This is a genomic window from Oleidesulfovibrio vietnamensis (genome assembly GCF_055388115.1).
This window is the reverse complement of the sequence record NZ_AP042419.1, coordinates 518,236-979,608: the sequence shown is the minus strand read 5'-3', so window position 1 is coordinate 979,608 and position 461,373 is coordinate 518,236. Positions and strand designations below refer to the sequence as shown.

The 461,373-nt window shown below is 58.8% G+C and carries 371 protein-coding genes, 9 tRNA genes, 2 other RNA genes and 7 pseudogenes (2 of these 389 cut by a window edge); 177 read left to right on the top strand and 212 right to left on the bottom strand.

Annotated elements, in window-relative coordinates:
* The 3 genes in view from ACZ5D1_RS04150 to uvrC are tightly spaced (at most 45 nt apart) and all read right to left on the bottom strand, a layout consistent with a single transcriptional unit that may run on beyond the window.
* On the bottom strand, nucleotides 1-1,240 hold the 5' portion of the coding sequence (locus ACZ5D1_RS04150) for a sigma-54-dependent transcriptional regulator (RefSeq protein ID WP_011367054.1). 233 nt of this gene lie to the left of the window's left edge; only the first 1,240 of its 1,473 coding nucleotides appear in the window; the start codon lies at nucleotides 1,238-1,240; its stop codon lies beyond the left edge, outside the window.
* A 45-nt stretch (nucleotides 1,241-1,285) separates the two neighbouring features.
* Complete coding sequence (locus tag ACZ5D1_RS04145; protein WP_464556003.1) at nucleotides 1,286-2,347, bottom strand: ATP-binding protein; 1,062 nt, start codon at nucleotides 2,345-2,347, stop codon at nucleotides 1,286-1,288.
* Nucleotides 2,348-2,391: 44 nt separating this feature from the next.
* Nucleotides 2,392-4,494, bottom strand: coding sequence for an excinuclease ABC subunit UvrC (gene uvrC / locus ACZ5D1_RS04140; protein WP_464556002.1), 2,103 nt, complete (start codon nucleotides 4,492-4,494; stop codon nucleotides 2,392-2,394).
* Between the two features lie 676 nt (nucleotides 4,495-5,170).
* On the opposite strand from uvrC, the gene ACZ5D1_RS04135 reads away from it, so the two are divergent.
* From ACZ5D1_RS04135 to msrA, 10 genes are all read left to right on the top strand, one after another.
* Entirely contained in the window at nucleotides 5,171-6,529 is a 1,359-nt protein-coding gene (locus tag ACZ5D1_RS04135; RefSeq protein WP_464556001.1) for an outer membrane homotrimeric porin, read from the top strand.
* Between the two features lie 310 nt (nucleotides 6,530-6,839).
* Nucleotides 6,840-8,201 carry an outer membrane homotrimeric porin gene (locus ACZ5D1_RS04130; RefSeq protein ID WP_464555999.1) on the top strand — a complete coding sequence of 454 codons (1,362 nt, stop codon included), beginning with the start codon at nucleotides 6,840-6,842 and terminating at the stop codon, nucleotides 8,199-8,201.
* A gap of 313 nt (nucleotides 8,202-8,514) precedes the next feature.
* Complete coding sequence (gene hisD / locus ACZ5D1_RS04125; protein ID WP_464555998.1) at nucleotides 8,515-9,819, top strand: histidinol dehydrogenase; 1,305 nt, start codon at nucleotides 8,515-8,517, stop codon at nucleotides 9,817-9,819.
* A gap of 19 nt (nucleotides 9,820-9,838) precedes the next feature.
* Nucleotides 9,839-10,735, top strand: coding sequence for a phosphoribosylaminoimidazolesuccinocarboxamide synthase (locus tag ACZ5D1_RS04120; protein WP_455697049.1), 897 nt, complete (start codon nucleotides 9,839-9,841; stop codon nucleotides 10,733-10,735).
* Between the two features lie 30 nt (nucleotides 10,736-10,765).
* Nucleotides 10,766-11,530, top strand: coding sequence for an enoyl-ACP reductase FabI (locus ACZ5D1_RS04115; protein WP_011367047.1), 765 nt, complete (start codon nucleotides 10,766-10,768; stop codon nucleotides 11,528-11,530).
* Nucleotides 11,531-11,926: 396 nt separating this feature from the next.
* A tRNA-Ser gene (locus tag ACZ5D1_RS04110) sits at nucleotides 11,927-12,018 on the top strand.
* Between the two features lie 37 nt (nucleotides 12,019-12,055).
* Nucleotides 12,056-12,151, top strand: an RNA gene (gene ffs / locus ACZ5D1_RS04105) — signal recognition particle sRNA small type.
* 137 nt (nucleotides 12,152-12,288) lie between these two features.
* Nucleotides 12,289-12,380: transfer RNA gene (locus ACZ5D1_RS04100), tRNA-Ser, on the top strand.
* Nucleotides 12,381-12,564: 184 nt separating this feature from the next.
* Nucleotides 12,565-13,014 (top strand): peptide-methionine (R)-S-oxide reductase MsrB, encoded by a 450-nt coding sequence (gene msrB / locus ACZ5D1_RS04095; RefSeq protein WP_011367045.1) that lies wholly within the window; start codon nucleotides 12,565-12,567, stop codon nucleotides 13,012-13,014.
* Nucleotides 13,015-13,017: 3 nt separating this feature from the next.
* Nucleotides 13,018-13,521, top strand: a complete 504-nt coding sequence (gene msrA, locus ACZ5D1_RS04090; RefSeq protein WP_273238361.1) for a peptide-methionine (S)-S-oxide reductase MsrA — start codon at nucleotides 13,018-13,020, stop codon at nucleotides 13,519-13,521.
* A 7-nt stretch (nucleotides 13,522-13,528) separates the two neighbouring features.
* On the opposite strand, the gene ACZ5D1_RS04085 is transcribed toward msrA, so the two are convergent.
* The gene (locus tag ACZ5D1_RS04085) at nucleotides 13,529-13,825 is read right to left on the bottom strand and encodes a hypothetical protein (protein WP_464555996.1); all 297 of its coding nucleotides are present in this window, start codon (nucleotides 13,823-13,825) and stop codon (nucleotides 13,529-13,531) included.
* Nucleotides 13,822-14,148 carry a hypothetical protein gene (locus ACZ5D1_RS04080; protein WP_011367042.1) on the bottom strand — a complete coding sequence of 109 codons (327 nt, stop codon included), beginning with the start codon at nucleotides 14,146-14,148 and terminating at the stop codon, nucleotides 13,822-13,824. The genes ACZ5D1_RS04085 and ACZ5D1_RS04080 overlap by 4 nt, the downstream gene beginning before the upstream one ends.
* A gap of 120 nt (nucleotides 14,149-14,268) precedes the next feature.
* Between ACZ5D1_RS04080 and ACZ5D1_RS04075 the strand changes: the two genes are divergently transcribed.
* A complete protein-coding gene (locus ACZ5D1_RS04075; protein ID WP_464555995.1) occupies nucleotides 14,269-16,245 on the top strand; it encodes an alpha-amylase family glycosyl hydrolase in 1,977 nt (658 codons plus the stop codon).
* Nucleotides 16,246-16,258: 13 nt separating this feature from the next.
* Here the strand turns inward: ACZ5D1_RS04075 and ACZ5D1_RS04070 are convergent, their stop codons facing one another.
* The gene (locus ACZ5D1_RS04070; RefSeq protein WP_273194031.1) at nucleotides 16,259-16,885 is read right to left on the bottom strand and encodes a methylated-DNA--[protein]-cysteine S-methyltransferase; all 627 of its coding nucleotides are present in this window, start codon (nucleotides 16,883-16,885) and stop codon (nucleotides 16,259-16,261) included.
* 101 nt (nucleotides 16,886-16,986) lie between these two features.
* Nucleotides 16,987-18,066, bottom strand: coding sequence for a TIGR01212 family radical SAM protein (locus tag ACZ5D1_RS04065; protein ID WP_464555993.1), 1,080 nt, complete (start codon nucleotides 18,064-18,066; stop codon nucleotides 16,987-16,989).
* Nucleotides 18,067-18,163: 97 nt separating this feature from the next.
* On the opposite strand from ACZ5D1_RS04065, the gene ACZ5D1_RS04060 reads away from it, so the two are divergent.
* From ACZ5D1_RS04060 to rny, 18 genes and pseudogenes are all read left to right on the top strand, one after another.
* On the top strand, nucleotides 18,164-19,204 hold the full coding sequence (locus ACZ5D1_RS04060) for a rod shape-determining protein (protein WP_011367038.1): 1,041 nt from the start codon (nucleotides 18,164-18,166) through the stop codon (nucleotides 19,202-19,204).
* Complete coding sequence (gene mreC / locus ACZ5D1_RS04055) at nucleotides 19,200-20,099, top strand: rod shape-determining protein MreC (protein ID WP_337955214.1); 900 nt, start codon at nucleotides 19,200-19,202, stop codon at nucleotides 20,097-20,099. The genes ACZ5D1_RS04060 and mreC overlap by 5 nt, the downstream gene beginning before the upstream one ends.
* A gap of 83 nt (nucleotides 20,100-20,182) precedes the next feature.
* Nucleotides 20,183-20,647, top strand: a complete 465-nt coding sequence (locus ACZ5D1_RS04050) for a hypothetical protein (RefSeq protein ID WP_011367036.1) — start codon at nucleotides 20,183-20,185, stop codon at nucleotides 20,645-20,647.
* Nucleotides 20,631-22,439, top strand: a complete 1,809-nt coding sequence (mrdA, locus tag ACZ5D1_RS04045; RefSeq protein ID WP_011367035.1) for a penicillin-binding protein 2 — start codon at nucleotides 20,631-20,633, stop codon at nucleotides 22,437-22,439. Before ACZ5D1_RS04050 ends, mrdA begins: the two co-directional genes overlap by 17 nt.
* On the top strand, nucleotides 22,436-23,551 hold the full coding sequence (gene rodA / locus ACZ5D1_RS04040; protein WP_011367034.1) for a rod shape-determining protein RodA: 1,116 nt from the start codon (nucleotides 22,436-22,438) through the stop codon (nucleotides 23,549-23,551). Before mrdA ends, rodA begins: the two co-directional genes overlap by 4 nt.
* Nucleotides 23,552-23,617: 66 nt before the next feature.
* The gene (locus tag ACZ5D1_RS04035; protein WP_011367033.1) at nucleotides 23,618-23,980 is read left to right on the top strand and encodes a bactofilin family protein; all 363 of its coding nucleotides are present in this window, start codon (nucleotides 23,618-23,620) and stop codon (nucleotides 23,978-23,980) included.
* Nucleotides 23,981-24,161: 181 nt separating this feature from the next.
* Nucleotides 24,162-24,578, top strand: coding sequence for an ATP synthase F0 subunit B (locus ACZ5D1_RS04030; RefSeq protein ID WP_011367032.1), 417 nt, complete (start codon nucleotides 24,162-24,164; stop codon nucleotides 24,576-24,578).
* 32 nt (nucleotides 24,579-24,610) lie between these two features.
* A complete protein-coding gene (gene atpF, locus ACZ5D1_RS04025; protein ID WP_011367031.1) occupies nucleotides 24,611-25,189 on the top strand; it encodes a F0F1 ATP synthase subunit B in 579 nt (192 codons plus the stop codon).
* Complete coding sequence (gene atpH, locus ACZ5D1_RS04020) at nucleotides 25,186-25,737, top strand: ATP synthase F1 subunit delta (protein ID WP_011367030.1); 552 nt, start codon at nucleotides 25,186-25,188, stop codon at nucleotides 25,735-25,737. Before atpF ends, atpH begins: the two co-directional genes overlap by 4 nt.
* 4 nt (nucleotides 25,738-25,741) lie before the next feature.
* Nucleotides 25,742-27,250 carry a F0F1 ATP synthase subunit alpha gene (gene atpA / locus ACZ5D1_RS04015; protein ID WP_011367029.1) on the top strand — a complete coding sequence of 503 codons (1,509 nt, stop codon included), beginning with the start codon at nucleotides 25,742-25,744 and terminating at the stop codon, nucleotides 27,248-27,250.
* Between the two features lie 14 nt (nucleotides 27,251-27,264).
* Complete coding sequence (locus tag ACZ5D1_RS04010; protein WP_011367028.1) at nucleotides 27,265-28,137, top strand: F0F1 ATP synthase subunit gamma; 873 nt, start codon at nucleotides 27,265-27,267, stop codon at nucleotides 28,135-28,137.
* Nucleotides 28,138-28,154: 17 nt separating this feature from the next.
* Entirely contained in the window at nucleotides 28,155-29,567 is a 1,413-nt protein-coding gene (gene atpD, locus ACZ5D1_RS04005; protein WP_011367027.1) for a F0F1 ATP synthase subunit beta, read from the top strand.
* A gap of 11 nt (nucleotides 29,568-29,578) precedes the next feature.
* A complete protein-coding gene (locus ACZ5D1_RS04000; RefSeq protein WP_011367026.1) occupies nucleotides 29,579-29,983 on the top strand; it encodes a F0F1 ATP synthase subunit epsilon in 405 nt (134 codons plus the stop codon).
* A gap of 931 nt (nucleotides 29,984-30,914) precedes the next feature.
* Nucleotides 30,915-32,297, top strand: coding sequence for a bifunctional UDP-N-acetylglucosamine diphosphorylase/glucosamine-1-phosphate N-acetyltransferase GlmU (glmU, locus tag ACZ5D1_RS03995; RefSeq protein ID WP_464555991.1), 1,383 nt, complete (start codon nucleotides 30,915-30,917; stop codon nucleotides 32,295-32,297).
* A gap of 31 nt (nucleotides 32,298-32,328) precedes the next feature.
* Nucleotides 32,329-32,565 carry a cell division protein ZapB gene (locus tag ACZ5D1_RS03990; protein WP_027181528.1) on the top strand — a complete coding sequence of 79 codons (237 nt, stop codon included), beginning with the start codon at nucleotides 32,329-32,331 and terminating at the stop codon, nucleotides 32,563-32,565.
* A gap of 8 nt (nucleotides 32,566-32,573) precedes the next feature.
* Nucleotides 32,574-32,762: pseudogene (zapA, locus tag ACZ5D1_RS03985) on the top strand (cell division protein ZapA); the annotation flags it as partial.
* Nucleotides 32,763-32,863: 101 nt separating this feature from the next.
* A non-coding RNA gene (ssrS, locus tag ACZ5D1_RS03980) (6S RNA) lies at nucleotides 32,864-33,042 on the top strand.
* Nucleotides 33,043-33,228: 186 nt separating this feature from the next.
* Nucleotides 33,229-34,788: a ribonuclease Y gene (gene rny, locus ACZ5D1_RS03975; protein WP_464555989.1), complete on the top strand. Its 1,560-nt coding sequence runs from the start codon at nucleotides 33,229-33,231 to the stop codon at nucleotides 34,786-34,788.
* A gap of 163 nt (nucleotides 34,789-34,951) precedes the next feature.
* Here the strand turns inward: rny and ACZ5D1_RS03970 are convergent, their stop codons facing one another.
* Nucleotides 34,952-35,623, bottom strand: a complete 672-nt coding sequence (locus ACZ5D1_RS03970) for a response regulator (protein ID WP_027181529.1) — start codon at nucleotides 35,621-35,623, stop codon at nucleotides 34,952-34,954.
* Nucleotides 35,624-35,905: 282 nt separating this feature from the next.
* On the opposite strand from ACZ5D1_RS03970, the gene ACZ5D1_RS03965 reads away from it, so the two are divergent.
* Nucleotides 35,906-36,193, top strand: a complete 288-nt coding sequence (locus ACZ5D1_RS03965) for a phage regulatory CII family protein (RefSeq protein WP_011367020.1) — start codon at nucleotides 35,906-35,908, stop codon at nucleotides 36,191-36,193.
* 177 nt (nucleotides 36,194-36,370) lie between these two features.
* Complete coding sequence (locus ACZ5D1_RS03960; RefSeq protein WP_464555988.1) at nucleotides 36,371-37,288, top strand: pseudouridine synthase family protein; 918 nt, start codon at nucleotides 36,371-36,373, stop codon at nucleotides 37,286-37,288.
* Nucleotides 37,289-37,367: 79 nt separating this feature from the next.
* Here the strand turns inward: ACZ5D1_RS03960 and ACZ5D1_RS03955 are convergent, their stop codons facing one another.
* The 4 genes from ACZ5D1_RS03955 to ACZ5D1_RS03940 form a co-directional block, all read right to left on the bottom strand.
* A complete protein-coding gene (locus ACZ5D1_RS03955; protein WP_041277097.1) occupies nucleotides 37,368-38,126 on the bottom strand; it encodes an RNA methyltransferase in 759 nt (252 codons plus the stop codon).
* A gap of 112 nt (nucleotides 38,127-38,238) precedes the next feature.
* Nucleotides 38,239-38,745 carry a DUF456 domain-containing protein gene (locus tag ACZ5D1_RS03950; protein ID WP_464555987.1) on the bottom strand — a complete coding sequence of 169 codons (507 nt, stop codon included), beginning with the start codon at nucleotides 38,743-38,745 and terminating at the stop codon, nucleotides 38,239-38,241.
* A 2-nt stretch (nucleotides 38,746-38,747) separates the two neighbouring features.
* Nucleotides 38,748-40,046 (bottom strand): phenylacetate--CoA ligase family protein, encoded by a 1,299-nt coding sequence (locus ACZ5D1_RS03945; protein ID WP_464555985.1) that lies wholly within the window; start codon nucleotides 40,044-40,046, stop codon nucleotides 38,748-38,750.
* Nucleotides 40,047-40,201: 155 nt separating this feature from the next.
* Entirely contained in the window at nucleotides 40,202-41,230 is a 1,029-nt protein-coding gene (locus ACZ5D1_RS03940) for a DUF1786 domain-containing protein (RefSeq protein ID WP_027181533.1), read from the bottom strand.
* 269 nt (nucleotides 41,231-41,499) lie between these two features.
* Here ACZ5D1_RS03940 and ACZ5D1_RS03935 point away from each other — a divergent pair.
* From ACZ5D1_RS03935 to ACZ5D1_RS03915, 5 genes are all read left to right on the top strand, one after another.
* Nucleotides 41,500-41,585: transfer RNA gene (locus tag ACZ5D1_RS03935), tRNA-Leu, on the top strand.
* A 177-nt stretch (nucleotides 41,586-41,762) separates the two neighbouring features.
* On the top strand, nucleotides 41,763-43,391 hold the full coding sequence (locus ACZ5D1_RS03930; protein ID WP_464555984.1) for a diguanylate cyclase: 1,629 nt from the start codon (nucleotides 41,763-41,765) through the stop codon (nucleotides 43,389-43,391).
* A 70-nt stretch (nucleotides 43,392-43,461) separates the two neighbouring features.
* Entirely contained in the window at nucleotides 43,462-43,635 is a 174-nt protein-coding gene (locus ACZ5D1_RS03925) for a helix-turn-helix domain-containing protein (RefSeq protein WP_011366933.1), read from the top strand.
* Nucleotides 43,636-43,717: 82 nt separating this feature from the next.
* A complete protein-coding gene (locus ACZ5D1_RS03920; protein WP_464555982.1) occupies nucleotides 43,718-44,689 on the top strand; it encodes a protein phosphatase 2C domain-containing protein in 972 nt (323 codons plus the stop codon).
* A gap of 398 nt (nucleotides 44,690-45,087) precedes the next feature.
* Nucleotides 45,088-45,807 carry a superoxide dismutase gene (locus tag ACZ5D1_RS03915; RefSeq protein WP_464555981.1) on the top strand — a complete coding sequence of 240 codons (720 nt, stop codon included), beginning with the start codon at nucleotides 45,088-45,090 and terminating at the stop codon, nucleotides 45,805-45,807.
* Between the two features lie 345 nt (nucleotides 45,808-46,152).
* Here the strand turns inward: ACZ5D1_RS03915 and ACZ5D1_RS03910 are convergent, their stop codons facing one another.
* On the bottom strand, nucleotides 46,153-47,433 hold the full coding sequence (locus ACZ5D1_RS03910) for a glycosyltransferase family 4 protein (protein ID WP_464555980.1): 1,281 nt from the start codon (nucleotides 47,431-47,433) through the stop codon (nucleotides 46,153-46,155).
* A gap of 164 nt (nucleotides 47,434-47,597) precedes the next feature.
* Between ACZ5D1_RS03910 and ACZ5D1_RS03905 the strand changes: the two genes are divergently transcribed.
* Both ACZ5D1_RS03905 and ACZ5D1_RS03900 read left to right on the top strand, forming a co-directional pair.
* Nucleotides 47,598-48,551 (top strand): AEC family transporter, encoded by a 954-nt coding sequence (locus ACZ5D1_RS03905; protein ID WP_011366929.1) that lies wholly within the window; start codon nucleotides 47,598-47,600, stop codon nucleotides 48,549-48,551.
* Between the two features lie 127 nt (nucleotides 48,552-48,678).
* Nucleotides 48,679-49,916 (top strand): IS3-like element ISDde2 family transposase gene (locus ACZ5D1_RS03900; protein ID WP_455697283.1). Its coding sequence is split into 2 segments (ribosomal slippage): nucleotides 48,679-49,033 and nucleotides 49,033-49,916, totalling 1,239 coding nucleotides; the frame shifts between segments, so codons are not numbered across the junction.
* Nucleotides 49,917-49,975: 59 nt separating this feature from the next.
* Here the strand turns inward: ACZ5D1_RS03900 and ACZ5D1_RS03895 are convergent.
* The 4 genes from ACZ5D1_RS03895 to ACZ5D1_RS03880 all read right to left on the bottom strand — a co-directional run bounded on the left by ACZ5D1_RS03895 (nucleotide 49,976) and on the right by ACZ5D1_RS03880 (nucleotide 56,188).
* Nucleotides 49,976-51,442 (bottom strand): sigma-54-dependent transcriptional regulator, encoded by a 1,467-nt coding sequence (locus tag ACZ5D1_RS03895; RefSeq protein WP_464555978.1) that lies wholly within the window; start codon nucleotides 51,440-51,442, stop codon nucleotides 49,976-49,978.
* 38 nt (nucleotides 51,443-51,480) lie between these two features.
* Nucleotides 51,481-53,913 (bottom strand): c-type heme family protein, encoded by a 2,433-nt coding sequence (locus ACZ5D1_RS03890; RefSeq protein WP_011366927.1) that lies wholly within the window; start codon nucleotides 53,911-53,913, stop codon nucleotides 51,481-51,483.
* A 183-nt stretch (nucleotides 53,914-54,096) separates the two neighbouring features.
* Nucleotides 54,097-54,369 (bottom strand): hypothetical protein, encoded by a 273-nt coding sequence (locus tag ACZ5D1_RS03885; protein WP_011366926.1) that lies wholly within the window; start codon nucleotides 54,367-54,369, stop codon nucleotides 54,097-54,099.
* A 76-nt stretch (nucleotides 54,370-54,445) separates the two neighbouring features.
* Nucleotides 54,446-56,188: a YeiH family protein gene (locus ACZ5D1_RS03880; RefSeq protein ID WP_011366925.1), complete on the bottom strand. Its 1,743-nt coding sequence runs from the start codon at nucleotides 56,186-56,188 to the stop codon at nucleotides 54,446-54,448.
* Nucleotides 56,189-56,530: 342 nt separating this feature from the next.
* On the opposite strand from ACZ5D1_RS03880, the gene ACZ5D1_RS03875 reads away from it, so the two are divergent.
* Nucleotides 56,531-56,616 (top strand) — tRNA-Leu (locus tag ACZ5D1_RS03875).
* A gap of 878 nt (nucleotides 56,617-57,494) precedes the next feature.
* Here ACZ5D1_RS03875 and ACZ5D1_RS03870 read toward each other — a convergent pair.
* The 3 genes from ACZ5D1_RS03870 to ACZ5D1_RS03860 form a co-directional block, all read right to left on the bottom strand.
* A complete protein-coding gene (locus tag ACZ5D1_RS03870; protein ID WP_464555977.1) occupies nucleotides 57,495-58,433 on the bottom strand; it encodes a hypothetical protein in 939 nt (312 codons plus the stop codon).
* 2 nt (nucleotides 58,434-58,435) lie between these two features.
* A complete protein-coding gene (locus ACZ5D1_RS03865) occupies nucleotides 58,436-58,750 on the bottom strand; it encodes a hypothetical protein (protein ID WP_464555975.1) in 315 nt (104 codons plus the stop codon).
* A 96-nt stretch (nucleotides 58,751-58,846) separates the two neighbouring features.
* Nucleotides 58,847-59,095, bottom strand: coding sequence for a hypothetical protein (locus ACZ5D1_RS03860; protein ID WP_464555973.1), 249 nt, complete (start codon nucleotides 59,093-59,095; stop codon nucleotides 58,847-58,849).
* Here ACZ5D1_RS03860 and ACZ5D1_RS03855 point away from each other — a divergent pair.
* From ACZ5D1_RS03855 to ACZ5D1_RS03840, 4 genes are all read left to right on the top strand, one after another.
* On the top strand, nucleotides 59,067-59,594 hold the full coding sequence (locus ACZ5D1_RS03855) for a helix-turn-helix transcriptional regulator (RefSeq protein ID WP_464555971.1): 528 nt from the start codon (nucleotides 59,067-59,069) through the stop codon (nucleotides 59,592-59,594). The two genes, ACZ5D1_RS03860 and ACZ5D1_RS03855, sit on opposite strands and share 29 nt — an antisense overlap.
* 234 nt (nucleotides 59,595-59,828) lie before the next feature.
* Nucleotides 59,829-60,203 carry a RidA family protein gene (locus tag ACZ5D1_RS03850; RefSeq protein ID WP_011366871.1) on the top strand — a complete coding sequence of 125 codons (375 nt, stop codon included), beginning with the start codon at nucleotides 59,829-59,831 and terminating at the stop codon, nucleotides 60,201-60,203.
* A 78-nt stretch (nucleotides 60,204-60,281) separates the two neighbouring features.
* A complete protein-coding gene (locus tag ACZ5D1_RS03845) occupies nucleotides 60,282-61,469 on the top strand; it encodes a dicarboxylate/amino acid:cation symporter (RefSeq protein ID WP_041277076.1) in 1,188 nt (395 codons plus the stop codon).
* A 49-nt stretch (nucleotides 61,470-61,518) separates the two neighbouring features.
* Nucleotides 61,519-62,805: an L-cysteine desulfidase family protein gene (locus tag ACZ5D1_RS03840; RefSeq protein WP_464555969.1), complete on the top strand. Its 1,287-nt coding sequence runs from the start codon at nucleotides 61,519-61,521 to the stop codon at nucleotides 62,803-62,805.
* Nucleotides 62,806-62,995: 190 nt separating this feature from the next.
* On the opposite strand, the gene ACZ5D1_RS03835 is transcribed toward ACZ5D1_RS03840, so the two are convergent.
* Entirely contained in the window at nucleotides 62,996-63,517 is a 522-nt protein-coding gene (locus ACZ5D1_RS03835) for a rhodanese-like domain-containing protein (RefSeq protein ID WP_011366868.1), read from the bottom strand.
* Nucleotides 63,518-63,569: 52 nt separating this feature from the next.
* A complete protein-coding gene (locus ACZ5D1_RS03830) occupies nucleotides 63,570-64,040 on the bottom strand; it encodes a MauE/DoxX family redox-associated membrane protein (protein ID WP_148204110.1) in 471 nt (156 codons plus the stop codon).
* Nucleotides 64,041-64,233: 193 nt separating this feature from the next.
* Here ACZ5D1_RS03830 and cbiD point away from each other — a divergent pair, with 193 nt between their 5' ends.
* The 5 genes from cbiD to ACZ5D1_RS03805 all read left to right on the top strand — a co-directional run bounded on the left by cbiD (nucleotide 64,234) and on the right by ACZ5D1_RS03805 (nucleotide 69,539).
* Complete coding sequence (gene cbiD / locus ACZ5D1_RS03825) at nucleotides 64,234-65,466, top strand: cobalt-precorrin-5B (C(1))-methyltransferase CbiD (RefSeq protein WP_464555966.1); 1,233 nt, start codon at nucleotides 64,234-64,236, stop codon at nucleotides 65,464-65,466.
* A gap of 65 nt (nucleotides 65,467-65,531) precedes the next feature.
* On the top strand, nucleotides 65,532-66,743 hold the full coding sequence (locus ACZ5D1_RS03820; protein ID WP_011366865.1) for a bifunctional cobalt-precorrin-7 (C(5))-methyltransferase/cobalt-precorrin-6B (C(15))-methyltransferase: 1,212 nt from the start codon (nucleotides 65,532-65,534) through the stop codon (nucleotides 66,741-66,743).
* A gap of 3 nt (nucleotides 66,744-66,746) precedes the next feature.
* Nucleotides 66,747-67,604 (top strand): substrate-binding periplasmic protein, encoded by an 858-nt coding sequence (locus ACZ5D1_RS03815; protein WP_011366864.1) that lies wholly within the window; start codon nucleotides 66,747-66,749, stop codon nucleotides 67,602-67,604.
* On the top strand, nucleotides 67,594-68,406 hold the full coding sequence (gene cobM, locus ACZ5D1_RS03810) for a precorrin-4 C(11)-methyltransferase (RefSeq protein WP_049753755.1): 813 nt from the start codon (nucleotides 67,594-67,596) through the stop codon (nucleotides 68,404-68,406). Before ACZ5D1_RS03815 ends, cobM begins: the two co-directional genes overlap by 11 nt.
* 158 nt (nucleotides 68,407-68,564) lie before the next feature.
* Complete coding sequence (locus ACZ5D1_RS03805; protein WP_273192135.1) at nucleotides 68,565-69,539, top strand: 4Fe-4S binding protein; 975 nt, start codon at nucleotides 68,565-68,567, stop codon at nucleotides 69,537-69,539.
* A 12-nt stretch (nucleotides 69,540-69,551) separates the two neighbouring features.
* Here ACZ5D1_RS03805 and ACZ5D1_RS03800 read toward each other — a convergent pair whose 3' ends face one another.
* The gene (locus ACZ5D1_RS03800; protein WP_011366861.1) at nucleotides 69,552-70,388 is read right to left on the bottom strand and encodes a 1,4-dihydroxy-6-naphthoate synthase; all 837 of its coding nucleotides are present in this window, start codon (nucleotides 70,386-70,388) and stop codon (nucleotides 69,552-69,554) included.
* Between the two features lie 165 nt (nucleotides 70,389-70,553).
* Here ACZ5D1_RS03800 and mqnE point away from each other — a divergent pair, with 165 nt between their 5' ends.
* From mqnE to ACZ5D1_RS03775, 5 genes are all read left to right on the top strand, one after another.
* Complete coding sequence (gene mqnE, locus ACZ5D1_RS03795; protein ID WP_464555963.1) at nucleotides 70,554-71,669, top strand: aminofutalosine synthase MqnE; 1,116 nt, start codon at nucleotides 70,554-70,556, stop codon at nucleotides 71,667-71,669.
* Nucleotides 71,666-72,781: a cyclic dehypoxanthinyl futalosine synthase gene (gene mqnC / locus ACZ5D1_RS03790; protein ID WP_011366859.1), complete on the top strand. Its 1,116-nt coding sequence runs from the start codon at nucleotides 71,666-71,668 to the stop codon at nucleotides 72,779-72,781. Before mqnE ends, mqnC begins: the two co-directional genes overlap by 4 nt.
* Nucleotides 72,778-73,653 (top strand): menaquinone biosynthetic enzyme MqnA/MqnD family protein, encoded by an 876-nt coding sequence (locus ACZ5D1_RS03785; RefSeq protein ID WP_011366858.1) that lies wholly within the window; start codon nucleotides 72,778-72,780, stop codon nucleotides 73,651-73,653. Before mqnC ends, ACZ5D1_RS03785 begins: the two co-directional genes overlap by 4 nt.
* A 59-nt stretch (nucleotides 73,654-73,712) precedes the next feature.
* Entirely contained in the window at nucleotides 73,713-74,762 is a 1,050-nt protein-coding gene (locus ACZ5D1_RS03780; RefSeq protein WP_464555960.1) for a DUF429 domain-containing protein, read from the top strand.
* A gap of 327 nt (nucleotides 74,763-75,089) precedes the next feature.
* Nucleotides 75,090-75,353 carry an RNA recognition motif domain-containing protein gene (locus ACZ5D1_RS03775; RefSeq protein ID WP_011366856.1) on the top strand — a complete coding sequence of 88 codons (264 nt, stop codon included), beginning with the start codon at nucleotides 75,090-75,092 and terminating at the stop codon, nucleotides 75,351-75,353.
* A 499-nt stretch (nucleotides 75,354-75,852) separates the two neighbouring features.
* Here the strand turns inward: ACZ5D1_RS03775 and ACZ5D1_RS03770 are convergent, their stop codons facing one another.
* The 4 genes from ACZ5D1_RS03770 to ACZ5D1_RS03755 form a co-directional block, all read right to left on the bottom strand.
* Nucleotides 75,853-76,356, bottom strand: a complete 504-nt coding sequence (locus tag ACZ5D1_RS03770) for a GNAT family N-acetyltransferase (RefSeq protein WP_455696642.1) — start codon at nucleotides 76,354-76,356, stop codon at nucleotides 75,853-75,855.
* 99 nt (nucleotides 76,357-76,455) lie between these two features.
* Nucleotides 76,456-77,517 (bottom strand): DMT family transporter, encoded by a 1,062-nt coding sequence (locus tag ACZ5D1_RS03765; RefSeq protein ID WP_027181563.1) that lies wholly within the window; start codon nucleotides 77,515-77,517, stop codon nucleotides 76,456-76,458.
* A 400-nt stretch (nucleotides 77,518-77,917) separates the two neighbouring features.
* Nucleotides 77,918-78,901 carry a 5'-nucleotidase gene (locus tag ACZ5D1_RS03760; protein WP_011366853.1) on the bottom strand — a complete coding sequence of 328 codons (984 nt, stop codon included), beginning with the start codon at nucleotides 78,899-78,901 and terminating at the stop codon, nucleotides 77,918-77,920.
* 13 nt (nucleotides 78,902-78,914) lie between these two features.
* Complete coding sequence (locus tag ACZ5D1_RS03755; protein ID WP_011366852.1) at nucleotides 78,915-81,431, bottom strand: tetratricopeptide repeat-containing diguanylate cyclase; 2,517 nt, start codon at nucleotides 81,429-81,431, stop codon at nucleotides 78,915-78,917.
* Between the two features lie 111 nt (nucleotides 81,432-81,542).
* Here ACZ5D1_RS03755 and ACZ5D1_RS03750 point away from each other — a divergent pair, with 111 nt between their 5' ends.
* From ACZ5D1_RS03750 to ACZ5D1_RS03725, 6 genes are all read left to right on the top strand, one after another.
* Entirely contained in the window at nucleotides 81,543-82,076 is a 534-nt protein-coding gene (locus ACZ5D1_RS03750; protein WP_027181565.1) for a nitroreductase family protein, read from the top strand.
* Between the two features lie 12 nt (nucleotides 82,077-82,088).
* Nucleotides 82,089-82,715, top strand: coding sequence for an MBL fold metallo-hydrolase (locus tag ACZ5D1_RS03745; RefSeq protein WP_464555957.1), 627 nt, complete (start codon nucleotides 82,089-82,091; stop codon nucleotides 82,713-82,715).
* A gap of 284 nt (nucleotides 82,716-82,999) precedes the next feature.
* The gene (locus ACZ5D1_RS03740; protein ID WP_011366849.1) at nucleotides 83,000-83,623 is read left to right on the top strand and encodes a flavodoxin family protein; all 624 of its coding nucleotides are present in this window, start codon (nucleotides 83,000-83,002) and stop codon (nucleotides 83,621-83,623) included.
* Nucleotides 83,620-84,375, top strand: a complete 756-nt coding sequence (locus ACZ5D1_RS03735; RefSeq protein WP_011366848.1) for a ComF family protein — start codon at nucleotides 83,620-83,622, stop codon at nucleotides 84,373-84,375. The genes ACZ5D1_RS03740 and ACZ5D1_RS03735 overlap by 4 nt, the downstream gene beginning before the upstream one ends.
* Nucleotides 84,376-84,729: 354 nt before the next feature.
* Nucleotides 84,730-85,128, top strand: coding sequence for a response regulator (locus ACZ5D1_RS03730; RefSeq protein WP_011366844.1), 399 nt, complete (start codon nucleotides 84,730-84,732; stop codon nucleotides 85,126-85,128).
* A 104-nt stretch (nucleotides 85,129-85,232) separates the two neighbouring features.
* Nucleotides 85,233-86,138, top strand: coding sequence for a Tim44 domain-containing protein (locus tag ACZ5D1_RS03725; protein WP_011366843.1), 906 nt, complete (start codon nucleotides 85,233-85,235; stop codon nucleotides 86,136-86,138).
* Between the two features lie 89 nt (nucleotides 86,139-86,227).
* On the opposite strand, the gene ACZ5D1_RS03720 is transcribed toward ACZ5D1_RS03725, so the two are convergent.
* Complete coding sequence (locus ACZ5D1_RS03720) at nucleotides 86,228-87,736, bottom strand: PP2C family protein-serine/threonine phosphatase (protein WP_464555956.1); 1,509 nt, start codon at nucleotides 87,734-87,736, stop codon at nucleotides 86,228-86,230.
* A 176-nt stretch (nucleotides 87,737-87,912) separates the two neighbouring features.
* Here ACZ5D1_RS03720 and ACZ5D1_RS03715 point away from each other — a divergent pair, with 176 nt between their 5' ends.
* The 4 genes from ACZ5D1_RS03715 to ACZ5D1_RS03700 all read left to right on the top strand — a co-directional run bounded on the left by ACZ5D1_RS03715 (nucleotide 87,913) and on the right by ACZ5D1_RS03700 (nucleotide 90,761).
* Nucleotides 87,913-88,515, top strand: coding sequence for a hypothetical protein (locus ACZ5D1_RS03715; protein ID WP_027181567.1), 603 nt, complete (start codon nucleotides 87,913-87,915; stop codon nucleotides 88,513-88,515).
* Between the two features lie 95 nt (nucleotides 88,516-88,610).
* Nucleotides 88,611-89,474 carry a hypothetical protein gene (locus ACZ5D1_RS03710; protein ID WP_148204109.1) on the top strand — a complete coding sequence of 288 codons (864 nt, stop codon included), beginning with the start codon at nucleotides 88,611-88,613 and terminating at the stop codon, nucleotides 89,472-89,474.
* The gene (locus tag ACZ5D1_RS03705; protein WP_011366839.1) at nucleotides 89,461-89,835 is read left to right on the top strand and encodes a PqqD family protein; all 375 of its coding nucleotides are present in this window, start codon (nucleotides 89,461-89,463) and stop codon (nucleotides 89,833-89,835) included. The genes ACZ5D1_RS03710 and ACZ5D1_RS03705 overlap by 14 nt, the downstream gene beginning before the upstream one ends.
* Nucleotides 89,836-89,849: 14 nt before the next feature.
* On the top strand, nucleotides 89,850-90,761 hold the full coding sequence (locus tag ACZ5D1_RS03700; RefSeq protein WP_027181569.1) for a hypothetical protein: 912 nt from the start codon (nucleotides 89,850-89,852) through the stop codon (nucleotides 90,759-90,761).
* Between the two features lie 182 nt (nucleotides 90,762-90,943).
* Here ACZ5D1_RS03700 and larC read toward each other — a convergent pair whose 3' ends face one another.
* On the bottom strand, nucleotides 90,944-92,095 hold the full coding sequence (larC, locus tag ACZ5D1_RS03695) for a nickel pincer cofactor biosynthesis protein LarC (protein WP_464555954.1): 1,152 nt from the start codon (nucleotides 92,093-92,095) through the stop codon (nucleotides 90,944-90,946).
* Nucleotides 92,096-92,226: 131 nt separating this feature from the next.
* Here larC and ACZ5D1_RS03690 point away from each other — a divergent pair, with 131 nt between their 5' ends.
* Both ACZ5D1_RS03690 and ACZ5D1_RS03685 read left to right on the top strand, forming a co-directional pair.
* Complete coding sequence (locus ACZ5D1_RS03690; protein ID WP_011366836.1) at nucleotides 92,227-92,901, top strand: CBS domain-containing protein; 675 nt, start codon at nucleotides 92,227-92,229, stop codon at nucleotides 92,899-92,901.
* A gap of 522 nt (nucleotides 92,902-93,423) precedes the next feature.
* Nucleotides 93,424-93,741 (top strand): TusE/DsrC/DsvC family sulfur relay protein, encoded by a 318-nt coding sequence (locus tag ACZ5D1_RS03685; protein ID WP_011366835.1) that lies wholly within the window; start codon nucleotides 93,424-93,426, stop codon nucleotides 93,739-93,741.
* A 150-nt stretch (nucleotides 93,742-93,891) separates the two neighbouring features.
* Here the strand turns inward: ACZ5D1_RS03685 and ACZ5D1_RS03680 are convergent, their stop codons facing one another.
* The 5 genes from ACZ5D1_RS03680 to dctP form a co-directional block, all read right to left on the bottom strand.
* Nucleotides 93,892-94,167, bottom strand: coding sequence for a hypothetical protein (locus ACZ5D1_RS03680; protein ID WP_011366834.1), 276 nt, complete (start codon nucleotides 94,165-94,167; stop codon nucleotides 93,892-93,894).
* Nucleotides 94,168-94,381: 214 nt separating this feature from the next.
* The gene (locus tag ACZ5D1_RS03675; RefSeq protein WP_464555952.1) at nucleotides 94,382-95,470 is read right to left on the bottom strand and encodes a nucleoside hydrolase; all 1,089 of its coding nucleotides are present in this window, start codon (nucleotides 95,468-95,470) and stop codon (nucleotides 94,382-94,384) included.
* Nucleotides 95,467-96,756 carry an ABC transporter substrate-binding protein gene (locus ACZ5D1_RS03670; protein WP_273238160.1) on the bottom strand — a complete coding sequence of 430 codons (1,290 nt, stop codon included), beginning with the start codon at nucleotides 96,754-96,756 and terminating at the stop codon, nucleotides 95,467-95,469. The genes ACZ5D1_RS03675 and ACZ5D1_RS03670 overlap by 4 nt, the downstream gene beginning before the upstream one ends.
* A gap of 1 nt (nucleotide 96,757) precedes the next feature.
* A complete protein-coding gene (locus ACZ5D1_RS03665; RefSeq protein WP_464555951.1) occupies nucleotides 96,758-99,808 on the bottom strand; it encodes a PAS domain-containing sensor histidine kinase in 3,051 nt (1,016 codons plus the stop codon).
* Nucleotides 99,798-100,832 carry a TRAP transporter substrate-binding protein DctP gene (gene dctP / locus ACZ5D1_RS03660; protein WP_464555950.1) on the bottom strand — a complete coding sequence of 345 codons (1,035 nt, stop codon included), beginning with the start codon at nucleotides 100,830-100,832 and terminating at the stop codon, nucleotides 99,798-99,800. The genes ACZ5D1_RS03665 and dctP overlap by 11 nt, the downstream gene beginning before the upstream one ends.
* A 90-nt stretch (nucleotides 100,833-100,922) precedes the next feature.
* On the opposite strand from dctP, the gene ACZ5D1_RS03655 reads away from it, so the two are divergent.
* Nucleotides 100,923-101,357, top strand: a complete 435-nt coding sequence (locus tag ACZ5D1_RS03655; RefSeq protein ID WP_011366828.1) for a Fur family transcriptional regulator — start codon at nucleotides 100,923-100,925, stop codon at nucleotides 101,355-101,357.
* 16 nt (nucleotides 101,358-101,373) lie between these two features.
* On the opposite strand, the gene ACZ5D1_RS03650 is transcribed toward ACZ5D1_RS03655, so the two are convergent.
* From ACZ5D1_RS03650 to ACZ5D1_RS03615, 8 genes are all read right to left on the bottom strand, one after another.
* Nucleotides 101,374-101,880 carry a hypothetical protein gene (locus ACZ5D1_RS03650; protein WP_011366827.1) on the bottom strand — a complete coding sequence of 169 codons (507 nt, stop codon included), beginning with the start codon at nucleotides 101,878-101,880 and terminating at the stop codon, nucleotides 101,374-101,376.
* Between the two features lie 122 nt (nucleotides 101,881-102,002).
* Nucleotides 102,003-102,800, bottom strand: a complete 798-nt coding sequence (locus ACZ5D1_RS03645; protein ID WP_011366826.1) for a sulfite exporter TauE/SafE family protein — start codon at nucleotides 102,798-102,800, stop codon at nucleotides 102,003-102,005.
* 63 nt (nucleotides 102,801-102,863) lie between these two features.
* On the bottom strand, nucleotides 102,864-103,886 hold the full coding sequence (locus ACZ5D1_RS03640; protein ID WP_011366825.1) for an alpha-hydroxy-acid oxidizing protein: 1,023 nt from the start codon (nucleotides 103,884-103,886) through the stop codon (nucleotides 102,864-102,866).
* 227 nt (nucleotides 103,887-104,113) lie between these two features.
* Nucleotides 104,114-104,824 carry a FadR/GntR family transcriptional regulator gene (locus ACZ5D1_RS03635; RefSeq protein WP_011366824.1) on the bottom strand — a complete coding sequence of 237 codons (711 nt, stop codon included), beginning with the start codon at nucleotides 104,822-104,824 and terminating at the stop codon, nucleotides 104,114-104,116.
* Nucleotides 104,825-104,860: 36 nt separating this feature from the next.
* Nucleotides 104,861-105,340, bottom strand: a complete 480-nt coding sequence (locus ACZ5D1_RS03630; RefSeq protein WP_011366823.1) for a DUF3124 domain-containing protein — start codon at nucleotides 105,338-105,340, stop codon at nucleotides 104,861-104,863.
* A gap of 45 nt (nucleotides 105,341-105,385) precedes the next feature.
* Nucleotides 105,386-105,748 (bottom strand): ArsR/SmtB family transcription factor, encoded by a 363-nt coding sequence (locus tag ACZ5D1_RS03625; RefSeq protein ID WP_011366822.1) that lies wholly within the window; start codon nucleotides 105,746-105,748, stop codon nucleotides 105,386-105,388.
* Between the two features lie 84 nt (nucleotides 105,749-105,832).
* Complete coding sequence (locus tag ACZ5D1_RS03620) at nucleotides 105,833-108,298, bottom strand: sensor histidine kinase (RefSeq protein ID WP_464555948.1); 2,466 nt, start codon at nucleotides 108,296-108,298, stop codon at nucleotides 105,833-105,835.
* A gap of 78 nt (nucleotides 108,299-108,376) precedes the next feature.
* Nucleotides 108,377-108,691 (bottom strand): hypothetical protein, encoded by a 315-nt coding sequence (locus ACZ5D1_RS03615; RefSeq protein WP_011366821.1) that lies wholly within the window; start codon nucleotides 108,689-108,691, stop codon nucleotides 108,377-108,379.
* A gap of 246 nt (nucleotides 108,692-108,937) precedes the next feature.
* On the opposite strand from ACZ5D1_RS03615, the gene ACZ5D1_RS03610 reads away from it, so the two are divergent.
* The 13 genes from ACZ5D1_RS03610 to ACZ5D1_RS03550 all read left to right on the top strand — a co-directional run bounded on the left by ACZ5D1_RS03610 (nucleotide 108,938) and on the right by ACZ5D1_RS03550 (nucleotide 127,972).
* Nucleotides 108,938-110,044 (top strand): radical SAM protein, encoded by a 1,107-nt coding sequence (locus tag ACZ5D1_RS03610; protein WP_464555946.1) that lies wholly within the window; start codon nucleotides 108,938-108,940, stop codon nucleotides 110,042-110,044.
* Between the two features lie 16 nt (nucleotides 110,045-110,060).
* Entirely contained in the window at nucleotides 110,061-111,233 is a 1,173-nt protein-coding gene (locus ACZ5D1_RS03605) for a glycosyltransferase family protein (RefSeq protein WP_464555945.1), read from the top strand.
* Nucleotides 111,230-112,561 (top strand): glycosyltransferase, encoded by a 1,332-nt coding sequence (locus tag ACZ5D1_RS03600; RefSeq protein WP_011366818.1) that lies wholly within the window; start codon nucleotides 111,230-111,232, stop codon nucleotides 112,559-112,561. Before ACZ5D1_RS03605 ends, ACZ5D1_RS03600 begins: the two co-directional genes overlap by 4 nt.
* A gap of 20 nt (nucleotides 112,562-112,581) precedes the next feature.
* Nucleotides 112,582-113,730, top strand: coding sequence for a glycosyltransferase family 4 protein (locus ACZ5D1_RS03595; RefSeq protein WP_464555943.1), 1,149 nt, complete (start codon nucleotides 112,582-112,584; stop codon nucleotides 113,728-113,730).
* Nucleotides 113,727-114,332, top strand: coding sequence for a histidine phosphatase family protein (locus tag ACZ5D1_RS03590; RefSeq protein ID WP_011366816.1), 606 nt, complete (start codon nucleotides 113,727-113,729; stop codon nucleotides 114,330-114,332). The genes ACZ5D1_RS03595 and ACZ5D1_RS03590 overlap by 4 nt, the downstream gene beginning before the upstream one ends.
* Before the next feature lie 9 nt (nucleotides 114,333-114,341).
* Entirely contained in the window at nucleotides 114,342-115,547 is a 1,206-nt protein-coding gene (locus ACZ5D1_RS03585; protein ID WP_464555941.1) for a glycosyltransferase family protein, read from the top strand.
* A complete protein-coding gene (locus tag ACZ5D1_RS03580; protein ID WP_273192214.1) occupies nucleotides 115,544-116,371 on the top strand; it encodes a polysaccharide deacetylase family protein in 828 nt (275 codons plus the stop codon). The genes ACZ5D1_RS03585 and ACZ5D1_RS03580 overlap by 4 nt, the downstream gene beginning before the upstream one ends.
* Nucleotides 116,372-116,426: 55 nt before the next feature.
* On the top strand, nucleotides 116,427-117,119 hold the full coding sequence (locus ACZ5D1_RS03575; protein WP_011366813.1) for an ABC transporter permease: 693 nt from the start codon (nucleotides 116,427-116,429) through the stop codon (nucleotides 117,117-117,119).
* Nucleotides 117,120-117,198: 79 nt separating this feature from the next.
* A complete protein-coding gene (locus ACZ5D1_RS03570; protein ID WP_011366812.1) occupies nucleotides 117,199-118,071 on the top strand; it encodes a class I SAM-dependent methyltransferase in 873 nt (290 codons plus the stop codon).
* Nucleotides 118,068-118,817, top strand: coding sequence for an ABC transporter ATP-binding protein (locus tag ACZ5D1_RS03565; RefSeq protein WP_464555939.1), 750 nt, complete (start codon nucleotides 118,068-118,070; stop codon nucleotides 118,815-118,817). The genes ACZ5D1_RS03570 and ACZ5D1_RS03565 overlap by 4 nt, the downstream gene beginning before the upstream one ends.
* 15 nt (nucleotides 118,818-118,832) lie before the next feature.
* Complete coding sequence (locus ACZ5D1_RS03560; RefSeq protein ID WP_464555937.1) at nucleotides 118,833-123,995, top strand: M28 family peptidase; 5,163 nt, start codon at nucleotides 118,833-118,835, stop codon at nucleotides 123,993-123,995.
* A complete protein-coding gene (locus ACZ5D1_RS03555) occupies nucleotides 123,992-126,007 on the top strand; it encodes a DUF6785 family protein (protein ID WP_464555936.1) in 2,016 nt (671 codons plus the stop codon). The genes ACZ5D1_RS03560 and ACZ5D1_RS03555 overlap by 4 nt, the downstream gene beginning before the upstream one ends.
* 9 nt (nucleotides 126,008-126,016) lie before the next feature.
* The gene (locus ACZ5D1_RS03550; protein ID WP_464555934.1) at nucleotides 126,017-127,972 is read left to right on the top strand and encodes an OPT family oligopeptide transporter; all 1,956 of its coding nucleotides are present in this window, start codon (nucleotides 126,017-126,019) and stop codon (nucleotides 127,970-127,972) included.
* 104 nt (nucleotides 127,973-128,076) lie between these two features.
* On the opposite strand, the gene ACZ5D1_RS03545 is transcribed toward ACZ5D1_RS03550, so the two are convergent.
* The 4 genes from ACZ5D1_RS03545 to ACZ5D1_RS03530 all read right to left on the bottom strand — a co-directional run bounded on the left by ACZ5D1_RS03545 (nucleotide 128,077) and on the right by ACZ5D1_RS03530 (nucleotide 135,419).
* On the bottom strand, nucleotides 128,077-130,089 hold the full coding sequence (locus tag ACZ5D1_RS03545) for a monovalent cation:proton antiporter family protein (RefSeq protein ID WP_051363887.1): 2,013 nt from the start codon (nucleotides 130,087-130,089) through the stop codon (nucleotides 128,077-128,079).
* A 597-nt stretch (nucleotides 130,090-130,686) separates the two neighbouring features.
* On the bottom strand, nucleotides 130,687-132,138 hold the full coding sequence (locus ACZ5D1_RS03540; RefSeq protein ID WP_011366806.1) for a 4Fe-4S dicluster domain-containing protein: 1,452 nt from the start codon (nucleotides 132,136-132,138) through the stop codon (nucleotides 130,687-130,689).
* 280 nt (nucleotides 132,139-132,418) lie between these two features.
* Entirely contained in the window at nucleotides 132,419-132,940 is a 522-nt protein-coding gene (locus ACZ5D1_RS03535) for a cyclic nucleotide-binding domain-containing protein (RefSeq protein ID WP_011366805.1), read from the bottom strand.
* Nucleotides 132,915-135,419: an ABC transporter transmembrane domain-containing protein gene (locus ACZ5D1_RS03530; RefSeq protein ID WP_464555932.1), complete on the bottom strand. Its 2,505-nt coding sequence runs from the start codon at nucleotides 135,417-135,419 to the stop codon at nucleotides 132,915-132,917. Before ACZ5D1_RS03530 ends, ACZ5D1_RS03535 begins: the two co-directional genes overlap by 26 nt.
* 166 nt (nucleotides 135,420-135,585) lie before the next feature.
* Between ACZ5D1_RS03530 and ACZ5D1_RS03525 the strand changes: the two genes are divergently transcribed.
* Both ACZ5D1_RS03525 and ACZ5D1_RS03520 read left to right on the top strand, forming a co-directional pair.
* Nucleotides 135,586-138,252 (top strand): SpoIIE family protein phosphatase, encoded by a 2,667-nt coding sequence (locus ACZ5D1_RS03525; protein WP_464555931.1) that lies wholly within the window; start codon nucleotides 135,586-135,588, stop codon nucleotides 138,250-138,252.
* Nucleotides 138,249-138,581: an STAS domain-containing protein gene (locus ACZ5D1_RS03520; RefSeq protein ID WP_011366802.1), complete on the top strand. Its 333-nt coding sequence runs from the start codon at nucleotides 138,249-138,251 to the stop codon at nucleotides 138,579-138,581. Before ACZ5D1_RS03525 ends, ACZ5D1_RS03520 begins: the two co-directional genes overlap by 4 nt.
* A gap of 258 nt (nucleotides 138,582-138,839) precedes the next feature.
* On the opposite strand, the gene ACZ5D1_RS03515 is transcribed toward ACZ5D1_RS03520, so the two are convergent.
* The 6 genes from ACZ5D1_RS03515 to ACZ5D1_RS03490 form a co-directional block, all read right to left on the bottom strand.
* Nucleotides 138,840-139,613 carry a molybdopterin-guanine dinucleotide biosynthesis protein MobB gene (locus ACZ5D1_RS03515; protein ID WP_081701776.1) on the bottom strand — a complete coding sequence of 258 codons (774 nt, stop codon included), beginning with the start codon at nucleotides 139,611-139,613 and terminating at the stop codon, nucleotides 138,840-138,842.
* Between the two features lie 281 nt (nucleotides 139,614-139,894).
* The gene (locus ACZ5D1_RS03510) at nucleotides 139,895-140,608 is read right to left on the bottom strand and encodes a 4Fe-4S dicluster domain-containing protein (RefSeq protein WP_011366800.1); all 714 of its coding nucleotides are present in this window, start codon (nucleotides 140,606-140,608) and stop codon (nucleotides 139,895-139,897) included.
* 12 nt (nucleotides 140,609-140,620) lie between these two features.
* The gene (gene fdnG / locus ACZ5D1_RS03505; protein ID WP_464556517.1) at nucleotides 140,621-143,641 is read right to left on the bottom strand and encodes a formate dehydrogenase-N subunit alpha; all 3,021 of its coding nucleotides are present in this window, start codon (nucleotides 143,639-143,641) and stop codon (nucleotides 140,621-140,623) included.
* Nucleotides 143,642-143,666: 25 nt separating this feature from the next.
* Nucleotides 143,667-143,894: a hypothetical protein gene (locus ACZ5D1_RS03500; protein WP_148204107.1), complete on the bottom strand. Its 228-nt coding sequence runs from the start codon at nucleotides 143,892-143,894 to the stop codon at nucleotides 143,667-143,669.
* 213 nt (nucleotides 143,895-144,107) lie between these two features.
* Nucleotides 144,108-145,031 carry a transposase gene (locus ACZ5D1_RS03495; RefSeq protein WP_011366797.1) on the bottom strand — a complete coding sequence of 308 codons (924 nt, stop codon included), beginning with the start codon at nucleotides 145,029-145,031 and terminating at the stop codon, nucleotides 144,108-144,110.
* 57 nt (nucleotides 145,032-145,088) lie between these two features.
* Nucleotides 145,089-145,694, bottom strand: a complete 606-nt coding sequence (locus ACZ5D1_RS03490; RefSeq protein WP_464555929.1) for a TlpA disulfide reductase family protein — start codon at nucleotides 145,692-145,694, stop codon at nucleotides 145,089-145,091.
* 291 nt (nucleotides 145,695-145,985) lie between these two features.
* Here ACZ5D1_RS03490 and ACZ5D1_RS03485 point away from each other — a divergent pair, with 291 nt between their 5' ends.
* The 3 genes from ACZ5D1_RS03485 to ACZ5D1_RS03475 all read left to right on the top strand — a co-directional run bounded on the left by ACZ5D1_RS03485 (nucleotide 145,986) and on the right by ACZ5D1_RS03475 (nucleotide 150,314).
* A complete protein-coding gene (locus ACZ5D1_RS03485) occupies nucleotides 145,986-147,332 on the top strand; it encodes an ABC transporter substrate-binding protein (RefSeq protein ID WP_011366795.1) in 1,347 nt (448 codons plus the stop codon).
* Nucleotides 147,329-149,437, top strand: coding sequence for an ATP-binding protein (locus tag ACZ5D1_RS03480; protein ID WP_011366794.1), 2,109 nt, complete (start codon nucleotides 147,329-147,331; stop codon nucleotides 149,435-149,437). Before ACZ5D1_RS03485 ends, ACZ5D1_RS03480 begins: the two co-directional genes overlap by 4 nt.
* Nucleotides 149,438-149,591: 154 nt before the next feature.
* Nucleotides 149,592-150,314: a response regulator gene (locus ACZ5D1_RS03475; RefSeq protein ID WP_273192239.1), complete on the top strand. Its 723-nt coding sequence runs from the start codon at nucleotides 149,592-149,594 to the stop codon at nucleotides 150,312-150,314.
* A 40-nt stretch (nucleotides 150,315-150,354) separates the two neighbouring features.
* Here the strand turns inward: ACZ5D1_RS03475 and moaA are convergent, their stop codons facing one another.
* From moaA to ACZ5D1_RS03455, 4 genes are read right to left on the bottom strand one after another with little or no spacing between them, the layout of a single operon-like run.
* Entirely contained in the window at nucleotides 150,355-151,416 is a 1,062-nt protein-coding gene (gene moaA / locus ACZ5D1_RS03470) for a GTP 3',8-cyclase MoaA (protein WP_155891348.1), read from the bottom strand.
* Nucleotides 151,413-152,039, bottom strand: a complete 627-nt coding sequence (locus tag ACZ5D1_RS03465; protein WP_011366791.1) for a molybdenum cofactor guanylyltransferase — start codon at nucleotides 152,037-152,039, stop codon at nucleotides 151,413-151,415. The genes moaA and ACZ5D1_RS03465 overlap by 4 nt, the downstream gene beginning before the upstream one ends.
* Nucleotides 152,039-152,758: a formate dehydrogenase accessory sulfurtransferase FdhD gene (locus ACZ5D1_RS03460; protein ID WP_455696618.1), complete on the bottom strand. Its 720-nt coding sequence runs from the start codon at nucleotides 152,756-152,758 to the stop codon at nucleotides 152,039-152,041. Before ACZ5D1_RS03460 ends, ACZ5D1_RS03465 begins: the two co-directional genes overlap by 1 nt.
* 2 nt (nucleotides 152,759-152,760) lie before the next feature.
* Complete coding sequence (locus ACZ5D1_RS03455; protein WP_011366789.1) at nucleotides 152,761-153,642, bottom strand: formate dehydrogenase accessory protein FdhE; 882 nt, start codon at nucleotides 153,640-153,642, stop codon at nucleotides 152,761-152,763.
* 379 nt (nucleotides 153,643-154,021) lie between these two features.
* Here ACZ5D1_RS03455 and msrB (ACZ5D1_RS03450) point away from each other — a divergent pair, with 379 nt between their 5' ends.
* On the top strand, nucleotides 154,022-154,597 hold the full coding sequence (gene msrB / locus ACZ5D1_RS03450; RefSeq protein ID WP_464555927.1) for a peptide-methionine (R)-S-oxide reductase MsrB: 576 nt from the start codon (nucleotides 154,022-154,024) through the stop codon (nucleotides 154,595-154,597).
* A 171-nt stretch (nucleotides 154,598-154,768) separates the two neighbouring features.
* Nucleotides 154,769-157,186: a methyl-accepting chemotaxis protein gene (locus ACZ5D1_RS03445; protein WP_464555926.1), complete on the top strand. Its 2,418-nt coding sequence runs from the start codon at nucleotides 154,769-154,771 to the stop codon at nucleotides 157,184-157,186.
* A 78-nt stretch (nucleotides 157,187-157,264) separates the two neighbouring features.
* Here the strand turns inward: ACZ5D1_RS03445 and ACZ5D1_RS03440 are convergent, their stop codons facing one another.
* Both ACZ5D1_RS03440 and ACZ5D1_RS03435 read right to left on the bottom strand, forming a co-directional pair.
* On the bottom strand, nucleotides 157,265-158,632 hold the full coding sequence (locus ACZ5D1_RS03440) for an amidohydrolase (RefSeq protein WP_464555925.1): 1,368 nt from the start codon (nucleotides 158,630-158,632) through the stop codon (nucleotides 157,265-157,267).
* A gap of 13 nt (nucleotides 158,633-158,645) precedes the next feature.
* Nucleotides 158,646-159,953 (bottom strand): nucleobase:cation symporter-2 family protein, encoded by a 1,308-nt coding sequence (locus ACZ5D1_RS03435; RefSeq protein ID WP_011366785.1) that lies wholly within the window; start codon nucleotides 159,951-159,953, stop codon nucleotides 158,646-158,648.
* Between the two features lie 326 nt (nucleotides 159,954-160,279).
* On the opposite strand from ACZ5D1_RS03435, the gene ACZ5D1_RS03430 reads away from it, so the two are divergent.
* Genes ACZ5D1_RS03430 through ACZ5D1_RS03420 form a run of 3 tightly spaced genes read left to right on the top strand, consistent with a single transcriptional unit; the run spans nucleotide 160,280 to nucleotide 163,554 of the window.
* Entirely contained in the window at nucleotides 160,280-161,359 is a 1,080-nt protein-coding gene (locus tag ACZ5D1_RS03430; protein WP_051363889.1) for an HlyD family secretion protein, read from the top strand.
* Nucleotides 161,360-161,362: 3 nt separating this feature from the next.
* Nucleotides 161,363-162,427, top strand: a complete 1,065-nt coding sequence (locus ACZ5D1_RS03425; RefSeq protein ID WP_464555922.1) for an ABC transporter ATP-binding protein — start codon at nucleotides 161,363-161,365, stop codon at nucleotides 162,425-162,427.
* Entirely contained in the window at nucleotides 162,424-163,554 is a 1,131-nt protein-coding gene (locus ACZ5D1_RS03420) for an ABC transporter permease (RefSeq protein ID WP_011366782.1), read from the top strand. Before ACZ5D1_RS03425 ends, ACZ5D1_RS03420 begins: the two co-directional genes overlap by 4 nt.
* 4 nt (nucleotides 163,555-163,558) lie before the next feature.
* Here ACZ5D1_RS03420 and ACZ5D1_RS03415 read toward each other — a convergent pair whose 3' ends face one another.
* A complete protein-coding gene (locus ACZ5D1_RS03415; protein WP_464555920.1) occupies nucleotides 163,559-166,117 on the bottom strand; it encodes a sigma 54-interacting transcriptional regulator in 2,559 nt (852 codons plus the stop codon).
* A gap of 213 nt (nucleotides 166,118-166,330) precedes the next feature.
* Between ACZ5D1_RS03415 and ACZ5D1_RS03410 the strand changes: the two genes are divergently transcribed.
* From ACZ5D1_RS03410 to ACZ5D1_RS03390, 5 genes are all read left to right on the top strand, one after another.
* Complete coding sequence (locus ACZ5D1_RS03410; RefSeq protein ID WP_155891349.1) at nucleotides 166,331-168,043, top strand: sensor histidine kinase; 1,713 nt, start codon at nucleotides 166,331-166,333, stop codon at nucleotides 168,041-168,043.
* The gene (locus tag ACZ5D1_RS03405) at nucleotides 168,040-168,465 is read left to right on the top strand and encodes a response regulator (RefSeq protein ID WP_011366779.1); all 426 of its coding nucleotides are present in this window, start codon (nucleotides 168,040-168,042) and stop codon (nucleotides 168,463-168,465) included. Before ACZ5D1_RS03410 ends, ACZ5D1_RS03405 begins: the two co-directional genes overlap by 4 nt.
* 218 nt (nucleotides 168,466-168,683) lie before the next feature.
* A complete protein-coding gene (locus ACZ5D1_RS03400; protein ID WP_011366778.1) occupies nucleotides 168,684-169,058 on the top strand; it encodes a response regulator in 375 nt (124 codons plus the stop codon).
* 25 nt (nucleotides 169,059-169,083) lie between these two features.
* Nucleotides 169,084-170,907: an SLC13 family permease gene (locus tag ACZ5D1_RS03395; RefSeq protein WP_273192263.1), complete on the top strand. Its 1,824-nt coding sequence runs from the start codon at nucleotides 169,084-169,086 to the stop codon at nucleotides 170,905-170,907.
* Nucleotides 170,908-170,919: 12 nt separating this feature from the next.
* Nucleotides 170,920-171,357 (top strand): response regulator, encoded by a 438-nt coding sequence (locus ACZ5D1_RS03390; RefSeq protein ID WP_011366776.1) that lies wholly within the window; start codon nucleotides 170,920-170,922, stop codon nucleotides 171,355-171,357.
* A gap of 339 nt (nucleotides 171,358-171,696) precedes the next feature.
* Here the strand turns inward: ACZ5D1_RS03390 and ACZ5D1_RS03385 are convergent, their stop codons facing one another.
* From ACZ5D1_RS03385 to ACZ5D1_RS03370, 4 genes are all read right to left on the bottom strand, one after another.
* Nucleotides 171,697-172,692 (bottom strand): TerC/Alx family metal homeostasis membrane protein, encoded by a 996-nt coding sequence (locus ACZ5D1_RS03385; protein ID WP_011366775.1) that lies wholly within the window; start codon nucleotides 172,690-172,692, stop codon nucleotides 171,697-171,699.
* A gap of 369 nt (nucleotides 172,693-173,061) precedes the next feature.
* Nucleotides 173,062-173,244, bottom strand: coding sequence for a hypothetical protein (locus ACZ5D1_RS03380; RefSeq protein WP_464555918.1), 183 nt, complete (start codon nucleotides 173,242-173,244; stop codon nucleotides 173,062-173,064).
* 152 nt (nucleotides 173,245-173,396) lie between these two features.
* Complete coding sequence (locus ACZ5D1_RS03375) at nucleotides 173,397-174,290, bottom strand: glycyl-radical enzyme activating protein (protein WP_464555917.1); 894 nt, start codon at nucleotides 174,288-174,290, stop codon at nucleotides 173,397-173,399.
* 127 nt (nucleotides 174,291-174,417) lie between these two features.
* The gene (locus ACZ5D1_RS03370) at nucleotides 174,418-176,871 is read right to left on the bottom strand and encodes a glycyl radical protein (RefSeq protein WP_464555916.1); all 2,454 of its coding nucleotides are present in this window, start codon (nucleotides 176,869-176,871) and stop codon (nucleotides 174,418-174,420) included.
* Nucleotides 176,872-177,225: 354 nt separating this feature from the next.
* On the opposite strand from ACZ5D1_RS03370, the gene ACZ5D1_RS03365 reads away from it, so the two are divergent.
* Nucleotides 177,226-178,683: a sigma-54 interaction domain-containing protein gene (locus ACZ5D1_RS03365; RefSeq protein ID WP_464555914.1), complete on the top strand. Its 1,458-nt coding sequence runs from the start codon at nucleotides 177,226-177,228 to the stop codon at nucleotides 178,681-178,683.
* A gap of 55 nt (nucleotides 178,684-178,738) precedes the next feature.
* On the opposite strand, the gene ACZ5D1_RS03360 is transcribed toward ACZ5D1_RS03365, so the two are convergent.
* Both ACZ5D1_RS03360 and ACZ5D1_RS03355 read right to left on the bottom strand, forming a co-directional pair.
* A complete protein-coding gene (locus ACZ5D1_RS03360; protein WP_464555913.1) occupies nucleotides 178,739-179,473 on the bottom strand; it encodes a sulfite exporter TauE/SafE family protein in 735 nt (244 codons plus the stop codon).
* Nucleotides 179,466-180,101 (bottom strand): DUF4125 family protein, encoded by a 636-nt coding sequence (locus ACZ5D1_RS03355; protein WP_464555911.1) that lies wholly within the window; start codon nucleotides 180,099-180,101, stop codon nucleotides 179,466-179,468. The genes ACZ5D1_RS03360 and ACZ5D1_RS03355 overlap by 8 nt, the downstream gene beginning before the upstream one ends.
* 663 nt (nucleotides 180,102-180,764) lie before the next feature.
* Between ACZ5D1_RS03355 and ACZ5D1_RS03350 the strand changes: the two genes are divergently transcribed.
* Nucleotides 180,765-182,288, top strand: coding sequence for an APC family permease (locus ACZ5D1_RS03350; protein ID WP_034618681.1), 1,524 nt, complete (start codon nucleotides 180,765-180,767; stop codon nucleotides 182,286-182,288).
* Between the two features lie 169 nt (nucleotides 182,289-182,457).
* Here the strand turns inward: ACZ5D1_RS03350 and ACZ5D1_RS03345 are convergent, their stop codons facing one another.
* From ACZ5D1_RS03345 to ACZ5D1_RS03220, 26 genes and pseudogenes are all read right to left on the bottom strand, one after another.
* Nucleotides 182,458-183,642 (bottom strand): glycosyltransferase family 4 protein, encoded by a 1,185-nt coding sequence (locus ACZ5D1_RS03345; RefSeq protein WP_464555910.1) that lies wholly within the window; start codon nucleotides 183,640-183,642, stop codon nucleotides 182,458-182,460.
* A 5-nt stretch (nucleotides 183,643-183,647) separates the two neighbouring features.
* On the bottom strand, nucleotides 183,648-185,639 hold the full coding sequence (locus ACZ5D1_RS03340) for a glycosyltransferase (protein ID WP_464555908.1): 1,992 nt from the start codon (nucleotides 185,637-185,639) through the stop codon (nucleotides 183,648-183,650).
* A gap of 39 nt (nucleotides 185,640-185,678) precedes the next feature.
* Nucleotides 185,679-186,629, bottom strand: a complete 951-nt coding sequence (locus ACZ5D1_RS03335; RefSeq protein ID WP_464555906.1) for a glycosyltransferase family 4 protein — start codon at nucleotides 186,627-186,629, stop codon at nucleotides 185,679-185,681.
* A 518-nt stretch (nucleotides 186,630-187,147) separates the two neighbouring features.
* On the bottom strand, nucleotides 187,148-187,690 hold the full coding sequence (locus ACZ5D1_RS03330) for a hypothetical protein (RefSeq protein ID WP_464555904.1): 543 nt from the start codon (nucleotides 187,688-187,690) through the stop codon (nucleotides 187,148-187,150).
* A pseudogene (locus ACZ5D1_RS03325) lies at nucleotides 187,687-188,915 on the bottom strand (IS3 family transposase). The gene ACZ5D1_RS03330 and the pseudogene ACZ5D1_RS03325 overlap by 4 nt, the downstream one beginning before the upstream one ends.
* A complete protein-coding gene (locus ACZ5D1_RS03320) occupies nucleotides 188,908-189,297 on the bottom strand; it encodes a glycosyltransferase (RefSeq protein WP_464555902.1) in 390 nt (129 codons plus the stop codon). The pseudogene ACZ5D1_RS03325 and the gene ACZ5D1_RS03320 overlap by 8 nt, the downstream one beginning before the upstream one ends.
* A complete protein-coding gene (locus tag ACZ5D1_RS03315) occupies nucleotides 189,294-190,313 on the bottom strand; it encodes a class I SAM-dependent methyltransferase (protein ID WP_464555900.1) in 1,020 nt (339 codons plus the stop codon). The genes ACZ5D1_RS03320 and ACZ5D1_RS03315 overlap by 4 nt, the downstream gene beginning before the upstream one ends.
* Before the next feature lie 38 nt (nucleotides 190,314-190,351).
* Nucleotides 190,352-191,437 carry a glycosyltransferase family 4 protein gene (locus ACZ5D1_RS03310; protein WP_464555899.1) on the bottom strand — a complete coding sequence of 362 codons (1,086 nt, stop codon included), beginning with the start codon at nucleotides 191,435-191,437 and terminating at the stop codon, nucleotides 190,352-190,354.
* Complete coding sequence (locus ACZ5D1_RS03305) at nucleotides 191,424-192,167, bottom strand: class I SAM-dependent methyltransferase (protein ID WP_464555897.1); 744 nt, start codon at nucleotides 192,165-192,167, stop codon at nucleotides 191,424-191,426. Before ACZ5D1_RS03305 ends, ACZ5D1_RS03310 begins: the two co-directional genes overlap by 14 nt.
* On the bottom strand, nucleotides 192,158-193,663 hold the full coding sequence (locus tag ACZ5D1_RS03300; RefSeq protein ID WP_464555896.1) for a hypothetical protein: 1,506 nt from the start codon (nucleotides 193,661-193,663) through the stop codon (nucleotides 192,158-192,160). The genes ACZ5D1_RS03305 and ACZ5D1_RS03300 overlap by 10 nt, the downstream gene beginning before the upstream one ends.
* Nucleotides 193,664-193,676: 13 nt before the next feature.
* A complete protein-coding gene (locus tag ACZ5D1_RS03295; protein WP_464555895.1) occupies nucleotides 193,677-194,396 on the bottom strand; it encodes a class I SAM-dependent methyltransferase in 720 nt (239 codons plus the stop codon).
* Nucleotides 194,397-194,434: 38 nt separating this feature from the next.
* Nucleotides 194,435-195,400 (bottom strand): hypothetical protein, encoded by a 966-nt coding sequence (locus tag ACZ5D1_RS03290; RefSeq protein ID WP_464555893.1) that lies wholly within the window; start codon nucleotides 195,398-195,400, stop codon nucleotides 194,435-194,437.
* A 23-nt stretch (nucleotides 195,401-195,423) separates the two neighbouring features.
* Nucleotides 195,424-197,145, bottom strand: coding sequence for an ABC transporter ATP-binding protein (locus tag ACZ5D1_RS03285; protein ID WP_464555891.1), 1,722 nt, complete (start codon nucleotides 197,143-197,145; stop codon nucleotides 195,424-195,426).
* 74 nt (nucleotides 197,146-197,219) lie between these two features.
* Nucleotides 197,220-198,275 carry a pseudaminic acid synthase gene (gene pseI / locus ACZ5D1_RS03280; RefSeq protein ID WP_464555889.1) on the bottom strand — a complete coding sequence of 352 codons (1,056 nt, stop codon included), beginning with the start codon at nucleotides 198,273-198,275 and terminating at the stop codon, nucleotides 197,220-197,222.
* A 29-nt stretch (nucleotides 198,276-198,304) separates the two neighbouring features.
* Complete coding sequence (locus ACZ5D1_RS03275; protein WP_464555887.1) at nucleotides 198,305-199,255, bottom strand: ATP-grasp domain-containing protein; 951 nt, start codon at nucleotides 199,253-199,255, stop codon at nucleotides 198,305-198,307.
* On the bottom strand, nucleotides 199,252-199,947 hold the full coding sequence (locus tag ACZ5D1_RS03270) for a metallophosphoesterase family protein (protein ID WP_464555885.1): 696 nt from the start codon (nucleotides 199,945-199,947) through the stop codon (nucleotides 199,252-199,254). The genes ACZ5D1_RS03275 and ACZ5D1_RS03270 overlap by 4 nt, the downstream gene beginning before the upstream one ends.
* Before the next feature lie 154 nt (nucleotides 199,948-200,101).
* Nucleotides 200,102-200,779, bottom strand: a complete 678-nt coding sequence (locus tag ACZ5D1_RS03265; protein ID WP_464555884.1) for an SDR family NAD(P)-dependent oxidoreductase — start codon at nucleotides 200,777-200,779, stop codon at nucleotides 200,102-200,104.
* A gap of 1 nt (nucleotide 200,780) precedes the next feature.
* A complete protein-coding gene (locus ACZ5D1_RS03260; protein ID WP_155891353.1) occupies nucleotides 200,781-201,731 on the bottom strand; it encodes a hypothetical protein in 951 nt (316 codons plus the stop codon).
* A 104-nt stretch (nucleotides 201,732-201,835) separates the two neighbouring features.
* Nucleotides 201,836-202,906, bottom strand: coding sequence for an N-acetylneuraminate synthase family protein (locus ACZ5D1_RS03255; protein ID WP_464555882.1), 1,071 nt, complete (start codon nucleotides 202,904-202,906; stop codon nucleotides 201,836-201,838).
* Complete coding sequence (locus ACZ5D1_RS03250) at nucleotides 202,899-203,600, bottom strand: acylneuraminate cytidylyltransferase family protein (RefSeq protein WP_027181617.1); 702 nt, start codon at nucleotides 203,598-203,600, stop codon at nucleotides 202,899-202,901. Before ACZ5D1_RS03250 ends, ACZ5D1_RS03255 begins: the two co-directional genes overlap by 8 nt.
* A gap of 8 nt (nucleotides 203,601-203,608) precedes the next feature.
* A complete protein-coding gene (locus ACZ5D1_RS03245) occupies nucleotides 203,609-204,910 on the bottom strand; it encodes an aminotransferase class III-fold pyridoxal phosphate-dependent enzyme (protein WP_464555877.1) in 1,302 nt (433 codons plus the stop codon).
* Nucleotides 204,894-205,808: an aldo/keto reductase gene (locus ACZ5D1_RS03240; protein ID WP_455696432.1), complete on the bottom strand. Its 915-nt coding sequence runs from the start codon at nucleotides 205,806-205,808 to the stop codon at nucleotides 204,894-204,896. The genes ACZ5D1_RS03245 and ACZ5D1_RS03240 overlap by 17 nt, the downstream gene beginning before the upstream one ends.
* 36 nt (nucleotides 205,809-205,844) lie before the next feature.
* Nucleotides 205,845-206,957: a UDP-4-amino-4,6-dideoxy-N-acetyl-beta-L-altrosamine transaminase gene (pseC, locus tag ACZ5D1_RS03235; protein WP_027181620.1), complete on the bottom strand. Its 1,113-nt coding sequence runs from the start codon at nucleotides 206,955-206,957 to the stop codon at nucleotides 205,845-205,847.
* Entirely contained in the window at nucleotides 206,957-207,946 is a 990-nt protein-coding gene (gene pseB / locus ACZ5D1_RS03230) for a UDP-N-acetylglucosamine 4,6-dehydratase (inverting) (RefSeq protein WP_027181621.1), read from the bottom strand. The genes pseC and pseB overlap by 1 nt, the downstream gene beginning before the upstream one ends.
* Before the next feature lie 318 nt (nucleotides 207,947-208,264).
* Nucleotides 208,265-208,342, bottom strand: a tRNA-Glu gene (locus ACZ5D1_RS03225).
* 675 nt (nucleotides 208,343-209,017) lie between these two features.
* Complete coding sequence (locus ACZ5D1_RS03220; protein WP_464555875.1) at nucleotides 209,018-210,673, bottom strand: FmdE family protein; 1,656 nt, start codon at nucleotides 210,671-210,673, stop codon at nucleotides 209,018-209,020.
* A gap of 444 nt (nucleotides 210,674-211,117) precedes the next feature.
* Between ACZ5D1_RS03220 and ACZ5D1_RS03215 the strand changes: the two genes are divergently transcribed.
* The 6 genes from ACZ5D1_RS03215 (at nucleotide 211,118) to ACZ5D1_RS03190 (ending at nucleotide 217,703) form a co-directional block, all read left to right on the top strand.
* Nucleotides 211,118-211,438: a cytochrome c gene (locus ACZ5D1_RS03215; protein WP_011366772.1), complete on the top strand. Its 321-nt coding sequence runs from the start codon at nucleotides 211,118-211,120 to the stop codon at nucleotides 211,436-211,438.
* 84 nt (nucleotides 211,439-211,522) lie between these two features.
* Nucleotides 211,523-213,718: a molybdopterin-dependent oxidoreductase gene (locus ACZ5D1_RS03210; RefSeq protein WP_011366771.1), complete on the top strand. Its 2,196-nt coding sequence runs from the start codon at nucleotides 211,523-211,525 to the stop codon at nucleotides 213,716-213,718.
* On the top strand, nucleotides 213,715-214,557 hold the full coding sequence (locus ACZ5D1_RS03205) for a 4Fe-4S dicluster domain-containing protein (protein ID WP_464555873.1): 843 nt from the start codon (nucleotides 213,715-213,717) through the stop codon (nucleotides 214,555-214,557). The genes ACZ5D1_RS03210 and ACZ5D1_RS03205 overlap by 4 nt, the downstream gene beginning before the upstream one ends.
* 9 nt (nucleotides 214,558-214,566) lie before the next feature.
* Nucleotides 214,567-215,286, top strand: a complete 720-nt coding sequence (locus tag ACZ5D1_RS03200; protein ID WP_011366769.1) for a formate dehydrogenase subunit gamma — start codon at nucleotides 214,567-214,569, stop codon at nucleotides 215,284-215,286.
* A 63-nt stretch (nucleotides 215,287-215,349) separates the two neighbouring features.
* A complete protein-coding gene (locus ACZ5D1_RS03195; RefSeq protein WP_011366768.1) occupies nucleotides 215,350-216,441 on the top strand; it encodes a rhodanese-like domain-containing protein in 1,092 nt (363 codons plus the stop codon).
* A 56-nt stretch (nucleotides 216,442-216,497) separates the two neighbouring features.
* A complete protein-coding gene (locus tag ACZ5D1_RS03190) occupies nucleotides 216,498-217,703 on the top strand; it encodes a rhodanese-like domain-containing protein (protein ID WP_051363897.1) in 1,206 nt (401 codons plus the stop codon).
* 12 nt (nucleotides 217,704-217,715) lie between these two features.
* Here the strand turns inward: ACZ5D1_RS03190 and ACZ5D1_RS03185 are convergent, their stop codons facing one another.
* Nucleotides 217,716-218,384: a TorD/DmsD family molecular chaperone gene (locus ACZ5D1_RS03185; RefSeq protein ID WP_011366766.1), complete on the bottom strand. Its 669-nt coding sequence runs from the start codon at nucleotides 218,382-218,384 to the stop codon at nucleotides 217,716-217,718.
* 91 nt (nucleotides 218,385-218,475) lie between these two features.
* Here ACZ5D1_RS03185 and ACZ5D1_RS03180 point away from each other — a divergent pair, with 91 nt between their 5' ends.
* A complete protein-coding gene (locus ACZ5D1_RS03180; protein WP_011366765.1) occupies nucleotides 218,476-218,766 on the top strand; it encodes a metal-sensitive transcriptional regulator in 291 nt (96 codons plus the stop codon).
* 143 nt (nucleotides 218,767-218,909) lie between these two features.
* Here ACZ5D1_RS03180 and ACZ5D1_RS03175 read toward each other — a convergent pair whose 3' ends face one another.
* The 4 genes from ACZ5D1_RS03175 to ACZ5D1_RS03160 all read right to left on the bottom strand — a co-directional run bounded on the left by ACZ5D1_RS03175 (nucleotide 218,910) and on the right by ACZ5D1_RS03160 (nucleotide 223,807).
* Entirely contained in the window at nucleotides 218,910-219,749 is an 840-nt protein-coding gene (locus tag ACZ5D1_RS03175) for a glycine betaine ABC transporter substrate-binding protein (protein WP_273192280.1), read from the bottom strand.
* Nucleotides 219,750-219,847: 98 nt separating this feature from the next.
* The gene (locus ACZ5D1_RS03170) at nucleotides 219,848-220,687 is read right to left on the bottom strand and encodes an ABC transporter permease (RefSeq protein ID WP_011366763.1); all 840 of its coding nucleotides are present in this window, start codon (nucleotides 220,685-220,687) and stop codon (nucleotides 219,848-219,850) included.
* On the bottom strand, nucleotides 220,687-221,880 hold the full coding sequence (locus ACZ5D1_RS03165; RefSeq protein ID WP_011366762.1) for a quaternary amine ABC transporter ATP-binding protein: 1,194 nt from the start codon (nucleotides 221,878-221,880) through the stop codon (nucleotides 220,687-220,689). Before ACZ5D1_RS03165 ends, ACZ5D1_RS03170 begins: the two co-directional genes overlap by 1 nt.
* Before the next feature lie 574 nt (nucleotides 221,881-222,454).
* A complete protein-coding gene (locus ACZ5D1_RS03160) occupies nucleotides 222,455-223,807 on the bottom strand; it encodes an ISNCY family transposase (RefSeq protein WP_011366651.1) in 1,353 nt (450 codons plus the stop codon).
* Nucleotides 223,808-224,128: 321 nt separating this feature from the next.
* Between ACZ5D1_RS03160 and ACZ5D1_RS03155 the strand changes: the two genes are divergently transcribed.
* The 4 genes from ACZ5D1_RS03155 (at nucleotide 224,129) to ACZ5D1_RS03140 (ending at nucleotide 230,208) form a co-directional block, all read left to right on the top strand.
* The gene (locus ACZ5D1_RS03155) at nucleotides 224,129-225,277 is read left to right on the top strand and encodes an efflux RND transporter periplasmic adaptor subunit (RefSeq protein WP_464555871.1); all 1,149 of its coding nucleotides are present in this window, start codon (nucleotides 224,129-224,131) and stop codon (nucleotides 225,275-225,277) included.
* A complete protein-coding gene (locus ACZ5D1_RS03150; protein ID WP_464555869.1) occupies nucleotides 225,274-228,306 on the top strand; it encodes an efflux RND transporter permease subunit in 3,033 nt (1,010 codons plus the stop codon). The genes ACZ5D1_RS03155 and ACZ5D1_RS03150 overlap by 4 nt, the downstream gene beginning before the upstream one ends.
* A gap of 336 nt (nucleotides 228,307-228,642) precedes the next feature.
* The gene (locus ACZ5D1_RS03145; RefSeq protein ID WP_273238668.1) at nucleotides 228,643-229,020 is read left to right on the top strand and encodes a MarR family winged helix-turn-helix transcriptional regulator; all 378 of its coding nucleotides are present in this window, start codon (nucleotides 228,643-228,645) and stop codon (nucleotides 229,018-229,020) included.
* Between the two features lie 21 nt (nucleotides 229,021-229,041).
* Nucleotides 229,042-230,208 carry a Bcr/CflA family efflux MFS transporter gene (locus tag ACZ5D1_RS03140; RefSeq protein WP_464555868.1) on the top strand — a complete coding sequence of 389 codons (1,167 nt, stop codon included), beginning with the start codon at nucleotides 229,042-229,044 and terminating at the stop codon, nucleotides 230,206-230,208.
* Nucleotides 230,209-230,312: 104 nt separating this feature from the next.
* Here the strand turns inward: ACZ5D1_RS03140 and ACZ5D1_RS03135 are convergent, their stop codons facing one another.
* Entirely contained in the window at nucleotides 230,313-231,320 is a 1,008-nt protein-coding gene (locus ACZ5D1_RS03135; RefSeq protein WP_464555867.1) for an endonuclease/exonuclease/phosphatase family protein, read from the bottom strand.
* 507 nt (nucleotides 231,321-231,827) lie between these two features.
* On the bottom strand, nucleotides 231,828-232,379 hold the full coding sequence (locus ACZ5D1_RS03130; protein WP_464555865.1) for a sugar O-acetyltransferase: 552 nt from the start codon (nucleotides 232,377-232,379) through the stop codon (nucleotides 231,828-231,830).
* 202 nt (nucleotides 232,380-232,581) lie between these two features.
* Here ACZ5D1_RS03130 and ACZ5D1_RS03125 point away from each other — a divergent pair, with 202 nt between their 5' ends.
* The 4 genes from ACZ5D1_RS03125 to ACZ5D1_RS03110 all read left to right on the top strand — a co-directional run bounded on the left by ACZ5D1_RS03125 (nucleotide 232,582) and on the right by ACZ5D1_RS03110 (nucleotide 235,374).
* Nucleotides 232,582-233,205, top strand: a complete 624-nt coding sequence (locus ACZ5D1_RS03125; RefSeq protein ID WP_464555864.1) for a GntR family transcriptional regulator — start codon at nucleotides 232,582-232,584, stop codon at nucleotides 233,203-233,205.
* 82 nt (nucleotides 233,206-233,287) lie between these two features.
* Nucleotides 233,288-233,578, top strand: a complete 291-nt coding sequence (locus ACZ5D1_RS03120; RefSeq protein WP_464555863.1) for a putative quinol monooxygenase — start codon at nucleotides 233,288-233,290, stop codon at nucleotides 233,576-233,578.
* A gap of 11 nt (nucleotides 233,579-233,589) precedes the next feature.
* A complete protein-coding gene (locus tag ACZ5D1_RS03115) occupies nucleotides 233,590-234,249 on the top strand; it encodes an NAD(P)H-dependent oxidoreductase (RefSeq protein WP_464555861.1) in 660 nt (219 codons plus the stop codon).
* A 12-nt stretch (nucleotides 234,250-234,261) separates the two neighbouring features.
* Nucleotides 234,262-235,374: an alkene reductase gene (locus tag ACZ5D1_RS03110; RefSeq protein ID WP_464555860.1), complete on the top strand. Its 1,113-nt coding sequence runs from the start codon at nucleotides 234,262-234,264 to the stop codon at nucleotides 235,372-235,374.
* A gap of 550 nt (nucleotides 235,375-235,924) precedes the next feature.
* Here ACZ5D1_RS03110 and ACZ5D1_RS03105 read toward each other — a convergent pair.
* Together ACZ5D1_RS03105 and ACZ5D1_RS03100 are read right to left on the bottom strand one after the other, a co-directional pair.
* A tRNA-Val gene (locus ACZ5D1_RS03105) sits at nucleotides 235,925-236,000 on the bottom strand.
* A 322-nt stretch (nucleotides 236,001-236,322) separates the two neighbouring features.
* Nucleotides 236,323-237,753: a sigma-54 interaction domain-containing protein gene (locus ACZ5D1_RS03100; protein ID WP_464555859.1), complete on the bottom strand. Its 1,431-nt coding sequence runs from the start codon at nucleotides 237,751-237,753 to the stop codon at nucleotides 236,323-236,325.
* Between the two features lie 206 nt (nucleotides 237,754-237,959).
* On the opposite strand from ACZ5D1_RS03100, the gene ACZ5D1_RS03095 reads away from it, so the two are divergent.
* Both ACZ5D1_RS03095 and ACZ5D1_RS03090 read left to right on the top strand, forming a co-directional pair.
* Nucleotides 237,960-239,030, top strand: a complete 1,071-nt coding sequence (locus ACZ5D1_RS03095) for a 4Fe-4S dicluster domain-containing protein (RefSeq protein WP_464555857.1) — start codon at nucleotides 237,960-237,962, stop codon at nucleotides 239,028-239,030.
* Entirely contained in the window at nucleotides 239,023-239,490 is a 468-nt protein-coding gene (locus tag ACZ5D1_RS03090) for a hypothetical protein (protein WP_464555855.1), read from the top strand. The genes ACZ5D1_RS03095 and ACZ5D1_RS03090 overlap by 8 nt, the downstream gene beginning before the upstream one ends.
* A gap of 77 nt (nucleotides 239,491-239,567) precedes the next feature.
* Here ACZ5D1_RS03090 and ACZ5D1_RS03085 read toward each other — a convergent pair whose 3' ends face one another.
* A complete protein-coding gene (locus tag ACZ5D1_RS03085; protein WP_464555853.1) occupies nucleotides 239,568-240,404 on the bottom strand; it encodes a sugar phosphate isomerase/epimerase family protein in 837 nt (278 codons plus the stop codon).
* Between the two features lie 504 nt (nucleotides 240,405-240,908).
* On the opposite strand from ACZ5D1_RS03085, the gene hmcA reads away from it, so the two are divergent.
* The 7 genes from hmcA (at nucleotide 240,909) to ACZ5D1_RS03050 (ending at nucleotide 247,667) form a co-directional block, all read left to right on the top strand.
* The gene (hmcA, locus tag ACZ5D1_RS03080; protein ID WP_011366748.1) at nucleotides 240,909-242,543 is read left to right on the top strand and encodes a sulfate respiration complex hexadecaheme cytochrome HmcA; all 1,635 of its coding nucleotides are present in this window, start codon (nucleotides 240,909-240,911) and stop codon (nucleotides 242,541-242,543) included.
* A 23-nt stretch (nucleotides 242,544-242,566) separates the two neighbouring features.
* Nucleotides 242,567-243,670 (top strand): sulfate respiration complex iron-sulfur protein HmcB, encoded by a 1,104-nt coding sequence (hmcB, locus tag ACZ5D1_RS03075; RefSeq protein ID WP_011366747.1) that lies wholly within the window; start codon nucleotides 242,567-242,569, stop codon nucleotides 243,668-243,670.
* Entirely contained in the window at nucleotides 243,671-244,840 is a 1,170-nt protein-coding gene (hmcC, locus tag ACZ5D1_RS03070) for a sulfate respiration complex protein HmcC (RefSeq protein WP_027181795.1), read from the top strand. It begins immediately after the preceding gene.
* Nucleotides 244,841-244,862: 22 nt separating this feature from the next.
* Entirely contained in the window at nucleotides 244,863-245,006 is a 144-nt protein-coding gene (hmcD, locus tag ACZ5D1_RS03065; protein WP_011366745.1) for a sulfate respiration complex protein HmcD, read from the top strand.
* 42 nt (nucleotides 245,007-245,048) lie between these two features.
* A complete protein-coding gene (gene hmcE, locus ACZ5D1_RS03060; protein WP_011366744.1) occupies nucleotides 245,049-245,729 on the top strand; it encodes a sulfate respiration complex protein HmcE in 681 nt (226 codons plus the stop codon).
* A gap of 25 nt (nucleotides 245,730-245,754) precedes the next feature.
* Nucleotides 245,755-247,143 carry a sulfate respiration complex iron-sulfur protein HmcF gene (hmcF, locus tag ACZ5D1_RS03055; RefSeq protein WP_011366743.1) on the top strand — a complete coding sequence of 463 codons (1,389 nt, stop codon included), beginning with the start codon at nucleotides 245,755-245,757 and terminating at the stop codon, nucleotides 247,141-247,143.
* Nucleotides 247,144-247,226: 83 nt separating this feature from the next.
* Nucleotides 247,227-247,667 (top strand): RrF2 family transcriptional regulator, encoded by a 441-nt coding sequence (locus ACZ5D1_RS03050; protein WP_011366742.1) that lies wholly within the window; start codon nucleotides 247,227-247,229, stop codon nucleotides 247,665-247,667.
* Nucleotides 247,668-248,260: 593 nt separating this feature from the next.
* Here the strand turns inward: ACZ5D1_RS03050 and ACZ5D1_RS03045 are convergent.
* From ACZ5D1_RS03045 to ACZ5D1_RS03035, 3 genes are all read right to left on the bottom strand, one after another.
* Nucleotides 248,261-248,656: a thioredoxin domain-containing protein gene (locus ACZ5D1_RS03045; RefSeq protein ID WP_011366741.1), complete on the bottom strand. Its 396-nt coding sequence runs from the start codon at nucleotides 248,654-248,656 to the stop codon at nucleotides 248,261-248,263.
* 181 nt (nucleotides 248,657-248,837) lie between these two features.
* Nucleotides 248,838-250,889 carry a sigma-54 interaction domain-containing protein gene (locus ACZ5D1_RS03040; protein ID WP_464555849.1) on the bottom strand — a complete coding sequence of 684 codons (2,052 nt, stop codon included), beginning with the start codon at nucleotides 250,887-250,889 and terminating at the stop codon, nucleotides 248,838-248,840.
* Nucleotides 250,886-252,163, bottom strand: a complete 1,278-nt coding sequence (locus ACZ5D1_RS03035; RefSeq protein WP_051363936.1) for an HDOD domain-containing protein — start codon at nucleotides 252,161-252,163, stop codon at nucleotides 250,886-250,888. Before ACZ5D1_RS03035 ends, ACZ5D1_RS03040 begins: the two co-directional genes overlap by 4 nt.
* A 173-nt stretch (nucleotides 252,164-252,336) precedes the next feature.
* Between ACZ5D1_RS03035 and ACZ5D1_RS03030 the strand changes: the two genes are divergently transcribed.
* Entirely contained in the window at nucleotides 252,337-253,623 is a 1,287-nt protein-coding gene (locus ACZ5D1_RS03030; protein WP_027181794.1) for an NAD(P)/FAD-dependent oxidoreductase, read from the top strand.
* A gap of 272 nt (nucleotides 253,624-253,895) precedes the next feature.
* Here ACZ5D1_RS03030 and ACZ5D1_RS03025 read toward each other — a convergent pair whose 3' ends face one another.
* Together ACZ5D1_RS03025 and ACZ5D1_RS03020 are read right to left on the bottom strand one after the other, a co-directional pair.
* Entirely contained in the window at nucleotides 253,896-254,369 is a 474-nt protein-coding gene (locus tag ACZ5D1_RS03025; protein ID WP_155891365.1) for a phosphatidylglycerophosphatase A family protein, read from the bottom strand.
* A gap of 65 nt (nucleotides 254,370-254,434) precedes the next feature.
* Nucleotides 254,435-255,094 (bottom strand): Maf family nucleotide pyrophosphatase, encoded by a 660-nt coding sequence (locus ACZ5D1_RS03020; protein ID WP_027181792.1) that lies wholly within the window; start codon nucleotides 255,092-255,094, stop codon nucleotides 254,435-254,437.
* Nucleotides 255,095-255,405: 311 nt separating this feature from the next.
* On the opposite strand from ACZ5D1_RS03020, the gene ACZ5D1_RS03015 reads away from it, so the two are divergent.
* Nucleotides 255,406-255,822, top strand: coding sequence for a DVU0524 family FlgM-associated protein (locus ACZ5D1_RS03015; RefSeq protein ID WP_011366735.1), 417 nt, complete (start codon nucleotides 255,406-255,408; stop codon nucleotides 255,820-255,822).
* 29 nt (nucleotides 255,823-255,851) lie between these two features.
* The gene (gene flgM / locus ACZ5D1_RS03010) at nucleotides 255,852-256,157 is read left to right on the top strand and encodes a flagellar biosynthesis anti-sigma factor FlgM (RefSeq protein WP_011366734.1); all 306 of its coding nucleotides are present in this window, start codon (nucleotides 255,852-255,854) and stop codon (nucleotides 256,155-256,157) included.
* 291 nt (nucleotides 256,158-256,448) lie between these two features.
* On the opposite strand, the gene ACZ5D1_RS03005 is transcribed toward flgM, so the two are convergent.
* The 4 genes and pseudogenes from ACZ5D1_RS03005 to ACZ5D1_RS02990 form a co-directional block, all read right to left on the bottom strand.
* A complete protein-coding gene (locus tag ACZ5D1_RS03005; protein WP_155891364.1) occupies nucleotides 256,449-257,744 on the bottom strand; it encodes a type 2 periplasmic-binding domain-containing protein in 1,296 nt (431 codons plus the stop codon).
* A gap of 201 nt (nucleotides 257,745-257,945) precedes the next feature.
* Nucleotides 257,946-259,246 (bottom strand): annotated as a pseudogene (locus tag ACZ5D1_RS03000) (TRAP transporter large permease).
* Nucleotide 259,247: 1 nt separating this feature from the next.
* Nucleotides 259,248-259,745 carry a TRAP transporter small permease gene (locus tag ACZ5D1_RS02995; RefSeq protein WP_011366731.1) on the bottom strand — a complete coding sequence of 166 codons (498 nt, stop codon included), beginning with the start codon at nucleotides 259,743-259,745 and terminating at the stop codon, nucleotides 259,248-259,250.
* An 87-nt stretch (nucleotides 259,746-259,832) separates the two neighbouring features.
* Nucleotides 259,833-260,855, bottom strand: coding sequence for a TRAP transporter substrate-binding protein (locus ACZ5D1_RS02990; protein ID WP_464555844.1), 1,023 nt, complete (start codon nucleotides 260,853-260,855; stop codon nucleotides 259,833-259,835).
* Nucleotides 260,856-261,625: 770 nt separating this feature from the next.
* Here ACZ5D1_RS02990 and ACZ5D1_RS02985 point away from each other — a divergent pair.
* The 5 genes from ACZ5D1_RS02985 to ACZ5D1_RS02965 all read left to right on the top strand — a co-directional run bounded on the left by ACZ5D1_RS02985 (nucleotide 261,626) and on the right by ACZ5D1_RS02965 (nucleotide 268,416).
* Nucleotides 261,626-261,877 carry a DUF4212 domain-containing protein gene (locus ACZ5D1_RS02985; RefSeq protein WP_027181788.1) on the top strand — a complete coding sequence of 84 codons (252 nt, stop codon included), beginning with the start codon at nucleotides 261,626-261,628 and terminating at the stop codon, nucleotides 261,875-261,877.
* Between the two features lie 12 nt (nucleotides 261,878-261,889).
* The gene (locus ACZ5D1_RS02980; RefSeq protein WP_011366728.1) at nucleotides 261,890-263,665 is read left to right on the top strand and encodes a sodium:solute symporter family protein; all 1,776 of its coding nucleotides are present in this window, start codon (nucleotides 261,890-261,892) and stop codon (nucleotides 263,663-263,665) included.
* Nucleotides 263,666-263,766: 101 nt separating this feature from the next.
* The gene (locus ACZ5D1_RS02975) at nucleotides 263,767-265,770 is read left to right on the top strand and encodes a putative nucleotidyltransferase substrate binding domain-containing protein (RefSeq protein WP_464555842.1); all 2,004 of its coding nucleotides are present in this window, start codon (nucleotides 263,767-263,769) and stop codon (nucleotides 265,768-265,770) included.
* Nucleotides 265,771-265,818: 48 nt separating this feature from the next.
* The gene (locus ACZ5D1_RS02970; RefSeq protein ID WP_464555840.1) at nucleotides 265,819-266,538 is read left to right on the top strand and encodes a 3'-5' exonuclease; all 720 of its coding nucleotides are present in this window, start codon (nucleotides 265,819-265,821) and stop codon (nucleotides 266,536-266,538) included.
* A gap of 171 nt (nucleotides 266,539-266,709) precedes the next feature.
* The gene (locus ACZ5D1_RS02965) at nucleotides 266,710-268,416 is read left to right on the top strand and encodes a glutamine--tRNA ligase/YqeY domain fusion protein (protein ID WP_027181784.1); all 1,707 of its coding nucleotides are present in this window, start codon (nucleotides 266,710-266,712) and stop codon (nucleotides 268,414-268,416) included.
* Between the two features lie 239 nt (nucleotides 268,417-268,655).
* Here the strand turns inward: ACZ5D1_RS02965 and ACZ5D1_RS02960 are convergent, their stop codons facing one another.
* Complete coding sequence (locus ACZ5D1_RS02960; RefSeq protein ID WP_234702943.1) at nucleotides 268,656-269,948, bottom strand: DMT family transporter; 1,293 nt, start codon at nucleotides 269,946-269,948, stop codon at nucleotides 268,656-268,658.
* A 156-nt stretch (nucleotides 269,949-270,104) separates the two neighbouring features.
* Between ACZ5D1_RS02960 and pdxR the strand changes: the two genes are divergently transcribed.
* The 8 genes and pseudogenes from pdxR to ACZ5D1_RS02920 all read left to right on the top strand — a co-directional run bounded on the left by pdxR (nucleotide 270,105) and on the right by ACZ5D1_RS02920 (nucleotide 277,690).
* Nucleotides 270,105-271,595, top strand: a complete 1,491-nt coding sequence (pdxR, locus tag ACZ5D1_RS02955; protein WP_027181783.1) for a MocR-like pyridoxine biosynthesis transcription factor PdxR — start codon at nucleotides 270,105-270,107, stop codon at nucleotides 271,593-271,595.
* A gap of 110 nt (nucleotides 271,596-271,705) precedes the next feature.
* Nucleotides 271,706-271,780 (top strand) — tRNA-Gln (locus tag ACZ5D1_RS02950).
* 16 nt (nucleotides 271,781-271,796) lie between these two features.
* Nucleotides 271,797-271,874 (top strand) — tRNA-Glu (locus ACZ5D1_RS02945).
* A gap of 909 nt (nucleotides 271,875-272,783) precedes the next feature.
* Nucleotides 272,784-273,899 carry a branched-chain amino acid ABC transporter substrate-binding protein gene (locus ACZ5D1_RS02940; RefSeq protein WP_011366720.1) on the top strand — a complete coding sequence of 372 codons (1,116 nt, stop codon included), beginning with the start codon at nucleotides 272,784-272,786 and terminating at the stop codon, nucleotides 273,897-273,899.
* 123 nt (nucleotides 273,900-274,022) lie between these two features.
* Nucleotides 274,023-274,931 carry a branched-chain amino acid ABC transporter permease gene (locus ACZ5D1_RS02935; RefSeq protein WP_011366719.1) on the top strand — a complete coding sequence of 303 codons (909 nt, stop codon included), beginning with the start codon at nucleotides 274,023-274,025 and terminating at the stop codon, nucleotides 274,929-274,931.
* 50 nt (nucleotides 274,932-274,981) lie between these two features.
* Nucleotides 274,982-276,208: pseudogene (locus tag ACZ5D1_RS02930) on the top strand (ABC transporter permease subunit).
* Nucleotides 276,205-276,993, top strand: a complete 789-nt coding sequence (locus ACZ5D1_RS02925) for an ABC transporter ATP-binding protein (RefSeq protein WP_464556515.1) — start codon at nucleotides 276,205-276,207, stop codon at nucleotides 276,991-276,993. The pseudogene ACZ5D1_RS02930 and the gene ACZ5D1_RS02925 overlap by 4 nt, the downstream one beginning before the upstream one ends.
* A complete protein-coding gene (locus ACZ5D1_RS02920) occupies nucleotides 276,986-277,690 on the top strand; it encodes an ABC transporter ATP-binding protein (protein ID WP_464555837.1) in 705 nt (234 codons plus the stop codon). Before ACZ5D1_RS02925 ends, ACZ5D1_RS02920 begins: the two co-directional genes overlap by 8 nt.
* Nucleotides 277,691-277,800: 110 nt before the next feature.
* Here the strand turns inward: ACZ5D1_RS02920 and ACZ5D1_RS02915 are convergent, their stop codons facing one another.
* The 9 genes from ACZ5D1_RS02915 to ACZ5D1_RS02875 form a co-directional block, all read right to left on the bottom strand.
* Nucleotides 277,801-278,172 carry a hypothetical protein gene (locus ACZ5D1_RS02915; protein ID WP_011366715.1) on the bottom strand — a complete coding sequence of 124 codons (372 nt, stop codon included), beginning with the start codon at nucleotides 278,170-278,172 and terminating at the stop codon, nucleotides 277,801-277,803.
* A gap of 217 nt (nucleotides 278,173-278,389) precedes the next feature.
* Nucleotides 278,390-279,649 (bottom strand): protein-tyrosine phosphatase family protein, encoded by a 1,260-nt coding sequence (locus ACZ5D1_RS02910; protein WP_011366714.1) that lies wholly within the window; start codon nucleotides 279,647-279,649, stop codon nucleotides 278,390-278,392.
* Nucleotides 279,646-282,132: a PEP/pyruvate-binding domain-containing protein gene (locus ACZ5D1_RS02905; protein WP_273195161.1), complete on the bottom strand. Its 2,487-nt coding sequence runs from the start codon at nucleotides 282,130-282,132 to the stop codon at nucleotides 279,646-279,648. Before ACZ5D1_RS02905 ends, ACZ5D1_RS02910 begins: the two co-directional genes overlap by 4 nt.
* 43 nt (nucleotides 282,133-282,175) lie before the next feature.
* Nucleotides 282,176-282,535, bottom strand: coding sequence for a response regulator (locus ACZ5D1_RS02900; RefSeq protein WP_464555835.1), 360 nt, complete (start codon nucleotides 282,533-282,535; stop codon nucleotides 282,176-282,178).
* 184 nt (nucleotides 282,536-282,719) lie between these two features.
* Complete coding sequence (locus tag ACZ5D1_RS02895; protein ID WP_464555834.1) at nucleotides 282,720-284,855, bottom strand: two-component system sensor histidine kinase NtrB; 2,136 nt, start codon at nucleotides 284,853-284,855, stop codon at nucleotides 282,720-282,722.
* Nucleotides 284,852-285,754 (bottom strand): phosphate/phosphite/phosphonate ABC transporter substrate-binding protein, encoded by a 903-nt coding sequence (locus ACZ5D1_RS02890; RefSeq protein ID WP_234702947.1) that lies wholly within the window; start codon nucleotides 285,752-285,754, stop codon nucleotides 284,852-284,854. Before ACZ5D1_RS02890 ends, ACZ5D1_RS02895 begins: the two co-directional genes overlap by 4 nt.
* 200 nt (nucleotides 285,755-285,954) lie before the next feature.
* Nucleotides 285,955-286,602 carry a hypothetical protein gene (locus tag ACZ5D1_RS02885; RefSeq protein ID WP_011366709.1) on the bottom strand — a complete coding sequence of 216 codons (648 nt, stop codon included), beginning with the start codon at nucleotides 286,600-286,602 and terminating at the stop codon, nucleotides 285,955-285,957.
* Nucleotides 286,603-286,928: 326 nt separating this feature from the next.
* Nucleotides 286,929-288,083, bottom strand: a complete 1,155-nt coding sequence (locus tag ACZ5D1_RS02880; protein ID WP_011366708.1) for a sulfite exporter TauE/SafE family protein — start codon at nucleotides 288,081-288,083, stop codon at nucleotides 286,929-286,931.
* Nucleotides 288,084-288,153: 70 nt separating this feature from the next.
* The gene (locus ACZ5D1_RS02875) at nucleotides 288,154-288,927 is read right to left on the bottom strand and encodes a DUF169 domain-containing protein (RefSeq protein WP_011366707.1); all 774 of its coding nucleotides are present in this window, start codon (nucleotides 288,925-288,927) and stop codon (nucleotides 288,154-288,156) included.
* Between the two features lie 772 nt (nucleotides 288,928-289,699).
* Between ACZ5D1_RS02875 and ACZ5D1_RS02870 the strand changes: the two genes are divergently transcribed.
* Nucleotides 289,700-291,760, top strand: a complete 2,061-nt coding sequence (locus tag ACZ5D1_RS02870) for a type I secretion C-terminal target domain-containing protein (RefSeq protein ID WP_464555832.1) — start codon at nucleotides 289,700-289,702, stop codon at nucleotides 291,758-291,760.
* Between the two features lie 78 nt (nucleotides 291,761-291,838).
* Here the strand turns inward: ACZ5D1_RS02870 and ACZ5D1_RS02865 are convergent, their stop codons facing one another.
* The 13 genes from ACZ5D1_RS02865 to ACZ5D1_RS02805 all read right to left on the bottom strand — a co-directional run bounded on the left by ACZ5D1_RS02865 (nucleotide 291,839) and on the right by ACZ5D1_RS02805 (nucleotide 304,736).
* Nucleotides 291,839-292,948: a glycosyltransferase gene (locus tag ACZ5D1_RS02865; RefSeq protein WP_011366705.1), complete on the bottom strand. Its 1,110-nt coding sequence runs from the start codon at nucleotides 292,946-292,948 to the stop codon at nucleotides 291,839-291,841.
* A gap of 14 nt (nucleotides 292,949-292,962) precedes the next feature.
* On the bottom strand, nucleotides 292,963-294,102 hold the full coding sequence (locus ACZ5D1_RS02860; protein WP_464555831.1) for a glycosyltransferase family 4 protein: 1,140 nt from the start codon (nucleotides 294,100-294,102) through the stop codon (nucleotides 292,963-292,965).
* A 175-nt stretch (nucleotides 294,103-294,277) separates the two neighbouring features.
* Entirely contained in the window at nucleotides 294,278-295,270 is a 993-nt protein-coding gene (locus ACZ5D1_RS02855; RefSeq protein ID WP_051363932.1) for a zinc dependent phospholipase C family protein, read from the bottom strand.
* Nucleotides 295,271-295,469: 199 nt separating this feature from the next.
* Nucleotides 295,470-296,924: a cardiolipin synthase gene (cls, locus tag ACZ5D1_RS02850; protein ID WP_011366702.1), complete on the bottom strand. Its 1,455-nt coding sequence runs from the start codon at nucleotides 296,922-296,924 to the stop codon at nucleotides 295,470-295,472.
* 194 nt (nucleotides 296,925-297,118) lie between these two features.
* Nucleotides 297,119-297,541 (bottom strand): universal stress protein, encoded by a 423-nt coding sequence (locus tag ACZ5D1_RS02845; RefSeq protein WP_011366701.1) that lies wholly within the window; start codon nucleotides 297,539-297,541, stop codon nucleotides 297,119-297,121.
* 341 nt (nucleotides 297,542-297,882) lie between these two features.
* A complete protein-coding gene (locus ACZ5D1_RS02840) occupies nucleotides 297,883-298,911 on the bottom strand; it encodes an FAD:protein FMN transferase (protein ID WP_011366700.1) in 1,029 nt (342 codons plus the stop codon).
* A 60-nt stretch (nucleotides 298,912-298,971) separates the two neighbouring features.
* Nucleotides 298,972-299,841, bottom strand: coding sequence for an RnfABCDGE type electron transport complex subunit B (gene rnfB / locus ACZ5D1_RS02835; RefSeq protein ID WP_011366699.1), 870 nt, complete (start codon nucleotides 299,839-299,841; stop codon nucleotides 298,972-298,974).
* 75 nt (nucleotides 299,842-299,916) lie between these two features.
* A complete protein-coding gene (locus ACZ5D1_RS02830) occupies nucleotides 299,917-300,492 on the bottom strand; it encodes an electron transport complex protein RnfA (protein ID WP_011366698.1) in 576 nt (191 codons plus the stop codon).
* Between the two features lie 12 nt (nucleotides 300,493-300,504).
* Entirely contained in the window at nucleotides 300,505-301,179 is a 675-nt protein-coding gene (rsxE, locus tag ACZ5D1_RS02825) for an electron transport complex subunit RsxE (protein ID WP_011366697.1), read from the bottom strand.
* A gap of 61 nt (nucleotides 301,180-301,240) precedes the next feature.
* Entirely contained in the window at nucleotides 301,241-301,819 is a 579-nt protein-coding gene (gene rnfG, locus ACZ5D1_RS02820; protein ID WP_011366696.1) for an RnfABCDGE type electron transport complex subunit G, read from the bottom strand.
* A 3-nt stretch (nucleotides 301,820-301,822) separates the two neighbouring features.
* Nucleotides 301,823-302,782, bottom strand: a complete 960-nt coding sequence (locus ACZ5D1_RS02815) for an RnfABCDGE type electron transport complex subunit D (protein ID WP_011366695.1) — start codon at nucleotides 302,780-302,782, stop codon at nucleotides 301,823-301,825.
* 17 nt (nucleotides 302,783-302,799) lie between these two features.
* Complete coding sequence (locus ACZ5D1_RS02810; RefSeq protein ID WP_464555826.1) at nucleotides 302,800-303,996, bottom strand: NADH:quinone oxidoreductase subunit RnfC; 1,197 nt, start codon at nucleotides 303,994-303,996, stop codon at nucleotides 302,800-302,802.
* Between the two features lie 5 nt (nucleotides 303,997-304,001).
* Nucleotides 304,002-304,736, bottom strand: a complete 735-nt coding sequence (locus ACZ5D1_RS02805) for a cytochrome c3 family protein (RefSeq protein ID WP_049753747.1) — start codon at nucleotides 304,734-304,736, stop codon at nucleotides 304,002-304,004.
* Between the two features lie 647 nt (nucleotides 304,737-305,383).
* Here ACZ5D1_RS02805 and ACZ5D1_RS02800 point away from each other — a divergent pair.
* From ACZ5D1_RS02800 to ACZ5D1_RS02790, 3 genes are all read left to right on the top strand, one after another.
* Nucleotides 305,384-305,941 carry a LemA family protein gene (locus tag ACZ5D1_RS02800; RefSeq protein ID WP_464555824.1) on the top strand — a complete coding sequence of 186 codons (558 nt, stop codon included), beginning with the start codon at nucleotides 305,384-305,386 and terminating at the stop codon, nucleotides 305,939-305,941.
* Between the two features lie 113 nt (nucleotides 305,942-306,054).
* Entirely contained in the window at nucleotides 306,055-308,013 is a 1,959-nt protein-coding gene (locus ACZ5D1_RS02795; protein WP_464555823.1) for a DUF2207 domain-containing protein, read from the top strand.
* Between the two features lie 120 nt (nucleotides 308,014-308,133).
* A complete protein-coding gene (locus tag ACZ5D1_RS02790) occupies nucleotides 308,134-308,628 on the top strand; it encodes a chemotaxis protein CheW (protein WP_011366689.1) in 495 nt (164 codons plus the stop codon).
* Nucleotides 308,629-308,958: 330 nt separating this feature from the next.
* On the opposite strand, the gene speB is transcribed toward ACZ5D1_RS02790, so the two are convergent.
* The 4 genes from speB to speA form a co-directional block, all read right to left on the bottom strand.
* Nucleotides 308,959-309,858 carry an agmatinase gene (gene speB, locus ACZ5D1_RS02785; protein ID WP_011366688.1) on the bottom strand — a complete coding sequence of 300 codons (900 nt, stop codon included), beginning with the start codon at nucleotides 309,856-309,858 and terminating at the stop codon, nucleotides 308,959-308,961.
* Nucleotides 309,859-309,920: 62 nt separating this feature from the next.
* Entirely contained in the window at nucleotides 309,921-311,096 is a 1,176-nt protein-coding gene (gene nspC / locus ACZ5D1_RS02780; RefSeq protein ID WP_455696409.1) for a carboxynorspermidine decarboxylase, read from the bottom strand.
* A complete protein-coding gene (locus ACZ5D1_RS02775; RefSeq protein WP_464555821.1) occupies nucleotides 311,069-312,265 on the bottom strand; it encodes a saccharopine dehydrogenase family protein in 1,197 nt (398 codons plus the stop codon). The genes nspC and ACZ5D1_RS02775 overlap by 28 nt, the downstream gene beginning before the upstream one ends.
* Nucleotides 312,266-312,304: 39 nt before the next feature.
* A complete protein-coding gene (gene speA, locus ACZ5D1_RS02770; RefSeq protein ID WP_041277038.1) occupies nucleotides 312,305-314,227 on the bottom strand; it encodes a biosynthetic arginine decarboxylase in 1,923 nt (640 codons plus the stop codon).
* Nucleotides 314,228-314,866: 639 nt separating this feature from the next.
* Between speA and ACZ5D1_RS02765 the strand changes: the two genes are divergently transcribed.
* A complete protein-coding gene (locus ACZ5D1_RS02765; protein WP_455696408.1) occupies nucleotides 314,867-315,748 on the top strand; it encodes a GGDEF domain-containing protein in 882 nt (293 codons plus the stop codon).
* A 155-nt stretch (nucleotides 315,749-315,903) separates the two neighbouring features.
* On the opposite strand, the gene ACZ5D1_RS02760 is transcribed toward ACZ5D1_RS02765, so the two are convergent.
* On the bottom strand, nucleotides 315,904-317,448 hold the full coding sequence (locus ACZ5D1_RS02760) for a leucyl aminopeptidase (RefSeq protein ID WP_464555820.1): 1,545 nt from the start codon (nucleotides 317,446-317,448) through the stop codon (nucleotides 315,904-315,906).
* A 259-nt stretch (nucleotides 317,449-317,707) separates the two neighbouring features.
* Here ACZ5D1_RS02760 and ACZ5D1_RS02755 point away from each other — a divergent pair, with 259 nt between their 5' ends.
* The 5 genes from ACZ5D1_RS02755 to ACZ5D1_RS02735 all read left to right on the top strand — a co-directional run bounded on the left by ACZ5D1_RS02755 (nucleotide 317,708) and on the right by ACZ5D1_RS02735 (nucleotide 322,535).
* Nucleotides 317,708-319,039, top strand: coding sequence for a TrkH family potassium uptake protein (locus tag ACZ5D1_RS02755; RefSeq protein ID WP_027181765.1), 1,332 nt, complete (start codon nucleotides 317,708-317,710; stop codon nucleotides 319,037-319,039).
* Between the two features lie 14 nt (nucleotides 319,040-319,053).
* On the top strand, nucleotides 319,054-319,710 hold the full coding sequence (locus ACZ5D1_RS02750; protein ID WP_011366681.1) for a potassium channel family protein: 657 nt from the start codon (nucleotides 319,054-319,056) through the stop codon (nucleotides 319,708-319,710).
* Nucleotides 319,711-319,862: 152 nt separating this feature from the next.
* Nucleotides 319,863-321,494, top strand: a complete 1,632-nt coding sequence (locus ACZ5D1_RS02745; RefSeq protein ID WP_464555818.1) for a glycosyltransferase family 9 protein — start codon at nucleotides 319,863-319,865, stop codon at nucleotides 321,492-321,494.
* Between the two features lie 82 nt (nucleotides 321,495-321,576).
* Nucleotides 321,577-322,179 carry a DUF8043 domain-containing protein gene (locus ACZ5D1_RS02740; RefSeq protein WP_011366679.1) on the top strand — a complete coding sequence of 201 codons (603 nt, stop codon included), beginning with the start codon at nucleotides 321,577-321,579 and terminating at the stop codon, nucleotides 322,177-322,179.
* A gap of 5 nt (nucleotides 322,180-322,184) precedes the next feature.
* Entirely contained in the window at nucleotides 322,185-322,535 is a 351-nt protein-coding gene (locus ACZ5D1_RS02735) for a hypothetical protein (RefSeq protein WP_011366678.1), read from the top strand.
* Between the two features lie 243 nt (nucleotides 322,536-322,778).
* Here ACZ5D1_RS02735 and ACZ5D1_RS02730 read toward each other — a convergent pair whose 3' ends face one another.
* Both ACZ5D1_RS02730 and ftsY read right to left on the bottom strand, forming a co-directional pair.
* A complete protein-coding gene (locus tag ACZ5D1_RS02730; protein ID WP_464555817.1) occupies nucleotides 322,779-324,458 on the bottom strand; it encodes a c-type cytochrome in 1,680 nt (559 codons plus the stop codon).
* A gap of 423 nt (nucleotides 324,459-324,881) precedes the next feature.
* Nucleotides 324,882-326,402: a signal recognition particle-docking protein FtsY gene (ftsY, locus tag ACZ5D1_RS02725; RefSeq protein ID WP_464555815.1), complete on the bottom strand. Its 1,521-nt coding sequence runs from the start codon at nucleotides 326,400-326,402 to the stop codon at nucleotides 324,882-324,884.
* Between the two features lie 234 nt (nucleotides 326,403-326,636).
* Here ftsY and ACZ5D1_RS02720 point away from each other — a divergent pair, with 234 nt between their 5' ends.
* On the top strand, nucleotides 326,637-328,928 hold the full coding sequence (locus tag ACZ5D1_RS02720) for an ATP-binding protein (protein WP_464555813.1): 2,292 nt from the start codon (nucleotides 326,637-326,639) through the stop codon (nucleotides 328,926-328,928).
* A 112-nt stretch (nucleotides 328,929-329,040) separates the two neighbouring features.
* Here the strand turns inward: ACZ5D1_RS02720 and ACZ5D1_RS02715 are convergent, their stop codons facing one another.
* Complete coding sequence (locus tag ACZ5D1_RS02715; protein ID WP_011366674.1) at nucleotides 329,041-330,690, bottom strand: AMP-binding protein; 1,650 nt, start codon at nucleotides 330,688-330,690, stop codon at nucleotides 329,041-329,043.
* Nucleotides 330,691-330,708: 18 nt separating this feature from the next.
* Complete coding sequence (locus ACZ5D1_RS02710; protein ID WP_011366673.1) at nucleotides 330,709-331,278, bottom strand: helix-turn-helix domain-containing protein; 570 nt, start codon at nucleotides 331,276-331,278, stop codon at nucleotides 330,709-330,711.
* Nucleotides 331,279-331,498: 220 nt separating this feature from the next.
* Here ACZ5D1_RS02710 and hypF point away from each other — a divergent pair, with 220 nt between their 5' ends.
* A complete protein-coding gene (gene hypF, locus ACZ5D1_RS02705; RefSeq protein ID WP_464555811.1) occupies nucleotides 331,499-333,832 on the top strand; it encodes a carbamoyltransferase HypF in 2,334 nt (777 codons plus the stop codon).
* Nucleotides 333,833-333,875: 43 nt separating this feature from the next.
* On the opposite strand, the gene ACZ5D1_RS02700 is transcribed toward hypF, so the two are convergent.
* Entirely contained in the window at nucleotides 333,876-334,967 is a 1,092-nt protein-coding gene (locus ACZ5D1_RS02700; RefSeq protein WP_011366671.1) for a putative NPN-dependent ornithine cyclodeaminase, read from the bottom strand.
* A 191-nt stretch (nucleotides 334,968-335,158) separates the two neighbouring features.
* On the opposite strand from ACZ5D1_RS02700, the gene ACZ5D1_RS02695 reads away from it, so the two are divergent.
* Complete coding sequence (locus ACZ5D1_RS02695; RefSeq protein WP_455696402.1) at nucleotides 335,159-336,628, top strand: AlbA family DNA-binding domain-containing protein; 1,470 nt, start codon at nucleotides 335,159-335,161, stop codon at nucleotides 336,626-336,628.
* Between the two features lie 108 nt (nucleotides 336,629-336,736).
* A complete protein-coding gene (locus ACZ5D1_RS02690; protein ID WP_027181757.1) occupies nucleotides 336,737-336,919 on the top strand; it encodes a hypothetical protein in 183 nt (60 codons plus the stop codon).
* Between the two features lie 162 nt (nucleotides 336,920-337,081).
* Here ACZ5D1_RS02690 and xth read toward each other — a convergent pair whose 3' ends face one another.
* Nucleotides 337,082-337,849: an exodeoxyribonuclease III gene (xth, locus tag ACZ5D1_RS02685; RefSeq protein WP_464555809.1), complete on the bottom strand. Its 768-nt coding sequence runs from the start codon at nucleotides 337,847-337,849 to the stop codon at nucleotides 337,082-337,084.
* A 199-nt stretch (nucleotides 337,850-338,048) separates the two neighbouring features.
* Between xth and ACZ5D1_RS02680 the strand changes: the two genes are divergently transcribed.
* Nucleotides 338,049-338,237, top strand: coding sequence for a YgaP family membrane protein (locus ACZ5D1_RS02680; RefSeq protein ID WP_011366667.1), 189 nt, complete (start codon nucleotides 338,049-338,051; stop codon nucleotides 338,235-338,237).
* Between the two features lie 23 nt (nucleotides 338,238-338,260).
* On the opposite strand, the gene ACZ5D1_RS02675 is transcribed toward ACZ5D1_RS02680, so the two are convergent.
* A complete protein-coding gene (locus tag ACZ5D1_RS02675; RefSeq protein ID WP_455696400.1) occupies nucleotides 338,261-340,048 on the bottom strand; it encodes a putative bifunctional diguanylate cyclase/phosphodiesterase in 1,788 nt (595 codons plus the stop codon).
* A 168-nt stretch (nucleotides 340,049-340,216) separates the two neighbouring features.
* On the opposite strand from ACZ5D1_RS02675, the gene ACZ5D1_RS02670 reads away from it, so the two are divergent.
* The 3 genes from ACZ5D1_RS02670 to ACZ5D1_RS02660 are packed head-to-tail and all read left to right on the top strand — an operon-like array spanning nucleotide 340,217 to nucleotide 344,737.
* Nucleotides 340,217-341,440 (top strand): efflux RND transporter periplasmic adaptor subunit, encoded by a 1,224-nt coding sequence (locus ACZ5D1_RS02670; protein ID WP_273238195.1) that lies wholly within the window; start codon nucleotides 340,217-340,219, stop codon nucleotides 341,438-341,440.
* Nucleotides 341,427-342,284, top strand: a complete 858-nt coding sequence (locus ACZ5D1_RS02665) for an efflux RND transporter permease subunit (RefSeq protein ID WP_464555807.1) — start codon at nucleotides 341,427-341,429, stop codon at nucleotides 342,282-342,284. The genes ACZ5D1_RS02670 and ACZ5D1_RS02665 overlap by 14 nt, the downstream gene beginning before the upstream one ends.
* Nucleotides 342,206-344,737, top strand: coding sequence for an efflux RND transporter permease subunit (locus ACZ5D1_RS02660; protein ID WP_464555806.1), 2,532 nt, complete (start codon nucleotides 342,206-342,208; stop codon nucleotides 344,735-344,737). The genes ACZ5D1_RS02665 and ACZ5D1_RS02660 overlap by 79 nt, the downstream gene beginning before the upstream one ends.
* A gap of 335 nt (nucleotides 344,738-345,072) precedes the next feature.
* On the opposite strand, the gene ACZ5D1_RS02655 is transcribed toward ACZ5D1_RS02660, so the two are convergent.
* The gene (locus ACZ5D1_RS02655) at nucleotides 345,073-347,775 is read right to left on the bottom strand and encodes a ComEC/Rec2 family competence protein (protein WP_464555804.1); all 2,703 of its coding nucleotides are present in this window, start codon (nucleotides 347,773-347,775) and stop codon (nucleotides 345,073-345,075) included.
* Nucleotides 347,776-347,847: 72 nt separating this feature from the next.
* Nucleotides 347,848-349,098, bottom strand: a complete 1,251-nt coding sequence (gene murA / locus ACZ5D1_RS02650; protein WP_011366662.1) for a UDP-N-acetylglucosamine 1-carboxyvinyltransferase — start codon at nucleotides 349,096-349,098, stop codon at nucleotides 347,848-347,850.
* Nucleotides 349,099-349,196: 98 nt separating this feature from the next.
* On the opposite strand from murA, the gene ACZ5D1_RS02645 reads away from it, so the two are divergent.
* Nucleotides 349,197-349,272, top strand: a tRNA-His gene (locus ACZ5D1_RS02645).
* Between the two features lie 318 nt (nucleotides 349,273-349,590).
* On the opposite strand, the gene ACZ5D1_RS02640 is transcribed toward ACZ5D1_RS02645, so the two are convergent.
* The 6 genes from ACZ5D1_RS02640 to ACZ5D1_RS02615 all read right to left on the bottom strand — a co-directional run bounded on the left by ACZ5D1_RS02640 (nucleotide 349,591) and on the right by ACZ5D1_RS02615 (nucleotide 359,179).
* Nucleotides 349,591-352,536 (bottom strand): hybrid sensor histidine kinase/response regulator, encoded by a 2,946-nt coding sequence (locus ACZ5D1_RS02640; RefSeq protein WP_273195120.1) that lies wholly within the window; start codon nucleotides 352,534-352,536, stop codon nucleotides 349,591-349,593.
* Nucleotides 352,537-352,642: 106 nt separating this feature from the next.
* The gene (gene murJ, locus ACZ5D1_RS02635) at nucleotides 352,643-354,226 is read right to left on the bottom strand and encodes a murein biosynthesis integral membrane protein MurJ (RefSeq protein WP_273195118.1); all 1,584 of its coding nucleotides are present in this window, start codon (nucleotides 354,224-354,226) and stop codon (nucleotides 352,643-352,645) included.
* A 14-nt stretch (nucleotides 354,227-354,240) separates the two neighbouring features.
* Nucleotides 354,241-355,128, bottom strand: coding sequence for a bifunctional DNA-formamidopyrimidine glycosylase/DNA-(apurinic or apyrimidinic site) lyase (gene mutM / locus ACZ5D1_RS02630; protein WP_011366659.1), 888 nt, complete (start codon nucleotides 355,126-355,128; stop codon nucleotides 354,241-354,243).
* Nucleotides 355,129-355,412: 284 nt separating this feature from the next.
* The gene (locus ACZ5D1_RS02625; RefSeq protein ID WP_464555803.1) at nucleotides 355,413-356,786 is read right to left on the bottom strand and encodes a ChaN family lipoprotein; all 1,374 of its coding nucleotides are present in this window, start codon (nucleotides 356,784-356,786) and stop codon (nucleotides 355,413-355,415) included.
* A complete protein-coding gene (locus ACZ5D1_RS02620; RefSeq protein WP_011366657.1) occupies nucleotides 356,777-358,042 on the bottom strand; it encodes a phenylacetate--CoA ligase family protein in 1,266 nt (421 codons plus the stop codon). Before ACZ5D1_RS02620 ends, ACZ5D1_RS02625 begins: the two co-directional genes overlap by 10 nt.
* Nucleotides 358,043-358,258: 216 nt before the next feature.
* Nucleotides 358,259-359,179 (bottom strand): tRNA (adenine-N1)-methyltransferase, encoded by a 921-nt coding sequence (locus ACZ5D1_RS02615; protein WP_011366656.1) that lies wholly within the window; start codon nucleotides 359,177-359,179, stop codon nucleotides 358,259-358,261.
* 191 nt (nucleotides 359,180-359,370) lie between these two features.
* Between ACZ5D1_RS02615 and ACZ5D1_RS02610 the strand changes: the two genes are divergently transcribed.
* The 5 genes from ACZ5D1_RS02610 (at nucleotide 359,371) to ACZ5D1_RS02590 (ending at nucleotide 367,192) form a co-directional block, all read left to right on the top strand.
* Nucleotides 359,371-360,360, top strand: a complete 990-nt coding sequence (locus ACZ5D1_RS02610; protein ID WP_011366655.1) for a radical SAM protein — start codon at nucleotides 359,371-359,373, stop codon at nucleotides 360,358-360,360.
* Between the two features lie 63 nt (nucleotides 360,361-360,423).
* Entirely contained in the window at nucleotides 360,424-361,884 is a 1,461-nt protein-coding gene (locus ACZ5D1_RS02605) for an Rne/Rng family ribonuclease (RefSeq protein ID WP_011366654.1), read from the top strand.
* 2 nt (nucleotides 361,885-361,886) lie between these two features.
* Nucleotides 361,887-362,543 (top strand): epoxyqueuosine reductase QueH, encoded by a 657-nt coding sequence (locus ACZ5D1_RS02600; RefSeq protein WP_464555801.1) that lies wholly within the window; start codon nucleotides 361,887-361,889, stop codon nucleotides 362,541-362,543.
* A gap of 146 nt (nucleotides 362,544-362,689) precedes the next feature.
* Entirely contained in the window at nucleotides 362,690-363,874 is a 1,185-nt protein-coding gene (gene hemW, locus ACZ5D1_RS02595; protein WP_464555799.1) for a radical SAM family heme chaperone HemW, read from the top strand.
* A 42-nt stretch (nucleotides 363,875-363,916) separates the two neighbouring features.
* Nucleotides 363,917-367,192 (top strand): response regulator, encoded by a 3,276-nt coding sequence (locus ACZ5D1_RS02590; protein ID WP_464555798.1) that lies wholly within the window; start codon nucleotides 363,917-363,919, stop codon nucleotides 367,190-367,192.
* Between the two features lie 64 nt (nucleotides 367,193-367,256).
* On the opposite strand, the gene ACZ5D1_RS02585 is transcribed toward ACZ5D1_RS02590, so the two are convergent.
* The gene (locus tag ACZ5D1_RS02585; RefSeq protein WP_464555796.1) at nucleotides 367,257-369,404 is read right to left on the bottom strand and encodes a GGDEF/EAL domain-containing response regulator; all 2,148 of its coding nucleotides are present in this window, start codon (nucleotides 369,402-369,404) and stop codon (nucleotides 367,257-367,259) included.
* Between the two features lie 114 nt (nucleotides 369,405-369,518).
* On the bottom strand, nucleotides 369,519-370,643 hold the full coding sequence (locus ACZ5D1_RS02580; RefSeq protein ID WP_464555795.1) for a septal ring lytic transglycosylase RlpA family protein: 1,125 nt from the start codon (nucleotides 370,641-370,643) through the stop codon (nucleotides 369,519-369,521).
* A 146-nt stretch (nucleotides 370,644-370,789) separates the two neighbouring features.
* Here ACZ5D1_RS02580 and ACZ5D1_RS02575 point away from each other — a divergent pair, with 146 nt between their 5' ends.
* A complete protein-coding gene (locus ACZ5D1_RS02575) occupies nucleotides 370,790-371,656 on the top strand; it encodes a DMT family transporter (protein ID WP_027181746.1) in 867 nt (288 codons plus the stop codon).
* A gap of 25 nt (nucleotides 371,657-371,681) precedes the next feature.
* On the opposite strand, the gene ACZ5D1_RS02570 is transcribed toward ACZ5D1_RS02575, so the two are convergent.
* From ACZ5D1_RS02570 to dsrA, 4 genes are all read right to left on the bottom strand, one after another.
* A complete protein-coding gene (locus ACZ5D1_RS02570; RefSeq protein WP_464555793.1) occupies nucleotides 371,682-373,082 on the bottom strand; it encodes a cobyrinate a,c-diamide synthase in 1,401 nt (466 codons plus the stop codon).
* Nucleotides 373,083-373,180: 98 nt separating this feature from the next.
* Nucleotides 373,181-373,411, bottom strand: coding sequence for a dissimilatory sulfite reductase D family protein (locus ACZ5D1_RS02565; RefSeq protein WP_011366646.1), 231 nt, complete (start codon nucleotides 373,409-373,411; stop codon nucleotides 373,181-373,183).
* A gap of 66 nt (nucleotides 373,412-373,477) precedes the next feature.
* Nucleotides 373,478-374,623 carry a dissimilatory-type sulfite reductase subunit beta gene (dsrB, locus tag ACZ5D1_RS02560; RefSeq protein WP_011366645.1) on the bottom strand — a complete coding sequence of 382 codons (1,146 nt, stop codon included), beginning with the start codon at nucleotides 374,621-374,623 and terminating at the stop codon, nucleotides 373,478-373,480.
* A 21-nt stretch (nucleotides 374,624-374,644) separates the two neighbouring features.
* A complete protein-coding gene (gene dsrA / locus ACZ5D1_RS02555) occupies nucleotides 374,645-375,958 on the bottom strand; it encodes a dissimilatory-type sulfite reductase subunit alpha (protein ID WP_011366644.1) in 1,314 nt (437 codons plus the stop codon).
* A gap of 391 nt (nucleotides 375,959-376,349) precedes the next feature.
* Between dsrA and ACZ5D1_RS02550 the strand changes: the two genes are divergently transcribed.
* The 6 genes from ACZ5D1_RS02550 to ACZ5D1_RS02525 all read left to right on the top strand — a co-directional run bounded on the left by ACZ5D1_RS02550 (nucleotide 376,350) and on the right by ACZ5D1_RS02525 (nucleotide 382,758).
* Entirely contained in the window at nucleotides 376,350-376,607 is a 258-nt protein-coding gene (locus ACZ5D1_RS02550; RefSeq protein WP_011366643.1) for a hypothetical protein, read from the top strand.
* 131 nt (nucleotides 376,608-376,738) lie between these two features.
* The gene (locus ACZ5D1_RS02545; protein ID WP_455696388.1) at nucleotides 376,739-377,290 is read left to right on the top strand and encodes a type I restriction enzyme HsdR N-terminal domain-containing protein; all 552 of its coding nucleotides are present in this window, start codon (nucleotides 376,739-376,741) and stop codon (nucleotides 377,288-377,290) included.
* Between the two features lie 282 nt (nucleotides 377,291-377,572).
* A complete protein-coding gene (locus ACZ5D1_RS02540) occupies nucleotides 377,573-378,361 on the top strand; it encodes a hypothetical protein (protein ID WP_011366641.1) in 789 nt (262 codons plus the stop codon).
* Entirely contained in the window at nucleotides 378,358-380,172 is a 1,815-nt protein-coding gene (locus ACZ5D1_RS02535) for a triose-phosphate isomerase (RefSeq protein ID WP_011366640.1), read from the top strand. Before ACZ5D1_RS02540 ends, ACZ5D1_RS02535 begins: the two co-directional genes overlap by 4 nt.
* 219 nt (nucleotides 380,173-380,391) lie before the next feature.
* Nucleotides 380,392-381,132, top strand: coding sequence for a septal ring lytic transglycosylase RlpA family protein (locus tag ACZ5D1_RS02530; RefSeq protein ID WP_011366639.1), 741 nt, complete (start codon nucleotides 380,392-380,394; stop codon nucleotides 381,130-381,132).
* A 129-nt stretch (nucleotides 381,133-381,261) separates the two neighbouring features.
* A complete protein-coding gene (locus ACZ5D1_RS02525) occupies nucleotides 381,262-382,758 on the top strand; it encodes an amidase (protein WP_464555791.1) in 1,497 nt (498 codons plus the stop codon).
* Nucleotides 382,759-382,838: 80 nt separating this feature from the next.
* Here ACZ5D1_RS02525 and ACZ5D1_RS02520 read toward each other — a convergent pair whose 3' ends face one another.
* Nucleotides 382,839-383,132 (bottom strand): integration host factor subunit alpha, encoded by a 294-nt coding sequence (locus ACZ5D1_RS02520; RefSeq protein ID WP_011366637.1) that lies wholly within the window; start codon nucleotides 383,130-383,132, stop codon nucleotides 382,839-382,841.
* Between the two features lie 450 nt (nucleotides 383,133-383,582).
* On the opposite strand from ACZ5D1_RS02520, the gene ACZ5D1_RS02515 reads away from it, so the two are divergent.
* On the top strand, nucleotides 383,583-384,608 hold the full coding sequence (locus tag ACZ5D1_RS02515; protein ID WP_011366636.1) for an elongator complex protein 3: 1,026 nt from the start codon (nucleotides 383,583-383,585) through the stop codon (nucleotides 384,606-384,608).
* A 57-nt stretch (nucleotides 384,609-384,665) separates the two neighbouring features.
* Here the strand turns inward: ACZ5D1_RS02515 and ung are convergent, their stop codons facing one another.
* Together ung and ACZ5D1_RS02505 are read right to left on the bottom strand one after the other, a co-directional pair.
* On the bottom strand, nucleotides 384,666-385,367 hold the full coding sequence (gene ung / locus ACZ5D1_RS02510) for a uracil-DNA glycosylase (RefSeq protein WP_011366635.1): 702 nt from the start codon (nucleotides 385,365-385,367) through the stop codon (nucleotides 384,666-384,668).
* Nucleotides 385,368-385,404: 37 nt separating this feature from the next.
* On the bottom strand, nucleotides 385,405-386,583 hold the full coding sequence (locus tag ACZ5D1_RS02505) for a pyridoxal phosphate-dependent aminotransferase (protein WP_464555789.1): 1,179 nt from the start codon (nucleotides 386,581-386,583) through the stop codon (nucleotides 385,405-385,407).
* Nucleotides 386,584-386,760: 177 nt separating this feature from the next.
* Between ACZ5D1_RS02505 and ACZ5D1_RS02500 the strand changes: the two genes are divergently transcribed.
* Nucleotides 386,761-387,327: a YaeQ family protein gene (locus ACZ5D1_RS02500; protein ID WP_464555788.1), complete on the top strand. Its 567-nt coding sequence runs from the start codon at nucleotides 386,761-386,763 to the stop codon at nucleotides 387,325-387,327.
* A 100-nt stretch (nucleotides 387,328-387,427) separates the two neighbouring features.
* Here the strand turns inward: ACZ5D1_RS02500 and ACZ5D1_RS02495 are convergent, their stop codons facing one another.
* The 5 genes from ACZ5D1_RS02495 to rimO form a co-directional block, all read right to left on the bottom strand.
* Nucleotides 387,428-388,660 (bottom strand): bifunctional nucleoside/nucleotide kinase/histidine phosphatase family protein, encoded by a 1,233-nt coding sequence (locus tag ACZ5D1_RS02495; RefSeq protein ID WP_464555787.1) that lies wholly within the window; start codon nucleotides 388,658-388,660, stop codon nucleotides 387,428-387,430.
* A gap of 16 nt (nucleotides 388,661-388,676) precedes the next feature.
* A complete protein-coding gene (malQ, locus tag ACZ5D1_RS02490) occupies nucleotides 388,677-390,191 on the bottom strand; it encodes a 4-alpha-glucanotransferase (protein ID WP_273195088.1) in 1,515 nt (504 codons plus the stop codon).
* Nucleotides 390,192-390,565: 374 nt separating this feature from the next.
* Nucleotides 390,566-391,462, bottom strand: coding sequence for a signal peptide peptidase SppA (gene sppA / locus ACZ5D1_RS02485; RefSeq protein WP_034618807.1), 897 nt, complete (start codon nucleotides 391,460-391,462; stop codon nucleotides 390,566-390,568).
* Nucleotides 391,446-393,170: a 30S ribosomal protein S1 gene (locus ACZ5D1_RS02480; protein ID WP_011366629.1), complete on the bottom strand. Its 1,725-nt coding sequence runs from the start codon at nucleotides 393,168-393,170 to the stop codon at nucleotides 391,446-391,448. Before ACZ5D1_RS02480 ends, sppA begins: the two co-directional genes overlap by 17 nt.
* Before the next feature lie 93 nt (nucleotides 393,171-393,263).
* Nucleotides 393,264-394,556 carry a 30S ribosomal protein S12 methylthiotransferase RimO gene (gene rimO / locus ACZ5D1_RS02475; RefSeq protein ID WP_011366628.1) on the bottom strand — a complete coding sequence of 431 codons (1,293 nt, stop codon included), beginning with the start codon at nucleotides 394,554-394,556 and terminating at the stop codon, nucleotides 393,264-393,266.
* A 121-nt stretch (nucleotides 394,557-394,677) separates the two neighbouring features.
* Here rimO and ACZ5D1_RS02470 point away from each other — a divergent pair, with 121 nt between their 5' ends.
* From ACZ5D1_RS02470 to ACZ5D1_RS02450, 5 genes are all read left to right on the top strand, one after another.
* Nucleotides 394,678-396,174: a two-component system sensor histidine kinase NtrB gene (locus ACZ5D1_RS02470; RefSeq protein ID WP_051363923.1), complete on the top strand. Its 1,497-nt coding sequence runs from the start codon at nucleotides 394,678-394,680 to the stop codon at nucleotides 396,172-396,174.
* A 33-nt stretch (nucleotides 396,175-396,207) separates the two neighbouring features.
* On the top strand, nucleotides 396,208-396,837 hold the full coding sequence (locus ACZ5D1_RS02465) for an XTP/dITP diphosphatase (RefSeq protein WP_011366626.1): 630 nt from the start codon (nucleotides 396,208-396,210) through the stop codon (nucleotides 396,835-396,837).
* A gap of 156 nt (nucleotides 396,838-396,993) precedes the next feature.
* Nucleotides 396,994-397,554 (top strand): HPP family protein, encoded by a 561-nt coding sequence (locus ACZ5D1_RS02460; protein ID WP_464555785.1) that lies wholly within the window; start codon nucleotides 396,994-396,996, stop codon nucleotides 397,552-397,554.
* A 104-nt stretch (nucleotides 397,555-397,658) separates the two neighbouring features.
* Entirely contained in the window at nucleotides 397,659-399,482 is a 1,824-nt protein-coding gene (gene glmS, locus ACZ5D1_RS02455; protein WP_011366624.1) for a glutamine--fructose-6-phosphate transaminase (isomerizing), read from the top strand.
* A gap of 348 nt (nucleotides 399,483-399,830) precedes the next feature.
* Nucleotides 399,831-400,079, top strand: a complete 249-nt coding sequence (locus ACZ5D1_RS02450; protein ID WP_011366621.1) for a hypothetical protein — start codon at nucleotides 399,831-399,833, stop codon at nucleotides 400,077-400,079.
* A gap of 50 nt (nucleotides 400,080-400,129) precedes the next feature.
* Here the strand turns inward: ACZ5D1_RS02450 and ACZ5D1_RS02445 are convergent.
* The 16 genes and pseudogenes from ACZ5D1_RS02445 to ACZ5D1_RS02370 form a co-directional block, all read right to left on the bottom strand.
* Nucleotides 400,130-401,367 (bottom strand): IS3-like element ISDde2 family transposase gene (locus ACZ5D1_RS02445; RefSeq protein WP_455697283.1). Its coding sequence is split into 2 segments (ribosomal slippage): nucleotides 400,130-401,013 and nucleotides 401,013-401,367, totalling 1,239 coding nucleotides; the frame shifts between segments, so codons are not numbered across the junction.
* A 105-nt stretch (nucleotides 401,368-401,472) separates the two neighbouring features.
* A complete protein-coding gene (locus tag ACZ5D1_RS02440; RefSeq protein WP_011366620.1) occupies nucleotides 401,473-403,575 on the bottom strand; it encodes a heavy metal translocating P-type ATPase in 2,103 nt (700 codons plus the stop codon).
* Nucleotides 403,576-403,577: 2 nt separating this feature from the next.
* Nucleotides 403,578-403,966 (bottom strand): annotated as a pseudogene (locus tag ACZ5D1_RS02435) (Fur family transcriptional regulator).
* Nucleotides 403,967-404,027: 61 nt separating this feature from the next.
* On the bottom strand, nucleotides 404,028-404,756 hold the full coding sequence (locus ACZ5D1_RS02430) for a FeoA family protein (RefSeq protein ID WP_011366618.1): 729 nt from the start codon (nucleotides 404,754-404,756) through the stop codon (nucleotides 404,028-404,030).
* Nucleotides 404,753-406,903: a heavy metal translocating P-type ATPase gene (locus ACZ5D1_RS02425; protein ID WP_011366617.1), complete on the bottom strand. Its 2,151-nt coding sequence runs from the start codon at nucleotides 406,901-406,903 to the stop codon at nucleotides 404,753-404,755. Before ACZ5D1_RS02425 ends, ACZ5D1_RS02430 begins: the two co-directional genes overlap by 4 nt.
* A 6-nt stretch (nucleotides 406,904-406,909) precedes the next feature.
* Complete coding sequence (locus ACZ5D1_RS02420) at nucleotides 406,910-407,152, bottom strand: hypothetical protein (protein ID WP_011366616.1); 243 nt, start codon at nucleotides 407,150-407,152, stop codon at nucleotides 406,910-406,912.
* Between the two features lie 4 nt (nucleotides 407,153-407,156).
* Nucleotides 407,157-407,531 carry a hypothetical protein gene (locus ACZ5D1_RS02415; RefSeq protein WP_011366615.1) on the bottom strand — a complete coding sequence of 125 codons (375 nt, stop codon included), beginning with the start codon at nucleotides 407,529-407,531 and terminating at the stop codon, nucleotides 407,157-407,159.
* 12 nt (nucleotides 407,532-407,543) lie between these two features.
* Complete coding sequence (locus ACZ5D1_RS02410; RefSeq protein WP_011366614.1) at nucleotides 407,544-408,032, bottom strand: magnetosome protein MamC; 489 nt, start codon at nucleotides 408,030-408,032, stop codon at nucleotides 407,544-407,546.
* Nucleotides 408,029-408,673: a hypothetical protein gene (locus ACZ5D1_RS02405; RefSeq protein WP_011366613.1), complete on the bottom strand. Its 645-nt coding sequence runs from the start codon at nucleotides 408,671-408,673 to the stop codon at nucleotides 408,029-408,031. The genes ACZ5D1_RS02410 and ACZ5D1_RS02405 overlap by 4 nt, the downstream gene beginning before the upstream one ends.
* 20 nt (nucleotides 408,674-408,693) lie before the next feature.
* The gene (locus ACZ5D1_RS02400) at nucleotides 408,694-409,011 is read right to left on the bottom strand and encodes a cation transporter (protein ID WP_011366612.1); all 318 of its coding nucleotides are present in this window, start codon (nucleotides 409,009-409,011) and stop codon (nucleotides 408,694-408,696) included.
* Nucleotides 409,012-411,267 carry a heavy metal translocating P-type ATPase gene (locus ACZ5D1_RS02395; RefSeq protein ID WP_011366611.1) on the bottom strand — a complete coding sequence of 752 codons (2,256 nt, stop codon included), beginning with the start codon at nucleotides 411,265-411,267 and terminating at the stop codon, nucleotides 409,012-409,014.
* 88 nt (nucleotides 411,268-411,355) lie between these two features.
* Nucleotides 411,356-411,814: a hypothetical protein gene (locus tag ACZ5D1_RS02390; RefSeq protein ID WP_273195077.1), complete on the bottom strand. Its 459-nt coding sequence runs from the start codon at nucleotides 411,812-411,814 to the stop codon at nucleotides 411,356-411,358.
* A 10-nt stretch (nucleotides 411,815-411,824) separates the two neighbouring features.
* A complete protein-coding gene (locus ACZ5D1_RS02385) occupies nucleotides 411,825-413,159 on the bottom strand; it encodes a vWA domain-containing protein (RefSeq protein ID WP_011366606.1) in 1,335 nt (444 codons plus the stop codon).
* A gap of 9 nt (nucleotides 413,160-413,168) precedes the next feature.
* A pseudogene (locus ACZ5D1_RS02380) lies at nucleotides 413,169-414,151 on the bottom strand (ATP-binding protein).
* A gap of 602 nt (nucleotides 414,152-414,753) precedes the next feature.
* Nucleotides 414,754-416,154 carry a sugar transferase gene (locus tag ACZ5D1_RS02375; protein WP_011366604.1) on the bottom strand — a complete coding sequence of 467 codons (1,401 nt, stop codon included), beginning with the start codon at nucleotides 416,152-416,154 and terminating at the stop codon, nucleotides 414,754-414,756.
* Nucleotides 416,147-417,505, bottom strand: a complete 1,359-nt coding sequence (locus ACZ5D1_RS02370) for an O-antigen ligase family protein (protein WP_011366603.1) — start codon at nucleotides 417,503-417,505, stop codon at nucleotides 416,147-416,149. The genes ACZ5D1_RS02375 and ACZ5D1_RS02370 overlap by 8 nt, the downstream gene beginning before the upstream one ends.
* 105 nt (nucleotides 417,506-417,610) lie before the next feature.
* Here ACZ5D1_RS02370 and ACZ5D1_RS02365 point away from each other — a divergent pair, with 105 nt between their 5' ends.
* The gene (locus ACZ5D1_RS02365) at nucleotides 417,611-418,711 is read left to right on the top strand and encodes a glycosyltransferase (RefSeq protein ID WP_011366602.1); all 1,101 of its coding nucleotides are present in this window, start codon (nucleotides 417,611-417,613) and stop codon (nucleotides 418,709-418,711) included.
* Nucleotides 418,712-418,846: 135 nt separating this feature from the next.
* Here the strand turns inward: ACZ5D1_RS02365 and tnpA are convergent.
* The 13 genes and pseudogenes from tnpA to ACZ5D1_RS02300 form a co-directional block, all read right to left on the bottom strand.
* Nucleotides 418,847-419,305 (bottom strand): annotated as a pseudogene (gene tnpA / locus ACZ5D1_RS02360) (IS200/IS605 family transposase).
* Nucleotides 419,306-419,521: 216 nt separating this feature from the next.
* Nucleotides 419,522-420,016, bottom strand: a complete 495-nt coding sequence (locus tag ACZ5D1_RS02355; protein ID WP_011366600.1) for a 4Fe-4S dicluster domain-containing protein — start codon at nucleotides 420,014-420,016, stop codon at nucleotides 419,522-419,524.
* 10 nt (nucleotides 420,017-420,026) lie between these two features.
* Complete coding sequence (locus ACZ5D1_RS02350; protein ID WP_011366599.1) at nucleotides 420,027-421,403, bottom strand: [FeFe] hydrogenase, group A; 1,377 nt, start codon at nucleotides 421,401-421,403, stop codon at nucleotides 420,027-420,029.
* On the bottom strand, nucleotides 421,400-422,005 hold the full coding sequence (locus tag ACZ5D1_RS02345) for a 4Fe-4S dicluster domain-containing protein (protein WP_011366598.1): 606 nt from the start codon (nucleotides 422,003-422,005) through the stop codon (nucleotides 421,400-421,402). The genes ACZ5D1_RS02350 and ACZ5D1_RS02345 overlap by 4 nt, the downstream gene beginning before the upstream one ends.
* Nucleotides 421,990-424,149 carry a formate dehydrogenase H subunit alpha, selenocysteine-containing gene (locus ACZ5D1_RS02340; RefSeq protein ID WP_011366597.1) on the bottom strand — a complete coding sequence of 720 codons (2,160 nt, stop codon included), beginning with the start codon at nucleotides 424,147-424,149 and terminating at the stop codon, nucleotides 421,990-421,992. Before ACZ5D1_RS02340 ends, ACZ5D1_RS02345 begins: the two co-directional genes overlap by 16 nt.
* Before the next feature lie 698 nt (nucleotides 424,150-424,847).
* Nucleotides 424,848-427,304 carry an acetate--CoA ligase family protein gene (locus ACZ5D1_RS02335; protein WP_041277011.1) on the bottom strand — a complete coding sequence of 819 codons (2,457 nt, stop codon included), beginning with the start codon at nucleotides 427,302-427,304 and terminating at the stop codon, nucleotides 424,848-424,850.
* Nucleotides 427,305-427,398: 94 nt separating this feature from the next.
* Entirely contained in the window at nucleotides 427,399-429,897 is a 2,499-nt protein-coding gene (locus ACZ5D1_RS02330) for a 2-oxoacid:acceptor oxidoreductase family protein (protein WP_011366595.1), read from the bottom strand.
* Complete coding sequence (locus tag ACZ5D1_RS02325) at nucleotides 429,894-430,310, bottom strand: hypothetical protein (RefSeq protein ID WP_027181717.1); 417 nt, start codon at nucleotides 430,308-430,310, stop codon at nucleotides 429,894-429,896. Before ACZ5D1_RS02325 ends, ACZ5D1_RS02330 begins: the two co-directional genes overlap by 4 nt.
* A gap of 34 nt (nucleotides 430,311-430,344) precedes the next feature.
* Nucleotides 430,345-431,304 (bottom strand): NAD(P)/FAD-dependent oxidoreductase, encoded by a 960-nt coding sequence (locus ACZ5D1_RS02320; protein WP_267878616.1) that lies wholly within the window; start codon nucleotides 431,302-431,304, stop codon nucleotides 430,345-430,347.
* Entirely contained in the window at nucleotides 431,294-431,605 is a 312-nt protein-coding gene (locus ACZ5D1_RS02315) for a thioredoxin family protein (RefSeq protein ID WP_027181715.1), read from the bottom strand. Before ACZ5D1_RS02315 ends, ACZ5D1_RS02320 begins: the two co-directional genes overlap by 11 nt.
* 89 nt (nucleotides 431,606-431,694) lie before the next feature.
* Nucleotides 431,695-432,360 carry a Crp/Fnr family transcriptional regulator gene (locus ACZ5D1_RS02310; protein WP_011366591.1) on the bottom strand — a complete coding sequence of 222 codons (666 nt, stop codon included), beginning with the start codon at nucleotides 432,358-432,360 and terminating at the stop codon, nucleotides 431,695-431,697.
* Between the two features lie 70 nt (nucleotides 432,361-432,430).
* Nucleotides 432,431-433,993, bottom strand: coding sequence for a sulfatase (locus tag ACZ5D1_RS02305; RefSeq protein WP_027181713.1), 1,563 nt, complete (start codon nucleotides 433,991-433,993; stop codon nucleotides 432,431-432,433).
* Nucleotides 433,994-434,027: 34 nt separating this feature from the next.
* Nucleotides 434,028-435,479: a Na+/H+ antiporter NhaC family protein gene (locus ACZ5D1_RS02300; RefSeq protein WP_464555775.1), complete on the bottom strand. Its 1,452-nt coding sequence runs from the start codon at nucleotides 435,477-435,479 to the stop codon at nucleotides 434,028-434,030.
* A 373-nt stretch (nucleotides 435,480-435,852) separates the two neighbouring features.
* Here ACZ5D1_RS02300 and ACZ5D1_RS02295 point away from each other — a divergent pair, with 373 nt between their 5' ends.
* Together ACZ5D1_RS02295 and ACZ5D1_RS02290 are read left to right on the top strand one after the other, a co-directional pair.
* A complete protein-coding gene (locus tag ACZ5D1_RS02295) occupies nucleotides 435,853-436,620 on the top strand; it encodes a substrate-binding periplasmic protein (protein WP_027181711.1) in 768 nt (255 codons plus the stop codon).
* A 161-nt stretch (nucleotides 436,621-436,781) separates the two neighbouring features.
* On the top strand, nucleotides 436,782-438,962 hold the full coding sequence (locus tag ACZ5D1_RS02290; protein WP_464555773.1) for a methyl-accepting chemotaxis protein: 2,181 nt from the start codon (nucleotides 436,782-436,784) through the stop codon (nucleotides 438,960-438,962).
* A gap of 390 nt (nucleotides 438,963-439,352) precedes the next feature.
* Here the strand turns inward: ACZ5D1_RS02290 and ACZ5D1_RS02285 are convergent, their stop codons facing one another.
* The 16 genes from ACZ5D1_RS02285 to ACZ5D1_RS02210 all read right to left on the bottom strand — a co-directional run.
* Nucleotides 439,353-440,591 (bottom strand): tetratricopeptide repeat protein, encoded by a 1,239-nt coding sequence (locus tag ACZ5D1_RS02285; RefSeq protein WP_464555771.1) that lies wholly within the window; start codon nucleotides 440,589-440,591, stop codon nucleotides 439,353-439,355.
* Between the two features lie 32 nt (nucleotides 440,592-440,623).
* Nucleotides 440,624-441,295: an energy transducer TonB gene (locus tag ACZ5D1_RS02280; RefSeq protein ID WP_011366585.1), complete on the bottom strand. Its 672-nt coding sequence runs from the start codon at nucleotides 441,293-441,295 to the stop codon at nucleotides 440,624-440,626.
* Nucleotides 441,292-441,696, bottom strand: a complete 405-nt coding sequence (locus ACZ5D1_RS02275; protein ID WP_011366584.1) for an ExbD/TolR family protein — start codon at nucleotides 441,694-441,696, stop codon at nucleotides 441,292-441,294. Before ACZ5D1_RS02275 ends, ACZ5D1_RS02280 begins: the two co-directional genes overlap by 4 nt.
* Nucleotides 441,693-442,358 (bottom strand): MotA/TolQ/ExbB proton channel family protein, encoded by a 666-nt coding sequence (locus ACZ5D1_RS02270; RefSeq protein ID WP_464555770.1) that lies wholly within the window; start codon nucleotides 442,356-442,358, stop codon nucleotides 441,693-441,695. Before ACZ5D1_RS02270 ends, ACZ5D1_RS02275 begins: the two co-directional genes overlap by 4 nt.
* A complete protein-coding gene (locus ACZ5D1_RS02265; RefSeq protein WP_464555768.1) occupies nucleotides 442,355-443,752 on the bottom strand; it encodes a MotA/TolQ/ExbB proton channel family protein in 1,398 nt (465 codons plus the stop codon). Before ACZ5D1_RS02265 ends, ACZ5D1_RS02270 begins: the two co-directional genes overlap by 4 nt.
* Nucleotides 443,752-444,540: a DUF3450 domain-containing protein gene (locus ACZ5D1_RS02260; RefSeq protein WP_464555767.1), complete on the bottom strand. Its 789-nt coding sequence runs from the start codon at nucleotides 444,538-444,540 to the stop codon at nucleotides 443,752-443,754. Before ACZ5D1_RS02260 ends, ACZ5D1_RS02265 begins: the two co-directional genes overlap by 1 nt.
* Nucleotides 444,537-446,195, bottom strand: coding sequence for an ABC transporter ATP-binding protein (locus tag ACZ5D1_RS02255; protein WP_027181707.1), 1,659 nt, complete (start codon nucleotides 446,193-446,195; stop codon nucleotides 444,537-444,539). The genes ACZ5D1_RS02260 and ACZ5D1_RS02255 overlap by 4 nt, the downstream gene beginning before the upstream one ends.
* Entirely contained in the window at nucleotides 446,192-447,220 is a 1,029-nt protein-coding gene (locus ACZ5D1_RS02250; RefSeq protein WP_011366579.1) for an ABC transporter permease, read from the bottom strand. Before ACZ5D1_RS02250 ends, ACZ5D1_RS02255 begins: the two co-directional genes overlap by 4 nt.
* Nucleotides 447,213-448,334 (bottom strand): microcin C ABC transporter permease YejB, encoded by a 1,122-nt coding sequence (locus ACZ5D1_RS02245; RefSeq protein ID WP_011366578.1) that lies wholly within the window; start codon nucleotides 448,332-448,334, stop codon nucleotides 447,213-447,215. The genes ACZ5D1_RS02250 and ACZ5D1_RS02245 overlap by 8 nt, the downstream gene beginning before the upstream one ends.
* Nucleotides 448,335-448,336: 2 nt before the next feature.
* Nucleotides 448,337-450,223, bottom strand: a complete 1,887-nt coding sequence (locus tag ACZ5D1_RS02240; RefSeq protein WP_011366577.1) for an extracellular solute-binding protein — start codon at nucleotides 450,221-450,223, stop codon at nucleotides 448,337-448,339.
* Nucleotides 450,224-450,350: 127 nt separating this feature from the next.
* On the bottom strand, nucleotides 450,351-452,876 hold the full coding sequence (locus ACZ5D1_RS02235; RefSeq protein WP_464555765.1) for a TonB-dependent receptor plug domain-containing protein: 2,526 nt from the start codon (nucleotides 452,874-452,876) through the stop codon (nucleotides 450,351-450,353).
* Nucleotides 452,877-452,973: 97 nt separating this feature from the next.
* Nucleotides 452,974-454,959, bottom strand: a complete 1,986-nt coding sequence (locus ACZ5D1_RS02230) for a DUF4857 domain-containing protein (RefSeq protein ID WP_464555764.1) — start codon at nucleotides 454,957-454,959, stop codon at nucleotides 452,974-452,976.
* Between the two features lie 124 nt (nucleotides 454,960-455,083).
* The gene (locus ACZ5D1_RS02225; protein ID WP_027181702.1) at nucleotides 455,084-455,971 is read right to left on the bottom strand and encodes an ABC transporter ATP-binding protein; all 888 of its coding nucleotides are present in this window, start codon (nucleotides 455,969-455,971) and stop codon (nucleotides 455,084-455,086) included.
* Between the two features lie 7 nt (nucleotides 455,972-455,978).
* A complete protein-coding gene (locus tag ACZ5D1_RS02220) occupies nucleotides 455,979-458,870 on the bottom strand; it encodes a M16 family metallopeptidase (protein ID WP_027181701.1) in 2,892 nt (963 codons plus the stop codon).
* Between the two features lie 754 nt (nucleotides 458,871-459,624).
* A complete protein-coding gene (locus ACZ5D1_RS02215; protein ID WP_464555763.1) occupies nucleotides 459,625-460,230 on the bottom strand; it encodes a flavodoxin family protein in 606 nt (201 codons plus the stop codon).
* A gap of 119 nt (nucleotides 460,231-460,349) precedes the next feature.
* A protein-coding gene (locus tag ACZ5D1_RS02210) for a CDP-glycerol glycerophosphotransferase family protein (RefSeq protein WP_273195052.1) crosses the window boundary here: on the bottom strand, nucleotides 460,350-461,373 show its 3' portion. It continues 161 nt past the right edge of the window; the window shows 1,024 of its 1,185 coding nt (coding positions 162-1,185); its start codon lies off the right edge, out of view; the stop codon is at nucleotides 460,350-460,352.

Sequence of the window (461,373 nt, the reverse complement as noted above, 5' to 3'; positions counted from 1 at the left end):
CGCCGGCAGAAACCGCCATGGACACAGCGGCGGGCACAACTGCCGCCCCGCCGGTGCCGTTGCGCTGCATTCTGTGCCGCATGGCCACCGCCCGCACATTGCGGGGCAGATGCTCCGGCTGGACAAGTTCGTCACTGCGGGCTGCCACCACAGCCTGTTCCACCACATGCACCAGTTCGCGCACGTTGCCGGGCCACGGATAGTCTTCCAGAAAAGCAGCCGCCTCGCGGGTCAGTTCCTTGTGCCCCAGCTTGTAGCGCAGACACAGTTTTTCCACATGGTATAGCGCCAGCTCGTAAATATCACGTCCCCTGTCGCGCAGGGGCGGCAGGTGCAGCAGCACCGCCTGCAGCCGGAAAAGCAGATCGGCACGGAATTCGCCCCGCTCCGCCAGAGCAGGAAGATCTTTGTTGGTTGCCGCCACCAGCCGGAAGTCGCTGTACAGTTCTTTTTTACCTCCCACCCTGCGGAAGGTTCTTTCCTGAAGTACGCGCAGAAAAGCCTTCTGCTGCGACAGCGGCAGCTCACCTACTTCGTCAAGAAACAACGTGCCGCCATGCGCCTGTGCAAACACGCCGTCGCGCTCTGCCACGGCACCGGTAAACGCCCCTTTTTCGTGCCCGAACAATTCGCTTTCAATCAGATTTTTCGGGATAGACGCACAGTCCACGGCCACAAAGGGTCCGGCTGTCCGGCGGCTGTTGCGGTGCAGGGCGCGGGCAAACAGCTCCTTGCCTGTTCCTGTTTCTCCGGTCACAAGCACGGGAGTGTCGGACGGGGCAAACTCTGCCATAAGATCAATGCACGCCTGCATGCGCGGGCTGCTGCCCACAATACCCTGTCTGTCCGCAGCGGGTCTGATGAAAGCCGCTTTGCGCTTGCGGTAACGCAGCGCCCGCGTAAGTGTAAGCTGCAGCTCGTCCAGCGGCGAAGGCTTGCTCAGGTAATCCCAAGCCCCGCTGCCGATAGCCATTTCGGCACCATGCGGGTCGCCCGCGGCTGTTATAATGATTATTTCCGGCTCTGAGGGACAGGCGCTGAATGCGGGTATAAGCTCCAGCCCGTTACCGTCAGGAAGACGGATATCAAGAAAAATCACATCAAAACCGGCAGATCGGCACAGGGCCTGTCCGTCGGCGGCCGTTCCCGCACTGCGCACTTCATGGCCGCTCAGCTCCAGCGCAGCCGCGACCATTTCGCAAAACAGGTCATCATCATCTATTATCAGCACACGGGCCATGTCCCCTCCTCAAAAAAAAGACCACGTACCGCCGGCGGACCAGCCTCAGCCCTCGCACGCAGCAGGCAGACGGAACGAAACCCGGCATCCGGCCAGCGGCTGTGCAGAAATCTCCAGTCCGCCGCCGTGCGCACGCAGAACTCCCCACGCCAGTGAAAGCCCCCAGCCCTGTCCTCCGGCGGAAGTCTGCCCCGCTGTATTTTCCCAGCCGGAAAAGAACGGCTCCACGGCCTCGCGGCATGTCTGCATATCCATGCCGCATCCGGTATCGGTCACATCCATAAACACATACGCCCTGCCGTCGTACCCCTGCCCTGCACGGCATTCCACGCGCAGGGTTCCGCCGGTGCCGCGCATGGCCATAAGCGCATTGTCCCATACGGCGGCAAAAGCTTTTTCAAGCCAGCGGGCATCAGCCGTAATGGCGGGCAGCGCCTGCAACGTGCCGGTGCACAGCTGCACCGAGTCCGGCAGAGCGGCCCGTCTCGTGTCTGTCCACTGCTGCAGCAGTGCACAGGCGCTATGCCGCGTAAGATTCAGCGGGATGCGTCCCGCCACGGCGCGGGCTTTTTCCAGCACGGCACCGGCTCGTCCGCAGCCTTTAAGCACATTGGCCAGACTGCGGTGCAGCAATTCACTGCTGCCGCCGTGCCCTGCCTGTCCGGCTGCCAGTTCCGCAAAACCCATGACAGAGGCAAGAGCGTTGTTGAAATCGTGCGCCAGCCCGCGGGCTGTTCTGCCCGCACAGTCCATGCACGCCTCTGCGGCATCAGGCAGCAACTGTATGAGATGCCACGCCGCCCTGCCCTCTTTGCAGGCGCACGCAGTGAAAGGCACAATCTCCACACGCAGCAGCCCGTAAAAATCCAGCCACACCTTACCGTTCCAGACCGCTGTCAGGGGCATCTGCGGGGCCGGGATCAGGCGCGCCAAAACAGCTGCTGCGGGGCGTCCCGTCAGCGCAGCATCGGGCATCACACCGGCACCGTGCATCAGCGAGGCAAAACCGGCAGAAACAACCACAAACACCCCGTCACTATCTGTCACGGCATACAGCGGGCCGGCATTGCAGCGCCGCGGCTGCCGGTGATGCAAAAGCTCTGTCATACCTTTCCCCTGTTTCCGGCAGGAACAGACACCCGCCGGCGGACTCAGCCCACAAGCCTTTTAAGCCCCTCGTGGATGACGGCTGCCTTGGCTTTGCCGATACCCGGAAGAGCAGCCAGTCCCTTTTCCCCTGCGTCCACCATTTCCTGCAGGCTGGAAAAATGTTCCCACAGCAGACGGGCCGTTGCCGGACCGATGCCCTGCATGCGCTGCAGCTCGCCGGAAAGCGCAGCCCCGCTCCGCGCGCGGCGGTGACGCCCGATGGCATAGTCATGCACGGTATCACGCACATGCTGCAAAAAAAGCAGTTCCGGCGATCCGGATTTGAAATTCACCGGATTGGAGCGGCCGGGCAGAAAGATTCTGTCGGCCAGATTTCCTGCACGCCGGTCTGCCCTGCCGGTTTCTTCGTTACGGGCTTTGGCTATGGAAGCCACGGCAAACAGACCGCCCGCACCGGCCGATTCCAGTGCGGTCATTACTGCCGCAAGCTGCCCGCGCCCGCCGTCCACCAGCAGCAGGTCGGGCCACGGCGGTCCGGAATGCACCCGCCGCACAGCCCACAACGCCAGCACACCCGTATCGTCCCCTCCGGCTTCATCATCCGAAAACGCATAGGTACGGTACTGGTCCCTGGCCGGAGTGCCGTTTTCAAACACCACAACGCCCACACGGGTGTTGCTTCCGCCGGTATGCGAAACATCCACGGCCTCAATACGCACCGGCGGTGCGCTCATGCCAAGCTTTGCCGCAATGACACCCGCCACGTCGGGACGCTTTTCGGCACGGGCATCTTCCCGGGCATTTTCGGTGGCCATGGTCACCAGCTGGTTGTCCGTGGCATTCCGCGGCGGCAGCACCCGCACAGGCCCGCCGCGCAGTTCGGTCAGCATCTCCGCCACGGCCCGCAGGGCCGAACCGGAAGCGCTCTCTTCCGCACACAGCGGCGGCACCGCCGCCGGCAAGGGCTGTTCAGGGGCGGAGTCACCCCGTACCACGGGAGCATCAGCTGTACCGGCAGGGCCCGCATCGTGTCCCGACGGCATGACGTCACCCGCCGACACCGCGAATACCGGCGCGGCGGGCAGGGGGGCAGCTTCCGGACAATCCGGCAGCAAAGGCGTATCGGGCAGCAGACCGGCATCGGTGCATACCGCGGCAGGCGCCAGCTCCGCCCCTTCACGGTCTTCTGTGCGGATATCCCACGGCACAAGAATACGGGGAGGAATAAAGCTGCCCGGCCCGTAGTACTGGGTCAGAAAACTCAGCAGAACTTCGGGGCCTTCTTCCAGCGTGAGTCCCGACCAGAAAAAATTACGCTTATCCAGCAATACCGACCGCCGGATAAACAGCACGCTCAAGGCCAGACCGCCTCCGGCCTCCGCCAGCCCCACGGCATCCATATCGTGCACGCCCGGCAGCACAGCGGCCTGACGCTCCACTGTCCGTTCCACAGCCTGTAACTGATCACGCAACCGGGCGGCCTCTTCAAATTCCAGCGCATCGCTGGCTGCCTGCATGTCGGCACGCAACATGTCGATCAGTTCCGTGGAACGGCCGGCGAGCAGCATCTCCACCTTGCGGACCATCTGCATATATCCGTCGCGGTCCACATCCAGCACGCAGGGGCCGGGGCACTGGTTCATAAAATGATACAGGCAGGGGCGCACCCGGTTACGAAAAGCCTTATCCGAGCATCTGCGCAGCGGAAACACCTTGTGTATTACCTTCCATGTCTGCCGCGCGGCCTGACCGGAGGTGAACGGCCCGAAATAGGCGGAGCCGTCTTTACGGACTTTGCGCGTAAGCACCAGTCTGGGCCAGTGGTGCTTTCTGGTCAGTTGAAAAAGCACATACTGTTTGTCGTCACGCAGCAGGATGTTGTAACGCGGGCGGTGCTTTTTGATCAGGCTTGCTTCAAGCAGCAGAGCCTCTTTTTCCGTGGTGGTCGACAGCGTTTCCACCGTGGCGGCACTGCGCAGCATGGCACGGGTTTTAGGCGTATGCCGCTGTATATCGCGAAAATACGACGCCACGCGACGGCGCAGGTGTTTAGCCTTGCCCACGTAGACAACTTTCCCCGCGGGGTCTTTATATAGATATACTCCCGGTGTGGTGGGAATACATGAGATGTCGATCTGATCCATGCGGTGGTTATCGCCTTAATACCCGCTGAATGCAACGTCATGGGCAAAGAGCGGCGGACCTTCATCACCCGTGCCGCAGGCGGCGCTGCGCATACCAGGGCTCCGGCCCGCTGGGTGATGGCGTCTGCGCATTGACTACCGGACCGGACACAAAGGCCGGAAAAGCCGTTGCCGCACACGTTTCGGGCGGCGACGCCGCGGAATCACGGACCTGCGGCGCGGGCATGCCCCCTCCTTTTCCATGGCGCACAAAACGCCTGACGCCCCCGTTTTTCCGTCGCGTTTGACAGTGCACCGGGCTTCGCCGGTACAAATTTTTATACTCGCAACCCATTATACAAACATTTGTGTATGTATATTTTTCAGCAGGATAGCCATCGCCCCCCGCATAACGGCAAAAAAATAATATTTACTCAAGCATGAGGGGCGACCATCCCGACACCCCGTGCAACTTCATACAATATATTGTTTTAAATAATTTAAAATGAAAAACAGCAATCGAGCGGCACCAATAAGAGTTCTTGCAACCCTGATGCGCGGTAAAAAATTTTATACTTTTCTGCTCTCAGCCTATTGCACGTGCCGGACGACTGCGCTAAACCTGCATGTATCGATTCAATTAAGGTCATCCGCATCAGGAACGACGTTTTTCGCAAAAGAAGGAAGGAAGAAAGAAATGAAACGTATTGCTACTCTGCTTCTCGCAGCAGCTTTCGTGTTCGGCACCGTTGCCGCCGGCTCTGCTGCCGAGTTCAAAACCACCGGTCAGTTCGACTTCGGTTTCCAGTGGACCGACAACACCGGTTTCCAGGACGCTAAAAAGGCCGGCGCCTCCGAAGACGACTTCGACGTTCGCCAGCGCGTACGCGTTCAGACTGTGATCACCGCATCTGAAAACGTATCCGGTACCCTGTTCTTCGAAATCGGTGAAACCGTTTGGGGCCAGGCTGGCGGCGCTGATGGCGGCCCGGCCAACATCGGTCAGGGCGCAGGCGGCGCACTGAGCACCGACGGCGTGAACATTGAAACCCGTCGTGCTTACATCGACTTCACCGTGCCCAATACCGAACTGAAGGTTCGTATGGGTCTGCAGGGTCTGGCACTGCCTTCCGCTGTTGCCGGCAACCCCATTATTGATGACGACGTGGCAGCCATCGTGGCTTCCTACGCCTTCAACGACATGTTCAGCCTGACCGGCTTCTGGGCACGTCCTGCTGACACCAACGGTGGCGATGCCTACGACACCGTCAACCTCAACCGGAAGAACCTCAACGACGAGTTCGACATGGCCGGCCTGGTGCTGGGCGTGAAGGGCGACGGCTACACCTTCAATCCTTACTTCTCCTACGCCTGGATCGGTAAGGACGTTGATGCCACTGCCGACGACCTGACCGCTTGGTGGGCCGGTGCTGCTTTCGAACTGACCATGTTCGACCCCATCGTGTTCTCCGCTGATGCTATCTACGGCGACACCGACGGTGGCGACGTTGAAGCTAACGACGCTACCGGCTGGTTCCTGACCGGTAAGCTGAGCTACAAGATGGATATGTTCACCCCCGGCGTTATCGCTTGGTACGCCACCGGTGAAGACGACGACGCAACCGACGGTTCCGAGCGTCTGCCCGTTATCTCCCCCGCAGGCTTTGCTCCCACCAGCTTCGGCTTTGACGGCGCTGCCGGCATCCTGCAGGGCGCTATCCTTTCCGCTACCGGTACCGGCACCTGGGGTGTTGCTCTGGTTGCTGAAGACATCCAGTTCATCGAAAACGTTTCCCACGTTGTGCGCGTTGCCTACATCAAGGGCACCAACGACGAAAAGAGCTTCGCTAAGGGCATGATCGAATTCGGCGACCTGACCGAAGAAGACAGCGCTTGGGAAGTTAACTTCGACACCAACTACCAGATTTACGAAAACCTTTCCGCAGCCATCGAACTCGGCTGGGTGAAGCTGGACCTCGACGAAAGCGTCTGGGGTGCCGCCGACGACACCGACGATGCATGGAAGGCCGGCGTAAACCTGACCTACAGCTTCTAAGCTGTTCTGTTCCTGATGCTTTTGACGCCGGAGGCCGCAAGGCCTCCGGCTTTTTTTGCGTTCTGCCGCGTTGTTGGCACAACCGCCGGACGCAGTCTGCCTGCGCCGTGTACCGGCCTGTGCCCGCTTACGCCCCTCCTCCTACGCTCCGGCCTGCCATTTCAAGGCCCCACAGCCACGGTACAATTTTTTTGCTTTTTTTTTATTTTTCCCCTTGCCACGACTTCACAGGGCGAGTACAAATATTTCAACTCATACATACAAGGATGTATGAATATTGTTTTCACACCAAAACAAGGAAGGTTCTCCAATGAAACGCATCACCAGTCTGCTGCTTGCAGCAGCATTCGTGATGGCATCGGTGGTCGGCGCAGCCGCAGCCGATATCAAAACCACCGGTCAGTTCGACTTCGCTTTTCAGTGGACTGACAACACCAACTTTTATGACGCTGACAAGAGCAAAAGCTCCGACGACGACTTCGACGCCCGTCAGCGTGTACGTGTTCAGACGGTAATCACCGCATCTGAAAACGTATCCGGCACCCTGTTCTTCGAAATCGGTGAAACCGTTTGGGGTCAGGAAGGCGACAACAACAACATCGGTCAGGGCGCAGGCGGCGCACTGGGCACCGACGGCGTGAACGTTGAAACCCGTCGTGCCTACATCGACTTCACCGTGCCCAACACTGCTCTTCAGATCCGTATGGGTCTGCAGGGTCTGGCTCTGCCCGCAGCAGTTGCAGGCAACCCCGTGATGGACGATGACGTGGCAGCCATTGTGGCTTCCTACGCCTTCAACGACATGTACAGCCTGACCGGTTTCTGGGCACGTCCCATCGACCAGAACAGCGGAAATTCGTATGCAGACGATGGTAACAATCGCAAGAACGAAATGGATGAATACGACCTTGCCGGTCTTATCTTCAGCGCAAAGGGTGACGGCTTCTCCGTTACTCCTTACTTCGTGTACGGCATGATCGGCAAAGACGCCGGCGTTGAAATCAACGACGAAGAAATCACCGGCGACGACGCCACCGCATGGTGGGGCGGCGCTGCTTTTGAACTGACCATGTTCGACCCCATCGTGTTCTCCGCTGACGCCATCTACGGCGCTGTGGACAGCGACACCGACGCACAGGAAGCAGCCGGCTGGTTCCTGACCGGTAAGCTGGCATACAAGATGGACATGTTCACCCCCACCCTGACCGCATGGTACGGCACCGGTGACGACGACGACCTCGGCGACGGCACCGAACGTCTGCCCGTTATCTCCCCCGCAGGCTTTGCTCCCACCAGCTTCGGCTTTGACGGCGCTGCCGGCATCCTGCGCGACGAACTGATCTCCATCACCGGCGCAGGCACCTGGGGTGTTGTGCTGGCTGCCGAAGACATCAAGTTCATCGAAGACGTTACCCACACCATCCGTGTTGCCTACTACGAAGGTACCAACGATGAGAAGGCCGACATCTACGACACTTCCTTCAACGGCAACCTGAGCGAAGAAGACAGCGCATGGGAAGTTAACGTGGACACCAAGTACCAGATCTACGAAAACCTGACCGCCGCCGTTGAACTGGGCTGGATCAAGCTCGACCTCGACGACAGCGTTTGGATCAACGACGACACCGACGACGCTTGGAAGGCCGGCGTAAACCTGACCTACTCCTTCTAAGAGTCACCGCGCATACGCGACGGCGTGTCACTCGCCATTCCGGCCGGAAAGCTTACGGGCTTTCCGGCCTTTTCACGTTTCCGGCTTGCGGCAAAGGTACAGACAGCAGCCTCACAGGCCATGCCGCCGTCTTGATCAACGGCTGAAGGCTGCGGAAAAAACATAAGGCATATTCTTTACGCCCTGCCGGTATCGCCGGTGTCCGTGCCGCCGGCATACGCCTTCCGCTGTCTCGACTTTTTGTGCCGCCTGCTGTAAGAAACAGGCTCACCGCGCCACATCCGGCGCGGTGAAGAAAACAAGAGGAACCGCCATGCCCTGTCGTACACTTACCTATTCGTCAGAAGCAGACTGGCAAGGCATCCGTGACATGCTCTGCGGTCGGGAAAACCCCGAAAATTCCGTTGAGCCTGTCGTACGTGAAATAATGGATGCCATCCGGTCAGACGGGGACGCGGCCCTTGCGGGGTACACAAGACGGTTCGACTGTCCCGACTTCGATCCTTCCTCCCTGCGCGTCGCGCCCGATGCCATCGAAAAGGCCGCCCGTGAAATCCCCCGGCATGATCTGCAGATCATTACCGAAGCAGCAGACAATATCCGGCATTTTCACTCTGCACAAAAAGAGGAAGCGTGGTTCATCACCCGCCCTGACGGTACCGTGCTGGGGCAGATGACCCGTCCCGTGGACAGTGCCGGTCTGTATGTTCCCGGCGGACAGGGCGGTAACACGCCCCTCATATCCAGCCTGCTTATGAACGCCGTCCCGGCGCAGGTTGCAGGGGTTCCCCGCATTGCGGTCACCACACCGCCGCGCAAAGACGGCACCCTCAACCCTTATATTCTTGCCGCCGCGCATGTTCTGGGGCTGGACGAAATATACTGTGCCGGCTCGGCATGGGCCGTGGCCGCTCTGGCATACGGCACACAGACCATAGCCCCCGTGGATTTCATTGCCGGTCCGGGCAACATATTTGTCACCACCGCCAAACGCATGCTTATCGGCACGGTGGGCATAGACATGATAGCCGGTCCCAGCGAAATACTGATCATCGCAGACTCTCAGGCCGATGCCGCACACGTTGCCGCCGATATGCTTTCGCAGGCGGAGCATGACCCGCTGGCTTCCGCCATACTGGTCACCCCCAGTCCTCAGCTGGCTGCCGCAGTGCACACCGAACTGGAAAAACAGGTTGCCGGTCTTGACCGGGCAGACATAGCACGCGCCTCGCTCCGCGACTGGAGCGCCATAGTGGTGACCCCCGACCTGAACTCGGCGGTAGAGCTTTCCAACAAGGTAGCTCCCGAGCATCTGGAACTGCTGGTACAGGATACGTGGGGACTTCTGGGCAGCATCCGCAATGCCGGTGCCATCTTCATGGGACCGCATTCGCCGGAACCGGTGGGCGACTACTTCGCAGGTCCCAACCACGTACTGCCCACCATGGGCACTGCCCGCTTTTCTTCGGCGTTGTCGGTGCAGTCTTTCTGTAAAAAATCAAGTATCATTGCCGCGTCACAGACTTTTACGCAGACAAACGCGGCTAAAATAGCGCGGCTGGCCCGGCTGGAAGGGCTGGAAGCCCACGCCCGCTCGGTTGAATCGCGTCTTTCATAACCCCGTGCAAGGAAAAACCATGCAGATTGTTACCAAGACTGACATTGCAGAATACAAACTGCTTTCCCGCGGCAAAGTTCGAGACATTTACGAGGTGGACGCAGAGACGCTGCTCATTGTGACCACCGACCGCATGTCCGCTTTTGATGTTATCATGGGTGAACCTATTCCCTACAAAGGGGTCATTCTGAACAGCATCACCCTGTTCTGGATGGAGCGCTTTGCCGATCTGGTGCCCAACCATCTGATAGCTTCCGACGTAAAAGATTTTCCGCAGCCGCTGCACAAGTACGCGGATATGCTGGAAGGCCGCGCCGTGCTGGTGCGCAAGGCCGCTCCGCTGCCGGTCGAATGTATTGTCCGCGGCCATATTACCGGCTCCGGCTGGAAGGATTATCAGAAAACAGGTATGGTCTGCGGCCACAGCCTGCCCGCCGGTCTGGTAGAGTCGGCCAAGCTGGAAACCCCGCTGTTCACGCCGTCCACCAAGGCGGAACTGGGTGAACACGACGAAAACATATCAGTGCAGCGGGCGCGCGAACTGGTGGGCGACGACGTAGCCGCCCAGATAGAACGCCTGTCCATTGAAATATTCTCAAAAGGCCGCGAATACGCCGAAAGCCGCGGCATCATCATTGCCGACACCAAGTTTGAATTCGGCATCATTGACGGCGCCGTCATTCTGATTGACGAGGTTCTGACTCCTGACTCTTCACGTTTCTGGCCGGTACAGGGGTACCAGCCCGGCAAAAGCCAGCCCAGCTTTGACAAACAGTACCTGCGCGACTGGCTTTCGGCACAGGACTGGGATAAAACCCCGCCCGCACCGGCTCTGCCGCAGGATGTCATAACCGAAACCCGCAACAAGTACGCGGAAGCGTACTCCATCCTGACCGGAAAAACTCTGAACCTGTAGCAGACGGCATACAGGCATTCAGGAGAGACTATGCTGCTGAAAGATAAAAAAATTCTTATTCTTGGCGTGGCCAATAACAAAAGCATCGCCTACGGCATTGCACAGGAATTCAAGGCTCAGGGCGCACGGCTGGCCTTCAGCTACCCCGGCGAAGCCATCCAGAAACGTGTGGACCCCATAAGCGAAGAGCTGGGCGGCGAATTCACCTTCCGGCTGGATGTCACCGACGATGCGCAGGTGGCCGCGGCAGTGCGCACAGTGGAAGAACAATGGGGCAGCGTGGACGTGGTGGTTCATTCCATCGCTTTTGCCCAGCGCGAAGACCTGCACGGCAGATTCATCGATACCAGCCGCGAAGGTTTCAAACTGGCCATGGATATTTCCGCCTATTCTCTGGTCTGTGTGTGCAAGGCGTTTGAACCGCTGATGACAGAAGGCGGTTCCGTGCTTACCATGACATACTACGGCTCGCAGAAAGTCATAACCAACTACAACGTAATGGGCGTGGCCAAGGCCGCTCTAGAAGCCTCCGTCAGATATCTGGCTGCAGATATGGGCGAACGGGGCATAAGAGTGAACGCAGTGAGCGCAGGTCCCATCAAAACGCTGGCAGCCAGCGGCATTTCCGGCTTTAAAACCATCCTCAACCACATTGAGGAACACGCACCGCTGCGCCGCAATGTAACCACGCAGGACGTAGGCCGCACAGCCGTGTTTCTGGCATCGGACCTTTCCGGCGCCGTCACCGGCGAAGTGCTGTTTGTGGACGCGGGCTACAACGTGATGGGCATTTAGACGCCGCACGCCCGTCGGGAGGTCTGTATGTGGGCTTGGCTCATCCCCCTGGCAATCGTCGTGCTGTGGCTGTATTTCGCTCCGCGGATACTGCCCATGGACAAGCTGCCCAAAAGCTGCTGAGTGCCGTCATTCCGGAGCCGTGAGCCCCGCAATGACAAGGCGCCGAAAGACACGGAAAAGTGACATGAAAGGGAGTGCTCCGGTACTCCCTTTTATGTGGCACGCCCGTGCTGCCATGTTCCGACTTGTTCCGGCATGTTCCGGCACGGACGACACAAGCCGTGCCGCCGTGCCGCCGCAGCCTTGCAACCAGTCATTTTACTGCTCATCCGGTCTCCGGGACATTTTTTACTTGCCTTGCCGGGCTGTCTCTGCTAGCTAACCCTCTCTTGCGGAGAGGTGTCCGAGCTGGCCGAAGGAGCACGATTGGAAATCGTGTGTACCTTAACAGGGTACCGAGAGTTCGAATCTCTCCCTCTCCGCCATTTTACGCTGCTGTGGCAGTTGTGTTTTTATAGAATTTCAAGAGAGCCGGGCGGCGGAAGCGCTGCCAATCCGGTCAGGCCCGAGAGGGAGCAGCCGTAACAGTTGTTTTCGGGTGCCCGGCTCCCTAAAGGGCGCAATGCTGTACAAGCCTTGCGCTCTTTTTTTATACCCTGCACCGGCGCAGCACGTGCATTGCACTCTTTTCATATCCGCAGGCATTTCCGCTTGCATTGCCTTCCGTATACTGCTAGATAGCACTCCGCATTCGCGGAGAGGTGTCCGAGCTGGCCGAAGGAGCACGATTGGAAATCGTGTGTACCTTAACAGGGTACCGAGAGTTCGAATCTCTCCCTCTCCGCCATTCTGCAATATTCAAGGGATCTTACGATCCCTTTTTTTATTGCCTGCGCTACACCGGCTGTTCCCCTGAACCAAGTGCCCTGCCTGCCCGTACCATTCTTTCCTCCTCGGATTCTGGACTTACCGACCCGCGTGCTTATTGCCATAGAGTATACGCATCACCCCTAGCACCGCAGGAGAATCCCATGCCGCAAAAATACCGCAAAACTCCGGAGGCACTGGCCGCACTGACAGATGAGCAGCGCAGGGTAACGCAGGAAAACGGCACTGAACGTCCGTTCAGCAACGCTTTTCACGACCACACCGCAGCAGGACTGTATGTGGACATCGTTTCCGGCGAACCGCTGTTTTCATCACTGGATAAATTTGATTCCGGCTGCGGGTGGCCCAGCTTCAGCAGACCTGTGGAACTGAATATAGTGGAGAAAAAAGATACAAGTCATGGTCTTGTCCGCACAGAAGTACGCTCGAAACATGCGGACAGTCATCTGGGACATGTGTTCACAGACGGGCCGGAGCATCTGACAGGCCTGCGGTACTGTATCAATTCAGCCGCACTGCGTTTTATTCCGGCGGACAAGCTGGAAGAGGAAGGGTACGGCGAATATGCACACCTTTTCACCACACGGGAGTAGCCCATGGAAACAGTAACCGAACGTGCAGTACTGGCCGGAGGATGCTTCTGGGGAATGCAGGAACTCATCAGAAAGCTGCCCGGCGTGCTTGCCACGCGCACCGGATACACCGGCGGCAGCGTGCCGAACGCGACATACAGAAACCACCACGGCCATGCGGAAGCCGTTGAAATCATCTTTGATCCTGCCGTGCTGTCTTACCGCAGTCTTCTGGAATACTTCTTCCGGATACATGACCCGACGACAGCGGACAGACAAGGCAATGATATCGGCAGTTCATACCGTTCGGCCGTTTTTCATACAACGCAGCAGCAGCGCGAAACAGCACTGGCAACCATCCGCGACATCAACGCCTCGGGCGTATGGCCTGCAGAGGTAGTGACACAGGTCGAACCCGTTTCCGATTTCTGGGAGGCCGAACCGGAGCATCAGGACTATCTGCAGCGTGTTCCGGGCGGATATACATGCCACTACGAACGCCGCGGCTGGGTGCTGCCGCCGCGCTGACCGCAGCTCAGAGCTCCGCAGGCGGCTTTGCGTCGCACAGCGCATACAGGCGTACGGTATTGCTGCGCGGAAATTCCTTATCAAGCAGCCTGCGGAGCAGTTTTTTCAATGCGGACAGAGAAACTTCCGTGAACTCGTGCCGCTCATACCCGTCCTGCACCACGTAAAAAGCATCATCGCCCGTACGCAGCACCTGCACAGACCTGTCACGTTTAAACGTGCGCATGTCCACCCCTTGTCCGCAAGGCAGTTTTTGCAGCCGGCGGAGCACTTCCTGCACGGCACCGGCTCTGTGCACCATCATGTCCCGAACCGCCCCGAACCGTGTCCCATGCGGTTCACATCGGCCAGCTCAAACGAATCAAGAGTGTACAGACGTATTTTATTGCTGCGCGGAAATTCGCGCTTGAGCAACGTCTTGAGCAGGCGCCGGATTTTGTCCGCACTCAGCCCTTCCCACATCTCTTCATGAAAGCCCCGCTCGACCACGGTAAAGCTGTCCGGTCCGGTTCTCACAATGGCCACTGAACGGTTGCGCTTATACGTGCGCATGTCCAGACACTGTCCGGTATCCAGCCTTTCCAGCCGCTCCATCACAGTAGGTATTACAGTCGTTTTGTCATTCATGGCTTCTGCATAATCAAGGTTATGTACCGCCACATGTGCCACAGGGCGGCATACGGTTCAAGCGGACGGCAGCCGCGCAGGCACATTGACTTTACCGGCCGCTGCCCGCATTCTGCGGTAATGCATACTCTCTTTGTACCGGCCCACGGGCCGCGCCGCCTGCCGGACGGCAGCTGGCTCTTCCGGCTGTGGACCACACGCCGCAAGCCCGCGGTACTTGTCATCGAAGCGCCCTGCCCACAGGAAATTCCCATGAAAGCGTGCGGAGGCGGCTGGCGGGAAGCCAGAACAGCCCCCATGCCCGCCGGTGCGCTCTACCGCATCCGGCTGGGGGACGAGCTGCTGGCAGACCCGGCTTCCGCCCATCAGCCGCAAGGTATTGACGGCCCTTCCATGACGGACGACCCGGCCGCTTTCATCTGGACCGACAGCGGTTTCGGTGCGGTAGCCATGCCTCACGCGGTCATCTACGAAATACATACCGGCACGTTCACCCCCGAAGGTACACTGGATGCCGCCGCCGGACGTCTGCCCCGCATTGCTGAACTGGGCGTGACCGCCGTGGAACTGATGCCCCTGACGGAAACAACCGGACGCTGGAACTGGGGCTATGACGGTGTATTTCCCTACAGTATCCATCACCGTGCGGGCGGTCCCGATGCACTGCGCCGCTTTGTGGATACGGCCCACGGGCTGGGTCTTTCAGTGTATGGCGACGTGGTGCTCAATCATCTGGGACCGGAGGGAAACAACCTGCCGAAATTCGGCCCCTACCTTTCCCGCCGGCACCACACTCCGTGGGGGGCCTGCCCTTCATTTGACGGAGCATCCGCTCAGGCCGTACGCCGTTATTTTCTGGACTGCTGTCTCAGACTCATGGCGCATTTTCATATGGACGGGCTGCGGCTGGACGCCACCCCGTATGTGCAGGACGATTCCGCAGAGCATATTCTCGCCGCACTCACGCGGGAAACGCAGGTGCTGGCCGCCGCCTCAGGCAGGCGGCTTCATATCATGGCGGAAAGCACCCGCAACGAAATACACCTGACCACACCACGCAGCGCCGGTGGCTACGGCATGGCCGCACAATGGAGTGACGACTTTCACCACGCAGTACATGCCCGGCTTACCGGCGAATCCTGCGGGTACTATGCGGCGTTCCACACCGCGCAAAACGCTGCAAAACCGGCACAGACCCCGCCTGCAGCAGGGCAGCAAGGCAAAGAAGCTCAGAGACGGTGCCCCCCGGCAGCGGCTGTCAGCCCTGTGGACGCGCTGGCAGAAATATTCGCCCGCGGCTGGTTCAGGCAGGGGCAGCTGTGCCCGTGGCGCAAGCAACCTTTCGGAGACCAGCCCCGCGGTCTGCAGCCTTCACAGGTCATCGTCTATCTGCAGAACCACGATGTCACGGGCAACCGTCCCTCGGGCGAGCGTCTGCACGCGCTCACCTGTCCTGCAGCCCGGCGCATGGCCGCTGCAGCCCTGCTGCTTTCACCTTTTGTTCCGCTGATTTTCATGGGAGAAGAATACGATGATCCGGCCCCCTTCCACTTTTTTGTGGATCACAGCCCGGAATTGAACCGGCAGGTGGCACAGGGCAGACGGCGCGAAGCAGCGGCCTTTGGCTGGGTGCCGTGCGCCACGGCACCGGAACCGCATTCACCGGCCGCTTTTGAAAACTCGCGGCTGTCATGGCGCCTGCAGGACACCCGGTATCATGCCACTGTCCGCGACCTGTACCGGCGGTGCATACGGCTGCGGCAGACCCTGCCCTCGCTGGACAGCCCTTCATTTGAGACTCTGTATGTAAGCAGACCCCATCCGCAGGTCATCTGCACCGGCAGAACCGACCCCGCGAGGATTTACAGCTCGTGGCTGCTGCTCAACTGCGGACCGCAGGCAGCCACGTTCAGCATTGACGCCGCCACGGCCCCGCTGGCCCGCCAGCAGGCGTGGAGTCAGGCACTGTGCACGGCCGACCGCCGCTGGCACAGTCCGCATACACAGGAAGATGAGGCAGACCTGCCCCACCGCTTTGCCGCGGGAACACACATACCGGTCACTCTGCCGCCGTGGTGTGCGCTGCTTCTGGCCTGACAGCCCGCTCCGCTTACAGTGAAGCCCCTTCCAGCTGCAGCAGATAGCGTTTCATATCTACGCCCGCACCCGTATACCCCACCATGGCCCCTTTGCTGCCCAGAACCCTGTGGCAGGGAATGACAAGCGGCCAGCGGTTGCGGGCCATTATCTGCCCCACCCCGCGGGCGGCTGCAGGGCGGCCGGCCATGGCGGCCAGTTGCCCGTATGTGACGGTACTGCCGGCGGGTACCTCGTGCCGCAGCGTTTCCAGCACCTTGCGGGCAAACGGGGTAAGTCCGCCCATGGGCAGAGCAACCTGTGGCCACTGCGTTCTGCCCTGCTGTACATAACTGTCCAGCGCCTCAAGCATGCGGCTGCCGGTGGCCGAAAGTTCCGCCGCACCGTTATGCATGCCGTCCGGCACGCTGCCGGAAAATGCCACGAGAGTACGGGGCAGCAGGTCGCCGGCTTCCGCGCCGGGCCGGGGCAGTTTTGCCCCCGTAAGCAGACCGCTTCCGTCAAGTCCTGCCGACCAGCGCAGCCCCACACGGGCAATACAGGGCTCCGCACAGGCGGGCCCGTCCGGCGCGCCATCAGGGCCGCTCCATTCAAGCAGCATGGCCAGCGGGCCGCTCACCAGTATCTCGACATCGTACATAGCCTACCCCCGTCGCGTTAACGGTTGCACACAAATCAGGTCCGCTTTGCGGCTTGTACCGTAAGGCACAGCGCCGCCGTCAGCAGCGGCCGTCGCAAAGCTCAGCCTGCCGCATTGCCGCAGCAGTGTTCCTCAACCGAACGGCGCCACCGGTCGTGCATGGCGGCCGGCAGCATGTGCTGCTGCGAAAACCATAACGGCGTACTGTGCGGCGCGTCTGCCCTGCACCCCTGCCACAGGCCGTTCTGCCGCATGACTGCCTCTATGCGGGCTATGACGCCGCGCTTGTCGGCACTCCATGCCGGGGCAAGCAGTTCGCCTTCCGCGGCGTCGCCTGTCAGACGGTGTATGACAACGCCGGCAGGCAGTACCGCCAGTCCGGAAGCGACCGCCTGCGCGTACTCTTCCATTTCCATGGGCCGGTATTCCCCGCTGCGCCACATCGCTGCCACGGCGGTATGTTCGGCCACATACAGGCCATGAAACTTTACGCCGGCCACCGGCAGGGCTGCCACATCGGCAACAGTCCGGGCAAAATCGGCACCGGTTTCGCCGGGCAGACCGGCTATCAGATGCGCACACACCTTGAGGCCCCGCTCATGCGCCATATGTACGGCTTTGACAAAGCAGGCAAAGTCGTGGCCTCTGTTTATGCGCCGCAGCGTGGCATCGCTGGAACTCTGCAGCCCCAGTTCAAGCCATACCTCCGCTCCGGCCTTGCCGCAAATGCCCTGCGGCTGTATACCCGAAGCAGCAAGCGCCGCATCGATGCGCCCGATACTACGGGCTATCCGGTCAAGGCGCTGCTCGTCAAGGCAGTCAGGGCGGGTGCCTATGCCCGCTCCTACAACACCGGTGAACCCTTCGATTTGAGAAAGTACGCCCTCAAGCTTTTCCAGCGGGCCATACGTGTTGGAAAATGACTGCAAATAGGCTATGTATAGCCCCGACTTGTGGCGAGGCCCGTAAATGCCTTGCCAATGTGCCCATTGCTCCGGCAGGGTAAGACCCTTGCGGGCCAGTCCCGATCCGGATCCGCCGGGATTGCAGAACACGCATCCGCTGTGTGACAGGGTTCCGTCGCGGTTGGGACAGGTGAACCCCGCATCGAGAGGAATTTTTTGAATACGCGCCCCGTAGCGGTGGCGCCAGTACGAAGAAAGCTGGTAATATCTGTTCATCGGGTTTCCAGTTGACAAGTCGGACAATTTGGAAGCACACGCTGTTGACCAGAAACTGATTACGCATCCATCCCCCCCGAGGCAAGCGAGACCATACATGTCTAAAGCAATCGATTTTATGCTGGGTATGTTTTCCAACGACCTGGCTATAGACCTGGGCACCGCGAACACCTGCGTCTATGTGAAAGGACAAGGCATCGTTCTGCGCGAGCCTTCCGTTGTCGCCGTAAAAAAAGATAACCGCGGCGGCAATGTCGTTCTTGCCGTCGGGCATGACGCCAAACGCATGCTGGGCCGCACCCCCGGCAACATACAGGCCATCCGTCCCATGAAAGACGGCGTCATTGCCGACTTTGAAATTACCGAAGCCATGCTTCGCCATTTCATTTCCAAAGTGCACAACTCGCGCCGTCTGGTGCGTCCGCGCATCATCATCTGCGTGCCCACGGGCATAACACAGGTGGAAAAACGCGCGGTAAAGGAATCGGCCCAGAGTGCCGGCGCACGCGAAGTCTACCTCATCGAGGAACCCATGGCAGCCGCCATCGGCGCCAATCTGCCCATTCAGGAGCCCACCTCCAACATGGTGGTGGACATCGGCGGCGGCACCACGGAAGTGGCTGTCATCTCGCTTTCCGGCGTGGTGTATTCGCGTTCCGTGCGCGTGGGCGGCGATAAAATGGATGAAGCCATCATGACGCACGTCAAACGCAAGTACAACATGCTCATAGGCGAATCCACATCCGAAGAAATCAAGATCAAGACCGGTTCGGCCTACCCCATGGACCCCGAGCAGCAGCTCGAGGTTAAAGGACGCGATCTTGTGACAGGTATTCCCCAGAATATCACCATAACCTCGGAAGAGGTACGCAAGGCAATATCCGAACAGGTGGACTCCATAGTGCAGGCAGTGCGTGTGGCGCTGGAACAGACCCCGCCGGAACTGGCAGCGGACATAGTGGACCGCGGCATAGTGCTGACCGGCGGCGGCGCCCTGCTCAAGGGGCTTGACCAGCTGCTGCGCGAAGAGACATCGCTGCCCATCACCGTGGTGGACGATCCTCTTTCCACCGTTGTTGTGGGTACCGGCAAAGCGCTGGACAATCTGGACATCCTGAAGGAGGTCGCAATCGATTAACGTTTCGCCCAAACGCATTCTGGCCGTACTTTTTGCTGTGCTTTTCGCGTATCTGGGTTTGTACACATGGAACCTGCGGACCGGTGTTCTTGACAATGCCGCTTCGCACACGGGGCTTGAGTTTGCAGGGGCCGTTCTGAAACCGGGCGAATGGGTTCACCGAAGCGCCGTGGATTTCTGGGAACAGTATCTGTACCTGGTCGATGTACGCCAGCAGAACGAACGCCTGGCAGCTCAGGTGAAAGATCTTTCATTTGAACTGGCAAAGGCACGAGAAGAACAGCAGGAACTTTTACGGCTGCGCGCCCTTAACGGTTTTTCCGCTCCTGCGGAGTGGGAACGGGTGGGAGCCCGCATCATTGCCCAGCGCCTCGGTTCCGAAGCCGCTCTTGACAGCATTATGCTGAACAAGGGCTACCTTCAGGGAGCAGGTTCCAACACTCCCGTGGTGACACACAAGGGAGTTGTGGGCAGAATCATGCGGGCAGGGCCTTTCACGGCCACGGTGCAGCTTATCACCGACCCCGCCAGCCGTATTGCCGTGCTCGGTTCAGCAAGCCGCACACCGGGCATTCTGATGGGCACAGGGGCCCGCTCGGAACTTGTTCTGCGGTTTGTTCCGCTCAATGCGCAGCTGGAAGAAGGCGAAACGCTCATAACTTCCGGACTGGCGGGCGCCTATCCCAAAGGCCTGCCCGTGGCGCGCATAGTGCGTATTGAACATTCCGATATCTCACTCTTTCAGACCGTGCACGCGGTTCCGCTGGCCGGCATAGACCGGCTGGAAGAAGTGCTGCTGCTGCAACGCCCGGCAGGACCGCATGCCGCGTTTCACGCAGTGGAAACGCCCCCGCAGGCCGGAGCGCATACAGCGCACGCCAACGCCACGCGCTAGCGCCTGCACCGGACGATACTTGTGCCGCCCCTCCGCGGGGCGGCACCGTTTTGACCCGCAAACACCGCAAGAGAACTCGGACAATGCGCAATGTTATCTGGTGGCTTGTGTACGCTGCAGCCGCCATATGGGCTCAGAAGCTGGTTCCCGGCATCGATTTTCTGCTGCCGGGGCTCATCATTGCGCTGCAGGAAGAACGCCCCATCCAGACATTCTGGATCATCATCTGTTTTTCACTGATTCAGGAAGGCAGCGGAACCATGTCATTCGGCCCCGCCGTGGGACAGTATCTGGGTGCCGCAGTACTGGTGCAGGCAGGACGCTGGCTTTTCGAGGCCAGAAACATTTCTTTTGTTCTGCTGCTGTCCGCCGGTCTGGGGCTGACACACTTCGGCATGATTTCCGTCATGGCCATGCTGCAGGATATATCCCTCATCCAGAGTCGCCTTATGCACGAAAGCATTATACAGGCTCTTGTCATCCCGCCCTGCTGGCTGCTGGTCATGCAGGCCAGAAAAAGGTTCGCCCCCGATGAAAGTCCAGCTTGATTCGGAAGGCTTCCAGCCCCCGCGTTCAGGGCTCATGCTGCTTCAGGGGCTTGTGGCGCTTATCTTTCTGGTTTTTGCGCTGCGCTTCTGGTATCTGCAGATACACAAAGGTGAAGATTACGCACGTCTGGCCAGTGACAACCGTCTGCGGCAGGAACAGATGTACGCGCCGCGCGGATTGCTGCGTGACAGATACGGCATGCTGCTGGCAGAAAACCGTCCGGCCTACGGTCTGGGACTGGTGCGTGAAGACTGCCACGACATTCCCTCCACACTGGCCCAGATAAGCCAGTGGACCGGTATTGACCTGACGGAGATAACTCAGCGCTACGAACGCGACAAACGCAAGGTTAAATCCTTCGAGCCGCTCATCCTTGTTCCGGATATTTCCTTTGAGCTGCTGGCCGCGGTAGAGGCCAATATAAACCGCTGGCCCGGTCTGGAGATAATTGTCCGGCCGCGGCGCTATTATCCTTCGGGGCCGGAACTGGCACACCTGCTGGGCTATGTGAGCGAAGCAGACGAAAAACAGTTGCAGCAGCGTCCCGAACTGGCGCTGGGCGACACTGTGGGCAAACAGGGACTGGAACTGGTTTTAGAAGACCGGCTGCGCGGCCAGAAGGGTCTGCGTCAGATGGAAGTGGATGTGGTGGGCCGCGACCTGACTCACCACATACTGCGGGCCCCTCAGGCCGGTGAAAACATCAACCTGACCATTGATCTGGCCCTGCAGCACAAGGCGTTTGAAATGCTTGAAGGCCAGTCGGGCTGCATTGTGGTGCTTGATCCCGACACAGGTCAGCTGCATGCGCTGGTCACCGCGCCGGCCTTTGACAACAACGCCTTCGCCCGTGGTCTGACCGGCAAGGAATGGGCAGAACTGCGCGACAACCCGCGCCACCCCATGCAGAACAGAGTCATCCAGTCCGTATATCCGCCCGCCTCCATCTGGAAGCTGCTCATGGCCGGTCTGGTGCTGGAAGACAAAGTGGTCGACCCCAAGGAGACTGTTTTCTGCAACGGACGCTATCCCATGGGCAACCGCGTGTTCCGCTGCTGGAAAAAATGGGGACACGGGCACACCGACCTGCACAAGGCGCTTGTGGAATCGTGCGATGTCTATTTTTACGATGTGGCCGACAAAATCGGCATCGACCGCATTGCGGAATTTGCCAAGGCTTCCGGATTCGGCGAACTGACCGGCATAGACCTGCCCCATGAGCGTTCGGGGCTGGTACCTTCGCGGGAATGGAAACGTAAACGCTTCGGCGAGGTATGGCACCGCGGCGAAACGCTCAATATTTCGATCGGTCAGGGGTTCACTCTGGTCACTCCTCTGCAGATAGCACGCTTTATCGGCGCCCTGCTCAACGGCGGCAAATTGCTTAAACCACAGATTCTCGTGGACGAAAAGCCGCTGGTGCAGCATGAAATTCCCATCGGGGCCGATGCGCGCAAAGTCATCCTGAAAGCCATGGTCGATACCGTTGACGCTCCGCGGGGCACGGCGCGCAGGCTTCGCAGACCCGACGCCGTCATCGGCGGCAAAACGGGCACGGCGCAGGTGGTGCGCATTGTGGGCGAAGAGCGCCGCAAAAAAGAAGAAATGGAATACTGGGAACGCGACCACGCATGGATGGCCGCATGGGGCCAGAAAGACGATAAACGCTACGTGATTGTGGTCATGGTGGAACACGGCGGCGGTGGCAGCAGCACCGCAGGCCCCATTGTGAAAGGACTTTTCGACTACCTCTTCGGCGTGCCCGGAGAAGCGGGAGCTGACAGCCAATGAGTCCCATAGACAGACGCATTCTGACTCATATGAACTGGGGGCTCATCGCCATGACGCTGCTGCTTTTCGGCGTGGGCGTGGCCAACCTGTATTCGGCATCGGGGTTCCGCGTGGACGACGGCATCGCTGTCTCCTCATTCTACAGCAAACAGCTTCTGTGGGGGGCTGTGGGCATGGGCGGCATGCTGGCCGTCATGCTTTTCGACTACCGCCACCTTAAAAGTCTGGCGTGGCCTGTATTCATTGTCACAGTGCTGCTGCTGGTGGCCGTTCCGCTTTTCGGCGTAACGGTTTACGGCGCCAAGCGCTGGCTTTCCTTTGGTTTTTTCAACCTGCAGCCCAGCGAACTGGCAAAAATCAGCACGCTGATCATCGCCGCAAGACTGCTTTCCCGCGGGGGCGAACCGCTGGACTGGGGTGAACTTTTCAAAATACTGGGTATATGCCTTATTCCGGCAGCCCTCATTGTCACCCAGCCGGACCTCGGCACCACCCTCAACGTGCTGCTCAACGTGGGCGGAGTCATACTGTACCGCGGCATTGCGCGGCATGTTTTCAAAACCTGCATCATCGCCCTGCCTCCGCTCATTCCGCTGGGCTGGTTTGTGCTGCACGACTATCAGAAACAGCGCATACTCACATTTCTCGATCCCGGACGCGATCCGCTGGGAGCCGGTTACCACATCATCCAGTCGCAGATAGCCATCGGTTCCGGACAGATATGGGGCAAGGGTTTTCTGGGCGGCACCCAGTCACAATTGCGCTTTCTGCCCGAAAAGCATACAGACTTTGCTGTGGCGGTTTTCGGCGAAGAGTGGGGATTCATCGGCAACATGATTCTGCTGGGTCTGTTCTGCCTGTTCCTGCTGGCCATATTCAACTCCGCCCGCGATGCAAAAGACCGTTTCGGCAGCTTTCTGTGCGCCGGCGTGTTTTTTTATTTTTTCTGGCAAATTCTTATAAATATGGGCATGGTGGTCGGGCTGATGCCTGTGGTGGGTATCCCCCTGCCTTTCATCAGCTACGGCGGCAGCGCCACTATCGTCAATTTCTGTCTGATAGGTCTGGTGCTGAACGTCTCCATGCGCCGCTTTGTCTTTAAAGCATCATGAGCCGCATCATGAAAAGGGCTGCTGAACATGCCTCTTTTTTCGCGATCCAGTAAGGAGCATGCACGAATGTCGAAAGATGAAATCAACGCCTTTTTGGGCGCGGGAACCGTATACAACGGAAAGCTGGACTTTCAGGGCTCTGTCCGCATCGACGGAGCCTTTACCGGAGAAATCCGCTCGCAGGGCACACTGATTGTCGGCAAGGACGCCGACCTGCAGGGCCAGATTCAGGTGGGCCAGATAATCGTGAGCGGCAAGGTGCAGGGTACTGTCACCGCCGGCAAAAAAGCCGTGCTGCACCGGACGGCCACCGTCATGGGCACCCTTAACACACCGTCACTTGTCATAGAGGAAGGTGCGGTGCTGCAGGGCGACGTTGTGATGAAAGCCACAGACTCCGGTACTCCACCCGAGACTGCAGACCAGTAGACAAAGGGCCGCACAGCGGCCCTTTTGAATATGAATAAACTGATAAAACAAACAGTTAAATTCAAGAAATTTTTCACAAGCACTCACAAATTTCCAAAAAAGGCTTTGACACAATGGGTTATATTGGCTAAACCCATCGTGACTTTGAGCTTAAATTCACAACCTCACCAAGGGAGCAGGCATGATCAATTTAGACTTCACCTTACTGATTCAGTTGGTGAACTTTCTTGTCACGCTCCTGGTGCTGAATGCTCTCCTTATCCGGCCAATTAGGGAGATCATCAAGCAGCGGGCTGACAAGATGTCGGGGCTGGTGGGCGACACCGAGGGTTTCCTTGATGCTGCCAACCAGAAGCTCAGCAACTATGAGACCGCCCTGTCTGAAGCAAGACGCAATGCATCCGCAGTGCGCGACGCCCAGAAAGAGCAGGGTCTCGCCAGGGAGCAGGAGCTTGTCACAGCAGCCTCCGAGGAGGCACAGGCCATCCTGCAAGCTTCCCGTAAGCAGGTTGCCAAGGATGTACAAGAGGCTATGGAAACGCTGAAAGGGCAAGTGGGCGCCCTGGCGGAAAAGGCCACTGCCAAGGTCCTCGGGTAACACTTACGGCGAAAGTGAAGGAGGGTTCGGCTTTGAAAGGGCTGAGAAAACTGTTGTTAGTTCTTGGCGTGATGCTCCTGGCCACGGGCGTTGCGCTGGCAGCCGGCGGTGAAGCCGCTTCCGGGGAACACCATTACGATTGGACCAACCTCGGATTCAGGCTTGCCAACTTTGCGATATTCATCGCAATCATCTACTACGCGGCCGGCAAGAAGCTTATTGCTTTCTTCGGCGGCCGACGCAAAGGAATCGAGCAGGAACTCAACGATCTGGAAACGCGCAAAACCGATGCCAAGAAACAGCTTGGCGACGTTGAAAAGCGTATCGCGGATCTCGAAAATGAGCGCAAAGCCATTATCGCAGAGTATCAGGCTCAGGGTGAGGCGCTGAAGGCGGCCATCATCAGCAAGGCGGAGACCTCCGCCAGACAAATCGTTGAACAAGCCAAAAAGTCCGCAGAAAACGAAGTCAAGTACGCCAAGGACGCCATGCGCGAAGAACTGGCGGACATGATTGTTGATGCGACCGAAAAGCTGCTCAAAGAACGGCTGGACGGTAAAGAGCAGGAAAAGCTCATTGACAAGTACTTAACAAAGGTGGTGCTCAATTGACCGGCAACATCGCAGCTCGTAGGTATGCAAGGGCGCTTTTTGCCATAGGGCAGAAGCAGGGGCTTGCCGAACTCGATGCTTTCGGTTCCGAGCTCTCCGCCGTTGCTAAGGCCGTGGAGGAATCTCCCGCGCTTGCCAGACTCTTCCGCAACCCGCTCTTCAGCATTGAAGAGAAGCGTGCGGTTCTGGCCAAGCTTTTACAAGCCGCCGGGGCAGGCCAGACTGTCAGCAACTTCTGCAACCTGCTTGCAGACAAGGGCAGACTGGCAGACCTGCCGGACATCAACGCGTTTTACAGTCTTCTGCTTGATGCCGAAAAAGGCATCATCCGCGGCGAGCTGGTTACCGCCATCAAACTGGCCAAGGCCAAGCGTGATGCGGTGAAAGAACAGCTTGAAAAGCAGGCCGGACAGAAGATTGAGCTGAACTTCAGCGTAGACAAGGATATCCTTGGCGGCGTCGTGCTGAAGGTCGGCGACCGTGTTCTTGATGCCAGCCTGCGCGCACAGCTGGGCATTCTGAAGGATAACATCAAGAGGGGTGAGTAGGGCCATGCAGATTAAGACCGAAGAAATCAGCCAGATCATCGAATCGCAGATTCAGAATTACGAACAGCGAGTCGAGATGAGCGAAACCGGTACCGTGCTTTACGTCGGTGACGGTATTGCACGCGTTTACGGTGTTCGCAACGCCATGGCCATGGAACTGCTGGAATTTCCCGGCGGGCTCATGGGTATGGTGCTGAACCTTGAAGAAGACAACGTCGGTGTGGCCCTGCTGGGTCCGGATACCGACATTAAAGAAGGTGACCCGGTAAAGCGTACCGGCAAAATCTTCTCCGTGCCGGTGGGCGATGCGGTCATGGGCCGTGTTCTCAACCCCCTCGGCCAGCCCATTGACGGCGAAGGACCGGTTGACTCCAAAGAATTCCGTCCTGTTGAACTTAAGGCTCCCGGCATCATCGCCCGTAAGTCCGTGCACGAACCCATGCCCACCGGCATCAAGGCTATCGACGCCATGACGCCCATCGGCCGCGGTCAGCGCGAACTTGTCATCGGCGACCGTCAGACCGGTAAGACCGCCGTCTGCATCGACGCCATTCTGGCGCAGAAAAACACCGACATCCACTGCTTCTACGTGGCCATCGGTCAGAAGCGTTCCACTGTTGCTCTGGTGGCAGACACGCTGAAAAAACACGGCGCGATGGAATACACCACCATCATCTCCGCCACCGCTTCCGAACCGGCTCCGCTTCAGTTCATCGCCGCCTATGCCGGCTGTGCCATGGCTGAATACTACCGCGACAGCGGCAAGCATGCGCTCATCGTTTACGATGACCTTTCCAAGCAGGCTACCGCCTACCGCCAGATGTCGCTGCTGCTGCGCCGTCCTCCCGGACGTGAAGCTTTCCCCGGCGACGTTTTCTACCTGCACTCGCGGCTGCTTGAACGTGCCGCAAAAGTGAACGACAGCCTGGGTGCCGGTTCGCTTACCGCCCTGCCCATCATTGAAACGCAGGCCGGTGACGTTTCCGCCTACATCCCGACCAACGTTATCTCCATTACCGACGGTCAGGTGTACCTCGAACCCAACCTGTTCAACGCCGGTATCCGTCCTGCCATCAACGTCGGTCTGTCAGTTTCCCGAGTGGGCGGCGCTGCACAGATCAAGGCAATGAAGCAGGTTGCAGGTACCATGCGTCTTGACCTTGCCCAGTACCGCGAACTGGCAGCTTTTGCCCAGTTCGGTTCTGACCTTGACAAGGCAACGCAGGCAAAGCTGAACCGTGGCGCACGCCTGGTCGAACTGCTCAAGCAGCCCCAGTACCAGCCCATGCCGTTCAACGAGCAGGTAGCTTCCATGTACGCGGCAACCCGTGGCTTCATGGACGATGTGCCTGTGGCATCCATCCGCAAGTTCGAAGCTGAGTACATTGAGTTCCTGCGGGACGCCAAGGGTGACATACTGAAAGATCTTGACGAGAAAAAGGCCATTGACAACGACATCGAAGGACGCATGAAAGCGGCTCTCGAAGAGTTCAAAAAAGGCTTCACCGCCTAACCGCGGGGGGTAATATGCCTTCTTTGAAAGATGTCCAACTGAAAATCGCCGGTGTGAAGAAGACAAAACAGATCACCAAAGCGATGAACATGGTGGCCTCGGCCAAGCTGCGCGGCGCCCAGACACGCATAGAACGTTTCAGACCTTATGCTGCAAAGTTCTATGAGATGCTCGGTGACCTTGCTTCGCAGGCCGACTCGTCTGCCCACCCGCTGCTGGAAAAGCGTGAAGAGGTGAATACCTGCGGTATCATTCTCGCCACGTCGGACCGCGGCCTGTGCGGCAGCTTCAACGTCAACCTGATCAACGACGCGCTGCGGCTGGCACGTGAAAAAGCCAGCGCCGGTAAAACCGTAAAGTTTTACTGCGTTGGAAAAAAAGCACGCGATGCCGTACGCAAGTCCGAATTCGAGATAGTCAAGGAACTTGTGGGTCAGATGAACGCATTTGACTTCACCATGGCAAACTCGATCGGACTGGACGTCATTCATGCGTACCTGACTGGTGAGCTGGACGAAGTCGTAATGATTTACGGCGAATTCCAGAGCATGGTCAGGCAGGTCCCCCAGCGTCTCCAGCTGCTTCCCATGGCTGCCGCCAAGGAAGAAGAGGTGGCTGCTCCGTCAAAAGAGTACACCTACGAGCCCGCTGTCGAAGGATTGCTTGCCGAGCTTCTGCCCCGCTTCATCAAGGTGCAGATCTACCGCGGCCTTCTGGACACATCGGCCAGTGAACACGCTGCACGGATGACTGCCATGGACAACGCCACGCGGAGCTGCGACGACATGATCAGTTCCCTGACGCTGCTCTACAACAAGACCAGACAGGCGGCGATCACGCGAGACCTTATGGATATCGTCGGCGGCGCTGAAGCCCTGAAAGGATAAAAGGGAGCTTAAGAGGTATGAGTAACATAGGCAAGATCACTCAGGTCATCGGCGCCGTTGTCGACGTCGAGTTTGCCGATGGCAACCTTCCTAACATTCTGAACGCGTTGGTCATTAAAAACCCCAACAACGCTGACTGCCCCGAGCTTATCTGCGAAGTGGCACAGCATCTGGGTGACAACGTTGTTCGCACAATCGCCATGGACGCGACCGAAGGTCTTGTCCGCGGCATGGAAGTGACCGATACTGGCAACCCCATCATGGTGCCCGTGGGCAGCGCCTCTCTGGGCCGCATCATGAACGTTGTGGGCCGTCCTGTGGACGAAATGGGCGACATAGACGCGGCGAAAAGCCTTCCCATTCACCGTCCCGCACCCGAATTCAACGAGCAGAACACCAATGTTGAACTGCTTGAAACCGGCATCAAGGTTGTTGACCTGCTGATTCCCTTCCCCAAGGGCGGCAAAATGGGTCTCTTCGGCGGTGCAGGCGTGGGTAAAACCGTTATTCTGATGGAAATGATCAACAACATTGCAAAACAGCACGGCGGTATTTCCGTGTTTGCAGGTGTTGGTGAGCGTACCCGTGAAGGTAACGACCTGTACCACGAAATGAAGGACGCCGGCGTTCTGGAAAAAGCCGCACTTGTGTACGGCCAGATGAACGAACCTCCGGGAGCACGTGCACGTGTTGCACTGACTGCACTGGCCTGCGCGGAATACTTCCGTGACGAAGAAAATCAGGACGTGCTGCTCTTTGTTGACAATATATTCCGCTTTACGCAGGCAGGTTCGGAAGTGTCCGCACTGCTCGGCCGTATGCCTTCCGCGGTGGGTTACCAGCCCACGCTGGGCACCGACCTTGGCGGCCTGCAGGAACGCATCACCTCCACCACCAAGGGTTCCATCACCTCGGTGCAGGCTGTTTACGTTCCCGCGGACGACCTTACCGACCCCGCGCCTGCAACCACGTTCTCGCACCTTGACGGAACGCTCGTGCTTTCGCGTCAGATTGCAGAACTCGGCATCTACCCTGCGGTTGACCCGCTGGACTCCACTTCGCGTATTCTCGACCCCAACGTTGTTGGTGCCGAACACTACAGCGTGGCACGTGAAGTTCAGATGGTGCTGCAGAAGTACAAAGACCTGCAGGACATCATTGCCATTCTGGGTATGGACGAACTGTCGGACGAGGACAAGCAGACCGTTGCGCGCGCACGCCGCATCCAGCGTTTCCTCTCTCAGCCGTTCCACGTGGCAGAAGTGTTCACCGGCACCCCTGGTGTGTATGTAAAGCTGGAAGAGACCATCAAGGCCTTCCGCGGCATTCTGAACGGTGAATACGACCACCTGGCTGAAAACGACTTCTACATGGTCGGCGGTATCGAAATGGCCGTGGAGCGTTATAACCAGCGTCAGCAAGCCGCGTAAGGAGCTGACCTATGGAAAAGTCTCTCCAGCTTGAAATCGTGACACCGGACAAGGTGGTCCTGAGCGAGCAGGTGGACTATGTCGGCGCCCCTGGATACGAGGGTGAGTTCGGCGTACTGCCCAACCACATCCCGTTCCTTTCGGCTCTGTCCATCGGCAGCCTGTACTACAAGGCCGGCGGCAAAACCAGATACGCCTTTGTTTCCGGCGGCTTCGCTGAAGTTTCCGACAACAAAGTGACCATTCTGGCCGAATCCGCTGAACGTGCCGAAGACATCGACATCGAACGCGCACGCAAGGCTCAGCAGCGCGCTGAAGAGCGCCTGAAAGCCGAACGTGAAAAGATCGACGCCACCCGCGCTGAAGCCGCCCTGAAGCGTGCTCTGGCCCGCCTTCAGGTACGCAATGCAGCCTAGCTGCATGCAGCGGTAGCAACCAGTATGACAACGGGCCGGCTTTACAGCCGGCCCGTTTTTTTACTCCCTCAGCCCGTCCTGAAAACACACTCCTCACCTGCGTCCTGCCGTGCACCGGCTGCGGAACGCGCAGCCGCAACCCGCGGCGCATACCCCCTGCAAGCGCTGCTTCCGCATACCCGCTGCCTGCACTGCCCTGTCAGTCACCGGAACCCCGCTAAATTGCAACGCCACGATAAACAGTGTTCCCGATTCCTGCCCGTTTCCGGATGCACAAAGAAAGATTCTTCAGGTTGCCTGCTCCATGCAACTTCCCGTCAGGCACAGCTAAAAAACTCTTTGCAGGCACAGTATCCTGTCGGCCTGTAGAGGCTCTGCATCTTTTTTCAGAAGCCACCTGATGCGGCAACGCATCGGACCGCCGGCAGCGGAAACAGGATGGCCGCGCCGCAGCGCACACGGCCTGCGCACTGCGCAACCGCTGCAATACACAAGCATGCACAGCCGCGCCGTGCGCGGCACCCGTATGCCGCGCACACGGTTCCTGCGCTCATCCTCCGGCGCGTACAGTCCGCCAACCGGCATCACATCACCGGTACAGATAACCGGCAGCGGATAAAAACGGCGGACAGGAGGCAACGAACATCAGACGCCTCGCCAAACAGCAGTCCTCCGGCCGGAATGTCTGTTGTTCAAAAAGATATTCCGGTAGCACTTTTTTACGCAGTCACTGCCCGCAAAGCCTGTTTTACCGCCCGCACCGGCACAACGAGGCGTCCCCTTCCCGCTTCCGCAAGTCATACCTTCAAAGAAGCATGTACCGTTCCGGCGTATTTATCTGGACAACGGGGTGTATCTGTCTGTAGTTTTCTTCTGTTTTAGCAGCTGTCCCATAACGGACAGCCAGACGAGATACGCAACCGGAGACATCATGTCCTCGAACCAGTATACCGCAGGCGCTGTTATCCTTGCCGCAGGCAAAGGAACGCGCATGTATTCCGACAAACCCAAGGTGCTGCAGCCGCTGCTGGGCGAGCCCATGCTGCGCTTTGTATACAGGGCGCTTGATCCGCTGTTTTCCAAGGCGGTATGGACTGTTATCGGCCATGGCGCAGACATGGTACGCAAAGCTTTCTGCCATGAAGAACGCGAATTCGTGCTGCAGGAAAAACAACTCGGCACCGGCCATGCGCTGCAGTGCGCATGGGACAAGGTCACAGCTTCCGGCATTGACTATGTGCTGGTCATCAACGGCGACACGCCGCTGGTGCGCTCCGATTCAATCGTCAGGCTGCTGGACCGCACGGCAGGCTCCGGCGCTGACGTGGGCTTCATCACCCTGACGCTGGAAGACCCCGCAGCCTTCGGCAGGGTTGTACGCCGTCATGGGCACGTAGCAGCGGTCATTGAAGCCAAAGACTACGATACGGCGCAGCACGGGCCGGAACCGCGTGAAATCAACGCAGGCATTTATCTGCTCAAGGTGGCCGCAGTATCACCGCTGTTGCCTCTTCTGACCAATGCCAATGCCAGCGGAGAATACTACATTACCGATATCGTGGAACTTGCCGTCAGGCAGGGACTGCGTGTGGAAGGTGTGGGATGCGGCAACGATCCTGACCTGCTGGGAGTGAACACTCCCGCCGAACTCATGCGTTCTGAAGAGCTGCTGCGCGAAAACATTGTGACCCGTCATCTGCACAACGGAGTCCATGTACATGCTGCCGGTTCGGTACGCATCGGTCCCGATGTGGTCATAGAACCGGGGGCTGTCATTCACGGCCCGTGCGAACTGTACGGAAACACCTTTGTGGGTGCTCAGGCCGTCATTGATTCGCACTGCTGGGTAAAAGACAGCCGTCTGCACCCCGGCAGCACCCTGCGCAATTTCAGCCACGCAGAACAGGCGGAAATAGCCACAGGTGCCGTTGCCGGTCCATATGCCCGTCTGCGTCCCGGGGCCGTGCTGGAACAGGACGCCAGAATGGGCAACTTTGTTGAAATGAAAAAAGCCGTGCTCCGCAAAGGGGCAAAGGCAAGCCATCTGACCTATCTGGGTGATGCGGACATCGGCAGCGAAGCCAATATCGGCGCCGGCACCATCACCTGCAACTATGACGGCGTGAATAAACACCGCACCGTCATAGGCGAAAAAGCATTCATCGGCAGTAACACCGCGCTGGTGGCCCCCGTTTCCATCGGGAAGCAGGCCCTTGTCGGCGCGGGATCAGTGATTACTAAAGACGTAGAGGACGGTGAATTGGCCATCGCCCGCGGACGTCAGAAAAACCTGCGCAAAACGCGTCATTCTTGATTTCATGCATCAAAATGGTTACAATTCCGACATGGAGCTCTTAGACCGGCTGGAAAGCCGAATCGATTCACTACTTACTACCATTGAAGCGTTGAGCGAAGAAAACCGGCGCCTTAAGGAAGAAGTAGATTCGGGCCTTTCTGCTTTGGCTGACGAAAACAGGGAACTCAAGGAGTCGCTCGAGCAGGAGCGTACCACGCGTGAAGCCGTACTGGCGCGCATGGACAACCTGCTTGCCAAACTGAAAACCCATACCGGGGAAGAATAGAGCGCACCGTGCGCAGCTACAACTTATCCGTTCTGGGACTTGAAGTGTCCTTCAAAGCCGAAGCCGATCCGCAACGGGTCGAACAGGCGCGCCAGCTCGTTGAAGAGCGTTACAATAAACTGAAATTCCACGGGAAGCAGCTTAGCAAGGAAAAACTCCTGACTTTTCTGGTTCTGGGACTGGCAGACGATTTGCTGCAATCAAACCATCAGCACCAAGAGTTTGACAAACGGCTTGCGGCGCTGCTGGCAAAGATAGATGAGCATAACCAGCCCCCCGCGGGCGATGATGACGAGAGTTTACCCTGGAGTGTGCGTGATTGACCGGCTGTTGCTGACCTCACAAGCATAAAAAAGGATGCCGGAATGGCGGTTCTGTGTGCATGCCCGCTTGGCGGGAAGCCTGAAGTGCCGCCTCAGACGTCCACCTGGGCAACCAGGTCCTGCAATAGCAGGCACACGGCTCTCCGGGGCCTCATATACCCTTGCGTCACCCCGCCTCCGTCCGGCGTGTTCTCTTGTCTGTAGCAAAGAACCGCCGGCAGTAAAGCAACCTTTCCTGCTTGCCCGCTTCCCTTTATGGAACCGGCCGGTCAGCGTGACCGCCGTCGGGATTCATTCAACCGGGTCAACGCACCCGATGACAATAAAAGGGAGTCGAGGCATGGGCCTTATAGAAATAGTACTCCTCCTCGTCGGCATGGCAGTCGGGGCAGCCACAGGCTTCATACTGCACAAAATAGTCAGCGCCAAACGTCTGCAGGACGCCCGCGAACTGGCCGACCGCATTATCGAGGAGGCACGCAAAGAGGCACAGGCGCACAAAAAGGAAGTGCTCATCCAGGGGCAGGATGAACTCTTTAACCAGAAACGTGAACTCGAACGCGAATTTAAAGAACGCGAACACGAACTGAAAATCCGTGAACGCAGGCTGCAGGAACAGACCGAACGGCTTGAAGAAAAACTGGAAAAGCTGGCCCAGAAAGAACACGATGCTCTTTCTGTGGAAAAAGAACTGAACAGGCGCGAACGCACTCTGGGGCTTAAGGAAGAGGAACTGACCCAGAAAATTGCGGAGCAGGATAAAAAGCTTCAGGAAATATCCGGTCTGACATCTGAAGAAGCCAAGGCGCGCATTTTCAGCGAAGTGGAGGCAAGAACCCGCCACGAAGCCGGAAAGATGATCCGCGTCATAGAAACAGAAGCCAAGGAGACCGCTTCGCGCAGTGCCCAGAAAATTCTGGCCACAGCTGTTCAGCGGTATGCCGGCGACTTTGTCAACGAACAGACCGTTACCGCAGTCTCGCTGCCCAGCGAAGACATGAAAGGCCGCATCATAGGCCGCGAAGGACGCAACATCCGTGCGTTGGAAGCAGCCACCGGCGTTGATCTGATCATTGACGACACTCCGGAAACGGTCATCCTTTCCGCCTACAGCCCTCTGCGCAGGCAGATTGCCAAAATGGCGCTGGAAAGGCTGATCAGCGACGGACGTATCCACCCCGCACGCATTGAAGACATTGTACGCAAGTGTGAGCAGGAGCTGGAAGTGCAGCTGCGCGAAGTGGGCGAACAGGCTACCTTTGACGTGGGCGTGCACGGCATACATCCCGAAATCATCAAACTGCTGGGGCAGCTCAAATACCGCACCAGCTTTTCGCAGAATGTGCTTCAGCACTCCATGGAAGTCGCATCGCTGTGCGGCATTATGGCTGCAGAACTGGGCATGGACGAAAAACGCGCCAAGCGCGCGGGGCTGCTGCACGACATCGGCAAAGCAGTGGACCACGATGTGGAAGGTCCGCATGCCGTCATCGGAGCCGATCTGGCAAAGAAATACGGCGAATCCAAGGAAATTATCCACGCCATAGCAGCCCACCACGAAGATGTGCCGCCCAAAAGCGCTCTGGCTGTGCTGGTGCAGGCCGCAGACAGCCTTTCCGGTGCACGCCCCGGTGCGCGCAAGGAATTGCTGGAAAATTACGTGAAACGGCTTGAAGACCTTGAAGGTATAGCCAACGGCATGGAAGGGGTTTCCAAAGCCTACGCCATTCAGGCAGGCCGCGAAATCCGCGTTCTTGTCAATTCCGATGAAGTTGACGACGACACAACATACATGCTGTGCAAAGACATCTCGGAAAAAATCGAGAAAAACCTCACCTATCCCGGCCAGATCCGCGTTACCGTCATCCGGGAACGCCGCGCCGTGGGTGTGGCCAAATAGCAGCCGGAACAACCGCTCTGCATACAAAACGCCCGCATCGGCAGATGCGGGCGTTTTTACTTTTCTCCGCCGGTAATTTTGCCGGTGCCTGCCACAGGGCTGTTCTCAGGCAGTCAGCATCCGGCGCGCCACAGGATACGGCGGTACAATCTTACAGATCTGGCTATCCGTCTGAACGCATGCGCAAAATAATACCCCGCTCCAGCGCCAGAGCACGCAGTTCGGCAGCGGAATGTACCCCTAGCTTCTGCATCAGGTTGGAACGGTGCTTTTCCACCGTCTTCACGCTGACCACCAGCATTTCGGCGATTTCACGGTTTTTATAGCCTTCGGCCACCAGCTGAAAAATTTCCTGTTCGCGTGGTGTCAGCGTTTCCCAGCTGGACGAGACAGACTGCCCTCTGGCGTCGTTCAGATATCCTTTGACCACAGCGTCGGAAACGCCCGGACTCAGATAAATCTTGCCGCCCAGCACAGACTCCACAGCCAGAATAAACTCGTCGTTGCTGGCATCTTTCAAGACATACCCGTCTGCTCCGGCGGCAAGCGCCGCATAAACATACTCGCCGGCACCGTGCACGGTCAGCACCAGCACCCGTACCTCGGGGTGGCGCTTTTTTATCAGACGAGTAGCCTGCACACCGTCCATACGAGGCATGGAAATATCCATCAGCACAAGATCGGGCTGGTTTCTGTCACACAGGTCAACCGCCATCTGTCCGTCACTGGCTTCTCCGGTGACTATAAGATGCGGTACAGACTGCAGCAGCGACTTCAGCCCCTCGCGCAGAAGGGTGTGGTCTTCGGCAATGATCAGTGAATATCCTTCCCCCATAATTCCGTAACCCCCTGTTCGAAGGTGGCTCCCTACCCCCCCGGCAACTTAATAACAATCACAACCCATTTATAATAATAAAAAAAATGCCGGCCATGAAAAATATACCAGTTATAACCCCTACCATAAAAATACTATTGTTTCCAACGCAAAAATACAGTCAGTCCTAATTTACGGGCCGCGCTGTCTGTGATGAAGTGCATACCATGGAGTTCTTTCCCCGGTGGTAAAGCCGGAATCAGCCACACAGGTCCGGCACACGCAATCAGTTCAGGAGGAGCTATGAACGATTCGGTAACACGTATCACGCAGGCCATGGTACTTAACGCCAAACAGTCCAAATGGGTGGCAGAACGCATAGGCAAACCCTATCCCACCATGATGCGCGAGCTGAACCCCTATGACCAGAGCGCAAAGCTGGGCGCCGACACGCTGCTTGAAATCATGCGTGTCACAAAAAACATAAGTGCACTTGAATACATGGCCGAAGAACTCGGTTACAAACTGAGTCCCGGCGCAGAACAACACCCCATGCAGGAAGAACAGGAGCATCTTGCCGATTCTGCGTAACGGCACATCACTTTATATATTCTCTGCAACATTTTTCAAGAGTAACAGAAACGGGCCCGCAGCGGTCCGTTTCTGCTTTTTTGCGCCGCCTCATCCTGCGGACTTGTCAAAACAGTGTAAATACCTCAGGGTTCCGTCTCCTGCCTCGCGGCAGAAAGCAGCTTCTGGAAACACCATATGCAAGCCTCGGACACACGACACACGCTGACTGTGACAGCAGAAAACAACGGCGACCGGCTGGACGCACTGCTCGCCCTGCTTTTTCCTGAAACGGGCATACGGGCAAGGCGCCGCCTGTGGGAACACTGCACCATCACTGTAAACGGGGTTCCCCGTGCTGCGGGGTACCGCACGCAAACCGGCGATGTTATCGACATAGTGTGCCCATGCCGGAACAAAACGCAGCACATCCTTCCGGCAGCGCAGGCAGAGGTGCTCTGCCGCACGGCAGACTACGCGGCAATATTCAAGCCAGAGGGGCTGCATTCGGCGCGTATCGCCGCGTCACCGGCTCCCAGTGTGGAAGACCAGCTGGACAGCCTGTTTGCGGGCGAAACACCGCCGGTCCTCGTCAACAGGCTGGACAGACCCACCTCCGGCATGGTGCTGGCAGCCTTCGGCAGCCATGCGGCAGAAGCCTTCCGCAAATTTGAGCAGGCAGGACAGGTGGAAAAACTCTATCTGGCCGTGGTGCTGGGCCATATGAAAGCTCCTGTGGCCTGCCGCAACGAACTGAATATGCAAAACAGACAGGTAACCACTGTTCTGCCGCACGAAGCGCAGGACCCGCTGCGGCATACCACAGTTCTGCCGCTGCGCGCACTGCCCGCAGAATCCATGGACGGCCAGAAGACAACGCTGGTACTGGCCGCCATCCACCGCGGAGCCCGTCACCAGATACGCGCCCATCTGGCTCATGCCGGACACCCCATCGCCGGAGACTGCGTATACGGCAGCAGTCAGGCGGACGGGACACTGTACCTGCATCATTTCAAGATAGATATGCCCGGCTTCAGCTGCACATGCCCGCCGCGCTGGCCCCAGTGGCCGCAATGGGCTGCGGGCACTGCCTGTGCCACCGGCCGCAAAATCTGAAGCACGCTCAGAATACATACAAAAAATCCGGCACCAATGGTGCCGGAGCCGGAAAAAACCTGTCCCGCCGCTGCGGAACCTATGCTGATGCGTCGCGGTCTTCTTTTTCGGCTGCCACACGGGCAAGCCGTCTGACCTGCCTGCATATGCCCATCAGCATATCAAATTCATGTCTGCGCAGCGAAGCTTTCTGCATAAAACGCCGCACGGGCAGCATGAAATAGTCCGGATTATCCTCGCGCAGATAGTCAATGTCCAGCAGAGTATCCTGCAATGCCGCGAACAGGATTTCCTGCTCTTCATGCGTGACAACCCGCGAAAGTGCCCCCGCCGATTTGTGAAAAGGCCTGGCATCAGACAGCTTGAAACATTCATACAGCAGAATGAGCACAGCCTGCGCAAGGTTAAGGGAGCTTGCCTCGCTGGTAGGAATGGTCACAAGGCGCGAACAGACTTCCGTCTCCTCGTTGGTCAGGCCTCTGTCTTCACGTCCGAAAACAATGGCCACCCTGCCGCCTGCGGCCACTTCCTGCTGCACCACGGGTGCGGCTGTTTCAGGCGACAATATCTGACGCCGCCATCCGCCTGTTCTGGCAGTGGTGCCCAGAACCAGCGTATATGGTGCCAGCGCCGCGGCCAGCGTATCTTCGTGCCGCACAGATTCCAGCACCGGCACCCCCTTGGGCGTTGCCAGCGGAACAGATTTTTCGGGGTTCCACCTTTCGGGGGCCACCACCACCAGTTCGTTTACGCCCATATTGGCGCAGGCGCGGGCCACCATACCTATATTTTCAGGAAACCGGGGCTCCACAAGCACCACGGCGACATTTTCAAGCATCATGCGCTATCCTCCGGCAAAAATAAAAAGGCGCGGGCCGCATTGCCGCCCGCGCCGTACTCATATGCGTTTCACAACCGGGACGCAACGTGCCTGCCGGCAAAGCGGCGCATCAGCCCCACAGGCGCGGTATAGTCATGCTCACCATCCACACCCCCAGACCGAATTTGAGCGAAAGCCCCAGAAACCGGCCGATGAATGTCCCCATGGCTGCCCGGCGTGCTTCGTCGCCCGAACGTCCCAGCCCCAGTTCCATGACCAGACATCCCAGATAGGCGCCTCCCAGCGCACCCAGCAGCGCACCCAGCCCCAGAAAGAACGGGGCACCCAGTATCGCACCGGCAATACCGCCGATAAATCCGCCCAGCGTTCCCCTGCCTGTGCCGCCGTAACGTCTGGCGCCCAGCATCTGCACGCCGAATTCCAGAATTTCACCGGCCAGTGCAAGTCCGCCGATAATGATAAAGAACGTCAGATTCATGGCGGCAGCATCGGGATGCAGCCATTTCCACAGCCCGGCAATGCCAAGCACAACCCAGTTGGCAGGCAGGCCGAAAATATGCAGTCCCAGCGCAAGCACCATCACAATGATGGTCAGCACAGCCAAAGCTGTTTCCACTCTTACTCCTTGCCGCGTCTGTCTATCACGCGCACGGCTTTTCCTTCACTTTTGGGCAGCGAACCTGTCTGCACCAGATCCACGCGCGGTGTCACCAGAATCTCGTCACGCAGCTGGCGTACAATGGCTTTCTGCAATCCTGTAAGCACGCGCATGTCTTCTACAAAATACCCGTCGCGGATTTCCACCTTCACCGTCAGCTGGTCGATGAAATCTTCACTGACCAGCTCGATGACGTAGTTTTCGCCCACTTCGGGGAAGCCCATGAGCACCTGTTCTATCTGCATGGGGTAAATGTTCACCCCTTTGATAATCATCATGTCGTCCGCACGGCCCAGAATACGGTCAATACGGCGGTGCATACGTCCGCAGGCGCATTCGCCCGGCAGAAAACGGGTCAGGTCGCGGGTGCGGTACCGTAAAATGGGCATACCCTGACGACACAGCGTGGTCATGACCAGTTCGCCCACTTCGCCGTCGGCTACGGGTTCCAGAGTGTCCGGGTTGACTATTTCGGGGATGAAAGCGTCTTCCCACACATGCATGCCGGTCTGATGTGTGCACTCAAAGGCCACTCCCGGTCCGTTCATTTCTGACAGACCGTAAGAATTGTAGGCTTTAAGCCCCAGCATCTGCTCGATACGCTGGCGTATTTCCTCGGTATGCGGCTCGGCCCCTATCAGTGCAACACGGCAGGGCAGCTCGGCGCCGCTCAGGCCTTCTTCTTCCAGCGCGGCGCCCAGATACAGCGCATACGAAGGAATGATATGCAATACAGTTGTCTGAAAATCGCGGATGAATTTAATCTGCCGTTTTGTATTGCCCGGCCCCGCGGGAATGGTGTGGCATCCCAGACGCTCCGCACCGTAGTGGATGCCCAGCCCGCCGGTGAACAACCCGTACCCCGATGTGTTCTGAAAGACATCATCGGGACGCACACCGACCATATACATACTGCGGGCAACCAGATCGGCCCAGGAATTCAGGTCATTCTGCGTATGGTGCACCACGGTGGGGGCCCCTGTGGTGCCGCTGGAAGCATGCAGCCGGACAAGCTGCTCGCGGGGAACAGCCACCAGCCCTGCCGGATACTGTTCACGCAGGTCGTTTTTCGTGGTGGGCGGAACAGACCGCAGATCGTCCAGCGAGCGGATATCTGCGGGGGCTATGCCTGCCTCTTTAAGACGTGCGGCATAAAAAGGCGAACCTGAGGCTTGCTGCACGGTGTTGCGCAGCCGTACAAGCTGCACCCGCTCAATCTCTTCGCGGCTCCATGTTTCGGCTCTGTCGAAAAACTCCATGCGATATTCTCCTGTGCGCCAGCGGGCGCGTGGCTATACGGTAACTGCCGTTACAGGCTGGGAATTGCGCGATTTTACGGCCAGTAACGAAAATGTCAAACATTACCGAAGCCGCATACGTTGCGCGACACAGACATCAGTTGTTCTGCGCGCCCCTACGACAACCCGAGGCCGTGCAGCATGCCGAAGCATCCGGCAAGCATCATATCACCCGCCGGCGCGATGAACTGTCCCTGCCCCTCCAGCATGGCGCGCCGCGGCCCCAGCACAAATGTGGGGCGAAAGCTTTCCGCCTCTTCCGGAATGGTGTTGAACATGCACCCGTGGCCGCCGCAGGCGCGCACCTGTTCGTCGGGCAGCCACGCCCGCCGGAACTCCGTCAGGTCGTGCAGCAGGGCAGCCGTATCCAGCATGCCGGTATGATGCTCATACACGCCGTACACCCGTTCACGGTACACCAGAAAAGCAACCACATGGCTGTTGCCCACGTTGACAACCGTAATACCGTGCCGGTGACTGCGCTGTGCGACCTCCGGCATGGACAAAGCCCCCAGCACGGCGGCGGCGCCGGAATCGCACACAGGTCCGCCGCCTATGGCTTTCTGCAACACCGCAAGACGCGTAAGCTCCGGCGGCACATCATGAAATATCAATGAGGCCGGGTCGCCGTCATGTTCGCGCAAAAAACGCCGCCATAACGTGAACCGCCCTTCCCTGTTGGAGCTATCGGGAAAAAAACCATGGTCCTGAGCGGCAGCCACCACGGTATCGGGCATTTCAAGCCCCGCCATTCCCAGAAAAGCCTGCCAGAACGCCGCGTCATAATCGGACAGATGCACCGGCACATATCCGCCGGGGCATGATCCGGAAATTTCCACACCCAGCATCTGCACCCGCGCGGGGTTGTCATGTATGGCGGCTGCCGCTTCAGGATGCGCGCACACCGCAAGACCGGCCGCAAGGTGCTTTTTGACAGCGCCGAAAAAACCGCCGCCCATGTTGCTGCCATGCAGATATACCGCACTGCCGGCCGCGGTAAGCGCCGCAAGCCTGCGCGCGACCATACGCGCAGGTGCGGGCAGCACAAATTTCGGTCTGTTTTCCGGCTCGATGCCCGGAATGTGGTAGAGCACGTCCTGCGTTCCGCTGCCTATATCAAGACACAGCACTGTGGGGCTTCTCATTTGTCTTTCTCCTTGGGGGGGGGTCGCATACAACAGCACGGCACAACCGCCGCAGCGAGGCATCCTAGCCGTTCGGTCCGCGCAGCGCAACGGCTCCTGCGGCCCCGCCCTGCCGGGCACCATGGTGTAAAGCCTGTATGCCCGCGGGCACCTGCCGCCATCGCAGATAAACTTTTTTCTTTTTTTCCGCAAAAAGCACTTGCAAGTAACCGCAGTTCCGGCTACATACTGCCTCCGCGCCGACACATAAAAGGTCGCGCATTTACGGAGCCGAGGTGGTGGAACTGGTAGACACGCTATCTTGAGGGGGTAGTGGATTACGTCCGTGCGGGTTCGAGTCCCGCCCTCGGCACCATGAAAAAAAGCTTCATCCTGATACGGATGAAGCTTTTTTGCTTATGCGCGGTGCCTGCGCGTATATGCAGCCGATATTCTTAATCACGCTCCGGCCGTTGCTTGCGGCATGACCATCTGATATTCTGAAAGGCCGAATGGTTATAGCAGCCTGCAACCTTTAACGGTACAAGGCGTCATGGCACGCAGTCAGAGCATTGCTTCACGTATCCGTTTTTTTTCCTTTCTGCTTGTAACGCTGCCTCTTTGCGTGTCTCTGCTCACGTTTGCTGTTGTCAGCCGCATTCTGGTTGTGGGCGGTACGCACCATGACATGGTGGTGGAGCTGCAGCACCACAAACTGACCACCGAAAGATGGCTTAACGAGCAACTGCAAAGCATCACATTTTTTGCCCATACCAGCATCAGCGACCTGCACGATACAGCCGCGCTGCAACAGGCTTTGCGCGTTTTTCTTAATTACCACACATCGTTCAGTCAGGTTTTTTACGCCTCTCCCGATGGCTCACTGCTGACAGGGCCGGAACTGCCCGTGCCGATCAATGTAGGTGACCGCGGCTACTTCCAAAAAGCCCGTCAGGGCCTGCCCGTGGTTTCTCCGGTGCTGGTAAGCCGCTTTTCGCACAACCCGTCGCTTATTTTCTGCGCGCCGCTGCCTTTTGCCGACGGCCGCTTTGCAGGAGCTGTCATCGGCGTGACAGACCTGCGCACCCTTGACGAGGCCCTGCTGCGCCTGCACCGCCGCCAGAACGATCAAAGCTTTCTGGCCACTGCCGACGGATACCTGCTGACCAGCAGACTGCAGGAAAACACCATCATTCTGCCGCGCTATAATCCGGAAGGCATTCCCGTCACGCGAACCGTGCTGCCGCCCGAAGATTCGCTGAGCACACCGCATTTTTACCGCAACACTCAGGGCGTGTATGTGCTGGGCGTCAGACTGGCTTTCAAATCCGGCCAATGGCTGCTGGTGCAGGAAAGACCAGTGCGTGCCATGCTGGGCGGATACAGCTGGATAATTGCCATGACCATGACAGGCGCTCTGGCCACCGCAGCCCTGCTCATCCCGTTTCTGCTCAAAGCGGGCAGACGCATAACCGGCCCCATAGAAGAGATCTCAACCATGTCGGAAGAGCTGACCCACGGGCACTACGACAAGGAATGTCCCTATCTGCACACCGCCGATATGCCGCCTGAAATACGCAGACTGTACGACAACTTCTGCTTTATGGCGGAACGCGTTTCACAGCAGATGCGCGATCTGGAGCATCTTTCTTTCTGCGACACGCTGACCGGCCTGCACAACAGGCGGCATCTGGCGCACGAAGGAACCAGAACCATCACAGCCTGCACCGAAGCCGACCTGCCGTGCAGCTGTCTGATGCTCGACATTGATTTTTTTAAACAGGTCAACGATGCATGGGGGCACGATGCGGGAGACATGGTGCTGCAGTCCGTGGCACGGACCATCTCGAACGCGGTACGCAGCAAAGACATGACCATCCGCATGGGCGGCGAAGAGTTCGCCGTCATTGCCCCTGCCACCGACACGGCATCGGCCTTTTCACTGGCGGAACGTATCCGCAGAAATATTGAATCGACCCCCGTTCAGGCTGCCGACGATGAAATACGCATAACCATCAGCATCGGTGTGGCCGATATGGGCGGGGCACCCATCTTCGGCACCACGCAGCTGGACGACCTGCTGGCAAAAGCCGACAGAGCCTTGTATCAGGCAAAGAAAAAAGGCAGAAACAGAACAGAAATCTGGTCTGAAAAACTCATTGCTGCCGCTCCGGACGGCTGACGCCGCAGCAACCCTTGACAGCGGGCAGCCAATTGGCTAATAAAAATCAATACTATTTAAGGAGGGTCTCATGGAAGATAAAGTTCTGAAAGCAATGCAGGAAGCCGGCAAGCCTGTTCGTCCCGGTGAAGTTGCCGAAAAGCTGGGTGTTGACAGCAAGGAAGTTTCCAAGGCCATAAAAAACCTGAAAGATTCCGGAAAAATCCATTCCCCGAAACGATGCTACTACGCACCCGTGCAATAAGCCGCGCGGGCGGATCACAGGATAAAAGGCGGGCAATGACCCGCCTTTTGTCATATCAGTTCTACCTATAACAATTACAAGCATGCATCGATTTTTTGCATGCGACACAGTGCGGAGTGTTTTCTATACTCCGCCCATGGACACACTGCACACTCCGCGCGCCAAAGGCAGCCCTTCCACTGCTGCACTGTTTGCGCCTGCGCAGCGCTCTTTCAACATCCGGACGGTCTACTCCGCAGGGTCGGGCAAAGAAAACGAAGACAGGCTGATCGCGGCGGGCAACTGCTTTGCCGTGGTGGACGGGGCTTCCAGTCTGGACGGCACCCTGTACGACGGACACACCGGTGCATGGAATGCGGCCTGCTGCGTCAGCGCTGCACTGGAACGCGGCTTTGCTCTGCAGGACGAACCGTCTCTCACCGGCATCATGCAGCGGGCCAATGCATATCTGGCGCGTCAGATGGCATCATACGGTATAGATACTTCAGCACCGCAAGACAGGCTGCGGTTGTGGTCGGCCAGTGCGGCAGCTCTGCGTCTGACAGAAAACAGCGCACAATGGGCGCAGATAGGCGACTGCCGCGTCATGTTCATAGACACCTCAGGCCGCTGGCACATGCCCGCGCGCGACTACGACCATGACAGGCTGACCATGATACGCTGGAAACAGTTAAGCCGTGCGGGCGTCCGTGATATCCGCGCTGCGCTGCACGACCAGATTGTATCGGTACGCCGCAGCATGAACCGCACCTTCGGCGTTCTGAACGGTGAGCCGGAAATGAGCAGGTTTCTGCAGTACGGAGAAATGTCGCTGGACGGCATAGCCCATATTCTGCTGTTCACCGACGGACTTTCGCTGCCCGAAGCCGCACCGGAGTACGGAACATCGTTCGGCGATCTGGCCCGCGCCTACCTGACCAGAGGCCTTGAAGGACTGCACCGGCATATACACGCGCTGCAGAGTCAGGACCCCGACTGCCGCATGTTTCCGCGCTTCAAATGCCATGACGACGTGGCCGCCGTGGCGCTGACCATGCAGCAGGCCGGTACCTAGCCATGGTCCGGAGCACCGGCCGGCATGTCATTTTCATGCTGTGCATACCGGCCTGAGCACCGGAAACAGGGCTTTGATCCTGTGGCGGCAAGCGCTGCCCGCGCATATCCCCACGCAGTCAGGCAACTGCCTGTACCCGTTCTTTTTTAGCCACCCGCCGCAGCTCCGCCTGCGCCTGCTGTCATTCTGCATTCCGGCAAGACGCAAACCACACCACGACACACGGCATGCAGGGCAACCAACTGCAATTTTGCTGTATTTCTGACACGTACACAGCACACCGGACTGCATCACACCGTGCATGGCTGCGGTTATTCTTGACAGCTTAGCGCACCCCGTCCATTGTCATAAAATAGAAAAAGTTTTTTTCTTGTTCATCTCTGACGCCGGAGGGCATAATGCAACACGGTGAATTCTGTCGGACAGTAACCATGGACAGGCGTAAATTCATACAGCTGGCAGCTGCCGGAACAGGTCTGCTTGCCGGTGCGGCTGTTCTGGGGCTTCCCCTTCGCGCCCGTGCGGCCGAAGCGTATCCTCTTCCGCCGCTGCCGTATGCGGAAAACGCGCTGGAACCGTACATCTCGGCACGCACCATCAGCTTTCATTACGGCAAACACACCAAAGCCTACTATGACAAAACAAACACGCTTGCAGCCGGTATGTCAGGCATGGCACTGCACGAAGTGTTTCTGAAGGCTGCAGGCAAACCGGACAGTGCTGCGCTGTTCAACAACGCCGCACAGGCATGGAACCACACGTTTTACTGGAACGGCATGAAGCCCTCGGGCGGTGGCGCCCCCGGAAAACGCATGATGGAACACCTGCAGGCATCCTTCGGCGGGTACGAACAATTCCGTGAAGCCTTTTCCGCCGCGGCCAAAGGACAGTTCGGCAGCGGCTGGGCGTGGCTTGTGCGCAACAGCGACGGAACACTGGAAGTGGTGAAAACCGCCAATGCCGAAAATCCCATGGTGCAGGGCAAAACACCGGTGCTGGTCTGTGATGTCTGGGAGCACGCCTATTATCTGGACTATCAGAACCGGCGTGCGGATTACGTTTCCGCGTTTCTTGACCATCTGGTCGACTGGGACGCGGCGGAAAAGCACCTGACCTGAACCATGCCGCAGCAGCATGGCAGCCAGACACAATAACCGGACAGACAAACGAACCGGAGCACTGAGCCAGGAAAACTGAACCGGAAACAGAGGCCGGTACAAACGCAGCGCAGCGCTTCAGTCCCGAATTGACAGAATGATGCAATGCGGGCGGGCAGTTACAAAACTGTCCGCCTGTATGTACCGGCACCGGCTGCACGGGGCACACCGCCGTGCAGGCCGGAAACAGCACTGCGGGCACATCACTGCGGGCACATCACTGCGGGCACAGCACTGCCGGGCACACTACTGCCGGACGCAGCACAGGCTGAAATCCCTTGCGCCCCCCGAACAGAGCTTCAGCCGTCAGCAGCAATCAGAAACAATGCGACGGTAAACCGCATCAACACGGCCGAAAACAGCTTCCCATGAATACCCGTCAAGCAGGGCATCCACAGCCGGACTGACACCTCCGGCAACAGGGGCGTTCATGGTCTGCAGGCAATTCTTCAGGGCGGCATGCAGGTTATGCTCAAACCGGCGTTCGTCCTCCGCAAAGGGCCTGTCCACATCATGCAGACGGGGCAGGTCCACCAGCGTAACCGCCTCGGACGGCAGACCGGCAAACACTTCCTCCACACCTTCAAGTCGCGTGGCAACCAGACGGCACCCGCAGGCCAGTGCTTCAAGCAGCACCAGAGGAAGTCCCTCAAAAAACGACGGCAGCACAAATACATGGGCTGCACGCATCAGCTCCGCCAGCCGGTTCTGAGACACATTGCCGTGCAGCACCGCCCGTTCACCCAGCCCGCGTGCCAGCGCAACGCATTCTTCGTAATCGGAACCTGTGCCGCCGCCGCAGATATCCAGCACCATATCGTGCCCGCCGCCAAGCAGCCGGGCACATGCCCGCAGCAGCCACGGAACGCCCTTTGCCCGGGAAAGTTTACCGGCGTACAGCACGCGCAACGGGCCACCGGCAGTATTGCGCCGCCACGGGCGCCCGCAGCCGAAGACCTGCCGGTCATATCCGGCAGCCACAACGCTGATGCGCCGGGAGTCAATGCCGTACAGCATTTCAATATCGCGCTTCTGCGCCTGCGAAAGGGCAAAAACACCATCGACCATGCGGCACGCTGCCAGAACGCGGCGCGCCACACGGGGCACGGAACGGAACTGCCGCAGGTCAGACCCGTGGCACGATGCAACCACGGGAATCTGCGGAAACAATCTGCGTGCCAGCGCCGTCACCACCCACAGATGATTACTGTGAATGATCTGCGGACGAAAGGCCTGCACTGCATTCCGCAGGCACTTCCCGAAACAGGCTTCGTACGCATCAAGCTGGCTGTCGTCCAGTTGTGCCCATCTGCTTGATTCATACGGCATGACGTCGCTCATGCCGGTGACGGCAAAGGGCAGATCGCGGCCGAACCGCACAAAGCTGCTGAAAGAACAAAGGCAGTGTTCTTCCTGTGCCTGCGGGGTGCCGCCGCCCAGCTGCGCGGGCACAGCAAACGCCGCGGGCACTCCCGCCACCAGTGCATTGCTGTGCCCTGCATCGCCTGCACAGCGCAGCATTGCCAAGGTGCTGACCCCGCTGCCCGTCATTTCCGGACGCTGACTGAGTACATGTAGAATACGCATCACACAGCACCTACTGCATCGCCATGCAAAACACAACGATTCCTGACAGTTCCATTTTACATACTCCGGCGTATTGAAAGCCCTGCCAAGAGGGGGTATGCTGATCGTCCTTCTTTGCCGGGCGGTCATGCCGTCCGGCTGCCATTCATCAACCGGACACTCTCATGCTTACAATTTTTTACACCATCATGCCTGTCTTTCTGCTCATCGTGCTGGGCGGCGTCATACAACGGGCAGGATGGCTGCCCCGCGACGGGGCCGCAGCGCTGAACCAGTATGTGTACAGAATAGCGCTGCCCGCGCTGCTGTTCATCGCCATCGCGCAGTCTTCGCCGGAGCGCCTGTTCGAAGGCAGCTTCATTGCGGCGCTGCTGGCCGGACTGGGTATCTGCTACCTGCTGTCATTCGCGCTGTTCCGCATATTTTTCGGGGCGCGCACTCCGCTGGCCGGATTTCAGGCGTTTACCACCACATTTGCCAATGCCGCTTTTCTGGGGCTGCCCATTCTGATGGCTCTCTTTCCGGACAATCCCGACGCGGTACTGGCCATGGGCATTTACACCCTGTTCACCATGCCTTTTGTGCTTACGGGCATAGCCATGCTTGAGCTGGGGGTGGAACGCCCCGAGGGTACCGGCAGAACCCGCATGTGGTTTTCCATAGGTGCCTCGCTGGCGCGCAATCCTATTCTTATCGGCGCTCTGGCCGGACTTGCCGTATCACTGAGCGGCACAACGCTGCCGCACTGGCTTGCTTCTGCTGCCGCAATGCTGGGAGATACCGCCTCGCCTTGTGCTCTGGTGGCTGTGGGCATGGTGCTGGCCATGCAGCTGCAGATGAGCGGCGGCCCGAAAGCCCAGCCGGTATATCAGGCGGTTTCCGGCGTCATCAAACTGGCCGTGCATCCGCTGCTGGTCTGGGTATGCATGCGGTTTTTCAACGTGCAGGGACATTGGGTGCCCATGGGTGTGCTGCTGGCAGCCATGCCCACCGGCACGCTGGCTTTTGTTCTGGCCGAGGCATACGACACTGACTGTGCCAACACGTCGGCATCGGTACTGCTGACCACGGTTTTTTCGTTTCTCAGCATCTCGGCGGCCATGGCGCTGATGAGCTGACGCACCGGCACGTCCGGATGTATTTCCCCTGTCCCGTCATACCGCAAAAGCCCGCGAACAAGTTCGCGGGCTTTTCTTAATTACATGTCCCGTCCTGAAATAGGTTGACAAGTAAGGAGCCTATTTCATGGAAAGTGAAAAGAATCAGCATGTAAAGCGCACCCAACGAGACTACACGATGGCCTTTAAAATATCCGTCGTGACTCAAGTGGAACAAGGCGAAATGACATACAAGCAGGCTCAGAAGATGTATGGTATTCAAGGGCGCAGCACTGTGCTTATCTGGCTTAGAAAGCACGGAACTCTTGATTGGAGCAAGCCTGTGGTACATTCGAGTAAATCGCCAAAAGCTAAAGAGACTCCCGCGCAGCAAATCAGAAGATTGGAACGGGAGCTGAGGGACGAGAGGCTGAAGAACATGCTTCTCAACGAAATGATTGACATTTCAGACCGCGAATACGGGACTGCCATAAGAAAAAAGTTTACCCCCGAGCTGCACGAAATCTTCAACAAAAAGCCAAAGTAAGCTTGGCGGCTTGTTGCAGGCAGCTCGGGGTGAGCCGCCAATCTGTTTATCAGGCCGAAAAGCGTTTTGAATTCCGAGCTATCCAGCTTCAAGTTGTGAAAGAGCTGGTGCTTGCCGTCAGAGCCAGAATGCCTCGGCTTGGAACCAGAAAGCTGTATTCGCTGCTGTGCGATGCTATCAGCGCAAAGGGAATCAAGCTTGGGCGCGATGCTTTGTTCGCGTTGTTACGAAAGGAGCACATGCTCATAAGGCGCAAACGAAACTACACAAAAACAACAAATTCAAAGCATTGGCTCAAGAAGCACCCGAACTTGTTTAAAGATATCCGACCATCAAGTCCGGAGCAGGTTTTTGTTAGTGACATCACATATCTTTCGACAAGAGAGCAGACCTACTACCTCACCTTGGTGACGGATGCTTATAGTAGAAAGATCATGGGACATAGCCTCAATCGGGATCTTGGAGCTGAAGGGGTGTCCAAGGCACTGGAAAAAGCTGCCAGGAACCGTTTGACTACCAAAGAGGCAATCCACCACTCTGACAGGGGGCTTCAGTACGCATCGACCATCTACCAAGACAAGTTGAGTAAGGCAGGGATGCTTTGTTCCATGACTGATGGATACGATTGCTATCAGAACGCTTTGGCTGAACGGGTGAATGGCATCCTGAAGCAAGAGTTTCTATTTGTGCCATGCAAAAGTTACGATGAGTTGAAGGCAGTTGTGGACGAGTCGATCGGAATCTATAATACGGAGCGTCCTCATCTTAGCCTGAATATGAAGACGCCGGAGTATGTACATAAAATGGGCTGTGAGGTTGCCCTCACAGCCCAAACTTGAACAATCTAAAAAACGTCAACTCATTTTAGGACGGGTCAACAATACACAGAGCCACATACTCAGCGGTATCGTGCCACGTTAATGTCCAGACGGGTGAGAATTTTCTGCAGGGCCACACGGGACAGACCGGACATGCGGGCCGCCTCGGAAACATTGCCCCCTGCGGACGTCAGCAGATCACGCAGATACGCCGTGGTAAAATCGTCCACCACCTTTGCCTTGGCATCTTTGTAGGGCACAAAGCCTTCACCGCTGCGAAAACCGCCCGGAGACAGACCGCCGGCGACCACCGGCGGCATTGCCCCGCCGCTGCCCTGCTCCACCATGCGGATAATGTCCATATCGACCAGCCGTCCGGCACAGAACACCGTGAGTCTGCGTACAAAGTTCTGCAGTTCACGCACGTTGCCGGGCCATGTGCGGCGGGTCATCCACTCCACGACATCCGGCGAAATTTCCTTTTCTTCCAGCCCCATCTCGGTGCATGCCTTGCGCAGCAGATAGTGCACCAGCAGCGGAATGTCTTCCACACGCTCACGCAGCGGGGGCAGCGTTACCGTAAGCACATTAAGCCGGTAATAAAGATCTTCGCGGAATGATTTATCGGCTATGCGCGCCTCAAGGTCCTGATTGGTAGAGGCCACCACACGCACATCCACAGTCTCCGACCGGCTGGCCCCCACCGGGCGTATTTCACCGTCCTGAAGACAGCGCAGCAACTTTGTCTGGATGGGCGCGGAAATATCACCTATTTCATCCAGATGCAGGGTGCCTTTGTCCGCCACGGCAAAAAGTCCCTTGTGATCCCTGTCCGCTCCGGTAAAGGCGCCCTTTACGTGACCGAAAAGCTCGCTTTCCAGAAGATTTTCAGGGATTGCCGGGCAGTTGACAGCCATAAACGGTCTGCCCGCCCGATTGCCCAGCCGGTGCACCAGACGCGCCACCAGCTCTTTGCCGGTGCCGGATTCGCCCCGCACCAGCACGGTATAATCAGACTGGGCCACAGCAGCTATGGTGCGCTTGAGCTGCTGCATGGCACGGCCCTCCCCCACCAGTTCGCCCGGCTCGCCTCCGGCCGAGATGATCTGACGCAGCCTGTTGTTCTCTTCCAGCAGTCTGCTGCGTTCCAGCCCTTTGGCCACCGCGCTGAAAAGCTGGTCCGGCTCGATGGGCTTGGTCAGAAAATCATACGCCCCTGACTGCAAAGCCTCCACGGCCGTTTCTATGGTGCCGTGCGCCGTCAGCACCACCATGCTAAGGCCGGGCTGCACCTCAAGCGCCTGCCGCAAAAGCTGCATACCACCCATTTCCGGCATGCGCAGGTCGGTCATCATCAGGTGCACACTGCGCTCTGCCAGCACTTCCAGCGCTTCTTTGGCGCTGAAAACAGGCACCACATCAATATCGCGGAACCGGCTGGAAAGAAGCCGCGCAAGACCGCTGGCAAAATCCCGCTCGTCATCCACAATCAGCAGGCACAGCCTGCCGCTGTGCACCATGGCTGCAGGTGTTGCAATTTCCGACATGCGTACTCCGCTTTTGTTCTGACCGGTACGCGCCGACGTTACGCCGCGCCGTCCGTTTCCGGTCCGTCTTCGGCAGGCAGCAGCACAGTAAACAGCGCGCCGCCCAGTTCGGCAGAAGCTCCGGCTTCCACCGTGCCCCCGACATCGGTAATCATGCCGTACACAACCGTTAATCCCAGTCCGGTACCGGCGTTTGTCTCCTTGGTGGAGAAAAACGGGTCAAACACATGGGACATATCGTCAGGCAGAATACCCGGCCCGTTATCCGCCACCTCGATGGCAATCATGCCGCCGCTGCGCGGGGAAATGCGCACAAGCACCTCGCCGTCTGCATCGGGACAGGCATCCAGCGCGTTTATCACCAGATTGCCCAGTACCTGCTCCAGTTCGTTCAAACCTATACGCACCCGCGGCAGATCGGACGGACACTGCAAAGACAGTGTCACCCCTTTTTTCATGGCCTGCACAGAAAACACTTCCGTGACGGAACCGGCAACGGCACAGGCATCGGCCAGTCCCGACCCCGCGGCCTTGGGCCGGGCAAAATTCAGCAGATCACGCAGCACCCGCTGCGCCTGTCTGGTATGCCGCACAATGACATCAAGGTCGGCCCCCTGCTGAGGATCGCTTATGTTCTGCCGCAACAGCTCGGCATAACACAGAATGACACCCAGCGGGTTGTTGATTTCATGTGCCAGCCCCGCAGTCAGTTTGCCCACGGTGGCCATCTTTTCAGACTGGCGCACCTGCACCATCATCCTTTTTTCCATTGTGGTTTCACGCACATACACAACAACACGACCTGTTGTGCCATCCTTTGCGCGCACCGGATACATGGACAGAGAAAACGACCGGCCGCACGGCAGAGTTTCTTCGCGCAGGTCGGGAGTACCACGCTTGATGGCATCCACCATGGGGCAGTGATCCAGTTCCGCCCCGAAAAAGAGCGGCAGCAGGTTGCCGTCGGAACGCCTGCCGCCCGTAAGTTCGGCAGTCAGTTTGCGCGCGGCCTCATTCACAGTAAGCACAGCGCAGTTGGAATCCATGAGCGCCAGAGGGTCTGTTATGCCTTCCACAATGGTCTGCAGCACGTTCATCTGCCGCATCAGGCTGTCTATGGCGGTCATGTTTTCCGCCACGGTGCCCAGCTGTCTGCCCAGTGCCTGCAGCACTGCCCGGTCATGGGTGTTGGCTTCGGCATCCGTATCCCAGAAAAGGCACAGGATACCTTCAGCATTACCAACGCTTGATTCCACCGGAATGTAGGCTTTGTTACCCAGCACCACACAGGCGCCGGATGTAAGCACCCCCACGAGGTCATCCGGCAGTTCGGGCCGGCCCATGTTTTCCGGCCACGAAAAATAATTCTGAGAGGCCATGGTGCACACATAGGCAATGCGCCGCGCTCTGAACCGCCGGCATATCTGAGGCAGCGCCAGCTGCCACAGGTCGGCGCGTGACGTGCTGCTGCGCATATCAGACAGCAGGCTGACAAAAAGAGCCACATCGGCCCTGCGGGCCTCCACCTCGCGCGAAAGCGCCTGCGTGCGCTGGTCAACCATGCCGCGTAGATTCTCTGCGTACAGCTGCAGCTGGCTGCGGGCCTCGTACAGATGCTCGCCCATCTGTTCCATCCCTTCCACCAGCTCTTCTATTTCGTCACCCTGTTCCAGTTTGCGCAGCAGGGCGCTGCCCTCGGCATCGGCCACATTGCGCCGGAACACATTGGTCAGGCGCTTAAGATTGTTGACCACCAGCACCTTGAAAAGCAGGTTTGTCGTGGAAAAAAAGATAACGGCTCCGACCGTGAAAAAAACAAAATACGTCAGGATGGTGCGCTGCAGGCGCCCAACGCTGCCGTCAACGGACAGCCCCACAAAGTCGACACCGGCAATGGAATCCTGTTCCTTGCCGAATCCTCTGTTGCCGTACATGCGCACAAGGTCGGCAGGGGCATCCGCCGGTTCGCCGTGGCAGTACATGCAGCTTTCAACAAAGCGCACCGGCCGGGCCATCACATAGTAGCGGTCGCCGTTGATATTTTTATATCCGCGCCAGATTCCGCTTTCCGGATGGCCCCTGAAGTAATCGATGAGTTCCAGTTCTCTTTCGTTGGCTTCGTATTCGGGATTGCGTGCATCTATGGCCACACGGCGGTATATGGTGCCGTCCGGCCCGTTATTAAGACGGCTCATGACGCTGCGGGAAACAAAGGACGACGACATGGCCTGAATGACAAACGTGTCGGGCAGCTGTTCGTACATGGTGGGGCGCAGCACCTGCCGCACATAATTCTGAATGGAATCCACATGGGTGAAGATGAGCCGCGCTTTGTCGCGCACCTCTTCTTCCAGCACATTGCGCATGTGAATGTAGAACCCGCCCGCAAAAAGAACGCCCAGAGTGAGGCACGCGACGGCGAGACCGGATAAAAATTTTGCCTGAAGGCTTGTGGGTTTGTGAATATGCATTGCGTGTCCGGAGCTGCCGCCTTTTGTAATTGCCGGAAGACTTTTTTCTGACTGCGCCTCAGCCGCGAAAGAAGCCCCCCGCACAGCCATGCGGTCTGTCGGCGAAGGGGTTGATAGCCATTTCGCCGGTGCTAATCAAGCACCCGGAAAACGGAAGAGCAGCGTCTGCGGACACTGCCGGAGTTATTCTGACTGCTCTCCGGGCAGGGCGGGCTTCTTCACATTCATCATCACTTCTTCCATGTGATTTTCCGCCTCGGTGACCGCTTCAAGATCGGTGAAGTAATAGCGGGTGGGATCTATTCCGTTATCTTCCAAATACATGGTCATTCTGTGCAGAATGGGAACGGCATTGGTAAGCATGGGCAACACCACGTAGACAAAGACCAGCGCCGTACCGACGCTCAGAACAAAATTACGCAGTCTTACAGAAAGGGGTTGCTGTTGCTCAGTCATCTGACATTTCCTTGTAAAGGGGGGAGAGGTTGACCTCTCCCCCCCGCATTTCACGTAAGGATACGCTTTCCGGGCCTTAGATCTGCGCGGTGATTTCGGGGAATACCACGTAGAACATGATGTAGGCCATGGTCAGAGTCAGCATCAGGTTGAAGGACTGACCGCAGACGTACAGGATAAGAGGCTTGCCGCCCTTGAAGTAGTGGGCAAGCTCGCGGAAGTTGGTTGCCAGACCGATGGCGGCGAAGGACAGGGCAAAGAACCAACCGCGCAGCAGACGGCTGCCGCCGCGGGTGACACCCTGATCCAGCATGGAGTAGCCAAGGTCGCTGCCCATGCTGCCATCAAGAATGGAGAACAGGATGGAGGCAGCCATGAAGCCCAGAACGAACTTGGGGAAACGGTGCCAGATTTCGGCAGCGCCCACGGTCTTGCCGGCTTCGCATTCAACGCGGGTGCACCAGTACACAGCCACGCCGAAGGCGGTAACGCCGATAAGCACGTTCTGAATCATCTTGATGGTAGCGGCAACGTACAGAGCTTTTTCACCCAGGAACGCACCTGCAGCTGCCACGGCGCCGGTGGCGTCGATGGTACCGCCCATCCACGCGCCGCCGAGAATTTCAGGTATGCCCACAGCCTTGATGAAGGCAGGCATGACGATCATCATGATGGCAGTGAAGACCAGCGAAAGACCGATGGACAGGGTAAGCTCTTCCTTTTTGGCGCGGCAGGCCGCAGCCGTGGCGATAGCGGCAGAGGTGCCGCACACCGACATGTCGGCGGAGATAACCATGTTCAGGGTCTTGGAAGGAATACGCAGCACCTTCTGACCGAAGATGAAGGTGGAGATAAGTACAACAGGGGTAACAACCCACGCCACGAAGATACCGGGAATACCGATGGCGACGATCTTGTTGAACATCACTTCCGCGCCCAGCAGTACCAGACCGGTCTTGATGAAGTATTCCACTTCGCAGGCGGGCTTGACCCAGCTGGGAGTGCCGAGGGTGTTGGCGATAACCATACCCAGCAGAACGCCCCATGCTTCAGCGCCGAAGCCGTACTGCTTGGAAATGGTGTGCGCGCCCAGCGTGTAGGCCAGAACCGACACCAGAAACACGATGCCGAAGCCCTTGGCAAATGCGCCTACGCTTTTGCCCATAAAATGAATGCCGATACCGAAGAACAGGATAAAGAACACGCACAGACCGATCAGAGTCGGAATGACGTTGTAGGCTTTGTAGGAAACCTTTTTCTTGGCTTTGGCTTCCTGAGCCTTGGCAGCGCGCCAGTCGGCGATTTCAGCCTGTGCGGCTTCATTCAGACCGGCGTTCTGGAACGAAGCGGCAGCGGCTGCTTCCTGTGCTACCTTTGCTTCTGCAAAGGCGGCTGCAGTGGCGGCCTTGGCCTTTTCGTAAGCAGGCTTGCCCTTTTCATTCTTGGCCTTGGCAACTTCTTCAGACATGATGAAGGCGTCAAGGGGGTTGGTCTTCCAGGTATTGGGACGAGCTGTCCAGTGCTTCACAAACTTGCCGAAGCCGGAAGAAGAAGCCTTGAGCTTTTTCTTGCCTTCCTGAGCATCGTACCATTCAAGAGTCTTGAAAGGTGCGCGGGCAGCCTCTTCCTGCTGCACCGCATTGTACTTGGCAATCTTCTGTGCGAACTCTTCTTTGGGTCCGAAGTTGAAGTATGCAAAAATACAAACAAAAATGACAAGAAAACCAAGCCAGATCGCCCAGTAATCTTCCTTGGTCCACAAATCGGACAACCGGCTTTGGCCTGTGTCCACGACAACGTTGCTGTTCTGTTCCGCCATGAGAGCCTTATCCTCCTTAAAACTGATTGATGACTCGCCTCCGAACATCCAACAGGGCTTGCCCCGCCCGTACCCGAAAGGCGTCTCCGCCACAGTATAACAAGAAGCGTGCCAGACCCGTTGCCCTTACGGACCGGCGCACAGGGCGGCTTGCCGGGCAGTCTGCCGCATGCCGGACGCATACCTCTGTTGACAGTTGCAAACCAAAGTTACCATATCGCTTGTGCTTTGTCTCACTATTACTCTTTTTTTCTTATTTCCAAAAAAAGTTCTTGCGCTCCGCAGGCAATCCGTATAAACACCTTTCCTCGACGCACTCGTTACGCGGATGCGCCGTACCGTGCCGAGGTGGTGGAATTGGTAGACACGCTAGGTTCAGGGTCTAGTGGGGGTTCCCCCGTGGGAGTTCGAGTCTCCCCCCGGCACCACGAATGTAAAAGGAGTCTGTTAGCAGACTCCTTTTTTTGTTACCCGCTGCATCCGGCCAGCCCGTGCGCATCAATGCACTGCCCGCCCGACAAACGCCTGTCGGGCGCCCCGCATGCGCCCCATATGCCCCATACCCCCTGAAACTTTGACCTTCTCACACGAAATCCGCACTCTTTTTCTTTTCCGGTACAGCTCCGGCAGACGCCGCACAGGCCGCACCGGATATCCGCTGTTCCGGTGAACGTGAATCCGGATACTCTTATGTGCCGGACATGTCCTCCGGCGCATTCGTACATCCTTGCAGCGCTCGTATCCCGCATTTTCCAGCCGAATCTATGCCGCCCGAATCTCTGCAGCCTGATGTGTCAGCCCGCGCATCATATCATCGCCGACTCAAGCCAAACAAAAAACGTAATAAGCTGGACAGTTATAAAACAACTGTCATATCAGGCGACCTGTCCCGATTCCGCAGTTTCGCTGTACACAAAACCGGTATGCCTCCGGCAGTATGCACATCGCCCTTTTTTTCACATATTTTGCCCGAAAAAAAAGTTCCGCTGTTTTCACACCACACAAAGTGACAACTCAGGTTTACACAAGGGGTTCCCGCCGGCTTTTCCGCCGGGTGATATTTCCTCCGCCGCTTGCAGGGCACAGCCTGCCGGTCTGCCTTCCCGACCGTGCATCTGAAGGATAGTTTCTCCACTGCACCGCGATGCACCATGGAAAAATCTCCCGGCATAGTGATATGCCCCCCATCAGGTGAATGGTTTCAGCCTGGGGGGCTTTATCACCATGTCCACCTGATGGGGGGCATATCACTGGCGGGGCAGTTTCTGCATACAAAAAAACGCGGCCGGATAACCGGCCGCGCCTGTCATGGCAAAAGAAACTGGTCCAGCCGCCTTGCATACTGACGGGTGGTCTCCGCCTGAAACTCGGGGGCCACATGATCTTCCGAGTCCCCCAATCTGTCAGCGGAAAGCGGGAAAAGCTCCGGCACCACTGTCAGATGGCGCGTCTTGTTCAGCAGCCGCCACACCTCGCGCACATATCCGGCAGAATGCGCAATGACTTCCTCATGCATGGGGCCGAACACAAAAATACAGCGTACCCCCCGTGCAGCGCAATATGCGGCAAATTCATCAAGAGCCTGTACCACACGCTCACGCGGAGTCCCTGTTATCCAGTTTTTCACACCAAGTGTGCGTCCGCCGTTGTTGAATCTGCTGTCAGCCTGTTCCGTATACAGTGTCCCGGCACTCAGCTCCGGCGTCATGTCCGTCATACCGTGCCGGAGATGCCCAAGATCGGTGACGAACTGCAGATAGCCCGCCAGCACATCAATCGCCGTCACATTGTCACTCACGGCAATGCTCCGCCATGTCTGCGGACACCATGGGTCGACCGTGGCATACGGCCAGGTACCGGACCGGCGCTGAAAAATGTCGAGCGTCTGGAAAAATACCACATTACGTATTTCCGGATGGTGCTGCATGGCGCGCAGGGCCATATTGACCGAACCCTGCACCCCGAAGCTGCCTGTAAGCGCCAGAGACAGTGCAGGGCGGCCCGTGACTGCGGAAAAAAGCGGAGCACTGACGGCGTTGCCCAATGAACTGTCACCCACGAGAAGAGTATGCACAGGGTCCGGCAGGGCAATGCGTTCCAGCTGGTACCTGACCAGCGCGTCCTGCTGCACCATCCGAAAACCGGAGGCATAGTTGGCAAACAGAAGCAGCTTGAACAGTGCAAACAGCCCCACAGTCCAGAACAGGGCATAGAAGGAGTGTCGCTTGTAACGGTCAACGCGCATAATCAAAACCTGAAGTAGATGAACTCGGAGACATGGGCGGCATCTGCCATGAAATACAACGAGCAGAAAAGACAGATGACAATCCATGCTGTCCAGAACATGCCGGGGCTTACCAGCCCGCGCAGCGTGCGGGAGTTGGGAAAGACAAACGCCGCAAGGCACGCCGGCAGCAGGAACTGCAGCTGCCCGTAAGGTCCCACTCCTGTGGCTGCCTCGAACATATCCTTGAACGTTCTGGTCATGCCGAACCCGTGCAGTCCGGCCATGCCCTCGTATACTTTCAGAGCATCGGCAAAGCTTTCTGCCCGGAAAAGCACCCACGCCAGATGTAAACAGCCAATGAAAATGTCACCTTTTTGGGACGGTTTGGGACAATAAAAATGTCATGGTTTCCACCAATGGTTGTTGTTCCCCTACCAAGTCCCCGGAGTTGTCTCCTGGGGGTTATGAATCGCCCTCGCTATGGGTTCACGAGGGTGAAGATACCAGTGCCATGAGGATTCTGCCGCAGGGGAGGTCTGCTCCCGTTCCTGGGCCCCTCTTGCCAACGATTTTTCCTCAGAAGCCGGTTCTTCCGAAGATTTTCCCGTGACAACGGGGACAAGGACAAAGGCCTCTCCGTCCGCCAGCGCCATGAGCTCGTCATCAAGCTTTTCGACCACGGTGACCGACCTTGCCCTGCAGCTGATGAAAGCGGGCACATGGGAGCGCGAGAGTTTTGTCATCGGGTACAAGTCACAGGCGCGTGACGGACGGGCGCTGCATTCGGCAACCTATTTCATACGCGAAGACGACGGCACGCTGGCCGGCATGCTGTGTCTGAACATGGACAACACCGGCCTGCTGGAAGCGCGCGACCTTATAGAGCGCTTCATCCAGCGGGGGCGCATGGAAAAACCCCGTCCCGAACCGGAAAACGGCCATTCGCTGGAAACATTTGCCGAGTCGCTGGAAGACCTGACCGGCAGTATTATTCTGCAGGTGGTCAACGGCGCCGAAATACCCCCCGAACGCATGACGCCTGACGAAAAGATTGCCATAGTGCGCACTCTTAATGACAAAGGGGTGTTTTTGCTCAAGGGCGCCGTGGCCGTGGTGGCGCGGCATCTGGCCGCCTCTGAAGCCACCGTGTACAGATACCTGCAGCGCGTCACCGGCTGACAGCACAAAAGCTCCCGCAAGCGGGAGCTTTTTTTATTGCTGCGCCGCATTTTCGCGTTGACAATAATTTTTTATCACAATAAAAAAATATCAACAGCAGCAAGGAAAGGTTCCCACCCAGCCAACACCGCGGAACCGCACCATGCTGCCGACAACTTTTTTGCACCCGCTGCAGGGCGATACGTGACGGACGCACTGCACCGGGCGCAAGGAAGCAAAAAAGGAGACCCGGCTATGTTCAAAGCTATTGCCACAGACAAAGCACCCGGGGCCATCGGCCCCTACTCTCAGGGCACCGAAACGCAAGACCTTGTCTTCACTTCGGGCCAGCTGCCCATCGACCCTGCCACCAAAGTCATGCCCGAAGACATTTCGGAACAGACCAGACAGGCGCTCGAAAACGTCAAATCCGTGCTTGAAGCCGCAGGCTGCAGCCTGAAGCAGGTATTCAAGACCACGGTCTTTCTGGCCGACATGGCCGACTTTCCCAAAGTGAACGAAGTGTATGCCACTTACTTCAGCGAGCCTTTTCCCGCCCGCAGCTGCGTTCAGGTTGCTGCCCTGCCGCTGGGCGCGGGAGTGGAAATAGAAGTGGTTGCGCGCCGGTAATTCAGGGGGAAGCCGGACTGTCCCGGGAAGCCGCCGTTGAAGGGGCGGCGGCTCCTTACACCATCGGAGGAGACTATCATGTCCAGACGCAAAAGCGAATTCGGCCTCATCATCAAGCTGCTGGCGGGCATCGCCATCGGCGCAGGCATCGGGTTCATGGCTGACGAAACAGTCATGCAGATCATCATGTCCGTCAAGCATGTGCTCGGGCAGCTCATCTTTTACACGGTTCCGCTTGTCATCATCGCATTCATCGCTCCTGCCATCACCCGTCTGGGTGAAAACGCCAGCCGCATGCTGATGACCGGTGTGGGCATTGCCTACATGTCGTCTGTGGGCGCGGCCACCATGGCCTGTCTGGCAGGCTATGCCATTATTCCGCACCTTTCCGTACCTACATCGGTCGAAGGTCTGCGCGAACTTCCCAAAATACTCTTCCAGCTTAATATTCCGGCAATCATGCCTGTCATGACAGCACTCATCACCGCCATCATGCTGGGTATAGCCACCCTGTGGACCCGTGCGGAAGTCATGGGCAAGCTGCTGGGTGAACTGGAAAAAATAATGATGCAGGTTGTCAGCCGCGTCGTTATTCCCATTCTGCCTTTCTTCATTGCCACCACCTTTGCCGGCCTTGCCTACGAAGGCAGCCTCACACGGCAGCTGCCGGTATTCCTCAAGGTCATCGTACTGGTGCTGCTGGGCCATTTCATCTGGCTGGCCGTCATGTACACCATTGCGGGCATTGTTTCGCGCCGCAACCCCATCGAGGTGCTGCGCCACTACCCGCCCGCCTATCTGACCGCCGTGGGCACCATGTCCAGCGCCGCCACACTGCCCGTGGCACTGGAATGCGCATCGCGTTCACGGGTGCTTTCCAAAGACACGGTTGAATTTGCCGTGCCGCTGGGCGCCACCATCCACCTGTGCGGTTCAGTACTTACCGAAACCTTCTTCGCCATGACCATCTCGCTGATGCTGTACGGCCACATGCCCGCTTTCGGCACCATGTTCGTGTTCATCATCCTGTTCGGCGTATTCGCCATCGGCGCTCCGGGCGTGCCCGGCGGCACGGTCATGGCTTCGCTGGGCATTGTGGTGGGCGTGCTGGGATTCGACCCCGCGGGCGTTGCCCTGCTGCTTGCCATCTTTGCTCTGCAGGACAGCTTCGGCACGGCATGCAACGTAACCGGCGACGGTGCCATTGCCCTGATGCTCGAAGGCATATTCAACAGAAACGGAGAGCTTTCGGGGCACAAGCTATAGGCACGTTCCGCCGCATCTCCATGACAACGCCATAGAAACGGATATATATATGCTCAAACCGGAATGGTCCCAATATATAGACCTGCTGCACAAGGAAGTTGTGCCGGCACTGGGCTGCACCGAGCCTGTCGCGGTGGCGCTTGCAGCCGCACATGCCGCAGCAACTCTGGGCCGGACGCCCGACCGCATAGAAGTGAAGGTCAGCGGTAATCTGCTGAAAAACGGCATGGGTGTGGGTGTGCCCGGAACAGGCACCACCGGCATGAACATAGCTGCCGCCGTAGGTGCACTGGGCGGCGACCCGCAGCGCGGTCTTGAAGTGCTGGCCGGACTGACACCGGAGCAGGCCGAAGCAGGCAGGCAGATGGTGGCAGAAGGCAGAGTGGACGTTTCCGTGGCTCAGGGCGCTCCGCTGCTGTACGCCGAAGTCACGGTCACCGGCGGCGGACATACGGCCCGCAGCGTGCTGGTGCACGAACACTCGAACATCGTACGGCTGGAACGCGACGGCGAGACGGTCTTCTCCGTGCCTGTGCAGGACCTGTCACAGGGCGGCGTGGAAGAAAAATGGCCTCTGACCATGGCGGCCATTCACGAATTCGCCACGCAGGCACCGTATGATGCCATAGCCTTCATACTGGAAGCGGCACGGCTGAACGAAGCCATTGCCGTGGAAGGTCTGGCCAGGGAATACGGCCTGAAAGTAGGCCGCACCATTGATGAAAACATACGCAAGCACCTGATGTCCGACGATGTCAGCACGCTGGCGGTCAAACTGACGGCCGCCGCCTCCGACGCCCGCATGGCCGGTGTGTCATTGCCGGTCATGAGCAACTCGGGCAGCGGCAATCAGGGCATAACCTGCACCATGCCCGTGGTGGCTTTTGCAAAGCGTCTGGAATCAAGCGACGAAGAGCTTGCCCGCGCGCTTATCATGAGTCACCTGACGTCCATTCACATGAAGCACCGCCTTGGCAGGCTTTCCGCACTGTGCGGAGCCACTGTGGCGGCGGCGGCAGCCGGATGCGGCATAGTGCTGCTGATGGGCGGCGGTATGGAACAGGTGGACCGCACCATACGCAACATGGTGGGCAACGTGGCCGGCATGATCTGCGACGGAGCCAAAACCGGATGCGCCATGAAAGTGGCTTCGGCGGTAAGCGCCGGCGTGCAGTCCGCAATGCTTGCCATGGACGGCATAGGCATAGACCGCCGTGAAGGCATTGTGGAAGACGACATAGAGCTGTGCATCGCCAACCTTGCCCGGCTGGGCAGTGACGGTATGCAGGAAGCCGACAGGGTGGTGCTGGACATCATGGTTTCCAAAAAGCCCTGAATCTGACGCCACAGACCGGCAACGGGCCGGAACAGCGTTACTTCCGCCATATGAAAGGCGCAGCCCCCATGCTGCGCCTTTCTGCATGGTTGCCCGGAAGCCGCACAAACCGGACGTACCCCGCGCATAAAAAACACCCCGCACGGCAACCCGTGCGGGGTGAACATACACCGATGAGTCTGCGGCGTGGCTACTTGATGGAATCAACAGGGTATCCGGCTTCTATCCATGCACGGATGCCGCCGGGATGACGGTAGACATTGGTGTAGCCCAGCTTGCGTGCCCAGGCTGCGCCGTTATGCGAGCGGGTGCACTTTACAAAGCCGCAGTAAAAAACCAGCACACGGTCTTTATCGGGACCCAGCATGGCTTCAAATTCAGCCTGACTCTTGTCTCCGGTTTCCTTCATATCCCACTCATTCATATCAGGAATGGGAAAAAGAAACTGAGCCGCGCCGGGAATATGATTTTTCTTGTAGGAAGCTTCATAGGGCATGGTGTCCACGATAAGCATGGAACGACCTTCGTCTATCCACTTTTTCAGCTCTGCGGTGGTCACCACGTCATAGTCGCCGCGCTGCACTTCCTTAACCAGCTTGACCGTCTTTGTTTCCAGATCAAGTTCGTTTTCAGAAGACATAAAAGGCATGTTGCAGGCTGAAAGCGCCAGCACCGCGGTCAACATCACCAGCAGGGATACAATCCTTTTCATTTTCCTTTCCTCCTCAGGCTCAGCAGTTACAGGTGATCCGGCTGTTTTCCGGTTACAGAAAAACTCTTCCGGCTACACGCATGCGCCACCAGTACAGATGACATGCGCCCGCCAGCATAACAACGTCACGCACAAAGGCATCGCGTAACGCGCTGCCGTCCTCCACACCTTCAGGCAGGTCACCGGGTTCAAAGCAGCCGCAGTCGCCTATGGTAAGACCGGCAGCCATGGCATACCCGAGCACCCCCAGAAAAAGCAGCAGCATTGCCGTCACGGCAGTCAGACCGCCGCGCCTGTCAAAAAACAGCAGCACTCCCGCGGCAACCTCTGCCAGCGGCAGCAGAAAAGCCACCCACGGCACAACGGCTTGCGGCAGCATGCGGTACTCCTCGATGACCCGCGCAAAAGCCTGCATATCGGCAAGCTTCATGGCACCAGCCACCAGAAACAACACCGCCAGAGCAAGGCGCACAACCCTGTATGTCCAGACAGAGGATACAAACCGTAACATCATAATACCCATGCCTTTATGGTTCCGCGCACGATAGCCTCAGCCGGCGGCAAAATGAAATTGATAGTAGAAATAAAAAAACAATAACGCATAGACAGACCTGATAATCACATGGCCGCGCTATCAATAAAAAAGCCGCCTTCCTGAGCGGCAGCCGCACCGCGCCCCCTTGGACGTAACAGTAAATGCGCGTATAACGCCCCCCATGGCGAAAGCAAAAAAACTGCGGGAAGGATTCACAACCGGCACGGCCGCTTCCGCAGCGGCAGCCGCCGCTGTAAAGCTGCTGCTCACCGGCGGCAGATCTCAGGCCGTTTCTGTGGCACTGCCCCCGTTCTCCGGCGATGCCCGCGGAAATATACAGCGGCTTACCGTACCGGTATCGGCATGCAGCCGGACAGCCGCAGCACAGGCCGCAGCGCAGGTGGTCAAAGACGGAGGCGACGACCCTGACGCAACCCACGGCAGTGTCATACAGGCGCATGTGGCGCTGTGCAGTGCGCCTCCTCCCGCAGAAGACACATGGCGGGGCAGACGCATAACAATCAGCGCGCAGACCATGACCGGCATTGCACGGGCGCTGGACAACGGCGACGGCAGCCTGCACCGTGCCTCGCAATGTCTGGATATTCATATTTACGGCGGCACCGGTGTGGGGGTCGTGACTCTGCCCGGTCTGCCGGTGCCCCCCGGCGAACCCGCCATCAACCCCGAACCCCGTAGGCAGATAGCCGCCGCCGTACTGGAACAGTGCGCCCGGCACGGATACTCCGGCGGGGTGGAAGTAACCATATGCGTACCCGACGGCGAAGAACGCGCAGCCAGAACATTCAACCCGAGACTGGGCATCCGCGGGGGAATTTCCATTCTGGGCACGCGCGGCACGGTAAAGCCATACAGCCACGGCGCATGGCGGGCCACCATCGTTCAGGGCATGAAGGTGGCGCGCACCACGGGTGCACAGACCGTCTATCTTTCCACAGGGCGCCGCAGCGAGCGTCTGCTCATGCAGCTGCACCCGCACGAACCGGAAACCGCCTTCGTTCAGGTTGCCGACTTTGCAGAATTTTCGCTGCGACAGGCAGCACAGGAAGGTTTTGAGCATATTGTCTGGGGGTGTTTTTTCGGCAAGCTGGTCAAACTGGGGGAAGGCCACAGCTACACACACGCCCATGCGGCGCAGATAGACTTCCGGACGCTGGCACAGGCATGCCGACACGCCGGGCTGGAAGAAGAACTGGCGCAGCAGGTGGCCGCGGCCAATACCGCCCGGCATGCGCTGGACATTATGGAGCATTCCGCAGCGCTGCCCCGTGTGCTCAAGGCTCTGGCCGTAAAAGCGCTGAAGGCTGCCCGGAACCACACCGGCACGGCACCGGCGCTCACCGTCCATCTGTTTGATTTTGACGGACGGCATCTGGCGCAGGCACATGACTAGCCCCCGCATGCGCCATGGTGTACCATAGTTCAAACAACCCGTTGCCATAGCTGCAGGAGGCGACAATGACCATTGATGTGGTTGGTCTCGGCATGGATGCCGACTCGCTGCCGGAATATCATACCGATGTTGTCGAAAGCGCTCAGGTTCTGGTGGGCGGCAAGCGTCAGCTGGCCCTTTTTGACGATCATCCGGCAGAAAAGCTGCTCATCACGGCGCCGCTGGGCGATATGCTGGAAAACATAGCCAGACTGGAAAGTCAGGGTAAATCCGTGGTGGTGCTGGCCGACGGCGACCCGCTGTTTTTCGGCATAGGTGCGCGCCTTGTGGATGAATTCGGACCGGAAGGCGTGCGCATATGGCCCAATATCACATCGCTGCAGGCTGCTGCCGCACGCGCCAAAGTGCCGTGGCAGGGCATCAGGGTGGTATCGCTGCACGGACGCGACGACATGCGTCCGCTCATGCAGGCCCTGCTGCAAAGCCCGTGGGTCTGCGTGCTCACAGACGGCCGCAGCATTCCTTCGGCCATTGCCCAGTGGCTGCTGGACAGAGGCGCCGACTGGTTTTTTGTCTGGGTGTTTGAAAACATGGGACAGCCCAACGAGCATTTCGACCGCTACTCTCTGCAGGATGCCGTCAAACGCAGTTTTTCGTCACTGAACACCGTTCTCATAGAACGCAGAGGCGGCCCCGAGCGTGTGCTCGCCCCCGGCATACCCGACGACGAACTGCTGAGCGACGGCGGACTGGTGACCAAATGGCCCATACGCGCCGCGGGCATTGCCGCGCTGCGTCCTTCGCACGGCATGACGGTGTGGGATCTGGGAGCAGGCAGCGGTGCCATGGGCATGGAAGCCTCATGTCTGGTGGGTGAGGGCGTGGTGTGGTGCGTGGAACGCAAGGCGGCCCGCGTTGAGCACATCCGCGCCAACAGACGCCGCTTCGGGGCGCTGCAGGTTGAAGTGGTGCACGGCACCATGCCTGCCTGTCTCGACGATCTGCCCGCCCCTGACAGAATTTTTCTGGGCGGCGGACTCGGCTCCGGCGACGAAGTGCTGCATCAGGCATGCTCACGGCTCAATCCCGGCGGCCGCATTGTGGCCCACTGCGTGCTGCTGGGGTCGTTGAACCGTGCGCGGGAAGCATTCACCGCAATGGGCTGGCCGTACGAAATCACACAGGTGCAGTCTGCATGCGCCGTGCCGCTGGCCGGTGACCTGCGGCTGGACGCCAACAACCCCGTCTTTATCATAGCCGCCCAGCGTCCGGAGTAAGCCGTGCCGTACATCACCTCTGTCTTGTGCCGCGTTCTGACCATACTGTGGTTCGGTGCGGCCGTGGTGCTGGGTCCGGCACTGCAGGCCGCCGCTTCCGGCGCGGTGCCTCCTCCGCCTCCTCCGCCGTCCATCAAGGTGCCGCTGCCCGCAAAAGACAGTATTCCCTTTGTGGTGGCCGTGCATCCCTACCCGCCTTACACCGAGGCACGCGACGGCAGCCCGGAAGGCATGATGGTGGATATCGTGAAAATCGCCGCGCACCGGGCAGGCATGCGTGTCATTCTGCGGCAGGAACCCCTTGACCGCATTCCCGCATTGCTGCGCAGCGGAGAGGTGGATGCAGCATTTCCCCTGTACCGCACGGCACAGCGCGCTGAGTTGGGAACATTCTGCGACACGCCGGTCACTAATCCTGAAACCATAACCATATTCACGCGCCGGCTTTCCCCCTGGCAGTTCACCGGCAGTCTGCGCTCTCTGGCCGACACCCGCGTGGGCATAGTGCGGGGCCACAGTTACGGCCCGGAACTGGACAAAGCGCTGGAACAGGGCGTATTGCGCAACGTCACGATTTTTGCCGACTTCACGCAGTGCTACATGGCGCTGCTGGAAGACAGGCTGGATATCATGCCCATGGACCTGCTGCTGGGCAGAGAGCTGGCACGCCGCTACGGCACGCTGGGCAGCGTGGTGCAGCTGGCAGTGGTGGAACAGGTATTCCCGCGCATCGTCTTCGGGCCGGGAGAAAAACACGCCCGCATGGCACAGCAGTTCTGCAGCGGGCTGGACAGCATCCGGCAGGACGGAACGGCCCGGCGCATACGCGGCGTTTTCATCGGAACCTATTATGGAGAATAGCGTGACCGCAAACCCGGCGGACCCCAGAGTCTGGTTTATCGGCGCCGGCCCCGGCGACCCCGAGCTGATCACCGTAAAGGGGCAGAGAATCATCTCGCAGGCGGATCTGGTGCTGTATGCAGGCTCGCTGGTGCCGCCACAGGTGGTTGCCTGTGCCCGTCCGGACGCCGTGGTGGCCGACAGTGCGCCCATGAACCTGCAGCAGACACATGCCATGATACGCGAAACCGTGCACAGCGGGGGTCTGGTGGCCAGAGTCCACACCGGCGACCCGGCCCTGTACGGCGCCATCCGCGAACAGATGGCCCTGCTGGCGCTGGAAAACATCGCCTGCGGCGTTGTTCCCGGAGTCACATCAGCCTTTGCGGCAGCCGCCGCGGCAGGCGTTTCGCTCACGCTGCCCGAAATCACCCAGTCGGTGATCATCACCCGCGTGCAGGGGCGCACCCCCGTGCCCGAAGCCGAGCAGCTGCGGCATCTTGCACGGCGGGGAACAGCCATGGCCATATATCTTTCCGCCGCCCTGCCCGAAACCATAACCGAAGAACTGCGCGCCGGCGGACTGCCCGAAAGCACCCGCATCATCGCCGCATACAGGGTGGGCTGGCCGGACCAGCGTCTGGTGGAATGCACGCTGGCAACGCTGACGGACACCGTGCAGCAGGAAAAGCTCAACCGGCAGACGGTCTTTCTTGTCCTGCCAGGCAATTCCATGCATAGTGGTATACAGCACCCCGATGCAGCTTCACCGCCGTGTTCCAGACTGTATGATGCAGATTTTTCGCACGGCTGGCGCAAGTAACGGAAGCGCGGCACTGCCGCGCCGGTGCCTTTCTGACTGCGACTGAACCGAAAAACAGCACCTGCTGAAACCACCACGGAACGGAGGGGGACAAGACGCTCCGATTCCGGCCCAGCACCCACGGATAGCCGGAAACGACTCATGCAAGGAGACACACCATGCTGCAGCGCGTTTTCGACAGCATCATTTCCCCTTCCACCAGAGCGTTCTGGCGGGAATCACGCTCCAGCGGCCAGTCTGTTGCCGAGTTTCTGCACGGCTACATTTATATGCGCTGGCCCTATTTTTATATCGCCATGGGCAAGGGAACACACCCGCTGGCGAAAAAAATGGGGGAACCTCTGGCACGCATCGCCAATATGCTGGGGCTGTGGCGTCCGGATTCACCGGCGCAGGGCTCCGGCGGCTTTGCCGATACCTATCACGGAAAAACAATCCCCCCGGCCGCCGCACGCAAACTGATCACCGTCCGGCGCGAAATAACCGTCCCCGATCTGGAAAAAGTCATTCCCTATTCCATGGCGCGTGCCATCATTCTGCAGCATCCCGACCATATAGCCCTGCTGGACTGCCCATGCCGTCTTTCAGAACCGGATCACTGCACCCCTGTGGATGTGTGTCTGATTGTGGGTGAACCGTTCGCTGGTTTCATTCTGGAGCATCATCCGGAAAAATCGCGCCGCATAACCCAGCAGGAAGCGCTGGATGTGGTGCGCAGAGAAAACAGACGGGGCCATGTTTCGCACGCTTTTTTCAAAGAAGCCCTGCTGGGACGCTACTACGCCATATGCAACTGCTGCTCATGCTGCTGCGGAGCCATGAAGGCACACTTTGCGGGGCTGCCCATGCTGGCTTCCTCCGGTTATCTTGCACAGGTGGATGCCGGGGCATGCACAGGCTGCGGCGCCTGCGAAGCCAAGTGTCAGTTCAGTGCCATCAGGGTGCTTGAAACCACGGCGCGGGTGGACACGGCAGAATGCATGGGCTGCGGAATCTGTGAACTGCTGTGTCCCTCGCGGGCTGTCAGCCTGCGCCGGGCACCGGAAAAAGGTCTGCCGCTGGAACCGGACAACCTGACCGGCACAGCGGCAGCCGTGGCGGCGGACACCTGCTCCGCCGGTCGTGCCGACTGACCTGCGGGCCGCTCAGTCACCCGCAAAAAGGGGGGCTTCGGGCAGCGGAAGCCCTGCCACCCGGGCACCCATGGTGACAAGTGTGCGGATGGCGTGCATGCCTTCCGTCCCCAGATTCATGGAATAGTCGTTAACAAACGTCGCAATGTGGCTGTCAATGACGGAGTCGTCCAGTTCCTGCGCATGGCGGCGGATAAAAGGCCGCAGCTGCTCCGGATTTTCCCGCGCGAAAGCAAGGCTGCGCCGGATGGCATCTTCCACCTGCAATGCTGTTTCCATACCCAGACTGCGTCTGACGGCAATGCCGCCCAGCGGCAGCGGCAGCCCTGTGGCCTGCTCCCACCATGCGCCGAGGTCAAGCAGCTTGACCAGCCCGTGGGCCTCGTAAGTAAAACGCCCCTCGTGAATGACCACACCGGCATCCACCTCGCCGCGGGCAACTGCGGGCATCACCTGATCAAAAATCATTTCGGGCCGCGGCCCGTGATGCATGCCGTGCAGCGAAAGCAGCAGGTTTGCGGTAGTCATGCGACCCGGGATGGCAATGGCGGCTTCCGCCAGTGTTTCCAGCGGCACAGACTTTCTGGCCACCAGCACCGGCCCGCAGCCCCTGCCCAGCGCCCCGCCCGCGCGCAGCAGAACATACCGGTCCAGAATCTGCGGCATGACGGCAACCGACAACTTGGTGATATCAAGCAGTTCCTGCGCCGCCCGGGCATTCAGTTCCTCCACATCGGCCAGCCGCACTTCATAGTTGTGCGGCACCGCCACAAGCCCCTGCACCAGCGCACCGAAAATAAACGTATCGTTGGGACAGGGCGATATACCCAGACTGTATTGCTGCATCATTAATTCTCCGGAAAAAAAAACAGTACCGCCCGCACCGCAAAAACACATCTGCCCTAAAGATTAGTCACACGGTTGACACCGCGCCGCTGCAGGCCGATACTCACCGGCCTGTGCCCGTGCGGCTTCCGGCCCTTTTCACGCACCGGCGCAAGGACGGAGGAAACCATGTTGAATGCCGACAGATACGCCATGCTGGGCCTTGGCGAGATTTTTGATAAAGTCACGGCGGGTGAGCGCCTGTCTCTTGAAGACGGTGAACTGCTGTACAACTGTCCCGACATCACCGCGGTGGGGGCACTGGCCCACCACGTGCGCACCCGCATGCACGGAGACAGAACCTATTATGTCCTCAACAGGCAAGTCAATTACACAAACATATGTGTGAACGGCTGCCTGTTCTGCGCTTTTCAGCGCGAACGCGGCCAGCAGGGGGCATATGTCATGCAGCCCTCGGATATCGTTGACCGCGTGCTGGACGACAAAGGCACCCCCTTCACGGAAGTGCACATCGTGGGCGGCTGTCACCCCGACCTGCCGCTGGAATGGTTTGAAGACGTCATACGCCGCATCAAGCAGCAGCGTCCCGAAATCGTGGTCAAGGCCTTTACCGCAGTGGAAATTGCCCACTTTGCCACACTGGCGGGCATCGGCACGGCAGAAGTGCTTGCCCGGCTGAAAGCCGCAGGGCTGGAATCGATGCCAGGCGGCGGCGCGGAAATTTTCGCCCCCCGTGTGCGTGAACGCATCTGCGCGCGCAAAGCCACCGCGCAGGAGTGGCTGCGCATTGCCGGCGAAGCCCACGGGCTGGGCATCACCACCAACTGCACCATGCTTTTCGGGCACATCGAATCCGTTGACGACAGGCTGGACCATCTGGACAGGCTGCGCCGTCAGCAGGACGTATCCGGTGGTTTCAACTGCTTCATTCCTCTGCCGTTCCTGACAGAAAACAGTCTGCTTAAACTGCCTGAAGACCGCAGAGGCGAACATGTGGGCCTGGACAGGCTGCGTACCATCGCCGTCAGCAGACTGCTGCTGGACAACATACCCCACATCAAAGCCTACTGGGTCATGATGGGCATCAAAATGGCCCAGACCGCCCTGTATTTCGGTGCGGACGATCTGGACGGCACCATAGTGGAAGAACGCATCGGTCAGGAAGCCGGCGCATCTTCGGGTCAGGGGCTTACCATCAGCAGCCTGCGGCACATGATCACGGCATCGGGCTTTACCCCCGTGCAGCGCGATACGCATTTCAAGCCTGTGGAGGCCACGCTATGAACGCCACTCTGACCCCGTTTGACGAACCGCGCCAAGTGCTGGACATCTGCGCCAAAGTGCTGGACGGCAGCCGCATAAACGAAGCCGAAGCGGCAACCCTGTACGACAGGGCAAACCTGTTCACGCTGGGACAGCTGGCCCATGCCGTGCGCATGGCAAAGCACCCCACAGCCGTTGTCACCTATGTGGCCGACCGCAACATCAATTATTCCAACATCTGCGTGTGTGCCTGCCGGTTCTGCGCTTTTTACGCCCCGCCCGGACACGAAGACGGCTATGTGCTGACCCGCGAAGAACTGGGCCGCAAAATTGAAGAAACGCTGGAACTGGGCGGCACGCAGATTCTGCTGCAGGGCGGGCACCACCCCGACCTGCCCCTTGCGTTTTACGAAGACATGATCCGCTGGATTGCGGAAACATACCCCGCCATCCATATCCATGCTTTTTCACCGCCTGAAATTGTCTTTTTTTCCGAACTGGAAGGCGTAACCATAGCCGAAGTCATCGAAAGACTGCGCGCCGCAGGGCTGCATTCCATTCCCGGCGGCGGCGCGGAAATTCTGGTGGACGAAGTGCGCGCACGCGTGGCTCCCAACAAATGCAGCGCCTCGCGCTGGCTTGCCGTAATGGAAGAAGCGCACTATCAGGGGCTGCGCACCACCGCCACCATGATGTTCGGACACGAAGAAGAACCCCGCCACCGGCTTGAACATCTCTTCGCTCTGCGCGAAGTACAGGACAGAACCGGCGGCTTCACCGCCTTCATCCCGTGGACATTCCAGCCCGGCAACACCAACATCCAGCGCGACACCGAGCCTTCGCCCGCCTATCTGCGCATGCTGGCCACATCACGCATCGTGCTGGACAACTTTGACAATGTGCAGGCTTCATGGGTCACCATGGGCCCGCAGGTGGCGCAGCTGGCACTGCACTTCGGGGCAAACGACTTCGGCTCGCTGATGATTGAAGAAAACGTGGTGGCCGCCGCAGGTGTAAGCTTCCGCATGTCGCGGCAGGAAATCCACAACGTCATCCGCGCTGCGGGATTTGTGCCCCGCCAGCGCACCATGGATTACACCTACGTGGAAAACAGGCCGGAGGGCGACGCATGAGCCGCCCGGCGGAACAGAAACGCCCCCTGCGCATCGGGCGCATTTCGTATCTGAATGTGCTGCCCATATACCATTCGCTGGAAAAAGACGCAGCCGGAAGCGGGTACGAACTGGTATACGGCCCTCCCGCAGAGCTTAACAGACTGATGGCCGCAGGCGAACTGGACGTGGCATCCACGTCGTCCATAGAATATGCGCGCAACGCACAGCAGTATTATCTGGTACCCGACCTTGCCATCGGCAGCTGCGGCCCCGTCATGAGCGTCATCCTGCTTTCGCGCCAGCCGGTGGAAACACTGGAGGGCCAGACCATACTGACCACATCGCAGTCACATACGTCTGCCGCGCTGCTGCGCCTCATCATGCGCTACCATTACGGGCTCAACGTCACCTACCGGACAGGCTCCGCTTCGGAGCAGATACAGTCACACAATCCGCCCCAGGCCCTGCTGGCCATCGGCGACGAGGCTCTGCGGCTGCGCAACCACCCCATGTACCCGTACAGAGTTGATCTGGGCGAGGCATGGCGCCGCTGGACAGGGCTGCCCTTTATCTTCGGCGTATGGGTTGTCAGCCGCGATTCCGTTGCCGCCGGCCGCTTTGACACCGACCCCTGCGCCCTGCTGCAGGGCGGGCGCGACTGGGGCGCACAGCATATGGACACCATTCTTGATCTGGCCGCACGGCACGACTTTCTGAGCCGCGATGAACTGGTGGAATACTTCCGGGGACTGGTCTACACCATGGGTGAAGAGGCGCAGAAAGGACTGCGCACCTTTTACAGCAAACTGGTGGAAGCCGGAGAACTGGAACGCGCCCCCGAACTCGTCTTTTACGACCATGCCGTCCACACGCGGCGGACCGCACCCTGACCGCAGACCGGAGGCCGCATGCCCGCAAGGAGCATGCGGCCTTTTTTACCGGACACCCCATGAACAGTACCGATTCTCCGCCCCGTTCCGCCGCGCCGCTCTGTGCCGGACCGCTCTGTGCCGGGCCGCTCACGGTGCTGGGCATTGATGTGACCAGCGCACCCGGCAGGCGCAAACCGCTGGCCTGTGCCGCCGGAATACTGCAGGCAGACACCCTGCACATCGACCGGCTGCATGCCGTAACCTCGCTGCACGGCCTGCCCCGCCATACCGGCGCCAATACCCCGTGGCAGGCGGAAATGCTGCTTTGCGCCCCCCCTGCCAGTCTGGAGCACCTGCTCGCCCATAAGGGCCCGTGGATAGCCGGTTTTGATATGCCGTTCGGCCTGCCGGCCGCTTTTCTGCACTGGTGGCAGCAGACGCAGCGCGACAGCCGCACACCGCTTTGCGAACCGGCATCTGAGCTGCCCTGCTGGCAGAATTACGTCAGCAGTCTGGCGCAACTGGACAAGGACGCTTTCCGGCAGACGATATATGCCTTTATGAACACCAGACCCGCAGGACACAAGCTGCCGCTGCGCCTTACCGACGCGCAGACAGCCGCCCAAAGCCCGCTGAGGCTCAATTATGTGCCGGTGGGCCGCATGTTTCATGCTCTGGTGCCGCTGCTGGCATCATGCGGCATCAACATACCCCTGCTGCGCCCCACAGCGGACAGCCGCACAGCCATTGAAGTATACCCTGCACTGGCGGCACGCGCGGTACTGGGCAACCCGCCCCGCTACAAAGACGGCACCGGAGCGCAACGGCAGCAGCGCACACAAGCGCGGGCCGCACTGCTGGAAGCATTGCCGGAATATTGCCGCACCATCGGGGGGCTTGCACTTTCGGTCCGCCCGCAACTGTATCAGACAATGCTGCAGGACACCGCAGGCGACTTTGCAGACGCGCTGCTGTGCGCCGTGCTGACGGCACTGGCGGTACGGCGGCGTGACGCGGGGATGCCGCCTGTCCCGCACCTGAGGATGTACCACGAGGGCTGCATAGCCCTGCAGGATATGTTCTGCCCGCCGCAGCCGCATGGTTCCGGCACCACAGCACCGGCCTGACAGCACGGCGGACGGCATCTCCTGCCCCCTGCCTGCTCCCGGTTCCGGCAAAGCCCCGCATGGCTTTTGTGTATACTTTTTTCTGTCAGCGCCATATGCCGCATAACACATTAAAGCAGCATGTTACATAGCAAACCCCAGACAATACCCAACAGAACCGGCAAAAAATATAAAAATAAATACAGAAAAAGTTTGACAGCTCCGAAAATTCGACATAAACATTGCACTTCAGTTTATACAGAGTGCTTTTCCGCAAGGGAGAGTGCGCCCCTTCCCCACTAGCATTTGCTTTTTTCCGGGGATGATTTCATTTCGGAGTTTTTAGTTTTGACCAAGAATATCTATGTCGGCAACCTTTCGTGGGAATGCACTGATCAGGACCTTCACGCCCTTTTTGCAGATTTCGGCGACGTAACTTCCGCTCGCGTTATCTCTGACCGTGAAACCGGCCGTTCGCGCGGCTTCGGCTTTGTGGAAATGGACGCCAACGGTGCCGCTCAGGCCATCGACTCCCTCAACGCTTCCAGCTTTCAGGGCCGCAACCTCAAAGTAAACGAGGCTCAGCCCCGTGAGCGCCGTCCCCGCTACTAAGCTTTAGCAGCGAGAGACTGTCTCGAATTCAAAGGCCGCATACGCGGCCTTTTTTTATGTCTGCCATAGGCTGTACAGCAAAGCGCATCCGGCGACAGCTTGGTGTTGCTGCCGGATATCTGCCGGATATCTGCCGGATATCTGGCGGACCTGCCGCAAAACTGCCGGACTTTTGCTGAAAACTGATTTATTTCAGCAGGACAACTTCAGTACTATTTTTTCCCTACAGCCTGAGCAACCATAAGCAGCGCCTCACGGCTGCAGCGTCATTCGCACAGGACGCGCGGCCGCAGCCGGAGCACAACCGGTCAGCACCCCGCAGCCTTTCGCAACAAAACTGATGACAAGTTATCCGCAGGAACAGCCGTGCGACCGCATCTGCCGTCCCTGTTCCTCCTGCAGAAGCGCGAAGCAGAGGCTGAAAGCGCCTTCACGCCGCAGGCACACACAGAAAACAGCCGCGGCATGCAAGCATCACCCCCGCCGGACTGCCGACGGTTCAAACCGCGGGGGGCGCATCTGCGTCGCACAGCTTTGTCATGGGCGTATGGCGGATTCCGTCGCGCTCCTGTTCCGGCCCGTCGGCTATGAATCCCAGCCTTGCGTACACGGGCACGGCATTGGGTGAAGAGTTAACGGTAAGCCGCCGGACGGTTCCGTTAAGCGCACGGCATTCTTCAAGAGCCGCGTCCAGCAGCCTGCGGGCAATGCCCCTGCGCTGCCACCGCGCGGCAGTAAACAGCATGACCACATGCTCACAGGCCCGCATTTCAATAATACCGGCCAGTTCATCACCCATATACGCCACAAAAACCATTCCGCCGTCGGCTATGCGCCCCTGCAGCACATCAGGCTGCACAAAGGTATGAAAGTGCGCGGCGCCTGCGGCACAATATTCCGGCGCCACAAACTCATCAAAAACTTCGGCAATCAATGCGCACACAGCCCCGGCTTCGTGTGGCCGCATCATGCGCACGACAGGTGTTTGCGTGGTCTTCTGCATTTCTTCAAGGCTCCTCTGCGGCCTTACGGCGGCACGACCGGGTACTGTACACCCTGCAGGCAGCGTTTTGGCGTTCCGCAGCGACTGCCGCGCAGCACGTTATTTTTCCGGCGCGGTGCTCAGGCTGCCTGCCAGTTTCAATGCACGGCGGCGCTGCGCCGCGTTCTGGCCGGAAAGCCCCATCCATATGGCCACAATGGCCATGACAGCACCGGCGACCCCCAGCGGGCCGGTCGGTCTGTCAAAAAGCAGCACATCCCAGACAAACGAAAGCGTAGGTTGTGTCAGCATAACCAGACCGGCCACTGCTGCCGGCAGACCGGGCAGGCCGGAAGAAAGCAGCAGCCAGCCCACCCCCTGACACAGTACGCCGTATCCCAGAAGATACATGCCGTTCACCGTATCCGGAATGGCGAAGGATGCCCCCTGCAACAGAGTGCTGACTCCGCAGGCAGCCGCGGTGCACAGCGAAACCAGCGCCATGTTCATCATAACCGGCATCCGGCAGGCCATGCGTTGTGAACGCCGCAACAGCAGAATATACCCCGTGTACCATACGGCGGTCAGCAACCCCATTATCACACCCATGACAGTGCCTTCGGGCAGGTTGTCCACGTCCACCCCCACCAGCAGCCACAGACCGCAGACAGCCAGCGGCAGCGCCACCACAAGACGCAGTGAAAGCGCCTCGCGGAAAAAGACCGCTCCGGCAAAAGCCATGAAAAACACCTGAAAATTCCCGAGGATGGTGGCCAGTCCCGGCCCGATGTACAGGATGCTGCGGTGCCAGCATTCAAGGTCGAGCATAAAAAACACCCCTGCCCCCGCTATGGTGGCCAGCACCAGCGGTGACGTGCTGAGCCGTTCGCGGCGCCACAGAGCCACAGCCAGCAACGCCATGCCGCCGAAGAGCACTCTGTAGAACGCCGAAGCCGAGGGGGATGTTTCCAGCACATTCACGAACACGGCAGAAAAGCTGATCATCACAGCACCGGCCATCACACGCAGCAGCGCTTTCATATCAAGCTGATGCGCCGTTTCTCCTGCAGCCTGCGCGGCAGAACCCCGCAGGGCCGGAGCGCAGCCGCCTGTATCCGCTGTTTTGCCGCGTTCCGTGCCGGACGCAGAGCCATGCCTGTTTTCAGGGGATTGTGTACTCATTCACCCGTGATAGCCCGAGCACTCTTTTCTGGCAATGCCAAACGGCCGGACCATACCCAGCCATGCCTAACCACCCCAAGGGCGGAAAAAAGCAGTACACCGCCGGTCACCGCCCCGAAAACAGAGCGGCTGCACAGCGCAAAAAAGCGTGACAACCGCAAGACACACGGTCGCGCAGACCGGCAAAAAGTGCGGACAGTTGCGCAAATCAAGATGCAACACCATGACAGAACAGTAAGAAAAGAAACGCAGGAAGAGACGGCAGGCACATATGACGATGCGCCGGACAGCTGTGCCCGCAAGGATGCCGCAGGTACAAAGCCTTGCGGCCGTAGTTGTGCAGAAAGCCCCCGGCACGGCAGTGCCGCATACGGGCAAATCCGTCACAAAAGCGGGACGCTCATTCTGTACGGGGGCAACCCTCTCCGCCGTCACCGGCAGGGGGTATCACATCGTCGCTGCTGTTGGCCACGCCGAAGGGAATGTGCACAGCGGGCAACACACGCGATGCCAGTTCAAGATGAGACTTCTGGTCATCAAAGAAAATATGCGGACGCAGCACTTCCAGTACCCGGCGTTTTTCAATACCGCCCAGAAAAAAAGCCTCGTTGACCACTATTCCCCAGCTGCGCATGGTGTTTATCACCCGTTCATGCGCGGGGGCATTGCGCGCCGTGGCAATGGCAATACGCAGCCGCGGTCTGTATTCCGGATCACTGCGCTGTTTTTCGCGCTCGCGCTGCTGGACCTGTGACAACTTGCTCAGAAAACCGGCCAGAGGCCCCCGCTTCAGCGGCACGGCCGCAAGCTTTGTCTCGTAGGCATGAAAGGCTTCCAGATCATGGTCGCGCTTAAAAACGCTTTCCGATTCGTCGTCCGCCAGCACGCCGTCAAAGTCAAAGGCAATACGCAGTTCGTGGTCGGCATCATCGTCATTGAAAGCGGACTCAAGCACCTGACCGGCAGGATACCCCGCCGCAATGGCTTCGCGCACATCGGTTTCGTTGGCGGAAAGAAAAAGACTTATCTCCAGCGCGGGAATGTATGCATGCGGCGGCTTGCCCTGCAGAAAAACCGCCCGCGTAATGCCCAGCCCGTGACTGGCGATGGACTCCATCACCCGCATGCCGGTGTCAGGGTCATTCCGCGACAGCAGCACCACCTCCACCGGCGGGTCCTGAGGATTGAGCGCATTGAGCGAAAGAAGACGCCTGATGAACGGAAACGCCACCCCCGGCCGCAGCGGCTCGTGCTGTTTATCGCGCTGATACTGCCGGTATGCGGTTTCGCCGTGACGACGGAACACCGCGTCGGATTCTTCCAGATCAAACAACGCGCTGGACGCCAGCCCGACCACCAGTCTGTCTTTCAGCTCATAGGCCATGTGTCATTGCCCCCTACAGCCCGGCGGCCCGGCTGAGTGCTTCTGCTGCTTCGCGCTGCCTTCCTGTGGCTTCCAGAGCACGGGCCAGATCCAGCCAGCCGGCTTTCAGTTCAGGCCGCAGGGCCACGGCCTGACGTGCCAGCACCGATGCGACTTCCGGATCATCTCCGCCTTCCAGATACAGCCGCGCCAGCAACTGCAGCGAAATGGCGTCCTGCGGATTATGGATAAGAGCCTGATGCAGGTGTTCACGGGCCTCATCGGGGCGGCCCTGACGCATGCACAGCCGCGCAAGGTTGCGCCACGTAAGCGCCTGCGCGCCGTCCAGTCTGGCCGCCCTGTTGTAATACTGCCGCGCCGGACCGAATTTCTTTTCCTGCTCTGCCATCTGCCCCAGACGCAACAGGGCAAAAACGTGCTCTTTATCGTATTTCAGACATTTGCGGTAATATTGTCTGGCTTCGTCATATTCGCCCATGTTCTGACACACATGCCCCAGATTATACAGTGTCATCACATCGCGCCTGTCGCGCTGCAACGCCTCGCCGAAAAGCCTGCGCGCCTCGGAGTGTCTGCCCAGACCGGCCATGCACACCCCGAGAGAATTCCATGCCATGGTATTATTCTCATCGGCCAGCAGCGCCAGCTTGTACTCTTCGATGGCGGCAAAGGTATCGCCCTGACTGAACAGCTTGTCGGCACTGATGTTAAGCGCCCATGTATCGATGACGCCCACACGGGGCTTTTCCATCAGCATGGCGTATTCCAATGCCTTCTGGCAGTTTTCCAGACTGTCCGGCTTGCGGAAATTAAGGTAGGGATGCCGCGCAATACCCACGGCTGCTTCGATATGCAGCTTGCGCTCCAGATGCTCGCACAGTTCCGTGTAGCAGTCGTACACCTTGTCCACCGGCACATCAGGATGAAAATGGATGAGACTGTTCAGACCGTATCGTCCGCCGAACGAAACGGCATCGCCGCCTGCGGGCTGCAGCTCGGCCAGACGGGCCCTGCATGCCTCGGCAGCCTGAGCCATCAGCTGTTCGGCGTGGGGCGAGCGGTCGCCATGCTGCCGCGATTCGCCTGTAAGGCGCATAAGAGCCAGCGTGTAGCCGGAACACAGGTCTCTGTCGCGTGTCCAGCGGGCCAGAAAATCCCTGTGCCGCAGCAGTCCGGTAAGCGGGTCGGCCGAAGCCGCCGCACCATCGTCAGACACCGCTCCCGCAGCCGACACGTCTTTATCTTCCGGCAGCAGCGTCAGGCGGTCGCCCTGTGCTATGCTCCATGCAGGGTCACCCAGATGCATCACCTCGGCCAGCGAACTGTTTTCACGCACTTCCATGATCACCAGCTCGCCCTTGTACATAAGGGTGTGTTCCTGCCGCGCTCCGGAGGGCAGAGGAGGCACCGCGGGATCAACCGACGGTGCCGCGGGTTTTTCATCCTGCGCGCCGGACACGCCCGCCCCGCCGGATATGCCCGATGCGTGACGCACATGGCTCCATATGGAAAAACGCTGGCCTTCCCGCGCATCCATGGCTGCCCCCAGACTGATGACCACCCTGTTCATGGGCAGCACTTCCTGCACCCTGCCGCCTTCGGCCAGTATCCGGCCAAACCCCATGACCTGCTGCATGGTGCCTGGCGCATCCTCCACCGCCACCGAAGCGGCCGTGCGCGCCTTGCGCAGCAGCATGCGGGCCTGCTCGGCCTCGGGGCGTTCAAACTGCGCTCCGTTCATATCCTGCGGATAATTGGCAAACCCCGCCGCCACGCTTACGCCTATCTCCTCGTCACGCAGCTCGTGCAGCAGCGAAACGGCGCGCAGTTTGCGCACAGCTTCCGCCGCCACCTTGCGGCATACCCGCGGCGTGGCCGTGGGCAAAAAAACAGCCATCTCACTGTCACCGGTACGCGCGGCAAAAGCCTGCTCCGGCACCACGGCCTGCAGTTCGTCCGCCAGCAGTGCGCACAGCTGCTCGGCAAACAGATACCCGCAATCGCGCACAACGGCAGGCATGGAACTGAAACGGAGCACAACCAGCCCCATGCACGCACGGTGCCCCAGCGTGGCCACATCGCACCGGCTGTCTGCACCGGGGCGGAAGCACTCGCGGATAAGCCCCACCTCGCGCGCGGCCACATCCAGCATATAAGGCAACGATGCAAGTCCGGTGGACGGGTCTGTGATGCTCATCTTGTACAGCAGCAGATTTTCCAGACACAGTGTGGCAACGGCGGGATACGCCGCCAGCAACGTGCGTGCCGGTCTGCCGCCCACGCCGCGCGCCACAAAAATTCCCAGCAGCTCTCCTTTGAGAATGAGCGGAATCAGCAGCTTGCGGTCCTGCGGCTCCCATACGGCTTCCGGGGCAACCGGAGTACGGGGAAAAAAAAGACTGTATGACTTGAAGGAGATAACCCGCGAAAGGGAATCGCGAAGCAGATTCTCGTACCTGATGAGGTCACGGCGGGTGAGCCTGATGCGTGTTTCTTCATGAAAAGGCGTATGGGGGTTCATGGGCAGCATGTATACATTGCCCGCCGCACTTTGGGAAGAGAGCCGCACCTTGAAAGCCCGGCGGCCTTGGTATACTGTGCTACAACGCATCATACTGCAACCAACGGAGATCGTTTAAATATGCTTACAGAAAACCCCGTTCTGCAGGCCATCCGCCAGCGGCGCAGCATCCGGCGTTATACGGACGAGGCAGTTTCGGACGAAGCCGTGCGGCTGATTCTGGAGGCGGGCATATGGGCGCCCAGCGGACTGAACAACCAGCCCTGCCGTTTTCTTGTCATCCGCGCCGACGACCCCCGCTGCGATATACTTGCCGCGCACACCCGGTACGGACATATTGTGCGCGGGGCAAAAGTGATTATTCTGGTCTTTCTGGACAGGGAAGCCATGTACAACGAGGTCAAGGACCATCAGGCAGCCGGAGCCGCCGTCCAGAACATGCTGCTGGCAGCGCACGCGCTGCAGCTCGGGGCCGTATGGCTGGGTGAGATTATCAATCAGGCAGCCACGCTGCTGCCCGCGCTGGGGCTTGATCCCGCCAGACTGTCTTTTGAAGCGGCCATAGCCGCCGGTCACCCCGCGCAGAACGGATCATCATCGCGCAGACCGCTGGCCGAACTTTTGCTGGAAGAACCTTTTCCCCAACCCGAATAAAACGAGACCGTCATGACCATACGCACATTTCCCATCGGACCGCTGGAAACGAACTGCCACATATTGTCCCATCAGGGGCAGGCTCTTGCAGTGGACCCCGGCGGCGATCCCGCACAGCTGCTGGAATACTGCACAGAAAAATCACTGCAGCTTAAGCATATTCTGCTGACCCACCTGCATTTTGACCACCTGTACGGCGTGGCGGCACTGGCAGAGCGCACCGGCGCACAGGTTTCCGCCAACAACGCGGATGCCTATCTGATGCAGACAGAACTGGGCAAGGGAGGCATGTTCGGGTTCCCCCGTGTGCAGCCGTTTGATTTCACGGCGCTGGAGGCAGGGGAACACACGTTCATAGGGCTTTCCTGCACCGTGCTGGAAACCCCCGGCCATACTCCGGGCAGCTTTTCCTTTTATTTTCCGCAGGCAGAAGCCGTCTTTGTGGGCGATCTGCTGTTCCATCGCTCCGTAGGGCGGACAGACTTTCCGGGCGGAGACTCTGCAACGCTGCTGAATTCGGTAAGAAAAGCCATTTTCAGTCTGCCGGACACCACCGTGGTCTACCCCGGACACGGCATAGAAACCACAGTGGGCGACGAAAAACTGAACAACCCGTTTTTTACCGAGTTCCGGAGATAGATTAAACTGTAATTTCGTTGTAAGAGGACAAAAATATGCCCGAAGAACGCATTGACCTGCGTAACAAATGCTGAGGTGTCTCGCTGGAGATAAGTTGGTATCTCCGCTTTTCCCGCGCAGATTCGCTTGAAATTCTGCTGCGGCCCGACGGACGTCCTCATGCCGAACACGCCCTGACCATTGAACCGCAATGGAAGTGCGCCTTCACCGAAGAAGGCGATATTCTTGTTGCGCGCTTTTCACGCGGAACACGCTGACGCCGGTGGCAGGGTACCGGAGACAACATGTCCCTTTTGTCCGAACCGCTCACCGTGCACAGTATTTCGTGCAGCCCCCGGGCAGGCGGCAACAGCGACAAAGCCGCAGAACTTTTTGCCGATGGCTTTGCCGCAGCCGGCGGCGCAGACATACTGCACCTGCGCCGCTACGATATCCGCCCCTGCACATCATGCTACCGGTGCGAACACGACCCCGACGGCTGGTGCTTTCTTGAAGACATGGATCAGTCGGCGTGTATTTTCCGCCTGCTGCAGGAGGCACCGGCGCTGCATTTTGCCTCGCCGGTCTACTTCTACCACGTGCCCGCCCACTTCAAGGCACTTATCGACCGTACCCAGCGCTTCTGGCTGCTGCGCGAACGGGGCGATGCCCGTATGCTGCAACTGCCACGGCGCAAGGCATGGGTAACCATGATTGCCGGACGCAGGCGCGGAGAAAAACTGTTTGAAGGCAGCCTGCTGACGCTGAAATATTTTCTGAAATCATTCAACATCGATATGCAGGAGCCGCTGCTGCTGACGGGGCTGGACGATGCCGAAGCGCTGGAACGCCAGCCGGAAACCCTGCAGCAGATCACCGCATACGGCCGGCAGGCGGCAGAGGCCTTTTTGCGGTCTGATGAGCGATGATGCAGGCCCTGCGCCGGATAAAGCGCATAATCGCACTGCGCGAACGCCGCTGCATGGTCTGCGGCGACTGTTTCCGGCCGCAGCAGACCGCGGTGCTGCTGTGCAACAGCTGCCGCCGGCAACTGGTCCAGCGCACCGGCGGTTTCTGCCCCCGGTGCGGTCTGCCCCATGCGCTGGAGTCCATGCCCCTCACGCTCTGCTCTTCATGCATATCCACCCCGCCCCCTTGGCTTTCGCTGCGTTTTTACGGGCTGTATGACGGGCTGCTGCGCAGGATCATCATCCGGTACAAACACACCCCCGACCTGACCCTGCACCCTCTCATGGGCCACATGCTCTGTCAGGCACTGCGCCTGCGTCCTTTTTCGCCACAGGAAAAGCCGGACGTCATAGTGCCCGTACCGCTGCATCCGGCGCGCCTGCACATGCGCGGCTTCAACCAGAGCTACCTGCCTGCACGTCCGGCAGCGGTCATGCTGACCGTTCCTCTGCAAAAAAACATACTGCGCCGCACACGATACACTTCTGCCCAGACAGGGCTGCCGAAAGAGGAGCGGCGGCGCAACCTGCGTGATGCCTTTGAAGCGGACAGTTGTGTACGCGGCAGAAACGTGCTGCTGGTAGACGACGTGATGACCACAGGCGCCACACTGGAACACTGCGCGCAGGCCCTGTACCACGCAGGCGCACAGCAGGTGCATGCCGTGGTGGCCGCAAGAACGCCGCCGCACGCACACCGGCAGACAGCATGACGAAAGTCCGCCGTACTGCCCGACCGGTCTGCCCCCCCCATTCTGCCAGCCGTTCTGCCAGCCGTTCTGCCAGCGATACAGCCAACCGGACAGGCGTCCGTGTCATCTGCTGTTCCGCCATGTTTCCCCCGCAGGCCGTCCGGCAAGACTGCTGTCGATACATCCGGCGTGACAGCCGGCAGGCATTCATAAAAGCAGCTCCGCATGCTGCCCCGCCACCAGAAACACAATGCGCACAACCCCGCAGCCGGCTCATTCCCGTCAACATATAATGCATATGCGGTGCCCGTTGATTGACCTTATTCCCCGCGACGATTAATAATACCTCTGATGACAACTTGCACCGGAGGATCCATGCGCTTTCTCATTGTCGAAGACGACTTTACCAGCCGCAAATTTCTGCAGGGCATACTGTCCCCCCACGGAGAATGCGATGTAGCCGTAAACGGCAGGGAAGCCGTGGAGGCTTTTGAAGCTGCTCTGGAGGCGGGCACGCCATACCACCTTGTCTGCATGGACATAATGATGCCCGAAATGGACGGTCAGGACGCACTGAAAAAAATTCGGGCACTGGAGCGCAGCCACGGAGTGCGCAGCGTGGATGAAGTAAAGGTGGTCATGACCACCGCACTGGACGACCCGCGCAGCGTGGTGGAAGCCTATTACAAAGGCGGCGCCACATCATATGTGCCCAAACCCATAGACAGGCAGCTTTTCATCCATCTGCTGCGCAGTCTGGGCGTGGTTTCATAGCGATTCATTCCGTATCAGCACGGCATAATATACCGCCGCCCTTGACTCAGGCCGTCAAATGGTTACTCCTCAATGAACGCCCCTCAATTCTGTACGGAGTAATCATGACTCGACGCATTATGGCCCTGCTGCTGCCGGTGCTGGCCGCAGGCCTGCTGCTAAGCGCAGTGGACGACGCATGGGCCAAACGGATGGGCGGAGGCAAGTCCTTCGGCAGCCGTCCTTCATTCACCAAAAGCTATTCCAAGCCTGACGCCCCCACCAAATCGCCTGCCATGGGCAGCTCTGCCGCCACGGCCCCCAAACGCGGGTTCGGCGGTCTGGGCGGCATGTTCGGCGGCCTGCTGGCGGGCACCCTGCTGGGTTCGATGCTTTTCGGCGGCGGATTCGGCGGAATCGGTTTCTTCGACATCCTGCTTTTCGGCGGGGTCATTTTCCTCATTCTGCGCATGATGCGACGCCGCGGCGCCCCCAGAGGCGAACCGGCTTATCAGGCGGGCGGCGCATATCAGGGCGGCGCCAGTCACGATGTCCGGCAGCACGACAACACCATGTACCGACAGGCACAGGACGGCTGGTCCGGCCTGCGCAGTGCCGGTTCCGGCAGCCCGTCCTCTGCGGCACCGGCGCCGGAAGTTCCCGCCGGTTTCGACACCGAAGAGTTCCTGCAGGGTGCACGCAGCGTATACACCCGTCTGCAGAATTCGTGGGATAACCGTGATCTGGATGATATCCGCACGTTCACATCGCCTTCCGTATTTGACGAGATACACCGTCAGGCACAGGACGACCCGCAGCCTTCCCGCACGGAACTGCTGCTGATAAACGCCCGGGTGCTGGAAGTGAAAGAGGAAACCGACGGCATGCTGGCCACAGTGTATTTCGACGTGCTCATGCGCGAAGACGCCTCGGGCGGCAATCCGGAACAGGTACGCGAAGTGTGGCATTTCCACCGCGCCACTCCGGACGCCATGTGGCGGCTGGACGGTATACAGCAGCTCGAACAATAACCATAAGGGCGTTACTCACCGACACGAAGCGGGCACGCGGTAAAACAACCGTGTGCCCGTTTTTACTGTCGCCATGCTCTGCGGGACAACTACAGGACGCGCACGGCAACCATGGTTATATCGTCCTCCTGCGGCGCACCGTCCTTAAACCGCCGCACCACTCCGCCCATGGCTTCCAGCAGTCCCGCGGCGTCTTTGGCGGCATGGGTACGCATGACTCTGCGCACTCTGTCGCGCCCGAACATTTCCCCTTTACGGTTGCGGGCCTCCACCAGCCCGTCGGTATACAGCAGAACCACATCGCCCTGACGCAATCTGCGGCAGCAGGATGTTTCGTACACCGTGCCGGGCATGGTTCCCAGCGGCAGACCAGCAGCCTGCAGCGAAGTAAATGAATCGTCGGCGGCACGATACACCAGAGCCGGTTCGTGACCGGCTGCAGCCCACGAAATACTGTGCGTAACCGGCTCGATGCAAAGCAGAAACATGGTCACAAAACGGCCTGTTCCGTAACTGTCGCGCACCACCTGCCTGTTCACATCGCGCAGCAGTGCCGCCGGACTGCACGGCGTGGCGGCGCGCATACGCACAAACGCCCGCACGGAAGCCATCAGCAGCGCAGCCCCGACGCCATGCCCCGTCACATCACCCACAATGATGCCCGTGCGGGGCGTATCGTCTTCTTCCGTAAGCCAGTTTTCAAGAAAGTCATAATAATCGCCGCCGGTCTCATCGCTGTAAAGGCACCTTCCCGCCACGTCCAGCCGTCCGGAACCGTCCGCTGACGGCTGCGCTGCGGCATGCGGCACACCGGAAGGCAGCAGCGTCTCCTGCACTTCACGCGCCACAGCCAGCCCTTCCATCAGCCGCAGCCTGTCGCGCAACCCGTCTATCATCAGGTTGGTATGCCCCGCGATGAATCCGAACTCGTCTCTGGTGGCAACCGGCACATGTCCGCTCATGTCTCCGTTGCTCACCCGCACCAGCACCTGCGTCTGATTATCAAAAAGCAGACGCAGGTTACGGGAATAGGACAAAGCAAGATTTATCACCAGCACCAGCAGCATGCCCATGATGAATGAAAGATCTACCAGAATGCTGCGCTTTACAAACCGCAGTGAACCTTCGTTGAGTCCTGCCTCTGTAAACCACCACAGATCACGGAACACCGCCAGAATGACAATAAGCGAAAACAGCACCGTCACCACGGTAGCCACAGCAAAAAATTTACGCGTGAGAGAAGAAAACCGCCGGGGAGGCAGCCTTTCCGGCTCGGTTATGCCGGCCAGACGTATGCTCCGGCGCTCGCATTCAAGGGCAAGGTCGATGGAAACAAAAACGCCCAGCGCCACCATGCCCAGAATCAGCTTGCCCCCGCTGGAAAGCAGCGGCACGCCGTTGATCACGGTGTTTGCCAGCGCCATCAGCACTCCCGCGCCTGCAAACAGCACAAAGTCGCACTGCCCCAGACGCTCCGCCCGCCGGGCCACCGGCAGCGAGAGCACATGCGGCAGCACCACCAGCCGGCGCAGCAGCAGTGCCGCGCCGGTAACGGCGGCGATGACCAGTGCCAGCTTCCAGACCGGAAGCGCGCTCATGAACGGTCAGATACGGCCGCCGTACACGGTAAGTACGGCAGCGGAAAAAACATACAGCAGAATTGCGCGCATGCAGCGGCCCTCTTGTTCTGATTTGCGGAGTAGGGTAGCGTAAGATTGAATCCACGGTAGCATGAAACGAGCGCCGCTCACAACATGAAGCATCCGGAGGCGCCATGTCTCGTCTTTTTGCCGCAGTCCTGCTTATTCTGTGCACGGCAGTGCCCGCCCGGGCACAGCTGCCCCTCAGCATTGCCGGATTCACACTGGGCGAACCCGTAAGCGGATACGAAGACAAGGTCATGCCGGAAACGAAACAGGCGGACAGGGATGCCCTTTTTGTGGACGAAGTGAGTCTGCGCGACGACGCCGTACCGTGCATCCGCGGCGGCAGCCTTATTTCCGGCAACTGTCTGGGCGAAAACAGACTTATCGGTATCAAACTGAAATTTGCCGACCGTAGCAAATCGCTTTACGACAGGCTGGAGAAGGCATATAGAAAGAAGTTCGGGGAACCGGCAAACTGGATCGGTGACCCGTTTCATAACGTTCTTGCATGGGAATGGATTTTACGCGAAGGCGACGATGTGCTTTCCGTTGTGCTGGCGTACAGCGTGGTGGCCGACATGAGGCCCGGCGTCTCCATAAAGATGATGCTGCGTTCTGACTGGGACAGGGAAAATGCCTGTTATACCCGAAAAAACGCCCACGGCCGCCGCATGATGGAAAAACATTCCGTCATCGTGGACGACCTTTCCCCGTTCATCCCCCATCAATAGCGAGGATCAAGCATCCAATGGACCCTGCCCCTACGTGCTCGGCGTCTGCAACAACCGGTCAGGCATGGCAACAGCTGCAATGGAACAGCATTGACATGCACATACCGGCACAGTGGACTCCGACAGCCATTGAGCACACATTTCTGTCTTTTTCGGATACGGATCTCCCTGTTTTCGATGTGAAGTGGGCCTGCGACAAGCGTCCTTTCCAGCTGGAAAAAGAAAGGCGCATCATGCACAAGCGTTTCGGCGATGCGGAAGGTTTCCGCACCGGGGCGGAGAGTATTCCGCTGCCGCTTACGCAGGCGCTGCGTCAGGTACAGGACAGGTTCAGCCATGTGCCGTTTGTCCACGCCACCGGCTGCGGAGCGCTGCTGCACAGCGACTCCGGCGGCTATACCGTGCTGGTGCAGTTTCACAACAGAGAAGACAAGCCCCCTTGCGCCGACACCATGACCGGCATTCTCCGCTCGCTTTCTCTCGCCCCGTCCGGCACGCCCGTAACCACCCGTATCTACGACCTTGCCTGCACTGCTCCGGCAGGCTATGAACTCCGCAGCTTTGTTTTTCATCCCGGCCATTTCTGGCTGGAATTCCGCCGTGCCGGAGCTACGCTGGCCATCGACAGATACGCTCCGGCCAATGTGCTGCTGAACGGACTGCCGCTGCGCCACTGGGTGACCAGACACTACGGTCTGCCCATTGAAGAACTGTCATCGGACGTGCCCTGCAAACCGGCTGCCGCCGGTGACATAGTGCGCTGGACCACAGACCGCTGCAGACCGCTGCTGGGGCGGGTACCCATTGTACGCTCTTTCCGCGGCGTGCGTCAGCACGAGGCCGGTGCGGCCTGGCTGGTGGAACACGAAAACAAGCTGCTTTCGGTACGTATGCGTGATTCCGGCACCGTTTTTTATGACGATCTGACAGCACTATGCAGCACCGTTGAAATTATTTAAAAAAAAAACCAAGATCGCAGCACCCGCGGACAGACACGCCGCGCTTGCGTTTGTGCCCGTCATACCGGAAGGCATACGCCAGTCACATGAGACCGGCGGCTGCGTGCGGCTGCACTATGCCGCTGCGCCCGGCAGGCTGGCAGCACTGGTGCGCGGCGCCGCGCCTGTGCCGCGCACGCTTGAACTGGACGAACTGGGCACGGCCGTCTGGATGCTCATCGACGGCAGGCGTCCGGTTTCGGGCATCGCTCAGGCACTGGCACAACGCTACAAGCTGCACCAGTCAGAAGCCGAACTGTCCGTAAGCGCATTTCTGCGCCAGCTGGGCAGACGGGGGCTGATAGTTCTCAGAGAACCATAACCACGGCAGTCATCATGAATCACACCGAGCATACAGACCACGAGTATTTCACCGAGCCCGCAGCCATAGAAGCGCTGGGGCAGCGGCTGGGCGGCAGCGATATCGTCATAGGCGCGTACCTGACGGGCAGCAACCATCCGCAGCACGGCACACGCGTTCCCGCCGAAAACATCGATTATCTGGCCGGCTGGCTGCACAGCGGCATGCGTCATAAGCTGAATATGGTCGTGCTGCACGACGGACTGTCAGATGCTTTCCAGCAGAAATGTCATGCCGCCGTCGCCATTCACCACCACGAAAAAAAACGCGGCACACTGACCTTTGTGCAGATACGCCCCGGCAGATTCACCATTGCGGACGAGCGTTTTCTGGCAGCGCTGGCACTGCTGGAACGCATCCGCTTCCGCAATGTGTTCATGGTGGATGTGGCGGATGCGTGGTTTGCGGACAATCCTTTTCTGCTGGTGGAAAAACCGACTCTGCGCCGCTTCTTCGACCGCAGCGGTTTTGCACGGGCACGCGGATTCCGCGGATTCTGCAGGGCACTGGCAGCCCAGTACCGCACATGGCGCGACCGCAAGCGCTTTACCGTGTTCATCGGCGGCGAAGACACAACCATCGGTGATAATCCGTGGATGCAGCGCCATATCCGCAAGGTTTTCGGGCAGGACATGCCGCATCTGGCGCAGAAGCCGGTGCTCAACTGCGGCATTCTGGGCGGGGGCCAGCGCCATCTTGTTTCCGTGCTGCGCACCGTGCGCTCGGAAATGCTGCGCTGCAATGCCACGGACGTTCTGAACGACATGGCCGTGTTCAACCGGGTGCTGCACGATTCACAATACCATCTGCCGTACAGCAACGGGGTGCTTAACAGCCCGTGGAAGGCATGGGCCAAGCAGGGCAAGCACGCGATTTTTCATAAATAACAGTCGCTGAAGCGGAATTTTTCCACCATCCGCGGAAAGATTCCGCTTCAGCCCGCCGGTACCACGGCAGACCGGCACCCGCATACACTGCCGCGTAAGTGCAGCTTTCTGCAGAACATACATACCACTCTGCCTGTGCCATGTGTGTTCTGCAACGTCATGCGCGCACAGGCCCTTCCGGCTCAATCCGCTTCTTCATCACCGCCGGACAGCATCATGCGCAGTTCCGGCAGCGAACGGCCTGTCCTGCGCGCCAGCGCTGCCAGAGCCTCATATTCCGCCCTGCTCATATCTCTGCCCTGCACGGCATACTCCTTTGCCGCCACGGCGTGGCCGCCCGCCTGCACCGTTCCCTTTCCGCGGGGCAGCACCACCCGTGTACTGCGGCTGCGACGCAGACCCAGCGTGTGTGTATGGTGTATGACTGCTTCTTCCACGACGGCAAGATGTTCTGCGCTGCACAGCACGGTCAGCGCTCCGCCGGGGCGGTTTTTTTTCATCACACCGGGGGTGAACAGAACATCCAGCGCCCCCGCCTGCAGCAGCGCATCAAAGGCATGCCCCAGCTCCTCGCCCGTCAGATGATCTATGTGGGTTTCCAGCGTGTAGATGATGTCATCGTGTCTGTGCGACTGCGGCTCGATCAGAAAAAGCCGCAACGGACCACCTTCCGGACGCGAACCGAACGCCGAGGCGCCGCGCAGCAGTACTCCTTCCGGCCCGTCGGCGAATCTGTCCGCCGCCGAGTCGACGATGAGGGCCCCCGTGGGGGTTATCAGCTCTTCCCTGAACGCTGTGGCAGTTACAGGTTTGCCCTGCATCAGCACCGCTGTGGCAGGCGCAGGCAGGGGCATGATGCCGTGTTCACAGCACACCGTGCCTGAAAACCACGGCAACGGAGAGCAGACAACGGTATCGATGTTCAGTCTCTCAAGTCCCCAGAAGGCGCCCACTATATCCACCAGCGTATCCACGGCCCCCACTTCATGAAAATGCACCTCGCGCGGATCAATGCCGTGCACGGCACCTTCGGCCTCTGCCAGCCGGTGCACGGCGTTCACGGCCCGGCCGCGTACAGCGGGCGTAATGTCCAGCGCCGTTATCACCTGTTCCAGCTGCGCCGCATGGCGCAGCGGCTGCGCTCCGGTCCAGCGCACATCGGCGCGCATTCCGGCCAGTCCCCCGCGCCGCTCGGAACGTATTTCAATGGATACGTCTATGCCGGCGCTGCAGAGCATGCCCTCCAGAGGAGCAAAGTCACACCCCAGCCCCGCAAGCCCGGCAATAAACATATCGCCGCCAAGACCGAACCCGCAGTCCATGAACAGTTGCAAACCGCTAACCGCCTTTCAAGCATCGTGCATGATTATAATTTGTAATTGAATTTAGTGACGTTCTGTGTTTATCGTACAATTACCAGTAACCCTTAAGGCGCCTCTTTGCACGGCCACAGGAGGATATTCTCATGCTGATTCGCGACTGGATGTCAAGAGACGTCATCAGCGCCACACCGGAAATGTCCATGATGCGCGCCGCAAAGCTGATGAAGGAACACAGCTTTGACCGGCTGCCCATAGTGGATAAGGATAACAAGCTGGTCGGCATCATTTCTGACAGGGATATAAAGGAAGCTTCCCCCTCCAAGGCCACCACCCTTGATGTTCACGAACTGTACTATCTGCTGTCTGAAATCAAGGTCAATGACATAATGACCCGTGACGTGGTGGCGGCAAAACCCGACGATACCGTGGAAAACGCGGCCCTTGTCATGCTGGAGCGCGACTTCAGCGGTATGCCGGTTGTAGATGACGACGGCAGACTGACCGGCATCATCACCGACAAGGATATCTTCAAGGTGCTGCTTTCCATCACCGGCGCACGGCACGGCGGGGTGCAGTTCGGCTTTCTGCTGCCCAATTCGCCGGGCACGCTCAAACCCATTGTGGACACTCTGCGCGAACACAAGGCCCGCATCACGTCCATACTCACCTTTGAAGACCGCGATGACGGCATGCGGCAGGTTTTCATACGCATCCGCCCCATGGACCGGTCCGACGAAAACACCCTTATCGAACAGCTCAAGTCACGTTACCGCGTCACATACTGGTCGCGTGCCAATGTACACACCGTGTCATTCTGACCTGTACCGCGCAATTACGGCGGGTGCCTGTGCACCCGCTTTTTTTTGTTCTCTGCGCAGCGCCGCGCGGCTGCGGTCTGCGTCCGAAAGAGTAGGCGCTTACGCACAACGGCACGGCGACTGAGCGCCTGAACACCCGCAACACACCGTTATAGCTTACAATAAATAAAAAAAGAGCTCCTTGTATTTTCGGCGGCCTTATGGCATTGTAACTTCGCTTTAACGGAATTGTCCCTTTGGGTTACAGCCTGTAAAGGTCTCCTGACGGGAGTGTTCCTCTCTTTACGCTTAGTGAGCGGAGAAAAACGTTCCACAACGCAGCGCTTACCGGCCCTGCTATTGACAATTTCTCCTGTATGGCAGTAAGGAGTGATTCCGCGAAAGGATACCCCTTTTGCGATGCCGTGGAGTCAAGCAGCGGATCGCTGCTTACATATAACTGCGCTCAGGCGTTTGCATTTGCGCAGGTTGGCGTATGTACTAGCCCGATACACCGCTAGATTATGTCCAAGGAGGACAAGCATGGCTGAAGTAAGCTTCCAGGGTAAAACGTTCGAGGTTGACGAAGACGGCTTCCTGCTTCGCTTCGATGAATGGTGCCCCGAATGGGTTGAATACGTGAAGGAATCCGAAGGTATTGCTGAAATCACCGAGGATCACCAGAAGATCATTGACTTCCTGCAGGACTACTACCGCAAGAACGGTATCGCACCCATGGTGCGTATCCTGTCCAAGAACACCGGCTTCAAGCTGAAGCAGGTGTACGAACTGTTCCCCTCCGGCCCCGGTAAGGGAGCATGCAAAATGGCTGGTCTGCCCAAGCCCACCGGCTGCGTGTAGTACACAGCAATTGCTCGCATAGGCGGAAGCGCAAGCTTCCGCCTTTTTTTATGCCGCTGCTGCGCTCCGCTTCGGGGGCGGCACAGACAAAAGCGCACCGTGCATGCACGGTGCGCTTTTGTTCAGTTGTATATATAACGCGCTATGCGGCTACTGATCTTTGTCGCTGTAGGGTGAAATGCCCAGCGGGTTGCCGCCCATGTCAGCAAGCAGACTGTTCTGATACTGACGGATGGCGTACTCGCTCTGCGCTTTCTGCAGGCCTGCAACCACATTCTGCAACACACCCACCATGCAGCTGAGCACGGTGTCAGGCACAATGAAGTCCCCTTCGTCATTTCGTTCCAGCCGTTCCATGCTGGTGGAAATGGACCGGAAATCCTGCGATATCCGTTCTACTATCTGGTCAATGTTTTTCTGTTGCACTGTGTTCTCCGTATAAACCTCGTTACGATAAGCTTCAGCTTCCGTCCGCGTACGAAAACCTGTCCTACCGGCGAAGATGTCTTACCAACCCCTACCATGACGGTCACTTATATTTTTTTCTCCTTGGGTGCCGTGCACTTGGGGTAAAACGAGGCGCAAAAACATTGAACATTCCCATGCCAGAAAACAAAATGTTGAAAAATATACACTTATATTACAAAGCCGATACATCTATACCCATGGTCGCAAGCAGCCATGCATGAAAAGCAGCCGCGTCCACCGCAGTGGCCACCCACACCCGATGGTAGGGTTTGTCACCAAAAGGCAGTAGAAAATCCCTACCATCCCGAAATGCCTGAACATCAAAGCAGAACGGCTTCCAGCTGCACAGGTGCGGCATGGCGGCCACCGCAAGCGCCAGCGCATCATGCATGTGTGCGCCGTCCAGACCTCTGACCTGTTCGCTCCAGCGCGCCCAGGGCAGCAGCGTCCGGCGCACAAAACACCGCAGCGGATCGTCCGCGGTGCGCATCTGCGCGATCTGATGCGAAGAAAGACATGTCCGGCTGGTCACATTGACAGGCACAAAGCACAGCGGCAGCCCCGCCCGTACCACTTCCTCGGTGGCCTGCGGGTCATACCATGTATTGAAACGCAGCGCATGCCGCCACACATATTCAGGTATGTCGGGAGTTTTCCACTGCGGTGCCATTTCTGCGGGACAGCGGGGCGCAAACACACCGCCCATATGCACAACCGCGCCGATAAGCGGAGCAATGTCAGGGGCATGTCGCAGGGCAAGAGCCAGATTAGTCAATGCGCCTTCCATTACCAGCACCACCTCGTGCGGGTGGCGGCGCACCGTTTCTATAATAAGCCTGCAGGCAGGAACAGAGGCCTGACGGGCAGAAGGCGCCGGCAGCGACACATCGTCCCACAGCGAGGCTCCGGCTCCTGAAGCTTTGGCGTCCAGAAAGGCATGATGCCGCGCTCTGTCCTCACCCCCCAGCGGTGTATCGGTGCCGGCTGCCACCGGTACCGCGTCTGCACCGGCCAGTTCCAGCATGCGCAGCGTGTTCTGCGCCGAAGCCGATGCCCGGCAGTTTCCGGAACAGGTGGTGCAGGCTGTCAGCTCGAATTCCGGCGACCACAGCGCCAGAGCCAGAGCCACGCCGTCATCGGCATCGCGCACGGGCAACCCCATGGCGTTGTCAATGTCCAGCAGCACCTTTACCGGAGCTTCTGCCCTGCGCAGAGGGGGCGGACACGCAGCACCGCAGGTATCGTTATGCTGTGCCGTCACTGCCGGTTCTGCCGCAGCACATGTCTGTCCCAGCCTTCTTCAATGGCTTCCAGCCAGAGGGCGGGAATTTCCGGCACGGCGTGTTCAGCCAGTTTTTCAGGCGGAAGCGTTGCCGCGCCCTGCTTCACAGCGGAAAACAATTCTCTGTCAGCTTCGCTCAGGCGGTCCATTTCCAGCACGGGAAAGTCCCCCCAGTTTGCAGGGGAAAGCTTGTGCGCCTGCGCCTGCGGCGACAGCAGAAAATCAGCCAGCACCATGGCCCCCGCCTTGTTGGGAGCATTAAAGGCGATGGCCGTGAAATGCGTGTTGTACAGCGAACCGTCTTGCATGACGAATGTTCTCACAGTGTCAGGGTAGGTGCCTTCCAGAATTTTACTCTGCGCATGGCTTGGATGATAGGCCATGCTGAAATCCACCTCACCGCGGGCAAACAGGGTATCCAGGGCGGCAGGATCTTTGGGCATGCTGACGCCCTGCTGCCACATGAAGGGTTTGATTTCGTTAAGCCACAGCCATAACGCCGGAGCCTGTCTGTCCCACAGGCCTCCGTCAAAGTCAGTCATGTACTGCTCATGGCCCCCTGTCACTGCATAAAACACCTGACGCACAAAAGCCGAACCGGTAAAATCGGGCGGCTGCGGATAGGTGAACCGCCCGGGGTGTTCTCTGATCCAGCTGCGCAGTTCGTCAAAAGATGCCGGAGGGCTGGAGACTCTTGCCGTATCATACTCAAAGACAAACTGGGCGCGTCCCAGCGGTGCTTCGTATTCCTGCACCGGATAGCCGAAATCAGTGGCCACGGCAGCGGCATCCACATAACGCATATTGGGCAGCCTGCCGGCAAAAGGACCGTAGAGCACGCCGCTTTCACGGGCATTGCGAAAATTCTCGCCGTTGATCCACATCAGGTCAATGGTACCGGTCTGTTTGCCTGCGGCTTTCTCCGTCAGCAGCTTGTTGACAAACACGGGGGCGTCCATGGGCACGCGCTGCACCGTAATGTCATACAATTCTTTCATCCTGTCAGACACATAGCCGTCCACCCACGCATTGACCTGCGCCGAACCGCCCCACATGTAAAAGCGCACGGTGGTGCCCCGCGCACGCTGCACCACCGTGTCAAAACTTTCCGTTTCGGCTGCGGGCTGTGTTTTTTCGGGAGTATCGGAACAGCCGGTCAGCACCGGCACGGCAAACAGGATAAAAAGCAGCACTGCAACAGCGCGGGCGGGCAGATGCACACGGCACGCCGGGCGGCACACCGGGCGGCACAGGGTAAAAAGCATGTCAGTTCTCCACGGCAGGTTTTTCTTCGTGCAGACACTCTGCACTGCGCAAGGGCAGGCGCACCACAAATGCTGTTCCGCGGTCGGGCCGGGCCTGCACTGCTATCGCCCCCTTGTGAGTGGCGGTAATGATAAAATACGACACAGACAACCCGAGGCCTGTGCCGCGCCCCGGTTCTCTGGTGGTGAAAAACGGCTCAAAAACGCGGCGGGCCACTTCTCTGCTCATGCCGGGCCCGTTGTCCTCCACCTCAAAAACAGCGTATTCGCCGTCCACCCGTGTGCGCAGCGTGATGGCAGGAGCCTCTGTGGCGGCTTCCGTCATGGCCTGTGCGGCATTACGCAGCAAGTTGAGCGCCACCTGTTCCACTTCGGAAACGATGCAGCGCACGGCAGGAACATCGGGCGAATAGTCTCTGACGATCCGGATTGTTCTGAAGTCATAACGTTTTTTCAGATCATAGTCATTAGCGGCCAGCTCCAGCGCCACATCCAGAATATGCTCAAGGCGTGCCTTGCGCCATTCTCCGGCACAAGGCCGGCTGAATTCGAGCATATTTGACGTTATACGGGCAGCGCGGCGGGCAGAATCCTCTATGCCGCCGATAAACCGCAGGATGCCGCGCTGCTCAAGGTATGCCCTGATGGCTTCGAGCGGACACCCGCACGCCTGTGCCGCGGCACGGTTCGCCTCCCGGTGCGGATCAAGCCGCCTGATGATGTTCTGCGCTCCCTGCATTATGCCGCCCAGCGGGTTATTGATCTCGTGCGCCATGCCCGCGGCAAGCCCCCCGACGGAGGCCATTTTTTCACTTTGCACCACAAGGTCGTCCAGCCTGCGCCGTTCGGTCATATCCACTATGAACGCCGCATACCGTGTGCCCTCCTCGTGCATTTGCAGACGGGTGGTATGTACAAGCACATGGCGTTCTTCACCCTGCAACGTGACAAGAAGCAGCTCCTGCGGCTCTCTACCGGCCGGCAGCAGGGCATCCTGCACAACAGGACATGACGCCTCATGCAGACTTTCCAGCCCCAGCTCATGCAGATACCTGCCGGTACAGGAAATCGCCGTGCGGCCTGTAAGCGCTACAAAAGCCCCGTTCACCTGCCGTATGGTTCCGGTCTCATCCAGCAGCGCCAGTGCAAGAGGCAGCTTTTCCATCAGCATGGCAAGCTGCTGCTCGCTGCGCAGCAGAGCCGCCTCCATCTTCTTTATGCCGGAACGGTCGAACACGGCGCAAAGCAGAGCATGCTGCCCCTTCCACGGCACCCTGCCCATGTACGCCTCCACATCCTTCAGGTCGCCGCCGGCCAGAATATGCTTCTGTATGTGCAAACCGGTATACAGTTCTGTGGAAGCGGACATGACGGCGTCAATATCGTCCCGTGGAGCCTGCCACAGGTCATACAGGGTCTGTGTCACAAACACTTCGTGCGGATAGCCGTAAAATTCGCACGCCGCCATGTTGGCATCCAGCACCCTGCCTGTTTCAGGATTGACCACCACCTGCACCAGAGCCGACCTGTCATACAGGTTGCGGAAGAGCATTTCCTGTTCGCGCAGGTGCACCTCTGCAAGCTTACTCTCGGCCACCGGCCCCAGCAGCGGCATAACTTCATCAAGCAGTCCGGCGACATCACTGCTTTTTTCCAGCGATACAAGAGAGAACAGACCGACATGCACATGCCCCACGGAAGCACGGCGCACACGGGAAACGCAGGCTCCCCTGATTACAGTTTTCAGCAGCGGCTGCGCGGGCGAGCCCTCCCCGGCCGGATAAAATTCCGCAAACCGCTCATCAACGCTCATGTCCGGCACAACCACGTTCTGTTCTGCCTGCAAAAACACAGGGTGCTGCATAAGCCCCAGCAGATGCGCACGCAGCACGTCCGGTGCAGACATGCCTTTGCCCGGATTTCTGGCAATGGGGTGAAAAGAATCACTCTGATAAATCACAAAGCGGTAACGTTCCTGCTGGTCCGGCAGGTACACGGCTCCCAGTTCAAACCCCGTCCGCTCGCAAAGACGCCGCAGAAAAACTTCCATGGCCGCTGCGGGTTCAGGGGCAGCCTGCACGTCCGTGACAAGCGCCTTGAACAGATTTGCCAGTTCGTCACGCTGCGCACACTGCAGTTCGGCCAGAGCCAGATCGTACTGACTGACCGAATGTCTGTAGACCACGATTGTCAGAAAAATGCCCACCACCCACAGACCGGCTGCCAGAATAACGGTACGCATCACAAACGGCTGCACCAGCTCCATAACAGACTGCATGCGTGTGCTGGCCACCATATAATAAGAAAAAGAAGGCAGCTGCACCGCCTGATACAGCGCATCATCGGTAACCGTACGCCGGACACCGCCGCCGCGCAGCAGTTCCGCCCGTACCCGCGGCGGCACGTCCAGCGTGGAAAGCGACATGCCCCGCAGTGCCGAACGCAGATCGTTCCATGCCACCAGCAGCGACCCGTCGGCGCGCACCAGCCCCACGGTAAATTCCGTGGAAAGCGATCCGTCCAGAAAGCGTTCCGCCAGATGCTGCGTATCTATCAGCCCGCACAGCAGCACATCTTTGCCGGCAGCATTCACTGCGGCCCGATACATGACCAGCTGCGGATATGCACGGTACCCCTGAACCGCCAGCACCTGCACGGCCCCGCGTACTTCCGGCAGTTCGCGCCACATAAGACTGACCAGCGACTGGCTGAGGGTATCCTGCCCGGAATACTGTGCATACAGCAGATCTCCCGTGCGCGAATATGTCAGCGTGTTGCTTATGCGCGGATGAAACATAATGCCCGCAGCCTGCTCCGGCGGCACGCCTTCCGCCTGCATATCCAGCAGAAGCTGCATCTGCTCAAAGGCGTGCTCCGCCTCTCCGGAAAATGCCGCCACCACACGCCCCAGCTCGAGCTGAGCCTGACTTACCGCCTGCGAACGCGCATCACGTATGGCATCATAAGCAAACAGAAACGCCAGCAATGTAAGAATGCCTGCGATGAGTACCGCAGCATTTTTCCCGCGGGTCAGCAGAAATTCAGGGGGCACTTGCGGCTTCCTCCAGTGAATTCAAAAAGGTTGCCGCCTCAGCTGCCAGTGCAGGATCAACATGTGTAGCACGGGCAATCGCGTCCTGTGCCGGAAGCACCCGGTCACGCAGCGCCCGCCGCTCCGGCGCGGAAGGCACGGTTATCCTTACGCCGTTTTCACGCAGGGTCTTTTTGGCCTGCTCCTGCGCCGCAGCGGCTTCTTTGCGCCCTTCCAGCGCCGCCCTGTTCCACAACGCCGCAAGCTCGTGCCGTACGTCCCCGGGCAGATGCGCCCAGAAGCGGGCGTTGACCAGCGGCACATACTGGGCAAAGTACTGTCTGTCTTCAAAGGCATAGCGGATGCCGTGCTCCCACAGCCGCGCGCTGACAACGGTTTCATATGTGGTCAGCACACCGTCCACCGTTCCGGATTCCAGCCACGACGGCAGGTCGGGCCATGCGATGATACGCGGCAGCCCCCCCAGCGCACTGATGCGCATTTCGTTGCCCAGCCCGCCCGCCACGCGGATGTGCAAACCTTTTACAAGCCGGTCGGCATCAAGCGGCGCTTTAAGGGTGAACAGCTGGGCATGTCCCAGATCAAGCCATGTGCCCAGCACCACAGAACGCGTGGCGTTCTCGATGCGCGTGACAACGCTCTGCCCCACATGGCCTTCCAGCAGCGTATGTGTATCCTGCGCAGCGCGTCCGTAAAACATCGGCAGCATGAATAAATTGACGGAAGGTTCGATGCGCGCGATGTTCCAGATGCCGGGGACCGCCATTTCAACCTTGCCCTGCGCCAGTGCGTACACCACGTCCCTGTCGCGGAACAGGCGGGCATTGGCATAGACAACCGCTTTCAGCCTGCCCTGCAGCTGCTCGTTAACCTGCTGCACAAACCTGCGCACAATGGCGGTCTGCATGTGGTCATCGGTATTTTCCAGCGATACGCGCATTACCGGCACAACAGCCGGCGCCTTACCGGCCCCCGCCAGAGAAAACAGCAGCACCGCCGAACATGTGAGCAAAATTCTCCACATCTGTTCCCTCCATAATGAAAATAATTTTCATGGCTGGCTTTGCCAGACTGTTTCCCGTATTTTCACCTGAAATGAAAAAAAGGCGGTTCCATGCAACATTACACCAGACGTTTTCAGGACTTCATTGCGGAAAAACGCATGAAATGGACCCAGCAGCGTGAAGCCGTGGTGCATGCCCTGTGGACCACTGAAGAGCATGTCACCTGCGAAGAGCTTGCCGCCCGTCTGGCAGCGCAGGGGCGCCGCATCGGTCTTGCCACCGTGTACCGCAACCTGCGGCTGCTGGTGGATGCCGGTCTTGCCCGTGAATTCCACAGCGGCGGAGCTTCTGTACGTTACGAACGGTACATCGAAGACGACCACCACGACCACCTGATATGCGAACGCTGCGGCAACACCGTGGAGTTTCTGGACGAAAAGCTTGAATCTCTGCAGGAAGAGCTTGCCAGACGCCATGATTTCCGGCTGACAGGACACAAGATGTATCTGTACGGAATCTGCAACCGCTGCCGGTCTTCCTCATAGCTTTCCGCCTTTCAGTTCAGCGGCAGTCCACAGCCGCCCGCCGTGCGGCCTGCGCCACCTGCAGGCAGGCGTCGCGTGCGGTCATGGACATCCGCATCATCTCCATACGCAGCAGTTCATCCATTCCCGTTGCCTGCAAAGCCTGTCCGCGCCCCTGTGCCGTGCACACTGCAAGCGCCTGTTCCATCCGCCCCAGCATAGCCCGCGTCTGCCGCCGCAGGGCGCTGTACGCAGCGGAAACCGCTGTTCCGTTTTCCGCGGCTCCCCGCATGACAATCAGCTCGTCCTGCAACCCCTGCAAAGCTTCATCCAGCACAGGCAGCCTGTCGCGCACTCCGCTGCAGTCCGGCCCCTGACCGGAAAGCCATGCCTGTTCCAACGCCGCCGACTGCCACATAAGGATGTTGAGATTGTGCGCAGGTATACTCTGCCCCGCACCCGGTTCAGGTTCCCCGGCCTGTGCGCAGTAGGCGGACGTACACACAAGCATGACAGAATATATCCACATTGTTATTATTTTCATGCGTTCTCCTGCATTCATTATCTATTTACAGTTACATACCATACCTCTGTTCCGGACGGCGGGCAAAAAAAAACCCCCGGCCGGCACCGGGGGTTTGCGTGAGAACTCTGCCGTACGGGTCTTTAAAAAAGACTCAGCAACATCTTTGTGCCCACAGCCAGAAGCAGCACAGCAAAAATACGCTTGAGGCGAGGTACGGGCAGGCTGTGCGCCAGCCGCACCCCTACAGGGGCGGTAAGCATACTTGCGCTGACAATGCCTATCATGGCGGGCAGATAGACGTAGCCGACAGAGTATTGGGGCAGGGTCGGCTGGCCCCACCCGCTAAGAACATAGCCCAGTGAACCCGAAATGGCGAGAGGTAATCCGATGGCAGAGGCCGTGCCTATGGCCGTATGAATGGGGGTGTTGCACCATGTGAGAAAAGGCACCGACAACGTGCCGCCGCCTATGCCCACCAGACTGGACAACACTCCTATGCCGCCCCCGGCGGCCACCATACCCGGCGCCCCGGGCAGCTGCCGCGTGGGTTTGGGCTTGATATTAAGCAGCATCTGCACGGCCACGTAGTACAAAAAGATACCGAAAAATCCTTTGAGAAAATTGGTCGAAAGCGCGGATGCCACAAATGCCCCTGCAAAAGTGCCCACAAGAATGCCGGGGGTGACCGCCTTTACCGCGGCCCAGTTGACGGCACCGCGCCGGTTGTGCGCGCGGAAGCTGGAAACGGAGGTGAAAATGATGGTAGCCAGAGAAGTACCCAGCGCAAGGTGCAGCATATGCTCATGCGGTACGTTCTGCCATGTGAACGAAAACGTGAGCATGGGAACAATCACCAGTCCGCCGCCAATGCCGAGCAGACCTGCCAGCACGCCTGCCACGGAACCAAGCGCAATGTAAAGAGCAAGAGATTCTATCATGATAGTAAGCCCGCCGTCCGTTAAAAAAAGCCCGCGACAGCATGCCGCGGGCCGTATTCTGCATCAGATTCCGCGCAGTATATGCCGTCCGGCTTCCTGCACGCTGCGGCAGCCTGTAAGCACCATGGCCTGCACAAGCTGGCCGCGCAGCGCTTCAAGGTATGCAGCCACGCCTTCGGCCTGACCGCCCACCGCGGCAATGCTGAAAGGACGTCCGATAAGCACGGCATCGGCGCCCAGAGCAAGCATTTTGATCACATCAAACCCGTCACGCACACCGCCGTCCGCCAGCACCGTAATGCGGCCCTTCACGGCATCGGCGATTTCGGGCAGCACTTCCGCGGCACCCGGCGTATGGTCAAGCACGCGCCCGCCGTGGTTGGAAACCACAATGGCGTCGGCACCCACTTCCACCGCCAGCTGGGCATCCACCACCGTCATGATGCCCTTCAGGATAAACGTCCGGCCTGCCGCGTGCACTTTGTCCACAACGGCTTTCAGCTGCGCCGGTGTTTTGGGCGACACAGGTCTGCCCATCTTGCGCAGCGTAACCAGCCCCGCGGCATCGATATCCATACCCACAGCAGGACAGGCCGAAGCAAGCGCCCGGTCAAGCTTCTGGTCAAGCTCTTCCCCGTCCCACGGCTTGATGAACGGAATACCGTGCCCTTCCACCGCCGCAATGCCGTCCATGCCGGCGTCGATGATGAACGGAGGCACCCCGTCGCCCGTACAGCCTATGACTCCCTGCTGTCTGCAGCCGCCCAGAATGGCGTTCACATACTCTTCTTCGGTGATGCCGCCGCCCATGTTGAAGGAGACTCCTCCGATGGGCGCAGCCATGACAGGCATGGAAAGAGGAATACCAAGCACGGTCACCGAGGTGTCGGGCTGCACGGCATCATGGATAAGGCGCATGTTCAGCTGCACGGCCGCCAGCGATTCCACATTGTTGCGGAAAGAAGAGGCGGTGTTCAGTCCGCCCATGCCGGGCACTTCGCCCGCGCAGGCCTTGCCGTTGCACACGGGACAGACCCGGCAATAGCCTTTCATCAGTTCTTTTGCCTTTTCGCGTACTTCCTTCATGCCGGAGAATCCTCCTTGGCCGTCGTGGCGGCATTTGTGTGATGAGTGTGTGCGGACACCCTGCCTGCGGCACGCCGCTTTGCGCGGCAGCCCTTCTGAAAACGTTTCCGGTAAAATTTCTGCAGAAACGCTTTCCGGTGGTGCCGTATTTGTTTGATCGCCCAAATTGATACCGTAGACGCCGGCTGCGGGCAAGAGAACGACGCCGCGAAAACCTCAGCGGAGCATCAGTCAATCCACTCCAGAGCAATTTTTTCCACGTAGTCGATATGGGAATGCATTTCCTGAAAGGCCGCCTCGGGGTCTCGGCGCGCCAGTGCCGCCAGCACCCGCTCGTGCGTCATCACCGCCCAGTCGCGGCGTTCTTCGGTCTGCAGGGTGAAATCGCGGCTTTCGCTGACAATGTCGTGGATGCGCACCAGCACCTCATACAGCACGCGGTTGCCGGTGGCTTTGGCGATAAGCAGGTGAAATTCGGCGTCCAGCGCCGATCCGGAACCGCCCTGAGCAATGACGGCTTTCTGCTCGTTGAGTTTTTCCCGCAGCAGGGCAAGATCGGTGCCCGAAATATTACGTGCCGCCAGACTGGCTATCTGCGGTTCAAGCAGCTTGCGGAACTCAAGAACCTCCTGAATGTTGCGCTGCTCCACTGCCATGCCCAGCGGGCCGTACAGCAGTTCCTGCCGGTCATCAAGGACATAGGTGCCGTCGCCGCGGCGGCTGGCCAGCACTCCCTGCTGTTCCAGCGAGCGGATTGCCTCGCGCACGGAATGGCGCGAAACCCCGAGCACCTCTGCCAGATGCCGTTCGGCGGGCAGCTTGTCGCCCCGCCGCAGCTCGCCGCAGGCTATAAGCTCGCGCAGCCTGTTGGCTATCTCGTTACGCACGCACTGTTTTGTGGTTCCTTCCGGAACAAAACGGACCGAATTTCTGGACATGTGTGTCTTCTCCGCCCCGTACCGGCAACCGGTACGCTACTGGCGCCCTTCCAGCACCACGCCCCCGGTGACAAATGAAATCCCCTGCGACGAGGCGGTACCTATCATCACCCCTTCCACCACAGGCGCGGGCACCGGACTTGTGCAGTTCCAACGCACGATGAAACGGGCTCCGGAACCACCGCTCAGGTCGTTTTCCGCCACCACAAACCGCACGCCCCCCAGCGGCGGCACCGTGACGGGCTTTTCCGTAAAATTGCGCACGGCTTTGCCGTCGGTATCAACATAGGTCACCTGTTCAAGAACAATGGGATGCTCCGCCGAGGTGTTACGCACACTCAGCGTGGTGGCAAGGGCAAAACGGGCTTCCTTGTTGCCGTAGTACACATGCGAGTAAACAGGCACATGCAGCAGCTGACTTTTCCAGCGCGGTGCCTGCCAGTCCTGCGCGGCTGCCGTGCAGACCGAAAAAATAACAAAACATGCAACCAACGCATAACGCACTGTTTTTTTCATCGCAAATTCTCCCTTGCAGCAGCACGGGTGGTGCCGTCAGACAGGTCAGCGTTCTTCCTGAACATGTTCAAGCGCCTGCCGGAACAGCTGGCGCACATGCTCGTCATCCAGCGAGTAGAACACGTTTTTTCCTTCCTTGCGATAACGGACCAGCTTGGTGGCGCGCAGCAGCCGCAACTGGTGCGAAACCGCCGACTGGCTGAGGCACAGTATGGCCGCAAGATCGCAGACGCACAGTTCGCTCACGGCCAGCGCCTCAAGAATACGGGCGCGTGTTCTGTCGCCCAGCACCTTGAACAGTTCGGCAAGAGCCGAAAGTTCTTCCTCGGGGGCCATGGCGGCGCGCACCTTGTTCACGGTGTCAGTATGTTCGCAATGATGTCTGCAGATAGGTGGATCGTCCCGCACGTAACCTCCGGCCGGCAGCAGGGCTGCCTGAAATGGATGTTGAACATAGCCCTGCGCAGCCGCGCGGTCAAATGCACAGCGCGGTCAGCACGGAGAATCCAGCGGCACCACGGCGCGCACAACCGTGCCTATGCCTTTCTCCGTCACAATATCCAGCCGGCCGCATATAAGCTCCAGCCGTTCGCGCATGCTGTCCAGCCCTATGCCGTTGCGGGTGTTGTCCAGCCGGTCAAAACCGCTGCCGTTATCGGTGACGGTCATCACGCATTCTTCCCCCACCTGCTCAAGGCTGATCCGGGCCGAATCAGAACCGCTGTGCCGTATGACGTTGTTCAGCGCCTCCTGCGCCACGCGGAACAACACCGATTTCTGCACATCCGACAGCGCATTTTCCGGCAGAGAAAGATGGCTTGTGATGGTAAGAGAATGGATCTGGCTCATTTCCTGCTGCAGCCAGCGCAGCGCGGCGATGAGTCCCAGGTCGTCCAGCACCGTGGGACGCAGGTCCATGACTATGCGCCGCGTCTCCACAATGGCATGCTGCACATATTCGATGGTTTTCGATATGCGTTCCGTGGGCCAGCCCGTGCCGGACTGTTCCAGCCTGCTGCGTTCGCCTTCCAGCATGAACTTGATGCCCGAAAGCGTCTGCGCCATGGAATCATGCAGTTCGCGGCCTATGCGCTTGCGTTCTTCCTCCTGCGCGGAAAGCACCTGTGCGGAAAGCCGCCTGAGACGCCGCGAAATCTGTTTCTGCTCGGTAACATCCATCATGTACACGGCCACCCCGGTAACCCAGTCGGCATACCCGAAAACCGGATAATAGGTCACATCCAGTTCCAGCCCGAAAGCCTGCACCTCGAAACGTGCAGGCAGAAAGGTTTCCAGCACTTCGTGCAGCGCATCGCGCCACACCAGTGTATCGGTAGTCCCCTGCAGCAGGTCAAAAAACACCTGCCCGCCGGACCCCCTTTCGGGCAGCCCCAGCCGCTGTGCGGCGGTGATGTTGAGCGTTATTATCCTGCCGCCCGTATCCATCAGCAGCGCGCTGTCGGCAAGCGCGTTCATCAATGCCTCAAGATGATTGCGGTGCTGCACGATAAGCTCTTCGTGCAGTTTGCGCTCAGCTATCTCACGTTCCAGACGGTCGTTCACTCTGCCCAAGGCTGCCGTGCGCTCCTTGACGCGTTCTTCCAGCGTCTTGCGCACGGCCTCCATGGCGCGGGTGGCCTCCACGCGGGAAGTCACGTTGATGCCTATGAACAGCAGCAGAGTCTCGCCGTCGGGCATGGTGATGGGTGCCCTGATAACATCAAACCATTCCCTGCGCCCGCCGGTACCCACTATGCGCTCTTCCAGCTGGGCCACACGGCCTTCCTGCAGCACTTCGCGGTCCACGGCACCGAAATATCCGCACATGCGGGGGCCCGCGTCGGCCACGCCCCACACATCACCCGGCAGGCCGTAAAACTCGCGCCATGCCCTGTTGGCAAACATCAGCGCACCGCGGCTGTCAAACACGCTGATAAGGTTGGGCGAAGCCTGCACCAGCAGTTTGATAAACTCCCTTTCACGCAGCAGACGCTGTTCCATCCGCTTGCGTTCCTGCACCTCCACCTCCAGCGCCTTGGTTCTGCCACGCACCCGCGCTTCAAGGTCCCTGTTGATGCGTACCAGCGTCTGGCGCACCGATTCACGTTCGGTCACGTCTCTTTCCAGCAGGCCGAAAAGCGGCGTATCGGAACTGACCCCCAGCACCGGAAAGATGACACACTCGTATCTGTTTGCTTCCTGCACCTCACGGAACACCACGGAGCGTCTGGTACGCTGTGATTCATTCATGGCGTGCAACCGGCGCTCGGCTGCTGCTTCCGACAGAAAATCAGTCAGCCGCCCGCCCAGATACCGCATGAAAGGAACCCTGTGCCGCGCTGCCGATGCCCTGTTTGCTGCCACAATACCTCCGGCGGCATCCAGTAGTGCCAGCGGTTCGGGCACAGCATCCAGAAACGCACGGAAAAAAGTCTCGAACCGGCGGAAAGAAAGCAGACGCCACCCGCAATCGCTGGCAGCCACAACGGTATCCAGCACACCCCCGTGTTCGTCTGTATGCCGGTGCAACGCGGCTGTCAGAGTTCTGCCGTCCTTGTGCGAAACCAGCCTGAAGCTGCGCGTCCGCCCCCCGCCGGTGCCTTCGTGCCCGTCAGAAAAAAGAGCGTGCAGCAACGCCGTATCGTCGGGATGCACAAAGGTTTCTATATAACGGGGGTCTTCGTACAGCAGGGCCGCAGACCCGCCCAGTACCGATGAAAATTCCGGCCCGGCGAACAGAAACCGGCCGGAGGTTCCGTCACGCAGCAGCCACACTGCCTCACCGCCCATACCTGCATCGCGGCCGAAAAAAACATCCGCCGCTGCCAGCGGGCCGGCAACGGCGGATTCCAATTCTCCGATACGTGTTCTGTATATCCCGCACTGACGCACAAGCTCGCTGTTGCGGGCTTCAAGCTCGGCAATGCGTTCTCTGAGCTTTTCTGTGGTAACATCCATACTTAGGCATCCTGCACGCTTGGTATAAAGGTTACAGGGCGCCTGCGCTGCGGGCGGTGCCGGAAAAGCGCCGGTGCGCTACACGGCCACCTCCCGCCTGACGGCAAGATCTGCCATTATCTGCTGCAGACGGTCCGGATCATCATCATTCAGCAACGCATGCACGCTGTCGTAGGGCAGTACCTGCGTATCGTATTCAACAGTGAGAGTGCGCGTAAACAGATTCATATTGGTTCTGATGATGCCGGCTATGCCCCCGCGCCCCGCTTTTTTCAGCATGGCGGCCTTGGGGTGACCGGCTATGGCAAGATCCACCCGGACTTTGAGTCTGCCCGGCTTATGGTCGCACACGGCAAGAAATTCCTTAAGCTCTGAAAGTACAGAAATATCCATATATAACTACCGTATATCAAAGGCGGCACTGCTGTGCGCCCGTATAACGTCAGACATTCGTCATTATAACAGCCGAAGACGTATTTTTTTATACTACCTCCGGTGACCGACGGGAGCAAGTACTCCGGCAGGACATAAAAAGCCAGCATATTTTTTTCTGATAATTAATGAAGCACTATAGAAAAAAGGTCCGCTCTGCTGTATGAAAAGAGTATGACTTCTCCCTGCCCGCAAATTTTATGGAACATGACAAGAAAATGCAATTTTTCCTGTCATTACTGTTACTTTCCCCATGACAACTCACCCGTTTCCGACTCATTACCCGTCGCCGCGCTGCTGGACTTTCTGCGGTCGCGCGGAGGAGAATGGCTGGTGGGACTAACCGGCGGTGAACCGTTCATCTATCCGGATTTTGTGGATATCTGCAGTGCCATTGCCGCGGAACACCGTATCGGCATTGATACCAACCTCAGTGTGACACCGGTCGTCAAACGCTTTGCCCGGCACGTACCGCCCGACAGAGTGCACGACATATACGCCGCGCTGCACATTGAAGAACGCGAACGCAGAGGGGCTGTGGATGCTTTTATCCGCAATTACCATACCCTTGCCGGGCACGGTTTCACGGTCAAGGTGAACTATGTGGTGCACCCGTCGCTGGTGCAGCGCTTTGCCGCCGACTGTGAATTTTTCGGCCGCCACGGAATACCGCTCACACCGCGCCCCTTCAAGGGCGTTCACGAAGGCCGCAGATACCCCGAAGGATACGGCAGCACAGCCGCAGCCATTTTTGCACAGCACCCCGAAGCGGGCAGAAAAACCGTTTTCAACTTTCACGGCGTACCCTGCCACGGCGGGCACACCTTTCTGCGCATGGAGCCGGACGGCACGGTGCTGCGCTGCCCCGGCGACAAGACGGTGCTCGGCAACGTGCTTTCAGGCACCGTGCAGACAGAAAGCGGCCCCACCCCGTGCCGCATGCACCGCTGCCCCTGTCAGGGTGTGGAGCACATCCTGCCCGACGCCGCCCAGCAGGATTTCATCGAGGGTGTGCGCGCCTATGTGGTGGGAGACCTGCCCGCGGCGCAACGGGCCTTTGCCGCCGCACACAGCCGGGCACCGGCCATGACACAGGCTGCCAACAACGCCGGCGTGGCCACATTCGCCGCGGGCGATGCTCAGGCGGCAGCGTGCTGTTTTGCCCGGGCTGCCGCCGACGATCCAGTCACACCGCTTTATGCCGCCAATCTCAAGCTGGCCCGCCGCGCGGCACAACCGTCTCCGCCTTCCGGAACGGAAAACGAAACGCCTGAACTCTCACTTGCAGTCAACTACCAGCGTACCGGCAACTGACCAAAAGAGCAGCCGCATGTCCCAGACATATAATATACTGATGTATTCGCACGACACATACGGGCTGGGGCACATCCGCAGAACCATGACCATAGCGCAGGCTCTGCTGCATCCGGACGTGAATATCCTCATCCTGACCGGATCACCCATCGCCGGGCGCTACACATTTCCTCAGGGGATAGATTTCGTCCGTATTCCCGGCATGATAAAGCAGTCAAACACAAGTTATGTGCCGCATTCCATCAAAGTGGCCCCCAACCATGCACTGGATATCAGGCAGGAAATCATCACAGCCACGGCAAAAGCGTTTGATCCCGCCATGTTCATTGTGGATAAAGTGCCCGTGGGACTGAAAGGCGAGGTGCGCCCCGTACTGGAATGGTTCCGTACCAGCAGACCAGAAACAAAAGTCATTCTGGGGCTGCGCGATATTCTGGACGATGCGGCCACAACCCGTGCAGACTGGGAAAACAGAAATTATCTGCATGTGATAGATGACCTGTATTCCGAGGTCTGGGTCTACGGAGAAAAACGGCTGTACAATCCGCTGGAAGAATATGGCATTCCCGGTCATATGCATCATAAATTCGTCTTCACGGGCTACCTGCCGCGCCCGTCGTATATCAAGGCCGCGGCAACGCAGCAGCGACGCAACGGTGACAGACTGGTACTGGTCACCGCGGGCGGCGGCGACGGCTACCCGCTGCTGGACTGTTACATGAAAATGGCCGAATCCGGCCCGCTGCCCTTCCGCACGGTCATGGTTTCCGGCCCGTTTGTGCCCAAGCCCAGGCAGGACGAACTGGCCGACAGGGCCAGACGGTCGGGCATCGCATTCAAGGCCTTTCACAACAAACCGGAAAAACTGATGGCCAATGCTGACGTGGTGGTGAGCATGGGCGGATATAATACCATCTGCGAAGTGCTTTCGCAGCGCAAGGTGACACTGGTCATCCCGCGTGATACCCCCCGCATGGAACAGCTTATCAGGGCGCGCATGCTGCAGCGCGAGGGACTGGCCGACTTCATCGAGTGGGACCGCATGAGCCCGTCGCTCATGCTCGGACGCATCCTTGCCCTGCTGGAAAACCCCGCCCCGTGGAAGCAGGCCATGGAAAACTTTGCACTCACCGGACTGGAAACCATCAAGCAGCGTCTGGCCGCCTTCCGTCAGGAGACCGCGGCATGACACGACACACCGCGCTGCAGAACAACCGGGAAGCCCCTGTGCTGGGGTTTGTGCTCAAAGGCTATCCGCGCATATCCGAAACATTCATCGCCAACGAAATACGCCTGCTGGAAGAACAGGGACTGAGCATCCGGATTTTTTCCATGCGCGCCCCGCGTGAATCTTTCAGTCACGACAGCGTCCGCGCCATCAGGGCACAGGTCACCTATCTGCCCGAATCCATGCTGCGCGGGCTGCCGGTGCTTTTGCGGCACACCCTGCGCCGCCTGCTGCGCGACCCCGCCGCATTCCGCCGTGCGGCATCTTTGTGGCTGGCGCGGCGCAAGGGCACGGAAAAACTGCACACATGGGCCAAACACTTCATGCAGGCATGCTGTCTTGCCGACGCGGCAGAGCACAACGGCCCGCATATCGGGCACCTGCATGCCCATTTTGCCCACACGCCCGCCTCTGTGGCGCTGTATGCGGCAGAACTGCTGCGCATCCCTTTCAGCTTTACCGCCCACGCCAAAGACATCTACACGCAGCCCCCCCAGCGTCTGAAATTCAAGCTGGACCGCGCCGCGTTCGCTGTAACCTGCACCGGATACAACAAGCAGCATCTGGACGGCATGGGCAGTCGCACTCCGGTGCACACAGTCTATCACGGCATTGACCTTGGTCTGTTCAACCCCGCAGCCTGCACCCCTCCGGTCCCGCCGCCGTATACGGTCATGACGGTGGCGCGCTTTGTGGAAAAAAAAGGTCTCGGGATTGTGGCGCAGGCGCTCGGCCTGCTGCGCGGGCAGGGGCTGGATGTACGCTGGCTGCTTGTAGGCGACGGAAACGCCAAAGCCCGCCGCAAACTGGCCGCTCAGATACGGCAGGCGGGCATGCAGGGTCATGTGACCATGACGGGCACGCTTACCCATACGCAGGTGCTTGAACAGTACAACGGGGTGCACGCCTTTGCGCTGGGCTGCCTGCTGGCAAAAAACGGTGACCGCGACGGCATACCCAACGTCATAGCGGAGGCAATGGCTCTCGGCGTGCCGGTGGCGGCCACCGGAGTCTCCGGCATTCCCGAACTGATCATCCACGGCAGAACAGGCATGCTGGCCCCGCCGGATGATGCGGCCGCTCTGGCAGATGCACTGCGCCCGCTGCTGACAGACACCGCCCTGCGGCAGAAAATCACACAGGCTGCGCGCAGCCATGTGGAAGCCGTGTTCGACAGCACAAAGCAGACGGCCTGTCTGGCCCGCATATTCGCAGATACGGCCGGTCACGCCCGCACCGGCGCCGCAGTGTCAGGCACACAGCACAGCGGACGCCCCACGCTTTCCTGACGCGGAGCACGGAGAATCATATGTCGCTGTACTTCTGCACCCCGTTCAAACCGCCCGACCACCCGCGCCCCTCCGGCGATGTGACTATCGCACAGGACCTGTGCGCTTTTATGCGGCAACAGGGACAACATGTGGAAACTGTTCCCTATCTGCCCACAGACAGAATATGGCGGCGGCCCGCCATGTGGCCGCGTCTTGCGTGGCGCAGAGCGGCTCTCGGCCTTTCGCTTTGCCGGCGCAGGCCCGGTGCGTGGTTCACTTATCACAGCTACTGGCGTGCGCCCGACCTGCTGGGCCCCGCGGCAGCCGCACATGGCGTGCCGTATTTCATCTTTGCCGGTGCACACTCGCCCAAGCGCGCCCATGACCGGGCCTCACGCTGGGGTCATGATAAAAATCTGGCTGCACTGCGAGCCGCTTCCCAGATTTTTGTAAACAAACACAGAGACCTGCCAGCCCTGCGCAGCGTTCTGCCCGAATCACGCCTGAGCTTTATCGCACCGGGTATCCGCCCCGACGATTTTGCGTTTGACCGCAGCAGCCGCGAAGAACTCCGCCGCCAGTGGCGCGTGAGCACCGCATCTGTGGTGTTGAGCGTGGCCATGCTGCGCAAGGGGGTGAAAACAGAAGGCATAAAACAGGTGATAAGTGCCTGTGCGCGTCTGAGAGCCCGCGGAGAAGATATCATACTGGTGGTGGCGGGCGACGGACCCGAAAAAGAAGCGCTGGAACGGCTGGCCGGATACGAACTGGCGGGAAATGCCCGTTTCACGGGGTTTGTTCCGCGGGAGGCGTTATACAAATACTACAGCGCAGCCGACCTGTTCGCCTTTCCCGGCATCAACGAAGGTCTGGGCATGGTCTATCTGGAAGCACAGGCAGCCGGACTGCCCGTGGTGGCATGGGACCATGACGGCGCGCCTGAACTGGTAAAAACGGGAACTACAGGCATCATCACTCCCGCGTGGGACACGGCGGCCTTTGCCCATGCCATAGGCTGGCTGGCCACCGACGGCAGAATGCGCCGCACGCTGGGCGACAATGCCCGCAATCATGTGCGGGCACAGCACAATCTGCACACAAACTACAGCCGCATGCTGGATATCATGAATACCCTGTGCGGAGAAACCCGCCCCGACGGCACATGCACACATCCGGATTTCAAATGATGGAATTTCTGCTTATCAGACACGCCAGCACTCCGTGGAATGAAGAAAAACGCATACAGGGCCAAAAAGATATCCCGCTCAGCCCGCAGGGAGTGCTGCAGGCCCGCGGCTGGTGCAATACGCTGCAGCGGGTGCTCTGGTCACGGGTTCTCTGTTCTGACCTGCAGCGCGCGGTGGACACGGCGCACAGCGTCAATAACGGACGGGAAAGCATCATTTCGACCGACAGACGTCTGCGCGAGCAAGACTGGGGCCGCTGGACGGGGTGCACCATCGATGAGCTGCACGGCAGACACGCCGCCGAGGTCCGGCTGCAGGAAAATGCGGGCTGGAATTTCCGCCCCCCCGGCGGAGAGTCACGCACAGAGGTGCTCCGCCGCACGCTGGACTGTCTGGAGGAAACCGCCCGCAATGCAGCGCAGTCCCGCACCGCTCCCGTGCTGGTGGTCACGCATCTTGGTGTCATCAAATGCCTTGTCACCCATCTCATGGAGCTGTCTTTCACACCCGACGAACCGAGCCCGGTAAAAAAACGCGCTCTGCACCGCATCGGATGGGACGGCCGCACATTCACACTGCTTGAACGCAACAGGGACCTGTAAGGCACCGTCATGCGCATTCTGCACTACTGTCAGCACGTGCTGGGCATGGGGCACCTTTTCCGCAGTCTGGAAATAGCCAGAGCACTGCACCGTCACGAAGTGACGCTGGTTACAGGCGGCCCGCCCGTATCCGCCGCACTGCCGCCGCACATAAGGCATATCCAGCTGCCGCCGCTGATGATGGACAGCGGTTTTTCCGGACTGCATACGGTGCCCTGCGCCGCCGGTGAACTGCCGCCCGACCTGCGGCAGGTACAGGACATGCGCCGGCAGATGCTGCTGAAAACCCTGCACGAAACAAGACCCCGCATTCTGCTTGTGGAGCTTTTCCCCTTCGGTCGCAGGCAGTTCTCCTTCGAGCTTGTGCCGCTGCTGGAATCCGCCCGCTCCGGTGCATACGGCCGCATGCAGATTGTCTGCAGCGTGCGGGATATTCTGGTGGAAAAAGACAATCAGGCCCGTTACGAAGAACGTGTGCTCTCTGCGCTGAATACCTGGTTCGACCATGTTCTTGTGCATACCGACCCCGCCGTGGTCCGGCTGGAGGAAACCTTTTCGCGCCTGCCGGAAGTTGCCGCCGACGTGCACGACACGGGGTATGTGACACCCCTTCCCGCAGCGCACAAAGCCGCAAGGCTGCGCAGGGCGCTGCGGCTGCAGGCGCAGGAATCGCTTATCGTTGCCAGCGCCGGCAGCGGAAGCGTGGGTGCCGGTCTGCTGCAGACCGCGGCACGGGCATCACACATTCTGCACCGTACCGTACCGCACCGCCTGCTCGTGTTCACAGGCCCTTTCATGCCGCCGGAACATACGGCGTCACTCCGGCAGGCCGCAGCAGGCGCCGCGCACATCCGCATACGCACCTTTACCCGCCAGTTTCCGGCCTACCTTGCGCTGGCCGGCCTTTCCGTTTCGCTGGCGGGATACAACACCACCATGAATCTGCTGGCGGCCCGCACATCGGCGCTGGTGCTGCCGTTTGACAGCAACAGAGAACAGCGCATGCGCTCCCGGCGCCTCGAACGTCTGGGCGCCCTGCGCATCCTGCAGCCCGACGATCTGGAACCGCACAAGCTGGCAGAGCTGATGCAGGCCGCGCTGGCGCGGCGTCCGCAAAAAACCGGCATAAATCTGGACGGCGCCCGCACATCGGCGCGCATACTGGAATCAGCGGCACGGCACGCATCAGGCTCCCGCACGGAGAACAGCCCATGACAACCCGCTCCGCCCGCAACCCGCATCCGCCGGTTTCGGCCCTGTGGAAAGCACCGCGCCGCAGCCTGCCGCATCACGCAGCAACGCTGACCGGTGCCCTGCATCATGCCGCGTCTGAGTACATGCAGCGCTCGGGACGCCCTGCAAAGGTTTTTTTCCGCGCCGATGACGTCGCCATGGATTCAGCCATGAACACCGCCATGTTCGAAGCCTTCATCAAGGCAGGTGTTCCGCTGGCCCCCGCGCTGGTTCCGGCATGGCTCAACGCGGACCGCTGGCACGCGCTGCTGCGCCTTACGGCCGCGGCACCGCATCTGTGGGCATGGCATCAGCACGGCTGGCGTCACCGCAACGGACAGCAGGAAGGGAAAAAAGGAGAATTCGGCTCTGACCGCCACGCAGAAAACAAAACTGACGACATACTCAAAGGGCGGGACAAGCTGCGCCGCGTAACAGGCAACGCCTGCTGCCCGCTGTTTACACCGCCGTGGAACAGAATGGACGGCGAAGCGCTGACCGCGCTGGCCGCCGCAGGCTTCAGGGCTGTGTCACGCTCGGCGGGCGCCATGCCGCCTGCCCCGCCGCAGCTGACGGAACTGCCCGTCAACGTTGACCTGCACACGCGCAGGGAAGCCGCTCCTCATGAAGGATGGCAGGCACTGACCCGCGAAATATGCGCCGCGGTCAGCACCGGCTGGTGCGGCATCATGCTGCATCACAACCGCATGAACGGAGCGGCGGCCGCTTTTCTGACCACACTGCTCGTATTTATACGCGATCATCCGCACCTGCATGTTGTTGATGTCCGCCGTTATATGTTATGAATAGGGTACCACCCGTCACAATCAATGGTACCGCTCCGGCGACAGAAAGGACAGCATGACCCCGCATGACGCCCGAAAGCACACCCGCCCCGAAGAAAAGCGCAGGCAGATCGTCCTGCCTTTCAGCAAATCGGTGGAGATAGCCTGGCGCAATCTGCGGGCACGCCTTTTCCGCTCACTGATCACGGCGGGCAGTCTGGTGCTGGCCGTGGCATTTCTGTCTTTTGTGCTGGTCAGCACCGATATTGCCTCCGGTCTGGCGCGCCACGGCAGTGCCGGGACCCTGCGCGCGCTGTACCGTGCCGGTTTTGATGTGGACACGGTTACCGGAGCGGTTCAGGCGGGGGCAAAAGACAGATGGATCATCATCCTTTCGTTGCTGGTCTGTACCGTGGGTATAGTCAATGCCCAGATGATGTCCGTTACGGAACGGTTCCGCGAAATCGGCATCATGAAGTGCCTGGGGGCGCTTGATTCCATGATTCTGCGGCTGTTTCTGCTGGAGGCTGTAATGCAGGGTGTCGCCGGATCCGCCGCGGGCGCCGTTGCCGGACTGGCTGCGGCCATATCGGGCGGGCTGGCACGTTTCGGAACCGATGCCGTCACCCTGCTGCCGTGGAGCGATGTGCTGCTTTCCCTTGTACAGGCCACGGGCACAGGGTTGATTCTCAGCCTTGCCGCGGTGCTGTATCCGGCCATTGTGGCCGCCCGTATGCCGCCCGTGGCAGCCATGCGGGCAGACCTGTAAATCCTGCCGCCATGCCGCAGGGCCACACCGCAGGCACGCACCGGTCGGCGGGGTGTAACCATTCACGGGATATTTTCTGATGCACACACGCGACAAACGCCTGACGCGGGCGCTGGGCTATCTGCTGCGCAAACCCGTCAAGGCGCTCAAAGCCATACATCGGGACAGGTTTCAGACCCGCTACTGGCAGCAGCTGGTATGCGGGACATATGACATGCCCGACGGCCTGCCCGTGACGGACATACTGGACCTGCTGGGCGGTCTTGACGAGACGGTGCAGCCGTATGCCTTTCTGGAAGCATCGGCCACCGTGACGGATATCGCCCTGCTGAAAGCGCTTGCACGCCGCTGCGCGCACGGCTGCTCCTATCTGGAAGTCGGCCGCTGGAGAGGCGAATCGCTGATGAATGTGGCCGCCGTGGCCCGGTCATGCGTTTCTGTCAGTCTTTCTGCGCAACAGATGCGGCAGGCGGGGTTCAGCGACAGCATGATAGCTCAGGACGGTTTTTTTCTGCGCAACGGGGCCACCGGACGCAGTACAGACCACATAACATGCATTGATGCCGACACGCAGACATTTGATTTCAGCACGCTGGGCAGACGGTTCGATCTTATTTTCATAGACGGCGACCACCACAGCGAGGCCGTGGCGCGCGACACCCGCTCGCTGCTGCCGCTGCTGCGCGACGAAAACTCCGTCATGGTGTGGCACGACTATGCACAGTCGCCCGAAAAACCCCGCTGGGCGGTGCTGGCCGGTATTCTGCAGGGCATGCCGGCGGCAGAACACCGGCACCTGTATCATGTTTCCAACACGTTATGTGCACTGTACACACGCACGCCCCTGCACGCAGCCACGCAGCGCTTTGCCGTTACGCCGCGCACGGAATTCAGCGTGCGCATACAGGCCCGCAAACTGCACGCCGCACCGCCACGCGGAGAAACGTCATGACCGCCAGCCGCACCATAGTACGCGTTTCCGGCGTCACCAGAACATTCCGCATGGGCAAGGTGGACGTACAGGCGCTCAAAGGCGTGGATCTGGAGATTTTTGCCGGTGAATACATTTCCATCATGGGACCATCCGGTTCCGGCAAGTCGACGCTTTTCAACATGATAGGCGGTCTGGACAAACCCACGGACGGCAAGGTGTTCATTGACGAAGTGGATATCGCCCAGCTGGACGCCTATGAGCTTGCCTGGCTGCGTAACCGTAAAATCGGATATATTTTTCAGACGTTCAACATCATACCGGTAATGACCGCGCTGGAAAACATTACCCTGCCCATGATTTTTGCCGGCATGAGCAACGACGATGCCACACGCAACGGGCTTGAACTGCTTGATATGGTCGGACTGGGCGCACGCCGCGACCACAAGCCGCTCGAACTTTCCGGCGGGCAGCAGCAGCGTGTGGCCATTGCCCGCGCACTGGCCAACGATCCTTCCATCATTCTGGCCGACGAACCCACAGGCAATCTGGACCTGACCACAGGAGAGGACATCATCAGGCTGCTGCGCAGCCTGAGCACCGAAAGAGGGGTGACTGTCATTTCCGCCACGCACGACTACAAAATGCTCAATGTGTCGGACAGAGTCGTCTGGGTACGCGACGGCCGCGTGGACACGGTGGAATCGCGCGACGAACTGAACATATCGGTGGGCGGCATCCACACACCGGCAACGCCACCGGAGTAACCGGCAGGACACAGCATGCATACACATTCCTGCAACGCGACGCCGCACCCTGCTGCGGCATCATCGGGACGGCCCGTGTCCGCCCCGGCGCGGCGGTATGTGCTGCTGGGACTTCTGCTGTGCTGTCTTGCCCTGCCGCACAGCGCCGACGCCACTGAAACCCTGACAATGCAGCAGACAATCCGTGCGCTGGCGTTCCTCAAAGACCGCTCGCCCGGCACCACGGGCGCGGCGCTGGCCGCAAGCCTTATGGAACGGGGCTTTGATGCCGCTTTTCCCACGCCGGACCTGCAATCAGCAAGAGTGGTCATCGGGCGGCACCCCTTTACCGTTCCGGCACGCCGACACATGGGCAGCAGCATAGCCCTGCTGCCAGACGGGCCGCCGGCCGCCATAACGCCGCTGCTCATGAACCGGCTTTTCACCGGTGCAACAGGCGACGGCGGCATAACCGGCAAAGCCGTATGGGCTGCCAAAGGCTCGCTGGCCGAATTTGAAGGGATGGACGTCAAAGGTTCCGTGGTGCTCATGGACATGGATTCCGGCAAACACTGGATCAATGCCGCACGGCTGGGGGCTGCCGCACTGATCATGGTGGACTTCACCGGTCCCGGCGACCCCGCACGGCGGCTCTTCCGTGAAAAGCTGGAACCCACTCCGGTGAATTTTCCGGTTTTCTGGATGCAGGCGGAGCAGGCTGGCCGGATGTTCGGCCCGCTGAACCGCCGGAACCCCGCCGCGCTGGACAAGGAAGTGCTGCTGCAGTCATCCACGGTGTGGCAACCGGCCGAGGCCGATAATGTTTTCTGTTTCATTCCCGGCACAGCCCCGCAGCAGGACGGCGGCTATCTGCTGGTGGAAGCGTTCTACGATGCCACGGGCATGGTGCCCGGCAACACTCCCGCCGCAGATCAGGCTGCTGGTGCTGCCATGCTGCTTGAAACGGCCCGTCAGTTCGCCGCGGCCCCCCCGCAGCGCCCCGTACTGCTGGTGGCAACAGCCGGACACGATCAGGGCAAGGCCGGAAGCCGTGAGCTGGCATGGGCTCTTTCCGCGGAGCGTGCAGCCATCACAGCGCGGCAGAACGCGGCACGCCTGCGCGCAGCCGACGCCCGCACAGTCCTGCGCGTGCTCTCGCATCAGGCTCCCCTCAGAGAAGCCCGTTCGGAACAGGCTTACAGCGACGGCAGTCACGAACTTGTCCGGCTGGCCTTCCGCGAGGCGGTGCGCAACAAAGAAGACGCCATCACCCGACAGCTGATGCGGCTCCGGCTGGAGGCAGACTCCGCCGATGCCGCCGTGCGCATCCGTCAACTGGCGGCACAGCGCATCACCCTGCGCCGTCTGGGCTGGACATCCGGCACCCTGCGGCAGAACGACCCCATGCGCAGTGAGGAAGAAGCTGTCCTTGAAGCCCTGCTGCCGGTTGTACGCTCTGCGCAGGAACAGATGGCCCGCCACGCCGAGGCTGAAGAGCAATCCATGACCGGCGCCCTGATACTGCGGGACCTTACCGGATCACGGCGCATGGACGCAGGGGTTTCGCTGCATCTTTCCAGTCACGGTGACGGGCTGGGGGCCTTTCAGTACGGCTGGCTGTACGACCTGAACGACACCGTCAACCGCACCCGCCAGCTGAGCGCTGTTGATTCGCGGCTGCGCCGGGCATCCGACAGCCGCATACGTCAGGTTACCGGCAATGCAGATGCGACACGGGCCTACCGCCGGTGGCTGCGGCAGGCGGCATCGGCCCGCGCGCGCGGGCTGGAGCCTCTGCCCTACACGCCGCCGGTGCCCATGCTGCTTTCCGACACGCTGCGTCCCAGCCGTGCCCGCCCGTGGCAAAGCTATCTGCCCGACAAACCGGCACTGGGTGCCGAACCGCTGGCTCTGGCCGGTTTTCCTGCGCTTACTCTGGCCACTCTGCACGACACGCGCACGGTATGGGGCACCCCCAATGATGTGCCGCAGGCCGTGGACTTTGACTTTCTGCAACGGCAAAGCGAACTGGTGACAACGCTGCTGCACGGTCTTGCCACCGGTCCTCCGCCCGACACCGGCAAAATGCAGCCCAGCGGTTTTTCCGCACTGGACGGCCGCGCCAACATGCTGAGACAGGGCGAACTTTTTCCCGACAGACCCGCTGACGGGACAGTATTCCTTGTTTTTCAGGGCGATTCCGTGTTTCCGGCCATGAGTGACGCGGGCGGCAGGTTTCATGTGCCGGGGCTTGCCCGCTACAGCCAGACAGTGCACAAAGCCATCATAGAAGGATACCGTTTTGACCCGCAGACCGGGCTTGCCGTATGGGCCATTGACAAGGAGGCCACCGGAAAGGACGCCTACCGCGTAAAGATGAAACGCGCTCAGGTGCGCACCGACCTGACCATGTTCAGCTGCGCGCAAAGCACGCTTTTCGGCATGGTCAATCCGCGCACGTTCCGGCATTTCACCGTGCCGCAGCTCATCGACGCCCGCACCGAAGCCGAACCGCTGCGCTACTGGTACAGCCGTCTCGACACGCGCACGTCCACACTCACCACGCTTTTTCTGGAACCGGACATTCCGTACAAGCTGACGCTTTCCGACAATTTCATAGACCGCAAGATGCTGCTGCTCAATGCAGGGGCTGAACATCCGCAGGGCACAGGCTACCGCATGGCAGACTGGCCCGTGCTGTATGACACGGAATACAGGGCAGCCCGGGACATGTGGGCGCTGCTGGGGCCGCGTATAGACAATCTGGAACGCCACGGCATAGTCAATGAACGGGTACGCGACCTGCGCGCACGGGGTGAAAACCTGCTGCGGCTGGCAGACGGTCTGCGGGAGGAACGCCGGTGGGACAGCTATACGGAAGCCGCGCGGGGGGCGCTTTCGCTTGCTTCGCTGGCGTACAACGATGTGGACACCACCCAGCGTGATGTGCTTGCAGGGGTGCTTTTTTACATCGCCCTGTTCATCCCCTTTGCCTACTGCGCGGAACGCCTGCTGTTCGGCTTTGCTTCCATCAACAGACGCATTGCGGCTTTCTGCGCCATACTGCTGGGCATTATAACCGTCATCTACAACGTGCATCCGGCATTTCAGCTTACCTACAGCCCGGCCATCGTCATTCTGGCATTTTTCATTCTGGGGCTGTCGGCCATGGTGGCGTTCATCATTTTTATGCGGTTTGAACGGGAAATGAAGGAGCTGCAGCGCCGCTCGCGCCACATGCGCGGCCCTGCCGTTTCCCGCGGTGCAGCCATGGCTGCCGCGGCCGCCATAGGTGTCAGCAACCTCAGACGCCGCCCCCTGCGCACCGCACTCACAAGCGCCACGCTGGTCATTCTCACCTTTACCATCATGAATTTCACGACGGCCCGATCGGTTCGGCAGGCCGGATGGGTGTCGTTCTCGGCACAGGCGCCATACCACGGGTTGCTGCTGAAGGATGTGGGCTGGCGCACCCTGCCCCCCGAAGCGTGGCAGGCGGCCGCGGCACTGTTTTCGGCCCGCAACGCCACGGCGCGGCAGAAAGATTCCGGCGGCATTGTGGCGCCGCGTGTCTGGTACGAAACCAGCGACCAGACACGTTCGCCCGTACTTCCTGTCCTGCACGGCAGAGAAGAATTCCGCCTGCGGGGCGTTGTAGGGCTTTCTCCCGATGAACCGGCCGTTTCCGGTCTGGATACGGAACTGCTGTCCGGACGCTGGTTCCGGCACGACGAGCAGCAGGGCATGATCCTGCCGCAGCGGGCAGCGGAATCGCTGGGCATCGCCATAACGCACGACGCCCCCCTGCCGCAGGTCACGCTGTGGGGCATGCCGTTCACCGTTACCGGCATCCTGCGTGAAAATGCGCTGCGCACCCGCACCGATCTGGACGCGGAACCCCTGACTCCCATCATCTATCCCAACGAGGCCGCCACGCAGATAAGCGCACTGGAAGCCGAAGCGCTGGCCGACGGCGACGACCTGCTGCGATACGACAGCCGCTACGAACACGTGGACGGCGACATGGTGTGCATTGTGCCCGCCCGCACACTGATGGCCGCCGGAGGCGCGCTGAAAGCACTGGCCGTGCGTCTGCCCGCCGCCGAATCACGCGATGCGGTGCAGCGCGGAACACTTTCCGCCGGAGGACTGGGCGACCGGTTCGGCCTCATGCTCTTCCGCGGTGCGGATCAGGGCACTTTTCTGTACTACGCCGCCAACGCCACCAGCTACTCCGGTGTTTCCGTCATTCTGGTGCCGCTGGCCATATCGGCACTTATCGTGCTGAACACCATGATAGGTGCCGTGCACGAACGTAAGACTGAAATAGGCATATACACCTCTGTGGGGCTGGCTCCCTCGCATGTGGCTTTTCTGTTTGTGGCGGAAGCCATGGCACTGGCAGTTCTTTCGGTAGTTTCCGGATATCTGCTGGCGCAGGGCTGTGCCGCCGTGCTGGCCGGTACGCCCGTATGGCAGGGAATGACAGCCAACTATTCTTCCACGGCCGGAGTGGCTGCCATGCTCATGGTCATGGGCGTGGTACTGCTATCGACTCTCTACCCCGCACGCATGGCCTCGCAGGTGGCCATTCCCGACGTGACCCGCGCATGGAAACTGCCGCAGACACAGGGCGATGTGCTTTCGCTGCCGCTGCCGTTTCTCATCAGAGCACGGGAGCAGGCATGTGCGGGCGGATACCTTATGGACTACTACGAAGCCCACGCCGATATTTCTCACGGCGAATTTTCCACTGATGGCATGGAGTATGATTTCATCCATGCCGGCATGCTGCCGGCGCAGGGCATTCTGCCGGGACAACCTGCCGGCGATGCGGAAGAGTCATGCTTTTCCATGCAGTTCAAAGCGTGGCTGGCACCGTTCGACTTCGGCGTGCGCCAGAACGTGCGGTTGGTTTTCTGCCCGTCAGAACTGTACAGAGGCTACCGGCAGATTCAGGTGATCATCAGGCGGGAAACCGGTGAACAGGCCATATGGCACAACCTGAACAAACGTTTTCTCAACGACCTGCGCAAACAGCTGCTGGTATGGCGTTCACTGGATGACCCGGCACGACAGGCTTACGAAGCAGGTCTGGAAGCGGTTCTTGCCGCGCAGGGACGCGGTCTTCCGCCCGAGGCGGCAACACAGCGTGCTTTGTCCGGCACGGATAACGACAACCGGGGAGGAAAGGCATGATACGGCTGCGCGCGCTCTTCACCGGTCTGGCGGTCAGCCTGTGCCTTTGTGCGGCCGTTCCTCTGCAAAGCGGCCTTGCCGGAGGCGCCCCGCTGGGCGGAGGCCCCATGCCGGTACTGCCTTTTGTGCTGGCCATGCTGCTGTATGCGGCCAGTGCCGCATGGGCCCGGCTGCGCCATACCGCCCCGCCGCTCAGCGGCAACGAAATACTGGTCATCTGGCTGCTGACGGCACTGGTTTCCGGCGTTGCATGGAGCGGACTCACGGAACATTTTCTGCTGCTGGTTACCGCGCCGCTGCGCTTTGTGCAGGAGGGCCTGCCATGGCCCGACGCCATACGCCCGCTGCTGCCCCGCAGCTGGCTGCAGCACGACGCCGCAGCCGTACGCGACCTGTACAACGGTCTGCGCGACGGCCGTGCCATGTCGTGGTCAGCCGTTGCCGCCGCAATACCATGGCATGTCTGGCTGCCGCTGCTGACGGTGTGGGTGGCGTTCATCCTGCTGTGTTACGCCACAATGATCTGTCTGATAAGTCTGTTCGGCCGCCAGTGGGTGGATAACGAGCGCATGAACTTTCCGCTGCTGCGCGTGCCCCAGATGATGGGGGATGCGCTGGACACGGGGCGCATGGGGCAGTTTCTGACAGACAGATATCTGTGGTGGGGGCTTGCCGTGCCTGTAACCCTGCACATGATGAACGGCCTGCACTATGTGACCCCCGGCGTCCCCCAGATAGACACACTGGTGCTGGCAGGTAAATTTTTTCCCAAATACGGGCTGCTTTCCGGATTCCATAAGCTCAGAATATTTTTCATACCCGCTGTTATCGGCTTTGCTTTTCTTACCGCACGGCAGGTGTCGTTCAGCCTGTGGTTTTTTCATCTGACCGGTCTGCTGCTGCTCGGCGTGCTGTACATAACCGGTCTGCAGGCCCCCGAAGCGGCGCTGGGTGTAACGCTTGGACCGGATTTCAGCCGTCCGGAGGAAGCACAGGCACTGGGTGCTTCGGTGATTTTTTTCTGTTTTCTGCTATGGCTTGCCCGCACGCACCTGCGCCGCGCGCTGGGGGCTGCCATACGTCCGGCCGCACACGCCGGCGGCAACGCCATGCATACGGCCGCTGGCGGAGAATGGATGAGTCCCGTCACCGCGCTGCGCGGCGCGCTTGCCGGTCTGGTGCTCATGGGGCTGTGGTGCAGCTGGGCCGGCATTTCCCCCGCGGGAAGCCTGCTGCTGCCGCTGTTGTTTTTTCTGATGCTGCTGGTTGTCTCGCGGCTTATCGCTCAGGGCGGACTGGCAGGTTTTTCGCTGGCAGCCGCTCCCACAGACGGCCTGACGGCCACGTCAGGCTCCGGAATACTGGGCGGCACGGGCATAGCCGCCACAGCAGTCATGCAGAAGCTGCTTTTTGCCGACATGCGCGAATCTGTCATGCCGGTGCTGGTACATGGTGCCAAGGTAACCGGCACAGCCACGGAACACGCGGCTGTCCGCCCCGCAACGGCACGGCGGCGGATACTTGCCGGTATGGCCGCAGCGCTTGTCATGGCGGTATGCGTTTCATTTTTTACCATGCTTCTGATGGCCTACCGTTACGGACTGCGTGACCTGCGGCTGGATTTTGCCTCACGCGCGGTGACGGCGACCTATGAAAACGCATGGAAGCTGCTGGAACTTCCGGCGGCAACCAGCGGCTGGACAACGGGATTCATCCTGCTGGGCATGGCAGTCATGGCCGTGCTTGTGCTGTGTTTCACCCGTTTCTACTGGTGGCCGCTGCATCCGCTGGGCTATCTGGCGGCATATTCTCCGGCCCTGCGCACGCTGTGGTTCAGCATAATGCTGGGATGGCTGTGCAACCAGCTGGTACTGCGCTACGGCGGCACGCGGCTGTACCGCCGCATCCAGCTGCTGTTTGCGGGGCTAGTGGCCGGAGATTTCATCATGGCGGGCGTGTGGGCGGCGGTGTCCGCCTTTACCGGCAATCCTTACCGGGTATTCCCGTTTTAGGCGGACTTGATGTATCAGGACAAGGAACTGCGTGAATACCGCGATCTTCTCACGCCACCGTCGCACTTTGAAGAAGGCTTCGGATGGAAGACCGTCATCGGGGCCATATTCATCGGCTTTCTGATGATGCCCGGCAGCATGTACCTGCAGCTGGTCATCGGTCAGGGCATAGGGCCGGCCGCCCGCTGGGTCACCATTATCCTGTTTGCAGAAGTGGCCAAACGCTCTTACACCGAACTCAAGCAGCAGGAGATATTTCTGCTGTACTACATGGCCGGGGCCGCGCTGGCTTCGCCGTTTCAGGGGCTGCTCTGGAACCAGTATCTGGTGCAGTCCGACGCCGCGCGCATGCTGGGGCTGACGGAATTCATTCCTGACTGGGTGGCACCGCAGCCGGGTTCCGGCTCGTTGCTTGAACGCACGTTTCTGCACAGGGACTGGCTGATCCCCATTCTGCTGCTTACCGGCGCACAGCTCATCCAGCGCATCGATCATTTCGGGCTGGGTTATGCGCTGTACCGTGTGACCAGCGATGTGGAAAAACTGCCCTTTCCCATGGCTCCTGTGGGGGCGCTGGGCACCATGGCACTGGCTGAATCGGCAGAAGACCGCAAAACAGGCTGGAAATGGCGGATATTTTCCATAGGCGGGGTCATAGGTCTGGGCTTCGGGACCGTCTATGTGCTGTTGCCCGCTCTTTCCGGCCTGCTGCTGGCAGAACCGGTGCGCCTTATTCCCATACCGTGGATAGAGCTGACCCCCTACACCGAAAACGCCCTGCCGGCCGTGGCCACCGGTCTGCAGCTTGACCTCGGGCTGCTTTTCGTAGGCATGGTGCTGCCGTTCTGGGCGGTCATCGGCGGACTGGCCGGACTGGTGATCACCATGGTGGCAAACCCCCTGCTGTACGAACACGGCATACTGCACCGCTGGCACGAAGGCATGGCCACGGTGGAAACGGTGTTTGCCAACAACTTCGACTTTTACATGAGTTTCGGCATAGGGCTGGGGCTTTCCATCGGCGCCATAGGCATATGGCAGGTGGCACGTTCTTTTGCCCGCAGCGGCAACAGGCTTGATTTCAGCGCGCTGTTCAATCCGCCCGACGGGCGGGGCGACATCAGTTTCTGGCTTTCCATCGCCATCTATGTATTTTCCACTCTGGCTTATGTGGCTTTGTGCGTGTGGCTTGTCCCTTCGTTCCCCTGGGTGTTTTTTCTGCTGTACGGTTTTGTGTATACGCCGGTGGTCTCTTATGTGACCGCCCGCATGGAAGGCATAGCCGGACAATATGTCAGTCTGCCCATGGTACGCGAAGCAAGCTTCATCGCAGGCGCCAAATACTTCGGCTACAGCGGCATAGAAATCTGGTATGCGCCCATTCCGGTGCACAACTACGGAGAGGCCACTGTACAGTTCCGCCAGATAGAGCTTACAGGCACCAGCCTGCGCGGCATAATCAAGGCTGAGCTGATTGTCTTTCCGGTAGTCATGGTGGCATCGCTCATTTTTTCACAGTTTCTGTGGCGCCTTGCACCCATTCCTTCTGCCAGCTACCCCTTTGCGCAGGAATTATGGCACCTGCAGGCACTTAACTCGCTGCTTATGCAGACCTCAACACTTGAAGGAAACTCTTTGTTTTTTCAGGCTCTTTCCGGAAAATTCGTCGGAATGGGGCTGGGACTGGGCGTAGTGATGTACGGTGTGCTGAGCATCACCGGCCTGCCCGTAATGCTTATTTACGGCATTGTACGCGGGCTGGGGCAATCCACACCCCACGGGCTGGTACTGGAAGTGGCCGGCGCCCTGCTGGGACGTTTTTATTTCCTCAAAAAATATGGCAGCCGGTGGCGCTATTACGCCCCTGTGCTGCTGGCCGGTTTTTCTTGCGGCATGGGACTTACGGGCATGTTTGCCATGGGCTGCACGCTTATTCTGAAATCACTGGGCAGACTGGCTTACTGAATAACGTGCACCTGCTGTGCCCGCTGCGGAAAAAAACACCGGCACCCCGTCAGAGGTGCCGGTTCATGCGTTTTAAAAGTAAGCAACGCGGCCGCGCGTTCCCGCTATTCCACGGGGCAGGCCGTTCCGGCGGGTATTGTATCGTTTTCGTCCGGCAGGGGCGCACCGCCCTTGCTGAACATGGACGCCACAATGCCGATATCGCCGGGGCAGCCCGAAAGCAGAACCTCATCACCGGGCAGCAGTTCCGTCTTGGCCCCCGGCACGGGCAGCACTGTGCCGTTATGCCGCACGGCCATCACCGCCACACGGTACTTGCGGCGGATGTGCAGTTCACCCAGTGTCTTGCCCTGCACGGCGGAACCCTCTTCCACATGTACCTGCCGCAGCTGCATAAAGGGCAGGAAGGAATACTTCCCGCGCTTTTCCAGCTCTTCGGCATCCATCTGGTAGCCTTCGGCACGGATGCGCTCAAGAAACGCCTTCAGTTCATCGCTGCCCACCATAAAGCGTTCCAGAACACGTCCCACCATGGCCACCGAGGCCTCCATCTCGGCCGGCACCACATCATTGGCGCCTGCCTCGCGCATGCCGTCATATTCGCCAAGATACCGCGCACGGGTGATTATCTGCACATCGGGCGACAATTCGCGCACCAGCGCCGTCACTGTCCGGGCCGCCACAGGGTCGGAAACCACCACCGCAACCGCGCGCGCCCGCTCCACGCCCGCATGTTCCAGCATGGTTTCGCTGGCCGCATCGCCGAACATGATGGGAACACCCCGCGCCCGTTCATCACGCACCGTGTCGGGGTTGCTGTCTATGACCACGTAATCGATGTTCCACAGACGGGCCGCCTGCGCCAGATGTCTGCCGCCGGGACCGTATCCGATAATGACCAGATGGTCGCTTTGCGCCGTGCTGGTCACGCCGGTATGGTCGCGCAGCGCCGAGGAGCCTCTGCGCCGCAGAAAACGTCCCAGACGGCCCGCATACCCCGCGGCCCACGGTGTAAGAAACATGGTGACCACCGCAGAGGCCAGAAACAGCTGCATGGCCTCGCCGGAAAAAAGTCCGGCTTCGTTACCCAGCCGGGCAAGGATGAAGGAAAATTCACCCACCTGACACAGCATGCCGCCTGTCATGACCGCGCTGGCAAACCCCAGCCCCGGCAGCAGGGCAGAGCCGGTCACAAGCACAAACTTGGACAGCATGAGCAACGCTGTGAGCGTCAGCACGATGAGCGGATTTGTCAGTGCCAGCCCCACATCCAGACTCATACCCACCGAAACGAAAAAGAAGCATATGAAAAGATCATGCAGCGGCAGCACCTGAGAAGCCGCGTAGTGTTCGTATTCCGAACCGGAAATGACCAGCCCCGCCAGAAAAGCGCCCAGCGCGAGCGAAAGTCCGGCGGCATGGGTGCCCCACGCCACCCCGAAGCAGATGGAAAGAAGCGTGAGCAGAAACAGCTCGCGGTTACGCCAGCGGGCCACATAATGCAGCAGGTGCGGCACCCCGCGCACGGCAAGAAACAGCACGCCGGCCACCACCAGAGCGGTTTTGGCCGTCAGCGTGACCAGCGCCCACGCCACGCTGCCCTCCTGCCCGGCAAGCACCGGTACAAGCAGCATCATGGGCACCACGGCCATATCCTGAAAAATAAGTATGCCCAGCGCGGCCGTACCGTGGGGTGTTTCCACGTCGCCTTTGTCACGCATCAGCCGGATACCTATGGCCGTACTGGAAAGAGCAATGAGAAAACCTATAAAAACAGAGGTGTTCCATGCAAAGCCCAGCAGCCAGTGTGCCACACTGCCAGCCGCCAGCGCGGTGACGGCCACCTGTGTGCCGCCGCCCAGCAGCGCCACGCGGAACAATGCGCGCAGACGGGCTATGGAAAATTCCATACCCAGTGTAAACAGCAGCAGTACAACGCCTATTTCAGCCAGCACGTCCACTGCGGCCACGTCGGAAACCATACCCAGTGCATGAGGTCCGGCAGCCACACCCGCCAGCAGAAATCCCACCATGGCGGGAATGCGGAATTTCTGGGCCAGCAGCACCACGCCCACGGAAAAAGCAAGCACAAGAACAAGATTACCTAGTAACTCCATACGATGTCCTCCGGATGATCGGCCATCAGCATAGCGCAAATCGAAACCGGGCCATAGTGCCGAAGCAGTTTTTTTTCAGCCATTCCAAAATGCTACAAATACAAACAGATGCACAGAATGTCTGCGCAGAGGCACACGATGCGGCGGTCTGCCTGATCTGCCCAGTCTGCCCAGTCTGCCCGATGCGCCGGTCTGCGCCCGATCCGCCCGATCTGCCCGGCGCGCACGGTAAAACGGCGGCGTACCCGAAACGGATTTTGCCTGCCGCCCGCAGCAGCGCGCAAAAAAAAGACAGCCGGTGCACAAGCCCCCTGCCTTTTACGGACAACGCAGACAGCCCTCCGGCGTTGCCGGACAGGACGCCGGACGGCGTGAAAACATGACAGCGGCAGGCTCTGCCGGAGACTGAACGGAAGAAGGGGCGGCGCCATCAGGCAGGAAAATAACGGGCAGACAAACGGGCAGGCAGAAAAAGGGGCAGGGCCGGGAGTGGGCTTCCGGCCCTGCCAGGGGCATGAAGAGAGAACGGGTAACAGGCATGATAAGCGCGGCCGCGTGGGCTGCGGCCGCGCGCGTTCTCCTACGGCAGCCTTCCGGCTAAGAGGCGTCGTCCGCAAAGCCGGGGCTGTTTGCTGCGAATTCGTTACAACGGCGGGCCGCTTTCTGCGGCTGCATGACAATGGCCGGACCGGCCACGCATCCGCCCTGACAGCCCATGACCTCCACAAAGTTGCCTTCGCAACCCTTTTTGGCCCATGTCTTGAGCTGACGGAAAGTTTTTTTGTTCAGGCCGTCCACACTGAGCGGCCGTACTTCTGCGCGGGTGCCTATATGCGCCTGCACACCGGCGGTCACACCGCCGCTGACAGGAAAAGAGCGCCCTTCGCGCATGGCCGGAAACATGAACCGGCCGTCTTCGCAGGCATCGACGCTGATACCAGCGGCAGTCAGCATGGCCACCATTTCCTGAAAAGTAAGCACATGGTCGACCAGCTCATCATGCTTGCCTTCGTTACGCTTTGCCACACAGGGCCCGATGAACACCGTAACCATATCCGGATCATGATCTTTGACCATGGCCGCGGTGTAGTGCATGGGGGTGCGGGTGTCGGAAACAAAAGGAGCCAGTTCCGGCAGGTGCTTGTCCACAAGCTGGGTATATGCCGGACAGCATGACGACGTCATGAATGCCGCGCCGTGTTCCATGCGCTCCACAAATTCATCGGCTTCCAGCCGCGCCGTGGTATCCGCGCCGGAGGCCACCTCGGCCACATCGGCAAATCCCAGCTGCCGCAGGGCCGTGGCCAGTCTGCTCATGGGGGCCTGTACCTGTCCGGCGATGGCGGGCGCCACAATGGCCACAACTTTGCGGCCTTCGCGGATGCGGCGCAGCACGTCGATCATCTGCGATTTTTCAAGCACGGCGGCAAAAGGACAGGCTGCCATGCACTTGCCGCAGAAAATGCACCGGTCATAGTCAATGACCTGCTTGCCGCATTCATCCTTGCTTATGGCCCCCGTGGGGCAGGATTCCTCGCAGGGTATGGGTATCTGCACTATGGCGTGATAAGGACAGACATTCATGCACTTGCCGCACTGCACACACTTGTCGGGGTCGATTCTGGACTTGCCGTCCACAATGCGCACGGCGTCCTTGGGGCAGTGTTGCACACATGCTTCTGCCAGACAGCCACGGCAGGCGCTGGTAGCTTCGTAATGGGTACGCACACAGCCGTTGCAGGCCTCATCGATAAAGGTAAGCATGCTGCCCTGAATGGAGTCGCGTTCCAGCGCACCCTTGGCATACTGGCTGAGCGATGTCAGTTCGTCGGTTTCGTCTTCTATGGCATAGCCCAGCATGGCCATGCAGCGGTACCGGATGATGGCTCTGTCGCGGTAAATGCAGCAGCGCGAGCTGTGCGCCTTTCTGGGGCGCATTTCAAGCGGGATACGGGCCACCTGTTCTTCAAAGGAATCACCATGAAACGCTTTTGCAATACGTACCATGATTTCAAAGTTGATGGTGTTGTCATATGTTCTGAAATACATAACGGCTGCTCCCGATTGCTTCTGCTGTGCCCAGTAGCCCCTTGCGGGGTCCGCTCCATTCGGGCATATGACAGCTGAGCCACGCGCCCGACGCTTGATTGCCTACACAAACAATCAAACCTTTGCAACCCCTGAACAGGTGTCGCGCTTATATTCACTTATTCAGAAAATTCTTTTTTTCACAATTAAATGGCAGAGAAATAGAAAAGACAAAAAAGGAGCATGTTATGTAACAATTTAAAAGAACAGTCTTTTTTTATAAAACTTTTTTTTCTGTCCGTCAGATAAGGCTCACGCCCACCTTGGGTGTGTGCTCTCCGCAGCACTCGGTTTCTTCCAGCAGGGCTTCTTCCCAGTTTACCACGGCATGGCACAATGCCTGCAAAAAACGTGAAGCCACTTCCGGAGAACTCTGCATGTCCACCAGCAGTTTTTTGCGCGGCAAAACCAGACATACCGCAGGTTCCAGCGCACGCAGCGAAAAAAGTCTGCGCGTTTCAGCCAGCAGCGCCAGCGAACCCAGAAATTCGCCGCTGCCGTACCGCCTGCACGGCAACACCCCGCTGTCTGTTTCGCGCACGGCCTCCAGCGTGCCGCTGACCACCAGATACGCCCTGCTGTCACGCTCGTTCTGCCTGAAAAGATACTCACCTTCCTGAAAACGAATCCGCTCGCACAGATAGGCGTAGGCACGGAGGAAATCCAGCGGCAGTTCGCTGAAAACAGGTATGGCGCGCAGCATTTCCACATCTGCATCGTATTCGCAGCAGGCGGCATCAGCCTGCCCTGTGTACAAGACCATACAACGCCCCTTTGCGTTCCATCAGTTCATCCCACGATCCCAGCTCGACAATGCGGCCGGCCCTGAGCACCGCTATGCGGTCGTATCCTCTGAGCGTATCAAGCCGGTGCACCACAGATATGACAGTGCTGCGGCCTTTCCATTTACGCTCCAGCAGGTTCTGGATACGCGCCTGAGACGCATTGTCCAGAGCCGAAGTGGCCTCATCCAGCACAAGTATCGGCGGTTCCTTGAGAAAGGCACGGGCCAGCGCCACCTTCTGCTGCTGCCCGCCTGAAAGCCTGTCACCCATGCTGCCCACGCGGAAATCAAGCCCCACGCGCAGCATCTGTTCCAGCACGCCTTCCACAATCAGCAGCTGCATGACCCGCTGATAGATGCGTTCCTCCGCTCCGGCGCTGTCCGATTTCACGTGACCGTATACTATGTTGTCCAGCACAGACTGGCCGAAAAGGTAGCTTTCGCAGCAATAGAATGCCACGGGCGGCGACGGCAGTGCCTCAAGGGCTTCGCGGAGAACACGGCGGAACGACGGCACCACCTGCAGGATATGTCCGGGCAGCGGAACAATTTTATGCCGCGCGGGCAGATACCCCAGCGCCACGCGCAGCAGCGCCTTCACATCGGCCTCACTCTGGGCGGAGAGCGGCCTGTCAGCACGTACGTCGCGCAACCGCCGCACCAGCTGGGCAGCCTCGTCAAAGTATTCCTGCGGCACGGGGCTTTTTGCAAAAAGTTCCGCATCGGCACCGGCTGATCCGATAATGCCCACAGTGCGCACGATAAGATCGTGCCCGAGCCGCAGCAACGGCTCGGTAAGCCCCGCCTCGTCAAGCAGCCTGCGGAATATTCTGTTGCCCGCCAGTTCACCGCCCTGCCATGAGGGAAAAAGCGGTGTGCCGAAGAGCAGATTCTCGGCCATGGTGGCGTACATCATGTACCTGCTCTCATCAAAACGCTCTATATCATGCGTCAGCCCGGCCCCGTGCAGTTCTTCAAACCGTGCCCGCCCGCGGATGATGCCGTCGCGGAACTGCTGCTCCGCATGGCTGTCCAGCACGGCCCGCAGGCTGAACCGCAACACATCGGCAAACAGCCCCACCTGCTGCAGCACCTCTATGACGTTGTCCAGATCGGGCATATGCCCCTGCGGCACCTGCTGCGCCTGCAGCGCCTCGCACCCGTAGACAAGATTTTCGTATATGGTGCCGTCAAAGATAAACGGCTGCTGGGCCACCACCCCCATGTTGGCCATCACATCCAGCCGGGTCAGGTCTTTCACTTCATGGCCGTCCAGCCGCACACTGCCTGCCGTGTACCTGTAGTGCTGCGTCACCAGCCGTGCCAGTGTTGATTTGCCGCTGCCGGAAAAACCCACCAGAGCCACATGCTCGCCCGCTGCGATATCCAGCGAGATGCCGTCAACCAGACGGATGTTGCCCCCCACATCGTACACCGCATCGCGTATGACTATATCGCCGGTCAGCGCAAAGGGAGGCCTGTCCTGCGGGGCCGCCGCCACCTCCGGCTCGTAGTCAAAATAATCCATCACCTGCCTGTAGCGTACCTGCGTATCCTGCCACAGCTGATAAAATTCCATGAGTTCCTTCCATGGGTCGTACACCTTTTCATACGCTGAAAGAAACGCCACCAGCGCCCCGAGATCGAAACGCCCGTTGATGGCCAGATAGCCCCCCACGAGAAACAGAATGAACGGTCCCAGCGACTGAAAGAAATTATTGACAAATTTAATGCCGAATTTAAGTGCATGAAGACGGAAAGCCAGACGGAACAATCCTTCAAGCGCCGTGCCGAAGCGCCTTCCCTCCAGCGGGACGGAAGCATTGCCGTGCACTTCGCTGATGCCCGATACAGATTCGCCCACCTTGCCGCTTATGTCGCGCACTGCCGCGGTTCTCTGGCGGTTGGTCGTATTATACTTGCGCTGCAGCCACGGTATGAACAGCATCTCCACGGGGTATACAGCAATGCTCAGTCCGGCCAGCAGCGGGTTAAGCCAGAACATATACCCCGCAAAACCGATGAATGTAAGAATGTTCACCACCGGAGCAGAAACGGCGCTGCCGGCAAACGCCGCCATGGACTCAAGCTCTGTCATGACGCTTGAGATGACCAGACCGGGTGATGTTCTGCGGAAAAAAGGCAGAGGCAGAGAAAGAATGTGTTCGTAAAGCCGCCGGCGCAGCCGCACAAGCGTACGGTTGCCTATCCAGCCCTGCAGCAGATTGATGACGTATTTCAATGCGCCGGCGCTGACCACGGCGGCTATATACAGCCCGCAATAGTACAGCAGCGCCTCAAAATCACGCATGCCGATGGCCTGATTGATGATGCGCTTCTGCATTTCCAGCGGCAGAATGCGGGTGACCACCGTCACCAGAATAACCGCCACAAGCAGGGCCTGAAGTCTGGCGTTCCCCTTGAACACCCAGTAATACAGAGAGCGTTTGGTGACCATGGCTACCTGCAGTCCGGACGCGGCCGGAGCATGAGAGTGCAACGACACAGGATGCCAGCATAACCGCACTTTCTAAATCTTCCAAGGGCTGCTATAAAAAACGATGCGCCGGACGTCCCGCCTGCGCCTGCGGGATGCAACCCCGAGACTCTTTTCCGGAGCCGTCATGAATATCCGCTGGAAATTTTTCTTTGTCCTGCTGGGGGCCAGTGTTGTGCCCCTGCTTGTGGTTAGCATACTTGTGGCCGTGCTGGCAGATAACATAGAACGCAATGTCATACGCGAAACACGCGCCGAACTGACAGAACGTGCCAGCACCGCCATGCTCAATATGGCGCGGAACTACGCCACCGGCATGATGCAGGACATCCAGTCGCTCAGCGTCATCGCATACACCCTCAAACGCGAAGCCGAACGGCTGGCCGCCGTTCCCGCTCCGGCCGCGGCCGCCGCGGCCGCCGCGGCCGATGACACCGCGGTGCTCTTTTCTTCTGACTTCAACCCTGAGCTGCCGTTTCCTCCGGACCTTAAAGAATTTGCTTCGTACACCGGCAAACCGCGCGGTATGATGATGCAGACTGCCAGCGGACTGGTAAGCTTCGGCAGCATGTCGTTTCATGTGCCGGGCGGCAACCCCGATGCACGGCAGAAACAGCGTGCCGCCCGTCTGGCCGGTCTGCTGCCCGTGCTGCGTGACGTGCGCGGTGTGTTCGGCGATTATATCTACCGTATGTTCGTGGGACTGGAGGACGGCCTGAGCGGTACATACCCCGGACTGGGCGAAATACCGCCGGCCTATGATCCCCGCGAACGCCCGTGGTACCGGGCCGCCGTCGAACGCGACGATATCACATGGACATCCCCCGTGGTCGACGCCGTCACCGGCAGGCTTACTCTGACCATTTCCATTCCTCTGCGCGGTGCGGACGGCAGGCTGCTGGGTGTGGCGGGGCTGGACATACTGATGCAGGAGGGACTGCAGGCTCACTCCGTCATTTCAAGCTGGAGCAAAGACCTGGAGATGATGCTGGTCTACCGCGATCCGGCAGAAGGCGAAAACGCTCCCATCAATGTTGTGGGGCGCACGCTGCGCGACGCGGAAGGCAGGCAGATGTGGCGCATGATGCAGCGCGAAGCGCCTTTTCCCATGCCGGAGGGGCGTACTCTGGACAACCTGCGCAGCCGCATGAGCCACCGGCACGCGGATGTCATGGAGCTGGAGTTCAATGACGAGCCGTCACTGCTGGCCTATGCCCCCATCACCGACCAGCTGACGGTTGTCATCATCACGCCGCGCAGCGTCATACAGGAAGTGCCCGACACCATCAGCAACATGCTGACCGAAAGCGACGAAGCCGTGAATCTTGTGGTCAGCATGTCGCTGATTCTCGTCATGCTGGGAGCGTTTGTCATATCGCTGCTGGCCTCCCGCGCCACCACCAGACCGCTGCTGGACATCGTGCAGGCCGCGCGCCGCCTGTCTCAGGGAGACTGGTCAGTTCATATTCCGGCCCGTCTGGGAGACGAACGTGACGAGGTGATTCAGGCATTCAACGAAATGGGCCCCAAACTGAGCAAACAGATACAAATCCAGCAGGCGCTGGACGTGGCTCATGAAGTACAGTCCAGCCTGCTGCCCGCAGAAGCGCCTGCTTTCGAGGGCTGGGATATTTCCGGCCGCACCCGCTACTGTGACGAAACCGGCGGCGATTATTACGATTATATAACATGGATGGACGGACAGGAGCCTGCGCTTTCCGTAGTGCTGGGTGATGTTTCCGGCCACGGGCTGCCATCTGCCCTGCTCATGGCCACAGGCCGTTCGCTGCTGCGGGGGCAGGCAGACAGTCTGTGCTGCACCGCCCGCCGTGTGGAAAGGGTCAATGCCATTCTTTCCGCCGACGTCAACGGCACAGGACGCTTTATCACCCTTTTCGTGCTGGATATCCGCCAGCGCTCACGGCAGGTGCGCTGGGTGCGCGCAGGGCACGATCCGGCCATGGTATACGATCCGGCGACGGACGTTTTTTCGCTGCTGCAGGGCTGCGGGCTGCCGCTGGGCGTCGTGCCCGATGCGACGTACAACGCAGAAGAAACCACCCTGCCCGAAAACGCCGTTGTGCTGATAGGTACGGACGGGATATGGGAAGCAGTGAATGCAGAAGGTGAAATGTTCGGCAAGGACCGGCTGCAGGAGCTGCTGCGCAGCCACGCCCATCTGTGCGCACACGAGATAAGCAAGGCCGTGCTGGACGCCGTTGACACGTTTTGTCAGGACGCCCCCCGCATGGATGATGTGACGCTGGTTGTCCTCAAACCGCAGCAGCACGGGTGCACGCAGTCCGCCCCCGCGGTGCCTCAGGGCGATACCCCCCCTGAGGAAGCAAGCGTGCATGTGCGGCTGACTTCGGCACTGGATATTCCCGCGCTGGCGGAAGCCGTGCAGACACTGTGCGACAGCACCGCCTGTTCGCGGCGGGTACGCTTTTCCTTTACGCTGGCCGTGGATGAACTGGTGACCAATGTTTTTGAACACGGCGCCGCCGACGGCGTACAGCGCAGGGTCGATGCATGGTTCTGGCTGCAGGACGGTTTTCTGCGGGCACGGCTGGAAGACAACGGCAATCCGTTCAACTGCACCAAAGCCGCTCCGCCCGAACTGAATGTCCCGCTTGAAAAACGTAAAAAGCCCGTAGGCGGGCTGGGCATTCATCTGGTAAAACAGTACATGGATGATTTCCGCTATACACGAAAAAAAGATAACAACATCATAGTGCTGGGAAAACGGCTCGACAACGGGTCAAAGCATGACGATGAAAGGAGCCACGCATGACGCTGACCACCATTACGCACGATAACGTGACGATTCTGGAAATGCGTGAACGGCTGGACGGACAAGGTACGCAGCAGCTGGAAAAAACCGTTGAAGAACTGCTTTCCGCCGGGGCCAGAACCCTGCTCTTTGATTTTCAGGATCTGGACTATATTAACAGCTCGGGCCTGCGTGTGCTGGTGATGGCCTATCAGCGCCTGCACCCGGCAGGCGGAACAGTGACCATATGCTGCGCACGCGACTATATTCAGGAAGTGTTCGAGATATCGGGCTACGACAAGCTGTTCGGCATGTATGAAACCCGTGATGCCGCCCTAGGCTCGCTGTAGGACGCCACGCTTCTGCCACACCGGCGTCAACGTGCTGCCAATATCTGCCGAAATGCTGCCCGATTGCCTTCGGATTGCTTTCGGATACCGGAACAGGCCGGAGACATCAGACACAAAGCGGTCTGCGGAACCGGGCGCATGCCATGTGCGTGCGCCCGTTATCCGGCCTGACCATGCACTGCTGCCGCAGCGGCACTGCCTGCAGGCATGGTCTTGCGCAGTACGCCGCCGGCATGACGGCCAGCGGTCCCTGCGGCATCATCCCTTAATGCGGATTTCCACCGGTCCCGGCGCATAGCCTTTCAACTCGCGCAGCATGCCGCTGATGGCACCGGAAACGATACGCGCCACAAAAGGATTCATGCCCAGCGGCACACCGCCCACCGTAACCGAAAAGTCATCGTCCAGACTTTTGCAGTCGCCGGAATGCGCCTTACCGGCCACAATGCGCCGTGCCAGCCCTGCACAGTCTTCTTCGCCGCAGGCACCGCAGTCCAGTCCCGGAAGGGTAAAACCGCGTTCCACAACCAGCTGTGCCAGCTGCGCCACAGAGTGCGTACCGAAAACGGGTACGGCTTCTGCGGGCAACGCCACCAGACCGGTGTGGTCCCACGCCGCCACGGCCAGCCCCGCGCTCAGTTCCTCCATCTCGGCGGCATCGCGCGGGCAGACTATACGCGGCAGCCAGCCCAGACTTTTGCCCCCTTCCACCAGCAGAACATCGGCTGAAAGCAGCGGAAGCATATCCTGCAGATACCGCTTGCCGCTCCAGAATACCGCAGCCTCGTCAGACCCCAGTCCGGCCACCACACGGCCGGGTTTCATCAGCCGCGAGGTATCCCTGTCGGCCTTGTCCAGCTGATGATGCGTGAACTTGGCAATGGCCACCGTATGTCCGGCAGCTTCCAGCGCGTCGGCCAGCAATCCCGTAAGGGTTGTCTTCCCCGAATTCTTGAATCCCACGATACCGATTGCCTTCATTGATCTTCTCCGTCTTCCGCACGCAAACGCGCACGGAGCATGTGGCGTAATCCGGCCTGTTACTGTGCTTGCAGGTGACCATACATCCCTGCGGCCGCAAATGAAAGATACCGCCCGATGCGCGCCATACGCTCAGCACCGCGCCTGAGCAAAAGGACCGCGCAGTCTTTCCTGCATACCCGCCGCAAACGGCCCGGCGCCCCGCACAGAAAAACGCCGCCTCCGGACGCCCGGCCGGAAGCGGCGGCAGACACGGCGGGCTGTCTGCCCGCCGCCGTGTATATGCAGCGTCTGCCGCACCATCCTGCGGGCGGTGCGGCAGAAGCCGGTTATCAGGTACGTGCCTTGCGGCCCATCAGACGGGCAAACATCTGTTTGCGGTTCATCAGCGAAGGGCCAAGCTCGGCCACAGCCTTGTCAAAGTAGGCCATGGGGTCCTGCTGGAAGAGGTAGATGACACGAACGTCGTCGGGGTCACCCAGCACCGCGTCGGGGTAGCGCCCCTGCACTTCTGCCAGACGGGCCTCGGCCAGTTCGCGCATTTCCTCCTCGTCACCGAAGTTCATGGTACCTGTGGGGCACGAAGTCACACAGGCAGGCTTCATGCCGTTATGCACCCTGTCCAGACACATGTCGCACTTGGACATGACACCGCTTACCTCATCCACACGGGGAATATCGTAAGGGCATGCGGCACGCACTCCTGCGGCATCCACGTTTTTGGTATGGCGGGTAAAAATAACCGCGCCCGTGGTTTCGTCGCGCAGGATGGCCCGCTCGTCATCAATCATTGCCTGATACATGCAGGGCGGTTCAAAGCAGTGACGGCACTGTTCCGGAAAAAACAGCCAGTCAAGTTTGCCGTCCTTTACAACCTCGGTGAACCGTACCAGCCGGTACGATATGAAGCTCAGGTCTCTGGGATTCTGATGCGAACCCCAGTTCACGGTTTCTTCGGCAGGCAGCTTATGCCACTGCTTGCAGGCTATCTGACATCCGCGGCAGGCTGTGCAGCGGGTAAGATCAACAAAGAACGCCTTTCCCATTTTTCAGCCTCCTTACAGCTTGCGGACGTCGACCATGAACGCCTTGGTTTCGGGAATGCCGGTATTGGGGTCGCCCACTGACGGCGTGAGCAGGTTTGCCGCATCACCGCCGTTTTTAGGGGTTATCCAGCCATAATGCCACGGCAGCCCCACAAGGTGGATGTCGTTGCCCTGCACGACAAAGGGCTTGATGCGTTTGGTGACTATGGCCACGCACTCCAGCTGCCCGCGCAGACTGGACACACGCACTTTTTCGCCGCCCTCTATGCCGCGCAGCCGGGCCAGCTCTTCGCTTATCTCCACAAAAAGCTGCGGTTCGGCTTCAATGAGCCAGGGCTGATAACGGGTCATCAGTCCGGTCTGCCAGTGCTCGGTAACGCGGTATGTGGTGCCCACAAAAGGATACCGGGGATCGCACACGGCTGCAGCTTCTCCGGCTATGGTGTACGCCGTGGGGTTGTGCAGCTGCGGCGAGAACGGGTTGTCCTTCACCGGACATTCCAGAGGCTCGTAGTGCTCGGGGAAGGGGCCTTCCTCGCGTCCGGGACCGAATATCTGCCCCGCGCCATGCTTGCGCATGATGAACGGATGCTTTGTTCCGGGTTCCCATCCGCCGTCGGGCACGTCGCCTGTCCAGCCTTTGCCGTTCCACGCGATGACCGCTTTTCCGGGTGCCCACGGGGTGCCCTTGGTATCCACCGATGCACGGTTGTACAGAATGCGGCGGTTGACGGGCCAGCACCACGCCCAGTTGGGATACAGACCGATGTTTGCCTGTTCAGGCGTCTGGGTTTTGTCACGGCGGGCGGCCATGTTGCCCTTGTCCGTGTATGAATTGCAGTACAGCCAGTTCCCCGAACAGGTGGAACCGTCATCCTGCAGAAAGGCAAAGCTGGGCACCTGCTGACCTTTTTTGTAAGTCTTGCCCTTTATGGTCACATCACGCAGGAAGTAACCGTTGATCAGCTTTGCCACCTTATGCGGGTCAAAGACGTGGTCCGTATGCCAGTCGTCCAGATTAAGATGCATGATGGGGTCGGGGAATACGCCGCCTTCCTTGCCGTACAGATGGCGCACCTTTTCCATCAGTTCATATACGATGTCACCGTCAGGCTTGTTGCCGGCGTAGGGCTTGGGCCCTGCATAACGCCACTGCATCCAGCGGCCGGAGTTTGTGACCGAGCCTTCTTTTTCGATGGAGACGGCGCACGGCAGAAAGAATACTTCCGTCTTGATGTCGGAAGGATTCATACCCGGCCCTTTCCAGAACGAACTGGTCTCGTTTTCAAAGATATTGACGTTGACCAGCCAGTCCAGCTTACCCAGTGCTTCGCGGTTTTTATTGGCGTTGGCACCGCCGCAGGCGGGGTTCATGCCCCATGCGAAAAAGCCCTTGAACTGCTCCTTGTGCATCTTTTCAAACATGGACAGCCAGAAGTAGTCTGTCATGGGCTTGTGCGCATCCACCTTGGGCAGCCATTCATACGCGCTGTCCAGCGATGCGGCGGGGTACATGGCCTTGAGCAGGCTGGCCACATACTTGGGCTTGTTCTGCCACCAGTTGGCCGACATGGGGTCTTTGCTGACCGGGGTGTTGGCTTTGTTGTAATCGGCCAGTGTGGGCCAGCCCGATTTGGGCACACCCAGATAACCGGGAATGATGTGCGCAAGCAGACACTGGTCGGTGGAACCCTGCACGTTGGATTCTCCGCGCAGTGCGTTCACCCCGCCGCCGGCCACGCCGATGTTGCCCAGCAGCAGCTGGATAATGGCCATGGCTCTGATATTCTGCACACCCACGGTATGCTGGGTCCAGCCCATGGCATACATGATGGTGCCGGCTTTGTCCTTTTTGCCGGTGGCGGCAAACGCCTTGTACACGGCAAGCAGGTCTTCGCGCGGAGTGCCGGTTATATCAACCACCTTGTCCACGGTGTACCGCTCGTAATGCTCTTTAAGCAGATTAAGCACACAGCGCGGGTGCTGCAGTGTCTTGTCGCGCAGGGGCACGCCGTCGGCATCGGTTTCAAACGCCCACTGCGACTTGTCGTAGTTGCGTTTTTCCGGATTAAACCCGCTGAAGAAGCCGTTTTCAAAGCTGTACTTCTCGCTCACGATATACGAAGCGTTGGTGTACTCGGCCACGTATTCGCGGAAATAGAGATTGTTATCGAGAATGTACTTGATGAGGCCGCCGAGGAAAGGAATATCGGCACCGGACCGGATGGGTGCGTACATGTCGCACCGCGCCGAGGTACGCGTATAGCGGGGGTCCACATGAATCAGCGTGGCGCCCGCGTCTCTGGCCTTAAGCACCCATTTGAAAGAAATGGGGTGGTTTTCGGCAGCGTTGCTGCCCATTATAAGTATGCAGTCACTGTTCTTGAGGTCAATCCAGTGATTGGTCATCGCACCGCGTCCGAACGACTCTGCCAGAGCCGCTACAGTTGCGCTGTGTCAGATACGCGCCTGGTGCTCTATGTACACCAGGCCGAGAGATCTGAGAAAAGACTGGTAAACCCAGCATTCTTCGTTATCGAGCGCCGCGGAACCGGCGGAGGCGATGACGTCGGTTCTGTTAACCTGTTCGCCTTTTTCATTGCGGGTGATAAAAGATTCGTCGCGGGTCTTTTTGATGCGGGCAGCTATGTTTTCCAGTGCCCACTCCCACGATACAGGCTGCCAGTGGTCGCTGTAGGGCGCGCGGTACATGGGGCTTGCGGGGCGGCGGTCGCTTTCTGCCAGCTGCCAGATGGAAGCACCCTTGGCGCACAGGGCTCCTTCGTTGATGGGATGGTCGGGATCGCCCTCTACGTTGATGGCGCGTCCCTGTCCGTCTTTGGAAGTATGGACGATAAGGCCGCAGCCCACCGCACAGTAACAGCACACCGATGTGCTCTGCCGTGCCCATTCAAGCTTGAGCAGCTGTGCCCGCGCCACACCCGGCGAAAGGCTGACCCCCAGCCCCGCAAATGCCGTGGCGGTGGCCGCACCTGCTGCCGCCTTGATAAAAGTTCTCCGTGATACTGTCATCATGCCTCCTTTGTGATGCCGCATGTCATCGCCCTCTGATTTCGCGTCCCAGCCGCACCTGCAGCGCAAATCCGTAAAGATGCCGCGCAACGGGACGCTGCACGCCCGACACACCCCTGCAGCCTGCACCCGAATACACGGGCACCAGCAGACGCGCGCGCAGCCTGACCGGAGCCAGACTGTGCCCGAGTCCCGCAAAGGGAATACCTTCAGCGGGCGGCATCGCGGTTTGCCTTGAACGGGTAATTTCCATGCCGTCACCTTGCCTGTTGCAGAGCATTCCGGCCCACACCGGCACTGCTCCGTTATCCTGTGGGCAAATACTAGCGGCACAGCCCCGCACAATACAAAAAAGCCTGTCTTGTGTGACTTCTGGCACACAGGACAGGCTTCAATGGATGCTAATTCAATATGTTAATAATAGCAGAACAGAATCATACTCACGATCCGGCACCGGCGGACGGTATCAGCCCCGTGACCCCGCCGCATGCCCGCGGGCAGCACCGGCTGCGGTCTCCGCCGCCCCTTCCGGATTCATATCAGGTACAAAATCGCACAGATAGCGCACAAGTACCGGAAAAATATCGCTGTGCCGCATGTTATACCTGAATTCCAGTTCCTTGAGATACAGCGGAAAACGGCGGGGGGTTATACCCTTGAACAGCTTCAGCCGTTTTTCGGCAAATGCCCAGAATCCGGTACCGCATTCCACCGCCACAGGCCTGTCATGCCTGCGCAGATACTCATACGGCAGCGAATCATCGCCGCAGAAAACCAGTGCATCATAGTGCCGGTAGCGGTCAGTCCATATAAGGTTGCCCGCCCGTTCCACTTTCAGATGAAAGCTGTGGTTGAAATGAAAAACTGTTTCGGCCGACATGCCCGATACAAGGTCGATAAACAGCCAGCCGTTACGTTCCAGAATGCCGAACACGGGCACCGTGCCGCGTCCGCCTGAATCAGGGTCACCGGTCAGTTTGCGGTTGCGCAGAAAACTGCCCAGTCCTGTTTCCGGCCCCAGCAGCTGCACGGCGTCTGTGGCATGCGCCAGAATGGCAAAACGCATGGTGGTCACGGCCTTGTATGTGGCGTTATACGACAGCCCGGCCTCCACGGCCATCTGATGCACCGTGGGTTCACGGCTGAAAAGATCGGCCAGACGCAGCCACGTCAGCGGCGAAAGCCCCCCGTTGTTTATCCAGCGGCCGCTGAAGTCCTGAAAAGTATACTTGCACCGCGCACAGCGCGACCGGCCTCCGGCAAGGTCGTACAGACGGCTTTCGCCGCAGCGCGGACAAAACCGGCCGCCGCCCGGCCAGCATTCCCGCAGAACGTACGCCAGCGCGGCATCTTCCGAGCGCAGCAGGTCTTCACGCGATGAAATAGTCATTCCAGTTATCTATACAGAATACGCCACGAAAGCAAACGACGGAGCAACCGCTGCCGGCTACGGCAGTGCCGCGACACGCCGCAGAAACGCCGCCGGTTCTTCCGCGAACATGCCCAGATGCAGCTCGGTGCGCACAAGCCCCTGCGGTGTGCGCCGCACCACATGCATGGCAGGTACGGGCAATCCGCCCAGTCCCGAATACAGTGTCATATCCGGATCTGCAAAAAGCGCGAAAGGAATGGCGTGTTTTTCTCTGAACCTCTCCACCATGTCGGGCCCGTCACCCGCCGCAATGCCTATGAGCAGCACCCTGTCCTTCAACCCCTGCCGTCTGATTTCCCTGTCCAGCGCTGCCAGCCGCGGGGCCTCGGCCTGACACGGGCCGCAGAACCAGCTGTACACATTGACCAGCAGTACATCCGCCGTCGTGTCGCTCAGCCTGAAGGAATGTCCGGGCAGTCCCAGCTGAGCAGCCTGCGGGTGCGGCGGCAGCGTTATGTCCGGAAACGGTTCCGCAGCCCGCACGCCTGCGGCTCCGGCCAGCATACAGCACAGCACGGCGGCCAGCACGCAGCAGCGCACCGCGCCTGTGCGTGCGAAATGAAGAAAAAAAACACCCCTGATGCCGCCGGCCGCCATGCCCGCCTGCGCAAACATTTTCATGCTGTCTCCTCCGGCACCGGCGCACGGGGCACCGGTAAAGAATTTGGCCCGCACATATACCACAGAGTACCTGCCCGCGCGGCCTCTGGCAATGCATCAGGTGTCTGCATTGTACCAAACAACCGACACCGCAGCCGCAGCAAGCGGCCCCTTGCCCTGAAGCCGCAAGGCGGGGTAAGTCTGTCCGCATACGCAGTGCCCGCCCCTGACCGCCGGTGTGGCACATATGCCGCAGACGCTGCCGTCAGCAGATGCCGCGCCCGCCAACGCCATACTTTCCGCGGAGGTCCCGTGACGTTTTTTCCGGCCCTGTCCTCTGTATCCCGCCCGCACAACACCCGCGTCCGCGGCGCATTATCCTTTGTACTGACTGTGCTGCTGGTGCTGCTGCCTGCGGCAGGCTGCGACCGCACGCGGGATACCGCGCAAGAAAGCCGCTCCCGCACAGGCATCTCTGACACGGAAATACGGTTCGGCTCATCGCTGCCCCTTACCGGCCATGCCAGCTATCTGGGCATACAGACCATGCGCGGCGCACTCAGCTATATTAAATACATAAATGAAAACGGTGGCATACACGGGCGACGCATTGTTCTTGATGTACGGGACGACGGGTACGACCCGCCCCGCTGTCTTGCCAACACCCAGAACCTGCTCATAGAAGGCGATGTGTTCGGCCTGTTCTGCTATGTGGGCACCCCCACCACCGTGCGTGTGCTGCCGCTTATCGAAGAGGCCCGCATCCCGCTGCTGGGCATGTTCACAGGAGCCAACAGACTGCGCCATCCGTTCAGCCGCTATGTCATCAATGTGCGCGCCTCGTATTATCAGGAAACGGAAGCCGCGGTGCGGCATCTGGTACAGGATCTCGGCTTTACGCGCATAGCCGTGTTCTACCAGTACGACGATTACGGTTTTGACGGACTTACGGGTACGGAACTGGCCCTGCGTGAGCTGGGGCTTGCGCCGGTGGCACGCGGATCATACCAGCGGGGCACACTGGATGTGAAAGAAGGACTGAACCGCATACTGGCTGCTGATCCTCAGGCAGTTGTCATGGTGGGAACCTACGAGCCGTGCGCCCGTTTCATCCGCATGGCCGCAGATGCCGGCATGCGCGCCGTGTTCCACACGCTTTCATTTGCCGGTGCCGAAGAACTGGCCCGCCTGCTGCACGGCGACCACCGCAATCCCGTGACCATGTCACAGGTCGTCCCTCCCCCGTCCGCCCCGCAGACACCGGAACTCATGGCCGACGCACGGCAATACACCGAACTCATGCGCCGCTATTATCCGCAGGACACGCCCTCCATCATCGGGCTGGAAGGATATGTCAACGCGCGCGTGCTGGTTGAAGCGCTGCGCCTTGCCGGACGCGGACTGACGCGCGAATCGTTCATCGACGCCGTGGAATCGCTGCATGCGTTTCCGCTGGGCGGACGCAGCCGCGTAACATTCAGCAATACGGACCATCAGGGCATGGATCAGGTTTACTTCACCCTGCTGCGCAACGGTGAGTTTGTGCTCATCAAGGACTTTGCTCCGGTAAGGGACCTGCTGCCCCCTGCCGGCGGGCGGCCGGCCGCATCGGCACCGGACACGGCCCGGCAGCACAATGCCCGCGGAGCACAGTCATGAACCGCCTGCTGGAAAAATTTTCGGCGCTGAGCCTGCAGAACAAATTCTTTTTTTCCATTCTCGCGGTCATCATGATCATCAGCGGCACCATTGCGCTGCTGGCACGCTGGATTCTGGTATCCAGCCTGACCACCGAACTGGAACTGCGGGGTACGGCCGTGGCCCACAGCGTTGCAGCCCGCGGTGCAAGCCATATTCTGGACAACGACCGGCCGCAGCTGCTGAACCTGATATTTGACGAAGCCCAGCTGCGCGAACGCCAGCAGCTGGTGGCCTATATCTTTGTGCAGGACAAAGACAACACCGTGCTGGGGCACACGCTGGTACGTCCGCTGCCCCCCCAGCTTGCCGGAGCAAATCCCCTGCCTGCAGGAGTCAGCCGCAGTGTGAAAGTGGTATCGGTGCACGGCGAACCGGCCTACGACATCGCCGTACCCATCTACGAGGGGCTGTACCGTATCGGTACCGTCCACGTGGGGCTCAGCAAAGATCACATCGACCGCCTTGTGGGCAAACTGCGCATCACTTTTCTCGGATTCATCTCCGCAGTCATCGTGATCATTTTTCTTATCAGTCACAGGCTGTCACGGTACATCACCGCGCCCGTGGTGCAGCTTACCCGCATTTCCGATGATCTTTCGCGGGGTAATTTTCAGTCTGCGGGCACGCTGGACGGCGCCGGCTCCGGCTGGACCATAACCGACTGCCCTGCCTATGACGATACGGACCTGCCGTGCTGGCATTTTGACGAGCAGATGAAAAGCCACATGTCGCCGGAATCACTGCACCGCTGCAAGACTTGCGTTTTTTACCGCAAACGCAAAGGAGATGAGGTGCTGCAGCTCACTGACTCATTCCGCAACATGGTCTGGTCCATCAAGCTGTACCGGCAGCGGCTGCAGGAATCGGAAGGCAAATACCGGTCACTGTTCGACAGCGGTCCGGACCCCATATTTGTGGTGGACTGCACCAGCCACACCATACTGGACGCCAACCCCAGAGCCGAAGAAGTATACGGCTACGGACGGGGGGAATTGACCGGTACATCGTTTCTGGAAGTCGGCCCCGACCCCAACAGGGAATGTCTGGCCGTGTTCGAGCAGGGCGGCGAAGCGGAATCGGCCACAGGGTGTCTGTATTTCAGCAAGGTTGTGCACTACCGCAAAGGCAAGGTTCCGTTTTATGTAAACATGCATGCCTGTCCCATAGGATACAGGGGCAGACCGGCCATCATAGTGGCCACCACCGACATCACCGACATGATGGAAAAGGATGCCCAGCTGGTACAGGCATCCAAAATGAAATCACTGGGTGAAATGAGTGCCGGCGTGGCGCATGAACTCAACCAGCCGCTGAACGCCATACGCATGGGCAGCGATTATCTTGCCATGGTTTTTTCATCGCTGCCGCAGAACAACGAAGGTCACATATGCATTTCCGCCGGTCATGCACGCGAAGTGCTGGAAGAAATAGGCGCTCAGGTGGACAGGGCCACGGAAATCATCAACACCCTGCGCTCGTTCAGCCGCAAGGCGGATTTTCTGGCTGCCCCCATCGACATCAATGCTCCGGTGCGTGCCGTTGTTTCGCTGGCCGAAAGGCAGTTTCAGCTGCAGAACATCACCATCCTGCTGGACCTGCAGGAAAACCTGCCGCCCGTACAGGCACATGACAACCGTCTGCAGCAGGTTTTTTTCAACCTCATATCCAACGCGCGCGACGCCATTCAGGAACGCCGGCGCTCGCAGGAAAAACCCACCGACGGACGCATTGTCATCACATCGCGTGCAGCGGAACAGCAGGTGGTTCTTTCATTCAGCGACAACGGCTGCGGCTTTCCCGAAGCCATGCGCGACAAGGTTTTCGAGCCGTTTTTCACCACCAAGGCCACAGGACAGGGCATGGGGCTGGGGCTGGCCATAAGCTACGGCATAGTACGCGATTACGGCGGGCAGATACGTGCGGAAAGCAAAACAGGAGAAGGCACAACTTTTCATCTGGGTTTTCCCGTGCACGACCCCCGCGGAGCAACCCATACATCCAGGGCGGCAACGGCCCGCGGCGGCACACAGACAGAACGTGACACACCGGAAAACGGTGCATAACAAAGCGTAAGCGCGCCCTGTTTGCCCGCAAGGCAAAAAAAAGCTACCTCATGACCCAAGCCGGAGGGACGCTCCGGCGGCAACAGCCTGTGGCAGACACACACTGGCGTACCGGAGGCAAAGACCGGCAGGTGCGCAATACGGAGAAAACCGCGTGCGTATACTGGTAATAGACGACGAAGCCCCCACCCTGAAAATGTTTTCGCTGCTGCTCGGAGCGTACGGGCACGAGGTGTTCACGGCAGATTCCGGTGAACGGGGACTGGCAGAGTTCCGCAGGCGGCAACCGCCGCTGGTGCTGACGGATATCCGCATGCCCGGCATGGACGGCATGGAAGTGCTGCGCCTCATCAAGGAACAGGCCCCCGCCACCGAAGTCATCGTCATCACGGGGCACGGCGACATGGAGCTTGCCCTGCGGGCACTGAATCTTGATGCCACGGACTTCATCAACAAACCCATCAGACGCGAATCACTGGATCAGGCTCTGGCAAGGGCGCAGGAGCGCCTGAGTCTGAGAGAGGAAAACGGACACCCGCTGACGCTGTCACAGGCGCGGGGTGCTGTGGTCATTACGCTGCGCGGCACACTGGGCACGGCATCAGAAGCCGCTCTGCGTAAAGCATTTCAGGAAGCGGCGCAGCCCGGCAGTTGCGTTGTGCTGGATTTCGCGGCCAGCACATCCATAAACGGCGCAGCCATCAGCGTACTGGCAGACGCCATCCGCTCCGCGTCGGGTTCCGGCGCGCCGGTCATCATCTCCGGCCTGTCCGAAAGCTTCCGCCATGTATTCGACGCCATGGGAGTGCTGGCACATGCCCGCACGTTTGACAGCCTGCCCGAAGCACTGGAACACGCGGCGGCTTCCGCCTGCTGATACAGGCACACCGCAGACGGCTGAATCCGGTGCTGCTGCATCAACCGCCGATGGCGGACATGCGCTTTTCCGCCACGGAACCGTCGGCATGCAGCTGTTCCAGCATCCTGTAGCCCAGCGGTTTGCGTTGCGCGGCCAGCCGCATGACCTTCATCACGGCGGACATTCCCAGACGGGGATGGCGGATAAGCGGCCGCAGACGGTATTCCTTGTCGGAAAAAAGACAGGTGCGCAGCCTGCCGTCAGGTGTTATGCGCAGTCTGTTGCACGATTTGCAGAAGTGGTCTGAAAGCGGCGTGATAAGGCCGAAACGCCCTTTGCCGCCTTCGATGCTGTACAAACGGGCAGGCCCGCTGCGTCTGCTGCGCCCTTCCACCGGCGTCAGATCCGCGTGTCTGCGGGCTGTCTCCAGAATGTCGGATGCAGGCCAGAAATTTTCCTGTGACCAGCGTGTGCAGCCGCCCATGGGCATAAACTCGATAAACCGCACGTCCACGGCATTACGCCGCGCAAAATTAAGAAAAACAGGCAGTTCATCGTCATTGAAGCCGCGCAGGGCCACTGCGTTAAGCTTCAGCCCTATGCCGTGTTCCAGCACTTCATCCAGCGCCCGGCGCACATGGCGCAGCATATCGCGCCCCGCCACACGGCGGAACCGTTCGCGCTCGAACGTATCCAGCGAAATATTCACATACCGCACACCCAGATCACGCAGAGCAGCCACTTTGCCCGCCAGCAGCGTGGCATTTGTGGTTATGCGCACATCCAGCGAAGGATGCCGCCTGACCAGCGATTCCACGAGAAACAGAAAATCCTTGCGGACAAACGGTTCGCCGCCTGTCAGGCGCACCTTTTCCACGCCCATGCCCACGGCCGCGTCCACCAGCTGAAGCATTTCTTCATATTTAAGTATGCTGTCGTGGGGAATGAAGGAAAGACCGTCACAGGTCCAGCAATACATGCAGCGCAGATTACACCTGTCTGTGACAGAAAGACGCAGATAGCTCACCTGCCTGCCGTATTCGTCGGAAAACCGTTCCGCCGCTGCCGGACCGGCAGCCTGCGGCACATTGCCGGAAAAAGCGTGATGCAAGGTGCTCATGTTGTCAGTGCCCGTATGACGCGGCGGGCCATTTCCAGATCCGCCGGATAATTCACATTGAAAAAGGGCAGGGATTCCTCCCGCGAGTATGCGACGCGATGCTGCAACTCTTGTGGCACCACCCGGCTCACTTTGTAAACCCCGCGCTCCGCAGCGCGGCGGAACCATTCCAGTGCGCCGAATTCGTATACCGCCACCAAAGCCTCGATATAGCCTGTCTCCTGCTGTACAAACGTGGTCATAAGCGTCCCTGCGGGCCGCTGTGCCCGTGCGGCAAGCAGCTTTTCCAGCACGGGCCTTTCCATAAAAGGCAGATCGCACGACAGCACCAGCACGGCATCCTGTGCGGCGCGCAGCGCGGTCATTATGCCTCCCAGCGGTCCCATGCCTTCCTCTTCGTCACGCAACCGCAGGTAGCCGCCCGTCAGCGGCAGCCCGTCGCGCACGCTTATCCATACCTCGCCGGTCACCTGCTCCAGCAGTGCCGCACTGCGCGTCAGCAGGTCCGGCTCGCTGTCGCCGAACAACCGCACGCCCCGCTTATCACTGCCCATGCGCGCACTCAGCCCGCCGGCAAGCACTACTCCCACGGGCGCCGATACGGCAGCGTGCGGCGCGCTCATCAGTCAAGCACCCGTGCTGCGGCATCGGTAAACACGGTGAAACGCCGCTCCCTGTCGCGGGCAAAACCGACCAGCGTGACACCGGCCGAAGCCGCCATGTCCACCGAGGCCGTGGTAACGGCTGACCGGCTGACGATGAACCGGAATCCTGCACGCATGGCCTTGGCGCACAGGCTTGCCGTAACCCGCGCGGAGACCAGCATGACCAGACCGGAAGGACAGACGTTTTTCCGGGCAGCCCAGCCGGCCAGCCTGTCGATACAATTGTGCCTGCCGATATCTTCCGCACGGTGCAACACGGTGCGGCTGGCGGCATCCAGCACTCCGGCACGGTGAAAACAGCCCGTGCCGTCCCACAGCCCGGCGGCGCCCATAAAGTCACCCATGCACGTCATCAGCGACTGCGCGTCAAGGGTTCCCGCATCGGCATCTGCCGGACACCGCTGTTCACCCGATGCAGAGACAAGGAACGAAAACTCTTCCACCTGCTGCACCTTCACGGCCGCCCCGCACAGCCCCATATCCAGCAGGGCATGGCCTGCCGCCAGATCGTGCAGGTTTTCGGGCCATGCCCACAGCATGTGCCGTTCTCCGCCGTCCACACGCACGCTCACCGGCACTTCACGGCTCAGAACATCGTCCACCATGTGCCAGCTGCCGTCGCTGTAGCGGCGCACCCCCACATTGCGGGGCACAGCCCCGCCCTCTGTTCCCGACATGATCAGAACCCCCATGCAGACTGGGTCGGCCGGACAAAGCCCTGTTCACGGGCAAGAATATCCAGTGCCAGCGATTCCAGATCATCCAGCACAGGAACGGACTGCCGGTCCATATCGCGGAAATCCGATGTTTTCAGGTAGCAGTGGCAGCTGCGGCACACATGCACCTCAAACCCCGGTTCACCCTCTGCCTTGAAGTATTCGAGCTTTTTGTGGTCGTCTTCGCCGCAGAAAGGACACTGCAGTCTTTTGGCTCTGTATTCGTGGCGGCACAGCGAGCAGGTAAGATAGCGGAAGCCCTCTTTCTGCTTAAGCGAGGCCACAAGCGGCATGGAACCGCAATGCGGACAGTGCCCGTGCGCCCACACGGACGCAGTGTCGCGCTGCTGCGCCAGCAGGTCGGAAACGGCCATAAGCGAAGGTACCATGCTGCCCTGCACGAGAAACCGTACAAAGCTGGGAGCTTCCGGCATGCGGGCGCTCCAGTCGGCAAAAAACAGCTGGTCGTCCTGCAGCAGGGCACTGCAGGCTTCTTCCAGCGAAAACTCACGGGCCTCAAGCGCCTTGTGCAGCGCCTGCGCCCCTGCCGCCATGGATCCGCCCGATGCGGCCATCAGCGCCAGCAATTTGCCGAACGTTTCGGCGGTGACCGCCTTGTCATAGGGAAAATGTTCACGCGGCAGCAGGGGGGCACCCTGTGCGTGGGTATCGGCCGCAGTAAGTCCGGCGGGCAGCGTCACCTGCACTTTGGCCCGTGCTTCAAGCTGCAGTTGCGCGGTTCTGGCTACAATATCCAGTAACGCGGCGGGAATGAATTCTTTTTTCCGCAATGCTTCCAGTTTGCGATCCAACCCGCGGCGTTCCTTTTCCAGATCAAAATTCATGAGCAGTCCTTGTATCTCTGGTAGTCTGTGGCCGCACAGGCGGCCGTGAACAACATGTGGCACGTAGCGGCACCGTAAACAACACCACGCTTCCTGCGTTCGGTCTTGCACAGCGCTGCGATCCTGACAAAACGCCCGCGGCACAGGGCCGCGGCTTTCCGGCTTCCGGCCATATCCTATCTTGGCGCAAAATATGGGTTTATTCTATTGTAAAAAACACAAAAGCGGCAGCCGGCAGCCGCATACGGCAATTGACTTCCCCCTGCTTGTTCCTAGCTGTATAACATACTGCAAAAGTACTGTTGCACAGTCAGCATATGCGTCCGGCGGCACAGAATCAGCAGCCTCCATTGCACAATACAACAGCAGGAGAAACAAAATGAAACCAAACTATATACTTTTACTTGGTTTTGCCGCTGTGTTCAGTTATTTGTCATTCGTTACCGGTTCCGCGGCGCAGTCAGGTGCACATACACCGCAGCACACACCGGCCGTCAGCGGAAAAACATGGCACGGCAGCACCCTGCCGGACAAAGAAGAACTGAAGGCAAAGCTGAGTCCTCTGCAGTTTGCAGTAACGCAGCATGACGAAACAGAACCGCCGTTTAAAAACGAATACTGGGATAACAAACAACCCGGAATTTACGTGGATATAGTTTCCGGAGAACCTTTGTTCAGTTCGACCCACAAGTACGATTCCGGTACAGGGTGGCCCAGCTTTTACCAGCCGCTTGCAGCCGGACACATTGTGGAAAAAGAAGACCGCGGCCTGTTCTTCACCCGTACGGAAGTACGCGGCAGACTGGCCGATTCGCATCTGGGGCATGTTTTCAGCGACGGACCGCCTCCCACGGGCCTGCGCTACTGCATCAACTCTGCAGCGCTCAGGTTCATACCGGCAGACGCACTTGACAAGGAGGGCTATGGAGAATTCCTGTACCTTTTCGACCAATGAGACCGTTAGAAATTCACTTTTGATTTCGGGGCAGAAAATAATCAAAAGTGCAGTCAGGTTTCATTAGTCTTTACATGGCAGAAAAGTGCAAAGATCCCATGTGGCGCCGGCGGGCCGCCCAGATACCTTCATATTGCCTTTTACAGGCTCAACCATCTGCAAGGATTTCATATGAAGCTCGGCTGGAAGTTGTCCCTCCCCCAGATAGTTATCGTGCTGGCCCTCGGTGTCGCCAGTTACACCGTCATCAGTTCTTCGTTTGAGCGCATGCAGGAAAAATTCGTCTCCTCCATGGTGACGGATGTCTTTCACGCCGTTGATTCAGGCATCGACACGGCCGGAACATCGGCGCTGGCTCTGGCAGCGGCCTTCAGCCGCCAGCCGGAAGTCATAGCAGCCTTTCAGCTGGCCCACAGCGGCAACATAAACGACGAAAATTCGCCGCAGGGGCAGGCTGCCCGCGACATGCTGCGCAAATCCATGGCACCCGCACTGGCAGGGTACGAAAACAGCACAGGCCGCAAAATGCAGCTGCACTACCACCTGCCCAACGGCCGCAGTCTGGTACGCCTGTGGCGTAAAAAACAAGTGCAGCGCAACGGAGTCTGGACTGATGTTTCCGACGATATCAGCAGCTTCCGCAACACCGTGCTGGATGTGAACCGCACCGGCAACCCCGTACAGGGCATTGAGCTGGGACGCGGCGGCTTTGTGGTGCGCGGGGTGGCTCCGGTCAAAGGGCCCGACGGCAAAGCGCTGGGATCCGTTGAAACACTGGTGCCCTTCGACCCCATTCTTGAAGCAAGTTCCGGCCATGGCACCAGCCTTTCTCTGTTCATGAACAAAGACCAGCTTTCCGTGGCCCGTTCTCTCAACGATCCGCAGAAGTATCCGCTGACCGGAGACAGCTTTGTGCTGGTAAGCGGGCACGACAACGCCGCACTGCTGGAAGATGTTGACACGCAGCTGCTCGAAGAGGGCAAAACAGGACTTGCCGTCAGACGCCACGGCACACAGGCTCTGGCCACGCACCCTGTGCGCGACTACCGCGGCGAACAGGTTGGCGTGCTGGTATGCGCTCTCGATCTTTCCGAATTCGTCGCCATAAAGGCATACTCCTCCAACATGCTGGCCGCCGCACTGGCTGTCATTCTGGTTCTTCCCGCAGTGGCTTCGTTCATACTGCTGCGCCGGTTCATCATCCGCCCTGTCAGCCTTATGGTTGATAAAATAAAAGACATTGCAGAAGACAGGGCCAATTTTGACGACCGGCTGCACGACAGCCAGAAAGACGAAATAGGCGACCTTGCCCGCTGGTTCAACACCCTGATGAACAAGCTGGGACTGATGATGACCGACATGCAGCGCTATGTGGACGTGCTCAATACGGTACCTGATCCCATTTTCGCCGTGGATGAAGAATACAACATCATCATGGCCAACAAAGCCACGCAGGACTTTCTGGGACTGGACACGAACAAGCTGAAAGACTGCAACTGCCATGACCAGTTCAGCACCGAAGTCTGCCAGACGGAACGGTGTCCCATTGAGATGGCCAAGAAAGTCAACGGGCCGGTAAAGGCCGACATCATGTCCATAGACCGCGACGGTCAGACGCTGTACGTCAAGCCTTCTGCCGATGTGCTGCGTGACGCGCAGGGACGCAAGATGGGCTATGTGGAAGTGGCCTCCAACGTGACCGACCTTGTGCATTCGCAAAACGCCATCGAAGAACAGCTCGCACGCATCAGCAAAGTGAATGAGGCCACGCGCGAAGCGGCTTCACAGGTTACGGACACCACGCACCAGCTTTCCGGTGAATTCGAGCAGATCAATTCCGGCATACTGACCCAGCAGCAGCGCGTAACCGAAACCGCAACAGCCATGGAGCAGATGAACGCCACGGTGATGGAGGTGGCCAGAAACGCTTCCGCCGCCGCGCAGCAGACAGCCGATACCCGCGATCAGGCACTGGAAGGAGCCAGAATAGTGGGTGAATCTGTCAATGCCATACTGCGCGTGCAGCAACAGACGGCGGCACTTAAGGAAGTAATGCAGAACCTCGGCTCGCGGGCGGAAGGCATAGGACAGGTAATGACTGTCATACGCGACATAGCGGACCAGACAAACCTGCTGGCACTCAATGCAGCCATTGAAGCAGCCCGCGCGGGTGACGCCGGACGCGGGTTTGCCGTGGTGGCGGACGAGGTGCGCAAACTGGCCGAAAAAACCATGAGCGCTACCCACGAAGTGGGCGACGCCATCAGCGCCATTCAGGACGGTGCACAGGAATCCATCAGAAATGTGGACACCACCACGGAAATGGTGGGCAATGCCTCGCAGCTTGCGGAACAGTCAGGTGCCGCTCTGAACAAAATAGTGGAGCTGGTCAACCTTTCCTCATCGCAGGTGGACGCCATTGCCACTGCCGCCGAGGAACAGTCGGCGGCAAGCGAACAGATACGCAGCGCCATGGATGAAGTGAATCATATTGCCAACGAAGTGGCCGAACGCATGGGCGAATCCTCAAACTCCGTCCACAGCCTTTCGGAACTGGCTTCTCAGCTGGACATGCTGTCCAAAAGCTGACTCCGGCAACACGCTGCGCAAACTGAATAAAAAAAACCGGCCGGTGCATGCACCGGCCGGTTTATTCCGTGCAAAAAACTACCGCACTCTGACCACGGGAAAACGGGGCGGCAGCTCAATGCCGGCCCGTCTGCGCACGGCATCGGCTCTGGACTGTATTTCGTCCAGCAGCCCTTCCATATCCACGGTCAGCACCTTTCTGTCACGCATCAGCCAGCGGCCGTCACACATGGACGATTCCACATTGGCGGAATACATGGCGCCCACCAGCGCCGACACAGGGTCGTGCACCGGCAATGACCCGAAGTCGCGCGGATTCACCACCATCAGGTCGGCCTTCATGCCTTCGCTCAGCGAGCCTACGGAATCATCCATCAGCATACAGCGGGCCCCCATGACGGTGGCCATTTCAAGCACCTTGTCCGCCGTTACGGCACACGGGTCAAGGTGCCGTCCTTTATGAATCAGCGAAACAAGGTACATTTCACTCATCATGTCCATATGGTTGTTGCTGGGTGCCCCGTCCGTGCCTATGGAAACGGCCACGCCCTTGCGCAGCATTTCCGGCACCGGAGCAAAGCCCAGATACCGCATGGCGGCAGCGGCGTTGTGCGATGTTTTCACATCATGCAGCGCCAGCAGGTCCACTTCTTTTGCGGTAAGCCATACATGATGCACGGCCAGCAGATCGGGTCCCAGCGCGCCCAGCGCACCCAGATGTTCCACTGTCGAGGCACCGCGGGTCTGCCGGGCAAAACGGACTTCTTCCTGAATTTCGGCCACATGCATATGCACACCGGTCTGCAGGGTGTCTGCCATATCCTTGGTGGCCACAATCAGTTCATCGGAGCAGTTGAAAATGGTACGCAGGCCGAACCATACTCCGATACGGCCGCCGGCCTTGCCGTGCCAGCGGTCATACAATCCCTTCTGCTCTGCCAGCACCTCCTGTATGGGGCGCACCCACCCTTCAGGCAGCCCTTCGCCGCAGTCCATGCTTGAAATGCACAGACGGGCGCGCAGCCCCAGATTTTCCACAGCGCGGCCGGTGGCGTCCATATGCTGCCCGCCCGCCTCTGCAAACGTGGTCACGCCCGAGCGGATAAGTTCGCAACCGCAGGCAAGGGTCGAAAGGTACTGGTCTTCCTCTGTAAGTGCACTTTCAAAGGGCCATGTACGGTCGTGCAGCCAGGTAAGCAGATCCACGTCATCCGCAAGACCTCGCTCAAGCTGCTGCGATGTGTGCACATGCGTGTTAACCAGACCGGGCAGCACCATGCGCCCTGTCAGGTCCACCACCTCGTCCGCCTGATCCGCCTCTGCGGGGTCAACTGCCCCCACAGCGGCTATACGGTCGTCTCTGACCAGCACATCGCCGTTTTCAAAAACACGGCGTTCCGAATCCATGGAAAGAATAGTCGCATTGCGGAGAAGAATGGTACCCATGACGTTTCCTTGATTATTCTGCGTCCTTAGGCAGGATGAGATTGAGAACGACAGCGGAAACCGCGCCCACGGCGATGCCGGATTCCACAAGATAACGGACCAGCGCGGGCAGACGGTCACGCAGTTCGGCAGGCATGAAAACAGCGGCCAGCGTAAGCAGAATGGGCAGCCCCATAACCAGCATGTTACGTTCGGAAAGCGTGACGGTACGCACCACGCGGAAACCGTTCATGGCAATGACCACGCAGATGACGGCAAAAACACCGCTGATGACCGGTCCGGGAATACTGGCAATGACGTTCATCAGCTTGGGCACCATGCCCAGCACCAGCAGAATTCCTCCGCCCGCCATGATGGCCCAGCGGCTGGCAACGCCGGTAATGGCAATGATGCCCGCATTGGTGGAATAGCCTGTCACAGGCGTGCCGCCCAGCATGGCACCCAGAAAACAGCCCACACCTTCGCCGAAGGTTCCGCCGTTTATCCGTTCATCATCCAGACGCGAACCTGTCACCGCCTCCACGGCAAACCACGTTCCCGTGGTTTCCACCAGCACCACAAGGTATATGAACACCAGCGTCAGCGCGGCGGAGACGTCGATATGCGGAGTACCGTAGGGAAAGATAACAGGCAGCGCCAGCCACGGGGCGGCGGCCACGCTGTCAAAATTCACCATGCCGAAGGCGGCGGCGGTAAGGGTTCCTGCTGCCATGCTGAAAACAACAGACCCCATGCGCACCACCTGATTAAATCTGCCGGGACGCGAACCGGCAACAGTGAGCACCACCAGCACCGCAGCGGACACCAGCGCCACGACGGCATTATGCGCAGGATCGCCGAAATATCCGTAGCACCCCTTGAGTGCCACAGGCATAAGCGCAATGCCCACAATGACAATGACAGTGCCCCCCACAAGCGGCGGAATGAAAAAACGCACAATCCTGCTGAACACACGCAGCGGTTTGCCGAGCAACGTCATGACAAGCGCCCCCGGCAGCAGAGAACCGAACATGGCGCCCAGCCCCAGAGAATTGCCTATGGCGGCCAGCGCCCCGATGGGTACATAGGAAGGTCCCTGCATGACAGGCAGGCGGATGCCGAACCCCGCCTGGATAAGTGTGGCCAGCCCCGCAGCCACAAAGGTCATCTGAATGAAAGTTGCGGTTTCCGGCACGGAAAGCGAAAGCAGCCCGGCCATGACAAAAGGAGCGATATACACATCCATGGCAAGCACATGCTGCAGGCCCAGTGCAAACGCTTTCAGGGGGGAAACAGGCTCATCCACACCTACCGTAAGGTGCAGTTCGGTATTGCGGCTCATCAGCGGCCCTCCGTACTGATGCAAAAAAAGTTGAGTGTGACGCAGGGGGCTTTCGCTACTCTTTCACGCAGCGCATGTAAAGAGCGCATGCGCTGCAGCGGCTGCTGCCGCATAATTCTGCCGCACCATAGCCCGCATGCGCAGCCCGCACTTTCTGCAGCAAAGCAATAACACCGGCGGCACCCCCCGAGCATGCCCTGACGGTGGAGACACTGCCATTATCTTCTGCCGCCTGCGCGCACCGGCTGTCGGCATACTTCCGTTGCCCTTGTTCCCCGATTGCTGCTATGTGTACAATATACATACAGCAACGTCAGGAGCCGACCATGCCTTTCAGACTCTCCCCCGCCACCATCATACCGGTCCTGGTCACCGTTACGGCGGTTTTTCTTTTCATGCCGCAACGGGAAGAACCGGCAGGGGTCTTTCAGGGGTATGTGGAAGGCGAATATGTATATGTGGGCGCCGGTGCCGGAGGCAGGTTGGAACGCCTGCCCGTACGCCGCGGCGACCATGTGCTTGCCGGTGACGTGCTGTTTGCGCTGGAAGAAGGACAGGAAGGACCGGCCGTGCGCGAGGCTGAACATAACGTGCGCAACGCTCTGGAAAAACTTGAAGACCTGAAAAAAGGCCAGCGCCCCAGCGAACTGAGGGCCATTGAGGCCCGTCTGCGTCAGGCCGATGCCGCCCGCGAACTGGCCGGTGATGTGCTTACCCGCCGCGATGCACTGTTCAAGGAAGGCACCATTTCGCGCGAAGAACTGGACCGTGCCCGCACGCAGCTGGATGAGACAGCCGCAAAGGTGCGCCAGATACGGGCCGAACTGGCCACAGCCCGCATGGGAGGACGTGAAGACGCCATACGCGCAGCGCAGGCGCAGGCGCAGGCGGCACAGGCCCGTCTGCAGCAGGTGCGCTGGCAGCTGGACGAAAAAATCCAGCGCGCACCGGCTGCCGCTGTGGTGCACGACACACTGTACCGCACCGGTGAATGGGTACCCGCGGGCACACCGGTGGTCACGCTGCTGCCGCCGCAAAATATCAAGGTGCGCTTTTTTGTCCCGCAGCCGCTGGCCGGCCGCATCCGCACGGGCGACAAGGCCGTGGTGCATGTGGACGGCGGCGGAGCACCGGTCACCATGTGCGTCAGCTACATTGCAGACAATGCCGAATACACGCCACCGGTCATCTATTCCAGCAGGCAGCGGGCCAAACTGGTATTCATGATGGAAGCTTCGGCCTGTGCCGCGCCCGCCGCCGCAACACCGGACCGCACGCCGCAGCATCTGCCCGCCGTGCAGGACCATCCTGCCGCACTGCATCCCGGTCAGCCTGTGGATGTTCTGATTCCCTCGCTGCGTACCGGACCCGCGCAGTCTCAGGGCTCCGCTTCCGGACAGGAATAGCCCATGCAGACACCACCATTACAGGACAGCACGGCATCCGCCCCGCAACAGACGGCACCCGCAGGCGCAACAACCGCCCCCCCGCTGGTCATTGACGTTCGGGGCATCACCAAATCCTTCGGCCGCCGCACGGTGGTCAATCAGCTTGACCTGCAGGTGCGGCGCGGTGAAATTTTCGGGTTTCTCGGCCCCAACGGCTCCGGCAAAACCACTTTTATCCGCATGCTGTGCGGGCTGCTGCGTCCCGACAGCGGCAGCGGCACTTGTCTCGGGTTTGATGTGCTGCGCGAAGCTCACCGCATCAAGCCGCTGGTGGGATATATGACGCAGCGGTTCAGCCTGTACGAAGACCTGACAGTTACCGAAAATCTGACCTTCGCCGCCCGTATGTATCAGGTTGCCGACCCTGTACGCGCAGTGGAGTCCAGTCTGGACCGCATGGGACTGCGCCGGTTTGCCGGACAGCTTGCGGGGCAGCTTTCCGGCGGATGGAAACAGCGTGTGGCACTGGCCGCCGGCACCCTGCACAGTCCCCGTCTGCTGCTGCTGGACGAACCCACTGCGGGGGTGGACCCCGGTGCCCGCAGAGACTTCTGGGATCAGGTGCACATGCTGGCGGAAGAAGGCATCACTTCGCTGATAAGCACCCACTACATGGATGAAGCCGAGCGCTGTAACAGACTGGCATACATCGCATACGGCAACCTGCTGGCGCAGGGCACGGGCGAAGAGCTTATAGCGGCATCAGGACTGAACACATGGCGGGTCACCGCACAGGAACCGCACCACGCCGCACGGGCGCTGCGGGGCAGGCCCGGCGTCGAACAGGTGGCGGCCTTCGGCAATGCCCTGCATGTAAGCGGCAAAAACGCCGGACTGCTGCGTGAAACAATGATGCTTCTGGAATCAGAAGGGGCCGCATGCCGTCCTGTGGAAACAGGGCTGGAAGAGGTGTTCATCAGCCTCATGCAGTCACACAGCCCCGACGTCCGGCACACCGGCACGGAAAAGCCGGACCGCGGAAAAAACGGCAGACATATACCGCCGTACGGAGGGTCCGGCGCATGAACGGTCTGTCATTGCGGCGTTTTTTTGCCATTGTCGCCAAAGAATTCATCCAGATGCGGCGCGACCGCATGACACTGGGCATGATGCTGGGCATTCCGCTGCTGCAGCTGGTGCTGTTCGGCTTTGCCATAAACTCCGACCCGCGCAATCTGCCCACGGCCGTACTGGCCGCAGACAATTCGCCGTTTGCCCGGTCGGTTGTCAGCGCCATGCAGACCAGCACCTACTTCCGCATCACCCGGCATGCCGCATCACGTCAGGAATTACGTCACCTGCTCGATTCCGGTCAGGTGCAGTTTGCCCTGACCATTCCCGAAGACTTTTCACGCCGTCTGCTGCGCGGCGAAAAACCCGTTCTGCTGCTGGAGGCGGATGCCACTGATCCCATGGCTTCTGGCGGCGGAACAGGGGCCTTTGCCGAAATTGTCCGCAGAGCGCTGCAACGCGACCTGCAGGGGCCGACCGGCATTCCCCGGCAGGAACTGCCTGTGACCATCCGCATTCATGCCGACTACAACCCGGAAGCCGTCACCCAGTACAACATCGTCCCCGGACTCATGGGGGTTATTCTTACCCTTACTCTGGTGGTCATCACCGCCGTGGCCATCACCCGCGAACGGGAACGGGGCACCATGGAATACCTGCTTTCAACGCCGGTCAGTCCGCCCGAAGTCATTATCGGAAAAATACTGCCGTACATTCTTGTGGGCTACGTGCAGATGACACTTATCATCGCAGCCGCCCGATATGTGTTTGCAGTGCCCATAGCAGGCGACATCTGGCTGGTGTTTGCGCTGGCCCTGCCGTTCATCGGCGCAAACCTGAGCATGGGTGTCACCTTCTCCACTTTTGCCCGCAACCAGCTTCAGGCGGTGCAGCTCTCCATCTTTTTCTTCCTGCCCTCACTGCTGCTGTCGGGCTTCATGTTTCCGTTCCGCGGCATGCCGGAATGGGCACAGGCCATCGGTTCAGTTCTGCCGCTCACCCATTTTTTGCGCATCGTGCGCGGCATACTGCTTAAAGGCAACGGATTCGAGGCTTCATGGCCTTCGCTGTGGCCCATACTCGTCTTCTGGCTGGCTGCCGTGGTGCTGGCACTCAAAAGATACAGCAAAACACTGGACTGACCCGCTACACAGCCAGCCGGTACGCAGTGGCCGGTCCGGCTCCGCTTCTGGTCACCAGCCCCCGTTCGAACAGCCCCTGCAGGTCTCTGCCTGCCGTGCGGTCAGAAATATCATATGTGAACAAGGCCATGTATTCACGCCGTGTCATGCTCCGGTGCGTCCGCAGATGCTCCAGAGCCTTTATCTGACGCTCATTGAGCCCCTGCAGCCCTGCATCTTTCACACCTGCCGGCGCTACCTGCCCGCCCCGCACAGGACCGCGGGCAGGCGGCGCTTCCGGCATTGCCTGTCCTGCGGCGGAATACGGCTCATCGCCCTGCCCCCCCGCGGGAACGGAATCTCTTCCGGCATCGCGGCGCTCACCATCGGCCCCGTGGCCCTGCCCGGCGGCAAAAGGCCGCCACTGCGATGCCCCGGCGGCCGGCTCTCCAGCTCTGCCCACAGGGATATCCGCAGAATATATCAGCCCCTCGCGCGCGTTGACGGCGGCCTGCAGAATGCAGTTTTCCAGCTCACGCACATTGCCGGGCCATGAGTACTGCATCAGCGTCTGCATGGCTCCTTTGGTCAGTGCCAGATGCGGCAGCCCCAGCACTTCACGCGCACGGTCCAGAAAAAACGCCGTCAGTGCCGGAATGCTTTCCAGATGCTCACGCAGCGGGGGAGTGCGCAGCGAAAGCACCTTGATACGGTAGTAAAGGTCCTGCCGGAACCTGCCGGCGGCTATCTCCTCCTGCAGGTCAACGTTGGTGGCGCAGATAACCCGCACATCCACCGCATACTCCGCATCGGCTCCCAAAGGCCGTATCCGGCGGCTGGCGATGGCCCGCAGCAGCGCCTGCTGCACCTTGGAGGAAGCTGACTGGATTTCGTCCAGAAACAATGTGCCGCCGTGGGCATGCACAAACGCCCCGTCTCTGTCTGTCTCCGCCCCCGAATAAGCACCCTTGCGATGACCGAACAGCGCGTCCAGCAGCAGATTTTCATCCAGTGCGCCGCAATTTATGGGTACCAGCGGGCCGTTGCAGCGCCTGCTGGCTTTATGCACGGCTTCGGCTGTCAGCTGTTTGCCGGTTCCGGTTTCGCCTTCAATCAGAATATCGGCATCCACCTGTGCGGCCCTGCCTATGTCGGCCTTGAGCCGCCGGATGGACTCGCTGGAGCCTTTAAGCACCCCCAGCGCGGAATGTTCAAACTCCTGTGCCGGACTGAGTTCCTCTGCAAAGTCGACCTGTTGCAGATTGGCATAGTGTGTGAGCTTGCGTGTTTTTTCCTCTATCTCGGCAGCCTGCAACCCCATGGTCCGTATCATGGCATTGACGGCCCGTTGCAATGTCTGCACCTCGTAGCCCCTGAAAACCTCTTCCACCGGCTCGGGCGACGGCTGCAGAGCGGCAGATTCCACCCTGCGGGCAAGACGCAGCAGGGGGGCACCGCAAAAGCGCCCGACAAAATACAGCACCAGCGCGCTTACAGCCAGCACCGCCACGCCCACGGCACACAGAATGGCCGCCTGCCTGCTGCCCAGCACATGCGGCAGCAGACTGCGGTCAACACTGAAGGCCACCCCCCACACCTGCGGCGGGGCATCGTCGCTGATGCGGTACAGAACAGGTGCCCCCGCCTCCATCATGATGGTGGGAAAAAACAGCCCGTCCCCGTGCTCCCAGTGCTGGGTAAGTGAGGGTTCTTTTTTTCTGGCTCCGGCGATACCGCTCCAGAAGCTGCGGTATTCGTCGGACGGCAGAAACGCACCGGCCATGCCCGGCAGTCCCAGCGTGCCGCGCACATCCTGACGGGACTGCACCGGCTGGCAGGTTTTGTTCTGTTCGCTGGCAGATTCGTACAAAATCCATCCGCGGGGGTCGGCAAAATAGCTGAACCTCCTTGCGGGCCGCCGCTGAAAAGACTGCAGCGGCGAATCGTCGGACTGCAGGTATGTGAGAATCGTACCCAGATGATCGGCAGCCACCAGCAGCGAAAGAGCACCGCCCACCCCGCCGTCAGGCCCTTTCACCGGTGTGGAAAAACGGATAACGGGCATGCTGGTCAGCTCGCTTTCAAAAGGGCCCTGCACAAGTACCCGCGCAGGAACCACACGGGAAACTGCAACCTCGCCAACCCTTAATCCTTTAATATCTCTCGATAAAAAATCGTATCCGTCCGGACGTCCGCCTATCTCGCCAGAATCACGCCAGACACCGGAAGCATGCTCGCCACTGCGCACATAGTGCGCCCGGCGACCGTCGGCCAGCACCACAACCACTTCCACGGCGTTGCTTTCCACCAGTCCGCCCACTCTGTTCAGATAGCCGCCCAGCCCTTCATCAGTTGCGGCAAAGTCAGCCAGCAGCAGGGCATTATACCGTACTTTCTGCAGATAGCTGCTTATCTCGTACGAAACGGCCATGGTGCGCGTCTGTACTGCCCGTCCCAGAGCCATCTGCAGCGCATCGAACGAAAAATACAACGCAACGCCGCCCTGCAACCCCACCAGCAAAAGCAGCAGAGGTGCAGTGAATAACAGAAGAATCTGAGAGATAGGCTTTTTTTCCAGAAACATGGACAACCTCGCCGCCAGCAGGCCTTTCAGGACATACGTCGCAGAATATAAGAAGACACATCAAGCCATAGCACCTGCCGCATTCCGACTCAATATTTTTTATATTCTTAATAATCAGCATATTAGAAAAACACATCAGGCCACAGGCACACCCCGTGCACAAGCAGCTGCATTCACGGTCACAACAACGCTGAAAAACAAGTGGACACTGCCATGCAGAAAACCAACGCAATGGGACACAAACTGGCTATCTGGGTTTCGGCCTTTGTGCTGCTGTTCGTCTCTCTGACGCTGGCGCTGACCTACACGCTGGTATCCCACGGTCTGGAAGCGGCCTACGCCAGACGCTCCAGCCAGTACCTTTCCAGTATTGTCCGGCAGCACTCCATACAGATCGACAGCTTTCTGCGCGAACGCAGGGCCAACCTCGCCTTTCTGGGCAAGTCGCGCACCGTGGACGAACTGCGTTCGCACGGTCATCTGGAGTGGCTGCTATGGCGGCTTAACGGACAGTACGAAAATGCCTTTGAGGATCTGAGTCTTATCTCTCCGCAGGGAGAAGTGACCGCATACGCCGGACATGAGGGCCTGCTGGGCAGCAATGTATTTGAAGCCCGCTGGTTCCAGCGGGCCATAGCTAAGCCGTCCTATGTGGGCGACGTGGTTGCCATGCCGGACGGATCCCCCAAGCTGGTTGTCACGCTGCGGCTGGGCAGCGCCAAGGAACCGTGGCTTATCAGCGCCACTCTGCGCATGCAGCTGATGGCCGATCTGGTCCGCTCCGCCGCGCAGTTCACCGAAGGCGACGTGGCCGTCATCAACCGCGCGGGCGTGCCGCAAAGCGGCCTGAACGCAAGTCAGGAACAGGGCCGCCCCGTCAGCGCCATGGCCGACAAGCTTTTTGCCATGCATGCCGCATCGGGCAGTGCAGTCACCACCTACGAGCAAAACGGCGACCTGTATGTGTTTGCCGACCTGAATGAAGGCCGCTGGCTGCTTGTGTCGCGCACCCCCAATGCCGCCATACAACAGCCCTTTGCCGCTCCCAAAAAGCAGCTGCTCGACAAGCTGATACTGCTGGCGCTGCTGCTCATCGGCGGGGCAGCCATGTTTGTGCACTATGTGACCCGCCAGACCAGACGGCTGGCCGCAGAAAAGGATTCGCTGAACACACAGGTCATTGAAGCCAACAGGCTGGGCGCGCTGGGCGAACTGGCGGCGGGAGTGGCGCACGAAATCAACAACCCGCTGGCCATCATCCGCGAAGAAAGCGGCTGGATTGAAGACGTGCTGGATGACGGTTTTGATAATCCGGAAGCACTGGAAGGCGAAATCCGCCGCAGTGTCACGCAGATAAATACCCAGACCCTGCGATGCAGAGACATCACCCACAAGCTGCTTTCGTTTGCGCGCCGCAGTACCGGCCATGAAGCCTGTGTCGATGTAAACATGCTGCTGCAGGAAATAGTGGGCTTTGCCGAACAGCGCGCCCGCTACATCAACGTGACCACGCGCATGCGGCTGGACCCCGCCCTGCCCATGCTCTCCGCCAGCCCTTCAGAACTGCAGCAGGTGTTCATCAATCTGGTGAACAACGCGCTGGACGCCATGGAAGACCGCCGCGACGGCACCCTGACCGTCACCTCGCGCCTGCAGGGAAACACGGCTGTCATCACCGTAAGCGACACAGGCCAGGGCATACCCGACACCCTGCTGAACAAGATATTCGACCCGTTCTTCACCACCAAGTCGGTGGGAAAGGGCAACGGTCTCGGTCTTTCCATCTGCCACGGCCTTGTGACCCGTGCAGGCGGAGATATCCGGGTCCAGAGCGAACTGCATAAGGGAACCACCTTCACCGTCGAGCTGCCCGTCACCCCATGCTCGGCAGAACCAACAGGCAACGCAGACAGGAGTATCTCATGAACGTTTTACTGGTTGATGACGAAGTGGCCTTTGTGGAAGCCCTCGCACGGCGGCTGACCCGCAAGAACATGACCGTACACACTGTGCACAACGGACCGGAAGCCCTGGATTTTCTGCGGAAGAACCCTTCGGTGGACGCAGTGGTGCTGGACGTGGTGATGCCCGGGCCGGACGGGCTGAAGGTGCAGGAAATCATCCGCAAGGAGTTTCCTCTGGTGGAGGTCATCATGCTCAGCGGCAACTCCACAACGGCCATGGCCGTACAGGGGATGAAGCAGGGCGCCTTCGACTATCTTTCAAAGCCCTGTTCCACCGAAGAGCTTATCGAAAAGCTGCACGAAGCCAAACGCAGACGAGATACCTACTGCGAGGAACTGGCGGCGCTGAAGGCAGGCGACATAGTGCTGCGCAGAGGCGACTAACCCCGCAACGCAATATATCCTCCATACACCCTACTGCCCGCCATGATGCGCACCAGCCCGTCACGCGCATCATGAAGCCGGAGGCACCGCACGGAGCAAAGGCAATGCCCGCATACACCCCGAAGAGCAATCCCCGACACAGCCTGAAACCGTGCGGTGCCGACGGCACCGCGGAAAAAAAGACAATGCAACAGGATATGAAAATGCAGGAGCCGCACATGACAGCCAATGACAGTCCCCATGTTCTGCTGGTGGACGATGAACCCGCCTTCGGCGACGTACTGGCCCGCAGGCTGCGCCGTCGCAATATCCGGGTCACCCATGCGCTGGACGGCGACACAGCCCTGCGCATGCTGCTGAACAACGAGTTCAGTGCCGTGCTGCTCGACCTGAAAATGTCCGGCATCAGCGGGCTTGAAATTCTGAACGTGCTCAGCCGCATGGTGCCCGACGTGCCGGTCATCATGATTTCCGGCCATGCCGATCAGGAAACAGTGGCGCACTGTCTGGCCAACGGCGCCTGCCAGTACCTGCCCAAACCGTGCGATGCCGACGAAATCGTCTCCATAATAACCCGCATGCAAAAAAACTGACCAAGGTATCAATGAGGAGTTTCACATGGAAGCAACCTTCATGTCCCCGCAGGTGCTCGCCGTCACGGCAATTCTGATTCTGGCTCTGTACTTGCTCGTCACGGAAAAATGGCCCCTGCCGCTCACCGCTCTGGGCATCATCGTCGGTCTGTGTCTTGCCGAGGCGCTGGTAGGCGGCATCCTGTCCTTCAGCAATATTTTCGGTTCGTTCGGCAGCCGCGGTCCTCTGGCGGTGGCCATGCTGTTCATTGTCAGCCGGGGGCTCATACGCTCCGGGGCACTGTCATTCGTGGTCAATCTGGCCGCGCGGCTTACAGGCGGCAAACCGCTGCGGCTGATGATATTCATGGTCACCACGGTCATCACGCTGTCCGCATTCCTAAACAACACCCCCGTGGTCATTCTGTTCATCTCCATCATCCTCATGCTGTGCGAACGCTTCCGCCTCGTACCCTCCAAGTTCATGATCCCGCTGTCCTTCGCGTCCATTCTGGGCGGCACGTGTACGCTTATCGGTACTTCCACCAACATCATTCTTTCCGACATGATGGTGCTGAACAAGCAGGCCCCGCTGGGCATGTTCGAACTGTCCGTGGTAGGTGTGCCGCTGGCCATCATCGGCGGGCTGTTCCTTATATTTGTGGCTCCGCGGCTGCTGCCGGAACGCAAGTCGACATTCATCTCCAGCGGCGAACAGCAGGAAAACCTGTACCTTTCCGAAGTGGTGGTGCCCGAAGGCAGCCCGCTGGCGGGGGTGAAAATAAGCGAAGCCTCCTCTGTACTGGGCAGTTCGGGCAGTGTTGTGGAACAGAGCAGGCAGGGTGAAATGCTGTATCTGCCCGGCAGGGAGGATCAGATTATATACGCGGGCGACCTGCTTGTGGTCAGCAGCCCGCTGGATACTCTGACATCGCTGCTTGCCAGCCGCATCATCGTGCTGCGCCACGGCGGCGACCTGTTCCTTTCCGGTCCCAGCGACGCGCGCCCCATAGCGGAACTTATCGTACCGCCCGCATCACGGGTACGCGGCCGCAGGCTTTGGAACACCGCCCCCGGGCGCGACGAAAACATCACAGTTATCGGCGTACGCCACAAGGAAGGGCACTACGCATGGCAGAAGACCAGCCAGCTGCGACTGGCAGCCGGTGACACCCTGCTGGTACAGGGCACCCGCGCAGCCATGGACTCGCTGGCATCGGACGGCGATTTCATCATCATGGAAGAAGCCGGCCAGAAGATTCACTACTCCAACAAGGCTCCTCTGGCGCTGGGCCTGTTCCTTGCCATGGTTGTGGTTGCCTCTGTGGGCATCATGGGCATTCTGCCCGCGGCCACCATCGCGGCTTTCCTTATGATTCTCACACGCTGCGTCAACCTGAAGGAAAGCTTCCGTTCGCTGGACGGTGAAGTGCTGCTGCTCATCATCGCCACCATATCGCTGGGCAAGGCCCTTTCGCAGACAGGTGCCGCAGATGTTTACGCCCACGCCTTCCTTACCCCCTTTGAAGGCGTATCGGCGCGGTTCATCCTTCTGGCCGTGGTCACACTGACCGCGCTTATCACCAACTTTCTTTCCAACAACTCGGCTGCGGCGCTGCTTACACCCGTTGCCGTTTCCATAGGTATGGAGCTGGGAGTCGACCCCCGCGCGTTTCTTATAGGCATCGCTCTGGGTGCATCGGCATGTTATCTGACGCCCATCGGCTATCAGACCAACCTGCTGGTATACGCCCCCGGCGGCTACAAGTTTTCGGACTTCATGCGCGTGGGGCTGCCCATGACCCTGCTGGTCATCGTGCTGGCCACTGTCATGATTCCCATGTTCTTCCCCTTTACGCCCCTGCAGTAGGAGGACCGAGCCATGATGATGCAGGATACGGTACATGCCATTGTTGTGGATGATCAGGAAAAGCTGGCGGAAGTGATGACCAAGCGCCTGAAAAAGCGCGGCATGGACGTGACTATGGTTACGTCGGGCGAAGCATGCCTGAAGGCACTGGCCGCCCGCCCCGACACCGATGTGGTGGTGCTGGATATCTCCATGCCCGGCATGAACGGTCTGGAAACGCTGGCCGTCATCAGAAAGCAATACCCGCTGGTGCAGACCATTCTGTACACCGGCAACCCGACCCCCGAAAACGGCATACAGGGTCAGGAACTGGGCGCCTTTTACTTTCTGACCAAGCCGGCACACATGGAAGAACTTGTGGACCTGCTGCACAGCGCCAAAGCGCGCAAGCAACGCAAGGCCGAACAGGTTTCCAGACTGGCACAGTCGGCCATGGAACAACCGCAGTAACGCGGCATACCTGTTCCCCTCCGGAACCCTCCGGACGGTCTGCCTCTCGTTGCGGGCCGTCCGGAACACCCCGGCGGCTGCCGGCAGCGTCTCTCCTGCGCCGGACTGTCTGCATCCCCGCAGCACTGCACAGGCAGTCCCGGAGCGGCGGCGGTCATGTTCACCCCTTCAGGCGCCTCCGCCCTCCCCGCCCGACGGCGGGGCATGGCAGCAGGCCGGAACATAACGGAGACCGGGAACAGTCCCATAACGGAGCGGCCCGCACCATACATATGGTGCGGGCCGCTTCTGCATGGACGGCAGAGCGCAGCCCCGCCGTCGGCATGCGCCGTCAGCATGCTACCGACGACGCGGTAAAAGCAGCGACGCAAGCACTCCGGCTGCCAGAGTGCCAATGACAATAAGCACGCTGACCTGCGGCGAAATATGAATGCCCGTATCACCCACGGCATGATTCCACGACTGGACAGTCATTTTTACCGCAATGAAAAACAGCAGGGCAACAACTGCTTTTTTCAGATGCACCAGATACTCGGTAAGCGCCGCGATGACAAAATACAGCGTGCGCAACCCGAGTATGGCAAAAATCATGGCCGCGTAAACCAGAAGCGGTTCTTCGGTAACCGATATGACCGCAGGTACTGAATCGAAAGCAAAGGCGAGGTCGGAAGCTTCCACCGCCACCAGACACAGAAAAGCCGGAGTGGCGTACCAAAGCCCCTTGCGGGTTATGGCTCCTGCACTCTGCGCTGCGGGTATTTCGCTGTCCTTCACAAAAAAACGCTCGCCGTGCAGGCGGGTGTAGACCGGCATCATCCGTCCTATCCAGTTCACGCTCCAGTGGTGGGTGTAGTCTTCTATCTCCATACCGGAGCTTTTGTCCCGCAGCATCTGGACACCGCTCCACGCCACAAAGGCGGCAAAAAGAAAGCCCACCCACGGTGCAGCATAAAAAAGTCCGGTACCGATAACCACAAACACCGCTCTGAAAGCCAGCGCTCCCATGATACCCCAGTACAGAATCCGGTGCTGCAGGTGTGAACTGATGCCGAAACTGGAAAAGATGGCAATAAAGACCACAAGATTATCCACGGAAAGACTTTTTTCCAGCAGATAGCCCGCCAGATACATGTCCGCCCAGTGCCTGTCAAAGCGCACCCAGAGATATACATAGAATAACAGTGCTATGATAATCCAGAAAGCACACCACTTCGATGCATTCCCTATGGATATTTCTCTGACATTTCTGTGTGACACAAGATCAAAATACACAGAAAGAGCTATGACACCAAAAAATACTATGATTACCTCAACAGGAAAACCAAAGTGTTCCATACCTTCTCCAAAAATATACCTTTTTATATATTTATGCATACCATGATGCAGGACAGAAGAAAGCAAAAATACGAACCATAAAATTTGTCAACACAAAAGATTCAAGACAATTATTTCCCGATTGCAAAGTGCATACTGCAGCACCACACCCTGCAATGTGCATATCCATTATGCACATTGCAGTGCATATTGTTGCACATGAACACACTCCATACAGCACAGACATGCAGTACCGCCTGGCAAAAAAGCGGCACAGCGTCTTCTGCATCCGGGCACCGCATCATCCGGCGGCGGCAACATTTTGCGGACACAACAAAAAAACGCCCCCCGCCGGAAACGGCAGGGGGCGCAGTCATTGCATTCTGACACTTACAGCTGAAGGGGTTCTCCGGCAAGAGGCGTAAGCACCACCTCTTTGTTTTCACCGAACCCGAGAGAAAACTTTCTGCCGTATTTGGTAAGAAAATCGTTTTCAGCAATAAACGGAACGCCGCCGATCTCAACGCGCGTGTCTTCGTCTTCATCTGCCTCGTCAATGCCCAGACCGAGCACTATCTTGGCGTGTCAGCCACCGCCAACCTGATACTCGCGCAGCCGCACGCAGCTGTCTTCATCTTCGTCCTCCAGCATGCCGCGGAGTTTTTCCAGCATTTCTTCAGGCACTGTCAGTTCAAACATATTGTCATCCTCTTGATTGTCTGATGTCAGACCATGACGGTCTCAAGCCCGTGCCGGGCAAAGCGCTGCAACACGGCGTCCAGCTGCTGCGGCGTGTACTGCGCAACAGCGGGAACAGGCTTGCCCAATGCCGCATATTTACTTTTGCCGAAGGCATGGCACGGCATCACTTCAATGGTTTTGCGACCGGATTCCGCAAAAAAGGCTGCCATGGCGGCTATATTGTCCTCGGAATCATTAAGCCCCGGCATCAGCGGCATTCTGATGCGCACCTCGGTGCCGGAACCGAGTGCGGCGCGCATGTTGCGCAAAATGACCGCATTATCTACGCCGGTCAGCGTTCTGTGCTCCTGCGGGTCCATGTGTTTGCAGTCAAACAACAGCAGGTCGGCCAGTTCAATGGTGCGGTCAAACCGCTCTTCGGGACAGTACCCGCAGGTATCCACAGTGACGTGGTAGCCGGCATTCTTTGCGGCTTCCAGCAGCTCCAGAAAAAAAGCACCGCCCGCTGTCGGTTCTCCGCCGCCGAAGGTCACGCCCCCGCCGGAGTTGAAATAAAACAGCTCATCCTTACGGACGATGTCCATGACCTCGGCCACGGTCATAAGCCTGCCCGTCATTTCCCGCGCATTGGCAGAACACACGGCGGCACACGCGCCGCAGTGCGTACACTGCTCAAGATCGCGGACAGATCTGCCGCCGGACATGCTGACCGCTCCGGCAGGACACACAGCGGCACAGGCCCCGCACCCCGTGCACAGCTCGTCAAAATACAGCATCTGCGGTGCGGTTTTCTGCGATTCGGGGTTACTGCACCACAGGCAACGCAGGGGACAGCCTTTCAGAAAAACCGTGGTGCGCAGCCCGGGGCCGTCATGCACGGACATCCGCTGGATATTGTAGATCATTCCTTGAGTCATGGTAGTTTCCGCCACTGTTTGCAAAGCCGGGCAAAGCACGCCGCAGCCGCATCGGAGTTGTAAAAAAAGGGGCCTGCAAGGGCAGGCCCCTTCCACATATCGTCCGCCTGTTTCAGACCGGCAGGCGTCAGGACCGGTATTCGGTTCGCTTGATGATTTCGTTCTGCACGCCCCTGTCCAGACGGGTGAAGTAGGCGCTGAAACCGGCCACACGCACAACCAGATCAGAATAATCCTGAGGTGTTTCCTGTGCGGCCTTAAGGGTTTCGGAGCTTACGCAGTTGAACTGGATATGAGAGCCGCCGAAGTCGCAGTATGTCTTGATCAGCGAGATCAGCGTACGCGCTCCCTGCGGGCCTTCCAGCACGGAAGGCGAGAACTTCACGTTGAAGTGGTTTGCCCCGTAACGCACGGTATCAATGGCTTCCGCCCCGGACTTGATAAGCGCGGTAATGCCTTCGTGGTCGGTGCCGGGCATGGCCGAAACACTGCCGTCTGTCAGCGCCACACCGGCCTTGCGCCCGTTGGGCAGTGCCCCCATAAGCGCGCCGAAGTAGTTGTGGTATGACAGCGAGTATGCATCCAGCGGGGTGCGGTAGCCGAAGCAGTCCGGCCCCTGCGCATGGTGAATGGCGTCCACGTCACGGTAGAACTGCTGCACAAACTCCTGTGTTTCTTCGTAATCATTGCCGTGCTTGGGAGCTTCGTAGCACATCTTGCGGATGTCTTCGTACCCTTCAAAGTTAGCCCTGATGGCTTCCAGCAACTGCTCCATGGTCAGCTTGCGGGTGTCGAACACCAGATGCTTGATGGCCAGCAGCGAGTTGGCCGCATCAATACCGGCCGTCATGATGGGGTTCACCTGCGGATAGCGGGTACCGCCGGCTTCTTCGCACATGCCCTTTTCAATGCAGCCGTCGTACATGGCCGACCGGAAGATGCTGGGCACAACCTGCAGACGGGCCATCTGACTGAGGTCGGAATGCTTGCGTGAAATGCTGAACAGGTTATCGAGCTGTTTTTTCACCGCGTCGTACATTTCGTCGAACGTTGCGAACGAGCAGGGGTCGCCGGTTTCCACGCCCACTTTCTTTCTGGTCACGGGGCAGGTGCCGTTGTTCAGCATCAGTTCAACAACCTTGGCAAGGCAGGGCTGGTCTTCCTGTGTGATAAAGCTGCCCTTGCCGCACACGCCGGTGGACACGCAGCCGTAGTTGCCGCAGTTACGGGCATCTTCCAGCGTAATGCCGTCCTTGTACTGGGCAAAACGGGCCAGAGTACGCTGCACCACGGCATTGTTGTTCAGAATCTGAGGTTGTCCGGAACCGCCGCGGATGCATTCCACAACTTTCTGCATGTACGAATCTTTAAGCTTGGGATGATACAGCAGGGTCAGCGTGGGCTGGATACTTTTCATCTGAATCTGGGTTTCCAGCAGCAGCTCTTCCAGCTCGGTGCTTGCGTCGTTGCCGTTGGCGTCCACGCCGCCTATGGTAATGCTCTGCCCGGTATGACCGGAAAGCGTAAGCGCGTAGGAATTACCCTGATATTCGCCCAGTTCAAGATGCTTGATCCACTGGAACTTAAGCAGCGTAAGCACCTGCTCACGGGTCAGGTTGCCTTCTTCAATGTCTTTTTTAAAGAAAGGATACATGTACTGGCCGTAACGTCCCGGCGAGCAGGCGCAGGCCATCTGTTCTATTTCGATGGCAAGGTGCGTGAACCAGAAAGACTGGATGGCCTCGCGGAAATTCCGTGCGGGGAACTCAGGCACGCGCCTGCAGATTTCCGCAATTTCCAGCAGCTCAGTCTTTGTCTTGGGGTCGGGCTCGCCGGCAGCGGTTTTCTCTGCCAGTTCGGCGTAGCGGTGCGCATGGGTGATGACCGCCTCAAGAGCCACTATCATGGCACGATACAGGTCGTGCTTTTCTTTGTTTTCAAGCGTGGTGGGGCATTTTTCAAAACGCTCGCGCACGTCATTGATAAGCCAGCGCAACCCTTTGTTAAGCACCATGGGGTAGTCGGCAATGCCCGAACCGCTGGCTACGGACACGTTTTCATAATACATGCCCGCCTTGGCGTAGGGTTTGGGATTGATCCCGTACTTTTCCTTGAACATTTTGTTGTTCAGATCGATGCAGGTACGGCCCTTCCACAGCTTATATGTCTTTTCCAGCAGTTCCTGCGTCTCGGCGGGAATTTTCATCTCGCCCAGAGAGGCCATCTTGGCCATCTGCATTTCTTCCTTGATCCAGGAAACGTTCCATTCGGGATAGGCATACACACCGGCACGGACGCCGGTAAGTGTGCCCACAATGGGGTTACCGTCGAGGAAGATTTTCTTTTTGGTCAGCACGCGCTCAAACAGCTTGGCGCGGATATAGTATACAGATTCGCCCTGAAACTCCTCGTACACCTCGTTCAGAAACTGCAGACGCTCGGGGTCCATTATCTGCGGCGCCGCCATCAGATAATCCTTCAGTTCCTTTACGCGGGTTTCGGCGGTGTCCCAGTTTATGCCATACCCCTTGGCAGATGCGGTCGGGGCAGTCGTTCCGTTTGCTCCGGAAATATCAAGCATGGCTATCTCCTGTTTCTAAAAAAATTTTGCTGTCGGCTTATGTGAGAATGCTGTGTCTTTGCGTGCTTGTTTTTTTGTCACCAGCAGAAGCCATGCCAACAGAGCAGGGAGTGGCACGGAGCCTGCCTGCGGGCGCATGGCCGCGTACCACGCTGTAATCCGGGGCAAAGAAGGACAAAGAAAAAATTACGGGTTGGAAAGTTTTTTTTATTTGCGAAAGATTTTTTTTCGATTTACATCCGCCCCGTCAGGTACTGCGCTGCTGAGCGGCAGCCGGCATCACCAGAAAGACAGAGGTTGTGAATTTTGTATTTTACACGGGAATCATTTTTTGATGTCTGCCGGCAGGCCGTCATGACCCCTGCCATGACAGCCATCTGGGACGATCTGGGCATAGGGGTAGCCGTGGTGGATGCCAACGGCATCTGCGAATACATGAACCCCATCCAGCGGCGGGTGGACGGATTCGGCAGAATAAACGTGGCAGGGCAGCACATCACTTCGCTGTATGTTCCCCACGAACTGGAGTGCATTCCCACCATCGAATGTCTGCGCACCGGTGAACCCATTCTGAAAAAATCCTATTTTTACAAAACCACTAAAAACTATCTGGCGGGCACCGTTTCCGACTTCTTTCCGTTGTTCAGAAAAGGTCAGAAAGACGGCGTGATAGCTTTTACACTGTGGACGGGTTCCAGACCCATAGTGGAACAGACAGCCCGCCGCGCCGCACAGGCCCGCCCGGCAAAGACTCCGGCCTATTATACGTTTGACAGCATTGCCGGGCAGCACGAGGCCCTGCGCGAAGTACTGGCCGAGGCCCGCGCCGCCGCCGGTTCATCCTCGCACGTCATGATCTGGGGAGAAAGCGGCACAGGCAAAGAGGTGTTCGCACAGGCCATACACTCCGCCAGCAGCCGCAGCGGTCAGCCGCTGGTGGCCGAAAACTGCGCCGCCATTCCCGAAAACCTGCTGGAAGCCATTCTTTTCGGCACTGAAAAAGGAGCTTATACAGACGCTCCGCAAAAAGCCGGACTGCTGGAAGAAGCCAACGGCGGCACGCTGATACTGGACGAACTGAACTCCATGCCACCGGGGCTGCAGGCAAAACTGCTGCGTGTACTGCAGGAAAAACGGGTACGCCGCCTGGGGTCGCACAAAGAAATTCCCGTGGATGTGCGGGTAATCAGCATCCTGAACGAAGCACCTCTGAACGCCGTGGGGCAGGGCGTGCTGCGCAGCGACCTTTTTTACAGACTTGCCGTCATCGGTCTGGCCATTCCGCCGCTGCGCGAGCGTAAAAGCGACATTGCCATGCTTGCGCGGCTCTTTATGGACAATGCCGCGCGCCACCAGCAAAGGCCGCCTGTGGAACTGGATTCCAAGGTTCTGGATATGTTCATGGCGTACGACTGGCCCGGCAACGTACGCGAGCTGCTGCATGTCATCGAAGGCAGCATCGCACTGCTGGGCGACAGAACAACCATCGATGCAGAGCGCCTGCCACGGCATTTCAGAGAGGCATACGCGGGCCGCGACACCTTCCGTCCCGTCTCCCACCCTGCCCAGCCGGAACAGACACTGCCCCTGTCAGCAGGGCAGCCTGCGTTTTATGACTATCGCGACATCAGAAAAACAAGCGTGGTTCCGCTGAAGTCGTGCGTGCAGCAATACGAAGCCGAATGCATCCGTAACGTGCTCAGGGTAACCGGCGGCAATGTGGCCAAGGCGGCGCGCATAATGCAGATAACCGGCGCGGGGCTGCGGTATAAAATCCAGCAGCTGGGTATCGAGGACGAATACCTGGCCTGATGTGCAAAAAAAAGCGGCAGCAGTCACCGGACTGCTGCCGCTTTGCATCCGGCGGTCATAACAGCGAACGCACCAGACAGACTATCCCCGCAAGGGTGATTATGCACAACAGCACACGCCGGAAAACCGCCTGATTGATAAAGCGGACCACAGGAAACGAACAGAGAGTTCCCAGAATGGTGGCGGGAATGCCGTAAGCCGCGTAGCCGAGAACGATATCGGTATACAGCCCGGCAGATGCCTGCAGGATGCATGTCATGGACGCGCGGATAACAAAAAACACGCCCAGAGTGCCCAGAAACACCCGCGGACTCCAGCCTGCGTACAGGCCGTACGCACCCACAGGGGGGCCGTCGAACGAAATGGCCGTGCCCAGCAGGCCCGCGCCGAAACCTGCCGCGCCGCCCCGCGTCCACGATTCGCCGCCGGCCTGTGTAATTCTGCTGTGCTGCTGCCAGTAGACATAAAACAACAGCAGCGCACCGACAGCCCCCTGCAGCACGGAACCGGTGACAACCTGCAGAATAAACAGCCCCGCCAGTGCCCCCGGCACAGAACCGGCAATCATGGGAAGCAGCGCCGGAAAACGGCAGTGCCGGAAATGCATGGCCGCTATACATGAATCCATGACAAGATTGAGTATGCAGCTAAGCGGAATAACTTCTTGTATGGGGATAAAGAGGGCAACAACAGGCACAGATACCATGGCGCCGCCTATACCGCTGACACCGGAAACAAAGCCTCCTATCAGCCACATGCCGAAAACAAGCAGATGTTCGAAATCAGGCATGGTGGTCTCCTGCGATACCGCGGTGGCTGCGGTTTGCCAGTTCGGCTTCGCATTGCGCAAGCGACGCATATCCCAGTTTGTGCATCAGCAGTTCATAACGGTCGCGGGTAAGATTGCGCAGCCCGCGCAACGCCTCCTGCACACACGCGGCATACGCATGCAATGCCGCGCCGGAATACGTCTGCAGCTCGCAGCCGAGATACAGGCAGAAACCTGCGTGCCCTTCCGGCTGCACCACGCGGGGAAACTGCGCAGCCACTTCCCTGCGCCATGCGCTTTCTGCCTGCACTATCTCCGCAATGACCGGATCGTTGTTGCGACGGGGAATCAGTCCCTCCATAAGCGCATATTTTTCCGTCATCAGGTTGCGCCCCTGACGGCGTGCCTGTTCAAGATCGTGCAGATACCGCTGCAGAAAAGTGTCGGAAAGCACGCCGTGGGTGATTTCCCGCATGATGCGGAACGACTCCGGTCTTTCCTGACACGGCGATGTGCCGCCGCGGTTCTGCACTTCAAGAAACATGGCCAGTTCGAGACTGATAATCAGGTCGAGAAGAGTGTCGCGCGTTGTGTTCATCTGGATGCCTTTTTCAGAATGATAAATTGTAGCCGGCCTTCTGCCGCTCATGAGGCACAGCGTTCTACGCCTTTTGCGCACAGTGTCAAAGCGACTCGCGCAGAATATGCCCCCCGTAACCCGTGCCCCCATCCATGCGGAAGAGCAGCAAAAGAAAAAAGGAACATGATCGGGCCGGTGCAAAGCAGATGCCGTGCCCTCCGGCCGTCTCCTGCAAAGCCTGCAGACAGCGCGGTGAATACAACATGCTGTTTTACAAGAAATAAAGAAAAAGCAGAAAGAACAGACAAGCGGGTGCCACACAACACCATGGCAGATGGCCGGGAAAAAAATCTTTCGGCATATAGAGTTTTTTACTGAAAAATAAAAAAATTATTCACCATACAAATAGCAGAAAATAGCAAAACACAAAAAAACTTCATGTTTTCGAATGAATACAACAATCGTGAAGAAATTCACGTATTGGCACCCGAATTGCTTTTCTCCTGTATCCCCGCCTGTTGCTGTCGGCCGGGGAAGAGAATGCAGTGGCTTGGTTCGCCCCCGGGTGTTTGTTGTGTGATGGAGTGCCGTTCAGGTGCCGGATGGAGTGCTGTATTTGCGCTGTTATCAAGCGCCGCTTCTGCGCGGCGCCGATACGGAAAGGCGTTGCCGGGGTACCTTTCCGGAGCTGCAAGTACCTGCCATGAATCAAAAACATGAAGAGATATAATCATGTCACAAGAACAAATCGAACTGACCAAATCGTTTTCTCCGGCCCAGATATGGGCGCTGGCCCTCGGGTCAATCGTCGGCTGGGGATGCTTTGTGCTGCCGGGCGACATGTTTCTGCCCGAGGCGGGCATTCTGGGCACGCTGGCCGGCTTTATGGTCGGGGCATTTCTTATCTGCTTTGTGGCCGTCTGCTACAGCTACATGATTAAATACGCTCCTGTCGCAGGCGGAGCGTTTGCCTATGCCTATGTGGGATTCGGCCCCACAGCGGCGTTCATCTGCGGCTGGGCGCTGGTTCTGGGGTACATTGCCATCATAGGAATCGACGTGGCCGCTCTGGCGCTGATTTTCAGATTCCTCTTTCCGGGCGTGTTTGAGTTCGGCAGGTTATACAGCATTGCCGGATGGGATGTGTACACCGGCGAAGTGGTGCTGATGACCGGGGCAACCCTTCTTTTCGGCTGGCTCAACTACCGCGGCACCACCTTTGCCGGTCAGTTTCAGGTTGTGCTCACCTTTATGCTCACCGCCGGTATCATTTCGCTTTTTGCCGGTTCCGCATCCATGGAAAGTGCCGCAATGGGCAACCTGCTGCCGCTCTTTTCCGAGCACCGCACTCCTCTTGCCTGCGTGCTGATCATTTTCGCCATCTCGCCGTTTCTTTTTGTCGGTTTCGACACCGTTCCGCAGGCGGCCGAAGAATTTTCATTTGACCCAGCGCGCGCCCGCAATATCATGATCATAGCGATCATATGCGGCGTCATTCTGTATTCTCTGGTAACCCTGGCCGTGGCTGTGGCCATTCCCTACCCTGAAATGCTTGCCCGGATGGATGCCATGCGCAACGCAGGAGGCACAGCGTGGGCAACCGGCGAAGTAGCCAGCATGGCCTTTGGCAAGATGGGTGCCGTGGTGCTGGCATGCGCCGTGATGGGCGCCGTATGCACCGGCATCAACGGGTTTTACATCGCCACATCCCGTCTGCTGCTCAGCATGTCGCGCGGGCGCATCCTGCCGGCCTGGTTCGGCGCCATTCACCCTGTATACCGTACCCCGTACAAAGCCATTCTGTTCACCATCGCCGTGGTACTGCTCACGCCTTTTGCCGGCCGCTCGGTTGTGGTGTGGATTGTGGACATGAGCTCGGTAGGCACCGGCATAGGATACCTTTTCACCTGTCTTGCCGCTCGCAGAGTGCTTTCCGGCGGACAGGCCGCCGATGGCTATGCCATGAAAATATTCTGCTGCGGCATGGGTACGCTGGCAGCAGTCATGTCCATAGGTCTGCTGCTGGTACCCGGCTCTCCTGCATACATCAGCGAAGCAGCCCGCTGGTGCCTTGTGGCCTGGGTGGCCATGGGCGTATTCTTCTACTTCACCAACAGAAAAGAATGGGCCAGACTGCCGGAACCCGATATCCGCGAAAGCGTGCTGGGCAGCCGTACCATTCCCGTGTTTTTCAAAGCCCGCGGCACCGCTGCCGCCCCGCTGAAAGGCACAACGGAACAGCAAGAGTCCGCATAGACCACCTGCCCCGTAAAAAAAACAACCCCCTGTCCGCACCGGTGCGGACAGGGGGTTGTTCCGGTATCCCGTAAGGGCAATGACTTCCGTCCTTACCGCCCGCACCGTCAAAGCCTGCAAGCACGGCGCGCCTTGAGCCTGCACGGTCACCGGCAGGCCCGCAGACGGGCTATCCTTGCAGCACCGATGCATAGACGGCTGCGGTTCCGGACACCATAGCATCCCGCGAGAAAGCATCTTTTGCCCGTATAAACGCCTTGTACCCCATAGCGTTACGGAGACCGGAAGAACCCGCCAGCCGGGCTATGAACTCTGCCGCTTCGGCAGGCTGTTGCAGGTCGTAAAGAAAACCTGTTTCCTCATGGCGCACGGCATCCGCATTACCCACAACATTGGTGGCCACCACAGGAACCCCTTCTGACATGGCTTCCAGCACGGCCAGCGGCAAGCCCTCCCAGCGTGAGGTTGACAGGTAGCAGCCTGCCCTTCCTCCATGGCCCGCAAGCTCACCCCTGAGAAATGCTCTTGGAGCCGGTGTATTGCCTGCAAAATGAAACATATGCCCTACTCCGGCAGCAACAGCGGCATTTCTGACCTCCGCTTCGTTACCGCCCGTCCCCAAAATTACAAACCGGCACCGGTCAGAACAACTATGTTCACGCAATGCGAGTGCTACCGGTATAAGCATTTCGGAATTTTTTGCATAATCAAAACGTGACATATGTATAATGGAAAAAAGGCCGGCTTCGTCAATGCCGGCAGGCTGTTCGGGAATGGCCACTCCGTTTGGAACAATATGACAGCGCTGCCTGCTGGCAAACCCTTTCGCAAGCGCCACTTCGGCCTCACCGGCTGAAACGCAGATAAAAGCATCTGTAGCTCTGCGGAGAATTGTTTCCAGCAGCCTGTAACAGGCAGAGGCTGCAAAGCCATACTGAATATGGATTCCATGAAAAGTATGTACGCTTTTGCAGCCGGTCAGCAGCGCAGCGATGCGCCCGTAAAGGCCGGCCCCCTTGCCGTGCGAGTGAACAATATGGATACGGTTGTCACGAATAAATGAAATCACCGCACGCAGGGCGCCGAAGGACACCTTTCTGTGGGGGACATGCACGATATGATCAATACCGACAACACGCTGATATCGTACGATGTACGGAGGTTCATCAGGAGAAGCTATAAAACTGTGTACATGGGCAGGGAGTCCCTGCACCAACTGATAAAGATGTTCGGGTCCGCCGCCCTGCCGGGCGGAAAGAGTGATATGAAGCACATTTACTCTGCCGTTATGACCGGTCATGGATGCCACTCCCTTGTCCAGCCCCTGCGATATCTCCGGATTGGAACAGGGCATTGCGTTTACGGCCGGTGCCGGAAGACATTCACAGCTTTTCTGCACAAAGCCGCCGCCGGTGCAGGCAGCAGTACCACAGCGCAATCCGCGGCAAGGCCTTTCCATGCGCCTGCATGCTTCAGGCACCACACATTTTTCAGCCGGGCCAGCACGGCATAAAACCGCTGGCTGCGCCTTCTGACCTGCGAAATCATCTGCCCGTGAATTCTGCGGCGTGCAAGCGTATCCGGCAGATTGTCCCCTCTTCCTGAACCGAGCAGCTTCAGCCAGAGCGCGTAATCCTGAGCCGTCTTAAAGCGCAGGTCATATCCCCCCGCCGCACAGGCATGTTTTCTGCGGAACATAACCGAGCTGTGGAAAAACGGGTTGAACCGGCATACAGCCTGACGGATATTCTGCCAGCCTGAAATCAAAGCAACATCTTGCGGACCTGCAAATTCACCGGCCCCGTCAACGCAATCATAGGCTGTACCCAGCATTACCAGTGAGGAATCTGCACACATTACTGCATACTGCTTCTCCAGCTTCTCAGGCAGCCACAGGTCGTCTGCATCAATTCTGGCCACCAGAGGAGCTTTTGCATAGGACAAGGCTATATTCAATGCTCTGGTCAGCCCGCCCTTTGCGGCAAGAGTAACCACCCTGACACGCTTGTCGCGTGCCGCATACGCACGCAATATGCGCGGCGTATCATCCGTGGAACCGTCGTCTGCAATGATCAGCTCAAAATCGGAAAAAGTCTGTTGAAGAACAGAATCGACAGCGGCGGATACAAAGGGCTGGCCGTTATGAACGCAAAGCAACACACTGACACGCGGTGTCTGCCCTGAAAAGGTATCGTCCGGCAGACCGGCAACAGGCACCCCCAGCGCCAGACGCTTTAACAGCTGCAGTTCGCTTTCTGCCACGGCCTGCAGACTGTAGCGGTCCATAACCGTTTTACGGGCGGCTGCAGCCATTCTTTCGCGATCATCGGGCGACAATGCCATAGCCCGGCGCAATGCGTCAGCAAGAGACGCCGCATCGCTTCCGGAAGCGACAATGCCGTTGCGGCCATCTGCAATAACCTCTGAACTGCCCTCAACAGGCGTAACGATACATATACAACCGCAGGACATCGCCTCCAGCAGCGCCTTGGGCAGCCCCTCGTACAGAGAAGGCAAAACAAAAAAACGGGCATGGCGCAAAGCCTCAGCCAGCACGTTCTGGCTGACGACCCCGTGAAAAACCACATCGGCGCCTGCTGTGCGGGCGCACCCCTCAAGCTGTGCCAGCAAAGCCCCCCCGCCGTAGACATCCAGCCCTGCGCCCGTTTCTGCAACGGCCCCGATCAGCGCTTCAACGTTCTTCTGTGCGTTCAGACGGCCGGCAAACAACATACGGCAACATGTTTTGCGCGCAGGAACAAACCTGCCTGTATCAACATAGTTGGGAATACAGAAAGCCCGCCGGACCGCATAATTTGAGACAATATGATCATAATCAGCATAAGAGGTCACAGAAGCCGCATCTGCAAAGCGATACACAATCGCTTCGACAACACAGTAAAAAATGTGCTGTACAGAGCGCGCACCTTTTTCTCTTTTTCTGAAAAGCGACGCAGTATACCCTGTGCGTGCAAAAAAACGCTTGCCGAACAACATCTTGGCCAGCAAGGGAGTCCATGCGCCGTCCATCTGGTTAGACTTCACCACTGCGACGTGGCGTATGATGCGGCGGCAGAAGACGGGCGCGGCCAAAGAATACACGGCACGCCCGAGTGCAGAGGCGAACAGGGCAGGCATAGGCAGCACTGTAAGATTTTCGGGCAGCCTGCCCGCACGCTGCAGTCCGGCCGCCAGTTCTCCATCATCTTTGCCGTATGTGATCCAATAAATATGCTCAATATCTTCTGAATCAAGCAGTCTGGCATATACCGCAGTTTCTCTATCCAGCAATCCGGAAGAATTCCAATCAGCAAGTGAAATGCCGCGGGAGAAAAAAAGAGCCAGCTTCATAAGATCCTACAATATTTTCTTGAAACAGAAAAAACAGTCTCAGCGGCCCGAGACTTTATGACGCAATCCGGCTTTTACTACCCGCAGCAGAAAAAAAGCCTTTCTTTTTTTCCGGCTCCAAAAACCACCGCAATCTGCAACTGTGACCGATTGCATGAAGTTACGGTAGCGCTCGACAACTTCCCCGAAAGAAAGACAGCAAATTCCGCTGCGGTACCTGTGGTAATGGCTCCTCAAGGTATCAAACATCTGAGGGAGCTGCGCGTCATCATCGAAAAGCAGCCCTCCGTTTCCAACCAGCTCAGGGTTTGATGAACCATTAAAGGCAACGACCGGCAACCTGCAATGCAGCGCCTCCAGCAGCGCGTTGGAACAGCATTCCACCTTGGAAGGGAAAAAGAATGCATGATGCCCGCGCAGCGCCTGCGGAACGTCTTCATGCGGGACAGGCGGATGCACCTTTATATTTTTCAGTTTGCCGGGCAGCCGCCCATAAAAATTAATTTCGTACCGTGAAAAATCGAGAGTGCCATCAAGCCGTTCCAGCGAGGCAAAGCCTTTATTCACATTACGTGACCAGCTGCTGCAAAAAACACGAAACGGTGTTTCACCGGACAACGGAAGAGCGTTTCCGGGAAAAAACAAGTCCGGATCAGGGGCGTTGTGGATAATTTCGTACTGCTCCGGCGGTGCAAGCCCAAGCTCCATATTGCGCCGGTAGCTCCACGCTGACTGGAAAATAACGCCGTCAGCATATAACTCATCCAGCGCGTTTGCCGAAAAATGTCTCGGATCGGTGGGGGTGTTATAGTCCACTATGGGGCCATCGATTCTGTGCACCAGCGGGATGCCCGGAAACTTTTCTTTAAGCCGTATGACCCGCCGGTAATCATGATGGCTGTTGCACAAAAAGACTGTCGCATCTTCCGGCCTTGAGGCAATCTGCCCCGAACGCGCCAGAGCACGATAAAGCGCATTCAGAAACTTCATGCCGCCACCGCCGTGCTGCTCCATTGCCGGCACGGCAAAATAAACCCTTATCATACCGGATGCTCTTTTCTGGCAACAATCAATGTGCCGGTAGTAAAATCTGCAAGCTGCGGCAACATCTTTGCAACCGGTCCGTCCAGCCGGACACACAACGTGTCCCCCCGTGCATCACCATCTCGCAGCTATAAAAGGATAACGCCGCGTCGTTGCCGATAATCCGTACTCTTTTCTTTACTCTGACCTCTCCCTCGCACGAAGTTTTTGGGACTACGTGCAGTGCTGCAAATTCCACGATTTCCGGTAAAAAGGCATTACCCGGCAGAACAAAAAAAATCACCGACATTCCAGGCCATTGCTGAAAAATATCCTTTGATCGCACTATATCTTGTTTGCAATGTTCCAGAGGCCGCATGACTGTGAACTCCCGGAGATTGGGCGATTAGTGTAAAATTTTTTGTGATGTTCTGCGCCTGCAGGTAGCTGCGCCGATAATCCCGGAAGTACCGTGTTCTGAAAATTTACATAGCGCAACGGGAAGCACCACATTGTGATGCAATAAGCTCTCTTGCGGTCTGAATCCAGAGCTGGCGCTCACGCAACCCGACAAAACGCCGCAAGGCAGGAGCCACAACAGGGACGGAAAGAACTTTAAAATACTTTGCCGCCCCAACGGTGCTCCCCCTCCCGAAGTGGGATGCAATCAAAGCATCATTGTGCCAGTATTCGGTACAGACAACGCGATTGAAAGCCCCTCCCTTCCAGTCGCGCGTAGACCGAGGAGAGAACACCTTGGCAGTCAATCGAGCTTCACGAAATTTATGACGTATTTCCCAACCTGTATCATAACCGACTGTCTCTTTACCTTCGATCGGTACAAATTTGCAGTTCAGTTCTCTTAATGTATCAGTCTTATACATAGTAGCATACATCAGCGGGAAATCTATATATCTATATGGAGCGCTAAAAGCATGCGGCGTACCAACGGCATGGCAGTCGCCATTTAGCTCATCTATCATTGTAAAGCCCCTGAATTGTTGGACGCTGTTTTGCACAAAATTCACGCCGCCTCCGCCAGGGGCATGTATCCGGCACGAACCTTGGCCGGAGTGGCATAGCCATGTCGCTGAAGCAGCCAATGCTGGTTGAACCGTTCTTTGAACTCAAGCAGCGCTTGGCGGAGCTCCTCGACGGTATCGAAGGTTCGCACCCACAGCAGCTGCTCCTTCAAGGTTCGGATAAACCGCTCAGCCACGCCGTTGCCCTCTGGTGCCCGAACGAAGCTGGGACTCGATTCAATGCCGAGAAACCGAAGCTCCTGCTGGAAGGCATGACTCATGTACTGCGCACCATGGTCGTGACGCAGCACCAAGCCCTTGGCAATGCCTCCTGCCAAAGGACCATAGAGATCCCGAACGCCTTGGTGGATCGGCTCCAAGGCCTCGAAACGTGTGCCAGGACGCGCGGCATGGATGCCGACCACATCACCCACAAAGTGATCTACAGCCACAAAAACTGTCGCCGTTCCCTCTCGACGGGTATGGATCTGAGTGGCATCGGTGCCCCACATCCGGTTAGGGCCATCGGGGATGATTGAACCGTCGTGCGCTCTGGGACCTCGGTCGGAACCCATCCTGTGTGGCGCCTGCAGGCCGTGCTGACGCATCAGGCGCCGAACCCGCTCCTTTGAAACCGGGATGCCATGGTGCCTCAGCCGTGCCCATACCTTGCGATAGCCCTCGCCCCGAAACCCCAAGGACTCAGCATCGGCCAGCATCTCGCGAACCTTCTCTAGCAGGACATCGTCAGCAACCATGGGCCGGCGTCCCCGACGGTGGAACTTGGCTGGCTGCTGCGCGCGTACCCGGCGCGCATAGTCGGTGGAGCGGGGTACTCCCCACAACCGGCACACCCGGGCCCTGCCATACGTACGCCGTGCGGAGACCGAGCAGGCCCTGCTCACAGATTCGATCTCCGCTTGGGAAAAGGGAGCTCGCCCTCATGCCGGGCAATCCGCATCTCCAGCAGCTCCTTGTCCATCATCAGCTCTCCCACCAGGCGCTTGGCTCGCCTGAGCTCTTTCTCCAGCGCATTGACTTTCGGGTCATCCGTACGTCGCTTCAAAGCCGCCATACCGCCTTCAAGGAACTCCTCTCGCCACCGGGACAACACCGATGCCGGCTGCCCTGTCTCCCGGCTCAGCGTATCCAGGCCTTCACCTCGCAGAAGCCTCAAAACCACTTCCTGCTTACGCTTTGCCGACCAACGTTTCACCGACTTCTCACTCATGGACACCTCCTGTCACTCTCTCTGCAACCAAATGTGTGTCCAATTTATTCGAGGGGCAACCCATCATAATTTTGTCCCATCCATACTGCAAAAAACACGCATCTGCATCCATGACTGTCACATATGGCGTCCTGACATATGGCAGCATGGCATCAAGAGCTCCTCCGTGTGCAAGACTCGGCGTCATAGTCTGCTTGCGTGGCAGCACAAGCGTATTGTCATACAGGGAACACATCCGCATTAATCTGGCGACATCAGAGGGGTGCGAACCGTTATCCGTTATGATGATTTCACCGGTGCACTCTGAAAGTCTGGCAACACATTCCAGAATAAGCGAGACAAAACGCGAAGAGTTATAATTAACGACGATTACTGTATTCATTTCTTAAAATATGCTGTCATTCTACTGGTTAAACCCATCCGGGCGGCTATAAAGACTGCCGGTTTGATCAGCAGTTTGCGGACCAGACGGGCATGCACTAGTTTAGAAAGATACACATTTTTCTTATATTCAAAGGGAGCCACAAAGTCGCGATCGACATGGTGGAAAACAATTTCCGTGCATTGAAGTCCGCTTTTTTCGCCCGCCATTCTAAGCGTTTGTGGTGTAAAATGCGACAAATGACATGGGGCATGCAGAGTATAGGCGAATTGCGCATGCAATTTACTCTCAAAACCGGCAAAGTTTGGAACACTGACAATCAGCACACCGTCATTCTTTAACAAAGCCGAAGCTTTCTGCAGCACTTTGACAGGGGTATGGCAATGCTCCAAAGACATATTCAACGTAATCACATCAAAAAAGGAATCCTGCCACGGAGCTGTTGCAATAGTCCCGTTATGAACATTACCTGTACCACAGACCTGCATAGCCACCTCGGCGGCAGCGGCGTGCGGTTCAATACCATATACACTCCAGCCGTATGCCGCCATTTTTGACAGGTACCGTCCATACGAACAACCGACGTCGAGCAGACGTCCACCGGAGACAAAAGGAGGTATCCCGGTAATTTTAGCCCGCAGAGCACAATACGGCCGCAAAACCTTGCTTAAAAACGGCCTGTCACCGCCTGTTGATGGATAGCCGAGAACGTCAGCGAGGTAGCTCTCAAAAAGAATATCCATAGGACCGGGGTCCTGCGGCGCGGCAGGGCTGAAATATCCTGCCGAATCAGGATAGAAGTGCCCGATTGTATCTTCCGTAGGGCGTGGATTTGTATAGACAAAACCACAACTCCGGCACCGGACAACTGCAAAGTCACCAGCCAGCCCGTTGTAATGATCGTGAACATGGCTGTACACCGTGCTGCTGTCCGCTTCACCACAAAGCGGACATGGAACATCCTCAAGCATGTAGCCGGTCAGGCACTGAGGGCCGTGTGTCGTTTTCGTCTGCAATGGCTTTCCTTAAACAGCGTTCAAAAAAGGGGGCTGGCTCAGCGCCCGAGCATACCGGAAAAAAAGCGCTGCCATAGTGAGAGCTGAGCGCCATAGGAGTTTTGGCATGCGGTAACCAAGCCTCTTTCTTTGAATAAACAAGAAATTTCGCTATCTTCATACAATGCGACAATAAAAGCGGTCAACTCTTCCGGAGAAAACCCGGACGCCAGCAGGCCATTCACGCCGGACCGGATCAGGTGGCTCGCTTGCCCGACGGGGGTGGAAACAACAGGTACTCCTGTAGCCATGGATTCCAACACCGCCTTGGGGCCGCCCTCTTCTCTGGAAGAAACCAGATAGGCGTCAAGAGCATGGTAACACGCCGGCAATTCTTTAAAATTCTGTAAAAACAAATGGCGGTACGGAATGCCGAGCCTGTCCAGTTGCGCTTTGACGTATCCCCGTGCGGGTCCTGTCAGAAGCACCCATAACTCAGGAATTCTCTGTTTTGCCATTGCGAGTGTCTCGACCAGAATATCCGGTCCCTTGATTCTTTTCGGGACCAACCCGTCACCCCAGCCGACTCCGTCTTTTTGAAACGACCCCACCAGAAAAGCAGCATCGGGGATGCCTAGCCGCTCTCTGGCCGCTGCGCGAAGCTCGTCAGTCACGGCAGTAAAAAGTTCAGTATCAATTCCGATCGGAATCATATGCAGCTTTTCTTCAGCCACACCCTGCTCCAGCAAAACATCGCGGATGCGCTGGTGGGTCACCTGAATACGTGCAATTTTATGATGATATCGACGCAGGGAAGCCAGACATCGGTCGGCAATTTCATCACTGCCGGGATACCCGTGGTAATAGGCCATAGCCACCCTGTTCATGCCGTGGAGGTGCAGACCCGGCTGCAAAAGAAAGTACTTGCTTAAATAAAAAAGGGGCTGTCTGAACACACCGGCCCAGTGAGCGGTGCGCACGGGAAAATTCAGCCGTTGGCAGATCTTATGAACTTCTTCAACATCGCAGGCCAGCGACCATGCGTCTTTATCAGAAACTATGGTCAGTTCGCTGAACGGCGCAGATGTTAATGAATAACGAATGTTGGCGCCCAGTTGCTTCAGCTTGGATTTAGCGCTCATCATGCGGCCGACCGTCAAAAAGCTCCAGGCAATTGTGCCCCTGAGGCATTGAGCAAAGAGGAACCGCTTCACAAAACAGCTCGCCAAAGTGCAATGCAAGACTCTTACACTCCAGCCCGGCAGATGCAAGCTCTTCTAAAAACTCAGAAACATAATACTCTGTCTCGTGCGTCGGGTCCAACTTCCAGCTGACTCCCCGCTCCTTTTTAAAAACGGAAATCGAATCACGAGAAAGAAGCGGAACGCGTATTAAAAAGCGCGGTCCGGAATTCCAGTGAGTCGCAATGACAAGCTGCCGCAAAAAAGAAACCCTCTGGTCAATGTGCTCCAGAACATTCGACAGCACAATCACATCCACAGGCTCTTCGCAGGCCCAGCTGGTTGCATCGGCCTGCACAAACCGGACGTTATCTTTCTTGAAGGGGTTCCTTTCAGCCCCCGCAATTTTAGCGGCGTCGATGTCAACAGCAGTTACCCGGCGAGCATACCGTGCCATGGCTCCGGCCAGTTCGCCTTTACCGCATCCTGCATCCAGCACATGTTCAGAACCGCCGATGCGCTTAGTGAACCATGAATGATACGCGGTGATCCGGTGCTTGGGGTGCTGCCCGGAAGATTCCCGTACAGCAAGGCGACTTGCATATGAGTAACACGCAGAATGCAGGCCCAAAAAGCAATCCAGCAGCAAGCCTCTGACGGCGGGAAAACGATCAAGCAGTTTGCCTAGTGACATTCACTGACTCCATGCGGGAAGGTCGAACCGAGTACTGTCCGCAAAGCGTCCTCCATATGTGCAGAGTCCGTTTCGTAAGGGGTGGTCTGTAACTGCGCAGTACAGCACTGCAATATCCCCCTCACCAATGATTGTGCATCCGGGGTATAGGTCATCTCACCGCGCTCGATATATTCTTTATAGATATCCTGACCTATTGAAGAAGTGGTGAAGCCTTTTTTGCCGAAACAAAGCCCTTCCACAAGCAACGTGCTGACCGTGGCAACAACACAATCGGCCATACCTATGGCGTCAAAAACAGGCATCGAAGAGGCCTGCCGGACTTCACAGTTCAACAGCCCCCTATGTAACAGATGTTCTTCTATGGGATCGACAAATTCCGGAAGATTCTTTGTGGGGTGCAGGCGGAGCAGCCAGAAGACAGAGTCCGGGCTTTCCTGCAATGCATTCAGAATAACCTCTGGAAAGATTTCGCCTTCGGGATAGACTGCAACAAGAGCAATCTTTTTGCCTCTGGCTTTATCGCGTAATTCATCGAAGTTCGCTGAGAGCACAACGCCTTTTTTCTCTTTTATCTTTTTTAAAAATAAATTCCCTCCGACTACGGGCTGATGCGGTGTGTGTCCGAACCACTTGCGAATGACATCTGCATTAGTTTTATGCCAGACCCAGAAAAAATCAGGATACAAGTGATATCCATGCTGATCAGTATGGTAATAAGTGTACTGATAGTCATACACTCCCTGAAGCCCGTGCTGATAATCAACAGAGGGTATTCCTGCAATTTTGCACGCCATGTTAAGTGCCATGGAGACTTCGTGGTATGTTCTTGTGTGGAAGACACATTTCACACCACTTGCAGTGAGTACATCAGCAAAAGCAGAGGCAAGCGTTTTTATTTTAAAAAAGTCATTGATGATGTCAAAAGGCGAAAGCGTGATACCAAAAAAGTTGTAAACATCATCCACCAGCTTGCGTACGGCTTTAGCTTCGCCACGGCTGATTCTGGCCAGCCGCACTTTTTGCAACCGGGTAAACTGGATACCGGGAAAAACCCTTTCCGCGGCAGCAGGGGGTATACCGGCTTCAGTTACCTTTACAGCCGATATTGCGGCATCGCTGACACACTCACAAAAGGAATCGGGAAGCCGGGCGTATTTTCCACCCGGAGTGTCAAAGTAGGCAAAGCGGCTTGTATTAAAAAAAAGGATATCTGCATCTGGCGAGTCTGAAAAAACTACTCTGTAATTTGCCTTGAAGATTACACAAGAGGTCACAGAAAACACCAATCTGCGGATTTTTTTACCAGCAGAGTCTTTGAGCACCGACTTGTTTTTGCGATAAACCGCATCGTTGCGCGCGTATAGCTCAGAAAGAATTGCCGACCGGAACAAAAGCCATACAGAAATTCCGCCGACAGTTACAGCCTGCGGAGAGTAAGACTTTTCAAACTCATATACAGCCAGAAGATTTTTTTTAACAAACTGCAAGCCCATGCGTTACTCCGGCCTACTTTCTGGCTTCACCCACAAGAAACTCAAAATACTCTGCTCCGTTCTGATAAATTCTGCCTACCCGTTCCAGCTTTTCAAGCGTCAGGCCCGCACAACCCAGCTGCTCACGGATTGACGCATCTGAAAAACGGAACGGATAATCTTGACCAAAAAAAGCTGCAATTTCAGGATTTTTCAGCCCGTCGAGAGTATATTCATCGATAAAATTATTCGGTCCCGGTTTTATATACGCATCTGATGCAGTGGAGGGAGTGTAAAAAAAGAAAATACCTCCGGGCTTAAGAACCCTACTGATACTGAGCAGGCACGTTTCAAATGCAGCAAGGGGGAGACAATTTGCTGAAAAGACATCAATGACAACATCAAAATAAGATTCTTCAAAAGGAAGATCCGTCATATCGCCGCAAAACAGTCGGGCCGAAACCCCTTTCGCCTGCAGAACATTGCGCCCGACAGCCAGACCCTCACTAGAAAGATCAATACCGTAAGTATCAAACCCTTCCTGAGCCAGCATCCAAAGATTAGCGCACGAACCACAACCCAGTTCAAGAATACGTATACTTTGGCGTTCAAGACATGTTGTGGAATTCAACCAATTACGTCCGATAAACCGGCACAACTCTTCATTCGGATATCTTCGCTGAGCTTTGACACCTTCTTTGCTATAGATATCATCATAAAAACAACATGTTCTGCTTTCTTTCACGTTACCCATAACACATCTCCACACCTGCATAGTTATGATCTAACAAGTCATATGACGCACTTGATACGAAACCGTGGTATAATATTTCCGCCAAAGCCCCGCTTAAACTCTCCGATATTAAATTCTTTCTCTGTACCCGTGCTTACTCCGCTAAAAAAAGTCTCCCCGACCTCAATAGATGCACAGCCAATTTGTTTCGCAAACAGTATGCCTTGCCACAACACTGCATGAGAAATCGGCTTGGGAAACAGTGACCTGTCATAAGCACCGACACCGTAATAACAGACTTCATTGTTATGTAAGAACAACGCAGCTCCTACAAGATCATGTGAGATACGCGCCCGGACTACAAACGCAAATCCAGCGGCAACCATTTCACAATGCCTTTTCCACGTATCAATAGAGCGTGTTTCCCTCTTCGACTCACGAATGTGCAGCAGCCTGAATTCGTTGAACTCGTCCCATGAAACATTCCCTGAATGAAGCAAATCAATATCCATCGTGCGATTCCCTTTATGAATCATCGATTTATATCGTTTGCGAACTTCTGAAAAAAGACTTTCCACACTACGTTTTCCGTCAATAACAACATTAAAACTGGTATCAATGCCTGCACCATTGCGAAGCATACTTTGTGCTATTTTTGGAAACTGACTGTCACAAACAAGATGATCAGCAGAATAGCCCGCGTAATCATTCATCAGATGGGCAAAATGTTTTTCCATCATCGCATCAGCGGCGCGCTGAACATCAATCGAACCAGTTACAAAGACAGTTATAAAAGGAATTCCGAACGCATCAATCGTTCTTTGATCATCAGGACCATGCCCCGCACTGATAATACATTTTGCAACAAGCGTATCCGCATCAAAAACACCAAAACTCAGATCTGTAAAATCCCAATCACACAATCGCACTTTTCTATATTGCAGGTTAACAGGAAGGTATACAGGCGATGGCAGGCTGCTGCTGTTCGCGATGTCTAAAGAATCAAGCGGGCATATTTTCAACAAGACAAAATCCTCTCTCTACATCTTCATATTTCATCAAGCCATTCTTTGTACTGTGGCAAAACAACGTCAGGCACGCCGGACAGCCGCACCTCGCCGCCATCAAGCCAGTAAAGATAATCACAGCCTTCAACAGTTGAAAGCCTGTGGGCAATCACCACGAGTGTTGCAGTATCACGAAGTGAAAGAATTGTTTTTTGAATAGCTTGTTCTGCAGCTGAATCAAGAGCACTAGTTGCTTCATCAAAAATAATAAGCTGAGGATTTTTATATAACGCTCTGGCGATAGCAACTCTCTGCTTTTGCCCTCCTGAAAGCCTTACCCCCCGTTCGCCAAGAACGGTATCAATTCCATTTTCAAGCTCATCCACAAAATTAATAGATGCCATTTCGCAGCACTTCAGAACATGTTCTCTATCTATTTTTTTTCCATAATCACCAAAGGCAATATTCTCAGCAAGAGTTGCATCGAGAAGGTATGTCGTTTGGGGGACATACCCTATTGCAGACGACCAGCACCCCCCACTGCGGGGCGCATATTCCTTACCATCAATTAAAAAATTCCCGGATGCAGGTCGCATCAAACCTGTTAATATGCCGACAAGAGTGCTTTTGCCTGCGCCGGACCTGCCTATGAAACCAATCATAGATCCGCGTTGTATGGTGGCCGACAATTTTTTTAACGCGTCTTCTTTGGCACCTTCATACCGAAAAGTAACATGCTGCAGTTCCAAAAAGTTGAAGTTCTCCAATCCGCAACTTTCAGGTAAATCCTGTGGTTCGTCAGATGGAAGATACCCACCAAGCGTTGTTACATAAGGTGTATAAATCTGGATGCTGCCCATAGCGGCTGCAATTTTATTCAGGGCCGGCAACAAACGCCATGAAACGCCGGCAAGCAATGATATGGACAGAACAAGCTCATCTAACGAATAGCCAAGAGACATCAGAAAAATATGCGAAACCAGAAGCATCCCCATTCCGATAACCTCAAGCGCATAAGCCGGTACGGTTGAAAACATCTGTGCGCTTGCTTGACGCTTAGGCTTGTCTTTAGATTTTTCTTTGAACTCTGAAAGGAAGGGCTGCTGCTGTTTATAGATAGTCACTTCCAAAATTCCCTGCAGAGCCGAAAGTGTTGTCCTGGCGATATTACGGTCAATATTTGCCACCAGTGAACTTGCCTGTCTGATTCGCCTCCTGACACATCGGACAGCCAGCCCCCCAACCAGGGCTGTAAAAGCAAAAACAATCACAGCAGAAACTGGACTGACAGCCAGTGAGGTGGCAAGCAGGAGAAGTACGGTAGCCCCCGAAATTGCAACTGTCAGCAAGGCCATAAAATACCGGCTGACCATGTTTGCCCATCCGAGTTCTGTATGCAGCTCGGCAGTATTTTTTTTGATATGCCAAGAATAAGGTTTTGTTAAAAATTCAGAAAACACTGCGCAGGCCACATCACGCTCGCAGTGCTGCGAAACAAAGGACTGTCCCCAGACTGTAGCACACGCGATCAGACTCTTGAACGCGACTAAAGCCACAATCAAAACAAGACACAACGCGAGCATCTTGGCGGGCTGATGTGTCAGGCTGTCAAGATAAGGCCACAGCAAAGCCAACTTTGAAAATAATACGCTTGAATGAACGGTCTGCGGCGAGGCAAGGATAAGTCCCAAAAGGGATACGGCTCCGGCTGCCGCGGCCTCGCTAATTGAAGAAAACAAGGACGCGGCGACAAGCAAGCCCATCCTTTTTTTGGTCCGAGGCTGCAGAACGCGCCAAACCCCCACAACGGCCTGCGGAAGGAAAACGGGCCCGGTACTCATTTTCGCACACTAGCCCAGGAAAGAGGTGTGCCGGCTGCCACATCACCAATGCAGGCACAGCCTAAAATTTCGTTGTAGTGGCGGGGATGCAGCCCATGGGCGGGGCGTACACTGCGGACGTTTGATGTGGTAAATTTTTCGCCGGCACGAATGTCTTCGACAACAAAAAGCGAACGCCTCAATGCCACGTTTTCCTTTTGTTTTTCAGTCAGTTCATAACTGACGCACCCGAGTGCTTTTTCCACTGTACGAATATCTGTCACCATTCGCCTGAACTCGTCCGGCTCCATGGAAAAACCCGAGTCAGGACCACCGTCTGCCCGTGACAGCGTCAAGTGTTTTTCAACGATCCTCGCTCCAAGGCTGACTGCCGCAATCGCAACTGCACTGCCCAAGGTATGATCAGACAACCCCGCAATGCACCCGAATGTCTGAGACAGATTGGGGATGGTCAGCAGATTCGCCTCTTCGGGCGGTGCCGGGTAGGCTGAAGTGCATTTAAGCAAAGCCAGTTCGGAACAGCCGGCGCTGCGCAATGCCCCGACAGCTTCGTCAATTTCCGCCAGAGTTCCCATTCCCGTGGACATAATTACAGGTTTTTTCGTACCGGCAATTTTGCGCAACAACGGGATATCCACAAGCTCAAAGCTGGCGACTTTATGACACGGAACGTTCAGCCCCTCCAGAAAGTCCACAGCCGTCTCATCAAAAGGAGTGGAAAAGCAGTCCATCCCCAGATCGTTGGCAAGAGCCATCAGACGCGGCTGCCACTCCCACGGAGTATACGCCTCCTGATACAGATCATACAGTGTTCTTCCAGACCAAGCTGTTCCTTTCACTAAAAATGTTGGGCTACTACCATTAAAAGTCAGAGTATCAGCAGTGTATGTCTGCATTTTTATTGCATCAGCACCTGCATCGGCAGCGGCCCGGACTATTGCCTCGGCACGCTCAATGTTCTGATTATGATTTGCCGACATCTCTGCTATTATATATGTCTTCTGTACACCTGATACAGGATCAGAAAACAATTTAAAAACATCATCCTGCATAATTTATGCACTATTCTCCAGAACAGACATTACAGAGGCTTCAGACATGGATATGCCTCTCCAAAAGTGCGCACGCCTACTGCTTCCACATATTTCTGCACAAAGTGAATTTTCTTCCCGCACAGAGCATCAACCCACCATACGGCATCATCAAATCCGATTTTTTTACGGAACATTACGGTACTTGAAACGCGGGGATTAACTTCGAAAGGATAAAAAACAGAACCCACTCGTCTGCTTTGAATATTCAGGCAGCCCAGAAAGGGAGTCCGCTTTGCTATCATGACGGCCATCTCGTGCAGAAAGGGAGAATCCACCAACTCAACAACATGTGAAAATCCACCGGGATGTAACTTTCTTTTCAGAGTGACGGAGTAAACGCTTTCTCCGTCAGAAAAAACGCCTGTCGTATATTCTTCCTCAGCGGTTCCTATATGTTCCTGTGCAATAAGCCCCCCGTCATCTTTCGCCTTAAGATATGCGAGGTCAGTTTCATCCCTGGCTACACGGTACGACTTACTCCCACAGCCGGAATCTCCCTTTACAACGACCGGCAACCCCCACTCTCCTTCATACAGAGCAAGCGGCATTGTTCGCGGAGCGTTGAAACCGAGCTCCTGAAAAAAATTAGCGGTATTCAGTTTGCTTAAAAAAATGTCGAGCAATACCGGAGGAAGGACGGCAAGAGGGACTCCGGAACCAGCGCCGACGGATTTTTTACCTTTAGCAACCAAAATTTCTTTTTCTGAAACAGGAAGCACCGCAACCGGAGCATGCTTCTCACATAGGGTTTCAAGCTGCGTCCAATACTCCGGCGCACCTGCCGGCGGCAGTATCTCGAATTCTGTTAAAATATCGAACACGGGAGTGAGCGGAGACATGTCTGTGCCGACAACGGAGAACCCCCCCGCCACAAGCGAGCGAACGACGGATGCACCAACATCACCACCTACAGCGGTTACAATAACCTTATTGCTCATAGCGGGTGCCTCTCAAGAACGTCTGTTAAATAATCTGGGCAAGGCTGCGACTTCAACCCGGCAAGCAACGCGGTTTTGTCGTACTCCACATACCTCAGGGTGAAACTCCTCAATTCAGAGTCCACAACAGCGTATGTTGGCATCCCTCCCTTCCTTGGCTGCCCCAGCGAGCCGGGATTGCAGAACATGACTCCATCGTTCAACCGGCACATCGGATAGTGCGTGTGCCCCAGAAAAACAAATGGCGGTAACGCGGCACCGGAAGGAAGCTCGGAATCAGGATAGACATACCCGGTCAACGGTGCCGAAGGGCTGCCGTGACAACACAGCAACCCGGCATCGCTATCCTCATACTGTTCAGGAAGGCGCTTAATAAATTCATAAAGCAACTTCAGCCTGTCATCACCGCAATCAAGAAGCAGTTCCAACGCCGGCCCATACTTCATGGTATATTCGGAAGGTATGTAACCGGCTTCATAAAAGCCAACAAAATCCCTGTCGTGGTTGCCGGCAACTCCCACGAATTGCGGAAGCTCAAGCAACATTTCCCAGACGTCCAATGCCCCCCAATAGTAGCCGACAAGATCGCCCAGAAAAATATATCTGTCAGCCGCTTCACGCTGCAGACAAGGCAGCGCGGCCTGCATGGCATACTCATTTCCGTGAATGTCTGAGAACACACATATGCGCATAAGAAACCTATCTCACCCAACCGGAGCAAGCCCCCTGAACAGACCGACTGCCACGCTCCGGATATTCCCTGCAGTGACGCAAGATCTCTGCACAGGCATCAACGTAAAACAACGCTCCAGCTTGTTACGACCGTTTAGGCGGAGTCATTTTATTTTATAAAATCCCGCACCGTGCAATAATCTCCCGGGAAACAGCCCTGACATCCTTGAGGGATCCATTTTCGTAAAACGACCGGAACAAAGAAACTTGCGGCATCTTATCAGGGGCGGTCTGCCGTATGGTGCACTGCATTCCCGTCTCCATGACACCGGGATCAAAGTGGATAACGTCAACGCAACTGTTTTCAGCAGCCAGCACATCAAGAAACATCACCAAAGCACTTTTTGAAGCACAATATAATGACCAGCCTTCAATTACACGCTTAGCAGCCCCACTTGTAACATTGATAATTCCAAGAGGGATGCCACGTTCAACGCTATATTTGGCAAGGCGCGAAGAAATTATACTCGGGGCTGATATATTAACAGCATAAGATTCAACTATATCAGAACAGGCCAAGTCATGTACGGGAGCTATTGGAGAAATAGTGCCAGCATTGTTAATAAATACAATGTCTGAAACCCCCTCCGGAATCAGAGTACAGATATTTTCCAGCAGTTGAGGTTTACGCAGATCACACTCAACATACACTCCGGCCGGTGTCTTTGATATCCTCTCAAGTTTACGCCCGATAAACAGAGGCGTTAAAAAATCACCGGCAAGCTCTGCAAGATCGTTATGAAGAGCAAGCCCCAGCCCGCGAGTACAGCCTGACAGAACCACAAGCTTCATACTATACCACCCCACTCTGGCAGGCGAGCCAGCACCGCATGACTCCGTCTCCCTCTATTCTTTCTGCCCCGTCAAGGGTCTGCATACGGATTCCAGACCTGAAAGCTGCTGTCGCGGCATCAAGGTCATATGCAATTTTTTCAGACACCAGGCTGTCAACCAAAGCCTGCTGTCTCTCTGTGATCGCCAACACGGCAAAAGGGACTTTTGCTGCGCACAGCTCCCAACAGGTTGAGCCGGCAGCGGAGATACAAAAATCCGCCCAGGCAAGCTGCTCAGCCATATCGTCCAGCGGATTGACAAAAGACACGCTGTTCCAGCCAGCCTTAAACAACTTTTTCCATTCTGCAACAGGCGTCTCGCCTCTGATGACACGGAAATCTGCCCCCCTGGCAACGCAAACCCTGATGATCTCTTCAAGCATGGACAGCTTAGCTGAAGAATCACCTCCTCCAAGAGTCAGCAAAATATGCTGCCGTGCTCCTGCCTCCTTTCTTGCTACCTGCCTTTTTACAGTTAAAAACTCCTGCCGCAGCAACACGTATCGGGGGCCGAGCAATTTTATTCCAATCTGTCCGGCGTAATTATGGTCTGCCGCTCCTACATTCTGATTTAATAAGACATCAGCATCATACTCCCCAAGAGCGTTGAAATCATCTATGACCAAAAGGCCATATCCGGCACTGCGAATGCATTTCTGGCAGGAGCTGCCAAAATGGTAGCCGTCCAGTACAGTCAGGGTCTGCTGCGGGGCAGCCTCGCCGGCGCCGGATGCAAGCTGTCTGAGAATATCCGTACAATCTTCGCTTGTCGGCACATTTCCTGAAAGAGGATGAAACAACACGCCTACCTGCCGGACTTTATGCAGAACCCAGTCCAGCTCAATGCGCCCGACCAGTGCGGCAGAGCCGCCTTTGTCCAACCAGTACTGGATAAAAGCCAGACAACGCATTACATGTCCCGCCCCAATAGCCGGAGTAGCGTCTGCACGCACGATCAGATGAGAGTATTTTGCTGAACACATTGTCATAATCGGATAAAGCGACACATCCTCCGTCAGGAGACATCTGAAAAACTTATTTTTGTGCCTTTCGCGACAAACGAGGAGGCTCGCTTTCCCAAAAGAAGCCTGTCCAGATTGGCAGGGATACCGTCACCCGGGCGGGCATAATCCAGATGCACCTGCTCGATAGTTGTCCCGGGCTCAATATCCGCAGCAGCGATAACTGAACGCTTTGCAACGGACGGAACCGAGAGTTCCTGCGTTGTTTTTATTTTCCGCGGCGTTCCCAGCCCCGTCTCAACATCGCGGATGGTCTGCACAAAGCCCGCAGCTTCGTGAGGCTCCAGCGACATGATATGCTCCGGACTCCGGATAAGCCGGTCCAACGTAATGGTTTTTTCAATCATGTCAGCCCCCAGAGCAATAGCGGCGATGTCCATGGTGGCCCCCGGTGTATGATCTGAAAACGCGACAGGATACGGAAACATCTGTTTGAGCGTCGTGATAATGCGCAGATTAATGCTTTCGAGCCGGGCGGGATAGCCGCTCGGGCAATGGTTGATTATGATTCTCCGGCAGCCGGAACGCTCCAGCACATCCACCGCCTCTTCAACTTCGGCAATGGTGGCATTACCCGTGTCAATCTGAACAGTCCATGAGTACTGCGCCGCAAGGCGGAGAAAATGGTGGTATGTAATATCGCCCGATGCAATTTTAACACAATCAGCACCTATTTCCGCCAACAATTCCAGCTCGGAAGCCGTTGTCGCAGTGGAAAAAAACAATATTCCCCTATCAGAACAATATCGACCGAGTTCGCGCCACTCATCCCGCGACAACTCTCTGCGCTGCAAAATTTCCTGTAATGATTCTGTAACTTCGACGCTTTCGCCCGTATCTTTATTAACCAGCGCATTATAAGTAAACATCGTAGATGGATCCGGAACAAGCCGCTTAGCATCCACTGTCTGAAATTTAATCGCATCAGCGCCTGCTTCCACCGCAACATCCACCAATTTGCAAGCAGTCTGCAGGCCATCATGCGTTGGTCCGGCCTCAAACACTATGCATACGCTTCTCTTGTTTTCTGAGTAAGACCATTCTTTCTTAAAAAGATCAGACATTGCAGTCTCCACTTGCAAGATGCTTGGCAAAAAGTAAAGCCATCTCATAATCCTCGCGGGTATCAATATCAACAGACCGGACAGCCGGCATCAGGTACCCCTTGAGTCTCATGCCGGAAAACTTGCGGGTTTTCATAAACTTGCTGACGCGCGCCGCATACGTGCTGCCGTTATCCACCACAGCCTCGGGTACATGCTGTGATTTTAAACCGGCAACCAGCGGCCACGCATAGCTGCAGTAACCGGCATCGTTGACATACATCGCCTGATGCGGCGGCAAAGAAAAGCGGACCATCGCATGAGCATAGTCCGCACCGTCTCTCTCCACCAGCCCGACAACTTCCCTGATATCATCAGCCGTCCTGAGAGGGGCCGTGGCATAAAGCGCGCAAAGAATATCATACTCTTCACCGCCGGCTGCCAGGCTTTCAAGCATGTGATGGCATACGTCAACTACAGATGCCGTATCCGTGGCAAGATGCGCGGGGCGTTCGGCAACATCGTACCCGTAGGATGCTGCCACACCGGCAATTTCGGAATCTTCTGTCGAAACAACAATTCTGTCGAACAATCCGCTGTCCCGGGCTGCCTCACACGTCCAGATAAGCATCGGCTTACCCATAAACTGCAGGACATTCTTACGCGGAAGCCTTTTTGACCCGCCGCGGGCAGGAATAATTGCTATTCGCTTCATTGTTTCCCCTAGGTCAGCCGCTGAAAACCGGACAAACAGGGCTGCCCTTTCAGCTGTCCCCTTATATCGCCTGTTTCAGCGATAATGCCGAAAACCTCATCGCAGGCACTCAGGTACTCTTCCACATGGTCCGGGGTGTGCGCTCCCATTGCATAAAAATCAGTGCTGGCCAGAATACCGCGTTCAAGCATCAGCTGGATGAAGAAAGCACGCTTAACCAGATGGTCTTCGCCGAAGCTGAAATGGCCCATCGGCTTCATACCGCTTACAGTGACCGGCAAACCGTGTTTTCTCCCCAACTCCAGCCAGCCGTCCTGCACCCGGGTACCTATTCTGACCAGATGGCTGCCCAAATTGAGCCTCTGATGTTTTTTCAACGTGGCAATGGCGGCAACCGGACCTATTCTTTCTGTCCAGTTGGTGGAACTGATAAAGGTGTCAGAAGCGGCGCTCATAACCTTTTGTGTACCGATGATGGCAGACATGGCGTACCCGTTTGCCAGAGCCTTCGAAAAAACGGCAATGTCCGGAATGAAACCGTCGTAGCACAGATGTGCGCCACCGGTAGTAAAGCGCAGTCCCGCAGATATCTCGTCTACAACAAGCGGCACATCAAGCCGGGTCGCCACATCACGCAGACCGGCAAGAAACGCAGGGTCAGGAGTGAAATTACGGACAGGCTCGGTCACTATGGCCGCAAGATTGTCTTGATGTTCTGCAACCAGAGCATCGAATCCTTCAATATCATTGTACCTGAAAGGATATGCTGAATGGCACAGACTTCTGGGCACACCTGCGGGGGGCAATCCTTTCATCAGATGCCCGTCAAGGGCAGATTCATCGCTCAGGTTTGCAGCAAGATACCAGTCCTGCCAGCCGTGATAACCGCAAAAAAGCACTACACCTTTTCCGGTGTATGTGCGTGCAATGCGCACAGCAACCGCCATCGCCTCGCCGCCGGAACGCGCAAAACGGGCCTGTTCGGCCCACGGATGCAACTCGCACAACAGGTCGGCAAGCTCCACTTCCTCCGGACAGTTCAGACTTGACGCCACGCCTTGCCTCACCGCCGCGCAAACGGCATCGTCAACATCTTCATCAGCGTACCCGAGAACACATGCCCCGATTCCGGCGATGGACATATCCAGATACTTATGGCCGTCAAGGTCCCAGATATATGCCCCTTTGGCTTTGGAATAATATGTCGGCCAGACCCCTTCACCGAAGCGCGTGGGATTTTTTGAAAGCAACTGCGTCAGATTGGGTATCCGCTGTTTTGCTTTCGCCTGATATTCACTGCAACGCGACATTACTCGTCCTCTTCTTCCAGCATGCCGGATTAAGCACCTCCGGGTTCTGTTCCGGCATAATGGCTGTTAACGCTTCCAGAAAAGATTCCCGCGAACAGGCGGAAAGCAGGCTGACTGCATTTTCTTCCACCTGCCCGACTGTTTCGGCACCGAATAAAATAAATGCTGAGGGATAGCGGTAATAAACAAAAAGCAGCGCTGCCTGCGCCTGTGTCAGACCAAAACGGCGGCAGCACTGCTGAAATTCATGCAGATATGGAGCAAGGCACCGCAGATGCTCCGGAAGCTCGTCCGGTGCAAGGCAAAGCACGCCTTGCAGCAACGCACTGCGAATGTAGACTGTTTTACCGGCGGCTCCGGCTCTTTCAAAAATACCGGCCAGTTCAAAGCGCCGGTCAAAAACCGAAGCCGGCAGCTGCAGTGCGGTAATCATGGGGTGAGCCAGGGCTTTGTGTGCAGCATCTGTGGTGTATACAGACACCCCCATGCCGCCCAGTATGCCGTCATGCATCATCTGCTGCAGCACCCGCCCTGTTTCGCCGTCAAGGTACTCAAGCTCCTCTTCTCTGTGGAGCATCAGGCAGCGGAGATGTGATACGCGCAAACGCTCCAATGAAGCCGCAACGATTCCGGACAGCAGAGAAGCGGAACAGGGTAACGTGTGTGGCGGCAGCTTAGTGATGATTTCAGGAGATTCAGCACCCGCTGCCCGCAAAGAAAAACCCAGTACCCGCTCGCTGTCGCCGTAGGCTGCCGCAGTGTCAAAAGCAGTTATGCCGCTTTTCCATGCAGCGGAAACAATTCCGTCAGCACACCGCTGGTCGGGCTTACCGGTGCGGTTGGCAACGCCGTAAGGCATGCCCAGCTGTACCGTTCCCAAAACAAACCGTGAAGTCATATCCACCTCAAAAGCCGCACAGCGCAACAGCAGAAATCATACGGGCTGACATAACGCACAAACGCGCTGCACATCCTCTTCAGACATTCCCGCCCACATTGGCAGGGTAAGCAGGCGTTCGTATGCGGCTTCGGCAACGGGACAACATGTTTCTGCATATCCGTTTTTCCGGTAATACGGATGCATATATACCGGCTTATAGTGCACATTGACGCCGATCTGCGCCTTGCGCATCATCCGGAACAAAGCGTCCCGCCCGTCACAAAAAACAACAAACAAATGGTACGCGTGCAGGACATCCGCAGAACAGGCAGGCAGTTCCAGATTTTTCCCCGCCAGCCGCTGTCTGTAACAGGCCGCCAGAATATTTCGTTTTGCAACCCAGTCATCCAGCCTCGCAAGCTGTGACATGCCCAGAGCGCACTGCAGGTCGGACAGCCGGTAGTTGTAGCCCAGTTCCACCATGTCATACTGCCATGCAGAAGCTTTTTCCCGCTGATGAGAATCTGTGGTTATGCCATGATTTCTGAAAACCCGCATGGCGTGTGCCCAGTCAGGATCGGCCGTTACAGCCATGCCCCCTTCGGCGGTGGTGATATGCTTTACCGGATGAAAGCTGAAAACACTGATATCCGCAATTGATCCGACAGGCCGCCCCTTGTATCTTGCCCCCGCAGCATGACAGGCATCGGCCACCAGACGCAGCGAATACCGGTCCGCTAGGGTTCGCAGAGCGTCCCAGTCGCAGGGGTGGCCGGCATAGTCCACGCCGACAAGCACCTTTGTCCGCGGAGTTATACACCGTTCGGCAGATTCTGGGTCAATGAGCAGTGTGCGCGGGCAGACGTCAGCAAAAACAGGTCTGGCCCCGCAATGCAAAACAGCATTTGCCGTGGCCGCAAAAGTCATTGCAGGAACAATCACCTCATCGCCTGCCGTTACTCCCAGAGCATGATAGGCGCAGTGCAGCGCGGCCGTGCCGCTATTGACAGCAACTCCCAGCCCGCCACAGACATGGGCGGCAAAGGCCTGCTCAAAATCTCTCACGGCCGGACCGGTCGTAAGCCAGTCGCCACGCAGAACTCCGACAACGGCTTCGATATCGTCTTCAGATATAATCTGACGGCCATACGGCAAAAAAGAAGACATCAGCGTTCCTGAACAGGGAAGCCCTGACTGGCAAGAATGCGTCGCAGTTCGTCCACGGAAAGCCACTGGTCGTTTGTTGCGGAACTGTAGGCAAAGCCCTCTTCGACGGGACGGCCCTCGGGCCCCTGATATCTGTACGTTTCGGGTTTGATTACATAGTAATCACCGATATCAATGGTATGACGGGAATCTTCACTGGTGATCATCACCTCGTGCAGCTTTTCACCCGGCCGTATTCCGACAACTTTTGTCTCACATCGGGGCGCAATGGCTTCCGCAAGGTCGGTAATGCGCATACTGGGAATTTTGGGAACCAGCACTTCGCCGCCACCGGCTATTTCAAAGGAACGGAGAACCATTTCCACACTTTGTTCAAGGGTAATCCAGAAGCGGGTCATGCGCGGGTCGGTGATGGGAATCACCGCGCCTTCATCTCTTTTCTTGATAAAAAACGGGATGACGCTCCCGCGGCTGCCCATGACATTGCCGTACCTGACAACTGAAAATTTTGTTTCGCAGGCGACAAAGGCATTGGCCGCTATAAAAAGCTTGTCCGAGCAGAGCTTTGTGGCACCGTACAGGTTAACCGGGCTGACAGCTTTGTCGGTGGACAGCGCCACCACCTTTTTAACATTCATGTCCGCAGCCACGTTCACAACATTCTGCGCGCCATAAATATTTGTTTTAATGCACTCTGTCGGGTTATACTCAGCCGCCGGAACCTGCTTCAGTGCTGCAGCATGAATAATATAGTCCACGCCGCGTAACGCTCTGTACAGGCGCTCTTTGTCACGTACATCGCCAATGAAATACCTCAGGCACTCATGCTCATCAGGGTCGAACTGCTGTGCCATCTCAAACTGTTTGAGCTCATCCCTCGAAAAAATGATCAGGCGCTCCGGACTGTATTTCTGCAAAAGAATCTCAGTGCATTTTTTGCCGAAAGAACCTGTTCCACCGGTAATAAGTATACGCTTGCCATTAAACATCAACTACAGCCCGTATGGTTTAAAGAAGTATCGTCAAAGCCGGAAGCCAGTCACAGACGGATATCCACTTACACATACAGTGTAAAGTGATGATTAGTCTTTACCCCCTGCGGGTAAAATAGGCAACACGGGAAGAGCAGACAGGCGGAAGGTGACGCAAAGCCCGGTGTAACCGTCACTGCGCGTTAAGGATACCGCGGACACGACGGGAACAACTTTTTGTTGCGGCAGAAAAAAGGGGAAAACGCACAAGCTGACATGATGTAAATGCGCAACAAAAAAGGGTTACATTGAAAATGTAACCCTTTTATCTTTCTATGGCGTCCCCAAGGGGATTTGAACCCCTGTCGCCTGCGTGAAAGGCAGGTGTCCTGGGCCAGGCTAGACGATGGGGACGCTTTATATGGCGCCGAGGCTGTTTGCCTGCAACGCGAAGAGGTGTTTAAGGTACGGCCCATGATTCGTCAAGCGTTTTGTACAAGGAAAGGCACTTTTCCTCGTTGACTCTTTGCGGAGCGGTCTTACTATAGGGGTGAGGCCGAGGACAACGGGTCCGGAGCCGAACGGAAGAACACTGACGGAGGATGCGACGGATTAATTCCCACGACGAGTCCCGAGAAGAAAGAACCTGCCGGTGATACATGTCGTGCCGGAGCCAAGGCTTAAAGCCGTATGGCCGGACGACCCGGGCGGCCCGGAAATTTCAGGCAGGTTCTTTCGCGTTCCCAGCACAGCAAGCGCCACGGGCGCTTTTTTTTGTGTCTGACGCAATGACTGCCGCCCGCATGCCGCCCCATGGCCAGCCCCCGCCGGAAAAAGCCCGCACGGCTCCCGCCGTACGGCATAAGCACACAGGACGGCAAAATCGCACGGTACAGCACCTGTGGCCGCCGACCATGCGGCCGCGATTGCACCATCCGCCGGCTGTTGCGGCTCTCTGCTCCTTCGCATTGCACCACTGCGGCCGTACAGACCGACGCCCCGCAACCAGCCTGCGGCAGGAACGGGGCGCCGGGTATTGCTCTTTCCGGAAAGCGGTGCCGAACTAGGCACCTCCGGAGGCTGCACAGTCTATTTACCGAACGGACATTTGGGCCATGTACAGGTTTTGCAGTTATGGCAGAATCCGCCTTCTGCCAGCCGGGCCAGATCACGGCGGGTCACATCGCATCCCGCCAGCAGGCGCGGCAGCAGCAGATCAAACCCTGTCGTTTTGTAATACAACGCACATGCGGGCACTCCTATCACGCGGGCCACGGTTCCGTTGTGGCGCAGTCTGCCCACCAGCGTCATGGTGCCGGGCAGCACCGGCATGCCGTACAACGCATCAGTCAGGCCGGCGTCCACCAGTCCGGCGCGGGTCACATCGTCGGGGTCCACGCTCATGCCTGCCGTGGTCACCACCAGTTCAGCGCCCTGTTCCAGAAAACCCCGCACGGCCTGCGCTATGGCTTCTCTGTCATCGGGAACAATACTGCTGCTCACCACCTCGCAGCCCAGCCCCATCAGTTTGCCGGTGACAATGGGAATAAACCGGTCTTCTATCAGTCCCTGAAACACCTCTGTTCCGGTAACCAGCACAGCTGCTTTTTTCACTTTCAGCGGCAGCACGGAAAGCACCGGACTGTCCCCCAGCGCAGTCAAAGCCCTGCTGAAATGTTCCTGTGACAGGTACAATGGAATGGCGCGGCTGCCGGCTATCAGGCGTCCTTCCTCCACAACCGCTGCATGATGGCGGGTTGCCAGCATGACATCCGGCACCAGATTAAACCGCTCAAGCGCGTCCAGATCAATGCTCAGCATACCTGTACGGGCAGCACGGAAATTGATTTTGCCCTCACGCGGCGGCAGGTCATACTCCACCCCCTGCCCTGCCATACGGGCGGCAAATGCCTGCACGGCGTCGTTTTCATGCACCCACTCGGAACCGGGCAAAGCCGAATCGTCATAGACATGAAACTTGCCCATACGCTGCAGACGGCACAGGTCGCCCGCTTCCAGCGTCTGCCCGGCCAGCACAGCCGGTCCCTTGGCCTCGTCGGGAATAATCTCCGTCATATCATGCAGCGCTGTTCTGCCGTAGGCATCTTCCACCGGCACCACGCGCAGCGGGGCCCGCTCGAGCACACCGCCGGCAGCGCCGGAGCCCCCCTCACGGGCATCCACCACATAAGGAGCCTCGCCCTGACAGCCGCGGCATATACCGCCGTCGCGGGAAGGATACGGTTCGCCGCAGACAGGACATACCCCCACTTCTCCCATGTGCGCGTGCCCCAGATGCTTGGGATCGATGCGCACAGCCTGAATGGAGCATACGGACTCGCCCGCCTCCTCAATCTCTCTGAACAGCTGGTCGGAATCCTGCTCCGCCTTGGGACGCAGCTTCATGAACCATGCGTAATATTCGGGCCACGCCTTGAGTTTGGCGGCATCGACGTATACCCGGTACCCCTCCCCTGTATATTTGTCATACAGCGACACCGCATAACGGCCCAGCGGAACAACCTTCATCCACTGGTTGCCTGTGCTGCACAAAGTCAGCAGCTGAACAGCATCCGGCAGACATTTGGCCGACTCCACCATGGCCTCGAACAACGTCCCCTCGGGCAGATGACGACGGGCCATTTCCACCATATACCCCCCGAGCAGAAGCCCCGGAGCGGGATAACTGTGAAAAGCGGCGGCCAGTTCCTTGAACTCTTCAAACGTGTACTTGCCGATGTTCATACGCGTAACAGCCTTCTTTCCGTTTATCGGTTGCAACAAACTGCGCGCCGCACAAAGGCGGCATCACATTCCGCGCCTGCAGGCAGTGCAACAGAATGCAACACCGGCCCTGCAATAGATTTTTCCATACCTTGTGGGACGTTCCGCGTCCACCCCCCTGCCTTTTATGTACGGTCTGCCACCTTGCTGTGTGCGCCCCAGCCTTCCGGTGTCTGCGGGCCTGCCCGTAATACTCCGGAATAACGGCTGGAAAAAAATAATGCAGCCTGCACAAAAAAATCATCCGCCATCATTGACACCCATACCCCCTATGGGTATGCAGCAAGAAAGGGAAGACGGCAAGCCGTTATGTAAAACCCAACATGCCACCAGCGCCCGACCCGCCCGCCTGTCTGCTGTGGGCCGCATGCAGGCGCAGAAAGGCAATCTGCATCAGGAGGATGTATGCAACGCAGAATCATCACCGGTATCGTGGCCGCCCTGTTTCTGACCACAGCCTTCAGCATGGCCTTTGCCGACGGCGGCAACGCCCGCAAGGGTAAGTACCTGTTCCGCAAACACTGCCGCAGCTGTCACGGAGCTAGCGCGGGTGATCTTTCGCCCAGTTCAAAGCTGCAGAAAGAATGGCGCGCTCTCAAGGCAGACACGTCATCCATTCCCTGCAAAGCAGACTGGGAAGGCCTTTCCGACAGCGACCTCAACGACATTTTCACCTACATGATCGACTTCGCCAAGGACTCCCCCTCTCCGGCGAAGTGCAGCTAGGCAGCCTCCGGATACCGGACTGTGCCACGGCAGGGCGCAGTCCGGTACGCACAGGGGCGCACAAGCAACAACAGGAGGTTATCCATGTCGGACATCAGGCAGCCCAGACTGACCAGACGGGGCTTTTTCAAGGCCGCCGGGCTGGCCGCAGCGGCAGGAGCCGGAGCGCCTGTGCTCGGTTCGCTGACACCGGCCGTACGCTCGGCAAAGGCCGCAGACCCCGGTTTCACCTCACACTATTCCGCCTGCGACATGTGCTTTAATAAATGCGGGGTTATCGCCCGTGTGCAGGACGGTGTGGTTACCAAACTCGACCCGAACCCCAAATTTCTTAAATCGCGCGGCATGCTGTGTGCCCGCGGCAATGCAGGCATTGCTCAGTTGTATGATTCGGACCGGCTGAAATACCCCCTGCTGCGCGCCGGAAAGCGCGGAGAAGGCCGCTGGAAAAGGATTCCGTGGGATGAGGCTCTGGACATGGCGGCCGAACGCATGCAGGAGGTACGCAGCAAGTATACCCCCTGCGGTATGCTGTTCACTGCCGGAGCGGATCTGCAGTCGCAGTTTGTAAGCCGTTTTGCCGAGGTGTTCGGCTCGTACAACATCACTTCGCACGAATCCCTGTGCCTGCTTTCCAACAACCGCGCATATCTTGATACCTTCGGCGAGACTCCGTACGCCGACGTGCTTAACAGCCGTTACATCATCATGGCCGGAGCCAACAGGTTCGAGGCGCTGGTCACCCCCGACTCCATGGACATGATGACCGCCCTGCGCAGCGGCTGCAAACTGGTTGTGCTGGATCCCCGACACACCAAAACGGCAGCACTGGCAAGTGAATGGCACCCCATACGTCCCGGAACAGACATGGCGTTCATGCTTGCAGTCGCCCATGTCATCATTGCTGAAAAATTATACGATGAAGAATGGATACGCGAAAAAACATATGGTCTGGAGCAGCTGGCCGGACATGTGCGGCCCTACACACCGCAATGGGCCGAACAAGAATGCGGCATTCCTGCGCAGGACATAGCCCGCATGGCCCGGGAACTGGCTGCCGCGGCACCTGCAGCCATGGTGTACCCCGGACGGCGCACATCCGATTACAGCAATTCCACCCAGATCCGCCGCAGCTTTGCCATAGTCAACGCCCTGCTGGGCAACTGGGATAAACCCGGCGGCCTGCTTGCCGCACGGGCCGTGGGGTTGAAAGGTGTACCCTATGATGCCCCGTGGTACGACGAAAACCCCTTTGAACGCGTGGACGCAGGCATTGTTCCGGGCCTGTTTGAACATGACGGCTCGTTTGTACTGACCCGCGAGGCGGTGCTCAGCGCAGAGCCTTATCCGCTCAAAGGCTGGTTCGTGTACAAGACCAACCCCATGGTCAATGCCCCCGACCGCGCGCGCACCATTGAAATGTGCAACGCCATGGACTTCATGGTGGTTGTCGATATCGCCATGAGCGACACCGCCTGCATGGCAGACCTTGTCCTGCCTGCTCCCGGTTATCTTGAAAGACAGGACCCGGCATCAGGACTTCAGGGGTCATCGGCCTGCGCCTGTGTGGTGCAGCGCGACCCCGTTGTACCTGCGCTGTACGAATCGCGCCCCGTGTTTGAAATAGTCAAGGAACTGGCCGGAAGGCTTGATCTGGCGGAATACTTTGACTTCACCATAGAAGAATACCGCGCGAAACAGCTTGCCGACCTGCCGGATGCCCCGCAGGCTCTTGAGCGTGACGGCGTGTATTACAACCCCAGCAAGGTCTACGGCATATACGAAGACCGCATATACAAAACATTCAGCCACAAAATAGAGCTGTACAACCAGCGGTACGAAAGCATGGGGCTGGACCCCATGCCCGTCTACACGCCCCCTGCCGCAGCGCCGCAGGGCCGATTCAGGCTGATCATCGGACGCAACGCCTGTGTCACGCACGGTTCCACCAACAACAATGCCCTGATTCACGAACTGGTACCCGAAAACACCCTGTGGATTCATCCGCAATCAGCAACGCCGCTGGGCATACGCGACGGCGACATGGTCGAAGTTTCGTCGCCTGCGGGCAAAGGCACCATAAAGGCGGAAGTCACCGAACGCATCCGCCCCGACTGTGTGTATATGCTCACAGGCTTCGGCACCATTTCTGACGGCCTGAGCCGTATCAAAGGTGTGGGAGCCAGCATAGCCGCCCTGCTGGAAGGGCACTATGACAGTGTTTCCGGCAATGCCGCCATGCACGAAACCTTTGTATCCGTCAGCGGGAGGGCATCATGACCCAGCAGTTCGCCATGGTTATCGATTCCGCCAGATGCATCGACTGCAAAGCGTGCGTGGTTTCCTGCAAAGTGGCAAACAATGTTCCGGCAGGATTCTCACGCAACTGGATCAAAGCAGACGGACCGGTGGTCAAGGCGGGAAAAGGGCCTTTCGGGCATTTCCAGCCGGGCGCGTGCATGCACTGCGAATCTCCCACCTGCGTGGAAGCCTGCCCCACAGGCGCCACATGGAAAGACAGGGAGACCGGCATAGTGGAAATAGACCCCGCACTGTGCATCGGCTGCGGCAACTGCATTCCTGCATGCCCGTACGGGGCGCGCTTCCGTAATCCGCAAAAGCGCATTGCCGACAAGTGCAACTACTGCCCCGAGCGCCGTGCCGCCGGACTGCCCCCCGCATGTGTGGACACATGCCCCACCAAGGCGCGGGTGTTCGGCGATATTCTGAACCCCGAAACAGAAGCAGCACGGCTGCTTACCCGCAACAGCGGCCATGTGACGCAGCTGATACACGAAAAAAGCAACACGGCACCGCACATGTACTATGTCGGCGGCACCGCACCCGCAGGCTGGATGCATGAAGCAAAGGCTCCGGCATCCATGCGCGCGCTTACCGGTGTTGTGGCACCGGGAGTCAAGGGACTGGTGGCGCTTTCGGGCCTGGGCGTACTGGTTATGCTGGGCAGGCAGCTGCTGGACAGCAGAAAATCAGGCGACGGAGGCCACGACCGGCCACACGCGTCCGGCAGTAATGCATCCGGCAGCAATGCTTCGGGCAGCAATACATCCGGCACACAACACTCTGCGCCGGCAGACACCGAAGACAGCAGGGAGTAGGAGGACGCCATGAACAGAACATACAAGCGCCATGACCGCTCCGACATAGCCATACACTGGTTCAACGCCCTGTGCTGGCTGCTGCTGCTTGTCAGCGGGCTGGGGCTGATCAGCAACCCCGCTCTGAATCCGCTGGGAGAACGCCTGCCGGCGGCACTGCGCGCCTTTGCCGGCGGCGGAGGCAACCTGCTGGTCTTTCACGAAGCCGTGGGAATAGGCTGGATAACTTCCTTTGTGCTGTACCTTGTACTCAACCCGCGCGGCGCACTTTTCTTTCTGAAAGAGATCTTCAGCGTGAGTCCTGCGCGGGACATGACGTGGATGCTGCGCAAGATGGTGCTTATGACCGCAGGCGAAAAAGCCCTGCGCCGTCTCGGACAGCCTGCCGATCTGCCGCCTCAGGGCTTTTACAACATGGGGCAGAAAGGATTCGCGCAGGTGGCCGTCATCGGCGGGCTGGTCATCGCCGCCACCGGACTGGTGATGGTGTTTTCCGACGCGGGACCGGTCACGCCGTCCGCAGCGCTTACAGGCTGGGCGGTAACGCTGCACTATCTTGCTGTGGGTGTGGTTCTGGCAGGTCTGCTGGTGCACATATACATGGCGGCCATATCACCGGAAGAACGGCCGGGGTTCCGCTCCATGTTCACCGGCGTGGTGCCCGAAGATTATGCAAAGCATCACCACCGGCTGTGGTACGACCGCGTGGCCCGTCATACGCAGGAATAACCATCCGGCGGCGCAGGTAATGCCGCCTGCCGCCGGACACACAGTAACAGGAGAGAATCTGCAATGAAAACGATGCGCAAACCGTTGCTGACAACGCTGATGCTCATGCTGGGGCTTATGCTGCTTTCCGGATGTGCGGCACAGCAGCCCCGCGAACCGTGGATGATAAATGACATCGTTGATGTGGAGTACGTGGCGCAGTACGTCAAGGTACCCCATCCCGAAAATGTCATGATCATCGATTCGCGCCCGTACGAGGCAAAGTTCGTCAAAGGATACATTCCCACTGCCGTCAGCATTCCCGACACGCAGTTTGAAAAACATGCCGACAGGCTGCCGGCCGATAAAAATGCTCTGCTTATTTTCTACTGCGGCGGCTGGCAGTGCAAGCTCTCGCACAAATCCGCCCGTAAAGCCATGGATATGGGCTACACCAATGTAAAGGTGTTTGCCGCCGGATACCCCGCATGGCTGGAAAGCGGCCGCGTACCGGCGCTGGGGCTTGAAGCGCTGCACGACATGCTTGCTTCCGGCGCGGACTATATGCTCATAGATTCCCGCCCCGTGCAGAAGTATCTCGAAGGCACCATCCCTTCGGCCATATCTGTGCCGGACAGCAGGTTTGACGCCAAGAAGGGACTGCTGCCCGCCGATAAAAACACGCCGCTCATATTCTTCTGCGGCGGACTCAAGTGTCCCCTCAGCCACAAGTCGGCGGCCAAGGCGCAGGCACTGGGCTACACCAGCGTGTGGATAGCCGAAGAAGGCGAACCCGGCTGGAAAGCCCTTTACGGCGGCGGACAGGCCGTAGCCGTCCAGTCCGGCGGAGAAGAAGGCTCCATCGACGCGGAGCAGTTTAAAACCATCATGGCGGAGTCTCCCGGCAGCATCATGGTGGTGGATGTGCGCGACCCGGACGAGTTCAATGCGGGCCATATGAAAGGAGCCGTCAACATCCCTGTGGACAGGCTTGAAAAAGAAATAGCCGCCCTGCCCGCAGATAAGCCCGTGGTCTTTGTATGCGCCACAGGCGCCCGCAGCGGCGAAGCCTACTACATGACCCGCGACCTGCGGCCGGAAATAAAAGACGTCTTCTATCTTGAAGCCGAAACCACCTATCATAAGGATGGCAGCTTCGACATAACGGTACCCTAACCTCATGCCGCGCGGCGGGAATGCATTCCCGCCGCGCGCACCGTGCCGGAGGCAGCATGTCCGTAATCCGGTCTTTCCCCTTCTGCCGCACATCCATGCGCCGCAGTCCGCACAACGTCCTTGCACCGGCATATGTGCTGCTGGCCCTGTGCTGCCTGCACATGTCCGCCGCGGCACAACCGCCGGTGCCGCCTCAGCAGCCCGCATTATCCGCTCATGCTCCCGGCGCAGCACCGGAAAACAACACCACCCGCACCGAACCTCACTGGCACAAAACCATGCGCCTGCAGGCCGCCGAACACGGCTACAGACTGCTTGATCTGGACGCCGTGGACTCGCTGCCCGAAAACACACTGCTGCTGGATGTGCGCCCCGATTACGAATTTGCCGCAGGACATGTACCCGGTGCGGTCAACATGGAATTCGACCCCGGCGACACGGATTCGCTTTCCGCGGAAAAAACCCTGCAGCTTCAGCAGACGCTGGGGCCGGACAAAGAGCGCATGGTTGTCATCTACTGCCGCAGCTTCCGCTGCCTGCGCAGCGGGGCGGCGGCAAAGGCCGCTGCGCGTCTGGGCTACACCAATGTATGGCGTGTGGTGGAAGGATACTTCGGCTGGCTGGAGCAGCACCGGCCCGACCACAGCGGCAGAGCGGACGGCTGTTCGGACAGGCGCACGACACAGGCCCGCACCCTGCCCGACCACGGTCTGGCCATACTGGGCGGTGATGCGGACCGGCGTATTCTGGGATTGCCCGCCGGAGCACATACGGTACGGCTGGAAGAGATTCCCTGCGATGTGCTGGTGGTTCTGTTTTTCAACACACACTGCACGCAGTGCCGCGAGCAGATGCAGCAACTGGAACATCTGGCCCGTACCGTGAACAGCCGTGCGGCAACACAAAGCCACCGGGCGGTGGCCTTTGCAGGTATCGGCGTGCGGGAATCAAAACGTACTCTGGCAAGACTGCGCCGCAAACAGGTGCACGCTGTCCCGCTTTTCGCCGACCCCGATGCCTCGCTGTTTGCCGCTTCGGGCTTTGCGGGCATACCCGGCGCATGGGTCATAGGCCCCGCCGGCGGCAAAGCAACGGACAGCCCGCAGACAGGCGGCAGAGCGGTGCTGCTTTCCGTGGCAGGGGACATTGCGCAAAATCCGGAGTTCCGGAGTCTGATTTTCAGGATGACGAACGTACCCGCATGGGGTATAAGCGGGCCTCACACGCAGGAAGCGGCTGCCGCTGCAGAAAAGCCGCGGTAGAATGCAGGACAGTTACTGCACCCGCAGCGATGCCACCAGATTAAGCACGGCCAGCAGCACCTGCGCAGCCGCGGCATACACCCCCGTGGTATCGGCTCTGCACACGGCAAGACGCAGACGGCGTGTCCACGGCAGCAGCACACCGGCGGCGAAATCGGCCGCCGCATCCTGCGCTGCCGTATCTGCCTCGTTCCATGCGCGCGAAAGCAGATAGTACAGGTATTCCAGCTCAATGCACAGGTGGTCGGGCGGTTCGTTGGCAGAAACAGCCCGCTCCAGCCCGGCGGCCTGCAGGCGTTTCTGCATGGCCAGAGCCGCAGCCCCCATCATGCGCGGTTCCACGCCGTCCGCCGGGTCGGGATACAGAGATTCATAAGGCAGTGCGGGGGCGCCGGCTTTATCATTGATGAACAGGCGGACATGTTCCGCCTGCAGGGCATCGCAGAATGCCGCGGTATCAGAACTGCCGTCTGCGGCGGGCAGGCGGGCTTGCAGAGCGGCAAGGGCATCAGTAAGGTGGGCCGCCTGTGCGGGCAGTGTGCCGAACCTTCCGGAAAGGTTTTCACGGCACAGTTCAGCGCAGCGTTGCGAATCCAGCCCCCTGAACAGGGCATCGGCCAGCTCCAACGCATCCAATACGGACTGCCGGAACGCGGCATTCTCAGCGGGGTACGGACTCATGCGGCAACCTCCTGAAAAAAATAAAGACACCGTGTGCACTGACAGTACGTCAGCTGCGCACGAGGGGCAACAGATTACCGGGGCACAGAAAATGGAAGAAATCAATACCGAGCAGGAACAGATAAAAAAGAACGTCATCCAGCGCATGAAGCGCGTGGAAGGACAGATACGCGGCATACAGCGCATGATTGAAGAAGGTAAAGAATGCGAAGACATTCTGGTGCAGGTGCGCGCCGCACGCTCGGCGCTGCAGTCGGCCAGCCGTCTGATACTCAAACGCTATCTGCTCAAATGCCATATCGATTCGCTGCGCAACAGCGACGATCCCACCGAACCGCTTGATAAAGTCATCGACGTGCTTTCCCACTATGTGGAAAGCTAGCTGCCGGTACTGTATCTGCAACGCGGCCTGCCTTTGCGGGCCGCGTTTTTTTATGCCCCGCACAGGACACAGCAAAAAAAAAGCCCCCGCAAGCGGGGGCCTGTATCCGGCGGCACGGCAGACAAAACAGCTGCCTGCCGGTACTACTGCTTCCAGGAAGCAACAAGTTCGGGGTACTTTTTCATAAAGCGTCTGGCGTTTTCCAGCGGAGTGCCGCCTTCCTGATTCCAGGCCATCAGCTCCTGCAGCTGCTCGGGCGTGTCATAGCGGAAGTTATCCAGAAACGCGTAGACTTCAGGCTTGTCGGCCTTGAGACCGGCACGCACAACGGTATTGATGTGTTCAGCCTCGCCCAGAACACCCTTGGGGTCTTCAAGGTATCTCAGCTTCCACTTGCCGAACATCCAGTGAGGAGACCACGCGGTGACCACAACCCACTTGTCGCGGCGGATGGCATCACTCAGCGCGGCGGTCATGGTGGCACCGCTGCCTTCCACCAGTTCCATTTTATCCAGCCCGTAAGCGTCCATGACTTCTTCAGAGAGCTTCATCAGGCCGGCACCGGGATCAATGCCGATGATTTTACCGTCAAATTTGTCGGCGTTGGCGTTCAGTTCGGCTATGGACTGCACGGTGACATATTCGGGAACAGCCCAGCCCAGACGGGCGCCGCCCACTATGGTGCCCAGGTCTTCAACCTTGTTGCCTACCTTTTTCAGATAATCGCCGTGGGTTACCGGCAGCCATGCGGTAACCATGCCGTCCATGTCGCCCGTGGAAACAGCCATCCACATGGCAGCAGCACCCACAGGGGTGATCTCCACCTCGTATCCCATGTCTTCCAGCGCGGCTTTGGCCAGATTGGTGCTGGCTGTGGCGCAGTCCCATTCCACATAAGCAAGATTGACCTTGCCCTTGGAAGCCGCCCACGCGGGGGTGGCAACAACAAGACTGAGCATGAGAGCAAAAAGAATTTTCTTCATGTGTTCCTCCGGAATTACATTCTTACGGAAACAGAATACCCTGCCGGCATCCTGATGAAAGGCCGGACACCACTGCGGAATCCGGCCCGCACCTGCGGCTAGCGTCTGGCTGAGCGCGAGCCGATTTTCTGCAGCAGCCGGTCAAGGCAGATGGCAACGATGACAATGCCGATACCGGCTTCAAAACCGCGGCCCATCTCAAGGCGCTGAATGGCTTTCCATACTTCGCCGCCAAGACCCTTTGCACCGATCATGGCTGCAATGACCACCATGGACAGCGCCAGCATGACAGTCTGGTTGACACCCGCCATGATGGTGGGCGCCGCCAGAGGCAGTTCGAGCTTGCGCAGCCGCTGCCAGCGGTTGGTGCCGAAAGCTTCGGCGCACTCCACCAGCTCTACCGGAACCTGCCGGATACCAAGGCAGGTAAGCCTGATGACCGGCGGCATGGCGAACACCACAGTGGAAAAAATGGCCGCAACCTTGCCCAGCCCGAAAAACGGAATGGCGGGAATAAGATAAACAAAGGCGGGCATGGTCTGCATTACATCGAGTACCGGCATGATAGCACGGTACGCCACTTTATTGATAGCGGCAAAAACACCCAGCGGCAGACCGATAAGCACCGCAAGCAGCGTGGCCACAAGCACCAGAGCAATGGTGCTGACCGTGGCGGGCCACAGCCCCATGTTATACACAAGTCCCAGCCCCAGCAGGGCAAAAAGCCCCAGCCCTCTGCTGCCGGTGCCGCGCCAGGTCAGCAGGGCGACGGCAGGAATGAACAGCCACCACGGTATGAAGGCAAGACCGTGTTCCAGCACGGAAAGAGCGGCATCGGTAACCGCGGAAAACGCACGGGTTGCGCCGGAGCAGTGCACGACCAGAAAATCAATGACGCTTTCAAGCGTAGCGCCAACGGGAATGCGATAATCAATCATTACTGGTCACCTCCTCTTTCAGCCAGCGCACCCAGCAGAAGGCCGCGCACAATGACACCTTTCATGCGGTTTTTCTCGTCCACAACAGGCAGTGCATGGGGCAGTCCTGCCATCAGCGGAATAAGCTCGGCGGCGGGAGTGTCCACATTCACTGTCTGAATATCGCGACGCATGATGCTGTCTATGTCCCGCCTGTTTTCTTTTATAAGTGCGGAAACATCGTCAGCCGTGACAATGCCCAGCACACGATGCTCGCGGTCGAGAACAAAAAGGCTGGCTATGGCTGCGGCGCGCATTTTGCGCAGCGCTGTGCGCGGGCCGTCCACGCCCAGCACGGCCACGGCCTCGGAGCGCTTCATCACGGCACCGGCCGTCAGCACGCGTGAAATGTCCACAGATTCGACAAAACGGGCCACATAATCATCGGCCGGAGAGGTGAGAATATCTTCGGGAGTGCCTTCCTGCACCACGGCGCCGTCACGCATAAGCACAATGCGGTCGCCGATGCGCAGCGCCTCGTCCAGATCATGGCTGATGAAAACAATGGTCTTGTGCATTTCTTCCTGCAGGCGCAGCAACTCGTCCTGCATGTCCCGCCGGATAAGCGGATCAAGGGCGCTGAACGCTTCGTCCATCAGCAGAATATCGGGGTCCAGAGCCAGCGCACGGGCCAGCCCCACGCGCTGCTGCATGCCGCCGGAAAGCTGTGCCGGGCGGCTGGAAGCCCATTCCGCCAGTCCCACGCGTTCCAGCTGCTCCATGGCGCGGCGGGTACGTTCCGCCTGACTCACGCCCATGACCTCCAGCCCGTATTCCGCGTTCTGCAGCACCGTACGGTGCGGAAAAAGTGCAAAATTCTGGAACACCATGCCCATCTTGCGCTGACGGAAGTCGCGCAGTTCTCTGATGTCCATGGCGGTTACGTCTTCACCATCCACCAGCACCGTGCCGGCGGTGGGATCAATAAGTCTGTTGATGCAGCGTACCAGCGTTGATTTGCCGCTGCCGGAAAGCCCCATCACCACCACAACCTCGCCCTGATCCACTTCAAACGAGGCACGGTTGACCCCAACGGCAAGACGGGTGCGGCGCTGGATTTCTTCTTTGCCAAGTCCCTGTTCGAGCAGCGGCAGAGCACGCTGCGGGTCGGAACCGAACACCTTTGTCAGATTTTCAATACGGATTTTAGCCATCAACCCTCCTGGATAAGGAAAGGATAAAAGCCGGCCGCACACCTGTACGCCGGAGAACACGGTGTTCACCGGCAGCGGTTGTGTGTGGTCGTCTTCTTCGGAGGATACGGAGCGCGTGCGGCAAAAACCGCAAACGAGCTCTGGCAAGGATGACGCGGGAAACCCGCCGGTAATGCGGGGCAGGTCGTCTTCCGGGCGGCCCAATTGCCGAAACGTCGGCAATTATCGGCAGCACTGGCCGGTTACAGGCGACAGCCTTGAAATACGGTATATGCGGATGCGGACATGCTGCCGGCAAAACACATGCCGGCAAAAAAACAGTATGAAAATATGCTGCTGCACATTTTCACACGCTCATGGACACCTGAATGAATATCTCATTCAGGCACAGCATCTGTATCCTCCGAAACTTTCGCTACAGTGTTATATACTAGATTGTCTACCGGTGCATTTACGATGACATCATCAAGACAGCACCAGTTCCGATATGTAAACAGCCAATGAAAATGTCACCTTTTTGGGACGGTTTGGGACAATAAAAATGTCATGGTTTCCACCAATGGTTGTTGTTCCCCTACCAAGTCCCCGGAGTTGTCTCCTGGGGGTTATGAATCGCCCTCGCTATGGGTTCACGAGGGTGAAGATACCAGTGCCATGAGGATTCTGCCGCAGGGGAGGTCTGCTCCCGTTCCTGGGCCCCTCTTGCCAACGATTTTTCCTCAGAAGCCGGTTCTTCCGAAGATTTTCCCGTGACAACGGGGACAAGGACAAAGGCCTCTCCGTCCGCCAGCGCCATGAGCTCGTCATCAAGCTTTTCGACCACGGTGACCGCCTTGCCGCGCCGAAGCAGTCTTGTGCGGCCCCGACTATCCTGAAGACGGTACTTCTGCCCGCCGAAAGCTACGGTGGAATCTCCACAGGCCTTGCGCTGCTCGTGGCGCGCCAGCAGCAGATCGAGATTCGTTCCTTCCACAACAGGCAGAAAAGCGTTTTGCGCTTCGGCCGGAGCTCCGGCAAACTTGGGATTGTGCATCTGCTCCGCATACGTGCCCAGAAAGTCGTTCGCCGCCTCCACGGTACGGATCCCTGCCAAGCGAAAAGCAATCACGAGACGGCTCTGCAGCGTCCTCCACAGTCGCTCGATGCGTCCCTTGGCCTGCGGCGACCGGGCAGCAATGAAGCGCACCCCCAAGGTCTCCAGCACGCGGCCAAACTGGGTCTGGGGCGCGACTTTGCCTTGGAGCTCCTCTTCGATCGTCAGCTTGCCCGTCTTCGGGGAAACGAAGATCGTATGCCGATCCGCGTAGATCGCCCGGGGGACGCCGTGGCGCTCAAGCATCTGTCTCAGAACACGCAAGTAGCCCGACAAACATTCGTTTTTCTCTATCCAAAGCCCCACGACCTCTCCGGTGGCGTCGTCGATGGCTCCATGCAGCGAGCGCATAACGCCGTCCCCGAGCCAATCAAACGGAGATGCGTCCATCTGCACCAAATCTCCCCTCCGACGGCTCCGCTCCCGGCATCTGCGCCCCTTCGGACTTCGGTGACGATGCGCACACGCCACGCCCTGTTCCTTGAGTATCCTGCCGATACTTTTGGCGCTGAGCTCAAGCCCGTACCTGGAAGCGAAAAGTTCTTCCATATGCTGACAGCTCGCCCCTTCAAAGTCACTTTTCGCCTTCTCGGCAACGAACTTACGGATTTCCTGGGCAATTCTCCGATTCGACGCTTTGCCCCGTCCTTTGTGGACAAGGCCCACGGCTCCCTCCTTACGATACCGATTTTTCAGTCGAATCACCTGCCGGTAGCTCAAACCAAGGACTTCTCCCGCCTCCCGAACCGTGAACGCTCCGGCCACTGCCTGCTTGATCACAAACGCTCGCCGCGCTTCCTCTGCCTTCATGAGTACGTCACCACGTGTCTTCATGGGATGACATTTCTATTGTCCCAGACAGGGGTGACAATATCATTGTCCGGTAACACAGCACCAGTTCCGATATTGACAATATTACATATCATAATGAGAATGTCCACCCTCTGTTTTTTCCGCACTGAATCATGGCTTATTATAATCATCGTCAGTCCGCTGTGATTGTGCATGAATAGCGGGTTGCGGCACATTCCGGAACCGCGTTGCGCCAGCCCGGCAGACACCGCCCCGCCGTGTTGTGCAGGCCCGTTGTGCTATGTTATATCGTCTTATTGTTGCTGCCTGTTTCCATGTTTTTTTCCCAAAGGAGTTTACCCCATGACTCTGACCCGACGCTCTGCGTTTTTTCATCTGCCTGTGTTCACAGCCGTCATCCTGTGTATGGTAATGCTTGCCGGCTGTGCCGAAGAACCGCAGGAACAGGGGCCGCCCCCTGTCAAGCCGGTAAAGGTGCTTACAGTGGGCAGTAAAGACAAAGGGGTCAGGCGGGTGTTTCCCGGCAAGGTTGTTGCCGGTGAAAAGGTGGAGCTCGGCTTCAGAGTGGCCGGACAGCTGACCCGCTTTCCCGTCAAGGAAAGCCAGCATGTGGAACAGGGCCAGACCGTGGCCGAACTGGACAAAAGCGACTTCATCACCAAAGTGCGCAACATAGAATCGCAGCTGGGAGGGGCCAGAGCATCGCTCAATGAGGCCACGCTCAACTTTAAGCGCATGGAAACGCTGCTCGGACAGGATACCATATCAAAGGCGGACTACGACAAGGCACGGGCCTCGATGGACAATGCCAACGCCAAGGTGCTTTCGCTGACCCAGCAGCTCAAGCAGGCCACGCAGGATCTGGAATACACAACCCTGCGGGCGCCTTTTTCCGGCGTCATCGCCAAAAAATACGTAAAGAATTACGAGCTGGTGCAGGCCCAGCAACCCGTTCTGAAGCTCGAAAACACCGACCGGCTTGATGTGGAGGTGGAAGTCCCCGAATTTGTCATTGCCCAGTTGCGGCATCAGGACAGAAAAAACATGCCTGCGCCTGTCGCCCGCTTTTCTGCCTTTCCTGGGCGGTCTTTCGAGCTGAGCCTTAAAGAATACCAGACATCTGCCAATCCGCAGACCCAGACCTATACCGTCACACTGACCATGCAGAGCCCCGACGACATACGGCTGCTGCCGGGCATGACCGCCGACGTGGAGGGCACCCTGCCCTTCGGCGGCGACATCGATGCCACATCGCTGCCGGTTGCCGCCGTGGTGGGCGGCGAAGACGACCGCTCCTACATATGGGTGCTGGACAAAGAAAGCATGACAGTATCACGCCGCGCCGTGGTTACGGGGGCCATACATGAAGACAAGGTGGCCATCACTCAGGGCCTTGAACCCGGCATGACGGTTGTAGCCGCCGGAGCAAACTATCTGCACGAAGGACAGAAAGTACGCATCCTCAACGGCAAGATCGGGGGCGGGCAATGAACATTGCGGAATTCTGCATCGGCAAGCGCACGGTAAGTCTTGTACTTACACTGGCGCTGACCGTGGGCGGCATACTGGCCTATATGAAGATGGGCAGGCTGGAAGACCCTGCATTCACCATCAAGGATGCGCAGGTAATCACCACCTATCCGGGAGCCCTGCCCGCCGAGGTTGCGGAAGAAGTGACCGACGAGCTGGAAAGCGCCATCCAGCAGCTGGGGCAGCTCAAGCGCATCGAATCGGTATCCATGCCGGGCATGTCCATCATCACCGTGCGCATAAAAGACAAATACGGCCCCGAGCTGCTGCCGCAGGTGTGGGACGAACTGCGCCGCAAAGTCAACGACGCCAGAGCCAAACTGCCTCCCGGTGCGGGCGACCCGCTGGTGGTGGACGACTACGGCGACGTCTACGGTATTTTTCTGGCTGTGACGGCTGACGGTTTTTCCTACAAGGAACTCAACGACTATACGGATTTTCTGCGCAAGGAACTGCTCATGGTTCCCGACGTGGCCAAGGTCACACTGTGGGGCACTCAGCAGGAAGCCATATATGTGGAAATCTCGCGCGCACGCATGCGCAGCATGGGGGTTTCTCTCAACACCGTGTACGACGCGCTGAAGGAAAACAACCTTGTGGTCGATTCGGGCCACGTGCGCGCGGGCCCCGATTACGTACGCATTCATCCCACCGGCGAAATCCGTTCCGTGGAAGAGCTGGGCAATCTGTTCATCAACGACCCCGCCGCCCCGCGGCTGGTGTATCTGAAAGACATAGCCACCATACGGCGCGACTATGTGCAGCCGCCCACAACCATCATGCGCCACAACGGCAGAATGGCTGTGGCCGTGGGCATTTCGCTGGCTCCCGGCGGCAATATAGTCACACTGGGCGAACGCGTGGACAAGCGCCTTGCAGAACTGGACGGCGTGACCCCCGTGGGCATCAACATCGACAAAATATATTTCCAGCCGGACTATGTGACCAAGGCGGTGAACAACTTTGCCGTCAGCCTGCTGGAAGCCATTGCCATCGTCATCGGCGTGCTGATGATTTTCATGGGGCTGCGCAGCGGCATTCTCATCGGCGCCATTCTGCTCATCACCGTCTGCGGGTCGTTCATTTTTATGAAGATGATGGACATCGAACTGCAGCGCATATCGCTGGGGGCGCTTATTATCGCGCTGGGCATGCTGGTGGATAACGCCATCGTGGTCACCGAAGGAATGCTGATACGCATCCAGAAAGGGGACAACCGGCTGGAAGCGGCGCGCGACGTGGTAAAGCAGAACATCTGGCCGCTGCTGGGCGCCACCGTCATCGCCATCATGGCATTTTCGGCCATCGGCCTTTCAGAAGACAATACCGGAGAATACTGCGGCTCACTTTTCTGGGTGCTGCTCATCTCCCTCATGCTCAGCTGGGTCACAGCCATCACCATCACGCCGCTGTTCTGCGAAATGTTTCTCAAAGGCGGTGAAGACACTGCGAAAGATCCCTACGGGGGCATCATCTTCCGCAGCTACCGCGCCCTGCTGGACAAATGCCTCCATTACCGCTGGTTCACCGTCGGCACCATGGTTGTGCTGCTGGGGTTGTCCGTGGCCGGTTTCGGCCTGCTGGAACAGAGTTTTTTTCCGCCTTCAACCCAGCCGCAGTTTCTGCTCGACTACTGGAAGCCTGAAGGAACCGACATACGCACCACCAGTGCAGACATGCACCTGATGGAAGAAGCCCTGAAAAAAGACGACCGGGTGGCTTTTACCAGCAGCTTTGTGGGCGGCGGTGCCCCGCGTTTCATGCTTGTTTATGCACCGGAAAAAAAATACCCCAACTACGGGCAGATAATCGTCACCGTCAAAGATTACCGGCAGATTGATTCCATAATAGCAGATTACCGCCCCGAACTGGAGGAGCGGTTCCCCGCGGCGTTCTTTAAATTCAAGAAAATCCGTCTGGGCCCCGGCAGAGACGACCCCATCGAAGTGCGTTTCAGCGGGCCCGACCCCGAAGTTCTGCGACGGCTTTCGGTACAGGCGCAGAAACTGATACGCGCCAACCCCAATGCCCGCGGCATACGCGACAACTGGCGCCAGAAAGTCAAGCAGGTTGTCCCCGTGGTCAACGATGCCTCCGCCCGCAGGGCAGGCATCACACGTCCGGACATCGCCACCGCGCTGCGCACCGCATCATCCGGCACCACTGTGGGTATCTACCGCGAAGATGACACCCTTATTCCCATCATCGCGCGGCCGCCGGCGGACGAAATGAACGACGCATCGCGGCTTGCCGACGTGCAGGCGTGGAGCCCCACCGCCAAAGCCATGATTCCCGTGGGGCAGCTTGTCTCTTCGTTTGAAACCCGCATGGTCGACAACATCAGACAGTCACGCTTCCGCAAGCCGACCATCACGGTGGCGTGCGAGCAGGTTTCCGGCCAGCCCAGTGCACTGTTCAAAGAACTGCGGCCGGTGCTGGAATCCATGCCACTGCCCCGCGGATACACACTGGAATGGGGCGGCGAGTATGAAGACAGCCGCGACGCACAGGCCGCGCTGTTCAGTTCCATACCGCCCACGCTGGCCATGATGGTGCTTATCACCGTCATGCTGTTCAACGCGCTGCGCCAGCCGCTTATCATCTGGCTTACCGTGCCGCTGGCTTTCATCGGCGTCACATGGGGGTTGCTGGCCGCCGGACAGCCATTCGGCTTCATGGCCCTGCTCGGATTCCTGAGCCTTTCCGGAATGCTCATTAAAAACGCCATCGTGCTGCTGGACGAAATAGACACCCAGATACGGTCCGGCAAAGACAGGTACCATGCCATTCTGGACTCTTCGGTCAGTCGTATGCGGCCGGTTCTCATGGCTGCCAGCACCACCGTGCTGGGCATGCTGCCGCTGCTTACCGATGCGTTTTTTGTGGCCATGGCGGTGACAATCATGGCAGGTCTCACCTTTGCCTCCATTCTCACCCTCATCGTAGTGCCGGTGCTGTACTCCATCTTCTTCCGCATCAGGGCGGCGTAACCGTACCCCGAACACCACTGCAGAGGCGGGCCTTACGGTCCGCCTTTTTTTGCCTTCCCAACGATGAGAGACTTTTTTTACACAGCGTATTGACCGGACAACCAGCCGGCGCTAATAGTTGCATCTGCAACAATCATTTTTTACATCACCATGCCGCACACCATTCCGCACAAAGCAAAACCCCGGCCACTGTTACGCAGACCCCGACAACACGCGGTTGCCCGACCGGCACAGGCCTGTCCGGCCGGAGCCTGCCCCTGCGCTGAAGCCCCGCTGTACCGCAGCCGCAGAACCAGCATAGGCAGGGCCATCGCACTGGTTGCCCGCAAAATGAGAATGCGCCTCACAGAAACGCTGGCACAGCTGGATCTGGGAGCAGGACAATATCCTTTTGTCATCGCGCTGCTGCGCTACGGCGACTGTTCTCAGGAACAGCTGGCAGAGCTGACCGCCATGGACAAAAGTACCACAGCGCGGGCACTGAAAGCGCTGGAACAGAAGGGTTTCATCACCCGAAAACCGGCCTGCGACAACAGGCGCATGAACATTGTGCACGCCACGTCAAAAGCAGCACGGCTGGAACACGAGATACACAGGCGTCTCAACGCCGTAAACAGCGAGCTGGCCGCCGGTCTTTCGGCCCGTGAACGCCGCCTGCTGCTGCGTCTGCTGCATATTCTGGAAGACAACACGCAGGCGTTCTCCACCCTGTAACCATCTACCCCTGCAGGCCCCATGCCCGATTTCATCCTTATACTGCTTCTGGCGGCTTTTCCCGCCCTGTCCACAGACATGTACCTTCCTGCCATCCCGACGCTGTGCACGCTGTGGAACATTCCGCTGGCTCAGGCCAACCTTTCTCTGGTGGTCTTTTTTGTCACGTTCAGCAGCTTTCTGCTTATCCACGGTCCGCTTTCCGACAGGTTCGGCAGGCGCCCCGTGCTGCTATGGGGCATTCTGCTGTTCATTGCGGGCAGCCTGTTGTGCGCCGCATCGCAGTCCATAACCACGCTGGTGACCGCCCGTGCGGTTCAGGCCGTGGGGGCCGCCGCGGCATCGGCACTCAGCTTTGCGCTGGCCAAAGACATGTACACCGGTGAGCAACGCAAAAAATTGCTGGCGTACATCGGTGTCATTGTTCCGCTGTGTCCCATGGCTGCCCCCACCATCGGGGCGTTCATGCTGCAGCATGTTTCGTGGCGGGGCATCTTTGTGCTGCAGGGAGCGCTTGCCCTTTTTGCCCTGTACGGGGCATTCCGCCTGCGCGAACCGTTGACCAGCAAAGCAAGCGGAGGAGCGGCCGCGGCGCTTAAACGCTATGTCACCCTGTTCAGCAATGCGCCTTTCATGGTGTACGCGGTGGCCTTTGCCCTTCCCGGGCTGGCGTTTTTCGCCTTCATCGCCGGTTCTTCAAATATTTACATCAGCGGGTTCGGCAGTTCCGAGCAGCAATACGGCCTGTATTTCGCTTTCAACGCCTTCTCACTCATGCTCGGTTCTTTTCTCTGCTCACGGTTATGCGTCGGGCTTGCTTCACGCACCATACTGTTTGTCTCGTTCGTCGGCATGCTGCTTTCTGTGCTGGCCATGTTTGTCTTCGGAAACGAAACCCCGGTCAGCTTTGCGGTGACCATGTTCTGCTACACCATGTTTCTGGGCATGAGCCGCCCCATCAGCAATCATATGATTCTGGAACAGGTGGACCGCAACGCCGGCGCCGCCGCCTCGCTGGTCACGTTCTTCTTTTTTCTGTGCGGCGCCGTGGCCATGGAAACCATTTCGCTGCAATGGGACTCCAAACCCTTTGTCATTGCCGTGCTGGGCGGTGCCGGCACCGCCGCTGCACTGGGCGTCACACTGATGCTGCGCGGTCGCAGTGCCGAAAAACCTGCCACCTCCTGATACGGCAGTTCAGCTGCTCCGTTCATCCTGCAACACAAAGGCTGCCCCGGAACAACGTCCCGGAGCAGCCTTTTATTCATACCCGCAACGGCGCCGCGGCAAAATCACCCAGCAGGGGTAAGCACAACATCAGCTATGACAGGTCTGTGATCGGAATCCACATCCGGCCCCACGCGGAACCAGCGGGCCTCGGCCCCGTTGCCGGCCAGCACTCTGTCTACAGCCAGCATGACCGGCAGCCCCCGCAGACTTTCAAAAAACGTCCACCCGTAACCGGTAAGCAGTACGGATGCATCGCTCATATCACTCCAGTATCTGCGAAAAATATAACTCTCGCGCGGCAGGTTGAAGTCACCCGCCACAATGACCGGCAGGACTGCCCGGTCCACCATGGCGCGGGCAAGCATTGAGGCCTCTTCACGCGCCCCTGTCTGCGCTTCAAGCATACCGGCTTTTCCCGGATTGATCAGTTTGCGTCTGTCCAGCAGGTGCTGCAGTCCGTAGCGCGGGCTGGGCAGGTGCACGGCAAAAAAAGCCACCGGCCCCGCGGGAGTACGGATAACCGCCGGCAGCACCGTCTGCCGTTTCCACTTGTGCCCGGCCCTGTGCAGTTTCAGCGCTTCCCCCACCTGCAGCGGAAAACGCGAATACACGGCAATCTGACCGTCACGCTTCCCCTGCCAGCCTTCCGGCAGAGTAAGCCTGCGGTCCCCGATGTACTCCTGCACTGCCACCACATCCACATCGTACTCACGCACTACCCGCGACAGAGCTTCAAAATCAGCTTCTCCGACCCGCAGGTTGCAGGAAAGCACCCTGATACGCGCGCCTGACGGCACATCATTCTGTTCCTGCGCCACCTGAAATCCCATGACGGGACCGGCCAGCACCACGGCAGCAAAGCCCAGCGGAATCAAAAGCAGCCGGTGACGCAACACCGCCCACGGAAGCAGAACAAGCAGAGGCAGCCCCAGCATCCAGCGGGGACCGAACAGTAAAAGCGAAACAGGCCACCATCTGTCGGCAGCACCGTACAGCAACGCCCATGCCCCGCAGAGGCCGATGCAATACATAAGGGTCAGCAGGGCCGGCAGGCCGGATGTTCTCTTCATGGTTTTCATCTACTGAAATTGTTGATCAAAAGTACAAAAAAGCAGGGCGTGCATGCGGAAACACGCTGCACCGGATGCAGGACACGCGCACCAGCCCGAAACGAAAACAGCGCGGAAACAGCGCGAAACCGGCACCATATGCCGGTGAGAGTCCCCCCGCAAGTCCGCAACTTCAGGTAAAGCTGCAGCATGATGCCGCTGCCCCAGACAAATCCTGCCCCTGACAAATCCTGCCCCTGACAAACTCTGTCCCTGACAAATCCTGTCCCAGAAAAATCCTGTCTCAGACAAATCCTGCCCCCGACACCTGCGTGCCCCTGCCGCCTGCGGCCGTACGGTGCATTCCCGGCCGTCATATTTTTCCTGCTCCGGCCGGAGGTATCTGACAGATATGGCGGATATGGCGGATAAGGCGAGCCGGAGGGATATGGCGGGCCGGATGCCCCTCACAGGCATGTACAAGGCGCCTGCAGCCGGTACTACGCGGGCCGCTCAATACACACTGCTCTACAGCTGCCTGATTATCCGCGCCGGATTGCCTGCCACCACCACATTGTCCGGCACGTCTCTGGTTACTACCGCGCCCGCGGCGACAACGGCGTTGCGGCCCACCTGCACACCGGGACAGATGACAGCTGCCCCGCCTATCCACGCATTGTCCCCCACGCTGATGGCAAGCCCCAGCTCCGGCCCTTCAAGCCGCTTGGCAGCATCTGCGGGGTGCGTTGCAGTATACAGCGACACAGACGGGCCGAACATGACATTGTCGCCGATGTGAACCGGTGCGGGATCCAGAATGATACAATTATAATTCATGAAGACATTGCAGCCTACGGTAATATTGAACCCGTAATCGCAATGAAACGGCGGCATAATCTGCAGACCTGTCCCGCTACCGCCCAACAGCTGCGCCAGCACACCGGCCGCATCCGCGGCATTGTCAGGATGCGCATGATTAAACGAGTGCAGCAGCCTGCGGCACGCCAGCCTCAGCGCTGTCAGCTCCGCGTCGCCGGCATTATACAACTGCCCCGCGATCATTTTTTCCTTTTCAGTCACATCCACCTCCGTCCGGCATCAATCCGGCCTCCAGCCACTGTCACTCTGATAAACAAACAAGGAAGAGCTGGAAATAACCACATGATATTCGGGCATATCGCAGTTTGCATGCAGCAGAACCGTTACAACAAAAAATGCAGGTGCCTGCTTGACAGCTTTTATTATCGATAATATATAATATCAAAACACAAAGGACACGACCATGAAAACGGTACAGGTAAAAAGGGAATCGCTCAAGGAGCAGGTCAGACGGATTTTACACGACAAAATAATCTCCGGTGAACTTGTACCCGGTGAACGCCTGAAAATAGTACCTATTTCCGAGGCTCTGCAGGTAAGTCAGGCACCGGTACGCGAAGCCATTCAATGCCTGATAACCAGCGGCCATCTGGAGCATATCCCCAATGTCGGTGTTCGGGTACGCCAGTTTTCCACCGAAGAGGTGCGCGAGATATACGAAGTCAGGCAGGCCGTCGAAGTAGGAGCGCTGAAAAAGCTGCGTATGCTGCCGCAGGAGCTGGCAACCGCACTGGCGCCTTTGCAGCAGAGCATGGAACAGGCATGTGCTGCCGGTGATTTTGACGGATACATCCGGTACAACAACCTGTTTCACAGGCAACTGGTTAAAGCGGCAAACAACAACCGCATGCTGCAGGTCTGGGATTCGCTGCATCTGCCGCAATACATGAAGCACACCCTCACCACCATGGGGGTGACGCTGGAAAAGGCCCTGCCACTGCATCCGCCCGTTATTGAAGCGCTGCGCCGTAACGAATTGCAGCAGGCGGTGGACGCGCTGGAACATCATTATCACGAACTGGCCTGACGCATACAAGATGTGCAGCGGGATTGCGACACAAGCACTTTGCATATTATCGATAATATAAAATATAAAAACAGGAACCGCCATGAAAATCTGCATCATCGCCCATATCGAAGCACGGGAATCATGCGCCGCCGCCCTGCAGAAAGAGCTGGAAATGCTGGCCGGCAGCTCGCAGACAGAAGAAGGCTGTCTGGTGTACCGGCTGCACAGCAGTACGGAAAACGGCGGACTTTTCTTCATGTACGAAGAGTGGCAGAGCCGCGACCATCTTGACCGGCACGAAGCCGCACCTTCCTTCCGTAACTTTCTTGCGGCAACACGCCCGCTTATCCGCCATATCCGCATTCATTCCATGAACCCTGTAAATTTCTGAAGGTACAGACCATGCTTAAAAAAGAAATCCTTGACGCATTCAGGTTTCGCCACGCCTGCAAAGAGTTTGACGAAGACCGCACCATATCTGCAGAAGACTTCGATTTCCTTATGGAAACAGCCCGTCTTTCGCCCAGTTCCTTCGGCTTTGAGCCATGGCACTTTCTGGTGGTGCAAGACATGGCCGTTCGCGAAAAGTTCATTCCGTGCAGCTGGGGCGCCCGGAGACAATTGCCCACCGCAAGCCATGTGGTCTTCACTCTGGTCAAAAAGCCCTACTTCATGCGCTACGACAGCACCTACATCCAGACATTCATGAAAGACATCCAGAAGTTGCCTCCGGAGACAGCTGAAGTAAAAGGGGAATTTTTTAAAACGTTTCAGGAAAAAGACTTCAACCTGCTGGAGTCTGAACGCGCCCTTGCCGACTGGGCGGCACATCAGACGTATATCCCGCTGGCCAACATGATGACTGCCGCGGCGCTGATAGGCATAGACAGCTGCCCCATAGAAGGGTTCGACCGCGAACAGTTCGATGCGGTTCTTGCCGCAGAGCTGAACATAGATCTGCAGAAATACACCATCGGGCATATATGCGCCTTCGGCTACCGCAAACATGAGCCGCGCCCCAAGACACGCCAGCACATCACCGCAGTGACCACATGGATATAAAAGGAGACCGCCATGCAGTACCCCTATCTTTTTTCTGACATCATGCTGGGGCAGAACCCCCTTGCCAACCGCATTGTCATGGCACCCATGACACGGTCGCGCAGCACACAGCCGGGTAATGTACCCAACAGTCTGATGGCGCAATATTACGGCCAGCGCGCTTCCGCCGGACTCATCATCACCGAGGCCACTCAGATTTCTGTACAAGGGCAGGGTTACGCCGGAACACCGGGTATTCACACCCCGCAGCAGGTGGCCGGATGGAAACAGGTGACCGACGCCGTACACAGCCGCGGCGGCACAATTTATATGCAGTTATGGCACGTCGGCCGGGTCGGATCCGCGGCTGTAAACGGATTGCAGCCTCTGGCGCCCAGCGGATGCATCGCCCGTGACACAGTGGTGTATCTGACAGGCTCCGGCGGCGCAAAAGACGTCACATTCATCCCTGTGGACAAACCACGGGAAATGACACCCGACGACATCGCAGCCACCACAGCCGATTTTGCCCGCGCAGCACGCAATGCCATGGAGGCAGGATTTGACGGGGTGGAGATACACGGGGCCAACGGCTACCTTATAGACCAGTTTCTGCGCAGCAACTCCAACAAACGCACCGACAGTTACGGTGGTTCGCCTGCCGCAAGAATCCGCTTTCTGCGTGAAGTGACACAGGCGGTCATCGCACAGACCGGCAAGGACAAAGTGGGAGTACGCCTGTCGCCGTTCATCAAGTTCAAAGATATGGACGACCCGGAAATTCTGGACACCATCATGCTGGCGGCCGCCATGCTGGATTCGCTGGGTGCAGGGTATCTGCACCTGTGCGAAGCCGACTGGGACGATGCCCCGCAGATTCCCGTTCAGTTCCGTCACGACCTGCGGTCAGCTTTCAAAGGACGCATCATCGCCACAGGCAATAAAACACCACAGGAAGCCGAAGTGCTTATCAGTACCGGTCTCATCGATCTTGCAGGCTTCGGCCGCAAGATACTGGCCAACCCGGACTTTGCCGAACGGGTACGGCAGGGTGCACCTCTGAATACCATCACGGACACGCACACCATTTTCGGTGGCGGCGGCGCGGCAGGGTACACGGACTATCCTTTTCTTAAAACAGAATAAGCCGCCCGCTCACGAGCCTCTTCTGAAGGCCGCGAGCAACAAAACAGCAGCAAGGAAAGTACCATGAACGATATGTATAATCGGGAATAAACCGGCCTCTGGCCGGATGGCAGCAGGCTGGTGATCAGCATTTCCATGCAGTTTGAGACAGGCGGACAGCCGCACGATGCCGAGAGTCCTTTCTACGGCATGACCGACCGTGAAAGAATGCGGCAGGCAGGCGTATTGTCTGCGTGCTGCTGCCCTTGCAGTACTTACGCAGGACACTGGCACGCGCCGGGCACATGCCTTTGGAATGAGCGCCGGAGTATTCCGGCCAGCCTTGCCGTTTGCGTACTGCAACCACACGACACAGAAAAGGTCGGGCTTGCCGTTGTGCTTACGGTCGAGCTGCCGGTGTAAACGCCGGGGCACTTGGTTTGTCTGAGCGGAGCGCCTGCCATGCGGGCAACCTGCATTGACCGCAAAAAGCCGCGAGAAACGTATCCCCGCACTTATCTCCACGAAAAAACGGGCTAGAGGAAATTCCTCTAGCCCGTTGCTTTCACTATGGTGGGCGGTACAGGGCTCGAACCTGTGACCCTCGGCTTGTAAGGCCGATGCTCTCCCAGCTGAGCTAACCGCCCGTCGGTGGTTTATCTATAGAAACGAGGTACCGGTGTCAACTGAATTTTTTTAAAAAGTAAACAAGGTAAAGAATACTGCCCGCAAGCCGATACAGTCATCATGGACGTCGCTTCCGGTGCCCGTTGGCACACGTAAATTTCCACCAGCAAGCAACAGCGTCAGGGCACCCGACCATCTGGCGGTCGCCGGAGACGAGCCGGCTTGGGGAGAAGACGCCTCTACACGCTCCGGCGGGGTTGCACGCGGCACCGGCCTGCAACGGTCAGCCGAGGTGCCGCACAGTGTGGTCGCCAGGGCATAGCCGGAGGCGGCGTCCAGTTTTCATTCTTCAGTGGCTCCGTCACGTATTTCCTTACGCAGGTTCATGCCGTATTTCAGCATTCTGTTACGCACCGTGCCTCTGTGCACGCCCAGCAGGCGCGCCGCTGCAGCCATATTGCCACCGGTCCGGCGCAGTGCCCGCAGCAGCTCATCGTGTTCCTGATTCCGCTGTTCCGGCTGCTGTGCAGCCAGATCCTCCCCGGCAAAGGAAGCGACATGCAGAGTCTGAAGACAACACTCCGCACGGGTTCCCGTGATGTGTGCCGGCAGATGTTCCACCCCCAGCCGCCCGCGGTCAGCCAGCACAAAGGCATACTCAACGGCGCTGCGCAGTTCGCGCACATTGCCCGGCCAGTCGTAGGCTGTCAGGCGGTGCATGGCATCAGGAGTAAACCCTTCGATATCCTTGCCTGTTCTCTGCCGGATACCCGCAACAAAATGCGCTGCCAGCAGCGGAATATCTTCCGCGCGCTGACGCAGCGCAGGCAGTACCACGGGAATGACGTTGATGCGGAACAGCAGGTCTTCGCGGAACTGTCCTGTCCGGACAAGGCTGCCGAGATCTCTATGAGTGGCACAGATGATCCGTACATCAACCGCCCGCGACCTGTTTTCCCCCACCCGCTCGATATGCTTTGTCTCAAGCACGCGCAGCAGCTTGACCTGCGTGGCAAGGGGCAGATCTCCCACTTCATCCAGAAAAAGATCGCCCCCGTGCGCTGCCTCAAAACGGCCTTGTCTGTCGCGTACTGCCCCGCTGAACGAACCTCTTGCGTGCCCGAACAGTTCACTTTCCAGCAAAGATTCATTCAGGGCTGAACAGTTAAGCGGCACATACGGGCCGTTTGCCCGGTGTCCCAGATCGTGCACAGCCCGTGCGGCAAGCTCTTTGCCGCAGCCGGACGGCCCCAATATGAGCACCGGCGCATCGCTGTCCGCAGCGCGTTCCACGATGCGGTAAACACGCTGCATGGCCGGAGAAACACCCACCATACCGGCAAATCCGTCAGCCCTGTCCAGCATGCGTGCCAGCGCCTCGATGCGCCTGTCACGCTCCACAACTTCGCTCATGTCGGTGAACGTTTCCACCGCTCCGGCAACACGGCCGTCCTTGCGCACCACGCGGGCATTTTTTGAAACCGGCACCCGCACACCGTCCTTGCGCACAATATCACACCGGCGGCTGCTCTCGGTCCCGCGTTCAAACAACCGGCACCAGCCGGAAGCACCGCGCCGCGCTTCATCGCACGCACCGCAGCCCAGCACAGTGCACGGCTGCCCCGTCAGCTCCGCAGCGGAATATCCCGTCAGGCGCTCCAGCGCGGGATTGACCATTTCTATCTTGCCCTGCGGAGAAACAAGCATCAGCCCCTCACTAATGGTGGCAACCACTTCGGCCACCAGATCGCTGCATGAAGATGTTCCGGTCATTGCTTCTCCCGTTTCAACATATGTCTAACCATATGATTAGACATTATCACAACGCACGGCAACCCGCATGCCCACAATGCGTTCAATATTCCGATTATAAAAATAAAAACAACACATTAGATTACCGGCACGGTTTGTGCTGATGTACCGGCATATCATGCGGCCTGCCGTTGTGCCCGGGCCGTTCACCCGAACCCCTTATTACCATGAAGCAACACGACAATACATTATCCCGCGCTCCTTCCGCACGCGGCGCGGTAAACCGCAGAGCATTTCTGACCGGCGTGTGTGCCGCCGGCATGGCTGCCTGCGCATCCGCACTGCCTTCCTCTGCGGATGCGGCGCAGACAGACTCCGCCCCCGCTGCCGGTACAGCACAGCCCATGGCAACGTTGTTCGATCTGTCCCGCTGCGAAGGCTGCGGCGCCTGCGTCGACGCATGCACGGAACGCAACGCCCGCAAATACCCGCAGCCACGGCATCCTTTTCCTGCCATGTTTCCCGCCCGTGTCCGGGCGGAGGACTGGTCGGACAAACAAAAGGTGACGGACAGACTGACACCCTACAACTGGCTCACAATACAACATGTATCTGTAACATATAAAGAAAAGACGTACGAACTGCACATTCCGCGCCGCTGCATGCACTGCGACAACCCGCTGTGCGCCAATCTGTGCCCGTGGGGGGCCGCCTACAAAGAAAACTCGGGGACGGTCCGCATTGATGACGATATCTGTCTGGGCGGGGCCAAATGCTGTCAGGTCTGCCCGTGGGACATTCCCCAGCGCCAGACCGGCGTGGGGCTGTACCTTGACCTGCTGCCGCGATTTGCCGGAAACGGTGTCATGTACAAATGCGACCGCTGCCACGACAGCGTAAAACAGGGAGCGCTGCCCGCCTGTGTGGAAGCCTGTCCGCTGGGAGTGCAGGAGTACGGCCCGCGTGACGCAATTATCAGCAAAGCGCGCAAGCTGGCGCAGGCAACTGACGGCTATCTGTACGGACTGGATGAAGCGGGCGGCACCAGCACCATCTATGTTTCTCCCGTTCCCTTTGAGCTGCTGAACACTTCGCTGACCCGCAGTGCCGGACACCCTGATTTTCCGCCGGTGCAACCCGTACTGCAACCCCAGAAGCACCTTGCGGGAGCCCTGATGGTTGCTCCGCTGGCGGGCATGGCCGCAGGAGCGTTAAAAATACTCGGAACACTCCGGAAAGAGCGTGACTCCGGTCATGCTCCGGCAGCCGCGCATAATAAGGAACAGGACCATGAATAACCCCGCGCCGCAGCACCGGTTCATACGTGTTGTCTGGCCGGCCGCAGTCACGCTGCTGGCTGTGACAGGCATAGCCCAGATGCCTGTTTTTAAACGGTACTATGTCGCCGATATTCCCGGACTGGCATGGACTGCCGACCCCATGACCACGCATCTGCTGCACTACCTGGGCGCCGTGGTTCTGCTGGCCGCCGGAGGCTGGATGACGGCCGTCTTTTTGCTGCAGCAACGCAGCCGCTGGCAGCTGACAACAGCTGGCGTATGGCGTCTGGGCCTGCTGCTTGGGCTGGCTGCCACAGGCTATCTGCGCGTGGTTAAAAATCTGCCGGAGTTTTACTGGCCGCCAGTGACAACCATGATTATCGACTGGTCGCATCTGGGGCTGGCGGCCCTGCTGGGACTGGCGTCTCTGGCATTCAGAATGACCGGCCGCGGGGCATGGCTTGCCCCGCGCCGCTGAACCGCTCCGGCGCGCGCATCTGCCGGACGGATTCAATCAGGCAGGGCCATGCGCGCGGCAGCATGGCCCTGCCCCGTTCAGCTACGGGGCAAAGCCACACGTCGCAAAGCCTGCACAGCAGACGTTTCCGACTGCAGAAAACGCATGCTTGTATCAAAATCCTTTTCGCTATGGGGCTCCAGCGTCACCGTTGCACGCACCCCCCGCTGTTCCAGCCCCGCAAAAATCCGGCTCCACGGTATCCGGCCGCTGCCCAGTCCCAGATGCTGGTCATCTGAACCGTCATTGTCGTGCAGGTGCATATGCCGTATGCGCGTGCCGAAAACATCCAGCCATTTTTCCAGCCCCGCGGGATCACGGCTGCCCCTGCCGAAGCTGAACCAGTGCCCCGCATCAAAGCATATCCCCGCACCGCCGTCTTCTCCGCCCTTAGCGGTCAGTTCATCTATCAGGGCGGCCAGCGGTTCCGGACTGATATCATGCGTATTTTCCAGCCGCAGAGGAGCCATGGCAGCATGTTCGCGCACGGTGCGCCATGTTTCTGCACTACGGCGCAGCCATTCATCGTGACGGGGCGGATGCTGCCCCCTGTCATACGCAGGATGGCCCACCAGCAAACAGGGCCCGTACAGCCGCGCCAGCCCGGCGGCCCTGTAAAGTGTGGCCCGGCTGGCTTCCAGCACCGCATCGTTCAGACTGCCCGGGTGCAGGTCAAAAAAAGGCAGATGAACAGAACACGCCAGCCCCTTTTCACGCAGCAGGGCAGCGGTTTTTATGTGCCAGCTTTCCGGCAGGTCCTGCACGGCCACGGTATCCATGCCAAGCTCCGGACAAATTCCGCGGCCGACAATCATTTCAAGATACGATTGGTCTGCCGCGGCATAGCTCAGCGGCAGGTTAACAAAAAAAAGCATCGTCATTCTCCTTGCCTTTCTGATTACACATGAGCGCGCGGCACCGCAAAGCCTACTTTCAGGGCATGAAAAACCATTGAACAACCCTGCGTTTTACCATATGAATGACCACTCACTAACCACGCTTATCTCATTCTCTCCCAACGATTTTTCATATTTTTCTTGACGCACTCTTGATAATCGCATACCTCAGCGGTAGGAAATAAATCATACCATGCAGGTAGGGTATTTCGGGACAAAATCCGGCCCGCCCGCGGGGCGCCACCCCGTTCCGGACGGAACCGGACATACCCCCTCTGCAGATGCCTACGGGAAGGTTGCCATGCGCAGAAACAGGCTCGACAACCGGCACAGACATACGGCTCCGGCTGATGGGTGTGTCGTTTTTTGCGCCCTTTTTGCGTTCTGCCCGCAGGCTTACCGCCACCGGTCACGGGGATCTGTCCGGCCGTCGGTACAGGATGTCTGAGGATGCGTTTCACCATTTTTCAAAGGACTGCCACTATGTTGAAAAAAAAATCACTGCTGCAATGGGCAGGGATTCTGGCTGCCGTTGCCGTCATATCGGCATCGGGGTTCCTGGTCCGGAGCACCAGCGCCATGCCCGAACCCGCGGGCGCGGGCGGCGGCAATGCCGACCTTATCCGGATCGACGTTGTTAAACAGTTCGACGATCTGGAGCTGCCGCCGGCTTCTTTCCGCCACGACAAGCACACTGCCGCGCTGAAAGACAAAGACTGTTCCGCCTGCCACAAAACCGTGGACGGCAAAATGTCGCTCAAGTTTCAGCGCACCGCGGACGAAAGCGCCGAGCAACTGAAAAAAGTCTACCATGACAACTGTATCGGCTGCCATACCGAGATGGTGGACAACGGTCAGAAGTCCGGTCCGCTGGACAGTGAATGCCGCAGCTGCCACGTGGCGCAGGAAGCACCGGCAGACCGCGCCGAAGCCGGCATGGACAAATCGCTGCACTACCGCCACATTGCCGCGGCAAGCATCAAGCCCGCCGGCGGTGCAGATGTCAACTGCGGCACCTGCCACCATGTTTACGACAAAGCAGCTGAAAAGACCGTGTGGAAAAAAGGCGAGGAAGACAGCTGCCGCGCCTGCCACAAGGACGCCCCCGTCACGGCTGACGGCGTGACTGTTTCTGCTTTTGCCGATGCAGCCCACAACCAGTGCGTGGTGTGCCACGTGACCACGGCACAGGCACAGCAGAAGACCGGCCCCGTCAACTGCGCAGGGTGCCACACCACACAGGCGCAGGCCGCGTACGAAGTGGTGAAGGATGTGCCCCGCCTTGACCGCGGACAGCCCGACGCCGTCGTCATGACTCCCCCTGCCGGTTCAAAGACCGTCAAAAAAGAAGCCGGTCCCGGTTCCATCGCCGCCGTGGCCTTCAATCACAAGGTGCACGAACAGGCCAATGATACCTGCCGCGTCTGCCATCACGAAAAAATCGCCAGCTGCTCCGAATGCCATACGACCGAAGGCAAGAAGGAAGGCGGCTTTGTTCAGCTTTCGCAGGCCATGCATGCCAAGCAGGCCGATGCCAGCTGCGTAGGCTGCCATAACAAGCAGAAAGAGCAGCCCGTATGCGCCGGCTGCCACAGCTTTGTCCCCTACAAAAACACGGAAGATTCATGCGCCAAATGCCACAATGTTCCCGCTGAGCTCGCTCCGCAGGGCGCTGAGGCACTGAGCAAGGAAGAGCGCGTCTCCGTAGGCATGCTGGTGGCTTCTTCGCGCCAGTACACCAAGGGCACTTACGACCTTAACGACGTCCCCGACCGCGTTACCATTGATGCGATGGTGAACGAGTACGAGGCTGTGGACTTCCCGCACCGCAAGATCATCAAGACCATGCTGGCGGGAATTGAAGGCGACAGACTTGCCGCCGCGTTCCACAACGAGCCCGGCACGTTCTGCCAGGGCTGCCACCACAACAGCCCCGTTTCAAAGACACCCCCCGCATGCGCCACATGCCACGGCAAGCCGTTTGAGCTGGATCAGGGCGACCGCCCGGGCCTGAAGGCCGCCTACCACCAGCAGTGCATGGGATGCCACACCGCCATGCGCATTGAAAAGCCTGCCAACACGGCTTGCAACGAGTGTCACAAAAAACGCGATCTGTAGGATATTAGCAAGGAGACTAGTCCATGCGTCGAAGAACCTTTCTGAGCCTGCTCGGTGCTGCCGGACTTTCGGTGGCAGCGGGCAAGCCCGCCGCCGCGGGGGGCAATCACAGCTTTTCCGGCTACCCCGACAGCTACGGCGTTCTGCATGATTCCACCCGCTGCATCGGCTGCCGCAAATGCGAGGAAGCGTGCCAGCAGGTGAACAATCTGCCCATGCCCGAAAAGCCGTTTGACGACCTTTCGGTGCTTGAAACCAAGCGCAGAACAGATGACGCCACCTATACAGTGGTCAACAAATACAACGTGGCCGGCCTTGAACACCCTGTGTTCCGCAAACAGCAGTGCAACCACTGTCTGGAACCCGCCTGCGCCTCGGCCTGCTTTGTAAAGGCGTTTACCAAAAACCCCGACGGCTCGGTTACATACAACCCCAAGCTGTGCGTGGGCTGCCGGTACTGCATGATCGCCTGCCCGTTCAACGTGCCCGCGTTTGAATACGGTGAAGCATATGATCCGCTGATTACCAAGTGCACCATGTGTCACCCCCGCCTGCAGGAAGGCAAGCTGCCGGGATGCGTTGAAAAATGCCCCAAGGAAGCTCTGACTTTCGGCAAGCGCGAAGACCTGCTGCGCATCGCACGCGACAGAATCCGCAAAAACCCTGAACGCTATCAGGACCACATCTACGGCGAACACGAAATGGGCGGCACCAACTGGCTGTACCTTGCCGGTGTACCCTTCGGCGAACTGGGTCAGGATGAACATCTGGGCACCAAGCCCGCGCAGGAACATACCGCCGGCGCACTGGGTTCCGTGCCCATGGTTGTAGGCATCTGGCCCGTGCTGCTTACCGGTGCGTACGCCATTTCCAAACGCAAAGATAAAATAGCGCAGGAAGAACAGGCCGCCGCCGTACGCCATGCCGTGGGCGAAACGCAGGCCGAAGCGGACGCCAAGCTGCAGGCCGCCATGGAAAAGGCCGCCAAGGAAAAAGAAGCCGCCATTGCCCGCGAAGTGAAAAAGGCAAAGGAAGAGGCTGAAAAAGAGTTCGAAGCGCGCCTTGCCGCTCAAAACGAACCCGAATCCGCCGAATCCGGGACGGAAAAGCCCGAGGAGGACGCATAAATGGCTGACATACAGAACAACCGTAACGGGTTGCTGACACCCGGCAACATCCTGACGGCCATTATCCTTGTGGGCGGTCTCATTCTGACGTTCATCCGCTTCACTCAGGGTATCGGCGCCGTTTCCAACCTTGACCACAACAACCCCTGGGGTGTGTGGATCGGATTTGACCTGCTGTGCGGTGTGGCACTGGCAGCCGGTGGCTATGTCACCAGCGCCGCATGCTACCTGTTCGGTCTCAAACGTTTTCATTCCGCGGTGCGTCCGGCCATAACCACGGCGTTCCTCGGCTACTTCTTTGTGGTTATCGCCCTCACCTACGACCTCGGCCATCCGCTGCGTCTGCCCTATCCCATATTCTACTCGCAGGGCACCACGTCGCTGCTGTTTGAAGTGGGTCTGTGCGTCATGACGTATCTTACCGTGCTGTTCATCGAATGGTCGCCCGCAGCGCTGGAATGGCTGGGACTGCGCAAGATACGCAACATCGTGGTCAAGTTCACGCTGGTGCTCACCATCTTCGGAGTTGTGCTTTCCACACTGCACCAGTCCTCGCTGGGCGCCCTGTTCCTCATCGCACCCAGCAAGCTGCACCCGCTGTGGTACTCCTCGTTCCTGCCCGTATTCTTCTTCATCTCTTCCATGGTTGCCGGCCTTTCCATGGTTATCTTTGAAGGTACGCTGGCGCACAAGGGGCTGCACCACATGATGGACAAAACCCATCTGGACGAAGCTGATGACGTGGTGCTGGGCTTCGGCAAAGCCGCCGCCTTTGTGCTGGCGGGCTACTTCTGCATCAAGACCATGGACATAGCCATGGACAACGACTGGCACTACCTTGCCACCGGCTACGGCGCGTGGTTTCTGGTGGAAATGTTCGGCTTTGTGGCGCTGCCCGCATTTCTGTATGCGCTGGGCGTACGCGAAAAGAACAAGACCATCATCCGCGTGGCTTCCATCAACGCCGTGCTGGGCATCGTGATGAACCGCTTCAACGTTTCTCTGGTGGCATTCAACTATCAGCTGCCCGCAGACGAACGTTACTTCCCCCACTGGATGGAAATATGCATTTCCATCTTCATCGTGACCATGATCATCACGGTGTACCGGTTCATCGCCACACGTATGCCCGTGCTGTTCGAGCACCCCGACTACAAAGACGCCCACTAGGCTGGCGTGAAGGAGAAAACTCATGGAACAGATGTTTTACACGCTTCATGAATTCATGCTGCACTCCAAGGGCATCACCTATATCCTTATGGGAGTGACCCTTCTCTGCTTCGTCGGCTTCTGGAAGTTTCTGACCGGTCGGGACGAAAAAATGCGGAAGTACTAACTTCCGGCCCGAACACACGTCTTAGCAAGCAAGGAGACAATAATGATCGATTTCCTGACCGGCCCCATGCTCTGGATATCCCTGGTGGTCTGCTTCGGCGGTCTGCTGGCACGGGTTGTCTGGTACATCCGCGGCCTTGATTGGAAGCTCGACAGAGTGGCCTACCGGCCGCATATGAGCATCGGACTGCGCGGAGCGCTGCGTTCCGTACTCTGCTGGATAACCCCCATGGGAACCCACAGCTGGCGTCAGCAGCCTTTCATGGCTGCAGGGTTCTTCCTTTTCCACATCGGGGCTGTGCTGGTTCCGCTGTTTCTCATGGGTCACAACATCATTCTGGAAGAACGCTTCGGCTTCAGCCTGCCCACCCTGCCGTGGTGGCTGGCAGACGGCCTGACAGTTGCCGCTCTGGCCGGCGCGGCCATGCTGGCCCTGCGCCGCATCGCCCTGACGGAAGTGCGCATCCTGACCAGCGCTTACGACTGGTTCATTCTGGCCGTTTCCGCCGCACCGTTCCTCACAGGCTTCATCGCCCGTCTGCATGTGGGCGACTACCAGTTCTGGCTGGTCATGCACATAATCACGGGCGAACTGCTGCTGGTGCTCATTCCGTTCACCAAGCTGTCTCATGTGGCACTCTTTTTCATGTCACGCGGCCAGCTGGGTATGGATTACAACATCAAGCGTGGCGGTATGAAGCGTACAGCCGGCTTCCCCTGGTAACCGGCACACCCAGAAGGAGTGAACAATGCCTGAAGGTAAGTTCTGTAATAAACGTCCGGTCAACACCGAAGAGGACCTGAAGGCCCTGCTCGGCGACAAGGGCGGCAATCAGTATTACGAAGAAATGAACTCGCTGGAAGTGGACACCGACGCGTTGTGGTCCACCATTGAAAAAACCTGCCAGTCACGCATCCGCACCTGGCTGGAAATATGCGCCCACTGCGGCATGTGCGCCGACAGCTGCTTTCTGTACCGCGTAAACAACCGCGACCCCAAGCAGGTTCCCGCGTACAAGATACAGTCCACGCTGGGCGAAATGGTAAAACGCAAAGGCAAGGTGGACAACGCCTTCATGCAGCACTGCATGGAAGTGGCGTGGTCGCAGTGCACATGCTGCAACCGTTGCGGCATGTACTGCCCCCACGGCATAGACATGGGCGTCATGTTCAGCTACCTGCGCGGTCTCATGTACTCTCAGGGTTTTGTGCCGTGGGAACTGAAAATCGGTTCCGGCATGCACCGCGTGTACAGCGCGCAGATGGACGTGACCACCGAGGACTGGGTAGAAACCTGCGAATGGATGGAAGAGGAAACAGCCGAAGAATGGCCGGGTCTTACCATTCCCGTGGACAAAGTAGGCGCGGACATCATGTACACGCTGAACGCCCGCGAACCCAAGCACTACCCTGAAGACCTTGCAGAAGCCGCCATCCTGTTCCATCTGGCCGGTGAAGACTGGACCGTGCCCAGCGAAGGCTGGGAACAGACGTCGCTGGCCATGTTTGCCGGTGACTGGGCCGCGTGCAAAATGCAGGTGGACAAGGTGTATGCCGCCATGGAACGCCTGAAACCCAAACGCATGGTCGGCACCGAATGCGGCCACGCACACCGCGCCACCGTCATCGAAGGGCCGTACTGGGCAGGACGCGAAGACGGCCTGCCGCCGGTCAAGTGCATGCACTATGTGGAGTGGGTTGCCGAAGCTCTGCGCGAAGGCAAGATCAAGATCGATCCTGCCAAAAAGATCAAGGAACCCTGTACGCTTCAGGATTCCTGCAACTATGTGCGCAACCATGGTCTTGCCAACTTCACCCGCGAGATCATGAGCTATATTGCCGAAGACTACCGTGAAATGACCCCCAACCGCGAGCATAACTACTGCTGCGGCGGCGGTGGCGGCTTTAACGGTATCGGCAAGTACCGCGCAGAGCGTAACAAGGCCCTGCAGACCAAGCGCGACCAGATTCTGGCCACAGGCGCCACGCTGGTGGTGGCCCCCTGCCATAACTGCTGGGACGCCATCCGCGACCTTGAAGAAGAATACGAAATCGGCATCAAGTGGAGCTTCCTCAAACCGCTCCTCATCAAGATGGCCATTGTGCCGGACCATCTGAAAGCCGCAGACGACGAATAACAACAACAGGGGCGGAAGCAGACGCTTCCGCCCCGTTTCGCTCCCCGTGATGCCCCGTGCATCCGCATCCACGCAGGATACCCATGAAGCTTACCACACGAAGCCGTTACGGTACGCGCATGCTGCTCGACATCGCCATGCATACCCATGGTGACGATCAGCCGGTTTCCATCAAGGAAATCGCTGACCGGCAGGGCATATCCATGAAGTACCTTGAAAAGCTTATCAGGGTATTGAAGGGTGCCGGCTACATCTCCAGCAGACTGGGATCCAAGGGCGGCTACATGCTGGCCAGGCCGCCGGAATCCATCCTGCTGGGCGATGTCGTTTTCGCTCTGGAGGAAACGGTTCCCACCTTTGAATGTGTGGACCCCGAACCGTGCTGCCCCCGCATGGACTACTGCCTGACCAGAACCATCTGGAACGAAGCGGCCAAGGCCATGTATGAAAAACTGAATTCGTTCACGCTGGCAGACCTGATCAACGACGCGGAGCTGTGCCCCAAACAGGGGCAGGCCTGCTGAACGCGTCCGCAACGCACATACCGCAATAAAAGCGGTCTGCCATCAGGCAGACCGCTTTTTTCAGTACCGGCACAATCCCCCCGGATGCCCCGGCCGACGCTGCAATCCCCCCCGGGATTAGATAACCGCAGCGTCTGCATAAGTCGTTTGCGTTGCCGCACGTACTCTGTGCGAAGTGCGGCGCGGTCATGCGTACAAGATGTACAGCACTTCCCCCCTGTAATGCCTGCAACATGGCCGCGCCGTTTTTCGCTGATACCGTGTTTGCCGTGCCGCCTGTGCGCGGCAGGGCCGAAATACGCGCAGTGTGCGCGGACGTATCCGCTATGTGTCCGCCAACCCCCGAAGGCGGACCGGGCCCGTTGCGGGCCGCGCACACTGATTGCGCGGTATCCGGATGCCGTGCTTCCCCCCGTAGCCCCCGCTATGGTGCACGGCTTCCGTTGCATCTCGTGTCCGTATGTGCTCCGCCTTGCAGCGGCGGAGACTTACTCCTTCCTGACCTGCTCCGGTCTTGTCTGCGGCTGATAAACGGGCGCCTTCCGGGATCATCAAGGCATTGTTCCGCTATGCCGCAGCGCTGGCAAAATTCATCAGGACCAGTATCCGGCGCGGCTCAGTTCCATATCAAACCGCGGTGCCTGCCTGCCCTGCGCCTCAGGGTGCCGTGCCGCCGGCAGCAGTCTGCGGGCCATGGCTGTCAGATTGTGCAGTTCGGCCCTGCCCAGAAACCGCTCGTATTCTGTTCCGCCGTTAAACAGCAGGTACGACGGGGTACCGCTTATGGAAAACTTGCGGCAGAACTCGTTCAGCCAGTCCGGGTCCATCAGGCAGACTCTGGCCTTTCCTTCCACTGCGGTGGACGCAGCCTGCAGCACCATACACTGTTCCATAAAAGCGGAATCTCTCTGCAGGCATCCTGCCAGCACCGGTCTGTCTTCCGTATCCAGTATGCTGGCGAACTGTTCAGGCGTAACCACTGTTACCATGCCGGCCCCCCTTGTCCTTGCATCCTGTATTACAACACCGGTGCCAAAATAAAAAAAATCTGTAATATAAAATTATTACAGATTTCCACTAAGAATAACCCTGTCGGTGAGACACCTAATCGCTGTCTCAAACAAGACACTTGAGACACAAAGATGTCTCGCTTGAGACACTTGAGACATGTTATATGGACATGTCCAGCTCCCGCAGTTTGCGGTACAGAGTCGCCCGCCCTACTCCCAGCAGGCGCGCCGCTCTGGCCTTGTTACCTCCGGCCTGTTCGATGGCCGCCGTGATGCTGCGGGCGTCCAGCTGCCGCCGTCCGAATCCGCCCGCCACGGGCTGCGGAACTGCGCCGCCCGCTGCGGCAGAAACCGGCCCGGACACCGCCGCATCAAACCGGACAGGGGAAGACTCAACCGCCGCAAGCTCCGCCGGCAGGTGACCGGCTTCCACATAGCCGTCGCGGCACAGCACGCAGGCATGTTCCAGCGTATGCTTCAGTTCGCGCACATTGCCCGGCCACGGAGCACGGACCAGCGCAGCCATGGCTTTTTCATCCACTCCGGCCACACGGGTTCCCAGTTCGGTGTTGCATTGCTCCACAAAATGCTGGACCAGCAGCGGGATGTCTTCGCGCCTCTCCCTGAGCGGCGGCAGATGCACACTGGTGACATTGAGCCGGTAAAACAGGTCCGCGCGGAAAGTGCCTTCACTGATGCGCCGGTGCAGGTCGGCATTGGTGGCAGCCACTATGCGCACATCAGCCCGCCGCGGAGTGGTGTCACCCACCCGTTCAAATTCTTTTGATTCGAGAAAGCGCAGCAGCAGTACCTGAATACGCATGGAGATGTCGCCGATCTCATCAAGAAAAATAGTACCGCCTTCGGCTGTCTCAAACCGTCCGGCCCTGTCGCGCACGGCTCCGGTAAAGGCCCCGCGCACATGGCCGAACAATTCGCTTTCCAGCAGGCTTTCAGACAAGGCAGTGCAGTTCACCTTGACCAGCGGTCCGCCCGAGCGCGCCCCGTTGTAATGCAGAGCCTCTGCCACCAGTTCCTTGCCGGTACCGGATTCACCGGTGACCAGCACTGTGGTGTCGTATGCCGCAAGATTTTCCAGCAGGCCGAACAGCGATTGCATAACCTTGCTGCGCCCGATGATATTGCTGAATGAATGCCGCTGACGGAGCTGCTGCTCCAGCGACACAAGCCGCGTGATATCGCGGCAGGAAAGAACGGCGCCGGAAAACGTCCCGTCCAGCGAGATAAGCGGCGTGCCGCCCAGAATCATCACCTGGGCGCCGTCTTCACTCACGGCGCGGAATTCGCGCACGGGCGTACCGGAACCCAGCGTGGCTCCCAGCACATCCTGACATGCTCTGGCACAGGGCAGCTGCAGGGCGGTATGATGCATTCTCACAGCCTGTGCAGCCGGAATACCCAGCATTTTTTCAGCAGCGGCATTGATGTTCAGTACCACACCATTCAGGTCTACGGTGATGATGGCATCCTGTATGCTGGAAAAAACGGCCTCAAGATGCTGCCGGTATGACTCTTTTTCGTTCAGAGTCCGCCGCAGCTGCTGCTCTGCCAGACTGCGTTCCTCCACCTCGCGTTCCAGACTGGAGTTAATGGACACCAGTTCGCGGGTGCGGTCGGCCACCTGCTGTTCCAGTCCTTCGTTCACCTGCTGCAGCTGGCGGTACAGAGAATAGCTTTCAAGCATGGATGCGCAGGAAAAAAACACCACCGTAAGCAGATAAAACCCGAGGTCTGTGGACTCTGCCCCTTCACCGGTAAAAGCCACAAACATGCCCCACAGCCCCGAAGATGTCGCCAGCGGATGGAGCAGCAGCCTGCCGGCAGCGCCGATGCCCGAAGGCACAAGCACGGCCCTGTTGCGGCCCAGAACCCACGCAAAGGTTCTGTCTTCTATCAGTGCGTCCACTTCACGTTCAAAACGCAGACGGTCTTCCGGCCCGTCAGTAAGGGCACAGGTAAAATCTCCGGTTTCCGGATCGACCAGAAAAAAAGCCCATGACTGCATTTCCACCAGTCCCTGAGCCTTGGCCGCGGTCTCTCGCAGAATGCTGTCCACTCCTTCCATACGGTCAAGCCGCTGGTCAAAATGGCTCAGGGTGGCTGCCAGCTCCAGCGCGGCCAGCGTGGCTCTGCGCTCGTCCGGCACCCGCGCCCGCAGATCCTGCTCCGTTTCTGCCCCTTGCTGATTCATGCCTTGTCCCGCGCTTCCTGACCGGCGTCAAAGAACACACCGGAAATGGCCTCGAACTGCCTGCCCGCCTGCGCCATCATTGTCTGCACTGCCGAAGGCGCCAGCCCCAGTTTGTTTATTGCCGCGCCGTTCAGTCCGGACAGCACCATTCCCGCGGGAACATCCTCAATACGAAACAGAAAAGACATGATATCGGCAACATGCACCACGGAAGCTTCCAGAGGCGCCCGCACCCTGTCCGGCAGGTGATGATACCCCACCATGCGCACAAGGCCGTCGGGCAGATTCCAGCGGTTCAGCAGCAGGCTGCCTGCTCCGGCATGATCAAAGCCGAACACGGCTTTTTCCGCCTGATACAGCGGCACCTGCTGCTCATGGGCGTACACCATGGTCCGGCACATGGTACGCGGATGCCTGCTGAGCATGAGCAGCTCGCCCAGATCGTGCAGCAGCCCGCCTACAAACAGCCGTTCTTCCGAAAGCCCCATCTTGTGCCCGGCGATCAGCCGCGAAAACAGGCCGCACAGGATGGAATGTTCCCAGAAGCGCCGCATGTTGAAGCCCCCCGAGGGCACACCGGAAAAAACCCGCATGACGGAAATACCCAGAGCAAGGGTGACCAGTTCGTTGGCGCCGATAAGGGTGATGGCCCGCGCTATGGAGTCGATTTTGGAAGGGAACCCGTAAAACGGGCTGTTCACAAGCCGCAGAAGCCGTGCCGCCAGACTGGCGTCCGTGCTGACCACTTCCGCCAGCTTGCGCGAAGAACTGCTGGGCGACTCCAGCACCTTGACAATGCGAAAATAAATGTCGGGGAAAGAAAGCAGCTGCACCTGATCATCCACAACCGAATGGACCGAGGTACGGTCTTTATCAAACGAGTCTTTGGCCGCACAGGCCCGCAACGCCCCGTAATCCAGTTCCTCGGTTTCGGGCATGCCATCGTGCAGTATGCGGGCGCTCAGCCGCAGCGTTGTTATACGCCGCAGCTCATGCTCCAGCTCGCTGCCGCCGTGGCGGCCCATACGGGCATCCACACGCGCACGCGCGGCCTCCAGCACTTCGGGCGGCAGTTCGGCTTCGTGTTCCTGCTCCATGTCAGAGCGGTCCACACCCTCGATATCCGCCTCGGTAACACCCCACGCCTTGAATATACGCAGGTGGCGCTCCTGCAGCGCGGCACCGGCGCCCAGCAGTGTCCTGCCGTCGCGGCCGCATACGTCTGCGGCCAGCACCATGCCTTCTTTCAGATCATCGACATTCAGTTTTCCCATGAATGCTCCACTCGCTTTCCTCTTCACAGGCAGCATAGCCTTCTTTGGATTCATCCGCCACCGCTGCCTATTCTGTTTACCCGAAAGACTGCATACGCTACAGTATAGGGTGATGCTCGAAACAAAAGAATCTCATACGGGCACATAACCTGCCGGCAAAAGGAGAAATCAGCATGACGGGCAGCACAGGCAACAGCAGAACGCGGGTCGTCGTCGCAGGCGGCGGTTTTGCGGGCGTTTGGGCCGTGCGCAGACTGGCGCGCGACAAAAATCTGGATATCATTCTGGTCGACAGAAACAACTACCACACTTTTTTGCCGCTGCTCTATCAGGTTGCCGCGGCCGAACTGGAACCGGGGCAGATAGCCTACCCGCTGCGGGCCATTTTCCGCAAATATCCCAATGTGCATTTCGTCATGGGTGACGTGCGCAGCATCGATATGAAAAACAAGGTGCTGCACACTGACGGACCGCACATTCCCTTTGACAAGCTGGTTGTGGCCATGGGCAGCTTCACGGCCTTTTACGGCGTACCGGGCGCGGACAAGCACTGCTTCAGGCTGAAAAATCTGGAACAGGCCATCACGCTGCGCAACCATATTGTCTCATGCTTCGAACAGGCCACACACGAACGCAATCCGGACAGAAAGGACCGTATTCTCACATACACCGTGGTGGGCGGCGGCCCCACGGGGGTGGAATACGCAGGAGCGCTGGCCGAACTTATCCGCCAGCCGCTCACCAAAGACTTTCCAACCCTGAACACGGGACAGGCCCGCGTGGTGCTGCTGGAAGCAGGCGACGGTCTGCTGGCCGGATTTCCCGACCACCTGCGCCGCTACGCATTTGAACGGCTTACCCACATGGGGGTGGACGTACGCCTGAATGCCAAAGTGACGGCCGTGACTCCGGACAGCGTCGAGCTGGAAGGCAGCAGCCCGTTACGGACCGAAACCGTGGTGTGGACAGCAGGTGTGCAGGGGCACGCTCTGGCCGGCCAGATGGGTCTGCCCACGGGACGCGGCGGCCGCGTGCCGGTGCTGCCCACACTGCAGGTTGAAGGACATCCTGATGTTTTCGTTGCGGGCGACATGGCTCTGCCGCAGGGCGATTCGCCCGCTCCGCTCATTGCTCCCAATGCCATACAGCAGGGCGCTCTGGCCGCGGACAACATACGCGCCGCACTGGCAGGCAGACCGCTGCGCGCTTTCCGGTACCGCGACAAAGGCTCCATGGCCACCATAGGGCGGGCCGCCGCCGTGGTACGCATGGGCAAAGAACACACAGCCACCGGCTTTGTTGCCTGGGTCATGTGGCTGTTCATTCACCTGCTGTATCTTGTGGGCTTCCGCAACAGGCTGTTTGTACTTTTCACGTGGGCTTGGGATTATATCTTTTTCGAACGGGCAGCGCGCATCATCATTCCCCGCGGCCCCATAGAAGACGACGACGCGCCCTGACAGCCGGTACCGGACAAAAGAACACGCAAAAGCCATGCGGACAGCAGCACGGCGGCCCCGAAACACTGCGGGCCGCCGCGACAGCTGTGCCATGCCGTATACCGCAGCCCCCCTGCGGCCATGCAACAGAACAACATACCGCAAGAAAAGAAGCCGGAGCAGATTTATGCAGACTGCGCACACCGGCAACCGGCAGCCCTGCGGCCAAAGGCCACATACGGCGCTCCGGCAAAGAAGCGCCCGTCATGCCCCTGCCGCAGCAGCAGACATCATCAGACGCCGTGTATGGCCGCAAACACAACCATGGCCCACAGACCGGCCACCCCGTCGTCAATCATCACGCCGCCGCCGCCCGGCAGCCACGATTCCGCCTGACGCACAGGCCACGGTTTGGCAATGTCAAAAATGCGGAACAGCACAAACGCCCAGACAAGCCCCTGCGTGCTCACCTGCGCAAAAGGCAGCAGACAAAGCCACAAGCCGAAAATCTCATCGATAACCACCTCGCCGGGGTCTTTGCGGCCCAACAGGTGTTCCGCTCTGTCGGCGGCCCAGCAGCCCAGCATAAACACAAGAATCACCACCACAAGGCGCGCGGGAAAAGACAGCGGCAGAAACAGCCAGGGAGCCAGCAATGCCCCCAGCGCAGTGCCGCATGTTCCCGGTGCCACGGGAAACAACCCTGCTCCCAGACCTCTGGCCACAAACAGGGCCGTTCTGTCCATAAAAGAACGCTGCTCAGTCATCTTGTCTTCTCCTCCGTCCGGCTGCCGCGCACCGCGTACCCCGCGACGCCGCCCGGACAGGTGTGTCAGTCCCGCACATCCGGGGCATGTCCGTCTTGTTCCGCAGTCTGCGCACCCGACGGAACAACCAATCCACGACGCTGCAGTTCGGTCAGCAGCTCTGTCAGCGGCAGCCCCACGACATTGCTCCACGAACCGTCAATGCGCGAAACCAGAAAAGCCCCTATACCCTGAATGCCGTAGGCGCCTGCCTTGTCCGCCGGTTCTCCCGTGGCGATATAGGCTTTCAGGGCGGCATCGTCCCACCTGTGCATCCAGACCGATGTCACCGCATGAAGCACCACGGGTTCCTGCGCGTTGCCGGGCAGGCAGATGCAGCACGCGCTGACCACCTCGTGCCGCGCACCGGCCAGAGCCCGCAGCATGGAGAGCGCATGCGCATGGCCGGCAGGTTTGCCCATTATGACACCATCCAGTGCCACCACGGTATCGGCCCCGATAACACAGGCCGCAGCGTGGCGACGGGCCACCGGCAGGGTTTTGGCGCATGCCGCACGGCGCGCATAGGCCACTGCGGCCTCACCCTCAACCGGTTCCGGCTCGCTTGCACCGGCCGTATCCACTGAAAAAGGCACTCCCATGGCGCGCAGAAACTCCTGCCGTCTGGGCGACCCCGAAGCCAGTACAACGGGGCAGGACGCCGTAAAAGGTCCGTCAACGTTCATTCCGCATTCTCCTGCAGTACATCCGGCGGCAGAAAAGCACCGCACCCGCCAGATGCCCGATTTCCGCACCGGACGCAACCGCAGCGGCCGTGCTCTGCACCCTTTACGGCTGTCGCGCATTCTTTCATGCAGTTTTTCTTCCCGTATCGGCACCCTGTTAGCCTGCAGCAGCCGGACAATATATTTTTTCCCCTAATGTTTCACAGGGTTTTGCCGTTAAGAGTAGTAAGGACAAAAAACAAAAAAAATCCCCCTCGCCCCCTAAAGTTCTCTCCAAAGATACCGATAAGAGGAGACGAGGGGAGAACGTTGTGACCGATACGTCGTTTTATGTCCGCAACATGCTGCTGCAGTACGACAAGCAGCTTGTAACCGCCCGCAGGCTGGCACGATACCGTCATGCCTTGCGATTGGCGGCAGGGGAGGAAGCCAGCGCCATCCCCGCAGACGTGAAACGGAAAATGATGGTGGAGCGCATAGCCCGAGAGGTGGTGGAGAACCTTATCCTTTCAGGCAGCGACAACCCCGTTGTCCGGAGCATCAAAGAAGAGCTTGAGGCGCAGGCGGGTTTTCCGCTGATATTCAAATATCCGCCCACCGAGCTTGAGATGCAGATTTTCCGCGATACCCCGGAGGGGCCCGTGGAACTGAACACAGGTGAAAAGGCAGAGCTCATGGAAAGGCTGTGGGCCATCACCTTGGACAAGGTGGACGACACCATGCTATAGATGTCACAGCGTCCCTCGGGGAGGTTGCTATGCAAATCAAGAACCTGCTTAACAAGCTGGATCCGTATCAGGCAAAGCTTGAAAAAGCGGACAGCAAAAATACCGGCGATGCACGCCGCAAAAGTGGTGATTCGTCTTCCGGCGGAGACCGTGTAAGCCTGTCCAATGATGCGCGGCTGCGCACCGAAGCATACACGGGTGCTCTTTCCACGCCGGAAATACGGCACGAAAAGGTTGCCGAAATCAAAGACCGCATTGCGTCCGGCGAATACCGCATCGACTCCAAAGACATCGCGCGCAAACTGCTGCGTGACGAGACCGACTTTCTGGCCTGACCTGCTCTCCGGCAGATATTCAGCCGGGCTGTCAGACAAAAACGTTACCGGACACGTTTCACGACGCAGCACCCCGGGCGGAACCGGTCCGGCGGAAATCCTTTTCCGCAGCCATTCCGCCAAACCGCACTCCGGTGCGGTCCGCATGCCATAAATACAGACAAGGCGGCTCATGCCGCCTTGTTTTTTTGTATAAGCCTGCTGTCTGCAGATGCCCGCATTTACGGGGCCGCTTCTCCGCGCCGCGGGGCAGGGGCTGCCCTTACAGCCGCAACATGCGGTGGCACGGGGCTACGGATGCAGCGGCAGCATGGGTTCATCCACAACAAAATGTCCCTTGTGCCGCTGCCAGCGGGCCTTGCGGTGCACAGGCACTGACGTTCTCTTTACGTCCTTGGCAGGAAAATCCTCCGGCAGGGCATCGTCCCGCAGGTACGGCAGCACACCGCTGAAAATCCGCTCTCTGTTCTCCGGCACTCCCTGATTGGGAAAATGCCCCGCCGTACGGATAGCATCGCGCAGGCGGCTGTAATAGACATCTGCTGCAAAAGGCCCTTCCTGCAGCACATCCATTCTTGCGGGAATCACATACCGCGGCGGCGCACCCTGAGGAAACAGAATTCCGGCATAGGTGCTGTCTTCAAGCATAAAACGCATGAAACGCTCCGCAGCGTCCGTTTCATCCGGTGTCATATTTTTCCGGCCCACGAACACGTCGGACATCAGCATCATGTCTTTTTCCGGCCCCAGCACAAACGGCGTGACATACCAGTCCGCAGCATCGCCGCCCTGCGCCACCACCTCGCGCATGGTCTCGGAAAAACCGGCAAGCCCTGCAAGTCTGCCCTGCAGAGCGTCAGCAACCATGACGGAAAAATCAGCGTATGTACCGTCCACGCAGGGATTATTCCCCCGCGAGACGCACATGTGCGCCACATCGCCCACAGCCGATGCAGGCACCTCGTTCACCGGGGCATATACGCCCACACGCACCGAATCACGACCGAAGTTGTCCATCCAGCTTTGCAGATAATAGCCGGATATGAACCAGCTGCTGGTATAATCCGCCCCCAGATACGGCGGCTCGGGCCGGACTATCTGCAATGCTTCCAGCATCTGCTGCATGCTGTCAGCCTCTGCGGCGGCCCTGTGAGGTGTCATCAGAAAATACCCGCACAGCCAGTGCGTCACCCCGTACTGTCTGCCGTCCACATGGGCGGTGGCATAGGCTGCCGGATGCCAGTCGGGCATGACCAGCGTCTGCTGTGCCACGCTGCCCGTTGCCACTGCCGCGCCCAGCAGCAGGCTGTCTATTTCCAGCAGATGCATGCCTCCGCCGGACACGGGCTGTGTCAGCCACGAGGCAATATTACTCACCTCGTACATGTCCATCACGGGCACCGCCACCAGTTCAAGATCCACATCGGGATTCTCCGCCTCGAAATGCCGTTCCACCCAGCGCAGCATGGACTCCAGATCACCGGGAATGTCGGGATACAGTGCAACGCGCAGCACGGTGCGGCCATCGTTGAAAGCCTGTGCCGCGGCGGGACCCGCAAAAGCCTGACCGGCCGCGCCCGTCAGCATGCAAAGTGATACAATGCATGCCGAGACCATGCACAATGCAACAGACACCCGTCGGCGGATTGCCGTATACGCCATCACGTTCACCCCCTTTTATACTGGTTGCAGTAACGGATTGCACGGCGGCACAATGCATACCGCCGGGCCAAGGCAGAGTATTACCGGATATATACGCGCGCAGTACCGCATCGACAAGCTAATTATTTACATAAGGGATGGTATAAAAAGAACTATCTGGGGCACCAGCAGCAACAGCAGAGCACATACCGCATACGCCGCCAGAAAAAAGGTCACCCCTCTGAATACATCCTGCACTCCCACGTCTCCGGCAGCGGAGGCCACCACAAACGCGGTCACCCCCACAGGCGGCGTGATGGCCCCCATGGTGGTTATCACGGTAATGAACACACTGAACCACACGGGGTCGTACCCCATGGCCTGCACCACCGGAAAGAAAATGGGAATGGTGACCAGCAGCAACGCCAGCGCATCCATCATCATGCCGCCCACAATGTACACCCCGCAGATCAGCAGCAGAATGCCCAGCGGCGGCAGCGGCAGCGAAGCCGTCCACTCCGCCACGGCAAATGGCAGACGGGTTACGGCCAGAAAGCGCCCGTACAGCACGGCCCCCAGAATGATGACCATAATCATGCTGGAAATACGCAGCGTGTCGTTTACAGCATCCACCAGCCCCCGCAACGACAGCCTGCGCCCCGCAAGGCTGAGCAGCAGAGCAATGGCCGACCCCGCAGCACCTGCCTCCGTGGGGGTGAACACCCCCATGAACAGCCCGCCTATGACAAGAACAAAAAGAATCAGAATCTCGGCCGCGCCGGGTAGTGCGCGCATTCTGCTGCGCCAGCTGCTTTTTCTCCGGCCGGACCCCACTGAGGGTGCCGCCGGCACAACAGCCAGACCACAGCCAGAAAAAGCCCCGTAAGCAGCAGGCCGGGCATAATGCCCGCCATAAACAGCGTGGAAATGGAAAGACCGGTCTGCAGCCCGATGACAATGAGCACCACGCTGGGCGGAATCAGCACCCCCAGAGTGGCTCCTGCCGCCACGCAGCCGGTGGAAAGCACCGGTGCATAGCCGTATTTTTTCATTTCCGGCAGGGCCACGGCAGACATGGTGGCGGCCGTGGCGGTATTTGACCCGCAGATGGCCGAAAACCCCGCACAGGCAAGCACCGTTGCGTAGGCTATGCCCCCGCGGATATGTCCCATCCATGCATATACCGCCCTGTACAGGCGTTCGTTGACGCCGGAATAAAAACAGATCTGCCCCATGAAAATGAAAAACGGGATAACCGTAAGCCCGTAAGAGGAAAACACCTCCCACACTTCGCCCCCCAGCATGGACCATGCGGCAGCAGGCCCCATGGCTGCGGCATACCCGCCAAGCCCCGTGACCGCCATGGCAAACCCCACCGGAATGCGTGATGCCAGAATGGCCGCCAGAAGAACACCTACGGAAAGAACCCCCAGAGTCACCGGCTCCACATCACACCTCTCTGCCCAGAAGAACGGTTTTCAGAAACGAAACCGAAAGAATATACGCCATAACCCCGCAACCTGCCGACACCACATAGACAAACGGGGCGTATGCAAGATGCAGCGTTTCGGAAAGCTCGCCGAAGTCGGTGATGAATGCGCCAAGACCGATCAGTTCGCGGCTGGCTGCGGCAAAAAAAAGTGCCGAGCAGAAATACACCGCGGCATCCAGCACAAGACGCACGGGACGGGTGAAACGCGCCACAAAAAACGCCACGAAGATATGCGCCTTATGGCGCTGGGCAAAAGCCAGAGAAAGACCGGCCACCAGCGCCCCCATGAACCCGAGCAGTTCAAAGGTCCCCTTGACCGGCATACCCAGCGCACGCCCCGCAATATTGCCGCACGCAAGCATCACCATCAGCACCAGCGTGCAGCCCGCCGCAGCGGCCATCACCTTTGCCAGCAGCTCTCCCAGCCGCTCCATAGCCGTCAGTATCTTTTCCATTTACGCCTCGTTTCATCCGCCAGCGGCGGCATCAAAAAAAGAGCGCCCGGCATGCCCCGGGCGCCCTGCTGTCTGCATGGCCGCGGGTTATCCGCCGTACTGCGCCTTCAAAGCATCCACGGTGCGCATCACTGCATCGGGGTCGGCGCCTTTGTCCGCAGCCCTCTGCGCCCATGCGTCAAACAAAGGCTGCACGCTGCGTCGCATGGCGGCGATATCCTCTTCCGGCAGGGTGTGCACCTGCACGCCGTGTTTCTCTTCCGCCCAGCGCATGGAGTCCTGCACATGCGCGTCCAGATAGCGTCCCGTCCATGCCGCGTGCTCCGCCGCCAGCCCGTCCAGCACCTGCTGCACATCGGGTGACAGGCGCTCCCACGCTTCGCGGTTCATAATGACGGCAAAAGGATACACGGCCTGATCCGCTCTGGTCACATGGCCGGTCATTTCCGCAAAATTCATGTCCTTCATCACGTCCAGCGATGTGAACAGCCCCTTGATGATCCCCTTCTGCACCGCTTCCGGCACTTCGGGCATGGGCATGGAAACAGGCGTGGCACCAAGTTTTTCCAGTATGGCCGAAAGCGTTCCCGCGCCGCGTATCTCCATGCCCTGCAGATCACGCAGCGAACGCACCGGCGTCACTGTCATGAAATGCGAAGGAGCAGAAGTGAACATGGTGAGCACTTTGACACGCTCCAGTTCAGCGGGACGCAGGCCGGAATACAGCTCCCAGAGGACGCTGCTCGCAGCCTCTGCACTGGTGAACCCCAGAGGCAGCTCGAAAACACTCATAACGGGAAACACGCCCGGATGATAGGCAAGACTGATGCAGCCGATGTCCGCCTGCCCCGACATGACTCCGCGCAGCATGTTGCGGGCACCCAGCAATGTACCGCCGGGATAGGTCAGAACATCCACCTTGCCGCGGGTACGGGTGCGCACCTCATGTGCCCACTGCTCCATCTGGATGCAGGGAAACGTGGATGCAGGCGGAAAGTTGGCATAGTTCAGTGTGACGGGCTGCGCGGCGGCCGCTTCCGACCCCGTCAGCAGAGCGCCGGACACAAGGCAGCCAACCATGAGCAACAGCGCGGCAAATGTACTTTTCATAACGGCTCCGGAAAGGTTGCTAAAAATCATACCACATATGACTAGCACTCATATCAATAATGTTTCTTGAATATCAAGCCCTTTTTCCAAGCTGATGCACACCAAGCTGATGCACACCGGGCTGATGCACACCGGGCTGATGCACAACGGATTCCACATACTGGGCCTGAGCGCCGGGCATGTGCCGCGGCCCGCCGCATCTGCCTGCGGTCATACCACAGCCCCGCATGCCCGGCACTGACTATCATCACGTTCCTGCCGTATCACGGCCGGCATACCTGAACGCAAAAGGATTCTGTCCGGCCTGAGCTTCCGCCTCCGGCCCCGCTGATGGCGGTGCGGCCGGCGACTGCCGCCCCTTCCTTCTGACCGGTATTCCGCCCCGCGCACGGTACAACCTGCCGCACGCAGTACGCACAGCCGCCGCTCGCGGTTTCCGTGTACGGTAAACGGTGCATCTGCGGCTACAAACGGCCTGCCGCCACACAAAAGCCGTACACCAATTTATTACAGCCTTCCGCCGAAACCGTGCTGCAGTACACCAAATGCCGTTGTATAGGCAAATCAGGGCACATGCCCCCTGACGCCGCAAGTACGGCATAACACAACGGAGGAAAGACAATGCGGAAGCACGACGGTACGCACCATCAGGGAATTGCAGCGCGCCGGAGCTTCCGGATGCAGGAAGCCCCCCGCAGCAGCGCATGCGGCAGAAAGCACGGGCCGCCGCACCTGCCGGCAAACACAATTCAGGCACATGGAGGCCGGTCATGAAACACGATCTGCGCGCCTACTGGCGCACCAACATCTGCTATATGGCCGTACTGCTTTGCGTATGGGCCGCTGTTTCGTACCTGTGCGGCATCGTGTTCGTGCGCGAACTGAATGCCGTCATGCTGGGCGGCTTTCCGCTGGGCTTCTGGTTTGCGCAGCAGGGGTCAATCTTCGGGTTTCTTGTGATCATACTGGTCTACTTTCTGCTCATGCGCAGGCTCGACCGCAAATACGGCATTGACGAGTAAGGAGGGCGGAACATGAGTACCACGGTATGGACCTATATCATGGTGGGGATAACTTTCAGCCTGTATCTCGGCATCGCCTGGGTTTCACGCGTGCGCGACACCAGAGGCTTTTATGTGGCCGGAGGCGGTGTACCGCCGCTGGCCAACGGCATGGCTACCGCGGCCGACTGGATGAGCGCGGCATCGTTCATGGGCATGGCCGGAATCATCTCGTTTGCCGGTTACACCGGCTCCATCTATCTGATGGGCTGGACAGGCGGCTATGTGCTGCTTGCGCTGCTGCTGGCGCCCTATCTGCGTAAATTCGGCAAATTCACCGTTCCCGACTTTGTGGGAGACCGCTATTATTCCGGTACCGCCCGCGTGGTGGCCCTGTTGTGCGCCGTCTTTGTCTCGCTGACCTATGTGGCCGGACAGATGCGCGGCGTGGGCATTGTGTTCAGCCGCTTTCTGGAAGTGGACGTGAACACCGGCGTCATCATCGGCATGGCCATCGTGTTCTTTTATGCAGGCATCGGCGGCATGAAAGGCATAACATGGACGCAGGTAGCACAGTATTCCGTGCTGATTGTGGCATTCATCATTCCGGCCGCGGCCATTTCCAAAATGATCACAGGCACGGCCATACCGCAGCTCGGCTTCGGGTCGGCCATCGCACACGGTCCCCATGCGGGAAAATACCTGCTGGAAACGCTGGACGCCATAGGCCGCGACCTCGGGTTTGCCGGGTACACCGAAGCATTCGGAGCGGGCGGACGCTCCATGCAGGACGTCATAGCCATCACCATGGCACTTATGGTGGGCACAGCCGGGCTGCCGCATGTGATCATCCGCTTCTACACCGTGCCCACGGTACGCGGAGCGCGCCTTTCCGCAGTATACGCCCTGCTGTTCATCGCCGTGCTGTACACCACGGCACCGGCCATTGCAGCCTTTGCACGGTACAATCTGGTGAATTCGCTCAACAACGTGGCCTACACACAGGCGCCGTCGTGGTTTGCCAACTGGGAACGCACAGGGCTTGTGGCCTGGCTGGACAAAAACAACGACGGCATCATCCAGTACAGAAGCGGCAACGCCTTTGCCGGCAAGCCGGATTTCAGCGCCCTGCAAGGCGCGCACGGCCAGCGGCTGCTGCACAACGCCGCACTGGACGGCGAAAACGAACTGTATGTCGACCGCGACATCATTGTGCTGGCCAATCCCGAAATAGCAGGGCTGGCGCCGTGGGTCATCGCCCTTGTGGCTGCCGGCGCGCTGGCAGCGGCCCTCTCCACGGCCTCCGGACTGCTGCTGGTCATCGCGTCAAGCATTTCGCACGACCTGTACTACCGGATGCTCGACAGGCAGGCTTCGGAAAAAAAACGGCTGCTTGTAGGGCGTGTAATGATAGGCGTGGCAGTGTGCATTGCCGGATATTTCGGCATGAATCCGCCGGGGTTTGTGGCGCAGGTTGTGGCGCTGGCTTTCGGGCTTGCCGCGTCATCCTTCTTTCCCACTCTTGTACTCGGCATCTTCTGGAAACGCGCCACCCGTGAAGGCGCCATAACAGGCATGGTCTGCGGCATCGGGTTCACCATGTTCTACATAGTGCAGACCAAATTCATGGGTGTATCGCCGTGGTTCTTCGGCATCAGCCCCGAAGGCATCGGCTGCATAGGAATGCTTGTCAACTTTGTGCTTACGGCAGCCGTTTCGCTGGTCACCCCGCCGCCGCCGGCTGAAGTGCAGGAGATGGTGGAATCCATCCGCATTCCCAGAGGCGCATCGGCGGCCATAGACCACTGATGACGGCATGGCGGACGGCGTCCTGCTAAACCGGCCCTGCGGGGGACGGCTGCGGGACACGCCCGGCCGTCCGCCGCTTTTACCGCTGCACAGGAGAAGCCATGACACAAGGCAACCCCGCCCGCCAGCCCGGACTGGTACGCACGTTTCTGCAACGCACCCTGCCTTTCAGCGAACTGCCAGCAGACAGCCTGCGCCGCCTTGCAGAAGTCTGCACGGTGGAGTTTGTTCCGGAAGGTACGGCACTGCCGCACGGCGCGCAGCGCCCCGAGGCCCTGCGCGTGGTGCAGCAGGGTGCCGTGCGGCTGACAGTTGCGCAGGAAGACGGCAGCCCTGCGCTGCAGGACACCAGAGGCGAAGGCGACATCATCGGGGCCGCCGCGCTGCTGGGGCGCAGCACTGCTTCAGTACATGCAACAACACTGGAGGATACTTTTTTCATCCACATATCGGGAAAAACATTTCTCGGACTTGCTTCGGAATTTCCTGCCGTAGAACGTTATTTCATGCGCACTCTGCCGGAAGAGTACCTTACACGGGCCTTTGACGAAATGCGCCTGCGCTGCGAAGGAGCCTCCGGCAGCGGAGGTCTGTATCTTTTTTCCGGTCTGGCGGGCGATCTGGTGCACAGGCCGCCGGAAACGGTGGTGCGCGGCACCACCCTGCAGCAGGCCGCGTACCGTATGATGAAATCCGGCACAGGATCGCTGCTGGTCTGCGAAGCAGCTCCGCCGCACGGAGAACCGGACGCGGCAGACATGCACCTGCACGCTGCGGTCCGGACTGCCGCACTCGGGGGCAGCCCCGCAGCAGGGCCGGTCATCGGCATCGTCACCGATAAAGATCTGCGCAATGCAGTGGCGCTGGGCATGGGTCACGAGGCTCCGGCGGAAACCGTCATGTCCGCTCCGGTGGCGGCTGTGGACGAAACCTGCACCTGTTTTGACGCGCTGCTCGAAATGATGCGCCGCCAGATTCATCACCTTGCCGTTTTGCGTGCGGGCAGTGTTGTCGGCGTCATCACGGCCCACGACATCATGGTCGTACAGGGACGCACGCCGTTTTCACTCTTCCGCGAAATAATGCAGCAGCGCGATCTGCGCAGTCTGCACCCGCTGGGCCCGCGCGTGGCGCATGTTGTGCGCGCCGTGGTCGAAGAAGGTGCCCGCGCGGCTGCGGCAGTACGCATGATAACAGTGTTCAACGACCTTTTTCTGGAAAAGGTGCTCACCCTGCTGCAGGCCGAAACGGGTCCGCCGCCGGCAAAATTCAGCTGGATGCTGCTGGGCAGCGAAGGCCGCAGAGAGCAGACCTTTGCCACCGATCAGGACAACGCCCTTGTACTGGAAGACTGCCCTGACGATATCATAGCGCGGGCTGCACAGGTGTACTTTGACGCTTTCTGCACGCGGGCCGTGGCAGAGCTGGAAGCATGCGGTTTCGCCCGGTGCGCCGGAGGCATAATGGCTTCGGAGCCGGGCATGCGTCTGTCTGTTTCCGGCTGGCAGCGGCGCTTTATCCGCTGGATACACACGCCGGAACCGCAGGAACTGCTCAAGTCGTCAATCTTTTTCGACTTCCGCCACGGACATGGTCATGCCCCGCTGGTACGGCACCTGCGTGAATCGGTGGCTGCCGCGGCGCAGGCCGATCAGGTCTTTCTGCGTCATCTGGCCGCAGACGCACTGCGCGACCGGCCGCCCCTGTCTTTTTTCCGCAACCTTGTGGTCGAAAAAAGCGGAGACCACCGGAACATGCTGGATATCAAACGCCGCGGCATGCTGCCTTTCGTCAATATTGCACGCCTGATGGCGCTGGCGCACGGCATTGACGAAACATCCACGCCGGACAGGCTGACGGCGCTGGAACAGGAAGGTCACATGCCCGCCCAGCTGTGCCGCGAGGCGCGCGAAGGCTACGAGTTTCTCATGCATGTCCGGCTGGTACACCAGCTGGGACAGATACGGCGCGGCGAACCCGCGGGAAATCATATTTCACCGGCCGAACTGACCGGACTGGAAAAACGGACGCTCAAAGAGGTGTTTGCCGTAACCGAGCGGCTGCAGGCATTCACCCGGCAACGTTTCAAGCTGGATGTGTCCTGAAAGTTCTGTGCACGCAGCAGGCGTGTACAGCTATCCGGAGAAGTTTTTATGGGAATACGCTCGTTATTGCGCAACCTGCGCCACAGACCTCCGCTGCATCCTGCCCTGCAGCGCAACAGAAACGCATTTGCCGACTTCAATCAGGATATACCGCTTGAAGACTGCGAATTTGCGGTGACAGACATGGAAATGACAGGGCTTGACCCCGCGCATGACGAAATTGTCGCCATTGGTGCCGTGCGCATCCGCGGTCTGTCCATCATCACCGGCGACGTGTTTCACACCTATGTCAGGCCGCAGCGCTCCATGGCCCGTCCGGCCACGCTCATCCACCGCATCACACCGGCGCAGCTGCAGCACAGCCCGGCACTGGCCGGTCTGCTGCCCGGCTTTGTGGACTGGTGCGGACAGGCGCTGATTACCGGCCACCACGTGGGGCTGGACATGGGCTTTCTGACACGGGCGTGCAGACGGCATCTGGGCGGCGCCCCGGCCAACCCCTGTGTGGATACCATGCGGCTGGCGCAGGCATGGGAGCGTGAACGCTGGGAGCGGTCTTTCGATCCTTTTCAGCCCACGGTGTCATATACCCTTGCCGATCTTTCCGCCCGATACGGTCTGCCGCAGTTCCGCGCACACGACGCGCTGGAAGACGCCCTGCAGACCGCCTATCTTTTTCTGTATCTTGTGCGTAAACTGAAAGGCGGCGGCATAACCACGCTGCGCGGGCTGCATGCCGCCGGAAGAAGCTGGCGCTGGTATCTGTAACACCCCCGCCCGCGCCGGAAGCACTGCCTCTGCCGCGTGCCGCAAAGCGGCATAATTGACCCTGCCGCCGGTTTGCCGTATCTCCAGACGCATCATTTTGCTTTTCATTGCCAAAGACGCGCGGCACCGTGTTGCCCGGACCTGCGCATATATACACGAGGAATACCATCCATGAGCATCAACCCAGCCGATACGGACAAAAAAAAGGAAGCCGGCGTCGATTTCATCCGCGCCATTGTCAACGAAGACATGAAGACCGGCAAATATCAGGGCCGCGTCCACACACGCTTTCCTCCCGAACCCAACGGGTACCTGCATCTGGGCCATGCAAAATCCATCTGCCTGAATTTCGGCCTTGCTCAGGAATACGGCGGCAAGTGCAATCTGCGACTGGATGACACCAACCCGCTCAAGGAAACCCCCGAATACGTCGAGTCCATCAAAACAGACGTACGCTGGCTGGGCTTTGACTGGGAAGAGCGCATGTTTCATGCCTCGGACTATTTCGAACGTCTGTTCGAACTTGCCGTACAGCTTATCAAGGCGGGCAAGGCATATGTGGATGACCTGACTCCCGAACAGATACGCGAATACCGCGGCACCCTGAAAGAGCCCGGCAAAAACAGCCCCTACCGCGACCGCAGCGCCGAGGAAAACCTCGACCTGTTCATGCGTATGCGCAACGGCGAATTTGAAGACGGCAGCCGCGTACTGCGTGCCAAAATAGACATGGCATCGCCCAACATGGTCATGCGCGATCCCACGATCTACCGTATACGCCGTGCGCACCATCACCGCACGGGCGACGCGTGGTGCATCTATCCCATGTACGACTTCACGCACTGCATTTCCGATTCCATCGAAGGCATCACCCATTCCATCTGCACGCTGGAGTTTGAAAACAACCGCGAGCTGTATGACTGGATGCTGAATACGCTGGAACTCTATCATCCGCAGCAGATAGAATTTGCCCGACTGAATCTGACCCACACCGTGCTTTCCAAACGCAAACTTATCCAGCTGGTGGAAGAAGGTCATGTAAGCGGCTGGGACGACCCGCGCATGCCCACGCTGAGCGGTGTACGCCGCCGCGGCATAACTCCCGAAGCGCTGCGTGAATTCTGCGCGCGCATCGGCGTGGCCAAAGCCGACAGCATGGTGGACTACGGTCTGCTGGAATTCTGCGCACGCGAACACCTGAACCGCATAGCCCCCCGCCTGATGGCGGTGCTGGATCCTGTAAAGGTGGTTATCGAAAACTATCCGGAAGGACAGGTGGAAGAATTTGAAATGCCCCTGAATCCCGAAGACGAATCACAGGGTACCCGCATGGTTCCGTTCTCGCGTGAACTGTACATCGAAAGGGATGACTTCCGCGAACAGGCACCCAACAAAAAATTCTTCCGCCTTGCCATCGGCAAGGAAGTGCGGCTGCGCTATGCTTATTACATCACCTGCAACGATGTGGTGAAGGACGAACACGGCAACATAACCGAACTGCGCTGCACGTACGACCCCGCCACCCGCGGCGGCTGGTCCGACGACGGACGCAAGGTCAAAGGGACCCTGCACTGGGTTTCCGCCGCCCACGCCGTACCGGCTCAGGTGCGCCTGTACGACAAGCTGTTCACCGTGGAAAATCCCAATGCCGCCGAAGAAGGCAAAACATTTGTGGATTATCTGAATCCCGATTCACTTTCCGTGGTGACGGGCTACCTTGAACCGGCACTGAAAAACATGGAACACGGCAGCCGGGTGCAGTTTGAACGCATCGGCTACTTCTGCGTCGACCCCGATTCCACAGCGGACGCTCCCGTGTTCAACCGCACCGTGACGCTGAAGGACAGCTGGGCCAAAATAGCCAACAAGCAAGACTGATCCGCCGGTACCGTCTCCGCCTGACAAAGCGCCGCACCTTTCGGGTGCGGCGCTTTTTTATGCCCGGCAGCACGCAAAAAACACCGCACACGGCCCTGCCGGAGCAGAAGCGATGTGCGGTGTAGGTTGCGGGTAACGCGCCCCGGAGACGCAGGGCATTCAATCAGCAAAAACAGTAACGGCCGCATTCACACATGCGGCGAAAGACATCCGGCGACAGAAAACATCCGGCGGCACGCTTACGCACTGTGCACGGCGGCACCGCCCATGGCCGGAGAAACCGGCCTGTCTGTGCCGGTGCAGGCCGCAGCCTGTGTCGCTGCGGTCATACCGGCAGCTGCTGTCTGCCCCTGCGGTGCGGCAACTGCCTGCACCACTGCGTCCACTGCCCCCGGCACGGCGTTCACAGCGGCTGTCACGGCACCGGTTATGGCATCGGGCAGCACTTCCGGCAACGACTGCACGGCGTTGCCCACCACTCCGGGCACAGCCTGAACAGCCGCACCCACGGCACCCACGGCGTCTGCCACGGCCGCCGCGTGTTCTTCTGTCAGCCGGGCAGGCGAAGATGAACGGGGCAGAACGGCCACACCGCCGGTTATCATGGCTATGCCGGCCCACTGCATGGGTGTAAGCATCTCGCCGATGGTAAAATAGGCAAAAGTGGCGGCCAGCGCCGGTTCAAGCAGCAGGATGGTGTTGGCCACCCCTACAGAGAGCATGCCCAGCGACACGTTGTACATACCCATACCCAGCAGCGTGGGACCCACAGCAAGAGCCAGCATGGCCACCCAGCACCCCGGTTCCATATTCATGCCTTGTATGCTCATGACGCCCAGCCCCCATGAAGGAACAAACAGCGCGGCAATCACGTTGAACAGCACCTGAAACAAGCTGGCGTACCCGAAGATATGCAGCAGCGTCACCCAAGGGTTAAGCCCCCGGCAGGCTGCAAGACGCCCCATCATTCCGTAACCGGCATACAGAAGCCCAGAGGCGAATCCCGTGACAAGCCCCAGAGTGCTCATACCGCTCCAGACTTCCGGTGTGAGCACGCCGCACACCAGCGCGCAGCCCGAAAGGCAGATGACAACCGCCAGCGCCAGCGAGCGGCTCATTCTTTCGCCCAGCAGCAGCCAGCCGAGTATGCCGGAATATGCCGCGGAGCAGTAAGAAAGCACCGTGGCCACGGAAGCACCCGTTTCAATGACGGCAATGGTCCAGTCAAGGTTCATGGAAGCCAGCATGAAACCGTAGGCAACCAGAAGCCTGTTGTCGGCCTTGCCGTGCACCCGCACGGGCACGCGCAGCAGCGTCAGCACGGGCAGCAGCGTCAGAAAAACCAGCGCATTGCGCCAGAAGGCAAGCTGCGCCGGCGGCAGAGCGTATTCATCGCTTATGTGTTTAATGATGATGCCGGTCAACGACATGACCACAGCGGCCACAAGAGCCGAAAGATACCCGGCCGAAGCGCCGGAAAACCGCAGTCCGTTCAGGGGGCTGCGCAACGAAAAAGACATGGTGTTCTGCATGGCATGCATCCTCGATCAACAAAAAATGAAGCATGCCTCTACGCCTGCATTGACCCCTTGATAAGGGACACTTTTTATGAATATTTACAGGGTCACTTTAACGACGTCATCCTCTGTTCCGCACCGCCGGACGCAGCCGTCTTTCCGGAGGCTTTCATGAGTATTCCGCTGAACCACAACACCCCGCTGCCGCTGTATAAACAGCTTGCGGCCTACCTGCGTCAGCGCATCGAACTGGGTGAACTGGAACCGGGCACAAAACTGCCGTCCATCCGCCATATGGCCCGCAGTCAGGGTATCAACCGCATTACCGTGGAAACCGCCTATGCCGAACTGGAAGCTGACGGGCTGGTGACATCGCGCAGGGGCAGCGGCACTTTTGTGCTGCCGCCTTTTCCCGGCCACGACGGCCCGCAGGCCGATACACCCGGCAGATGGCCCGCATGGCAGCACGCAGCCGCCGAACGCTTCGAGGCCATATGGCCCGGACACCCCGCCCCGCTGCACAGCGGAGCAACTCCTGCGGGGGTGATCTCGCTGGCAGACGGCAACAGCGACCCCCTGCTTTTCCCCTTCGAAGCTTTCAGCCGGACCCTGCGCGAGGTCATGCGCCGCGACGGCACCGCCGCGCTGGAATACGAGGAAGCCGCAGGCTACCGTCCGCTGCGCCGGACCATCGCCCGCATTCTTGTCGATCAGGGCATAGGTGTGACGCCTGACAACATTGTGGTCACATCCGGCTCGCAGCAGGCCATTTTCATCATCGCGCAGGTGCTGCTGCGCAAAGGGCAGACCGTCTACACCGAAACCCCCACCTATCCCGAGTCACTCAGACTTTTCCGCACCATGGGCATGCGCATAGCCGCCATACCCATGGACAGCGGCGGCATGCGCACCGACCTGCTGGAACAGGCCATGCGCACACACGGCGAAGGGCTGGTTCTGACCATGCCCACGTTTCACAACCCTACGGGCATCTGCATGGACGGACACCGCCGGCGTATTCTTGCCTCCATGGCAGAAGCGCATGGCATTGCGGTGGTGGAAGACGACTACGCCGGCGATATCCGCTATGAAGGGCATTCGCAACCGGCCATCAAAAGTCTGAGTGCCGCAGGCAACTGCCTGTACATCGGCACGTTTTCAAAAATGCTCGTACCCGGCCTGCGGGTGGGCTACATTGTTGCCGAAGGGCCGGTGCTGACACAACTTGAACGGTATAAACGCATGCTTGATCTTTCTTCGCCCGGACTTGTGCAGCGGGTGCTGGAACGATTCGTTGATGTGGGCAGCTACCGCAACCACCTGAACAGACTGTGCCGCACCTACCGCATGCGGCGCGACATAATGCTGGACTGTGCGCAAAAATGGCTGCCCCGATGCGTGCATATCACCCCGCCGTCCGGCGGGCTGTTTGCCTGGCTGCGGCTGCCGGAAGACGTGCATGCCGACGCCCTTGCCGAAACGGCCCCCCACCACGGGGTGGCTGTTGCCAGCGGCACGGCTTTTTTTCCTCAGCCTCAGGAAGGCGCCCGCCATATCCGCATAAATTTTTGCAGACACGACGAGAACACCCTGAAAGAAGCCATGCGCAGGCTTGGAACAGCCATGCAGAAAAGCATCGCCGCCACAAAGTATATGAAGTGATAACATGCTTGTTTTTATAAACATACCGGGCTGCTTCATAAAAAAATAAAAAAAATGAAATTTGTCCGTTGACAACAGACCCCTGTCTCTATACAAAGGCACCTCGCTGTTGGGCTGTCGTTCAATTGGCAGGACGACGGATTCTGGCTCCGTTAATCAAGGTTCGAGTCCTTGCAGCCCAGCCAAAAAAATTTTCATTGTGTCCCCATCGTCTAGCCTGGCCTAGGACACCTGCCTTTCACGCAGGCGACAGGGGTTCAAATCCCCTTGGGGACGCCATGAATAAAAAAAGCGCTTCTGCTTCCATGCAGGAGCGCTTTTTTTATTCATGGCCGCCGCCGACAGTGACCGCAGCTTTTCAACCGCTTCAGGCTGCGACCGCAGCGTTTCAACCCCTTCAGGCTCCGACCGCGGCGTTTCAACCGCCGCCGGCAGTTCAGCTGACCCGCCATATCCATCCAGCCCCGCGCAAAGCCCCGCCACAGCGTGCCTGTGCCTGCCGGGCTGACACCGGCACCGCACAGTGTTCCGGATGTTATTCAGGCAGTCATGCCGCAGGCAGACAGCTGCCTGTCTGCGCTCCTGCGCCCGCAAAGCCCCTCAAGCGAAAAACCTCCTCCGCAACCAACCTCACATTGCGCACAAATCGGCACGGCAGTGCGCCACCGTTTTATACAGTTTTGAAAACACATCTTACCTATTTTGCAAATAAGCATGACCACACAACCAATGTCCGGCACTGCTGCTGCAGCTGATCCGGTGGTCAGATTGCCGCGTCACAGGCCACTCCTGCGGACATAGCGCAGCCTCCTGCAATTTGACCAATCAACCAATATCACTGAATAAAATTCAGTGCTGACAAACAGATGGAATATTCTTTTTTTCATTTTTCCATGACACACAACTCCCTGACGCCCGCTGTCAACTTGTTGAATTTCAGACACTTTTTGTTTTTATATCATTTTTGACAATCCATATAACATTTTGTTTTTATTATGCTAAAATATACTAATCACCATCTGTACCGTTACAGATTTGACAGTTTTCCTTGTCTCATGGCACTTAGACCATGAAGGGCGGTTGCATCCGACCGTCATCGGAAAGGATGCTGCGCTTCATATTCGCTTCAGCGGCACTTCTGAATAGTATTCACAAATTTGTTTTCTGGATTGAAACGGAGGAAGAATCATGGGTAAAGGATGGCTGAAATCTGTTGTTGCCGGTGTGGCACTGACCCTGCTGGCCGGTCCCGCTTTTGCCGACACCATCAAGCTGGGGGTGCCGGGGGCACACAGCGGCGATCTGGCTTCTTACGGGCTGCCCACCGTCAACGCAGCCAAGCTGGTTGCGCAGCAGTACAACGAAAAAGGCGGCATACTGGGCATGCAGATAGAAGTGCTGCCGCAGGACGATCAGTGCAAACCCGAACTGGCCACCAACGCCGCCACCAAGCTTATTTCCGACAAAGTGACCGTTGTGCTGGGACACATCTGCTCCGGCGCCACCAAGGCTGCGCTGCCCATCTACAAGGAAGCCAACATCGTTGTCATGTCGCCTTCCGCCACCAACCCGCCCCTCACCCAGAGCGGCGAGTACCCGACATTTTTCCGCACCATTGCTTCCGACGACCAGCAGGCGAAACTGGGCGTTGATTTTGCCACGGAAAAGCTGGGCCTGAAAAAAATCGCCGTGCTGCACGACAAGGGTGACTACGGCAAAGGCTATGCCGAATTTGCCAAGCTGTTCATCGAAAAAAGCGGCAAAGCCGAAGTGGTCATGTTTGAAGGCATCACTCCCGGCGCCATGGACTATTCCGCAGTGGTTCAGAAACTGCGCCGTTCCGGTGCCGAAGGCGTGATGTTCGGCGGTTACCATCCCGAAGCATCCAAGCTGGTTTCCCAGATGCGCAAAAAGCGCATGGACCTGCCGTTCATCTCTGACGACGGTGTAAAGGACGACACGTTTATCAAGGTTGCCGGTGAAAACGCCGAGGGCGTTTACGCTACCAGCTCCAAAGACGTGAGCAAACTGGCCATGTATCAGGAAGCCATTGCCAGACATAAGCAGGAATTCGGCACCGAGCCGGGCGCCTTTTACAAGGAAGCTTACTCCGCCGCCATCGCCCTGCTGAACGCCGTGGAAAAAGCAGGCAGCACCGACTCTGCCCTCATCATGGACGCGCTGCGCAACAACTTTGTGGAAACCCCGGTGGGCACCATCAAGTTCGACAGCATAGGCGATGCCGAAGGCGTCGGCTTCTCCATGTATCAGGTTCAGAACGGACAGTACGTGGAACTGAACTGACACGCAGACTGAGGCGGGGGGCAGGCGGATATCTGCCTGTCCCCCGCATTTTGCACACCATAACATCCCCACACGGCTGATTCCCGATGAAGAGCGCGGGATAGCGTAGAACGGAAGGCATTCATGGACTGGACTTATTTCTGGGAACTGTTTCTGGGCGGGCTGACGCGCGGCAGCATCTATGCGCTTATCGCCATCGGGTACACCATGGTGTACGGCATCATCGAGCTTATCAACTTCGCCCACGGTGAAATTTATATGATAGGCGCCTTTACCGGTCTTATCACCGCGGGCGTTCTGGGCATCTACGGTTTTCCGCTGCTGGCCATTCTGGCTGTGGCAGTGGTGGTTGCCATCATTTATTCCGCTGCCTACGGGTACACGCTGGAAAAAATAGCCTACAAGCCCCTGCGCGGCTCCATGCGGCTGGCACCGCTCATCTCCGCCATCGGTATGTCACTGTTTCTGCAGAACTATGTCATACTGGCTCAGACCTCAGACTTTCTGCCTTTTCCGGCACTGGTACCGGATTTCGCCTTTATGGAACCCATCGCGCACATCTTTGCCTCTTCCGACCTGCTCATAGTGGCTACCAGCGCTTTTTCCATGGCGGGGCTGACCCTGTTCATCAAATACACCCGCATGGGCAAAGCCATGCGCGCCACCGCGCAGAACCGGAAGATGGCCATGCTGCTCGGCATAGACGCCGACCGCATCATTTCCATCACGTTCATCATCGGGTCTTCGCTGGCGGCGCTGGGCGGAGTGCTCATTGCCTCGCACGTGGGGCAGGTCAGCTTCAACGTAGGTTTTCTAGCCGGTATCAAGGCCTTTACGGCGGCGGTGCTGGGGGGCATCGGCTCCATACCCGGCGCCATGGCAGGGGGACTTTTTCTGGGGCTGAGCGAAAGCTACGCCACCGGCTACATCTCCAGCGACTATGAAGACGTCTTCGCCTTTCTGCTGCTGGTTCTGTTTCTCATCTTCAGGCCTTCCGGCATCATGGGCAAAGCTCCGGTCGAAAAGGTGTAACCAGAAGGCGGCGCGCACACGCCCGCCGCGCTTTTTCAGGATCGCATAGAATGGATAAAATCAAGCAATCGTTACTCATCTGCTTCTGGTTCATGTTCATGACATTTCCGCTGGTGGTCATCCGCGTGGACACCATCAACGACACCGTGACATGGCGCTGGCTCAACATGGTCTATATCGGCGCGGGCAGTTTCGTGCTTTCCTTTGTGTGGCGCTGGGCCATGGCCCGCCGCAATTCTAAACGTGCTACCGGCAGCCCCGCGGCGTCACCTGCCACCGGCATGGTGCACAGACTGGGACAGGACAGACGTTTTTCTGCCGCATTCTACTGTGCCGTGCTGGGGCTGGGCATTGTACTGCCCTGGCTTGTCTCCACCTACCAGACCAACATCATGATCTCGTTCCTGCTCTATGTCATTCTGGGGCTGGGACTGAACATTGTGGTGGGCGTGGCGGGCATGCTCTTTCTGGGCTATGCCGCGTTTTACGCCATCGGCGCATACTCATACGCGCTGCTCAATACCTATTTCGGCCTGGGATTCTGGACGGTGCTGCCTGTGGGCGGCATTCTGGCCGCGGCAGCAGGCGTTGCGCTGGCTTTTCCCGTGCTGCGCCTGCGCGGTGACTATCTGGCCATCGTCACGCTGGGTTTCGGCGAAATAGTACGGCTGGTGCTGGAAAACTGGAGCGACTTCACGCAAGGGCCCAGCGGCATATCCAACATTCCCCGGCCCTCGCTTTTCGGAGCGGAACTGGGCGTGGCCGAAACCGGCATCTACATCTACTACATTGTTCTTGTGATGGCTGTGCTTACCGTGGCCGCAGTGCAGCGCATAAAGGATTCGCGCATAGGCCGGGCCCTGCAGGCGCTGCGTGAAGATGAAATTGCCTGTCAGGCCATGGGCATAGACAGAGTGAACGTAAAGCTGACCGCCTTTGGCGTGGGCACGGCATAGGCCGGTTTTGCCGGCGTCATCTTTGCCGCCAAAACCACCTTCATCAACCCTGCCAGCTTCACCTTCATGGAATCGGCCATCATTCTTTCCATTGTGGTGCTGGGCGGCATGGGATCGAACTTCGGCGTCATACTGGGCGCGGCTTTTCTCATCCTGCTGCCCGAATACCTGCGCGAATTTGCAGAATACCGCATGCTCATGTTCGCATCGGCCATGGTACTGATGATGGTCTTCCGTCCGCAGGGGCTGATCACGCCCAAAAAACGCAAGTACGAAATTGATGATCCCGAGCTGCATGCCGGTAAAGAAGGAGAGGCCTGATGCCGGTTCTTGAGGTAGATTCCCTTTCAAAAAATTTCGGCGGACTGCGCGCCCTGAACGAAGTGGACATGCAGATAGACGCCGGCGAAATAGTAGCGCTTATCGGCCCCAACGGAGCCGGCAAGACCACCTTCTTCAACTGCATCACCAGCATATACACTCCGTCCGAGGGCACCGTGCATTACACGCGCGCCGACGGGCGCCGCACGCTGGTAAACGGCATGAAGCCCGATCTGGTCACGCAGATGGGCATGGCGCGCACCTTCCAGAACATACGCCTGTTCAAAAACATGACCGTGCTGGAAAACGTGATGATAGCGCGCCACTGCCGGACACATGCCGGAATCCTGGGTGCGCTGCTGCGGCCGCCTTCGGTCCGGCAGGAAGAAAAAGAAACCGTGCGCAGAAGCTATGAACTGCTGAAATACATCGGCCTGCACAAACTGTATGACGAACAGGCCAGCAACCTGCCCTACGGCGCACAGCGCAGGCTGGAAATAGCCCGTGCACTGGCCACGGAACCGGGGCTGCTGCTGCTGGACGAACCGGCCGCAGGCATGAACCCGCAGGAAACCGCCGACCTTGTGCGCCTGATTCTGCGCATCCGCAAAGAATTCAACGTGGCAGTGCTGCTCATCGAACACGATATGAGTCTGGTGATGAATCTTTCTGAACGCATCTATGTCATGGAGTACGGCTGTCTCATTTCGCAGGGCACTCCGGAAGAAGTCCGCAAAGACCCCAGAGTCATCAAGGCCTACCTCGGAGAAGAAAGCCATGCTTGAGCTGCGCAACATAGACACCCACTACGGCAACATACAGGCCCTGCGCGATGTCTCGCTGACCATCAACGAAGGCGAGATAGTCTCGCTCATCGGTGCCAACGGAGCGGGAAAATCGACCACGCTCATGTCCATATGCGGCGGCGTGCCGGTGACCCGCGGCGAGGTTCTGTTTGAAGGCAAACCGGTGCACACCATGAAGGCGGACCGGATAGTCCGGCTGGGCATCAATCAGGTGCCGGAAGGCCGTCTTATATTCTCCGACATGACGGTCATGGAAAACCTTGATCTCGGCGCCTTTCTGCGTGACGATAAAGACGGAATAAAACGCGATCTGGACTATGTGTTTTCGCTGTTTCCCATTCTTGCCGAACGCCGCAGACAGCTGGGCGGCACCCTTTCGGGCGGCGAACAGCAGATGCTGGCCATATCGCGCGCACTGATGGCGCGTCCGCGTCTGCTGCTGCTCGACGAACCTTCGCTGGGGCTGGCCCCCATCATCATCACGCAGATTTTCCAGATAATCGAAAAGGTCAATCAGGACGGTGTGACAGTCTTTCTGGTGGAACAGAACGCCAATCAGGCGCTGAAAATCGCCGACCGGGCCTATGTGATGGAAACAGGACGCATAACCATGAGCGGCACGGGCACCAGCCTGCTGGCCGACGACAATGTGAAAAAAGCCTATCTGGGCATGTGACCTGACAATCGCGCATGCGCACCGTCACAGGCCCGCAGCAAAAAAAGAAACGCCGTCGTCCGCAGGGACGACGGCGTTTTGCGTTGTACTTTACGGGGGATAAACCGCCATCAGCCGCCGAAATAACCGGGGCTGATAACCGAGAGTGCCTTGCTGTAATGCGTGCGCAGCTGGTTGAGCATACCCGCCATCTGTTCTTCAGGCTGGGCCAGACTCAGGGGGCATTCGTCACGCATTTTTTCAACCAGCATTTCCATCTCACGCACGGTTGATTTGATATGGTCAAGCGTATCCATGAACTCCTGACTGCTCTTGTGCTGGTCATTGGCGAGCACATCGTACAGTCTGGACTTCCATGCGTTCAGCTCCATTTCAAGGCCTTTGCAATAATGTTCCACGGCAGCCTGACGCTGTTCATCAGTTGCACATCCGTCAATACCGGAACAGCTCTGGCAGGGGCCGGGGTAATCCATATTCGCCATAGTTCTATCCTCCTGAAGTCGAATGCTCGTCACACTATTCCGGACGATATCACAAGGTCGCGCACTGTACATTATTTTACCGGAACCGGATGAAAACACCGCAGGTTACGGATAATGCCGCCCGCACCGTGCATCGTACGGGGCATAGCCAATGAGTAAGCACCGGAGAAAAAAATGCAAGTCCCCATGAAGCAGACGGCAGTGGCCCTGTAACTGCTTACACCGGAGGAGAAAGCACAGGGCAGTCTGTTTCCGGCTCGTCGGGCAGGGTGCAGTCGGCTGCGGCATTGCGCATCAGACAATGAAACACCGTCTGCACATATCGTCCGGAAAGAACATCAGGAAGGGGAAAACGCGGCAGTTCGCTGGCAGGAAACGCACCCGCCAGCGCCACGAAAACGTGTTCGGAAAGCCTGCCCAGCGGGCCGGAAAGTTCTTCTGCCCACAGCCGGAAGGCATCGTCAGCCGGAACATCAAAAAGCCGGCACTTCAGCGGTCTGTAATTATACAGCAGGCAGTGCCCTTCAACCGAAAGCGGACACAGCAGCTCGGCGGTGAGGCACGGGTCCTGCGCACCGGGAAAAGCGGCTGAACCCACATCCGCACGGATGCTGCTTTCCTGCTGCGAAGCCGTCAGGGCGCGCTCCATGACCTGCCTGCGCATATCGCTGGACAGCGCGGTGTTGATGCGTGTTCCCAGCGTCAGCGCTTCGATAAGCGTCAGAGCCACAGGAGAACTGCAGCAGCGGGCATGGTCTCTGCCGCAGCGCGGCAGCCCTTCGTGCCGTTTAAGCGCCAGACGTTCTACCTCGGCCTCGAGCAGCAGATAGTCGTCAACGTACGGCGCAAGGTCAACCCCGCCCTGACATTCCAGCGAAGGAGCACGCACCGTGAGCGGGGCATTGACCGTGCCGTAACGGCGCACCAGCCGCCACTGGTCAAAATTGCTCGGTCTGGCACGTAACCCGCGCAGCGTGCGCGCCGCCAGCCGGTGCCCCAGCCCCCGCCGCAGCAGGTAGGCATTAAGCACCGTGCCGGTCCGCCCTATGCCGTGACGGCAGTGAATGTATACCCGTTTTCCCAGATACAGGCATTCATCCACCCACTCCAGCGCTTCTTCCAGTGCATCCAGTGCGGGGGCTTCTTCATCAACCACAGGCAGATACCATGTGTCGAAACCGTTTTCGCGCTCAAGGTCTGCCAGACCGGGCAGTTCGGAACACAGGTTCAGAATGCTGCTTACCCCCATATCGCGCAGAGCCTGCAACTGCCTGCGGGACATGGGCGCCGCCCCCACCCCCAGCCGTGATGTCACCCAGTATACATGCAGGTCAGGATGAGGTTCCGGCGCACCTGCGGGGCGTTGCGGTTTCATAAAGTCACCCAGCATGCAGCGCAGCGCCTGAACCCCGCGTCTGATCAGCGCCATGCATCCGCCGCGGACCGCAACGCCGTCCCCGCTGGTGCCGGAGCTCATTCGTCCTCCAGCAGCGTCATAAAGTCCGCAGCCAGACCATCCACATCCACCCCCTCAAACAGCGTCATATCCATCAGACGCGTTCTGGCCAGCAGCAAGCCCAGCATGGCCAGCTGCTTCTGAATGGCGGTATCGTCGTCGTGCGGGTGCCGGGCATCCAGCAGATCGCCCCGTATCTGTATGAAAAAGCCCTGCTTCTCCAGCACGGAACGGATGAATCCCAGTCTCAGGGAACGCTGTTCCGGCGTGCCACCGCCGCCCTTGAACCTGAAATTGATATAATTATTCTTGCCGCTCTGTTCGCACAGCGTATCAACCACGGAAAGATGATAGCCGAAGCGGGCCATGAAATGCATATAGGTATGCGAAACAACGGCATAGCTTGCCAGATCCTGAGAATCCGCCCGCACACCGACGCCTGCGCTCACCCGGTCAAAGGATTCCCAGTCCATGGCGGGCAGCCCCTGATGCCACTGCACCTTGTCGGAAGACAGCCCGAACCACAGCGCCCACATGGGGACCGACCGCACATCATCGGGTGTTATTTCCTTTTTGCCCGCAGCGGTGGGAAACAGACCGTCTTCCAGATTGAGCACATACAATGCAATGGGCAGCGGCGACCTGAGCTGCTTGGCACCGGCAAGCCCCCTGCCGGAACGCCCCACCAGCGAAAACATTTCGGCCACGCCTTTTTCGTGCGCAAAGCGGACAAAATCATGCAGCGAGCGGCAATAACGCGGAGCAAAGGTTTCGGACTGCGCATCCAGCAATGTGAGACGCGAAATATGCTGCATGGCCTTGCCCATGCGTCTGGTCACCCCGCCGCCGGCGTGCACCCGCGGCCGAACACCGGCAAGGCGTTCTTCGCGTTCCAGCCCGCATACCCCGCCCGGGCAACCCGAGTATACCCTGCCCCGTGCGGCGTCCACGGTTACCTCCATGCCATCGGCAAGCGCCGAAAACGCCTGCTCCACCCCCACGATAACCGGCAGGCCGAATTCACGCGCCACCGAGGCGAAATGACTGGCTCTGCTGCCCTGACGGGCCACCACGGCGCTCAGCCTGTCAATGACGCGGGTGAGCGCCGGTCCCAGATTGCGGGTGACCAGCACCGAGCCTTCCGGCAGGTCATCCACTTCGGCGCAGTGTTCCACCTGACACACCACACCGCTGCCGAATCCCGGCGAGGCGCAGTCAGCCGCATCAAGCACCACCTGCATTCCCGCCAGCTGACGCTCATCGGCCGCTTCTTCCGCCACGGCTGCTGTCAGCACGGGGCGGCTCTGCAGAATGTGCAGCCTGTTGCGTCCGTCCACCGCCCATTCCACATCCTGCGGAACACCGAACAGGGTTTCAAGCTCCATGGCCATGGTTGCCAGACGGCGCAGTGTGGGGGCGGGAACCACAGCGTCTTCGCGCAGGGGCACCGCACGACGCAGAGAACCGCGCCGGTAGTATACAGACTGCGCCACGGCTGTGCCGCTGACCAGAGATTCTCCGGCGCCGGGCACGGCAAAAACAGACAGTACCCCGTCGGCACACGCGGCACACGCGGGCGGAGAAGGGTCACGCGTGTAAACCACCCCGCTTGCCTCGGCGTCAATCATCGGCATGATGATGGCGGCCATGGGGGTTTCGGCATCCGCCAGCCCGTGCATGATGCGGTAAGCCAACGCGCGGGGGGTGTATTTTCCCGCAACCACACTCTTCCATGCATCAAGCACACCGGCAGGACGCACATTAAGCTCCGACCCGTACTGCCCCGCAAACGAGGCTTCACCGTCTTCGGCCACGGCACTGCTGCGCACAGCCAGCAAGCGGCCGCCCCGTGCCAGTTCCATGGCGGCGATCTCTATTTCATCTGCCAGACGTTCCGGCACGGCCGCATTAATGATAAGCCCGCGCAGTTCACCCGAAAGCTCCGCCATGTCGTCGGGTCTGTCCAGACGCAGCCTGCACAGCAGGTTGTCCAGACGGCCGCGCAGGTCATTGGATTCTATAAAATAATGAAAAGCTGAAGTGGAAACCACCACGCCGGAAGGAACAGGAAGCGAGGTTTCACGCAGTATGCGCCCGAGATTGCGCGCCTTGCCTCCTGAGCGCCCGCCGTGCAGTCCGGCTTCTTCAAGCGGAATGACAAAAGGAGGAATGATTTCCGGTTCGGGCACGCTGACTGCCATGCGCGCATAAAATTCAATTTTTGTAAAATATTCCAGCAGGTCCATGTAACGCACCGGACTCATAACCTGCAACTGACCGATAAGCTCGCGCACCGTGCTGCCCAGTTCTTCCGTCAGCCATACCACGCGCGCCCAGTCGGCTTTTTCTCGCCCGTAATGAATTTCCTCCAGATCGGCTATCAGCTCCAGACAGGCATCGTCCAGCCGCAGCAGTTCCTTGAACGCATTATACTTATTGCGCAGCAGAGTGCCCGGCGCAAACGCCTGATATGTCCAGTGCCGAAAGAGTTCCTTAAGCGGCATATCTGCTCCCGTGGGCAAAGACGGCCTGTGCCGTTCTTAAGCGTCAGCCGCGCAGCACATCGCTGACCTTGCTTTCCAGCTCGTCTTTGTCGATGGGCTTCACGCAGTATTCATTGGCACCCAGCTTCATGGATTCACGGGCCGTTTCCAGCGTGGGATACCCCGTAAGCATGATGGCTTTAAGCGCGGGCCGTATCTTCTTCAGCTCCTCCAGCACCTCGACGCCTGTCATGCGGCGCAGCTTTATATCCAGAATGGCCAGATCAACCTCGTTGCCGCGGGCGTAGGCCAGCGCTTCTTCCTCTTCGGTAAACGCCGTCACGCTGTGCCCTTTACGCTCCAGAATCCGTTTAATCAGCACTCCGGCATCAATCACATCGTCCAGAACCAGTATATTCGCCATGTCGCGCTCCCAGAATTCTTCGGCTGCGGCCCGCACATGCCGCTGCGGTGCCGGTGGCGGCAGCCCCGCTCCGGCGCAGGTGCCGTTAACAGAATATGTGCAATCCTACACGGTTTCACGGATATCATCCAGACAGACATAAGCCGCCGTCAGCGGCATGACCGGACAATTGCCGGTGCAGTTGTCAGCCGCGCTGCGCAGCCCCTGCTCCGTCACCACGGCCTGTATGCCGTTCCGAATCGTCCGGAGCAGTGTCGTCAGATGCGGAATCGTCCGGCAGGGGCCAGTCAGGCGGTTCCAGCGGCAGCGTAACCGAAAACAGCGCACCGGGACCGGCCGGCTCGTCACCCCGCACTTCGTCCGGAATGACATCCGGCGGCAGGGGGCTGTGCACTGTTATTTCCCCCTCATGATCACGTATGATGCCGAACGAAACAGACAGGCCCAGCCCTGTTCCTTTGCCCACAGGTTTGGTACTGAAAAACGGGTCAAACACCGATGCCATGTTGTCTTTGCTTATGCCGGTACCGGTATCCGCAAAAAGGGCGCTTACCGTCAGGTTGTCGATATCAAGACGGGTACGCACCACAACCAGCCCGCCGCCTTCATTGGCCTGCACCGCATTGGAAAGCAGATTCATCCATACCTGTTTCAATTTGCCCGGATCGCCGTAGATAATAGGCAGACGGTCATCAAGCATGGTGACTATACGCACATTCTCAAGTGAAAACGCGTGCCGCACCAGCTGCACCACTTCCATGATGGAGTTGTTGAAACACATCTCCTTTTTTTCACTCTGCGAATGCCGTGAAAATCCCAGCAGGTCGGCAACGACCTTGCGGCAGAACTTGGCCTGCCGTTCGATGATTTTCAGATCCTCGTGCGTCTGCGAACCTTCGGGAACATCTTCCTGCAACAGCTGGGCGTATCCCAGAATAATACCCAGAGGCGTGTTTATTTCATGTGCCACCCCGCCGGCCAGACTGCCCACCGATTCCATTTTCTGCGAATGGATCAGCTGGTCCTGATAACTGCGGATTTCCGAAATATCACGGGCTGTTGACAAAATGCCTGTCACTCTGCCGTTTTCATCGGTCACCGGCACCTTGACCACATGGAACCAGCCTTCCTTGCCGTCCACTGCCGCCTTCAGCCTTGCCTCGCGGCTTACGGTCACACCGGTGGCAAGGATGCGCACATGCTCCTGTTCCCGCTGTATGGCCAGTTCCGGCGGAAAGATATCTCTGTCTTTTCTGCCGGGCAGATCTTCCGCCGGATGCCCCACCCAGTGACCGAAGGCTCTGTTGACCGCCAGATATGTTCCGTCGCGTCCGACCAGTGAAACAAGGTCGGGAGTTGATTCAATGATGGTACGCAGCAGCTTCTGCTGACGCGAAAGATCCTGCTCGGCCGCGCACAGTTCCGCCATATGCTGACGCAGCGACAGCGCCATGACGTCAAATGTTTCTGCAAGGTCCTGCAACTCGTCACCGGCCAGCCTGCCGTGAACGGGGCAGTCGGCACACGACGCGGCCATGTCATGTGCCAGACCGTTTTCCATGCAGCGCGTGTTGGCCACATGCCAGCACCGCCGCAGCGTATCACCGTATGCGGGGCAGTCGTCGCAGCCGCATTGTGTAAGCTGCCAGCAGTACGGCGCGTCGTGGGCTCCCACGGTCACATCCATGTTGCCGCGTACAATCTGTTCTGCATATTCACGCAGCATGCCCAGCCTGTGGGTTATTCTTCTGGCAAAATGCGTGGAAACAAGCACAGCCAGCAGCAGAGAGACCACTGTCAGTGTGGAAATGATGGAAACAAGCCGCTGCACGACCTTCTGAGCCTTGGTACGCGAAAGGCCCATGCGCACGGTGCCCAGACGCTCCTGCCCGATGCGTACCGCCACGGCAAAATCATAGATGCGTTCCGTGCCCGTATCCACCAGTCTGATACGGCGGGTGGCACCGTGGGGCAGCAGGTTCGCGGTGCGCAGCTCAACGGGAAAACCATCTTCAAACGAATGCACCAGCACCCTGTTGGCCTTGTCCAGCACAAAGGCATAACTTACGTCTTCATCCACTGTGGACAGTTCGTCCACCATGGTCTTGAGCCGCAGCAGATCCACCGACAGCATGGGGTCTGTCACTCGCAACGCAAGGTTGCTGGCCAGCACAAGCCCCCTGCGCCGCGATTCGGCCAGCAGTTCTGATGTGGAAATGTGAATGGACACAACGGCCAGCACCACGGAAACAGCCAGCACTATCAGCGTGATGCCCACATTGAGCTTGTTGCGGAAACGCATCCGGGTAAGAGGACTCACCAGTCCACCTCCCCGTACAGATCAAGTTTGGACATCAGCTCCCTTATGGGGGCGTAATCGGCATCGGCAGCGGGAATTATACCGCGTATGCCCGCATTGGCCAGTATGCGCCCGCCTTCGGGTTCTTCCATGGACAGCCTGAACATGGCATTGCGTATGCGGTCGACCACCGCGGGGTCCAGCCCCTTGCGCGCGGCATACACCCAGCCGGGATACGCCTGTGTGGTTGCGACAACCCGTATGCGTTCCGGATCTATTTTGTCACGCACGATATCCAGCGTACCTTCCCGTATGGAAGCAAAGTCGTACTTGCCCGCGTACACCGCAAGGACAGCTTTTTCCTGCTTGCCTCCGGGGCCCGGAGCAAAATCCACGGCCGCAAAATCATCCGTATCCAGCCCCATGTCGTGGAACATACCCAGCGCAAACAGATACCCGCCCGCGGAAAGCGGATCCACCGCTATCCAGCGTTTGCCCTCGCAGTCTTCAAGCCGCCGTATGCCGCTGTCGATGCGTGCGATTATCTGCCCGCGGAAAAAAGGTCTGCCCGACGGTTCGATGACTCTGGCAAAAGCGGTGGCCCCTTTCTGCGCCAGCCGGACATATGTGAACGGATTGGAAAAAGAGATATCTATCTCGCCGCGCTCAACCATGCGGGTGTGTTCTTCAAACGTGTCGGGAAACACCTGACGCATGGTAAGGCCCGATTCCCGCTCAAGATATTCCACCAGCGGGTTATGCCGCGTGTAGGACGTGGTGTGCGAATACTGGGGCAGGTAGGCGTAGGTGACCGCCTCTGCCGGTTTGGCCACCACAATACGTTCGCGGTGCGACAGGTCCACCCGCACCACTTCTTCATTTTCGCCGCAGCCCCCCGCCAGAACGCAGAAAAGCAGCAGGAACGCAAAAAGTTCCGGCTGCCTGAAAAAAATACGGCGCAGAGCGCTTTCCCCTGCTTCTGCGGACAGAGCGCCTCCGCCGGCCCGCGCGGCCTTTCTTCTGTCTGAGTTCTCCAAACCGTCACCTGCCCTCAGTCCGAATCAGTATATCCGCTCCGTCAGCCCCTGCGCAGCGCAGCCGCAACCGGCACGCTGCGGCATTATACGGTGTCCGTTTTCTTTTCCGCCGCACTGCATGCAGTGTCCTGTCCTCCGGCATGGCCCGCCTGCGGCGAAGCAAGCTCACCCCACGAGACAACCTTGCCGGCAGATTCCGCCGATTCGCGGCGCAGTCCGGCAACCCTGCGGAAAAAAGGAAACCTGTCGCGCACACGTGAAAACAGGATGCGCAGAGGAATGTACGTCATGAAAAATACAAAAGCATATCCCAGAGCCCAGCCGCCGTACGGAACATGGTACAGCTCGACACCGCGGAACCTGCCGTCAAGCCAGTGCATGGCAAACGGCACCGGCCACAGGCTGACGGCAAACAAAGCCGCCCCGCTGAAAAAAACCTTGCCGAAATATTCATTGGCCCAGCGGTTTGTGGCTTTGTAGGTGGCTTTATCCTTGTGGCGGATAGCTTCCACCGAAAGATTGTGCATGCGCACCATTTCCCGCTGCTGCCCGTCATAGAACTCTCTGTTCCACAAGTACACAAGAGCACCGGAAAATTCGCCCAGCAGGATACACCACAGCGAAAGGCAGGCCGTACCCAGCCAGAAGGCCGGTTCTGCCCACGGCAGCCAGCGGTACGGCGCTATGATAACGGCATCCAGCAGCAATATAAACAGATTCCAGTACTCCATCAGGGGCTACTCCTTTACGGGCGATACTAGCAGGGCCGGAGCCGTGCGTCATCCTATTCATATGCATGCCCGCACAGCAGAACCGGCACCTCCGCATGGCGGAACAGAGTCGCAGCGGTGCCGGTCCGGCTGAAAAGCAAAGTCCCGGCGGCGAGAGGGGCGGGCTTCCGGGGCAGGAAACCATCTCGCGCACCGGGTGCTCTGCGGCTGCACTGCGGGCAGCAGTACAGGCAAATACGGGCAAGTGAAGAGGGAACAAGGCGGGCGGATAGCAGCGTTATCCGCCCGCCGCAGGGGTCATGCAGTGCCGCGGCACCGCCCGTCTGCTAGAACGGGGGCAGTACGGCGTAACCGAGGAAGCCCTTGGTCACGTAGCGGATACCCACGTAGAAGGCGAGCACGATGAAGATGCGCTTCAGCCATACATCGGGGATATACTTGGAAGTACGGGGACCGATGAAGGAACCCACAAGGATGCCGACCAGTTCAACACCGATGAGCTGCCAGAACACCGGAGTGCCGCCGGCCAGCATGTAGGTGGTGATGGAGGTCACCATGCCGATGAGAACAGCCAGAGCCGAAGTACCGGCCACAAGGTACATGGGCAGACCGGCAACGCTGGTCAGGAACGGCACCAGCAGGAAGCCGCCGCCCACGCCGAGGAAAGAAGCCATGCCGGCGATGAAGAAACCGCCGATGGCAGGAACCATGGGGTTGAAGGAGAATTCAACACCGAAGAATGTGAACACGACTCTGTTGAGCGAAATGCTGACAACCTTGACGCCCTGTGCGGCGGTATCAACCTTTGCGCCTTCGCGTTCTGCCTTCATGGAAGCTTCAAAAGCCTTTGCAGCTTCCTTGGCAGCCTTTTTGCCTGCCTGACCTCTGGGAGAGGTTTCGTACAGCAGGTAGCAGCCGAGGAACAGAACAAACAGGCCGAAGTAACCGATGTAGGACTTCAGTGAAATTTTACCGGCGGTCAGCCACGGAATAAGGGTGGAACCCATGACGGAACCGATGCCCAGCGCCAGACCGAGGGGCAGCACCAGACGGCCCATCTTCCAGTAGTTGAAGGAAGACATACCGGCAGAGGTACCAACCAGCCACTGGTTGGACACGCGGATGGAGTCGGTAATGACCTTGTTCAGCGCGGGAGACGTTTCCTTGAAGCTGGAAGCGTAGTTGCCGAAGCCGAAAATGGTGATGTGGCCCACACCTGCCATGATGCCGCCGAAAGCGCCGACGGTGGAGAAAATCCAGCCTACCCAGCAGGCCCAGAAGAAGCCGAGAATCAGGTTGACGTTGGGAGCGCCCGCAATACCCAGATAGCCGGGAGCCGCATTGGGGTCGATCTGTCCGGCACCGGTGCCGGCGGGGGTGGCGGCAATGGCGTCAGCCAGCCGGTCTGCCAGAGCGGGTTGTGCACCGGCCAGAATAACCAGCCCGAGCAGACCCAGAATCAAAAGATGCTTGTTTTTCATGGTGCTGTTCTCCTTTGCTATGCGCCCGCCGCCGCGCTGCATGCGGCGGCGGACAAACAAACCCTTCAGGTTAATCCTTTGCTTTTTTAAATACGATAAGCGGGCAGTTTTTGCACACGTCCGCACCGGGGAAGCCGTCTCCGGGCTTGGTGATGGAAGAGCTGCCCAGCTTTTCCATGCGCTCGAGCAGGCGTTCGTACACCATCTGCATCTGCTCGCCGGGAATAATGACGTTGATTTCGCCGCGTTCGGTCTTGCCGGCGTTGTAACTGCCGGAACAGGCGGGCAGCATGTTGAACTGCTTTTCCACCATGGTGTACACGTTACCACCGCAGGCGGAAGAGTTCATGGTGATCTGCGGACGCAGGGGGTGGGTGTCTGTGGCGGCCATGTAATCCACGGCCAGATGATAGGCCTGCATGTTGTCGCAGTAGAAGTGCACGGTATCGGGCATAAATGTGGCATCGGCCAGAGGAGCCACCGCAATGCCTATAAGGCCTTCGGGCAGGCGCGATTTGGTTTCAACAAACCGCTTGGCCTGATCAAGGTCCTTACAGTATTTGGCATGGCTCTTCACTTCGGCTTCGTCCAGATCTTTCCAGCCGAAGCTGAAAACCGCGTTGCTGCAGCCCAGACCTTCGCGTTCGGAATAGACGGTCTGCCCCTTCATGCGGGCGGCTATCTGCCACTGACAGAATGTCATGGCCTTCAGCGGAGTGTAGTACTCGGTTTCAGCCTTGAACTTGTCCACTTCTGCCTGATCAAAGAAAAATTTAACAGCGACAGGGTAATGGTACAGGCGCAGTTCGTGCATGAGGGTGGCTTGCATTTCCTTGAAATTCACGGCGGTACTCTCCTTTTCGTTGTGCGGAAAGGGCGGTTCCGGAGGCTGCATCCCCACGCGCCTGCCTGTATCGCCCTCGCGTCTTGCTGTGTTGTTGACGCTCACTACCAATGCCCGCACTACCGCTCAAGATTCTTTGCGAATGAGAAAAAAAGGATTTTTTTTCACGAACTCACCCTCTCAAACCCTCTCAAAACATCATCCGATTGTGAATTATTTAACAATCAGACAACGCTAAGGTAATAAAATCAGAATATTATAACAAAATAACCATATATCCCACATGCCTCGCAGGGCAGCACTTTTACCGGACAATGCCACAAAGAGAGCAGAAAAAGACCAGTGCGTTCTGCTTTCCGGACCGGAAAAGCGCCTTGCACCATAAAGCACAACCGGCACCGCTCTGCCCGGGGCCGGAATGCAGGTAACAGTACCACACAAGCGCAACCTGTACAGCACAAATACACGTTTCAATCATGCCTGTGCCCGCAGTGTCAGTTTACTTTACAGAAAAAAACACTTTTGCCCTCCGGAGTATTTTTCAGCCTGCATAATATTGCCCGCAGCGCCGCAACAACATATCTTTCTGAATACTACTGTGCTTTATACGTACCTGATGCGTGCAACATGACGGCAGCAATATGAAAAATATTGCCCGCGCCGGCGGCAGCAGGTACATACCCCGCGGCACGGGCTGCCCACGGCAGTCCGCACGCCGGAAACACGGCCAGTATCACCCGCAGCAAAATGCTGCCGGGGGGAGGGATAAGCCATGACTACCGCAACAACAACCGATACAGCCCGACAGGGACAGGTTCTGCTCCGGCGGCCCGAAGCGGGCCGGCAGACGGAACTGACGACCGGAGCTCAGGCCATTATGCTGGGCTTCAATCTGGATGAAGCAACGCTGGTGCAGGATGGCGGCGATCTGATTTTCCAGTTTGCCGACGGCGGCACCATTACGCTGGAAGGCTTTGTCGATGGCCTTGCAGCGGGTGAAGCTCCGCAATTGACACTTGCCGACGGCACCGTGCTGGACGGTCAGGCGTTTTTCCAGATGCAGGGACTTGAAATTGAAACAGCCGCCGGTCCCGGCGCAGCAAGCGGCGGGTCGGGGGAATATTCCGACGATCCCGGCCTGCTGTACGACGGCATCGATCCGCTTGACCCCATCGGTAACGTCAACTTTGTCAATCCATTGCCCGAAGGCCCGCTGGACGAGGAAGGTCTGGACCCCGACGACGGCGGAACGGGCGCAGGCGGCACGCCGTCCACACTTATTGTGGGCAGCAACGAAGGTGACAACCTGACCGGCACACAACCGCACACCGACCGCGTGGACGACGGCACGCAAGTGCCTGTGGACAGCGGAACCATTACCGGCACCGGCGGCAATGATGTGCTGGTGGGTGATGCGCAGGGTCAGCTGGAAAACGCCAACGTGCTTGTTGTCATCGACATGTCGTACAGCATGTCCGAATCCATATCAGACGGAAACGGAGGCACGCAGGCGCGCTACGAAGCGGCGGCAAAGGCGCTGAGCGACTTCATCAGCAAATACGCAGGCCACGACAACATAAACCTTGCCGTGACCACGTTCGGCTACACCACGCTTAACGGACCGGTAAGTATCGACCTGACCAACCCCGATATGGCCACCGTCATAAGCAACGCGCTGCATGCACTGGGGATTGACCAGCCGCCTGTGAACCCGCAGGGAACCAACTTCGACGCCGCCATGGAAACCGGCAGAGAATGGTTCGATGCCGCCAATCAGGACCCCGGTCATGCCGGTTACAAAAATGTAGCCATCTTTGTAACCGACGGCGCCCCCACGGTGCACAATGATCCGGGCAGCACCGACGGGTACGACAAAGGCTCCAGCCTGAACGGCAAGGTAATGGACCAGAACGACTTTGACCCCGCGCTGGACGGATACAACGCACTTATCGGCGCATCATGGGGCGTGGAGGTCCATACCTTCGGTCTCGGACAGGCTGACACCATAATACGCACCCGTCCCGGCGAGGATATCAACCCCGCAGGTGACGAGACCGCAGGCTGGGTGGCCGATCAGTTCGACAACACCGGCGGATCGGAATTTGTCAACACCACCCCCGATCTGTCGCATGCCATGCAGAATGTCCATCAGCAGCTCGGCGACGACCTGCTGACCGGCGGCGACGGCAACGACATCATGTTCGGCGATGTGCTGAACACCGACGGCATCACTTCCATCAGCGGCAACGCAAGCATAGACGCCCACCCCGACGGACAGGGCTGGGCTGTCATGCAGAAGCTGGTCGCTGCCGGTGAATCGTGGGAAAACATCGTCGACTATATCCGCGACAACCACGAAGCTCTTGCTTCCGGTTCGCGCTACGGCGGCGACGACACCCTTGACGGCGGAGCCGGAGATGACATCATGTACGGCCAGAGCGGCAATGATGTGCTGCTGGGCGGCGCCGGAAACGACATTCTGGTGGGCGGACCGGGCAACGATACGCTTGAGGGCGGAACCGGTGCCGACACCTTCATGTGGCATAACGGCGATCAGGGCACAGTAACCACGCCTGCACACGACCACATCATGGACTACGACACCACACAGGGTGACAGCCTTGATCTGCGCGACCTGCTCTCCGGCGTGTCTTCGGACAGCAACCTGCACGACAACATCACCATAAGCAGCGACGGCACAGACACCACCATCAGCATACACGCCGACGGTGCTCCCGCACAGGTGGTGCAGGAAATCACCCTGCACGGAGTGGATGCCACATCCATGACCGATCAGCTGAACGAACTGAACATCATTCTGGGAACCCCGTAACAGCAACGGGGGCAAAAAAACACCAAAGGGCGCCGCAAAGGCGCCCTTTTTCATTCATATCCTCCGCCGCTCCCGCAGTCAGCGGGCCGCCTGACGGACAACATCGGTATACAGCTGTTTCCATTCCGCCACGTGCGCCGAAAATCTGAACCGCTCCGCCACGGCGCTCCCCTTTTCACGCATGGCATCAAGCCGCTGCGGGTCATTCAGCAGGGCTGTCAGGCCATCCGCCCATACGTCTTCATCCAGCGGCAGCACAACGGCGGCATCCTCCGTAACTTCCTTTACCGGCACAGTATCGGAAACAACCAGCGGCACCCCGCAGGCCAGGGCTTCCAGCGCTGCGTTGGGAAAGCCTTCCCAGCGGGAGGGCATGACAAAAACACTGCGCCGGTCGCAAAGCCCCTTCAGCACCGCGGGCACATCGCTGCGCATACCCGTAAAAACAACCTGTGACGCAATGCCCAGTTCTCCGGCCTGCTGTTCCAGCGCCGCACGCTCGCCGCCGTCGCCCATCAGCACAAAGAACGCATCAGGCACATCGGCGGTTATTTTCCGGAAGACGCGCAGAAAAAAATCCATATTCTTCACCGGCACCAGCCTGCATGCCGTCACCAGCACAGGCGCCCCCTGCGGCACCAGAGTGCCCGCATCCGCCGCCGCAGCGCTGAAATGCCCCTCGGGAATACCGTTGTACACCACCCGCGAAGGTGCGCGGAACAGGTTGTGATCCTGCTGCACCACGGCATCAACGGCCTGTGATACAGAGACAAACATGGCTGTGCGCGCCGAAAGAAGCTTGTTCATTATTCTGCGCACCGGCTTGGTCTCGCGGGCCATGGTGCGTATGTTGGTGATGACCGGCACTCCGGTGCCCGCCGCGGCAAGCCGGGTATGGTAATTGGCGGCAAAATGCATGGTCTGTATAACATCCGGCTGCAAACGGCGCAGCAGGCGCCGCAGCCTCAGTGTCGTATCCAGCCGGTGTGTGCCTGCCGGCAGACCGCGCCTTCCCACGTTGACCACGGACACGCCCGCCTCCGCAAACAGCGGCACCAGATCACCCTTTCCTGTCATGTTGACCACGGTAACGCGGCAGCCTTCGCGCTGCAGGCAGGGCGTGATGTTCAGCAGCCAGTTTTCTATGCCTCCGCGGAAAAGTCCGCCGATAACGTATACAATATGCATCTGTGTTCCTTGTTTCATGGCCTGACGGGTCGGCGTGCGGCACGCACGTCATCTGCCAGCGCCAGATAGCGGGCGAACATATCGCGCTCGTCAGGGGCCGAATCGGCAATACCTGATCTGTCCAGCCTCAGGGCCTTATCCACGGCCTGCGCCACGGCACTGTCATCCAGAGAACGGCATACCGCACCGGTCACGCCGTCCTGCACAATCTCCGCACTGCCGGCCAGATGCGATGTAACAACGGGCACTCCTGCCGCCACGGCTTCGGCTATGACCAGACCGAACGGATCGTAGCGGGTGGGCAGACAGAAGGCATCCAGCGCATGAAAAAACTGCGGCATATCGGCCACGGCTCCGGCAAAGCGGACTCTGTGCTCCACGCCCAGCGCTGCGGCCTGCTGTCTGTACGGGGCGGCATTATCACCGCCTGCCACCAGCAGCACCACATCTTCGGGCAGACCACGCAGACTGCCTATACAATGGGCCAGTCCCTTGCGCATAAATATATTGCCCGCAAACCCCACTATGCGCCGTGCGCCCGCACCGGGCCAGTACCGTTCGCGCGCAGCCGCGCGCGCCGCCTCATCCGCGGGATGAAAGCGTTCCGTGTCCACCCCGTTATGAATGACGGTCACCTTGTGACAATGCTGCGGATAGCTTTGGCACACCTCGTCCCGTGTCATGCCCGAAGGCACCAGAATGCGTTGCAGCGCGGCGGAATCAAGGACTCGGCGTTCCTGTGCGGGAACATACCTGTTGTACAGATTCCACCACCGGCTGCGCATCTTACAGCGTTTTTCCTTTTCGGGCAGGCCCTCCAGCGAGCGCCTGAGAAAAGTGGCATGTACGCCTGTCTGCCGCACAATGGCGGCACCGCGCACATATTCAAACGAAAAAGGCACCCCGCGCGTACAGGCGATGTACCGCTCTGCCCTGCGGAAAAACGATGCATATTTGAGCAGCCTTGTGGGCCGCAGCATACCCAGTTCCACCACGTGCTCCGCCAGTGGACCGTGCGGATCCTTGTTTCTGCCGCAGACAAGCTGAAAAGGAACCCCGCGGCTCTGCATATACCGGCAGAAACGGTAGGCCACCCCTTCGCCGCCTGTGGAAGGATCGCAATATTTCACAATGACCAGAACTGGTTCCGGCATGTTTTTTCTCCTGCATGAATGCGGCACGGCGTGCGATTACCCGCGCCAGATATCAGGGCAACACGTTGGTACACCGTGCCGCCGTCGCGGGCAAGCGGCCGCCGCCTGATGCCGCACACAAAAAAAGGAGCCGGATGGCTCCCTTCTGACTGGCAGACGCACAGACAGACTGCAGTCACGCAGCCTGACAGGCAGTACGACCGGCCGGAAAATCTAGTGACGCAAGACGCGGGTCAAGAGGAAACAATACCCCTTCACATCCGCCGGCAACCGTGCCGGAGCGGCCCCTCCGGACGGTTCGCAACCCGCGCAAAGCCCGCCTGACGGCGCCTCCCTGCGTCCGGCTGCGTATGGCTGCCAGATTGTGCTCGCCTATGGGGTCAATGCCCGTCACCACCGAACCGAAGGGGTCGGAAAGAACATCCACAACGGCCCGCAGCGAGACATTGAGCATTTCAGCCAGATAAACAGCATTCATGCCGAAAGGCAGCACTCTGTCCACAAGCTTGACCGACCGGCGCCAGCGCCGATGGCCACACAAGGCCACACTGCCCATAAAAATCTGCTTTTTAACAAAAAAAGGCACCCGCTGCGGCGTCACAGCGGCCCGCAGCACCCTGTCTGCCTCGGCCGAACCCAGCCGGTACAATGCGCCTGCCGTGCCTCTGTTCCACGGAACCATGCAATCGGCCAGCATTTCGACATAAACATGACTCAGCTTGCTGCCGCCTGTACTACACATGCTGTTAGGCACATAGTGGTTGTGGGCCACCGTATCCGCCGCAAGATGAGAAAGATAGCCGTAGGCATAGGCTTTAAGACGGGGCGAGTCGGCACTGCGCAGCAGCGTGTGTGCGGTTTCCCAGTTGTGGCTGTGACCGGGGGTGACGGCACATCCTTTGCCTATGAAAATATCGGCACTGAGCGCCCCGTAGCGGAAAACGGACTCATACGCGGAAATAACAGTAGCCACACCGGCAGGCAGCAGGGTCAGGTTGGCAAACAGCCACTCGGAACAGGCCATGTGCACCCCCGGTCCCCATGCCATGGCCGCATCAGGCAGAAGCAGCAGCATGAAAATACTGAAAGCCACCGCCAGAGGCCATCTGCCAGTGCGTCCGGCGCCGGGCGTTGCGCCGCGCCGTACAATTTTATCACCATGCTTCATGAGAATATATGCTTCCGGCGATTCCGGTCGGTTTGTGCGTTTTTCCACAGAATGTGTACCGCTAAAGATTCTTTTTACGCAATGTACCAAACACCCTATGTACTAGCTCTCCGGCACGACATGTCAACAGCTATCAGCCGCCTTTGTGCCAACCGGAAGGAATAGCAGCACTTCATTTTTTAGCATATACACAGCACGACTACAAATACGGGGTGAACAGCCAGAATGCGGCATCGCGCATACGCACCGGCAGGGAACGGTTTTCCAGTTCGCTCAGGGTTATGCTGCGCGCATTGCGCCGCACGTTGTCGAAATGCCTTACCAGCGGACGCACGACGGACGTATCAAATATCTCCACATTCAGCTCGAAATTAAGCCGCAGGCTGCGGGGGTCCAGATTGGCAGACCCCACCTGCGCGTAACTGCCGTCGATGAGCATGATCTTGGAATGTACAAAAGGGCCGGGCTGGTAGTAGACATGCACCCCGAACCGCAGCAGCTGCCACAGCATGTTGCGTGTGGCCCAGTGCACTGCCGGCAGATTATTTTTTCCGGGCAGCACCACATCCACCCGCACCCCGCGCAGGGCAGCTGCCTGCATGGCGCTTATCAGATCGCCGGACGGCAGAAAATACGGAGTCATGATGCGTACCGAGCGGCACGCACTGGAGATGACGCCCGTCATCAAAGCCGAAATACGGTCGATATCCTGCCCGGGACCGCCTTTGACCACGCGGCACAGCGTATCGCCGCACGGCTCTTCCGTCACGCGGCGGGGCAGCGTATATTCGCCGGTGGCAAACCCCCAGTCATCCAGAAAAGCTTCCTGCAGCTGGGCCACCACAGGGCCGGAAAATCCGAAATGAATGTCCACCACGGGGCGTCTGTTTTCCGGATTGTCCACCATATGCCTGTCACCCAGATTCATGCCGCCGGTAAAGCCTACCTGCCCGTCGGCCACCAGCACCTTGCGGTGGTTGCGCAGATTGACACTAAGCTGGGGAGGAAAAAGACGAGGCGGAAGGAAACGCGCCACGCGCACTCCCCGCCGCTGCAGCAGGGTTCCCGCGCGGGGAAAGGCGTACAGCTCGCCCACGCCGTCCACCAGCACACGCACATCAACGCCCCGTGCCGCAGCGGAGCTCAGAGCTTCGATAAAGCGCCGGCCTTCCGGTCCGGTTTCAAAAATATATGTGGCAAGGTACAGTGAGTCTTCGGCACATTCCACCGCTTCGATCATGCGGGGGTAGGCCTGCTCGCCGTTATGCATGATGCGCACATCGTTACCGCCCACCAGCGGCATTCCGGTGACAGCCAGACCGGAACGCTGCAGCGTGCGGTAGACCGGCGCAATAAGATAATCGTCCATGGAGCCGGGCGGCAGAAAGGGATGGGTTCCGCCGTGCAGCCGCCCTTTTGTGGCGGTGCCTCTGGCCGAATTTTCTTCATTCAACCGTTCTGCCTTGCTGCGCACACGGTTGATGCCGAACACGAAATAGAGCAACGGCCCCGCCAGAGGAAAGGTAAGGCACACCGCCACCCACCCGAGAGAGGCTCTGGGCTCCCGCTTGTTCAGCAGGGCATGGCCCGCAGCGGTGAACGACACGCACAGGTTGATCACCACCAGCAGGCCGCTGAGAAGAGTGAAATCCATCTCGCGACTCCGCTTTCAGTTACAACTCCGGCCGCGGCATGCTGCTGCAAACGGGCAGACAACGGCATGCTGCGGGGCAGCCGCAGGAACGCGGCTGGTATTCTTCTTACCGCCAGCCACACAGAAGGGCAATGCCGCAGACAAAAAGAAAGGCGGCCCCAGCGGAACCGCCTGTATAATTTTACGCGCAACCGCTAGCGCGACACGAGCACCGGCACGCCGGACATGGAAAGTACCCGGTGGGCCACACTGCCCAGCAGCATACCTTCAAAATCATTCAGCCCGCGCGAACCCATGACTATTACATCGCACTTTTCGTCATCGGCTACTTCCACAATGGTGTCGCTGGGCTTGCCGTGTTCGATGCGCACGGTAAACTTCACGCCTTCGCGTTCCAGATCTTCGCGGAAGACCTGTATCATTTCTTCAGCATTCTTATGCATTTCGGCTGCAATTTCAGTACGGGCCGCACCGCCGATAAGGTTGGGCACCTCGCCGAAACAATGCATCAGCACTACCTGCCCTTCCGAGCATCTGGCCAGCGCCACGGCGTGACGCATGGCAAAACGGGAATTGCTGGAACCGTCCACAGCCAGCAGTATTTTTTTAAACGCCATAACAACCTCCGCGCAATGATCATTCACTGCAAGTGTCATTGAATGTGATGTCAGTACGCTCCGGCACGGCGGCCGGAACGTTGTTACTAAAAGGATGATGCCGACACTAGCACACGGACAGGCCGGCGACAACCTGCTGCGGAAACAATACTATCCGCGAACAAAAAACGCCCGGCAAGCCTGCCGCGCCTGAATTCGGCCCCGCAGCACATGCCGGAACACGCCACACAGTGCCTCTGCTTTCCATCCCGCGGCAGCAGCCGCCACCGGCACCGGAACAAAAAAAGTCCGGCCGCAAAGCGGCCGGACAGAACGGACTTTAATGCTCCCGGGCAGCAGTTTTATGCTTTTGCCCAGTTGCGCGATGTATAGGCAGCCCCGTTACGTCCCAGAATAAGACATTCGCGTCCCGTAAGGCTGTCCATGAACTGCAGACCGCTGCGGGCCTGCATGACATACACCGCAGTAGCCAGTGTATCTGCCTCCATCACGGTGGGAGCCGTCACCGACACACTGAGCACGCTGTGCGGGCTGCTGCCGGTGGCGGGGCTTACCAGATGGCTGTACATGCGTTTGCGGTCGTAAAAGACCTCATAACCTCCGGAAGTGGCAATGGCACCATCACGCAGGGCAATAGTCGCGGGGTAGTTCCGCTTTTTATCAGGGTCCTGAATGGCGATAACCCACGGTTTGCCGCCGGCTTTTTCTCCGCTGGTGCGTATATCGCCGCCGGCGTTGATCATATGATTGCGCACGCCGCAGGCGCTAAGCACGGAAGAAGCTTTGTCTACAATGTAGCCTTTGGCAATGCCGTCCAGCGTCACGCCCATTCCTTCGCGCTGCAGCCGGATGCTGTCGCGCCCCAGCTGCACACCACGCGCGTCGACAAGACTAAGCGCATGCGACACGTCTTCCTGAGAAAGCTGCACGCTGCCGGCAAGGTTCTGCCGGCTGCTGAACAGGTCGACCACAGGCTTCACCGTAATGTTGAACGCATTATCCGTCAGGCTGCCGAAACGCAGCGCGCGGTCCATCACTTCCTTAAGTTCAGGCCCGATGCCTGAGACCCTTCCGTCACGGTTAAGCACATACACGGGGGTGGTGCTGTCGTACCGGCTGAACACGGCGGCAAGCCTGTCTATTTCTTCAAAAGCACGCCCCAGAGCCTCCTCGGCCTGCAGGCGCGAGGTATGAACGGCTGTCAGCGTCACAAGGGTGCCCATCTGCAGGCGCGTCTGGGTTACGGTGTGCTCACCGCCTATGCGTGCGGCGCCGGCCACAGCGGGCAAAGCTGCCCCTGCCGCCACGGAAAGCCCCAGCAGACCGCATGTCTGGATAAACTGTCTTCTGGATGCGGTATTTTTTTCCATGGAATGACTCCAAGTATCACACGCGCTTTTTCAGGCGCGGTTGTAAACCTGCCGCCGCCCTCAGGCGGAAGCCTCATCCTGAGCCGCGTCCTGCGCTTTCAGCTCGGCCAGCCTGACTTTGGCTGTGGGGCATGTATGGCGCAGAATGTTGCGCGGACACGCTTCCACACAGGCTTCACCGCATTCCGGCCCGAACGCGAGGCAGGCTTTCTGATCAATCATGATCTTGCCGCCTTCCTGCGTTATGGCGTTTGCCGGACACTTCTTGACGCATTTTGCGCAGTTGATGCAGCCTGCTTCGCACACGTTCATCACGGCCTTCATTTTATCCTGCGTTGAGCAGTAAACCATGACACGCGCACGGCGCGGGATGAGTTCCAGAATATTGCGCGGGCATATGCGGATGCATGCGCCGCAGCTTGTGCATTTTTCTTCGTCAATATGCACAAGGCCGTTTTCTATATACATGGCGTCAAAGGGGCACCCGCGCACGCAGTCGCCGTAGCCGATGCACGAAAAACGGCACGCGTCGGGGCCGTCTTCGATCATTGCCGCGGCAGTGCAGGATGCAAATCCCTCGTACCCGTAACGGGATGCCACCTTACCTTCATCTTTTACACAGCGCCGGAAAGAAACCAGCGGTTCATCATCGCCTGCGGCCTTGCCGGAAAGCTCACCCACCTTGTGGGCCACTTCCGGACCACCTGCGCAGCACAGCCCGGCACTGACCGAAGGATCGGCCAGCACAGCCTGGGCATACGCTTCACAGCCGGCAAAACCGCAGCCGCCGCAGTTAGCGCCCGGCAGGGCGTCCAGCACAGCTTCAACGCGCGGATCTTCCTCTACATAAAAAACCCGGGAAGCGGCCGCCAGCACACAGGCTGCGACAAAACCGAGCGCCAGCAGGGAAAGCACGGATGTTACGACCATATCGCTGTCCTTGTCTGTTTTCCTTTCCTTTGCGGATTTCCCGCGGAAAGGGCTTGTCCTTGTTCCGGTACTTCCCTAGGAAATCATGCCCTGGAAGGCCATGAAAGCCATGGACATAAGCCCCGCCATAACCAGCCCCACCGGCACACCCGCAAGGGCGCGCGGCACACGGGTGATCTCCAGCCGCTCGCGCAGACCGGCAAGCAGCACCAGAGCCAGCATAAAGCCGAGCCCTGCCGCAAACGCGTAAAAGACCGACGTGCCGAGGTCGAACTCTTTGCGCTGCACCAGAATGGCCACACCGAGAACCGCGCAGTTGGTGGTAATGAGCGGCAGAAAAATGCCCAGTGAACTGTACAGGGGGGGCACCATCTTTTTAAGGAACATCTCGACCAGCTGCACAAGAGACGCAATGACCAGAATGAACATAATGGTCTGCAGATAATCAAGATGCAGCGGGGTAAGCACAAACTTCTGCAGCAGCCATGTGATGGGGGTAGCCAGCATCATGACGAATATGACGGCGCCGCCCATGCCCAGACTGACACCTTTTTCCTTGGAACAGCCAAGGTAGGGGCACTGGCCGAGATACTGGGCAAGAACAATGTTGTTGACAAAGATCGCCGAGATCAAAAGCAGGAAATAATCCATGTTCAGCCTCCCTTACCTGTGACCTGCGGCGCAGCCGCGACACGATTCGCAGCCGGGGGTCGGGTTTTCCGGTTCGGGGATGCCCTTGCGCTTGGCCTGCACAATGCTGAGCAGGTTCATGGCGCCCAGAACAAGCCCCAGAGAAATGAACGCGCCCGGCGCTTCGACCATGAATGTGAGGGGTTTGAACCCCTGCCACATCACCTGATGGCCGAAAACCGTACCGGTGCCCAGCATTTCGCGCAGCGAGCCGAGAAAGGTGAGCGACAGGCAGAAGCCCATGCCGATGCCCAGCCCGTCAGCCGCGGCCAGATGCACCGGGTTTTTACCTGCAAAAGCTTCTGCACGCCCCAGAATGATGCAGTTAACAACAATCAGGGGAACAAAGATGCCGAGCTGCTGGTACAACGGATAGGCATATGCCTGCATAAGCAGCTCGATGGCCACCACCAGCGAGGCGGCGATGGCGATATAACAGGCGATGCGCACCTTTTTGGGAATAAGGTTGCGCACCAGCGAAATGATGACGTTGGATAAAAAGAGCACGAAGATTACCGCCATGCCCATACCGAAGCCGTTATTGGCGGACTTGGTGACCGCAAGCACCGGGCACAGCCCCAGAACCAGCCTGAACGGAGGAATTTCCCTCCACAGGCCTTTGCTGAACTCTTTCCACATGCTGGCCATTGTATTCTCCTATGACGTCGCCCGCGTGCCGCGGGGTACGCATGTTGCGTCTGGTTTTCGCCTAGTTGAAGCCTGTGACGATCTCGCTCTTCAGCGATTTGTAGACCGCAGAGGCTTTCTGCACGGCAACCATGCAGCCGATACTGGAGAACGTCGCACCGGAAATACCGTCAATCTCTCCGCCGTCGGACTTCAGGGCCACATCAAGCCCCTTGCCCGTAAACTTCGAGGTGAAGGAATCTTCGGCAATGACGGTGCCAAGGCCCGGGGTTTCCTTCATGGTGGTGACGCCTATTCCCGTCAGAACGTCGTTTTCCACGTCAAAACCCACCATCACGCCGATATCGCCGCCGTAACCGCCGCCGAAGTTTTCAAGCGCCACGGCAAAAAGCTTGCCGCCTTTTTTGGCCGGAAACACGTTGTACTCGGCCCCCGTGGAGGGGTCGGTAAACCTGCGCCGGTCTGCAATGGGGTCGTTGTCGTATCCGGAAAGCACGTCCTTGATGGCCGGTCCCTGCACATAGGTCAGAACCTGAAGCTCTATCTGGGGGGCGGTCAGTTTTTTCAGCGAAGAAAGGGCAAAGCCCGATATGACGCAGATTGTGGAAAGCACCACGATCATTTTAATGATTTCACGCATGGCTTACCTCGCTCCGAAAGGCTTGGGGCGGATCATATCCAGCAGCGGCGATGTCATGTTTGCCAGCAGAATGGCAAAGGGCACGCCGTCGGGATACATGCCGTAGACCCTGATGGTTACCACCATACCTCCGGCCAGCAGGCCGAAGATGACCATGGCGGCCTTGCCCACGGGAGAAGAGGAAGAGTCCGTCACCAGAAAGAAGGCGCCGAACACCACACTGCCTGTGAGCAGATGGAAAAGAGGCGAAGCGTACTGGCTGCTGTCTATGGCGTAGAAAATGCCTGAAATCAGCAGCACGCCGCCGAAGAATGCCGCGGGCAGCTGCCAGCGCACGGTGCGCCGCACCAGCAGATATATTCCGCCCAGCAGCAGCGCGCCCACCTGCGAAGAGCCCAGAGCCCCCAGCTGCTGTCCGGCCAGCAGGCCGGTGTAGCTGATGTCCGCCACTTTCTGCGCACCGAAATACTTCAGCTGCGTAAGCGGGTTGACCAGCATGGTGTTAAGCATGGCCGCGTCGATATCCATTTCCAGCTTCCACGAAATGGAAAGAATGGCCCAGCCCACCAGCGGCGCACATACGGGGTTTGCCCCCAGTCCGCCGAAGACCAGACGTCCGAGTAAAATTGTGAAGGCGCTGCCCAGAATAACCAGCCACCACGGGGCGGAGGCAGGCAGCAGAAAAGCCAGCAGCAGCCCCTGCAACAGGGCACTGTTGTCGTCCACCGTGACATCGCGCTCCATGGCTTTCAGGCACACGGCCTCTATAACCACCGCAGTCACGCATGAAAGGGCCATAACCCGCAGCGCGTCCAGACCGTACATATAGACGGCCATGGCCACCGCGGGCATCAGGGCGATAAGATAATCCCGCATCATGCCGTGTATGGTGCGCCCGCAATGCCAGTGCGGAGCCGCCCCGACGGCGAGAAACGGGGCTTTGGCCAATGATTCGTTTGCCATTTGCTGTTACCCCCTGTCTACTTGGTCTCGCCCTGCAGGGAACAGGCGGTCACCTGCTGCTCCTGAAGCACGATCTGATGTTTTGCCAGCTGGATAAGCTGGAGCACAGGGCGTCTGGCCACGCACCAGTAACTGCACAGTCCGCATTCCACGCAGGAATCGATGTATTCGTCCTTGCACTTGTCGTACATGCGGAATTCGCTGTAGCGTCCCAGCAGGTTGGGCCGTATACGCGCAGGACAGCGCAGAATACATTCGCCGCAGTTGATGCAGGCGGTGTCGCTGACAGGCGGATATGTGCCGGCAGGCACCACAAAAAGCGCGGTGTCATCTTTGCCTATGCCTATGTCCAGCCGGCTCAGGCTTCTGCCCCGCAAGGGACCGCCCAGCACAACCCTGTCGCCTTCGCCCACGCTGATACCGGCATGGTCCAGCAAAGCCTGCACGGTGGTGCCCACTTTGACCAGGTAGTTTTTGTCCTGCACGGTCATCACTGTCTGCGTGACGGGCAGTCCGGTCTCGGCGGCACAGCCCAGTCTGTACAGTTCGTGCAGACCTATCATATTGACGCCTTTGGCCTGTTCACTGCCGGTCACGGCAGCGGCAAGCAGTCTTTCGACACTGTTGGGGTAAACGGGGGCCACCGCTCTGGTGGATGCGCCGGCAAGGCTGATGCCCGCATCGTGTGCGGCCAGAATGATATTTTCCGCCGGAGAAAGCACCTTGAGCAGTGCGAGCCCTTTTTCAAGGGTGGCTTTATGATTCTCCAGCAGAGCTTCTGCCCAGCGGATGCCGGGATCGGGATTCAGCCCGTTGATGATAAGGAGTTCAGCCCTGCGCAGAAACACCCGCAGGTCGATGCCGAGGCTTTTCAGGGCTGCTTTCAGCCCGTCTTTTTCAAGCGATGACAGATCAATCGCATCGGCTTGCGTCTTGGCAGGCTCTTCGCCTTCGGCCGGTTCTGCAGGTTTCTGCGCCGTTATGACCACACATTCCGGAGTAACTTCGGCCACAACACCGCATATGGAGCTGTGCGCCTCTCCGCGCTTGTCGCCGGGGTGATCGGCCACCAGCATTCCGGTATGGACCTGGGCTTTTTTCTTCACGGCCTTCTGACCGTGACCACTTAAGGGTATGCGCACCTCAGCAGGCTCCGGCCCGTTGATAAATGCGCTCCTGTCGCCGCAGATGAGAGCAAAGGGAGTAGTACTCATAGACATCACCGGAAATGGCACTGGTTGCATTGACTCTTTTCAAAGGGGCCGCTTTGGACCTCTTCGTGACATCCCATGCACTGACCGTGGAAAGCGCCCATTCTGTTGGGAATGAGTTCGTCCACTTTTTCCTCGTAATGACACGAGGCACAGGCCGTGAATGCCTTGTCCAGGGTTCCGTTTTTCAGAGCTTCGCGCTGGCTGGCGCTGGTGTGGCAACTGTCGCACCCGTCCATCTTCTCTTCGAACATGTCGGCGTGACAGGTCTGGCAGCGGCGGTGAACGGAATCACGCAGCCCGGGCATGGATTCATCCCCCTGAGCTTCATGACAGTTGGAGCAGGCCATGGGTTCTGGCTCGATGTCCGGTCCATGGTGACACGCGGTACAGTCATCGTATCCGGTGTGCTCTTCATGGCTCCAGTCCACTCCGGTAAATTCCACATGGTGACAGGTCACACATGCTTCGTCGGAGTAACTGGCCACATGCTCTTTACGGAACTCGTCCGTGACGGCCACGCCGTGGCAGTCGCCACAGGCCATGGGGTCAGGTCTCGCCGTCTCGCTTTCGTGGTGACATGTCTGGCATTCTATGCCGTAATTCTCTGCATGCGTTTTGTGATCAAAAATCACCTTTCCGCCCGAATTATCGAACAAAATACGCATGGGCTCGGCCTGCGTCTGCTTAGGGCTCAGATAGCCGAAAGCAGCCACGGCCGCCAGAATACCAACAATCACCACTGTGGGAACGTATCTCCTTGGCAATGGACACCTTCCTCAACATGTAAGTTGAACCATTAACTATTCGATTCTGCGAAAGATATCTGCCGGCTGGATTTGCTTAGAACATTTTGCCGTTTTTGGAAAGTACCCTCAGAAACCGACACTCCTACTCAACACGCAGACAGTTTGCTGTGTATTACCGCAACGTTAACGCTTGTGTGGTCACTCAACCATGCGATATCACAACACTAATTAAATTTTTCACATACCCGGCACCCTCGCATACAGGCAAGCGGCGGAGCACACGGTGCATGTTGTGCACCCCGCCCATGCGGTACCAGCTCCCGCGTCATACACTGCTGCCTGCACCACATCGCAGTACCGCACCACTTTATGAAAACAACGCCGGACATGCTGTCTGAAACAACGCCGGGCAGGCATCTTGCCGCAAGCCGTGTTTTAGGGCAGCAGTCCTGCCAACCAATCAGTATCACAGGACAAGTAACTTCTGGCCTCCTGCATTGCTTTTCTGCTATGCTGCGCCCGCCCCGCAACGTATGTCCCCGTTTCTGCGCCGATGCGCCGCACCGCAGCCTCTTTGCGGTACTGCACATCACCCGCACTGCGCGGCAGCAGCAACAGCATCTGATTACCTTGGAGCAAACATGATGTATATTTTCATAGCAACGGCGGCACCCGCAGCATTGATCGTGCTGTGGGGCATCATGCTGTACAACCGTTTTGTCCGCTTCCGGGCCATGATTGAAGAAGCCTGGAGCGGTATCGACGTTCATCTGAAGCAGCGTCACGATCTTGTGCCCAACCTTGTCGCCACTGTGCGCGGATATGCAGACCACGAAAATCAGACCCTGACGGCTGTCACCGAAGCGAGAAGCCGCTGCATGACAGCGGGCGGACCGCAGGAGGCGGCAGTGGCGGAAAGCTTTCTGGGTCAGGCGCTTGGCAATCTGTTCGCCCTTTCGGAAAGCTACCCCCAACTGAAGGCTGATGCCGGATTCAGGCAGCTGCAGGAACAGCTTGCCTCTCTGGAAGACAACATCCAGAACGCCCGCCGCTACTACAACGGCACAGTACGCCAGATGAATGTGGCCGTAGACAGTTTCCCGTCAAATATCATAGCCGGAATATTCAAGTTTTCCCGCGCAGACTATTTTGAACTGGAAGACGCCGCCCAGCGTGCTGTCCCCGCCGTGCAGTTTTAGCACGGGGCACCGCCCCGCCGCTGATACCGGCCCTGTGCAGCCGTACGTACCTGAAAACCGGCCGCAACGCGTTGCGGCCTTTACGACGCCCCTTGCTTATCAGGATCATCACCATGTCCCACACCCTGCAAAAGCGGACAGCGCTGTTTGCCGCCTGTCTGGCCGCCGTGCCGCTGCTCTGCGCTCTGCTGCTGTCTTCTCCCGTTCCCGCCTGCGCAGCCCGGCAGGCCCATGCGGCAGAACGCATTCTGCTGTTTGATTCCACCGTGCACATTCAGCCCGACGGGCTGTTGTCCGTGCGTGAGACCATCAGGGTCAACGTTCTGGGCCAAAACATCCGGCGCGGTATTTTCCGCGATATTCCGGTGCGCTACAAGCTCGGCATGGGTTTACGCCGCCGTCATGCGCTCATTGTGCAGAACGTGCTGCGCAACGGAAAACCGGAACCCTATGCCGTGGAACAGCGCAATCATGTACTGCGCATACTCATCGGCTCGGGGCATGCCATGCTGGACCACGGGGTGCACACCTATGAGATAACCTACACGCTGGACAAACAGATAGGTGTACCCGAAGACGGCAAAGAAGCGCTGCTGGCGTGGAACGTGACAGGCAACTACTGGGACTTCACCATCGACAAAGCCACGTGCACCGTTGTGGCTCCTCCCGGGGTATCTGTTGTGTCCGCCACGGGGGCCACAGGCAGACCCGGTGAACACGGCACGACGTTCACCGCATCGTACCACGGGGCAGAAGCCGCATTTGCCACCACCAAGCCGCTGCCGCCCCGGGAAGGCTTCACCATATTCACGCGGCTGACACCGCCGGACGGCCTTGCGGGACCGCAGGGCTTTGCTGCCGTATGGGCTGACAACAAACTTTTCTTTGCCGGAATCGCGCTGCAGTTGCTGCCCCTTCTGGTCTTTGCCCTCCTTTGGCACAAATTCGGACGCGACCCGCACGGCCCGGTGGTAATCCCCCGCTATGAGCCGCCCGCAGGTATGGACGCGGCATCTGCCGGCAGCCTGCTGCAAAACGCCCCCATGCCGCGCAAACGCGCGCTGATGCTCAGCATCGTGCATCTGGCAGCAGAAGGCTGTCTGACCATTGAAACGGAAAAAATGACACATGTTCTGCATGCCACCGGCAAGCCCTCGTCGGTACCCGCCAACCGGCAGGTGCTGGAAGAGCTGTTCAGGACAGGCAACACAGTGCAGCTGAGCAGCTATAACCGGCCGGCGCTTTCTTCGGCGGCGGATGCGCTGCAGCGCTCCATGAAAGAACGCTATGACACCCCTGAAATACGCCGCAACAACACCTCCAAACTGCTGCTGTGTGTGCTGAGCAGCATTGCCGCACTGGCAGGCAGCGTACCGCTTGTGTTCGCCGGTGATGCCGGAGGATTTATGGCGGGGGCCGCTTCCGGCATGTTGCTGCTCATGGCAGGACTTGTGCCCTACAAGATTCTCAGCAGGCGGTTCAGCATTCCGGGCATACTGTTCTCTTTGATATTTTTCAGTTTCGCGCTCATCTTTTTTGCCTCTTTCAACAGACATGCAGAAGCCAACACCGGCATGGTCATCGTGCTGTGGAACGTGTTTCTGCTCTGGCTTTTCCGCAGACTGATGCCCGCCTACACCGAAAAAGGCATGGCTCTCGTCAATGAGCTAAAAGGATTCAGACTGTTTCTTTCGCTCACCGAAAAGCAGCGGCTGCAGATGCAGGACCAGCCTGAAATCACCCGCGAGCGGTTTGAGGCCCTGTTGCCCTTTGCCATGGCTTTCGGCGTTGAACGCCGCTGGGAGGACAGCTTTAAAGCTGCCATGCAGCTGCGCGGCGAAGACAGCACCAACTACGGCATACGCTGGTATGACAGAGGTTTTTCCGGCACAGAGATGCGCCATGCCGGACTGGGCGCCGCGCTGGGCAGCAGCATCGGGGCATCAGTCTCCGCCAGCATGCCGGAATCCACCGTCTCCGGTTCTTCCGGCGGCTTCAGCAGCGGCGGAAGCGGCAGCAGCGGCGGAGGCAGCGGTTCCGGAGGAGGCGGCGGCGGGGGCGGCGGCTGGTAATCATCCTATTGCGCCCGCACGTGAAGTGCGGCATCATCGTAACAAGCAGAGAATGCAGCGGGTACACGCGGACAATGCCGCGTGCGCACCCGCCGCCATCAACAAAGCAGGGCACCTCCCATGACAGAAGATACCACCGCACAGTGCAGCCAATGCAGCCAGTACTTCACTTTTGTTCTGGATAACGAGCTGTTTGCGCTTGAAATAGACTCCATACGCGAGGTGCTGGAACTGCCTCACATCACACGCATTCCACGAACACCGGCATTTATGCGCGGTGTCATCAATCTGCGGGGGCATGCCGTGCCCGTGGTCGATTTGCGGCGCAAATTCGCCATGCCCGCAGTGCAGGACACCGTGGATACCTGCATAATCATCGTGGAGGTGATGATGGACGGCGAGCTGTCCATCATCGGAGCGCTGGCGGACGGAGTGCGCGAAGTGGTGGACATCAGCCCCGATGCCGTGGAACCGGCCCCCCGCATGGGAACAGCCATACAACCGGAGTACATCAGGGGCATTACCCGCCACGACAACGCGTTTGTCATGCTGCTGGACGCGGAACGGCTTTTTTCGCAGGCGGAAATGGAAATGCCGCCGGCGGCCCCCCTGTAAAAACAGCCCGCCTCAGTCCGGCATGCCCCGCCGCGGGCGCATACACGGCACACCGGGGCCATTGTCTCTCCTTCATCATACGGCCGCGCACCCCCCGTCACGGTGTTCCTGTGACGGCGTCAGCGGTGCACGGCACCGGCAATGCACTACCACGCAAAAAAATACCGCCGCCGGACTGCCCGTTGAAAAACGGCTTCCGGCGGCGGATAGAAAATGCGTGTCCGTACGGCTGTCACCTGCAGCGCCCTCAAGGACGGCCGCAGCATGTGAACGGTGAAACGGCTGTGCCCGTAGAGGGCAGCGGCGCGCAAGGCGAACTACAGCTCAGGGTCAGACGCGCCCCTTTGCTGCGGCATGCCGCTGCACCATGCCCATCATGTTGTACACCAGTTGCGCCGCGGCAAAGTCCGAGGCAATGTCACCAAGATCCGGTGCCAGTTCCACGACATCCATACCAAGGACATGGCGCCCTTCCACTGCCTGCCGCAGCATGTGCTGAGCGTCCCACCAGCCCAGTCCTCCCGGCACGGGGGTTCCCGTGGCGCGTATGACCGCAGGGTCCAGCCCGTCCACATCAAACGTCACATACACCCGCGAGGGAAAGTCCGGCGGCAGAATATGCTCCGGCAGACCGTGTTCCGCCAGCTGACGGGCGTCCCAGCATGTCACGCCATGTGCCGTGCGCACCCGGACTTCTTCTTCGCTGCAGGCACGCACGCCCACCTGCACCAGCGGCAGGCCCATTTCAAGCGCCCTGCGCATGACGCAGGCGTGGCTGTAGGGGGTACCGTCGTAGCGTTCTCTCAGATCGGCATGCGCATCAAACTGCACCACCCCGAACGATCCGTACCGTTTATACAAAGCCCTCAGCGCTCCCAGCGTGACGGTATGCTCTCCGCCCAGCAGCACAGGCACAGGCGGATTCTCCGGCGCAGCGTCCAGCGCGGCCTGCACCGAGGCTTCGATACGCATCAGCACCTCTGCCGTTTCTGCATCGCAGTCCACAGGGCAGTGGGTGAACAGCCCCAGCCGTGAAGGGTCGGACAGCCCGTCCCACAGCTCCAGCTGCCGCGACGCGGCCAGAATGGCGGCAGGCCCCCTGAAGGTGCCTCCGCCGTACGATACAGAGGCTTCGTAGCCCGCCGGAATAATATGAAACCGCGCCTTTCCGGGCGCCACAGGCTCCAGCTCGGAGTCCAGAAAACGCTCTTCATGTTCGCACAAACTCATATCAGCTCCTCGCGCGGCACACCGCGCAAGACCGCCCCGCAAGGCACGGGGCGGTCACCGGTTCAGGAAAGCCTGTTTCTGAAGTCTTCGTACCCGAAGGTACGCTCGACCAGTATTTCATCGGTGGCGGGCCTGTAGCGTGCTATGGCAGGCAGCTGCAGCCCGTTGAAGGTGTTTGTTTTCACCATGGAGTAGATGGCCATATCGGTAAAGGCCACCCTGTCTCCGGCCCTGAGCGGCTCATCAAACGAGTATTCGCCGATGACATCACCAGCAAGACACGACTTGCCGGCAAAGCGGTAGGAATACGCTTTTTCCCCCTGCAGCCCCGAGCCGATGACATGGGGCCTGTAGGGCATTTCCAGTACATCGGGCATATGGCATGCGGCCGAAGCGTCCAGTATGGCCACAGGCATATCCGCCTGAACCACATCCAGCACGGTGGCCACCAGTATGCCGGTGTCCAGCGCCACCGCCTCGCCGGGCTCCAGATACACCTGCACATCGTATGTGCGGCGCACATGCGCGGCGCACCGGCACAGCGTGTCCACATCGTAATCGCTGCGGGTAATGTGGTGCCCGCCGCCCATGTTGACCCACTGCATGCCGTGCATCCACCGGCCGAATTTCTTTTCCACCTCGGCCAGCGTACGCTCCAGCGCATCGGCATTGTGCTGACACAGCGTATGAAAATGCAGCCCCTCCACACCGTCCAGTGCGCCGGAATCCCGTTCCAGAGCCGCTTCAAACTCACGCAGACGCACGCCCAGACGAGAACCGTCCGAACACGGGTCGTATATGGGCACCGCGCCTTCCGAGTGTTCGGGATTGACGCGTATACCCATGCTCACATGCCGCGGACAGGCCTGCACCGCAGGCCGGAAACGCTCCAGCTGTGCAAATGAGTTGAACACCACATGGTCAGCGTGCCGCAGGATGTCCTGCATGTCGTCATCGGAGTACGCGGCGGCAAAAACATGCACCTCGCGCCCGAATTCCTCCCGCGCAAGACGGGCCTCATGCGGCGAACTGGCACAGGCTCCATGCAGCACCGTGCGCAGCAGCGGAAACACGCTGAACATGGCAAACCCCTTGAGTGCCAGCAGAATTCTGGCACCGGTGCGCTGCTGAACCGTGTCCAGCACGGCAAGATTCCGGCTCAGAAGGCCCTCGTCCACCACAAAGCACGGCGAGGGCACCCTTCCGATGCCTAACCTTTCAAGATAACCTCTTTCCACGGCAGACCACGCTTGTTGAGCTCTTCCATGAACGGGTCAGGGTCAAGCTGTTCCATGTTAAACACGCCGCTGCCCTGCCACTTGCCGGTGACCATCATCATGGCACCTATCATCGCGGGCACGCCGGTGGTGTAGGAAATGGCCTGAGAACCTACCTCGCGGTAGCATTCTTCATGATCACATACGTTGTATACGTACAGGCTCTTTTCCTTGCCGTCCTTGACACCGTGCATCACGTTGCCGATGCAGGTCTTGCCTTTGGTACGCGGGCCCAGCGATGCGGGATCGGGCAGCAGTTCCTTGAGAAACTGCAGCGGCACAATGTCCTGCCCGTTATAGCGCACGGGATCAATGCGGGTCATACCAACATTTTCAAGCACCTTCAGGTGGTTGAGATAGTTGTCTGAAAACGTCATCCAGAACCGGGCGCGCCTGATGCCGGGCAGGTTGCGCACCAGCGACTCAAGCTCTTCGTGGTACATGAGAAAGCACTTTTTCCTGCCGATGCCCTCGGGGAAATCATACTGCATGCTCCACGAAAGAGGATCGGTCTCCACCCATTCGCCGCGCTCCCAGTAGCGCCCTCTGGCGGTTACTTCACGGATATTGATTTCCGGATTGAAATTGGTGGCAAAAGGATAGCCGTGATCACCGGCATTGCAGTCGATAATGTCGAGAACATGAATCTCGTCAAAATGGTGCTTGACGGCATGGGCGGCAAACACGTTGGTCACACCGGGATCAAACCCGCTGCCCAGCAGTGCCATGAGCCCTTTTTCCCTGAAGCGGTCCTGATACTCCCACTGCCACTTGTATTCAAAACGGGCAGTGTCCGGCGGTTCGTAGTTGGCCGTGTCCAGATAATTGACGCCGGTTTCAAGGCAGGCATCCATGACGGGCAGATCCTGATACGGCAGGGCGAGATTCACCACCAGATCAGGCTTTACCGCGTTGATCAGCTGCACCATTTCCGCCACGTTGTCGGCATCCACCTGAGCGGTTTCTATGGTGCGGCCGGTGCGCTGCCGGATGGAATCGGCAATGGCGACGCATTTGGAGACCGTGCGGCTTGCCAGCACGATTTCTGAAAAAATATCCGGGGCCTGCGCGCACTTATGCGCGGCAACAGAGCCGACACCGCCGGCGCCGAGAATGAGCACTTTTGCCATAGGGCATCTCCTTGCAGCCGCATCATGCGGCGTGCACTTCTATCGTTCGAAATAGGTGTATCCGCGCAGACCGTTTTCGTAGGCCTGCAAAATGCCATACCTTTCGGAAGGGGTGATGCGCCCCTCGCGCACTGCCTGTTCCGCCGTGTCGCGCAGCTGTTCCATGATGCGCCTCGGGTCGTATTCCACGCTGGAAAGCACATCGGCCACGGAATCACCAAGCAGTTCACGCCGGTATTCAATGCTGCCGTCCTCTTCCACGCGGATGCTGACCACGTTGGTGTCGCCCAGCAGGTTGTGCAGGTCGCCCAGCGTTTCCTGATACGCGCCCACCAGAAAGACGCCCAGATAATACTCCTCGCCGTTAAGGGAATGCAGGTCAATGGTATTGCGCACCCCTTGCGGATCGATGAAGCGGTCTATGCGTCCGTCACTGTCACAGGTGATGTCCGAAAGAATGGCCGGACGGTCGGGAAATTCCCTGAGCCTGTGAACCGGCATGACAGGAAACAGCTGTTCGATGGCCCAAGAGTCGGGCAGCGACTGGAACACACTGAAGTTGCCGTAATAGACATCGGCCAGTACGCGGTCTATCTCGGCAAGTTCTTTGGGCACATGACGGAGTTTATCTTTTTCCTCCGCCACACGCCGCATGAGTGCCCAGAAAATCCGCTCGCCCAGCGTGCGCTGACGCAGCGTCACCCGTCCGTCCAGAAAATTACGGCGGATTTCGTCGCGGTAGTACAGCGCGTCGTTATAGCATTCCTGCAGGTTGCGCAGCGTAAGCCCTCTGAACGCCTCGAACAGGTTGCGGATCATTTCCGGTTCACTTTCATCCAGTGTATCCGGCAGATTGTCGGGAAAGGCTTCGGCGCCGCTCACATCAAGGATGTTAAAAAGCAGCATGGAATAATACGCCACAGTGGCCCGGCCGGATTCCGTGATGATATGCGGATGCGGCACACCTGTTTCGTCCAGAATGCTCATGACGGCTTCCACAATGTCCGTGCAGTACTCGTCCTGCGTGTAGTTGCGGCTGGAAACGAAATTAGTATGCGACCCGTCGTAATCCACGGCAAGGCCGCCGCCCAGGTCAAGATAGCCCATGGCGGCACCTTCGGACACCAGACCTGCATAAACGCGGGTGGCTTCCATTACGGCACTGCGGATATCGCGGATATTGGGCACCTGCGAACCGAGGTGGTAATGCAGCAGGCGGAAGCAGTCGAGCATGTCCTCTTTCTGCAGCCGGTCCACCACGTCCATTATCTGCGCCGTGGTCAGGCCGAAAGTGGACAGCTCGCCGCCGGAATCGCTCCAGTGACCGCCCGCCTTGCTGGCAAGCTTAACACGGGTGCCGATAAGCGGACGCACACCCATCTGCTGCGAACGCCGCAGAATAAGCTCAAGCTCACGCGGCATTTCAAGCACAAAAAAGCACTTGAACCCCATGCGGACGGCATGCAGCCCCAGGTCAATGAACTCCTCGTCCTTGTACCCGTTGCAGACAATGCACGCTTCTTTATCCTGCGCCTGCGAGATGGCGGCGATAAGCTCCGCCTTGGAACCGACCTCCAGACCGTGATGGTACATGGAGCCGTATGTGGCTATCTTTTCGATAACCTGCTGCTGCTGATTGACCTTGATGGGAAAAACGCCCCGGTAGCCGCCCTGATAACCGAGCGATTCGATGGCGTTGCGGAATGATTTGTGAAGAAGGGAGATGCGTGATTCGAGAATGTTCTCGATGCGAAGCAGCACAGGCATATCAAGCCCGCGCTCCTTCATGCCCCGGATGATGTCCGGAACGCTGACGTTCAGCTTATGCGACCTCCCGAAAGGATACACCACGACGTCGCCTTCGGCGGAAACATCGAAGTACCCGGCACCCCAGTTGCGGATGCCATAGAGTTCGGCGGAGTCTTCAGCGCTCCACCGTTGCAGAGTGTGCTTACGTGCCAATCTCTGATCCTCATAAATACCCCGTTTCATTGTTACCTGCACAGGCCGCCCCGCAGGGCGCGCCCGACCTTTGCCATACTGCGCGCTACCGGCTGCATATACGCCGCGCACCGCACCCTGCCATTCAGGCAGGGTAGCTAAGTAGAAGCGTCACCCCTGACTTGTCAATAAAAAAGATGTTCTTTGCAACAGGCATGCAACGTATCGGATTATAACGCCTTGGCTCCTGCAGCATACACCATTTAATCCGCAGGCCCTACACTTTTTTGCTTATCGGAGCCAACCCCCTATAGCCACCACGCATTTTCTGTGCTAACCGGTCTGCGCTCAATTCAACTTATCGGAATTTACCCTTGCGGGCGCCTCTATTTCACACGCCCGGCATATACGGAATGCGTCTTGAAGCAACATCTGCGTATAAAACTGCATCAGACACTGCACAGCGGAACAGAGAAAGACAGTGATCCTGAATTAGTCCGCCGCACTTATATGCTGAACGGCTTTCTGCTGCTCAGTGCCTTTATATGTGCACTGATGGCAGTACTGAAACATACCGAAAGCTTTACGGTGCTTAAAGGCATTTTATGGTGTTCTGCAGGGGCATACTGTGTGTTATACTTTTTTTTGCGCACAAGCGGTATGCTTAAAGTGGCAAGCGACTTTGCGCTGGCTCTTACCGTCACACTCGGCGTACTGCTTATCTGGCGTCTGAATGACCAGATAACATATATCCTCTGGCTTTTCGCACTGCCGCCTGCAGCGTTTTTCACCTTCGGTACAAAGCGTGCAGCTGTGGCGCTGGGGCTCCTCCTTATTGCGCTGCTGCTCAGCCCTTTTGTTTCTCCCGCAGCCATGTCGCCGGAAACGTTTTCGCTGTCTTACTTCGTGCGCGTAATTGCCGCTTTCTTTACTCTGAGCCTGTTTTCCGCACTGGGTGAATATTCTCGCGCACACACGCAACGGACACTGGTGGCCCTTACCAGAGAAATGGAACAATGCGCTTGCACCGACCCGCTGACAGGTCTGCTCAACCGGCGGGGCATATACGACAGACTTAACGAAGAACGGGCGCGGGCCACACGGTCGGGTTCCACATTTTCGGTGATACTGTGCGACGTGGACCACTTCAAAAACGTCAACGACTGTTTCGGCCATCAGTGCGGCGACCATGTGCTGCACCAGCTTGCCGAGCACTTCCGCCGCAGCGTGCGCGGGCAGGATGTCGTCTGCCGCTGGGGAGGCGAGGAATTTCTCTTCATTCTGCCGGAAACCGACGAGCAGGGAGCCTTGAATCTGGCGGAGAAACTGCGCTCCACCGTGGAACAGACGCCCGTCAATTACCACGGCATGCCCATAGACATCACACTGAGTCTGGGCGTGCAGGAATGCACCCTGACGGAAAGCCCCGAATTCCACATCCGCGTCGCGGACCAGAAGCTTTACATAGCCAAGGAACACGGCCGCAACAAAGTGGTCAGCGGCAACATAGAGGAACTGATGCCGCAGGAACTCATAGCCTGACGCCGTTTTGTTCTTCTGCCGCCATGCATCCGGCGGACACTGTGCACATAAAGAAAGGGCGGCCCGCGGGCCGCCCTTATGCATGCGTCATATGCACCGGCAAACTATTGCGGCCCGCGCCAAAAGCGGGGCGACGCGACAGCCTGCGGGCGGCTTCAGTCGCCGGACGGTTCAGGCACGCCGTGCAGTGCAAGCTGCATCAGGGTACGCACGGCAAATCCGGTGGCGCCGAACGGGCACAGCGGACTTTTTTTGTTGCGGTAGGCAGGACCGGCAATGTCCAGATGCGCCCAGCGACGTCCTTCATCCACAAACTGCTTCAGAAACAGGGCCGCGTTAATGGTGCCGCCTTCGCGGCCGCCCACGTTCTTCATGTCGGCCACATCGCTTTTCAGGTCTTCAAAGTACCTGTCCCACAGCGGCAGACGCCAGTACAGGTCTCCCACGTCGCCGCCCCGGGTGCGCACGGTTTCTGCCAGTGCATCATCGGTGGCAAACACGGCTGCCACATCGGTTCCCAGCGCAATCAGGCAGGCGCCGGTCAGCGTGGCCAGATCGACCATCACCGCGGGATCGTATTCCCGCTGCGCCCATGTCATGGCATCGCACAGAATCAGACGGCCCTCGGCATCGGTATTGATGATTTCGATGGTCTGTCCGGAAAGTGACGTGACCACATCACCGGGGCGTGTGGCCTGCCCGTCGGGCATGTTTTCGGTGCAGGGCATCACGCCGATGACCCTGCGGGTGAATCCGGCCGATGCAGCGCCGGCCTGTCCGCCCATCTGGCCGATGGTTTCAAACAGGCCGAAAATGGCACCCGCTCCGCCCATGTCACTTTTCATGTCGCCCATGTTGGCCGAAGGCTTCAGGCTGATGCCGCCGGTATCAAAGGTCACGCCCTTGCCCACGAACACAAGAGGCTGTTCCTTTTCCATCCCGCGGGGGCAATACTCGATGGCAAGCAGCCGTGCATCTTCCACAGCGCCCTTAAAAACTGATTCAAAGGCCCCCATGCCCGCCGCGGCTATTTCCTGACGGGTCATGGAACGCACGGTAAAACCATAGCGGGCCGCCAGCTTGCGGGCCTGTTCTTCCAGAAATGACGGTGTCACCAGATTGGCCGGACCGTTGACAAGATCACGGGTCAGAAAAATACCGGCTGCGGCCGATTCGCCCCTGCGGGCGGCATCTCGCAGCGTGCTGTCTATATCTTCCGCAAAAAACAGGCTGATCCACGACGGGGTGAACAGCGGCTCTTTGCGCGTGGTGCGGAATCTTTCGTATGTATACAGCGGCAGATACGCCGAAACCACGGCTTCTTCCACATTGCGCGCGGCATCGCCGGGCAGACCGGCAAGGGTCTGCACATCTATGCCCACTGTTTCCAGCTTCAGTTCGCGGCATTTCTGCATGGCGGCCGCCACGGACTTGCGCAGGGTTTCAGCGGTGTAGGATTCCCGTTCGCCCAGGCCGCACAGAATGATGCGCGGGATGGCTATTTTGGGATGGCCGTACAGAACGCCTGTTTCGCCCGCGGCACCCGTAAAGTCGTTCAGTGCCGGAGCGATGTCCAGCCACGGAGCCACATCGATGAGTGCCAGTGCCTGTTTGCGTATGTCTTCGCCCTTGAAGGCAAAAGCAAGCACCACGCTTGCTTTCCATTCTCCGGAAGGGCCTCTCTGAAACCTGAGATCCATTGCTAATCCTCCGCTGACTGCGGCGGGCCGCAGCACGCCGTGATATGAGCAGTCCCTGCCGCGCGGGACAGGGACATGACCGCAGACATAGGCCGCCTTTTCCTGCGGAAAGAGGCAGACCGCTGTAAAAAGTAGTGCACCGGAGACACGAAGGCAAGAACATGCCGTGAAAACATCGGAATGCCTGCCCGCATGCGGGATGCCGGAGCCTGCCATTTGATGCTTGCCGTATCATGCTGCGCGGCGTATATGGCGTGGCATGCGTCAGAAATATCTGTCACCCTTCTGGTTGCCGGTCTACGCATTCGGCATTGTCATTGTCGCCGGAGCGTGCCTGCTGCGGCTTGAAGACAGCCTCAACGGCGTGTCCATCAGCTTCATCGACGCTCTGTTCACCGCCACATCCGCGGTATGCGTCACCGGCCTTGCGGTTGTGGATACCCCGTCCACCTTTTCCACCACGGGCCGGACAGTGCTCATGGTTCTTATCCAGCTGGGCGGGCTGGGCATCATGACCTATTCCAGCCTCATTTTCTTTCTGCTGCGGCGCAGAGTGTCGCTGACGGACAAGGCCGCCGTGGGGCAGGTGCTGCTGCATGACCCTTCTTTTGATCTGGGGCGCTTTCTTACCCACATGGTCATTTTCACACTGTGCATCGAGTTGGCCGGCGCCGCGGCGCTCATGGTGCTCATTCCGCAGGATATGCCGTGGTTCCATGCGCTGTTCCATGCTGTTTCCGCTTTCTGCAACGCCGGTTTCGCCCTGTTTTCCGACAGTCTCATGCGCTGGGAAGGCCACGCAGGGGTCAATCTGGTGTTCATGCTGCTGATCATCGCCGGCGGGCTGGGCTTTTCCGTCATGGAAGAATCCGTGCTGCGCATCCGGGGCGAAATTCCCGCTCTCAGCCGTCATACGCGCATCGTGCTGCGCACCACGCTGTGGCTCATTTTCGGCGGCGCGGCCTGCCTTTTTCTGGCAGAACTGCACAGCGGCGGTTCCGCAGACATGCCCACCCGCGTGCTGCAGGCGCTTTTTCAATCCGTCACCGCCCGCACGGCAGGCTTCAACACCGTGGACATAGGCGGCATGGCCAATGTTTCGCTGCTGGTCATGCTGTTTCTCATGTTTGTGGGCGGTTCGCCCGGCTCCTGCGCCGGCGGCATAAAAACAACCACGCTGCGGGCGCTGAGCGCCTTTGTGGCGGCACAGCTTTCCGGCCGCCGTCAGACCGTTGTCATGGAAAGGGCGCTTGACGACGCCACCATGAACAAGGCAATCACCCTCTTCATCTTTGCGGTGCTCACCGTCACGGGGGCCACTCTGGCGCTTTCCATCACAGAATCGGCCGGCGGTGCGCTGGCGCAGGAAAAAGGCATGTTTCTGGAGCTGCTTTTTGAAAGCGTTTCGGCGTTTGCCACAGTGGGGCTTTCCACCGGTGTCACCCCTCAGCTGAGCGACCCCGGCAAGCTTATCGTCACCGCGCTTATGTTCATCGGGCGCATAGGGCCCATATGGCTGCTTTCCGCCCTGCAGCGCTTCCAGCACGAACCCAAGTACCGCTGGCCTGAAACCCAGCTTCCCATCGGTTAGGAGGCCGTCACGGCATGCAGAAAAAACTTGAAGTGGGCATCATCGGCATGGGAAAATTCGGCCAGCCGCTGGCCCGCACCCTTCTGGACAACGGACACGGCGTGGTCGCCCTTGACCGTTCAGAAACACGCGTCCGCCAGCTGCAGGACGACCTGCCCCACATATACGCCGCCGATGCCACAGATATCGGCGTGCTGCAGCAGCTGCGCTTTCAGGACCTTGATGCCGTCATAGTCAGCGTGGGCGGTTCCATGGAAGCATCCATTCTGGTGACGCTGAACCTGCAGGAAGTAGGCGCCCGGCGCCTGTATGTGAAAGCGGTAAGCAACGAACACCGCAAGGTGCTCAACCGGCTTGGGGTGGACTATGTCATACAGCCCGAACACGACGTGGCCACGCAGCTGGCCCACCGGCTGGCCAATCCGGGCATGCTGGACCTGCTGCCCTTTGGCGGCGGGGTGCTGCTGCAGGAATTCACAGTGGACAGCTGGGCGGGAAAAACCCTGCTGGACCTCAAGCTGAGCAACGAATCCGGCGTGATGGTTGTGGCCATACGATACATCGGCGAACGGGAATACACCTTTGTGCCTTCCGCCGACCGTCCGCTTGTCAAAGGCGACATCATGGTGGTCATCGGCAAAGTGGACGACGTGGCGCGGCTGAAGCCCTGACGCCCTCATTCTTTCCGGCTGCCGGACGATACGACAGGCAGGTGCATGTGCGCCTGCCTTTTGTATTGCACCGCCGCACACGGAAACCGGCACGCGTTGGCACGAAAACCGCAGCACAGCCCGCAGCTTCGTTATCACGACAGGAAACCGACATGAACACGCTGATTATCAACCTGACCCGCTTCGGCGACCTGCTGCAGACCCAGCCCGTCATCTCCGGCCTCACAGCACGCGGGCACCGCGTCAGTCTGGTGTGTCTGGAAAATTTTGCTCCGGCCACGGCCATGCTGCGTCATGTGGAAGCGGTGTACCCGCTGCCCGGCGCGCGCCTGCTTTCGCTTATGGAATCAGGATGGCACGGCGGACTGAGCGAGTTGTGGCAGTGGTCGCGCACCGTGCGCAGCAACGCCGCACCGCGGACAGTGCTCAATCTGACGGCATCGCTCAGTGTGCGGCTGCTTGCGCGGCATCTGACAGGTGCCGACGCGCAACTGCACGGCTTTGCGCTGGACAGTGAAGGTTTCGGGCACAACACCGACCCGTGGTCCACCTTTCTGCAGGCATCAACCCGCATGCGCGGCTGCAGTCCGTTCAATATCATCGACCTGTTCCGCATGTCCGCCGGTCTGGACGGCACGCAGTGCCCCTTTGAACTGAACAGCCCCGCGGACAGCGTGCGCGAAGCCATGAACAGCACACTGCAGGCGCACACCGGCAACCTGCTGCGCAGCGGGGCCATGCGGCACCCTCCGCGCGGCTTTGTCGCCCTGCAACCCGGCGCCAGCGAAGAACGCCGCCGCTGGCCGGTGGAGCATTTCGCCCGCACGGGTGACATGCTGTGGCAGTCTCACGGCCTGTGCCCCGTACTGCTGGGTTCCGGCGCCGAAGCGGAGCTGGGCCGCAGATACGCCGCAGCCGCCACGGCCCCGCACATCAACCTTATAGGTGCAACCGACCTGCCCTCACTGGGGGCCGCGCTGCTGGCAGCGCGGCTGCTCATCAGCAACGACACCGGCACAATGCATCTTGCGGCCGGGCTGGGGGTGCCCGTTCTGGCCATCTTTCTGGCCACAGCCCAACCGTGGGACACGGGCCCCTACAAAGAAGGTATGTGCAGTCTGGAACCGGACCTGCCCTGCCACCCCTGCCCTTTCAACAGCCGGTGCCCGCATGAACACATCTGCCGCAGGCACATACAGCCGGCCACAGTGCACGCCATGACGGCGCGCTGGCTTGATACAGGCGTCTGGTCCGCCCAGCCGGAGGAAAAAGATGCCCGTGTGTGGATTTCACGCCTGCGGTCCGACGGGTTTCTTGATCTGGAATCACTTTCCGGACACGAAAACACCGACCGGACGGTATGGGTGCGTCTGCAGCGCCATTTTTACAGTCAATTTCTTGACCGCGCACCGGCCGCCCGTTTCGGCACAGGCACCGTGCGCACCATCAACGAACCGGAACAATTGCTCAAACCGGAAAATGACACCCTGCAGGCCGCTCTGGATGAGCTGGCACAGGCCGACGCCCTGCTTCACCTGCTGCAGGAACAGGGCAACGCCCTGCGCCACCGCTCGGTGGAAATACTGAAAAAACGTTTTCTGGCCACATGGCAGAAGCTTCAGGTGCTCTGGGATGCAAGCCCGCGGTTCAATGTTCTCGGCTTCTTATGGATGAGCGAAACGCAGGAGGCCGGAGCCTGTCTGGATACGGTGCTGGCACTGGCCGCCCGTTACCGGACCCTGATCACCACATGGCGCACGCATCTGCTCCGTGAAGGCATCTGACCGGCACGGATACTGCATAACGATAAACATCCCTGATAATCGTTTCCCATCAGCGAGTATTTTTTGAGGAGGGAGAAACCCCATGATCATCATCGACGGACAGGAAAGCAGCTTCAAGGTAAACAACTTTGCCAATCTGGAAGAGCTGCTGGTAAAGGTAATGGAGCAGGACTACCTTGAAAACAGGGTGGTTACCGATGTTCTGATCAACGACGAGTCGTTTTCGGAAATATACCCCCATCAGGCGGAAGACATCGAAACCCGCGAAATTGCCTCTGTGGAGATACGCAGCGTGCCCGTGGCCGAAATGGCCATGAGCATTTCGCGCGAACTGTACAAGGTCGTTCAGATTATGTCCGAAGGCAGCCGTAAGGTGGCTGAGCTGTTCCGCCAGGCAGACGACAGTGAAGCACTTGAAACCTATCAGGATCTTCTGGAAGTCATCCGTGATTTCCTTGGTATGATAGGTGTGCTGCGCAACGAATTTTCGCTGCAGGAACAAAAAGTCTTCAACGAAGCGGTGGAAGAAATTTCCTCCCTGCTGGGTGAAATGACCGAAGTAATGGAAAACGAAGACTGGATTCTGCTGGCAGACCTGCTTGAATACGAATTTCTGCCTGCCGTGGATAAATGGAAACAGGTTATCCATCTTATCCGGGAAGATATCAAAAGCGTAAAGGGGTAACAGCCATGACCGACAGCCTTGCCCTGTTAGATCAGGCCCTGACTCTGGGCGAAAGCGAACTGTCCGCGCTGGCGGACGGCGACGTGGATTCCGCCGATTCCTCCGCACAGCAGCGCAGCAGACTGATAGCTATGGCGTGGGAAAAACGCGGAAGCGTACAGGAAGACGAACTGCGCGAAAAACTGCTGCAGCTTCAGTCCCTGCAGGGCAGACTGACCAGTGAAGCACGCAGACTGCACCAGTCGCTGCGTGAAGAGCTGCAACGCAGCCGCAAGGAATCGGTCCGGCTTTCAGGGTACAAGCGGGCCGTGTCCGTCAGGCCGCTGCACAGTCATTACATAAGCAAGCACGGCTGATGCCTGCTGCTTTCTTCAAGCCGGCTTACGGCACCGCACACGCGGTGCCGTTTTTTTTTGCGTATCAGCTGCAGGCATCCCCCCCTCCGCCGGCAGACACCTGCGCGGTACCGCAACACCGCTGCCCGCACGGGACAGCCGCCTGCAGAATCACCGGCGCACGCTCCGCCCGGTCTGCGGCAACACACCGCAAAGCAAAAAAGCCCGCGGCACAACGGCACCGCGGGCAAATACAGCTGACAGCTAGCCGTCAGTCCGGCCCATATGATGCGCGTCGGTCTGCATCATTCTGGTGTGACACACGGCGCAGTTACCGCCCGCCCCCACGGGGCCGGGTGCGTTCTGGTACTGCATGGGGCCTATGTTGTCTCTGTCGCGTCCGTAAGCGTTGACAGCGGGGTATGACGCATGCGGACTGTTATGGCAGGCAATGCACATCACAGCGCCCATGGCGTCCGGCCTGTTTCTGTACAGCTCCGCACCGCCGGCAGTCCACACATTGAATGCATTGGCCTGCTCAGCCACGGGTCTGTTGCGGTAATCTTTATGGCAGGTGGCGCAGTCTGGTTCCTGCAGCCACGGCGTGCGGGCCGCCACATCGGCCGTACCGGCCACCATACGGGGACCGTAATGCTCCATCAGCCGCGCCGCACCGGCCTTGCCTGCTTCCTGCTCTTTTTTAAGCAGCGATATGGCGTGGTCTTCCATATAGCCGTGACATTTCACGCAGCCTATACCGGCTGTGGCGTGCACCCCACGCAGACAACGCGTGGGTCCCTGCGGATTGTTGGGATGGCAGTAGGCACAGGCTTCAGACCCGCGGCCCGTGAGATAATTGGCATGAAAACCATGTATGGCCGCAGGCAGATTGAGCAGTGCGGGGTCGCCTTTGGCATTAAGCACCGGGTCGGGATGGCAGCTCTGGCACAGCTGCGGTTTTCCCTTGTCCGCCAGCGCCGCCAGTTCACTGCCGCTCAGCCGGTCATGCGCCTTCAGCACATTGCGGCCGGTCTCCTGCGATATGCCCGCGATGCTTTCATGCTTCCACGGACCGCCGTGGCAGTTGCGGCAGCCCATTTCCGTGGAGGTGGGGGCCACGGTCTTTGTTTCCGCCAGCAGTCTGCCTGTGGCGGCGTCACGCGCCTGCACGGTGAACACCGGATACGGGTTGTAGCCGCCCTGCGCCGGATAGGGTTCCACAGGAATCAGTGCGGCCTCAAAACTTTTCAGGTCCGCATGCAGCTTCATGACTCCCTGCATGCCGTTGCCCGAAAGCCCCACGTTATCCGGCGGCCGCACCCCGAAAAGACTTTCGGCATACTGCCAGAAAGTCGACCTTTCCGCCGGTTTTTCAAATCCGGCCTCGACGGAGTAACTCAGAATCACGCCCTGCGTGACCACCGAAGGGCGTTCGCCGCGCCTGATGAGCTGCGCCCATATGTCATTGGCGGGCGGCAGCAGCACCCATTCGGAATAGCTGTCCGAAATGCAGTGCATGCCCAGATTGTTCCAGGCCAGCAGAACATATTCGTCCTTGTCCGGATTGAACGGGGGTATTTCCAGCGTCAGTTCCGCAGGCTTCACAGGAATGTTTTCCACCGCGCCGCCATGCAGTTCGTTGACAATATACGCCGCCACCAGCATGCGCTCTTCAACCGTACCGGAAAAAGGCGGCATGGCCGCGGATAACCGCCCGAAGCCTGAAATTTTGGCATCCATGCCGATAAGCGGATAATGCGCGGTGAGCGGCATGATATCATTTTCGCCGCCCACGGAATGGCACACGCCGCAATGCTGCCCGTACAGCGTCTTGCCGTCCGCCGCCAGCACCGGCGTTACGCACAGCACTGCCACCAGCAGCAGCGCCCGCACCGCCGCACGGCACAGACCTACCCTGACGCAAAGCCCGTATCTGCTGTCCATACAACCTCCTTACTAATGTCATGCCCGGTTGAAACGGCGGCACCCGCCTGCGCGACTCCCACCGCTCCGCGCGTGTCCGCCGGCAGCCGACATTCCGTCGGCCGTATCCCATGATCCGGCAGCATCCGGCACGCATCCGGCCGCAGAACAGCGACAGGCGCACGCAGGAACGCCACCGTTTCATTAATGCTCCGCCGCCGCCGGATGGATATTATTATCCACGGCAGACATCTGTTATCCGGTCATATGCGCTGGCCATATGCGCCGACGGCATGCGCCGGACGCCGGCCCAAACAACAACATGAGCCGGACGACATGAGCCGGACGCAAAAAAACGCCGGAGAAGCCAATACTTCTCCGGCGTACTGCGGAATATGCAAAGGGCGTCAGTTCTGCAAAGCAGAACCCTGTATCACGCCGCGATCAGTCTGATCCCAGCAGGGCCTGCGCAAAATCCCTGCCGTCAAAGGGGCGCAGGTCTTCCATTTTTTCGCCCAGCCCCACATAGGTAATGGGTATGCCGAACTGCATGGCCACGGCCACTACAATGCCGCCTTTGGCCGTGCCGTCCAGCTTGGTGAGGACAATTTCATCCAGCTTGCACGACTCGTCAAAAAGTCTTGTCTGCGAAAGAGCGTTCTGGCCTGTTGTGGCGTCAATGACCAGAATGGAACGGTGCGGTGCTCCGGGATGCTTTTTGCCCAGCACGCCCCGTATTTTCTGCAGCTCTTCCATCAGATTCACCTTGGTATGAATGCGCCCCGCCGTATCGACAAAAAGGATGTCATATCCTTCCTTCACGGCTTTATCCATGGCTTCGTAGGCCACGGCTGCGGGGTCCGCATTGGCACCCTTGGAGTGAAAGCCTGCCCCCACACGGTCGGCCCACACCTTAAGCTGTTCAATGGCCGCCGCACGGAACGTATCACCTGCGGCGATAAGCACTTTTTTACCCTGCAGACGCGCCCGATAGGCCAGTTTGGCTATGGTGGTGGTTTTTCCCACACCGTTCACGCCCACCATCAGCACCACTTCAGGCGGATTGATGGCGGCTATGCGGCGCGGCGTCCTGAAAATATCTTCCAGCTCCTCGCGCATCAGTTCCTTGAACAGTGCAGGATCATCAGAACCTGAGGCGCGTACCCGTGCGCGCAGTCTGCCCACAAGCTCCATGGCCGGTTCGTACCCCACATCCGCCATGATAAGAATCTCTTCCAGTTCCTCCCAGAAGGCTTCATCTATCTGCTTATGTGCCGAAAGCAGACCGTCGATACGACGCGTTATCTGCTCTTTTGTTCTGGTAAGCCCCTCTGAAAGCTTCAGAAAAAGTCTGTTGCGCTCGTCTTCCTCGTCTTCCAGCTCCAGCGCCAGTGCAAGACGGTACTGCAGTTCCGAGCGGAAATCCTCCACCCGTTCGTATTCCATGTCATCAAGCCATTTGCGGAAATTACCCACAAAGGCCGATGCCTCATCCGCCGGAGCATCCAGAGCGCGGAAAAAGAACAGCAGGCGATCCCACAGCTCGTCACCGGCACGGTCTATGCCCTGCAGCACATGCCCCAGCCAGACGCTCAGCCGCGGTTCGGCCCCGCGCAGCGCCAGCGTAAGCTCCGTCTGCCAGACGGGGGCTGCATCAGCCGCCTGCTGCGCAACCTGTGCAGCCTGCGGCGCAGCGGCGGCGGGCATATCCGCCGCATCTCCGGCTGCTGCGGCATGCGGCTGTTCCGCTACGCCGCCGCGTTGGGCCGCGGCCTGTATGCCTGCCTGCTCCGCCTCTGCAGAGGCAGTGTCATGCGGTGCGTCATCAGACAACGCATCACCGGACGATTCTTCCGGAGATACCTGCGTTTCCGGCTGCGCGGCGGCGTCGCGCTTTCCGGCTTCTTCAGGGGCAGGAGTCTCCGCCCCACCCCAGAACCGCTTCAGCTTGCTGAAAAAACCCATCTTCGCTCCTCAAAAAATTCAAACACCGTCACCGCACATCATTCAGTTACGGCCCGGTGCACAACTGCAACACTGACAATGACCTGAAACGCATTTCTTTGCCCATAACCAGAGGGGAGTCAAGCCGCACACGACGCATGATATGTGTAATAACGGCTTTCATCTTCCTTTTTGGCACCTGTTACGCTAAAAAAAGAATATGAAGACGCAGTCAACCTGTGGAGACCCGAACCGATGCCACCCAGAATAACACTTGCCCCGACCCCGAAGCAGTTCGTGGGACGCAGTATTTCCCGCGATCTGACCATCAGCCTGCTTGTCATGCTTATGGTCGTGGTGGGGGGCATGGCGTCCATACAGTACATCAGCCACTCGCGCACGTCGCTGGAAGAGCTGGACAACAAGGCCGATGAATATATCACGCGTCTGGCCGACATACTCTCGGTTCCCATCTGGAATTTCGACACCCGTACCATCGAACAGATCGGCAGTGTGTTCACCCAGTACGATCTGGTCAACGAAGTGGTCATCAAAGACCCGGCGGGACACACGCTGTTTTCTGTCACCAAAGCCCCCGATCCCGACGCCACACTCATCCGCCAGCGTGATATTTTTTATGACGGTGAAATAATCGGCAACGTGCGGGTGGTGCTGACCCTGCGCGAATACAAAAGAAGCCTGCGCCGCATGCTTTCCACCACGGCGCTGACCATCGGCGGGGTTGCGCTGGTCATTGTGCTGGCAACGGGTGTTCTGCTGCGTATTTATCTGCGCCGCCCGCTTGATGTGCTCTTGTCCAGCATAGACAAAGTTTCAAAGGGTGATTTCCGCCACGACTTCAGCACCATACAGCAGGCCGAACTGGCAGCCATAGCCCGCAGCTTTGCCAGCATGAGCGCAAAGGTTGAAGCGCGCGAAAAAGCCCTGCAGCGCATGAACAGCCAGCTGCAGGAAGAAGTGGCCGAACGTGAGCGGGCAGAGCAGGCGCTGCGCAACAGCGAAGAACGGTATTCTCTGGCCGTCGGCGGCACCAACGACGGCATATGGGACTGGGATCTGATCTCGAATAAAGTGTATTTTTCACCCCGCTGGAAGGAAATCATCGGTTTTCAGGACCACGAAATACCCAACGAGATTCCCGAGTGGACCAGCCGCGTGCACCCTGATGATCTGGCCAAGATACTCAAGGCGCACGAAATGTATCTTTCACGCGAACTGCCCGCTTTTGAAGTGGAATACAGGCTGCGGCACAAAGACGGCAGCTACCGCTGGATTCTGGGGCGCGGGCTGGCGCTGTGGAGCGACGCCGACCAGCCGTACCGCATGGCCGGTGCACATACCGACATCACCGACAGAAAAGAATCGGAACGCGAACTGCTGGCCACCAAAAACCGGCTGGACAACATTCTCAATTCCATGCCGTCGCTCATCGTGGGCGTCAGCGACAACGGCATCATTCTGCAATGGAACCGCACGGCGGAAGAGGAAACCTCCGTTTCCGCCCGCGATGCCATCGGCACACCTTTTGAGAACACGCTGCCTGAATTCTCTTTTCTCATGGGCAAGGTGCTTCAGTCGCTCAATTCCGGCGAAACCATATCACTGGAACGCAAAGCCATCACCTACAGCGACCGTGTGCGCACGTTTGACATCATAATCTACCCCGTGACCGAACGCGGCGAACACAGCGCAGTCATACGCATTGACGATGTGACAGACCGCATCCGCAGTGAAGAGATGATGGTACAGACAGAAAAAATGATGTCCGTGGGCGGACTGGCGGCGGGTATGGCGCACGAAATCAACAACCCGCTGGGGGGCATTCTGCAGGGGGCGCAAAATATCGTACGGCGCATCTCCACAGAGATAAAAGCGAACCATGCCGCTGCGGACGAAGTGGGCTGCGACCTGACGGCCATACGGGCCTATATGGAAAAACGCGGCATCACCCGGTTCCTTGACGGCATTCAGGAATCGGGCAACCGTGCGGCAAAAATAGTTTCCAACATGCTGGAGTTCAGCCGCCGCAGCGAGTCGCGCAGACAGCTGGCCGACATGCATGCCCTGATGGACAAAACAGTGGAACTGGCCGCCAACGACTATGATCTGAAAAAGAAATATGACTTCAGGCACATAGAACTTGTCCGCGATTATGCCCCCGACCTGCCCGGCATACACTGCACCCCGACGGAAATAGAGCAGGTGCTGCTGAACCTGCTGAAAAATTCGGCACAAGCCATGGCAGGCAGGCCCAAAGACAGCACCGAACCGCCGCGCATCACCCTGCGCACCCGCCTGCAACACGACAAGGTGTGCATTCAGGTGCTCGATAACGGTCCCGGTATGGACGAAGAAACCCGCAAGCGGGTTTTTGAACCCTTCTTCACCACCAAAAGTGTGGGAGAAGGCACCGGACTGGGGCTTTCGGTCTCGTACTTCATCATCACCAGCAACCACGGCGGTTCCTTCACCGTGGATTCCGAACCGGGCAAAGGCGCCTGCTTCACCATTCTGCTGCCGCGCTGACGGCGTGCAGACAGCTTTCCGGCTCAGCGCACAAAAAACGCGCCCCGTCGCATGACGGGGCGCGTCGTTTTGTCATTGTCAGACCTGCTGCACCGGCTTACGCCGGTGAGGGTCAGCGCACGTCGGGAAACAGCTCCGCGCACATTTCGCGCAGCTTGAATTTCTGAATCTTGCCGCTGGCGGTCATGGGATATTCCTCCACAAAGGCGATATGACGCGGCACCTTGTACCACGCTATCTGCCCCCTGCAGTAATCGCGCACATCTTCCGGAGCCAGATCGGCACCCTCTTTCGCAATGATGAACGCCCCCACTTCTTCGCCGTAACGGCGGCTGGGCACTCCCACCACCTGCACGTCCTGCACGCCTTCCATCCCGTACAGAAACTCTTCTATTTCGCGCGGGTAGATATTTTCTCCGCCACGGATGATCATATCTTTGATGCGGCCGGTTATGGTCACGTATCCGTGTTCGTCCATAATGCCCAGATCACCGGAATGCAGCCAGCCGTCAGCGTCCACGGCTTTCTGCGTGGCCTCGGGCATATTGTAGTAGCCTTTCATCACGTTGTACCCGCGGCAGACAACCTCGCCCTGCGAGCCATGCGGCAGTTCTTCACCCGTGTCGGGGTCCACCACCTGCACTTCGATGCCGGGCATGGCCTTGCCCACGGTGCGGGTACGGCGCTCAAAGCTGTCTGTGGGCAGCGTCTGCGTCATCACCGGCGAACCTTCGGTCAGACCGTAGCAGATGGTGACTTCGGTCATGTTCATATTTTCGATGACACGGCGCATAAGCGGTTCCGGACATACCGACCCGGCCATGATGCCGGTGCGCAGCGAGCTGAAATCGAACTTTTCGAACAGCTTGTGCTCCAGCACGGCAAGAAACATGGTGGGTACACCGTACAGGGCGGTGCAGTTTTCCTGATCCACCGACGCCATCACATGCACGGGGTTGAAGTTTTCCAGAATAACCAGCGTGGCTCCGTGATTCACGGCAGCCAGAACACCCAGCACACAGCCGAAACAATGGAAAAGCGGCACGGGCAGGCACAACCTGTCCTTGTGTGTGAAGTTCTGGTTGCGGCCTATCCAGTACCCGTTAAGCCCTATGCCCACATGCGTCAGCATAACCCCTTTGGGAAAGCCCGTGGTGCCAGATGTGTACTGCATGTTGACCACGTCTCCGGGGCTGAGCATGCGCTGGCGTTCGGCATACTCCTGATCGGAAACCATAACCCCGAGGCTGATGATTTCCGGCACGGAATACATGCCGCGGTGCTTTTCCACGCCCAGAAACATGACCCTTCTGAGGTGAGGAAAGCCGTTCAGATTCAGGTTGCCGCGGGGCTGATTTTTCAGCTCCGGCATCAGGTCGTAAATGGTCTGCAGATAATCATGGTCGCGGTACCCGTCCATAATGAACAGGTTTTCGCATTCGGACTGGGTTAGCAGGTATTGTAGCTCGCTTTTACGGTAGTTGGTGTTGACCGTCAGCAGCACGGCGCCGATTTTTGCCGTGGCAAACTGCAGGGCCACCCAGTACGGCACGTTGGTGGACCATACGGCCACCTTTTCGCCATGTTTCACCCCGAGAGCCATCAGCCCTCTGGCAAGATCGTCAACCACCTTGCCGAACTCGCGGTAGGTCTGGCGGTAGTCGCGGTCTACGTATACCACGGCTTCATTGTCGGGCCAGTTGGCCACGGCATGATCCAGAATCTGACCGAGAGTCCATTCGCGAAGCTCAAAATTTTCCATGCGTCAATAACCTGCTTTCTAGCGCGGGTAATAGATAACGGCGTATATTTCCGCCTTGTCGTCACCCGCCGCGCCCACATAGTGCGGCACGATAGAGTTGTAGTAAATGCTGTCGCCCTGTTCCAGAACATGCTCTTCATTGCCGTAGCGCACAAGAATGCTGCCCGAAACGACAACAATGAACTCCTCGCCCTGATGCGAAGAGAGCTGCCTGTCCTCGTTGGGTTCCGGAGCTATCTCAATGAAAAAAGGTTCCATGTTGCGGTCGCTTTTTCCCTTGCCCAGCGAATGAAACATGAACGCGGCGCGTTTGTTCCGTGCCTTCTGCATGGTCAGGTCGCTTTCACGCCCGCTTTTGCGCACCACAATGGGGTCGCGGGTCACTTCATCATCCATAAACGTGCCCAGACGCACGTTAAGCGCGCGGGCAATCTTCTGCAGCGGGCCGATGGAAGGATAAAGATCCTCTTCTTCCAGCGCCGTGATAAAGTCGGCTCCGAGGCCGGCGGCCTCTGCCAGTTCTTCACGCGTCATCCCCCGCTCCTCGCGGAACTTACAGATGCGCGCTCCCAGTTTTTTTGCGGCCATGTTTTTCTGCTCCTGTTTCAGACCATTTGCATCCCTGAAGGATTCACCGTTCAGAACTATACAAGAGTTGACGGTAATTCAAGGAAATGATGCCGTCCGGCCCTGCCGGAACCGGGCTGCACAGACTACATGCAGCACAAAAAGATAGCAATACTCCTATTTTGCCGCGCAGTATCACCAAAGGCTTTCCCACCGGCTGGGAATAGGCTATGAATTATACATGGCTGCAGCAACAATCCGCAGAAAATACGTCATCTCCGGACAGGTACAGGGTGTCGGCTTCCGGCCCTTTGTCTTCCGCATCGCCCGCGAACACGGCATCACGGGCACGGTGTCCAACACCTCGCAGGGAGTATTCATCGAAGCACAGGGCACGCCGCAGGCCGTTGCCGCATTCGGTACCGACCTGACGGACAAGCTGCCGCCGCTGGCGCGGGTTGTGTCGCGCACGGAAGAAGATATCCCCCCCCGTGAAGACGAGCAGCTGTTCACCATTGTGGCCAGCGAAGGGGGCAGCGGGCAGAATGTGCTCATCAGCGCGGACGTGGCCACCTGTCAGGACTGTCTGCGCGATATGTTCGACCCGTCGGACAGACGTTACCTGTATCCCTTTACCAACTGTACCAACTGCGGCCCGCGTTACACCATTACGCGGGCCATTCCGTATGACAGAGACAAAACGTCCATGGCGTGTTTTCCGCTGTGCCCTCAATGCCGCGAAGAATACGAAAACCCCATGGACAGAAGATTCCACGCCCAGCCCAACGCCTGTCCGAAATGCGGCCCGCATGTGTGGCTTGCCTCGGCGGACGGCACGCAACTGGCCCGCGACACGGAAGCTGTTGTCCAGACGGCAAAGGCACTGGCCAAAGGCCATATTGCCGCCATCAAAGGGCTGGGGGGCTTTCATCTGGCATGCGACGCCACCGCCACCGCAGCGGTGGACAGGTTGCGCGCACGCAAAAAAAGACCCGGCAAACCGCTGGCCGTCATGGTGCCCGACATGGCAGCAGCTCAGGCTCTGGCCCACATCGGCAGCGGCGAAGCGGCCCTGCTGCAGTCAGTGGAACGCCCCATTGTGCTGTGCCGGCTAAAACAGGGCACCCCGCTGGCTCCGCAGGTCAGCCCCCATACGGACCATGTGGGGCTTATGCTGCCTTATACGCCGCTGCACCATGTACTTTTTCATCTGTACCGCGAAATTCTGCCGCATGAAGCCTGCGCCGCGCTGGTCATGACTTCCGGCAACATGAGCAGCGAACCCATCAGTCTGGGAAACAGGGAAGCGCTGCTGCGCCTGCACGACATTGCCGATATTTTTCTGCTGCACAACCGTGACATTCTCATCCGCACCGACGACTCCGTGGTGCGCGTCAACCCCGACACGCACGAACCGCAGTTTCTGCGCAGAGCCCGCGGCTACACCCCCCGCCCTGTCTTTCTGGACGGTGAAGGGCCGTGCGTCATGGCCACCGGTCCCGAGCTGAAAAGCACCCTTTGCTACACGCGGGGTGATCAGGCTTTTGTCAGCCAGCACATAGGCGATCTGCAGAATCTTGAATCGTTCGGATTTTACCGTGAAATCGCACGGCACCTGCAGTCCGTGCTGGAAGTGACTCCGCAGGCGGTGGTGCACGATCTGCATCCCGACTACCTGACCACCAGCTATGCCGAAGGCCGCGCGCAGCGCGACGGCATTCCCGCGCTGAGTCTGCAGCACCATTATGCGCACATATACAGCGTACTGGCAGAAAACAGATTTTCCGGGCCGGTGCTGGGCATTGCGCTGGACGGCACAGGATACGGCGAAGACGGTACCATATGGGGCGGAGAACTGCTGTATGTGGACAACAGCCGGCTGGACCATGAACGGCTGGGACATCTTGCCCCCATGCTGCTGCCCGGCGGCGAGGCCGCCATACGGGAGCCCTGGCGCATCGCACAGGGAATACTGTGGCAGAACGGCACAACCTGCCCCGGAGACATACCCTGGCCGTGGCAGGAGCAGTTCAGAGATGCGGCGCGCGTTCTGCCGCAGGTCATGGAGCGCAGACTGAACACTCCGCTGACAAGCAGTTGCGGGCGTCTGTTCGACGCGGTATCCGCCATGCTGGGCATATGTATTTCAGTCACGTACGAAGGACAGGCGGCCATAATGCTGGAGCGCATACAGGACATGGGCGTGACAGCCCCCTACCCATGCCCCATGCGTACCGATGTGCAGCCGCTGATGCTCGACACACACGCCCTGTTCATGGCCGCATATGCCGACTGGCTGCAAAATGTTCCCGCAGGTGTCATCAGCCGCCGCTTCCATCTGGGTCTCATGCATGGTCTGGCAGAAGCCGCCGGCAGTCTGGCGGAAGTCATGGACATTGCCACGGTGGGGCTTTCCGGCGGCGTGATGCAGAACAGAACCATAAGCGCCGAACTGCCGCCGCTGCTGCGCCGTCGCGGGCTCTCTGTACTGGTGCACCGTGAACTGCCGCCCGGCGACGGCTGCATTTCGCTGGGACAGGCAGACTGGGGCCGCCGCATGCTGATGCAGCAGTAACAAACACCCTCGTTTCTCTGCGCGGCTGCCGCGCCGCCCGTCTTTACAGGGCCCTGTCCAGATTCACCATGAAATCCTGCACGTTGGTCAGTATGGCGTGTGCGGTCAGCGACCCTCTGTCTGCCAGCTTGCCCGCCGCAAACTCCGACATGTCCACGATAAAAAAATATACCGGCCGCACGCCGCCGTCCTGCGCCACCTGATAGGACGGCGTCATGTTTCCCGTTGCTATCGTATGCAGCTGGGTGGCCAGCGCCACCACCGTTGTGGCCTCTCCCGCCAGATTCCGCATGGCATCCTGCGCACTGTACACGTCCGGCTCCACTTCCGGCAGCGGGCCGTCGTCGCGTATGGAACCGGCAAGCACGTAAGGAATGCCCTGACGGGTAAGAGCGTGCATCACGCCGCCCCGTATCTGCCCCTGCTGCACGGCGCGTTCTATGCCGCCGGCTTCCCGCAGCGTATTCAGCGTGTCCAGATGGTGATAATGCCCCAGCGGCATCTGGCGCTTATCATATATCCCCTGCCCCAGCGCCGTATTGTACAGCGCTCCTTCCAGGTCGTGGGTGGCAAGGGCGTTACCCGCCAGCAGGCCGTGCACATAACCTTTGTCTATCAGACGGCAGAATGCCGCCCGCGCGTCCGAATCAAACACCACCGCAGGCCCCGCAACCCAGATAATGCGCCCGTGGCTGCGGTCGTGACGCATGATGTCGTACAGCGTATCGTATGCGATGGAAAACGAAGTCTCTCTGCTGGTGCCCGTTCTGAAAGCGAACGCTTCGCCGCCGCACTGACGGGCGGGCTCGAATCCGCCCGTATGCAGATAGATGCCCTGTTCACCGTTTTCACCGCGGCCCACGGCCACCATGTCGCCTTTGCGCAACCTGCGGAATTCCGTCACTTCGGGCCTGCCGTCAGTTCCCAGTCTGATGACACAGTCCATACGCGAACGGCGCAGCAGCTCCCAGTGCCCGTCCTGCATGCGCACATATTCAGGAAAAACCGACGTGGCATGAAATCCCGCAGGGGCCACCCCGTCTGCCGGGCAGGCACAGAACACGGCCGCCGGCGCACCGGCCAGCGGAGCGCCGTTAAAATCCGGATGCCGGTACTCAGGCAGTACAAATCCCATCAGAGCCTCCTGTATCCGCAGTGCAAAGGCCGCCGTAAATGACGCAGATGTATGCGCACCACTGCGCCGGAACGGCAACACACCTTATACCGGTATATCATTGCCGCCGCTCTGCCACAAGGCAGAAGCCGCTTTGCTCTGCTGCGGCCAAAACACTGGCAGCGCGCGTGTCTCTATAGTAGCATCCGGCCATGCGCATTCCCAAAACAGCTTATGCAGTCATCGCCGCCACTCTGTGCATCGTGCTGCTGTTCATTGTGTTCAACACCGCCATTGTCGCACGACTGGTAAGCGGCGTGGCAGTAGACTACTTTGTCGATGCCGCGCGGCAGTCGCTGCGCGACACACGCACCCAGATGACGGCCATGCTGTCCGACAGCACCCCGCTGGACGACAACGCCGAGTCTGAAATCCTGCGCGAAATGCTGCGGGTCAGCGGTGCCACCGGCATTGTGGTCTTCAACACTGACGGCAGCGGAGTGTATCTGGATACGCTCACCGGCAGAAAAGCCCGCGTACCCGCACCTCTGGCTCCGCAGTCCGGCACGGCGGAACAGACTGAAAACACCGCTCCCGCACAATCACGGCCCGGTGCCATAGCCGGCAACAGCACCGGACAACCGGCCGCGGAATCGCTCAGCCCGGCTCTTGCCCGATGGCTGCGTGCCGGTTTGGACACATCGCTGGAGGTTGCCCCCGGCCTGCCCCTGCTGGAAATATCGCCGGAAACGGACGGCGGGCGTCTGCTGTACATTCTGGCGCAGGCCGCCGGAAGGACAGCTTTTCTGCTGTACACGCCGGAAGCGCTCATCGGCAGTGTGGTGCAGCATTTTCCGCATGCCGAAGCCGTGGTATCTGTCAACGGAATCATTCTGGCAGCCAGCGGCGGTTTCAGTCAGGAACTGGAAAAAGCCCGGCAGGAAGAAAAGCAGCTCACGCTCAAGGCACTGACAGGACGACGCGAAGGCACCTACGGCATCACTTCCGAAACACTTGTCTCCTCCAAAGCCACAGGCCTTGCCGTGACCATGCTGGCACGGGAGGTCAACCTGCTTTCCATGCTGCTGCGCGACACGCGGTTTCTGATGGCCACAGCCGCCCTGCTGGCCGCGCTGGCGGCCATCATCATCGGCTACACGTTGTATGCGGGCAAAATGCGCAAGGCGTACAGGCCCAACAAACCGCTGTCATCCCAGCAGGTACGGCGCCTGCTGCGGCAGGGCGAAGGCGACCATGTGGAGTTCAAATCAACGCTGCGCTTTAACCTGAAAAGCGGTAAAAATGATAAAAGTATAGAGCTTGCCGTTCTGAAAGGCATCACCGCATTTCTGAACACAGCCGGAGGCACCCTGCTGGTAGGCGTGAGCGACGAAGGCGAGGTGCTGGGCATGGACCCGGACGGCTTCCGCAACGACGACCATGCCCTGCGGCATATCAGCAATCTGGTGGCGGAACATATCGGCATACGGCATATCAACGCCATAAGCCTGCATGCACTGACGCTGGACGGCAAAACCGTACTGGCTGCGGTGTGCCGTCAGGCCACCGAACCCGCTTTTCTGCGTCACAAAGACGACGAGATGTTTCTTGTACGGCAGGGACCGGGCAACAGACAGCTGAGTTTCAGCGAGTTCTGGCACATCAGCCGCAAGTTCCGCTGAAGCGGATACCGCCGGGGATGAACGGTGCGCACCATTTGCTTTTTTTCGCAGGCCGCATTATGGGGGAAAAAAGAGCTTGGGAAATTTTGCACAACAGAGGTTGGCCCCATGCAGGAACAAAGAGAAGAACTTATCAGACTGGCCAGAGAAAACGGGTTGCCTGTGCCGCCCGATGCCACAGTGACCGAAGTGGTGCGCCTGCTGAGCGCCGAGCCATATTTTGCGCCCGAACTCAGTGAAGCGCTGGACTGTATTCTGCACGCAGTGGCAAAGGCCGCAGAGAAGCGTTAGATAATAAAGGCAGGCACGGAAAAACCGGTGTCCGGTTTCCGTGCCTGCCTTTTTTCCATTACAGCCGGCTGTACGGCTGCGCCGTGCCGCGTGCTGCGGCCGCATACGGCATGCCCCGCGCCTGCGGCCTGTCTGCCGCGCGGTGCTGTATGCATGGCCGCGTCACAGTACCAGTTCAAGCCCCACGGGACAATGGTCCGAACCGAAAACCTCCATTTCGATGGTGGCATCCTTTACGGCATGGCGTAATTCATCGGAAACAAAAAAATAGTCGATGCGCCAGCCCACATTTCTGTCGCGCGCTTTAAACCGGTATGACCACCATGAATACATGGCTTGCGCGTCGGGATGCACCAGTCTGAAGGTATCCACGTAGCCGTGGTCTATAAACTTGTCCATCCATGCCCGCTCCACGGGCAGAAACCCTGACGTGCCCTCGTTTTCTCTGGGACGGGCAAGGTCGACAGGGCGATGCGCCGTATTAAAGTCGCCGCATACCACGATGGGCTTTTTCCGGCGCAGGGTCTGCGCGTGCTCAAGAAAAGCGTCATAAAAGCCCAGTTTGTACTGCAGCCGCTCGTCGCCGCTCTGTCCGTTGGGAAAATAGATGTTAAAGTAGTAAAAGGCATCGTATTCCAGCATGATGACGCGCCCCTCGCCCTGATACTGCTCCACGGGCAGATCATACGCCACCGAAAGCGGTTCCCTGCGCGAAAAAGCAGCCACGCCGGAATAGCCTTTTTTTACCGTCGCTCCCAGCCAGTAGCTGTGATACCCAGCAGGATTGCGGTCCGCAGGGTCTATCTGCTCCGGCATGGCTTTGGTTTCCTGCAGACCGATGACATCAGCATCGCAGCTGGAAAACCAGTCCCAGTCAGGTTTTTGCCGGATGGCTCTGAATCCGTTCACGTTCCATGAGTAAAGCTTCACTATCTCAAATCCGCCTTTGCCCTGAAAGGGCGGTGTGAATATCCGCAGGAGGTGCGCCCGCCGCAATGGCGCTGCAAAGCGCACGTATACGGTGTATAACACAGAACGCGGCAGGATAAAACCGTACCGCCGGTGTCTGCAGCATACCGGCTGCATTAGCGCCGCGACTGTGCTATGCTGGCGCAAAAAGGAGCTGCCCATGACCGTCAACAGAACTGTACGGGCCGCCGCCGGACTGTTCATTCTGCTCAGTCTGCTGCTGGCATGGCTGCACTCGCCCTACTGGCTCGGTTTCACTGCTTTTGTGGGTATAAATCTGCTGCAGTCGGCATTTACCGACTGGTGCCCGCTGATGACCATCCTGCGCAAAGCGGGTATGAAGGAATAGCGGAAAAACGCGGAAAAGAAGGCTCAGGCAGGATCGCAGGAACTGCGCAGCAGGCTGCCGAGCTGCGCGGCAAGGTCTTTTTCCGGCACAGGACGGGCAAACAAAAACCCTTGCGCGTACTCGCAGCCCACGGCATGCAGCATGATGCGCTGTTCCTGTTCCTCCACTCCTTCGGCCACCACATCCAGCCCCAGACTATGAGCCAGCGCGGTAACCGCTTTCACAATGTTGAATTTGCCGGGGTCGCTGGTCATGCCCATGACGAAAGACTTGTCGATCTTCAGCGTATCAATAGGAAAACTCTGCAGATAGGCCAGTGAAGAATACCCTGTGCCGAAATCGTCGATGGCCAGAAAAACGCCCAGATCTTTCAGCCTGCGAAGCACCAGATTGGACAGTTCCGGATTGTCCATGAGCATGGTTTCCGTCACCTCCAGCTTCAGGCTGGCCGGTTCCAGTCCGGAGCGGGAAAGCACCGCCGCCACCTGATCCACCAGCGCAGGCTGTGCAAGCTGCCGGGCCGAAAGATTCACACTGACGCCGACGGACCGCAGCTCAGGATGCCTGCGCTGCCAGCGTGCGGCAGCCATGCAGGCGTTTTCCAGCACCCAGCTGCCCAGACGCAGAATCTGACCGGTTTCTTCCAGAACGGGAATGAAATCAGCGGGCGAAACGGCCCCACGCTGAGGATGATCCCAGCGGGCCAGAGCCTCCACCCGTACGGGACGCCCAGAATGCAGATCGACAAGAGGCTGGAACTCAAGATGAAAGGCGTTGTCTTTCAGCGCATGGTGCAGTTCCATTTCCAGATGGGCATGGTTGAGCGCACTTTCCAGCATCCAGTCGCTGAACACCTCCAGTCCGCCGCCGCCCGCACGTTTGGCATGCTGCAGGGCAATGCCGCCGTTGCGCATCATATCTTCCGGCGCGTTCTGCCCCGGCCGGTGGGTGGCCACACCCACACTTACCGTCAGATGCAGCCGCCTGCCCCCCGTGTCAACAGAGTCCATGAGCCGCTGCTGTATCTGCTGTACCCGTGCCAGCACTTCTTCGGCACGGCCGCCGCCGGCCAGCAGCAGGCAGAATTCATCACCGCCCAGACGGCACAGAGCGTCATTGCCGCCCAGAATACCCCGCAGTCTGTCGGCCACCACGCGCAGCACGCCGTCTCCCGCCTCGTGACCCAGCACATCGTTTATCTGCTTGAAGCGGTCCACATCTATCATCACAACAGATGCGCCGCCGTCACGCGCTGCGCGGCCGCCATTCACACGCGCATCAAGTTTTTCAAGAAAAAGAGACCGGTTGGGCAGTCCTGTCAGCGGATCGTGACCGGCCTGATGCTGCAGCTGCATGGCAAGCAGGCGGCGGCGCGTCACATCACGGCAGGTAAGTCTCCGGCCCTGCGGGCGTCCCTCATCATCGGTGATGCTCCGGCATATGCACAGCACCCAGCGTTCCCTGCCGGAAGCCGTGCGTATGCGCACCTCCACGTCAAAAGAGCCGCCGCGTTCCGCCAGAATCCGCTCCTGCGCGCGGAATGCGGGCAGATCGCTCTGCACCATTATGGCTGCAAGGTAGTCCGGATTTCTGTACAGGCATTCAGGGGTATATCCGGTGATGCTTGCAAATGACGGCGAGACAAAACGCACCACGCCGCAGGCATCAATCCAGATTTCACAGTCGGCACTGTATTCCAGAAGCACTCTGAAAAGCTGTTCTTTTTCCCACAGGGCAGCGGCTACGGCACAGCCCTGCGCAGCACCGGACCTGCCGGTTTTCTGTGAGTGCTCATCTGCGGTGCGGCCCATGGACATCCCCCGGAACAAAACCGGTTTATTATTACAACACACCGGCACGGCTGACAGTCTGTACACAAAACACTATATCAGGTACTGTTCTGCAAAGCCGGCATCGAAAAACAAGCCGTATGCTTAATACAATCCACGCCGGACGACAACAGCTCCGCGGAGACACCCATGCGCACCAGAACGCTTCTGACAGCCGCTGCAGGCATCGCAGTACTGGCGGTTATCTTCATGTGGTCTGCCAATATGCTGAATACACAACGCATCAGCCCGGAAGACACATTTTCATCCCCCCGTCTGCCTGCGGGCAACAGTACAGTAAACACGATTACGGCTGCTGCCGTGCCCGTGACAGATACGGCGGAAGCCACCGGCACAGTGCGTCCGCGCACCGAGACCCGCGTGGAAGCGCAGGTCACCGCAAAAATTCTGCGTATGGCCGTTACCACCGGCGATGTGGTAAAAAAAGGAGACGTACTGGTAGAGCTGGATGCCCGGGAACTTGTATCGCGGCGGGATCAGGCGGGGCAGGCGCTGATAAGCAGCAGGGCAGCACTGGGGCAGGCGCGCCAGTCCGTGGCCGAAGCCAGAGCCGCCTTTGATAAAGCCCGCAACCAGTACAGACGCATCAAGGCGCTGTTTTCCGAAAGAGCTGTTGCCCAGCGCGAACTTGATCAGGCGGAAGCGGATTATCTGCAGGCGGAAGCTGCTCTGGGCAGTGCGCGCGGAGGTCTGAGCGGGGCGGAATCTGCCGTGCAGCAGGCGCAGAAAAGACTGGAAGAAGCTGAAATAGCTCTTGGTTATGCCACCATCACCGCGCTGGAGGACGGCGAGATAGTCCGGCGTGAGGCCGAAGCCGGCGATCTGGCTTTTCCCGGCAAACCTCTGCTGGTGGTACAGGCAGGCGGAGCACTGCGGCTGGAAGCACAGGTCCGTGAAGGACTTATAGGACGCGTGCGCCCCGGAGTGCGTCTGCAGGTGAACATTTCTGCGCTGGGCACAGACACGCTGGACGGCGTGGTGGAAGAGGTGGTGCCCTCGGCAGACCCGCGCACACGAACCTTTCTGGTCAAGGTGGGGCTGCCGCCCGCCCCCGGACTGTACCCCGGCATGTACGGCACGCTGCTCATTCCGCTTGATGCGCAGACTGCCGTTCTTGTGCCTGCTGCGGCGGTGCACCGTGTGGGGCAGCTCGAAACAGTGAGCATCCTGTCAGATGAAGGCATCCCGCACACCGTGCATGTGAAAACGGGCAGACATTTCGGCCAGCAGGTGGAAATACTCTCGGGTCTTTCAGGCGGCGAGACTCTTGTGCTGCCCGCAGGCGGGGCACAGACCCCGCCGGAACGCACACCGCAGGAAGCAGCCGCAGGAGACAGCCATGCCGCAGCATGACGCCGCACCGGCAGGAATAATCCCCGCCATTGTCCGCACATTTGTCACCGGCAAAAACGCTCTGCTGCTGCTCATTTTCGGTCTCGGGCTGGGCATGGCCGCGCTGCTGCTCACGCCCAGAGAAGAAGAGCCGCAAATCATCGTGCCCATGGCGGACATACTGGTGCAGGTGCCCGGCGCATCTGCGGCAGAAGTGGAAAAACTGGTGGCTACCCCGCTGGAACGACTGCTCTGGCAGATAGACGGAGTCGAGCATGTCTATTCCATATCGCGCCGTGACAGCGCCATGGCCACGGTGCGCTTCTATGTGGGTGAAAACCGCGAAGACTCACTCATCAAACTGCACAACACCATTACCAAAAACAAAGACATGGCACCGGGCATCGTCACCGGCTGGGCCGTACGCCCTGTGGAAATCGACGATGTGCCCATCGTCAGCCTGACATTGTATCCGGAACAGGCCGGTGCTGCCGACAGCCATACGCTGCGGCGCATGGCCGAAGAAATGCTGAACAGAATTGCGGCCGTTGAAGATGTTTCATCAGTCACCATCACCGGTGGCGAACCCCGCCGCGTGCATGTGTATCCCGACCCCGAACGGCTCACGGGGTTTTCTGTTTCCGCGCAGGATGTTGTCACGGCACTTTCCGGTGCTGACTCTTCTGTCACCGCGGGGACGCTGGACAAAAACAACCGCACCCTCACCATCACCGCCGACTCGTTTCTGCGCAGCGCGCGGGAAGTGCGCGGGAAGTGCGCGGGCTGGTGGTGGGCACAGACGCGGACAGACCTGTATATCTGCGCGATGTGGCCACCGTGCACGACGGCCCGGCAGAACCTGTGAGCTACACGCGCATAGGCTTTTCCGACCGTACCGCGCAGGAAGAAGGCATGCCGCACGGCTCATTGCCTGCAGTTACACTGGCCGTTGCCAAAAAAAAGGGTACCAATGCCGTCTCAGTGGCGGAAAACGTCATCCGCGAAGCTAGCAGTCTGCAGCATGACATTCTGCCCGACGGCATAGGGCTGCGCGTCACCCGCAACTACGGCGAAACAGCCAGTCAGAAAGTGAATGACCTGCTTGCCTCGCTGGGGTTTGCCATACTGACGGTCGTGGGGCTGCTCATGCTGACACTGGGCCGCCGCGAAGCCCTTGTGGTGGCTGTGTCCGTACCGCTCAGCTTTGCGCTGGCTCTCTTTGTCAACTACATGCTGGGCTACACCATCAACAGGGTCACGCTGTTCGCCCTTATTCTTTCGCTGGGCCTTGTGGTGGACGACCCCATAACCAATGTGGACAACATACAGCGCCACATACTGGCACGCAAAAAAGGCCCGCTGGCCGCCACGCTGGCAGGCGTGCAGGAAGTGCTGCCGCCTGTGCTCATGTCAACGCTGGCCATCATAGTCAGCTTTACACCCATGTTTTTCATTACCGGCATGATGGGCCCGTACATGGCACCCATGGCAGCCAACGTGCCCCTTACCGTCACGTTTTCCACTCTGGCGGCACTGACAGTGGTGCCCTGGCTCAGCTATCTGCTGCTGCGGCACAAAGCAGTACCGGCAGGACAGCAGACGCCCCCCGCAACCGTCCGGCAGAAAAATTCCGCCCCCTCCCGTCAATCAGGCAGGGCAGACCGCGCCTCGCAACTGTACAGAACTATCGTTTCGCCCTTTCTCGACTCAAATTTCATGCGCAAATCAATGCTGGCGGCCATCGTCATACTGCTGGCGGGCAGCTGCTCACTGGCGCTGATGCGGCTTGTCCCGCTGAAGATGCTGCCCTTTGACAACGAAAATGAATTCCAGATTGTCATCGATATGCCCGAAGGAACCAGTCTGGAAGAAACCGACCGGGTGGTACGCCGTTATGAAACGTATCTGCGCACCGTGCCGGAAGTCAGTGACTTCACCACATTTACCGGCACATCATCACCCATGGATTTCAACGGTATGGTGCGGCACTACTACATGCGCGCAGAGCCGCATCAGGCCGATATCCGTGTGAATCTGGCTGCAAAATCACGCCGTGAACAGCAAAGTCACACCATTGTGCTGCGTCTGCGCGACGATCTGCAGCGCATTGCAGACGCATCCGGCGCTGACATAAAGCTGGTGGAAGTGCCCCCGGGACCTCCTGTTTTTTCAACCATCACCGGCGAAGTGTACGGGTCTGCCGAAAAAACACCGGAGCAGCTGCATCAGGCAGCCCGGCACGTTATGGAAATCATGCGGCGCGAACCCGGCGTCACAGACATAGACTCCACCATGGAAGCCGCCGCAACGCGCATCAATTTTGTCACCGACAGGGTCAAAGCCGCGCTGCACGGTGTGGAAACCGAAGACATTGCCCGCACACTGCGCATCGCCGCGGGGGGCGTTATCCCCGCCAACGTGCACGAACCCCACGAACGCCAGCCCCTGCCGGTCGTCGTGCAGCTGCCGCGCGAAAGCCGCTCCTCCGTCGCGGCGCTGGAAGCCATGCCTGTTCCCACCGCTGCCGCGCCGGACATGCCGCAGGGCGGCATAGTGCCGCTGGGTGAACTGGGCCGTTTTGTCCAGCTGCCCGAAGACCAGCCCATTTATCATAAAAACCTGCACCGGGTGGTCTATGTTTACGGCGAGATGGCGGGCAGAGCCCCCGGTGAAGCGATTCTGGACATGAGCACGGCGCTGAAAAAAGACCCCATGCCGCCGGGCACACGGGTCGACTGGGCGGGAGAAGGTGAATGGGAAATAACCCTGAGCGTGTTCCGCGATCTGGGGCTGGCGTTCGGCGCGGCACTGGGCGGCATCTACATTCTGCTGGTCATCCAGACAGGGGTGTTCACGCTGCCGCTGCTCATCATGTCGGCCATTCCGCTGACACTGCTGGGCATCATGCCCGGATTCTGGCTGCTTAATCTGCTGTTCACCGGACATGCCGGCGGCTATGCCGATCCGGTATTCTTCACCGCCACATCCATGATCGGCATGATAGCACTGGGAGGCATAGTCATACGCAACTCTCTGGTGCTCATCGAGTTCATTCAGGAGGCCATCCGGCAGGGCATGCCGCTGCGCGAAGCCGTACTGGAAAGCGGCACCACACGGCTGCGGCCCATTCTGCTCACAGCGGCCACAACGCTGCTGGGCGCATGGCCCATCACGCTCGATCCCATTTTCTCCGGTCTGGCATGGGCGCTTATCTTCGGGCTGCTGGCTTCCACTGTGTTCAGCCTTGTGGTGGTGCCCGTAGCGTTTTACGCTCTGGAATCACGCAGAATGCAGACCGCGGAAACGCAGACCGACTGACCGCGGTGCACCGGCCGTTGCCCAGCGCAACAGACAAAAAAAGCAAGCATGACGGGCGGAACAGGTAACTGTTCCGCCCGTCATGCTGTCTCGCCCGTCATGCTGTCTCGCCCGTCATGCTGTCTCGCCCGTCATGCTGTCTCGCCCGTCATGCTGTCTCGCCCGTCATGCTGTCTCGCCCGTCATGCTGTCTCGCCCGTCATGCTGTCTCGCCCGTCATGCTGTCTCGCCCGTCATGCTGTCTCGCCCGTCATGCTGTTCAGGCCGTCATGCTGTTCCGGCCACCGTAAGCGCATACACGGCACCGCAACAGCTCAGCCCCGGCGGCAGGACGGTCAGCGCACACTGCGTACCTGCATATGTCCGCTGTCCGGCCAGCACACGGTAATCTGTCCGCTTCCGGACGTTGTAAGCAGCGGAATTCCACGCGCCTCCAGCGCCCCGCGCACTTCAGGACGCGGAAACCGCCAGTAGTTCATGTATCCGCACGAAGCCACGGCAAGAGAGGGCGCAACCGCATCGTACAGAAGGGGAGAGAGGCTGTTTCCGCTGCCGTGATGCGGCACCACAAGCAGCGCGGCTTCCACCGGAATATTCTGCCGCCGCGCCGCCTGCGCCAGCCGGTCAAGCACTACGGTACCCGCATCGGCGGGCACCAGCGCCAGCCCTCTGCCACCGCGCGTCAACCGCAGAATCAGCGAATTGTCATTGGTATTGCCCGTCATGCGTCCGGCCTCCGGTGCAAGCACCTGCAGTTCCGCGGTGCTGCCCAGCAACAGCGAATCACCGGCAGCCAGAACCGCAGGCACGGGAGCACCGGCCCGCCATGCCCGTTCCAGAGCAGCCGCATGCGCCCCCTCCTGCGGCAGCTCGCCGTTGGTATAAAAGGCGCCCACGTCAAAAGACTGCAGAATAAACGGCAAGCCGCCCAGATGATCACTGTCCGGATGGGTGTTGACCACGGCGGAAAGCACCGGCGGTCTGTTATACGTCAGCACGGGTGCCACCAGTGCCTTGCCCGTGTCAAAAGAAGACGAAGGAAAACCCCCGCCGTCAATAAGAACGCGCACTCCGTGCGGCGCCTCCACCAGCACGGCCTGCCCCTGCCCCACATCCAGCACGGAAACAGAAACATCATCCTGCAGGTACGCGGAAAAACGCAGACACACCGGCGCGGCAAGCAGCACCACCCCTGCAGTCACCGTCACGCAGACAGCGCGCAGACCATACGGCAGCAGAACGCTGCGGCCGCTCTGCTGCACGGCAGGACCGGCGGTTCCCCGCCACAGCAGGCATGCCGTACCCAACAGCATCCAGAACCCCGCAGCAGCGCAGGGCAGCGGTCTTACAGACAACACCGGATAAAGCAGTCCGCCGGCCTCCAGTGTGCCCAGCATCTCCAGCAACCATTCCACCGGCACTGTGGCAACATGAAACAACCACACGGCAACAGGGGCAGCCTGCGGCAGGGCCAGCGACACAAGCCCGGCAAAGGCCAGCGGCAGCACCCACAGCCCCAGCGCGGGCAGCCACAGGACATTAAGCACAAACCACGGCGTCACACTGCCGAACGCATCCAGCGTGAGAGGCATGAGGGCCAGCTGGGCAGCCATGCTTACAGCCAGCACTCCGGCAAGCCCCCCCGTCAGGCGCATGACAGCACCGGCAGCCGTGCCATGCTTGGTGCCGAGCCTGCCCGCCGCAGCACGGTACACAGGCATGGTGCAGGCAATGCCCGCCACGGCCACGGCAGAAAGCTGCAGCCGCAGATCAAACAGAGCCTGCGGCTGCCATGCAACCACCACCGCCACGGCCCACAACAGCCCGTCTGTCAGTACTCCGCGCCTGCCGGCCAGCAGCAACCCGCCCCAGAAGGCAAACATCAGCGCCGCCCGCAGCAGTGAAGGCGTGGCGCCGCCCAGCCAGACATACCCGAGCACCGGCGGTGCGGCACACAGTACGGCCAGCTGCTGCCGCGGCACCACAAGGTACAGTCCGGGAAAAATTCTGCCGGCCAGCAACGCCGCCAACGCACCCAGCGCTGCCGCCAGCCCCAGATGCATGCCGGAAAGAGCAAAGCTGTGCATCAACCCCGCATCGGCCAGCCTGTCCATCGTCTGCTGTGAAAGGTAAAAACGCTCTCCGAGCAGCAGGGCTGGCAGCACGGCATACCGCTGAGGCAGGTCACGCCAGCGCGGCATCTGCCGCAAAGCCCCCTGCCCGTCCGCACCTGCCGGTATCGGGTCAGACATGCCCGCCAGCACCCGTTCCACCCGCTGCAGCACAAGACTGCGCAGGCCCCGCATCACCTCTGCGGACTGCAGGGCATCACTCCGGAACAAGGCGGACTCCGCTGCGGGCTTACCGGCAGGCACCTCATGCACCTCTCCCTGCTCTGCCCGTGTCCAGACTCTGTACCCTACCCCGTTGCGCAGCCAGAAGCTTCCGCTGTCCCATGTTCCGCGGTTCAGAAAACCGCGTACCGGCTTCACTCTGCCTTCAAATTCCACTGTACTGCCGCTGCGGGGCCGAAAAACAGGATACTGCCATGTCCAGACCACATCAGCCTTCAACGTCTGCCAGCCTTGCGCCGTGCGGCAGCGCGCATCTGCCAGCACCATCCGCAGCCGTCCTTCAGGACGGCTTTCCACAATCCGCACCACCCCCTGCACCCGCACCTTTTCCTGCGCGGTCATCCAGCCGGGCACTTCCGCAGCGGGCTGGCGGTGCAGCAGCATAAAGCAGACACCGGCAGCCATGCATACCCCCAGCACCAGCGCACGCAAAACCGCGGTAGGCCTGCCCGCATTCTGACGGCCGGACCACAGCACCATAAATCCCAGCACTGCCGCCCCCCACGCCGGGGCAGCGTCCCGCAGGCCCGTTTCTCCTGCCGCCAGACCGGCCAGCACAGCCAGCAGGCACCATTGACGCCACAACAGTGCAGGTGGCGCGCCGTGCGGCAGCAGGGCGGCACTGCGGTTGTAACCGGCGGGGGGACCGCCCTGTGCGGTTTGCGGGGGTGTGCTGCGTGTCATGCTTCACCTTGCGTGCGGACAAGAAAAAACGCCTCCGGCACAGCCGGAGGCGTTACAAACATGGCAGACATGCTATTCAGGCACGCGCCTGATATCCGCGCCCACAGGGCAGAGTTTTTCCTCGATGCTCTCGTAGCCTCTGTCCAGATGGTAGATACGCTGTACATGGGTTTCGCCCTGCGCAGCCAGCCCCGCCAGAACCAGAGAAGCAGAAGCCCGCAGGTCGGAGGCCATGACCGGCGCCCCCCGCAGCTGACGGCCGCCGCGCACGCGGGCTGTACGCCCCACAAGACGCACATCGGCTCCCATGCGTACCAGCTCGAGCACATGCATGAACCGGTTTTCAAAAATGGTTTCCTCCACCATGCCGAACCCGTCTGCCACGCACATGAGCGCCATGAACTGCGCCTGCATGTCGGTGGGAAATCCCGGATACGGATGCGTAACGATATCGGTGGACTCAAGGTGGCCCTGATAGCGTACGCGGGTTCCGCCTTCTTCGCGCGAAACATGCAGTCCCATATCACGCAGTTTCTGGCTGACGGCATCCAGCGCGTCATCCGGACAATCTTCGATAAGCAGGTTGCCGCGGGTTATGCCCGCCGCCACCATAAAGGTTCCCGCCTCGATGCGGTCAGGCATGATGCGGTATTCGCAACCATGCAGGCGTTCCACACCCCGTATGCGTATGACATCTGTGCCCTGCCCTGTAATATCCGCTCCGCAGGCGCACAGGAAGTCGGCCAGATCGATGACCTCCGGCTCGCGTGCCGCATTTTCCAGTATGGTTTCGCCTTTGGCCAGCGTGGCGGCCATCAGCAGGTTTTCGGTACCGCCAACGGTGGGAAAGTCAAACCGGATATGCGCCCCCTGCAACTGACGGCAGCGGCCCACTATATAACCGGAATCAAGCTCGAATTCCGCACCCATTTTTTCCAGCGCGCTCAGGTGCAGGTCCACCGGACGGGCTCCTATGGCGCAGCCGCCCGGATATGCCACCCGCGCTTCGCCCAGCCGCGCCAGCAGCGGACCCAGACACAGCACGGAAGCGCGCATGGTCTTCACCAGTTCGTAAGGCGCCTCAGGATTCAGATCGCAGGGCCTGACATGCACTGCATCGCCCTGAAACTCGGCAGGACAACCAAGAATGCCCAGCAGTTTGTTGGTGGTATGAATATCGCGCAGACGCGGTACATTGCGGTAAATCACAGGCTCATCCAGCAGGATGGAGGCCATGAGGATTGGCAAAGAGGCGTTTTTCGAACCGCTGACCCGTATGGTGCCTTCCAGCGGCACGCCACCTTTGATAACCAGTTTATCCATACATCTCCTCGCGGGAAATTTCTTCCCTGACGAAATTTTTATCACGTTTTATGCTTGACGCTGCTTTCTGTGGGGTATATATGCCTCAGTCTCAAACGGCGAATGTAGCTCAGTTGGTAGAGCACACGGTTGTGGCCCGTGTGGCCGCGGGTTCAAGTCCCGTCATTCGCCCCACGCATTCAAGCCCTGCGACAGCAGGGCTTTTTTTGTGTGCCGCCACCGGTGTTTTGTCAAAAAAAAGACTACCGGCATCCATACATTACAGCGGGCGGCACCCTGTCTGCGTGCGATGCGCACCATACGCTTTTAGCAGCCAAAACAAAAGCCCCGATGCGCTGCATCGGGGCCTGCTGTGTGTTTTGCCGGTATCGTTCGCGCAGCCCGCCGGTATCATAAAAAAAAGTTCACTCAGCAACTGTCAGACAAGGTGCCGCAACGCACCCTGCACTGCTTGAAGGCAGCGCCACAACGTGCAGAAACGTGCGGCACCCGTTACGGATGCATACCGTCTTCCGGTGCATCCGGCACCGGCCTCATACGGCTTTTAAGCACGCCGATGGAACGGACGACCTGCTCAAGCCAGTATGCAAACTGCTCAAGCTCAAGCTCCATGGGGGCGCCGTCGCGGGCGGCACGTTCCAGCGCCAGAGCGGACTCGCGCAGTTCACCGGCAGAGATGTTGGCCGCAGCACCGGCTATGGCGTGCGCTTTTTCCGCCACGACATCCCTGTGGTCCTGCTCCGCAGCCTGCCGCACCGCATCAGCGGCCTGCGCGTATACTTCGGCGAACTTTTTCAAAATTTCAAAATAAATATCCTGTTTTCCGCCCAGTCTGTCCACGCCTTCTTCCAGAATCAGCCCCGGCAGACGCGCGGGCATGGGCGGCACACCGTCCGGCCCGCCGTCAGAGATGATGTCCGTGCCCTGTTCCGGCACACCTGCTCCGGCATGTCCGGAAGAAACACCGCCAACTGCCCCCTCCTGTTCCGCTCCGGCGACTCCCATACCGTGCATATGCAGTATGTTATGCTCCTGAAGGTGTTCCGAGCGTGCGTCAAAAGACTGCCGGATACGCCTCGCGCCGTCTTCCGCCGCCCGCGCGGCGTGTTCACCCACATGACGCTGCAGCACCTGCAGCAGCATCATGCGGTCCACCGGCTTGGTCACATAGTCATTCATGCCCGCTTCCAGTGCCTTGTCACGGTCTTCACTCATCACATGGGCCGTCATGGCAATGATGGGAATATGCCGCCACCTGGGGTGCTGTCTGATGACCCGCGTTGCCTCTATACCGTCCATGACGGGCATCTGGATGTCCATGAATACCACATCGAACCCCGGACCCGAGGGCGGTTCCACATCGTCCAGCACAGCCAGCGCCTCTTCTCCGTGTTCCGCGCTGACAACGGAAAATCCCATGTCCTGCAGCATATCCAGCGCCACATGGCGGTTGATGATGTTGTCTTCCACCAGCAGGGCCCGCATACCGTCAAACTGCCTTATCATGGCGGAGTCTGTCTGCTCTTCCGGTGTCATTTCACCGCGCATGGCCCGTATGGCGTCCGACAGCGAAGACAGCTTGACCGGCTTTGAAAGAAAAGAAGCCACCCCCAGCTCTTCGGCACGTTCCAGTTCCGCCTCGCGCCCGAATGCCGTCATCATGAACACAGGGGGCAGGGGCTGCTTTTCCGCACGCAGTTTTTCCAGCACCTCCAACCCGTCCACACCGGGCAGCCGCCAGTCCAGCAGTATCAGATCATACAGCGCAGCCTGCCTTTTCAGCCGCTCATAGGCCGTGTATCCGTCCTGCAGCGCATCGCAGTCATACCCCAGCCGTTCAAGCATTCTTGTCATGACCAGACGGTTGCTTTCATTATCTTCCACCAGCAGCACCCTGCCGCGCGGGGCTTCTCCCGTGCGGTGATGTCTGGCTTCCACAGCTTCGACGGGCAGGCTGAAGCGTCCGGTAAAGCGAAAATCACTGCCTTTGCCCGGTTCGCTGGCCACTGTGATGGTGCCGCCCATCAGCCGCACCAGCTCCCGCGCTATGGAAAGACCCAGCCCGCTGCCCCCGAACAGCCGCGCCGTGGAACCTTCCGCCTGAGAAAACGTGTCGAACAGCCTGTTGCGTGCCTCCTCGCCGATGCCGAGACCCGTATCGCGTACGGAAAATTCCAGCTGCACCACATCCTGAGAACGGCTGCCCACGGCAACCCTGATGCGCACCTCGCCCTGTTTGGTAAACTTGAACGCATTGGTCACCAGATTCACAAGCACCTGTTTGAGCCGCAGCGGATCGCCCACCAGCACGGCGGGAACATCGGCCTCGATATCCAGCACCAGCTCGACCCCCTTCATGCCCACCCGTTCGCGGAACAGGTCCGTGACTTCCTCCAGCATTTCCTGCGTGGAAAACGGAATATGCTCCAGCTCCATTTTCTGGGCCTCTATCTTGCTGATATCCAGAATATCGTTGACCACGCCCAGCAGAGAACGTGCAGAAGAACGTATGATGGTGAGGTATTCGCGCTGTTTGACGGTCAGCTCCGTTTTAAGCGCTATTTCAATCATGCCGATGATGGCATTCATGGGGGTGCGCAGTTCGTGGCTCATGCTGGCCACAAAATCGCCTTTAGCCTTGCTGGCCTGCTCGGCCGTATGCCGCGCGTGCTCAAGCTCCTGTGTCCGCTCGGCCACCAGCTTTTCCAGATGCTTGCTGTGATCATTCAACATCCTGTCGCGCTTTTCTATTTCGCTCAGCATGCCGTTCATGCTGTCTACCAGCTCGCCCAGTTCATCGTCCGCCTGTTTGGGAATGCGGGTGCCGTAATCGTACAGGGGGGATTCTCTGCGTACCCATGCGGTAAGCGCAGAAAGAGGCACAATAAGCGAACGCCGCACCACCAGCAGAATGCCCAGCACCAGCACCAGTTCCAGCGCCAGCATGTGCATTACCGCGGCAACGACATTATCCTTCATTGTTCTGTGAACATATTCCGGCGTCACATACAGCTGCAGAGTGGCAAAACGCAGACTGCCCTGCCGCAGCGGCCGCGACGTGACAATAAACTCGCCCCGCGGAATGCTTCTGGACGTGTTGACCAGTACCCCGCCCGAACCGCGCTGGCGGCCGATGAAAATACTACCGCCTTCGTCGTACACGATAACCGCATGCACCCGTTCGTCATCCATTTCCGTGTCTATTATGGACATGGAAGCCTGCCTGTCCACGTTCCACACCGGCACAAGCAGCAGACGCGCCACCCTGTCGGCCTGAGAAACGGCAAACCGTTCAAGGCGGGCATACTCGGCATCAAGCGCCGTGACATATTCATAGCTTCCGAAGGCAAGGGCCACCAGCGTGGAGACAACAAGCGTCAGCAGACAGATACGTGTCTGCACCCCCCGCACGCCGTAGCGCAGCATGTTGTTCATCATGTGAAAAGCTCCCGGCAAATATCACCAGCACATACCATGAAACAAACGGCAATGCGATGCCATGATAACAAGTTATCAGATATTTGCGTTGAGACGCGCAGGCAGGTCAGCTGCGGAAGCTGCGCAGCAGAAGAAGCGCCTCGCCGGAACGCAGCAGCAGGGCCGCCGCCGCATAAAAAACCACGGCCGCAGGTACCAGAACAGCCACGGCGGCAAAAGAAGAAGAGAAATACAGGGCACCGGCGTGCACAGCGGCCAGCATGACGGCGGAAAGCAGCAGGTAGACGGCTGCGGGCCGCAGAATGTCCCGCAACAGAACCCCCGAGCGCAGCAGCGAGGTATACAGCAACACAGCGTTGAACCATGCAGAAACACTGCCTGCGGCGGCCAGAGCCACATGACCGGCAAACGGCATAAGCAAAAGCGCGGTACCGGCGTACACCCCCAGCGCGGCCACGGCAATGACAACCGGTGTGCGGGTGTTATCGGCGGCATAAAAAGCGGCCACCAGAGGCCGTACAAGCGCGATGGCCGGAATGCCCGGCGCATAGGCGGCCAGTGCAGCCACAGTGTCGCGCACCGCTGCAGCGTCAAAGGCGCCTCTGCCGAACAGCAGAGTCACCAGTGGCTGGGCCAGCGCCAGCAGACCGGCCGCGGCAGGCAGGCTGACAAACAGGCTCAGCCGCAGCGAGGCACTCAATGTGCCGCCGAAAGCCTGCTCCATGCCCGGACCGTGCAGTCTGGCAAGGCTGGGCAGGGCTGCCGTTCCCACGGCCACGCCGAACACCCCGAGAGGAAACTGCACAAGCCGGTCGGCGTAATACAGACAGGCAATACTGCCTGCGGGCAGAAACGATGCCAGCAGCGTGCCCAGCACGATGGTCAGCTGATATACCGCCGCTCCCATGACCGAAGGCCCCAGCAGCCTGCCGACCTTCACCGCCAGCCTGTCCGCCGCGCGCCACGGACCGGTCATGCGCACACCGCTGCGTCCGAGCCAAGGCAGCATGAAAGCCAGCTGGGCCGCTCCGGCAACCGGAACTGCCCATGCCAGTGTCATGGCCACGTCATACCCGCCGGCATAAGCCAGCAAGGCCGCGGCGATAAGCACCACATTGAGCACGCAGGGCGCCAGTGCAGGAGCAGCAAAGCGTCCCATGCCGTTCAGCACGCCCATGCACAGCGCCACAAGGCAGATAAAAAACGCGTACGGAAAACATATCCGCACCATGACCGTGGCGGTGCGGAACAGTTCCGCATCGCGCACAAACCCCGGCGCCATGAGCGCTGTCAGCACCGGAGCACCCAGCACTCCGGCAGTGCATAGCACACCGGTCACAAGGGCCACCCAGAAAAACATGCTCCGCATGAGTGCAAAAGCGCGCTCATCCCCCTGCCGGCTGCGGGTGGCGCAGAAGACACTCACAAACGCCATGCTCAACGAACCTTCGCCGAAAAGACGGCGCAGCAGGTTGGGCAGCCGGAAAGCCACCAGAAAAGCATCCGCCAGCGGACCGGCCCCCAGAGCAAAAGCCAGCACGGCATCGCGCACAAACCCCAGCACGCGCGAAACGAGCGTGGCCGCGCCCATAACCGCCGCATTGCGCGCCACAGCACACTGCTCGTGCCCGCCCTGAGCGCCAGAAGTCGTCAGCGATGGGCTGCCCTGTTCCGGAACTTCACCGTTCATGATACGGCTGCACCTTATTTCTGGCAGTTGCTGCAGTACACCGTGGTGCGCCCGGCCACTCTGGCCGTGGTCAGTGCATCTCTGCAGCTGACGCACTGCATTCCGCTGCGCCCGTAAACCCTGAAACAGTTCTGAAAGGCTCCGGCATCGCCTCTGGCATCACGGTAATCGCGTATGGACGAACCGCATTCGCTGATGGCCTCGCGCAGCACTTCGCGCAGTTCATCATACAGCCTGCCCAGACGGCGTTCAGCTTCGTCGCGCGTCCAGTCGCCCGGCCGGGCATCCGGTCTGATTCCGGCCCTGAAAAGCGACTCGTCCGCATAGATGTTGCCCACCCCTGCTATCACTGTCTGATCCAGCAACAGGGCTTTCACGGCTTTGCGCCGTTCTGCGAACTGCTCAATGAATGTCTCACGGTCCACGTCCAGCGGTTCCGGCCCCAGTGTGGCCCAGAACCGCCACAGCGGCCTGCTGAACGGCGAAAGCGCACGGCACGAACCGAACTTGCGCGCATCGTCAAAAAACAGCCTGCGCCCGGAATCAAGCGTGATGATTATGCGTGTATGCGGACCGGGAAGCTGCTCCGGTCCGTAGATGAAAAGTCTGCCGCTCATGCGCAGATGAAACGCCAGCATATCCGGCGTATCACCGGCGGGTCTGTGATCCAGCACCGCTCTGCAGGCGGCACCCTGCCGCCGCTCTTTTTCCAGATGCACCAGCAGCAGTTTGCCTCTGCGGCCCACACCGGCAATGACGCGTCCGGGCGTGCAGGCGTCAAAGACTTCTCTGTCTCCCTGCACGCTTCCGGCATTGAACACTTCAACTTCCGTTATTCTGCGCCCGGTAAGTTCGGGGGCAAGCCCGCGGGCGATGGTTTCCACTTCTGGCAGTTCAGGCATATGACATCCTCCGCCGCACCCGTACGGTGCGCAGTGGTATGATAGTGCACCGGCAGACCATGCTGCCCGCGCGGAACACCGGCGGCAGCGCACAAAAAAGCCGCCCGCAGGACAGCAACCGCCTTTTGCAGGAGCACAATCCGGTCCTGCCGCGGCCACCGGACAGGCATCAGGGACACCGAGGGAACGCCACAGCGGGCCGGAAAAATCCGGAAGACAACGGACGGCATGGGGGTATGGACGGTATGGACGGCATGCAGCAGGCACCAGATGCCTGCCGGACATCACCGCCTGTCCGTGTCCTCCTGCGCCCCGTCTTCGTGCTGCACAGACAGTTCCAGCGACAGCATGGCTCCGTCGCGCTGCACGCCGAAAACCACAGGACGCTTTTCACGCGCCGCCTGCATACCGGCCTTGTGCATATCCCACAGCGAATTCACCTGCGCCCCGTCGGCAGAACGCAGCACATCGCCGGCGCGGAATCCGGCACGCCGGGCGGGGGAATCCTCCGCCACGTCCTGCACCGTCACCCGTCCTTCAGCCATGACCAGCGTAAAGCCCATACGGCTTCGGTGGCTGGCACGGCAATAGAAAAAGTAATCGCCGTCTTCGGGGTCGGGGGGACCTTCGGCACGCCACGGCATGACCAGCAGCACGCGTACCCCGCGGTCAAGGATGCCCAGCCTGCGGGCCAGACCCCAGCCGCGTTCCACGTGCCCGCTGCCCGCCAGCACGACCACGGGCCCTCCGTGGCGGCGACGCGCCCGCATGGCGTTTTCGGCCATGGCCGTATCCCACAGTGACTGGACAAGAAAAAAGCGTTCACGGGTACCGTGTTCACCGTCAGCGGCAGCGGCACCGGCCTCGACTGCTGAAATTCCGGCAGAGCCGGGAGCGGTGCGGGCGGTGGCATTGCCGCCCGGCACAACAGCCGTGTCTGTGGAAGGCCTGCGTTCCGGCGCGGCAGGTGTATCCGGCATGCCGGTCTGTTCCGCCGTGGAGTTATGGCGCGCCCTGCGCATGGAGTCATGTTTGCGGAACATACGGGTCAGCGCCGCGCGCTGCTCGTCGGAGGGAAAAATAATCTTTGACGGCAGCAGGTTGCGTTCGTCGTCTGTCAGTGATTCAATACCGCCGCGGCTCACCTTGCGCACCACCTCACGCGGCACATTAAGCCCGAAAAGCGGCAGCCCGCCGGCATATGCCGCTTCAAAAACCGGTCTGTACAGATCGTAGGGGTATCCCCACACGGTTTTCCAGTCCACGGCCTCTTCCAGTGTATCCGCATCCAGCCGCTGTTGCAGGGCGGTATCCGCAGCAACGGCAAAAGGACCGAACCTGTCCAGCACGGGCTGTTTTTCCGCGGGCACCATCTCCAGCCCCACGGCGGGACGCATGCCTGCAGCAGCCAGAGCCTGCAGCAGTCGGGCCTGCATCAGATGGTCGCAGGCCGAGGTGTGCCCCTCGCCCAGCAGGATGTAATCGTATGAGAGCGCCGCCTGAGCAAAAGCGGCAGGAGAAACAGGAGCCTGAAGGGCGGTGAAAAGCTGTCCTTCACGCTCCGGCGGCCGGAAAGAGGCAGGCGGGCGCATAACGGCGCACCCGCCTGCCGTCAGAATCAGCAGGCCGAGTATGGCAAGCCTGAAGGCTAGTCCCATACTCTCTTGTCCTCGATGGGACGGATCTGCGGAGGCAGCGAACCCGGTGCAAGCACCTTGAGCTCGGGCCGCAGTTTGATGCGCTCGCGGAACGCGTGCAGCAGTTCGTCTTCCCGCTTGAAGTTGCTCGCCTCGATAAACAGGGTCATTTCGTCGATACCGCCGGGGTTGGTCACTTCTATCTGCCAGCGTTTGATATCTTCGAAACGCGAGATGACCTGTTCCACCTGATGCGGATACACGAACATGCCCTTGATGCGGGCGGTGGTGTCCACACGGCCGACGATGTTGCCCAGACGCGGGCTTGTCCGGCCGCAGGGGCAGGGCGAACGGTCAATGTATGAAAGATCGCCCGTGGCAAGACGGATAAGCGGATACGTCTTGTTAAACGCCGTGACGACAATTTCACCCACTTCACCGTCTTTCAGCGGAATGCCGGTATCAGGGTGGCATATTTCAACATAGGCGCGGTTGGCTATGTGCAGACCGGTCTTGTGATAACACTCGTAGCCCACACAGCCCACGTCGGCCGTGCCGTACCCCTGCCGCATGACCAGATCGAATTTTTTCTCAAGCTGGTTGCGCATTTTTTCAGAAAACTTTTCACCCGTGACAAACGCCACTTCAAGGAAAAGATCCTTACGCAGGTTCAGGCCTTTTTCCTCGGCTTTCTGGGCAAGGTGCATCAGATAGCTGGGGGTGCCCACATAGCCGGTCACGCGCAGCTTCTGCATGATTTCCAGCTGGGTGGCGGCGTTGCCCGGTCCGGCGGGTATGGTGGCACAGCCAAGATTGCGCAGCGGCTCTTCAAACATCAGACCGGCAGGCGCCAGATGATAGTTAAAGGTTATCTGCGAAACATCGCCCGAACGGAACCCTGCGGAATAAAAAGCCTCGGTGTATCCCCAGTAATCGTCCTGACGGTCTTCGGGGTCGAATATGGGCCCGGGCGAAAGGAACACGCGCTTGAGTTCGCCGAGGTCTTTGGTCAGCAGTCCGCCCAGCCGCGGCCCCATGGACTGCAGAAAGATGAGCTCCTTCTTTTTCAGAATGGGAATATGCTTCAGGTCGGTCAGCGTCTTGAATTTTTCGACATTGAACTGCGCACGGTCGAAACGCTTTTTCACGTCTTCGGAGTAGCGGTACGCATAGGACAGCAGGTCCTTGAGTTGAATGAGGTAATATTGCTTGCGCTCGCTCTCGTCCAGCACTTCACGACGGCTGTATATGCCTTCTGTTCTGTCTTTACGGGTCATGCTTCTGCTCCAGAGATGAAATAAGCCTACACAATGGTAGTTAATCAGTATACGGCATCCCAAAGCATAAATCAAGAAAAATTATTTTTTACCATACATTACAACTTATTGCAATAACAACAGCCTTTTTTCCACACACGTGCAGACCGCGTGCGCAAAAAAAGCGCCCCTGTTTCCAGAGGCGCGTCACAGCCGTCAGCCGTCTGTACCGGCCTGTCAGTCTTCGCAGCTGCCGTCGGGCTCGTCGATAAAATCATCGCCCGCTTCGCCGCCTGTTTCTCCGCGCAGGGGCGGCAGTCCCAGCCGCTCGCGGCGGGCGCTTTCCTGCTTGCGTTCGCGGGTTCCCATATATTTGTACGCGTCAAGCGCATCTATCTGCTCCTGATGCCGCGCAAAAATAAGAAAACCGGTGTGTGCCACCATGCGGTCCATGGGACGCAGCCTGTCAGGCACGGGTTTCCAGCCGCGCACCAGCACCTCGCAGACCTCCACCTCGTCATAGGGGCCTTTTTCCAGACCGAAAAGCAGACGCGAAACCTGATCAACCGTAGGTACAAGGAAACCGAGCATGGCGCCGGACTTCACCGCTGCGGGGATATGATGCAGGTATTCCCACGGGTCACGCACGTCGAGAAAAAGCGCGTCCGCGTCGCCGGTCAGAAATCCGTCCTTGATGTCCTGATGGTACAGCGTCACGTTGCTGCCAAGCCCTGCCCAGTCAAGATTCTTGCGGCACAGCTTCATGAATTCTTCGCGGGCTTCATGGGTATGAATTTCGCCCGTTTCACCGGCAAAAAAGCTCATGGCCAGCGTAAGCCCGCCGGAACCGGAACCTGATTCAATGATCTTGCGCCCCGGACCGACGCCCAGACGCATACATATATATCCGATGTCTTTGGGATAAATAACCTGAGTCTGGCGTTTTATACCGCGCAGCAGGTCGGGCAGCGCGGGCCGGTACAGCCGGAAGGGTTTGCCGGAGTGCGAACGCACTATGGTGCCGAAATCGGCCCCCATGACATCCTCCATGGCCACGATTCCGTCGCCGCAATGCAGGTCCGCGCCGGGTTCGACCCTGCGCAGGTATCGTTTGCCTTTGGGCGAAACCAAAAGCACAAGCTCGCCGATTCTGGGCATAGTGTCCTCCATTATGATGGTAGCGCCCTACAGCGGCGCACTATTCCTGTCAAGTGGCAGACAACGCCGCCGTTCAGGTATTCCTGTTGCTTTTTTTGCTGAAAAGCGTTCTTATGAGTGGTCGCGGCCCGACTGCCGGTCCGCCGGTATGCGCACTATCCGCCGCCGCGACGCGTAAGGACAGCCGCCACATGACCTTTGCCTATGTATTCGGGCCTGTTGCTTCCAGCAGACTGGGCCATTCTCTCGGTCTTGATCTTCTGGGCAGACGCATCTGCTCCATGGACTGCCTCTACTGCGAGGTGGGCCGCACAGATATTCTCACCTGCGAGCGCGCCCCGTATGTACCTGCCGCAACCATATTAGACGAACTTGCGGCATGGCGGAATGAAAATCCCGGCACACATGTGGACCATGTGACGCTGGGCGGTTCCGGCGAGCCTACGCTCAACAGCGACATGGGCCGCATCATCAGCGGGTGCAGAACCATACTACCTGATGTTCCCGTGGCGGTGCTCACCAACTCCACCCTGCTGCACAGAAAGGACGTGCGCGACGAAGCGGCCTGTGCCGACGTGGTGCTTCCTTCGCTGGACACACTGGTGGAGACGGAATTCCGCGCCCTGAACAGGCCGGAAAAAGAACTGACCGCAAGCGGTGTAGCCGCTGCGCTGCTGACCTTCCGCAAAGAATATGGCGGACGAATTTTTTTGGAAATACTGCTCTCGAAAGGCATCAATGATTCTCAGGAGAATCTGGCCCTGCTGAGGCAGTTTGTGCCCGAACTCGCACCGGACAGGGTGGATGTCACCACACTGTCGCGTCCGGGGGCCTACAGCAAGGCCGCACCCGTAGACGCCGATGTCAGGGCCGCCTGGTGCGATGCGCTGAATGCCTGCCTGCCTGCGGCCGACCCGCAGCAGACCGGAATTTTTCTGCGCACCGGACAGCGTGCCGACTTTACCCAGCGGGATGACCGCGCGGTGGAGTCCATGCTGCTGCAGACGCTGTCGCGCCGTCCTCAGACGGCAGGACAGCTGGCGCTGGCGCTTTCACTGCCGCTTGACCGTGTGGAACGGGCACTCCGCCCTCTTCTGCAGTCCGGCACAGTAGCGCCGCTGCCCTCGCAAAACCTACAGCAGCAGGACGAAGACCCGTTCTTCGCCCTGGCAGACAGATAACCGGCACATCTGTTCCGTCGCACGGGATTACCCGTACACTTTTTTTATCCTCATGAGGTTCTCATGGAAAAGACCCGCAAGGGCAAACGCAAGATGTTCATCAGCGTGCTGCCCGAAGAACAGGTTGAAGTTGTTCTCTCTGAAGAAGGCGTAATTGTTGAATATTATGTAGAGATGGTGCATCAGGCCAAGACCAAAGGCAACATCTACAAAGGCATCATCAACAACATAGACTCCAACCTGCAGGCCGCCTTTGTCAATTACGGCGCCGAAAAAAACGGTTTTCTGCAGGTGGATGAAGTTCACCCCGAATACTACTCGGCCCCCCACGACCCTTCCAAAGGCAAAAAATATCCTCTGCTGCAGAAAGTGCTTAAAGCAGGACAGGAAGTACTGGTGCAGGTGGTCAAGGAACCCACGGGTTCCAAAGGTGCCTTCCTCACCTCGTATCTTTCGCTGCCGGGACGTTTTCTGGTGCTCACCCCCGGACGCGAACAGATAGGCGTTTCGCGCAAGGTGGAATCGGAAGAAGAAAGAGTGCGCCTGCGCGCCCTGCTTGAAGGTGCCACCCCCGGTCCCGGGCTGGGGCTTATCGTACGCACGGTTTCGGTGGGGCAGAGCAAAACAAGCATACAGCGCGACCTGCAGTTTCTTAAACGCCTGTGGAAGGATGTGCGCAAAAAAGGCACCGTGGAAAAAGCCCCCAGCCTTATCTACAAGGAACTGGACCTTGCCGCACGGGCAGTGCGCGACTATCTGACCGACGATGTGGGCGAAGTGTGGGTGGACGACGAACAGACAGCCGATGCCGTGCAGGAATTTGCCGCCATCGTCTTTCCGCGGCGCACCAATCTGGTCAAACGGCATAAAGACACCGACCGCACACTCTGGGAGCGGTTCAGCATGCAGAAGCAGCTGGACCAGATATATTCGCGCGAAGTATCGCTGCCCAGCGGCGGCAGGCTGGTTTTCGACCAGACCGAAGCGCTTATGGCCATCGATATCAACTCCGGAAAAATCGCCGGCAAGACAAATTTCGAATCCATGGCTCTGCGCACCAATATGGAAGCCGCCGAAACCATCGCCCAGCAGCTCAAGCTGCGTGACATCGGCGGGCAGATAGTTGTCGACTTCATTGAAATGCGCGACAGAAACCACTGGCGCGAAGTGGAAAAAACCCTGCGCGCCGCCATGAAAAACGACCGCGCCAGACACGATGTGGGCAAAATGAGCCGTTTCGGCCTGCTGCAGATAGTGCGGCAGCGTCTGGGGTCTTCCGCCCTGTCCATAAGCACCGAACCCTGCCCGTGCTGCAAAGGCACAGGGCTGCGCCGCAACATGGAATGGCAGGCCATGCAGGCCCTCAAGGATATCCACAGACAGCTGCGCGCCACCACGGCCTCTTCGCTGCGCTGGGAAGCTCCGGAAGAACTGGGCATGTACCTGCTGAACCATAAACGCGGACACCTGACCGAACTGGAAAACAGGTTCGAACGCGACATCGACATCGCCATACGGAGGTAGGCATGGCAAGAGTGCTTGTGCACGCATGCTGCGGGCCTTGCTCCATCACCACCATGCAGACGCTGCTGCGCGAAGGACACGAAGTCACCGGCCTGTTCTTCAACCCCAACATTCACCCGCTGCGCGAGTATCTGGCCCGCAGACAGGGCATGGTGGATGTGGCTCACAGGCTGGGGGTCAAAGTGATATACTTTGACCGTGAATATGACCCGCAGGCATGGATGCGCGAAATCGCTTTCCGTGAAGCGAACAGATGCTTTCACTGCTACAGGATACGGCTCGAACGGGCCGTATCCGTAGCCCGCAGAGGCGGGTTCGACATCGTTACCTCCACCCTGCTGTATTCCCGCAAACAGCAGCACGAGCGCATCGCCGCGCTGGGCAGCGACCTGTGCGGCGACGGCAGTCTGCGTTTTCTGTACCGCGACTTCCGTGAAGGCTGGCAGCAGGGCATAGAGACTTCCAAAGCGTGGGGCATATACCGGCAGCAGTACTGCGGCTGCCTGTACAGCGAAACCGAACGGTACGCCCGCGAACTGAAAAACGCCGGTGCGCAGGTGCCGCAACAGACCGCCGGCACGCCCTGCTGCGCAGACGGTACAGAAAAACAGACAGAACAGGCCGACGCCACCCCCGCAGCCGGCAATGCAGGCAGATAAGACATACTGTGCCGCAACGCGGCGCGGCACACGCCGCATGCGCTGACCGCAACCGCCCGCAGCCCGCGCGGTATCCGCAACCACCGGGCGGCGAAGCAGAAAGACAGACCCGCGCGGCCGTTCACCGCCGGACATCCGGAGCCTTTGTGCTGCTGTATATTCATGTGCCCTTCTGCCGCAGCAAATGCGGCTACTGCGCTTTCCATTCCGTCCCTGTGGCCGCCGCGGGACCGGACGGCATGCAACAGTATCTTGATGCGCTGCTGCGCGAGATAGCCCTGTGGGGCGACCGGCTGGGCAACAGAGCGGTGCATACCGTTTTTTTCGGCGGAGGCACGCCCAGTCTGCTGCCGGAAAAAGCGGTGGCCGTCATCATGGACAGGCTGCGACGCGCGTTCGACATACAGAACGGGGCCGAAATCAGCTTTGAGGCAAATCCCGAATCCGTCTCCGCCTACGGGTATCTTGACATCCTTTTCAAATGCGGCATCAACAGACTGAGTCTGGGAGTGCAGAGCCTGAACAACGACGGTCTGCGCGTACTGGGGCGGCCCCACAAGGCGCGCGAAGCCGTAAACGCCTTCCGTCTGGCGCGTCAGGCAGGCTTTGGCAACATCAATCTGGACATGATATGGGGGCTGCCATCGCAGCGGCTCAAGCTGTGGCTTGACGAGCTGAAAGCAGTAACAGAGCTCAAGCCCGACCACCTGTCATGCTACGGACTCACGCTGGAAGAAGGCACCCCGCTGGAACAGGCATGTCTGCAGGGGCGGCACACACTGCCCGACGAGCAGGAACAGGCCCGCATGTTCATCTACGGTGCGGAATTTCTGGAATCGCGGGGCTATATGCAGTACGAAATTTCCAACTTCGCCCGCATGGGATTTCAGTGCAGGCACAATCTGGGCTACTGGGAAGGCGCCGAATATCTGGGCATGGGGCCTTCGGCGGTTTCCACGCTGTCCGGCAGACGCTGGGAAAACCCCCACGGGCTGCAGGAGTACGCCCGCCGCACAGCCGAGGGTACGCTGGGGCACGATGCCGCGGCACTCACCCCGCTGGAGCGGGCCGAAGAACTTATCATGCTGCGTCTGCGCACGGCACGCGGCCTGCGCGTGAAAGCATACCGCGACCTTACCGGACGCGATTTTCTGCGCGAGCACAAACAGCTGGTGCACGCCCTGCACCGCAACAGGCTGGTACGCATCAGCAACGGGTATCTGCGCTTGACCAGAAACGGCATGCTGGTATCGAATACCATTCTGGAAAACATCTTTGCCACTCTGCCCGAAGAAACGCCGCACAAGCTGTCCGCAGCACAGGAACCGTAGCGGCCTGCTCTTCAGCAACACGCACGCAGCTGCAGGAACGCCATGAAACCAGCTCTTCTCGGCAACCATGCTCCCCGCGGCGTCATTCTCGCCCTGCAGCTGATTGTTCTCGCTCTGCTCTCAGGCCTGTTCGTCACCGTCTATTCGCAAAAAGACAATCATCTGTCCCTGGCGCGTATCAAGCTGCAGTCACAGGCCACCATACTGGGTGACAGGCTGGCCGCCACGCTGGGCGGCATAGATCTGGTGCTGCTTAATGCCCAGAACACGGCGGCACAGCTGCTGACCGCCCATGCCGCGGCACCGTCGGAGACAATCCGGCGCCTGCACCTGCCCAACTCCGCCCTGCTGCATCCCGGCGTGGCTGATATTTTTCTGTTTGACGCACAGGGTACGCTGGTGGCCCGCCATTCAGGTGACAGGTACAGCAAACCGCCGGACGTGACAGGGCTGCTCAAACGCCATCGCGATCAGTGGCACGACTTTTTCCTTGAACTGCAAGCCGAAGACTCCGCCGCAGCCGCGGAACATAAACCCGGCATTCTCATCAGCCGCCGCATGCTGGACGCCTCCGGCGCCTTTGCCGGCGTGCTCACTGCCAGCGTATACCCCGCAGCGCTGTATGACCCGTATCAGGAAAGCAGTTTTTTTGACATCGACACTGTGCTGCTGCTTAACCACGACATGCAGATAATCGCCTGCTGGCCGGCGCGGGCCGACCTGCACAGCGGCACCGCGCTGGAAGAAACCGCCGTGTTTGCGGGCACGGAAGACGAACTTTCGGGCGGCGGGCTGCGCGAGGCGCAAACCGCCGCCGATCTCATCGCAGCCTATCAGCTGCCCCACCTGCCGCTGCACATTGCTGCACTGCGCGATAAAAAACGGGTGCTCGGGCCGTGGCACAAAAGCCTCATGCGTACCATGCTTGCAGCGCTGGCGCTTCTTACCCTTACCGCCGCACTGGCATATACAGGCATGCGGCAGCACCACAAACGGCGTAATGCCGAAGACGCCCTGCAGCAGAGCGAGCAGCTGTACCGTTCGCTGGCCGAAAACTACCCCAACGGAGTCCTGCTGCTTTTTGACGGGCAGGGCATCATACGCAAAGCTGACGGCCGTCAGATGGAAAGCATGGGGCTGAACAAACAGCATGCCGAAGGCCGCCGCCCGCACGAAATCCTGCCGCCCGCCGCGGGACGAAATCTGGCGGCGCACCATGCCGTGGCGCTGCGGGGACGTCCCGTGCATTTCACCCTTGTGATACGGGGCCGCATTTATATGGGACACAGTCTGCCTTTTTCATGCGAAACCCATGTCAGCGGCGGCATGACCGTACTGGAAGACATAACCGAACTGCAGCAGACGCAGGCCCGGCTGCGCGAAAGCCAGACCATGCTCAGTGAAGCACAGCGGCTGGCCAGAATAGGGCACTTTGACATGCAGTTTATGACACAGCGCACCTACTGCTCGCCCGAGCTGCTGCAGATGGCCGGACTGCCGCGCGATTTTGACGTATCAAAGGCCAGCGGCCTGCTTGAACACCTTGCACCGGCAGTGCCGCCCATATTCAGGGCCATGCTGCAATCGCCCCTGCACGAATCCATCAGCTACAAAGAAGCAGGCATACCCTACCGCGCCATCAACGGATCGGCAGGGTTCGGCATGCTGCGGGTAAAACTGATCAGAGATGCTTCCGGCTCGCCCCTGCGTCTTTCCGGCACGTTTCAGGACATAACCGAGGAACACAACACCCGCATGGCGCTGCTGCAGAGCGAAGCACGCTACCGGGCGCTTTCCGCCAATCTGCCCAATGCCGCCGTCTGTCTTTTTGACAGCGAGCTGCGGCTGCTGATTGCAGACGGGCAGCGGGCGGACATGCTGGGCATGTCGGGCGACACCCCCGCGGGTACACGGCTTTCGGCAGTGATGCCTCAGGCTCTCACCGTTGTTCTGGAACCGCTGTGCCGCCAGGCCGTGGCAGGACGCCGGTCGCAGATGGAAATGGTGCACGCCGAACGCGTGCACGAGGCGACCGCCATTCCCGTTCCTGCCCATCTGGGCGGATATGACGGACTGCTGGTCATTCTTGATATCACCAAACGCAAGGCCACGGAGGCCGCACTTAAAGACGCACTGGAAACCGCGGAGCACGCCGTACGGCTCAAATCACAGTTTGTGGCCAACATCAGCCATGAACTGCGTACTCCCCTGAGCGGCATACTGGGCATAACCGATGTCATGCTGGGCAGACCGCAGCCTGAAGAGACCCGCAGTCATCTGGGCATGATCCGGTCCGTGGCCGAGGCTCTGCGCCTTGTGGTCAATGACATTCTGGATTTTTCACGGCTCGAGGCAGGCAAGATGCCCCTGCATGTACGCACCTTTTCCCTGCCCGACACCGTGGAGCAGGTTCTGGCCCCGCTGCGTCTTGCAGCAGCGCAGAAAGGGCTGGCTCTCACCCTGCGGCTGGACAGCGCACTGCCTGAGGCAGTGCGGGGTGATGCGGGCAGGCTGTCGCAGATACTTACTAATCTTGCAGCCAATGCTGTCAAATTCACCACAAAGGGCTTTGTACGGGTTGACGTGTATCCGGACAAAAACGACGTCATCTGCTTTGACGTGTGCGATACCGGACCGGGTATACCGCCCAGCAAGCGCCATCTGCTTTTTGAAAGCTTTGTACAGCTTGATGGCTCGCTTTCGCGCCAGCATCAGGGCAGCGGGCTGGGGCTGGCCATTTCACGCGGACTGGCCCTGCTGATGGGCGGCACGCTGCAACTGGCCGAAGCCGGACAGACAGGCAGTCTTTTCCGTCTTGCCCTGCCCCTGCCGGCGGCGCAAGAAGCTGCCGCCTCCGGCATCACACCGGCCCTGCCTGCGGCAGAGGCCCCCGTCACAACAAAAAAACCTGCTGCCGCGGCGGCAACAGGCGCGCATATTCTGCTGGTGGAAGACAACACACTTAATCAGGAATTCATATCGCTGTTTCTGCAGGAGGGCGGTTACACCGTGACCGCGGCAGACAACGGCACCGGTGCGCTGGAAAATCTGGAAAAGCGGTCTTTTGATGCGGTTCTGATGGATGTGCAGATGCCCGGCATGAACGGACTGGAAACCACAAAGCGCATCAGAAACAGCGGCAGGGCGTGGGCGCGGATTCCCGTCATTGCCCTTACCGCCAACAACATGGCCGGAGACAGAGAATATTATCTGGCAAGCGGCATGAACGGCTATGTGGAAAAACCGGTGAACAAAGCGCAGCTTTTCGGCGAAATTGAAAGATGTCTGACAGAGGCACACGCAGACACCGCCCCGTAACCCCCTGACAGCCATGAAAAAGCCCGCCGGAAGGCGGGCTGACAGGTATTTCAAGCCGCTGCGGTCACGACCGGTGCCGCAGCACAAATTCTTCAAACTCCGCAGCCGGCACGGGCCTGCTGTAATAAAAGCCCTGCACTTCAACGCATCCCTTGTCGCGCAGAAAAGCCAGCTGTTCGTCCGTTTCCACTCCTTCGGCCACCACATTCAGCGACAGGTTGTGCCCCATGGTGATAATGGTCGATACAATGTTGGCATCGCCGTCGTCCTTCATGATATCGCGCACGAAGGAACGATCTATCTTCAGCGTGCTGATGGGGAAACGCTTGAGATAATACAATGAGGAATGCCCCGTACCAAAATCGTCGATGGCTATCTTCAGTCCCATGCCGTTCAGCTGTTCAAGCAGCAGCACTGTCTGCCCGATATCACGCATCATGGTGGTTTCCGTGATTTCAAGCTCCAGCGAATCCGGAGAAATGCCGGAATCACGCAGTGCGGCGGCCACACGTTCCGTCAGATTGGCCTGAAACTGACGGGCAGAAATATTGACGGACATACGCAGGTCACCCCACCCTCTGTCCGCCCATATACGCATCTGGGCACATGCCAGCCGCAGCACCCTTTCGCCCAGCGCCACAATAAGCCCCGTTTCTTCGGCAACGGGAATAAACTCCGCCGGGCTGACCACGGCACCGTGTTCGGGCACCCAGCGCACCAGCGCCTCCATGCCTACCAGTCTGCCGTTAAAAATATTGATTCTGGGCTGGTAGTAGACCTGAAACTCATCCCGTTCCAGCCCTTTGCGGATGCTCTTTTCAATACTCAGCCTTCTGGTGACCTGTTCGGTCATCTCGGCATCAAAATGCAGGCAGCGGCTGCGGCCCTGCTCTTTGGCCTTGTACATGGCCACATCGGCGTTTTTAACCAGTGAATCGGCATCGGCACCGTCTTCCGGCCAGCAGGTAAGCCCGATGCTGATGGTTATGTACAGTTCGTGTTCATCAATGACAAACGGAACGGTGAAGGCATCCAGCACCTTGGCTGCAAGCCGGTTTGCCACGTCCTTGCAGCCGTCGAGCAGCAGCGCGAATTCGTCGCCGCCGGTTCTGGCCAGCAGCGGTTGCGGGCCCACAACATCGCGCAGCCGGCGCGATGCCTCAAGCAGCAGCTTGTCGCCCACACCGTGCCCCAGACTGTCGTTGACGTTTTTAAAATTATCCAGATCAAGCATCAGCACTGCCAGACCACCGTCACCGCCCAGCCGTATGCGGTCGGCTATGGCATCTTTCAGACGCACACGGTTTGCCAGCCCTGTCAGCTCGTCATGGTAGGCCTGATGGTAAATCTGGGCCTCTTTTTTCTTCAGTTCGGTGATATCGTGGAACGTGCCCACCACACCGGCGTTTTCGCCCGCCCTGTTCTGAAAAAACGACTTGTACAGCACCAGCTGCAAAGGACCGCCGTCGTCGCCCAGCATGGTGATGGTGCACGAATGCGCGCGTTCCTGAGCACCGGACAGCACACCTCCTTCCAGCACACGGCAGGCCACTTCTTCGGGCAGCAGGTCTTCTGCCCTGCGCCCCACAATGTCCTCTTTGGGTTTGCCCAGTATGCGGCAGAACGCCGCATTGCAGCCCAGATATTCACCTTCCAGCGACTTGAAAAACACAGGGTTGGGCATGCTTTCGATAAGCGCTTCCAGAAACTGGTTTTTTTCCTGCAGCAGACTCTGAAACTCCAGCAGACGCTCGTTGGATTCGCGCAGCTCTCCGGTACGTTCCGCCACTTCCTGTTCCAGCCGCTCGCGGTACCTGTCGCGCTCATCCAGCAGGCGGGCGCGCTCCAGCGCTTTGTTCACGGCGTGTTCCAGCACCACCATGTCACTGATGGGCTTGGTTACATAATCCCACGCGCCATGCCGCAAAGCCTCCACAGCTTCTTCAAGCACACCCACGCCGGAAACCACAATAACGGGAATGCGTTTGGAAATCTTGCGCAGCTCGGCCAGAAACTGCATGCCGTCCATCACCGGCATGCGCAGGTCAACAAGCACGATGTCCGGAGCGGACCTTTCGAACTCCTCCAGCCCCTGACGGCCGTTTTCGGCTTCGACCACATCAAAACCGCTGTCTTCCAGATAGGCGACGATATTTTCACGGACATTTCTATCATCGTCTATCGACAGAACTCTGGGCGGATCGTGCTGCATATGCCTACCTTGCTGAACAAAAAAGCGATATTGCCGGCCTGCTGACCGGCCGGCGAAAGTTCCGGATCATTGCATCCGTACAGTTACACACCCCACCGCCGCGGCGTAACCGCCTTATGGAGCAACCACTTTCAAGTAGCCATTGTGACCCGCATTTCGCAATGCTGCAAGTCTGTTATAGGCTTGCCCCTTATCTGCAAACGGCCCCGCAACCACCAGCCACAGGCTTCCGGCACTGTTTTTGGCACTCCACAACACCGGTCCGAATCCTTCTTTTTCAAGCTGTTGCGCGAAATTACGCGCATTTTCGCGTCTGCTGAATGCACCGGCCTGCACATACACGCCGGATGGCAGTTTTTTCACATAATTTCCGTCTCGTACGCCGCTCTCTTCCGGCAGTGCCGTCTTGTGCGCCGCTTTGTCATGATCTGCGCCGGTTATGGCAGCCGCCACAGCCAGCGCCTGACGGGTACTGTTAGCTGCCGGTTGTGGCTGCTGTTCCTTCACCGGCTCTTTTGCATGGCTGCCGCCCTGCGGCGCATGGTCCGGAGAAGCCACGCCGTCCCGCTCTGCGATGGGGGCGGCAACAGAACTGTCCGCCCGGCCCTGTGAAACCGCAGCGGTCATACCGGCCTTTGTTTCACCTGCGGCAGCAGCTGTCTCAGCAGAATCATGCTGTCCGGCAGCGGGCTGCGCCATACCGGTCTGACCACCAGCCGGTGCGGTTCCGGCCTGCGATACCGCCTTCTGCTCATCACCCGTGGCGTTGCGCTGCGCAGTTCTGCGAATGGCGGCAGGAACAACAGCCTGCGGTGCCTCACCGTCAATGACATTACGGTCCAGCGGTTCTATGCGCACCCTGGCTGTTCCTTTCTGCAGCATATCCAGCCGCACGGCGGCCTGACGTGACAGGTCAATGACATACTGCTTTTTAAACGGTCCACGGTCATTGATACGCACGATGACGGTTTTTCCGTTTTCCAGATTGACCACCCGCACGATGCTGCCCAGCGGCAGAGTCATATGCGCCGCAGTAAGCGCATTCATGTCAAACGGTTCGCCGCTGGCTGTGGGACGGCCCTGAAAAAATTCGCCGTACCACGAAGCCATTCCTTCCAGCAGCCGGGGAGGGGTTTTTACAGTTTCAGCATGCCCCGCAGCGGCCAGCATCCACAACAACGCCGCAGCAGCCAGCACGGCCGCGGAACGGCATCCCCTTATGCGCAATGAAAAAGTCATCGACTCCACCTGATCTTATCCTGTATACGCCTGCAAGGCGTCCAATGTTATGTCTCACCTTCACTCCTGCGTCACGCAGCCGTGCAGGCCGCCTGCCGCAACCGGAGTATGGCACACGTTTTCTGCAATTCCATGCCGGAATAAGTATGATCTACCTGAAACTTGTTCTTTCCGCACTCATCTGGGGCGGAACATTTGTGGCGGGACGTCTGGCAGCGGCCGAACTCGGCCCCTTTTCCTGTGCATTTCTGCGTTTTGCCATGGCCTCGGTATGCCTGACCTTCCTCGCCCGCCTGCAGGAAGGCGGACTGCCCGCCCTGACGCGCAAAACCCTTCCGGGCGTGCTGCTGCTGGGGCTGTCCGGCGTATTCGCCTACAATGCCTTTTTCTTTCTGGGGCTTCAGACCGTAGCTGCCGGTCGCGCTGCGGTAATCATCGCCCTAAACCCCGTATTCATAGCTCTTTTCGCCGCGCTTCTGCTGCGCGAGCCGCTGTCCGGCCTGCGCCTGACAGGAATAGCACTCTCTGTCTGCGGCGCCATCACCGTCATCTCACGGGCGGACCCGCTGGCCCTGTTCACACACGCGCTTTCCGCAGGAGACATGGCCATCTTCGGATGTGTGGCAAGCTGGGTGACTTACTCATTGGCCGGACGCAAAGTCATGGCCGATCTGTCGCCGCTGGCATCGGTAACATGGTCATGCATCACCGGCGCGCTCATGCTGTTTCCTTTCGCCCTGTCCGAAGGGCTTCCGGCCCGCATGGGTTCCATCTCACTCACCACGTGGACATCCATAACCTATCTTGCCCTGCTGGGCACCGTGGCGGCATTCACATGGTTTTATCAGGGGGTCAAAGCCATAGGAGCATCACGCGCAGGCGTTTTCATCAACATTGTGCCGGTAAGCGCAATTCTGCTGGCTGCCCTGCTGCTGGACGAACCCGTGGCCCTTTCGCTGCTGGGCGGCGCAGTGCTGGTAGGCTGCGGCGTGTGGCTGACCAACAGACACTGAGCGCCGACCACCCCGCAGACAGGCTTCAATCAGCTTCTGCGTCACGATAACGGGCCGCAGCCCGCACAAAATTCACTGCCCAGTGCGGTTCGCCCGGAGCAAAAAGGTGGGTATACCCTGCAAAGGTATTGCGTACTATCATGCCGTCTGCATCTTCACCCATACCTTCGCCCCGCTCCATTCTGAACGCATGGCGCACAGATTCGCCCTCATACGCCACCGCACGCGAATAATGAAATTCGTGGCCGCGCACACGGGTACCTGTGGCGTGAAAAGGGTTGTCCTCCACCACACGGGCTTCCACATAGCCCAGCCCCTGCGGCCGTTCATGCACGGTTGTGCATACCGGAAAAACATCCGCCATGGGGTATTCAACTCCGCCATACCGCAGGGTGCGTCCCAGATACATAAAACCGCCGCACTCGGCATACACGGGCATACCCGCTTCTGAAAGCGACTTTACACGCGCCCGCGCCGCAATATTGGCGGAAAGACGCTCCGCCAGAGTCTCGGGAAAACCACCCCCCAGATACAGGCCATGGAGTTCCGGCCACGGCGCATCATCCAGCAGGGTCAGTTCCACCAGCTCGGCACCGGCACGGCGCAGGGCTTCCAGATTTTCTTCATAATAAAACCACAGCGCCGCATCGCGCACATAGCCGATGCGCACCGGCCCCGCAGCGGCATCCGCGGGCAGCATATCCCACAGGTCGGGGATGAGAGCTGAATCAGCAGCAGGGGCCTGACGCGCTATCTGCCAGATGCGCTCCACATCGGCGTTGTCACATAAAAAATCTGCCACGGCATCTAAAGGCGACCGGCTGTCGTGCATTTCGGTATCTGACCACAGCCCCATGTGCCGCTCCGGTATGGGGTTGCTGCGCATACGCGGCAGCGCCCCGAGCACGGGCACATCGGTATACTGTTCGATGGCGGCGCGCAGTACGCCGCGATGCCGTTCGTTGGCTGTCTGGTTCAACACCACTCCGGCCAGATTGAGATCAGGCTCAAAAGCCGCCATGCCGCCCACCAGTGCGGCGGCAGTGCGGGTCATTTTGGTGCAGTTCATCACCAGCACCACCGGGGTGTCCAGCTGCCGCGCCACTTCGGCCGTGGAACAGCTGCCTGTGACATCCTTGCCGTCATACAGCCCCCTGTTGCCTTCAATCACGGCTCCGTCGTAGCCTTTGCCCGCCGTGACAAACAGTGAACGCATGACCTGCGCGGAAACCAGATACGGATCCAGATTCGTGGCCGGGTTACCCGTTGCCAGCGCAAGCCAGCGGGCATCAATGTAGTCCGGCCCTTTTTTGAACGGCTTCACGTTGCGGCCGGCGCGTGTCCATGCACGGCAAAGCCCCAGACTGACTATGGTTTTTCCCGAACCGCCGTTCAGACCCGCTATGATGACTCTGGGAATGCTCACCTGACCCTCCTGCCGTATGGCTGACATAAAAAAAGCGTATGAACTTTGCAGTTCATACGCTGTCCCGTCAAGAAGGCGAACCTTCCTGGCAGAAAAACTTATTCGCCTTCAGCGCTGGCCTGCTTGCCGGCGCCTTTCATGCCGTACATGGTGGTGGAACCGGAAGACCAGAATTCCAGCACTTCTTCGTTCACCAGCTTGGTCAGAATCTTCTTCACTTCGCGGGGCTTCATGTCGGGGAACAGGGGCAGGAAGTCGTTGAAGTAAAACTTGGATTTGGATTTGGATTTGGACTCGATGAAGTCCACAATAATCTGCTTGTCATCCATGATTGTATCCTCTCTGGGATGAACCGGGCGGAGAAAATCTCCGCCCGGCATAATTGGCTCAGTGGCCTAGAACTTGAACTGGGTGCTCTGACGCCAGGTGTAGTAGGCCGGATCGCGGAAGTCGTCGATCAGGTGGTGGGTGAACTCAAGACCGGTCAGCTGGAAGAAGCGTTCCCAGCCGATACGTTCAGCCCAGTCGCCCAGACGCTCGTATTTCATAGCGTTTTCCGAGTAGACTTCGATGATGTGCTTGATGGTATTGGTCAGCGTGGGCCAGCGAGGAGCCTCGTTGGGGATGTACGCAACCACAACCTTGGAGAACTTGGGCATGCTGATACGGTTGGAAACCTTACCGCCGACCATGATCACGCAACCGTCGCCTTCACCGTCGGAGATGGGCAGTGCGGGGCACATGGTGTAGCAGTTACCGCAGTACATGCAGCGTTCGTTCTTGATGGCGATGCTGTTCACCTTTTTGCCGTCCAGTTCAACCTTGGTGGGACGAACAGCGGCGGTGGGGCAGGAAGCAACGGCCAGCGGGATTTCGCACAGCTGGTCGGTCCATGCGTGGTCGATCATCGGGGGCTTGCGGTGGATACCCACAACGCCGATGTCGGAGCAGTGAACGGCGCCGCACATGTTGATGCAGCAGGCCAGCGAAATACGCACGGGAGCGGGAAGGCGCATGCTCTGGAAGTCTTCGAAGACTTCGTCCATGATGGCCTTAACCGGACCGGAAGCGTCGGTGGCGGGGGTGTGGCAGTGTACCCAGCCCTGAGTGTGCACGATGTTGGAAATACCAGCACCGGTGCCGCCCACGGGGAACTTCTTGGAACCGCCGTCGAACTTGCGCGAAGCAAGGTCGTCACGCAGAGCTTTCATGGCTTCTTCGGTTTCCACCATGAATTCAACGTTGTTACGGGTGGTGAAACGCAGATGTCCGCCGCAATGCTTGTCTGCGATTTCGCAGATTTCGCGAATGTGGGTGATGGACATCAGACGTGCAGCGCCCACACGGACGGTGTACACTTTTTCGCCGGATTCAGCCACGTGCACCAGAACGCCGGGTTCGATGATTTCGTGGTACAGCCACTTACCCTTGTTACGTGCGATAACAGGCGGGTAGAACTGTGCGTAATGCTGCGGGCCAATGTCGGTAATCCGACCTTCCATCGGTTTTTCGGGATTGTATCCAGAAGAGATGAATGCCATTTTTGGGTACCCCTCTTAAGTTTAGCGCTGGTGTCTCTTACGGTATTCCGTGATGTCACGATCCCAACCACCGGGAACTTCTTCTTCCTTGAAGAAGATGTAGGGGTTGGAACGAGGCTCGACAACGTGCTGCGGCTGGGGAGCCGTATTGGTAACTTCAAGCAGCTTCTGCAGGCTGAGGCGCTTGATGGTTTCACCCACACGTTCGCGGTTCTTGCCTTCTTCCATCCACCAGTCCCAGATGTTCTCAATGACTTCCTTGACTTCGTCCCAGGGGTCCTTGGCTTCGATGAAGGGAACCAGCAGGGAGCCCATCTGGGCGCCGTCGAGAATGGGAGCCTTTGCGCCGACCAGAATGGAGGCGCCGCGCTCGTCACCGATGCGAACAGCCTTGGGCATGGTGTTGATGCAGTGCATGCAACGTACGCAGTCCTTGGCGTTCACGGACAGCTTGGAACCGTCCCAGCTAAGAGCCTTGGAGGGGCAACGGTTAACAACTTCAGCTTCGATGTCGAACTTGCCCCAGTCGCGGCCGGAGTGTGCACCGGCGTTGGGTGCGATCTTGCCGGCAACGTATTCGGCAACTGCGTCCTGATCGATCTTGATGGAGTCTTTCCATGTACCGATCACGGAGAAGTCGGAACGTGCGATGGAAGCAACGCAGCCGTTGGGGCAGGCATCGAACTTGAACTTGAACTTGTAGGGGAATGCGGGACGGTGAAGTTCGTCCTGATATTCCTGAGTAAGATCGTAGCACATCTGCTGGGAATCGTAACATGCGTATTCGCAGCGCGATTCACCCATACAGGCAGCAGGGGTACGCAGGTTGGAGCCGGAACCGCCGAGGTCGGTTTCCAGATCGTGGGTCAGTTCCCAGAAAATCTCTTCCAGCTGGGGAGTGGTGGTACCCAGCAGAACGATGTCACCGGTGGAGCCGTGCATGTTGGTCAGGCCGGAACCGCGCAGGTCCCAGATATCGCAGAGCTTGCGCAGGTATTCGGAGGTGTAGAACTTACCTGCAGGCTGGTTCACGCGGACGGTGTGGAAATGTGCCACGCCGGGGAACATTTCGGGCTGGTCACAGTAACGGCCGATAACGCCGCCGCCGTAACCGAAAACACCCACGATACCGCCGTGCTTCCAGTGCGTTTCACCTTCGTTGTAGGACAACTCAAGGACACCGAGCAGGTCTTCGGGGCAGTCCACGGGAATCTGGTAGTCCAGACCCTTGGGGTTCTTCGCCCGCATTTCGGCTTCCTGCTTGATGTCGGACACGAAGCTGGGCCAAGGCCCGGACTCGAGCTGGTCCAACTTGGGAGTTGCATGTTTAGCCATTGCCTTTCCTCCACATTGGTTAGTTTGTGTTCACAACCATACATGAACTCGCTTCCCCCCCCTGTAACATGGGGAAGAAGCGGCGTTTTCGACTTGCACCGGTGCTTGGTCAGCGCACCGCGTCCACCGAAAACTACGTGATTTTTTGGACAAAGTAATTCATTGCTAGAAGCAAAAAGGACCTTTGTCAAGCCCTGCGACACATACAAAGCCCTTGCCCGCGCACATTTACGGCACTACTGGCACGCCATGCCACAATGCCCCTGCCGCCTGCAGTGTGCACGCAGTCTTGCGGCAGGCACAGGCGGTTTTACTTGACTAACAGCCCTCCGGCGGGTCACACGCACGGGCAAGGCAGCGGCGTGCGGCCATTTCATACGAGAGGTGTATCATGAAAGACGACAAGGGACATTATTACTACCCCGACCCCAGCAACAAGCAGGTACGCGTTTATGTACGCAACGGTTCAGATTCCATAGAGTTCCGCCTGTGGCATCAGGACCGCCCCGAAGTGTGGGAACAACATGAATGGATTTCCATAGACGTCATCCGCAATGCGGCACAGATGTACCGCGACATGGGCCGCGAGAGTAACCCCATGGCGCTGTACGACGAGGCCGTGGCACAGGTGCTGCTGAAAAACGGCTAACAGCGCCTGCCCGATGCCGTGTCCGCGGGTTGTCTTTTTTTCCGCCCCTGCGGTATTGTCCGGTTGCGCCGGCGTTCTTACCGTATGGTAACAGCCACGCAACCGGACATTGCTCCGCACAGGAGGCAGCCATGCATGAAGTCAGTCTGGGACAGACCATCCGCGACTATCTGACAGGAACGGACATAGAAAACACCACCTACGAAGACCTGCGGCAGGCGCTGGCGCGGCTGATGGTGGAAGAGCTGGGGTATCCGGCAGCATTGCTTGAACCCAGAATTTCCGTCCGTTTTCCCGTTGACGGGAAACAATACTGCCGCACTGTGGACCTTGCCGCGCAGGATGATGACGGCAGACCGTTTCTGTATATTCTTTTCGTGCCCGGTCAGGTGAACACCTTCACCCGCGAAAGTCTGGCTGCAGCGCGGCTGGGCAAGCACGGCCCCGTTCCTCTGGTGGCCGTGACCGATACCCGTGACGCCCTGCTGCTGGAAACCGCCGGCGGCACCACGCTGCGCGACGGCATGCGCGCACTGCCGCCGCGCTCCCGCGCGCTGGAACTGGCGCGGCAGCACCCCGCCGTTCCTCTGACGCCGGAACGCACCCTGCGTGAGCAGCGCATCCTGTACACATACAGCGAATTCATGAAGACCTGCTGCGACGAATCCGTGTGCATGCTCTGACAGGCGACGTTGACAAATATGTCAACGCGTGCTTCATTGAAAGGTGCTGCCGGTTCCGCAGTTTTCTCCTGCGGATATTGATTCATCAAATCACTTGGAATACAACGCGGCTTTACGCGTGGTCACGGCCCCTGCACAGCGGCAGGGCAGCACCTTTTTTATGCCGCCGCATGCCGGCCCGCATGCCTGTCTGCCGCCGTCCGGCTGCACACAACACAACCGGCTGCGCCGCAACCGCCAATGAAAAGCCGCATCAGCCGCGGCGTCACGGTCGGAGGTTTCATGTCCACACGGTGGATCAGATCAAACATGCAGGAATTCGCGCGCGACGTCATGCGTGACTTCTGCCTGTCGTGCCGCATTCTCGAAAAACAGTTCACCCAGTTCGACACCACGGGCTCGGTCTCGTTCACCGTGTTCAACGAACTGCAGGGCACCATGATGAACAAAGGGCTGCTGTGGCGCCTGAAGGACACTGCCCATCATCTTTTCGGCAACGACGACGGAGCACGCGACATAGCCCCCATGATCGACTGGACTCTGGGCTATATTTTTCATGAATGCGTGAAGCTGAAAGAAGACGCCTACCAGCATGAACGCTACGGTCTGCGTTACCGCACGCTTTCGCGTTCGCTGCAGGGCAAGGACGTGGAACCGCTGGCGGGCCGTATGGAAGAAGTGCTGCCGCAGACGCAGGAAAGCATGACCCGCGAAGTACAGCGTATCCGTTTTCTGCTGGAACAGACCAAGCTCATGCTTTGCAATTATTACGAATCCCATGCCGGAAACCGCCTGCTGGCGCGGCTGCTGCACGATCGCGACCAGCTGGTGCGTTCCGTTTTCGGCGGGCATTACGACGCGCTGCTGCGCGGCATATACGAAGACAAACCCGAACGCCTGTATATTCAGGCGGGCGAAAGCCTGGTGGAAGGGGGCCGCTACGCCGAAGCCGCCCATGCCGCGGCCATGGCCGTAAATCTGGCCCCCCGATGCGAAAAGGCGCGGCAGCTGCACAGGCAGGCCGTAACGCTGCAAAACAATTCATCCAACAGGAGGGCGATCGACGCATGAGCCTTTTGCACCTGAACCGCCCGGTAACCCGGCTGTCGCTGCAGAACAGAGAAGATCCCGAACTGTACCGCGACATATTTCCCTATTCCAAAATCAGCAGAATCGCCTTTGACGATATCCACATCATGCCGCGCCCTGCCGATCCCATGTTCATCACGGATACCACCTTCCGTGACGGACAGCAGGCCCGGCCGCCCTATACGGTAAAGCAGATTTCCGAAATTTTTGACATGCTGCACCTGCTGGGCGGCATGAGCGGCCTCATCCGCGCGTCGGAATTTTTCATGTACTCCGACAAAGACAGGCGCGCCATAGATGCCTGCCGCGCCAAGGGGTACAAATATCCGCAGATCACAGGATGGATACGGGCCAATGAAAATGATCTGAAGATCGCAAAATCAATGGAATTCACCGAAGTGGGCATGCTCACATCGGTTTCGGATTATCACATACATCTCAAGCTGGGACTTGACCGGCAGCAGGCCATGGAAAACTACCTGCGCGTGATCGAAAAGGCGCTTGAATGGGGCATCACCCCGCGCTGCCATTTCGAAGACATCACCCGCGCAGACATTCACGGCTTCTGCCTGCCCTTTGCCTCGCGCCTGATGGAACTGTCGCGCCAGAGCAAGCTGCCCGTCAAAATACGTCTGTGCGACACCATGGGATACGGTGTGCCCTATCCCGGCGCCACCCTGCCCCGTTCTGTTCCCCGTGTGGTGCGGGCCTTCACCGATGAAGCGGGCGTGCCGGGAGACTGGCTGGAATGGCACGGACACAACGACTTCCACAAGGTGCTGGTCAACGGCGTCACCGCATGGCTGTACGGCTGCGGCGGTGTCAACGGCACACTGATGGGCTTTGGCGAACGCACGGGCAACTCGCCCATAGAGGCGCTGGTCATCGAATACATTTCGCTTACCGGAGAGGATGACGCGGCCAACACGCATATCATTTCCGAAATAGGCGAATACTTCGAACGCGAGCTTGAGTACCGCATTCCGGACAACTATCCGTTTGTGGGCAAAGACTTTAACGCCACAAGCGCCGGTATCCATGTGGACGGGCTGAATAAAAACGAAGAGATCTACAACATCTTCGACACCCGCAAAATACTCAACCGTTCCGTACCCATTATCATCACCGATAAATCGGGACGCGCAGGGGTCGCATACTGGATCAACAACTACCTGCGGGTGCCTGAAGGAAGACAGGTTTCCAAAACGCATCCCGCCGTGGGGCAGATATACAACCGCATCATGCAGGCTTATGAAGGCGGCCGCACCACGTCGTTCTCCAATCAGGAAATGACTAAACTGGTCAAACGCTACCTGCCCGAGCTTTTCGTCTCCGAATTCGATTCGCTGAAAACGGTGGCCCGGCAGCTGGCATCCACCATCATTCTCAAACTGGCCGCCGAATGTGTCATTGTACCGCAGAAAAGCGAGTATCCCTGCCTCAGCGATTTTGTGCGGCAGTTCTCGTTCATCCAGTACCTGTACCTCACCGACGTACGCGGCACGCTGCTGGCTTCCGTCATCACCGATCCGGCTTACAACGAGCGTTATCAGGAACTGCCGCTGGGCTACGACTTCTCCAACAGGCAATGGTTCCAGCGGCCCTCGCAGACCGGCGAACTGCATGTGACCGACCTGTACCAGTCACAGTTCACGGGCAAGCTTATTCTGACCGTTTCGGCACCGGTAACCGATGAAAATGACGACATCATGGGTATCGTGGGGGCGGACATCCAGCTGGAAGAACTGCTTAACCGCAAGGCCATGCTTGAAGATAATGAAAAAGACGCCTGATCGGCCCTGCACAGACTGAACCGGCGCAGACTGAACCGGCGCAGACTGCGCCGGCGCAACGACACGGCAACTGACGGGGGCGCGGAAAACCGCGCCCTCTTTTACTTGCCCGCAACGCGGCAGCGTACTACAAACAATGTGATGTTTTTTGTTTTTCCGGCCGCACCGCATGCCGACTGCGCTGTACCGCGCGGCCCGACCACTACAGGAGGATATGGAATGCACCATCCGGCACTGCAACGCCGTACCGCCAGAATCATACTGCTGCTCATGCTCGCTGCATTACTGTCTCTTGCCGGCGGCTGCGGCAAAAAAGTTCTGGACACCTCACCCCGTCCGGCACCTAAAGGTCCCGTAAAATCGCACACCTATACCATTGACGGCAAATCATACACCACCATGACATCCGCTCACGGCTACACCGAAGAAGGGCTGGCGTCATGGTACGGTAAAGATTTTCACGGCAGGCGCACGGCCAACGGCGAAGTCTATGACATGTACGGCATGACCGCCGCGCACAAACTGCTGCCCTTCGGCACGCGGCTGCGCGTGACCAACCTTGAAAACGGCAAAGCCATCAACGTGGTGGTCAACGACCGCGGCCCCTTTGTGAAAGACCGCATCATCGACCTTACCTACACGGGCGCGCAGCGTCTCGACATGGTGGGTCCGGGCATTGCACGGGTGCGCATCGAATCGCTGGAAGACGTGCCCACATACACCAACGGCGAAATGAGCGGACGCTTCTATGTGCAGGTAGGAGCTTTTGCCAAGCGCGAAAACGCCGAAAGCCTGAGCAGCCGCATGAAGGCCGAAGGCAAACCGGCACGGCTGGTCTATGCCGATGATATCGGCTTCTGGCGGGTGCAGGTCGGTGTGTATTCCAAACTGTCCAATGCCGAAGCCGTGCGTGAATCCATGCGCCGCGAATTCCCCAACAGCTTCATTGTGGCGGACTGACCGCCGCAGCATGCCGCACACGGGGGAAGCCTTCCGCAGGAGGGCTTCCCTTTTTATATGCCGCAGCCACTGTTAATTATTTAAAAACGCGTATCATGATTCCGGTGACAATATAACCGGAGGTTTACCATGACCACGCAGTCAGACACCCCGCCATATGCCGCCCTTTCCATGCAGGAACTGGGAACACTGGATGCCGTGGCCCTTCGGGGGCTTATCCGTTCCGGCCAGATTACGCCGGACGAAGTGCTGCATACCGTATTTCAAGCCATGGAGGCACTGAATCCGGCCATCAACGCCGTGGTGCAGCCCATGAAGACGCAGGCATATGCCGAACTGCGGCATATTGATCCGGAAGCGGCTCTCTACGGAGTACCGTATCTGCTCAAAGACCTGGGCCCGTCATACGCGGGTGTGCCCACCCGCATGGCGTGCATGGCGCTGAAAGACGGCTTTTTTCCCGGCGAAGACAGCCACCTGACACACCGCTTCCGCACGCTGGGCATGGTGCCGGCAGGCAAAAGCGCAACGCCGGAATTCGGCCTGACAGCCACCACGGACAGTGTGCTGCACGGCCAGACACTCAACCCGTGGGATGTGACCCGTTCTCCGGGCGGTTCCAGCGGCGGTTCAGCTTCTGCCGTAGCAGCCGGTATCGTACCGGTTGCACATGGCAACGACGGGGGCGGCTCCATACGCATTCCTGCTGCAGCCTGTGGTCTGGTGGGCTTCAAATGCAGCCGGGGTCTGCTTTCATGGGCGCCGGAACTGGGAGAATGCTGGGGCGCGCTTGCCACCAACGGCGTGCTGACACGCACCGTACGCGACAGTGCGGCAGCCCTTGACGGGCTGTGCGGCACAGGGCTGGGCGACCCGTATCCTTTTCCGCGGCCGCCGCTGCCGTTCAGTACCGAAATACGCAGAGCAACCGGACGGCTGAAGATAGGATACGCCCTGCAGTGGCCCGCCGGAGCGGCCCCCGCGTCCGAAGACTGCCGCAATGCGGTCATGCACACGGCCCGTCTGCTGGAAGGCATGGGACACCATGTGGAAGAAGCAGCTCCCGACCTGCACTGCGACGAAGTGGCCGACATTTTCATGACCATTGTCGCCGCACAGGTGATAGTCACGCTGGGCCCGCTCATTTCGCCCGCAGGCATGCCGGATGAACGCCATGCCGAAAAACTGACCCGCCTTCTGTGGGAAAAAGGGCAGCGCGAAACCGGCGCACACTATGCGGGTGCACTCAACCGCATGCACCTGCTGGGAAGGGCCATGGCCCGCTTTTTCGAGCGCTACGACGTGCTGCTGACGCCTGTCATGACCACGCCCCCCGCAAAGCTGGGCGCATATTCCCTGCAGCAGATGGAGCTGGACGACTATGCCGCCATGCTGGGAACATTCATTCCCTATACGCCGCCCTTCAACATGGCCGGTTCACCCGCCGTATCGCTGCCGCTGTATGCCACTGAACACGATCTGCCCGTGGGTGTTCAGCTGGGCGCAGGCACAGGCCGCGACGGGCTGCTGTTCCGTCTGGCTGCCCGGCTGGAGGAGGCCGCTCCGTGGCACACACGCGTTCCCGCCGTGCATGTTTCACGGCTGGAAACCACAGGCAGACACTAACCCCGCAGCACACGGCAAAACAAGAAAAGCCGCCCCTGCTCTGCAGCGGGCGGCTTCTCATCCGGACGGAGTGCGCAATGCTATTCGCCGTTCAGCTCTGCACGGAATTTGCGCGACAGGCGGAACACCACAACCTTGCGCGGAGGCAGGGTAATGGTTTCATCCGTCTGCGGGTTACGGCCCTTGCGGGCTTTTTTGTCGTATGCTTCGAATTTACCGAACCCGCTGATCAGCAGGGCATGATCTTTTTTAATGGCCTGCTTCATGATTCCCAGAAGGGATTCAACCACGTTCTTCACTTCAGCGCGGTTTCTTTCGGTCTTTTCGTAAATGGCATCAACGATGTCAGCCTTGGTCAAGGTCTTACCACTCATGGTATCCCTCCTGTACCCGGTCGGCCGGGTGTTTCCTTTCAGTGTTCGCGTCCCTGGTACACACAAAAAAGCACAGTGCCCCGGTGCGTCATATATGACAAACCCTCAGGCTGTTCTCCGCAGATTCACAGTGCCGTGTCTCAACGGCAACCGCCGTATTCCCGGCGTGGATTCAGACAGCTTGTTCCGGCGAAACGAAACGACTTGCAGCGTTCCGGCAAACAGTATCGCGCCATTATCATAGTATATTTTCGCCATACGCTGTCTGCAGCACTTCAGAACGTATCTGCCGGAGTCAACACGAGGTCTCCTAAATGGTTATATAAACATCCGATTCGCTTTTTTCAAGAAGATTTTGTATCTCTTTGCAAGGTTAGGCATATTTATACTGACCAGCAGGTAAAAAAACTTCCTAACCCCATAGCAATACACTAATAATCGAAGCAGCTCATGAGTGACATTATTTTTTACCATCCCGAACCTGCACCACGTACACGGCATATCCGGCCAGTTTTCATTCCGTTTGCAGGCTGTCCGGGACGCTGCGTGTTCTGTGCGCAGACAGCCCAGACAGGCGTAGGCCCCGCCGCCCTGAGCGAACGGTACAGCCAGCTGCAGAAAGAACTGCAACTGGCCTATGAAGCAGGGGAATCTCCTTTTGAACTGGCGTATTACGGCGGCACATTCACTGCGCTGGATGACATGTGGCAGGAAAAATTCATCGCGCTGGGCCGGCAGTACCGTCATAAAGGTCTGGTCACCTCCATACGCTGTTCCACCCGTCCCGACTGTGTGGACGTTGCCGGTCTGCAGCGGCTGCACCGGATGGGGCTGGATACGGTGGAGCTGGGCATACAGAGCTTCAGCAACGACGCGCTGACCCGCAGCGGCCGCGGATACACGGCGCATACCGCCGTAACCGGCTGCCGCATTGTGCGCGAAGCCGGTCTGGGACTGGGCATACAGCTGATGCCCGGCCTTCCGGGACACAGCGAGGGAGCCTTTCTGCGTGATGTCCGGACAGCCTGTTCACTCGGCCCTGACATGGTACGCCTGTATCCCTGCCTTGTTTTCGAGGGGACGCTGCTGGCCTCGTGGTGGCGCGACGGCAGATACAGACCATGGGGAGTCGCCCGCGCATCAGTGATGCTGGGCATGGCCCTGAACACATTTTGGAAGCACGGTATACGGGTCATCCGCGCCGGTGTGGCGCATGTGCCTTCGCTGGCCGGAAAGGTGCTGGCAGGCGCATATCATCCTGCGCTGGGCAGCATGGCCAGAGGCGAAGCACTGGCCGGTCTTGTGTCCTTCCACACGCTCATGCTGGGCGGCAAGGCCACCGAACTGTATGCCCCCAGACGTTTTCAGGGTGAATTCTGGGGACACCGCAACACGCTGGTGCCAAGATGGGCACGCCACGGACTGGGGCGCTCCAATGTGCACTGGTGGGACAAATCTTTCTTCCTGCTCTCATAATCTGCGGTAGCGCGGTCCGGCGGCTCCGCCTGCGGGCGGAACAGCAAAGCCCCTGCACTACCACAGCACAGGCAAAAGCCCTCTGGCAGCCAGCCAGCTGTTGGCCGTGACAAAATGCCCGCAGCCCAGAAACCCTTTGTGCGCGGAAAACGGCGAAGGATGAACACTTTCCAGCAGCAGATGGCGCCCCGTATCCACCAGAGCCGCCTTCTGTCTGGCATGATTGCCCCACAGCATGAATACCACGGCCGGACAGCGCTCTGAAACCGTGCGGATAATATCGTCCGTCACCGCGTGCCAGCCCAGCGCGGCATGAGACCCCGCCCGGCCCGCCTCCACCGTGAGGGCGGTGTTAAGCAAAAGCACGCCCTGTTCCGCCCACGGAGTGAGATCCGTCTGCACACCGTTATGCTGCATACCCGCCGCAGCCGGAGCTTCAGGCTTCTGCGCGGCGGCCTCTTTGAGCACATTACGCAGTGAAGGCGGCGGCTTGACCCCCTGCGGAACGGAAAACGCCAGTCCGTGGGCCTGACCTGCGCCGTGGTACGGGTCCTGCCCCACTATGACAACCCGCACCGTATGCAGCGGCGTGCAGTGCAGCGCGGCAAAGACCTGTCCTTCCGGCGGATAGACGGTTTTGCTGCGACGCAGACGCGCGACTGAACGCAGCAGGGGCAGATGCGCCCCCTCGCGCAGCAACGGCACAGCCTGTGCCCAGTCAGCCGGCGGGGCATCGGCAAAAACATCAGAGCGGCTCATGCGCACCCCCGCGACAGCAATCCGACGGCATGCCTGTTCACTGCCGCTCCGCCCAGCGTTGCAGCCGGTCAAAACATTCCGTCAGCTCCGCCTCGTCCGCCCCGAAGGACAACCGCAGATGATTTTCTCCCGCCGGTCCGAAAGAAGCACCCGGAACGGTGATGACCCTCGCCTCTTCAAGAATGCGCCGGGCCACTTCCGGCGAAGACTCCGGAGTACAGGAGTAACGGGCCATCACATAAAAAGCGCCCCGCGGCGGCACGCAGGTAAAAGCGGGAGCAAGAGCCGCCATGCGGTCCATGGTCAGACTGCGGCGTTTTTCCAGCGCGGCGCACATCTGTTCCACGCAGTCCTGCGGACCGGTCAGGGCTGCCAGCGCCGCATGCTGCGAAACAGTGGGAGCACAGATGGCCGTGGCATCGTGCACCTTGAGCATTTCACCCATCCATCCGGCTGAAGCAGCCGCGTACCCCACACGCCATCCCGTGAGGGCATACTTTTTGGAAAACGAATTGATGACAATGACATTTTCACGCATTTCAGGAAGACTTGCCGGACTGAGCGGCGCCGCATGTCCTCCGAACACCATATAGTCGTAAGTTTCGTCGGAAATAAGCACCAGATTGTGTTCGAGCGCCAGACGGCACAACGCACGCACATCCTCGTCCGCGTAGACCGTTCCCGTGGGGTTGCCCGGATTGCAGACAATCACCGCGCGGGTGCGCTCCGTCACTGCAGCTCGTACGGCCTCCACATCCAGCCCCCAGTCCGCGGAGCGCAGCGGCACATGCACGGGCACGCCTTCGGCCATGAGCACCTGTTCGGCATGCGAGGCATAGCCCGGAGAAGGAATGATGACCTCATCACCCCTGTCCACAACAGTCAGCAGCGCCATAAGCAGAGCTTCCATGGCACCCACGGTGACGGCCACCTCACTGTCAGGGTCCGCGGCAAAGCCCTTTGCGGCAGTCAGATGCTCCGCAATGGCCTGACGCAATGCGGGCATACCCGGCTGCAAGGAATATTTGCCCGCCGACGGATCATCGCGCAGCACCCTGCAGACGGCATCCACGATATGCGGGGGCGTGGAAAACGAGGGCACCCCCTGTCCCAGAGAAACACACCCGCCGATACGGGCGGCAAGCATGGGCATAAGTTTGGTGGCGGAAATCCTGATCTGCTGCACACGGCGTGCAACTCTGCGGGTCTGTGTCATGTCTGGCAGGCTCCTTATTGATATGGTCCGGCAGCAATCCGGCGCGGTGCGGCATTGCCCGTTCCGGCGGCACTATAGCCGCAGGTGTCCCGCCCCGCAATGTCCCTTGTATGCCTTTTGTGCCCCTTGCTCCTGCGCGGCAATCCGTGCCAGAATACATAACGCTCCGGTACAGCCATGAAGTATACCTGCACCATCACCAGACACAGCAGCCGCGGTACGCTGCGCGGCAAAACGGTACTGCGCGCCGCCCCCGGCGAGGTATCATGGCACATCGCACTCAAAATTCTGGGGTATATCCTGTTTATGCCGCACACCCCGCGCATAGAGGAAAACGTGGGCTGGCACTTTAAACCGGATCTTGCGGCCTACGCGCCCGACGGCGGTGTGTCGTTGTGGGTGGACTGCGGCAATATAGCCGTGCGTAAAATCAGCCGCGTGGCAGCGTGGCTGCCCGCCGCCGCAGAATTCCACATCCTGCGCCGCACAGTGCGGGATGCGTCTCTGCTGTGCGCTTCCGCGCGCGCCGTGCGCCGCCCGGAAAGGGTCCACATCACGGCTTTTGACAACGGTTTTGTCCATACGCTTGCCGACATGCTGTATGCCACAAACCGCATGGAGGCTGTTCTGGATAACCACCGGCTGGCACTGACGGTGACCTGCCGCAGCGGTACCGCCACACTGCACTCGGCACTGCACAGGCTTACTCCTGCCTCCGGCAACCCCGCGCGGCCCCGCTCCTGATGCCGCAAAGTACACGCAAAAACGGCCCGCAAAACGGGCCGTTGCTGTCCTTCGGCTCTGCTGGCCGCCGGCTCTGTCGGCATCGCGGCGGCACTGCCCGCTAGGCAGTCTGCCCCGTAAAGCGGACCAGTTCGAAAAGTTTTTTCTTCTGCGTGGATACAATATGGAAATACTGATCCTGCGGGATATAGATATACGGCACGTCTTCTGTTCTGCGGAACAGAAAGTGTGAAAGTATCATACGGTTTATGGCCTGATGCCCCACTATCATGATGGCAGGCGCATTGCCCGACAGAAACAGAGCCTTTTTCAGCCCCCTGTCCACGCGGGCTTTAAGCGTGGAGTACCCTTCACCGCGGGGATACACATAGTTATACTTGTCGCGGGCGCGCGCATCAAAGATTTCCGGCATGCGGCTGCGTATCTCATCATAGCGCATGCCTTCACATACTCCGGCGTTTATCTCGTCAAACTCGGTCAGGGCCATGCGTGTTGCGGCAAACCCCTGACGTTCCTGCCCTGCCAGCACCGGAGCCGCAGTCTGCGCCGAGCGCTGCCGCGTGCTGGTAAAAATATAGGGGATGACCATATTGCTGAAGTGACGCCCCAGTGCATTGGCCTGTGCCAGCCCTTTTTCCGTCAGGGGCGCGTCACCGCCGATACGCCCTTCGACGTTGTAAACGGTCTCGCCGTGGCGGACCAGATACAGGTTGCGCACCCAGTCGGAAACCAGAATATCGCGGATGCGGATGTAATGTGGCACCCTGTACCCCAGCCGTTCCTCCACGATACGGTTGTTCAGCGTATCCACCCGCAGAAAACAGCTTTCCTCGCCCAGCGGCACATAAATCCGCCTGTAGTATTCGATACGCCGGTTGAAGCTTTCGGCTGCCGCTTCCGACGTCAGACCGGCAAATTCCGGCAGGCGCGTCTTGCGCTGGACCGAGGCTTCCAGCAGGTCGGGGTCGTCGTTGAAGCATTCCACAAACAACGTCGGCAGCCCGCGCGCGGATTCTTCTATCATGGCCCTGCGGGCGCGGCTGGCGTTGGTGGCATCCAGCACTGCCACATCGCCCCCGGCATGCAAAAATGCCAGTGCACGGCGTATATTTATCCGCGCCAGCTCTTCACGCCGCATACGCCCTTCTTCATTGCCGGGCTCATAAAATGAAGGCGCCGATGAATCCTGCCCCAGCCTTTCCCGTCGCAGTTCACCGTTATTGAAAATCTCCACCCGCAGGCCTTCACTTTCCAGCCCTTCACGCAGCTTGGATGCCACAGTGGATTTGCCTCTGGCGGGCAGCCCCACCATTACAATGAACAGCCCGCTCATGCGTGCTCCTTTGCCGTTAGCTCTGCCTTCCGAAAAAACGGGTCATGGCCGCAAAGCGTTCGTAATGATACGCTTCCAGCTGATCCGCAGTCATGCGCCATGCCCAGTTGCCCTCAGCCACCGAAGGCGTGTTCATGCGCGATTCCGCGCCAAGTCCCAGCACATCCTGCAGCGGAAAGACAACCGTATCGGCCACACCGGCCATGGCAAGCCGCATGAATGCATGATGGGCATCTTCCTCCCGCACCGAATGTCCGGCAAATTCCCCCAGTCTGAAACGCTCTTCGTCGCCCGCTTCCTGCGTGAACCAGGCCCGCACAGGAGCGTTGTCATGGGTGCCGGTATACACCACACACCTGCGTTCGTGGTTAAAAGGTGCATCAGGATTACGGGTCAGATCACCGGAAAAGCCGAACTGCAGAATCTTCATGCCCGGAAGATTCCATGTGTTTTTAAGCTCGCGCACATCAGCGGTAATGACTCCCAGATCTTCGGCAATGATTGGCAGACTGGTGAAGGCCCGCCCGAACGCGGAAAAAAGCTCCATGCCCGGTGCATCGACCCAGCGGCCGTTGACAGCCGTCTTTTCCGCCGCGGGAATCTGCCAGTAACCGGCAAACCCCCTGAAATGATCAAGACGCACCACGTCCGCCAGCCGGAAATTATGCCGCATACGGTCTATCCACCAGCGGAAACCGTCCTGCCGCATGGCCTGCCAGTTGTAAACAGGGTTACCCCAACGCTGCCCCGTCTCGCTGAAATAATCAGGCGGAACACCTGCCACGTAAACCGGATCCATTGACGCATCAAGCTGAAAATATTCGGGGTTGGCCCATACATCGGCGCTGTCATATGTCACATATATGGGCACGTCACCCACCAGCACCACGCCCAGTTCGCGGCAGTAGGCGTGCAAAGCGTCCCACTGGCGGAAAAACAGGTACTGGACAAAGCGCTCATATTCCATCTCTCTGGCGTTGTCCTCGTCCCATGCCGCCAGAGCCTCGTCGTCGCGGTTGCGCAGCGCAGCCGGCCAGTGTCGCCACTCCGCCCCGCCATGTGCCCGCTTGATGGTCACAAAACGGGCGTAATCGTCCAGCCATGCGTTGTTTTGTCTGCAGAATTCCGCATAAAACCCGTCACTGGGCAGCGTATGGCTGTTGCGCTCAAACGCGGCGCGCAGCACCCGTTCCCGATGCCGCTCCACCCTGTCATATTCCACCCGCGCGGGGTCGTCGTACAACGGTGCGTGATCGGCAACCTGAATGTCGGGCCATGCCACCACGCCCTGTTGCACCAGCAGTTCGGGACTGATGAACAACGGGTTACCCGCAAATGCGGAAGGACTGGAATACGGAGAGTTGCCGATGGCGGGCGAGGTGGGCCCCAGCGGCAGAAACTGCCAGTACAGCTGGCCTGTATTACGCAGCAGCCGCGCAAACCGGTACGCGGCCGGTCCCAGATCTCCTATGCCGTACCCCGACGGTAACGAGGTGATATGCAGCAGCACGCCGCTGGAACGTACATTCATGAAAAAACCTCCCGGCTGAAATACGGAACAACGCAGTCTGACACAGCATGCGTTCCCGCTTTCTTGCTTTCCCGCCAGCGTACCACAACGCGACACTTCCTGCCATGTGTTATCCGCCCGCACCGCGGTTCTCTGTCTGAAGAGAACAGAATACCGCCCGCAGGCAGAAACAACCGGTACGCCGGTGCCGCGGCACACGTTCACGCGCCATCAACCGCGGCGGCTCCGTGGTTCCGCCGGACTGGTCACAAACATCGGCTGCCGGCTGCAACTGCCTGCCGGTCACGCTGACAGCAGGTCACACTGACAGCAGGCTCGGCGCAGATGAGCAGCGGTGAAAAAAGAAAGGAAAAAAAGAAGTATGCCGGATGGCGTTAAAAGAAAAAGCGGTACGGGGCATCGTCCATACCGGAAATGACACCGGCAGGCAGCACGGAAAGAAACAGCTCGCGCAGAATGCTGCGTTTTTCTTCGGGGCCCGCCTGCACCGGCAGTTCCCCCGTGGCGTTGCACAGCCGCAGCAGTTCCTGCATGGCCGTATGTCTGTCTCCCAGCATATCAACCAGCCCCGCCTGCAACGCCTGTCTGCCGGTCATGGCCCGGCCGTCTGCAACCAGCCGCACATCCTCGGGCGGCAGATGCCGTCCTTCGGCCACGGCCTGCACAAACTGGTCGTACATATCCATCACAACGGACTGCAGATACTCCCGCTCGCGGGGGGTCATCTCCGCAAAGGGAGAACCGGCATTTTTCAACTCGCCGCTGGTCAGCGCCACATGGTGTATGCCCAGCGCCTTCATCAGCTCGTGCACGTTGCCCATTTCCATCTTTACGCCGATGCTGGCCGTAAGCGTGGAAGGATTGGCCACAATGCGGGTTGCCGGAACAGATATGTAGTAGCCGCCGGAAGCAGCAGCGGCCCCCATGGAGACCACCACAGGCTTGCTTGCCGCAAGACGCTTCACCGCGTCGTGCAGCTCCTGCGAAGGCGCCACCGCCCCGCCCGGTGAATTGACCCGCAGCAGCACCCCGCGCACGTCGGGGTCGCGGCGCAGTTCTTCGGCAAAATCAACATAGGGGGTGGTGTCCAGCAGCATGCCCTGCACATTGATGAGACCCAGCCGCTGGCCGCCCGAAAAATCTTCATCGCCGAACAGCAAACGCAAAGTGGCCATGGCCCCCCAGAAGAGGGCCACAGCCACCAGTATAAGCATCATTCCGAAGAGAAAAGGATGCCTCTGGCTAAAGGTAAGCCTAGTTGTCTGCTGCATCCTCTTCAAGCTTCAGCTTGAGAATGTCGCCCAGAGTCTGTCCGCCTGCTTCTGCAGGGCCGGAACGGAACTCTTTGGGACGGCGGCGTTCTTCGTCGTCCTTGATCTGCTTGATGGACAGACCGAGGCGGCGTTCTTCCGCGCTCACGTGAATGACTTTCGCCTGAATGGTCACGCCTTCCTTGAACATTTCAGAGGGAGACTTCACCTTTTTCTGGCTGATTTCAGACACGTGCACCAGACCTTCGATACCTTCTTCAACTTCCACAAAGAGGCCGAAGTCGGTGATGTTGGTAACAACGCCGTTCACCAGCGTACCCACGGGGTAGTTTGCGGGCACCTTGCTCCACGGATCTTCGGTCAGCTGCTTCACGCCGAGGGTGAACTTTTCGCTTTCCTGATCCACGGTCAGCACTTTTGCCTGCACGGTGTCGCCCACGTTGTACAGTTCGTTGGGATGACGGATTTTCTTGGTCCAGCTGATGTCGGAGACGTGGATAAGACCGTCGATGCCGTCTTCGATACCGATGAACATGCCGAATTCGGTAATGTTCTTGATGACACCTTCAAGGATGGTGCCTTCGGGGTATTTTTCTGCAACAACTTCCCAGGGATTCGGCTTGACCTGCTTCATGCCCAGAGAAATGCGCTTTTTGTCGGGATCAACGCCCAGAATGACCACTTCCACTTCGTCGCCGACGCGAACCATCTGGGAAGGATGACGCAGCTTGCGGGTCCAGGACATTTCAGAAATGTGCACCAGACCTTCAACGCCGGGTTCCAGTTCCACAAATGCGCCGTAGTCGACCAGATTGGTCACCTTGCCGTTCAGGCGGGCGTTTTCGGGGTACTTGGAGGTGATATCGGCCCAGGGGTCGTTCACCAGTTGCTTCATGCCCAGAGAAACCTTCTGGCTGTCACGGTCAAAGCTCAGAATCTTCAGTTCCAGCTCCTGACCCAGAGAAACCAGTTCCTTGGGATGACGGATACGCTTCCAGGACATATCGGTGATGTGCAGCAGACCGTCCAGACCGCCAAGGTCAACGAACACACCGTATTCGGTGATGTTCTTTGCCTTACCGGTAACGATCTGACCCTCTTCGAGGGTTTTCAGCAGATCCTGACGCTTGGAATCGCGTTCTTCTTCCAGCAACACGCGGCGGGAAACGATGACGTTGCTACGGCGGCGGTTGATCTTGAGCACGCGGAAGTCGAATTCCTGGTTGACCAGTGCGTCCATGTCAGGCACGGGGCGCAGGTCCACATGAGAGCCGGGCAAGAACGCTTCCACTCCACCCAGATCGACGGTGTAACCGCCTTTGATGCGGCGAATGATACGACCGCAGGTTGTGCCTTCACTTTCCTGTACTTCTTCGAGCTTGTCGAAGACCTGCATGCGCTTGGCCTTTTCAAAGGACAAGGTGATGGTGCCTTCCATCTCGTTCTTGCGGGCTACGAACACGTCTACGGTGTCGCCCACCTTGATGGCAAGGTTTCCTTCGGCGTCCTTGAATTCGCTTGCAGCAATCTGACCCTCGGACTTGAAGTTCACATCGACCAGCACGTAGTCGCCGTCCACACGGACAACTTCGCCTTTTACAATGGAACCTTCTTCAAGATCTCCGAAATCGGAGCTGAGGTAGTTTTCGAGGGCGCTCTCAAAGCTCATTTCTGCATCGAGAGAGGTATCAATGGTTTCGGTTGTCATACGTTTCCTCCAACCAACAAATTTTCCCGCTACCGTCCTGCGGGATTTGCCTCATTACCAAAAAGGCGGCAGGAACTCAACTGTAAATCCTGTTTATGAGAGTGCCACAAGATCATAGGTCCGCGATTCCACTATCTCGGCACGCACCATGGCTCCGGGTTTCACCCCCGGTCCGCTTATGTAGGTCACGCCGTCAATTTCCGGCGCCTGAAACCATGTGCGGCCCACATGCAGCCCCGGCCACTCCTCGTGCGCGGCGTCCACCAGCACGTCTTCGTCGCTGCCGGTAAACCCTTCCAGAATTTCTTCGCTTATCTCTGCCTGCACTTCCATCAGGGCATCGCGGCGCCAGTCTTTTTCCACTTCATCCACCTGACCGGGCATGCCGGCTGCGGGGGTGCCTTCTTCGGCACGATAGGCAAACACGCCCAGATGCATAAAACGCACATCCTGCACAAAGCGCGTCAGATGGTCGTAGTGCTGCTGTGTCTCACCGGGAAAGCCCACTATGATGGACGTGCGCAGCGCCGCTTCGGGAAAGACATCGCGCACGCGGTCCACCACCTCGCGCGGGTTGCGGGCAAAAGGACGTCCCATGCGCGAGAGCACATCAGGATGGGCGTGCTGCACGGGAATATCAAAATACGGCACAAAAGGTTTGCCCGCATCACGCAGATAACGGAGCAGACCGGCATCAAGACCGGCAGGATACAGATACATGAGCCGCAGCCGTTCCAGCCCGTCCAGCGGCAGCAGCCGGTCCAGCAGCGAACGCAGACCGTGCCTGAGTCCCATGTCTCTTCCGTAGGCGGCAACATCCTGCGCCACAAATATCAGCTCCTTCACCCCGCGGGAAAGCAGGTTGACGGCCTCCGCTTCCAGCACGTCGGCCGGAGTGGACACCAGCCCGCCGCGGATGGAAGGTATGGTGCAGAAAGAACAGTTATGGCCGCAGCCGTCGCTGACCTTGAGGTAGGCATATGACGGACCGGTGGAAAGCAGACGCACCGGCGGCACATGCACCGCAACTCCCAGCGCGCGGCCTATCATCTCCGGCCATGCATCCATGTCTCTGTTGGTCAGCCACAGATCAACCTCGGGCAGTTCTGCGGCCAGGTCCTGCCGGCCGTACCGGCCCACCAGACAGCCGGCCACAGCCAGCAGCGGCCTGCGGGGCAAGTCTTCCAGTTCGGCCACGGCCTCGACCACCGTCCGGACAGACTCTTCCACCGCCGGAGCAATGAACCCGCAGGTATTGATGAGTACAAGGTCGGCATCCGCCATCTCCCGGACGGGTCGGACCTCCGGCCCCAGCACGCCCAGCAGCCACTCGGTGTCCACGCGGTTCTTGGGACAGCCGAGACTTATCGAATAAACGCTTATCATAAGGAGTAAGACAGGGTAAAAGGTAACTGTGCAACCCGCGCATTGCCACGGCGGGACTCACTATGCAAGTAAAATAATGCCGGCCGGACGGGACCGCGTACGTCACAGTCAAGGAGGCATCATGACCGCAAACACACACCAGCCGCCGCTGGCGGAACTGCACCCCGTGCGGCCTGTCAGGCTGGGCATAGCCACAGTGGGCACGGGAAGCAGTCTGGAGCTTCTGGCGGGGCTGTTCAGCCGCACCGATTTCCGGCAGGCATTTCCGCAGGTATGCATCACCGCGCTGCTGCTGGATGATGACACCCAGCCGCCCGCCGGTCTGGCGCACATTCCGCGCTATGCACAGCTTGCGCCGCTGCTGGAAGCGCAACCGCTGACAACCGTGCTGGCAGACATGACGGAAGACGGCAGACACATGGCCTGTCTGCGCCGCGAGGCACCGCCGCGCATGGCAGTGCTGGACGCCTGTACCGTCACGGCTTTTTTCAGCATCATCACATCGGAACAGCTGTGCCGCACATGCCATGTGCATCTTTCACATGCGCGCACTCTTTTCGCCGCGCTCATCGACCAGATTGACGAAGACATTCTGCTGCTGGACGCGGAAGGACGCATAACCGACCTGAACAAAAAGGTGCTGGAACGGCGCGGCGGGGCCAAAGAAGACTGGCTGGGCCGCTACTGCTGCGATCTGGAAGGACAGGACTTCTGCTCCACCTGTCAGGGAGCCTGCCCGTTTGAAGAGACCCTGCGCACAGGAGCCAAGGCGGAACAGATACACACCCGCGTAACCCCCGAAGGCAAGGTAAGTTACCACCGCGTGTACACGTATCCCGTGCATGACGAACACGGCACCCTTACACGGATCATAGAAATGCGCCGCGACATCACAGGCCGCACCAACATGGAACGCAAACTCCATCAATCTGAAAAAATGGCGGCCATAGGCGAACTGGCAACCTACATCGCGCATGAAATCCGCAACCCGCTTTTTGCCATCGGCGGCTTTGCCAATGCGCTTCTCCGGTCGCCTTCGCTGGACGACAACGCACGCGAAAAAGCACGCATCATATTGGAAGAATCCAGACGGCTGGACACAATTCTGCGCAGCACCATGAATTTTGCCAAGCCCAGCGACCCGCGCCGCGGCGATGTGGACATGAACCACATAGTGCGCGACACCATGGGGCTGATGCGGCTGAACGATGAAAAACGCAGCATAACCACCGGCGTGGATCTGACAGAACCGCTGCCTCTGGCGCGAGGCGATGCCGACATGACCAAACAGTGCCTTATCAACCTAGTTAAAAACGCACAGGAAGCCATGCCCCGGGGCGGCAGCTTGACGGTGCGTACCGGAATGAAGCAAAGGGGAATCTTCATTCAGGTAGAGGATACCGGAACCGGCATTCCCGAAGAGATACGGGAAAATGTCTTCAGCCCGTTTTTTTCCACCAAAGACAAAGGGGCCGGTCTGGGCCTTGCCATGACCAAAAAACTTATCGAGGAAATGGGCGGCGCCGTTGAACTGCAGACCGCCGAGGGCAAGGGGACATCCGTCACCCTGTTTCTGCAGCCGCTGCTGACGGTGGACGACGCACCGGCAGCACTCTGACCCGTTTACCCGTCTTTCAGGAGCCTGAACCGCATGAAACAGCAGGTTATCGTACTTGCCACCCGCAACAGAGGAAAAATCGCGGAACTTTCCGCCATGCTTGCAGACACGGGACTGACCGTACGCGGACTGGATGACTTTCCGCAGGTGGGCGAAATAGAGGAAACCGGCACGACGTTTGAAGAAAACGCCCTGCTGAAAGCGCGTGCCGTGGCGCAGGCCACAGGTCTGGTGGCCGTGGCCGACGATTCCGGCCTGTCCGTGGACGCACTGGACGGGGCACCGGGCGTATATTCGGCCCGCTACAGTGACGACAGCCCGCACCTGCCCGGCGAAACCCGCGACCAGCGCAACAATGCCAAGCTGCTGGGGGCGCTGGCAGGCGTACCGCACGAAAAGCGTACAGCGCGGTTCATGTGCGTCATGGCCGCAGCCGCGCCCAACGGACACACCGCCACGGCCCGCGGCTCGTGGGAAGGCCACATAGCCACAGCCGCCAGAGGCAGCAACGGGTTCGGGTACGACCCGCTGTTCATCGATTCAGACTCCGGCCTGCACTCCGCAGAACTGCCGCCCGAACAGAAAAATGCCCGCTCGCACCGCGGCAAGGCTCTTGCCGCACTCATGCGTATCTGGCCCGAGTTCTGGCAGCAGGCCTGCTGAGGTTGCCGCAGCCGCACACTTCCGGCCCTGTTTCTGACTATCCTGTCAGGAACAGGGCTTTTTTTTAAACGCACGGCCGGGCGTGGCGGTACACACTGCATGCCGGATGTGACGCAGGTCACAGTGTTCCGCCGCAGGACAGGGCATATCCGGCACATGACACAACCGGAGAAAAAATCGGCCCCTGCGGGATACCTGTGCAAAATGCGGGGCTGTGCAACCAATGACTGGCGCCCCTGCATGCACGAAGCCTGCTGGTCAGCCGCAGGTGCTTTTGCGGGCATCCTGCTGCTGGGACTGCTCAATTCGTTTCTTTCCCGCGCAGACAGCGTGCTGCTGATAGGGTCCTTCGGCGCATCGGCAGTGCTGGCCTACGGCGCCCCCGACGCTCCTCTGGCGCAGCCGCGCAATCTGGTGGGCGGGCACCTGCTGTCGGCCGCGACAGGCGTTGCCTGTTTCCAGCTGCTGGGCAACGACGCCTTTGCCGCGGCGGCGGCTGTTTCGCTGGCCATTTTTTTCATGCATCTTACCGGCACGCTGCATCCTCCGGGCGGTGCCACCGCGCTTATCGCCGTTATCGGCAGCCCCGCCGTGCACGCGCTGGGCTACATGTATGTAATCATACCCGCCGGCGCGGGTGCAGCCATCATTCTGGGCGTGGCTCTTGTGGTCAACAACCTCAGCCGCAGGCGCAGTTATCCGCGCTGGTGGTGGTGAGTGTCTCATACTCTTGCGCTGATGCCCCCGACAACGTACTATGCCCGACTGTTACTTCCCGTCCGGAATCGCAAGTCTCCGGCACATCCCGCAAGGAGAACCCTATGTGTGGCATAATCGGCTACGCGGGGCACCGCCCCGCCGTTCCCGTCATCATTGAAGGCCTGCGCAGGCTGGAATATCGTGGTTACGACTCCGCAGGGGTCGCCTTTGTACAGAACAAAGAGCTGAACATCGTCCGCGCCGAAGGCAAACTGGCCAATCTGGAAACAAAGCTGGAAAGCATAAACGTGACCATGGCGACCAGCGGCATCGGTCATACCCGCTGGGCAACACACGGGGTGCCCGTAGAACGCAACGCACACCCGCATTGTTGTCAGGACGGTTCGCTGGCCATCATTCACAACGGCATCATCGAAAACTACCAGCAGCTCAAGGCTGAACTGCTGGAAAAAGGGTATGAGTTCCGGTCTGAAACCGACACGGAAGTCTGTGCCAACCTCATTGCCGAATGTCTGCGCAGCACAGGCTCGCTGGATACGGCCATATCCATGGCGCTGCAGCGGGCCGAAGGCGCATACGCCATTGTGGTATGCGATTCGCGCAACCCCGGCACGCTGTACGCCGCACGGCAGTCCAGCCCGCTGGTCATGGGCATAGGGCAGGGCGAAAATTTCCTTGCTTCCGACATTCCCGCATTTCTGCCCTACACGCGTGACGTGGTCTTTCTGGAAGACGGAGAAATGGTCCGCATCGACGCCAACAGCTGGAGCGTCATGAATGTAAAAGACCTTTCTCCGGTTGAAAAACAGGTTCACCACATCACGTGGGACGTTCAGGCCGCACAGAAAGGCGGCTACAAGCACTTCATGCTCAAGGAAATCTTTGAGCAGCCCCGTGTGATCAGCGACTGCCTGACCGGACGCATGGACTGGAAACAGCGCACCGTCACCCTGCCGGAACTGGAACAGGCTGCCATTCCCTCGCGGCTGCATATCGTGGCCTGCGGCACCAGTTTTCACGCCGGTCTGTGGGGCAAACAGCTGCTGGAACAATGGGCCGGTGTGCCGGTGAGCGTTGAAATAGCCTCTGAATTCCGCTACCGCCAGCCCATCATGCAACAGGGCGAAGCCGTACTGGTTATCAGCCAGTCCGGTGAAACCGCAGACACACTGGCAGGGCTGAGGCTGGCCAAAGAGCAGGGCCTGCCGGTCATCGGCCTGTGCAACGTTGTCGGCTCATCCATCGCGCGAGAAGCGGACACGGTGGTCTACACGCAGGCAGGGCCGGAAATCAGTGTGGCTTCCACCAAGGCCATGACCAGCCAGATGACTGCGCTGGCACTGCTGGCGCTTTACTGGGGCATACGCAAAGGCGTGCTGCCCGATGAAACCCGCAGAGCCGCGGTGGACGGGCTGGAAAAACTGCCCGGACAGCTTGAATCGGAACTGCCCAGAATGCGGGAAGAAGCCAAACGTCTTGCCCGCGAATACTCTTCGGCACGCAGTTTCTTTTTTCTGGGGCGCGGGCTCAGCTATCCGCTGGCACTGGAAGGCGCACTCAAGCTCAAGGAAATTTCCTACATCCATGCCGAAGGCTATGCCGCCGGTGAAATGAAGCACGGTCCCATAGCGCTTATCGATCCGGAATTCCCCACGTTTGCCGTGGCGCCCGCCGACGATCTGTACCCCAAAGTCAAATCAAACCTGCAGGAAGTACAGGCACGCTCCGGCCGCATCATCGCACTGGTGCATCCGGGGGCCGACCTTGCCGTGGACAGCCCGTGGGTCATGGCCGAGGCATGGGGCCCGCTCTCATCGTTTCTGGCCCTGCCCGCTCTGCAGCTCTTCAGCTATGAAGCCGCAGACTATCTGGGCAAAGACGTTGACCAGCCCAGAAACCTGGCAAAAAGCGTCACAGTGGAATAGCAGCGGTCTGTCAGACACCCGATGCGCTCCCTGCCGCCTTTATCTGAAGGCGTGCGGGGAGCGCTTTTTTTGCGGCCCGCGCGCTGTCTTCATTCATCCCGGCATACTGCCCCCAGGCATCAGGCGGAACACAACGCACCTGCGCCCCGAAAAACCGACGGGCGCAGGCCGCGCAGTCTATGTCCGGAAAATACTCCGTTACCGTACGCAATCTGTTACAGTTGATTCTACAAAGAGAAATATGCTCCTGCTGCGGGAAATATATCATCAGCGTTGATTTCCGTTTTCACGGTTTGCCCGCTGCAGGAGTATGAGGCATATATACAGACAAACCCCTCAGGAGGACATATGCTTCATCTGCGTTCAACTGTATCAACGTCTCTTGGTGTGGCCGTCATCGGGCTGGCTGCATATGCGGTCTACAAAAGCGGGCTGCTGCGCAAGGCTGCCGTGGGAGTCATCCGCGGCGGGGTAAAGGCCTCGGCATGGGCGGAAGATCGTTACAAATGCGCCCGTGATAATGTAAAAGACATGGTGGAAGAAGCCCGCAAAGAACCGGCACCGTGCCCCGTGACGGTAAAAGAGGAAAAAGCCTGACATCCTGCTGACTGACCCGTCCTAAAATGAGTTGACGTTTTTTAGATTGTTCAAGTTTGGGCTGTGAGGGCAACCTCACAGCCCATTTTATGTACATACTCCGGCGTCTTCATATTCAGGCTAAGATGAGGACGCTCCGTATTATAGATTCCGATCGACTCGTCCACAACTGCCTTCAACTCATCGTAACTTTTGCATGGCACAAATAGAAACTCTTGCTTCAGGATGCCATTCACCCGTTCAGCCAAAGCGTTCTGATAGCAATCGTATCCATCAGTCATGGAACAAAGCATCCCTGCCTTACTCAACTTGTCTTGGTAGATGGTCGATGCGTACTGAAGCCCCCTGTCAGAGTGGTGGATTGCCTCTTTGGTAGTCAAACGGTTCCTGGCAGCTTTTTCCAGTGCCTTGGACACCCCTTCAGCTCCAAGATCCCGATTGAGGCTATGTCCCATGATCTTTCTACTATAAGCATCCGTCACCAAGGTGAGGTAGTAGGTCTGCTCTCTTGTCGAAAGATATGTGATGTCACTAACAAAAACCTGCTCCGGACTTGATGGTCGGATATCTTTAAACAAGTTCGGGTGCTTCTTGAGCCAATGCTTTGAATTTGTTGTTTTTGTGTAGTTTCGTTTGCGCCTTATGAGCATGTGCTCCTTTCGTAACAACGCGAACAAAGCATCGCGCCCAAGCTTGATTCCCTTTGCGCTGATAGCATCGCACAGCAGCGAATACAGCTTTCTGGTTCCAAGCCGAGGCATTCTGGCTCTGACGGCAAGCACCAGCTCTTTCACAACTTGAAGCTGGATAGCTCGGAATTCAAAACGCTTTTCGGCCTGATAAACAGATTGGCGGCTCACCCCGAGCTGCCTGCAACAAGCCGCCAAGCTTACTTTGGCTTTTTGTTGAAGATTTCGTGCAGCTCGGGGGTAAACTTTTTTCTTATGGCAGTCCCGTATTCGCGGTCTGAAATGTCAATCATTTCGTTGAGAAGCATGTTCTTCAGCCTCTCGTCCCTCAGCTCCCGTTCCAATCTTCTGATTTGCTGCGCGGGAGTCTCTTTAGCTTTTGGCGATTTACTCGAATGTACCACAGGCTTGCTCCAATCAAGAGTTCCGTGCTTTCTAAGCCAGATAAGCACAGTGCTGCGCCCTTGAATACCATACATCTTCTGAGCCTGCTTGTATGTCATTTCGCCTTGTTCCACTTGAGTCACGACGGATATTTTAAAGGCCATCGTGTAGTCTCGTTGGGTGCGCTTTACATGCTGATTCTTTTCACTTTCCATGAAATAGGCTCCTTACTTGTCAACCTATTTCAGGACGGGACAGACACACAAAAAAAGCCTTTTCCGCGGGGAAAGGCTTTTTTGTATTCCGTCTGCGCGGCGGGGTCAGTTCCGCCGGTCTGTCTGCTGTCCGGCTGCCGGCCGTCTGCCGGCCGCCCAGGCTGAGCCGCCAAGTATGGCGAACGTTGTGGCATTATGAACAGCAGCTGCCGCAACAGGTGACAGCAGCCCCGCACCGGCCACAAGCAGCAGGCCGGTATTTATGCCCACCCCTGCCATAAAGCAGTTATCCAGTATTCCCGCAGCCCTCAGGCCGGTATCCCGCGCCACCACCAGCCCGTGCAGAGAGTCACGCAGCAGCACAATGCGGGCCGATTCTCTGGCCAGCCCCTGCGTGCGTGAAAGTGACACCCCCACATCTGCCGCCACAAAAGCGGGAGCATCGTTCACGCCGTCGCCGATCATGGCCACCTTGTGCCCTTTGCTCCGCAGGTCTTTCACAAAAGCGGCTTTTTCTTCCGGCAGCAGGTCCGTATGCATCCCGTCAATACCGGGCACCTGTGCAAGCAGAGTCTCAGCAGTCCGGGCATGATCGCCTGTCAGCACATAAACATGCCGTATGCCCCGCAAACGCATCTGCCGCAGCACATCGCATGCTTCGGGGCGTATCTCGTCGCGCAGGGCAATAAGGCCCAGCAGCGACTCGCCGGAAGCAACAAACACCAGCGTCTTGGCCTCACTGCGCAACCGTTCAGCCTCTCCGGCCAGTGCCGCGCAGCTGATGCCGCAGTCTTCGGCAATGTAGTGATGGCTGCCCACGCGCACCACGCGGCCGGCCACCACGGCCTCTATGCCGTGTGCGATACTGCAGCAGGCATTACCCGCCGGCAGCAGCTCAAGGCCCCTGCGCGCCGCTTCCGCCACCACGGCCTGCCCCACGGGATGATCCGACCGGTCTTCCACCGATGCGGCCAGACGGATAAATTCATCATCAGCAATACCGGCCGTAAGCACATCAGTGACCCGCAGCCGCCCTGTGGTCAGAGTTCCGGTCTTGTCAAAAACCAGAGTGTCGGCTTCTGCAAACGCATCCAGTCCGGAGCCGCTTTTAATCAGCACGCCCTCTCTGGCAGCGGTATGCAGCGAAGTTTTAATAACCACGGGCGCCGGCAGCTTTACCGCACAGGCATAATCGATGGTAAGAACAGAAAGAGCGCGCGAGGCGTCATGCGTGGCGGCATACAGGACGGCGCCCAGACCAAGCGTGATGGGGGCAAGCATGTCCGCAAGCCTGTCGCTGCGGCGTTCTCTGGCCGAAACTTCACGCAGCGCATTTTCCATAAAGCCCGAAATTCTGGCCATGTTTGTTTCGGCACCGGTACGCCGGGCCTCAATGGTCACAGCGCCTTCACGGACAACGCAGCCGGAGAGAATCTCCGCCCCCTCCTTCACATACACCGGAGCGGATTCTCCGGTTATGGAACTGCAGTCCAGCAAAGCCTCACCCGCCACCACCAGTCCGTCCACAGCCACCAGCCCGCCGCTGCCCGCAAGCACCAGATCGCCGGGAACCACATCGGCAAAGGCAACGGCGACCTCCGCATCTCCGCGGCGCACCCATACCGACTCCACAGGAGCGGCCACAAGGCTCTTCAGCAGCCCGTTGGAGCGGTCCTCGGTTGCCTGACGCAGAAATTCGCCCACAACAACCATGGTGGATATGGACGCGGCAGCCACATAATCGCCGCGCAGCAGCGAAAAGCCTATGGTCGCCATGTCCAGCACCCGCACCTTGAGTCCCTGAGTGAGCAGCGTTTCAGCCCCTTTCAGCACTGCCGGAGCGCCCATTGCGGCCGCCACCGGCAGTTGCAGCCCGGGCGGCATCGCGGCAACAGCTGCGGTCATTGCCGCATGAAACACCGCATCGCCCAGACCTCTGCGCGGCGGTGCGGGCACCCCGCGCGAAAAAGCCCGTGCCGGTACCCGCAGCAGCACGTTGCCGAAATCCGCCCCGCTCCCCTGCGGGGCAAGCTCTATCACCACACAGGCGGCGCGGGGGTTCACTCTGGCCCGCGCCACACCTTCTGTATTTTCAAGCCATGCTTCAAAATACTCCGGATCAAGCGCGGGGTCGGACAGCCTGCGCCACCTGTAGCGCAATCTGCCGCGGGTGCGGTGTACAAGCTGCGGCAAAGGATACTGTGCCACGGTCAGTCCTTTATACCTTTACGGCGGCATGCGGGGCAAAGTCCGTACAGAAACATCCTGTGGCGGCTCAGTGTAAAGCCGGAACGCTCCGCCAGTTCCACCTGCCGGCGCTCTATGGTCTCATCCACAATTTCTTCTTTTCTGCCGCAGCGTGTGCAGATCAGATGATCATGATGGGGATGATCATACGCATGTTCGTACAGCGTCACCCCCTCGCCCATATCAAAGCAGTCTGCCAGCCCCGAGCGCACAAGCAGCTTAAGCGTGCGGTACACTGTGCCTGCCCTATTCCCGGCTCGGTCTTTCTGACCTTGTGGTACAGATCTTCAGAAGAAAAATGTCCTTCCGTCTCCAGAAAGGCTCCCACTATGGTTGCCCGCTGCGGTGTCATGTTCTGCGAATTGGAAAGCAGATAATCCACAAAAGTCTGATACGCGTTTTTGCCGCTCAAGCTAGGCCTCCCCTGATTCGCTGTTCACAATGATCAGATCGGCCTGATCCACACGCAGAAAAAGCCGCAGCCCTTCATGGCTGCTCACAATGATACGGTCACCCGAAGACATTCTGTAGCTGGGAGCCTTTTCCACAGATTCCAGCCGCAGCGTGCCTCCTTCGCGGATATCCAGAAGAGCAATGGTCTTCTGTGCTCTTTCGCCGCCCAGAATGCGCCTGACCAGAAAAGGACTGCCTGCCTGTGCATTGACAAACTGGCACTCGATGTCTCCCATGACGCCCAGAATCTTGGCTGCCATGCCTTCAGGCAGGCGTATACGCCCTCTGCCTTCGACCACGGTCACGTATTCCATGGGCGGCAACCGGCGCAGCAGTTCTATTTCGTCGTCGTTCTTCAACCCCAGAGCGGCAAGTGCCGCCAGCAGGGACTCTCCGGCTGTCACCGCCTCGATGTGACCTTTATCACCCACATGCAGTTCCGGCAGCGGCAGCATGCGTCCGTCTTCCAGATGCACGATGACCTTGCCCCCCATGCCGCCGCTCAGCACCACTTCTCCGCGGGGACCGCGCACCCGCACGGTGTGCAGGGCCACTTCTTCGTCCAGACGGGTGATGACGCTTGAAGGAAACAGCCCCATGCGCGCAAGACGCCGCTCCAGCGAAGGGTCGGCAATACGCTGGATGACAAGTCCCGCACCACAAGGCGCGTTGGTCAGGCTGGAAATCATGCGACCCCCTTTACAGAATCATGCTGTGTCCGCACATGCCGTACCGATGCGGGTTTTCTGCCGCCGCTTGCCGCGGCATATCCCAGAATGCCCAGAGTACTCGCATTGTGCATGAACGCCGATGTGACGGGAGAAAGCCTGCCCGCGGCCGCCAGCAGAAGCACTGCGGAATTGATGCCCACAGCAGCCTGAAATGAACGCCGCAGAACATGCTGTGTATGTGTGGCAATGTCACGGGCAACAGCCAGCGCTTTCAGGTTGTCTTCCAGCAGCACCACCTGCGCCGCCTCGCGGGCCAGGTCGGCACCGCCCGGCATGCATATGCCCACATCGGCGGAAATAAGCGCCGGAGCATCGTTCACACCGTCACCCGCAAAGGCCAGCAGCCCCCCGCGGCTCTGCAGCCTGCGGACAATATCGGCCTTGTCATCGGGCTTCAGCTCCCAGTGCACTTCGTCGATGCAGCCGAGCTGCTCCGCTATGGCCTGCGCCGTATCTTTGTGGTCGCCGGTAAGCATGACAATGTTCCGGATACCGCGCTCTTTGAGCAGGGCAAGCGCTTCTGCGGCTTCGGGGCGCAGCTGGTCACGCAGGGCTATGACTCCTGCCAGAACACCCTGACGCGCCACATACAGCAACGATTTGCCCTGTCCCCGCAACCTGCGGGCAAATGAGGCCGCGGCAAAGCAATCCACGCCCTCGTCGTCTTCAAGAAAATGCCTGCTGCCCACAAGCACCTGCTCGCCCTGCACAAAGGCAGACACTCCGTGGGCCACAATAAAATCGACCTGACTGATGGGCGGCAGAGTCAGTCCCCTCTGCTGCGCTTCAGCCACCACCGCGCGCGCCACAGGGTGCGAATAATGCTCTTCTGCACCGGCTGCCAGCGCCAGCAGCTCGTGCTCGTCCATATCTGTCAGGGGAATAAGATCGGTAACTTTCAGGTTGCCTCTGGTCAGGGTGCCTGTCTTGTCAAAAACAACGGTGTCTATGCGGGCAAGGTTATCCAGCGCCTGAGAGCCCTTGAGCAGCACACCGCAATGTCCGGCGGTGTACATGCCCGACTTTACAGCCACCGGCGATGCCAGCTTGATGGCGCAGGAATAGTCAACGGTAAGCACGGAAGCAGCGCGGCGGATATCGCGCGTCAGGGCAAAAAGCCCCAGCCCCAGAGCAAACGTCACAGGCACCAGCCTGTCCGCCAGCTCATCGGTCCGTGTCTGCGAAGAGGATTTGCTGCGCAGCGAATTTTCCAGAAAACGGCCGATACGGGCCATGCTGGTCTCGCCGCCCACGGTGCGGGCTATTATTTTCAGCCGTCCGTCCTCCACCACCGCACCGGAAAGCACATCATCGCCCGGACGGACATGTACGGGCAGTGATTCGCCGGTGATGGAACTCTGGTTGAGCGCGGCTTCGCCGTCCGCCACAGTGCCGTCCACCGGCACCAGTTCTCCCGCACCGCAGATAACGATATCACCCACGCCGAGGGAGCCGAACGGTACCTGGACCTCTCTTGCATCCCGTTCTACCCAGACATGCTCCACTGAAGGCCGCAGCAGATTTTTCAGCAGGTCATTGGATTTCTGTTCCGTCCACTGCTCCAGATATTCACCCAGCCCCAGCATGGCCACTATGGCGTTGGCCGTTGAATAGTCCCTGCGCAGCAGCGAGAACCCCACGGCGGAAGCATCCAGAACCTCCACCTTGACCCCTTCCGTCAGCAGCGTGAGCAACCCGTCGTTAATGGTGCCCAGACCAAGCAGCCAGCTGAGCGGCGCCTTGATGTGTTCCGGCAGAAATGGTGTGAGCACCGCCGAAACACCCTGCGTCACCACGCCGGAAAGCGAAGCTTGCGCGGCATGCCGCGCCCCCGCAAAATACGCTTCCGCGGGGATATCGCGCAGCACGCCCAGCACCCGCGTTCTGGTATGCGGATTGCCGTCATATTCCACCGTCATGGAAAACGCCCGCGGATTGATCCGCGCCTGCGTCACACCGGGCAAGGCTTCCACAACGGCCTGCAGATAGGCGACATCAAGCTCGGGGTCGTACAGCCGCCTGCTGCGCAGACGGATACGCCCCGGTATTTCATGCGCCACGCTGCAGTGTCCGCCGCATGCCGCAGAAGATTCCCTTGCATTCATGACTGTCTAGCCGCTCCTGCCGCGGGTCTTGTTATAAAGGCTCACATGCCACAGCGAAAACCCCACCAGCGCCGCACCGGACAGCAGGTGCACCCTGCGCGCGGCGGGTGTCCGGTCTGTGTTCATAAGTCCGGTGGCCACAAGGGCCCCCAGCGCAACCGCCATGCCGGTCTTTGCCAGCGTCTTCTTATTGCGCAGAACCACAGCGGGGGTCATCTCCGCACCGGTATAAGGTCGCGAACCGGCCATAGGGCTACTCCTTGTAGCTGAGCTCCGCTTTCACGTCCTGAATCTGTTCCTTTACCTCTTCCACCCCGCCCTGCACTGCCGACCATACTTTGACAGCACCGGAAATAATGGCCTGCCGCACTGCTGGGTTGCAGGCAACCAGAGCGACACCCGCTCCCAGTGCCAGCCCTTTCAGGTAGTCGGGGTTAGACACATTGACCCACGAAGACAGCCCGGAAGCGGGAGCGGCGGAAGGAGAGGAAGGAACCGCCGCACCGGCGCCGTACTGCATGCCGGCCTGCGCCTGTGCATAGCCCTGCTGAGGCATCTGCCCGCTGTAATACGAACCGTCGGGAGCCTGACCGGCCTGAGGATACGGAACACGTTTATACTCGCTCATGGAATCACCTCGTTATTCTGTTCCGGCTGCATGCGTACCGGCGTTGTCAGCAGATGTTGCTTTCTTTTCGGCACCTTTTGCCGATGACTGCCTGCGGGGTCTGGCCGGAGTCTTTTTCTCCGCCGCATCGACAGCCGCGCAAACGGGCTGCTCCTCTGCGGCAGGACTGACGGCAGCCGGGCAGCATGATGTTTTCACGGGCCGCAGCAGAGAATCGAGAGCATATTTGGCCCCTGTGGCCACAAGAATGATACCCGCCAGCGAAGCAAACCCTGTCAGCCCCAGCGAACCGGCCACCGCCACGGCACCGCCGGTGGCAAGCCCCGTGGTGCCCGCCTCGCGGGCCACGTTCGTCACCGCCTGCTGCCGCGTGATGGTTCCTGCACGCACCTGCGCAGCCGAGCCGGCGGCTTCTGCCACTCCGCCCACCAGCGCGCCCAGCAGACCGGCATTAAAAGCCGCCCCTGCGGTCACTGTGGGTCTGTGCACATGTTTGCTCATTGCTGTTCCTCCTGCGGCTCTTCCGCGGCAGCCGCACCTGCGGCACCGCCGAAAACAGCCCCCAGCGTACCGGCCACTGCGTCTTTAACGTCCTTGTTGTTCAGCAGAAAAACAACCGCGGCTCCTACCAGAGCGCCTTTCCAGAAGTCGCCGCCCGAACCGCCAAGAAAACCCAGAATTTTTGAGCTGTCGGCTTTGCCTTCCATCAGGTCGTTCACCATGCCGTACATTTCGCCGAGACGGTTCTGGTCGTGATTGAGGCCCTCCGCCGCGGAAGCTCCGGCGGTGTTCATGCCTGCACCGGCCGCGCCCTGTCCGCCGTACATGCCTGCTTCCGGCTGCGGGGCGTATCCGCCCTGCGCCATGCCCTGCGCCATACCCTGCGGACCGTAATACATCTGCTGCCCGCCGTAGGGAGCGCCCTGCACAGGCTGATAACGGGGCCCCTGTTCCTGTCCGGCATACCCCTGAGTGGGGCACTGCACCGGCACAAATCCGGCCTGAGGCCAGAACTGATACAATCCGCCCGGCTGCGGCCCGGCTTCCGGACGGAAACCTTCGGGCGCGGCCTGTCCGGCGCCCCATGCACCGGCTGCCGCACCGCTTCCGGCTGCGGAACCTTCCTGATACTTTTCAGACATGTTCATTCCTCCTGTATGTGTCAGGCAGCCTTCAGGCTGTCCTTCAGTTCCTGCATCAATGTCTCAAACCGCGCGCCGTCCTGCGTGCGGAATGCCTCGTCAAGCAGTGCGGGCCTGATGGCAGCCGCGTCATATTCGATGACAGCGGTGCGTGCCGCGGGGTTAACCCTGACATCGCGCACCGCGGGGGGCAGACCGCCAGCGGCGGCACCATCGAGCAGCGGCCGGGCCTGAGGGTCTGAAAGCAGCGAAAGGCTGAACTTCACGCGCAGTCTGCCCGGAATATGATGCGCTATGCCGAAATGGCGCCGCAGCCGCATTATCAATTCAAGATCCATCTATCTGTCTCCTGCAGATGCCGCTTCTGCCGCGCTGCCCGGCAAATCTGACAGCGCCGGCGGCTCATGGCGCAGCAGCCGCGATGAATTGCCCAGCACGCCCAGCGTATGCACGATATGCAGCACACCGGCCATGACAGGCGAAAGAATACCCGCCGCGCCCAGTGCCGCACCCAACAGGTTCGAACCGGTGGCAATCCAGAAATTCTGACGGATGACACGCATGGTGGCCGTGCTGAGGGAATACACATAGGTAATTCCCTGCAGATCATCGGTCACAAGTGCGATATCTGCCGCTTCTATGGCCACTTCAGACCCCATGGCTCCCATGGCTATGCCCACATCAGCCCCGGTAAGCGCCAGCGCATCGTTTATGCCGTCACCGACCATCAGCACAGAAGCTCCCTGAGCCTGCAGTTTTTCCACAATAAGAGCTTTTTCTTCCGGCATGACGGAGGCATGCACCTCTTCGATGTCCAGTCTGGAAGCGAGTTCCGCCGCCGTGTTCTCCTCATCGCCGGTCACAAGGACAACCCGCCGCACTCCGCATGCTTTCAGGCGCTGCACCACGGCACGGCTTTCCGGACGCAGCTGGTTATCAAAGCCCAGAAGACCCAGAATTTCACCGCCGCGCACCACATAGAGCACCGTCAGCCCTTTTTTGCGCAGCACGGACGCCCTGCGGGAAACCTTGCCGGTGGCCACGCCGAACTGCTCCAGCAGCTTTCGGTTGCCCACCAGCACCTCGTCTCCGCCGATTTCCGCCCGCATTCCCTTGCCCAGAAAATATTCGCATACGGCGTGCGGTTCCGGCTGCAGCCCCCTGCGCTCCGCTTCGGCCTTTATGGCCTGCGCCAGCGGATGGTGGTTGTGCATCTCGACGGACATGGAAAGACGCAGCAGCAGGTCTTCAGGCTGTCCGGCCGCGCCCGCGGTGTTTTCAGAAGCAAACACGACCATGTCGGCAAGCACCGGCGCTGTGCCGGTCAGAGTGCCTGTTTTATCAAAGCAGACCACATCGGCCTTGCCTGCCTCTTCCAGATAACGGCCGCCCTTGATCAATATATTGCGGCGTGCAGCGGCGCTCATGGCCGCACTGACCGCGGTGGACGCCGCAAGCACCGTTGCACAGGGGCAGGCCATCACCAGCATGACAGTGAACGCCCGCCATGCGCTGCCGGTGAATACAAATGTGGCCGCCGTGGCGGCAAATCCCAGCTTTACCAGACGGGCTGCCAGCCTGTCCGCGGCGCCTTCGATGGGTGCCCTGTGCTCCAGTGCGTCTTCCACCCGCCGCAGCATGCGCGCCAGATAGGTGCGGTCGCCCACGCAACGCGCCCTGACGTAAATTACTCCCTGACGCACAAAAACACCGGCCAGCACCTCGTCTCCCACCGTGCGCGGCACAAAATCCGGCCTGCCGGTTATGGGTGATTCGTCAATCAGGGCTTCACCGTCCACTATTTCGCCGTCGACACAAATTTTTTCTCCGGTATGGAACACCACCACATCGCCGCAGCGCAGCGAGGCCACATCCGCCTCAACCTCCACACCGTCCACCAGCACAAACGTATGGTGTGTCGTCACCGTAAGAATATCGGAGATGGATTTGCGCGAACGCTCCGTGATCCATGCCTTGAGCAGATCCGCACCGGAATTTATCCACAGCACCTCCAGCGCGGTGACAGCTTCTCCCGCAGCCACGGCAGCCACGCAGCTGGCACCTAAAAATGCTTCAAGCGTAAACCGCCGCTGGCGTATCTGCCTGTACGCCTGACGGAACAACGGCACGCAGGCAGCAACGGTCACAAGCCCCAGCGGACTGAAGGCGGTGACGGCAAGGGGCAGCCCCAGCACTGTCCGGCGCACAAAAACGCCGCCCATCAGCGCGCTGAGAACAGCGAACTTACGGGCGGCGGGACGCACGGGATCGCATCCGGTACGCGTTGTCCTGCAGGCAACACCCCCGCATAAGCCGGAGGCGCAGGCAGGCTCGCACACCGGCTGCCGCGCAGCGTGGTTCTGCGCCATCACGGCTTCAAGGCCGGCTGTCACATCGTGCACCGACATCTGTGCCGGTACGAAAAACACCACAAGGCTTGAACAGGCCGTATTGGCGCGCACATGCTCTATGCCGTCGTACTGCAACATGGCACTGCACACGGAATCTGCCAGTATGTCATTACGGCGCAGTGCCTGCACATAAAAACGCACACGCCCCGCAACACTATGTTTTATCCGGACTCTATTTTTCACAGTTATCCTATGCTGCATATGCGATAATACTGTCAACGCAGGCCATTGGCTTTCATTCTCATGGCTGACCTCAGTTATCGACTGTGCTTTAAAGTCCCATCACCTGCAGAAACTGCTGCCGCACCACCCCGCAGGCAATATGGCTGCGGGTGGCCTGCGTCAGCTCAAGGCAGCCCGAAATATCAGCCGGAGCGCTGTCATAGGCATTTTTAAGCACCACCTCGAACCGTGCGCGCAGCTCCCTGAATGACGCTTCGACCTCCGGATACTGCTGTTCTTCCCGCCAGGGCAGACGCAGTCTTCCCGTTGCTTCGCCACGCTTGTGGTCAGGCGTATACAGTCTGTACACGCCCGGCTGCCGCCCCGCACGCTCATGGGTTCCGGGCAGACAATGCGGCTCCCATTCGCAGGGCGGACAGGGGATGGAACTTTCCATAAGCACCTGCGGCACCGCCAGTTCACGTTCGAACGGTTCCAGCGTGATGCTGTAGCAGAGCTCGGGCCGGTAATTCCCCCGTTTTTTAACAATACGCCATTCGATAATCATGCAGGCTCTCCTAGTGCATGTGAATTATATCGCCGAAAGGAACAGACCTTTCCTGCCCGCCGGTCTGCACCCACAACACAGGATAAGGCGGCTCGTCCTCCGGAAAATGCATGCACTCAAGGTCGGTGAGATATACAAGACAGGAAGGCAGATATCCCATGGTATCCACATGGCGGAAGACGGGACGGTAATCTGTTCCGCCGCCGCCTTCCGGCGCCAGACTGAGCGGCAGGTCCTGCCTGCCGCACACCTGTTCTCCTGTTATCTGCGTATCGCAGAAAATGACACGCACGGTGGTTTCGTACTGCTCCAGCAGCGACGAAAGCTCCGCAGCGAAAAGGTCAAGTTCACGGGGGGCGATACTGCCCGACGTATCAATGGCAAGTATCACCTCTGCCAGACTGACCTGCGCCAGCGACGGCAGGTACATGCCCATGTGCACATGCCTGCGGCTGGGCGGAAACCATGTATAATCGTTGCGGGCACGGTGCTGCAGAAATCTGTCGAGAAGCATGCGCCAGTCCAGTGAAGGTGCAAGCACCGTGCGGACAAGGCGTTCAAGCCCGCCGGGCAGATCACCGCTGCCGCGGGCCTGCTCCGCCGCCTGCGCCAGTGCCACCAGCCAGTTTTCATCAGCGGGGGGCGTACCCGCAGGACTCGACGATCCGCTGTCCGAAACGGCATCGCGCACCTCGCCCGAACCGCCGGGATCCCCCTGCGACGCATCATGGTCGTCACCGGTATCCTGTGGCAAAGGCTGAACCTCTGCCCCGTCGCCCTGCTCTGCACCGGCTCCTTCATCACTGCCGGAAGATTCTTCACCGTCGCCGGTCTGCGCCTGCGCGGCAGCGCCTTCATCCGCCTGCGTCTCTTCCTTTTCGGGACCGTCGGCGGTGTTATTGTCTCCGCGCATGCCGTCGCCCCCCATGCCCGCCGAAAGCTCGGCATAAATCGCTTCGGCACTCAGCCCGCGATACCGTGAATCATCAAGATATCCGGGAGGAAGCGTGATGCCGGCATCTGTCAGCACCCAGTTGATGGCATAGTCACAGGCCCTGTTCCACAGGTCGGCATCACGTCTGCCGCGGCGCATATGGTGCTGGCAGGCAGGATGCATCACCGTATGCGCCAGCAATCCCTGCAAAGCGGCGTCGGACAGTCCTCTGACATAGTACGGATTAAAAGCCAGACGCGTACCGTCAGTCCATGCGGTGCGGCAGCGGATGTCAGGCTCCGGATTCATTCTGAGGCACAGTGTTCCGAAAAAGGGATGGGCCATGACAAGCCGTATGCGGGCTTTGACCATACGCGCACGGCACTCTGCCACGGCTGCGGAATATGACATACAGGCCCCTTAAAAAAGCACCTGCGCATTGGCAGTGGCCCAGCGGGTGAAGGCTCCGGAATCGAGCACGGCTTTGTCACGCGCGGCCGCTCCCCGCACCAGCAGCACGCCGAACTCTGCAGGCAGTCTGGAAGCGTAGCGCACCAGCCCGTCCATGGTCGCGGGGTTCATGGCCCGTGCCAGCGCCTCGCACAATGCATACAGCACGGCCGGTTCTTCGGGCACCGGAGCCGAGTCGGGCGCCGCAAGCACCGCTTCCGGTTCGGGCAGGTCGCGGCACAGACGGCAGAAACCGGTAAATTCGGCTGCCGCTCCTTCTCCTACGGTACCTTTAAGCAGGGCATACTCCAGTGCCTCCTCCGGACGGCTCTGCACTATACGGCCGGCGTATTCCCATGTTCTCGGCGAAGGAAAAGCCTTTTCCGGTCCGGACGGATCAAAACAATGCAGCAGGGACGGCCGGAAACGGATAAACGCCACCAGTTCTTCGGGCATGTTTTCCTGTTGCGCCCACGCTATCCAGTCCTCCACCGAAGGCTCGAAATCGAGATGGACAAACCTGTTGGCAAGGGCGGAAGGCATTCTGTGCGTGACCGCCCTGTCAGACTCGCGGTTACCCGCGGCAACAACAGTCCACCCCGCGGGCAGTTCGTATTCACCCAGCTTTCTGTCCAGCACCAGCTGATAACAGGCCGCCTGAACAAGCGGGGTGCCGCGTTAAGCTCGTCCAGAAAAAGAATGCCGCTGCCGCAGCGGGGAAGAAACGAGGGCGGACACCAGCGGGCCACATCATCCTGCCCTATCTTGGGAATACCGCGCAGATCCACAGGATCGAGCAGAACCGCCCGCAGGTCCACCAGTTCGCGGCCGAGCAGGCGGGCTGTCTGGGCCACAATCTGACTTTTTCCCACTCCGGGGGCACCCCATACAAAGGCGGGCTGCCCGAGAGGAACAAGCAGCTCCAGAGCCTTTTTTATTTCCGTAGGACGCATTGCGCCTCCTGACTATAAATTTCATTTTCAACTGAAGAACACACGGCAACTCAAAGGCGGACGTTCTTCTTTCAAGACTGATATTGAAAACCAATTTCAGAGTCAACCCGAAGATACGCCCGTGCAGATGGTGCCCGCGGCAAGACCATTGCGGGTATTACGCTAAAAACGTCTGTGCCGGACTGCAGGTGCAGGCATGCGGACGGCATATGCATGACTGAGGGCGGTACGCGTACACAGCCAGACTGCCGCCAGCACAAAACATGACAGGATGCTGCCTGCACATACCACAGTTCCGGAATGCTGCAGGCAGACCGCACAGCCTCCGCACCCGCCGCAAAGCTCTCCTGCCATGCCGGACGGCCACGTCCGCTGCACCGGAACCCCTGAAAAAGCCGGAAAGAACTCTGACACCGTACGGAGTTGCGCCTGCACAGCGGGGAGAAAAAAACGGCGTGCCATGGCGCATAGTGCACAGCACTGTGCGCAGCGTACGTTGCAGCACGCCTGCCGGACAACGCATCCGGTCAGACTGCCGCACCACGAAAAAAACCCCGCCGGTTACCGGCGGGGCTTGTCACAGTCCGCATGCAAAACCGCAGCTAGTATGCACCGCTGCGTTTAATAACCACCCACAATGTGCGTGAAAGCACATGCAGATCCATCCACACCGACCAGTTGCGTGAATAATAGGTATCCAGCATCACACGCTCTTCATACGTCGTGTCATTGCGTCCGGATATCTGCCACAAGCCTGAAATGCCCGGCAGAGTGCGCTTGTACAGTTCAAACGCCTCGCCATAACGCGGTACTTCCGCATCCACTATGGGCCGGGGCCCCACCAGACTCATTTCACCACGCAGCACATTAAGCAGCTGCGGCAGTTCGTCCAGACTGGTACGCCGCAAAAAGCCGCCAATGGCGGTTATACGCGGATCACAGCGCAGCTTCTGATTTTCAGCCCATTCTTCGGCCAGTTCGGGGTGCTGCGCCAGATGCTGCTGCAGCACCGTATCCGCATTGCACACCATGGTCCGGAACTTGATGATTCTGAAGTGTCTGCCCCACCGTCCGATGCGCGGCTGTGAATAAAAGACCGGTCCGCCCCCTTCCAGACGCACCGCGGCGGCCAGCACCGCCATGACCGGCAGCAGCACGGGCAGCGCCAGCATGATGACCGTCAGGTCCAGTGTCCGCTTAAGCCGCTGGCGCACAGGGTCGAGCAGTTTGGTCTGCATCTGGAAAAAAAGCACACCCCCCACATCGCGCACCTGAACATTAAGTGCATCGAAAGCCTTGGGCGGCATGACCAGCGTCCGCTCAAACAATTCCTCGATACGCAGCACCTCGTCGGAAAAAAACAAATCGCGACTTTCAGGCGTGCACACCAGCATGGGCTGCGGTCGCATGGCGGCGTACTCTCTCAGCGGCTGCAGGCGGTCATCGCCTGCATCATCGGGCTGCACCGTGCCAAGCACGCTGATCCCCTGCCGCCGGTCTTTACTGAAGCGCCCGGCCAATGTGTCGGCGTCGGCTCCTGCCCCCCATATCACGGCGGGAATCCCCCACCACGGCCGGCGTGAAAACCGCCGGCGCACGGCAATACGGCAGAACGGCACCAGAATGACCGACCCCAGCCATCCGCCCAGCATCACCAGACGCGAAAATTCTTCACTGGCTTTGAAAAAAAAGGTGGTGGTGATGAGAAAGAAGAAAATCAATGTTGTACCCAGTGTCAGGCCTTTCAGTTCCTCATGAGGAGCCATCAGTACTCCGGGATAAAGCCCGCGCATGGCATATGCCGCCAGAAAAAACACCACCACCGGCGCACACCGCAGATAAAAGGAAATATGAAACTGCCCGTCAAACAGATACCGGACCACCACAGCGGCCCCGATGGCGCAGACCAGTGCAAAGATATCCGATGCCAGCATCAGCAGCGTCATACGCATGCCGGAAGTCATCAGCCGGCAACCGCCCTGCAGCGTACATCCCTCATTCATGGGGCACAGCCTCCCCGCGGGTGCACCTGCCGGCGGAAACCACCGCTCCCATGATACACCCAAACATCATAAGTCCCATGGCAAGCCACCATGTCCGGTAAAAATTATGGCCGAACACACCGGTTCCGAGATATGCGGCAAACCCCGCCCACAACAGACCGGCCATACGCCAGTAGCGGATTTCATCCACGTCTGCCGCACGGACACCTTTCCATACCCGGATGCCGCACCAGATAAAACCTATACCCGCCAGAACACCGGCAAGCAGCAGAAAACCCGCAATGCCGCCATCTGAAAGAAACTGTACAAAAATACCATGCGGATGCGGAATGGTGTTGTCATTGATGACAAGCGTTATGCCCATGCTGTTAAACGCCGGATTGAAAGTGCTTGCTCCCGTGCCGAACCACATATGCTCGCGGAAGATACGCCATGCCGCTTCCCACAGCTCCCAGCGGCCGTCACGCAGCGCGGTGGACAGACGGATTCTGTCCGGCCCTGCCAGCAGCAGAATACCGAGCAGCACAGGCGGCACCATCAGCAGCCTGCGGTGCACACGCAGACAGAGCACGGCATAGCAGTATAACGCACCGGCAAGCCCCAGCATGGCGCTGCGCGTCTGCGACATGACCAGCACAAAAAACGGAGGGACGGAAACAGCGGCCACAAACAGGCTGCGCCACCGGACGGACAGGCTTCGGGGCAGAGCCCAGAACGTGAGCAGTGCCGGCACCATGGCGATGGCCAGATAATTGCCCACGCGGTATGTCCCCATGGATCCTGTCAGCCTGCCGTCAACAGTTACGGGGGTACCGTTAATCAGATCGTACCCCGTCACGAACTGCCACATGCCGTCGGCCCCCTGCCCGAATACTGCCAGCAGCAGACACACACCCGCCGTGCGCATGTCACGGGGCGACCTGATGCATTCCAATCCCATAAAAAACAAAGGAAATGATTCATGCAGAATATGTTTTGTATATCCGAAGCTGTGCCCCGGCCACTGCGAAAAAATCGTCGCCGCAAACGGGTAGAGAAAAAAAACGGCGAAAATCCAGCGGAACGGCAGACGGGCCAGATTGGAACGGGCATACCCGCCGGTGTAATACGCCGCCAGCAGAACAAGTCCGGCAACACCGGCACCCACCTGAAACGCCTTGCCCAGCGGAGAAAGCAGACAACCGGCAAAAAAAACAACACGCAGCAGGGCATACGATTGCGCCACAATCTTTTCCTGCCCGAGCCAGACTTTCAGCCGGCGCAGGGCAGACGCGGAAAAAGCGGCAGCGCGTGCCACCGTTTGCGTGCCAGAGCGGCCATACTGTTCACCAAAGGAACCAGTTTCTTGCATCGAAGACTCCAACAGTCGGGGTTAGCGTTCAGCCCACTAACATTTATAAGAAATCTTGTACAGCGAACACTAGACGCCCTTGTTCACAACCGGTATATATGCTTTGTGAAAACTGCACTTGTACATTACTGGCTGGTCAACAGACGCGGGGGGGAGCGGGTTCTTGAAGAACTCTGTCACATGTTTCCCCATGCGGATATCTACACGCATGTGTACGACCCCGCGCAGTTCGCGTCTTCCGTCATTACCCGCCACCGCATACACACATCGTTCATCGGGCGTCTGCCCCGCGCGCGCAGACTGTACCAGTACTACCTGCCGCTCATGCCTCTGGCTCTCGAACAGCTGGACCTGCGCGGCTATGATCTGGTCATTTCCAGCGAATCCGGACCTGCCAAAGGAATAATAACCTCGCCTGATACACTGCATCTGTGCTATTGCCACAGCCCCATGCGGTATGTGTGGGACATGTATCACGACTATATGGAGCAGAGCGGCCGGATAAAGCGTCTTTTAACTGCACCCGTGATGCATTACCTGCGCCTGTGGGACAGAGCATCAGCAGACAGGGTTGACCGCTTTGCCGCCAATTCGCAGTACGTAGCAAAACGCATTGACAAATGCTACAGGCGGGCAAGCCGCATTATACATCCTCCAGTGAATGTAAAACAGTTTTCATACTCTCCACAACGCGACGATTTTTATCTGTATGCCGGCGAACTGGCACCCTACAAGCGGCCCGAGCTTGCCGTGCAGGCCTGCAACGCGCTGGCAAAACCCCTTGTCGTCATAGGCGGCGGCTCCATGGAACCGATGCTGCGCCGCATGGCCGGCCCTACGGTGCACATCATGGGGCGCCAGCCGGACAACGTACTTGCAGACCACTACTCCCGCTGCAAGGCACTCATTTTTCCCGGAACGGAAGACTTCGGCATCATACCGCTGGAAGCCATGGCTTCAGGCGCTCCTGTCATTGCCTACGGCAGAGGCGGCGCGCTGGAAACGGTGCAGGACAACCGCACGGGACTGTTTTTCGGGCAGCAGACCGCGCAATGTCTGGCAGAAGCCATCAGCCGCTTTGAATCCAGCGGGGTGGACTTTTCAGCCGCTGACATCGCCGCACATGCTGCCGCATGGGATGCCCCGTTTTTCCGCACCCGTATGGAAAAACTTATCGGCGACGCCCTGTCCGGCACAGTCTGGTAACCCTGCCGCACCCTACCGGCCGCAAATAAAAAAGGTACCCCCCAGCATAGCTGGGGGTTCTTCATATGCGCCTGTAAGGCTTTCTTACTAGCAGCGCCCTAGCAGGCGCACGTTCGTCTGGCATCTGCATTTCTGTTACTTGCGACCCGTAAACGGGTTTCCAGAATATGGAAGGGATAATTGATCACCGAGCTTATCATGCTCAAGTTAATGCTTAATGTAATCTTGTATCTTTGCCTTGTTTTTTCCAACTGTATCTACATAATATCCACGGCACCAAAACTCGCGATTCCGGTATTTAAACTTCAGATCGCCAAATTGATCATACAACATTAAACTGCTTTTTCCTTTCAAGTATCCCATAAAACTTGAAACACTCATCTTTGGCGGTATTTCAAGAAGCATATGTACATGATCGGGGCAGCATTCTGCTTCGACTATATGTACGCCTTTCCACTCACACAGTTTGCGCAATATCTCACCCACTGCGCGCTTCTTCTCCCCGTAAAAAACTTGCCGCCGATACTTTGGCGCAAACACTACGTGATATTTGCAGTTCCATTTTGTGTGGGCTAAACTCTTAGCGTCACCCATTGTGACCTCCTTTTGATTTGCCACCTGCAGTTGCCAGACCGCAGGGATTAATTAGCAAATCAAAAGGAGTTTTACTAATATCTCTATAGCTTTAAGCTTTACGGACCCCCCCGCCTAGCGGGGGGTTTTCTGCATACAAAAAACGCCGTATCCTTTTACAGGATACGGCGTTCAATGCACATCAGACAGCATCCGGCATTACAGCCCGACCTACTGTCAGAGCCGCGCATCAGCAGCCGGGCATACTCCGGCCGCTCTGCGGCGTACCAGTTCGGCGCGCAGGGTTTGCGCACGCACCAGCGTAAATGCTTCCGCAGGGCACACCTGCATACAGGCCGGACCTTCCGGACGGTCCGTGCACAGCTGACACTTGGACGCCCTGCCGCCCCGCACCTCAATGGCCCCCACCGGACACGCCACCATGCACATTTTGCAGCCGATGCACAGCCCGCTGTCCACGGTGACCACGCCCTCCGCCATCCGTATGGCTCCGCGCGGACAAATTGCCGCACAGGGAGCATCGGCACATTGCCGGCACTGCACCGGCGCTGTAACCGCAGCTTCCGCCACCAGATGCAGCCGGGGGCTGAATACGGCTGCCTGTCCCCCGGGGGCAAACACGGACTGACCTGCCGCTGCCGCGGCACACGCCACCTCGCACGCGGCACACCCGATGCACCGGCGCGGGTCCGCCACAATAAAAGCATTCATCTTAGCCTCCCTAACGCGTCTGGCCGTAAACAGTATGCAGCAGATTGTGCGAAACATGGCTCAGAGGTTCGCCCAGAAATTCACGGTACAACGCCTGCACCTGCGGATTTTCATGCGATTTGCGGCAGGCAAGCTCGGCATCGTGGCGGTACAGCGCCGCCTTGCGCGCGGCATACACCTCATCCCGCTGAAAAGGCAGCAGCACTTTGGGCTGGCCCCCGCCGCTTATGCAGCCCTGCGGGCAGCACATCACCTCCACAAAATTCACATCACAGGTACCCGCGCGCACGGCTTCCAGCAGCGGACGCACATGCTGCAATCCGGCCACCACAGCCACGCGGAAGGTGCGGCCGTCCATGGTCAGGGTTGCGTGCCGGATTCCTTCGCCGCCCCGCACATACACCAGTTCCGTGCAGGGCACGGGTTCTCCGGTCACCAGTTCATAGGCAGTACGCAGCGCGGCTTCCATCACTCCGCCGGTCAGTCCGAAAATGTTCCCGGCACCTGAGTAGCTGCCCAGAGGCCGGTCAAACGGCTCGTCGGGCAAAGCGGCAAAATCTATGTGCGCCTGACGCAGCATGGCCGCAAGCTCGCCGGTGGTCAGCACCGCATCCACATCACGCACCCCGTCATGCTCCATCCCGGGTCTCTGCGCTTCTGCCTTTTTGCAGGTACAGGGCATCACCGCCACGCTGAAAACCTGCCGCGGGTCCACACCGTCCAGCTGCGCCCCGTACGACTTGAAAACGGCTCCGGCCATCTGCTGCGGAGACTTGCAGGATGAAAGATGTTCCAGCAGGTCGGGGAACTGCTGTTCGGCATAACGGACCCATGCGGGGCAACACGACGTGAACATGGGCAGCGGTCCGGCGCCTTCCATACGCTGCAGCAGCTCACTGCCCTCTTCCATTATGGTCAGGTCGGCTGCAAAATTGGTGTCGTAAACCCTGTCGAATCCCAGCCTGCGCAATGCTGCGGCCAGCCTTCCGGGGGTCAGCGCCCCCGCAGGCATACCGAACTCTTCGCCGATGGCAGCACGCACGGCTGGCGCACACTGAACCATGCTGTGGCAGCCTTCTGCCAGACGACCGGCCACCCGCGGTGCATCCCCCGTGTGCCATGCGGCAAAAAGCGGTGCTGCCTCCGAAACAAAAAGGCCTCTTTCCCGCTTCTTTTCGGCAATGCAGGCAGGGTGCTGTTCGTAAAAAGAGGCAAAAGCACTGCACTGCTGCACGCACTGCCCGCACAATACGCAGACATCCTCTCTGATACTGTGCGGCGTCCCCTGCACCCCTTCCACCGCCCCCACGGGGCAGACATCTTTGCACCGGCCGCAGCCCGTGCATATATCGCTGTCAATGCGTATCACATTCTGCTGTCCATTCATGACCTTCCGTCCTCCGGATGCAATGCCGTCACGTATTTTGCCAGTCCGGCCGCAGCCTGCGCGCAGCGTCTGCGGCGCAGATCACTCACCGCGGCCATGCGCAAAGCGCCGCGGGGGCAGGCCTGCACACACGCCGGTCCTGCCTGCCTGCCGGTGCACATATCGCATTTGACGGCCACCATGACCGGAGAAACCGTGCATACACCCCCGTCCTCTGTCTGCACGGTCTGCATGACGGCACGACCCTGCGCGTATACAGGCACCAGTTCCACGGCGCCGAACGGGCAGGCCAGCATACAGGTCTTGCAGCCCACACAGCGGGCCTCTTCCACCACCAGTGCGCCGTCCTTACGTCTGATGGCACCTGCGGGGCAGCTTGCAGCGCAGGGGGCATCCTCGCAGTGACGGCACTGCACAGGGGCTGTGGCCAGCGGCGTGCGCACCAGATACAGACGGGGAAGCAACGGGCTGTCCAGATTGCCGGCCACGGGGTGTTCCTTGCCTGTAGCGGTGTGCGCCACGGCGCAGGCCACCTCGCACACACGGCAGCCTATGCAGCGCGAAGCATCTGCCACCACAAAATCACTCAACTGGGATTGCATATTTTCTCCGGTGTTCCGGCAGGATGCACCGCCGGTTCGGAATAGTGTTTCTGAGCAGCCGCCTCCGGCCGCCGTCCGGCGGTATCCGCCGGACAGGGGCCCTGCCGGTCTGCTTTTTCCACGCGCACCGAACATATTTTCAGTTCCGCGGTGCCTGTTTCAGGGTCTGCCGCGCTGTTGGTCAGCACGTTGCCGCAGCTTTCGCTGTAGTGGAATGTGACAAAGACCAGACCGCGCATGGTTTTTTCGGTCACATGCACCCGCGCGGTCATACTGCCCCGGCGCGAAGTGAGCCGCACCATATCGCCGTCGGCTATCCCCAGAGGCGCCGCATCGTCAGGATGCAGCTCCACCTGCTCTTCAGGGGCCACGCCGTTCAGCCCCCAGCAGCGGCGGGTCATGGTGCCGGTATGATAATGGGCAACAACCCTTCCGGTGGTAAGCATCAGCGGATACGCGTCATCCGGCAGTTCCGCCGGTTCACGGTGCTCCACGGCAAGAAAAGCCCCCCGGCCGCGCATAAATGCGTTCCGGTGCAGCACCGGCGTGCCCGGATGATCAACATCCGGGCAAGGCCACTGCAGGCCGCCCTTTTCCAGACGGGCATAGGTTATGCCTGCGTAACTGGGGGTCAGCGCCCGCATTTCGTCAAATATTTCCTCCGGCGAACCATACTCCGGCCCTGCCCCCATACGGGTCAGAAGCTCGCTGAGTATCTGCCAGTCCGGGCGGCTGCCGCCTGCGGGGGGCACCGCCCTGCGGATGCGCTGCACCCTGCGTTCGGTACTGGAAAACGTGCCGTCCTTTTCGGCAAAGGACGCTCCCGGCAGCACCACATGCGCCTTTGCGGCTGTCTCGGTAAGAAAAATATCCTGCACCACCAGAAACTCCGCAGCGTCCAGACAGTGTTCCACATGGCCCACATCAGGATCGCTGCGCATGGGATTTTCACCAAAAACATACAAAGCCCGCACAGTGCCGTGTTCCAGCCCGTGCAGCACGTCAGGTATGCGCAACCCCGGCTTTCCGGGAACTTCTCTGCCCCACGCGGCCGCAAAGCGCTCACGCACGGCAGGGTCGGTCACGCGCTGGTACGCGGGCAAAACATCGGGCAGGGCACCCATATCGCATGCGCCCTGCACATTGTTCTGTCCGCGCAACGGATTGACCCCTGTACCCGGCCGCCCCGCATTACCGGTAAGCAGCGCGATGTTGGCCACGGCGCGCACATTGTCCACGCCGGAGGTGTGTTGCGTGATGCCCATGGTGTAATAGGTGGAGACGTTGGCGGCGCAGCCCAGAATGCGTGCCGCGGAGCGGATGTCGTCCGCCGGTACGCCTGTGATTGCCGATGCCTTTTGCGGCGTGCAGCGCAGCACGGTTTCGCGGAACGCCGCATATCCTTCGGTGCGCTGCGCGATGAATGCCTCGTCGGCAAGACCTTCGGAAATAATCACATGAGCAATGCCGTTCAGCAGCGCCACATCAGTGCCGGGACGCAGACGCAGCCACACCGCGGCGTGCGCCGCAAGCGTAACGGCGCGCGGGTCGGCCACCACCAGACGGGCCCCCTGACGCACGGCCTGAAGCATATTGGCCCCTATGACCGGATGGCATTCCGTGGTGTTTGTACCCACGGCAAAAATCACATCGCCGGCCCCCATGCTCTCCAGTTCATCAATGGAATTCGTCATGGCTCCGCTTCCGAATGCTGCGGCCAGACCGGCCACGGTGGGAGCGTGTCAGAGACGGGCGCAGTGGTCGACATTATTGGTGCCGACGGCCGCACGCATGAACTTCTGCATCAGATAATTTTCTTCGTTGGTACAACGGGCGGAACTGAACCCTGCCACGGCATCGGGCCCGCTCTGACGGATAATCTCTGAAAGCCGCGATGTGATACAATCGTAGGCTTCTTCCCAGCTGCAGGGCACCAGCCGGCCATCCCTGCGGATAAGCGGAGTTTTCAGCCGGTCACCATGGTGAATGAAATCAAAGCCGAAATGCCCCTTGGAACACAGCCTGCCTTTATTCACCGTGTTGCTGACGGCCGGACGGACTCCTGTCACAGTATCGTCATGCACCTGAAGGTAAAAAGCGCACCCTGTACCGCAGTAAGGACACGTTGTTAATACTTCTTTCATCTTTTACCACCTGTACGCAGTATGCCGGAAAGCAGTAACTGCATTCCGGCGTTGCTGTTGCATTCCGTAGCAGCCGCATTTTACACTTGGCTTACGGACACGCCTGCCTTACTCCCGTACAGATAAAAAGGACAAGTCATTTTTATGCATTGTAAAAAACTGCTGCATGAACACAGTTCAAGCATGCACTCACGCCATTCATCTTGACTATCAATCATAAAGTACATGTGTGTTTACGGCAAAAAATAAAGGTAACGCCGGTACAGACGCCATCAGGTACCGCACGCACGGATACTGCTCCATGCCGTGACGGACTTGCGTGCCGCATATAAAAAGGGCGGCACAGGCGTCTTTACAGCCCGCGCCGCCCGTGAAGGCCGACTGGAGAGATATAAAAAAATCAGACCGCGCTTTGGGACTGCGCAGGGCAGCCATGGCAGGCAGCCCCCCGCACTATGCCCGGCAGGGCGGCAAAGAGTGTCTGCAGCGCCGCCGGAAGCAGAAACGTGACCGTATGCGCGGGAACACAGAACAACGGAATGGTTTTGTGCAGCACACACCGGCTGCACCGGCCGCACTGGCCGCCACTGTCACATCGGCTTTACACAGCATGCCACTCCGTCCGCAGTTCCATGAAAATGCGGCCGCGACTGATGCCGCGGCCGCTGAATGTCAACAGGCCGGACAGAGTGCCTCCGTCAGCCGTTGCAGCTGTTGTCATGGACACAGGCCCGCAGTATGTCCGCCCGCAGCCTGCCTTCTATGTACACAGCCAGTGAAGAGACAGCCCTGTCGCATACGGAAAACACCGGCACTCCGCCGGCCAGCACCTGCGCCCGCATGGGGTCGAACAACCTGCCGCCGTCCACCACGCCCACCACGGGCTTATCACTGCAGGCAGCCACCTGTATGATGCGGCGTGTCACGGCACCTTCTTCATGAATGGAAAAATCCGGCACATCGGGACTGTCCAGCGTGTGCACCGAGGGTGACAGCGGGTCAAGTCCGATGACAACGGCGTCCACAGCGGGGTCTGCCGCCAGCAGGCGGGCCACTTCGGCGTGCACTTCGTCATCGGCGGCGGGATTGATGTCCAGCGGGTTGGTTACCGTAACCAGCGCATCGAGTTTTTTGCCACGCAGCAGTTCGCTTATGGCTGCCACTGTTGAAGCGGAAAACGACGCCAGTTCCATGCGGTAATCATCGGACTGGATGGAGTCCGCCATGCCCACGGCCTCAAAGCCCGCTCCGCTCACAGCCGCCAGCCGGGTGCCGCGCACTTTTTTGCCGTACAGCTTCTCCGCCAGCAGAAAAAGCTCCTGAAACTCGGTAAAGGTGCGGGCAACAATGGCTCCGGCCTGACGTACGCAGCTTTCGCAGACCATATAATCGCCGGCCAGCGAAGCAGTGTGTCCGCTGGTGGCGCTGCGGCCTTCCGGCGTGCGCCCGGCCTTGTAAAAAACAACTTCCTTTCCGGCTATGACAGCTTCGCGCACAGCGCGGCAGAATGCCAGCCCGTCAAGATCATTGAATCCTTCGGCGTATACAGCGATGACATCCACCGCATCGCTGTCCTTGAAATATGTGACCATGTCTCCCAGCGTCAGGTCTGTCTGGTTGCCCATGGATATCATATAGGCGGGTTTCAGTTCGGGGCACTGGCTGCTGCGGTGCAGCATGAACGCGCCGCTCTGGCTGACAAGCGCGGCCCTGTGGCAGGTGCCGCTTCTGTCCTTGGGCAGTTTCTGCTCCGGAATGAACCATGTATCATACCGGCCCGGACGGGAAACCACCCCCATGCAGTTGGCGCCCAGAAACACCGGCCCGCCGTCGCCCCTGCCGTGTTCATCGTTGATGCGCGCTATGACGCGCGCCGCACGTTCACGGCTGTTTTCTGTTTCACCCATGCCGCCGGGTATGAGCATAACACTGTGGGCAGCCCCCAGTCTGATGATCTCATCCACCATATCGGGCACCTGCTGTGCCCCCACAGCCACTACAAACAGATCAAGCGCATTCTGCGGCGCCACCTTGCCGCCTGCCGCATCAAGCCCCAGCGCGGCCAGTTCCGGCAGCACGCGTACGCCTTCCTGTGTATCGCCCGGAGCAGCACCGGGACGGAACACCGTGACGTTTTCAGCCCCGAAACCTTCGTTGAGCACGTTTTCCAGAATAATACGCCCGAAATTGCGGCGGGAAGCTGAAACACCGGCAATACCGATCGACCGCGGGTGCAGCAGTCTGTCTATTTTTGCCACGGGCCGGACGTTGGCCGGCTGTGCCGGTTCACTGAAACGGCACAGGCCGTCCAGCGGCACCATCAGGTAATCACTGAATGCAAAGGGATTTATTTCCAGCTCATCAATGACAAAAGGCGCTTGCGGGTTGGCGTCGGAAAAATAACGTGCCATGCGGATGAACGACCCGAAGCATTCCACCAGCTGTTCATCGGTGACAATGCGCTGCTGTCCCCGTGTCAGACCGGCCAGCTTGCGATACGAAATGGTTTTGCGGAACAGCTCGAAAAAAGCATCCTCGTCCGTCAGCTGGGTGGACGCGGCCACAACGGCCTGCCCTTTGCGGAAGCGCTCGGCATACAGCTCGGTATCCGTACCGCCCAGACCGGCGCTTATCACAGTTCCGAACTCGCGCGTGCGCCGCAGGCCCACAATAAGTTCATTGCCGAACGCACCGGAATCCGGCGGCATGAACTGTACCTGCAGTACCCCCTTCAGGTCTCTGCTGATGGCAGCCTGTAATGTTTCTCCGCGCAGGCCTCTGTACGGCAGCGGGGCATGGTCGGGGTCGCGTTCTATGCAGGCGGCAAAATTCTCCGGCACTTCATACAGCATGCGCCGCATGGCGGAGCGGATGCGGTCCGGCGTTTTTTCCACAATGCGCACTCCGCCCACTTCGGTCTTATGCACAATGGCGGGCGAGACAATCTTGAGCACGGCCCTGTCTCCGGGAATGGCCATCAGTTCCTCGTCCGAGGGTCTGGCCCCGCGGGGAATCAGATTCGCCCGCGGCGGGGTTTCCGCTCCGGAACTGGCAAGCAGGGTGTAGACCTCGTACTCATACAGAAAATCACGGCCTTCTTCCCGCGCGGTGCGGAACAGATCCGTTATGCGCGAATAATCAATGGGAATGGTCATGCTCATGCGGAGGCTCTTTCAAATTTTTTACAGTGTGTTGCGGGGTAAAAAAAGGCCCGAAGCGTCACACTCCGGGCCTTGGTATCACATGGGCCTACACCAGTGTGCGCCCCTGCAGAAAGGCGGCGTGGTTCAGCGTCCATACCGCGGGACGGGGGCTGACTTTTTTAAGCGCCTGCAGCCATACCTCAACGGGGAAGGCGTCAAACGGCGACAGCCTGCTGAGCGCACCCAGCATGACCACGTTGGCGCAGCGGCCGCGTTCGTCTCCCAGTGCAAGGGCCATCTTCAGCACGTCTATACGCACCACGTTGCAGCCCGAAAGCAGCTCGTCAATGGCCTGTCTGGTGGGGTATTTTTCCGGGTCGAAGCCCTGCGGCACAATGACGGTTTCCGCCAGCAGAACAGTGCCTTCGGGGCGCAGCATATCAAGAAAACCGGGGCGCAGCACTTCGCTTTGCTCCATGACGATAAGCGCATCAGCCGTACCCGGCACAAACTGGGTGCTGTGCACGTCGCCGCAGGCAAATGTGGAAATGACGGGACCGCCCATCTGGGCCATACCGTGGGTTTCGCCCTTCAGGATATTCTTTTCGCCGTAACCGGCGATGAACGCCATCTGCGCCAGCGCCTTGCCGAAGAACAGGTTGCCCTGCCCGCCCACACCGCGGATGCCGAGGCTGAGACGAGCGGGACGCTGGGCATCGGTAAGCACAGGCACATCGATATGTTCAGGAGCTTCGGGCAGTACGGGCTTTTCGGCACAGGCGCCGGTGCTGCATTCCGTATCCACCGCTATGGCACCCTTGGGGCACATCTGCAGACAGGCCGGAGTCTTGGAAACGCAGCCGGTGCACAGGTTGTTCCAGAAAGGCACACCGTTTTCATCAGGCTGAATGCCCGAGCAGATATTGCACGCGCCGCACTGCACGCATTTTTCGGTATCCACGATAAGCTTCTGGCCGTAATCGGCTGCGGGTACCTTGCGGATACAGGTGCCGCGGATGACAAGCGTGGTAAAGGTGCCGTCTTCCGCGGCTTTCAACGCTGCCCTGAGCCCTTTGCGCACGCTTTTCATGTCGTATGCGTCGATGAGCGCCACTTCCGCCCCCTGCGCCTTGAGCGATGCCACAAGATCAAACCGTGTGGGGTCGCCCGCAAGGTTGACGGGAGAAGTAGGACCGGGCTGACCGCCGGTCATGGCTGTCCATTCGTTGTCCAGCACCACCTTTACACCGGCCACGTTGCGGAACACGGCATTTCTGGTGGCATCCATGCCGCTGTGGCATTCTGTGCCGTCGCCCAGCAGGCTGATGCATTTGCTCACCGATTCGGGCTTGGAAAGAACATAGCCGGTACGCTTGCTTTCGCTGGCGCCCATGGCAAGGCCTGTATCAAGCGCACCCAGAAAATACAGCAGCGTATTACAGCCTATGTCACCGAAAACGGCTTCAATCTCGCCTTTGCGCTTCATACGGGCAACCACTTCGCCGAACAGGCGGTACGGGCATCCGGCGCATATCATGGGCGGACGCGGCACAGGCGCAGCCTGCGGACGGGGAGCCGCCGTGGCCTGCTGGCCCAGAAATGCCGCAATGCTGGCAGGCGTCCATTCCGTCACGTTGCTGTATTCTTCCTTGCCGGTCACCTTCAGACCTGCGGCACCGCATGCTTCCTGAATAAAGCGGTAGCCGTCCTCGATGACAAAAACTTCGCCTTCGATGGATTCGCAGAAATTGCGGATTTTTTCCATGGGCAGCGGGTTGGTGAATCCCAGCGAGAGGATATCGATGTCCTTGTCGAACAGCGCCCGGTACTCATCCATGTACATGGAGTTGATGCCGTGGGTGATGACACCGCGCTTGCCCGAACCTTTGATATGCACATTGAGGGGGCTCTGCTCCACCATTTCCAGCAGACCGGGCATGCGTTCGGCCATCACTTTGTCGTAGTTGGCGCGGGCAAACACGGGCAGAGAGTTCTGCAGCCGCAGCGGAGACACCGGAGCAGGCTCGCGGGAAGTGACGGGCATCATGCGCACGAGGCCTTCGCTGTGGCACAGCACGCCGCTGGGCTGGATAACCACGGGCGTATTGAACCGGCGGGCTATTTCCACCGCCACCAGCGCCGACTCGTGCAGTTCCTGATGGGTTCGCGGCTCGAAAACGGGAACAAAGCAGCTTTTGTACAGGTAGCGGGGGTCGATGACGTGCTGCGTGGAACTGGGTGTATAGTCGGCGGCCACATAAAATATCAGCCCGCCGCGGTCAGCGGTATAGGTGGCCACGCTGGTGAATATGTCACCCGCCTGATACAGGCCGGGTATTTTCATGGTCACGACGCAGTCGCGTCCGGCCAGAGAATGTCCGTGCCCCACACCGGCGGCCACGGCCTCGCTGACGGACCATCCCACGGTGATCATGTCCTGCACCTGCGAAAGGCCTTTATCTATCACTTCGGAACTGGGTGTGCCGGGATAACCGTCCGCGGCATGGATGCCGGCGCGCACGCAGCCCACGGCAAAAGCGATGTTCCCCTGAAGCACGGCAGAGTTGCCGGCCTCGTCCCTACACAGTTTCTCAATGGGATTCACGGTTTATCCTCCGGAAAAATAAGTTCGCTCTCCTGACTCCTGTCGGGGAACCTGCCGCCACAATGCTGCAGATAGGGCGGCTGAGAACCGCCCCTGTCTTCCTTTTGCGCCTGCTGCTCCAGCCATGCGGCAAAGCTGCGCACATGAGGCGGTTCCAGCACCAGACACCGGCTCAGCGGAACGCCGTCAAGCTCCAGCACGGGAACACTGTCGGCGTATCCCTGCCGGGCTATGGCCAGATAACAGGCAACTTCGGTGACATTGGCCGAAACAACGCCGCCGCGCAAGTCCCGAAACACATGCCGGCCCAGCTCGCGACGCAGCATATCCGCCGTGGCCCGGCACCGGCGCGGGTCTGGGTCATACAGCGTCAGCCGGAAAGGACGCGAAAATCCGGAGCCGCCGCGCATCATGCCCCTGCCCGGCGACCGCAGTAAAAAACCGGCATCAGCCCGCCGTACGGCGGATATACCTTTCCGCCTCCAGCGCGGCCACGGTGCCGTCAGACAGGGCCGTGGTTATCTGCCGGTAACGCTTGGGCCGCACGTCACCCGCCGCGAACACGCCGGGCACCGATGTGGCCATCAGGCCGTCAGTGACTATGTAGCCTTGTGCGTCCAGTTCCAGCTGCCCGCGGAAAAGCTGCGTGCTTGGCTCCTGCCCCATGAACACAAAGATTCCGTCGCACGGCAGCTGCTGTTCCGAACCGTCTGCACGGGTCAGCGTGACGGACTCAAGAGCATCCGTCCCGTGCAGCTGCGTCACCCGCGTGGAGGTATACATGACTGCACCCTCACGGGCGGCCAGCGCACGCTGCGCCGCGGCCGCGGCAAAAAACCTGTCCTGCGCCTCGATCAGAGTCACCCGTGCCACACCCGTGTCCAGCAGGGCCAGAGCCTCGTCAAATCCGCTGTTGCCGCCGCCCACCACCAGCACGTGCCGGCCCTTGTACGCGCTGCCGTCGCATATGGCACAGTAATGCACCTGACAGCAGTCGCCGGCACAGTCCAGCAGCACCGGCCTGCGCCCCGTGGCGGCAATGACGGCACGGGCCTCATACCGCACATCGTCGGCCACGACAGTTTTGTCTCCGGCCGCGAGTGATATTTCTTCAATGCAGGCGGCCTCTTCCACATCCACCCCCAGCGCGGCCACCTGTTCCGCCATGCGGTCGGCCAGTTCCATGCCGGGTATGCTGATGTAGGACGGCATATTTTCGACAACACGCGTCCAGTTTACCAGCCCGCCGCAGGCATTCTCCTCCAGCAGCGTCACACGCAGCCCCGCGCGGGCGGCGTAAACGGCGGCGGTCATGCCGGCCACCCCGCCGCCCAGTATAAGCACATCAACCTGTCTGGTTTCCATGGTGCTCAGCCGTACTCCCCGCGCCGCGGCGCTATACTGAATGATACAGTGTTGTCAGTTCCTTAGGATTCATAAGACCGGTGCGGGTATACACGGCCCGCCCCCCGCGCACGATGACCAGCGACGGCACACGCTCCACGCCGTAGGCTTCCATCACCGCGGGGTCTGCTTCGCTGTCCACGGCCAGCAGTTCCACATCGGGATTTTTGGCGCCGAATTTGGCCAGCACTTTTTCCATATTCTTGCAATGCGGGCACAGTTCCTTGTGAAACAGCACAATACCCTGCGCGGTCTGTTCTATGCGGGCATCAAGATCGCCCGGCGTCACTGTCTGCAAACTCATATACAGCTCCTTGCCGTCATGTTCCGCACGGCAGGTGCCGGGCAATGCAGCCCGCCCCTGCGTGAGAAAAAAACCGCCGCAGCGGTCTGTTATTTATGCACCATTTCCAGAAACCGCGTCACATCGGCAATGCGCACACTGTCTCTGGTAAAATTTTCCAGCACACCCTCTTTTTCAAGATCGCGGATGGCTTTGTACAGCGTGGTGCGATGCACGCCCAGCAGGTTGGCGATATCACGCATTTTCATGGAAAGTTTCAGTTCGGCGCCATGGGCACCGGATATGCTCTCGCCGCTGGTGACATACAAAAACGTACACAGCCGCTCCGCCACATTCTGCAGTCCCAGCGAGGCGGACTGGTTGCTGAGCGTGCTCACCTTTGCCGCAAACGTGTGCAGCAGCGAACTGACGATTTCCGGATGGTTGGGCAGCAGGTCGGCATAAACGCTGTGCCGCGAAAAGCGCCAGATAACCGCAGGCCGCGAACACACAAACGTGCTCAGGATGGGCTGACCGGTAAAAAACGGCGTTTCGCCGAACAGAGTACCTTCCTCGATGTACATCAGGATCTTTTCCGATCCTTCCATACTGGTACGGATCATGCGCACTTCGCCGGATTCGAGATAAAACAGGCTGTCCACCATTTCTCCGGCGCGGATAATCACTTCGCCCCTGCTGTACCTGCGCGGCGACGCCAGATGCAGCACACCTTTCCATGCGGTGTCCGTGGCGCGTATTCTCCAGAAATCTTCCATGATGTTCTCCGGCGCGCCCTGCGCGCCATGCCCGCCGCGGCAGGCGGCTGCCTGCCGCGGCGGGTTTCTGTCAGGTTGTTCTCAGCTCGCCGATGAACAGCTTGAGCTGCTGCAGCAGCTCTTTCGCTTTTTCCGGCTGTTCGGCGATGATGTTGTTAAGCTGGAACGGATCGTTTTTCCGGTCGTACAGCTCGTCCTGCTGCGGCAATGCCACCTCGGCACCGGGCACACAGGTCCACATCTCTTCCTTGACCTCCAGCTGGGCGGACTGCCTGCCGGCGTTACCGCCCTTGCCGGAACCGTCGTAGAATATCTTGTTCATGGAGTCTGTGTCGATCTCGCGCGTTATCCAATGTATATAGCTGTAATCATGTGTTATAATAGACCATGACATGCCATAGTACCCGGCAATGGCAAAATCGCGCACGGTCTGCGTTTCTCCGCGCATGACCGGAAGCAGGCTGATGCCGTGCATATCTTCCGCATCGTAGGTGCTTATGCTTTCGTGCCCCGCATCATGCAGGGCTTCTGTATTATAGTATCCGAGCGCGTCCATGATGGTGGCCGATATGTCCACGTTCTGCACAAAACTGCTGATACGCTTACCGCCTTTCAGACCGGGGACATGCACCATCAGGGGCACATGCACCAGCTCTTCATAGGGCCACGGACGGCACTTGCGCATGATACCGTGGCCGTGTTCGCCTTCGCCCATGGGCTGTCCGTGGTCCGATGTGACCACAACCATGGTGTTGTCCCACAGCCCCTGTTCTTTCAGAGAATCAAACAGACGGCCCATCCACTTGTCCACCAGAGTCACCTTTTCGGCGTACAGGGCGCGGATATGCCTGCATTCTTCTTCAGTCAGCACACCGGCCACTTCGGACCACGGCGCCAGCAGCAGCGGATTGCCCGTGTAGTCGGGATCGTACGGGCAGGGGCGGCCTTCCCACACCGAAGGCGGATCCCACGGTTCGTGCGGGTCAAAGGAATCAACCCACAAAAAGAACGGACGTTCGGGATCGCGCTTGGTCCGCAGCCAGTCATCACTTTCGCGGGCAACCACAGCCACATAGTTGTCCGCGTCCGACTGCCACTTCTGCCGCTGACGCAGATAGCATTCCGTCTCGCGCAGCAGCGATTTGCCGGAGCTGTCCAGTTCGCCGTCCGCATCACGCGTAAGCCAGTTGGGCGAAACATAGTCTTCCGGCTTGAACTTTTCAGAAAGCGGTACCTTGCTGAAGGTCTCGTGATCCAGTTCGTGCCCGTTGCAGAACCGCACATAGTCAAACCCGCGCGAATAGCCGTATTTGGGCAGCCGCATGGGCGGCGTATCGTATACCAGAGCCGTCTGCACCTCGCGGCACCACAGAATATCGGTCAGCGTGGTATCCTCGGGGTCCAGCGGCTTCCAGCCGCCGTAAGGCAGCGTGTAGCGTCCGGTCATCAGCGCACGGCGCACAGGGATGGTCGGCAGCCCTTCGCTGTAGGCGTTTTCAAAAAGAAAGCCTTCCCCGGCAAAACGGTCCAGATTAGGCGTCTTCACCTCTTTATTGCCGTAGCAGCCCAGATAGTTGAACTGCAGAGTATCCAGCATGATGAAGATGACGTTCTTTATGGATTCTGAAGCCATACTATACACCGGTCTCCCGTTTTTTCATGTTTTGTCAGGCGTTTTCCACCTGTGCGGGTGCACGGCGCACGGGCGAACCGTCGCGCCTGCGCATGCCGATGCCGGTCATGGCGCACAGAATGGAGAACACGGGAACGCCCCAGTTAAGCAAAGCGTACGGGGCAAATTCATAGGCGCTGACACCCAGCACCCCCATTATATAAAATGCGTGCACGCTCCACGGCACCAGCGGGCAGCCAAGCGTACCGGCGTCTTCGCAGGTGCGCGAAAGCACGGAGCGGTGCAGGTCGTTTTCATCGTAGGCATGCAGAAAGGCACGGCCGGGAATAATGGCAGCCAGCATCTGGCTGCCGGTGCCCAGCAGTATGATATATGCGGACCCCAGCGTGGACGCCACAAGCCGCACAGGCGACCTGGAACCGCGCAGCATGGCATCAAGAAGCACTTCCAGCACGCGGGCGCGCTCCAGAATGCCGCCGAAAGCCATACCCGAAGTCAGCAGCAGAATGGTGGGCATGACAGACATAAGCCCCCCGCGCGAAAGCAGCTTGTTAAGCTGTGCCGATTCCGTGGCGGCCTTGTAGCCGGTGGTCAGCTGCTTTGCCAGCACATCCAGCGTGGCGCCGCCTGCCAGCGCTATGAGCAGCGCGCTCAGCAGACATACGCCCATGACCGGCAGCACGGGGTATCTTCTGTAAGCCAGTATCACCATGAGCACCGGAGGAATGAATACCACCGGCGACAGGTTGAAGCCGTTTTCAAGGCCCGCCAGAATGCCGGAAAGGCTTTCCAGACTGCCGGAGGCCGCCGTCTGCGTGGCCCCCAGCAGCATAAAGCCGGCCATGGCCACCAGCGCGGCGGGCACGGTGGTCCACATCATGGAACTGATATGCGTGAAAAGCGGAGTTTCGCAGATGGTGGCGGTAATGTTGGTGGAGTCGGAAACCGGAGACATTTTGTCACCGAAATAGGCTCCGGAAACGATGGCCCCCACGGTCATGGCGGGCGAAAAACCCATCACCCCGCCCACGCCCAGCAGGGCGACACCGATGGTGCCCATGGTGCCGAACGATGTTCCTGTGGCCACAGAAGCAACGGCGCACAGCACAAAAGCCGATGCAAAAAAATACTGCGGAGCGATAAGTTTAAGCCCCCAGTAGATGATGGCCGGAATGGTGCCCGATGCCAGCCACGCGCTGATGGTCATGCCCACCATGACCAGAATGGCCACGGCAAGCTGCACCCTGCCCAGAGACTCCAGCATGCCTTCCTGCAGCTCTTTCCATGTGTAGCCCACAGGCAGGCACATCAGTCCGGCCAGCGCCACGGCGGCCAGCAGCGGCAGCACGGGCGGGCGCACTCCCACAAAAACGATTCCGTACAGGATGACGCCCACAGGCAGCGTGAAGCACAGCACGGCCCAGAGCAATCCCGGTCTGGGACCGGCACCGGCGTCCTGCGTGTTTCTGTTGTTAGACCCGCTCATATCCACTCCTCGCGTAGTAAAAGTTGCGCAACATCAACCGGTTCTCCGCACGCGTCCGTGCGGCCGGTCCGCCGCTTTCAGGCAGCTTCCGCGCGCCGGAACAGTCCGGCACCACAGCGCATATCAGTCATTTTATATTCCGCACAAGGGCAATGTGCGCGAGGTGTCCGCCACCATACTACCGCCTGTGTCCGCCGCCTGACAGCATAACAGACTCTAGCGGCACCCGCAGTCCCGCACCGTAGCATTTGCTACAGTCTGCCCTTTTTGTGAAAAAATGCTCACCCGCGCCTCGTGCCATGTGCGCGCCGGACAGAAGCCGACTTAAAAAAATACTGTCTGGTTCCCCGCATTTTCTGTAGTATCCTCAACCATGTGGTATTCCATACGTACAGTTGTTTTCATCATGCTTCTGCTGGCCGTTACGGCGCTGCCGTTTTATGCCGCGCAAAAAACGGAACGGCCGCTGGTGCTTGTATGCGACGTATGGCCACCCTATCAGACCCAGCACGACGGGCGTGTCAACGGGTTTGCCACACGCGTTGTGCACCACGTGCTTAACGGCATGGGGGTGCCGGTAAAAAGCACCAAGGCGTTTCCATGGCAGCGCGCCATGGGCATTTTTCAGGCAGGCGGGGCCGATGTGCTGTTTTCGGCAAACCATACGGCCGACCGGGAGATGTTTGCGCGCTACCCGGAAGAATCTCTGGTGGATTCACCATGGATACTCTGGAGCAGGAAGAAAAACCTGCGCTCGCTTGACGACCTGCGGGGGCTTAAAATCGGTGTTGTAAGCGGTTACAGCTATACTCTGGAATTCTGGGACTACATCGAGACCCACTGCGTGGTGGAAAAGGTGCATTCCGACGCCATCAACTTTAAAAAACTGGCCATGGGCCGGCTGGACGCCATTGCCGCGGAATACGGCAACGGGCGGCATGTGCTGAACTCCCTCCACCTAAAGGGAATCAGACCGCATACCGATATTGTAGTAAAGACTGACGGTCTGTACGCCATCTTCAACAAAAACACCGTGACAGAAAAATTTGTACAGGAGTTTTCCTTCCGGCTGAAGGAGTACAAAGCGTCAGAAGGGTACCGGGATCTGTACCGGGCATACTTCATGCCCGGGCAGGAGTGACCACCCTGCAGATCCGGAGCCGCAGGCAGACAGATGATAACCTGTTGTTCCGCCGCCGGAGCCGACATATCCGCGCAGCCTGCGGAGTTATCATTGCCGCCGGGCTCACCTGACAGCACGCTTATTTTTTCTGTGCACATGCACATTCCGGAGGATTCAGCATGAAGGGAACCATATCGCTCAAGACCAAAATGATCGCGTTCTGCCTTGCCATCGGGCTTCTGCCGTTCATCGGCATGGGGTATTACGCCTTCACATCAGCTTCAGACAAACTCGAAGAACAGTATTTCGGTCAGCTTACCTCGCTCAGGGCAATCAAGCAGCATGCCGCGCAGGAAATCATCCGCTCATGGAACAACGAAATACTGCAGCTGGCACGCAGCACGGCGGCTGCGGATTTTCTTTCACGCTTCATCATGTATGCCGAAACACCGGATGCAAACACGGCATCAGGCCTTGATATCACCTCCGCTGCATATACCCGCCTGCACAAACGCGCGGTGCCGCACTTTGAAAACTATGTGCTCGAAAAAGGCTATTACGACCTTTTTCTGGTGGATGGAAAAGGACGCATTCTTTTTACACAGGCCAGAGAATCAGACCTGGGACAAAGTCTGACACAGGGACCGCTTGCCGGCAGCAGCATAGCGCAGGCATGGCAGACCGCGCAGCAGAGCGATATAGGCTTTGCCGATTTCCGGCCCTATGCCCCCTCAAACGGAGAGCCCGCCGCCTTCATCGCCAGAAAGCTGGAAAACAGAAGCGGCATTGAGGGCACCGTCATCCTGCAGATACCCCTCGACCGCATCAACGCGCTCATGCAGCTGCGCGACGGCATGGGTCAGACGGGTGAAACCTATCTTGTAGGTCAGGACAAGCTGATGCGCTCGGATTCATTCCTTGAACCGGAATTTCATTCCGTTGCCGGATCATTCCGCAATCCGCAGAAAGGCAAGGTGGATACCGAAGCATCACGCAGCGCGCTTGAGGGCAGGTCCGGCACACGCATCATCACCGACTACAACGGCAATCCGGTGTTGTCGTCATTCGCACCGCTGGAAGTGCTGTCCGGCGTAAAATGGGGCATCATCGCCGAAATAGACGAGGCTGAAGCCTTTGCCGGCGTAACGGCACTGCGCAACGCCCTTTTCGTCGCCGGTGCGGGCATACTGCTGCTGGTCACCGCCACCACACTGTTCATCCTCAGGCGCGAGCTCATCTCTCCGCTTTCCATCATCGAACATTACGCCAGCGACGTGGCCGGCGGCAATCTGGATGCGCAGGTAAGCGGCTCATTCTCGCCCGAAATAGCCTCCATGCAGCATTCCATTGCCACCATGGTAGGATCGCTGAAAGAAAAAATGGCCGAGGCCAACGCCAAAAGCAAAGAAACCTCGCTACAGGCCGACAATGCGCAGCAGGCTCTGGAGCAGGCCAGAGAGCAGCAGGCCCGCGTGGCCAAGCTTGTGGAACATATGCAGGAACTTTCCGGCCGGGCAAACAATATTGCCGAACGCATGTCATCAGCCGCCGACGAACTGACCGCACAGGTCGATCAGGTAAGCAACGGTGCCTCCATACAGCGCGACAGAATGCAGGAAACAGCCACCGCCATGGAACAGATAAACGCCACGGTGAACGAGGTGGCCCAGAACTCGACACTGGCCGCCACCAGCTCTTCCGAAGCACGGGACCGCGCACAGGACGGGGCGGGCATCGTGCAGCAGGCCATCGAGGCCATAGATCAGGTTAACACCACTGCTCTGTCGCTCAAGGACAGCATGCGGTCGCTGGGCGAACAGGCCGATTCCATCGGACAGGTGATGACCGTTATCAGCGATATAGCCGACCAGACAAACCTGCTGGCGCTCAACGCGGCCATTGAAGCCGCACGCGCCGGTGATGCGGGACGCGGCTTTGCCGTTGTGGCCGATGAAGTGCGCAAACTGGCAGAAAAAACCATGAGCGCCACCAAGGAAGTGGGCGACCGCATCAGCAGCATTCAGCAGGCCGCAGGCAAAAACATTGAAAGCATGGACAAGGCCGTTGCCGCCATCCAGCAGGCCACAGGCAAAGCGAACGACTCCGGCGCGGCGCTGGACTCCATTGTCACCGTGGCGGACGGCACTGCACTGCAGGTTTCCAGCATCGCCACCGCAGCCGAAGAACAGGCCGCGGCCATGGAACAGATAAACCGCTCGGTGGAAGAGGTGACCATGATAGTCAGCGAAACCACCGAAGGCATGATGCAGGCGGCGGAAGCAGTGCAGGAACTGGCCACGCAGGCCAACGAACTGCGTTCGCTCATCCAGTCGCTGGAAGAAGCCGGAAAAACAGCATGATCTGCGCGCGAACATCAGCGTAAAGCGCCTGCACCCGCGTGATGAACCGCACACCGGTGCAATCCGGCAGACCCCGCACAAAAAAACAGACAGGCCGCCCCGTACGGGGCGGCCTGAACGCTTTTTCCGCCCGTGTGCATGCAAAGCGCCGCTTCCGGCAAAGCCGGAATCTCCCGCAGGCATTCTTTTCAGGCACAAGGCAGAGCCAGTGTATCGCAATACGATTGACCCGTTGCCGCAGCACGCACTGCCGCCACCCCGCAGGCGCACGCTTAAACGCAAAAGAGACCGGCGCCCCCGCAGGCGGACAGCGGGTTCCGCGCGGGCAGGATGCCGTGCGGCATTCCCCTGCCTCCCGCGCCGGAGTCCGGTTCACAAACCGTCACAGCGTCAGGAAGCGGAGCCCTCTTTCTGCTGTCTGCCTTCATGTTCCGCGCCGCCGGAAACCTGATCAAGAATTCCCAGCAGCCTTCTGGCACGTTTATCCATGCGGTCCCCTCCCGAAGCCAGTTTTTCAAGCTCGACCCGCGCCTGCTGCCAGTCCCCGTCATTCCACGCCATCACGGCCAGCATCCAGCGGGCCTTGCGCGCCAGACGCCCCCCGCCTGCTGCCAGATCGCCAAAAACAACCGCAGCCTCGGCCTTTTTTTCCATACGCAGCAGTATCTGCCCTTTTCTGAAACGGCGGTCATCAGTGGGGGCCTGTTCCAAGGCCTTCTGCGCATGTTCCAGCGCAGCGGGCAGATCGCCTCCGCGGGCCAGCGAATGTGCCAGATTGTCCAGCATTTCCGGAGTCGGCGGAGCTTCACCCACCGCGCGGGCCCCCAGAGAGGGAGCCCCCAGCGAACAATACAGCGAAGCAAGCTGGGCTGATTCGCGGCTGCTGGGCGGTGCAAGTTTGTGCGCTATCTCATAGGTTGCCGCAGCCTTGTCGCGCAGTCCCTGCCGGTAATAAACAAGGCCCAGCATGCGCCACACCTTGGCATCTTCAGGGTACACCCGCACTGCGGCGCGCAGTCCCTGCGCCGCTTCCTGCAATTTGTCCTGCCGCATAAGGCACTGGGCAAGCAGAATATGCCAGTCGGCTTTCGCTTCCGCCCTGCCCGTAAGAAGGCGCAGTACGGCGGCGGCCCTGCCGTACTGTTCGCCGCGGGCCAGAAACACCGCGGCCGAATATGCCAGATACGTTTTGGCCTCTCCCGAAAGCGCATACGCCTTCAAAAAGGCGTCGGCAGCCTCAAGCGGCTTTCCGGCCCGGTACAACGCCGTGCCCAGCATCTGGGCCAGCGACCCGCTGTCGGCATACTCTCCGGCGCCTTCACGCAGCACGGAAACCGCCAGGTCTTCGCGTTTCATCTCCAGCAGCACGGCCCCGTACAGCTCGTACGCGTACTGATGCCTGTCCGAATAACGGCGGAAGTACACGGCCATCTTTTCTGCGGCCATATCGTGACGGCCTTTGTCCACAAGCCGTTTGGCTTCCGTGAATATCTCGTATTCCATGGCCGTCACGGAGCGGACGCCCGCCAACGCGCTGTCGCACAGCACCGGCAGCATTGTGCATACAGCCACGCACAGCACCGCCAGCCGCATCTGCCGCGCCGGGGTGTGCCACAATCGTTCAAGCATGGCATATCCGGTCATAACCACCTCCATGCCCTTTACTGGTGCAGTGAAAAGGTAAAAGGCTGCTCGGCAATGCACTGCACGGCCCTGCCGTCTTTGCGGCAGGGTACAAAACGCCACCGCAGCACCGTTTCCACGGCGGCCTCATGAAACGTCCGGGTATCGTCTTCCGCATACACGGGAGTCGCCTGTTTCACCGTTCCGTCCTCAGCCAGCAGAATGCGCACCACCACGGTGCATTCACGCCCCAGACGTTTTTCCTGCATCGGATACAGCGGGGCCGGCGCATAAAGCGGGCGCGGCTGTTCATCAACCTCGCCCAGCGTAAAGGCACCGCCCGACGGCGCCGACAACCCGCCGGCCGAAGCCACGGAAGGGACTCCGCTCAGCGGCACGGTGCCTGCCAGTTCGGGCGCGAAATCCATTTCCATGGAGGGCATGTCCATTTCCAACTGCGGCGAATCAAGAGACACATCCATTTCTGACATCTTTTCAAGGGGCTGCACCTGCTGCACATCGCGGGTGGCATAGGTCTCGGTCTCGCGTACCGGAGCTTCGGTAAACGAAGACAGTCTGACCGCGCCATGCACCACAGGCTCATCTGTCACCACGCGGGGAGCAGTTCCTGCCAGCAGGAAAAGCAGCAGCAACAGCGTGACCCCCACTCCGCCGCCCACGGCCGCCATCCGCACGCACCAATCCGTCATGGCGCATCCTTGGTGGCCACGCTCACATCGCGCACTCCGGCCTGACGGCACAGGTCGATGGCGCGCACCAGCACACCGGAACTGGACTGCACATCGGCAGCCACAATCACCGCAAGGTTGTCTTTTTCCGCCAGCAGCCCCGCCATGCGCGACTCCAGCGAGCGGATATCAACACTTTCACCTTCCATCCACAGCACGTTGTCGCTGTCTATGGCCACAACCACCTGCACCTGACGGCCTTCGCCCGTGGCCGCAGCGGGACGTTCCACCACAACGCCGGATTCTTTGATAAAACTTGTGGATACAATAAAAAAGATCAGCAAAATGAAAACCATGTCGATCATGGGTGTCAGATCGATATCGTTGACCACTTCATCCTGTGTCGTACCGCGCCATCTCATTGTATATCTCCTTGCCCGGAACAGGCGGGCGCCGTCCGGCCCGATGCTTCTGCGGCCCGCAGCGAAACGGAACGCAGCGCATTACGCAGCTTGCGGCTTTTACGGTACAGAATACCGCCCGCAAGCAGGCTGGGAATGGCGACCAGCAGGCCGCCCTGCGTGGTCACCAGCGCTTTTGAAATACCGCCGGTCAGTGCGGCGTTGTCTGCGCTGCCCGCCTCTGCCAGCGCACGGAATGTGCCCACCATACCTTCCACCGTGCCCAGCAGCCCCAGCAAAGGCGCCAGCGACGAAAGCAGCAGAATGGTGCCCACATTTTTTGTCACCTGCCGCAGCACCATATCCATACGGGCCCGCACAATACGCCGCCGCAACCGCAGGCTGAGCCCGCCATGACGCAGCCCGCGGCAAAAAACGGCATGTGCGGCAACAAGCCCCGCCGCACCTGCCGCCGTCGGAGCGGGGCATCCGTCATCCGGCTGCCCGGCGGCAGCGCCGGTGCATGCAGTGCCGCGCGCGGCATCGCGCAGGGCCACCGCCGTCAGAATGATCAGCGTCCACACCCAGACGCACAGCACCCCCAGCAACGCCAGAATACCGGCGCCGGAAGAAAGCGAAGCAAGACCGCTCATGAAGCCTTCGGAAAAGATACCCGGCATCATTGCTGCCTCCCGCTGCTCCCCGCCGCGATGAGCGATGTTCCGGCGGCTTCCATGTCCAGCATCACCGTGTTGACTCTGCGGGTCAGAAAATGGTGGCAGAGCAGCAGGGGAATGGCCACCAGAAGGCCCGCCTCCGTTGTGAGCAACGCTTCGGATATCCCTGCGGAAAGCAGCTTGGGATCGCCGTTGCCGTGCGCCGTGATAATCCGGAACGTCTGGATGATGCCTGACACCGTACCCAGCAGACCAAGCAGAGGAGATATGGCGGCAAGCACGCGTATGGTCTGCAGAAAACGCTCAAGGGGCGGCAGTTCTTCAAGCACCGCCTGTTCCAGACGGCGTTCCATCTGTTCGGCATCATCCGGTGTGCCGCCCGGCGTGCACATACGCCGGACCACTCGTTCCGCCGGAGTACGCCCGGCCTGTGCAGTCATGTTCCGGTCCCCGTGCAGCACCTGCTCCACGGCCTGCCTGCCGTTGGCACGCACCCTGCCCAGCGTCACGCACCGCTCTGCCACCAGCAGCAGTCCCACCACGCCTATGAGCATGATGGGCCACAGAAACATGCCGCCGTCCATGACAGCCGTCAGCATGGTATGCCGCGCAGGGGGGTCAGCCAGAACTCTGCCGCCGGTGACATCCGCCGGAAGAGGTACCGGCCCTTTTCCGGTACCGCTCACGGCCTGCGCAATCATGCCGGACTCGGCACTGTCCGGCCGGTAGGCAAAAGCCTGAGGCGCATCAGCACCGCGCACTCTTGTAAGAAAACCTGTTTCGTCACCCGCGGCATATGCAGCCTGAAACGCGCCATAATGCAGCACCTGCGCTTCAACCAGACTGCCGTCGCGGATATGCACAGGCTGCCGCACCACGGCCATGCGGCCTCCCGCCTCCACGGACAGCAGCATGGAGTGCAGCAGCAGTCTGACTTCCTCCAGCGAAGGAAAATGTTCCGGAGCGGCCATGCCCTCCAGCGTACCGCGCCAGCCTTCCGCCATGCCGGGAACATCATATATGGGGCCGGATTCCAGCAGCAGGGCAGCATTGTCGCGCACGGCACTGCGTATTTTGCGCATGGCCTCCTGCCCGCCGCCCAGTTCAGCGGTCAGTTCGGCTTCGCGGGCTCTCAGGCCGGCCAGTTCGGTCTCCAGCCTTCCGGCATGTTCACGCGCTGCCGCGGCATCGCGCTTCACACGCTGCAGGGTTTCCTTCAGCTCTTTGCGCTGCGCGTCTATGGAGCGCCGGACCTCCTCCACATTTTCCACAGTCTCGCGCCGCATCTGCGAAACATCCTCGGCCACGCGCCCGAGTACGGGTTTTTCCTGCCTTTCGGCGCCGTATACAGGCCATGCGGCCAGCACCACCAGCATCACTGCCGTTAACAAACGCCGCATTACCGCACCTCCCCGAAAGGCAACACCGGCAGCGAGAATGCACTGCCCGATTCCGTCATTTCCGCAGCCTCACGCAGCGAATCCAGATACACGTCTTCCACGGGTACAAACCCCGCGGCACGGGTCCAGCGCCATGCGGCGGAACCGTCCGGCGACAGCGCATACAGCCCTGCGCGTCCCGTCCTCAGCAACTGCACACGGCGGGAAACGCCCTGCACGTCTATCTGCGCGGCGGCCAGTTCCACACCCCGGCCGTAGCCGAGTTCCGCCTGCAACGCCTCCAGCACCCTGCGCAGCTTTTCCGCTCCGCCCAGTTCATAGTCATTCATGCTTGCATGCAGAAACCGCAGACGCTGGTCCCGCTCCTGTTGCAGAAAAGGCATATCCTGCCGCACAAAGTTTTCCAGCGCCTCCACGCTTTCCACCAGCGCCCCCTCAAGCTCTGTCTCCATGCGCACCAGCTCGTCACGGGTTTTCGTCAGCTCATCCACACGGCTGCGGGCCGTATCCACATAACGGGTAAAAGTATTTACCTGCAGCGCGTACCACGCCTCTTCCAGACGCGCCTGCCGCAGTTCTTCCTGCAGCAGGGCCTGCTCGCGCTCCCATTCGGAGCCGCGTTCATGCGCTGCTTTTTCTATGGCGATGGCCGATGTCACTGTGTCCAGCAGTGCATCCGGTGACGCCGGGGCCGCCAGAGCGCGGCAGCCGCCCCACATAACAACAAGGCACAGGGCCAATGCCGCGCAGCCCGTCGGAACGGCGCGGTTCATCATGATACGGTTCATCCGGTTATTCCTCCCGCCGCACTCTGCAGCCCCGCCGGAGCGGCCTCGAGCAGGCGGCGTGTATAAGCATGCCGCGGTGCGGCAAACACTGTTGCAGTATCGCCGGCCTCAACCACCTGCCCGCCCTGCATCACCAGCACCCGATGGCAGATGCGGCGCACAAGCGACAGGTCGTGCGCTATGAAAATTCCCGCCATGCCGTGGCGCTGCTGCAGAGCGCGCAGCAGACGCACCACCTGAAACTGCGTGTTGCGGTCCAGCGAGGAAGTAGGCTCGTCAAAAACGATGCACCCCGGCTGCATGACCAGCGCCCGTGCCAGACACACACGCTGGCATTGCCCGCCGGAAAACTCATGCGGATACCGGTGCCGCATGGCGGGATCCAGTTCCACTTCACGCATGGCCCTGATGACGCGCTCTTCTGTTTCGGCACGGGAAAGTTCTCCGCGGGCATGCAGCCCTTCGGCAATGCATTCCTGCACACTCAGTCTGGGATTAAGCGCGGCCAGCGGATCCTGAAAAACTATCTGCAGACGGCTGCGGCGCGGGCGCAGCTGTTTTTCATCCAGCGTGTGCAGCGGGGCGCCTTCAAACAAAATGCTGCCCTGCGACCTTATAAGGCGCAGTACGGCAAGCCCCAGCGAAGACTTGCCCGAACCGCTTTCACCCACCACGCCCAGACATTCGCCGCGGCGCACCGTAAACGATACATCGCGCACCGCATGGTGATAACGGCGGGGCGTAAAGGGCAGTGCCTGTCCGGCGGGGTAGCGTACGTCCAGCCCCTGCACGCGCAGCACTTCCGGCGCTGCGGCATCGACCGGCACGGGCTGTTCGTCGGCCCCGCTGTCCAGCAGCATGCGTGTATACGGGTGCTGCGGGGCGGCAAACACACGTTCCGCAGGGCCGGACTCCACAACGCAGCCGTCCTGCATGACGCACAGGTCATCGGCCAGAAGCCGCATCATGGGCAGATCGTGGCTGATAACCACCAGCGACAGCCCCAGTGAGGCGCGCAGCGCCAGCAGCAGATCAATGACCTGACGCTGCACGGCGGCATCCAGCGCCGTAGTGGGTTCGTCGGCAATAAGGATTTCCGGCCCGCCCGCCAGAGCCATGGCCAGCATGGCGCGCTGCCGCTGTCCGCCCGAAAGCTGATGCGGAAACGAATCCATGATGCGCTGCGGCTCGTCCATGCCTGCCTGCTCCAGCAGCGAAGCCACCCTGCGGCGGATCCGGGCTGTTTTCCAGCCGCTGTGTACGGCCAGTGTTTCGCCGATCTGTCTGCCGATGCGGTGCAGCGGATTAAAGCTGCTCAGCGGATCCTGAAACAGCATGGCTATGCGTCTGCCGCGCAGCAGACGCATAGCGTCGTCATCCAGTCCGGCCAGATTGTTGCCGCCGTATTCAATGGTGCCGCCGCAGATGCGCGCCCCGGCGGGCAGCAGCCCCATAAGGGCCCGTGCCGTAAGCGATTTGCCTGAACCGCTCTCACCCACTATGCCCAGCACCCTGCCGCGGCGCAGGCAAAAGCTGACCCCCCGCACCACGTCCTGTCCGGTTCCGCCCGTTTTTTCCGCTTCCGCGGCGGGACCGTCAAAGCGGATACGCAGCCCCTCCACGGCCAGCAGCACGTCATTGTCTGCCTGTGTCATGATTTTTTCCCTCCGTTGGGATCAAACGCATCGCGCACGGCCTCGCCGATGAAAACCAGCAGACACAACAGCGTGCCCAGCACGCCGAATGCGGTCAGCCCTATCCACGGAGCCTGAAGATTGTTTTTGCCCTGTGCCAGCAGTTCGCCCAGCGACGGCGATCCCGGCGGCATGCCGAATCCGATGAAGTCGAGCGAAGTGAGCGTGGTCACGGCCCCGCTGAAAATGAACGGCAGGTAACTGATGGTGGCCACCATGGCGTTGGGCAGTATGTGACGGAACATGATGGTCGAATCGCGCACGCCGATGGCGCGTGCCGCCCGTACATAATCAAGCTGGCGGCAGCGCAGAAATTCGGCGCGCACCACATGCACCAGCCCCATCCAGCTGAAAAGCAGCATTACGCCCAGCAGCGACCAGAACCCCATGGTGACGATGCTGGACAGAATGATAAGCAGATACAGCACCGGCATGCCTGACCAGATTTCCATGAAACGCTGAAACACCAGATCAACCGCGCCGCCGTAGTACCCCTGCACCGCTCCGGCAGTAATGCCCACAGCGGAGCTGACAAGGCACAGCCCGAAGCCGAACAGAATGGACAGACGGAACCCGTAAAGCACCCGGGCCACAATATCGCGGCCCTGATCATCAGTACCCAGCCAGTTCTGGGCGGAAGGCGGTGCCGGATACAGCTCGGCCGCATAGTTGACGGTATCGTACGAAAAACGCACAGGCGGCCAGATCATGAATCCGTGTCCGCGTATCGCTTCACTGACAGCGGGGTCTCTGTAGTCGGCTTCCACGGGCAGTACGCCGCCGAACTGCGTTTCCTGATAGCTTTTAAAAACAGGGACGAACCATTCACCCTTGTACGAGACCAGCAGCGGTTTGTCGTTGGCTACCAGCTCGGCGCACATGCTCAGTGCAAAAAAGACCGCCAGCACCCACAGCGAATACCAGCCGCGCCGGTGTGCACGGAAAGCCGCAAGCTTGCGCACGGTATGGGGAGAAAACTCAGCCACGGGCCACCCCCCTGCCGCCGAAGGTTATCCGCGGATCCACCAGCGAGTAGGTGATATCCGTAATGATGCGCGTCAGCAGCCCCAGCAGGGTGAACATGTACAGCGTGGCAAACATGACCGGATAATCCCGCGTCATGGCCGCTTCAAACCCCAGCAACCCCAGCCCGTTAAGCGAAAAGATGACTTCGATGAGCACAGAGCCGGTGAAGAACATGTGGATGAACGTACCGGGAAAGCCGGCAATGACAATCAGCATGGCATTGCGGAACACATGGCCGTACAGCACCTGCCGCATGGTCAGTCCCTTGGCCAGTGCCGTAGCCGTGTACTGCCGGTGTATCTCGTCCAGAAACGAGTTTCTGGTCAGCGTGGTCAGCGTGGCAAAACCACCTATGACCAGCGATGTCAGCGGCAGCGCAAGATGCGAAAAATAATCGCCTATCTTCTGCCACAGGGTCATCTGGGCAAAGTCGGGCGAAACAAGCCCCCGCAGCGGAAAGATGTTCCAGTAGCTGCCGCCGGCAAACAGCACCACCAGCAGCACGGCAAACAGAAACCCGGGTATGGCGTCGCCGATGACCACCAGTGTGCCCGTAACCGCGTCAAACCTGCTGCCGTGTCTGACGGCACGCCGGATACCCAGAGGAATGGACACAAAGTATATGATGAGCGTACTCCAGAGTCCCAGCGAGATGGACACCGGCAGGGCGTCGCCCAGCAGCTGCATGACGCTGCGCCCTTTGAAAAAGCTGTCGCCGAAGTCAAAGGTCAGGTAGTTCCTGAGCATAAGCCAGAAACGCTCGTGCACGGGTCTGTCAAACCCGTACATGCGTCTGACGGCCTCGACCACTTCAGGCGACAGACCGCGCTGCCCCTTGTAAAGCCCGTCGCCCTGTGCGGCACTGCCGCCATCAAGCTGCGGGGTGGCTATACCTGTATCGCCCGACTCGCCGCCCACCCTTTCCATGAACACCGAATCCGCACCTTCAAGCCGGAGCAGGTACTGCTCCACAGGCCCGCCCGGTGCCGACTGGATGACAAAGAAATTCAGGGCGATTATTCCGAAAAACGTAGGCACAAGCAGTGCCAGTCTGCGCAGGATATACGCGGCCATGGTCAGTTCCCGTATCCTGTTCCGGCATTGCGCAGCGCTTTTTCCGCCTCTTTGTCCACCCACCACGAATGCACGTCAAAACCTGTGGCGGGTGGCGTTTCGCTGCGCCCGAACTTGTCCCAGTAAGCAATGCGCACAGAGGACGAATACCATCCGGGAATGACATAGGCGCCCCACAGCAGCACCCTGTCCAGCGCGCGGCAGTTGACCACCAGCGAGTCTCTGTCCGGAGAAGCGATGAGCCGCTCCACAAGAGCATCCACCACCGCAGACCGCACTCCGGCATAATTGCGCGATCCGGGTGTACCGGCCGACGCTGATGTCCAGTAGGACCGCTGTTCGTTGCCGGGCGAGGCAGACTGCGGCACACGGCCCATGATCATGTCATAGTCGAAAGAACGCACACGGTTGACGTACTGTGTGGGGTCTGACATGGCCACATTCATGATTATTCCCAGCCGTTCCAGATTGCGGCGGTACGGCAGCACCACGCGGGTGGAACCCGCCGACTGCAACAGCAGGGTGAACTCAAACGGCCTGCCGGCAGCATCGCGCAGACGGCCGTCCTGCAGCGTCCAGCCGGCCTGCTGCAGCAGGGCCAGCGCCTGACGCATCTGGGGACGGATGTTACCGTCGCCCGCCGTACGGGGAACATCCCAGGCAGAGGTCAGCACTTCCGGCGGCAGCTGTCCGGCAAAAGGCCGCAGCACATCCAGTTCCGCCTGAGAAGGCTTACCGGAACTGGCAAGTTCGCTGTTGGCGAAAAAGCTGGTGCTGCGGGTATAGGATCCGTGGAAAATGGCCTTGTTTGTCCATTCGAAGTCAAAAAGCAGGGCCAGCGCCTGACGGACGCGTCTGTCCTGAAACAAATCTTTGCGGGTATTGAAAAAGAAACCGTACATGCCCATGGGCCTGTTGGTGGTCAGCTCTTCACGTCTGATATGCCCCGCCGCAACCGCCGGTCCCGTATAGGCAGAAACCCATGCCTTGGCCGTGCCCTCGGGGTACAGATCAAATTCTCCCGCTTTGAACGCCTCTCTGGCCACGGTCTCGTCACGGTAGTATTCGTACCGGATGGTGCCGAAATTATAACGCCCCTTGTTCACGGGCAGGTCGCGCGCCCAGTAATCGTCCACAAGCTCGTACTCCACGTAACTGCCCATGGCGAAATCCTTCACCCGATAAGGCCCGCTGCCGACGGCCGGCACAAGCGAAGGTTGCGAAAAGTCATGATTCTGCCAGTAGTGCGCCGGCAGCACCGGCAGCTGGGCCAGTATGACTGGCAGCTCCTTGTTGTTTTTTTCCTTCAGATAAAACCGCACGCTCAAGGGCGACAGTTCTTCGGCTCTGTCCACCGCGGCATAATACTGCTTGTAGCGGGGTGCGCCGTGCTCCATCAGCAGGCGGAAGGTGACGGCCACGTCGTGCGCGGTGACGGGCCTGCCGTCATGAAAACGCGCCGCGGGATTGATGTTGAACGTCACATGCGAAAAATCCGGTGCAACCTCAAATGACTGCGCGATAAGCCCGTAATATTCAAACAGGGTATTATCAGGTGCTCCCGTGCCCAGCGTCTCCACGGTAAGCCCTATGCCCGCCGCGGGCAGTCCCCGTGCGATGAAGGCATGCATGGAGTCGAAATTGCCTCTGGCCGAAAGACGCAGTGTGCCGCCTTTGGGCGCGTCCGGGTCGGCATGGGGAAAGTGGCGGCCATTCCATGCAAAACGCGGTTCGCCGTCCATGGTCAGCACCGTAAGCGGCTGCGCCGCTGCCGCACCGGCCTGCATCAGCCACAACGCGCACACAGCCATCATGCATACCCTTGCCGCCGTACCGCTCACTACAGCCAGCATATTCACGCCTTTCCGCCGTCTCAATGCGTACTGCATTGCTATTCTCCTTACCTTGCAAAACAACATCATCCGGTTGCGGCGCCCGTACACGCCCCAGCCGGAAAGGACAGGCAGCACCCGGCGGCACGCCGCCGGGCACTGCGTCATATACTCCGCTATTCAGCTAAAACTCGCAGCGGAAACCGGCATAAAAGGAACGCCCGCGCGAGGCTTCGCCTTCGGTCACACTGACTTCCTGCGATTCATCAAACACGTTGTTCACATCCATGAGCATGGTCAGGGTGTACTCTTCTTCTTTCAGCACATCCCATTCCACGCCGAGGTCGGTCACAAACCCGCCGGAAATCACACCGTGTCTGTAGGCGTTGTGGTATTCACCGTTTTCACCCATCCACTTGTCGCTTTTGTTGGTATTGCTGCCCGAAGTGGTGCCGTGGGGCGTGTCATTACTAAAACGGGAATCGGCCATGAGCCCCGTTGCCGAATCACGCCAGCGGGTGACGGTATTCAGGCGCAGCGTATCTTCCATAAAATGCCCCTGCCACGAAAAGGTCAGCACCACAGGCGCGTTGTAATCGTCTGCCGGCAGCGCATTACGGTCGGTCAGTTCGCCGTTGTAGTAGACCTTGTCATAATCCAGCCGCACACCGTTGGCCTCGTCGTAGACATCTTCGTCGTAGCTGCCGTTGAATGTCTTGCGTTTGGACTTGGTAATGCCCAGACCGAACACGTGGTCGCCCATGGACTGCGTCTGCACGGCTCTGGCAAGGGTCAGCGTTATGCCTTCGTATTCGCTCTTGCCTTCGTTGGTCATATAGTAGCTTTTCTTGTCGTCGCTCTTGCTTACCAGCTGGTTCTTATAGTCACGCTTCACCAGCTCGACCCCGTATTCAAAGCCCAGAAAATCACCCTGCACACCGGCGGAAATTTCATCGGTATACGGCGTATCCAGCCCCGACATGCTGTGCGTCTTGTCCGTTCCATAGGTGGTCTTGCTCGACTCGAACACGCCGTCGCCATCCATGTCGCGCTGCTGAAACACAATCTGCGGGCGATACCGCTTAAGCGCATAGGCCGAAAGCTGACCGCCGTAATAACGGTTCAGGCCCGCTGTCAGCCGCAGAGAACCGTCGCCGAAGGTGTCGTATTCGGCCTTCAGGCGGTGGGCTATGTCCAGATTGGTGGAAAAATCGTCATAATCGGCACGCAGCCCCGGAGTAAGGGTGAAGTTGCCCAGCGTAAGTTCGGTCTGCGCGTAGTAGCCAAGCGTGTTCAGCGACAGTTCCTGACTATGCTCAAGGTATTTGGAATTGGTGAGAATCCTCCGGTTGCCCGCCATCAGCACGTCCACGTCCACTTCCGCAGCACCGGCCGTAAAATCGACCAGCGTGTTGTGCCACAGCACCCCTGTGGAGACGTTCCACGTCAGCATGCCCGCGGTGTAGTCCACCGAGTCGAAGTCGAAACGCATGTCCAGTTCCTGCGTGTCCTGCTTCAGGTCACCCACGCCGCCGCGCTGCTCATCGGTGGAGGTGTTGCTGTAACGGTGCGCCGAAGACGATTCGCGGTTGTAGCCGTGCAGCATGTACGATGTTTTGCCGCTCAGCGTACCGTGCTGAGTCTCGTATTCGGCCTGCAGCCCCAGACGGTATGCATCATTCTGCAAAAACCAGTCGCTGTCCGGCCACTTTTCGCGCCAGCGTTTTTCTTCGTAGGGGGCATAGGTCGCATCGATTTTCAGCGTCAGGTCGTCGGAAGGACGCACGACCATCTTGGCCATGAAGTTGTCGCTTATGCGGTGCTGGTCACCATCATTGATGGTGCCGTCGTTTTCTTCACGCTTAAGGGGTATGACAGAATGCTTGCGCGAAACTGCCAGCAGCAGCCCCGCGGTATCACTCACCGGCCCTTCTGCAGTGGCGGAAACCGTGTTGATGGAAAAACGGGGCTGGCTGGACGGTTTTTCAGAATTTTCATCCACGCCGCGCAGGGTGAACCACTTGCTGCGGGTATGTTTGCCTGTCACGCTGAAATGCCATTCATCCATTTTGGGATCACGCAGTTCTCCGTCCACCACGCCGCCCACAAATCCTCCGAAACTGGCGGGAATATTGCTGGTGTACACGGTTATGTTGTCCAGCAGCTGGGTATCGTAAAAAAGTGTCTGGTCCCCCCCGCCCACGGTCAGATCATTCTGGGAGGCACTGTCCCCCAGCCCGCTCGGGTTGATGCGGTTTGTTATGCTCATGCCGTCAATCATAAAGTTGTTTTCATACGGCTTTGCACCCGAAATGGAGATACGCGGCGGAGCTATTTCCCCTGCCGTCTGTCCGGAAATCATGTCGTTGGAAAACTGCACGTTGGGCATGCCCTTCAGGGCTTCGGTAAGCGAACCGGTATGCGAAGGCATGGACCGCAGCGCCTTGCCGCCTATGGTGGCCCGGCCGGTCTCGCGCGTCTCCTCCTGCACATCAACCGGAGCAAGCCGGTACACGGTGCCGTTATGTGCCGCCGGACCGGTGGCATTGGCTGCAGGCCCGCCATTTTTGCGCGCCGGTTCCAGCTGCACCGCGTTTTCCGGCCGGTCTCCCGCCGCCGGATCACCCTTCTGTTCAGCCTCTGCAGCCGACGCGGGCAATGCGCCGGACATCAGCAGCAGAAGCATGCAGCCCAGAAGAAGCTTTTTCATCTCTACCCCCTTAGGTAATGAGTCTCATTTTCAACCAAGATGTATAAAAAATCCCTGCGGCGAGTCTCCGTCGCCGCAGGGACGGGAACACATACAATCAGCGCCAGCGGGGCAGGCGGACCGCCGGACTGACAAGGCCGATGCCCAGCAGGGCCACAGGGCCGAAGACGATTACCAGCAGGCAGTCCCACCAGCGTACAGACCGCCCCGCAGCCCGGGTGCGCCACACCAGCAGCAGTGCCAGCAGCATGCCGCTGCCCAGCGCCAGCAGCGGGCTGGTGGCATATTCAAAGCCCATGGAAAGGAATCTGCTCTGCGGTGAACGCTGCACCACCCGCACAGGCAGCAGTACGGAAGCGGCGTCGGTGACTCTTTCCAGCGCCTTGATGTCCGCGGCGCGCATGGGAAGCGAATAGGTGTGTGTCACGGCAAAGCCGGTTGTCATGGCCTTGCCCGTCAGGCCCTCTTCCGGCCGGGTAATGTCGCCCTGCACCAGATACTTGCCCAGTTTGTCGGCCCACAGATACATATGGCCGGAATCGGCATTCAGGTTGTCCAGCGGCAGTTCACGCAACGAAAGATCGTCCTGCATCACCGCAAACAGCGCCGTGTCGGTCATGACAAAACCGACCATTTCCCGGCGTCTGCTTTCTGTCACAACAACGCCGCGCACATTGCCGGGCACACGCTCGCCGCTGTTCACGCAGCGCGGCAGTCCATGCACCATCTGCAGGTTAAACAGCGTGCCCTGAGCATCCACAAGCAGATACCCCGCATCATACTCTTTTCGGGTATCCGGATTGCCGCCCAGCACCTTTACAGGAAACACAAAGCCCGCATCGCGCAGCGCCGCGGTGAACTTGTCGCTTTTGACCGTATCCACGCTGCCGTCTTCAGGGCGCAGAAATTCCAGTGAACCGGCTCCGGCACCCAGACGGAACATATCGTCAGGCATTTCAAGCCGTGCCCCCTGCGGGGCGGACTCCAGAAGCATGTGCAGCATGGGTGCGGGGGAATTCCAGTCTCTCGGCATGAACCGGATGAACTGCCAGCCGTACTGGGCTTCATGTTCGCTGAGCGGAATACCGTTTACAGACTCCGGAAAGGCCTTCCACTTGATCAGGTCATGGGAATACTTCACGGGCAGAGCCTGAGCCGTCTCGCTCCTGCTGAGCACCTTGCCGTCCTCCAGCGTGACGACCGTTCCCGAAAGACCTCCGGGCCCCGTTGTTCCTTCGGGATAGCTGCTCATAATCACAAACTGCTGTTCGACAGGGCTGAAATGCAGCTGCTGTCTGACGCGCGAAGGCATGACCGTACGCCAGTAAAGGTCGGGCAGCACGGCGCACAGCGCCACAGCAAACAGCAACAGACCGGCAGCGCGTGTGCCGTTGTACAGACGGCTGTCCGCACGTTCGCCCATAAAACGCAGGTAACTGAAAAACACCAGCGGCAGAAAACCGGCCGCAAACAGTCCGTACCGCCACAAAGCCTGTTCCGAGGCGCCGTAGTCGCCGTAATTCCACAGCAGTTTAAAAGCAGCTAGCATTACCCAGAGCACCAGCACCCTGCCGCCCATGGTGCGCATGGCAAAAAAAGCCACCGTTCCCAGATAGGCGGTTATGCCCAGCAGCACCCACTGCAGCAGCGAAACCATAACAGGCAGTATCATGTCCGCCGGCATGTGAAAGGCGTTCATGGACGCGGCAAGCAGCCCGCAGGCTGCCGCACCGGTAAGCAGCATCACGCACAGGCCCGTGCCCACCATCACCCCGACAATGTTACCGGGCATGACAGGCATATGAAAAAGCAGACGCAGCCTTTTGCCCTGACACTCCGGCCAGGCCTGCAGAAACCCTGTGAGCACGCCGCAGGCAACCAGCAGACGGAACGACGCGAAAAACGGAGGCTGCTTTGCTATCAGCGTCGCCCACAGACCGAAGGTGCCGTGCACTCTGTCTATGGTGTTCAGAACAAGCACGCTGTCGATGGCGGCATATCCCAGCAGCAGCGGGATTATCCATATGCCGCGGCGCAGCTTTATCCATTCCTTGGCCAGCAGGGCCTGTACCTGTCTATTCATGATTGTTCCGCGATTATAGCATGTTAGGCATTTTTAAAAAATCCATGAAGCCGCACACAGGATGCAGCGGACCGGCGGACAGGGCTCACCCCCCGCCCGCTGTGTGTCTGCGCCCTGTCCGGAATCAGTATTTTCCGGTCAGTCCGACAAAGGCGTCTTCAAAATCCATGGGAACCGGAGTCATGTTCTGCGGGTCAACTCCGCGGTCCCTCAGGTGGCGTGCGACGGTTTCGCCGTCGGCAAAGGCATATACGGTGGTTACGGAACCCATATGTTCCACGTTTTCCAGCACCGTGTCGGCATGCAGCGCGTCCGAGGCGGGCGAACGGGCGAAAGAATAGCACCGGAAAGAATCCATGAATTCTTTTTTGGAACCGGAAACGGCCACTCTTCCCTCGCGGAGCACGATCATGTTGTCCACGATTTTGTCCAGTTCCTGCACCACATGCGAGGTAAGCAGCACCGTTGTTCCCCGTTTGGCCACATATTCGCGCAGAAAATCGATGAACAGCCTGCGGTAGCCCACATCCAGCCCCATGCTGTAGTCATCCAGAATCATAAGCTGCGGCTGCTGGGCCATGATAAGCCCCAGCACCACCTGTGAACGCTGGCCGCATGACAGACACGATATGCGGCGGCTGTAGGGCACCTGCAGGCGGTCTGTCAGGTCAAAAAACACGCTGCGGTCCCACAACGGGTAAAACGCGGCATAATAGCGTTCCAGTTCGGCTATGGTCATGAAATCATACTGGATGAATCCTTCGTGCAGCAGGCCGATACGCCTGCGCGCATGGGGACTCAGGGCGTGGCTGGGCTCCCCCAGCACCCGGCAGCTGCCGCTGCCGGGTCTGAGGAATCCCATCAGAATGTTGATCGTCGTGCTTTTGCCCGCGCCGTTTTTTCCCAGCAGCCCGAACACACCTCCCTGCCGCACGGTGAACGACAGGTCGTGCAGAACCGTTTTTTCGCCGTAGGAATGGCTCAGGTCACGGCATTCGATGAGTACGCTCATTGCTCTGTCACTCCGCAGATGCCTGAGGGGCGGTTCCGGATTCGGTGACTGTCAGAACGGCTCTGGAATCTTCCGTAAAGGCGGCACGCGCCTCACGGTTCAGGTCTTCCGCAGTCAGCGCACGCAGCGCTTTTATGTATTCGATATCCCAGACAAAGTACGGGAACGGGCGGCGGGCTTCGGCGTCAAGCGCAAAAATGTACAGCCCGTTTTCGCGGCGGTTTTCTTCCCATCCGCTGAGCATGGGCAGCCGCTGGCGCTCCATTTCTTCGGCGGTCACGCCGCCTGCGGCCACGTCACGCATGACGTCGTCCACCACGGAAACCAGCATATCAAGTTTGTCGGGCTGCGTGCCGATGCGCACCATGTACATACCGTAGCCGTTGACATCATCCGCCCAGTAGAACAGCCCCGGAGAATACGATGCGCCCAGCTCTTCGCGCACTTCGGTACGCAGCCTGTCACGCACCACCGAAGCCAGCAGACGGCGCGCGGCCAGCGTTTTTCTGTCGGCGGGATCCTGCAGTCTGCGCAGATATCCCACACGCAGTTCGGCCTGATTGAGCGCGGCATCAACTACCACATGTTCCGTACGGCTGTCCGGTGCGGGAAAACGCGGTACAAAGGCGTGCACGGGGGCGGCGGCGGGCTGCCACTGCACTTCGGGCGCGCCGAAGTATGCCGCCACCAGTCTGCGGGCCTCCTCCGGATCAAAATCGCCTACGATATTCAATACACCGCCGCCACCGGCATACAGTTTTTTCAGAGCATCACGCATCTGCTGCAGGCTGATACCGGCACCCTGCTGCGCCGTAAGGGGGTTGATGCGCACGGAATCACCGAAGAACAGCCTGCGGCCGGCCGTGCCTGCGGCAGAAGAGACATCCTTGTCGCGGGCGGCGTCGGCAATGGCCAGTTCGCGCAGCTTTTCCTGCCGGTCTTTTTCTTCGATATGCGGGTCGCGGAACTGCGTCCACATGGCCTGCAGTATGCCGCGCATGTCGGCGGTCTCTCCGCGGCCGCTTATCTGCAGCGATTCAGAGCCCAGATTATAGGATGCTCCGTACCCGGTACTGCGGAACAGACGTCCGGCCTCTTCCGCCGTCAGTCTGCCGAAACCTGAACGTTTGTCGGCGTCCACGGCGAACTGCGCAACAACGTATTCTTCATCGTCCAGCGCATCGCTGCCGCCGCCCACATGCAGCGAAAGCGAGCTGTGGTCCTTCATGAACGGAGTGGGCAGCATGCGCAGCACCAGTCCGTTGCGGAACACCACCTCGTGCAGCACCAGATCGGATCCCGGAACGGGGCGGGTGACGGAGGAAGCCGCTTCACCGGGAACGGCAGGTTCATCCACATACGGGTAATCGAGCGCGGCAGCAGACTGCAGCGGAGCCACAGGACGCTGCATGCCCTCTTTCCAGAGCCTGCGCAGTTCTTCGCCGGCATCGCCCTCGATCACGGCATCACCGGTGATGAACAGCATTCTGTTTCCGCTGTCCCACATATCAAGAAACACGCGGTGCAGCTCTTCTGCAGTGGCCCCGGCGAAAAATGTTTTGTACATGTCGTAGGTCTGCTGCCACGACTGATACACGCGGTTGCCGTTAAAGCAGCCGATCATGACCGAAGCCACATCATCATTGGCAATCTGGGATTCGAATCTGGCGCGGCGTTCATAGCTGCGCAGCAGTTCGGCGCGCACTTCATCCACTTCTTCAGGCAAAAAGCCGTATTTCATGGTGCGGCGCAGCTCATCCTGCAACACGGCAAACGTCTCGCGCCAGTTTGCAGCCTCGGTACGGGCAATCATGTCCGCCGTGGGAAAAAGATACATGGAGTCGACTTCTCGCACGAAGGCATTAAGGAAAGGTGCGTTACCGGCAGCTTTAAGCCGCTGCAACCGCTTGCTGACAATGCTGTTGGCCATGGCGCCCAGCGCCATGCGGCGCTGCAGGTCCAGCGAATCATCGGCCCACCGGCGCGGCTTCATGGCGCCTATGCGCACCACTGTAAAGTCGGCATCGTAATTATCGTAAAAACCGTGCACACCTTCGCGCTGCACATCGCCCCACGGCTCCAGCACACGGCGTTCGCCATGGGCGGCCAGATCGCCGAACAGCTTTTTGATATCACTTTCAACATCGGCAGGGTCCACACTGCCGACCACCACCAGCACCATAAGCTCGGGGCGGTACCACGCATCGTAGAATCCGCGGATGGTCTCCGCCGTGGCGGTTCTGATAATCTCTTCGCTGCCTATGGTGTCGTTTACAAAACGGGTACCCTCGTACACCTGCGCGGTCAGTCGCCGTGCGGCACGGTACTGCTTGGAATCGCGGGCCGCTTTTTCCGAAAGAATGACACCGCGCTCTTTTTCCACCTCTTCAGGCAGAATGCTCAGACCGTCCGCCACGTCGCGCATGACAAGCAGCCCTTTTTCCACATTGGCCTCTTCTGCCGAAAGATTAAGCTTGTACACCGTTTCCAGAAGCGAGGTGTGCGCGTTGGCATCGCGCCCGAAAGCAAGACCGTTCTCCTGGAAAAAGGGAATCAGCTCGCCCGGAGCGAAGTTTGTGGAACCGTTAAAGGCCATGTGCTCAAGAAAATGGGCAAGCCCCAGTTCGTCGTCGCGCTCCATAAGCGAGCCCGCCTGCACATTCAGCTGCACCGTCACCCTGTCTTCGGGTTTTTCATTCTGCATGATTATGTAGCGCAGACCGTTGTCCAGACGTCCGAACACAGCTTTGTCGCTTTGCGGCAGGTCGCTTTTTTCATGCGGCCACAGGCCGTCCAGCCACCATGCCTCACCCTGAGGTTGTTGCGGGGCAACTGTCCGCACGCAGCCTATGGCCACCATAAGCAGCAACAGAACAGGAACCATTTTCAACTGACGCATGATCTCTCCCGGAATGTTGTGTTTTCTACGTTATGAAAATGAAATTTATTTTCATTATTGGGTTCAGTCCGTCCAGTACCCAACCCCTCCGTAAAAGGCAAGCGGATTATGCATTTTTCATCATGTCCGATCGTCACACCAGACAATGAAAGCGATACATCAGTGCAACGGGCTGCCTGAGAGAAAAGCGGGACGGCTGCACACAGCAGAACGCACGTAAAAAAGCTGCGAAACACGACACACAGACGTTACGCAGCGGTATGATGCCCCCTGCAAAGGGGCAGACATGAACAGATACCCGAAGAAAAGCGCACCGCAACAATGCGGTATACCGGTGCGGCACTGCATGCGGACACAAAAAAACCGCGATGCAACGCGGCCGGTTCTGCGGCAAAAAGATGAACGCCGGAGTGTGGCGGGAAACTGCGGATAACTGCGGAAAAATGCAGCGGGCAAACAGCGGACAAACAGCGGGCAGGAAACATGCTGCCGCCGCCGGATGAACACGGCCCGTCTGCAGGCAGCCGGAGCGGCGCATGGCTGCCGGTATATCTGCCGCTATATCTGCCGGACAAAAAGCAGCAACAGAGCGGCTGCCACAAATGCCACCCGCCTGCAGATGGGCACGGCAATATCTGCAGGCACCGGTTTTATAGGGCGCATGGCCGGAGAGCGGCAACGCACGCGGCAGCGCATGAACCGCAGCGGAACAACTGTTGGCGGCGGACAGCCAGACCACCGCGCCGCAGACAGACTATGTCACGGCTTCAGCAAGCTTTCTGCCCGCTTCACGGGCGGCCTGCAGCACATCTTCATGCTTTGCCACCAGCCCCCTGTCAAACAGCCTCAGCACAGGCAGCTGCGCCACCACACGGTACCCGAGCGCCTCCAGCGGAAGACGCATGGCCTCCAGCGGAAGACGCATGGCCTCCAGCGCAACACCCAGATTTTCCGGAGTTTCCTGCTCCGCCACCGCGGCAATGACGGCCGCCCTGTTCTGTTCTGCCAGCCTGCTGCGCCACGCGCGTGGCCGTGTATCGCTGAAATCGTAATAACAGTACAATCTGTCGATAAAAGCTTTCATCCACGCCGTGATGTTGTAATTGTGCACCGGCGAAACAAGCACAAGTCCCGTGCTGCCGTCCACATGCGGATACAGCAGCGTCATGCCGTCACGGAAACGCGTGCAGGCCTTTTCCGTTCTGCACTGTTCGCAGCCCACGCACGGGTCGTACCGGTAATCGCGCAGGTGTACGGCGTACCCTTCCTGCCCCGCATCCGCAGCGCCTTCCAGTACCGCTTCAAGCAGTTTATGCGAATTACCGGACCGGCGCGGACTGCCTTCAACTCCGAGAATCACAGGCGTCCTCCTGTTATGCTTTGCACCCCGGAACATCTCCGCATATCAGCGGAACATCCCCGTCTGTCCTGGCAGGGTGCCACAGCAGAAAGTTCTCTGCAAACATACCGTAACGCGCGCTATGCCCCCCCTGCAAAAAAACGCGACCGCATCAGCCGGGCCACCCTGCCGGCAGCATGGCCGTCACATGCGGAAAAAAGTTTGGCGCACAACGCGTTGCGCTCTTCCCGCCACGGATCTTCACCGCCCTTGCATACCCTGAACAACGCTTCGAACAGCTCAGGCTCGTTCACCGGCCGCGGGCCCGGAGACATATCTTCGTAGCGGTAGAACATGGCCCTGTCGCAGGCCAGATATTTTTCAAGATCATACGGGAAAAACACGACCGGCCTGCCCGTAAGCAGAAAATCATAGGCCACCGAAGAATAATCGGTCAGCAGACAATCTGTCTGGGCCAGCAGCGGGTAGGCGTCGGAATTGAACTGCACGCTGTGCACGGCCTTGAGATGCCGGGGCACGGGTACGTTCACATACGGGTGAAATTTGAAGAAGAACGCGATTTTCTGACGGCGGCAGAAAATATCCAACCGCTCAAGATCAAGCGCACCGTTTTCAAAAGCGTCCCCGCCGGTATCGCGGAAGGTCGGCATGTAAAACACCGTTTTAAACCCCGCCCCGCGAAACCGCTCCATGGCGTCGTATGCTTCCCTGTCCACGCCCAGCATATCTATGGCATCAGGCGTGCGGAACAGCATGTCGTTGCGCGGATACCCGGTCTCCCATATTTCATCACATGCAAAAGCCCGCCCCAGCCCCGTTCCGGTGACAAAGGGCGACGTGGAGACAACCGCATCGTATCCCGAATAGCCCGCACGCAGCATCTGCCGTTTTTCCGCATCCATGTTCACGGCAGATTCCGCTTCCGGCATGCCTATCAGCTTCAGCGGAATACCATGCCACAACTGGAGTATCTGCGCGCCGGAAAGCAGAAAACGCGCCGGTGTCTCCATACGCCACCAGAAATCATCGCAGACCACTGCCTTTGCCCGCGGCAACATGGCTATGGCCTCTTCCGACGGAAACATGAGACACGGCAGTCCGGCGTCACGCAGCATGTCATAGTCATCGGCATGATGGGTAAGA

Excerpts from the sequence above, each read along its gene's own strand:
- ACZ5D1_RS04145 (WP_464556003.1), bottom strand. The coding sequence starts at position 2,347 with ATGACAGAGCTTTTGCATCACCGGCAGCCGCGGCGCTGCAATGCCGGC.
- uvrC (WP_464556002.1), bottom strand. The coding sequence starts at position 4,494 with ATGGATCAGATCGACATCTCATGTATTCCCACCACACCGGGAGTATAT.
- ACZ5D1_RS04135 (WP_464556001.1), top strand. The coding sequence starts at position 5,171 with ATGAAACGTATTGCTACTCTGCTTCTCGCAGCAGCTTTCGTGTTCGGC.
- ACZ5D1_RS04130 (WP_464555999.1), top strand. The coding sequence starts at position 6,840 with ATGAAACGCATCACCAGTCTGCTGCTTGCAGCAGCATTCGTGATGGCA.
- hisD (WP_464555998.1), top strand. The coding sequence starts at position 8,515 with ATGCCCTGTCGTACACTTACCTATTCGTCAGAAGCAGACTGGCAAGGC.
- ACZ5D1_RS04120 (WP_455697049.1), top strand. The coding sequence starts at position 9,839 with ATGCAGATTGTTACCAAGACTGACATTGCAGAATACAAACTGCTTTCC.
- ACZ5D1_RS04115 (WP_011367047.1), top strand. The coding sequence starts at position 10,766 with ATGCTGCTGAAAGATAAAAAAATTCTTATTCTTGGCGTGGCCAATAAC.
- msrB (WP_011367045.1), top strand. The coding sequence starts at position 12,565 with ATGCCGCAAAAATACCGCAAAACTCCGGAGGCACTGGCCGCACTGACA.
- msrA (WP_273238361.1), top strand. The coding sequence starts at position 13,018 with ATGGAAACAGTAACCGAACGTGCAGTACTGGCCGGAGGATGCTTCTGG.
- ACZ5D1_RS04085 (WP_464555996.1), bottom strand. The coding sequence starts at position 13,825 with ATGATGGTGCACAGAGCCGGTGCCGTGCAGGAAGTGCTCCGCCGGCTG.
- ACZ5D1_RS04080 (WP_011367042.1), bottom strand. The coding sequence starts at position 14,148 with ATGAATGACAAAACGACTGTAATACCTACTGTGATGGAGCGGCTGGAA.
- ACZ5D1_RS04075 (WP_464555995.1), top strand. The coding sequence starts at position 14,269 with ATGCATACTCTCTTTGTACCGGCCCACGGGCCGCGCCGCCTGCCGGAC.
- ACZ5D1_RS04070 (WP_273194031.1), bottom strand. The coding sequence starts at position 16,885 with ATGTACGATGTCGAGATACTGGTGAGCGGCCCGCTGGCCATGCTGCTT.
- ACZ5D1_RS04065 (WP_464555993.1), bottom strand. The coding sequence starts at position 18,066 with ATGAACAGATATTACCAGCTTTCTTCGTACTGGCGCCACCGCTACGGG.
- ACZ5D1_RS04060 (WP_011367038.1), top strand. The coding sequence starts at position 18,164 with ATGTCTAAAGCAATCGATTTTATGCTGGGTATGTTTTCCAACGACCTG.
- ACZ5D1_RS04050 (WP_011367036.1), top strand. The coding sequence starts at position 20,183 with ATGCGCAATGTTATCTGGTGGCTTGTGTACGCTGCAGCCGCCATATGG.
- mrdA (WP_011367035.1), top strand. The coding sequence starts at position 20,631 with ATGAAAGTCCAGCTTGATTCGGAAGGCTTCCAGCCCCCGCGTTCAGGG.
- rodA (WP_011367034.1), top strand. The coding sequence starts at position 22,436 with ATGAGTCCCATAGACAGACGCATTCTGACTCATATGAACTGGGGGCTC.
- ACZ5D1_RS04035 (WP_011367033.1), top strand. The coding sequence starts at position 23,618 with ATGTCGAAAGATGAAATCAACGCCTTTTTGGGCGCGGGAACCGTATAC.
- ACZ5D1_RS04030 (WP_011367032.1), top strand. The coding sequence starts at position 24,162 with ATGATCAATTTAGACTTCACCTTACTGATTCAGTTGGTGAACTTTCTT.
- atpA (WP_011367029.1), top strand. The coding sequence starts at position 25,742 with ATGCAGATTAAGACCGAAGAAATCAGCCAGATCATCGAATCGCAGATT.
- ACZ5D1_RS04010 (WP_011367028.1), top strand. The coding sequence starts at position 27,265 with ATGCCTTCTTTGAAAGATGTCCAACTGAAAATCGCCGGTGTGAAGAAG.
- atpD (WP_011367027.1), top strand. The coding sequence starts at position 28,155 with ATGAGTAACATAGGCAAGATCACTCAGGTCATCGGCGCCGTTGTCGAC.
- ACZ5D1_RS04000 (WP_011367026.1), top strand. The coding sequence starts at position 29,579 with ATGGAAAAGTCTCTCCAGCTTGAAATCGTGACACCGGACAAGGTGGTC.
- glmU (WP_464555991.1), top strand. The coding sequence starts at position 30,915 with ATGTCCTCGAACCAGTATACCGCAGGCGCTGTTATCCTTGCCGCAGGC.
- ACZ5D1_RS03990 (WP_027181528.1), top strand. The coding sequence starts at position 32,329 with ATGGAGCTCTTAGACCGGCTGGAAAGCCGAATCGATTCACTACTTACT.
- rny (WP_464555989.1), top strand. The coding sequence starts at position 33,229 with ATGGGCCTTATAGAAATAGTACTCCTCCTCGTCGGCATGGCAGTCGGG.
- ACZ5D1_RS03970 (WP_027181529.1), bottom strand. The coding sequence starts at position 35,623 with ATGGGGGAAGGATATTCACTGATCATTGCCGAAGACCACACCCTTCTG.
- ACZ5D1_RS03965 (WP_011367020.1), top strand. The coding sequence starts at position 35,906 with ATGAACGATTCGGTAACACGTATCACGCAGGCCATGGTACTTAACGCC.
- ACZ5D1_RS03960 (WP_464555988.1), top strand. The coding sequence starts at position 36,371 with ATGCAAGCCTCGGACACACGACACACGCTGACTGTGACAGCAGAAAAC.
- ACZ5D1_RS03955 (WP_041277097.1), bottom strand. The coding sequence starts at position 38,126 with ATGCTTGAAAATGTCGCCGTGGTGCTTGTGGAGCCCCGGTTTCCTGAA.
- ACZ5D1_RS03945 (WP_464555985.1), bottom strand. The coding sequence starts at position 40,046 with ATGGAGTTTTTCGACAGAGCCGAAACATGGAGCCGCGAAGAGATTGAG.
- ACZ5D1_RS03940 (WP_027181533.1), bottom strand. The coding sequence starts at position 41,230 with ATGAGAAGCCCCACAGTGCTGTGTCTTGATATAGGCAGCGGAACGCAG.
- ACZ5D1_RS03930 (WP_464555984.1), top strand. The coding sequence starts at position 41,763 with ATGGCACGCAGTCAGAGCATTGCTTCACGTATCCGTTTTTTTTCCTTT.
- ACZ5D1_RS03925 (WP_011366933.1), top strand. The coding sequence starts at position 43,462 with ATGGAAGATAAAGTTCTGAAAGCAATGCAGGAAGCCGGCAAGCCTGTT.
- ACZ5D1_RS03920 (WP_464555982.1), top strand. The coding sequence starts at position 43,718 with ATGCATCGATTTTTTGCATGCGACACAGTGCGGAGTGTTTTCTATACT.
- ACZ5D1_RS03915 (WP_464555981.1), top strand. The coding sequence starts at position 45,088 with ATGCAACACGGTGAATTCTGTCGGACAGTAACCATGGACAGGCGTAAA.
- ACZ5D1_RS03910 (WP_464555980.1), bottom strand. The coding sequence starts at position 47,433 with ATGCGTATTCTACATGTACTCAGTCAGCGTCCGGAAATGACGGGCAGC.
- ACZ5D1_RS03905 (WP_011366929.1), top strand. The coding sequence starts at position 47,598 with ATGCTTACAATTTTTTACACCATCATGCCTGTCTTTCTGCTCATCGTG.
- ACZ5D1_RS03895 (WP_464555978.1), bottom strand. The coding sequence starts at position 51,442 with ATGTCGGAAATTGCAACACCTGCAGCCATGGTGCACAGCGGCAGGCTG.
- ACZ5D1_RS03890 (WP_011366927.1), bottom strand. The coding sequence starts at position 53,913 with ATGCATATTCACAAACCCACAAGCCTTCAGGCAAAATTTTTATCCGGT.
- ACZ5D1_RS03885 (WP_011366926.1), bottom strand. The coding sequence starts at position 54,369 with ATGACTGAGCAACAGCAACCCCTTTCTGTAAGACTGCGTAATTTTGTT.
- ACZ5D1_RS03880 (WP_011366925.1), bottom strand. The coding sequence starts at position 56,188 with ATGGCGGAACAGAACAGCAACGTTGTCGTGGACACAGGCCAAAGCCGG.
- ACZ5D1_RS03870 (WP_464555977.1), bottom strand. The coding sequence starts at position 58,433 with ATGCGCGTTGACCGTTACAAGCGACACTCCTTCTATGCCCTGTTCTGG.
- ACZ5D1_RS03855 (WP_464555971.1), top strand. The coding sequence starts at position 59,067 with ATGAGCTCGTCATCAAGCTTTTCGACCACGGTGACCGACCTTGCCCTG.
- ACZ5D1_RS03850 (WP_011366871.1), top strand. The coding sequence starts at position 59,829 with ATGTTCAAAGCTATTGCCACAGACAAAGCACCCGGGGCCATCGGCCCC.
- ACZ5D1_RS03845 (WP_041277076.1), top strand. The coding sequence starts at position 60,282 with ATGTCCAGACGCAAAAGCGAATTCGGCCTCATCATCAAGCTGCTGGCG.
- ACZ5D1_RS03840 (WP_464555969.1), top strand. The coding sequence starts at position 61,519 with ATGCTCAAACCGGAATGGTCCCAATATATAGACCTGCTGCACAAGGAA.
- ACZ5D1_RS03835 (WP_011366868.1), bottom strand. The coding sequence starts at position 63,517 with ATGAAAAGGATTGTATCCCTGCTGGTGATGTTGACCGCGGTGCTGGCG.
- ACZ5D1_RS03830 (WP_148204110.1), bottom strand. The coding sequence starts at position 64,040 with ATGGGTATTATGATGTTACGGTTTGTATCCTCTGTCTGGACATACAGG.
- cbiD (WP_464555966.1), top strand. The coding sequence starts at position 64,234 with ATGGCGAAAGCAAAAAAACTGCGGGAAGGATTCACAACCGGCACGGCC.
- ACZ5D1_RS03820 (WP_011366865.1), top strand. The coding sequence starts at position 65,532 with ATGACCATTGATGTGGTTGGTCTCGGCATGGATGCCGACTCGCTGCCG.
- cobM (WP_049753755.1), top strand. The coding sequence starts at position 67,594 with ATGGAGAATAGCGTGACCGCAAACCCGGCGGACCCCAGAGTCTGGTTT.
- ACZ5D1_RS03805 (WP_273192135.1), top strand. The coding sequence starts at position 68,565 with ATGCTGCAGCGCGTTTTCGACAGCATCATTTCCCCTTCCACCAGAGCG.
- ACZ5D1_RS03800 (WP_011366861.1), bottom strand. The coding sequence starts at position 70,388 with ATGATGCAGCAATACAGTCTGGGTATATCGCCCTGTCCCAACGATACG.
- mqnE (WP_464555963.1), top strand. The coding sequence starts at position 70,554 with ATGTTGAATGCCGACAGATACGCCATGCTGGGCCTTGGCGAGATTTTT.
- mqnC (WP_011366859.1), top strand. The coding sequence starts at position 71,666 with ATGAACGCCACTCTGACCCCGTTTGACGAACCGCGCCAAGTGCTGGAC.
- ACZ5D1_RS03785 (WP_011366858.1), top strand. The coding sequence starts at position 72,778 with ATGAGCCGCCCGGCGGAACAGAAACGCCCCCTGCGCATCGGGCGCATT.
- ACZ5D1_RS03780 (WP_464555960.1), top strand. The coding sequence starts at position 73,713 with ATGAACAGTACCGATTCTCCGCCCCGTTCCGCCGCGCCGCTCTGTGCC.
- ACZ5D1_RS03770 (WP_455696642.1), bottom strand. The coding sequence starts at position 76,356 with ATGCAGAAGACCACGCAAACACCTGTCGTGCGCATGATGCGGCCACAC.
- ACZ5D1_RS03765 (WP_027181563.1), bottom strand. The coding sequence starts at position 77,517 with ATGAGTACACAATCCCCTGAAAACAGGCATGGCTCTGCGTCCGGCACG.
- ACZ5D1_RS03760 (WP_011366853.1), bottom strand. The coding sequence starts at position 78,901 with ATGGCCTATGAGCTGAAAGACAGACTGGTGGTCGGGCTGGCGTCCAGC.
- ACZ5D1_RS03755 (WP_011366852.1), bottom strand. The coding sequence starts at position 81,431 with ATGCTGCCCATGAACCCCCATACGCCTTTTCATGAAGAAACACGCATC.
- ACZ5D1_RS03750 (WP_027181565.1), top strand. The coding sequence starts at position 81,543 with ATGCTTACAGAAAACCCCGTTCTGCAGGCCATCCGCCAGCGGCGCAGC.
- ACZ5D1_RS03745 (WP_464555957.1), top strand. The coding sequence starts at position 82,089 with ATGACCATACGCACATTTCCCATCGGACCGCTGGAAACGAACTGCCAC.
- ACZ5D1_RS03740 (WP_011366849.1), top strand. The coding sequence starts at position 83,000 with ATGTCCCTTTTGTCCGAACCGCTCACCGTGCACAGTATTTCGTGCAGC.
- ACZ5D1_RS03735 (WP_011366848.1), top strand. The coding sequence starts at position 83,620 with ATGATGCAGGCCCTGCGCCGGATAAAGCGCATAATCGCACTGCGCGAA.
- ACZ5D1_RS03730 (WP_011366844.1), top strand. The coding sequence starts at position 84,730 with ATGCGCTTTCTCATTGTCGAAGACGACTTTACCAGCCGCAAATTTCTG.
- ACZ5D1_RS03725 (WP_011366843.1), top strand. The coding sequence starts at position 85,233 with ATGACTCGACGCATTATGGCCCTGCTGCTGCCGGTGCTGGCCGCAGGC.
- ACZ5D1_RS03720 (WP_464555956.1), bottom strand. The coding sequence starts at position 87,736 with ATGAGCGCGCTTCCGGTCTGGAAGCTGGCACTGGTCATCGCCGCCGTT.
- ACZ5D1_RS03715 (WP_027181567.1), top strand. The coding sequence starts at position 87,913 with ATGTCTCGTCTTTTTGCCGCAGTCCTGCTTATTCTGTGCACGGCAGTG.
- ACZ5D1_RS03710 (WP_148204109.1), top strand. The coding sequence starts at position 88,611 with ATGCACATACCGGCACAGTGGACTCCGACAGCCATTGAGCACACATTT.
- ACZ5D1_RS03700 (WP_027181569.1), top strand. The coding sequence starts at position 89,850 with ATGAATCACACCGAGCATACAGACCACGAGTATTTCACCGAGCCCGCA.
- ACZ5D1_RS03690 (WP_011366836.1), top strand. The coding sequence starts at position 92,227 with ATGCTGATTCGCGACTGGATGTCAAGAGACGTCATCAGCGCCACACCG.
- ACZ5D1_RS03685 (WP_011366835.1), top strand. The coding sequence starts at position 93,424 with ATGGCTGAAGTAAGCTTCCAGGGTAAAACGTTCGAGGTTGACGAAGAC.
- ACZ5D1_RS03670 (WP_273238160.1), bottom strand. The coding sequence starts at position 96,756 with ATGCTTTTTACCCTGTGCCGCCCGGTGTGCCGCCCGGCGTGCCGTGTG.
- dctP (WP_464555950.1), bottom strand. The coding sequence starts at position 100,832 with ATGTGGAGAATTTTGCTCACATGTTCGGCGGTGCTGCTGTTTTCTCTG.
- ACZ5D1_RS03655 (WP_011366828.1), top strand. The coding sequence starts at position 100,923 with ATGCAACATTACACCAGACGTTTTCAGGACTTCATTGCGGAAAAACGC.
- ACZ5D1_RS03650 (WP_011366827.1), bottom strand. The coding sequence starts at position 101,880 with ATGAAAATAATAACAATGTGGATATATTCTGTCATGCTTGTGTGTACG.
- ACZ5D1_RS03645 (WP_011366826.1), bottom strand. The coding sequence starts at position 102,800 with ATGATAGAATCTCTTGCTCTTTACATTGCGCTTGGTTCCGTGGCAGGC.
- ACZ5D1_RS03640 (WP_011366825.1), bottom strand. The coding sequence starts at position 103,886 with ATGAAGGAAGTACGCGAAAAGGCAAAAGAACTGATGAAAGGCTATTGC.
- ACZ5D1_RS03635 (WP_011366824.1), bottom strand. The coding sequence starts at position 104,824 with ATGTCCAGAAATTCGGTCCGTTTTGTTCCGGAAGGAACCACAAAACAG.
- ACZ5D1_RS03630 (WP_011366823.1), bottom strand. The coding sequence starts at position 105,340 with ATGAAAAAAACAGTGCGTTATGCGTTGGTTGCATGTTTTGTTATTTTT.
- ACZ5D1_RS03620 (WP_464555948.1), bottom strand. The coding sequence starts at position 108,298 with ATGGATGTTACCACAGAAAAGCTCAGAGAACGCATTGCCGAGCTTGAA.
- ACZ5D1_RS03615 (WP_011366821.1), bottom strand. The coding sequence starts at position 108,691 with ATGGATATTTCTGTACTTTCAGAGCTTAAGGAATTTCTTGCCGTGTGC.
- ACZ5D1_RS03610 (WP_464555946.1), top strand. The coding sequence starts at position 108,938 with ATGACAAGAAAATGCAATTTTTCCTGTCATTACTGTTACTTTCCCCAT.
- ACZ5D1_RS03605 (WP_464555945.1), top strand. The coding sequence starts at position 110,061 with ATGTCCCAGACATATAATATACTGATGTATTCGCACGACACATACGGG.
- ACZ5D1_RS03600 (WP_011366818.1), top strand. The coding sequence starts at position 111,230 with ATGACACGACACACCGCGCTGCAGAACAACCGGGAAGCCCCTGTGCTG.
- ACZ5D1_RS03595 (WP_464555943.1), top strand. The coding sequence starts at position 112,582 with ATGTCGCTGTACTTCTGCACCCCGTTCAAACCGCCCGACCACCCGCGC.
- ACZ5D1_RS03590 (WP_011366816.1), top strand. The coding sequence starts at position 113,727 with ATGATGGAATTTCTGCTTATCAGACACGCCAGCACTCCGTGGAATGAA.
- ACZ5D1_RS03585 (WP_464555941.1), top strand. The coding sequence starts at position 114,342 with ATGCGCATTCTGCACTACTGTCAGCACGTGCTGGGCATGGGGCACCTT.
- ACZ5D1_RS03580 (WP_273192214.1), top strand. The coding sequence starts at position 115,544 with ATGACAACCCGCTCCGCCCGCAACCCGCATCCGCCGGTTTCGGCCCTG.
- ACZ5D1_RS03575 (WP_011366813.1), top strand. The coding sequence starts at position 116,427 with ATGACCCCGCATGACGCCCGAAAGCACACCCGCCCCGAAGAAAAGCGC.
- ACZ5D1_RS03570 (WP_011366812.1), top strand. The coding sequence starts at position 117,199 with ATGCACACACGCGACAAACGCCTGACGCGGGCGCTGGGCTATCTGCTG.
- ACZ5D1_RS03565 (WP_464555939.1), top strand. The coding sequence starts at position 118,068 with ATGACCGCCAGCCGCACCATAGTACGCGTTTCCGGCGTCACCAGAACA.
- ACZ5D1_RS03560 (WP_464555937.1), top strand. The coding sequence starts at position 118,833 with ATGCATACACATTCCTGCAACGCGACGCCGCACCCTGCTGCGGCATCA.
- ACZ5D1_RS03555 (WP_464555936.1), top strand. The coding sequence starts at position 123,992 with ATGATACGGCTGCGCGCGCTCTTCACCGGTCTGGCGGTCAGCCTGTGC.
- ACZ5D1_RS03550 (WP_464555934.1), top strand. The coding sequence starts at position 126,017 with ATGTATCAGGACAAGGAACTGCGTGAATACCGCGATCTTCTCACGCCA.
- ACZ5D1_RS03545 (WP_051363887.1), bottom strand. The coding sequence starts at position 130,089 with ATGGAGTTACTAGGTAATCTTGTTCTTGTGCTTGCTTTTTCCGTGGGC.
- ACZ5D1_RS03540 (WP_011366806.1), bottom strand. The coding sequence starts at position 132,138 with ATGTATTTCAGAACATATGACAACACCATCAACTTTGAAATCATGGTA.
- ACZ5D1_RS03535 (WP_011366805.1), bottom strand. The coding sequence starts at position 132,940 with ATGGTCTTGTACACAGGGCAGGCTGATGCCGCCTGCTGCGAATACGAT.
- ACZ5D1_RS03530 (WP_464555932.1), bottom strand. The coding sequence starts at position 135,419 with ATGGTCACCAAACGCTCTCTGTATTACTGGGTGTTCAAGGGGAACGCC.
- ACZ5D1_RS03525 (WP_464555931.1), top strand. The coding sequence starts at position 135,586 with ATGAATATCCGCTGGAAATTTTTCTTTGTCCTGCTGGGGGCCAGTGTT.
- ACZ5D1_RS03520 (WP_011366802.1), top strand. The coding sequence starts at position 138,249 with ATGACGCTGACCACCATTACGCACGATAACGTGACGATTCTGGAAATG.
- ACZ5D1_RS03510 (WP_011366800.1), bottom strand. The coding sequence starts at position 140,608 with ATGGGAAAGGCGTTCTTTGTTGATCTTACCCGCTGCACAGCCTGCCGC.
- ACZ5D1_RS03500 (WP_148204107.1), bottom strand. The coding sequence starts at position 143,894 with ATGGAAATTACCCGTTCAAGGCAAACCGCGATGCCGCCCGCTGAAGGT.
- ACZ5D1_RS03495 (WP_011366797.1), bottom strand. The coding sequence starts at position 145,031 with ATGACTATTTCATCGCGTGAAGACCTGCTGCGCTCGGAAGATGCCGCG.
- ACZ5D1_RS03490 (WP_464555929.1), bottom strand. The coding sequence starts at position 145,694 with ATGAAAATGTTTGCGCAGGCGGGCATGGCGGCCGGCGGCATCAGGGGT.
- ACZ5D1_RS03480 (WP_011366794.1), top strand. The coding sequence starts at position 147,329 with ATGAACCGCCTGCTGGAAAAATTTTCGGCGCTGAGCCTGCAGAACAAA.
- moaA (WP_155891348.1), bottom strand. The coding sequence starts at position 151,416 with ATGAGCACCTTGCATCACGCTTTTTCCGGCAATGTGCCGCAGGCTGCC.
- ACZ5D1_RS03465 (WP_011366791.1), bottom strand. The coding sequence starts at position 152,039 with ATGAGCGCGCCGCACGCTGCCGTATCGGCGCCCGTGGGAGTAGTGCTT.
- ACZ5D1_RS03460 (WP_455696618.1), bottom strand. The coding sequence starts at position 152,758 with ATGTCGGGAACAGAGGGCGGGGCTGTGCCCCGCAATGTGGGGGTGCGC.
- ACZ5D1_RS03455 (WP_011366789.1), bottom strand. The coding sequence starts at position 153,642 with ATGAATTTTGATCTGGAAAAGGAACGCCGCGGGTTGGATCGCAAACTG.
- msrB (WP_464555927.1), top strand. The coding sequence starts at position 154,022 with ATGAAACCAAACTATATACTTTTACTTGGTTTTGCCGCTGTGTTCAGT.
- ACZ5D1_RS03445 (WP_464555926.1), top strand. The coding sequence starts at position 154,769 with ATGAAGCTCGGCTGGAAGTTGTCCCTCCCCCAGATAGTTATCGTGCTG.
- ACZ5D1_RS03440 (WP_464555925.1), bottom strand. The coding sequence starts at position 158,632 with ATGGGTACCATTCTTCTCCGCAATGCGACTATTCTTTCCATGGATTCG.
- ACZ5D1_RS03435 (WP_011366785.1), bottom strand. The coding sequence starts at position 159,953 with ATGAGCCGCAATACCGAACTGCACCTTACGGTAGGTGTGGATGAGCCT.
- ACZ5D1_RS03430 (WP_051363889.1), top strand. The coding sequence starts at position 160,280 with ATGCCTTTCAGACTCTCCCCCGCCACCATCATACCGGTCCTGGTCACC.
- ACZ5D1_RS03425 (WP_464555922.1), top strand. The coding sequence starts at position 161,363 with ATGCAGACACCACCATTACAGGACAGCACGGCATCCGCCCCGCAACAG.
- ACZ5D1_RS03420 (WP_011366782.1), top strand. The coding sequence starts at position 162,424 with ATGAACGGTCTGTCATTGCGGCGTTTTTTTGCCATTGTCGCCAAAGAA.
- ACZ5D1_RS03415 (WP_464555920.1), bottom strand. The coding sequence starts at position 166,117 with ATGTTTCTGGAAAAAAAGCCTATCTCTCAGATTCTTCTGTTATTCACT.
- ACZ5D1_RS03410 (WP_155891349.1), top strand. The coding sequence starts at position 166,331 with ATGCAGAAAACCAACGCAATGGGACACAAACTGGCTATCTGGGTTTCG.
- ACZ5D1_RS03405 (WP_011366779.1), top strand. The coding sequence starts at position 168,040 with ATGAACGTTTTACTGGTTGATGACGAAGTGGCCTTTGTGGAAGCCCTC.
- ACZ5D1_RS03400 (WP_011366778.1), top strand. The coding sequence starts at position 168,684 with ATGACAGCCAATGACAGTCCCCATGTTCTGCTGGTGGACGATGAACCC.
- ACZ5D1_RS03395 (WP_273192263.1), top strand. The coding sequence starts at position 169,084 with ATGGAAGCAACCTTCATGTCCCCGCAGGTGCTCGCCGTCACGGCAATT.
- ACZ5D1_RS03390 (WP_011366776.1), top strand. The coding sequence starts at position 170,920 with ATGATGATGCAGGATACGGTACATGCCATTGTTGTGGATGATCAGGAA.
- ACZ5D1_RS03385 (WP_011366775.1), bottom strand. The coding sequence starts at position 172,692 with ATGGAACACTTTGGTTTTCCTGTTGAGGTAATCATAGTATTTTTTGGT.
- ACZ5D1_RS03375 (WP_464555917.1), bottom strand. The coding sequence starts at position 174,290 with ATGACTCAAGGAATGATCTACAATATCCAGCGGATGTCCGTGCATGAC.
- ACZ5D1_RS03370 (WP_464555916.1), bottom strand. The coding sequence starts at position 176,871 with ATGCTTGATATTTCCGGAGCAAACGGAACGACTGCCCCGACCGCATCT.
- ACZ5D1_RS03365 (WP_464555914.1), top strand. The coding sequence starts at position 177,226 with ATGACCCCTGCCATGACAGCCATCTGGGACGATCTGGGCATAGGGGTA.
- ACZ5D1_RS03360 (WP_464555913.1), bottom strand. The coding sequence starts at position 179,473 with ATGCCTGATTTCGAACATCTGCTTGTTTTCGGCATGTGGCTGATAGGA.
- ACZ5D1_RS03355 (WP_464555911.1), bottom strand. The coding sequence starts at position 180,101 with ATGAGCGGCAGAAGGCCGGCTACAATTTATCATTCTGAAAAAGGCATC.
- ACZ5D1_RS03350 (WP_034618681.1), top strand. The coding sequence starts at position 180,765 with ATGTCACAAGAACAAATCGAACTGACCAAATCGTTTTCTCCGGCCCAG.
- ACZ5D1_RS03345 (WP_464555910.1), bottom strand. The coding sequence starts at position 183,642 with ATGCCCTGTTCCAATCCGGAGATATCGCAGGGGCTGGACAAGGGAGTG.
- ACZ5D1_RS03340 (WP_464555908.1), bottom strand. The coding sequence starts at position 185,639 with ATGAAGCTGGCTCTTTTTTTCTCCCGCGGCATTTCACTTGCTGATTGG.
- ACZ5D1_RS03335 (WP_464555906.1), bottom strand. The coding sequence starts at position 186,629 with ATGAAGTTTCTGAATGCGCTTTATCGTGCTCTGGCGCGTTCGGGGCAG.
- ACZ5D1_RS03320 (WP_464555902.1), bottom strand. The coding sequence starts at position 189,297 with ATGAATACAGTAATCGTCGTTAATTATAACTCTTCGCGTTTTGTCTCG.
- ACZ5D1_RS03310 (WP_464555899.1), bottom strand. The coding sequence starts at position 191,437 with ATGATGAGCGCTAAATCCAAGCTGAAGCAACTGGGCGCCAACATTCGT.
- ACZ5D1_RS03305 (WP_464555897.1), bottom strand. The coding sequence starts at position 192,167 with ATGTCACTAGGCAAACTGCTTGATCGTTTTCCCGCCGTCAGAGGCTTG.
- ACZ5D1_RS03300 (WP_464555896.1), bottom strand. The coding sequence starts at position 193,663 with ATGGGCTTGCAGTTTGTTAAAAAAAATCTTCTGGCTGTATATGAGTTT.
- ACZ5D1_RS03295 (WP_464555895.1), bottom strand. The coding sequence starts at position 194,396 with ATGGGTAACGTGAAAGAAAGCAGAACATGTTGTTTTTATGATGATATC.
- ACZ5D1_RS03285 (WP_464555891.1), bottom strand. The coding sequence starts at position 197,145 with ATGGGCTTGCTTGTCGCCGCGTCCTTGTTTTCTTCAATTAGCGAGGCC.
- pseI (WP_464555889.1), bottom strand. The coding sequence starts at position 198,275 with ATGCAGGATGATGTTTTTAAATTGTTTTCTGATCCTGTATCAGGTGTA.
- ACZ5D1_RS03275 (WP_464555887.1), bottom strand. The coding sequence starts at position 199,255 with ATGAGCAATAAGGTTATTGTAACCGCTGTAGGTGGTGATGTTGGTGCA.
- ACZ5D1_RS03270 (WP_464555885.1), bottom strand. The coding sequence starts at position 199,947 with ATGCGCATATGTGTGTTCTCAGACATTCACGGAAATGAGTATGCCATG.
- ACZ5D1_RS03265 (WP_464555884.1), bottom strand. The coding sequence starts at position 200,779 with ATGAAGCTTGTGGTTCTGTCAGGCTGTACTCGCGGGCTGGGGCTTGCT.
- ACZ5D1_RS03260 (WP_155891353.1), bottom strand. The coding sequence starts at position 201,731 with ATGCGTTGTCTGGCTTTTATCCAGTACTGGTTGGACAAAGGCGGCTCT.
- ACZ5D1_RS03255 (WP_464555882.1), bottom strand. The coding sequence starts at position 202,906 with ATGTCTGATCTTTTTAAGAAAGAATGGTCTTACTCAGAAAACAAGAGA.
- ACZ5D1_RS03250 (WP_027181617.1), bottom strand. The coding sequence starts at position 203,600 with ATGAAGCGAATAGCAATTATTCCTGCCCGCGGCGGGTCAAAAAGGCTT.
- ACZ5D1_RS03245 (WP_464555877.1), bottom strand. The coding sequence starts at position 204,910 with ATGTCGCGTTGCAGTGAATATCAGGCGAAAGCAAAACAGCGGATACCC.
- ACZ5D1_RS03240 (WP_455696432.1), bottom strand. The coding sequence starts at position 205,808 with ATGACTTCACGGTTTGTTTTGGGAACGGTACAGCTGGGCATGCCTTAC.
- pseC (WP_027181620.1), bottom strand. The coding sequence starts at position 206,957 with ATGTCTTCTTTTTTGCCGTATGGCCGTCAGATTATATCTGAAGACGAT.
- pseB (WP_027181621.1), bottom strand. The coding sequence starts at position 207,946 with ATGTTTAATGGCAAGCGTATACTTATTACCGGTGGAACAGGTTCTTTC.
- ACZ5D1_RS03220 (WP_464555875.1), bottom strand. The coding sequence starts at position 210,673 with ATGAACATCGGCAAGTACACGTTTGAAGAGTTCAAGGAACTGGCCGCC.
- ACZ5D1_RS03215 (WP_011366772.1), top strand. The coding sequence starts at position 211,118 with ATGCAACGCAGAATCATCACCGGTATCGTGGCCGCCCTGTTTCTGACC.
- ACZ5D1_RS03210 (WP_011366771.1), top strand. The coding sequence starts at position 211,523 with ATGTCGGACATCAGGCAGCCCAGACTGACCAGACGGGGCTTTTTCAAG.
- ACZ5D1_RS03205 (WP_464555873.1), top strand. The coding sequence starts at position 213,715 with ATGACCCAGCAGTTCGCCATGGTTATCGATTCCGCCAGATGCATCGAC.
- ACZ5D1_RS03200 (WP_011366769.1), top strand. The coding sequence starts at position 214,567 with ATGAACAGAACATACAAGCGCCATGACCGCTCCGACATAGCCATACAC.
- ACZ5D1_RS03195 (WP_011366768.1), top strand. The coding sequence starts at position 215,350 with ATGAAAACGATGCGCAAACCGTTGCTGACAACGCTGATGCTCATGCTG.
- ACZ5D1_RS03190 (WP_051363897.1), top strand. The coding sequence starts at position 216,498 with ATGTCCGTAATCCGGTCTTTCCCCTTCTGCCGCACATCCATGCGCCGC.
- ACZ5D1_RS03185 (WP_011366766.1), bottom strand. The coding sequence starts at position 218,384 with ATGAGTCCGTACCCCGCTGAGAATGCCGCGTTCCGGCAGTCCGTATTG.
- ACZ5D1_RS03180 (WP_011366765.1), top strand. The coding sequence starts at position 218,476 with ATGGAAGAAATCAATACCGAGCAGGAACAGATAAAAAAGAACGTCATC.
- ACZ5D1_RS03175 (WP_273192280.1), bottom strand. The coding sequence starts at position 219,749 with ATGAAGAAAATTCTTTTTGCTCTCATGCTCAGTCTTGTTGTTGCCACC.
- ACZ5D1_RS03170 (WP_011366763.1), bottom strand. The coding sequence starts at position 220,687 with ATGATTGATTATCGCATTCCCGTTGGCGCTACGCTTGAAAGCGTCATT.
- ACZ5D1_RS03165 (WP_011366762.1), bottom strand. The coding sequence starts at position 221,880 with ATGGCTAAAATCCGTATTGAAAATCTGACAAAGGTGTTCGGTTCCGAC.
- ACZ5D1_RS03160 (WP_011366651.1), bottom strand. The coding sequence starts at position 223,807 with ATGAAGACACGTGGTGACGTACTCATGAAGGCAGAGGAAGCGCGGCGA.
- ACZ5D1_RS03155 (WP_464555871.1), top strand. The coding sequence starts at position 224,129 with ATGACTCTGACCCGACGCTCTGCGTTTTTTCATCTGCCTGTGTTCACA.
- ACZ5D1_RS03150 (WP_464555869.1), top strand. The coding sequence starts at position 225,274 with ATGAACATTGCGGAATTCTGCATCGGCAAGCGCACGGTAAGTCTTGTA.
- ACZ5D1_RS03145 (WP_273238668.1), top strand. The coding sequence starts at position 228,643 with ATGCGCCTCACAGAAACGCTGGCACAGCTGGATCTGGGAGCAGGACAA.
- ACZ5D1_RS03140 (WP_464555868.1), top strand. The coding sequence starts at position 229,042 with ATGCCCGATTTCATCCTTATACTGCTTCTGGCGGCTTTTCCCGCCCTG.
- ACZ5D1_RS03135 (WP_464555867.1), bottom strand. The coding sequence starts at position 231,320 with ATGAAGAGAACATCCGGCCTGCCGGCCCTGCTGACCCTTATGTATTGC.
- ACZ5D1_RS03125 (WP_464555864.1), top strand. The coding sequence starts at position 232,582 with ATGAAAACGGTACAGGTAAAAAGGGAATCGCTCAAGGAGCAGGTCAGA.
- ACZ5D1_RS03120 (WP_464555863.1), top strand. The coding sequence starts at position 233,288 with ATGAAAATCTGCATCATCGCCCATATCGAAGCACGGGAATCATGCGCC.
- ACZ5D1_RS03115 (WP_464555861.1), top strand. The coding sequence starts at position 233,590 with ATGCTTAAAAAAGAAATCCTTGACGCATTCAGGTTTCGCCACGCCTGC.
- ACZ5D1_RS03110 (WP_464555860.1), top strand. The coding sequence starts at position 234,262 with ATGCAGTACCCCTATCTTTTTTCTGACATCATGCTGGGGCAGAACCCC.
- ACZ5D1_RS03100 (WP_464555859.1), bottom strand. The coding sequence starts at position 237,753 with ATGACCGGAACATCTTCATGCAGCGATCTGGTGGCCGAAGTGGTTGCC.
- ACZ5D1_RS03095 (WP_464555857.1), top strand. The coding sequence starts at position 237,960 with ATGAAGCAACACGACAATACATTATCCCGCGCTCCTTCCGCACGCGGC.
- ACZ5D1_RS03090 (WP_464555855.1), top strand. The coding sequence starts at position 239,023 with ATGAATAACCCCGCGCCGCAGCACCGGTTCATACGTGTTGTCTGGCCG.
- ACZ5D1_RS03085 (WP_464555853.1), bottom strand. The coding sequence starts at position 240,404 with ATGCTTTTTTTTGTTAACCTGCCGCTGAGCTATGCCGCGGCAGACCAA.
- hmcA (WP_011366748.1), top strand. The coding sequence starts at position 240,909 with ATGTTGAAAAAAAAATCACTGCTGCAATGGGCAGGGATTCTGGCTGCC.
- hmcB (WP_011366747.1), top strand. The coding sequence starts at position 242,567 with ATGCGTCGAAGAACCTTTCTGAGCCTGCTCGGTGCTGCCGGACTTTCG.
- hmcC (WP_027181795.1), top strand. The coding sequence starts at position 243,671 with ATGGCTGACATACAGAACAACCGTAACGGGTTGCTGACACCCGGCAAC.
- hmcD (WP_011366745.1), top strand. The coding sequence starts at position 244,863 with ATGGAACAGATGTTTTACACGCTTCATGAATTCATGCTGCACTCCAAG.
- hmcE (WP_011366744.1), top strand. The coding sequence starts at position 245,049 with ATGATCGATTTCCTGACCGGCCCCATGCTCTGGATATCCCTGGTGGTC.
- hmcF (WP_011366743.1), top strand. The coding sequence starts at position 245,755 with ATGCCTGAAGGTAAGTTCTGTAATAAACGTCCGGTCAACACCGAAGAG.
- ACZ5D1_RS03050 (WP_011366742.1), top strand. The coding sequence starts at position 247,227 with ATGAAGCTTACCACACGAAGCCGTTACGGTACGCGCATGCTGCTCGAC.
- ACZ5D1_RS03045 (WP_011366741.1), bottom strand. The coding sequence starts at position 248,656 with ATGGTAACAGTGGTTACGCCTGAACAGTTCGCCAGCATACTGGATACG.
- ACZ5D1_RS03040 (WP_464555849.1), bottom strand. The coding sequence starts at position 250,889 with ATGAATCAGCAAGGGGCAGAAACGGAGCAGGATCTGCGGGCGCGGGTG.
- ACZ5D1_RS03035 (WP_051363936.1), bottom strand. The coding sequence starts at position 252,163 with ATGGGAAAACTGAATGTCGATGATCTGAAAGAAGGCATGGTGCTGGCC.
- ACZ5D1_RS03030 (WP_027181794.1), top strand. The coding sequence starts at position 252,337 with ATGACGGGCAGCACAGGCAACAGCAGAACGCGGGTCGTCGTCGCAGGC.
- ACZ5D1_RS03025 (WP_155891365.1), bottom strand. The coding sequence starts at position 254,369 with ATGACTGAGCAGCGTTCTTTTATGGACAGAACGGCCCTGTTTGTGGCC.
- ACZ5D1_RS03020 (WP_027181792.1), bottom strand. The coding sequence starts at position 255,094 with ATGAACGTTGACGGACCTTTTACGGCGTCCTGCCCCGTTGTACTGGCT.
- flgM (WP_011366734.1), top strand. The coding sequence starts at position 255,852 with ATGCAAATCAAGAACCTGCTTAACAAGCTGGATCCGTATCAGGCAAAG.
- ACZ5D1_RS03005 (WP_155891364.1), bottom strand. The coding sequence starts at position 257,744 with ATGCTGACGGGCGCGGCCGGTCAGGCTTTTGCGGGTCCCGCCGCGGCA.
- ACZ5D1_RS02995 (WP_011366731.1), bottom strand. The coding sequence starts at position 259,745 with ATGGAAAAGATACTGACGGCTATGGAGCGGCTGGGAGAGCTGCTGGCA.
- ACZ5D1_RS02990 (WP_464555844.1), bottom strand. The coding sequence starts at position 260,855 with ATGAAAAGTACATTTGCCGCGCTGTTGCTCATGGTTGGCTGCCTTGTG.
- ACZ5D1_RS02985 (WP_027181788.1), top strand. The coding sequence starts at position 261,626 with ATGAAACACGATCTGCGCGCCTACTGGCGCACCAACATCTGCTATATG.
- ACZ5D1_RS02980 (WP_011366728.1), top strand. The coding sequence starts at position 261,890 with ATGAGTACCACGGTATGGACCTATATCATGGTGGGGATAACTTTCAGC.
- ACZ5D1_RS02975 (WP_464555842.1), top strand. The coding sequence starts at position 263,767 with ATGACACAAGGCAACCCCGCCCGCCAGCCCGGACTGGTACGCACGTTT.
- ACZ5D1_RS02970 (WP_464555840.1), top strand. The coding sequence starts at position 265,819 with ATGGGAATACGCTCGTTATTGCGCAACCTGCGCCACAGACCTCCGCTG.
- ACZ5D1_RS02965 (WP_027181784.1), top strand. The coding sequence starts at position 266,710 with ATGAGCATCAACCCAGCCGATACGGACAAAAAAAAGGAAGCCGGCGTC.
- ACZ5D1_RS02960 (WP_234702943.1), bottom strand. The coding sequence starts at position 269,948 with ATGCAGAACACCATGTCTTTTTCGTTGCGCAGCCCCCTGAACGGACTG.
- pdxR (WP_027181783.1), top strand. The coding sequence starts at position 270,105 with ATGAGTATTCCGCTGAACCACAACACCCCGCTGCCGCTGTATAAACAG.
- ACZ5D1_RS02940 (WP_011366720.1), top strand. The coding sequence starts at position 272,784 with ATGGGTAAAGGATGGCTGAAATCTGTTGTTGCCGGTGTGGCACTGACC.
- ACZ5D1_RS02935 (WP_011366719.1), top strand. The coding sequence starts at position 274,023 with ATGGACTGGACTTATTTCTGGGAACTGTTTCTGGGCGGGCTGACGCGC.
- ACZ5D1_RS02920 (WP_464555837.1), top strand. The coding sequence starts at position 276,986 with ATGCTTGAGCTGCGCAACATAGACACCCACTACGGCAACATACAGGCC.
- ACZ5D1_RS02915 (WP_011366715.1), bottom strand. The coding sequence starts at position 278,172 with ATGGCGAATATGGATTACCCCGGCCCCTGCCAGAGCTGTTCCGGTATT.
- ACZ5D1_RS02910 (WP_011366714.1), bottom strand. The coding sequence starts at position 279,649 with ATGAGCTCCGGCACCAGCGGGGACGGCGTTGCGGTCCGCGGCGGATGC.
- ACZ5D1_RS02905 (WP_273195161.1), bottom strand. The coding sequence starts at position 282,132 with ATGCCGCTTAAGGAACTCTTTCGGCACTGGACATATCAGGCGTTTGCG.
- ACZ5D1_RS02900 (WP_464555835.1), bottom strand. The coding sequence starts at position 282,535 with ATGGCGAATATACTGGTTCTGGACGATGTGATTGATGCCGGAGTGCTG.
- ACZ5D1_RS02885 (WP_011366709.1), bottom strand. The coding sequence starts at position 286,602 with ATGGAGTACTGGAATCTGTTTATATTGCTGCTGGATGCCGTTATCATA.
- ACZ5D1_RS02880 (WP_011366708.1), bottom strand. The coding sequence starts at position 288,083 with ATGAAAAACAAGCATCTTTTGATTCTGGGTCTGCTCGGGCTGGTTATT.
- ACZ5D1_RS02870 (WP_464555832.1), top strand. The coding sequence starts at position 289,700 with ATGACTACCGCAACAACAACCGATACAGCCCGACAGGGACAGGTTCTG.
- ACZ5D1_RS02865 (WP_011366705.1), bottom strand. The coding sequence starts at position 292,948 with ATGCATATTGTATACGTTATCGGCGGACTTTTCCGCGGAGGCATAGAA.
- ACZ5D1_RS02860 (WP_464555831.1), bottom strand. The coding sequence starts at position 294,102 with ATGCCGGAACCAGTTCTGGTCATTGTGAAATATTGCGATCCTTCCACA.
- ACZ5D1_RS02855 (WP_051363932.1), bottom strand. The coding sequence starts at position 295,270 with ATGAAGCATGGTGATAAAATTGTACGGCGCGGCGCAACGCCCGGCGCC.
- cls (WP_011366702.1), bottom strand. The coding sequence starts at position 296,924 with ATGGATTTCACTCTTCTCAGCGGCCTGCTGGTGGTGATCAACCTGTGC.
- ACZ5D1_RS02845 (WP_011366701.1), bottom strand. The coding sequence starts at position 297,541 with ATGGCGTTTAAAAAAATACTGCTGGCTGTGGACGGTTCCAGCAATTCC.
- ACZ5D1_RS02840 (WP_011366700.1), bottom strand. The coding sequence starts at position 298,911 with ATGGAAAAAAATACCGCATCCAGAAGACAGTTTATCCAGACATGCGGT.
- rnfB (WP_011366699.1), bottom strand. The coding sequence starts at position 299,841 with ATGGTCGTAACATCCGTGCTTTCCCTGCTGGCGCTCGGTTTTGTCGCA.
- ACZ5D1_RS02830 (WP_011366698.1), bottom strand. The coding sequence starts at position 300,492 with ATGGATTATTTCCTGCTTTTGATCTCGGCGATCTTTGTCAACAACATT.
- rsxE (WP_011366697.1), bottom strand. The coding sequence starts at position 301,179 with ATGGCCAGCATGTGGAAAGAGTTCAGCAAAGGCCTGTGGAGGGAAATT.
- rnfG (WP_011366696.1), bottom strand. The coding sequence starts at position 301,819 with ATGCGTGAAATCATTAAAATGATCGTGGTGCTTTCCACAATCTGCGTC.
- ACZ5D1_RS02815 (WP_011366695.1), bottom strand. The coding sequence starts at position 302,782 with ATGGCAAACGAATCATTGGCCAAAGCCCCGTTTCTCGCCGTCGGGGCG.
- ACZ5D1_RS02810 (WP_464555826.1), bottom strand. The coding sequence starts at position 303,996 with ATGAGTACTACTCCCTTTGCTCTCATCTGCGGCGACAGGAGCGCATTT.
- ACZ5D1_RS02800 (WP_464555824.1), top strand. The coding sequence starts at position 305,384 with ATGATGTATATTTTCATAGCAACGGCGGCACCCGCAGCATTGATCGTG.
- ACZ5D1_RS02795 (WP_464555823.1), top strand. The coding sequence starts at position 306,055 with ATGTCCCACACCCTGCAAAAGCGGACAGCGCTGTTTGCCGCCTGTCTG.
- ACZ5D1_RS02790 (WP_011366689.1), top strand. The coding sequence starts at position 308,134 with ATGACAGAAGATACCACCGCACAGTGCAGCCAATGCAGCCAGTACTTC.
- speB (WP_011366688.1), bottom strand. The coding sequence starts at position 309,858 with ATGAGTTTGTGCGAACATGAAGAGCGTTTTCTGGACTCCGAGCTGGAG.
- ACZ5D1_RS02775 (WP_464555821.1), bottom strand. The coding sequence starts at position 312,265 with ATGGCAAAAGTGCTCATTCTCGGCGCCGGCGGTGTCGGCTCTGTTGCC.
- ACZ5D1_RS02765 (WP_455696408.1), top strand. The coding sequence starts at position 314,867 with ATGCTTAAAGTGGCAAGCGACTTTGCGCTGGCTCTTACCGTCACACTC.
- ACZ5D1_RS02760 (WP_464555820.1), bottom strand. The coding sequence starts at position 317,448 with ATGGATCTCAGGTTTCAGAGAGGCCCTTCCGGAGAATGGAAAGCAAGC.
- ACZ5D1_RS02755 (WP_027181765.1), top strand. The coding sequence starts at position 317,708 with ATGCGTCAGAAATATCTGTCACCCTTCTGGTTGCCGGTCTACGCATTC.
- ACZ5D1_RS02750 (WP_011366681.1), top strand. The coding sequence starts at position 319,054 with ATGCAGAAAAAACTTGAAGTGGGCATCATCGGCATGGGAAAATTCGGC.
- ACZ5D1_RS02745 (WP_464555818.1), top strand. The coding sequence starts at position 319,863 with ATGAACACGCTGATTATCAACCTGACCCGCTTCGGCGACCTGCTGCAG.
- ACZ5D1_RS02740 (WP_011366679.1), top strand. The coding sequence starts at position 321,577 with ATGATCATCATCGACGGACAGGAAAGCAGCTTCAAGGTAAACAACTTT.
- ACZ5D1_RS02735 (WP_011366678.1), top strand. The coding sequence starts at position 322,185 with ATGACCGACAGCCTTGCCCTGTTAGATCAGGCCCTGACTCTGGGCGAA.
- ACZ5D1_RS02730 (WP_464555817.1), bottom strand. The coding sequence starts at position 324,458 with ATGGACAGCAGATACGGGCTTTGCGTCAGGGTAGGTCTGTGCCGTGCG.
- ftsY (WP_464555815.1), bottom strand. The coding sequence starts at position 326,402 with ATGGGTTTTTTCAGCAAGCTGAAGCGGTTCTGGGGTGGGGCGGAGACT.
- ACZ5D1_RS02720 (WP_464555813.1), top strand. The coding sequence starts at position 326,637 with ATGCCACCCAGAATAACACTTGCCCCGACCCCGAAGCAGTTCGTGGGA.
- ACZ5D1_RS02715 (WP_011366674.1), bottom strand. The coding sequence starts at position 330,690 with ATGGAAAATTTTGAGCTTCGCGAATGGACTCTCGGTCAGATTCTGGAT.
- ACZ5D1_RS02710 (WP_011366673.1), bottom strand. The coding sequence starts at position 331,278 with ATGGCCGCAAAAAAACTGGGAGCGCGCATCTGTAAGTTCCGCGAGGAG.
- hypF (WP_464555811.1), top strand. The coding sequence starts at position 331,499 with ATGGCTGCAGCAACAATCCGCAGAAAATACGTCATCTCCGGACAGGTA.
- ACZ5D1_RS02700 (WP_011366671.1), bottom strand. The coding sequence starts at position 334,967 with ATGGGATTTGTACTGCCTGAGTACCGGCATCCGGATTTTAACGGCGCT.
- ACZ5D1_RS02695 (WP_455696402.1), top strand. The coding sequence starts at position 335,159 with ATGCGCATTCCCAAAACAGCTTATGCAGTCATCGCCGCCACTCTGTGC.
- ACZ5D1_RS02690 (WP_027181757.1), top strand. The coding sequence starts at position 336,737 with ATGCAGGAACAAAGAGAAGAACTTATCAGACTGGCCAGAGAAAACGGG.
- ACZ5D1_RS02680 (WP_011366667.1), top strand. The coding sequence starts at position 338,049 with ATGACCGTCAACAGAACTGTACGGGCCGCCGCCGGACTGTTCATTCTG.
- ACZ5D1_RS02675 (WP_455696400.1), bottom strand. The coding sequence starts at position 340,048 with ATGGGCCGCACCGCAGATGAGCACTCACAGAAAACCGGCAGGTCCGGT.
- ACZ5D1_RS02670 (WP_273238195.1), top strand. The coding sequence starts at position 340,217 with ATGCGCACCAGAACGCTTCTGACAGCCGCTGCAGGCATCGCAGTACTG.
- ACZ5D1_RS02665 (WP_464555807.1), top strand. The coding sequence starts at position 341,427 with ATGCCGCAGCATGACGCCGCACCGGCAGGAATAATCCCCGCCATTGTC.
- ACZ5D1_RS02655 (WP_464555804.1), bottom strand. The coding sequence starts at position 347,775 with ATGACACGCAGCACACCCCCGCAAACCGCACAGGGCGGTCCCCCCGCC.
- murA (WP_011366662.1), bottom strand. The coding sequence starts at position 349,098 with ATGGATAAACTGGTTATCAAAGGTGGCGTGCCGCTGGAAGGCACCATA.
- ACZ5D1_RS02640 (WP_273195120.1), bottom strand. The coding sequence starts at position 352,536 with ATGATGAACAACATGCTGCGCTACGGCGTGCGGGGGGTGCAGACACGT.
- murJ (WP_273195118.1), bottom strand. The coding sequence starts at position 354,226 with ATGAACGGTGAAGTTCCGGAACAGGGCAGCCCATCGCTGACGACTTCT.
- mutM (WP_011366659.1), bottom strand. The coding sequence starts at position 355,128 with ATGCCTGAACTGCCAGAAGTGGAAACCATCGCCCGCGGGCTTGCCCCC.
- ACZ5D1_RS02625 (WP_464555803.1), bottom strand. The coding sequence starts at position 356,786 with ATGGGACTAGCCTTCAGGCTTGCCATACTCGGCCTGCTGATTCTGACG.
- ACZ5D1_RS02620 (WP_011366657.1), bottom strand. The coding sequence starts at position 358,042 with ATGACCCGTAAAGACAGAACAGAAGGCATATACAGCCGTCGTGAAGTG.
- ACZ5D1_RS02615 (WP_011366656.1), bottom strand. The coding sequence starts at position 359,179 with ATGCCCAGAATCGGCGAGCTTGTGCTTTTGGTTTCGCCCAAAGGCAAA.
- ACZ5D1_RS02610 (WP_011366655.1), top strand. The coding sequence starts at position 359,371 with ATGACCTTTGCCTATGTATTCGGGCCTGTTGCTTCCAGCAGACTGGGC.
- ACZ5D1_RS02605 (WP_011366654.1), top strand. The coding sequence starts at position 360,424 with ATGGAAAAGACCCGCAAGGGCAAACGCAAGATGTTCATCAGCGTGCTG.
- ACZ5D1_RS02600 (WP_464555801.1), top strand. The coding sequence starts at position 361,887 with ATGGCAAGAGTGCTTGTGCACGCATGCTGCGGGCCTTGCTCCATCACC.
- ACZ5D1_RS02590 (WP_464555798.1), top strand. The coding sequence starts at position 363,917 with ATGAAACCAGCTCTTCTCGGCAACCATGCTCCCCGCGGCGTCATTCTC.
- ACZ5D1_RS02585 (WP_464555796.1), bottom strand. The coding sequence starts at position 369,404 with ATGCAGCACGATCCGCCCAGAGTTCTGTCGATAGACGATGATAGAAAT.
- ACZ5D1_RS02580 (WP_464555795.1), bottom strand. The coding sequence starts at position 370,643 with ATGACTTTTTCATTGCGCATAAGGGGATGCCGTTCCGCGGCCGTGCTG.
- ACZ5D1_RS02575 (WP_027181746.1), top strand. The coding sequence starts at position 370,790 with ATGATCTACCTGAAACTTGTTCTTTCCGCACTCATCTGGGGCGGAACA.
- ACZ5D1_RS02565 (WP_011366646.1), bottom strand. The coding sequence starts at position 373,411 with ATGGATGACAAGCAGATTATTGTGGACTTCATCGAGTCCAAATCCAAA.
- dsrB (WP_011366645.1), bottom strand. The coding sequence starts at position 374,623 with ATGGCATTCATCTCTTCTGGATACAATCCCGAAAAACCGATGGAAGGT.
- dsrA (WP_011366644.1), bottom strand. The coding sequence starts at position 375,958 with ATGGCTAAACATGCAACTCCCAAGTTGGACCAGCTCGAGTCCGGGCCT.
- ACZ5D1_RS02550 (WP_011366643.1), top strand. The coding sequence starts at position 376,350 with ATGAAAGACGACAAGGGACATTATTACTACCCCGACCCCAGCAACAAG.
- ACZ5D1_RS02545 (WP_455696388.1), top strand. The coding sequence starts at position 376,739 with ATGCATGAAGTCAGTCTGGGACAGACCATCCGCGACTATCTGACAGGA.
- ACZ5D1_RS02540 (WP_011366641.1), top strand. The coding sequence starts at position 377,573 with ATGTCCACACGGTGGATCAGATCAAACATGCAGGAATTCGCGCGCGAC.
- ACZ5D1_RS02535 (WP_011366640.1), top strand. The coding sequence starts at position 378,358 with ATGAGCCTTTTGCACCTGAACCGCCCGGTAACCCGGCTGTCGCTGCAG.
- ACZ5D1_RS02530 (WP_011366639.1), top strand. The coding sequence starts at position 380,392 with ATGCACCATCCGGCACTGCAACGCCGTACCGCCAGAATCATACTGCTG.
- ACZ5D1_RS02525 (WP_464555791.1), top strand. The coding sequence starts at position 381,262 with ATGACCACGCAGTCAGACACCCCGCCATATGCCGCCCTTTCCATGCAG.
- ACZ5D1_RS02520 (WP_011366637.1), bottom strand. The coding sequence starts at position 383,132 with ATGAGTGGTAAGACCTTGACCAAGGCTGACATCGTTGATGCCATTTAC.
- ACZ5D1_RS02515 (WP_011366636.1), top strand. The coding sequence starts at position 383,583 with ATGAGTGACATTATTTTTTACCATCCCGAACCTGCACCACGTACACGG.
- ung (WP_011366635.1), bottom strand. The coding sequence starts at position 385,367 with ATGAGCCGCTCTGATGTTTTTGCCGATGCCCCGCCGGCTGACTGGGCA.
- ACZ5D1_RS02505 (WP_464555789.1), bottom strand. The coding sequence starts at position 386,583 with ATGACACAGACCCGCAGAGTTGCACGCCGTGTGCAGCAGATCAGGATT.
- ACZ5D1_RS02500 (WP_464555788.1), top strand. The coding sequence starts at position 386,761 with ATGAAGTATACCTGCACCATCACCAGACACAGCAGCCGCGGTACGCTG.
- ACZ5D1_RS02495 (WP_464555787.1), bottom strand. The coding sequence starts at position 388,660 with ATGAGCGGGCTGTTCATTGTAATGGTGGGGCTGCCCGCCAGAGGCAAA.
- malQ (WP_273195088.1), bottom strand. The coding sequence starts at position 390,191 with ATGAATGTACGTTCCAGCGGCGTGCTGCTGCATATCACCTCGTTACCG.
- sppA (WP_034618807.1), bottom strand. The coding sequence starts at position 391,462 with ATGCAGCAGACAACTAGGCTTACCTTTAGCCAGAGGCATCCTTTTCTC.
- ACZ5D1_RS02480 (WP_011366629.1), bottom strand. The coding sequence starts at position 393,170 with ATGACAACCGAAACCATTGATACCTCTCTCGATGCAGAAATGAGCTTT.
- rimO (WP_011366628.1), bottom strand. The coding sequence starts at position 394,556 with ATGATAAGCGTTTATTCGATAAGTCTCGGCTGTCCCAAGAACCGCGTG.
- ACZ5D1_RS02470 (WP_051363923.1), top strand. The coding sequence starts at position 394,678 with ATGACCGCAAACACACACCAGCCGCCGCTGGCGGAACTGCACCCCGTG.
- ACZ5D1_RS02465 (WP_011366626.1), top strand. The coding sequence starts at position 396,208 with ATGAAACAGCAGGTTATCGTACTTGCCACCCGCAACAGAGGAAAAATC.
- ACZ5D1_RS02460 (WP_464555785.1), top strand. The coding sequence starts at position 396,994 with ATGACACAACCGGAGAAAAAATCGGCCCCTGCGGGATACCTGTGCAAA.
- glmS (WP_011366624.1), top strand. The coding sequence starts at position 397,659 with ATGTGTGGCATAATCGGCTACGCGGGGCACCGCCCCGCCGTTCCCGTC.
- ACZ5D1_RS02450 (WP_011366621.1), top strand. The coding sequence starts at position 399,831 with ATGCTTCATCTGCGTTCAACTGTATCAACGTCTCTTGGTGTGGCCGTC.
- ACZ5D1_RS02430 (WP_011366618.1), bottom strand. The coding sequence starts at position 404,756 with ATGATTTCCAGCCTGACCAACGCGCCTTGTGGTGCGGGACTTGTCATC.
- ACZ5D1_RS02425 (WP_011366617.1), bottom strand. The coding sequence starts at position 406,903 with ATGAATGCAAGGGAATCTTCTGCGGCATGCGGCGGACACTGCAGCGTG.
- ACZ5D1_RS02420 (WP_011366616.1), bottom strand. The coding sequence starts at position 407,152 with ATGGCCGGTTCGCGACCTTATACCGGTGCGGAGATGACCCCCGCTGTG.
- ACZ5D1_RS02415 (WP_011366615.1), bottom strand. The coding sequence starts at position 407,531 with ATGAGCGAGTATAAACGTGTTCCGTATCCTCAGGCCGGTCAGGCTCCC.
- ACZ5D1_RS02410 (WP_011366614.1), bottom strand. The coding sequence starts at position 408,032 with ATGAGCAAACATGTGCACAGACCCACAGTGACCGCAGGGGCGGCTTTT.
- ACZ5D1_RS02405 (WP_011366613.1), bottom strand. The coding sequence starts at position 408,673 with ATGTCTGAAAAGTATCAGGAAGGTTCCGCAGCCGGAAGCGGTGCGGCA.
- ACZ5D1_RS02400 (WP_011366612.1), bottom strand. The coding sequence starts at position 409,011 with ATGGATCTTGAATTGATAATGCGGCTGCGGCGCCATTTCGGCATAGCG.
- ACZ5D1_RS02390 (WP_273195077.1), bottom strand. The coding sequence starts at position 411,814 with ATGATTATCGAATGGCGTATTGTTAAAAAACGGGGGAATTACCGGCCC.
- ACZ5D1_RS02385 (WP_011366606.1), bottom strand. The coding sequence starts at position 413,159 with ATGTCATATTCCGCAGCCGTGGCAGAGTGCCGTGCGCGTATGGTCAAA.
- ACZ5D1_RS02375 (WP_011366604.1), bottom strand. The coding sequence starts at position 416,154 with ATGAATGAGGGATGTACGCTGCAGGGCGGTTGCCGGCTGATGACTTCC.
- ACZ5D1_RS02370 (WP_011366603.1), bottom strand. The coding sequence starts at position 417,505 with ATGCAAGAAACTGGTTCCTTTGGTGAACAGTATGGCCGCTCTGGCACG.
- ACZ5D1_RS02355 (WP_011366600.1), bottom strand. The coding sequence starts at position 420,016 with ATGAATGCTTTTATTGTGGCGGACCCGCGCCGGTGCATCGGGTGTGCC.
- ACZ5D1_RS02350 (WP_011366599.1), bottom strand. The coding sequence starts at position 421,403 with ATGAATGGACAGCAGAATGTGATACGCATTGACAGCGATATATGCACG.
- ACZ5D1_RS02345 (WP_011366598.1), bottom strand. The coding sequence starts at position 422,005 with ATGCAATCCCAGTTGAGTGATTTTGTGGTGGCAGATGCTTCGCGCTGC.
- ACZ5D1_RS02335 (WP_041277011.1), bottom strand. The coding sequence starts at position 427,304 with ATGACCATTCCCATTGATTATTCGCGCATAACGGATCTGTTCCGCACC.
- ACZ5D1_RS02325 (WP_027181717.1), bottom strand. The coding sequence starts at position 430,310 with ATGATGCGCGGCGGCTCCGGATTTTCGCGTCCTTTCCGGCTGACGCTG.
- ACZ5D1_RS02315 (WP_027181715.1), bottom strand. The coding sequence starts at position 431,605 with ATGAGTTTGCAGACAGTGACGCCGGGCGATCTTGATGCCCGCATAGAA.
- ACZ5D1_RS02310 (WP_011366591.1), bottom strand. The coding sequence starts at position 432,360 with ATGGAAGATTTCTGGAGAATACGCGCCACGGACACCGCATGGAAAGGT.
- ACZ5D1_RS02305 (WP_027181713.1), bottom strand. The coding sequence starts at position 433,993 with ATGGCTTCAGAATCCATAAAGAACGTCATCTTCATCATGCTGGATACT.
- ACZ5D1_RS02300 (WP_464555775.1), bottom strand. The coding sequence starts at position 435,479 with ATGAGCGGGTCTAACAACAGAAACACGCAGGACGCCGGTGCCGGTCCC.
- ACZ5D1_RS02295 (WP_027181711.1), top strand. The coding sequence starts at position 435,853 with ATGTGGTATTCCATACGTACAGTTGTTTTCATCATGCTTCTGCTGGCC.
- ACZ5D1_RS02290 (WP_464555773.1), top strand. The coding sequence starts at position 436,782 with ATGAAGGGAACCATATCGCTCAAGACCAAAATGATCGCGTTCTGCCTT.
- ACZ5D1_RS02285 (WP_464555771.1), bottom strand. The coding sequence starts at position 440,591 with ATGCTTGAACGATTGTGGCACACCCCGGCGCGGCAGATGCGGCTGGCG.
- ACZ5D1_RS02280 (WP_011366585.1), bottom strand. The coding sequence starts at position 441,295 with ATGACGGATTGGTGCGTGCGGATGGCGGCCGTGGGCGGCGGAGTGGGG.
- ACZ5D1_RS02275 (WP_011366584.1), bottom strand. The coding sequence starts at position 441,696 with ATGAGATGGCGCGGTACGACACAGGATGAAGTGGTCAACGATATCGAT.
- ACZ5D1_RS02270 (WP_464555770.1), bottom strand. The coding sequence starts at position 442,358 with ATGATGCCGGGTATCTTTTCCGAAGGCTTCATGAGCGGTCTTGCTTCG.
- ACZ5D1_RS02265 (WP_464555768.1), bottom strand. The coding sequence starts at position 443,752 with ATGCGGCGTTTGTTAACGGCAGTGATGCTGGTGGTGCTGGCCGCATGG.
- ACZ5D1_RS02260 (WP_464555767.1), bottom strand. The coding sequence starts at position 444,540 with ATGAACCGTATCATGATGAACCGCGCCGTTCCGACGGGCTGCGCGGCA.
- ACZ5D1_RS02255 (WP_027181707.1), bottom strand. The coding sequence starts at position 446,195 with ATGACACAGGCAGACAATGACGTGCTGCTGGCCGTGGAGGGGCTGCGT.
- ACZ5D1_RS02245 (WP_011366578.1), bottom strand. The coding sequence starts at position 448,334 with ATGGCCGCGTATATCCTGCGCAGACTGGCACTGCTTGTGCCTACGTTT.
- ACZ5D1_RS02240 (WP_011366577.1), bottom strand. The coding sequence starts at position 450,223 with ATGCAGTACGCATTGAGACGGCGGAAAGGCGTGAATATGCTGGCTGTA.
- ACZ5D1_RS02235 (WP_464555765.1), bottom strand. The coding sequence starts at position 452,876 with ATGAAAAAGCTTCTTCTGGGCTGCATGCTTCTGCTGCTGATGTCCGGC.
- ACZ5D1_RS02230 (WP_464555764.1), bottom strand. The coding sequence starts at position 454,959 with ATGAATAGACAGGTACAGGCCCTGCTGGCCAAGGAATGGATAAAGCTG.
- ACZ5D1_RS02225 (WP_027181702.1), bottom strand. The coding sequence starts at position 455,971 with ATGAGCGTACTCATCGAATGCCGTGACCTGAGCCATTCCTACGGCGAA.
- ACZ5D1_RS02220 (WP_027181701.1), bottom strand. The coding sequence starts at position 458,870 with ATGCGTCAGTTGAAAATGGTTCCTGTTCTGTTGCTGCTTATGGTGGCC.